Genomic DNA, 458,088 nt, shown 5'->3' on the forward strand with positions numbered 1-458,088 from the left:
ACGCAACCCGGTCTCATCGCCCCAGTAAATCTCGGCATCTTCGGCCTTGGCTCGGGCATGAATGGTTGGGTAGTCCTCCTCCAGCCAGCGCTTTACTTCGGCTGGACGCTGCTCATAGGCCTGCTTCTTGGGCTTCTGAACAGTGAACCCCCAGCGTTTCAGATATTCGCCAATGGTGCGAATTGGCACCCACTTCCCGGTTTCCAGCTTGATCAACTCCTGTACGGCCTTGCGTGTCCACAGGGCATACTGAAGCTTCAACTGGTCAGGTGTCTTGTCGACCAACATGGCCTGGAGTCGACTTTCTTCATCAGGGGTGAGCTGGCGGCCAGAGCCCTCTCTTCGCCCACGAACCTGGGCGAGCAAGGCCTTTAGACCGCCTTCACGGTATTTCGTAAGCCACCGGCCGACGGTGAGAGGGTGAACGCCAACCTCCTTGGCGATCTCTTTGTTCTTCATCCCACGCTTGGAAAGGCGAACCGCAAGTTTTCGCTTTTCTTCCTGAGCGGCGGGATGGAGTGTGCGAGCATCTTCTCTGTTCATGCCGGCATTATAGCATATCTATTTGGATGCCGGGTTAATAACAGTGAAGCATTTATTCGCCGTGCGGAGCATGGCGAATAAATGCCTGTTGGACTAAGGCGCGTCCATCAGGCGGCTATTTAATAGGGAATTGTATTGACTGACAGGTGGCCTGAGGTGCCAAACGGCGCATTGGCAGGTCGGGGGGCACGCGCTCTGATCGTCCGTTTCGTCATTATGTCGACACTTCCAAATCCAATTTAACCCAATGTAGCGCGTCTGATGGCTAAAATCCATCATCGGGACGAGCTTATCCATGACTCGCTAGCGAGCCGGTTAGCCAGGTCTGTTGTTGTCGTAGGGCGTTACATCATGCTCGATAGTGTTGCTCCTTGTCGTTAGGCGGCTGATCATGGAGGGGGCGCTGGGGTGTGAGCGTCCCGATCATCCGTAAGGTGGGCTGCTTGCAGTGTGGACAGGTGTAGGTCGGCTCCGCATCGCTGGCGGCTGTATCGACATGGGGGGCCTGGTCAACCATCGCTAGCGCTCGACGGATCTGTACCAGACGTTGCCGTCGGCAGCGATTGGCCAGAAAGCCGTAATGCCGCACTCGCATCAGTCCCCTAGGCAGGACGTGGAGCAGGAAGCGACGCACGAACTCCTCGCCATCCAGAATGAGTTGCTTGTGTCGGTCGTGGTCGCGGTAATCCTTGTAACGTAGGGTCACTTGCTGGTCGTCTACGGCGAGGATACGTGCGTTGCTGATGGCGATCTGGCGCGTGTAGCGCGCCAGGTAGCGTACTACCGCCTGGGTGTGTTCAAGGCAGTCCTTGCTGTCAACCACCCAGTCAGTGGCCATCAGTGTGTTCAATTGAGCATCGACATCGCCGGGCCGGGTAACCCGGTGGAGATCGCCAGCATGGGCGGCCTTGCGCAGAGCGCTCACCATGTGCCCACGGAAGTGGCGTGACAGGGCCCGCACGGGGAACAAGTAGTTGCTTCGCGCTTCATGCCACTTGCCATCGTCACTCAAGGCACCGCCTGGAACCAGACAATGCAGATGCACATGCTGGCTCAGGTTCTGGCCCCAGGTGTGAAGCACCGCGATCATGCCCATTTCGCCGTTGAGGCGTTTTGGGTCTCGTGCAAACGTGCACAGCGTTTGCCAGGCACTCTGGAACAGCAATCGGTGAATCACCTCGGGATGAAGCTGAACCCAGCCATTAAGACTGTGCGGTAGCGTGAATACGACGTGGTAATAGCGCACCGGCAGCATATTGGCCTGCTGACGCTCAGCCCATTGCGCCATGGCGCGGCCCTGACACTGTGGACAGTGACGATCACGACAGCCAAAGTAGCGTGGCTGTACATGAGCGCAGTCAGAGCACTGTAAGACCATCCCACCCATCGCCTTCGTTCGGCAGGCCAGCAGATGGGTACACACCCGTTGGCGCTGGCGATCAAGACCGCTTGGGTCGAGAAAGCGGGTCAATGCCTGTTGCAAGGTAGCGGCCTTAGTCATGGCTCACCTCCAGGGCGGCCACCAGGTCAATATGACACTGATCTCCCCCTTGCTGGTTCGGTAGCCAGTGCAGGTAGCGCATCGTCGACTGGAGGTTACGGTGGCCCAGTAGTCGCTGGAGCTGATGGACGGGCAGGCCTTGCTCCAGAACATGGGTGGCATAGGCATGGCGCAGACTATGGATGCCACCCACCCGCTCGACCCCGGCCAGACGCTTGGCCTGGGTAAAGGCCTTCTGTGGCGCACTGGCGTGCAGGGCTTGATCGGGAAACAGAGCGCTCGGGAACAGCCATGTGACTGGCCGATAGGCGCGCCAGTAATCGCGCAAGCGATCAAGCAGGGTCACGGGTAGTAACACCATACGATCCTTGCCGCCCTTGCCCTGCGTCACACGGAGTTGGTAACGCTGGCTGTCGATGTCACTAACTCGCAGGTGGCAGACCTCGGTCACACGCAATCCGCAGCCATAGCACAGTTCGAGCATCATGCGATGCTTGGCGTTTTGGCAGGCGGCCAGGATCCGCCGAACCTCGTCGCGGGTCAGCAGTTCTGGAATCCGCTGCGGTTTTTTGGGGACGGTGAGCGGCACATCAAACGACGGCCACTGCAATACGTGCAAATACAGGAACCGCACGCCGTGCAGATAGACACGGCAACTGGCGGCAGACAAACCGCGCTCCTGAACCAGGTGATTGAAGAAGTGTTGCAGGTCGTCGGTACTCAACGTGTCTGGCGAACGGTGGAAATAACGTGCCAGATCAGTGACCACCATCAGGTAGGTATTGTGGGTACGTTGCGCAAAGCCACGCTGACGCATGGCCGCGATCATCTTCTGTCGCAGGGCAGTCATCGTCGTCACTCCTGTTGATTGACCCACGTGGGTCAATCAATAGTGTGGCCCGATGAGGCGAAAAACGTGATTCGTCAACAGCTACCGCGAAGCGGTTTAGTTCAACAGTGATTATACGGAACGCTGTATAACCCCAATAAACGCGCGCGCTCATTCATTGAGGTTATGTAGCCTGCTCCATTGACTCTATCCCAGTGATTCGCCTGAAAGCAAAGGAAAAATAGGCAGCACAGTCCAAGTCCAAAGTTGCATGCTGGCGCGTTTTGCTTTCCCCCTGCGTACCGCAAGAAAAGCACTGCACGGCTGATTCTCCCAGCCAAGCCCAGGCAAGAGGCAATCCACTAACCAACCCCCACCGCCACCAAATCCCCCTCAAACCACTGCTGTTTGAGGCCGCGCTGTTTTTCCAGCAGTGTGAGGTAGGGCCTTAGCGGGTGTTGGGGCGGTAGGCTGACGTGGAGTTGGCGCAGCCGCCGTTGGTAGGGGAGCTGCCCGGCGGGCTGGTGCAGGGGGGTGGCGTGTTGGGTGAGCCATGCCATGTCGGGGAGCAGCAGGTGCGTGGCGCCGCTGTCCAGCGCGAGGGCAACGCCCTTGGCGTCGAAGTCGCCTGCGTAGAGGTGCGGCCGGCGGGTTTTGCGCCATACCTCGGCCAGGTGGGCGAAGCCGCCGCCGTAGTGGCTGTCGCCTCGGTAGGCGATGAGCGGCTGGGCGTAGCCGCTGAGGGCGCTGATGTTCGGGTTGAAAGCGTAGAAGCTGTCGAGGTTTTCCACCTGCACCAGCGCGCCGAAGGCTCCTAGCGTGAGGTGGCGAACGTCCACGTCGCGACTGCAGCGCGGCTCGCTTGCAAGTCCCGGAGTGGGCTGGGGCGGCAGGCTGAGCAGTATGCGCCAGGCGCGGGGGCTTTCGCGGGTAGCTTTGTCTTCCTCCATGCCCTCCTTCGCTTGGGCGCTGCTGGTTAGGCCGCTGAGCGAGCAACCTAACGGTGCTAGGCGGGCGCTATCTAACACGTCGTTGATCTGCGCCAGCAAGGCGGTGTCAAAGCGCAGCGCTTTACTGTTGATTCGTGTGGCCAGGTCAATATCGTGCTGGCGGCACCAGGCCACTACGTCGTCTACCCACTGGCGGCGGGGCTTCTCCACCGTGGGCTGGCGGTTGAGTTCCCGGGCCACACCGTTGAGCCCTGCCCGTGCGCGGCTGGGCAGGTTCATACCGCCACCGCCAGGGCCACATCGTGAATCAGGCGCAGGTCGTTATAGGCGCTGGCCTTGCTCTCTTCCTGGTGAAGGCGGAAGGCCTGCTGTTCGCTGCGCGGCAGCCCTTGGTACTCGGCGATCACCTGAAACAGCCAGATTTCACCTGCCCACTCTAGGCCGCTCTCTTGCAGGTAGGCCAGGGCGCTGACGGGCTCGGCGGGCGGCTGGTCGAGCACTGCGAGATAGAAGCGTTCCACGTCCTGCTTGAGCGCCTGCTGGCGGGCGGCGGCAAGGCTCTCCTCGGCGGGTTGAACGGGGTTGGCGACGGCGACGTTTTGTGCGGCGTGGCGTGGGGCGGGCAGGTCATGCAGCAGCTCAGCCAGTACCCGGGTGTCCAGGGGACGGTCAAGCGCCGGGGCGGCGGCGGGGTTGAGCGGTGCGGCGCGATTGAACAGCGCGGGCACCTCGCTGCGCTGGGCGTAGTTGCCGGGCACAAAGCCCGGGTGTTCGCGCAGGAAGGCGGCCATGCCGGTCATCAGACGGCTGCGGGCCTGCTGCTTGCGGAAGCGGGCCATGAGTTCGATCAGCCGCCGCTGCACTTCCCGCAGGCTGGTGTAGTGGTGGCTCAGGCGGTTCTGAAGCTGGCTGATGAGCAGCTTGCGCAGGCTGCCGTCGCTGCCCACCAGTTCGATCAGCTCGTCGAAGTCGATCAGCGCGAGGCCGTCGAGCAAGCGCACGATCTGCTTCTGGGCGCGGTCGTTCTCGCGGATCTTGTCGTTGAGCTGGCTGACGAAACCGAAATCGCTGTTGAGCCGCTGCCACAGGCTATCGATGGCATCGGCGAAACGGCCGTTGAGGCCATCCACCTCCTGGCGCAGGCGCAGTAGCTGCTGCTCCTGGCGCCAGTGTTCGCCCTTGCTGCGGGCTTCCCGGTAGCTATCTACCTGAGTGCGAATCAGCTCCAGGGTTTCCGCTACGTCAGCATTAACGTGGCGGCGGGTTTCGTCGGCGAGCATTTCGGCGATCAGGTCGCGCACCTTGGGCGAGAGTTTGACGCCGCTCTGCTCGTCGGGCTGCCATAGCACCCGGGCGGCCAGCAGCTTGCGCAACGCGCCGTCGCTCAGGCCTTCCAGCGGTACGTCGTCGCGGGTGTAGGCCTGCATCAGCCGTTCGGCGTGCTTGCCCAGCAGCGCCAGGCGTTCCGCGCCGGTCTTCAGCAGGCGGCTCTCCAGCTCGCTCACGCCACTGCCCGCCCCATTGCCTAAAGCACTGTTCTCACGCCGACTCACAGCAGGGCCTCCTGCGTGCCCGTGTCCTCGTCGGCATCGATGGGCAGGTTCTCTTCGTCGCGGATGAAGCGCACCACGTCCACCAGGTAGTCCATCTTGCCTGTCACCACGAACACCTGGCGTTCGCTGTGGGGCTGCATCAGATAGCCGTGCTCTTTCAGCCGTTTGAAGATCTGCTTCACCTGGGCATCCAGCTGGTCGCTCTGGGAGCCAAAGAAGTTGTCCGTGGCTAGCCGTTCCAAACGCTCGCGCAGGCTCTGGTTGTCTTCGCACTTGGCGCTGAACTCGGCGGGCTTGAGCACATCACCAGGGGCGGCCAGGGCGTCGCGGCCCAGCGCTTCCTGCACCAGTTGCAGCCACTCCAGCATGGGCAGCAGGCTGTTGACGGTGTCGGCGAGCTGGCGGGAGAGCTGCTCCCGCGCCGTGTCGTTGAGCTGCCGCCAGGCGAGATAGTAGACGCTGGCATCCTCGTTGCTGGCCAGCCGCCGGTTGAGCGGGCGCAGGTAGGCGTCGATGGCCTCGCGGGTCTCTTCGCTGGCCAGGTGCCGGTAGGCGTTGTCGTCGCTGACGGCGCAGACGAAGTCACCTGCCAGCAGGCGTTCGAGCAGGGGGCCGTGTTCGATCATGCGCTAACCTCCTGTTGGCGCTGCTTGATTTTCTGCGCCAGCGCGCTGAGACGCGGCTCGATACGCTTGAGCTGGCGCTGTTGCTGGGCGTCCCGTTCGATGAGGTAGCGGTTGGCGAACAGCAGCAGCACGTCGGATTCCGGGTTGGGGAAGGCCCCGACGATATGGATGCGGTTGCTGTCGCAGGCATCGAACAGTTTTTCGACGTTGTGGTAGGCCAGGGTGCCGATCTCATCGATGGGCCAGTGGATGGCGATTTGCGCATCGCCCCGCAGCAGGCGGGTAAACGCCAGCAGGAACTTGCACAGAATCAGATACGCCATGCCGTGGCTGGAGGACTCCAGCAGCTGGCGGTCGTTCTTGATCACCAGATCGGTGCCGCCTTCGTTGAGGTGCAGCTCCAGGCGCAGCAGGCTTTCGAAGCTGTACTGCTGGTCGCTGCGCAACAGGTCGACCACGTCGGCCAGGGCGTTGAGGTAGTCGTCGCTGGGCAGCGTCTGGCCGGACTCCCGCCACGCCTTGTAGCGCTGGGCGAACAGCTTGAGCGGCTCCCAGAAGCCCAGCTCGTCGATGGTGGATTGAATGCGTACTTCCGCCTTGGTGATGCCTTCCAGGCGCAGGTCGTCGGCCACCTCTTCCGATAGGCGACGGCTCTGGGCGCTGATGCGCCGGTTCAGGTCGCGGAAGACGATGAAGAACTTGTCCAGGTCGTCGCTGAGGTTGCGGCCTTCCTGAATCAGCTGCTGCTGTTGGTCTTCCAGCAGTTTGAGCATACCGCGTAAAAGCGGCAGCAGTAGCCGTGGGCTGTCGCTGGGCAGCTTGTCGCGCTCGCTTTGCAGGGCATCGGCAAAGCCGCTGCTGGCATCCTTGATCAGTTGGCTTTCGACGTCCAGGCAGCCTCGGCGCAGTTGCTCTAGCTGCTGGTGGCGGCTGGCCAGGGCCTGGTGGGTGCGCTCGATGCGCTCGTCCACGTCACCCACGCTAGCTTCCAGCGGCGCACCTTCGGCCACCAGCTCCAGGCTTTCCAGCTGGTTGAGCAGCGGCGTGAGGGTGTCCAGGGTGCCTCGGGCGCTGTCGCGCTGGGCCTTCAGGCCGCTCACTGCCTGCTGGTGGGCCTCTCTGGCGGCGTGGAAGGCGTTTTTCAGATGCGCTTTGTCGCGCTTGAGCTGTTGGTCGCGCTGGGCCAGCTCGGCCTCTTCCGCCACCAGCTGGGGTTTGTGCTGGCCCCACTCGATGCGCATGAAGCGCTGGTACTCGGCCAGCTCTTCCTGACGGGCGGCGGTTTTGCGAATGCGCTCGTTCTGGGCTTCCAGGCGGGTTTTGGTGGCCTTGAGCTGGGCGGGGTCGACGCCTTGGTCGGCCAGCTCCTGGCTGAAAGCGGCTTCCAGCTCGGCGCGCTGGCGCTGGTGTTCGGCGTTGGCATCGCTGAGCTGCTGTTTGTAGGTGCGTAGCTGGGCATCGAGGCTATCGAGCTGGCTCTGGGCGTCGGCCTTGAGTTCCAGCAGATGGCTTTGGTGGGTTTCGGCCAGCTCGGCCAGGGAGTCGCGCTTCTCGTCGCGCAGCTCGGTTTGGGCCTGCTCCTGGCGGGCCAGGGCGGCTTCGATGTGGGCACGGCGGGCTTTCTGGCTTTCCGCGTGGCGGGCCTGCTGCTGGCGGCGCGCTTCCAGGGCGTACTCCACCTCCTGCTCGGCGCGCTGGTGAGCCAGGCGGGCGGTGTCCTGGGCGTCATCGGCCTGCTGTACCCTCTCGTTGTGCTGCTTGAGAGCCTTTTCAGCGGCGGTGCAGGCGGTGTGGGCACGGGCCTTGGCGCTCTCGGCTTCCTCGATGGCGGCCAGCAGGCTGGCTTCGTCCTGGGCGTAATCGGGCAGCGCAATGGCGGAAAGGTCCAGCGTCAGGCCGAACAGGTCGTCGCTGGCGTTGTCGGCCAGTTGGGGGGCGAGGTCGCGGCGCTCCAGCAGTTCCGGTGCGATCACCTTGCCAAGCTGCTGTTCCCAGCCGGGGCGGTGGTAGCGCAGGAAGTGGCGCAGGCTGCCCTGTTCGGGGGTTTGCTGCTGGTAAAGGGTGTAGCAGTGCTGCTCGGCGCGCTCCCGCTGCTGGCGGCACTGCACGAGATGCTGCTCAGCGATGTCGCGCTCGCGCTTGTGGGCGTCCAGCTCGCGGCGCAGCGCTTCCAGGGTGGCCCCGGCCGCGCTGCGGGACTGCTGGGCGTCGTCCAGCCGCGCCTGAGCCAGCTCGGCTTCTTGGGCTTCTTCGCGGGTTTGGCTGGGCATGGCCAGCTGGGCCTTCAGCTCGGCCAACTGCTCGACGCCTAGCTCTAGCTGGGCCTGATACTCGCTCTCCAGCCGCTGGCGGGCCTGCTGGTAGCGCTCGTTATGCTGCTGTTCGGTTTGCCACTGCTGCTCGCGGCGCTCGGCTTTCTCCTCCACCAGCGCGTCGATCAGTTCCTGGTTCTCTTGAGTCTGGCGGGCGAGGTTTTCCGAGAGTTCGCGCAGTCGGCCATCCAGGCGCGCCTGGCTTTCCTTGACTGCGTCCTGCATCACTTGCAGGTGTTGCTGCAGCTGGTCGCGCTGTTCGCGCCACTGGGGCAGCGCGTTGATGTCCCGCTCCAGGCCGGGCATGTCGGCCTCGGCGTACTGCTCGAAGCGGGCTTGCAGGTCGTTGAGGCGATGCTGGGTGTGCTGCAGCTGGCTTGCCACTTCGCTGTGCTGGTCGTTGAGCGCATCCCGCCGTTCGCCGTAGGCTTGCTCTTCGGCCTGAAACTCCCGCTGGTGGCGGTTGAGTTCACCTTCCAGGTCGGCGACCTGCCGCTGGGCCTGTTCGCGGTCGGCGGCCAGCTGGGGTTTGAGTTGCCACAGGGTAGTGTCGAGCTCGGCCAGTTCACGGTCGATACCGGAGAGTTTGGCCAACGCGGCCTGCAGCGGCTCCAGGCGCATGGATTGGCGCATCTGGTGAATCCACTCGCGGGCCTTGGCACTGCGAATGCGAGTAACCGGCAGCTCGACGCCGTCCTCTTCGAAAATCGCCGCCAGCATGGTCTTGAGGGTGTCCATCTTGCCCTCTTTGGCGTGCACCGCCGAGACCAGCTTTTCGATATGGCGAATGCGCCGCTCGGGGTTGACTAGGCTGAACTGGGCGGCGATCTGGCGCAGCTTCAGGCCATCGCGGCTGTTGCCGTGGAGCTGGGTAAAGTCGTTCTGGATCACCGAGCGGAACTCGGAAGTGGCGCCCAGCTTGGGCGACACCGGCGTACCGCTGCGGCGCAGCCCGCTGGCCCACTGGGTGTAGTCCAGCGCCAGCGGGCCCTGCTCGGTCTCGACCAGGTAGTCTTCCGGGCGGTAAGGCGCACCGACGAAGCGATACTCCACGCCGCCTTCCTGCTTGCGGGTCAGCACCGCCTGGCACACGTTACCCGCTTCGCGGCGGTATTCGTATACCAGGTAGCTGTTGCGATGGGGCAGATAGAACGCATCGAATTTCATGCGGGTTTTCGGCACCACCTTGTTGGGCAGCTCGCCGTAAAACACCGGCACCAGTCGCTGGAGCGTGGTTTTACCCGACGCGTTGGTGCCGCAAATATTAGTGTGGCCGTCCACACTGAGTTCGACCACGCCGTTCAGGTGGCCGTGAATCATCACGATGCGTAGCAGATGCGCCATGCCGTGTCCTTGATCGTTTAACGTCCGAAAACGCTATCTTGCCAGACACAGACCAAAGCAGCTACGCGGCTGCACAACACTGGCATGGTGTGTCACTTAGTGCTATACATATTAAAGTGATAAAAAAGGGATCCGATGCGAGTATTTAAAAACAAGGCGTTCAGTAAGTGGGCAGCCAAGGAAGGGCTGGATGATACTGCTTTGCTCGCCGCCGTTGAGGAAATGGAGCGCGGCCTGATTGATGCCGACTTGGGTGGCCATGTGGTGAAAAAGCGCGTGGCAATCGGTAGCCGAGGCAAGAGCAGTGGTGTCAGAACCCTACTGGCTTACAAGATCGGCAATAAAGCATTTTTCGTTTACGGTTTTGCCAAAAATGCTCGCGCTAACATCAGTGCCGAAGAGCTTAAAGCATTAAAACATTTAGCCAAAGAATTGCTGGGCTACAGTGACACAGCATTGACCGAAGCCATCAGGTATGGCGCATTGATCGAGGTTAAAAACGATGGATAAATCAATTCTGGATATGGTGCATGAAACGGCTCAAGACCTGCACACGGCGGGTGTGATGAAAGACACCACGCTACGTGAGTTCGATGCGCTCTGTCTGCCGCCTGTCAAAGAGTACACAGCCATACAGATCAAGCAGATCCGCACCAGGAATCACGCCAGCCAAGGCGTGTTCGCCGCCTACCTGAACACTAGCGTGTCTACCATCCAGAAGTGGGAACAAGGCCAGAAAAAACCCAATGGTCCTTCGCTCAAGCTGCTAAACCTGGTGGCCGAAAAGGGGTTGGAAATACTGGCTTAATCGTTCTCCCTTCCTTCTTTCGCTCCCAGCAATCCTTCAAAAAAGCTCACCGCGTTGGCTTCCAGCCCTTCCAGATAGTAGCCGCCTTCCTGTACCACCAGGGTGGGCACATCGAGGTTTGCGATGGTGCGTCCCAACTCGCCAAAGCCTGGTGTCGATACCGCTACTTTGGCCTGAGGGTCGCGCTCATGAATATCGAACCCCAGCGCCAGCACCAGCGCATCGGGCTCGAACAGGCGAATGGCCTGGCAGGCTTGGGCCAGGCGGTCGAAGAACACCGCTTCTGCCGAGCCGTGGGGCATGGGCAGGTTGAGGTTGTAGCCCAGCCCGGCCCCTTCCCCGCGCTCCTCTTCGAAGCCGGAGACCGCCGGATAGAAGTTGGTGGTATCGCCATGGATGGAGATATAGAGCACATCGTCGCGCTGGTAGAAGATCTCCTGTATGCCCTGACCGTGGTGCATATCCGGGTCGAGCACGACGATGCGCGGAAACCGCGCGGTGAGGTGCTGGGCAGCAATGGCGGCATTGTTGAGAAAGCAGAAACCACCGGCGGAGTCGATGCCCGCATGGTGGCCCGGCGGGCGTGACAGCGCATACGCGAAGCGCTCCCCAGCCAATAACGCCTCCGCCCCGGACACGGCACTTTGCGCCGACCAGTACGCCGAGTGCCAGGTGTGCTGGCCCACGGGCGCGCTGCCATCGGCCAGGTAACGTGCCGCTTCGGCCAGGATACCGCGCAGGGCGTTGGGCGAGCGCACGAAGATGTTGGAGATCACTTCGTCCCCCCAGTCTTCGTCCAGCGCATGCCAGCGCCGATAAGCACTTTCCAGAAAACGCAGATAGGCCAGCGAGTGCACGGCCCGCAACGGCGCGACGCCGTGGTCGATGGGAGCCTGCACATCAAACCCTAGCCGGTGCACGGCCGACAGCAGCGCCGTGGCGCGTTCGGGTACTTCCTGCGGGGCGCGCATCTTGCCCCGCGAGAAGTAGGTGCGCGGATGGTGCAGGCGCTGTTCAGCGTGAAAGAAGGTCTTCATTGGCCGGGTCTCCATTCTCGCTTTCGCTTTCGCTCTCGCCCACCCCCTTCACCACGAAGTCTCTGGCCACCCCGATATGAAAATCGATGGCCTCGCGGCAGGCTTCCGGGCGGCCCGTGGCCAGGGCGTCGAGCAACTTGAAATGGCTGGTGGCGATGGTTTCGGGGGCTTCATGGGTTTTGGTGATCAGCGCGATGCAGAGGCGTAATTCATGGGCCAGGTCATCGAAGGCCCGCAGCAGACGCTCGTTGCCTGCGTAGTGCAGCATCAGGCGGTGGAACGTCAGGTCTTCTTCGATGCGGCGCGTGCCGTCGTTGCCGGCGGCAGCCTCGCACAGCACGGCTACCTGCTGCTTCAAGGCCTGTTCGGCCTCGGGCGTGTAACGCTCGCACAGGCGCTGAATGGCGTGCCGCTCCATGCACAGCCGCAGGTCGAAGACATCCTCCAGTTCAACGGTATTCAACGCACGTACGAAGAAGCCCTTGCGCGGCTTCGAAATCAGCAAACCGCGGCTCTCCAGCAAGCGCGCTGCTTCACGGACTGGCGCACGGCTCACCCCCAGCGCACGGGAAAGCTGCACTTCAGAAAGCCGTTCGCCGGGTAAAAAGTGTTGCTGAATAATTGCTCGGGTCAGGTAGTCCGCCACCTGCTCGACCAGATTGTGCTGCTGGATAACCGCCTGCGGCGCCGTTGGCAAAGGGGCCATAAAGTCTACTCTTGGTCGCCATGACATGGCTTGAGTATGACAAAAAAACCACACTTGTCGACGGACGATTGACGACTGTCGACAGTTTTACCAGCCGATGCTATGGTCAAAAAGGGCCGCCAACAAACACCACAACCTGGCCCAGACACGTCACGCCTCGCTCGACTAACGACGACGTAAAGCTTTTACGTACCAATAAACCGAGGAGCAGGAAACATGAAAACACCTTTGGCTTTGGCACTCTCTGCCGTCACGCTTGCGCTGGGTTCCACATCCGTGCTGGCCGCAGACCCGCAATCTGGTGGAACGGTCAACACCATCATTCAACCCGAGCCGCCGGGGCTTGTGCTGGGCATGATTCAGAACGCCCCCACGCGCACCGTGGCGGGCAATATCTATGAAGGCCTGCTGCGCTACACCACCGACCTGGAGCCCATGCCCCAGTTGGCCGAGTCCTGGGAGGTCAGCGACGATGGCCGGGTCTATACGTTCCATTTGCGCGATAACGTCACCTGGCACGATGGAGAGCCCTTCACCGCCGACGACGTGGTGTTTTCTGCCGATGTTTTCCACCGTGAGTTGAACCCCAGCGCACGGGCCGTGTTACAGCATGTGGAAAGCATCGAGGCCAGCGACGACCACACGGTGGTGTTTACCCTGACCGAGCCCTTCGGCCCCTTCCTGATCTCGTTCGAGGCGGGCACCTTCACCATGGTGCCCAAGCACTTGTACGAAGGCACCGACTTCCGCAATAACGAGCACAATGACCACCCGATTGGCACGGGGCCGTTCAAGTTCGCCAACTGGGAACGTGGCACGGTCATCGAGCTGGTCAGAAACGATGACTACTACGAAGAGGGCCTGCCTTACCTGGATGGGGTCAACTGGCACGTGATTCCCGATGGCGGCTCTCGGGCTGTGGCCTTCGAGAATGGCACCATCGATGTCCTGCCCAGCGGCACCGTGGAAAACTTCGATATTCCGCGCCTTTCGGCCATGGATAACGTCTGCATGACCGAACAGGGCCATGAGTATTTCAGCCCCTTTGCCATGTTGTGGATGAACAACCGAGAAGGCCCCACCGCCGACAAGCGCTTCCGCCAGGCCGTGATGTACGCCATGGACCGCGAATTTGCCCGCGACGTGCTCTGGAATGGGCTGGGCAATGTACCGCTGTCGGCCTTTGGTTCGAATGCCAGCTTCCAGTATGACGGCCTGGAGCCCTACGACCACAACCCCGAGCGCGCTCGGGAGCTGCTGGCAGAAATGGAGTACGACGGCGAAGAGATCACCATTCTGCCGCTGCCTTACGGCGAGACCTGGACCCGCTGGGCAGAAGCCGTGCAGCAGAACCTGCGTGAAGTTGGCATCAACGTCCGCACCCAGGCCACCGACGTGGGCGGCTGGAACCAGCGCCTGGGTGACTGGGATTACGACCTGGCCTTTACCTATCTTTTCCAGTACGGCGACCCTGCGCTGGGCATTTCACGTACCTATCTGTCTGACAACATCGCCAAGGGCTCCCCCTGGAATAACGTTCAGGGTTATGAGAACGAGCGGGTAGATGAGCTGTTCAATGCCGCCGCTACGGCGTTTCCTGATGAGGAGCGCGAAGCCCTCTACCGTGAAGTGCAGGAAATTCTGCATGAGGATGTTCCGGTTGGCTGGCTGATGGAGCTTGGCTTCCCCACCCTTTACCGCTGTGATGTTCAGGACCTGGTGACCTCAGGGGTCGGCGTGAACGATGGCTTCAAGGATGCCTGGCTGGACCGCTAGGTAGGTGCCACCCGGGCCGCCATGGCGACCCGGGTGTTTCAGCTATGTCAGGAATATGCTCATGTTATATGCCCGCTTGATCGTCATGCGGCTGTTCAAAGCCGTGATCGTCCTGTTTTTGATCGTGATCTTCAACTTCTTCCTGATTCAGATGGCCCCCGGCGACCCGGCGGCCATTCTGGCCGGGGAAGCCGGTGCCGCCGACCAGGAGTTTCTCGACCAGCTGCGCGTGCGCTTCGGCCTCGACCAGCCTATCTACGTGCAGCTATGGCGCTACGTCTCTGGCATTGCCATGCTGGATTTTGGCTACTCCTACCGGCTGGGCACTCCCGTCTTCGACCTGATCATGGCGCGCTTGCCCGCCACGCTGCTGCTCACCGGCACCGCCTTTGTGCTCTCGCTGGTACTGGGCATCATTGCCGGTTCCATGGCGGCGGCCAGAGCCAAGAAACCGTCGGGCTCGCTGATCATGGCGCTGGCGCTGGTGTTTTACGCGACGCCGCTGTTCTGGGTGGCGCTGATGTCCGTGGTGGTGTTCTCGGTGTACCTGGGCTGGCTGCCTGCCTATGGGTTGTACACCGTGGGCGCTGGCCATACCGGGCTGGCCCTGGCGCTGGACGTGGCGAAACATCTGGTGCTGCCTGCCACGACCCTGGCGCTCTTTTTCATGGCGATTTACACCCGCATGACGCGCACCTCCATGCTGGATGCCGCTCAGCAGGACTATGTCAAAACGGCCCGGGCCAAGGGGCTTAAGCCGGGCGTCATCCAGCGCCGCCATGTGCTGCGCAACGCTCTGCTTCCCATCATCACGCTGGCGGGCCTGCAGGCCGGGCAAATGGTGGGCGGCGCGATCCTCACCGAAACCGTGTTCGCCTGGCCCGGCATCGGCAGGCTGATGTTCGAAGCGCTGCAACAGCGTGACTACAACCTCTTGCTGGGTATTTTCTTTTTCTCTGCGGCGCTGGTGATCGTGTTCAACATTCTCACCGATCTGGTGTATCGCCTGGCAGACCCACGCATCAAGGGGGCCTCATGAGCTTTTTTGCACGTTTCGCCCAGAACCGCGGGGCGCTGGTGGGGCTGGTCATCCTGCTGGTGATCATCGCCATGGCCCTTCTTGCCCCGCTGCTGTTTCCCGAATCGCCCTGGCGCATGGTGCAGCGCCCCTTCCTGCCGCCGTTCTCGCAGGAGGGGTTCCCCCTGGGCACCGACACCATGGGCCGCAACGTGGCGGCGGGCCTGATGCATGGCGCCTGGGTATCGCTGCTGATTGGCCTGGTGTCCACCAGCGTGGCGCTGCTGATTGGCGTGCCGCTGGGGGCCATTGCCGGGTATTACGGAGGCTGGATCGATGACGTGCTGATGCGCATCACCGAGTTTTTCCAGACCATCCCCAACTTTGCCCTGGCCATCGTGCTGGTGGCCATCATGCAGCCCAGCGTGACCTCCATCGTGCTGGCCATTGCCCTGGTGAGCTGGCCGCCCGTGGCCCGCCTGGTGCGGGCGGAGTTCATGTCGCTGCGCCACCGGGAGTACGTCGAGGCCGCTCGGCTGGTCGGCCAGTCCAATACCACCATCATCCTGCGCCAGATCCTGCCCAATACGCTCTCGCCCATCATCGTGCTGGCCTCGCTCATGGTGGCCACGGCGATTCTGCTGGAGTCGTCGCTCTCGTTTCTGGGGCTGGGCGACCCGAACGTCATGTCCTGGGGCTACATGATCGGTGCCGCGCGTACCGTGATTCGCCAGGCATGGTGGCTGAGCTTCTTCCCTGGCGTGGCCATTCTGCTGACCGTTCTGGCACTCAACCTGGTCGGTGAAGGGCTGGACGATGCGCTGAACCCCAAACTTTCCCGTGAGCGTTAGGAGCCTGCCATGAACGATGTCGTGCAACCCGCTGGCCAGGACGAGGCGCCCGCCGTACTACAGATCGAAGGCTTGAGCGTGGCGTTGCCCAAAGGCGCAGACCGGCCGCTGGCGGTGGAGAATGTCAGCTATAGCGTCAACCGTGGCGAGATCATGTGCGTGGTCGGGGAGTCCGGGTCGGGCAAGTCCATGGCCGCCAACACGGTCATGGGCCTGCTGCCCAAGGGCGTTCGCCCCGTGCAGGGCAGCGTCACGTTCGAAGGCCAGAACCTGCTGGCCCTGAGCGAAAAGCAGCACCGAACGCTGCGCGGCCTGAAGATCGGCATGATCTTTCAGGAGCCAATGACAGCACTGAACCCCTTGATGCGCGTGGGCGCACAGCTTGCCGAAGTGTTCGAGGCCCATGGCCAGCTCAGCCCCCGGCAGCGCCAGGCGCGGGCGCTGGAACTGCTGGTGGAAGTGGGTATCCCGCAGCCAGAGAAGGCCATCAGCGCCTACCCCTTCGAGCTTTCCGGCGGGCAGCGGCAGCGGGTGATGATTGCCATGGCGCTGGCGCTCGAACCGGTGCTGCTGATTGCCGATGAGCCCACCACGGCGCTGGATGTGACCACCCAGGCGCAGATTCTGGCGCTGATTCGTGACCTGCAACAGCGGCGTGGCATGGCCGTCATGTTCATCACCCACGATTTTGGCGTGGTAGCGGAAATCGCCAACCGTGTCTGCGTCATGCGCCATGGCCGCATCGTCGAAATCGGCAATGCCCGGGATGTGCTGGAGAACCCCCAGGATGCGTATACCCAGGCCTTGATCGCCGCCATTCCCAGCAACGCCCTTCCCCCTCACCGGGAACCTGCCACCTCGGCGCCCCTGCTGGAGATCAAGGGGCTCAACAAGGTGTTTCGTTCACGCGGGGGCTGGTTCAAGGCCACTCGGGAAGTGCGCGCGCTGGATGACGTATCGCTGACGCTGGCCAAAGGCGAGACCGTGGGTATCGTGGGCGAGTCCGGCTCGGGCAAATCGACCCTTGGCCGCTGCGTGGTGCGCCTGGAGCACCCGGATAATGGCGAGCTGCTGCTGGATGGGGTCAATTTTTCGCAGTTGAACGGCAGCGCGCTGCGCCGCGAACGCCACCGGGTGCAGATGATTTTTCAGGACCCTTATGCGTCCTTGAACCCGCGCACTCGGGTCGGCATGGCCATCGCCCAAGGCCCCATGGCCAACGGCACCCCGAAGGCCGCCGCGCTCCGCCAGGCCGGTGAGCTGTTGGAGTTGGTGGGGCTGGGTGCCAGTGCGGTGACGCGTTTCCCCCATGAGTTTTCAGGCGGCCAACGCCAGCGCATCGGCATTGCCAGAGCGCTGGCGCTCAACCCTGAATTGATCGTGGCCGATGAGGCGGTCTCTGCGCTGGACGTCTCCATTCAGGCGCAGGTGCTGGAGCTGCTGGAATCGCTGAAACAGCGGCTGTCGCTGTCACTGCTGTTCATCACCCACGACTTGCGGGTGGCCGCCCAGATTTGTGATCGTATCGTCGTCATGCAGCATGGGCGCATCGTCGAGCAAGGCAGCGCCGAGCAGATATTTCTGGCCCCCCAGGCGGCCTATACCCGTTCGCTGCTCGATGCGATTCCGGGGCGCGAAGCGCCTGCCGCCGCGTCGGCCTGATTAGCCTTTGATGCGTCACACGCTGGTTCATCAGCGTTTATTTATACGTCTTGATTCACACAATCGTCTTCACACAACGATGGAACGTCACGTAAGGAAACAGGCATGCAGATTACCCTGGAGGCGCTTCGCGCCATCGTCGGCCCTGCGCACGTACTCACCGGAGACGATGTGCGTAGCCGCCGCGTCGACTGGATGACCGGCGCGCCCTGCCTTGCCGGTGCCATCGTGCGCCCGGCCAGCACCCAAGCGTTGGCCGAGGTGATGCGCGCTTGCCACGAGGTCCGGCAGCCGGTGGTGACCCACGGCGGGCTGACCGGGCTGGTGCATGGCGCCGACGCCAGCGAAGAGGAGCTGGTGATTTCACTGGAGCGCATGACCGCCATCGAAGAGATCGACCACGTTGGCGGTACGCTGACCGTCCAGGCCGGTGCCCCTTTGCAGCGGGTACAGGAAGCCGCCAGCGACGCGGGCTTGCAGTTCCCGCTGGATTTGGGCGCCCGGGGCAGTTGCACGATTGGCGGTAATATCGCCACCAACGCCGGGGGCGTGCGGGTGATCCGCTATGGCATGATGCGCCAGCAGGTGCTGGGGCTGGAAGCCGTGATGGCCGATGGCCGTATCGTGAGCTCCATGAACCGCATGCTGAAAAACAATGCCGGGTTCGATCTCAAGCAGCTGTTCATTGGCAGTGAAGGCACGCTGGGTATCGTGACCCGCGCGGTGCTGCGCTTGCAGCCGCCCACGCCTAATGAACAAACCGCGCTGGTGGCCTGCCCCTCGTTCGAGGCCTTGACGGCCCTGCTCCGCCACATGGGCAAGGCACTGGGAGGCAGCCTGGGGGCTTTCGAGGTCATGTGGCAGAACCATTACCGCCTGCTGACGGAAACCTCGGGACGCCACACACCCCCCATTGCCACCAGCCATCCTTTTTATGTCATCATCGAATCATTGGGCAGCGATGCCGAGCGCAATACGACCCAGTTCCGAGAGGCCCTGGAGAGCGCGCTGGAGAACGAGCTGATCGTCGATGCGGTGCTGGCTCAGTCAGCGGCACAGCGAGACGGCCTGTGGGCCATTCGTGAAGACATCGAAGGCCTGGTCAAGGCCATGACCCCGGTATTGACGTTCGATGTCAGCCTGCCGATTGCCGACATGCAGCGCTACACCGATGCCCTGGAGCACCAGTTGACCCAGCGCTGGCCCGATGCCCGGCTCGTAGTCTTTGGCCACCTGGGCGATGGCAACCTGCATATTTCGGTGTGCGTGGGCAGTCATGAATTGGCGGTACGCCGGGAGGTCGAGACCCTGGTGTATCAACCCCTGGCGGCGCTGGGCGGCTCGGTGTCTGCCGAACATGGGATCGGCCTGGAAAAGCGCCCATGGCTGGAGACCTGCCGCTCGGCAGAGGAGGTTGCGCTGATGCACACCCTCAAGCAGGCACTCGACCCTCATAAGCTGCTGAACCGTGGCAAAATATTGCGTTGAACATTGAACTGATCAGGACCTGATTATGCCCCGCTACCCCGACCACCTGACGGGCGTTGGCCCCGTGAACCCTTTCCCCGGCATCAAGGTGCTGGAGCGGCGGCTCGGCCGTGAGATCCCTCACCGCCTGGGCTCCAACGAGGGGCTGGACATGCCCCACCGTGCGCTGCGGGAACACTACGGCGATGCCGTGGCACAACACGTGTATTGCTATGGCGATGCCGAAGCGCTGGGCGTTCGCCAGCGGATCAGCGCCCAACAAGACATTCCCCTCGACCACCTGCTGGTGGACGCCGGTGCCGACAGCCTGATCGCTCTGGCACTGCGCACCACCTGCATTGTGGGCGAGGCCGTGGTGAGTACCGCAGGCACCTACCCCACCTTCGGGTACTTTGCCCAAGGCCAGGGCTGCCGGTTGGTCGAGCCCAGCTACCATGAAGCGCCTGGCGTGCTCGCCCCCGATCTGGAAGCGCTGGCGGCAGCGGCCCATCAGGAGCAAGCGCGGCTGGTGTACCTGGCCAACCCGGACAACCCCAGCGGCCACCTGCACAACGATAGCGCCATTCTCAAGTTTCGCCAGGCACTCCCCAACGACTGCTGGCTGCTGCTGGATGAGGCCTACGGGGATTTTCGTGACGATGCGGGAAGTGAGTTTCTGGGCCAGGCGCTGCCGGGGGTGATTCGCCTGCGCACGCTCTCCAAGGCCCATGGTCTGGCGGGCATGCGGATTGGCTACGCAATTGCCGAGCCCGACGTGCTGGCGATGATGATGAAAGTGCGTATTCACTACGCGGTCTCTTCCTTCACCCAGGCCGCCGCCGAGGTCGTGCTCGACCACCCCGAGGAAGTGCAGCAGCATATTACGGATGTCAAAGCGCGCCGTGAACAGCTGGCGCTGCACTTCACGGCGCTGGGGGCAGACGTGCTGCCCAGCGCCACCAACTTCGTCGGCATCCGCCTATCCAGCGCCGAGCTGGCCGCCGCCGTGCATCAGGAACTGCTGGACGATGGCGTGCTGGTGGCCCGCCTTGCTCACCCGCAACTGGCCAACGTGATTCGCATCACGGCAGTAGAAGAGGCACTGCAGCCGGGCAGGTTGGCGGCGCTGGAAAAGGCGCTTCGACAGCACGGCTAGCCGCGCAGGCCCCGGCGCCACTCCCCTCTCATGCCGGGGTCAGCCAGTGCTGGTAGGCCTCCAGCTCGCCGCGTACCACCTGGTGATAGAGCTGCTGCAGCTGCGCCGTGACGCTGTGGGCGGGTATCGGCTCGCTGGGCGACGGCGTCTACGGCGGCGATGGCCAAGCCCGCCGAGTGGGTCGCTGCGGCCCAGCTGCCCGGCATGTAGGGCGCGCAGTCGCCGCCGTTACCGCCCCTTGCCGCATCGCCTGCTTGAAGCTCTTCCAGGTAGCGTGGCGTGTGAAAGCGCAGCAGGTCTTCCAGTATGGCGGCGGGCGGCTTGACCACGTAAAGCTCGTCGATCAGCCCGCTGACTTCCAGAATGTTTTTCAGCCGTCGCTTGCTTTCGGGGCTTTCCGAGGCGGCCTGGGGCTGCAAGAACTCACCCGGCGCCGAGAACACGCCGATGGCCCCCTGGTCGTGCCAGAAGCAGCGTTCGTGCCAGTAGAAGCCGGTACCGCTCATGCGTTAAACCCCTCCATGAAGGCCGCCAGGTTGGCGCTGAGATGTTCGGTAGGGTAGCCGCCTTCCTGCACGATCACCATGGGGAGCGACAGCGCGGCCAGGCGTTTGCCTACCTCGATAAACGCTTCGGTTTCCACGTTCAAACCGGCCAGCGGGTCTGCCTTATGGGCATCCAGCCCCAGAGCGACCACCACCGCATCCGGTTCGAAACGCTGCAAGTGATCGATCAAAATCGCCAGCGCGTCCAGATAGACCTCACCGTCGCTGCCCACCGGCAGGGGGAGGTTCACGTTGGCGCCCACGCCGTCATCGCTACCTTCTTCGTCGGCCCCGCCCCAGAAAAAGGGGTAGAAGTCGCTGGGATCGGCGTGCAGCGAACCGGTCCATACATCGTCTCTGGCGTAGAAAATGTCCTGGGTGCCGTTGCCGTGGTGCAAATCCACATCGATGATCGCCACTCTGGCAAAGCGTTCGCGCAGCACGGTCGCGGCCAGCGCCGAGTTGTTCAGCAGGCAGAAGCCGCCTGCCCGCTCGGGCCCGGCATGGTGGCCGGGTGGGCGGCACAGCGCATAGGTCACCGTCTCCCCTCCCAGTACCGCTTCTGCCGCCGCTTCGGCCGCAGCAGCCGAGGCCAATGCGCCCTGGAAACTGGTGGCGCTGAGCGGACAAGCCATGTCGTGCAGGTGCCAGCCCGCCTGGCCTATGGGGTGGCGGGGGTAGTGATGGCCGCCGCCGCAGGGGTGAATGTTGGGCGCCACCAGCGCGGCGGCGTTGGGCAACGCCTGCCAGCGGGCATGGATCGTTTCCAGAAAGGTCAGATAGCGCGGCGTATGAATCTGCGCCAGCCGCTGGCGCAGCTGGGGCGAGTCCGGCACGTCCGGGGCTACCAGCGCCAGGCCCACCTTTGCCAACCCCTGGGTGAGTAGCTCGGCCCGCACCGGCCCTTCCGGGGAAGGTGCCGGCTGGCCACGCAGCAGGAAAGTGGGCGGCGCATGCAGCGCCTGATCAGGATGATAAAAACACTTCATGGTCACCGTCCTTTGGCCATTGGAGCTAGCAAGGGCTACTTCAGCGTAGCGGGTAACGACTCCCAGAGCTCGATCGCCGCGGCTAAATCTTCCAGAGAAGCGCCCACCGACTTGAACAGCGTGATGGCCTGCGGGCTGGTGCGCCCGGGCTTCTCACCGCGCAAGACGTCGGCCAGCTCCGCCTGGATCTCCTCGAACTGGAAGGCGCCTTCCTCGATGGCCTGCAGGATGTCGCCCGCCTCACCTTGTGCCCCCGCGTAGGTATCCACGAACACCTGGGCACGGCGCAGGCACTCGGCATCGGTTTCGCGCATTTGCGGACGAAAAGCGCCAATCAGGTCCAGGTGCGTGCCTGGGGTCAGCCACTCGCCCCGGATGATGGGCTGGGTGGAGAGCGTCACGCAGCTGACGATGTCGGCCTCTGCCACGGCGGTGGCCAAGGTGTCGACGACCTGGGTATCGAAGCGGTCTGCATACTCTTCGGCAATGGCGGCTGCCTTGTGGGGGTTACGCCCCCAGACCAGCACGCGCTTGATGGGCCTGACGCTTGCGTGGGCTTCGATCACCATGGGGGCCAGCTTGCCGGTACCCACCACCAGCAGCGTTTCGGCGTCTTCCCTGGCCAGCACCTGAGCCGCCAGCGCAGAAGCAGCGGCGGTGCGGCGGCGGGTCAGTTCGCTGCCATCGATGCACGCCAGCGGCTGGCCGTGTTGACCTTCGCTGAGCAGGTAAAGGCCGGAAATGGCCGGCAGGCCGTGTTCGGCATTATGCGGAAACACGTTGACCATCTTCACCCCGATATAGCCTGCCGCTTCCCAGGCGGGCATCAGCAGCATGGTGGCTTCGCCATCCGGCCGATGCATGGCGTGATGGTGGCGCGGTGGCGACTCCACCCCGTTCACGAAGGTGTGGTGCAGGCGCTCGATCAAGCCTGGCCAGGCTAGAAACTGCTCGACTTCCTTGGCAGAAATGACCTTCATGCCCACTCCCCCTGCAGGTGATAGACGAGGCCTTGCACAATGACCCGATGGGTAGCAAAGGCCACCGCGTGCGTGTGGGCATGGGGATAAAACGAGGGTGGTAGCATCAGCGCTCTCCAGCGTCATCGAACTTCTCTTGAGACTACGACGATGCAGCAGCGGTTGCTTGCCCGAGACTCTGGCAAGTTTGCCCGCAAGTCAGGTAGGCCGAGGTTTCAGACGCTAGCGATCCGACGAAGGGGAAATGTCGAAGTAACGACGGTAGGCGCGGGAAAAGCTGCCCTGGTCGCGAAAACCCACCAACATGGCGATATGGCCAAGACTCATGGCGCTATGGCGTACCAGGGTGCGCGCATGCTCCAGCCGCCTGCGCTGCACATAAGCCAGCGGCGTCACCCCGGTGAGCTCACGAAAGCAGCTATGAAAGTGGCCGGGACTCAAGGCGCATAGGGCGGCCATCTGCTCGACACGAATGTCATCGGCCAGGTGCTGATCGAGCCAGGCATCCAGGCGCTCCAGGTCCAGCCGCTCACTGATGCAGCGAGCGCCCATCTGGGCTGCCGTCTGGAGCGGTGCATCCTGCAGGTACATGTAGAGCGCCCGCAGTAACAGCGCGGCAATTTCGTTTTGCAGGGCCGGGCACTGATCCAACTGATGGGCCAGCGCATGGGTGAGCTGGTTCAAGGCGGGGGGAACGGTAAAGAAGCGCGGTTTATCGAATAGCCGCTCGATCTCACTGCCCTTCTCCAGCGTGGCCAGGTGCTGCACGGGGATATCCAGCACCAGGGTACGGTTGCTGCCATCGCCCTGATACTCGTGATGGCGTGACGAAGGGATCAAGCAGCCCCGGCGAGCGGTCACCCGCTCCCCCTGGCCTTCCATGGACAGTTCCGTCACGCCACACGTGGCCAGTATCAACTGGTGAAAATCGTGGGTGTGCGCCACCTGCTCTTGCGCCAGATTACGGCTATGCAGCTCGAACTGGACCATGACCGTACCGTTCGGGAAGTGAGAGAAGGAGGCTCCACTATAAAACGATCGTAGAATAAAAATCGAGGGGGCGTTAACGCTCGGTTAACGCCCCCTCGTGACAGCATTGAAGCAACCGATCAGGCGTCGGGCAGTGCCGCGATGACCATGATTTCCACTTTCCACTCGGGCTTGGCCAGCTTGGCTTCCAGCGCAGCACGCACCGGCGGACGACCCGGTACTACCCAGGCTTCCCACGCTTCGTTCATTTCCGCGAACTCGGCCATGTCGGTGACCCATACCTGCGCAGAGATCAGGTGCTCTTTGGAAGTGCCCGCCTGCGCCAGCAGCTCATCGATACGCGCCAGTACCTGCTCGGTTTGGCCACGCATGCCCACCGTGGCATCGGCTGGAACCTGGCCCGCGAGGTAGACGGTTCCGTTATGAACAGCCACTTGGCTCATACGCGCATTGCTTTCGTGATAGGTCACGCCCATGGGGTTGTCTCCCGCGACATTGGGTTGATGAAGTGATGACATGCGTGGCCAGCCAATTGCCTGGCCACGCTCTGATAGTGGCATGATTTACGCTGCACACCAACACAAGCCCGCCCCTGCCAGGCCTATCTTGCCACTGCAGGGGCTTTCACATGCATCAAGTGATGTTGTAGTTGGTATTCCAGTTCTCTTCGAGGAAGCCGTTGAGGTCCAAGTTTTCGAAGTTGGCGAGCGCTTGAGTATTAATATCTTCTCCTGAGAAGGAGACGCGCAGCAGCAAAGCATCATCAGGGTCTTCTGACGTATCACTATTACCTGCCAGCAGATAGACTATCTCGTCGTTTGCAAGCCCAAGCTGACTAAGCCAATCAGCACCTTCCGCGCCAAATTCGGCGGTTGTAAATACGGCAAAGGCAATATCAGCACCAACTAAAGTATTGCTGTCGATATCATTTTGATTGACATCATACTTTCCAAAGCCTCCGCTATAAATACCATCAATGACGTTACTTTCCTCAAAACCACGCAGCGCTTCAACATCAGCGGGAGTTAGATCAACAAATAATTCATCACGTCCATCAGCATCACCTACGCGAAAATCAGTAATTAGTTCAACATCACTACCTTGCTGCATATTGATGGAAAACGCTTTAGAGAGTTGAACAATACTGCCCCCAGGTTCAAGCTCGGGACGTAACTCAAACCCACCTAGACCCAATGAAAGCTCTAGATCTTCGATATCGCCAGGAGTAAGGGCATCGTCAACAACATAAATAGTCGCTGCATCACTCACCAAAAATGCGGCTGGCTCACCACCATTCCCAACAACATTCTGTGTATAGATGTTCTCAAACGTATCTTGAACGATCCAAGAGGTTAGAGAAGATATCGACACGTCACTATTGACTGCGCCATCAATCAGCGCTGTCGCCGTATCATAGAGGCGCTCTGCGGCATGAACATCTAACGCACCTGCCTCAAAGAGCGCCGCTCCGGTATCAATCGCATAGGTAGTAGGAATATCTTCCCCGCTGAGAAAGCGCTCTACCAGCTCACCCAACGGATAAGAGACCGTCAAGCCATCCTGATTGAAGTTATCTAAAACACTTAATGCTTCAAAGTCCTCATAACCAATTTCCGGCACATCAACGCGCACACTATTAGCACCCGTCACTGCGGTGTCGCCGATAGAAGCAATAAGGTTATCCGCACTATCTTCCACAGCCCAACTGAAGAGCTCGCTGCGATCCAAATCAACACTATTGCTAGCGTCAGCCAACACAGCATCAACCGTTCCTAACAATATATTTACTTGGCTAACTGTTTGAGCGTTAGCTGGGCTAAATACTGTCGAAGATTCAACTTGGTAACTACCTGGACGATCCGCTGCTTGCCCAGGAAGTACGCCGCCACCGTCTACTAACTCCACCGCTTGCTGCAACGTATACTCGACACTTGCAGAGTCAAGGTTCACATTCTCCAATACTAAAAATGCCTCATACTGCTGAGGAGTGAGCGTTGCGCCAGCCGGTAAGTCGAGGGTAATGCTATCAGCTCCTGTTACCCATGCCTCTGCCCTTGCATTGAATAGCTCTACCGGGCTTGCATCAGCAATTGTCCACGTTTGAAGCTGTTCGACCGACACGTCATTTCTGTTGAGCGCGCCATCCACGATTTCTTGCGTTGCTGTATAACGTACCTCGGCTCCTGAAACGCCTAATAAGTTAAAGTTCGGAATATCGCCTTCATGAGGAAGAATCTGATAGTTTTCAGTAATCCCTTCGATCTGAGCAAGCGTACGAGTTTCTGTAAACGTAAAACTAACCGGCGTTTCACCTAAGACAAAATTTTCAAAGTTGTTTCTAAGTTCTTGAGCAATTGATGACGTTATCACGGCATCATTGACAGACACCTCATCAGCGTCTGAAAGTCGTCCATTTGTATCTGCAGCACCTAATATTGCAGCAGCACTGTCAAGGACGGTCCAGCTATAAAGATCATCCAAAGCTGCGCTATCTAAGCGCGCATTCCTTGCAGACTGCTCGCTTTCATCCAAGATCAAACTAACAGCATTTCTGTACTCTAAAGCCTCCTCAACGGATAGGGCCTCAGCTACATATGCTGTTGAATCATCGATGATATAATTCGTCGCCAGCCCACCATTATCTTCTAGATAAATCCCCACCGCGTCCTCAAGCGTATAAGACTGAATCTCAAAGCCAACGATTTGTTCCAGAATGGCATATTTCTCAAACGTAATAACCGCTGTGTCGTTTATTTCAACCAGCGTTGCGTCGCGGATGTGAGGAGGATGTTGATTACCGTTATTTGTATAGGCCGTGACAATGGCGGCAGCACTATCTAAAACGCTCCACTCGTAGATGTCCGTCACTGACAAATTGTCGGTGCTTGCATTCACCAGCGCTAATACGGCGTTGTAATACCCTGCTGCGTCGGCCACATTGATGTTGCCTTCGCCAACGGCTTCGTCAATGTCGAACACGTCGCGAGTGAAGAAGAAACGCTCAGCTATATCGCCGGGAGCGGCGAACGTTTCAGTCGTTTCATCAAATACGTAGGTCAGGGTATAAGCGACCTCGTTATAATCAAAGCCATCTTCACCAAGGCCATTGACCAAGGCGTCATACTCAGCGGCTAGAATATTGCCATCTGCACCACCATTGGCCGCAAAGATCCTGTCTGCGTCCTCAAGTACTTCCGGAATACCGCTTGTATTGCTCTCAATGACAGCCAGAATATTGCTGGCAGAATCGGTGATGTGCCAATTATAAAAAGCTTCAAAATTGGCTGCGTCGCGGTTGGTAGAACCATCAAGAATGCTCTTGACGGTTTCAATATCCGCCAGCGCATTTGCAACACTCAACGGGCCATCGGGGTTTGTGTAGGGCGTGGTCGCTGTAATGGAGTAAAACTCGCTGGGGGCTAGTACACCATCGGCCTCGGCCTCCACGGCTGCTTGCAGGTTCGCATAGGTGACAGTGGTTCTGGCAGCACTGTCACTGGCATCCAAACGCAGCGTATTACCTAACACATCTAGCAGCTCCTCGTACTGAGCTTGAGTGATAGTCGTACCTGTTACACGCACCGCCTCTGCATTGATAATAGCGTCGTCGTCAAAAGCATTATCATTGGCACTAACGTTACTGACACCTGCCAGCAGATTGCCAATGGTATCTTCGATTTGCCATACAACCGCATCACTGGCGAGCAAAGCAGCTCGGTTCTCTGCACCCGCGATTATAGCGAAATAACTTTCCCCTTGAGCTACCGTCCATACGTCACTGAACGCTGTCTCCAGGTCGATCACGTAGTCGGCGACGAGTGGGCCATTGCCAGCATCAATGACGGAGATGGCGTTAGACAACGTGTACTTCACCAGTTCATCAAGGCGCACGTAGTTGAACTCAGCGGCACTCAGCGCTTCAAACTGCGCGATAGTGATAATGTCATCACTCACGTTTACTGCATCCGCGCGCGTAAGATGAGAGACATTACCCGCTTCTATGATCGCCGCAGCGTTATCAACGACCGTCCAGTTGAACAGCGCATCTGCATTAGGCGTTTGAGGATTGAGCGCGCCAGCGAGAATACGCTCAACCGCAGCCAGCGTAGTGGCGGCAACATCAATACTGACCTCGCCTGCCTCATAGGGCACGGTGGTATCAATGTCATAGTTGGCGGCTAGGCCATCCGCATTAACGGCATTTTCCAGCGTATAGCGAACGATGGTCGTGCCCAGCTCAAAGTTTTCCAGCGTATTGAGCTGGTCAAATTGAGCAGACGTCATCACCCGGTTACTCGCTGACACTTGGTTGGCTTCAATCACATGACCTTGATCCAGATCCGCAATAATCGCATCAACGTCATCGCGAATGATCCACTCAAACAGTGTGAGCGGCGGCTGGTTGTTTGCGCCTTCCAATACCCGGCTAACGTCTGCAAAGGCGACTTCTGCTTGCGCAACGGTAACCGTGCCTGCATTGAGGACTTCTTGTAGATCAATGATGTAGTTACTAGCGAGCGGATCGGCATCCAGTGCTTCGGCCAGCGTGTAATCCACCTCGGTCTCGCCAAGCACGAAATTCGCAAGCCCATTGAGCTGTACAAATTGAGCAGGCGTGATGATGGCTTCCGTGACGCTAATGCTATTGGCTTCAGCAATTTGCGGGCGTGCGGCGGGCGTTCCCAAAATCGTAACGAGGCTATCGACAATATTCCACTCTAACAGTAGGTCTCGAGTGAGGTTATCGCTGTCGGTGTTTTGGGCGAGATCTAGCAGCACGCGCGTGTTGTTGATCAACTCAGCGGCTTCTCGTACGGTCAGGTCGCCGGCGGCGAGAGGTGTGCTTGGATTCAGCGTGTAGTTGGTAGGCATCACGTCGGTCGCCAATGCTTCTTCCAGCGTATAAGGCACGACAGTGCTGCCCAGAACGAAATTATCGAGGGTATTGAGATCGGCAAACTGGTCCGGACGGATTGTGGCATTTGTAAGCATCACACTCTGTGCACCAACGACCTCAGGACGACCCAAACCACCACTGACCAGGACATCTTCGGCATTTGCACGAATCGACCACGTGTAGATATCTTCCAAGGCAATAGGCGCCGTCGCAACGTCAAAGTCACCTGCCAATACCGCCTCGACCAGTGCCAGCTGGTTGCCAGCAGCCGTTAATCCTAGCGTACCAGCAGCAAACGGCTGGTTAGGGTTTATCAAATACTCTGCGGGCAATTCGTCATTGGCCGCCATCAATACTGCCAGTTGCAGCGTCAGATAGGGCACATCTGCCCGAGAGTCGATCGTTGTTGAAAGATCGCTATCAGGGTCTTGAGCTTCCCGTTGGGCATCTCGCAGCGGGTTGCGCGAGCCATCGCGATAGGCATCTATATCCAGGTTTTCACCCGCGGCATCGATGGTATCCAGTGCTTGCTTCACCTGGCCTGCAATGGCTGGCAGCCCCAGCGCGTCGGCCATTTCCTGATTGGTCAGCGCACGCCCTTCTTCTCCTGCCTGATTGAATGCCACGCCCAGCCGCGACAAGGCGTCGGCAGAGCTGATGCCTGCCGTAGCCGCCATGGCCAAAAGGCTTGCGACTTTGACACCGGCAATCAGCAACTCCACGTTTGGAGAGGACACGCTGAGTGGGTCGGTGGTCATCAGGTCGATGCGTGCATCGAGATTCAAGGCGGCCTTGATGGCTGCTTGTGCATCGGCATTATTGAGACCGAACTGCTGACTCAGCTGCACCATCATGGTGGTGAGGGGAGTAATGACCGTTGAGCCATCCGGGGCCCGCAGAACCCCCGTGAAGGGCAATTCCGTCGAGATATCGACACCACCGGTGGCAGTCAAGATTCCACTGCCCTGCAAACCAGAGAAGAAACCGTTACCGTCCGTGGTGACACTGTTGGCATCGAACTCACGAGTGACGGTCGCCCCGGAAATATACCCATCGATCACATAGCCGCTGATGGTCACGGGAGGCACTGGAGGTGGTGTAGTACCGCCACCACCGCCACCACCACCTGCAGCCGCGCCTACGGCAATGGCACCACCACCGATATAAAGCCATGGCGGGATATCGGCAAACGAGCTGACCGGCGCACTGTTCGAGCCAGTGGTCCCCGCCACGGCAGCCGTGCTCGACGGTGCCGACGTAAACGAGGCGCTGGGTACGAACAGCAAGTTGCCAAAATCTTCACCGTCAGCCAGACCTTGTTGCAGGGCATCACTGGGGCTGATCAGCAGCAGGTCACCCTGCTCGACCACCGCCCAACGTGGCACCACGAGCTGTGAACCATCGGCCATCGTCACCAGAACGTTCCCGTCCGGCAACAGCTCCCAGGTTTGCACATCCGGCAACTGACTGAGCGGCACAAGAAGACCGCTGTCATTACCGAGCTGTTGCATGAGAGCGTCCACATCGACCACGACACGCCCGTTGGCCAGCGCCACGTCCGCCGCCACCAGATCGATACGCTGGCCGCTGTTCATCATCAGTGTGAGGCTGCCGTTGGGCTGGCGAATGACTTCTGACACCCCTTGCAGGTCATTCACTGGCACCATCTTGTCGGCCAAGGCCTGCTGGGCGAGCAAGGGCAGCACCAATGTAGCGGCCATACCGCCTTGCTTGAGGGTCTTCTGGTTCTTTTCCATCCAGCGGCGCACGAAAGCCACGCGCTCATGGGGGTCCGCCGGTATCTCAATGCGCGATACGTCGCTGCGGGTGTCGGCAAGTGCTTGCCAAGCGCCCTGAGACTCTACACTGCTGACCCTGACGCCATTGAGCAAATGACCGTTGACAACGCCCGGCTGCGTCGACTTGAGAATATCGGCTGATGACATCGCCATTGAGCACATCTCCACTGAAGGTTCGCAAGCGCCCATGGCGAATGCTTTTTCTAGTTGGTTAGGCGAACATCGCCCCGGCAGCCTCACGGAAAGGCGCCATTCAAATGGGGTCAAGTGTTTCATAAAGAAGTAGGAAAGAAACCTGAAAAAAGAGGGGGTAATGCCCTGTTTAAGAGCATTAGAAAACGCATGGGCGCTCTCGGGCAGAATACCGCGACACAAAAGGGCACTTTGGACATGATAAAAAAGGGCCTGACGTTGAATGTCAGGCCCTTCATGTTTGGTGCCGGTAGCCAGACTCGAACTGGCACACCCGTAAAGGCGGCGGATTTTGAAGCCTTTGTATTTCAGCACGTTACGGCACACTGCTTGCATTTCAAGCGTTTACGCCACTTGTACCCGCTCGCTTTGGCCTGTTGCAGCACACCACGCTGGACACTTTTTTGTCACCTTTCCCAGCACTGTGCACAAGCGCGCATGTGAAAAAAATTCAATCAGGACGGCCCCACCCTGCGCCTTTTCTTGGTAACCTTCTGTTACCGATATTCGCTTATGGGTCATGGACGATGAAAAAGCCTGCGTTGGTTGCCCTGCTGGTACTGCTGCCTCTCTCTGCTCACGCTGAGGTTTTCAGGTGTGTGGTGAACGGCAAGACCACCTTTCAGGATTTCCCCTGTGCTGGTGTCGCCTCTGAACGTGTCAACACCAACAACCTCACCGTGCTTCCCCCTGTTCCTCCCAGCTCGCGGCCTCAAACGCCAGCCCGATCGGTCACCCCACAACCTCAGCGGCGCGCTAACTCGTCGTCCAGCAGTCCCTACGAAAGCTATCAGGAGACCACCCAACGGCGTAATGCTGAAGTTCAGGCACGCGCTCGCGGTGTTGTCATTCCAGGTATGTCAGAAAACCAGGCCATCAGCGTACTCGGCAGGCCAGCACGTATCTCTAGCTACACCTATAACGGTGCGCTGTGTCGTCGCCTTTACTGGGATGGTAGCCGCCCTTTTCAGAACGGCCGTCATACGGTGGTGATTTGTAATGGGGAGGTTTCTAGTTATTCAGGAAACTAGTTTTTCTTTCTTTGATGGTACCATTTTTGTCTAACACTATTTCGTCCACATCATCAGAACAAACAACCATGTCTTTTAGCTTACTCTCCACGCAGCGACGGTTAACTTTACAAATAAATGAAAAAACTTCAGATGAATAAGCAGCTTTTTTCTCCAGCAAAAAAGATTTAAAAACTTCTAGCTCTACTTCTTTTCGATTATCTCTTGCATTTCTAAAGAACTTATCATCTGAGTTCATTCTTTCAAAAGTATATGGATTCATTATAAAAATCAGGTTTGCCATATTGAACCGAGATTTACCATTTTCTACGCTATCATGCTCGGTACCTTCTAGAATAAGCTCAGGTGGTAAAGGTGTTTTCCCATCTGTTAGCCTAAAAATACATCTGAATAACATATCGCAAACTGAGCTATAATAATTGCAGCTAAATGTTAGCCCATCTCCACCTGACCCCATATACCTATCTCTTAACAATTGCGCTTTAGCTACTTTAACCCTTAACCTCTCTAACTCGTCTATCTTTTTATAATTTATAAACTCATTTGCACTATCAATTCCATTTTGATTTTCATTGTAATCAAAGTCTTCATTTACTATTTTTCTTATTATCAACCTCATGCTTATCAAGTTTTCTTCATAAGCATCAATTATTTTTGTTTTTTTCTTTTCAAATGTTTCTTTCTTCCATTTATTTACTGCACTAAAACCAGCTAAAGAAGCAAGTAAAACTGTTATTGCAGTGATCAATTCTATTATTTCTATCATTCCACAACCCCTTTATTCACAACCCCTACCTCCCTGGAACCATCTATCCACAACCCTTTGTGCTAGTCGGTATCCGTTCCCGTTTTCTTCAACGCGCTGCGTGCCCTCTCTATCTCGGGGCTTATTTGTCCGCACGTCTCATCTGTCATACCAGTCATTAGCCAAAGTGTGTATTTCGGCCATTGCTTGCATACAGCCTCAAGAAGCTCCCCTTTCGGGGTTCTTCCAGTCTGCTCCATACCCTCAATAGTTTTCTTTGAAATTCCAATAAGTTGCGAAAACTCCGCACGTCCTGAAGTTTCGGCTTCTCTTATTAATCGAATTCTTTTTGCTAAGTCGCTTGCCATATACTCGCCAAAGGGGCTACCCTTACACGGTGACCTCGCAGAAGAGTACACCTCTACTGCACTCTTACAAACATACCACAACATGCCACAGCGAGCAGGTACAGCATGGAAACGAGCAACACGCCCTACGTCCCCGCACCTCAGGTGCCCGTCATGACGATCGAGCGTTTCTCCGAGCTTTCTGGCCTTACCCCCGACACCGTTCGCGGCCAGATCAACCAGGGCAACCTCCCCATCATCAAGGTGGGCCGTCGTCGCCTCGTCAACGTCGCGCTCTTTACCGCTGAGTGTCTGCAATCGGAGGACTGGTCATGAGCGCTCTCGCTACAGCCCCTGTCGTGACGCTGGAAGCACCCAATGCGCTCATGGATACCGACACCTTTGCTATTCAAGTGCAGGAACTCCTGATGGACGACCAGCGCGCTCCTGGCATGGTTCTGCTTCATCAGCACATTACCAAGGATGTCGACGGCGGCGGGTTCAGCTTCATCAACGTCCCAGCCGCCCACATGCTCGCTCTCGACCTCGACGACGCCACGATTACCAAGATGCTCAGCGTTGACGAGGGTCGCCGTTACAGTCTCATTTTCAAGCACTACCGCCATGCGCTCGAATATCTCGCCAAGCACTACGGCCTGACCCTGGCCGACCCTCGCGACCCCGCACCCGCCGACGCCTCCCCTTGCCCCTCGGTGGTTGTGGTGCCCGCGCACCTATCCACACCCACTCGGCTAACGCGTCGTCCGTTATCCACAACGGCCTTTAGCCCCACCGGAGTTATGCACATGAGTAAAAAACAGCCCATCCGCGTGTTCCTCACCCCCGATACCCACAGCCGCCACCTCATCCAGGCAGGCACTAACGGCCTGACCTCCTCGGCCCTGTCCGAACGGCTCATCGAGTACGGTTTGGCGGAACTGGAACGCGGCAACACCGACCCGCTGGAAGCCATTTCCCGTGCGGCCTCCCCCGCTCCCCACACCACAGAGGCTTGATCCCATGTCCCCCTGCCCGTCATCCGTCGCCCTTCGGTCGCACGGCGTCCTTAGCCAGCAGCGGACAGACTGTCAACCCCTTTTTGTGGGGTTAAAAAAGGGGTTTACCGGCTGGCCGATGTTGGCTGCCGTGCAGAAAGACCGACGGGCAAACGGAGGGCGGGTAGGGGGACCCCCCTGCCTTGATTCCCGAGCTTTGAGGGAGCGGGGCCAGCGGTGCCTCCACAGCCGGGATTATGCACGGGCCGCGACCTACTACGCCCAGGCAGAGTACCAGACGCTGGTAGACCAAGGCGTCACCCCAGAAACCACTGAGCTATCCATTCTCGCGGATTACTGCCTTAAGCAAGCCGCCAGAACCCAACGCTAACGAAAAGGAACTACACCCATGATCAACACCATTCACGCCCACGTTATCGGTGCCACCCGCTACAAGATGGACAACGGCGTCTCCGGCGCCAAGATCAGCGTCATGCAAGCGGCCTCCGCTGACAGCGAAAATGCCCTGGGCAACCAGGTCAGCATCATGACCGCCAATTACGACATCTTCGACCAGCTCCACGCCGCTGCCCCGCACATGCCTTGCGCCATGGAACTGGATATCGAACTGCGCACGTCCTCTGCCGCCGCGGGTGGCAAGACCGTGATTCACGTCATCGGGGCACGCCGCCCCAACGCCACCGGCAGTGCCCAGGCACCTGCCGCCACCAGCGACAAGAAATAGGAATTTGAGCCATGGACACCAGCACACCTGAAGGTCTGTGGCTCCTGGTTTACTGCGTCGGCCTCGTTCTCGCGTTCGGGATCGGCGCGGTAAGTGGGGGTCAACGATGAACGACCCAAGCATTACGTTTGTTGTTGGTTCTCTGTTCTCGTCCTTTGCCCTCGGTTGGGTCATCGGACATTCAATCCTTGTCTACAAACGCTTTATGGAGTCTGTCTCATGAAACTCAAAGCCATCACGCAACACGTCAAACACGCCGCTACCCAAGGAAGCGGCAAGATCGTGGGCGGTGCCGGACTGCTCATGGGTTCGGCAGTCGCTCACGCCCAAGAAGCACCAGGGGCATCCGCCGCGTTCACCGCCATCTCAAGCCAGGCTTCCGACTTCGCTGGCGATGCATGGCCAGTGGTGATCGGCGTCACCTCCGCCCTGGTCGGCATCAAGCTGTTCAAGAAGTTCATCAGCCGCGCGACCTGATACCCCCTCAGCAAGGGACACCCAAGGGGCGGCAACGCCCCTTTTTCAATACTGGAGGAAACATGATTAAAAAAGCCGTTCTCTTAACACTAACAGCGCCTTTTTTAATGGTGTTTTCTGATTATTCTTTTGCTCAAGCTGTTAATGATATGTCAGATACAACAATCTCTTTAGATGAGGCTAATAACCTTCCTGGAGTTAAATTTTCTGATAGTGCGCAATATGCTTCTTCTGCTGACAATAATAGACGTTATGTTATAAATCGTGTTAGAGAAAGGGTTTCATCTTATTGTGCTACTAGGGATTGTGTTTCTGTAGCTTACGGTTCCTCATTTGATAGCAGTGACAGGAGTAGATTTCGTTTTGTTGGTTCTGTTTCTACTACAGTTGTTTATGATATCCCTTCTAATATGAATTATGGTTTAAGGTCAGATGATGTCTGTCAGTCAGAAAATGGCGACAGTTATTCAACAAATAACCCTGACGTTTACAATTATCTATCTGCTGGTGGTGTGGTAAAAACTCACAGCGGTGCTTGTTCTGTTTCTGCTTCTGGTGGCGTTGATGGTTGTTTCGGTTCTGGTGATGATCTTCAGTGCCTTGTTTCTATAACTTCTGAGTCTACTGGCTCTATTGGTGACTTTGGTCAACATATTGCCGGTAGTTTAGGTTCTAGTTCAGATGGTACTTTTTCAGTTGTTGACTTTTCTGGTAATGATTATTTAACAGAGCTTCCTGGCGGTTGTTCCGATAATGCTAGCTGTGTCTCTATCGGTGATAAGTCGTACTTAGTTGATTGGGATAGCGCGCCTGATTATTTTCAGTATATCGGTTCAGACGGCAATATTTACTCAAAGCCAAGTTCCGGTGGCGGTTCTGGCGGTGACAATGGTGGTGATACTGGCGGCGGTGATCCTACCGACCCAACAACCCCTACCGACCCCACCGACCCAGGCGGTAACGATGGCGGCGATTCTGGTGGCAACTCCGGTGGTAGCGATGGCGGCAACGACTCCGGCGATGGTTCTGGCGGTTCCTCCGGTGGCGGTGGCTCTACCGTACCGGAGTTTGAATTTGATGAATCCGGCATTATTGAAGCGATTCGTTCCTCTGGCCAATCCAACCAGAACGCGCTCGAGGCCGTCTCCAACGACCTTTCAGGCGCGATCAACAGCCAGTCCGAAGGCATCAGCGAAGGCTTGGAAGCCCTCGGCGAAGGCTTTGGCGATGCCATTGGCGAACAAACCGAAGAAGTCCAGGGTATGTTTGACGGCCTCGGCAACACGATCACCAACGCGCTCGGTCTAGGCACTTGCTACCCCGATGGCCAACAAACCGATGACGGCCATACCGCCGCGACCAACGATAAGGGGCTCCTGGGCTGCATCCAGAACATTGCTAACGGCATGGTGGACAACCTCGTGGGTCGTTTAACCGAGGAAGTGGGCGAAGGCAACGACCTGCTGAACACCTCGGGCATGGATGAAACCCTCGATGGCCTCGAAGAAGAACGCCAGCTCTACAATGAGGAAGTGAACACCTTCATGGATGAGATCGGCGACGGCTCAAGTTCGGGCATCGCTGAACAAGTCACTTCCCGCCTGCCCTCTTTACCGTCCCGCAGCTGCACGCCTATTCAGTTTGGCCAGATGCAAATCTCCTGTCAGGCAACGAACACCGCCAAGCTCTGGCTAACGTGGATCGTCTACTTCTGGACGGTCGTTAGCGTCGTGGACACCTTCTTCCGCTCCGGTCAGAGGACTGCATAAATGGCCTTACCCGCTCTGCTTGGCATGGGGGCCTTGATTGGCTTCTTCACCCGCATCGTTGAATGGTTCGTCACCCGTATTGCTGCCCGCTTTACCAATCGCCTAGCGGGCATTTTGGTCTGGACGACCCTTTACCTCTCTCTCCTGGTCGGCTTGGCCGTTACCTTTGTGGCCATCATCAGCGGCGTGAGCGCCTCACTGCCTTCCGACCTTGCCCAAGGCATCGGTGCCATCAAACCCGACAACTTCGAAGCCTGCATGGCGGCCATCTACAGCAGCAAGGTCGCGGTATGGGTCTTCCAGCAGAAACGCCAGTTGATCGACTGGGAGCAAGGGAGGCCCGTTCTCTAATGGCCGTTTACGTTGTCACTGGCAAACTCGGCGCGGGCAAAACCCTGGTCGCCGTGGGCAAGATTAAGGACAAGCTGAACCAGGGCTGCAAGGTGGCCACCAACCTGGACTTGAACCTCGATAAGCTCATCGGTGAAAAGCCCAGGAATACCCGCTGCTACCGCATCCCTGATAAGCCTGTCCTGGCCGACCTGGAAGCCATCGGCACGGGCACTGACTCCTACGACGAACACAAGAACGGCCTGCTCGTTCTCGATGAGTGCGGCACCTGGTTCAACGCCCGCTCCTGGGCGGATAAAAGCCGTCAGGACGTCATCAACTGGTTTCTCCATGCCCGTAAATTGGGCTGGGATATCATTTTTCTGATTCAAGACTTAACGATCATGGACAAGCAAGCCCGCGTCGCCCTGGCGGAACACGTGGTCTATTGCCGTCGTCTGGATCGTGTGGCCGTGCCCTTCGTGGGGGCCATCTACTCCCTGTTCATGGGCTCCAAAATGCCCATGCCGAAAGTACACCTTGGCATCGTCAAGTATGGCGACTCCCCGCAAAGCCTCACCGTCGAACGCTGGACCTACACAGGCCGCGCCCTCTACCCCGCGTACGACACCAAGCAATCCTTCTCCGACCACTACCCACACGGCACGTACTCCGTGCTGCCGCCCTGGTACACCCACGGCATGCACCGCGTACCGCATGACGCGAGGTTTTACATGAAGATGACCCGTATTTACTGGAAGCGCTTCAACCGCCCCTTCCTCACGCTCGCCTCGTTCGCCCTGGGCTGCTTTATCACCCTCTCGGTACTCGTCGCCGACCGCGTCAACGCCCGCACAGACAACACACCGGCACCCGTGGCACCCCTTGAGCTACCCAACCTCAGCACCACCCGCATCGCCAGCTTTAGCCAGTTTGGTGACCGCACCACTTACCGCCTCATTGATAGCGACCGCACCCCATCCACCACCGACGACCTCGCCCGCCAGGGCTTCACCATCGTCCCCGTGAATGCTTGCCTCGTCCGCATAGAAAATGGAGTCACCCATGAAGAAGTTCGCTGCTAACACCCTCGCCGCCATCGCGCTCACCACGGCTTCTCTCACCAGCGCGTATGCCACGCCGATCCAGATGCAAGATACCGATATTCGGGACTTCGTGCGCTGGTACGTGGAACAGACCAACACCCCGTTGGCCATTCACCCCAGCACCACCGGAACGCTCACCGTCTACGCCCCCGATGTGCCCGATCACCAGCTCGAGGAGTTCTTTCTGGGCGTGCTGAGTTCACACGGCTACACCATTCTGCCCGGCAACCCGCCCACGGTCGCACCCACCCAGCAGCGGCCCAGCACCCCCACGGCCAGCCCAGCACCGTCCACCCCAACCGCCAACGCCTTCGCCAATACGCCCGTGCTGACCCCACGACCGGAGCCCCAGGCCACCCACCTGTTCCAGTTCGACAACGTGCGGGCCGACGATATCGCCCCGCTAATCACCACCTTCCTGAACCAGCACAACCAGGACGGCACCGCCCAGCCCCGCGTTCAGGTACTCCACGCCTCCAACGCCATCCTGGCCAGGGGGGCCGAAAAGCAGCTTGAACAGCTCCAGGGCATGCTGCCCCAGGTCGATGTATCCCACCCTCAAGTCCTCATCCAGGCCGTCATCTTCGAAACCAGCGACGGCGATACCTTCGATCTTGGCGTAGCGCTTGGACGCACTACACCGACTGCGGGCTCACGCATCGCCGGTGGCTTCAACACCGCCAGCCTGGGCACCTCGCTGGCCTCATCAGGGGGCACGTTCGGCATCTTTGACGGCGATGTACTGGCCTTTGCCATCAACGCCCTCCAGCGCGACTCCCGCTCTAACGTCCTCTCTACGCCGCAGATCCTCACGCTCTCCGGCAAGCGCGGCAATATCTCGATTGGCCAGAACGTCCCCTTCGTCACCGGACGCGTCACGGGGCAGTCCGCCGACGTCAACAGCCCCTTTCAGACCATCGAACGCCGCGACGTGGGCATACGCCTGAACGTCCTGCCCGTGGTCACCGCCTCCGGCCTAGTGATCATGGACATCACCACCTCCGCCGACTCGCTCACGGATTCCCTGCTGGCGTCCGACATCATCACCAACCAGCGCCAAATCAACACCACCGTGCAAATCCGCTCCGGCCAGACCCTGCTCCTGGGCGGCCTATCATCACAGGATGACCGCTCCCAGGTCTCCGGTGTGCCAGGGCTCTCAAGCGTCCCCGTAGCGGGCCGCCTCTTTCAGAACGAATCCACCTCCACCCAGCGCACCAACCTCCACGTACTGCTCCAGGCCACGGTGCTGCCCCGTTATGACGCGACTCACACCGCTTCCCTACCGACGGCTGACAGCCCGCTACCCCCTGCGCAGCGGGGGGTAGCGGGCTGGCGGCAGGAGGTCGAGACCCTCCCTGTAACACGTCTCGCAGAGTAATTCGTTCAACCGAGCTATCGGCTCACTACAGCACATTACGGCATTTCAAAAAATACAGGGAATCAGGCTATGGAACGTTGGGAACGCTACTCGCTTGCGTCACTGCAACGCGGTGAACAGGACAAGTTCGGAAGGCTGCTCATCAGCTCGCTGGGTCAGCGAGAACTGAACCACTTACGCATCTTGAACGCAGGCGTGGACACCGTCCGGCAGCTCTACCAGGGCAAGCCGTGCCTTCACCAGTTTCATGAAATCATCGACGTCTACAACGAAGGCAAAGGCGCCACCATGCGCCTCTTTGATCAAACCTGGTCAGTAGGGGCCGGCGCTGCCGGTTCCGGCTTCCGCTATCGACTCCAGAACAATGAACTGGGCGTCATCGTCTTTTTCCAGGCCCGTCACGTCAAAGTCGAGAACATCGGTACCCACCTGAAAATCGAACTCTCGCCCCACTTCATCCAGGAGCGCAGCCCTCAGGAGTGCCAGGACTTCATGGACAACATCGCCGCCCACATGCTGGCTCATATCGAGCCCATCGGTGCCGCTGTCCACCTCGCCCTGGACGTCCAGGGCTGGGAGCCCCCCAGGGATTTCATGGAGCGTTTCATCACCCGTTCGAAGAAGGTCATGGCGATCGACGGCGTCGCTACCCTGGAGTTTGACCACTCCAACATCGCCACCACCTATGGCCGCGGGGAAACCTTCATGTTTGGTACGGCAGGCGCGCTGCAATGCTGTATCTACAACAAGACATTAGAAGCCAGCCACCGCGACAAGATGCACTTCTGGGAAGGTATCTGGAAGAACGCCGTCGATGACGACCTCAATGGCACCTACGACCCCGAAGAAACCGTGTGGCGCATCGAGCTACGCTTTCACCAGTCCGTCCTGCGTGAATACGCCCAGGGCATCCCCTGCAACGTCGATACCGGTGAAGTCCTCGATCACACCCACGGCTTTAACCGCTTTGTGGACGTGGTACCGCACCTCTCCGGCCTATGGCGTACCGCCATGCAATCCTATCGACTGGACACACGCCGCAACCTCATTGATCCCGCGTGGCAAGTCATGCAGGAAGACGCCCGTTTCTACTGCCATGAACCAGGCTTCATGTACAAACGGGCACGCAAAGCCCCAGGGCTTGGCAACGAAAAGAACGTCACCCTGGCGTTCGGCAACCTCATTAGCATCTATGCCCGCCAGGGATACCGCACCCACGAAGCCGTCCGCTTCCTCCAACGTTCCGGCATGTGGGACGACCTCGCAGAATACTACCGACGACGAGGGGTGGATTCAGGGCAATTCCGGCAGATCGTGGAACAGAAGCTCATCGAGCGACGGCTAATAGGGAAGGCAGCGTAGAAATGGCCATCAAAAGAGTAGAGAAAGGCTGGCAGGTCGATGTACGGCCCTTTGGTGCCCATGGCAAACGGGTTCGTAAAACCTTCCCCACCCAGGCCAAGGCAAAGCGTTTTGAAAGCTACGTGCTGGGTCAGGCTGCTATAGGTGAGCCCTACGAGCCCAAGCCACGCGACAAGCGCCGTTTAAAGGATCTCATTGAGCTTTGGTATAACCACCACGGCGTATCGCTCAGAGACGGCAAACGGCGGTGCTCACAGCTCAATGCATTGGCCGACATGATCGGCAACCCGCTGGCCAGCACGATCACCCCCGCCGATGCCTCCCTGCTCAGGCAGAAACGCCTGGCGTCTGGCATTACCCCCAACACCGTCAACCATGACCAGGCGCACCTGCGCGCCGTGTTCAACACCCTGATAAGACTCGACGAATGGACCGAAGGAAACCCCTTCGCCAAGGTGCAGCCCCTGCGCCTGCATGAACAGGAACTCACTTACCTGACGCATGACGATATCAAGGCCCTGTTTACCGCCCTCAGCGCATCCAACAACCCCCACGTGGATCTGATCACACGTCTATGCCTGGTCACGGGTGCCCGCTGGAGCGAAGCCCAGTACCTGCGTGCTGAAATGCTTCGTAATGGCCGCGTCACCTACACCGCGACCAAGAACCGCAGGAACCGCACGATCCCCCTTCCACAGGATCTCTACGACGCCCTGAAAGCACACGGCCCCAGAGTCGGCAGGCTTTTCCCCAAGCCCGCCTACAAAGCCTTCTCGGCTGCCGTCCTCGAGGCGCAAATCAACCTGCCCCCTGGGCAACGCACACACGTACTGCGCCACACCTTCGCGTCGCATTTCATGATGAACGGGGGAGACGTATTGACGTTACAAAAGATTCTCGGACACCAAAGCATCACCATGACCATGCGTTATGCACACCTGTCGCCCGACCATTTGGCCGATGCCATCAAGTACGCGCCGCACATTCCGATGGACACAAAGTGGACAACCGAAGGAAAAGAGGACTAGAAAAACGAGGTATTCAGAGACGAAAAAAGGGGCCTAAGCCCCTGATTTCAAAGATGGTGCCGGTAGCCAGACTCGAACTGGCACACCCGTAAAGGCGGCGGATTTTGAATCCGCTGCGTCTACCAATTCCGCCATACCGGCAATGGAGGCGAATTATACAGACACTATTCCTCGCGTCAATAAAAGCATGTGGTTATCAGCTAGATCCGTAAAAATTCATGCACCGGGCGACAGCCGTTTTTCAATCAGCCTTGAAAATAGGCTGGCCCCAATCGGCAGAATATCGTCGCCGAGTACGAAGGCTGGGTTATGCACCGGAATATTGCCGCTGTGACCCACCCAGCAGTATGCTCCAGGTACTACCTTGAGCATATCCGCGAAATCCTCACTACCCATCAATGGCTTGTTATCAGTGCTTACATTAGCCTCGCCGACGATTTCCCGGGCGGCGTCGGCGAGCAGCTCCGTCTGCATGGGGGCGTTATTCAACACGCTGAACACATCGCGAATCTCTATATTGATATCAACTTCATAGCTTGCCGCCATGCCAGCGACCAGCGTGCGCATACGCTCACGGGTTTGCTCGCGCACGCTGTCGGAAAAGGTTCTTACGGTGCCGGCAAGGGTGGCCGTCTGAGGAATAACATTATAGGCCGACCCAGAGTGCACCTGAGTGATCGAGAGCACTACGGGGTCGTGGGGGTTGATATTACGGCTGACGATGCTTTGCAGCGCCTGAATCAAAGCGCCACTGACTATCACAGGGTCGCGGGAGTAGTGTGGCATCGCCCCGTGGCTGCCGCGCCCAGTTACGGTGATATCAAAGAAATCGGCACCTGCCATGGCGGGGCCAGGGCACAGCGCGACTTCGCCTGGGCCATGCAAAGGTGAGTTGTGAAGCCCATAGATTTCATCGCAGGGGAAGCGCTCAAAAAGCCCTTCTGCAATCATGCGTCGAGCGCCCCCCAACCCCTCTTCCGCTGGCTGAAAAATTAGCACGACAGTGCCAGCGAAGTTACGGGTTTCGGCAAGATAGCGGGCGGTACCCAGCAGCATGGTGGTATGCCCGTCATGGCCACATCCGTGGAAGCGTCCAGGTGTTTGTGAGCTAAACGAGAGACCACTCTCTTCCTCCATGGGCAGTGCATCCATATCGGCGCGTAGCCCGATGCGCTTACCCTGGCCAAGGCGACCGTGGATCAAGCCAACCACCCCGGTGGTGGCGATCCCGGTGTGAATTTCATCGACGCCGTACTCTTTCAGCAGGCCCGCGACGATGGAAGAGGTTCGCTGCTCTTCAAAGCCAATTTCGGGGTGGGCGTGTAGATCATGGCGGATAGCGCGTAGCTCATCGCCGTACTCTTCTATGCGAGCAATCGTAGTCATCTTGTTCTCCGTTGGGGATGACAAATCATCATTCTTAGGGTGTCTCAACTGGGCTGAGCAATGGTTTGAGCGGTGCACCGGCGGCAAAATCCCAGCTACGTCCCGGTGCGGCTTCCATTAGTTGCCGTGTGTATTCAGCCTTGGGCTGGGCAAGCACCTGGGCCGCTGGACCATATTCGATTAGTCGGCCACGCTGCATCACCAGCACGTCGTCGCAAATTTGCGCGGCCACGCGCAGATCGTGGGTAATAAACAGCACGGCAATCCCCAGCCGAAGTTGGATCTCATTAAGCAGCTTGAGTACCTGGGCTTGCACCGAAACATCCAGCGCGGAGACTGCCTCATCGGCGACGATTACCTCGGGCTCCATGGCCAATGCCCGGGCGATAGCGATACGCTGGCGCTGGCCACCCGAAAACTGGTGAGGGTAGCGGTCAATGGCATCAACCGGTAGGCCTACCAGTTCGAGCAGTTCACGCCCGCGAGCCAGCGCCTCTCGGCGTGGTGTACCGTAGTTGGTCGGCCCTTCGATCAGGCTCTGCCCCACCGTCATACGCGGGTTAAGCGAACGATTGGGATCCTGGAAGATCATCTGAATGCGCTTGCGGTGCGGCTTGAGCATCGATTTAGGCAGCTCAGTAATCTGCTTACCGCTGACCCTGATATTGCCGCCTGTTGGGGTAATAAGTCGCATCACACAGCGCGCCAGCGTCGACTTTCCAGACCCCGATTCCCCGACGATACCTAACGTTCGCCCACGTTTGAGCACAAAGCTGACATCATCCACGGCGCGGGTCGGCGCGACGGGCTTACGCAACCAACGCATCAGACCCTGGTTAGCGTTGAACACTTTCTCAAGCGACTGCACTTCCAGCACCGTTTTATTGCTGGTGGCCTCCCGCGGCGGGCGTGGTAGCAGACTAGGCACTGCGGCAAGCAGGCGTTGGGTGTAAGCCTCTTGAGGGTTACCCAGCACCTGGTCAACAGGGCCACTTTCCACCAGCTGGCCATGATGCATGACGCATACCCGGTCAGCGATATCCACCACCACGCCCATATCGTGAGTGATAAATAGCACCGCGGTGCCATGCTCGCGCTGGAGCTGTTTAATCAGCGCCAAAATCTGATGCTGAGTTGTCACATCTAAGGCGGTGGTAGGTTCGTCAGCAATCAGCAATTGAGGCTTAAGTAGCAACGCCATGGCAATCATGATGCGCTGGCGCTGGCCGCCCGAGAGCTGATGAGGGTAGCTTGTATAGATACGTTCAACGTCGGGAAGGTGGACTTGTTCAAACACCTCAAGCACTCGGGCTCGGCGCTGCGGGGCTGTTTGTGAGGTGTGCTGGCACAGCACTTCGTCCAGCTGGCGGCCTACGCTTAACACCGGGTTAAGTGCGGTCATCGGCTCCTGAAAGATCATCGCCATATGCCGCCCGCGCAGGGCTAGTAACTGGGCCGGTGTGGCGGCGAGCACATCCTCCCCGGCAAGCCGAATCTGCCCACTGCGCGCGACCAGCGCTCCGGGGGGCAGCAGTCCCATTGTGGCAAGCGAGGTGACCGATTTACCCGAACCGCTCTCCCCCACCAGGCACAGCGTCTCGCCAGCGCTAATGGCGAATGAGATAGCGTCCAGAATACGCGTAGGCTTATGCCCAGCGGTTTCGACAACCAGGTTTTCAACCTCAAGTATCGGGGTGTCCGCCATCATGACATCCTCCGTTTCATCTTCGGATCGAGTGCATCGCGTGCACTATCGCCGAGCAGATTAATCGATAGAATGCAGGCCGATAGCAGCAGCCCGGCCCAGAAGATCAGCGAAGGCTTAAGCTGAAAGTAAACCCGCCCTTCGGACATGATATTGCCCCATGAAGGTGTTTCAGTGCCGATCCCCGCGCCAAGAAAGGAGAGAATAGCTTCGGTAAGAATGGCAGAAGCACAGATATAGGTGCCCTGCACGATCAGCGGGGCCAGGGTACTCGGCATCAAGTGACGCCACAGCAGCTTCGGTGTGGAGGTGCCCATCAATATCGCAGCCTCCACAAATGCCTCTTCGCGAGTTGCCAGTACCCTCGAGCGGACCAGACGCACCACTTGGGGGATCTCGGGAACCATAATCGCGATCATCACTGTCCATAGGGAGGCGCTGGTGAGCGAGACAATGGCAATCGCCAGCAGGATGCCGGGGATTGCCATCAATCCATCCATGATGCGCATCAATATCGCGTCAAGGGTACGGAAGTAACCCGCCAACAAGCCTAGCGGTAAGCCTATAGCCACACTTGTCACGGCCACTCCTAGCCCGACAGTTAGCGACACGCGGGCGCCATAGACAATCCGTGAGTAGAGATCGCGTCCATAAGGGTCGGTGCCGAGCCAAAACTCACTCCCCATGGGCTTCAGGCGGTTAGCGGGCGATAGCGCCAGCGGGTCATGATTCGCTAGCCAAGGTGCAAACAGGGCGACAGCTACGATCAAGATCAGCACAAGGCCAGCGGCCAGGGTAACTCCCTGCGGGCGAGTCTGGCTTAGCCGCGACAGTAGGCGGCTAACGCCGCGCCCTTCGGGGGCGACGGTAAAGTGGGAGTGCGAGGCATGCATCAGTAGCGAATCCTCGGGTCGGTGATCGCGTAGGAGAGATCGATCAGTAGATTGATAATCACGTAGAGCCCGGCAGTGAGCAGAATCAACGCCTGGATCACCGGGTAGTCGCGGGCCAGTACAGCGTCCACTATCAGCCGCCCTAGGCCAGGAATATTGAACACACTCTCGGTGACCACGACCCCAGAAATCATCAGGGCAAAGCCGGTACCAATCACGGTTAGAATCGGTACCGCCGCATTACGCAAGGCATGGCGAAAGAGCACCGCACGCTCGGCAAGCCCTTTGGCGCGGGCGGTACGGATATAATCCTCGTCAAGAACTTCAAGCATACTGGCGCGGGTCATACGCGTGATAAGCGCGATATAGATCGAAGAGAGCGTTAGCGCTGGCAGCACGATGCGACTGGCAAAAGGGGCAATTCCCTCGCTAAGACTTCGAAAGCCCTGCACCGGCAGCCAGCCCAGCTCAAGGGCAAACAGCTGAATCAATAAATAGCCAATCACGAATACCGGCACCGAAAACCCCACCACCGAGGCCGACATCACCAGGTTGTCGAGAAAGCGCCCATGGCGCCAAGCGGCAATGACCCCTAGCGGAACAGAGATAACCACGGTAAACAGTATCGCTACCACCGCCAAACTGACGGTTGGCTCTAGGCGCTGCCCGATCATTGTTAATACTGGTGTCTGGGAAATCAGCGATGTCCCGAAATTGCCGCGTACCAACTCTCCAAGCCAAACAAAGAACTGGATATGCAGCGGCTGATCAAGCCCTAATGCCGCCCGAATATTGGCGAGTTGAGCGGGGCTTGCCATATCCCCAGCAATAATGGCTGCCGGATCTCCTGGCGAGAGACGCAGCAGTAGGAAGACAAACAGCGCTACCACCAACATAACGGGGATCGAGGCTAAAATACGGCGAATGAAGTAAGCGAACATGCGGTGCCTGCTATAGGTTGTGGATAGGCATGGTCGAATAACAAGGCCAGTGCGCAGGTTCACTAGCGAACGTAATGTCCCTCGCGCACTGGCAAAACCTTATTCGCTCTTAGTCAGATTCCAGAACACGGGCACAGGCCCTTTGAGCACACCGTCGAGCTGGTTGGACCAGGAGGAGACCGAGCGATAATCGCCTAGAGGCACATAGATAACCTGTTCAAGCGCATGGACTTGTATCGCCTCTGCAATACGCTCTCGCTCTTCGTCACTCTCAGCCATGGCGAAATCCAGGCGCATGGCTTCCAGCTCTTCATCCTTGGGCCAGCCGAAGAAACTACCCTCTCGCCCTTGGGCGTTGAGCATCGGGTTGACGATAGGATTCCACACTTCCGGGATAATCCAGTTGGTGAAGAACATGTTCCAACCTCCATCCGCTGGATCATTCTGGCTGGCACGTCGCGTCACCAGCGTCTGCCAGTCCATCGGCTGCATTTCGACATTAAAACCGGCCTGACGCAGTGCTTGAGCAGCCACCACCGGCTGGGGAGAGACCGTTGCCACATCAGTAGGCTGTAGCATGACTACCGGGGTGCCGTCATAACCCGCCTCTTCCAGTAGCTCGCGAGCCCGATCAAGATCGCCAGTGGCCATCCAGGTATCGGTGCCAGCATCACTGCCTAACGGCGTCGTGCAACCAAAGAAAGAGCCACATGCTTCGTAGTAATCAGCATTGCCAACCAAGGCCGCAAGCACATCCTCTTGATTCATCGCCAGCATCGCCGCCTGGCGAATACGCACATCGTCAAAGGGCGGATAGAGGAAGTTCATCCGCCCCATGGTTTGGCTGCCCATCTCGCTGAGTGTCTCAAGGATTAGGTCGTCATTGGTTTCAAGCAGCGGCGCCAGATCAAGCGGCACCTGCTCAATGAAATCGATATCTCCACTGCCCAAGGCGTTAATAGCCGTTTGTTGGTCGGGCATGGTGATCCACTCGACGCGGTCAACATTGACCACCTTGCCGCCCGCCGTCCAACTTGGCGGCTCATCACGGGGCACGTACTCCTCGAACTTGGTATATACAACCCGATTACCAGGCTGGAACTCGTCAGCAACAAAACGGAAAGGGCCAGAACCGATCTGCTCAGGAATTGCCTCTTCAGGACTTGTGCTCGCCAGGCGCTCGGGCATCATGAATGCGGGAACAGAGGAAGGCTTGGCAAGCAGCTCGAGTACATAGCTAAACGGCGAAGATAAGGTCAGGGTGATGGTGCGTTCGTCGCTGGCTTCAAGCGATTCGACATGGTTCATCAACATCAAACCACCGGAGTCGCGTTTTGCCCAGCGCTCAAGAGAGGCAACACAGTCGGCAGCGGTGACCGCCTCGCCATCGTGCCAGGTAAGTCCGTCGCGCAGCGTGAAGGTATAGACCAAGCCGTCATCAGAGATTTCCCAGTCAGCCATCTGAGGCTGTGGCTGGAACTCTTCATTCATGCCGAGCAGGGTATCGAACACCATATAACCGTGATTACGGGTGATATGCGCCGTGGTTAGGATTGGATCAATGATCCGCACCCCTGAATGCATAACTGCGTTGACGGTTTGCGCCTGGGTCTCGGCAACAAATGACATTGCACCAAAACTGAGCAGCGTCGCACTAAGCAGGCTCCGAACCATGCCAGGAGACGATTTAATCACTACTGTAGATTGCATCGTGATACCTCTTTTTTCTTGGTGATAGAACTACTCTGAGTGGCCAACCAAATTAGATTGCGAAGCCTCATCAGGAGGAACAAAAGGCTCTCCCATGGGACGAGTTCGGATACCCGGCTCCAGGTACCGCCAAGGCAGCTCGCCGGGGTCAGCCGCCATTGGGCCAGGCGATTTGGCGATCAAAATAGCCGCGGCGATCGGCTGAAAATCGGCACGAAAATGTACCGAGCTTTTGAGCACTAAAATCTTCTTTACCTCAGGCTCAATACCCACCATGCGTAGCAGGTTGCGATCTAGTAGTTGGCTCTTACGACTGGTCACTAAGATCGCCACGCCGCCTACTTTTAACTGCGCACTGGGGCCAAGATCGACCTGATTGCCGTGCATCATTGGGCCGTCGAAACGACAGCGGCCATCGCTCAGGCGCACCACCTCGAACTCGGCTTCCAGTGGTGCATCGCCAACACTTGGTTCTCCACCCAACGCAAGCAAAATCCGTGCCCCCTCACCCACGGCATGTGCTTTTGCAGCCGCCGCCGGGTCACAAATCAACCCTAAGGCGGCGTCTTGGGCATCCGCTTCCACCAGCGCACGCAACATACCGGTGGTGGTTGCATCGCCCCCGGCACCCGGGTTGTCCTGGGTATCAGCAATAACCACTGGTCGGTTTTCACCATTAGCAAGCCGCATTGCTTCAGCAACGGCCTCTTTAGGCGTCAGAAAAGGGACTTGCCAGCGCGCTTCAAGAGTGACGATCTCGTCAGCAAGCCGCGCTACGTCAGCCTCTAGCCGCTCACGGTCGGCCCCATACCCCCAAACGACTGGGCCGCATTCAGCAAAGTCCGCTGCGGGAAAGCCGGCAGCGAATGAACACACGCCGTTACTGCGCTGGTCATGTTCGCTAAGCCCGTGATAGACACTCTGAGCTGGTTCAAGAAAGGTACTGCCAGCGGAAATAGGAATAAGGAAAGGAATGCGCCGCGACGAGAGATGTAACGTCTCGCCATCGAAGATGCGTTTGAGCAGCGCCATGGTGCGGGCGCCCGTTTCAGCCATATCCACATGTGGATAAGTGCGGAAGGCCACTAAGCCAGATGCCGCTTCAAGCATGCGCTGGGTAACATTGGCGTGCAGGTCAAGACTAGCCACTATCGGTAGTTCACTGCCCACGATCTCACGCAGTCTAGCCAACAGTTCACCCTCGCCATCAGCGAGATGTTCGCAAACCATTGCGCCGTGTAGGTCGAGATAAATAGCGTCAAAAGTATCAGACGAAGCAGCGAGGGTTATTTCACCGGCAATACGCTCAAAAGCATCTTTAGTGACATGCGCCGAAGGGCTTGCTGCGGCCCATATCACGGGTAACAATTGATGCCCCTCGGCTAAGGCTGCCGTGATAAATCCACCAATCGGTATATTTACCTTTTCGAGCTCAAGTAAAGCTTCATCCCGACATAGCGCGGGAAAACCTCCCCCTTGAACAAAACTCTCGTAGACAGCTTTGGTAGGCGCGAAAGTATTGGTTTCATGCTGAAAACCCGCGATCAGAATTTTCATCCCTTCTCCTAGACTTAAGTATATGACGCAGTGCAGCAGTCACATATTTTTCACTCTAGGCGTGGCATAGACAGACAAGCAATGACCGATGCATTATGAAACTGTTGCCCTTTGAGCAACACTGCTTCCCAACCACCGGTACTTGGCATGTCATCTCACGCACCGTTGAATAATGAAGGGTTTAATTCGCGTCGAATGCGCTACGCCTTTGAGGCGATGACGCAGGGTTCTATTCGTCGCGCGGCGGACAAACTGGATATCGAAGCTTCCGTTATCAGCCGTCAAATCGCACGCCTGGAAGCGGAGCTGGGGGTAAGGCTGTTGGAGCGGCATGGGCGAGGTGTACGCGCTACAGAAGCGGGGGAGTTACTGCTTGATTTTCATCGAGAGCGCCAAGCCGCTGAATCTGCACTGCTCAGTGATTTTTCCGAGCTCGACAACCTCAGCCGAGGATCGCTTCGATTAGCAATTAGCGAGGGCTACAGCGCCACGCTTATGAGCGAAGTGGTCAATCATTTTTCCCAGCAACACCCAAAACTGCACTTTGAAGTGACCCACGCGAGCGTAAACCAGGTCGTCACGCGGGTTATGGAAGGTGATGCGCATATAGGGCTGGCCTACTCTCCACGCCTTTTACCTGGTGTTCAATCAATAGCCTCGGCTCGCCAACCGGTATGCGCAGTAATGCACCCTGACCACCCCCTGAATCAGCTGCCCTCCCCCCTCTCACTGGATGATATTCTCCAATATCCACTGGGGTTAATATCCAAGGGATACGGTCTGCGTCAATTAGTCGACACCGTGGAAATAATCGATAAACGCCACTTCACCCCAAGCCTAGTCAGCAACTCGCTAGCAACCCTCAAACAGTACGTAAGCGCTGGGCACGCAGTAACTTTTATGCCGGCGGTGGCACTCAAACATGAACTTGCACGGAGCCAGCTTGTAGCGCTACCTATCGCCCATCAGGTGTTTATCGAGGCCGAATCACACCTCATCGTGCGTCAGCATCGCCCCCTATCGCTCGCAGCCTCTCGATTAATCAAAGAAATCTGTCGGATTTACCCCTTTTCCACCACCTCAATATAAACCTATGAGTGATACGCCTGACTTCAAACAAGTAGTCGAGTATCCTGTATGGACTTTTTTTCCGGGTATAATGCTCGGCTCTCTTCACTCTCCTAGCGAAATGTCTCCATCTCCATGCAACGCTCCGATTTTCATTACGAACTACCCGACGAGTTAATTGCTCGTTACCCTTCTGAGCAGCGTAGCGACTGCCGTTTGCTGTGCGTGGATGGCCAGAGCGGTGCGTTGGAACATCGCCGCTTCCCTGATTTGCTCGAGCTTTTGGAACCGGGCGACCTGCTGGTGTTTAACGACACCCGCGTAATTCCGGCGCGCCTGCATGGTCATAAGGCCAGCGGCGGCAAGGTGGAGATGCTGCTTGAGCGCCCACTGGATGCCCACCGTGGCTTGGCGCATATCCGCTCGAGTAAATCGCCGAAACCCGGCACCGAGCTGATTTTCGAAGGCGATGTTCACGCCATCGTAGAAGGCCGTCGTGATGCGCTATTCGAGCTGCGCTTTTTGGGCGATACGCCAATGATCGCGCTGCTTGAAAAGCACGGCCATATGCCGCTGCCGCCCTACATTACCCGCGAAGACGAACTCAGCGACCGTGAGCGCTACCAGACCGTGTATGCCCGGCGTGACGGCGCAGTGGCGGCACCAACAGCGGGTCTGCATTTTGATCAGCCGCTGCTGGACGCCCTTGCCGATAAAGGCATTAACCGCGCCTTTGTGACGCTGCACGTGGGCGCGGGCACTTTTCAGCCGGTGCGTGTCGACAACATCCTTGAACACCATATGCACAGCGAGTGGATTGAGGTCACGGAAGCCACCTGCCAGCAGGTGCGCGAGACCCTGGCAGCCGGTAAGCGCGTGGTCGCGGTGGGCACCACCAGCGTGCGCTGCCTGGAAAGCGCCTGCATGAAAAGTAGCGACGGGCAGATCGCACCTTATAGTGGCGATACCGACATTTTTATCTACCCCGGTTACCAGTGGCGCTGCGTGGATGCTTTAATTACCAACTTCCATTTACCTGAATCGACACTGTTGATGCTGGTGTCCTCCTTTGTGGGCTATGACACCATCATGCACGCCTATCAACGGGCGGTGGCCGAACGCTATGCGTTTTTTAGCTATGGCGATGCCATGCTGTTAACCCGTTAGCGGTTGACTGCTGATTATTGACCCGCTTGAGCTGCTCCAGTCGCGCCAAACGAACGAGATTAACGAGTTACCTTTATGCGAAACGAATGCTTTATGCGCTTTGAGCGCTTGGCCGACGATGGTCGTGCCCGCCGTGGCCGCCTTCACTTCCCCCGTGGCACGGTGGAGACCCCGGCGTTTATGCCGGTAGGTACCTACGGCACGGTGAAAGGCATGACGCCGGATTCCGTCAAAGAAATCGGCGCCGAAATCATCCTGGGCAACACCTTTCACCTGTGGCTGCGTCCCGGTACCGAGGTGATTGAAGCCCATGGCGACCTGCACGACTTCGCCCAGTGGGACAAACCGATTCTGACCGACTCCGGCGGTTTTCAGGTCTTTTCCCTGGGCGAGACGCGCAAGATCACCGAGCAGGGTGTGCATTTCCGCTCGCCGGTGGATGGCAGCAAAGTCTTTATGGGCCCGGAAGAGTCCATGGCGGTTCAGCGCTCGCTAGGCTCCGATGTGGTGATGATCTTTGACGAGTGCACGCCCTACCCGGCCACCTTTGAGGAAGCCGAGAAATCCATGGAGCTGTCGCTGCGCTGGGCCAAACGCTCGCGGGATGCCCACGGCGATTCACCTTCCGCGCTGTTCGGTATTATCCAGGGCGGCATGCACCCTGAGCTGCGCGAACGCTCGCTCAAAGGGCTACTGGAGATCGGCTTTGATGGTTTGGCGATTGGCGGGCTTTCCGTCGGCGAACCTAAAGAAGAGATGATCAAGGTGCTCGACTACCTGCCCACCTGGATGCCGGATGAGAAGCCGCGCTATTTAATGGGCGTTGGCAAACCTGAAGACCTGGTGGAAGGCGTGCGCCGGGGAGTGGATATGTTCGATTGCGTGATGCCCACCCGCAACGCGCGGAACGGCCACCTGTTCACCTCGGAAGGCACGGTCAAAATTCGTAACGCCAAGCACCGTTTTGACACCCGCCCGCTCGATGAAGAGTGCGATTGCCATACCTGCAAGAGCTTTTCGCGGGGCTATCTGCATCACTTAGACCGCTGCAATGAAATGCTCGGCTCAATGCTCAACACCATCCACAACTTACGTTATTACCAGCGTGTAATGGCTGATTTGCGCGCGGCAATTGAAGCGGGTACATTGACGACCTTTGTGGAAGGCTTCTATGCACGGCGTGGCCTGCCAGTGCCTCCCCTAGCGAATTAATCGCCACGCGCCTTGGCGCGTGGTTTAAACTGCTTGGCTATGCTTTTAAAAACCATGCTGTTTAAGCTTTTCTAACCCAGACGTTTTCTAACTCAGGAGTTCTCTGTAATGCTGGATTTCTTCATCTCACCAGCCCATGCCCAAGAAGCCGCCGCTGGCGGTGGTATTGCGCAAATCGTCATGCTGGTCGGCTTCGTGCTGATTTTCTACTTCCTGTTGTGGCGCCCGCAGGCAAAACGTGCCAAGCAGCACCGTCAGCTGGTCTCCAGCCTGGCCAAGGGTGATGAAGTGGTCATCGGTGGTGGTCTGGTAGGCCGCGTGACCAAAGTCAGCGATGAGTTCCTGACCCTGGAAGTATCGGAAGGTACCGAAGTCAACGTGCAGAAGAATGCCGTGGCTGCCGTACTGCCCAAGGGCACCATTAAGTCCATCTAACGCTCGCACCTCCCCCTGCCGACTCCGTGCCAGCCACCCCGGCAGGGGTGACATGGTAGCGTCGATGGTGAACGTTGCTGTGCACAGCTTGTCTGTGCACAGCGATTCCGTTTGTAATTGAAGGCAGGGCTTGCATGCTCAACCGTTACCCCCTGTGGAAGTATCTGCTGATACTGGTCGTCCTGGTGGTTGGCCTTATCTATTCACTTCCCAATCTATTTCCCGCCGATCCCGCCATTCAGGTGAGCGATGCCCAAGGCAACATGCTCGATGAGCGGCAAATCAATCGCGTCGAACAAGCGCTGAACGACAACGACATTGCCATCAAGGCCGTGGAAGAGGTCGATGGGCAGTGGTTGATTCGTTTGCAAAGCAACGATGACCAGCTGAATGCTCGGGATATCGCGGCTGACGTGCTGGGTAGCGGCGCCACCGTTGCCTTGAACCTGGCGGAAGCCACGCCCGGTTGGCTGCAGGCCTTCTCCGCCACGCCCATGACGCTGGGTCTGGACTTGCGCGGCGGCGTTCACTTCCTGCTGGAAGTCGACATGGAAGCAGCTCTGAGCCAGCGCCTGGAGGTCAATGCCAGCGCCATCCGTGAACTGCTGCGTAGCGAGCGTATCCGTTACCGCAATACGGAGATTGCCGAGCGTTCGCTGTCCATCGATTTTGCCAGCAGCGAAGATCGCGACGCTGCGCGTCGAGTGATCAGCCGCGACTTCCCCAACTTCGATTACAGCAACCAGGGCGATGGCCGCGCTTCCAGCCTGGTCATGTCGCTGAGCGACGCGACGGTCAGAGAAATTCAGGACTATGCGGTCAACCAGAACCTGACCACCCTGCGTAACCGTGTCAACGAGCTGGGCGTGGCCGAGCCGATGGTACAGCGCCAGGGCCCCAGCCAGATCGTGGTCGAACTGCCCGGCATTCAGGACACAGTGGCGGCCAAGCGCATCGTCGGCGCCACGGCCAACCTGGAGTTCCGTCTGGAAGCACGTAACGACACGCCCGACATGGAAACCGAGCGCTTCGACTTCCGCAACGACAGCGGCCGTTCTGCGGACCTGATGCGGGACGTGATCATTACCGGTGACAGCGTTTCCAGCGCCAGCCACAGCTTCGATGAAAATGGCCGCCCACAGGTCAACATCAACCTGGATGGCACCGGCGGTACGCTGATGAACCGCGCCACGCGCACCAACATCGGACGCAACATGGCCGTGCTGTTCATCGAGCACAAGAGCGAAGACCGCGTCGAGACCGACCCGGAGACTGGCGAGCAGACCATCATTCGCGAGCCCTACACGGAACGCGGCTTGATCAGCCTGGCGACCATCCAGAGCGCGCTGGGCAACAGCTTCCGCATTACCGGGCTCGACTCGCCCACCGAAGCTGCCGAACTGGCCCTGCTGCTGCGTTCAGGCTCTCTGGCTGCGCCCATCTACTTCGTGCAGGAACGCACCATTGGCCCGAGCCTGGGTCAGGAGAACATCGAACGCGGCCTGCTCTCGGTCCAGATTGGCCTGTTGCTGGTGGTGATGTTCATGCTGATCCGCTACAAGGTGTTCGGCATCTTCGCCAACGTGGCGCTGGCGCTCAACCTGACCCTGCTGATTGCCGTGATGTCGATGCTGGGGGCCACCCTCACCCTGCCGGGCATTGCCGGTATCGTGCTGACCCTGGGTATGGCGGTAGATGCCAACGTACTGATCTTCGAACGTATACGCGAAGAGCTGCGCAACGGTCTGTCGATTCAACAAGCCATTCATGCGGGTTACGAGCGTGCCTTCACCTCGATCGTGGATGCCAACATCACCACCCTGCTGGTCGCCATCATCCTGTTCTCGATTGGCACCGGCCCGGTAAAAGGCTTCGCGGTAACGCTCTCCATCGGTATCTTGACCTCCATGTTCACGGCCTTGATGGTCACACGAGCCATGGTCAACCTCACCTATGGCAGCAAGCCCGTCAAGAAGCTCTGGATCTGATCTCGTGAAGCAGACATACGCGCTCCGCACAGAATTGAAGAGGTGGTAATGAAACCCCTATCGCAGCTACGCATCGACTTCATGGGACGACGCAACCTTGCGTTCATCGTCTCGGCGGTGATGCTAATCGTCTCTATCGGTGCCATCGTTTTTCAGCAGCTCAACCTGGGGCTGGACTTCACGGGCGGCACCCTGGTCGAAGTACGTTACGGTGCCGCACCGTCACTGGATGCCATCCGCCAACTGCTGGAAAACAGTGGCTTTCAGGATGTATCCGTACAAACCTTCGGTGCTTCTACCGAAATTCTGATTCGCCTTCAGCAGGCCTTTGACCCCGACATCGGCAGCGAAATCGTCGGGCTGCTGCGTGCCGATGGCGCTGACGTCAATCTGGTGCGCGCGGAGTTCGTGGGTGCTCAGGTAGGTGAGCAACTGCGCGACCAGAGCGGCATGGGCATGCTGGTGGCCCTCGGCGTCGTGATGGTCTACGTGGCCTTGCGCTTTCAGTACAAGTTCGCCATCGGCGCTCTGCTGGCGCTGATGCACGACGTGATCATCGTGGTGGGTGTCTTCGCGCTGTTCCAGCTCGACTTCAACCTGACGGTACTGGCCGCACTGCTCGCGGTCATCGGTTATTCCCTCAACGATACCATCGTGGTGTACGACCGTATCCGCGAGTCCATTCGCACGTCGCGGATCGACAACATGGGGCAAATCATCAACGAAGCGATCAATGCCACGCTCTCGCGTACGCTGGCAACGTCGGGCACCACCATCCTGGTGCTGCTGGCCTTGCTGCTGCTGGGCGGCGACATGATCGAGAACTTCGCCATCGCGCTGCTGGTAGGCGTGGGTGTGGGTACCTTCTCCTCCATCTATATCTCTGGCGCCCTGCTGATCCCGCTCAAGCTCTCTCGGGAAGACTTGATCCCGACCAAGAAAGAGAGCGATGAAGAGGAAGAAGAGCTGCCGTAAGGCGCGAATGCTCTCTTCAGCAAAAGGCCTTGCCGCTTACGCGACAAGGCCTTTTTCGTTGCGTCAGCGGCTGCTCAGGCGAGTAGTCGCTTGAGGCTATTGGCGACGACCAGCGCGGCATCGGTCAACAGGTGAACCGGCACACGTTCGTCTGCACGGTGCCCATTGGCGTCGAGCGGGTCCTTGGGGCCTGCGCCATACATGATGGTCGGCACGCCCGCTTCGCTGTAGTGGCGAGCATCGGTGTACAAAGGCATGGCGCCGGTACCTACGGGAACTCCCAGCACCTTTTGTGCCTCACTGGCAAACAGGCTGGCGACCTTTTCGGAATCAGGTGTCGAGGTGAACGGCTTGGCCAATAGGCGTCGCTGGATGCTCACGCGTATGGCGCTCTCAGGTACCGCTGCTTCGATCACTGACCGCAACTCTTGCTCGATGACATCCGGCGATTCCTCAGGAATGATCCGCCTATCGATGGTCATGACCACACGGTCGGGCACCACATTCGTATTGATGCCTCCCTCGATGGTGCCGACCACCAACGAGGGAGCATTGACCCCAGGGTAAGCGGAGACTTTTTCAGCCAGGGTTTCACGGTAGCGATAGAGGGCGCTCAGCACGGGCAGGGACGCTTCAATGGCATCACTACCGGTGTGATGCCAGGCGGCATGAGCAGAGCGACCTTCGAGCACGACCTCCAGGTGCAGACAACCGTTGTGGGCAGTGATCACCTGATATGAAAAAGCGGCACACACGGCATAATCCGGTCGAGAAATACCCTCGGACAGCAGCCAGGCAGGCCCCGTAAAACCGCCGGTCTCTTCGTCGTAGGTAAAGTGCAGTTCGACACTGCCCGTCTCCAGCGCTTGCGTATCAATCAACGCCTTCAGCGCGTAGGCATAGGTCACGAAGTCACTTTTGGAAACGGCGGCTCCCCGTCCATACAGCCAGCCCTGGTCGACTTCCCCGCCATACGGGTCCTTGCTCCAGCCACCCCCCGCGGGCACCACGTCACCATGGGCATTGAGCGCGACGACGGGGCCAGGTCCAAAACGATGTCGCACCACCAGGTTGGTGACTCGTTGCAATCCATGCTGCCGACATAATGCGCTGGGCACTGGGTGTTGCTCGACCTCGAAGCCCAGTTTTTCTAGACATTCGGTGGCACACTGCGCGTGGGCTATACCATCACCTGGGGGGTTGTCCGAAGGCACTTGTACCAGTTGCCGAAGCATGGCCACCTGCTCGTCTGCGCGCTGCTCCAGCCAGTGTTTCAAATGATTCATCGACTAACTCCTTAACAACATCCCATGCGGTCGCGGTAGTAAGCGGCTACATGGTGTTCGATGGCGGGCCAGGCACGCTGCAGGTCAGCGCGCTGGTGCAAGGCGTGGCGATACATATCACGCAGTTCCTCGTGAACCTGCTCAAGATCCAGCGTCATGAGTTTGCCGCGCTCGACGATCAGCTTGCCGCTGACCACCACGCTGTCCAGGTGGCTACGGGTAGCCCGTGCAAACAGCAAATCCACACTGTCTACCTTCATCAGGTCATCTCCATTCAAGCGATCGAGATCCAGCGTGATCCAGTCGGCGACATCGCCCTGCTCCAGTAAGGCCGGGTGCTCCCAGCCCAGCGACATGCGCCCCACGCTGGTGGCAGCGGTCAACATTCGCTGGCGAGTAGCGTCATCGGAAAAACCTGGCGGTGCATGCAGCAATGCATTGAGGCGTACTTCTCTCAATGCATCGTCATCTTCATCCAGCGCACAGCCATCGATGCCCATGGCTACCTTGCAACCTGTTTGCCACATGTTGCCGACGGGAGCGATGCCCGAGCGCAGATGCAGGTTGGAACTCGTGTTGACGGCAATGGTGGCCCCCGCCGCCGCTATCTGTTCAAGCTCTTCGGGCCGCGCCCAGACACAGTGCGCCAGGGTAAGGCGTGGCGACAGCAACCCGATGTCGGCGAGGTACTGAACGATGCCTTGAGGAAAGTGATGGTCGGCCCACTCTCGCTGATAGCGTGTTTCCAGCAGGTGCATATGCACACGACGCCCGCTCTGCGCCGACGCATCGGCTATCTCACGCAGCAGCTCATCGGAACACCACTGCACGCCGGTCGGGCCGAATTGCAGATTCAATGCCAACCCCTCCAGCGACGCTGCCATGGCCTCGACTTGCCGGACCTGCTCTGCCGGGGTCATGGATGGCAGGCTGAAGTAGCGCTGGATGACGTGTTGCTCCTCCTGCGCCAGCTGCGCTGCCAGCGCGCCATGGTCGCCGTACACGAGAGGGTTTCGGTCACGCATCCCTACAGCAAAGGTCAGTCGGATACCGACGTCCTGGGCAGCCTGGGCCACTTTCCTGACTTCATCGACCAACGAGTCCAGCCCCTGAGGCCGCGTGCAGTGCATCATGACGGCAGCACAACCGCCTTCGGCGGCACGCCCAAACGCCGCGCAGGCCGCCACGTAAGGGTCCACGGATGGCATCACGGCCAGGCGTAGCAGCCAGGTTTCCAGCGGTTTTCCCGCAGCACCAAACGAACTGGTGGACAATGGGCGGCCATGATCATGGGCATTCGCCAAGGCCGGCATGACCAGCCGTTTTTCTCGGGTGGCTGTCGTGTGTGCCGTGCGCGTGACCTCCGCAATGCGCCCGTCACGCACCTGCAGCGAGCAAGGCCCTTCCAGTTGAAAAGCGCTGCCGCGCAGTGCGGCAGCAAAGGTGTGGTGGCTCATGAAGGCCTCTCCAGTACAACGATGTTGCCGACGCTCTGGCGAGCTTGGTGGCATCGTCAAAGCGTGCGCTCATCGAGAGGCGGCAAGAATGCCGCGCTATAGATATCGGCCACGTTCGGCGTAGTGGGCAACTCGTATAGCGCGACGATGGTGTCTATCGAACGCGCCAACCGTTCCTCATCGAGCGCTCCCACGCCTATTGCTCTGGATTCGTCAGACACGATGACATTGTCGAGAGCAAACTGGAGTCGGCGCGTTTCCGCTTCCCGGTCGAGAAACCCTTCTTCCTTCAACAGTGCGGCGATGCCCGCCTCCGGGTCCTGCATCACGTCCTGCACGGCACGGTTGATCGCCCGAACCAACCCGGCCACTGCCGCAGGCTGCTCCTGCATCATCGTTCGAGAAACCATCACGCCATTCGAGTACACCTCGACGCCATAGTCACCGTAGGGAAACCAGCGATAGTCGCTATCGGGATCCTGCCCTTGCGACACCAGGTTCATGTAGCTGGTCACATTGAAGACCAGTGACCCATCGACATCACCTCGATGGAGCAACTGCTCCTGCAGGTTGGGGGCAACGTTGGTAATACTGACCTGCGCCAGGTCGATCCCGGCGGCCTCGGCGAAAGCGGGAAACAGGCGCGTGGAAGCGCTACCGGCAGGGGCGCCCAACGTGGCCCCTTCGATATCGTCGATACTCTGAATGGGGCCATCGGCTTTCGTCAGCAGGGCAAACGGCGGCTGATTGTATATCTGGTAGACCATGACCGGGGTCTGTTCGGGTCGCTCGGCAGCGTTTTGAATCAGCGCATTGATATCGCCAAAACCAGCATCGTAGGCGCCCGACATGATGCGGCTGACCGTTGCCGCAGAGCCATCTCCCTGATCGATGCGCACATCCAGCCCCTCCTCCTCGAAGTAACCGCGCTCCTTGGCCAGGAAGTACCAGGCGTGTACCCCCTGAAAACTCCAGTCCAGCGTGAAATTGACTCGCGTCAACTCGGCGTTCGCCGTCATCGGCATCAACAGGCATGCCCACCACAGGCGTTTGAGGTATGAAACACTTTTCATGGTTATCTCCTTGAAACGTTCAAGCCGCAGGCAGCTCTGATTTACGCATGGCCCAGCCCGTTACCTTGCGCTCGATCAGAGAAAACACCAGGTACAGGGTGACGCCGAGCATGGCGAGCAGGAAGAGCCCCGAAAACACGAGGGGGACATCGAAGCTGGAGGTGGCAATCATCATGACGTTGCCAATGCCTCGGTTCGAGGCAATGGTTTCTGCCAATACCGTGCCGACGAAGGCCAGCGTGATCGCCACTTTCAGAGAGGCAAAAAAGTAGGGCATGGCGCGTGGGATGCCCACGTTCCAGAGAATTTCGCGCTTCTTGGCCCCCAGGGATTTGAGCACATCTTCCAGCTCGGGCTCCGTGGTCGCCAGCCCCGTTGCCACATTCACTACCACGGGGAAAATACAGATGATGAAAGAGGTCAGCACGGCGGGTACGGTGCCACTGCCAAACCAGAGCACGAAGATCGGCACCACCGCCACCTTGGGAATCGATGAAAAGCCGACCAGCAGGGGGTAAGCCGTATCGTAAGCCACCTTCGAAGAGCCGACGATGGCCCCCAGCACCAGGCCTGCCGTCACTCCCATGACAAAACCGGTGAGCGTCGTGCTCAATGTCTGCATGACATGGGGTAGCAACTGCGGAAAGCGTGCAATCAAGGTTTCCATGACCTGACTGGGCCGTGGCAGCACGATTTCCGGCACGCCAAACACCAGACAAATGACTTCCCAGGCGACGAAGAAGCCCAGAATCAATAGCGCTGCCGCAAGTTTCTGGCGTAGTTTATCGACGAGTTCCATGGGACTTCTCCTAGGCGGCATCTGGCCGAGTATGGGTGATCAACTCGCGCAGTTGCTGCGTGAGCTGGACGAAGTCCTGCTCGTAGGTCATGGGAATGGTGCGTGGCCTGGGCAGGTGGACTTTCTGATCATCAATGATCTTGCCGGGGCGCGGGCTCATGACGCAGATACGCGTCCCCAGGTAAGCTGCCTCGCGCAGGTCGTGGGTGACCAGCAGTACCGTGGGCTTGCTCTCCAGCCACAGGTTCTGCAGGATTCCCCACAGTTCTTCACGGGTGAACTGGTCCAGCGCGCCGAAAGGTTCATCCAGCAGCAGCAGTTCCGGGTCATGAATCAAGGCCCGACACAGTGACGCCCGTTGCAGCATGCCACCGGAGAGTTGCCAGGGCTGTTTGTCACCAAACCCCTTCAGGCCGACTTTTTCCAGCAATGCCTCGGCACGCTCGCGAAACTCCCCTTTCCGCGCCTGACGATAGCGTGAACGAAACGGCGGTACGATTTTCAAGGGCAACATGACATTGTCACGCACACTCAGCCAAGGCAGCATGGTCGGGTTTTGAAAGGCCATGCCCACGCCAACCCGCTTGGCGCCGACTTCGCGCCCTCCGAGATGCACATGCCCCGATGACGGTGCCAGCAAGTCACTGACCAGCTTGAGGATGGTCGACTTGCCGCATCCGGATGGCCCCACCAGGGCCACGAACTCCCCTTGCTCTACCTTCAGGTGCGTTGGAGCAAGTGCCTGGGTCATCTTCTTGCCGCGACCATAGATGACCTCCGCTCCCTCCAGCTTGATGGCTTCCCTGCCCGCCTCGCTCGGCGGCTCTGCAGTCACGGTCGTCTGGTTGCCTACGGACATGGTTAACATGATGCTAGCTCCCCTTGTTGGACGGTCGCCTTGGCCACTTCGGCGGCCAGCGTCTTGTCACTATTCACGAGCGTTGGGAGAGTCATTTGCTGCACCCTCTTCACGGACATGCCGGTGCCTTTGGCGGCGGTTTGCAGAGCACGGTCTCGCATGACAAAGCGCCCACGCACCAGGGTATGCACCGGCATTCCCGTCACGGCCCAGCCATGAAATGGCGTGGCCCGCGCGCGATGGGAATGCAGCGTTTGCTGATCGATGACATCACGGCGCTCGAGATCGACGATGGCAATATCGGCATCCGCCCCCACCATGAGTGCGCCTTTCCGTGGATACAGCCCCCAGGCCTTGGCGGGGGCAACGGCACTGATGCGCACGTAATCCTGCAGGGTGATACGCCCTTCGCTGACAGCGGTCAGCATCAAGGGCATTTGCGTTTCGACGCCTGGAAAACCGCAGTCTGCCTCCCAAATCACCTCCTTGTACTGCTCTTCTGGCGTATGGGGCGCATGGTCCGTGGCAATCATGTCGACCGTGCCATCACGCAACGCTTCCCAGAGTGCTTCGCTATCCTTGGCCTCGCGAATGGGCGGATTCACGCGCATCAGACTGCCTAGCGACGCGTAGTCATGAGTGTCCATCATCAAATAGTGGGGGCAGGTTTCACTGGTGATATCGACGCCACGCTGTTTTGCCTCACGCATGGGCCTTAGCTCGGCTGCCGAGGAAACGTGCAGAACGTGAATACGAGCTCCCGTCCATTCGGCCAGAATGGCGGCGCGTGAGACGGCTTCCACCGCCACCACATCCGGGCGCGCTGCCACGTGCGCCAGCGCGTCATTGCGGCCCGCCTTGCGCAAGCGCTCGTAACGCCACGCCATGATGGAGGCCGTTTCGGCGTGCAGGGAGGTGCGCAGGCCATAGGGGGCCACCCGTTCGAATGCTTCCAGCATCGCCCCGGTGGAAGGCGACGGAAGGTTGCCGAAGGTGTTCCCCATGAAGCATTTGAAGCCAATCACGCCGCTCTCAGCCAAGGCTTCCAGCTGATCGACGTTGTCTTCGGCCATCAGCCCATAAATACCGAAGTCGACATAGGCCTGCTGTTTCGCCAACGCCAGTTTGTCCTCGAAGGCATCGGGAGTTGCCGTGGGCGGGTGAGTATTGGGCATATCGAAGACGGTGGTGACACCACCCATGGCCGCTGCCGCCGTGCCGCTCTCCCAGGTTTCCTTGTGGGTGTAGCCTGGCTCTCGAAAGTGCACATGGACGTCAATCGCCCCCGGCAACAGGTGCAAGCCCTTGGCGTCCAATACCTCTTTGGCGGATGGCATGCTGGCCTCGTCACCCACGGCAATGATTTTGCCATCGCGGATGGCAATCGCCGCAGGCTGAGTGGCTTCATGGCTGACGACCTGACCATTGATAATCACGAGATCTGCGTGTGTCATGAGAGGATTCCTTGTCAAAGTGCGGCCCAGCCGCCATCTACGGGCAAGTCGGCGCCGGTGATTTGTCGTGAACGGTCACTCGCCATGAATAGGCAAACGTCGGCAATGTCCTGGGCGGTGGAAATGCGCTGCAGTGCATAGTCGGCGGCATGTTTCTGGGCCGCTTCTTCTTCGCTGATGCCCAGCTTTGCCGCCATGTCGGGGCACACTTTGCTGCGAAAGCGCTCACCATCGACCATGCCCGGCGCCACGATATTGATGTTGATGTTGTAAGGGCCGGCTTCGAGCGCCATGCTTTTGGTGATCCCCCGCAGGCCCCACTTGGAGGCGGAGTAGGCCATTCGGCCTGCCTTGCCACGCATGCCGAAGGTGCCACCCACATTGACGATCTTGCCGCTACGCCGAGCCATCATGCCCGGCAGCACCGCGCGCATGGTGTTGAAGCAGCCTGCCATGTTGAGACGCACGATCTCCTCGAACTCCTCGAACGTCGTTTCCGCGCCCGATTTGCCCACCGGCCCCGAACCGCCAGCCACGTTGACCAGCACATCCGGCACATCGCCAAACGCCTCCTGAATATGCGCCATTGCCCGCTCGCACTGGTCGGAGTGCGTGATGTCACATGCCACCAGCACGACGTCCGCTCCCTGCTCACGCAGCGCTTGCTCCAGCGAGGCTACGGCCTGGGTATCCCTGGCCAACAAGGCCAGCTTTGCTCCCTCTTCGGCGAAGGCTCGGGTAATGGCTTCTCCCATCCCCTTTACCGGCCCCGTAATCGCAACGATCTTGTTACTCAGTTTCAAGTCCATGACGCGGTCCTCATTCGTAAAGGGAGTAAATGCGCTCTTCTTCAGGAGGCAGGAAATCCGTGCGGAACACCTCCTCCAGAGCAGGGGCATGCGCTAGCCCATAGGCCGACACCACGATGTCGATGGCCTCTTGCATACGCGTTTCATCGATATTGCCCAGGCCGATCTCGGGAAGCTCAGGGTGATTCATTTCATCTTCGATGGTGGCCGCCAAGCGAGCGGTCTCGACCTGCCGATTGATCAATGGCTCCTGCGCCATGACGGCTTCCATGCCCGCTTCTGGGTCCGCCAGTACGTCGGCGACACCACGGTTGATGGCACGCACCAGCCCGCGCACTGCCTCGGGGTTCTCATCAGCCAGCCGACGCGACACGATGACCGCATTGGAATAGAGGTCCATGCCGTGGTCGCCGTAGCGGATGAAGCGCAAACGCTCGTCAGGGTCGATACCTGCCAACATGGCGTTGAAGCGCACCGTATTGACGAAGCCAAAGGCCGCATCGACCTGCCCACGATTGAGCATTTGCTCACGCAGACGCGGCTCGATGTTCATGATTTCGACACTGTCCGCATCGATGCCTGCCAGCGCGGCAAAGGCCGGAAACAGGCGCAGGGCGCCGTCATTGGCGGGTCCGGCAATGGTTCTGCCTTCGAGGTCAGCGGGTTCATGAATATCGCTGTCTGAAGTCACGGCAATGGTGAAAGGCGGTTGGGTGTAGAGCATGTACACCCCCACAGGCGAATCATCCGGATGGTTGGCGGCGTAGTTGATCAAGGCATTGATATCGCCAAACCCGACATCGTAGGCGCCGGAGGCCACGCTACCCACGGCGGCGCCCGACCCAGACCCTTGATCGATGCGCAGGTTTAACCCCTCCTCGGCAAAGTAACCCCGCTCCTGAGCAAGAAAGAACCAGGCCTGCGGCCCTTGATACGACCAGTTCAATACCATTCGTAGAGACGTCTCCGCAGAAGCCGGGGCGATCCACAGGGAAACCAGCAGTACCAGGATGGCCCGGCGCCAGGTCTGAAGAGCCAACGACATCGTTGTTAAGTGCTTGGTCGATAAGTGCATGGTAGTACCTCCAGTTGAACAGCGAGATGAGCGAGTTACTGCTCGTCCAGCGAGCAGCCCCGCGCAGTGAACCCGTAAAGCTGTCTGATCAACGTCAATGCTGCCTGTCGCGATACGTCAGGCGACGGTGTAGCCACCGCCTCTTCCATGAGCACAACGTTGTAGCCAAGAAACGAGGCATCCTGGAGCGTCGCCATCACACAACGCTCGGTATTGATGCCTGCCAGTAGCAGCGTGGTGATATCCAGTCGCCGCAGGATGGCGTCCAGTTCGGTATGCCAAAAACCACTGAAACGGCTCTTGTGCACCACGATGTCTTCGTGGAGGGGAGCCAATTCATCGATAGCAGCCGCGCCCCACTCGTCACGCACCAAAATGGAGTGGCCTGATGCAGAGCGCTCCCCATAGCCCTGGCGCTGGCCAAACTGACGACCAAACATCAGTTGGCCAGTGCTCAGCTCCATGGTGTCGGCGCGCACTCCCCAGTGCAGGTGTATGATCGGCACGTTGCGCTGCCGCGCGCTCGCCATCAGCGCTGCCAAGCCGGGGATGATCTCTCTTGCATAAGCAATATCGATGCCGCTGCTGGCGAACCAGCCCTGCGGATGGCAGAAGTCGTTTTGCATATCCACTACCACCAGCGCGCTTCTGGCCAGATCGAGGGTGACCGAGCAAGGGGAAGCCATCAGCGTCAAGCGTTGCGGTTCGGGTGTCTCTCTGACCAGAGAAACCACCGATGGCTGGGCATGAGTCATCACGGTGTGGGAAGCATCTGGGTAGCTGGACATGACAGTCTCCTTGGTGACTGCTCCAGACTGCGCCGCTTTTGTGGTGATATCTATTGCTAAAAAATTCGGATAGTGTTCTAAAAAACTCAACACAGGAGAAGGCATGAAGCACTTACGCCTGTTCGAATACATCGATGCCGTGGTCAGGGCGGGGTCGATACGGCGCGCTTCGGAAGCGCTCTACATCACACCCTCTGCGCTGGATCGCCGCATCCAGCAAATCGAAGAAGAGCTGGGCACCCAGATATTCGAGCGCCACTCCAAGGGCATGCGGCTGACCGCAGCAGGCGAGATTTTTCTGGATTACGTGCGCCGCCACATGGCGGACCTGGATAGGGTGCGCTCAGAAATCGAGGGGCTAAAGGGGTTGCGCAAGGGCCATGTCTCGGTCGTCGCCAGCCAGGCCTTGGCGCTCAAGTTTCTGCCTGAGCAGATCCGCCTGTTTCGCGAGCGACATCCGGGGGTCTCTTTTTCGATTCGCATTGCAGATCGAGGCGAAGCCCTGAAAGCGCTGATGTCGTTTGAAGCAGAACTGGCCGTGGTAGTGTTCCCCAAGATGAGCTCTGAGGTCTTGCAGCTCATCATGGTGGCCCAGCCCGTCGTGGCGCTGATGTCGGCACAGCACCCGTTGGCCGAGCAGCCCAAGGTTCGACTGAGCGAGTGCCTGAATTACCCTCTGGTACTGCCCGACGCTTCGCTGGGAGTCAGGGAGCTGCTGAGCCCGATACTGGTACGCCGTACCCATCAGGCCCAGATCAGCGCCGAGACCAACTCCTTCGAACTGATGCGGGGGCTACTGCAAGATCACCGAAGTGTCGGCTTTCAAATCGCTATCGGCACACCCGACATGGCCCAGGAAAATACCATCATCTCGCGTCCGATCGATGAACGTGACGTGCCCACGGCCCCACTGATTTGTGCCCAGCTCCGGGGCCGGACGCTGTCGGTCGCCGCCGCTCGTTTTGCCGACCAGCTCACTCAATGTCTGGATCAGATGGAGGCCAGCGTATAGCACGCTGGCATCATGCAGACGGCAGCCATTTGGGCACCGTGGTGGGCTGATAGTCGTGCAGTCCCTGCAACAGCTTTTGCGGGTCGCTTTCAAGCACGATAGAGCCTCGGTGCTCTGGAGGTAGAAAGCGCTCTGCGATCATATGATCGATAAAGGCCATGAAGGGGTCGAAAAAGCCGTTGATATTGTACAAACCAAGCGGTTTCTGTATTTCGCCCAGTTGATTCAACGTCCACACTTCCATGAACTCTTCCAGGGTGCCAATCCCACCCGGCAAGGCAATGAAGGCATCCGATAGATCCGCCATCCGGCCTTTGCGCTCACGCATGGTGGCCACCACTTCATGCGTCTGGAGCCCTTGGTGCAGGTGCCCCTTGGCATGCAAGCGTTCGGTGATCACGCCATGGGCCTGCCCCTGAGCTGCCAACAGCGCATCCGCCAGTGCGCCCATCAGCCCCTTGTGGGTGCCGCCGTATACCAGTTTGATACCGCCGTGGGCAAAATGAGTACCCAGTCGTGCCGCGCCCTTGGCATAGTCGGGCGACCCTCCGGCATTGGATCCACAAAAAACGGCTATCGCCGATAGTTCACGCATCGTTTTACCTCCCTATGGCTCGAGGCACTCATCAGAGCGCTGACGCGACAACAAATCAAGCGCACAACGAAAAACGCCCTGCCGGGATTCCGGCAGGGCGTTATCGAGAACAGGTGACACAAGGCTTATCAGAAATGCGGCGCCAGCTGTTTGATCAGTGCTTTATAAAGGCGCGGGCCAGCGGCCATCAGTTGGCCTTCTGCGGTGACGGTGGGCTGGCCGTTGGGCGTGCCCATCAGCGCGCCGGCTTCTTTCAGCAGCAGCGTACCGACCTGCATGTCCTGCTCTTCCAGGCCCAGAACGAACACGCTGTCGACGCGGCCAGCGGCCAGTTCGCAAATGTCCAGCAGGCCAGAGCCGGTGGCGACCAGGGTTTCCACCTGGGGGGCCAGTTGCTGCGTCACGGTCAGGTAGGCAGGCAGATGGCTGGGGCGCAGCCAGGCTTCCGGCAGGCTCATGGCCATGCGGGTGCCGGGAATGGCCGTAGGCTTGCTCACGCGCATACGTTTGTCGTTGTGCTGGGCACCACGGCCACGGCTGGCGATGTATTCGTCATCGCCAAAGGGAGAGACCACCACCGCGTGTTCGGGGCGACCCTTGATGAGACACACCACTGAGAGTGCAAAGCCCTTGCCTGCCACGGCCAGATTGGAATAGCCGTGCAGGGGTTCGATCTTCCAAACGATCTCTTCGCCTTCGCCTTTACCCGCCTGATGGGGGGTGTAGCGGCCGGAGAAGCCATGCTGCGGATAGCCGCGCTGCAGTTGCTGAACGATGGTGGCTTCGGCCTTGCGGGCCGTATCTTCCAGCAGGCGGTCAAGATTGAATTCTTCGTGGGCGTTTTCGATACGCTCACGGACACGCAAAAAATGTTCAACCGCGCTACGCGCAGCGCGCAGCGTAAATTGGACCATTGGATTCATGATCGGGCCTTGTCACAGTGATGTTAAAGAACGGGGCAGGCGCAGGACACCTTAATGGCGGGCAATTCTATCAGAGGCCCCTCGGGCATGCCATCGACTCGTGCTAAACTGCGCCTTTTACGTCGTGAACCGGGCTTATCATGCTTGACCGCATTCGAATCGTTCTTATTGGCACCAGCCATCCTGGCAATATTGGCGGCGTGGCGCGCGCCATGCACAACATGGGCCTGGCGGATCTGGCGCTCGTCGCCCCCCGCTGCGACGTGCTCACCCAGGAGAGCATCTCCCGGGCGTCAGGGGCCGACCATCTGCTCCATCGAGCGGCCATTCATGCCACGCTGGAAGATGCCGTGGCCGACTGCACCCTGGCCGTGGGTGCCAGCGCTCGCTCACGTACGCTGCCCTGGCCAATGATCTCCCCCCGTGAGCTGGCCGAGCGGCTGCCCACGGAGTGCCGCCCTGCCAATGCGCGCATCGCGCTGGTGTTTGGGCGCGAGGACAGCGGCTTGACCAATGCCGAGCTGCAGCGCTGCCATGCCCACGTACACATTCCCACCAATGCGGATTTCAGCTCGCTGAACCTGGCGGCGGCGGTACAGGTACTCGCCTACGAGTGTCGCATGGCCTGGCTGACGCAAGCCGATGCACCCCCCGCTCAAGAGGATGACGAAGAGGCCGCGCTGGCGTCCCACGAAGAGCTGGAGCGGTACTTCGAGCACCTGGAGCGCACGCTGATCGCCATCGAGTTTCATGACCCCGCACAGCCGCGCCAGTTGATGGCACGCCTGCGCCGCCTGTACCTGCGTGCGCGCCCCGAGAAAATGGAAATGAACATCCTGCGCGGTATCCTGTCGGCCACGGAAAAGGCAGCCCAACAGCACACGACGCCGCGTTGAGAGGCGTTATCGTCGCCCCATGGCCTAAACTTGAAGTTATCCAGTGGCGCCCCCACATTTGGGGGCCGACCCATACACAGCCTGCCCCGCTGCCGCTTTTACGCCCAAGGACACTCCCATGTTTCAACGCCTGCGCGAAGACATCAACAGCGTATTCGACCGCGACCCAGCGGCACGCAACTTTCTCGAGGTCTTGACCAACTACCCGGGGCTGCATGCTCTGCTGCTGCACCGCTGTGGCCACTGGTTATGGAAGAAGAACTTCAAGTGGCTGGCGCGTACGGTATCGACCTTCTCCCGCTGGATGACCGGTATCGAGATCCACCCCGGCGCCACCATTGGTCGGCGCTTCTTCATCGATCACGGCATGGGCGTGGTGATCGGTGAGACCGCCAAGGTCGGCGACAACGTGACGCTCTACCAAGGAGTCACGCTAGGCGGCACCAGCTGGAATAAAGGCAAGCGTCACCCCACGTTGGAAGATGGCGTGATCGTCGGGGCAGGTGCCAAAATTCTGGGCCCGTTCACGGTTGGAGCCGGTGCCAAGATTGGCTCCAACGCCGTGGTGACCAAAGAGGTGCCCGCAGGCGCAACGGTGGTCGGCATTCCTGGCAAGATCGTCAAGCGCGCCGAGCCTGATGTAGAGGAAGCGCTGGATATCGACCCGGCTCGCCGCGAAGCCATCTGCCAGAAATTCGGTTTCGATGCCTACGGCGTCAGCCAGGACATGCCCGATCCGGTAGCACGCTCCATGCAGGCCATGCTGGACCATATGCACGCGGTGGACGAGCGTATCGAACGCATGTGCTCTACCCTGCGCAAGCTGGATGCCAGCTACCGTGACGGCCAGCTGCCCGAACTGAGGGATGAGGACTTCGCCGACATTCTCGACGAAGGCGAATCGGGCTGCGCTGGGTCAGGCAAACACCGCAGTGACAAGGTCAGCGCTGCCGAAACCTCCGACACGCGCCCCAATAGTTGACCAAAGCACTCAGGATTTCCATAATGGCGCTACACTTGCCGCCAGTGCGCTGAGGTTCAGCGACGAGGTACCTGTTATGCGCTTGACTACCAAAGGCCGATACGCCGTTACCGCCATGCTGGACCTGGCGATCAATACGCCTCAAGGCCCTACCAGCCTTGGCGATATATCCCAGCGCCAGGAGATCTCGCTCTCGTATCTGGAGCAGCTGTTTGCGCGGCTGCGGCGCAGCGGGCTGGTTACCAGCGTGCGTGGCCCTGGTGGTGGCTATCTACTGGCCAAGCCTGCCGCCGAGATCAGCGTGTCCCAGGTCATCGATGCGGTCAATGAAACCGTCGATGCCACCCGCTGCCAGGGGCTTTCCGACTGCCAGCAGGGCGACACCTGCCTGACCCATCACTTGTGGTGCGAACTTTCGGGGCAAATACGCCACTTTCTGGATGACGTGACGCTGGCGCAGTTGATGCAGCGCCCGGACGTCATTCGTATTGCCGCTCGACAGAAGCAGCGCGCCGACGCCGGGATTCTTGCCTCTTCCCCCTGACGCCATTCACTGCCCGTTGGAACTCAAACTCATGACAGCCACGCCCTCACTGCCCATTTACCTCGACTATGCCGCCACTACGCCGGTAGATGAGCGCGTGGCCGAGGTGATGACGCGCTACCTGACCGTCGACCAGCTGTTTGCCAACCCGGCATCGCGCAGCCACATGCTGGGCTGGCAGGCAGAACAGGTGGTGGAGCAGGCACGGCGCCAGGTGGCCGACCTGATTCATGCCGACCCTCGCGAGATCGTGTGGACCAGCGGTGCTACCGAAGCCAACAATCTGGCGCTGATCGGCTTCATGCGCGCCAACCGTCAGCGCGGCATGCACCTGGTCACTTCGTCCATCGAACACAAGGCCGTGGTGGATACCGCCAAGGCACTGGAAAGCGAAGGCTTCGAGGTCACCTGGCTCAAGCCCCAGCGGGACGGGCGCATCACCCCCGAACAACTGCGCGAGGCCATGCGGGATGACACCGCCCTGGTGTCGCTGATGGCAGTGAACAACGAGCTGGGCAGCATCAACGACATCGCGGCGCTGGCAGCCGTGGCCCACGACTTTGGCGCGGCCTTCCATACCGATGCCGCTCAGGCGGTAGGACGCATCCCGCTGGACGTGGTCGAACAGCACATCGACTTGATGTCGCTGTCTGCCCATAAAGCCTATGGCCCCAAAGGGGTGGGCGCTCTGTACGTGAAGCGCCATCCGGACATGCGTGTCGAAGCGCTGATTCACGGCGGCGGGCACGAGCGCGGCATGCGTTCCGGCACGCTGCCCACCCACCAGATTGCGGGCATGGGGGAAGCCTTTGCCGTCATGCAGCAGCAGCAGGCTCAGGACCAGGCGCATGTTGCCGCCCTTCGCGAGCAACTGCTGAATGGCCTGAGCACGCTGGAGGGCGTCATTCCCAACTCGCCCCCGCAGCACGGGGTGCCCAATATTCTCAATCTCGCGTTCGAGGGTGTCGATGGTGAAGCGCTGCTGATGGCCCTGCGCGACGTTGCCGTGTCTACAGGCTCTGCCTGCAACTCGGCCAGCGTCGACCCCTCTTACGTCCTGCTGGGCATCGGAACGCCCCGTCGGCTGGCGCTCTCTTCACTGCGCTTGAGCTTTGGACGGTTTACCCAGCCAGCCGATATCGACCACGCACTGACACTACTGCACCACGCCGTCAGCGGCCTGCGTGCTTCGGCGCGCCAGGCCACTGCGCCTGGCCGCTGACCGACCGACTTTTCAAGGAGAGTGCTCCATGGCAACGCTTAACATTTCCCCCGCCGCCGCCGAGCAGATCCACCGCGTCCTCGAAGAGCGCGGCAAGGGGCTTGGCCTTCGGGTATCCGTCAAACCCAGCGGCTGCTCTGGCTACAGCTACGTGCTCGATTTTGCCGACGAGGCTCAGCCGGATGACGTGCACTTCGAGTCCCACGGGGCCAGCGTCTACGTGGCCACCGATGCCGTCGAGATGCTGGACGGCAGCGAAGTGGACTACGTCAGCGAAGGGCTCAATCGCTTCTTCCGCTTCAACAATCCCAACGTCAAGGATCAGTGCGGCTGCGGTGAAAGCTTTACCGTTTAAGCGCTCTTTGACGTCACTCATCGGTATTCATCCCCTGCGTGAGACGCTATAATCGCGGCCACTCGGCCTGCGGCATAGCGTCCAGACAAGGCCGGACACATTTTCCTGTGCCGCCCTGGCTTTCCGGGGCGGCAATTTCTGCTTTATCCCTTTCTAGGAGATCTCTGCATGGCGACTGAACGTACTCTTTCCATCATCAAGCCCGATGCCGTAGCCAAGAATGCCATCGGCGACATCATCGCACGCTTCGAAAAGGCTGGCCTGCAAGTGGTCGCGGCCAAGATGCTGCACCTCTCCGAAGAGAAAGCCGGTGGTTTCTACGCCGAGCACAAAGAGCGCCCCTTCTTCAAGGATCTGGTCGGTTTCATGACCTCTGGCCCGGTCGTCGTACAAGTGCTGGAAGGTGAAGGCGCCATCGCCAAGAACCGTGAGCTGATGGGTGCTACCAACCCGAAAGAAGCCGCTCCGGGCACCATCCGCGCCGACTTCGCGGAAACAATCGACGCCAACGCTGTCCATGGTTCCGACTCTGCCGAAAGCGCTGCACGCGAAATTAGCTACTTCTTCGGTAACGACGAAATCTGCCCGCGCTAAACCAGCGCTGCCGTTTCAACATTCGTTGCCGGCCATTTTTGCGGGGGCCTGGCCCCCGCCTCTTTCTGAACGCTGACCGCCATGACCACCACTGTCGCTCCATCATCACCGTCTTCTCTATCCATCGCTGACCACGCCACGCAGGCGGAGCCCGCACGCCAGAACCTGCTGGGGCTCTCTCGTGAGCAAATGGAAGCTTTCTTTTCATCTATCGGTGAGAAGAAATTCCGTGCCACCCAGGTCATGAAGTGGATCCACCAGGAGGGCGTCGATGACTTTGCCGTGATGACCAACCTGTCCAAACCGCTGCGCGACAAGCTCGCTCAGGTGGCCGAGATTCGCGGCCCGGGCGTCGTGTATGAAGGCACGTCCAGCGACGGCACGCGCAAGTGGGTACTCGAAGTGGAAGATGGCAGCTATGTCGAAACGGTGCTGATCCCGGCAGAGAACGGTAAGCGACGCACCCTGTGCGTGTCGTCACAGGTCGGCTGCTCGCTGGATTGCAGCTTCTGCTCCACGGGCAAACAGGGCTTCCAGCGCAACCTCACGGCCGCTGAAATCATTGGTCAGGTCTGGGTAGCGCAACGCAGCGTTGGCCCTCGGCGGGATACCGCCAACCGTCCGGTGACCAACGTGGTCATGATGGGCATGGGTGAGCCGCTGTTGAATTTCGACAACGTCGTGCCGGCCATGAAGCTGATGCTCGACGACAACGGCTATGGCCTCTCCAAGCGCCGCGTCACCCTCTCCACGTCGGGCGTGGTGCCGATGATGGATAAACTGGGCGATGAGATGGACGTCAGCCTGGCGATTTCGCTGCACGCCTCGACCGATGAGCTGCGTAACGAACTCGTCCCGATCAACCGCAAGTACAACATTGGTGCCTTGCTGGATGCCTGTCACCGCTACCTGGCCAAATGCCCGGACAACCGTCAGGTGACCATCGAGTACACCTTGATCAAAGGCGTGAATGACCAGCAGGAACACGCCGAACAGCTGGCGGCGCTTCTCAAGGAGCTGCCCTGCAAGATCAACCTGATTCCCTTTAACCCGTTCCCCAATTCGGGTTATGAAAAGCCCTCGCGCAACCAGGTCATGCGTTTTCAGCAATGGCTTTATGACCTGGAGTACAACGCCACCGTCCGCACCACCCGAGGGGATGACATCGATGCCGCCTGCGGCCAACTGGTCGGACGCGTAAAAGACCGCACCAAACGCAGTGCGCGCTATATTCAATCGGTTCAACTGGATGCAGACTAAGGCCGCTGTCTTGACTTCCACACAACACAGCGCTTTGATGGTCACGTTTTTTTATTAACGTCATCAGTGCGAGCAAGGCCGCACTGTTCAAGAGGACATACATGATCGGTCATCGCAGGTGCTTCTCCTTTTTCAGAGTGCCCATGCTGTCCGTCCTTGCTGGCAGCCTGCTGCTGGCGGGGTGTGCGACCTCGACGCCCACGTTCAACGAGAGCAACCCGGATGCCGCCGATGCCTATGCCCAATTGGGGGTGGCCTACCTGGAGCGGGACAACCTGCCCCGCGCCCTGAGCGCGCTGGACCGAGCACTGGAACTGGATGCTCGCCACCCGGAGGCACTTCAGGCGATTGCGCTGGTCTATCAGCAGCAGGGAGAGCGCGATCTCGCCAATCGCTATTTCCAGCAGGCGCTGAGCGCCTCGCCCTCGTTTACGCGGGCACGCAACAATTATGCTGCCTTTTTGTATCAGCAGGGGCGCTACCCAGAGGCCTGCGAGCAGTTGGAAGCCGCCTCTGAGGATGCCCAATATGCCAATCGTGCCCTGCTATTCACCAACCTGGGTCAGTGCTATTTGGCGATTGACGAATTCGACAGGGCGCGCGACCGTTTGCAGCGCGCCCAGAGTATCGACCCGCGCAACACTCGCGGGTATTTAATGTTAGCCGAACTGGAAGTTTCGCAGGGACGATACGATCAGGCCTGGGAGCCGCTGCAAAGCTACCTGCAGTTGGCTGGCCCCGACCCGGCAGCGTTGGAAATGGCGATAGATATCGCTCTCGCCCGCGGCGACAGCGCGGCGGCCGCCGAATACCAACGCCTGCTGAACCCTTGATCAGTGCCCTGACCACCTATTTTTTTGAAGGATGCTCAGCCATGAGCGAGACACAGTTACACGATAGCGTTACCTCCACCAGCACCGCTGGCGAACTGCTCTCCCGTCAGCGTGAAGCGCTGGGCGTGCCGATTGTTGATGCTGCCCGTGCGCTGAATCTGCGCACCGCCGTGGTCGAAGGTCTGGAAAAGGACAACTACGAAGAAATTCCTGTCACCGCTTATCGCCGTGGCTACCTGCGTGCCTATGCAAAATACCTGGGTCTGGATGACAAGCTGGTGCTGGATGCCTATCAAGCGCGCCACGGCAGCAGCGAAACCGAGCGAAAGATCGCGCCCGTTGCCGTCACCCGCCCCCCGTCAAAGGTGGGCGCCTGGTTATTCAAGCTGGTCACCCTGCTGGTGATCGTGGGCCTGATCGGCGTCACCGTTGCCTGGTGGCAAAGCCGTGGCGGCAGCGAGCCCCCAAGCATGGGCACGTCTTCCACGTTGGAAGAGGATGCCGCCGACAGTGCGACGCCGCCACCCGCCGATCCGATGGTCGAGCCCGCCCCCGTGGTGATCCCGCCCATGATCGACGAGCCTCAGGTCAGCATGGAGGACGAAGATGCCAGCACTGACGCCGATGCCAGCACTGAGCCCGCCAGCGACGTGACCGATGCCAGCGCCGAGCCGGTGACAGATGTCGCCGAGGCACAGGCGCCGGAAGCGCCCGCGGAAGATGCCGCGCCGGAACCCGTCGCCAACCCCAATCTGCTGGAGCTGACCTTCAACGAGCAGTCCTGGACCGAGATCTTCGATGCCAACAACCAGCGCGTCTTCGTTGGCCTGCAAACGCCCGGCACCACCGCCAGCGTCGAGGGTACGCCGCCCTTCCGCCTGACCATCGGTAATGCCACCGGTGTCGAGCTGCGCTATCAAGGCGATACCGTCAACCTGGCGCAACGCGCCGGTGCCAACAATGTTGCCCGCTTTACTCTAGGAGAGTGACCCGTCCTATGCACGCCCCTTCTCCGATCAAACGTCGCCCCTCGCGCCAGATACACGTTGGTAACGTCGCCGTGGGCGGCGATGCCCCGATTGCCGTTCAAAGCATGACCAACACCAACACCCTGGACGTGGACGCCACCGTGGGTCAGATCCAGCAGTTGGAAAAAGCCGGTGCCGACATCGTCCGCGTGTCGGTCCCCGACATGGATGCTGCCGAAGCCTTCGGCAAGATCAAACAGCGGGTCGATGTGCCGCTGGTGGCCGACATCCACTTCGATTACAAGATTGCCCTGCGGGTCGCCGAGTTGGGCGTGGATTGCTTGCGTATCAACCCGGGCAATATTGGCCGGGAAGATCGCGTCCGCGCGGTGGTCAGCGCGGCCAGAGAGCACGGTATTCCGATTCGCATTGGCGTCAATGCCGGCTCGCTGGAAAAGGACCTGCAAAAGAAATATGGCGAGCCCACGCCTGCCGCGCTGGTCGAGTCGGCCATGCGCCACATCGACTACCTGGATCGGCTCGACTTCCAGGAGTTCAAGGTCAGCGTCAAAGCCTCGGACGTGTTCATGGCCGTGGCCGCCTACCGTGATCTGGCCACCCGCATCGAACAGCCGCTGCACCTGGGCATTACCGAAGCAGGTGGCCTGCGCTCGGGTACGGTCAAGTCATCGATTGGCCTCGGCATGCTGTTGATGGATGGTATCGGCGATACCATTCGCGTCTCGCTGGCTGCCGACCCGGTGGAAGAGATCAAGGTCGGCTTCGACATGCTCAAGAGCCTGAAGCTGCGCGCCAAGGGCATCAACTTCATCGCCTGCCCCAGCTGTTCACGGCAGAACTTCGATGTCATCAGCACCATGAACCAGCTGGAAGAGCGCCTGGAAGACATCATGACCCCGCTGGATGTCTCGGTGATTGGCTGCGTGGTCAACGGCCCTGGCGAAGCCAAGGAGACCGATATCGGCCTGACCGGTGGCTCACCCGCCAACCTGGTCTACATCGACGGAAAACCTGCCAGCAAACTGCGTAACGACCATCTGGTGGATGACCTGGAAAAGCTGATCCGCGACAAGGTACGCCAGAAAGAGCAGCAGCAAGAGAACATGATTGCACGCAGCGTTTGACACCTGCGTTGCCTGCAACAGGCGGCACGCCTTGCGCCTCGCGCTGCCGCCCAGACAAGGAGTTTTCATTGAGCAAGTCCGCCGCTAAAAAGATTCAAGCCATCCGTGGAATGAACGACCTATTGCCCAGCGGCAGCCCTCGCTGGCAATTTTTTGAGGCCAAGGTACGCCACTTGATGCAGCGCTACGGCTTTGATGAGATCCGTACGCCAATCGTGGAGCAAACCGCCCTGTTTGCCCGTTCCATCGGGGAAGTCACCGATATCGTCGAAAAAGAGATGTACACCTTCGACGACCGCAACGGCGACAGCCTGACCCTGCGCCCGGAAGGCACCGCCAGCTGCGTACGCGCTGCCATGGAGCATGGCCTGCTGCACAACCAGACCCAGCGGCTTTGGTACCAAGGGCCGATGTTCCGCCACGAACGGCCTCAGAAAGGGCGTTACCGTCAGTTTCACCAAGTGGGCGTGGAAACCTACGGCTTTGATGGCCCGGACATTGATGCCGAAGTCATACTGCTCTCGGCACGGCTATGGCAAGAGCTTGGCTTGATGGAGCACGTCACCCTGGAGCTGAACTCTCTGGGTTCCGCTGAAGCACGGGCGGCCTACCGAGACAAACTGGTGGCCTACTTTGAGCAGCACCAAGACGTTCTCGATGAAGACTCCAAACGACGCTTAACCAGCAACCCGCTGCGCATTCTGGATTCGAAGAATCCCGACATGGCCGAGATGCTGAACGGCGCACCGCAGCTGATGGATCACCTGGACGAGGCTTCGCGGGAGCACTTCGAGCAGCTCAAGGCCATGCTCGACGCGGCCAACATTCCCTACGTGGTCAACCCGCGCTTGGTGCGCGGCCTGGACTACTACTGCCGCACGGTGTTCGAGTGGACCACCACGGCGCTGGGCAGCCAGGGCACCGTCTGTGCCGGTGGCCGCTACGATGGTCTGGTCGAGCAGTTGGGCGGCAAGCCCACACCTGCCGTGGGCTTTGCCATGGGGATCGAGCGGCTGATTCTGCTGCTGGAAACCCTCGACCTGGTACCGGAAGAAGCCTTGGGCGGCTGCGACGTCTACCTGGTGCCGATGGATGACAGCGCCACCGTGGCAGCTCTCACCCTGGCAGAACAGCTGCGCAGCGCACTGCCCGACCTGCGCCTGCAGCTGCACTGCGGCGGTGGCAGCTTCAAGAGTCGCATGAAAAAGGCCGACAAGAGCGCCGCGCCCATTGCCATTCTGCTGGGTGAAGACGAGCTGGCTCAGCAAACGGCCACCCTGAAATTCCTGCGTGATGACCGTGAGCAGCAGCAGGTCGCCCAGGCCAGCCTTGCCAGCATGCTGAGCGACCTGCTGGCCGCCACACCAGGCAACGCGACCCACTAAACGCTGCCCACCGAGCGTCTCGGGTGGGCGATGCATACCTGTCAGCCGCTGCAGCGGCTGAGTGATTGAATAGGAGGCCGCCCGTGGCGGATCTGAGAAGCGAAGAAGAACAGCTGGACGTCGTCAAGCGCTGGTGGAAAGAGAACGGTACGTCGCTGATTGCCGGCGCGGTGCTGGCTGCCGCCGGTGTGTTCGGCTGGAATGCCTGGCAGAACTACCAGGAAGGCCAGTCGGAAGCGGCCTCTGCCCGCTACCAGCAGCTGGTGACCATCACGGCCGCCAACTCGCTGGAAGAGGACCAGCTCGCGGCAGCGAGGGAACTGATCGGTGAACTGACCGACCAGCATGGCCGCACTCTGTATGCCGAACTTGCCCAGTTGCTGGAAGCCCGCCTGGCCGTGCAGGAAGGCGATCTGGCCGCGGCCAAAGCAGCCCTCGAAAGCGTCGCCGACGGCTCGTCACGCCGTTATGTTCAAAGCCTGGCCTGGCTGCGGCTGGCGCGTATCGAACTGGCCGAAGGCAACCCCGAGGCGGCACTGGAGCTATTGGACCAGCCGATCACCGACATGCTGGCCGCCCAACAGGCCAACGTACGCGGCGATGCTCATCTGGCGCTTGGCCAGCCCGAGCAGGCTCGCGAAGCATGGCAAGCCGCGCTGGAGATTGCCCAAACGCAGAACCAGCCGCTTTATGGCGTGCAGTTCAAGCTCGACGATATCGGCGCCGAGGAGGCGAATCAGTGATGACCAACAGCCTGTTAAAACCACGTTTTTCCACTGCGCTGATGCGTGCCACGCTGGGCGCCGTTGCGCTGGCCTTGCTGGCGGGTTGCGCCAGCAAGGGTGAGCCTGCCTACACCCCCAAAGAGCTGCGTAGCTTCAATGAAACCTCATCACTGGATAGCCAGTGGCGGCGCAGCGTTGGCGACGGTTTTGGCCGTGCCCGCTACCCGATTGCACCGGCACGCGAGGGTAATACCGTGTTTGCCGCCGATGCCAACGGCCTGGTAGCCGCCTTCAGTGCCCAGAGCGGTGAGCGTGAGTGGCAAGTCGAGCTGGATACCCCCATCTCCAGTGCACTCAACGCCATTGCCGGCCAAGTTTACCTGGGCACCCGCAACGGTGAAGTGATTGCGCTGAGCCAGCGTGACGGCAGCGTGAGCTGGCGTTCGCGCGTGTCCAGCGAAGTGCTGGCCGCTCCCCAGGCCAACCAGCAACTGCTGCTGGTGCAGAGCATCGACGGCCAGATAACGGCCCTGGATCGCGCCAGCGGTGAAGAGCGCTGGGTCTACACCAGCTCTCAGCCTGCGCTGACACTGCGCGGCACCGGCACGCCCATGGTCATCGACCCGGTCACCTTCGTGGGTACGGCCAACGGACGCCTGGCGACGCTGGATAACCGCAGCGGCCAGCCCCTTTGGGAAATGCAGATTGCCACACCACGTGGCCGTAGCGATGTCGAACGTCTGGTGGACCTCTCTGGTCAACCGGTATTGAGCCCGGATGGTCGCCTGTTCGTCACCAGCTACAATGGCCGTGTGGTGGCGCTGGAAGCTACTCAGGGCGGTACGCTGTGGGAAGCCAACATTTCCAGTCGCCATACTCCCGTTCTGGTCGGCAACCTGCTGCTGGTGGTGAGCGACAATAGCCACGTCATTGCCCTGGATGCCAATAGCGGCCAGGAAGTATGGCGTAATACGGATCTGGAAGATCGCTGGCTGACGCCGCCCGCCTTTGCGGATGGCCGTCTGGTGGTCGGTGATTTCGAAGGTTATGTGCACCTGCTGGATGCCCGTGAAGGCAATCTGGTAGGACGTACCCGCGTCCACAGCTCCGGTATCAGCGTGCGCCCTGTCACTGAAGGCAGCACCATTCATGTCCAGGCCAACAATGGTCGCCTGGAAACCCTGGAAGTCACTCCATGACACCCGTCATAGCGTTAGTGGGTCGACCCAATGTGGGAAAATCGACCCTGTTCAACCGCCTTACCCGCTCGCGCGATGCGCTGGTGGCGGATTTTCCCGGCCTGACCCGAGACCGTAAATACGGTAACGGCATGCTGGGCAACAAAGCCTATACCGTGATCGACACGGGCGGCATCAGCGGCGACGAGGAAGGTATCGACGCCGCCATGGCAGAGCAATCCCTGGCCGCCATCGACGAAGCAGACATCGTGCTGTTTCTGGTGGACGCCCGAGCGGGGCTCAACGTGGCCGACGAGGCCATCGCCAATCACCTGCGTGTCAATCAGAAGAAAACCTGGCTGGTGGTCAACAAGACCGATGGGCTCGAAGAGCACTCTGCCATGGCCGACTTCTGGAAACTGGGCCTGGGCGACCCGTGGCCTATCGCCGCCGCCCACGGGCGCAACGTGTCACTGCTCATCGATACCGTGCTGGAACCCTTCCCCGAGCGCGACCCGACCATTCCTGCCGACACCGGCACGAAAGGCATTCGTATCGGCGTGATTGGCCGCCCGAACGTGGGCAAGTCCACGCTGGTCAACCGGCTGCTGGGTGAAGACCGCGTCGTGGTGTTCGATGAAGCAGGCACCACTCGCGATGCCATCGAGATCCCCTTCGAGCGTAACGGCCACCCCTATGTGCTGATCGACACGGCCGGGATACGGCGACGCAAGAACGTGCGTGAAATTGCCGAGAAGTTCTCCATCATCAAGACGCTGGACGCCATCAAGGAGAGCCATGTGGCGGTGATGGTGCTGGATGCCCGCAGCGGTCTGGTCGAACAGGATCTGCACCTGCTGGACTACGTCCTGACCACGGGCCGCGCCTTGGTGCTGGCAGTGAACAAGTGGGACGGGCTGGAAAGCGAAGCCAAGGAGAAGATGCGGGCGGACATCAAGCGTCGCCTGGGCTTCGCCGACTACGCCGAGCTGCATTTCATCTCGGCACTGCACGGCACCGCCGTTGGCGACCTCTACCCCTCCATCGAGCGGGCCTTCAAGGCAGCCAATGCCCACTGGTCCACCAACCGCCTGACCACGCTGCTGCAAGATGCGGTCAGCCAGCATCCGCCCCCCATGGTCAACGGTCGGCGGATCAAGCTGCGCATGGCCCACCAGGGCGGCAGCAACCCGCCCATCATCGTGGTCCACGGCAACCAGACCGAATCGCTGCCCGAGGCCTACCGCCGTTACCTGATCAACACCTTCCGCAAGGTGCTGAAGGTACGCGGCACGCCCATGCGCTTCGAGTTCCGTTCAGGCAGCAACCCTTTCGACAAGATGGCAGGTGCCAGCGACAAGGAGAAAGCCAAGAAACGCGAGCTGAACCGCACCAAGGAAGCCCGCAAGAGCCGCCGCTAGGCGCTGCTGGAAAACTGGCCTTGTCTGCATCGCCCGCCTATATGGCGGGCGATGGCTTTTCGGGATTTGCGACCGGCGCGACGCTCGGTGCCAACAAATCCACTTGACAGCCATGGGCGGTAGCCCTCAAATAGCGGCGCTTTCGAGCATCCGCTACACTGACCTTTTGCCCTTTCTCTGGGGGAAACACATGCACCATGCCCTTCGCCGTGGCCGCAGCCTGATTCTGCTGCTGCTCGCTGCTCTACTGACCGGCTGCCTTGCGCTGCCACAAACCGGCCTGTTTGCCTTCCGGCTGGCCGTTACTTCTCTGGGAGTCGAAGAGGTACGCATCGGACCATACAGCGTGAATGCCGGCCTGGATACCAGCGACATGACTCGCCTGCTGGCCTCTAGCCTGGGCGCTGGCAGCCTGCCCGTGCAGGCCACCCTGGCCATGGGTCTCGGACTACCGGCAGGCATGCCTGCCGTTGAAATGTCCGGGTTTCGCTGGACGCTGGACATGCCGGGCGTCGACCCCGTGCAGGGGCAGTATCAACAGGACGTGACCCTCACCCCAGGCGACGACGCCAACCTGCGCCTGCCGGTGGCGTTCGATATTCTGGCCACCGACACCCAGCGCATGACGCCCATGATCGAGCTGGCCAGCCAGTTGGCAAGCCAGGGTGAGCTGCCCCCCGGTAGCGAGCTGGCCATCACCCCTGGGGATCTGCGCGGCCTGGGCATGACGCTGCCCTCCGGCCTGCTGACGCCGACCATCCGCTTGAACGTCGGCGCCGATGGGCAGCTGATTCCTCAGCGCTGATCGGCGCGCTGACGCTCCTCTTGCAGCCGCTTGCGGCCCACGTACTGGGCCGCAAACTGCCACGCCGTTCGGCCGCTGCGCCCACCGCGCAGGGTGGCAAAACGTACGGCTTCCGCCCGCGTGCCATCGTCCCAGTCGTTACCGCTACCCGTGCGGTTGACCCAGTGCTCACACACCTCCAGATAGGTTGCCTGGTTGAACGGGTGAAAGCCCAGCCACAGCCCGAAACGGTCTGACAGCGAGATCTTCTCCTCCACGGCGTCACCATGGTGCAGCTCTTCGCCTACCAAGCGGCTTCCCTGATTATCTTCCATCGACTCCGGCAGCAAGTGACGGCGGTTGGAAGTGGCATACAGCAGCACGTTCTCGGGAGGGCCGGTCAAGGCGCCGTCCAGCACGCTTTTCAGCGCCTTGTAGGCATCATCGTTGCCTTCGAACGACAGGTCATCGCAGTACACCACGAAGCGGTGAGGCTGATGGCGCAACTGCTCGACCAACCGTGGCAGGCTTGCCAGGTCATGGCGGTCGACCTGAATCAGGCGTAACCCTTCACTGGCCAGAGAGTTGAGCAGCGCACGCACCACCGACGACTTGCCGCTGCCACGAGAGCCCCACAGCAAGGCATGGTTGGCGGGCAGCCCCTGCAGAAAGGCGCGGGTATTATCGACCAATGCCAGTTTCTGCCTCTCGATGCCCAGCAGGTCGTCCAGCGTCATGCCATCTCGGGGCGGCACCGGCACCAGTTGGCCACCCAGCGGGTGGCGCTGCCAAATGGCCGCCACATGGGTCTGCCAGTTCACCGGGGTGGGCACTGGCGGCAACCAGTGGTCGATGTGATCGAGTAGCTGCGTCAAGCGCTGGCTTAATTGCGCATCCATGGTGGCCCTCAGAGTAGGTTATGATAAGAGTTGATTTACCGCGTCAGTGGTTATCTTGTGTGCAAGGATCCCTTCTCGTCTATTAGGAAACCGTCTATGCGCTGGCTTCGCCCCTTTGCCGTCACCGCTTTGTGCGCCTCTCTGGCTGCCTGCTCCACGTCCCCCACCGGCCGTTCGCAGCTGTTGCTGCTCTCGGAAGACCAGCTCAATCAGATGGGCCAGCAGGCGTTCGCGCAGTACCAGCGCGACGTGCCTACGGCCAACCAGGCGAGCCATCGCTATGTCCAGTGCATCACCAACGCCATCGTCGACATTCTGCCCGGCGAACAGCGTAATCTGGATTGGCAAATTCGCGTGTTCGAGTCCGAGCAGCCCAACGCCTTCGCCCTCCCCGGGGGCTACATGGGCGTCAATACCGGCATGCTGAACGTGGCCACCAATCAGGATCAGCTGGCATCGGTCGTCGGCCACGAGATGGGGCACGTGCTGGCACGCCATGCCAACGAGCGCGCCTCGACCCAAAGCGCCACTTCGCTTGGCCTGTCGGTCATTTCCAGCGCCTCCGGCATGCAAACCCCGGCGGGCCAGCAGTTGATGGGCGTGCTGGGCATGGGCGCCGAGTACGGCATTGCGCTGCCCTTCTCTCGCCGCCATGAAAGCGAAGCCGACGTCATCGGCCTGCAGCTGATGGCACAGGCAGGCTTCGATCCTCGCGAAAGCGTGACTTTGTGGGAAAACATGCAGGCCGCGTCCAGCGGTGGCGCGCCCCCCGTCTGGATGTCGACGCACCCAAGCCAGGGGCAGCGCATCCAGGGCCTGCAGGCCAACATGGAGTCCGCCATGGCCAGCTTCGAAGAAGCTCGCCAAAGCGGCCGCACGCCCAACTGCCCACGCCCCTGATATACGCTCCTGACATTGAGGTTTAGATGATCCGACTGGGTTTACTGCTGCTGGTACTGCCGATTCTGGTGCTGCTGAGCGTCTATTTCTGGGAACTGGGCGACGTGCGCGCCTGCCATCTCGAAGGGGGCTACTGGAACTACCTGGAAAGCGCCTGCCGCGAGACGCCCCAGCCGTTCGTCTCCTGGCTGGAGCGTTCTCCCTTGCTGGTGAACGGCGGCATGCTGCTCTCCGTGGTGGGGCTGGTGATGTGCATGGTGGGGTTCTACACCAAACCCCGCTAGCCGCCCGTCAATGACTGTCGAAGCCGCGTGCGCACCTGAGACGTCTCGGGGCGCACGTTGCGCCACAGGAAGAACGACTCGGCGGCCTGCTCGACCAGCATCCCCAGGCCGTCCCGCGGCTGTGCGCCCTGCGCCTCGGCCCAGCGCAGAAAGACCGTGGGCTCGGCCCCGTACATCATGTCGTAGGCCCAGGCACCCTCGCTGAACAGCGCCTCTGGCAGCGGCGGCAGCGCACCAGAGAGGCTGGCACTGGTGCCGTTGATCACCAGATCGAACGGCCCCTCGATGGCCGCGTAACCACTGCCGCTGATCGGCCCCAGGTCGGCGAACGCAGCGGCCAGCTGAGTGGCTTTTTCAGCCGTCCGGTTGGCCACCTGCAGGCAGGCAGGCTTTTCCGCCAGCAGCGGCTCCAACACACCCCGCACGGCACCGCCAGCCCCCAGCACCAGCAGGCGTTTATCCTTCAACGTCACTCCCTGATAGGCAAGGTCACGTACCAGCCCGACCCCATCCGTGGTATCGCCATAGGTGCGGCCATTGCCGCCGACGATCAGCGTATTGACGGCCTGCGCGCGCTTGGCCCGGTGGCTGAGCGTGTCGCACAGCGCAAAGGCATCGCCTTTGAAAGGCACGGTCACATTGGCACCGCGCCCGCCCGCCGCCACGAAGGCCTGCCAGGCACGGGCGAAGCCGTCGGTGGGTGCCAGCTGCGCGACGTACTCCATGGCCTGCTGGGTCTGGCGGGCAAACTCAGCGTGAATCATCGGAGATTTGGAGTGCTCGATGGGGTTGCCGAACACACAGTAACGGTCGCTCATGAGGCCTCTCCACTAGGCTGGCGTTGCGATTGAGGCTGGGCCTGAGGCTGCGGGGAATGGCCCGCTTCACCCAGCCAGTCACGCGGCACCAGGTAATCGTGCAGTTGCGCTTCGCGGCTGCCCTGGGCAGGCGTGAAGTCATACTCCCAGCGCGCCAGAGGTGGCATGGACATCAGAATCGACTCCGTGCGCCCACCGCTTTGCAGGCCAAACAGGGTGCCTCGGTCCCATACCAGGTTGAACTCCACGTAGCGGCCACGACGATAGAGCTGGAAGTCGCGCTCCTGCTCGCCCCAGGCATCGGCCTGACGACGCTCGACGATGGGCAGGTACGCCGCCAGGAAACTGTCCCCCACGGCGCGCTGAAAGGCAAAGCACTCCTCGAAGCTGCCTTCGTTGAGGTCGTCGAAAAACAGCCCGCCCACGCCTCGGGTCTCCTCCCGGTGCTTGAGGTAGAAATAGTCATCGCACCACGCCTTGTAACGCTCGTACACCCCTTCCCCGAACGGAGCGCAGGCGTCACGCGCCACGCGATGCCAGTGCACCACATCCTCGAACACGGGATAGTAGGGCGTGAGATCGAAACCGCCGCCAAACCACCAGACCGGCGGCTCGCCCTCCTTCTCGGCAATGAAAAAGCGCACATTGCCGTGGCTGGTGGGAATATGCGGGTTTTCAGGGTGCATGACCCAGGAAACCCCCACCGCATGGAAACTGCGCCCAGCCAGCTCCGGGCGGGCGGCCGTGGCCGACGGGGGCAACTGAGCACCAAAGACATGCGAGAAATTGACGCCGCCCTTTTCGAACACCCGCCCATCGGTCATGACGCGTGAGCGACCACCGCCGCCCTCTTCACGCTGCCAGCTATCCTCCCTGAACGTGGCCTGGCCATCGGCGGCGCTCAAACCGGCGCACAGCCGATCCTGCAGATCCAGAAGGTAGTGTTTGACGTCGTCGAGGTGTTCGTGGGCCACGGTAGCTCCTGGTGAGATGAATCGTGAGTCGTGAGTCGTGAGTCGTGAGTCGCTGACAGTGTGACGAAGCCGAGCGGCTAGTCACGCATCACTTTGCCGGTCACTAAATCGCGGATGGTGCTGGGTTTGGCATTGCCGCCCAATTCACCCGCCACGATAGCGGCGACGTCATCGCCAAAGATCGTGGCGACTTCTTCCGCGCTCATGGCGGGCGGATCGCCTGCACGGTTAGCGGAAGTGGAGACGAGCGGCCCGCCAAAGGCTTCGCACAGTGCTTTCATCAGCGGATGGTCGGTCACCCGCAGGGCGACGCTTTGGTGGGCACCACGCACCAAGCCATGGCTACGGCCATTATCGGGCACCAGCCACGTATTGGGGCCAGGCCAACTGGCGGCCAGCGGCGCATGCAGCGCCAAGGGTAGCTGGCTCAGCCAGGGCTGGAACTGTTGAATACTGGCCGCCACCAGAATGACGCCCTTGGCCGGGTCACGCTCTTTCATGCGCATCAGGTGCGCCAGCGCCTCGTCATTGTCCGGGTCACAGCTCAACCCCCACACGGCTTCGGTAGGGCAGGCAATCACTCCCCCTTCCCGTAGCGCCTGCACCGCTGCTTTCACATCAACCGCCGTTTTCATGGACGCTCCTACTGGCTATCGAACCATCAGATCAAGAAAGCGCCATCTTACCATGCTGCCGTCAGCCGAACCCAGCCACCCGCACGCTGGGCCACCTGCCCCTCCAGCTCCAGCATCAACAGCCGCTGCTGACACTCACTGACCGACAGCCCCGTGCTCTGCACCAGCCAGTCGATGGGCGTGGGGGAAGGCCCCAGCGCGTGCAGCAGGCGGTCAGGCGGCTCTATCTGGGCAGAGTCTGTCTGGGCAGAGTCTGTCTGGGCAGAGGGCGCTGGCGACATCGGCGCGGGGGCCACAGGCGAGGCCTTCTCGGCAGGCGCTTCCTCCGAGGGCGTTAGCATCGGCCAATAATGCGGTGCCCAGTGCTGAAGCTCGGCCAGAATGTCCTCCACGTGGCGCACCAGCGTCGCGCCATTGCGCAGCAGCTGCAGGCAACCACGGGCTTGAACGTTATGCAGCGACCCCGGCAGGGCAAACAGCTCTCGCCCCTGCTCCAGCGCCAGCCGGGCACTCACCAGCGAGCCGCTTTTCTCGGTGGCTTCGACCACCAGGGTTCCCAACGAAAGCCCCGTGATGATGCGGTTGCGGCGTGGAAAAAAGGCCGGCCGCGCCACGGTGCCCGGCGGGTGTTCGGAAAGCAGCAGCCCGCCGGGCTGGGTGCTCAGCTGCTCGTGCAGCTCGCGGTGGCGCGCCGGATAAATGACGTCCACCCCACACCCCAGCACGGCGATCGAATGCCCTCCGGCGGCCAGCGCGGCGCGCTGGGCAACGCCATCGACGCCCAGCGCCATACCGCTGACGATGCACCAGCCACGGCTGGCCAGCTCACGGGCAAACGCCTGGGCATGGCCACTGCCTTCGGCGGTCGGTTTGCGGGTACCCACCATGGCCAGGCCCGGGCCCTCCAGCGCCTGCAAATCCCCTTGTGCCCACAGCACCACGGGCGGGTCCGGCAATTGGTTCAGCAAGGCAGGCCAGGCCGGGTGGTCGCGGTGCAGCAGATGACGATGGGGCGCCTTGCCCAACCACACCTCGGTCTCTTCCACCACCTGCTGAAGCGGGCTGCGCTGAGGCTGCGCCAGCCATAACCTGAGGGCATTGGCCGCCGCACTGGGCAGCGCCGCCAGCCAGCCCTGTGGCCACTGGGGCGAGCGGGCCACCAGCTGTGCAATACGGGCTGCGCCCATGCCGGGCAATGCATTGATTACCAGCCACTCCCTGGCGTCCATCGCCACCTCCTTTTCATCGTTCGAGTACACCTGCGGCCTAACAGGTTATGTACGAAAGCCAGGCTATGTATGAAAACCAGGCCATGTACGAAAACCAGGCTGAGTACGAAAACTAGTGCTGAGGAGATCTCACCACGTCACCCACGGCCAACACATTGGAAGCCTGCATGACCAGCGCATAGCTCATGTGACTGTAGGGTTTGAAGATCATCACGAGACCCGCCTCGGTGGCGGGCAACTGAATCAGCTCCTGGGTGCGCGGGTCGTTGACCACTTCGCCTTGCTGATCGACACGCAAGACATGGCCGGGCTGCAGGCCATCCTGGGTGCCCACATCCAACGCCACGACCTGCAACCGGCCAATGAAGCGAACGCCGCCGGGCACGGCCACGATCCGCCCTGCCACCTGGTTCAGCGGCGCTCTGGGAGCAAAGGCCTCGCTGACCGGAATATCTTCCAGCGGCAGCAGGATGTCGTTGTTGCGCACTTCCTGGTTGGCACTCAGCACTTCGACACGTGAAATATCGCCTTCACTGCTGATGCGCTGCGCTTCGCCGATACTGATCAACTCGTCGCCCAGCAGGGTGCCGTCCGCCGCCAGATAAGGCTCGCCGGGGCGATAGATCCCCAGCCGCTGGCGGGCAGGCAGCTCGCCACGCACATAGAGCGTATCCCCGGCACCGCTGATCAGCCGCTGGTTGTCGCCACCCACCACATAGGCCAGTTCCTGAACATCCTCACCCGGCTCGACCACCCGGTGATCGCGCAAGAAAGAGCGCACCACGTCCATGGGAATGGGCGTGATCGCTTCCCGCTCGGGAACGCTGCGCATTTGTGGCGATAGCCGAACCACGCCTTGGCCACGCTCCAGCGTCAGGCACGGCTGACCCTGGCAATCGCCCAGTACCAGTACGTCGCCTGGGTAGATGAGATGCGGGTTGCGAATCTGCGGGTTGGCTTGCCATAGTGCGGGCCACTGCCAGGGGGAGCGCAGGTAGCGTGCGGAGATATCCCATAGCGTATCCCCGGCGACCACTTCGTAGCGCTCGGGTGCATCGCTGCGCAGCCGCTCCCAGGCCTGCGCTGCCGGGCTCAGCGCCAGCCAGGCCAGCAGCACTCCCAACACGCTGTGATAAAACGGCTTTCCAGCTACCATCCTAGCCACCATCCGTTCTCCCCTCGTTATCCCCTGGTGATTGTTTGAAGCAGTTGCGGGGGCGCCACGGCGCGGCGCGTGCCCAGGAACGCTTATGGCATGATATAGTGGTCAATATAAAGCACTTAGGCCCGCCGACACAGCGCGGCGCCTGCTCATCTTCAAGACTCTGCATAAACGGTGACGGTAACGCCATGGCCAAACTTCCTATTCTCGTATTTCCTGACGAGCGCCTGCGCACCAAGGCGGTCGCGGTGGAAACCGTGGACGACGAGGTCCGCCAGCTCGTGGATGACATGCTGGAGACCATGTACGACGCCCGTGGCATCGGCCTGGCCGCCACGCAAATCGACGTGCACCGCCGGGTGGTGGTCATGGACGTCAGCGACGACAACTCCCAGCCGCTGGTGATGATCAACCCCCGCTATGAGCCTATCGGCGAAGAGCGTGAGCCGCTGTCGGAAGGCTGCCTGTCGATTCCTGAGTATTACGCCGAAGTACCGCGCTACCTGAAGGTCAAGCTGACGGCGCTGGACCGCCACGGCGAGCCCTACGAGCTGGAAGCCGACGGCTTGCTGGCCCACTGCATTCAGCATGAGTACGATCACCTGGAAGGCGTGCTGTTCGTGGATTATCTGTCCCCGCTCAAGCGCGACCGGGTCATGAAAAAAATGCAGAAACGCTACAAGCAGATGAACGACGCCTGACCCCGGTTGCGTCATCTGGCCCTGGGCCGAGCTGACAACGTTGCCCCACAAGCTTACCTGTGACGACAACGCTGCCTCTCGGCCCTCCTGCGTTTCATCGGCAGCACTTTCTCTTTTCACTCAAGGGCTCTCCACCATGTCACCGTTACGCGTTGTTTTTGCTGGCACGCCAGACTTCGCCGCCTCCAGCCTTGCTGCCCTTCTCGACAGCGAACACGAAGTGGTGGCGGTCTACACCCAGCCCGACCGCCCCGCCGGTCGGGGACGTAAACTCACTCCCAGCCCGGTCAAACAGCTGGCTCAAGCCCAGGCACTGCCGGTGTATCAACCCGTCAGCCTGAAAGACGCCGAGGCCCAGGCCGAGCTGGCGGCACTGAACGCCGATGTGATGGTCGTGGTGGCCTACGGGCTGCTGCTCCCCCAGGCAGTGCTGGACACGCCGCGCCTGGGCTGCATCAACGTACACGCCTCGCTGCTTCCCCGCTGGCGGGGTGCGGCGCCCATTCAGCGTGCCATTGAAGCGGGCGACAGCGCCTCGGGCGTCACCATCATGCAGATGGATGCGGGGCTGGATACCGGCGCCATGCTGTATGAAGTGCGTACCCCAATTACCTCCCGCACCACCGGTGGCGACCTCCACGACCGACTGGCCATTCAAGGGGCCAATGCGCTGGTGAACGTGCTAGACCAGCTGGACAACGGCAGCCTAGAGGCAACGCCTCAGCCGGAAGAGGGCGTGACCTACGCCGCCAAGCTCAGCAAAGCCGAGGCCGAGCTAGACTTTAGCCAGCCCGCCGAGCAGCTGGCGCGCAAAATCCGCGCCTTCAACCCGTGGCCGGTGGCTTGGTGCACGCTAGGTAACGACCGCCTGCGCCTACTCATGGCCAGCGTCGAGCAAGGTGAGCAGCCGCAATCGCCCCCCGGTACGCTGTTGGCACATGGCGACGAACACCTGCGCATTGCCTGCGGTGCCCAGGGCCAGGAAGTGCTGTGCGTTAGCCGTGCCCAGCTGCCCGGCGGCAAGGCCATGGCAGTGCGTGATCTTTTGAATGCCCGCCAAACGCCCTTGAGTGAGGGTGTTCGCCTTGGACAGCCTTCACAGCCAGCCTCGCAAGGAGCGCACCCATGAGCGAGCGACCCACCAAAGGCGGCAGCGGCCTGGATGTGCGCGCGGCGGCGGCCAGAAGCCTGGTGCCGGTTCTCACCGACAAGGGCTCCCTGGCGGGGCTGGACGAGCACAGCGTAGTAGCCAGGGACCGTGCGCTGCTCAAGGAGCTGTGCTATGGCACCTGCCGTCGCTTGCCGCGCCTTCAGGCGCTGGCCCAACGCCTGCTGAAGCAGCCGTTCAAGAAGCGCGACGCCGACGTTCAGGCCCTGCTCCTGATCGGTATTTATCAACTGCTCTACATGCGTACCCCGGCCCACGCCGCCGTGGGCGAAACCGCCGGCGCCGCCCGCCTGCTGGACAAGGAGTGGGCGACTCGCGTGCTCAATGGCTGCCTGCGACGCCTGCAGCGCGAAGCCGACGCGCTGCAGGCCGAGGTGGACCGTGATGAAAGCGTCGCCCTGGAGCATCCCCAGTGGCTGCTGGGTAAGCTGCGCAGCGCCTGGCCCGATCAGTGGCGGGCCATCGCCCAGGCCAACAACGAGCCCGGCCCGATGACGCTGCGCGTCAACCAGCGTCACAACGACCGTGAAGCCTACCTCACTCGACTCACCGAGCAGGGGTTGGGCGGCGAGCTGTGTCTGCACGCCCCGGACGGCATTACGCTGCACACCCCCTGCGACGTGACCGTACTGCCCGGCTTTGCCCAGGGGCACGTCAGCGTGCAGGACGAAGCTGCCCAGCTGTCGGCCGCTCTGCTGGGCCCGGCCCTGGCGCCCAGGCCCGGCGCCCATGTGCTGGATGCCTGCTGCGCCCCGGGCGGCAAGACGGCCCATTTGCTGGAGCAGTTCGATATCGCCCTGACAGCGCTGGACAGCGACAATCAGCGCCTGGCCCGTGTCGATGACACCCTCGCTCGGCTGGGGCTCGCTGCAGAGCTGAAACATGCCGATGCCACCACCCGCGACTGGTGGAGCGGGACGCCGTTCGATGCCATTTTGCTGGATGCCCCCTGCTCCGGCACGGGCGTGATTCGCCGCCATCCGGACATCAAGGCCCTGCGCCGCAAGGAGGACATTCGTCAGTTGGCCAGCCTGCAGCAGCGCCTGCTCGACAACCTGTGGCCGCTGCTCCGCCCCGGCGGTACGCTGCTCTACGCCACCTGCTCGGTGCTGCCGGAAGAGAACAGCGGCCAGATCGAGGCCTTCCTGGCCCGCACCCCCGACGCCCGGGCCACCACGCCGAACGATGTGGCCTGGGGCGAGCCCAGCGGGCCGGGCAGGCAACTGTTTCCCGCACAAAACAGTCACGATGGCTTTTTTTATGCCAGACTGGAGAAGCAGACTGCCTAAGGCAAGCGCCTGGACTCAGAGGCATTAGGCAGTGAATTCATGACAAGGATGGAGAACACATGAGTCATCACACCTACAAGCACATCGAACTTACCGGCTCTTCCGAAAAAGGTATTGAGGAAGCCGTTCAGAACGCATTGGCCAAAGCGTCCGAAAGCGTGCACAACATGCGTTGGCTGGAAGTGACCGATACGCGCGGTCACATAGAAGATGGGCGTGTTGCCCACTGGCAGGTCACGATCAAGGTCGGCTTCACGCTGGAGTAATCGTCACCTGCTTTTCGACGGCGGCTGGTTTACACTGGCCGCCGTCTTTGTTGCAGCGCACACCGCGTGCTGATAAAACGCTGGCGCTCATAACGGAACCGATGCTTAGCGATGAAAATCATCATTCTCGGCGCCGGCCAGGTCGGCGGCACCCTGGCGGAGCACCTTGCCCGCGAGGAAAACGACATCACCGTCGTCGACACCGACGGCGCCAAGCTACGCGAACTGCACACCAAGCTGGATATCCGCACGGTGACCGGTGCGGGCTCCTACCCCATCGTGCTGCGCCAGGCGGGCTGCGAAGACGCCGACATGCTGATCGCGGTGACCAACACCGACGAGATCAACATGATCGCCTGTCAGGTGGCCCACACGCTGTTTCGCACCCCCACCAAGATTGCGCGGGTACGCTCCACGGCTTACCTCACCCGCAAGGGCCTGTTTGCCCACGAAGCCATTCCCATCGACGTCTTGATCAGCCCGGAACAGGTGGTGACCGACCACGTGCGCCGTTTGATCGAGCATCCCGGCGCCCTGCAGGTGCTGGAGTTTGCCGGGGGGCTGGTGCAGCTGGTGGCGGTGAAAGCCTTCTACGGCGGCCCGCTGGTGGGCCAGAATCTCGCCTTCCTGGGCAAGCACATGCCCAACGTGGAAACCCGCGTCGCCGCCATCTACCGGCGCAATCGACCGATCATCCCCCAGGGCGACACGGTCATCGAAGCCGACGACGAAGTGTTCTTCCTGGCGGCACGGCGGGATATCCGCGCGGTGATGAGCGAGCTGCGCAAGGTGGAGCGCGACTTCCGCCGGGTGGTGATTGCCGGGGGTGGCAACATCGGCGAACGCCTGGCGGAGCATCTGGAGCATAGCCATCAGGTCAAGATCATCGAGCACAGCCTGGAGCGCTGCACCACGCTCTCGGAACGGCTGGACCGCACCGTGGTGCTGCACGGCAGCGCCACCAGCAAGCGCCTGCTGGAAGAGGAAAACATCGAGGATTGCGACATCTTCTGCGCCCTGACCAACGACGACGAGGTGAACATCATGTCGTCGCTGCTGGCCAAGCGGCTGGGGGCCAAGAAGGTGCTGACGCTGATCAACAACGCCGCCTACGTGGACCTGGTCCAGGGTGGCGATATCGACATCGCCATTTCACCGCAGCAGGCCACCATCGGCAGCCTGCTGACCCACGTGCGCCGGGGCGATATCGTCAACGTGCACTCCCTGCGCCGGGGCGCGGCGGAAGCCATCGAGGCCATTGCCCACGGCGACAAGCAGTCTTCCAAGGTGGTGGGCCGTACCATCCGCGAGATCGACCTACCCGACGGCACCACCATCGGTGCCGTGGTGCGCGGCAAAGAGGTGATGATTGCCCACGGCGACGTGCGCGTGGAGAGCGGTGATCACCTGATTCTGTTCGTGATCGACAAACGGCGTATCCGCGACGTCGAGCGGCTTTTCCAGGTGGGATTGACGTTTTTCTAGGAACCAGCCAGCAATGAGACCCTCCCTGCCATGAGCCTGCGGATTATTCTACGTATCTTGGGCCTGCTGCTGATGCTGTTCAGCCTCACCATGCTGCCTCCCATGCTGATGTCGCTATGGTTTCGCGACGGCGTTTGGCATGCGTTCATGAGCGGCATTGCGATTTCCGTCATCACCGGCCTGCTGATCTACCTGCCGAACCGCCGGGCGCGCAAGGAGCTGCGCATTCGGGACGGTTTCATCATCGCGGCCATGTTCTGGACCGTGCTGGCACTGTTCGGCTCGCTGCCGCTGATGCTGTTTGGCGAGGACTCCCTGAGCATTACCGATGCCGTCTTCGAATCCTTTTCGGGCCTGACCACCACCGGGGCCACGGTCATTACCGGCATCGATTTCCTGCCCGAGTCGATTCGCTACTACCGCCAGCAGCTGCAGTGGCTGGGCGGTATGGGCATCGTGGTACTGGCGGTGGCCATCCTGCCGACCTTGGGGGTCGGGGGCATGGCCCTGTACCGCACGGAAATTCCGGGGCCGCTGAAAGACTCCAAGCTGACGCCGCGCATCACCGAAACCGCCAAGGCGCTGTGGTATATCTACGCCACCTTGACCTTTGCCTGCTTCGTGGCTTACATGGTCGCGGGCATGGATTGGTTCGATGCGCTGGGCCACAGCTTTTCCACGGTCGCCATCGGCGGATTTTCGACCCATGACCTGAGCATCGGCTATTTCGATAGCGCCGCCATCGAGCTGATCTGCATCAGTTTCATGCTGATTTCGGCGGTGAGCTTCAGCCTCCACTTCGTGGCCTGGCGCGAGAAGCGCCTGACCCACTATTTTCAGGACCCGGAAGCCCGGTTTCTGCTGCTGTTCCTGGCGGGGCTGACCGTGATTACCGTCATTACCCTGTGGCTGACCAACACCTACCACGACATCACCGGCCTGCGGCATGCGCTGTTCGAGGTCGTCTCCGTGGCTACCACGGCGGGGTTCGCCGTGGCCGATTTCTCCGGCTGGCCCGGGGCAATTCCGTTTCTGCTGTTCATTGCCGCCTTCGTAGGGGGCTGCTCGGGCTCCACCGCTGGCGGCATGAAAGTGATCCGCATCATCCTGATTCTCAAGCAGGGCATGCGCGAAGTCATGCGCCTGATTCACCCCAACGCGGTCATTGCGGTGAAGGTCGGCAAGGTCAGCGTTCCCGACAGCATCGCGCAGGCGGTATGGGGCTTTTTTTCGGCCTATGTCATGCTGTTCTTCCTGATGCTGGTGGGCGTGATGGCCACCGGCGTGGATCAAGTGACCGCCTGGTCGACGGTGGGCTCGGCGCTCAACAACCTGGGCCCCGCGCTGGGCGAAGCCAGTAGCCACTATGGCGACTTACCCAGCCTGGCCAAATGGATTCTGGTACTGGCCATGTTGATGGGGCGCCTGGAAATTTTCACCGTCCTGGTGCTCTTTACTCCGGCCTTCTGGCGACGTTGATACACCACTGAGCCCCGGTACTGACGGCTTGTGTACGTTTTCACCTTTTTATACTTATATATCGAGACTGTTGAATGACCCACGATGACACTACGCGGCCACCGACGCCGCCCCTGCCCTCCACTAGCGGCCCGCTGAAAACCGTGACCGTGGGCAACACCTGCTACACCCTGCTGGGCACGGCCCATGTCTCGGCCGAAAGCGCCGACGACGTACGCCAATTGATTGCTACCGGCCATTTCGATGCGGTGGCCATCGAGCTGTGTGACGCCCGCCATCACAGCATGGACAACCCCGATGCCATGGGCGAGCAGGACCTGTTTCAAGTGTTCAAGCAGGGCAAGGCCGGCATGGTCGCCTCCAGCCTGGCGCTGGGGGCCTTCCAGCAGCGTATCGCCGAACAGTCAGGCATCCAGCCAGGGGCCGAAATGCGCGCGGCGGTGGATGAGTGCCGTGCTCGCCAACTGCCGCTGCTGCTGGTGGACCGCGATGTGGGCATCACGCTCAAGCGCATCTACAGCAACGTGCCCTGGTGGCAGCGCTTCTCGCTATTTTCCGGACTGATTGGCAGCGTGCTCTCCCGTCAGGATGTCTCCAGGGAGGAGATCGAAAAGCTCAAGGAGGGCGATATGCTGGAAGCCACCTTCAGCGAATTCGCGGCGGAATCGGAAACGCTCTACACCCCGCTGATCCGCGAACGCGACCGCTACATGGCGCTACGCCTGGCCGAAGAGGCACCTCCCGGGCGCTACTCGAACGTGCTGGTCGTGCTCGGCGCAGGCCACCTGAAAGGCACCGGCGAGCACCTGGAAACACCGCTACCGGAAAACCCGACCCAGGAGCGGGAATCGCTGGAAGCTACTCCGCCGCCCTCCAAACTATGGAAAGCCATGCCCTGGCTGATCACCGCGCTGGTGCTCACCGGCTTTGTGGTGGGCTTTTCACGTAATACCGAGCTGGGCTGGCAGCTGGTGATGGAGTGGTTCTTGATCAACGGCCTGCTATCCGGGGGGGCGACCCTGATTGCCCTGGCACACCCGCTCACCGTGATCACGACTTTCTTTGCCGCACCGCTGACCTCGCTAAACCCCACCATTGGCGCCGGTTTCGTGGCGGCAGGTGTTGAGCTGTACATGCGCAAACCCAAGGTGCGCGATTTCTCCACCCTGCGCCATGACGTGACGCAACTGAAAGGCTGGTGGAAAAACCGCGTGTCACGCACGCTGCTGGTGTTCATTCTCGCCACGGCAGGCTCGGCCATTGGCACCTGGGTGGCAGGCTTCAGAATTGCCGGGGCGCTGTTTGGCGGCGCCGCGTGAGCCATAGCACCATTCGGCAAGCTCCCTGGCAGGCCGATGCCCTGCTGCTGCTGGTGACCACCCTGGCAGCAGGCGGGTGGATATTTTCCAAGGAAGCGCTGGCAGGCATGCCTCCGCTGCTGTTCATCGGCACTCGCTTTCTGCTCGCGGGGGTCATCCTGCTGGGCTTCGCCTGGCCGACACTGCGCCATTTGCCTGCCCGGCGTATTCGGCGCGGCCTGCTGGTAGGCGTACTGTTCAGTGCGGCCATCGCTTTCTGGGTGCTGGGATTGCATCACTCCCAGCATCTGGGAGAAAGCGCCTTCATCAACAGCCTGGGCATTCTGCTGGTGCCGGTGGTGGCCCGCCTGCTGTTTGGCGACCGTCCCGCCACCAGCACCTGGGTAGCCCTGCCCGTCGCGCTGACAGGCTTTGCGCTGTTATCGCTGAATGCCGGTTTTCGGGTGGAGGCCAGCCAGCTGCTGATGCTTTGCGCGGCCTTGTGCTTCGCGCTGCTGATCAACGTCAATACGCGGGTGGTGCGCAATGTGCCTGCCCTGTCGTTGACGACGCTGCAGCTGCTTTCCGTGGGCATCGTGTTGACCGCTGTTTCATGGGTCGTGGAAGAGCAGACGCTCTCCCTCGATGCCCCGATTCTGGGCTGGTTTCTGGCCAGCGTGCTGCTGGCCAGCTCACTGCGGTTCTTTCTTCAGATCAAGGCGCAGGGCATGACCACGCCGAGCCATGCAGCGGTCATTCTGATGCTGGAGGCCGTCTGGACGGCGCTGCTGGCCGCCTGGTGGTTCAACGAAACCATGTCGGCGCTTCAACTCATCGGCTGCGCGCTGATTTTCGCGGCCCTGCTGATCAACCGCTGGTACTGGGTGCGCAAGGTGCTGTTGCGCTGGCTCCCCGGCGCCAGGCCTTGATCAGCGCGGCGCATCCTCCGCCTTTCGGGCCAACAGCCGAGTCATGGCCGCCGTCGGCTCCTCGATCTTGCGATAATAGCGGCTCTCTGCGTAGCTATCGTTGAACACGTCAAAGTAGTCATCCAGCACGCTTGCCGCTGTTTCATCGCCGCTTTGACGCAGCAGCTCAATGGCCACCTCGGCGGTGCACAGATGCGCTTTCGAGGCGGGCTTGCGCAGCCGGTAGCGGGTCTCCCGCTCGGTGCGCAGCGGCAGTACCGGCAGTGCATCCAGGTAAGAGCTTTTGCGGAACATGCGCCGCGCCTGACGCCAGGTGCCATCCAAAATGATGAATACCGGTATGCGCGCCTGCTGCTTGGCGGCATGCACCGCGTCAATATCCACCACGCGGTCGGCGTAATCTGGCTGATCGTCCGGGAAAATAACAAACGGCGCGTAGCGCGAATCTTCCAGCAGCGCCGCCAGCGTGTTGTCCGGCGCGGTGCGATACCAGGTAAACACGCGGGTGTTGGTCAGCACGTCGCCAATCAAACGACCGGTGTTGGTCGGTTTGTAGTGTTCAATAGAGTGGGTCAGCAGCCACACCTGAGCGTCGCTCTCCGCCTTGACCTGATACGGGCAGAGGCAGTTCAGCTCGGGCAAGTTACAGCCTTCGCAGCGTTTGACGAAGCTGCCCCGCGCTTTGAATTCACGCCGAGGCGGGCGCGGATGCCCGGTGGCCGGGTCGCGGTCGGTCAATGCATCGTGCTCGGGGGGCAGCGAGGTCGCGTCAGGCATCTGCGCTCCAGTGGGTCGTCAAAGGGCGCAGAGTATAAAGCAGGCCACACATCCTGACGAATACTCCCTACAGCCAAGCACCGGTAAACCAACTCTCTTCAAAAAGTTGACACCCTCAGCACAGCCCCGCTAGAGTCCTGTCAACTTCCAAAAGAATATAGGTTTACCCGTGACCACTCACACGACGGCTTCTCACTCGGCTGACACCGCTCCGCGCCATGACTGGACCCTCAAGGAAATCGACGCGCTGTTTGCGTTGCCCTTCAACGACCTGCTGTTTCAGGCCCAGCAGGTGCATCGGGCACACTTCGATGCCAACGCAGTGCAGGTGTCTACCCTGCTGTCGATCAAGACCGGGGCCTGCCCGGAAGACTGCAAGTACTGCCCCCAGTCGGGTCACTACAACACTCAGTTGGAAAAAGAGAAGCTGCTGGAAATAGAGAAAGTGGTGGCCCAGGCCAAGGCCGCCAAAGAGGCGGGCGCCAGCCGCTTCTGCATGGGAGCGGCCTGGCGCAGCCCCCGGGACAAGGATCTGCTGGCGGTGGAAGAGATGGTGCGCCAGGTGAAAGCGCTGGGGCTCGAAACCTGCATGACGCTGGGCATGGTCGATGGTGAACAGGCCACCCGGCTGGCCGCTGCGGGGCTGGACTACTACAACCACAACCTCGACACCTCCCCCGACTACTACGGCGAGATCATCACCACGCGCACCTACAGCGACCGCCTGGAAACTCTGGCCACCGTGCGCGACGCCGGTATGAAAGTGTGTTCTGGCGGTATTCTCGGCATGGGCGAAGGCGCCCAGGATCGCAGCGCGCTGCTGCAACAGCTGGCCAGGCTCTTTCCGCATCCTGAGTCGGTGCCGATCAACATGCTGGTAAAGGTGCCGGGCACCCCGCTGGAAAACGCGGAGGACCTGGACCCGCTGACGTTCATCCGCGCCATTGCCGTGGCGCGCATCATGATGCCCCAGAGCCATGTGCGCCTCTCGGCAGGCCGCGAGCAGATGAGCCAATCCACCCAGGCGCTTGCCTTTCTGGCCGGTGCCAACTCGATCTTCTACGGCGACAAGCTGTTGACCACCGGCAACCCCCAGGCAGAGCGCGACCGCGCGCTGTTTGCCAAGCTGGGCCTGCACCCCGAGCGCCGCGACACCTGCGAAGACGACACGCAGCATAGCGAGCGGCTGGCTCAGCAGGCTCAGCGCAATGCCCAGGCCGAACGCGCCGCGGCGCTGGCGGTGGACGCCAGTGTCTGAGGCGTGGCAGCAGCGCTTGGCAACCGCCCGCGACCAGCGGGAGCGCCTGCATCGCTGGCGCTCCCGCCGAGTCGCGTCTCACGATGCGCTGGACTTTGCCGGCAACGACTACCTGGGCCTCGCCCAGGACCCACGGGTGCAGGCCGCCCAGGCAGAAGGCGCCAAGCGCTTTGGTGCCGGGGCCGGGGCGTCGCATCTGGTCAGCGGCCACCTGGGCATTCACGACGCCCTGGAAGCTGCGCTGGCCGAGTGGACCGGGCGCGAGCGGGCGCTGCTGTTCTCCACCGGCTATATGGCGAACCTGGGCGTGCTGCAAGCGCTGGCGGATTCCCACACCGCGATTTTTCAGGACCGCCTCAATCACGCCTCGCTACTCGACGGGGCCGCGCTGAGCGGCGCCCGTTCCCGACGCTACCACCACCGCGATGGCCAGGATCTGGCGCGTTTACTGGCGCACAGCCGGGCCACCCATCAGCTGGTGGTGAGCGACGGCGTGTTCAGCATGGACGGTGATATCGCCGACATCGAACAGCTCGCCCACCTCAGCCAGCAACATGGCGCCTGGCTGATGATCGACGATGCCCACGGACTTGGTGTCCTCGGCGAAAACGGCGCAGGCTGCGTGGCAGGCTTCAATAGCCAGCAGGTGCCGATTCTGGTCGGCACCCTGGGCAAAGCGCTGGGCACCGCGGGCGCTTTCGTGGCGGGGGATGCGGCACTGATCGAACACTTGATTCAGTTTGCCCGCAGCTATGTGTACACCACCGCCCAACCGCCCGGCATTGCCGCCGCCACCCTGGAAGCGCTCACCATCGTCCAGCGGGAACCGGAGCACCGCCAGCGGCTTGCGCGCCACATCGACTACTTCCGCCAGCAGGCCACGGCCCTGGGGCTTCCTTTGGGCCACTCCCAAACGCCGATTCAGCCGCTGCTGCTGGGTAGCGAGCAGCGCACCATGGCCTGGGCCGCCCGTTTCGATAAACACAACGTTCAGGTAGGCGCGATACGCCCGCCCACGGTGGCCAACGGCGAGGCGCGACTGCGTATCACCCTGAGCGCCCGCCACACCCAAAGCGATATCGATCGGCTACTGGAGATCGCCGCCGCCTGCCTGCACGAGGAGCAGCGATGAAGCTCATCCTACTCTCGGGCTGGGGCGTCGACCACCGCATCTGGCAGACGCTTTCAGAACACTGGCCCAGCCCTGTCGAGCCCAGCGCAGTGGAGTGGCCCGGCTACGGCGATGCTCCAGCGCTACCTACCCCCACGAGCATTGACGCGCTCGCCAAGCGTATGGCCCCCGAGCTACCCAGCGACGCCGTCTGGGTAGGCTGGTCGCTGGGTGGATTGCTGGCCACAGCGCTGCTCGATCACTTGCCGCCGCCCAAGGCCCTGCTGCTACTGGGTGCAGGCAGTCGTTTTTGCAGTGACGGGAAGGATGGCGGTGTGACACACGAGGAGCTGGCCAGCTTTCAGCGCGCTTTCCGCCACGCCCCCGTTGCCACGTGGCGACACTTTCTACGCTGGCAGGCCCAAGGCGAGCCCAACGCCCGTGAGGCCCACCGCCAGCTACGCGCACGGTTAGGCGAGACTCCCCACGCCGATACCGACACGCTCGCGCAAGGGCTCATGTGGCTTGAAACGCTGGATAACCGGGCACTGCTTGCCAGCCCTCCCTGCCCTATCCGCCGTTTGGCGGGCGCTCACGACCCGCTGCTACCAAGCAGCACGCGCCAGCAAGCGCTTCGGCTGGAAGCCGCAGGGCACTGCCCCATGCTCTCCCAACCCGCCCCACTGGCAGCAAGGCTGGCCGAGCAGGCCACGCACGCGCTACAGGAGCCGCGATGAACTCACCGCTCACCTCGCTGCCACTGCCCCGGTGGCAGGAGCGTGTCGCTCGGGCTTTTTCACGGGCGGCACCACGCTATGACACCCTCGCCAGCGCCCAGCGCGACATTGGCGAAACGCTCTGGCAAACGCTGCCGGAGAGTGCCCAGCACGTGCTCGACCTGGGCTGCGGCACCGGCTACTGGACCCAGAGGCTGGCCACCCGTTACCCGGAGGCCGCCATCACCGGGCTCGACTTGGCCCCAGGCATGCTCGCCTACGCCCAGGCAACCTATGGCGAGGCTATCCGCTGGCAGTTGGGGGACGCCGCGGCGCTGCCGCACAACGACGCCAGCGTTGAGCTGGTGTTCTCCAACCTGGCGATTCAGTGGTGCCCGAGCATCGAGGATGTCATGCAGGAGCTGGCGCGGGTGCTTGCCCCTGGCGGGCAGGCGCGCATCACTACCCTGCTGCCCGGCACGCTTCATGAGGTGGCCACCGCCTGGCAGCGGCCCGAGGCCCTGCTGCAAACGCCAGACGCCAGCACCGTGCGACGGGCGATTGCGCGAAGCGGCTTGCGGCTTACCCACCACGTGTGCGAGCAGCGACGCTTTTTCTACCCCGACCTGAATGCCGTCATGGCCTCCATCAAGGGCGTGGGCGCTCAGGTGGCAAGACCCGACGCGCAGCTCACCCGCCAGGCACTGACCGATGCCCGGTTGCGCTATGAAGCACTACGCACGCCGCGGGGACTGCCGGTGAGCTACCACTGCCTGACGCTATGTCTGGAAAGCGCGAAATGAACAACACCTATTTCATCACCGGTACCGACACCGATGCGGGCAAGACCCTGGCCGCCAGCGCACTGCTGTGTGCTGCCCGTCAGCGCCAGTACACCACGCTGGGGTTGAAACCGATTGCCTCCGGCAGCGAGGCCACGCCCAACGGCCTGCGCAACCGCGATGCCCTGGCACTACAGGCGCAAAGCTTCCCGCCAGTGGATTACCCAACGATCAACCCCTGGGCCTTTGCTCCCGCCATTGCGCCGCATCTCGCCGCCCTGGAAGCAGGTGCGGTGCTTAACGTGGCAAGGGTTACTCAGGCGCTCAGCGACACGTTAACCGACACGCCACGGGATCTGACGCTAATCGAAGGCGCCGGCGGCTGGCGAGTGCCGCTGAACGAAGCGGAGGACTTTTCCGACCTGCCCCGTGCGCTCGGGCTGCCGGTGACTCTGGTGGTTGGGCTGAAGCTGGGTTGCCTGAACCATGCAAGGCTCACCGCCGAGGCCATCGCCACCGATGGCTTAACGCTGGCGGGCTGGGTAGGCAGCGTAGTGGACTCAGCCTTTGCCGACGACAGCCCGCGTTTTGCAGCCAATGTGGCGCTGCTGAAACGCGCTCTGCCCGCCCCTTGCTTGGGCATCATTCCTCATTTGGCCACGGCGGATGCGGCCACCGCGCAGCGCTACCTCTCCCTTGATGCGCTGCTCCCCCTCGCCACCCCGGAGGTGACGCCATGAACTCCCCCGTTTGGCACCCCTATGCCCATCTCAAAACCCAAACGCCTGCGCCAAAAGTGGTCGGCGGCAGCGGCAGCTACTTCACGCTGGAAAGCGGTGAGCGCCTGCTGGATGCCACCTGCTCCTGGTGGTGCATGATTCACGGCTACGGCCATCCGCGCCTCGTCGCCGCCATTCGCGAGCAGGCGGGGGAGCTTTGCCATGTGATGCTGGGCGGCCTGACCCACGACCCCGCCGACCAGCTCGCGCAAGAGCTGGTGCGCATTACCCCGCCAGGGCTGAATCATGTGTTCTACTCCGATAGCGGCTCGGTGGGCATGGAAGTGGCCATGAAGATGGCGCTGCAGTACCAGGTGCTCATCGGCCACCCCGGCAAGCGCAAAATGCTCTCGCTGATGAAGGCGTACCACGGCGACACCACCGGCTGCATGGCGGTGTGCGATCCCGAAGAGGGCATGCACAGCCTGTTCGCCAGCCTGCTGCCCCAGCACCACTTCGCCCCAGCCCCCACGGCCCCGTTCGACGCGACACCGGAGCAGGTTGAGCGGGACCTCGCCGCGCTGCGGGAAGTGCTAGCGCGCCACCACCATGAAATTGCCGCGCTACTGATGGAGCCGCTGCTGCAAGCGGCGGGCGGGCTGAACATGACTTCACCCCACTACCTGCGCGGTGCGCGAGCGCTGTGCGATGAGTTTGGCGTGCTGCTGATTTTTGATGAAGTCGCCACCGGCTTTGGCCGTACCGGCAAGCTGTTTGCCGCCGACCACGCAGGCGTCACGCCGGATATCATGGTGCTCTCCAAAGGGCTGACCGGCGGCTACTTGGGCCATGCGGCCACGCTGGCTACCGACCGGGTTCACGGGGCATTTATTGGCGACAGCGAGCACCACGCGTTCATGCACGGCCCCACCTTTATGGGCAACCCCCTGGCCTGCCGCGTGGCGCTGGAGAGCCTAAGGGTGTTCGAAGAGGAGCATTACCTGGAGAAAATTGCCGCGCTCAGCCAAACGTTACAGCGCGAGCTGCTGGAAGACGTAGCGCTGCGCGCACATCCCGCCGTAGCGGATGTGCGCGTGTTGGGCGCAACGGCGGTGATCGAAGCCCACAGCAGCGAAGCGCTGAAAGGCGTTGCCGCATTTGCCCGAGCGCGGGGCGTGTGGCTGCGCCCCATTGGCCGCTGGCTTTACACCATGCCCGCCTATATCGCGACAGATGCCGAGCTGACCCAGATTACTGGGGTGATGAAAGCGTGGTTTTTGGAATAGCGCCTCTAGTGTGCCAACCCACGGTTCGCTCAACCTTCGCCCTGCGCTAAGTCAGGGTAAAATTAAATTTCCCTGCTTACGCCACTGGTTAACCAGCGCCGGCACGCCTTCTCCCGCCGTGGTATTGATCGCCAACACGCCGGGGGGGCTAAGCTCATCGGCGTCGGGGTCTACCAGAGCGCAGGGGGTGTCGTAATCGATATAGGTGAGCAGCGATGCGGCGGGCATCACCGCCAACGAGGTGCCGACGACGAGCAGGAAATCCGCTTGACTCACCAGCTCGCAGGCCTCTTCGAACAGCGGCACCGCCTCACCAAACCACACCACGTCCGGGCGCAGCTGGCTGCCCTTATCGCACACATCGCCCAGCGCAATACCGCCCTTGGGTAGCCGGTAGCGAAGCCGCATATCGACAGAAGAGCGGGCCTTTAAAATCTCGCCGTGCAGGTGCAGCACGTGGCGGGAGCCTGCCCGCTCGTGCAGGTCATCAATGTTCTGAGTAATCACGCTGACCTTGAAGCCCTCCTGCTCCAGCGCCGCCAGCGCTTTATGGGCGACGTTGGGCTTCGCGCGGCGGATCTGATCACGGCGCTGGTTATAGAACGCCAACACCCGCTCTGGGTCTTGCCGCCACCCTTGCGGCGTGGCGACCTCCTCCACCGGGTGATTCTCCCAGAGGCCATCGCTGGCGCGGAAGGTTTGAATGCCGCTCTCCGCGCTGATTCCCGAGCCGGTAAATACCACCAAGTGCGGGGCTGATGTCATGCGATCCTCGGCTTACGTCGTCCAGTAAATGCCTAATGTACCAGTTGCCCCACGGTGCCCGCGAATCGCTGCTTGTTGCGATACGGGTAAACGTCAATCACCCGCCCCTCCAGAATCGCCCGCTGCAGCGCCAGCCAGTAGCCCGGGTCGAACAGCTCCGGGTGCTGCTCCATAAATAGTGCGCGCAGTTCCGGGTTGGCAAACATAAACGGGCCAAACTCTTCGGGGAAGATATCGTTGGGGCCACTGGAAAGGCTGGCACCGCCATCCATGTAACTGTCGACCCCCTGGGATTTGGGAATATGGCGGAAGCGGCACTCGGTGAGATAGCTCACCTCGTCGTAGTCGTAGAAAATCACCCTCCCGTGGCGGGTAACACCAAAATTTTTCAGCAGCATATCGCCAGGAAAAATATTCGCTGCTGCCATCTGTTTGATGGCATTGCCGTAATCCTTCAGCACCATCACTCGCTCATCGACGCTGCACTGCTCCAGGTAAATATTCAGCGGTGTCATCATTCGCTCGGTGTAGCAGTGCTTGATGATCACCTTGTCGCCTTTCAGCGATACCGTGGAAGGGGCAACTTCCAGCAAATGGGCCAGACACTCCGGCGCGAAGTGATCCTGACGCACGATGAAGTTGGAAAACTCCTGGGTATCGGCCATGCGCCCTACCCGGTCGTGGCGTTTTACCAGCCGATACTTCTCCCGCACGATGGCGTGGGTGACCTCTTTGGCGGGGTCGAACTTATCCTTGATGATCTTGAACACGGTGCGAAAGCTCGGCAGCACGAATACCGCCATCACCATGCCCCGCACCCCCGGCGCGATCATGAAGCGCTCTTCGCGCTTGGCCACCTGCTGGTTCAGGGCGCGAAAAAACTCGGTTTTGCCGTGTTTGAAAAAGCCGATGGCAGCGTACAGCTCGCCTTCCGGCTTGTGGGGCATGAGCTGTTTCAGGTAGCCCACGAACTCCCCGGGAACCGGCACATCGACCTGAAAGTAAGCACGGGTGAACGAGAAGATGATCGACACTTCATCGGTTTCGGTGAGCACGGTATCCAGATGCAGGCGGGGGTCACCGCCCTGCTGCTCGCCGTACCCTTCGCCATGCAGAATCGGCAGCACCAGCGGCACCTGCTCGCCGCCGCCGAGTATACGCCCCACCAGGTAGGCCCCTTTGTTGCGGTAGAAGACGCTGTTGAGCAGCTCTACCCGCGCATCTGCCGCCTGCCAGAGGCGGGCGGGCAGCTGGGCTTCCAGCAAGCCCGCCCCCAACTGGCTATCGCGTTCCAGATGGGCAAAGGGCGTCTCCAGCGGTGCCTCTTGCAGCGCCCAGGCCAGCGCTCCGGCCCAGTCGCCGTTGACCGCATGACGGCGGCACAGCTCGATGCCCGAACGGTGCGCGGCATCTTCACGGGAGCTGTAGACGAACATCCAGTCGTTGCGAATATGACGATGCTCGAACACCGAACAGAACAGCGAGTTGAAAAAGGTCTCTGCCAGCTCGTAATCCAACCGCTGGCCGATCAGGTTGGCGTAGTGTCGGCGGGCTTCTCGCCAGGTCTCGCAGTGGGCCAGCACGTCCTGGGGAAACGTACGCTGCAGGCGCCCCAGCGTGTCCTGAACTTTTTCGCCGTATAGATTGATCCGCGCCGCCGAGGCTTGCTGCGCCTCGCGCCACGCCGCATCGCGAAAGCGGCGGCTGGCGTCCTGAGTGATCTGCTGGAAGCGTGCACGGTACTCATCGAACCCATGCAGTACCGTCGCCGCCAGGCGGTAGGCCGGAGAGTGTTTCATCAAGCGGGCTCACATCGATAAAAGGCTTCACAGACTCCTCGAAAGGCAAACTACATACGAGACGACCTTAGTCCTGTGAAAATGAGTCATGTGAAAATGAGTCCTGTGAAAAGGAGTCCTGCGAATACGTGGCGATGAAGGCAATTTCCAGCCGAAACGGTCCGGCGGTGCGGTCGGCAATCAGAAAGCCCAACTGGTGAACGGTGCCGGGCTCGAGCGGCAGCGCGTTGGACAGCAGCGTCCCCCGGCGCACGGCGTCGAACTGCGCCCAGCTGAAATGCAGCGTTTCCCACTGCTGGGCACTGGGCGCGAACGCCACGCGGTAGGCACTTGCATCGTCCAGCGCGTGGCTTTTGAGGCGCAGTTGATAGCGACGGCCATCGCCGCGCACCCGCAGCGCGATGCCCTTGGCCTGGGCCAGGGTTGGCTCAAACGCGCCGGGCTCACGGCGCACCGAGGCAAAGCCGCCGCCATTTTCCAGCGAGACCTCTCCATAGAAGCAGCCATGCCTCTCTTCCACACGAAAGCCGCTGTGGGACACGCCGCCCATCACGCCATCGTCCACGGCGTACCAGCGCGCCTGTTCGGCATCGCCCAGAGCTGGGTCGGTAAAATCGAGCATCATCACGGTTTCCCTCTGTCGCTTGGCCAATGAGCCCGCCTTGGCACCAGGGCCAGAGGCGGGCTGCCGAGCTTCAGACTAGGTGATTCGCCACGCTGATTAAAGCTTGGCGGCGGCGACGCCCGCAGCAGAGGGCTCGATCTCTTCTGGCGCCGCAGTGACCAGCGCGAACTCCTCCTCGGCCGTTTTCGCCACCAGATGATTTTTACTGTATAGGAAGTAGTAAGCCGCCCCCGCCACAAACAGCAGGAGGGTGTAGTTGAATGCGCGGGGGTCGAAGGCGTATACACCGGTCATGGCCACCAGCGACAGTACTAGGGCCACCGACGAGGTGACGATACCACCCGGCGTTCTGTAGGGGCGCGGCAGCTCAAGCTGTTTGAGGCGCAGCCAGATATGGCTGAACGCCATCAGCGCATAGGAAATGGTCGCCCCCACGACGGCCATGCCCAGCATCAGGTCACCCTCCCCGCTCAGCGAGGCAAGGAAGCCAAACACCCCCGGCACGATGAGCGCCAGGTAAGGCACTTTACGTTCGCTGGTCAGAGACAGCCGTTTAGGCAGATAGCCCGCCCGGGAGAGCGCAAACACCAGGCGGCTGTAGCCATAAATGATCGAGAAGAACGAGGCAATCAAGCCCGCCAGGCCCAGCACATTGACCAGGGTCGCCAGCGTCGGGTTGCCTGCAGCATTCAAGGCATCCACCAGCGGCACGCCGCTTTGGCCGATCATCTCGGCGCTGGTGGCTCCCGCCAGCAGCACGACCACCAGCAGTGCCGTGAACAGCAAAAACAGCATGGCACCGATGATGCCCTTGGGCATGTCGCGGGCGGGGTCTTTGGCTTCTTCCGCCGCCAACGGCACGCCTTCTACCGCCAGGAACAGCCACATGCCGAAGGGCAGTGCCGCCCAGATACCGTACCAGCCAAAGGGCATGAAGGTACTCGCCCCCGCCGCCTCGGTGGGTGCAATATCGAACAGGTTGGCCGCATCGAAGTCACCGATCAGCGCCACGGCGGTGGCCAGAATCGCAAAGACCGCCAAGCCGCTGATCACCATCATCACCTTCAGCGCTTCGCCCACCCCGGCGAGGTGAATGCCGATGAACACCGCATAAAACAGCAGATACACCAGCGGGCCGTTGACACCCAACAAGGCCTCGACCGCCGCACCGATGAAGATCACGATGGCTGCAGGCGCCAGCGCGTATTCGATCAATACCGCCAGCCCCGTCAAGTAGCCTCCCGCCGGCCCCATGGCTTGGCGGGCAAAGCTGTAGCCCCCGCCTGCCGCCGGGATCGCTGCGGACATTTCGGCCAGGGAGAGCACCAGAGCCAGGTACATCACGGCCATCAGACAGGCGGCGATGGCAAAGCCCCCCCAGCCCGCTTCGGCAATACCAAAGTTCCAGCCCGCAAAATCCCCCGAAATAACGTAGGAAACCCCAAGTCCCGCCAGCAGCATCCAGCCTGCCGTACCCTTACGCAGCTGGCGCTTCGCCAGATACGTCTGATCAACCGTTGGTTGTGTCATGGTCTCGCCCTTTTTCAGTGTGGAACGCAATGGGTGTCAGCGGCGTGCTGCGTTGTTTGCGTTGTGATTGGCGATGTTCTTGTTGTGTGGAAATGGCCGTTCAGAGCGCGAGCGGAGAAGTCATCTCGCGTCTTGAGCCGTCGCCTGTTTTTTCAATCGGCCACGAGGAAATTCCGGGTCGAGTGGCTGCCCTCCAGCACGTTGTCTTCGCTGCGGTCCTTGAGCTTCACGCCAGAGAGCTTGCGCTCCCGCGCTTCGCGCAACAGCAGCAGTAGTCGCCTTGCCGCCTCTGCATAGGCCAGTCCAGCGGGGCGCACGTTGGAGATGCAGTTGCGTCGGTCATCCTTCAAGCCCACTTCGGGGGCCCAGGTCATGTAGAGTCCCAGGCTATCCGGCGAGCTGAGGCCGGGGCGCTCACCAATCATCACCAGCACGGCGTCGGCATTGAGCAGCGCGCCCACTTCATCGCCAATGGCCACGCGCCCCTGCTCGACGAGGGTCAGCGGCGCCAGCTGCCAGTCGTGGTGGTCGCGCTGCAGTGCGTCGTAAAGGGCGGCCAGAAACGGGGCGCTGTTCTGCTGCACTGCCAAAGCCGAGAGGCCATCCACCACCACCACCGCCAGGTCATAGCGCTGGCCGCTCTCCGCCGCTTGCTGCAGTGCCTGCCGGGATGGCTCGTCGAGCCGTCGGCCGTAGTCGGGGCGCTGCAGGTACATGGCACGGTGTTCAGCGCGGCTGTGTACCACCAGCGGCGCGCTGGCCAACGCCAGTTGCCGGGTGAGTTCATCGGCCAGTGCGTCGCACGCGAGCGGGCAGTGCACTGCGTCCTGGGCTTGGGCATGGGCCAGTTGAAATGCCAGCAGCTGATGGGTGGGCAGGCTCACCCCGGCACGCCCCAGCCCGATACGCGCATCGGTAAAAGCGCGCAAGCGCTCCCAAGGGTTTTCGATGACGATGGGCGCCTTGGTGTCCTGCGAGGGTGGCTTCGGCATCTTAGTCGCTCCCTTTCGGCAAGTGACGCAGGCTGTTGGCAAAGGCAGCGGGAAGCTGGTCGTTCAGGCGATGGGTACTCACATCCTGGAAGATCTGCATCCTGGCCAGCCACTGTTCGAACTCCGGCGCGGCTTTCAGCCCCAGCACCCGGCGGGCATAGAGCGCGTCGTGAAACGAGGTGGTTTGATAGTTGAGCATGATGTCGTCGGAGCCGGGGATACCCATCACGAAATTGCAGCCCGCCACGCCCAGCAGCGTCAGCAGGTTATCCATATCGTTCTGGTCGGCGTTGGCGTGGTTGGTGTAGCACACGTCACACCCCATCGGCACGCCCAATAGCTTGCCGCAGAAGTGATCCTCGAGCCCCGCACGTGTGATCTCCTTGCCGTCGTACAGATATTCAGGGCCGATGAACCCGACCACCGTATTGACCAGCAGCGGGTTGAACTTGCGCGCCACAGCGTAGGCGCGAGCTTCGCAGGTTTGCTGGTCCAGCCCGTGGTGGGCGTCGGCCGAGAGCGAGCTGCCCTGGCCGGTTTCGAAATACATCACGTTGCGACCTACGCTACCTCTGTTCAGCGTTTGTGCGGCGGCTTCGGCTTCCGCCAGGGTGCTCAAATCGAACCCGAAGCTGCGGTTGGTGGCTTCGGTGCCGCCGATGGATTGAAACACCAGGTCCACCGGCGCGCCCTGCTCGATGGCTTCCAGGGTATTGGTGACGTGAGTGAGCACGCAGGATTGGGTGGGAATCTCGTATTTCTGAATCACCTCATCCATCAGGCGCATCAGCTTGATGCTTTGGGCGACGTTATCGGTGGCGGGGTTGATGCCGATCACCGCATCGCCACTGCCATACAGCAGGCCATCGAGAATGCTGGCCGCGATACCGGTCACGTCATCGGTGGGGTGATTGGGCTGCAGGCGAGTGGAAAGCCGTCCCGGCAGGCCGATGGTATTACGAAACGCCGTGGTCACCTGACACTTCTTCGCCACCAGCATCAGGTCCTGGTTGCGCATCAGCTTGCTCACTGCTGCGGCCATTTCCGGTGTGATGCCGGGGCGGGCAGCGGCCAGGGCCTCGCTGGTGGCGTGATCAGAGAGCAGCCAGTTGCGGAAGTCGCCCACGGTGAGATGCTGCAGCGGTGCAAAGGCCTGGGCATCGTGGTCATCGATGATCAGGCGAGTGATTTCATCCTGCTCGTAGGGAATCAGCGCTTCGTTCAAGAAGGTCGTGAGCGGCAGCTCCGCCAGTACCATCTGGGCCACCACCCGCTCTTCGGCAGTGTCTGCCATGACGCCGGCCAGTCGATCACCCGAACGCGGCGGCGTGGCTTTGGCCATCAGCTCGGTCAGCCCCTTGAATCGATAATGGCGGCTGCCCACCGTCGAGTGATAGTGCGCCATAGGCCTCTCCTGCCCTGCCTCGTATTGGGCTGTGCTGTTTTGTGCTGGTAAACGGAACAAAACTTGCTTGTTGTCACAATAGCGCTATCACTTAACGGGGAGTATCGAGTTTTGGCAAACCACCTGACAGGATCGAAAAACAAACGAAAACAAAACCTTGCCAAAAACCCCATCGCAGAACAGACACATGGCGACACCTTCAGGAGCAGGTCATGGAGATGACGTTGTCGAATAACGCACCACAAAAGTGCACACGAGAAGCCTGCGATGCCGACGAGCACGCCCAGAACCTGACCCGCTGGCAGCAGCAGTACGACCAGCTCAGCCCAGGCCGCTTTTACGGGCGGCTGGATGAAATCGCGCTGCCCGCTGTCCAGCTCTTCAAGGAGCACACCGAACAGGCGCTGCGCCAGGACTGCCAGGTGTGGGAGGATTCGCTGTGGCTGGGGATTCCCGTTCGCCCCCACGGCTCACGCATCAATGGGCAACCCTTGGCAGGCAACCAGATCATGTGCCGCCCGGGTGGCCAGGCTTTCGAGCTGGTGACCCCTGGCCACTTCGATATCTACGGGCTGGTCGTGCGACTGCCTGCACTCTATGCTGCCGCTCAGCAGCAGGGTATTGCTTTGGATGAACGCTGGCGGCGGGAACCAAGACGCATGGTTCACCCATCGACACGGCACGCCTTGATGTTCGTTCTGGAGCGGCTACTGGGAGAACAAGGAGCCCCCGTTGCCGAACGGCTGCACCAGGACATCGTCATGATGGGCCTGCTGGAGCTATTGGGCACCTGGCAACCCAATGAGGAGCTTCCCCCCAGCCATGCACACCGCAAGGCAGTGGTGGACAGCGTCAAACGCTACGTCGAAGAGCATCACGAAGGGCCCATGACCATGGAAGCGCTATGCGATCTGACCCATGTCAGCCGACGCACGCTGCAATACAGCTTTACCTCCATTCTGGGGGTCAGCCCACTTCAGTTTTTACGCCTATCGCGGCTGAACCATGTGCGACGCGCCCTGCGCGCCGCCGAGCCGCCCCAGACGGTCACCGAGATTGCCACGTACTGGGGGTTTTGCCATTTGGGGCAGTTTGCCCACGACTATCGGCGTCAATTTGGCGAGTGCCCATCGGATACGCTGCGTACTCCCTTGGCAGGTCGCATCACTTGAGCCAGCGTTGGGCAAACTGCTGCGGGTCGAGCGGTGCGTCGTAAAAATAGCCCTGCGCCTGATAACAGCCCATTTCCAGCAGCGCTTCTGCCTGAGCCTGACACTCGATGCCCTCGGCGATGGTTTGCAGCCCCAATGTGTCGGCCATGGCGATGATCGTGGCCACGATGGTGCGGTCGCTATCACTGACCAGCATGTCACGGATGAACGAAATATCGATCTTGATCCGGTCGGCGGCAAAACGCTTCAGGTAGGCCAACGACGAATAGCCCGTGCCGAAATCGTCGATGGATAAGCCCAGGCCATGCCCCTTCAAGATCTCTGTGGTTGCGATGGCGTCCTCAGGGTGAGTCATGATGCCGCTTTCCGTGATCTCGACGCTCAGCTGGTCGGGGGCGATACTATGCTGTCGACAGCTATTCAGTAAGGTGGCCACCAGTTCGCTATCTTCAAACTGGTCTGCGGCAATATTGATGGAGAGCTGGCCGCTCAATTGGCACCCTTGACGCTGCCAGGCAGCCAACTGCTGGCACGCCTGCTCGATGACACAATTGCCCAGCGCCACGATCATCCCTCGATCTTCCGCAATAGGCACGAACTGACTGGGCGGGACTTCGCCAAGCTCATCGTCCCGCCAGCGACACAGCGCCTCGGCACCGATCAGTTCGCCGGTACGCATGTCGACCTGAGGTTGAAAGTGCAGATAAAGGGAGTGGTTGGACAGCGCCACTGCCAGGCGCTTGGCAATGCGTAGTTGATCGGCCACGGCGCGGCCCATCCAGTGTTCGAACGTACGAGCAGACAGCTTGTGACGTTTCGCTTGGTACATGGCGATATCCGCATGCTTTAATAACGCCTGCGCTGTTTGCCCGTGTACCGGATAGAGCGAAATGCCCACGCTGACCGATAATTCGCAAGAGTGCTGCTCTATAACAATAGGATTCTCTAAACTGTTGCATAGCCGCTCGGCGGTTATCAAGGCGCGGCCTTTATCGTTGGCGTTGTCACACACCACGACAAATTCATCTCCTCCCAGCCTCGCCAGGTACTCCCCGGCGGGCAATGCATGACGAAAGCGCTGGGCGACTTTTTTCAACACCAGATCGCCAATGTCATGTCCCGCGGTATCATTGATCTCCTTGAAGTGATTGAGATCCAGGAGCAGCAATGCAAAGCGCGAACTCGTCTTGCGAATCACTCGCTCTTCGAGGTGTTGAATGAAATCTGCCCGATTGGGGAGTTGGGTATCGGCATCGCAGAATGCCAGCTGTCGAATGCGCGCTTCATCTTTTTGACGTCCCAACTCCGAGGCAGCCCGCGCCGCGAAGATTTGCAGAACGGTGCAGACGATATGGGCATCCTCCAAAGGTGCCTTGAACATGACCCCGATGATGCCCACGGGCCGTCCTTCGACATCGTCCAGCCGACGCCCCACATAAGCATTGACCCATTCCAATGCGCCGTTGGCTTCCTTGGGCAAGCGGATACCTGCTCTTTCAAGAACGACGCACTCCTGCTCGATGAGCACATCCTGACACGGCACCCCGGCCAGATGGTAACTGAAAGGTGCCTGTGGCTGACCGTTCACGAACAGCGACAAGACGTTGGCGAGATTGGGGTCACGCTCATCTAGTGTGGCAATGAAGCCTACTTCGGCCGCCAACGCATTGGCCATGTGATCCGTCAGTTGGGTCAGAAAGGCCTGCCCATGCTGAGCCGAAACGGCTGTCGCCACCTGCGCCACTGCGTGCTGGATACGCGCTTCGGATCGCCGATGCAAGAGATTGTCGACCCCGAAGGCAACATCGTCAGCCAGCTCACTCAATAGCCGCAGCTCTCTTGTGGTTATCGTCGCGTCTTCTGCCTGGTAAAGGCACATGACACCCTGCCGTTGCCCTCGGTAGATCAGCGGCAGTGCAACGAAGGCATTGACACCAAGCTCTCGTAGCATGAAGGCCTGTTCAGGATATTCACCCGCCAACGACGGGGCCCAGACCACGGCTTCTTGGGTTTCCAGCGCCGTCAGCGCCAGGGCACGGCTGCCCCCTTCGATCAACAACTGCCTGGGGCTCAACCACGCCAGGTCGCCACTTTCTTCATCAACGCTGGCCGTGACCGGCCCCAGCTCACATTGGGCAAACGACGGCGGGCGCTCGTGCACCCAGGCAGCACTGTAGCCACCGACTTCGACCATGGCTCGGCAGGCTGCCTGGAGCAACCCCTGCTCGTCCGTGGCGTGAAAACGTGCTTCGTTGACGCGATTCAACAGCCTCAGGGCACGCTGCTTGCTGGCGATTTGTTCATCGGCTCTCGCGCCAACCTGACGTCGAGACAACTCGAACCCTGCCAGGGAAGCCACGATACGCAGCACTTCAGTGGCATAGTCGGGCAATTCGAGAGGGGCCGAGTGCATCATGGCAATGATGCCCTGACACTGCCCAGATGCGTCCGACATGGGCACGCCAAGATATCCTTCGGCATCATACACCGCCAGCTTGGGGTCATGAGGAAAGCGAGCAGCTACCTGGGATGGCATGTGGAAACAGGTGTCTGACGACACTTGGGCACACGGGGTATGCTTCAAATCGTAAATCGGCGCATCGACAAAGCCGCTGCACGACCATGTGGCCAGTGGCAGCGCTCTTTTCTTGCGAGGCTCGATACGCGCAATCATGACATGGTCGATATCGAGCAGAGCAGCAAGGGACTCAGCAACGTGACAAAAAAAATCACCCTGGCTGACACGCGTCAAGCTGGCGGCGAGTTGCTGAAAAATTTCTGGAGCCGTCGTGGAAGCCATGATATTTAGCGCCTTCGGGTTCTATAGGTCAGCCACGATGGCAAGCCAAATGCTTTTTAATAAGCCTTATTGACCGCTGTGTGATCATCCCTGAGCCATACAGTGATGGTATGAGTAGTCAACCCTTTAGCGGGCTCACTGACTTGATTCGAGTTTCGGTACTGCTCACCTGTATTCACTATCTTGCTGTTTTAACGCATTCAGCAAGACTCTTTTTCCGTCATCTGAAAATGATACATGACTGAGTTTCAAAACCTAATGAAACTCACTTCACTTTCTCCCCACCAGCATCAACATTTAATCAAATGGCCAATTTAAAAAAAGTTAATCCACTTAACGCTGTGCGTGCGCGCTGGCGTGAAAAAAAAGCTTGGGACCTCATCACCACTCAACCCATCAGGATGATATTCAACCTAAACAGTCCTTCATGTCAATAGGCCGTTCCCCAACCATTCAGGGCTATATGGAGGAAAGTGTGAACAAAATTGAACAGAAACGGCTAGCTGGAAATATCGGACGAGCCATTGCCAAGCAGCGAATACGCTGCCAACTCACTCAAGAAGAGGTTGCCGAGCGGTTGGGGGTAGGCAACGAAGCGGTATCACGTATTGAGAGAGGGCGCGTCATACCCAATATTGTGCGCTTACTTGAATTAGCCGAGATTTTCAATTGTGAGGCCGCGGAATTACTCGGAGAAGCCAGTGTACATATCGATGACCAGACGCAAAGAATCAAACTCTTATTAGCGCCATTAAAGCAACAAGATCGACAACTGATACTGGACATTACCGAAAGTCTTGCCCACCGCTTACAGCAACAGGCCTCCTTGGGTGAGTAATCTCCCCTCCGCACCACGTCAAACCACCACAAAATGTATCCATAAGTAACAAAATGGATTCAAAGTGTATCCAAGAATAAATCGTACGGCTTGGTAGCCTTTCGCTATTCATGCTATAGATGTTCATGCCTTCCGCGCCAACACGCCCGACTGCCCAATGCGCATCACAAGGTAACGCTCATGCTGAATACCACCGCCTGGAATCGTCTGCGCTATAGCCTGTATGCACCTGTTTATGACGTTCTGATCTCACGAGCACTGCGTAAACCGCGCCAGGTGGCGCTGAGCCACGTGGATTGGGAGCCAGGCATGCGCGTATTGGTGGTAGGAGCCGGTACGGGGCTGGACCTTCACTTTCTCCCCCGCGAGCTGGAAGTGCACTTGACCGATGTGACGCCCGCCATGTTGAAGCGCGCCGATGCCCGGGCCAACCGCCACCAGCGCGACGTGCTGTGCAAGATCATGGATGCTGCGGCACTGGATTATGCCGATGGGCATTTCGATGTGGTGGTCATGCATCTGATCCTGGCGGTCATGCCCCAACCCGAAAAAGGGCTGGCAGAAGCGTTTCGCGTCTTGAAGCCCGGCGGGCAGCTGTGCGTTCTGGACAAGTTTCAGCCTGACACCCACGCAGCGGGAAGGGGGCGACGGGCGTTGAATCTGCTGACCTCTTTTATCGCTACCGACATCACTCGCCAAGCAACCCCGCTGCTGACGCAGGCAGGTTTTCGGATTCGTCATGATCGGCCAGTGCTGATGAACGGGCTTTTTCGAGCCCTGCTGGCAGCCAAAGACAAACCAGACAGTACCAATACAAGCCATTCATAACGTACAATAAACGTACCACTCTTTGCGCCATTGACCCCGCCATGCCCCATGCTGCTGTAAAACGCTTTCATCGTTTGCCACTCGACGAGCAGTCTCGCATCATCGAGATGGCTTGGGAGGATCGTACTCCTTTCGAGGCCATTGCATCACTGTTCGGGCTAGGCGAGCCTGAGGTGATCGCCATCATGCGTCACCAGCTCAAACCAACCTCTTTTCGCCTATGGCGCCAACGGGTATCGGGTAGAACCACCAAGCATGCTGCACTGCGCTCCCCAGATGTTCTGCGCGGTTACTGCCCAACCCAATACAAGCGGTAAGCTCACGTCCTGATCAGCCAGTATTCAAGGTATCGTTTCCATCAGCTATTAAATGTTATATTATCACATAACATAAACCCGTTTAGAGGTACTGGCAATGTCTGCGTTCGCTCCTTTACCCGTGACCGTGCTTTCCGGCTTTCTGGGCGCGGGGAAAACCACCGTGCTCAATCATATTCTCGCCAATCGCGAGGGTCGTCGCGTGGCGGTGATCGTCAACGACATGAGCGAGGTCAATATCGATGGTGCACTGGTACGCGGCGGCCCCGGCGAGCCGATGCTGGACAGTGACGTCGCACTGAATCGTTCGGAAGAGCGGCTGGTCGAAATGAGCAACGGCTGCATCTGCTGCACGCTACGCGAAGATCTGCTGGTAGAGGTGAGCCAACTGGCTCGCGAGGGCAAATTCGATTACCTGGTCATCGAGTCCACCGGCATCTCCGAGCCGCTGCCCGTGGCAGAAACCTTTACCTTCGAAGACGAAAGCGGCCAGAGCCTTTCCCAGGTCGCAAGACTGGACACGCTGGTCACCGTGGTCGATGGCGCCAACTTCCTGGCTCAGTACCAGGAGGCGCAGAGCCTGGCCGAGGCGGGAGAAAGCCTGGGCGAGGACGATGAGCGCAACGTCGCCGACCTGCTGGTGGACCAGATCGAGTTTTGCGATGTGCTGCTGATCAGCAAGACGGACTTGATCAGTGAGACCGAACTGGCGTCATTGAAAGCGATCCTGCGCTCGCTCAACCCGGAGGCCGAGCTGGTGCCCATCACCCAGGGCGGCGTCCCGCTGGACAAGGTGCTGGATACCGGCAAGTTCGATTTCGAGCGCGCCCAGCAGGCGCCCGGCTGGCTCAAGGAGATGCGCGGAGAGCACGTGCCGGAAACCGAAGAGTACGGCATTGGCAGCTTCGCCTACCACGCCCGCCGCCCCTTCCACCCGCAAAAATTTCACGACCTGCTGAATGCCGAGTGGTTCGGCAAGGGTCTGCTGCGCTCCAAAGGCTTTTTCTGGCTGGCCACTCGCCCCCGCTACGCGGGCCAGTGGAGCCAGGCAGGCGGCATTGCCCATCACGGCCCCGCCGGGGTGTTCTGGAAGGCCATCCCGGAAGCCAACTGGCCGGAAGACCCGGAATACCGCCAGTTCATCCTGGAGAAATGGCAAGAGCCGTTTGGCGACATGCGCCAGGAGCTGGTGTTCATTGGCCAGAACATGGATCAATCCCGCATGCGTGCTGCGCTGGATGAGTGCCTGCTGAGCGAAGCAGAGTTGCTGGAAGGCATGGAAGCGTGGAAGCAGCTCCCGGACCCCTTCCCAGCCTGGGAATAACGCCCCTAAACATAAGGTTCTACGCAGACTGGCGTGAATCAATTGGCCACCCACAAGCAGGCTGAAGTGGCTACCCAAGCTACCCTGACTCCACTGGTCTCACTCCCGCCACTTTGTTGTTGTGGGAGGGGGCTTCAGCCCGCGATGATGGCAGCACCAGTGGCTGCCCAGGCAATCGCCCAATAAATTGGCCTCCCACAAGCAGGCTGGGGTGGCTACTCTGGCAGTCGCCCAATGCATTGGCCTCCCACAGATTAGCGCAAACACACTTTTATGTCGCAATGACCGGATGCGCCAGCGCCTGCCAAGCGTCATAGGTGGTAAAGAACACCTGACCAGTCAGTTCGTGATAAAACCCCGTATGCTTTAGGCGGTCCATCACCGGCCCTTTCACCTCGGCCAGGTGCAGTGTGGCTCCAGCGTCTTTCAGCCGCCCGTTGATGGCCTCCAGGCTCTCCAGCGCTGACGCATCGATGACATTCACCGCCTGGCAGGTGAGCACAATGTGCTTGAGCGACGGCGAGCGCGCGGCCAGCTCCATGACGGTATCTTCGAGATAGCGGGCGTTGGCAAAATAGAGGCTTTCATCGATGCGCAGCATGGCGACATGCTCGTCGGTTTCGACCTGATGGCGCTTCACGTTACGGAAATGCTCGGTGCCCGGCACCCGACCGACCACCGCGCTATGAGGTTGGCTGGTGCGGTAAAGATGTAGCCCCAGCGACAGTACCACTCCGCTGATAATGCCCACTTCCACGCTGTGCAGCAGGGTCAGCAGCAAAGTAGCGACCATCGCCACACCATCGCTTCTGGAGTATTGCCAGGTCCGCTTTACCGCAGGCAAATCGATCAACGTCCCTACGGCCACGATAATCGTGGCGGCCAGCGTGGCGGTGGGTAAAAAGGCCAACAAATCCGTCAGCAGCAGCGTCGCCAACACGATGCCCAGCGCGGTAAAAGCCCCCGCCAGCGGCGTGGCTGCTCCGGCTTCAAAATTGACCACCGAGCGCGAAAAACCGCCCGAAACCGGTGAGCCGCCGCTGACGCCAGCACCAAGATTGGCCATGCCGAGCGCGATCAGCTCCTGGTTGGGGTCGATACGCTGACGGCGCTTGGCGGCCAGGGTCTGCGCCACGGATACCGACTCCACGAACCCCACTAAACTGATCAACAGCGCCGCCGGCAACAGCCCGAGCCAAACCGATTGATCCAGGCTCGGCAGCGTAATGGCAGGCAGGCCACTGGGCACAAAGCCCACCACATCGACCCCGCGCTGCTCCAGTTGTAAGCCCCAGGCCAACAGCGTGGTCACGATGACCGCCGAAATAGGCGCCGCCTTGACCATTAGCCCAGCCAAACTGGCCGGCACTCCTAACCCGGTCAGCCAGCCATTCAAGCGCTTGCGGCACACCCATAGATAGGCCCATACGCCCACGCCAATCAGCAGCGTGATCATATTCACCTGCTGCCACTGGCCCAATAGCGCTTGCAGCAGGTCCACCACGTTATGGCCGGTCGCCTCGATACCAAAAATGTGCTTCAACTGGCTGATCGCGATCAAAATCCCCGAGGCGGTCACAAACCCGGAAATCACCGGGTGGCTGAGAAAGTTGACTAAAAAGCCCAGCCGAAGCACGCCCATGGCGATAAGGATCAGCCCTGAGAGGGCCGCCAGCACCAGCGCAGCACCGATATATTCCGGGCTGCCCGGCGCAGCAAAGCTGCTCAGCGCCGAGGCCGTCATCAGTGCTGCCACCGCCACCGGCCCTACCGCCAAACTCGCGCTGGTGCCAAAGATGGCGTACAGCACCAGCGGCAGCATGCTGGCATAAAGCCCCATTTCCGGTGGCAGCCCTGCCAGCATGGCGTAGGCCAGCGCTTGCGGCACCAGCATCAGCGTGACGATCACCGCAGCGAGTAGATCCCGCGTGAGCACGCCCCGATGGTAGGTTCGCAGCCAGCCGATTAACGGTATCCACCGGTCAATGATCATGATGCACTCTCATCACGGCTATGCGTTGAGACGGGTTCTTCACGCCGACAGCACACTCATCTTCGCCTGTTACTGGGCAATCGCATGTAGCGTATGGCGCTGATCTTCCAGATCGATCCCCGCCGCATGAGCCGCCGCAAACAGTACTGCCAAATCGCACTGCTCGTGCTGACGCTTCGCGTGGGCCCACAGATGCGTGGCCCGCTTGCCGGTGCGGCAAAACGCCAAGAGAGGGCGTGGCAGCTGTTGGAGGGCTTCAGCGAAGGCGCGAATGTCAGCCTCACGGTATTCGCCTGGCTTCACGGGAATATGCACCCAGGCAAGACCAAGCTGCCTGGCCTTTTCGCGGAAGCCAGCTTCGTCGGGAAAGTCCTCGCTTTCACCCTCGATGCGATGACACACCACCGCGTGAAAACCACGCGCTTTGACTTTTTCCAACTCATCCACCGCCAGCGCTGAGGTGATCTCGACGCCTGGCTCTAATGGCTTCGTTTGCATGCCTACACCTCCTGTTGAGTTTGGATAACATCAATCCCAGGCCGCACCTTCCAGAGCATCCAGCGGGATTTTTAGATAGCGCTTGCCATTGGCTTCTGGCTCCGGCAAGCGGCCGCCGCGGGTGTTTACCTGCAGCGCGTGCAGAATCAGCTTGGGCATGGGCAGCTCGCTATCCCGCTGGTGGCGCAGTGCGATGTACTCCTCCTCGCTTTTGCCAACCAAGTGTGGGTTGTTGGCTCGCTGCTCATCGACGCTGCTCTGCCACTTTGGCTCACGGCCATCGGGCATGTAGTCGTGGCCGGTAAACAGCCGCGTATCGCCCGGCAGCGCAAGAATCTGCTGAATGGAGTGCCACAGCGATTGGGCACTGCCACCGGGGAAATCGGTACGCGCGGTGCCAAAATCAGGCTGGAACAGGGTGTCATGCACAAAGGCGGTGTCACCAATTACATAGGTAATAGAGGCCAGCGTATGACCAGGCGAGTGAAGCACGCGGGCGCTGAGTTCACCGATGGTAAACGTATCGCCTTCGACAAATAGCCTGTCCCACTGGCGACCATCGACGGCCATATCGGGCCAGTGATAAATCTCCTTCCACAGCGCCTGCACCTTGGTCACGTATTGGCCAATCGCCGTTGGTGCGCCCGTTTTCTCTTTCAGGTACTGGGCTGCGGAAAAGTGGTCCGCATGGGGGTGCGTATCCAAAATCCACACCACTGTCAGGCCTTGATCCTCTACATATTTCAGCAACGCATCCGCGCAGAAAGTCGCCGTTGCGCCGGACTTCTCGTCGAAATCCAGCACCGGATCAATAATCGCACACTGCCCGGTGGCGGGGTCGCTGACGATGTATTGAACGCTAAAGGTACGCGGGTCAAAAAAGCCCGCCACATCGGGGGACCCCGCACCGGTGCTTTGCGAAAGAGCAAAGGTCTTCATGCTTATCTCCAGATACTTGAACAAGTCTGCCATACGCCTGCGCGTCAACTGCTGTTATAAATATAGACAATTATGGAATATAAGCAATGGCAACTACAAAAACGCCGCCTCCCTGATAACAGGGGGCGGCGATCAGCAGACGCTCTAGTGGCGCAATCAGTAGGGCTAGAACGCCTTCTCCAATGCAAAGCGCGGCTGGGTATTCCCTTCTTTCGTCACGCTCTCCATGAACATCGCCAGCGGGCGCACCCAGAGGCCGTAGTCGCCGTAGAGGGCGCGGTAGACCACCAGCGGTTCTTCGCTTTCGCTGTGCTGGGCGGTGCCCATCACTTCGTAAAGGCTGCCTTTGTAGTGGCGGTAAATGCCAGGGGGCGGGGTGGTCATTCGCTTTCCTCTTCGGTTGTGTGTGTGGCGGCGGGCTGCTGCGCTTTTTTGGCCAGCCGCTCCAGCACTTTTGAGGCCGCCACGAAGCCAAAGGTGCCGGTGAGAAAGGTCGCCGCGCCAAAGCCGGAAGCGCAGTCCAGCCGTGTGGCATCGCCGCTGCCGGGCTTTTGCAGGCACACTTCGCCGTCGGCGCCGGGGTAGATCAGCTGCTCGTCGGAGTAGACGCACTCCACCGAGAAGCGCCGCTTGGGGTTGCGGGAGAAGCCGTAGTCGCGGCGCAGCCGAGAGCGCACTTTGGAAAGCAGCGGGTCGTGCTCGGTACGGGTCAAATCCGCCACTTGAATGCGCGTGGGGTCGGTTTGCCCACCTGCCGCACCGGTGACGGTAATCGGGATCTTGCGCCGCTTGCACCAGGCAATCAGCGCGGCCTTGGCGATGACGCTGTCGATGGCATCCACCACGTGGTCGGCATCGTCGGGAATGCGCTCGGCCAGATTGGTGGGCGTGACGAAGGCGGTATCCGCGATGATTTCGATCTCGGGGGCAATCAGGCGGCAGCGCTGGGCCAGTACGTCCACTTTGGGCTGGCCAATCGTGCCATCCAGCGCGTGAAGCTGGCGGTTGACGTTGGAGACGCACACGTCGTCCAGATCGATCAGCGTGAGCTTGCCGATGCCTGAGCGGGCTAGCGCCTCGACCGTCCAGCTACCCACACCACCGACACCGACCACCACCACGTGGGCACGGCGAAATGCCTGCGCCGCACGCTGGCCGTAAAGGCGCCGAATACCGCCAAAGCGGAAGTCATAATCGCTGGAAGAGGTCGTGGATTCATTTAATAACATGGGCTGACTCACAGGGCTTGCAGGACAGAAGGCTTGGCAATGGGCGGCGTTCGCACGCTATCCAGGGGTAAATGCCCCTGCCAGCCAAACTGCTCGAACAGGTGCTTCATGGTGTCGTCCACGGCACAGCCAAGCTGAATGCGCTTATCCAGCAGCGGATGATCGAAGGCCAGGTAAGTCGCCGCCAGCAGCAGGCGTGGCGCTGCCAGCTGTTCGGCAAAAAAGCGGTTGTGGACACTCTTGCCGTGCTTGGCGTCGCCGATGATCGGGTAGCCGCGACGGGACAAGTGGCGGCGTATCTGGTGGCGTCGCCCGGTCAGGGGGCGTGCCTCCACCAGCGAGTAACGCGCCACCGGGTAGCGGTCTACCTGCACGGGTAGCTCGACGCTGTCCAGGCGGCGAATGTCGGTCATCGCGGGCATGGCGGGCATTTCTGCCTTGGGGCGAGTGCCGTCCTCCTCCCTGAGCGGGTAGTCCAGCCGCTCCTGCTCAGGCGCCTTGCCGCGCACCACGGCCAGGTAACGCTTCTCCACCTGGCGTTCGCTGAACGCTTCGGCCAGCAGCGCCGCCGCTTCCGACGAGAGCCCCAGCACCATGACCCCGGAGGTGGGCCGGTCCAGCCGATGCACGGGATATACCCGCTTGCCCAGCTGGTCGCGCAGACGCTGGAGCAGAAATTCGGTTTCCCCCCGCGCCAGGGCGGAGCGGTGCACCAGCAGCCCGGAAGGCTTATGCACGGCAACGAGGTGCTCATCCTGATAGAGGATGTTGAGTGGCGGCATGGAATTCCCTACTAACGGCATGAAACGACGACCCGGATGGCGATATGCCCGACGGGCTATTGTCGCGGCTACAGAGGTGAATGTCATCCGTTGCACAGACGAGAATGACTTTCATATCCAGCATGATATGTTATAAGATAACTCTTTTAATCTATCAGGAGTTTCTTATGAAGCGCGCCTTTGCTGCGGGAGTCACCCTCCTACTGGCTTTACCCGTAACGCCTGCTGCATGGGCGAACGAACAGCGCCTGGATATCGTCGCGCCTTGGGAAATCAAGGGGCCAGACCCGGCCATCTCGGGCTATGTATTTGGCCGCATGCGCGTGGCCGAGCCCCTGGTGGACACCGACTCGAACGGGCAGCTTGCCCCAGGACTCGCCAGCGCCTGGGAGGTCTCCGAAGACGGCCTGACATGGCGTTTCACGCTGCGGGAGGGAGCCACCTTTCATGACGGCAGCGCCGTGACCGCCGAGGCAGCGCTCCACAGCCTGGAAGTCGCCCGTGCCAAACCGGGCATACTCGACAGCGCCCCGATTCAGCAGATGCGGGCCGACCAGGGTGCCGTGGTCATCGAGCTGGAAAGCCCCTTCTCGCCCCTGCCGGCCCTGTTGGCACACTCCACCGCGCTGATTCTTGCCGATGCGGCGTTTGCCGATAATGGCGACGTCGTGGCGATGATCGGTAGCGGCCCTTATCAAGTGGAGGCGCTCTCGCCCCCGCAGCGCATGACCGTCACGCGGTTCGAGGATTACTGGGGGGAGCCCGCCAACATTGCCAGCGCCAGCTACCTGGCCGTTAGCCGAGGCGAAACCCGCGCCCTGATGGCCGAAAGCGGTGATGCCGATATCGTGTACACCCTGGACCCCGCCAGCCAGGCACGCCTGGCGCGTAACGCACGGCTAGCGCTGCACGCCGAGCCTCTGCCACGCACCATCATGTTGAAACTGAATGCAGGCCATGCGCTGCTGGAAGATGCGCGCGCTCGTCAGGCGCTGAGCATGGCCATCGACCGGCAGGGCATTGCGGCGGGCCTGCTGCGCACCCCGGAAGCCGCGGCCGCCGAACTCTTCCCGGATAGCCTTGGCCCCTGGCACTTGGGGCTTGACCCTGCGGATGCCCAGGATATCGAGGCCGCCAAAGCGCTGCTGGCCGAACTGGGCTGGGAAGCAGGGCGTGATGGCATGCTGGAGCGCGATGGCCAGCCGTTTGCCTTGACCCTGCGCACCTATGCGGATCGCCCCGAGCTTCCGGTCGTGGCCACTGCCCTGCAGGATCAGTGGCGCGATATTGGTGTCGCGCTGGAAGTCGCCGTGGGTAACGCCAGCGAGATCCCTTCCGGCCACCACGACAACAGCCTGGAAGTCGGCCTGGTAGGCCGCAACTACGGTCTGGTGCCCAACCCGCTGGGCTCGCTGATGGACGATATCGGCAGTGACGCCAACTCGATGGGCGGCGACTGGGGCACCATGAACTGGCGTGACGAAGAGGTGGCTCAGTGGCTGGACGCGCTGCGTCAAGCCACCGACGAGCAGACCCTCGATGACCTGGCACCGCTGGTCGCAGAGCGCCTTCACCAGCAGATGCCGCTGATTCCCGTGGCCTGGTATCAGCAAACCGCAGCGGTCAACAGCGCCCTGGAAGGGTTCTCCATCGATCCGCTGGAGCGCAGTTACCGCATCGACCAAATGGGGTGGGCAGAGTGATATCACGCTGGAACCATGGATTGGGCCGACTACTGTGGTCGCGGCTGTTGCAGGCAGGGCTGGTGGCTTGGCTGGTGGGCACGCTGACGTTCATCATTACCCGCACCCTGCCAGGCGATATGGCCTACCGCATTGCCGCCGGTCGCTATGGGCATGACATGGTGGATGGCGCCGCCGCCGAGGCCGTGCGGGCCGAGCTGGCGCTGGACCAGTCGGGCCTGGGCGCCTACCTGGGCTGGCTCTGGGATCTCGTCCAGTTCGATCTGGGCCGCTCGCTGGTGAGCGGGCGGCCCGTGCTGGAAGAGCTTTCCCACCAGTTGGGCCACTCCTTGAGCCTGGCCGTGGTGGCGGTGTTGCTCTCGCTACTGATTGGCCCCCCGCTGGGGCTGGCGGCCGGGCGCCGCCCCGGCGGCCTGCTGGATCGCACCAGCGAAGTCGCCGCCAGCGTGTTGCGCGCGCTGCCCGCCTTTGCCGTCGGGCTGCTGCTGATCATGCTGTTTGCCGTCACCCTGGGCTGGCTGCCGGTGGCAGGCCACGGTGGGCCGCTGCATACCGTGCTACCGGCCCTGACGCTGGCGCTGGGCCTGGCGGCGGTCTCCAGCCGCGTGGCTCGCAACGCCATGGCCGAGGTTTCCCAGTCGGCCTATTACGCCTTTTCTCACACCAAGGGCCTTGGGCCACGGCGCAGCTTCCTGCGCCACGGTCTGCGCAACGCATCGGTGCCCGTGGTGGCCTATCTGGGCGTCCAGTTCGTCTACCTGATCGAAGGTGTCGTGGTGGTCGAAACCCTGTTCGCCTGGCCCGGCATCGGCCACGCCCTGGTGCACGCCATCGTGGCCCGAGACGTGCCGATGATTCAAGGCACGGCGCTGGTCATGGGACTGCTGTTCGTGCTGCTGAATACGGCGGTGGATATCGCCTGCCACCTACTCGACCCAAGGAGACGCCAAGCATGATGGGCACTACCTCGTCACGGCTATCTGCCTCCCGCCCCCTGCATGGCCATACGACACTGCTATCGGCGCGCCAATGGTGGGGCGCGGGCCTGCTGGCCCTGCTGCTCGCGTTTGCCTGGCTGGTCGACGCCGACCCCGCCCGCCAGCAGCTCAGCCGCATCCTGCAGGCACCCTCGCTGGCCGAGCCCTTCGGTACCGACCACCTTGGCCGCAGCATGCTGGCGCGTATGGCGGCAGCCATTTGGCTCTCATTGGGCATGGCACTGCTCAGCGTAGCCACCGCCGCCATTCCCGGCGTGCTGCTGGGCGTCGTGGCGGGCTGGCGGGGCGGCTGGACCGACCGCCTGCTGGGTAGCGTGGCCGATGCCTGCCTGGCGCTGCCGGGCCTGTTGCTGGTGCTGCTACTGGCCGCCATCGCCCCCGGCAACTTCTGGACCCTCTACGTGGGGATCTCGCTGGTGCTGTGGATCGAGTATTTCCGGGTAGTACGAGCGCGCACCCAAGCGCTGGTCACTTCGCCACAGATCGAAGCCAGCCGACTGCTGGGCTTTGGCCCGGTGATGCTGTTTCGTCGCCACTTATGGCCGGAGCTGGCGCCCCAGGTGTTCACACTGGCCGCCTTCGGTGCCGCCAGCGCGATTCTCGCCATGGCCGCGCTGGGCTTTGTCAGCGTTGGCCTGCGGCCGCCCACGGCGGAACTGGGCTTGATGATGATCGAGCTATTGCCCTACTACCACGAAGCTCCCTGGGCCATGGCGCAGCCGATTTTCGTGCTGTTCGTGGTGGTCTTGAGCTTGAACCTGCTGGCAGGGAAGGACCCACGATGACCTCCATGACGCTCACCACTCAACTGCTGGATGTCAGTGATCTGGAGATCACTGGCGACGGCGTCACCATCGCCCCGATCAGCTTTCGTCTGGCCGCTGGCCAGCGCCTGACCCTGCTGGGGGAAACCGGTTCGGGCAAGAGCCTGATTGCCCAGGCCATCATGGGCACGCTACCGCCGGGGCTGGCGGCGCAAGGTTCGCTGGAGATTGCCGGTGTGACTTACCCTGCCAACGCCCCGCAAAGCCGGCAGGCGCTGTGGGGCCGCACTCTGGCGCTGCTGCCCCAGGAGCCCTGGAACGCGCTGGACCCCACCATGCGCGCCCTGCCACAAGTGGCAGAAACCCATCGTTTCGTCGCTGGCAAGACAGCAGCAGACGCCCAAGCCGCCGCCAAGGCCGAGTTGAGCCGCCTGGGTCTTGCCCATGCGCTGCATAAACTGCCGGGGGAGCTCTCCGGCGGCATGGCCCAGCGGGTGGCCTTCGCGGCCGCCAGCGCTGCGGGGGCTGCCATGGTGATTGCCGATGAGCCCACCAAAGGGCTGGATGCCCCGCGCCGGGATGAAGTGGTCGAACTACTGGCCAGCACCCCCGAGCGTGGCGGCGCCCTGCTGACCATCACGCACGATATCGAAGTCGCCCGGCGACTGGGGGGCGAAGTGATCATTCTGCGCAAGGGGCAGGTGGTCGAACGCGGCCCTGCCGAGGTGCTGCTGAACCACCCGAATACCGAGTATGCCCAACGCCTGCTGGCCGCCGAACCCAGCCGCTGGCCCGATCCCCCCGTGTTTCGTGGCCACGCCGAGGCCCCCGTGGTCAGCGCCCAGGGGCTTGCCATGACGCGCGGCGGTCGAGAGCTCTTCTCCCAGCTGGAGGTCAGCCTGCGCCCCGGCGAAATCGTCGGCGTGGTGGGCCCCTCCGGCTGCGGAAAGAGCACGCTGGGCGATATTCTGCTGGGCGTCACGCGGCCCAACCAAGGGCGCGTCGACTACCATCAAAGTATTCCCGTACTGGGCCGCCAGAAGCTCTACCAGGACCCTCCGGCCGCCTTTTCGCCCCACTGGACACTGGCGCAGCTGCTGGCCGACCTGCAGCGCCGTCACCGCTTCGACCCGACACGCGTGGCGCCGCTGCTGCAGCGCCTGGGGCTCGACGACCACCTGCTGGCCCGCCGGCCGGGGGAGATTTCCGGCGGTGAACTGCAGCGCTTCGCGATGCTGCGCGTGCTGCTGCTCGAGCCGCGCTTCCTGTTCGCCGACGAACCCACGTCCAGGCTCGACCCCGTCACTCAGCAGCACACCCTCAGCCTGCTCATCGAGCTGGCCCGGGAGCAGGGCTGCGCGGTGATGCTGGTCAGCCATGACCCGGCCTTGATCGAGAAAGTGTGTGATCGTCAGATGGCCCTCAACGGGCAATAGGAAGGGGCAAGTTGCCTGGAGGAAGCTGTGCTTTCAAAAACTCTAGAAATGCCTGTGTAGCACTCGGCAACGTTCGTTTAGCCAGGGTCTGGACTTCAATGAAGCGCGAGTCCATGCCCTGGTCACGGATCGGTATCGCCACCACGCGCTGTTGATGAATGCGGTAACGAACGGAGATCTCTCCGGCAAGCGCTACCCCGCCTCCCAGCATGGCAAAGTTGATCAACGCTTCGGTGTAGTCGCTGCTAAAAATCGACTCAAACGCCAGATTCTGGCGGCTGCAGCAGATATCGAAGAGCTGGCGCAGGGTGGTTTCGGGTGACGGCAACGCCAACGGATACCTCTGCAACTGGGCCAGTGACACACTCTTTTTACCGGCCAGCTCATGGCCTGGCGCCACTAGCGCCATGATGGGAGCAGGCTGCCGAAAGGCAATTTGAATATCAGCTTCCGGCTTCAGGCTGAAAGTGATGCCTATGTCCGCTTCCCCTTCTTTGACATGACGCGTCGCCTCCGAGGGGGACCCCACCATCAAGTGGAAATGAATACCGCTGTAACGCCGACGAAAAGCGGTAATCGCGGCCGGCAAGAAATCCACGGCGAAACCTTCCGAGCTTGCCAGACGTACCTTGCCTCGCTGCAATCCACGCAAGGCCAGGATGTCACTGCCCACCCGTTCCGACTCCAATTGCATATGGCGAGCATGCACGGCCAATAGCTCACCGGCAGCACTGGGTACCATTCCACGCGCTCGCCGCTCGAACAACAGCGTATCCAACTCGCTCTCTAGTCGCGCGATCTGTCGGCTAATCGCTGAGGGAGCCACATTCAGCTTGAGCGATGCTTCACTGATGGAGCCGCAGCGCACCACCTCGAGGAAGTAGCGCAACGCCGTCTCCTGAAGTACCCGTGGATTCATACCCTCACCCTCGCCATCCAAGCATTGCCAAAACGGCAATGATAAATTCTAAACATTGCACTTGTGACACGTCTAATCAATCGCTTAATTTAGATTCAAGGCGACAGACACTCCCAGCAAGGCATTCCAAAACAACAGCGCCGACGGTACGCCAAACGCTCATATCCGTTTTTTTCATATGACGAGGTATGACATGCATCCACAACGCAAACTCTCTCGGGCTGTGTCCGCTTGGGCAACTTCCATGACGCTACTTGGCTGCGCGACATCAGCCATGGCGGGCAAGGCCAATGACACGCTGGTCTATGCCTCTGACAGCGAACCGGAAAACGTTAGCCCCTATCACAACAACCTGCGTGAAGGGGTTATCCTCGCCCATCTGGCCTGGGACACGCTGATCTATCGCAACCCCGAAACCAACGAATATGAGCCTCGCTTGGCGACCGAGTGGGAGTGGGCCGATGAATCAACCCTGGATCTGGTGCTTCGTGAAGGCGTTACCTTTCACAACGGCGAGGCGTTCGACGCCGACGACGTAGTATTTACCTTCAACTACGTGGTATCACCCGAATCCCGGGTGGTGACACGCCAGAATGTGGATTGGATTGAAAGCGTCGAGAAGCTTGATGACTATCAGGTTCGCATTCATCTCAAGGAGCCTTTCCCAGCAGCCCTTGAGTACCTTTCCGGCCCGATGCCGATTTACCCCGATGAGTATTTCCAGGAAGTCGGCATCGAAGGCTTTAGCCGTCAGCCAGTGGGTACCGGCCCTTACCGGATTACCAACGTTCGCCCAGGGGACGGCGTAAGCCTAACGCGCTTTGATGACTACTTTGAAGACAGCCCGATTGGTCAGCCAGCGATAGGTAACATTGAGTTCAAAGCCATTTCCGATGAAGACTCACGCATGGCGCAATTGATGTCAGGGCAGGTTGATTGGATCTGGCGAGTACCCGCTGATCAAGCGGAGTCCTTGGGCGGCATGCCCCAGTTGAGCGTGCTCGGTGGCGAAACCATGCGGGTCGCTTATATCGGTCTTGATGCAGCCACCCGAGAAGATTCGCCCTTGCATGATATTCGCGTACGCCAAGCCATTAACCACGCCATGAATCGGGAAGGCCTCGCTAATGATCTGGTGCGTGGCGGAAGCCAGCCCCTCTATGCTCCCTGCTTCCCCACCCAGTTCGGCTGCGAAACCCAAAGCGTCATTGAGTATGAATATGATCCTGCAAAAGCCCGAGAACTGCTCGCAGAGGCCGGTTACGCCGATGGCTTTGATATCGATCTTCACGCCTACCGGGAACGCGACTACGCCGAAGCCATGATTGGCGATCTTCGCGCCGTAGGCATCAATGCCAATCTGCGTTTCATGACCTCCCCCGCGCTGTTGGAGCTTCAGCGTAACGGGCGGACGGACATGTCGTTCAAAGCCTGGGGCTCCTTCTCGATTAACGATGTTTCAGCTTTTGTCAGCGTTTACTTCTCGGGCGGCATTGACGATCTCTGGCAGGACAGCCAGGTACAGGAGTGGCTGCAAATCGCCGATACCTCGGTAGACCCTGACGTGCGCCTCGACTACTACCAGCAAGCTCTGGAACGCATTTCAGAACAGGCTTATTGGGCGCCGCTGTTCTCCTACTCCACCTATTACGCTCACACCGCTGATCTGGACTTTACCGCTTACCCTGATGAACTCCCCCGCTTCTATGAGGCGAGCTGGAAGTAACGTTTCGCATGGCGTTCTGATCGACTCAACGGCAGCCGTGGCGCTCACCACGGCTCGCTTATCACAGTGCGGGAGTGATGCTTTATGTGGGCATTTGTTTTCAAGCGCACGCTAATAGCGCTTAGCGTCGCCCTAACCATTTCGGTTCTCTGTTTTAGCCTGCTGCAGCTCTCAGGTGACTTGGCTCTCTCTATCGGCGGGCCCGAGGCCACTGCGGAGCAGGTTGAGCAAATCCGCGTTGATTATGGCCTGGATCGTCCAGTGATTCAGCAATTTACCAGCTGGCTTTGGGGTGCCGTACAGCTCGATTTTGGCCGCTCCTACTACTACCAGAGCGATGTCATGGACCTGGTCGTGGAACGCCTTCCGGTGACCATGACGCTGGGGATCATGTCGCTGGCAATCGCGCTGGGCGTTTCGATCCCGCTAGGTGTCGTGGCCGCCCTTAAACGGGGCAGTTGGATAGACCGTGTAGCCATGACCATTGCGGTGACTGGCCAGGCGATGCCGAACTTCTGGTTTGGTTTGACGCTGATTATTGTGTTTGCAGTCAACCTGCAGTGGCTGCCTGCCGCTGGCAGCGATAGCTGGCAAGGCTTTGTGCTTCCCGCTATTGCGCTGGGCTACTACGCCACCCCCGCCATGATGCGCCTTACACGCAGTGGCATGCTGGAAGTGCTGGAGGCGGATTACATTCGCACCGCCCGCGCCAAAGGACTGCGTACCGGCACGGTCATCTTCAAACACGCACTGCGCAATGCGGTGATTCCGGTAGTGGCGCTCGCCGCCGTAGAGCTGGGCTTTATGCTGGGTGGCTCGGTGGTCATCGAAACCGTGTTTTCGTTACGCGGTTTGGGGCAGCTGGCGTGGAATGCCATCTCCCGCAATGACTACCCCGTCGTTCAGGCCATCGTGCTGATCATTGCGCTGTTTTATATCGTGTTGACGCTGCTTGCCGACATTCTCAACGCAGTCCTCGACCCACGCTTGCGCGCGCGCTAACGGAGAACACCATGGCACAGATCCTTTCCCCACAGCTGGCGTCAGAGCCGCACTTGGTGGCTACCTGGCAGTCTCGCCTGTTACGCAGCATGCTAAAAAACCGCAGTTTAGCCATTGGGCTGTTGATCATTACCTCGCTCTGCATGGTGGCACTGCTGGCCCCCTGGCTAGCCCCCCACGATCCCTATTTGCAGAACACCGCGAATCGTATGGTGCCCCCTGTTTGGCACGACAACGGCAGCTGGACACACCCCTTGGGCACCGACCGACTCGGCCGCGACTATCTTAGCCGGTTGATTTTTGGCACCCGCATTTCACTGTTCATCGGCATCGTGGTCGCACTGATTTCCGGTTTGATTGGCACCACCTTGGGCGTGTTGGCTGGCTACTTTGGTGGCCGTGTGGATGCAGTGGTCAGCTACCTGCTCACCACGCGACTGGCGATGCCGGTGGTACTGGTGGCGCTGGCCATGGCCTCGCTGATTGGTGGATCGATGCTCACCGTCACGCTACTGCTGGGGCTGCTGCTTTGGGATCGTTTTGCGGTGGTTGCCCGTTCGGCCACGTTGCAGCTGCGCGATGCGGAGTATGTGCAAGCCGCCCGCGCGTTGGGCTGCCCACTTCCCTACATTCTGCTACGCGAAGTGCTGCCCAATATCGCCGGAGCCCTCATCGTGGTAGCTACCCTGGAAGTCGCCAACGCCATTTTGCTCGAAGCGACGCTGTCATTTCTGGGCATGGGCGTGCAACCACCCTCGCCCTCCTGGGGGCTGATGATCGCCGAAGGCAAAGCCTATATGTTCTTCCAACCATGGGTCATTACCATCCCCGGCAGCGCACTCTTCATTCTTGTGCTGGCGATTAATTTGCTGGGTGACGGCCTGCGCGACATGACGACCTCGGGAGGCCGCCATGAGTAATCTGTTAACAGTGAAACAGCTGCGTGTTGATTTACCGGTCGCCAAGGGCACCCTTCACGCCGTGCGGGGTATCGACTTTCACGTCGAGCGCGGTGAAATGCTCTGCCTGGTGGGCGAGTCGGGGTGCGGCAAATCGATGACCTCGCTGGCCTTGATGGGCCTGCTACCGCGCAAAGCGCAAATCAGCGCCGACTGCCTCGACTTCGACGGCATTGATTTGATCAATATGACGGAGCGTGAGCGCAGCAATTTACGTGGAGCCCGCATGGCAATGATTTTTCAGGAGCCCATGACAGCGCTCAACCCTGCTTACACCCTGGGCAACCAGCTATGCGAGGCGCTGCGCCGTCACCAGCGGGTATCACGCAAAGCCGCCCAAGACCGGGCGATTTATTTATTAGAGCGCGTGGGAATCAGCGCTGCCGCCGAACGCATGCACCAATATCCCCATCAGCTCTCGGGTGGGTTGCGCCAGCGGGTGATGATCGCCATGGCGTTAATGTGCGAGCCCGATCTGATTATCGCCGATGAGCCCACCACCGCCCTGGACGTGACGATTCAGGCGCAAATTCTCCACCTGCTACGCGACCTTCAACAGGAGTTTGGCACCGCGGTTATTTTCATCACCCACGACCTGGGTGTTGTCGCCCGCATCGCCGACCGGGTCGCGGTGATGTATGCCGGTGAAGTGATTGAAACGGCTTCCGCCCAAGCGCTCTTCGAGGCCCCCAGCCACCCCTATACGCAGGGGTTGTTGCGCTGTATACCGGCGCCAGGCAAAACACCGCCCGGCAGCCGCCTCAAGGCCATTCCTGGCGTGGTGCCCAGCCTTGTCGGCAAAGTCGAGGGCTGCGCCTTCTGCAATCGCTGCGACAAAGCTGACCCGATGTGCCACACCGCGCCCTCTTTCCACAAGATTGCTAGCGGTCACGCCGCCCGCTGCCATTTTGCACACTCCTTGGCCAGCGCCACCTCATCAAACGCGCCGGAGGTAGTGTCATGAATAGTCCCGCGCTCTCGACCCCTGCCATTTCCACCAATGTACTTTCCACCAGTGCCAGTGCCCCCCATGCCCTTGAACTCTGTTCGCTGTCAAAGACATTCACGCTCGGCGGTGGCATGTTGCGCCAGGGGCGAACCTTACAGGCAGTGAATGAGGTGTCGCTACGCGTTCCCCGCGGTCAGGTGATGGGGCTGGTGGGGGAATCAGGCTGTGGTAAAAGCACCTTGGCCAAAATGCTGCTGGGGCTCACCAAGCCGAGCGGAGGCGATGTGCTGATCAACGGCAAGGCGATTGTAAACGCAAACCAAAAAGCACTCGCCCGCCATATTCAGCCGATTTTTCAAGACCCCTACTCATCGCTGAACCCACGCCAACGCATTGCCCAGATCGTCGGTTTGCCGCTACGCATTCACGCCATTGGTACCCCCAAGGAGCAGGCGGCCAAAGTGGACGAGATGCTCGACATGGTCGGGCTGCCCAAGCGCGCTGCCCAGCAATACCCAGGGCAAATGTCTGGCGGCCAGCGCCAGCGGGTGGCCATTGCCCGGGCACTGATCATGCGCCCGGATCTGGTGATTTGTGACGAACCCACTTCCGCCCTGGATGTGTCGGTTCAGGCCCAGATCCTCAACTTGCTCCTCGACCTGAAAGATGAGTTTGGCCTTACCTACCTGTTTATCAGCCATGACCTTGCCGTGGTCGAACATTTGGCCGACCGGCTCGCGGTGATGTATCTGGGCCGAATAGTGGAAGAAGGCACCCGCGAGCAAATTTTCACTTCGCCCCGCCACCCCTATACCCAAGCGCTGCTCGCATCAGCACTAACCCCAGAGCCAGGCTTGGGCGTGCCGGACATTGGCTTGGGCGCGGGCCAACCCGACCCCAGCCGTCCGCCCTCTGGCTGTGCCTTTCACCCACGCTGCCCCATGGCGCAGCCGACGTGTGGCCAGCAAGCGCCAACCCTGAGTGCCATTGCCCAGAAAAACCAGGCGCGTGTCGCCTGCCACTTTGCCTGAAGAAGGAATGCTCATGACACGCCAACACGCCCTAGACAATGCTAAAGCCTATTTTGACAGCGGAGCGTTTTATCATCAGCTCGCGCCGCGGATCGCCGTTCGCAGTGAAAGCCAAGAGCCCAACCGGCTTGAAGAGCTGCACGATTACCTCACCGAACACATCATTCCCGACATCGAGCAGCTCGGTTTTAGCTGGGAAATCATCGATAACCCTGTCGCCGGTTTTGGGCCCTTCTTACTGGCGGAGCGAGTGGAGCCAGAAGCGACCTTCAGCGTCTTGACCTACGGCCACGGTGATGTCATCCGCGGCTATGATGATCAGTGGGCGGAAGGCCTTTCGCCCTGGAAAATCACCCGACAAGGGGATCGCTGGTATGGCCGCGGCACGGCGGATAATAAAGGCCAGCACACCATCAATCTGGCCGCGCTGGGCTGCGTGTTAAAAGCCCGAAATAGGCGCTTGGGCTATAATGTCAAAATAGTCTTGGAAATGGGTGAAGAGACGGGCTCACCCGGCTTGAAAGAGGTCTGCCACCGCTACCGTGACCGCCTCGCCGCCGATGTGTTTATTGGCTCGGACGGGCCGCGTTTAAATGCCGATTCACCGACGCTGTTTTTAGGCTCACGGGGGTCGTTCAACTTTGATCTTAAACTGCAGGCCCGTGAAGGTGCCCACCACTCGGGCAACTGGGGCGGCGTACTCAAGAATCCTGCCGTACGGTTAACCAATGCGATTGCCACATTGGTAGACGCCAATGGAGTGATCCAGATTGAAGGGTTACGCCCAGCGCCAATACCCGACGCCGTGCGCCAAGCGCTTGCCTTGCTTGAGGTGGGCGTCGGCGACAATGCCCCAGCCATCGATACCGGCTGGGGCGAGCCTGGGTTATCTCCCGCCGAGCGGCTGTTTGGATGGAACACGTTAGAGGTTCTTGCCATGAAGGCAGGCAACCCTGACGCCCCCGCCAATGCGATTCCTCCCCACGCCTACGCCCACTGTCAGTTGCGCTATGTGGTGGGCAGCGACCAAGATAACTTTCTGGCCCATTTGCGCCGCCACCTTGACCAGTATGGTTTTGACGACATTGATGTCAGTGCTGCGCGTATGTCGCAAATGAATGCTACGCGGCTTGATCCTGAAGACCCCTGGGTGAGCTGGGCATTAACATCGATGCAGCTATCGACCAATAAAACGCCCACACTACTGCCTAACCTGGGCGGGTCATTGCCTAACGACGTATTTGCCGAGACGCTTGGCTTACCCACTCTATGGGTTCCCCACTCCTACCCTTCCTGTTCGCAACACGCCCCAGACGAACATCTGTTGGGTAGCATTGCCTCAGAAGCGCTTATATTGATGGCGGGGTTATTCTGGGATTTGGGTGCCCACGGAGCAGAGATCCATAAGGAGCGAGCGTCATGCAAGAGCCGCTGATACAACAGGCGTGCGATTGGCTAGAGGGACAACAGCAGGCGATGATTGACTGCCTGGAGGCCCTGGTCAATATCGACTCCAACAGCTACGACAAATCCGGTAACGATGCGGTGGCCAACCTGATCACCCAGTGGCTTGAGCAGGATGGCATTACGGTGATACGCCATCAACGCCCACATTCAGGCGATATTTTAGAGGCGCAAATCGGGAGCGCTGGCCAAGGCCACGTACTTCTCATGGGCCACCGGGATACGGTTTTTCCGACCGGCACCGTGGCAGGCCGAGGCTATAGCCAAAAAGACAACCTTGGCTTTGGCCCTGGTGTGGCCGATATGAAAAGCGGCTTGGTGATGAACTGCTTTGTGCTACGCGCGCTTAGCCGCCTACCCCACTGCCCACTGCCCGTTCGTGCCCTGTTTACCGCCGATGAGGAGATAGGCTCGCCAGATGGGCGGTCGTTCATCGAGGCCGCCGCCCAGGGAGCACGGGCCGTCTTGAACGTCGAGCCTGGGCGGATAAGTGGCAACGTGGTGACAGGCCGTAAAGGGGGTGCTGGTTTTTTGATCAAGGTCACCGGCAAAGCCGCCCACTCCGGCGTTAGCCATGCCGATGGCGCCAGCGCCATCGAAGCACTGGCTCAAAAAATCATCAAGCTGCACGCCTTGACCGATTACGAGGCAGGCATTACCACCAATGTAGGCACCATCACCGGCGGGGTATCTCGTAATACCGTTGCCCCTTTTGCGTCTGCCGAGCTGGATATCCGCTTTGTCACCACCGCTCAGCGTGACCAGCTTTATCAAGCCATTGAAGCGATCATCGCCAAAGCCGAGATTCCCGGCACGATGGCCACCCTTGAGCAGACATCGGAGTTCTATCCGCTTGAGGAGCGTATGAGCAGCGAACTGTTTGCTCTTTACCAGGCTCAGGCTAACAACGTTGGCTTTGATGTCGATGGTGAATTTACCGGCGGCTGTTCCGATGCAGGCTGGACGGCCAGCCTGGGCGTTCCCACCCTGTGTGGTCTCGGGCCGGTTGGCGCGAAAATGCATACTGATGAGGAGTACTGCCTACTCGATACGCTGGTGCCTCGTACCCAAGCACTAACCGCTACACTATTGAATTTGAAAGATATTAAAACTCTTCATGGGCGCCAAGTTGGCAAAGTCCACCTTAGCCAGCTACCTTGAATGGGCAAGGCTCTACACTCTTTCCAAGGATTCGGGAGAACATCACATGCGCTATTCATTACCGCTGACCGGTATCGCTGCGGCCCTGCTGTTGGCAGGCGCGGCACAGGCCAATGAAGCATTGGACGTCGAGATACACAAGGTGAGCGCTGAAGGTATCGAAGAGTCGATTGGTACCATCGCCATCGAGCATACCGACCACGGCGTGCTCTTCACGCCCTCCCTGAGTGATCTGGAGCCAGGCGTGTACGGCTTTCACATGCATGAAAACGCCAGCTGCGACCCGGCTGAAAACGAAGATGGCGAGATGACCGCAGCGCAAGCGGCTGGTGGCCACTACGACCCCGAAGAGACCGACACCCACCAGGGCCCCTATGGCGATGGCCACCTGGGTGATTTGCCGGTGCTGACCGTCAATGAGGACGGAGAAGCCACCCTGCCGGTGCTGGCACCGCGCCTGAGCATGGAAGACGTGCTGGGCCGCAGCCTGATCATTCATGAAGGCGGCGACACCTACGATGACGAACCTCACCTGGGCGGCGGCGGTGCTCGCATGGCGTGTGGCGTGATCAGCTCGTAATTCCACTAAAGTCGTCAACCACTAAAGTTGTAAGGCATGACCTGACAGGTCTCTGTACATTCCTTCCGGCTAAATAAGCGTGGCCCATCAAGGGCCACGCACTCCCCCAGACCTGTTGAGTGCTTTACATGATTACCTTCATTCTCTCGATACTGCTGCTGATCGTGGGTTACTTTACCTACGGAAAGTTCGTCGAGCGCGTGTTTGTCGCTGATCGTAAGCGCCAGACTCCCGCTTTCAGCATGCGCGACGACATCGACTACGTGCCGATGAATACGACGCGCAACTCCTTGATCCAGCTGCTTAACATTGCAGGCGTAGGCCCTATTTTCGGCCCGATCCTGGGGGCGCTGTACGGCCCGGTGGCGTTCGTCTGGATCGTCATTGGCTGTATTTTCGCCGGAGCCGTTCACGACTACCTGACCGGCATGATCTCGATTCGCAATCACGGCGCGCACTTGCCCCAACTGGCTGGCAAGTTTCTGGGCAAAGCCATGAAGCACGTGGTCAACGGCTTTGCCATTTTGCTGCTGTTGCTGGTGGGTACGGTGTTCGTGACGTCGCCCGCTGCCCTGCTGGCCAACATGACCTCTTTCTCGGTCACGCTGATCATCCTGGCCATCTTTGCCTATTACCTGGTGGCCACGCTGCTGCCCATCGACAAGGTGATTGGCCGTATCTACCCCTACTTTGGAGCGCTGCTGCTGTTCAGCGCCGCCGGTATCGGCATCGGCCTCGTGGTCACTGGTGCGCCCATTCCCGAACTCTCTTTCCAGAACATGCACCCAGACAATGCGCCCATTTTCCCGCTGCTGTTTCTGACCATTTCCTGTGGTGCGCTTTCCGGCTTTCATGCCACCCAGACACCGATCATCTCGCGGACCACTGAAAACGAAACCAGCGGCCGCAAAATCTTCTACGGCATGATGATTGCCGAAGGCGTGATTGCCATGATCTGGGCCGCCGCCGCCATGAGCCTGTTCTACGGCGACCAGTCCCTGTCCGACGTGCTGGCGTCCGGTGGCCCGGCCGCCGTGGTCAGCGAAGTCTCTACCACCATGCTGGGCGCCGTCGGTGGCACGCTGGCGGTACTGGGTGTCATCGTGCTGCCCATCACGTCCGGCGACACCGCCTTCCGCAGTGCGCGCATGATCATTGCCGACTATCTGAAAGTGGGCCAGAAACCGATCGCCAAGCGCATCATGATCGCGCTGCCGCTGTTCGTGGCCTCTTATGCGCTCACCCACATGGACTTCACGCTGCTGTGGCGCTACTTCTCCTGGGCCAACCAGACCACCGCCGTCATCGCCCTGTGGACCGCGACGATGTACCTGGTACTCTCACGCAAGCCCTACCTGATCACCTCCATTCCGGCGGTCTTCATGACCATGGCAACGTTCACCTACCTCGCCTACGCCCCCATTGGCTTCAACCTGCCGCTGCAGGTCAGCTACGTGGTTGCCGCGTGCGGTACGCTGGTGTGCATCGCGCTGTTCATGAAGCGGGTACGTCGCCTGAGCCGGACGACCTTCAGCGTCGATGAACCCGTTCTCGAGGCCCCAGCGAATCCGGCGGGCCAGCTGGCGCCTCAGGGCCAGTGACCCGCCATCTATCCCGAAGCGCATAAAAAACGGGCAGCCCCTTGGGGCTGCCCGTTTTGGTTGGCGGGGCGATGCAGTGCACGCCCGGCTTGGCGCGTTACTCTTCGTCGGTCGCCAGCGCCATGTGCTTTTGCAGGTAGTTCTGAATACCGACCTGCTCTATCAGCTTCAGCTGCGTTTCGATGTGGTCGATATGACCCTCTTCATCGGCCAGCAGATCGCGCAGCAGGTCACGGGTCACGTAATCCTTGACGCTTTCGCAGTAGGTGATGGCTTCGATGTAGTCGTTGCGACCGTCGTGCTCGATCTTGAGATCGGCTTCCAGCATTTCCTTGACGTTCTCGCCGATGTGCAGCTTGCCGAGGTCTTGCAGGTTGGGGATGCCTTCCAGGAACAGGATGCGCTCGATCAGCTTGTCAGCGTGCTGCATCTCTTCGATGGACTCGTCGTACTCCCACTTGGCCAGGGTTTTCAGACCCCAATCCTTGTACATCTTGGCGTGCAGGAAGTACTGGTTGATGGCGACCAGTTCGTTGCCGAGTGCGATGTTGAGATGCTGAATGACCTTCGGATCACCTTTCATGCCGTCACCTTCTTTTAGCGTACAGTGCTGTTGATTACAGCTGCGTCAAACAAGGAGTATAGGCCATAAAAAGGCTTACTCCCAACGTTGTCGGGAGTATAGGCGGGTATAAAAAAAATTCAAGGAAATCAGCTATTTGCTAAATATAAAACCAACAAGAGTGATTCGCGTCATACGGCGTAAGCGAGACTCATGTCGGCTTCGGCGCGGGCCGCCTGAACCGCTTCTCGGGTCAGCGACTTGGCATAGCAGGCGCATTTGCCACACTGCGTGCCGCAGCCGGTGGCTTCACGCACTTCTCGCCAGCTGCGCGCTCCGTCGCTCACTTGCTGGCGAATCTGATGGTCGGTTACTCCCTTGCACACGCATACGTACATGGCGGCACCTCATAAAGGACATGAGGTGAATGTAAATGATTCGCATACATCTTTTCAAGTAGAAGACACTACTCTTTAGTAGCGATTCTTCTTGAGGCTCTGCTAATGGATAGCTAACCGATTGACGAAAAGCTATTTTTCATCCTTTTCGTCGCTCGAATTTTTTCATTATTTTTATCACTTCTTGGGCAGCACCACGGTTTCCGTGCGCGATACGATGTCTGGCCAGCTTCTGCGCTGCCGGTCGAACAGCACCCACCAATAGCCCAGCCCCAAAGCTGCCAGCGACACCCAGGCCACCGCACAGCGAATCAGGCCTTGCTGCAAGGAGATGGCGTGCCCGTCCAGCGTTTGCACGCGAAGCCGCCAGGCCTGCATCCCCAGGGTCATGCCGCCACGCCGCCAGGCATAAACGAAAAACAGCGTCACGAAGAACACCAGCATCAGTCGCAAGCTCCAGATGTCCAGCGTCGTCGTACCGATTTCATCTGCCGTCTGGCCCAGTACGAAACGAAAGAACGCCAGATGGGCGACGGTGGCCGCAATCCAGATGGCCAGCACCAGAAAACCGTCGTAAATCATGGCGCCCAGACGACGTCCCAGCCCCGCAGGCCACACGCTGTCTAACTGGGTGAAGCGTCTTGTATGGGTCACTCTTTCCATCCTCTTTTCAATGCATATGCCCCGCTCAACCGTTACGGCGCAGGAAGTAGATGCCCACCGCCGCACAGGCCAGGGTGGGCACCAGAACGGCCCAGACCGGCGAAAACCCGAACAGCGTGGAGGCTGGGGCCAGCAGGTCCTGCACGTACTTGAACAGCAGCCCGGTAACCACGCCATAGAAGACCCGCGTCCCCGCCGCCACGGTACGTAGCGGGCCAAACACGAAGGACGCCGCGATCAGCACCAGCGAGCCCATGGTGAGCGGCAGCAGCACCTTCTGCCAGAAGTAGAGCAGCGGCTGGTCCGCCTGTAGCCCCTGGCTCTTGAGGAATTGGGCATAGGCCCAGAGTTCGCTGGGTGCCTGGCTCTGGATATCGCGCAGCAAGCGTTCCAGCTGCGTCGGCGTCAGATCCGTGTCCCAGGCAGTCGTTTGCTCATAGTCCGATTCGGTCCGAGCATCGTATATCCGAGTCGTGGTGACCTCTTCCAGCACCCAGGCGCCCTCTTCCCAGTGCGCGCGCTGCGCATGGGTCGCCTCCACCAGCCGCCGTTCGTCGAAGCGGTAACGGGTCAAATCCAGCACCACGTTGTCGGCACGGCTGGCGCCAAAACGGTAAACGCTGTCGCCTTCGAACTGCCAGCCGCTGCGACTGGTCAGCATCGCGCCTTCGCCCTGGCGCTGCTCCAGCCGCCAGGCTTCGGCGTACTGTTCGGTGCGCGGGGTCACGAACTCGGCCACCAGCAGCACCACGACGACGACCAGCAGCACCGGTTTCATGACGCCCCATACGATACGCGCCAGCGAGCGACCCGCTGCCCGCATCACGGTCAGCTCGTTACTGGAGGCCATGCTGCCCAGGCCAATCAGCGCGCCGATCAGCACCGCCACCGGCGCATACTGATAAAAACGCCACGGCAGGCGCATGGCCAGATACAGCAGCACATCCAGAGCGGTGTAATCGCCCTGGGTATCGCTCAAGTCACCAATGTAGGCAATCGTGATGTCCAGCCCCAGCAAGACACACTGCACGACGATAATGGCCGCCAGCACGTTGCGGGCGATATAGCGATCCAGGCGGTCAGCCCCCATCAACCCATTCAGCATTAGCGCATTCCTTTCCGTTGCGAGTGCCATAGCAGCAAACAGCCCAGCCCCAGGAACAGGCCATGCACCGGCCATACGCCGATAGCCGTAGGCAGCGAGCCACCGCCGATGGCATCCACCGCCGCCAGCAGCAGGCTCAGATACGCGACATACAGAAACACCGCAGGCAGCAGCTTGGCAAAGCGCCCCTGGCGCGGGTTCACCCGAGAGAGCGGCTGTGCCAGCAGGGCCAGCACGAAGACCATCAGCGGCAGGCCTACCCGCCACTGAAACTGCGCCTGGGCGCGGGGGCTTGCGTCGTTCCACAGCTCAAGGGTACTGGCATACTCAAGAGAATCCAGCTCCTGACGGTCTCGGCTCAAACCCAGCCGCAGGGTATAGCGCTCGAAGGTCAGACGTTCGGCATTCAGAAGTCCTGGGGTGACGCCGTAGCGCTCACCGTTTTCCAGCACCAGGAAGCGACTGCCTGTCTCGACGCTGGTTTCCTGGTAGCCCGACCCGGCCCGGGTCACGTAGCTGTGCGGCTGTTCGGCCCCTGGTCGCGCCTGTTCGTGCACCAGCACTTCCTGCATCTGTCGGCCATCGCTGCTGAAATCGGTGATGTACGCGGTACGCCCGCCGCCAAAATCCTGAAAACGTCCGGGGGCCAGTACCGAGACGTCCAGGCGGCTACGCTGCTCTTCCAGCGTGGCTTCGGTTTGCAAGGCCCCGGCAGGCGTCAGCCACAGGCTGCACAGCCCCACCAGCACGGCCACCACGGAAGCGGGCAGCAGCGTCACCCGCAGCAGCCGGGTCGGGCTCATGCCACAGGCCACCATGACGGTGATTTCACTGTTCATGTAGAGCTGGCCATACGCCAGCAGAATGCCGAGGAAAAACGACAGCGGCAGAATCAGCTCCATGAACCCAGGCAGATGGAACACCATCAGGCTGCCCAGAATCGTCACGGGAAAATCGCCCTCGGCCGCATCCGAGAAATAGCGGATGAACCGGCTACCCATGATCACCAGCAGCAGAATGCCTGCCACCGCAGACATGGTCAGTAATACTTCACGAGTTAAGTACCGAAATAATATCAACGTACTCTCCGGCTAGCGGTGCAGGTTGCCATGCAATGCGCCCGTGGCTTGGGTACACTATTCATTGAACTGGATACACTGATCACACTGGTCGTAAATGACGGGGCATTATCCCGAATCACTCGTTGCTTGTCTTGTTGGAGACGTCATGGAATTTTCCGTTCAGACCGCAAACCCAGCCAAAGCCGAAACGGCTTGCCTCGTTCTGCCTGTCTACAAGGATAGCGACTTACTCCCCGCTGTCGCCAAACTCGACGATGCCAGCGAGCGGCTGATCGGCCAACTGCTGAGCCGCGGTGACTTCGACGCCGCCCTGGGCAATGTGCAGATGATTCCCTTTGCGCCGGGGCTCGGCGCCGAGCGCCTGCTGATGGTCGGGCTGGGAGAGCGCGGCAAATGCCAGGAAGCCGCTTTCCTCAAGGCACTGGATGCAGCCATGACAGCGCTGGTCAAGCTACCTATCGATGAAGCCAGCGCCACCTTCACCGACGTGCCGCTGGAAGGCCGCGATGCCAGCTGGAAAGCGCGCAAGACCCTCGAAGCTGCCGAGCGTGCCCTCTACCGCTTCGATCACTTCAAGTTCGCGCCCGCCAAACCGCCCACCCTGGCCAAGCTTCACCTGATCGTGACGGACGCTGCCGAAGGCCTGCTGGCCAAACAAGGCGCCGCGTTGGGCTGCGCGATTGGGCAAGGCATCAACTTCACTCGCACCTTGGGCAACCTGCCCGGCAACGTCTGCACGCCCCGCTACCTGGCCGAACAGGCCGAAGCGCTGGGGCGCGATTCACAAGGTGCGCTGGCCGTCGACATCCTGGATGAGGAAGCGCTGGAAGCGCTGGGCGCTCACTCGCTACTTTCCGTGGGTCGCGGCAGCCGCGAACCCTCGCGCCTGATCGTGATGAAGTATCAAGGTGCCGAGGATGCCGACGAAGCGCCCCACGTGCTGATCGGCAAAGGCATTACCTTCGATACCGGCGGCATCTCGCTCAAGCCCGGCGAAGGCATGGACGAGATGAAGTTCGACATGGGCGGCGCCGCCAGCGTGTTCGGCACCGTCAAAGCCGTGCTGGCCATCAAGCCCAAACTCAATGCGGTGTTCATCGTCGCTGCGGCCGAGAACATGCCCGACGGCGCTGCCACCAAGCCGGGCGATATCATCAAGACCCTGAAGGGCTTGAGCGTCGAAGTGCTCAACACCGATGCCGAGGGCCGACTGGTGCTGTGCGATGCGCTCACCTACGCCGAGCGCTTCACGCCGGCCAGCGTCGTGGATATCGCCACGCTGACCGGTGCCTGCATCGTTGCCCTGGGCCATCACGCCACCGGCCTGCTGGCCAATGACGACGACCTGGCCCTCGACCTGCTGGACGCCGGTGAAACCGCCTGGGACCGCGCCTGGCACCTGCCGCTGTGGGACGAGTACCAGGAGCAGCTGGACTCCAACTTTGCCGACCTGGCCAACATTGGTGGCCGCCCAGCAGGCACCATCACGGCGGCCTGCTTCCTGTCGCGCTTCGCCGACCACTTCCCCTGGGCGCACCTGGACATCGCGGGCACAGCCTGGCACTCCGGCAAGCAGAAAGGCGCCACGGGTCGCCCGGTGGGTCTGCTGACCCAATACCTGCTGGACCGTGAAGCCGACGCCCAAGTGGAAAACAGCGGCGACTGACGCCAAAACAGGCCAACAATGGTTGCCTTTCCGTAGCGCAACCGTTAAACCTGACAGCATAAGCGTGTGCCGGGGCTACCTCGGCACACGCGATACCCCATACAACGCTTTTACGCCCTTCGGGGCCTGGCTCTAGCGGAGAGAACACGCCGTGCCCACAGCTTCAGATGCTCAGTTCGACTCACGTTTTGAAACGCTGCCCTCCAACCAGCCGGTGGCCGATGCGATTCGTGACAATATTCTGCAAAACCCAGGGTTCGGTAAGCACTTCACCGACCACATGGCCCACGTGCGCTGGACCATCGATGCCGACTGGCACGGCCATCAGGTGCGCCCCTACGGCCCGCTGACCCTGGACCCTGCCGCCTCGGTGCTGCACTACGGCCAGGAAATCTTCGAAGGCATCAAGGCGTACCGTCACGCGGATGGCTCGGTGTGGACCTTCCGTCCCGAGAAGAACGCCGAGCGTTTCCGCCGCAGTGCTCGCCGCCTGGCCCTGCCGGAACTCTCCGATGAAGACTTCCTCGGCTCGCTGAAAGCGCTGCTGGCCCAGGATCACGTCTGGGTACCCACCCCCGCCAACGACGCCGACGAGTGCAGCCTCTACCTGCGTCCGTTCATGATCGCTTCGGAAGCGTTTCTGGGCGTGCGTCCGGCCCACGAAGTCGATTACTACGTGATTGCGTCGCCCGCGGCGGCCTACTTCAAAGGCGGCATCGAGCCGGTCTCCATCTGGCTCTCTTCCCACTACAAGCGCGCGGCCCCCGGCGGCACCGGCTTTGCCAAGTGTGGCGGCAACTACGCGGCCTCCCTGGCAGCTCAAAAAGAAGCGGCTGCCAATGGCTGTAGCCAGGTGGCGTTTCTGGATGCGGCCGAGAACAAGTGGATCGAAGAGCTGGGCGGCATGAACCTGTTCTTCGTTTACAAGGATGGCCGCATCGTCACACCGCGCCTGACCGACACCATTCTCGAAGGCGTGACCCGCAACTCTATCCTGACCCTGGCCAAGGATGCGGGCCTGACGCCCGAAGAGCGCGCCATCAGCATCGACGAATGGCGCGAAGGCGCGGCCTCCGGCGAGATCACCGAAGTCTTTGCCTGTGGCACCGCCGCCGTGATCACGCCAGTGGGGGAACTGGTGACCGAAAACGAGCGTATCCGCCTGCAGGGTGACGGCAACAACGAAATAGCCAAGCGCATCCGCAAGACGCTGCTCGACCTTCAGTATGGCCGCAGCGAAGACAAGTACGGCTGGCTGACCCGCCTGGTCTAATCACACCGGGCTTTGCCCCCCGGCCGCTGCTCGGCCGGGGGGAGCACCGCCAGACTGCTGGAGCCATCCGATGGCGCGTATCGATTTCTATATTCTTCCCGACACCACCCTCGACGCCCGCCTGCAGTTCGCCTGTAAACTGGCAGAGACCATCCATCGCAAAGGCTACCGCCTGCACCTGCACTGCGAAGACAAGGCGCTGGCCGAGCAGGCCGACGACGCCCTGTGGCACTTTCGCGACGATGCCTACCTGCCCCATGCGCTGGAAGACAGCGAGCTGGCGGCCAGCGTGCCCATCACTCTGGGCTGGCAGCGGTTGCCGGTGCCCACGGAAGCGACCGCGCTACTTAATCTGCACCCTGAGATCCCCGAGGGTTTCGAGCACTACGCCCGAGTCGCGGAAATCATCAACCAGCACCAGCAGGTGCTGCTGGCCAAGCGCGCCTGCTGGCAGCGCTATAAAGCACTGGGGCACGAGGTGGTGCCGCATAAGTTAGGGTAGTGACCGAGATAGTTGGTAACCAAGTACGATCAAAATCTAAATCAGGTTGAGCAATTAACCCATATGGCCATCAAGAAATCCGAACTTTACTCCTCCCTCTGGGCCTCCTGCGATGAGCTGCGCGGGGGAATGGACGCGTCCCAATACAAGGACTACGTCCTGTTCATGCTGTTTATCAAGTACATTTCAGATAAATACGCTGATTCGGACGACTTCGCCCCGCCAGTGGTCATCCCCAAGGGTGCCAGCTTCAAGGACATGATTCAGCTCAAGGGCAAGAGCGACATTGGCGACAAGATCAACACCCAGATCATCCAACCGCTGATCGACAATAACGCGCGGCTTGCGCGCAGCGACTTCCCGGATTTCAACGACCCCAATAAGCTGGGCGAAGGCAAGGCGATGATCGATCGCCTCACCAACCTGATCGGTATTTTCCAGAAACCAGAGTTGGATTTTGCCAAAAACCGCGCCGAGCACGATGATATTCTTGGCGATGCCTACGAATATCTGATGCGCCACTTCGCCAGTGAAAGCGGCAAGAGCAAGGGCCAGTTCTACACCCCCTCGGAGGTCAGCCGGGTCATTTCACAAGTGATCGGCATTTCCCCGATGACTGCCGTGGCTGCCACTACTGCTTATGACCCAACGTGTGGATCGGGCTCACTGCTGCTCAAGGTCGCCGCCGAAGCGGGCAAATATATCACCCTGGAAGGGCAGGAAAAGGACGTGACCACTGCCGGTCTCGCCCGCATGAACATGATCCTGCATAACTTCCCCAGCGCCAACATTCTGCAGGGCGATACGTTAGCCAACCCGAAATTCAAGAGTGACAACGGCCAAGGGCTGCGCACTTACGATTATGTGGTGGCCAATCCGCCCTTTTCCGATAAGGCCTGGAGCACCGGCTTAACGCCGGAAGACGACGAGTTTCAGCGCTTCAATTGGGGCGTGCCGCCCGCCAAGCAGGGCGACTACGCTTACTTACTACACATCGTTCGCTCCATGAAGAGCACCGGTAAGGGTGCGGTCATTTTGCCCCACGGGGTGCTCTTCCGAGGCAACGCCGAGGCCGTCATACGAAAGCAACTGGTGCGCTCCGGTATTCTCAAAGGCATCATCGGGCTGCCCGCTAACCTCTTTTATGGCACCGGCATTCCCGCTTGTATCCTGGTGCTGGATAAAGAGAATGCCCAGGCGCGCAAAGGCATCTTTATGATCGATGCCTCAAAAGGCTTTATCAAAGACGGCAATAAAAACCGCCTGCGTGAGCAGGATATCCACCGTATGGTGGACTCCTTCAAAAAGCAGGTGAACGTACCGCGCTATGCCCGTATGGTGCCGTTTGATGAAATCGCCGATCCAAAGAACGGTTTCAACCTCAATCTGCCCCGCTACATTGATACCAGCGAACCGGAAGACCAGCACGACATTCACGCCCACCTAAATGGCGGCATTCCTTTACGGGATATTGACGGCGACACGCATGCGATTCCACCAGTGCCTGGCTTGGCTACCTACTGGCAGGTATTTCCGCAGCTGCGCCAAGCTCTGTTTCGCCCTAACCGCCATTCGGGCTACGCAGACCCGGCAATAGAAGCAGCGGCCATCAAACCCGCGATTCTTGAGCACCAGGAGTTCGCCGCCTTTCGCCAAGAGGTAATCGGCCTATTCAACGGCTGGCGTGAGCGTAATACGCCGCGCCTGAGAGCTTTCGGCGTAGACGGCCAACCCAAGGCGCTTATCACCGAAGTTGGCGAAGATCTGCTCGACAGTTTCCGCCATGCACCGTTGCTCGATCCTTACGATATTTACCAGCATCTGATGGACTACTGGTACGAAACACTGCAAGACGACGCCTACGAAATCGCCGCCGACGGCTGGGTAGCCAAAACCCGCCGTATCAAAGAAGAAATCACCACCGGCAAGAAAAAAGGCCAAATGAAAGATAAAGGCTGGACATGCGACCTGCTGCCCAAGCCCTATATCGTCACCCACTACTTTGCCGACCAACAGGCCGAACTGGACGCGCTACAAACCGAGCTAGACACCCTCGCCAGCCAGATCACCGAGCTGGAAGAAGAGCACGGCGGAGAAGAGGGAGTGCTTAAGGACGTATCGACCAAGAGTGAAGCGCAGGAAGCGTTTAAACAGGCACTTACAACTGTTTGGCAAGAAGAAGCCCCTAAAGACAGCGCTCATTATCGAGCCCTGATCGAGCAAGCGACGGAGCATGCCAGCGAGCTTCGCGCCTTAGCTAATAGCGGCTATTTTGAGCCCCTAAGAAATAATAAAGGTAAGCTGACCCAGAGAGCTATCCAGGCACGTCTTGATGAAACCGGCGATGTTGAGGAACACAAAATATTAAAGCGCTACATATTGCTAGAAAAACAATTGAAAGCTACAGAAAAGAAAGCTGCCCAGATTCTGACCAGCGTTGAAATACAATACCGTGAGCGCCTGCACCATGAGCCACTACCTGAGTTTTTGAACGATCTTTATACTACCGTCCACTATCTGGAACTGATCGAAAAACAGAGCAGAATTAAGTCTCAAATCAGGGAACAGGACGCTGAGCTCGACCAGCTCGCCCACGACAAATACCCAGAACTCACCGAATCCGAGATCAAAATCCTTGTGGTCGACCACAAATGGCTTACCGCCCTGGAAGTCGCCGTACAAGGCGAACTAGAACGCGTCTCCCAAACCCTGGCCAGCCGCGTGCGCCAGCTAACTGAGCGCTACGCCACGCCCATGCCGCAAATTACCCAGCGGGTGGAGGCGCTGTCATCCAAAGTGGAGGAGCACCTGCAGAAGATGGGGGTAGAGTGGACATGAATAGCGAAACAGTGGAAGTTCGGGAAGTGTCGCCGGGGTATGGGTTCACGGCAGGCAAACCAGCGTTGCCTGTTGGGTATAAGCAGACGGAAGTTGGGGTGATACCGAAGGATTGGGATGTTTTAAAATTTGGGTCATTAGCGGAAATTATACGTGGGAAATTCAGCGCTCGCCCGAGAAACGATCCGAGGTTTTACGGGGGCAACTACCCCTTTTTGCAGACCGGTGATGTTACGCGCTCGGGCTCTAAAATCTCTTCGTTTACACAAACCTTAAATGAAGAAGGGGTCAAAGTAAGCCGTCTTTTCCCAAAAGGAACCTTATTTTTCACAATAGCTGCAAATATTGGTGATATAGGGATTTCAGAGTTCAAGGCGGCATGTCCTGACAGTCTCGTTGCAATATCCCCAGACTCAACAGTTGATAAGGTTTGGTTACTTTACGAGTTAGCATCAAGAAAAGAGGATTTTGAGGCGCTTGCATCCCCAGGAGCGCAACTTAATATTAATTTAGAGAAATTGCGCCCATATTTACTGCCCGTTCCACCACTAGATGAACAACTCGCCATCGCCACCGCCCTAAGAGACGTGGATTTCCTGCTAGAAGACCTGGATCGCCTAATCGCCAAAAAGCGCGACATCAAACAAGCCACCATGCAACAACTCCTCACCGGACAAATCCGCCTACCGGGCTTTGAGGGGGAATGGAAACTGCTCAACATTGCTAACAATTCAACTCTAAAGGCCCGTATTGGCTGGCAAGGATTGACTACTAAAGAATATCTTAACTCCGGTCATTATGGATTGATTACGGGCACGGATTTCAATGGTGGCAAGATCGTATGGGAAGGATGTCATTTTGTCGAAAAAGATCGTTACGACCAAGATGTTAATATCCAACTAAAAAATAATGATGTTCTAATCACGAAAGATGGAACTATCGGAAAGGCGGCATACATCGAGAATTTGCCATTTCCTGCAACTCTGAATAGCGGAGTTTTTATCATTCGACCTCTAAATGATTCGTACGAGCCAAAGTATTTCTACTATGTACTGATGTCTCGTTTTTTCACGGAATTTCTGAATAAACTTGCTGCCGGTTCTACTATTTCGCATTTGTACCAAAAGGACTTCTTGGGCTTTGAGTTTCCAGCGCCCCCATCCAGAAAAGAGCAATTAGCTATCGCTACCATCCTCTCTGACATTGATGCCGAAATCGAAGAGCTAGTAAAACGCCGCGCCAAAACTGCCACCCTCAAAAAGGCCATGATGCAGGAGCTGCTGACTGGTCGTACCCGGTTGGTAAACTACTGTATTTAAAAGCGCTTTATTGGGTGTATGGAAAGCAATATGTGCCCAAGCTGGAAGTAAAATAATGGATCAAAACGAACTGCTGAAAACACTCAACCGCGGCGAAGACAGCCGCCACCAGTTCAAGCGCGATGCCACCAACGCGGATGGACTTGCCGCTGAAATGGCCGCTTTCGCCAACAGCGGCGGTGGTTGGCTGTTTCTGGGCGTTAATGATGACGGCTCGATTGCGGGGCTGGATGGCGCGGCGGTTCGGCGATTGAACCAATTGCTGGGCAACGCCGCTTCTCAGCATGTGCGCCCGCCTGTGCATCCATTGACTAAAAATGTGCAGACGGATCAGGGCATTGTGATAGTAATGGAAGTGCCAGATGGCTTGGCCAAACCGTATCTCGACAATCAAGGTCGCATTTGGGTCAAGCAGGGTTCGGACAAGCGGCATGTGACCTCTCGTGAAGAGTTGCAGCGCATGTTCCAGCGCTCCGGATTGGTTTACGCGGATGTGGTGCCGGTAGCAGGTACCTCAGTAGAGGATATCAATGACAAGGCGTTTACCGCCTACTTCGATCGCCGCTATGGCGAGAGCAGCGAGTTCTCCGGCCTAACACGGGAGCAGTTGCTGCAGAACCTGGGGTTGGGCGATGGACAGGAACTGAATCTGGCGGGGCTGATGCTGTTTGCTCGTAATCCTCAGCGTTGCCGCCCTGCCTTTGAAGTGAAGGCGGTGGCCTTCCCCGGCACCGCCCTGCACGATACTCGCTACCTGGATAGCGAAGATATCAAAGGCACCCTGCTGGAGCAGTTCAGGGGCGCTTTCGCCTTTATCAAGCGCAACCTTCACCACGTACAGCACGGGCGAAGCTTCAATACATTGGGCGAGCTGGAAATTCCTGAAACAGCGCTGGAAGAGTTGCTAGTCAATGCACTCATCCATCGGGACTACTTCACCAGCGCCTCGATCCGGATCATGGTATTTGCAGACCGGGTGGAGATCGTCAGCCCTGGCCACCTGCCAGACAGCCTGAACGCTGAGGACATTCGCCGGGGTAAGACCATCCGCCGCAACCCCACGCTCACCGAACATGCCAGCCATATCTTACCCTATCGCGGCATGGGCAGCGGTGTTCCCCGCGCGCTGGAAGCCTGGCCACAAATTGACCTAGTGGACGACCCTGCGGGAAATCAGTTCAGCGCGGTGATCTGGCGGCCGGAAGCGGAGTGGCCAGAGAGAGTGGCCGACCAAGTCACCCCACCAGTCACTCCACCAGTCACTCCACCAGTCACTCCACCAGTCACTCCACCAGTGGAGCGACTATTGACGCTGCTGGCCGCAGAGGGTGAACTGTCAAATGCAAGCCTCAGGGAACGCTTGAATCTCAAGGACCGTACCCATGTGCGTCAACACTATATCGATCCGGCTCTGGAACAAGGATTAATTGAGTATACGATTCCAGACAAACCCAATAGCCGACTGCAGAAATATCGTTTAACGAACATCGGCCAAGCATGGCTACAACAACAGAACAACAAGGGATAATTCATGGCTGTAACCCCTCGCCCAGAACGTGAAACCCAGCACCGCGTGGTAACGCTATTCACTCAGCCTGAAAAAGAAGGTGGACTGGGCTATCGGTATATGGGCGACTGGAGCAAGCGGGCAGGCAACCGAGCTATTGAGCCCGCGCTACTGAGTGCCAATCTGAAAGCGCGGGGTTACTCGGAAGCTCATGTCGCACAGGCGCTACAAAAGCTGGAAACCACCGCTGATGTCACCGGAGTGGGTCTCTACCAAGCCAATATGCGCACCTATAACCTGCTGCGCTACCCGGTAAAAGTGCTGCTGGCCCCAGGCAAGCCTCACGAAGATGTCCACCTGATTGATTGGGTACACCCACAGAACAACGATTTCGCGCTGGCCGAGGAAGTTACGCTCAAGGGCGGGCATGAGCGGCGGCCCGATATTGTGCTTTACCTTAACGGCTTGGCGGTGGCAGTCATTGAACTCAAGCGCAGCTCGGTAGAGGTTGCCGACGGTGTACGCCAACTTCGAACTAACCAAGAGCCGCTTTTCAACGAGACGTTTTTCAGCACCTCACAGCTGCTATTGGCGGGCAGCGACTCACAAGGCCTACGCTACGGCACTACCGGCACGCCGGAGCAGTTCTTTGTTCAGTGGAAAGACGAGGAGCGCTCAAAGGAAATTAGCCCTGGTACACTGCTGGATCGGCCACTTGCACAACTCTGTTGCAAGGAGCGTTTACTGGATGTCATCCGCAACTTCGTGATCTTCGATGCCGGGCAGAAAAAGGTGCCGCGCCCGCACCAGTACTTCGGGATCAAAGCAGCGCAGACGCGGGTGGCCAAGCGTGAAGGTGGGGTAATCTGGCACACCCAGGGCAGCGGCAAAAGTATACTGATGGTACTGCTGGCCAAGTGGCTGCTAGAACATGACCCTGAAGGCCGTATTCTGGTGGTGACCGACCGGGACGAACTGGATCAGCAGATTGTCGGCGTCATGCGTAACGCTGGCGTAGTAGGCGAAGACGCGCCCTCTCCGCGCATTAACTCCCGTGCCCAGTTTGTAGAGAAATTGAGCGCCAGCACGCCCCGTCTACTATGCGCCCTGGTGCATAAGTTTGACCCATCTAACTTCAAGGGCGAGCCGCCGCAGGTTCAGGGGCGCTTTTATGTGTTCGTGGACGAGTGCCACCGCACCCAGGGCGGCCACCTGAACAAACAGATGAAGCGCTGGCTGGCGGATGCCATTTTTATCGGTTTTACCGGCACGCCCCTGCTGCGCAAAGACAAACAGACTACCCGCGAGGTTTTCGGCACCTACATTCACACCTATAAGTTCCCCGAGGCGGTAGCCGATAAAGTCGTTCTGGATTTGAAGTATGAGGCTCGGGATGTGCCCCAGCGACTAACGTCACCAGAAGCCGTCGATACCTGGTTTGAGCACGCCACCAAGAACCTGAATAACTATCAAAAGGCGATCTTGCGCAACAAGTGGGCGACGTTGGAACACCTGATGAGTGCCAAGGAGCGTAAGGAACGCATCATCGCCAATATCATTGAGGATTTCAGCCGCAAGCCGCGCCTAAACAACCACCGAGGCACGGCCATGTTGGTGGCAGCTTCAATCTATGATGCTTGTCATTATTTTCGGCTGTTTCACAACACGTATTTTGGCAAATACTGCGGCATCATCACGTCCTTCGACCCTAACCACAACGCCATCTCTCGCGAATCGGAACACAGCGGTGAGCGCTATAAGTTTGATACCTACAAGCAGTATGTCTTGAAAGATGGCCAGTCCACCCAACAATACGAAAATGAATTGAAACGCCGCTTCAAGGAAGAACCGGCCAATTGCAAACTGTTGATTGTGGTGAGCAAACTACTTACCGGCTTTGACGCACCCACCTGCACCTATATTTACCTGGATAACGAACTGCGCGATCACAACCTTTTCCAAGCTATCTGCCGCACCAATCGCCTGGATGGCGACGACAAGGACTATGGCCATATTGTCGATTTCAAGCAGCTGTTCGGCGATGTGCAGAACGCCATCGCGGTCTATAGCTCGGATGAGCTGGATCTTGATGACGGAGGTGCGACTGAGAACAATATCGAGCTGAAAGATTGGCTTAAAGAAGGCCGTGAGACACTGGACACCGCCCGCGAGGCACTCCACTACCTGTGCGACCCGGTACCGCCCCCCAAAGAGATCGAACAGCATATCCACTATTTTTGTGGCGAGGCCTACAGCTCCGATGCTCTGGACAACACCGAGACGCTACGAATTTCATTTTACAAGGCCGTCACCAGCTTGGTACGCGCTTTTGCCAATATCACCCAGCATCTTGAAGAAGCGGGCTATTCCGAAAATGACATCCAGCGGCTGAACGATGAAGTGGCGTTCTACAGCGAAGTACGCGACGCGATTAAACGCCATTCCGGTGAAGAGCTGGATATCAAGCCCTTTGAAGCTGACATGCGCCATCTCATCAACACCTATATTCAGGCTGACCCTGCGGGCAACATGGGCTCGGTGGATACCTACTCGTTGGTGGAGCTGATTGTAAACACCGGTATTCACGATGCCATCGCCCAGAAGCTCAATGCCAAGGGGAAGCTTTCGAACAATGCGGTGGCAGAAGGCATCATCAATAATGTGCGCAAAACCATTATCCGCGAACAGTTGACCGACCCACGCTTTTACGAAGAAATGTCGACGCTGCTGAATGACTTGATTGCGGAGTGGCGTTCTGAGACGGCTTCCTACAAGGAATTCTTGGCGCGAGCCGAAGAGCTGGTCAAAAAAATGAGTGCAGGTCAGGCGTCAAACGAGTTGCCCAGCGTCTTGAAAGACAAACCTGACGCAGCGGTGTTGTTCAGAAATTTACCCCATCTGGCGCCAGAAATTGCTGATGCCAAGGATGTGGCCGAGCAGCCGCCTCAATATATGGATCCATGTGCGCAGTTGGCACTTCGGCTTGATGCCGCCATGCGAGAGCAAGTGCCCGCACACTGGAAGGGCGACGAGGTTAAGGAGCGTCAAGTGCTTAACGTGCTCTACCCGCTGCTCAACCGCAACAGAGACGCCACCGAAGCGGTTTTTGACCTGATCAAAAATATGAACGGCTACGCATGACCGAAACTATAGAACTCGGCGATATCCACATCGCCGTTACCCGCAAGGCGGTGCGCAATGTTCACCTGTCTGTTCATCCACCGGAGGGACGTGTGACGTTGGTCGCCCCCACCAACACGCGCCTTGAGGTAGCTCGCGCATATGCGATCTCAAAACTGGGCTGGATTCGCAGCCAGCAGACCAAACTTCAGCAACAGAATCGAGAAACACCCCGGAAATTCATTCAGCGGGAGAGTCACTATCTTTGGGGCCGCCGTTATTTGTTGAACGTCGAAGAGAAAGAAGCCCGCCCCTGCATCAAGCTCGACCACAAGCGCATCACGCTAAGGGTTCGGCCCAGTAGCAGCCTCGAAAAACGCGCCCAAGTGATGCATGAGTGGCACAAACGCCAGCTCCACGAGGCCGTCCCACCGCTGATCCAACGCTGGGAATCAAAACTGGAAGTCACCGTCAACCGTTACTACCTACAGCGCATGAAAACCAAATGGGGTAGTTGCAACCACCGGGCGGGCAACATCCGACTGAACACCGAGCTGGTAAAAAAGCCCAAAGACCTACTGGAATACATCATCGTTCACGAAATGGCACACTTGATTGAGCCAACGCACAACGAGCGTTTTATCGCTCTACTGGATCGACATTATCCAGGTTGGCGCGAAGCGAGGGCTGAGCTGAATGCTTTGCCGTTGAAGGCGGAAATCTGGTGAGATGTCGTTTTCTGATAAGTGAGGCTTAGTCGCCAAACGCGCCTGCTGGCAGCGCTATAAAGAACTGGGCCATGAGGTCGTGCCGCACAAGTTGGGGTAAATGGCCGGGAAGACCCTACACCCTAAACACGCTGCCCCGCACTTGGCGGGGCCATCAACAAAAGTCGGCAATCTTGTCAGTACGTCTTCGCCTTAGCCTCCCTGTTGCTGCATCTGCTCCTGCATCTGTTGCATTTGTTGCTGCTGAGCCACGGCCTCATCCAGTTGATCGCGCTGCTCCTGAGTGAACACGCCGTCGATCTGAGACTGTATGATAATGCTTTCCGCCGTCATCTCTGCCGTTAGGTCACCAAGACGCTCTGCATCCGCCCGAATGGCTGCTTCATCGTAATCAGGCTGAACGTGCTCACTGAGTTGCTGTTGCAACTGCTGGGCTTCCTGCTCATTGGCACCAACATTGTCTTGCATCTGGGTCAAAAGATTGCTGAGTTCTTCCTTCTGCCCATCATTCAGATCCACCATTTCGTCGAGTTGGTTAACTTGGTCATCGACACTGGGGGTGCCACCAGCCATTTGCTGGGCCATGGCGGGAACACTGAATGCCAGTACTGCAACTGCTGGAAGGAAAAGCTTGGCTACGTGCATAAAAACTCCAATTGCGAGCAAATTTGTACTTCCTGCCCGACAAATCCTGACGGGTTTGTGATCCGACACTGCTGTTTTTAAAAAATTCGTCGTAACGGTAAATTGTTGATTACCATTAACGGGCTCTGGCCGTGCCCTTTGCCCTCATGGAGACGTAGACGTGTTCACGCGCTACCCACTTGTTACGATAGTCACTGCTCAGCTCTTTGGCACCTCGCTGTGGTTCAGCATCAATGGCGTTGGCCTGGCGCTGCAGGAAGCGGCGGGGCTCAGCGAGCGCGACCTGGGGCTGCTGACCATGGCCGTTCAAGCGGGCTTCATTACCGGCACGCTGGCCATCGCCACCACGGGCCTGGCGGACCGCGTACGGGCCAGCCAGCTGTTTGCCGTCTCGGCCGTGCTGGGCGCCGTGCTCAATGCCGCCTTCATTGGCGTGGTGGAGAGCCTCTCGCTGGCAGCCATGGCACGTTTCATGGTGGGGCTTTGCCTGGCAGGCATCTACCCGCTGGGCATGAAGCTGGTGGTCAGTTGGACACCCCGCCATGCAGGCTCGGCACTGGGGTGGCTGGTCGGCATGCTGACCCTCGGCATTGCCTCGCCGCACCTGCTGCGGGGCGTCACGCTGCATTTGCCCTGGCAGTGGCCGCTGCTGCTCTCCTCGGTGCTGGCGCTGCTGGCCGCGCTGTTGATTCTGCGGCTGGGCACAGGGCCTCACCTGCCTGCCAAGGCCTCGGCAGGCCGCCCCTGGGCAGGGCTTGCCGCCTTCAAACAGAAAGCTTTCCGCGCCGCCTCGCTGGGCTATTTTGGCCACTGCTGGGAACTCTACGCCCTGTGGGCGCTGGTCCCCTTGCTGGTGGCCAGAGAGCTGGAACGGCTCAGCGCCGCCGCCAGCCTTCAGCCGTGGCTCAGCTTTGCCGTGATCGCGCTGGGCCTGCCCGGGTGTGTGCTGGCAGGCCGCTGGAGCCGTCGCATAGGCAGCGCAAAGGTGGCCTTCGTAGCGCTGGCGGTATCCGGCACCCTATGCCTTCTATACCCCCTGCTGGCGGGCCTTTCCCCAGGGTTCCTGCTGGCCCTGCTGGCGCTTTGGGGCATCAGCGTGATTGCCGATTCGGCGCAGTTTTCGGCCCTGGCATCGGCCAGCGCGCCCCCCGAGCGGCTGGGAGCCGCCCTGGCCATGATGAATGCCATCGGCTTTGCGCTGACCATCCCATCCATCGCGCTGGTAACGTCGCTATGGGAAAGCCAGGGCCCTTGGGTGACCTGGTGGCTGCTGCCCGGCCCCGTGATTGGCCTGTTGACCATGCGCAGGCTGATCTTGCGCTGACGCACCGAGCTGGATTTGGTAAGGTGCGCGCTTGACGATATAAGGTGTGCCCCATGACCCTTGCAGCCCACTGGGAACCGCTGGACCCCAAACGCCACGGCGCGTTGATGTGGCGACGTTTTACCCGTTACCACTTTGCCCGCCACACCCTCATGACGCCCCTGGCCGATGCGGAGCTGCGACATGCGGCTGCCTGTTTTCCAATGGCCTTCGTAAACGGTGATCAAGGGTGGCAAGCGGTGGCGCTGCTGGGCCTCGATGATACCCACAACCTGATGGTCGATGCCGACGGCCGCTGGCAAGCCGCTTACGTTCCTTCGGCCCTGCGCAGCCACCCCTTTGGCTTGCATCCCGACGCGCCGGGGCAACTCTGCATCGACACCCACTCCCCCTGTGTGGTCGAGGCCCTCGATGGCGAGCCGCTGTTTCAGCAACAGGGTGGCCTGGCACGCTTTCCGCAGCAGGTGCTGCGCTTTTTGACCCAGCGAGCGCAAGGCTGCCAGCGTGTTGCAAAGGCGCTTTCTGCCCTCGACCAGGCCAGGCTGCTCACCCCTTGGGCGCCAAAGGCCTATCAGGGAAGCGTGACGCTGCATCAAGTGAACGAAAGCGCCTGGCAATCACTTACCGACACACAACTGGGGCTTTTCTGGCAATTGGGGGCCGTGCCTTTGGTGTACGCTCAGTTGCAATCGCAGCACCAGATGGGGCGGCTGCTGGCCTATCGACAGCGCCGCACTCCCCCTGCGCCGGCCGCCTCCTCGCCTGCCGATACGTCTTCCACCCTGGCACAGTGGCAGGAAGCGCTGAGCGATGAAGAGCAATACCACTGGCAAGACCCTCGTAAGTGAGTGCTCGGCACCACCAAGATCAGGAAAGTGTATGAACGTAAATGTGATGGCGCCGCCTCGCCGAGTACGCCTGGGTTATTGCCTGGGAGCCATGCTGTTACTGGCTTGCCCACCGCTGGTGGCACAGCCTGTATCCGACGTTCAGGAGGAACCGCTTCCCCTGCCCGCCTCGTCACTGGAAGGCCCGGTGTTTACGCCCGAGTTGCGCCAGCAGCTGGACGCGTTCCGCTGGCAGGAAGGCCGCTCTGCTCAACGGCACCAGGGCCTCGATGACTTGCGCTACCGTCTTCAAAGTGCGCTGGAACAGCAGCCCAGAATTCTTGCCCAGCGCTCCCGGGAGCGCGAGTCGGTGTTGCAGATCGATGAAGTACGCGCCGTACGTCGCCCGCAAGTCAACGCAGGCCTCGAGTATCGCAATGATCTTCAACGCACCGAGGCGCTGCCCGACCGCGGCTCGCGGATGGACGCCGTGGTCACCCTCAGCCAACTGCTGCTGGACTTTGGCGCCAGCGGTGAGCGCTTGCGCGCCGCCGATCTCAGCGCGGAAGCGGCATTCTGGCAATCCCAGGTCAGCATCGAAGAGGAAGTCCTCTACGCCATCAATGCCTATTTGGATGTCGCGCGCTTGACCACGCAGCGACAGTTGGCAGAGCACAATCTTCAGCAGCACCAGCGCATTTTCACGGATGTCAGCCTGCGGCGGGATGCGGGGGCAGGCTCGCGAGCGGACGTTTTGCGCGCACAGAGTCGCTTGAGCGATGCCGAGTCTCGACTGATCTCCCTGGAAGGCGAGCTGGCCCGTGCCATCAATGTCTATCAGGAAGCCTTCTTCACGACACCGGACACCCTGGCGCTGCCTGAAAGCGCCGCCATGCTGCGCGATGTCAACGCCGACCAGCTGCTGGACAGCGCCCTCAGCCGCAATGCCGCGTTACGCAGCCGCACCCTGGCCAGCGAAGCCAGCGGCGCCGAAGCGCAGGCCACCCGCAATGCGCGTCTACCCAGCGTCAGTGTCGCCGTCGAGGGTCGCCAGTTCGATGTCAACGACTTCAATGAGTCCGATAACGACGTGGCCCTGCTGTTCAATGTGGATTACACCCCCTACAGCGGCGGCGCCACTTCCGCACGCGTGGCCCAGGCCGTCGAGCGCCAGCAGCAAAGCCAGTACGAGCAGCAGGCGCTGCGCCGCGAGTTGGAGCGCGAAGTCCGCTCTGCGCTGACCGATACCGATACCCGGCGTGCCGAACTGGCAGCCCAGACCGCCACCCTGGCCGCCGAAGAGGAGGCCTTGCTGGCATACCGTGATCAATTTGCCGTCGGCCGCAGCAGCATCAACGACCTGCTGGATGCCCAACGAGACCTGTTCCAAGCCGCCGTCGAGCTGGTCAATCGCCGAGTACGCTGGGAACAGGCCAGCTTTCAACAGCTGGCGGTGACCGGCGAACTGCTGGACGCCCTGGAGATACATATTGAACGCCGCTGATTCGCGCTCCGACGCCCTTGAACAATGCCTGACGTTTGTCGCTTCGCATCTTGAGCTGCCGGTGTCGGCAGCAGCCGTACGGGCGCATCGCGTTGGCAACGAGACCGCCATGACCCCCGATGGCTTCATCGACGCCGCCGAGCGCCATGGCATGGTGGCGGCGCTGGGCGAGCACGGCCTGGAAACGCTGGGTAACTCGCTGCTGCCAGCCGTTGCCCTGCTCCAGCATGGCCGCGCCGTGGTGATCATCGGGCGTATCGATCAGCAGCGGTTTGCGCTTTACGACCCGGCCCTGGGTGACCAGCCGGTGGAGACCACCCTGGCAGCGCTGCAGGCCGAATATATCGGCCATGTGATCGCCGTGCGCGCCCGCTATCGTCCCATCGCGCTCAATCAGGCCCCCGAGATACAGGGCGGCCACTGGTTCTGGAGCGCCCTCACGAACAACCGCTGGGTGTACACCCAAGTGGTGATCGCCGCCGCCCTGACCAACTTTCTCGGCCTGGCGACCTCGCTGTTCATCATGGTGGTGTACGACCGCGTGCTGCCCAACGAGGCCATCGAATCGCTGGTCGCGCTCACCATTGGGGTGAGCATTGCGCTGGTCTTCGACTTTGCCGTCAAGACCTTGCGCCAGCTGTTCATCGAGCGGGCAGGCCAGGAAGCGGACCTGCGCATGGGGCGACGTATCTTCGATCACGTCCTCAACCTGCAGATGAGCGCCAAGCGGGGCTCCACCGGCGGCTTTGCCAATACGTTGCGGGAGTTCGAAACCCTGCGCGATTTTTTCGCCTCTGCCTCCCTAGTGGCGGTGGTGGACCTGCCGTTCATACTGCTCTTCGTCGGCGTCATCTATTTGATTGGCGGCCCCTTGGCCATCGTGCCACTGGTGGCGGTCCCGCTGGTGCTGCTGATTGGCGTGGCCGTGCAGCCCTTCCTCAAGCGGCTGTCCGGGCAGGCCTTCGAAGAGAGCCGCTCCAAGCAGGGGGTATTGATCGAAGCCGTGGCGGGTCTTGAAACCATCAAGGCCAGCGGTGCGGCCCCGATGATTCGCCAGCGCTGGGAAGAGAGCGTTCAGCAGCAATCGAAGGTGGGCCGTCAAGGTCGCGCCATTCAGCAGTTTGCGCTCAACGCCACGGCCCTGGCGCAGCAGGCCGCCCAGGTAAGCATCGTCGTCTATGGCGTGTTCCTGGTCGGGGGTGGGGTGATTTCCATGGGCGCCATGATTGCCTGTGTCATTCTCACCGGCCGTGCCCTCGCGCCGCTGGCCCAACTGGCCCAGACCATGACGCGCATCAATCAGGCTCGCACCTCGTACCGAGCCCTCGACCAGCTCATGAGCATGCCATCCGAGCGCCCCGCCGGGCGCCACTATTTGAGCCGCCCCTCGCTTGACGGCAAGCTGTGCCTGCAGGATGTCAGCTTTCGCTACCCCGAGCAGACCACCGCCGCGCTGGCCAATATCAACCTGACCATCCATCCCGGCGAAAAGGTCGCCTTGCTGGGTCGTGTCGGTTCTGGAAAAAGCACCCTGGCGCGACTGCTGCTGGGAATTTACCCGCCTGAGCAGGGCGCCGTTCTGGTGGACGACACGGACCTGCGGCAAATCGATCCTGCGGACCTGCGCCACAACATCGGCAGTGTCCTGCAGGAAGCCTGGCTCTTTTCCGGCACGGTACGTCAGAACATCGCCATCGGTGCACACCACCCGACCGACGAACAGATCCTGAACGCTGCCAAGCTGGCGGGAGCTCACGACTTCATTGCCCGTCACCCGAAGGGCTATGACATGCCCATTGGCGAACGCGGCGAGGGGTTATCCGGCGGCCAGCGGCAGCTGATCTGCCTGGCCCGCGCACTGCTGGGCGCGCCGCCTATCCTGCTGATGGACGAGCCTACCAGCGCCATGGATATCCAGACCGAAAAAGAGGTCATCGCACGGCTCAAGGCCGCCAGCACGCATCAGACGCTGGTGGTGGTGACCCACCGGACAAGCTTGCTGGAGCTGGTCGACCGCGTGGTGATTCTCGACCAGGGCCGCATCATCGCCGACGGCCCCAAGGCCAGCGTGATGCGCCCGGTAGAAGCCTCCCCCACTCGTACGCGTGAAGGAACAGCCCCGTGAGCCAGTCGCACTCTCCGTTGGATTTCGAGCATTTCGTGCGTCACGGCCGCGCCAGGCGGCCCATGGCCAGCAGCCTGTTGCTGATGACCATCATCGGCTTTTTGCTGGTGGGCTTCATCTGGGCCTACCTCACAGAGGTCGACGAGGTCACGCGTGGCCAAGGCAAGGTCGTGCCCTCGCGCAGCCTGCAGGTCGTCGAAAGCCTGGAAGGCGGCGTCGTCACGGAAATCAACGTGCGCCGTGGCGATGTGGTGGCCCAGGGAGATACGCTCATGACCCTGAGCGGTGGCACGCTGGAAGGGGACTACGAAGAGAGCCTGCAGCGCCTGCGGTCACTGCAGCTGCGCCTGCAGCGGCTCGAAGCCGAAATCAATCAGGTGCCGCTGGCACTGGATGAGGCATTGAGCCAGGGCGCGCCCAGCGTCGCGGCCAGCGAAACGCGCCTGTTCCACGGTCGCCAGCTCGAGCTGGGGGCCGAGCTGCAGGTACTGGAACAACAAGGCTATCAGCGCCGCCAGGAAAAAGCCGAGCTGGAAGCGGCGCTGAGCACGGCCCGAGCCGGTGTCCAGCTCGCCGAGCAGGAGCTGGCGATCATTCAGCCACTGGCCCAGCGCGGCATCGAGCCTGAGACCTCCCTGCTGCGGGTAAGACAAACCCTCAACGAGCTGCGCGGTGACGTGGCTCGCCAGCAGAGCGCCGTGGCCAGGGCCGAAGCCTCCATTGCCGAAATCGAGGACCGCAAGGTGGCGGCGCGCAACGCGTTCGAAGCCGATGCGCTGGCGCAACTGGCCGAAGCCACCTCGCAGGTCGCCGAGCTGGAAAAAACGCTGCCCGGCCGTGCCGACCAGGTGGCACGCACCACGATACGCTCGCCGGTGGCCGGTGTGGTCAATCAGGTGCACATCAGCACGGTTGGCGGCGTGGCCCGCCCCGGCGAGCCGCTCATCGAAGTCGTCCCTGCCGACGATGCGCTGTTGGTGGAGGCCCACATCAGGCCTTCCGATATCGCCTTTCTCTACCCCGGGCAGCCGGTCAAGGTGAAGCTCACTGCCTACGATTTCGCCCGCTACGGCGGTCTCGACGGCGAGCTGGTGACCATTGCTGCCGATGCCGTGCAAATGCCGGAAACGGGGGAGCTGATGTACCCGGTCGAAGTGCGCACCGAAGGCTATCTGTACGATGCCGACAACCAGCCGCTGTCGATCATTCCGGGCATGGTGGCCGAAATCGACATTCTCAGCGGCAAGCGCAGCGTGCTGGACTACCTGATGGAGCCCGTCGTCAAGGTCCGTGATCGTGCGCTGAGGGATTAAACCAGCGGGAGGAGACGACCCTCCCCCTGACGCCCCCAGGCGAGTCGCGCTATACTTGTCGCCATTTTGCATCCTTGACCTATGAATTCGATACCTCGCCAGGCGGGGCGTCTCTGCTGTGAGTGACTCCATGGAAAAGACCTACCAACCCGAACAGATCGAAACCCGCTGGTACGAACGCTGGGAAGCCGATAACCGCTTCGCCCCGTCTGGCCGCGGCAAGCCCTTCTCGATCATGATTCCGCCGCCCAACGTCACCGGCAGCCTGCACATGGGCCACGCGTTCCAGGACACCATCATGGATACCCTGACGCGCTGGAAGCGGATGCAGGGCAACAACACCCTGTGGCAGGTAGGCACCGATCACGCGGGTATCGCCACGCAGATGCTGGTGGAGCGCAAGATCGCCGTAGAAGAAGGCAAGACCCGCCATGACCTGGGCCGGGATGCCTTCATCGACAAGGTGTGGGAGTGGAAGGAGGAGTCTGGCGGCCACATCACCCGCCAGCTGCGCCGCATGGGCGCCAGCGTCGACTGGAGCCGCGAACGCTTCACCATGGACGACGGCTTCTATAAAGCGGTTCAAGAAGTCTTCGTGCGCCTGCATGAAGAGAAGCTGATCTACCGCGGCAAGCGGCTGGTGAACTGGGACCCTACCCTGCACACCGCCATTTCCGACCTAGAAGTGGAAAACAAAGAGCAGCAGGGCAGCTTCTGGCACTTCCGCTACCCGCTGGCCGATGGTGTCAAAACCGACGACGGCAAGGATTACGTGGTGGTCGCCACTACCCGCCCGGAAACCCTGCTGGGCGACACCGGCGTGGCCGTGAACCCGGAAGACCCGCGCTATGCATCGCTGGTCGGCCAGTTCATCGAGCTGCCTCTGGTGGGTCGCCGCATTCCCATCGTGGCCGACGAGCACGCCGACATGGAGAAGGGCTCTGGCTGCGTGAAGATCACCCCGGCCCACGACTTCAACGACTACGAAGTCGGCAAGCGCCAGAACCACCTGCTGATCAACGTCTTCACCAAAGATGCGACGATTCTGGAGCAGGCAGAAATTTTCAACCTGAAAGGTCAACCACAGCCCGATGAAGACGCCAGCCTGCCGGCCAAATACGCGGGCCTGGACCGTTTCGAGGCACGCAAGCAGATCGTTGCGGACATGGACGCGCTCGGCCTGCTGGAGCAAGTGGAAAGCGTCAACAACACGCTGCCCTACGGCGACCGCTCCGGCGATGTCATCGAGCCGCTGCTCACCGACCAGTGGTTCGTGGCGGTGGAAAGCCTGGCCAAGCCCGCCATCGCGGCGGTAGAGAATGGCGACATCCAATTCGTGCCCAAAAACTACGAAAACATGTATTTCGCCTGGATGCGCGACCTGCAGGACTGGTGTATCTCCCGCCAGCTGTGGTGGGGCCACCGCATTCCTGCCTGGTACGACGCCGACGGCAATGTGTACGTGGCTCGCAGTGAAGAGGAAGCCCGCGAGAAGCATGGTCTTGATGCTGACGTCGCCCTGACCCAGGACGAAGACGTGCTGGACACTTGGTTCAGCTCGGGCCTATGGACGTTTGGCACCCTCGGCTGGCCGGAAAAAACCCCGGAGCTGGAAACCTTCCACCCCTCCAGCGTGCTGGTGACGGGTTTCGACATCATCTTCTTCTGGGTCGCCCGGATGATCATGATGACGCTGAAATTCACCGGTGAAGTCCCCTTCAAGACCGTTTACGTCCACGGCCTGGTGCGCGACGGCCAAGGCCAGAAGATGTCCAAGTCCAAGGGCAACGTGCTGGACCCCATCGACCTGATCGACGGCATCACCCTGGACGCGCTGCTGGAAAAGCGCACCGGCAACATGATGCAGCCTCAAAAGGCCAAGGCGATTGCCAAGGCGACCAAAGAAGAGTTCAAAGACGGCATCGAGCCCCACGGCACCGATGCACTGCGCTTTACCTTCCTTTCACAGGCCACCACCGGGCGCGATATCAAGTTCGATATGAACCGCCTGGATGGCTACCGCAACTTCTGTAACAAGCTGTGGAACGCCTCGCGCTATGTGCTGATGAATGCCGAAGGCGAAGATTGCGGCACCAGCGGCGAAGAAGTGGAGCTGTCGCTAGCCGATCGCTGGATCATTTCCCAGCTGCAGAAAACCGAAGCGCAGGTCACCAAGGCGATGGACGAGTACCGCTTCGACCACGCCTCCCAGGCGCTTTACGAGTTCGTCTGGAACGAGTATTGCGATTGGTATCTCGAGCTTTCCAAGCCGGTGCTGTGGGAAGATGACATACAGGGAAGTACCAATGCCGCGGGAGACAGGACGTCGGAAGCGGCAGCGCTAGTGAAGCGTAAGCGCGGCACGCGCCGCACCCTGGTGCGGGTGCTCGAAACCATCCTGCGCCTGGCCCATCCGATGATGCCTTACATCTCGGAAGAGATCTGGCAGCGGGTCGCCCCTCTGGCAGGCACCTACATGGGCGAGGGCGCGTCCATCATGCACCAGGCATGGCCAGAAGCCGAAGAGAGCAAGATCGACGAGCAGGCCACCCGGGATATCGAGTGGCTGAAGGGCGTGATCATCGCGGTGCGCAACATCCGCGCCGAAATGAACATTGCCCCCGGCAAGCCGCTGGACGTGCTGCTGACCAAAGGCCAGCCGGAAGACGCCGAACGCCTGGACCAGAATCGCCGTTTCCTGGCCAAGCTGGCCAAACTGGAAAGCGTCACGTGGCTGGCCAACCCGGATGAAGCGCCGCTCTCGGCTACCCAGCTCGTCGGTGATATGGAAGTGCTGGTGCCCATGGCCGACCTGATCGACAAGGACGCCGAGCTTGCCCGCCTTGCCAAGGAGATCGACAAGCAGGACAAGCTGATTGGCGGCATCGAGAAGAAGCTGGGCAACGATGGCTTCATTGCCAAGGCCCCCGTGGCGGTAGTGGAAAAGGAGCGGGCAAAACTCGCCGAGTTCCAGGCCACTCGGCAGCTGCTGGAAGAGCAGCAGGCCAAGATTGCGGCCATGTAACGCTGCACCGCTGATGCACGACACGACGGCACCCCCTGGGGTGCCGTTTTGGTCAGCGCCCCTGAAAATTCATCATCACGGTCGTCATCTTTTTTCAGGATGAACAGTGTAAGGTATTCACCATGACAAACACCAAGCGTCATCGGTGACCACTTCATCCATCGGCTTCACCATGGCCTCAACCAGGCAGAATGACGACTATGTCCACTCTTTCAGAGCCACGCCTGCAAGCGTTGGCAGCGACCTTGCAGCGCGAAAGGATCGACTATCGGTCGCTCTCCCCCATGGCCGACACAGGCCTGGCCCATGACCATGTCTGGATTCACCGCCCAAGGGGCGACTGGGTCGCCAGGCTGCCCAAGCAGAGCCAGATGAACTTGCCGCCCCAGGAAAACCTGGACTACCAGGCCGCCTGCTATGAGCGTGCCAGCCAGGGTGGCCATACACCTCGCCTGCACCATGTGCTGCCACCAACCCAGGCACTGCCCCGAGGCGCCTTACTGGTGGATGCCATTGCAGGGAAGCTGGCGACGTTACCTCACGACTTGCCCGCCATTGCCGATGCGCTGGCCAGCCTGCACTGCCAGCCGCAGCCTCAGCAGCACGCGCCTCTGCTTGCCCCGGCATCGCCCTGGCAAGCCATGATCGATGAAGTTCACCAGCAGGCAGCCTGGCTGGACGAGGCACAGCTCTCCCGTAGTGTTCATCTGCGTATTCAGCAGGAGCTGGATTTGCTGCCCAAAGCCCTGGAGGACGCCACCCCCACGTTGATCAGCTTCGATACCCACCCTGGCAATTTCATCGTGACGGAGACGGGCAAGGCAGTCCTGGTCGACCTGGAAAAGTGCCGCTACGGACTACCCGGCATCGACCTGGCCCACACTTCGCTGTATACCTCCACCACGTGGGACATTCACAGCCATGCGGTACTGGAACTGGATGACGTGGTCGCCTTTTATCGACGCTGGCGCCAGCAGATGCACCATACCCATGGCCAGACAGGGCCCAGCGCCACCCATTTGATCGCCTGCCGTCGAGCGACCTGGCTCTGGTCACTGACCTGGTGTGCCAAGTGGCGTGGGCAGCACCTGAAGCGTCAGGATGGCTCCCGTCAGGGAGAGGACTGGTCGGCAGAGTTGACCAATCCCGCAGTCATCGAGCATGTCCGCGAACGCGTGAACCATTATCTTTCATTGCCGATCATCGATCATGTCCATGGCGAGCTACAACGCCTGCAAACAGCTTTGTAAAACATTGATTAAGAGGTGAATAATGTCATCACGCGTATCTCACGGCGCACTGTTCGCCACCACGCTCGCCATCGCCTCGCTGGCTCTGCCCTTGAACGCTCAGCCGCATGCTCAGGACTGGGAAAGCGTCCTGGCCGATGCCGAAGGCCAGACCGTGTACTGGAACGCCTGGGGTGGCGATGACCGCACCAATCGCTACATCGACTGGGTCGCCGGGCAGATGCGTACCACCTACGGCGTGCGCGTCGAGCACGTCAAGCTCGATGACACCAGCAGCGCCGTGGCACGGGTACTGGGGGAAAAGCAGGCGGGGAATCACGACGATGGCAGTATCGACCTGATCTGGATCAATGGTGAGAACTTTGCCGCCATGCGCGCCCAGGACCTGCTGTTCGGCCCCTTTGCCGACTCGCTGCCCCATTTCGCCCTCACCCACCCCGACGACAACCCCGAGGTAGTGACGGACTTCACGCTGCCCACCGAAGGCTATGAATCCCCCTGGGGCAAGGCACAAATCACCTTCTTCTACGACAGCGCCCACATCGACACGCCTCCCCAGAGCATCGAAGCTTTGCTGGATTGGGCGCAGCAGAACCCCGGCCAGTTCAGCTATCCGCGCATCCCCGACTTCACCGGCAGTACCTTCCTGAAGCAGGCGCTGATCGAACTGACGGAACAAGACGAGGCGCTCTACCAGCCTGTCGAAGACGCGGATTTCGAGGCCATCACGGCCCCGCTATGGTCCTACCTGGATGCGCTGCACCCCCACCTGTGGCGCAGCGGCCGCAGCTTCCCTGCATCCGGCCCCAACCTGCGCACGCTGATGAGCGATGGCGAGATCAGCCTGGCCTTCTCCTTCTACCCCACCGATGCCGCCGTGGCCGTGATGGAGTACGAGTTGCCGGACAGCGTGCGCAGCTATGTGCTGGAAGGGGGCACCCTAGGCAACGTCCACTTTGTGGCGATTCCCTATAACTCGCCCCACAAGGCGGGCGCCATGGCGCTGGCCAACTTCCTGCTCTCGCCGGAGGCGCAAGCGCAGAAGCAGTCGCTGAGCATGTGGGGCGACCGTAGCGTGCTGGCCATCGACCAGCTCAGCGACGCGCAACAGGCGCTGTTCCAAGAGGGCGACCACCATCCTTCGGCTCTGCCTGCCGACGCCCTCTCCAATACCCTCGCCGAGCCCCACCCCAGCTGGATGACCGCCCTGCAAGCCGCCTGGCTCGAGCGCTACGGCGTCAACTGAACATGGCCTTTCGTTCATGATGCTGCGGCTGGCGCCCATCACCCTCGTGGCGCTGCTGGTCCTGCCGGTGACGGCAGGGCTGGCCATGGTGCTGCTGCCCGCCTTTGGCTATCTGCCGGTCATTGGTCGCGAGCAGCTGAGCCTCGCCCCCTGGCAACAGCTGCTGGCCCAGCCGGGGCTGGGCCGCTCGGTGCTGGTCAGCCTGTTCAGCGGCCTGGCCAGCACTGCCCTGGCGCTGCTGGTGGTGGTGCTGTTTCTGGCCGCCAGCCAGGGCACCTGGCTGGACCGCAGCCTGCGGCGATGGGTGTCGCCGCTACTGTCGATTCCCCATGCGGCGGTGGCCTTTGGCTTTGCCTTCCTGATCGCCCCTTCCGGCCTGACGGCGCGGCTCTTCTCGCCCTGGCTGACCGGCTGGGAGAGCCCGCCAGATGCGCTGGTGGTCAATGACCCCTGGGGGGTGGCCTTGACCCTTGGCCTGGTGCTCAAGGAAGCGCCCTTCCTGCTGCTGATGAGCCTGGCAGCGCTGCCCCAGCTGCAGCCCGAAAAGCGGCTTCGGCTTGCCCGGTCGCTGGGCTATACCCCGGTGATCGGCTGGTTGAAGGTGGTGCTGCCCTCGCTCTACCCGCTGATTCGGCTGCCGGTCTACGCGGTGATCGCCTACGCCACCTCGGTAGTGGATATGGCGCTGATTCTGGGCCCGCGCCTGCCGCCGACCCTCAGCGTGTCGATTCTGGGCTGGTTCAACGACCCGGACATCACCCGCCGCCTGATGGCCTCTGCCGCGGCCGTGCTGCAACTGGGAGTCACGGTGCTGGCCCTGCTGCTCTGGTGGCTCATGGAGCAGGGTGTGCGCTGGTCAAGCCGGGGCTGGCTCGTCAACGGCAGCCGCCAGCGCGGCGCCACGGCAGTGAAGATTGCGGGCCGAGGCGGCCTGACTCTGGTAACCGTCGCCGCCCTGGCAGCCCTGGCGGGGCTTGCGCTGTTTTCGGTGGCCGGTTTCTGGCGCTTTCCTGAGCTGTTCCCGCAAGCGTTGACCCTGGACCACTGGCAGCGCAGCGCCCCTCAACTCGCAGGCCCCCTGCGGACGACCCTGGCCATTGCGGTGGTCTCCACGGGGGTGGCGGCGCTACTGGTGGTCGCGGCGCTGGAGCATGAGCAGCGCCAGCAGATTCGTCCTTCCCGTGCCCTGTGGCTGCTGTACCTGCCGTTACTGGTGCCGCAGATTGCGTTTCTGTTTGGCTTGATCGTGGCGGCGGAAAGCCTCGGGATTCGCCCGCAGCTGGCATTGGTGATGGCGGGCCATTTGCTGTTCGTGCTGCCCTACCTTTACCTATCATTGGCGGAAGCCTATCGACAGCTCGACCCGCGCTGGATTCACATGGCACAGTCGCTGGGTGTCACGCCCAACCGCGCGTTTTGGCGGGTGCGGCTGCCGCTGCTGCTTGCCCCGCTGCTGACGTCGCTGGCCGTCGGGTTGGCCGTGAGCATCAGCCAGTACCTGCCCACGCAGCTGCTGGGGGCGGGCAGGGTTTCCACCGTGACCACCGAGGCGGTCGCCCTCGCCTCCGGCGGCAATCGACGTTTGATTGGCGTCTGGGCGCTGGTGCAGGCCGTTCTGCCGCTGGCGGGTTTCATGCTGGCGCTGGCGATCCCCCGCTGGCTGGGAGCGCCCCGCAGCGTCTCGTCCAATGAAGGAGCTCGGTAATGAACACCGCTCGACATGCCCTGACTCTGGAACAAGTGCGCATTTTCCTGGCAGAGCGCGAACTGCTCCACGTCGAAGCCACCATCGCCCCCGGCGACGTGCTGACCGTCATGGGGCCTTCCGGCTCGGGCAAATCGACCCTGCTAGCCTTGCTGGCCGGTTTTCTCGCCGCCCCCTTTCGTGCCGAAGGCCGACTATGGCTGGGCGAGCGCGAGCTCTCCCCCCTGCCAGCAGAGCGGCGTGGTATCGGCCTGCTGTTTCAGGACCCGCTGCTGTTCCCCCACCTTAGCGTGGCGGGCAACCTGCGCTTTGGCCTGCCCAGGCGTAGCCCGCAACCCCAGGCACAGGTGGCCCATGCGCTGGCTCAGGTCGGGCTGGCCGGTTACGAAGCGCGTGACCCGACCACCCTTTCCGGCGGGCAGCAAGCCCGGGTCGCGCTGATGCGCTTGCTGCTCTCCCAGCCCCGGGCCGTATTGCTGGACGAGCCGTTTTCCAAACTGGACACGGCGCTGCGCCAGGAAATGCGTGCGCTGGTGTTCGGGCAGCTCCGCGACGCCGGGCTGCCGACCCTGCTGGTCACCCACGACGAGGCCGACGCCTCGGCAGCGGGAGGCGACGTGCTTGTCCTCGACTGACCACGGCCCTGGGCTTCCCAGGGTGACGCTCATCATCCCGATGCTCAATGAAGCGGCGAGCATCCACACCACGCTGATGCGCCTGCAACCGCTACGCTCACAAGGCGTCGAAGTGCTGGTGGTGGATGGCGGCAGTCGCGACGCCAGCGTGGCACTCGCCACCCCGCTGGCCGACGCGGTGCTCGAAAGCCCGTCGGGCAGAGCGCGGCAGATGAACCTGGGCGCCCGGCAGGCGCGAGCGCCCCTGCTACTGTTCCTGCACGCCGATACCCACCTGCCCCAGGGCCATGAAACCCGGGCCATCGATGCGCTTTGCCAGGCGCTGCTGCACCGCCACTGGGGGCGCTTTGACATCCGTCTGGCAGGGCAAAGCCGCTGGCTACCGCTCGTCGCCGCGCTGATGAACCGACGCTCTCGGCTCAGCGGCATCGCCACCGGCGACCAGGGGCTGTTCGTGCGTCGTGAGACGTTTTTTGCGCTGGGCGGCTTTCCCGACCAGCCGCTGATGGAAGATATCGAACTCAGCAAGCGCCTGAAGGCGTACTCACCGCCCGCCTGTCTGCCCCATAAAGTGGTAAGCTCGGGCAGGCGCTGGGACCAGCAGGGCGCCTGGACAACCATCTGCCTGATGTGGCGGCTGCGCTACCGCTACTGGCGTGGCGTCAGTGCCACGCAACTGGCCAAGGAGTACCGTGATGCCCGTTGACTCGCTGCCTGCCCACTTGCACCTGTTGGCCAAGGCCCCACTGCCCGGCCACGCCAAGACACGGTTGATCCCCGCTTTGGGCCCTCAGGGGGCCGCCGATGCCCATGCCACCATGGTGCGCCACTGCGTGGCCACGGCCTGCGAGGCCCTTGGGGCGAGCCAGGTCACGCTTTGGACCTCGCTGGAGCATAATCACCCGCTGTTTCTGGAGCTGCAGGCGCAGCATGGCATTGCCCTGGCTGCCCAGCAGCCTGGCGACGTGGGCATGCGCGTTCGTCGGGCACTGAATCACACGTCAGGCTACCCGGCCATGGTCATGGGCACCGACTGCCCCAGCATCAGCGTGGCCATGCTGCGACGCTGCCGAGCAGCCCTGGCCACCTTCGATGTGGTCATTCTGCCCGCCGAAGATGGCGGCTACGGGCTGATTGGCAGCCAACAGGACTACCCCGAGCTGTTCACGGCGATTCCTTGGGGCACCGAGCAGGTGCTGAGCGTGACCCGCGAGCGCCTTGCCGCGCTGGGCCTGGAGGCCGCCTACCCCGACACCATGTGGGACATCGACCGCCCCGAAGACTGGTTTCGCTGGCAACAGCTTCATCAAGCGAGTGTGTAAGGCACTCTCGCTTATCGTCACTGACCATCACCTCTTCCTCTGCCGGAGCCTGCCATGAATCGTCAGCGCCTGCTGCTCATCACCCTGCTGCTGTTGGCCATACTGGGCTTTTACGTCAGTGGCGCCCACACCTTCTTTACTCTGGAGACCTTGCAGGCCTATCGCAGCCAGTTTCAGGCAGCGTTCCAGCAGTCTCCCTGGCAAGTGGCGGGTCTGTTCTTCGCGGTGTATGTGGTGATGACGGCGCTCTCCTTGCCCGGCGCAGCCTTGTTGACGCTACTGGGCGGGGCACTGTTTGGCCTGGGCTGGGGGCTGCTGATCATCTCCTTTGCCAGCACCCTGGGGGCCACCCTGGCGTTCCTGCTCTCGCGCTTCTTGTTTCGTGGGCCGATTGAAAAGCGCTTTCCCCGCCAGTTCGAGACGGTCAACCGAGGTGTGGAAAAGGACGGCGCGTTCTATCTGTTCACGCTGCGCCTGGTGCCGATCTTCCCGTTTTTCATGATCAATCTGGTCATGGGACTCACGCGGATCAAGCTCACCACGTTTTACTGGGTGAGCCAGCTGGGCATGCTGCCGGGCACGGCCGTCTATGTGAACGCGGGCGGCCAGCTGGGTGAGCTGGAGAGCCTGGGGGGAATCGTCTCGCCGGGGCTGCTGGCTTCGTTTGCACTGCTGGCGGTGTTTCCCTGGCTGGCCAGGCGTATTGCCGCTGCCGTGCAAACGCGAAAGGCTTATAAGGGCTTTACCCGGCCTGAGCGCTTCGACTACGACATTGTGGTGATCGGCGGTGGCTCGGCGGGGCTGGTCACCAGCTACATCGCCAGCGCCGTCAACGCCAAGGTAGCCCTCGTTGAAAAGCACAAGATGGGCGGCGACTGCCTGAATACCGGCTGCGTGCCTTCCAAAGCGCTGATACGGGCGGCACGGGCGGCCCACGAGATTCGCACCGCCCATCGGTTTGGCGTCAGCGCCAGTGCCCCCGAGGTGGACTTCGCCAAAGTGATGGGCCATGTCCATCAAGCCATTGCCGACATCGAGCCCCACGACAGCGTCGAACGCTATACCGGGCTGGGGGTCACGGTGTATCAGGACCACGCCCAGCTCGTCACGCCCTGGCAAGTTCGCGTGGGGGATACCACGCTCACCGCGCGCCATATCGTGCTGGCCACGGGGGCTCGTCCGCGGGTGCCGCCGCTGCCCGGCATCGAGCACGCGCCGCTGCTCACCTCGGAAAACCTGTGGGCGCTCACCGAGCTGCCCAAGCGCCTGGTGGTGCTGGGCGGCGGCGCCATTGGCTGCGAACTCAGCCAAAGCTTTGCCCGGCTGGGCAGTCAGGTCACCCTGGTTGAAGGTGCGCCCCAGCTGTTGGGCCGGGAAGATAGCGAGGTAGGCGAGCATGTGGCAGGCACGCTCTCCGGGGAAGGCGTGACGGTGATGACGGGCGCCACTGCGCTGGAAGTCAGCCAGGCAGACGGTGCGCACCAGCTCGTCATCGAACACCAGGGGGAGCGTTTGACGCTGGCGTTCGATTATCTGCTGGTCAGCGCGGGGCGTCAGGCCAACGTGGAAGGCTTGGGGCTGGAAACACTGGGCATCAGTACGACCCAGGCCGGCACACTGGCCCTCAACGAGCGGCTGCAAACCCGGGTGCCCAACATCTGGGCCTGCGGTGATCTGGCAGGCCCCTATCAGCTGACCCATGCGGCAGCGCATCAGGCCTGGCACGCCGCCGTCAACGCCCTGTTTGGCGAGCTGAAAAGCTTCGCCGTGGATTACCGTTTCATGCCCGCCGTGACCTACGTACAGCCGGAAGTGGCGCGGGTGGGGCTGAATGAAAAAGAGGCCACCGCCAAAGGCATTGCCTACGAAGTGACCCGCTACGCCATGCGCGACAGCGACCGCGCCATTGCCGAAGGTGCCACCGAAGGCTTCATCAAGGTGTTGACCGTGCCCGGCAAGGACAAGATTCTGGGCGCCACCATCGTGGCGGAAAACGCTGGCGAGTGGCTGGGCGAGTTCACCCTGGCCATGAAACACGGGTTGGGGCTGAACAAGCTGCTCGGCACCATTCACCCCTACCCCACCCTGGGCGAAGCGGCCAAGGCCACCGCAGGCGTATGGAAGAACGCGCACAAACCCGAGCGTGTGCTGGCCTGGTTGAACCGCTACTTTCACTGGCGCCGTGGCGAATGACCACCGCGGGCAGGGGCGCTTGGGTGCGATGGATCAGGGGGGTTGTGGGTCGTTTACGAAGTTTTCCATGATGTCGCGCACCAGTTTCCGCTGTGCCTGGGGTAACTGGCGATACAGGGCCAACAGCCTCAGTTCATCGGCATCGGGGGATACCTGCCAGGCGGCGGCAGGCTCCTTGACACCCACCACCTCAGCCGCGCCGTAACGCAAATAGTGCGGAGAGACGGACAACCACTGGGCCAGAACCAGCAGCTTTTCCTGGCTTGGAAACGAGTCTCCCCGCAACCAGCGCCTGACCGCCTGGAAGGTGATGGGTTTTCCCCAATAGCGCAGATTGAATTCACGCTCCAGAACGGAGGGCCGGGCTTCGTACCCTGCCGCTTGCATGGCGGCTATCAAACGCTCGGCAAACATGCTTTTTTCATTCATGCCGCCAATGTGAAGTGATTCTTCAATAAGAGTTGAATAACGGTTAACCTTCTGATTGAATCATTACTTCAATTCCGAATTAAACTACACCGTGCATGCACCCCCACGCACCCCACAGATACGCAAGACGGCCACTAGCGCGCCAGGAGTCTGCCAGGATGAGCCAGACGCCTTATCTTCCTGAACCGAGTTATCTGCACCGTGCGTTATCGACCCTTGGTTCGGCTCCCGACCCGGATACGCTGCTGAAGGGGCTGGCCAGCACGCTTTACCATATCAACCGTCAGCAGCCCATCGCCCTGTACCGTCTTCACGACGCCAAAGCACTGCACCTGACCTACTATCTTTCGCCTGCTGGCCAACAGGCAGCCCCCCATGCGCTGCGGCTCATCACCTCGCTCGCCTCTTTGTCCACGCTCGGGCTGGACTATCGCGACATCCAAGGTGAGTTCGACACTTGGGGCTATGTGGCTTATCCAACGCCGGATACTCATGAGCAAACCCAGTGGCTGACGCTCTTCATCGACCTTGCCAGCCAGCGCCTGCGTCTTTTGAAGGCCGCCAATGCAACAGAGCGGCGTATACGCCTGAGGCGGCGAAGACGCTCCATTCTCAAAGACATGCAGCACACATGCAGTATCGACCACCTCGTGCAACGTCACGGACAAAGCTGGTGTCGCATCTTCCAAGCGGTCGGCATAGCGCTCTATTATCAGGAAGAGCTGGCCTGCTTTGGCCAGTGCCCCCCTGAGCGCCAGCTTCTAGCGGCCATCGCGTCCCTGGCAGCACCACTGGACGACACGGAGACCATCGAGCTCGATGGCGAGTGCGCGGGCGGGATTGCCGTCAGTGTTCATGTTGCCGACGCACAGCCAGCGTGGCTGATGCTGTTTCGTCGTCGTCACGCCGTGCCACTGCTGCCCGAACTGAGCTGCCCGCATACTCCTGTCGGCTACTGGCTCGCGTCCGAGATCAACAGCCTTGCCGAGCTGGCCGATGACTTGACCTCGGTCATCACGGCCATCGAAATCGCCAATCTCAACCAGCAGCTCGTCGCCACGAATCAATGGCTGGAAACTCTGGCGCACAAGGACGCCCTGACCCAGTGCTGGAACCGTTACTATACCGAACTGGTGCTCGACAGTATCGACCCTACCCACACCACCATGGCGCTGATTCTGTTCGACATCGACGATTTCAAGTGCATCAATGACACTCATGGACATGCGGTAGGCGATGATGTGTTGCGCGATCTGGTCGCAGTGGTGCAGGGTACCTTGCGTCAGGGAGACCACCTTGGCCGCTGGGGCGGCGAAGAGTTCATGATTCTGGCCAGGGAGCTCGACCATGAGGGCACCTTGCAGTTTGCCAACCGCGTACGGCTAGCCGTCGCAAGCGCCCGCTTCGCCGTGGCGGCGCCGGTCTCGATCAGTATGGGAGCCACGCTGGTACACGCCCATGAATCGCCTCGGCAATGGCTTGAACGCGCCGACCAGGGCCTCTATCTTGCCAAGCAGGCTGGCAAGAACCGGTGCGTTCTTTGCCCTTGATGCTGCCCTGCAGCCCTCGACAAGAGAGCACTCCCGATGCCCCCACCCAAGCGGCTGCTACTCATCGGCGCAGGCCACGCCCACGCCTTCGTGCTGGAAGCGTTTGCCCAGCGCCCGGACCCGACGATATCGCTCACGGTGGTCAGCGATAGTCCACTGGCCGCCTATTCCGGTGGCGTGCCTGCCTGGCTTGCGGGGGAGTGCACGCTGCGCGACACCCAGCTGGACATCGCCGCGCTCTGCCAGCGGGCGGGGGCTCGTCTCATCACTTCACCGGCCGTGGCCCTGTGCCCCACGAAACGCCAGGTCACCTTGGCAGATGGCCATGTGGAGGCCTTCGACGTGGCCTCGCTCAACGTGGGCGCAACTCTCCAGCCGCCTCAGCACGCCGAAAACGCTGAGCGCACGCAGCCCGCCCTGCTGGCCATGCGGCCACTCGGTTCTCTGCACCATCGCTGGCAGGCGCTGTTGGAGGATATCGACCAGCTGACTCCCGGCACACGGCAGAACGTGGTGAGCGTGGGGGGCGGTGCGGCGGGCTGTGAAACCCTGATGAGCGTACTGGCACAGCTGCGCCAGCGGCGTCCCGACGTGGCATGGAAAGGCGCCATCATCAGCGCGTCCCCCTCGCTGCTGCCTGGCGCTGGCTGGCTACCGCGCAGGCTGGTACTGCGCGCACTTCAACGGGCCGATATTGCCGTACACGCGGGATTACGGGGCAGTGCATTAGTGGCGGGCGGCGTGCATACGCAAGCAGGCCAGCGTATCGACGCCGACATCGTGCTCTGGGCCACCGGCGCCGTGGGCCAGCCTTGGCTCGAGAAAACCGCGCTGCCACGCAACGAACGGGGGTTCATCAGCGTAGACACGACCCTCGAAGTCACAGGCCTCTCGGGGATATTTGCGGCGGGAGACTGTGCAGCGCTCGCCCAGCACACGCCGCCACTGCCCAAGGCCGGCGTGTACGCAGTGCGCATGGGGCCCGTGCTGGCCGACAACCTGCGAGCCGCCTGCTACGGCGCCCCGCTGGCCACCTGGAAGCCCCCCAGGCATGTGCTGGCACTGATTGGCACGGGGGACGGTCGTGCCATTGCCAGTCGAGGCGCCATCGGTTTTTCAGGTCGCTGGGTGTGGAAATGGAAAAAGCGGATCGATGCGCGCTTCATTGCCCGCTTCAATCCGCCTTTCACACATTAAAACCGTTCCTGCCGCTGCTAGCCGTTGGCTTTTCGCCAGCCGCCCAGCACCCGGCTATCCGGGCCGAAGAACACCAGCCGATCATGGTCGATCAGGTAGCGGTAGGCGGTATCCAGCATGTCCGTGACCCGCTTGGCATCTTCCATGTTCGGGCAGGCCATGCGGGTGGACGCCAGCTCACTAAACTCGATGCGCTGACTCTCTCCCAGGCTGACCGTACCGGTAAACTGGTTGCAGCCATCCGAACCACTCACCTTGCCGTCACGCCCAATGCGGAAAAATGGCGTATTGGGCATCGACAAACGCTCATCGGTTCCTACCAACAGCAGGTTCCAGCGCTGCTCGACGACCGGCCCCGACAGATCACCACGGGGGGGCGCATCCACTCGCTCCTGCTGCGGTGAGCTACCACAGGCAGCCACCAGTAGCGCCAGACTCAACCCCATCAACGTATTACGATAGTGTGCTTTCACCTTGCGTGTGCTCCTGCTCATTCACCAGCTGCCGCTGTTTTCCATGGATGCCCAAGGCTCTTGAGGCGCCAGGGCATCGCCTTTTTGCAATAACTCGATGGAGATGCCATCCGGCGACTTCACGAACGCCATATGGCCATCCCGAGGCGGACGATTGATGGTGACGCCATTGTCCTGGAGCTTCTGGCACAGGTCGTAGATGTTCTCGACACGGTAAGCCAGGTGACCGAAATTGCGCCCGCCGGTGTACTCCTCGGGGTCCCAGTTGTAGGTCAGTTCCAGCTCGGGCGCCGTCAGGCGCGCTGAGCGCTCTTCATCATCCGGCGCAGCCAGGAATATCAGCGTAAAACGCCCTTTCTCGTTCTCTTTACGGCGTACTTCCTTGAGACCTAGCAGGTCGCAATAGAAGTGAAGCGAAGCGTCCAGGTCATGGACGCGAACCATGGTATGTAGAAATTGCATTGAGTCGTCTCTCTCTGGTCAAGTGCAGCGCCAGTAGGTCAGCGCTAACCCTTTGCTATGGTTGAAGATACTCGCTAAAGATAGCAGGCGGACGCGCATCGCGGGTGAATCCTAGCACCGCGTAGTCGTCTACCCTGCCGGTTTTCATGCCCGGTGAACCATGCGGCATACCGGGTACGGCCAGGCCAGCAATAGCCGGGCGCTCCTCCAGCAAGCGCTGAATGTCACCCGCTGGCACGTGGCCCTCGATGACATAGCCCTCTACCAGCGCCGTATGACAGGACGCCAGCTCAGGGGTAACGCCATGCTCTATCTTGATGGCGCGCACCCCATCATGGCGGTGGTGGTCGACCTCGAAGCCAGCCTCTTCCAGATGGCTGACCCAGTCGCTGCAACAGCCGCAGTGTGGGTCACTGTGTACCTCGATCACGGGAGCGGCCTGTGCAGACGACAACGATACGGCCAGCCCTGCTATCATCAACAGCGGCATTATTAGACGTTTTTTTGACATTTCATCACCATCACTAAAGATCTGTATAATACTAACACCATCACGCGATAGACGGGACGACCCCGGGAGGCATCAGTGGATTCGATTACACAGGCGGCATTGGGCGCCGCTGTGGGCGGCGCAATATTGGGGCGCCGCTGGGGCCGCAAGGCCATCGTGGTGGGCGCGCTTTTGGGCACACTGCCCGACCTGGACGTGGTGCTGGACTACGGCGATGCGGTGGCCAATGTCACCGAGCACCGTGGCTTCAGCCATTCGCTGTTCGTGCTGACGGGGCTGGGTACGCTGCTGGCCCTCCTGACCGCCTACCGCTGGCCCGCCACGCGGCAGCGCCCCGTTCACCTGCGCCACTGGTGGTGGTTCTACGTCCTCTGCCTGACCACCCACCCGCTGCTGGACGCCCTGACCACCTACGGCACCCAGCTGTTCTGGCCGCTGGACGTGCCCCCGGCTGCCTGGCCGATCGTGTTCATCATCGACCCGCTTTATACGCTGCCGCTATTGCTGGCCCTGCTGATTGGCGCCTCGACCCTCAAGGTCCAGAAATCGTGTCGCGTGGGTCTGGCGGTGTCCAGCGCCTACCTGCTGCTGGCCGCGGGCGCCAAGTGGCACGTCGAGCAGCGCCTGGCCCCCGCCCTGGCCGAGGCCAACCTGCAGCAGGCGCCGGTAATGGTGCAGCCCACCCCCTTCAATATTGCCCTATGGCGCGCCACGATCATTGACGACGATCACTACTACGAGAGTCTGATCAGCGTGTTCGACCGCCAGCGCACACCCGCGCTGGAGCCCTTGCGGCGTAACGTGGCACTGGAAAGCGCGGCCCTTGGCAACCCCAAAGGGGAGCGCCTGGCCTGGTTCACGGGGCCATTCCTGCGCTACGAGATCCGCCAGATCGATGGCGTCGATACGCTGATCGCCACCGACATTCGCCTCGGGTTCCCCGGCTTTCACCCCTTCAACTTCACCCTGGCCACCCGGGAAGATGGGCGCTGGGTACCGCTGGATAGCAGCGAGCAGGTCAGCACCCTTCGCGGGCTGGAGCTGGAAACCCTGGCGCGCCTGGCGTCACGGGCAGGTGGCGATATTTCGGCACTCTGCGCCACTGACTTCGTCGATCCTCAATGGCGAGCAGAGCCCTTCCTCCATCGCTGCTGAGCCCGCATGAAGGGAAGTTCAGAGTTGTGGTCAGGGCGCAATGCCCTGGCCACACCCCTTGTACTGCTCGCCGCCGATACTGACCGTGACACGGGCTGGGTACGGCAGGCCTTTCATGTCGTCAAAACAGGCCCCTGATTCGATCCTTACCCGGAAAAACGACTCGGCATCGGCGTTTTCGATCACCACACGACCCGCGGCGTTATCCATGACGCTGACCATATAAGGTAGCGTGGTCGTTTCACTGCCGTACTGCGTGGTCCAGGTCATGACCGGGGCGTCATGGGCCAGCTCGATACTCCAGCCGGGCTCGTTGCCTCGCGCCAGGAACATGACGCCCGGATGTGCCGCCCGGGTGGCCGCAGCGCGTGCCAACCCCTGCTGGCACTGCAACTGGCCACGCGGCGTCTCTACCTGGGCCTGCTCGCCACGGTTCCAGAAGCTGATCTCGCCATCCTGATAACGCGCACCACTGGCCACCACGGCCTGCGGCAAACGCCAGGCACCGTGCAGCGACCACAAGCGTAATTCGTCGCCATTCAAGGCGGTGACCAGATCCTGATGAGCAGGCTGGCAATGCCAGGCCTGGAACTGCTCCGCACTGCCGGGAAACAGTGCAGAAGGCAACAAGGGTGCGGTGCTATGCACCGTGGTGCGGGTGGGGGTTTCCGCCGCAGGTGGGGCACTGGCACAGCCTGCCAGCAGGGCCACCGAGGCCATGGCCAACAGCGGACGAAAGGTAATGGGCTTGGCAATCATGAGGCAGGTTCCCGTTATGACGGTTTGAAGGCGCTGAGATCGTGCGGGTCGAAAGACGTTACCTCTGCGGGCAAGCCGAGCGCTTCGCGCCGGACCTTGACCTGCATCTTTTCGGCCAGCCGTTCGGCATCGTCATCGGTGGTGCGGCCGTTCAGTTCGGCCAGTTGCGACATGCCCTGGTGATAAAAGGTCAGGATATCCAGCGCCAGGCGATTATCCTCTTCTACCCCACGACGCAGCGGCTGCAGATAGCTGCTGATGCGCGACAGGTGATGCTTGAGCTGCCAGACGTAGCGCATCTCCACCATCCAGGGCCGCTCACGCAGGGCGGCAAACATGGCGCTGGTCGCCAGCAGGCCCAGCAGCACCCCGAGGGCATTCAGCCAGAAGCTGCTGCCGAAAGTCGCGGTCAGCAGCATGGAGAACAGCAGGCCGAACACCACCAGCTGCCCTGCCATGATGATGCTGATGATGCGCGCCTTGCGCCGATAGATATCTGGATCGTGGTGCTCAAGGGTAAAGGCCATGGCCAACCTCGTTATCGAAAGGAACCTCTTATGATACGGGGCTGACCAGGTCAGTCAACGCGCTCAGGCCAGCTGTTCGGCGGCGCTCTTCAACAGCCGCTCGGTGGTCTCCCAACCCACGCAGGCATCGGTGACCGAGACGCCATAGCGCAGTTGGCCCGGGCTCAGCGGCTGCTTGCCTTCGAACAGATGGCTCTCCAGCATCAGCGCGACCAGGCGGGCCTCGCCTGCCTGGCGCTGCGCCAGCACCTCCCGCATGACCTCGCTTTGCCGACGATGATCCTTGCGAGCGTTGGCATGGCTGCAGTCCACCATCAGGCGCGGGTTCTGCCCCGCACGTTGCAGCGTGTCGATGGCCGCCTGCACGTGGTGGGCCTGGTAATTGGGCTCGCCGTGCCCGCCGCGCAACACCACATGGGTGTGCGGGTTACCGGCGGTTTCCTGCATGATGGGGCGCCCCTGGCGATCCATGGCAAACCGCTGATGGGCGTGCGCCGCGGCCTGCATGGCGTCGATGGCCACCTGCACATCGCCACTGGTGGCATTCTTGAAACCCACTGCGGCGGTCAGGTCACTGGCCAGCTCCCGGTGCAGCTGGGACTCCGTGGTCCGTGCGCCAATCGCCACCCAGCTCAGCAGATCATCCAGGTAAGGCGCCAGCATGGGCTGCAGCAGCTCGGTCGCCACCGCCAAGCCGCGCAAGGCCACCGCATGCATCAACTCCCGCGACAGGGCAATTCCATGAGGCATGTCGCCGCTGCCATCCAGGTGCGGGTCGTAGGCCAGTCCCTTCCATCCCACCGTGGTACGCGGCTTCTCCACGTAGACACGCATGACCGGCAGGATATGCTGGCCAATGTCGTCGCTGAGCGCCGCCAGGCGGTCGGCATACTCCAGTGCGGCATCCGGGTCGTGAATGGAGCAAGGCCCGACCACCACCAGCAGGCGGTCATCCTGGCCATTCAAAATACGCTGCACTGCACGCTGCTGCTCGGCAATCTGTGCGGCCAAGGGGGCACTGATGGCAATGCGCTGGCGCAACTCAGCGGGCAACGGCAAGGGTGTGGAGGACAAGGAGACGTGGTCGTCTGCCAGCGGGGCACGTTGGGGGGCAATAGGGGCATTCATGGGTCAACTCTCCGAGATCGTGGGACACAGCGCTAAACATCGCAATTCTTCCTTGCCACCCAGGCAAGCACGATCGGAGGTGGCAGCTTGCACCGACCGCGCGTCACTAAATCGCCAGCCATAGCCATAGCCGATATGACGGAAGGCCTGGGGGCTAACGATTGCGCGGTTGCGGTAAGACATGGTGCAGCTCCTGTGTTGCATTGAATGAAAACCCGTGGCCCGTTCAGGCCAGCCTGGCTGACCGCAGCGTAAAACGAAAAAAGCCTCGGTGGGGTAACCCACCGAGGCTTTTTGCATGCGGCAGGTCACCTGTGCGGTGTGCCTGCCGGCCCGACATCAGGCGTCGGCCAGCGGCACACCCTGGCTAAACCAATACGCTGCATAATAAACGGACTGGGAAGACGCGACGCTCAGCGACGTATTCGCCCACGCGCTCGCCACCGTTTCCGGTTGGCACTGGCGGCGGTCTGAACACGCAGCATGATGCATGGCGGCTTCCTCATGAAAAGTCATAACGACGATACTGCTTAATCCTGCCTGCCAAAACGCCAAATGGCAACCCGCCATTCGAGGTTCTTCATGCAAGATTTTCCGTTCAAGGGGCTGGCCTGCCCGCCAGACCAGCGACAGCCTCAGTTACTGAAGGCCTGAATCCAGCCGATGGTGGCGGGCAGCGCACTCATGCTGACCAGCACGACGATGCCCAGCACGATAGGCAGCAGTCCGGATTCATCTTTGAAGTCTTCATCATGATGGGCCATATAGCCTCCTCGTCAAAGGTCTACAGGCGGCTCTTGCCGCTCTATTGCTTACGTCGGTGGATCATTCTAGTGAGGGCGTGGAGCGTAGGCAAACACATCCGAGAACATACGCTCACTGCTCGCGCCCAGCCGCTCCAGCACATCGACGCAGGCGTACACCATACCCGGCGAACCAGAGAGGTAAATATCACAGCCTTCCGGCGTGCCCAGCGTTTTTTCCAGTGCCTTCACCAACTGGCTCTCCAGCACCAGGTCTACCCGCCCCTGATGGTGGTGAATACGCTCGCCAGCAGCGAGAGGTTCGGTCAGCGGAAACTCGGTCACCGCATGAAACGACAGCTGCTCGGCCTGCTGAGCCCACTGGCATGCCAGGTCTTCGGCATACAGGTCGCGGTGCTCGCGGTTTGCCCACCACAGCGATATCGGCCGCTGTGGCTGGTCACGCAGGGCCGCCTCGACGATGGCTTTCATCTGCGCGAACCCGGTTCCTGCGGCGATCAGCAGCAAGGGGCGCTCACTCTGCCCATCCAGCACACAGTCACCGCTGGGCAGGCGTACGGTCAGCTGGTTGGCCACCTGTAGCAACTGGCGTAACCGACGGGAGTTCTCGCGCTCGGGCCAGTGCTGGATCTGCAGCTCCAGGGTGCCGTCGCCGCGGTCGGCGCTGGCAATCGAGAAAGGCACCCAGGTATCGTCGTCCAGCTTGAGTTCCAGGTACTGGCCGGGCGCATGCTGCATTGCCTCTGCGCGTCCGGCAAGCGCCACCCTGAAGACATCGGGAGTGAGATCTTCAACGGCGGTCACCTGGCAGGTCAGCGTTTTACACGTTGACGTATTAACGCTCATGAAAGCCTCTTTTTGGCAAATCGTTCAGTCCCACGGCAGCACTAGCCGTGTCGCGGTGCGGGCAGGGGAATATCGATACCCAGCTCTTCCCAACGCTGGTCGACGCGGGTCTTGATGGCATCCTCCATCACGATGGGCGTTCCCCACTCTCGGTCGGTTTCCCCGGGCCACTTGTTGGTGGCGTCCAGACCCATCTTGGAGCCCAGTCCAGAAACCGGCGAGGCAAAGTCCAGGTAGTCGATGGGGGTGTTCTCGACCATCACCGTATCCCGGGCCGGGTCCATGCGGGTAGTGATGGCCCACATGACGTCTTCCCAGTTACGGGCATCGACATCGTCGTCCAGCACGATCACGAATTTGGTGTACATGAACTGACGCAAAAAGCTCCACACCCCCATCATCACCCGCTTGGCATGGCCCGGATACTGCTTCTTCATGGTGACCACCGCCATGCGGTAGGAGCAGCCTTCCGGCGGCAGGTAGAAATCGACGATTTCGGGGAACTGCTTGCACAGGATCGGCACGAACACCTCGTTGAGCGCCACGCCTAGAATGGCGGGCTCATCGGGAGGACGCCCCGTGTACGTGGAATGGTAGATCGCGTCGCGGCGCATGGTCATGCGCGTCACGGTAAACACCGGGAACCGGTCTACTTCGTTGTAGTAGCCGGTGTGGTCGCCGAAGGGGCCTTCCGGAGCCATGTCGTCGGGATAGATAAACCCTTCCAGCATGATTTCAGCGGAGGCAGGCACGTCCAGCTCGGCATGGCCGCACTTGACCAGCTCGGTGCGCGACCCGCGCAGCAGCCCGGCAAACGCGTACTCCGAGAGCGAATCGGGCACCGGGGTGACCGCCCCCAGGATCGTGGCGGGGTCTGCCCCCAGGGCCACGGCCACGGGGAAGGGCTCGCCAGGATGCGCCTTCTGGAATTCCAGAAAGTCCAGTGCGCCCCCACGATGGGACAGCCAACGCATGATCAGCCGATTCTTGCCGATCTTTTGCTGGCGGTAGATCCCCAGATTCTGACGTTTCTTGTGCGGCCCTTTGGTGATCACCAGCGGCCAGGTCACCAGCGGCGCTGCATCACCCGGCCAGCAGTGCTGAATGGGCAGGCGGTCCAGGTCTACGTCGTCACCTTCGTAGACCACTTCCTGGACCGGGGCGCGTTTGACGTTCTTCGGCCCCATGCTGAGCACCTGCTTGAAGATCGGCAGCTTCTCCCAGGCATCCTTCAGCCCCTTGGGCGGGTCAGGCTCCTTCAGAAACGCCAGCAGTTTGCCGACTTCCCGCAGGGCTTCTACCGACTCCTGCCCCATGCCCAGCGCAACACGCTTGGGCGTACCAAACAGGTTGCCCAACAGGGGCATGTCGTGACCTTTGACATTTTCGAACAGCAGTGCCGGGCCACCAGCACGCAGCGTACGGTCACAGATTTCGGTAATTTCAAGGTAGGGGTCAACTTCGGCGGTAATGCGCTTGAGCTCACCTTGAGCTTCCAGCGCTGCTATGAAATCGCGCAAGTCGTTATACTTCAAGGTCCTCTCCTCAACCCGGATATCAGTCGCCGCGTAGCGGGTGGCGCCACAATGCAGCGCCTTAACGGCGCTTCATTGCCTCGAAGAATTCCAGATTCGTCTTGGTATCTTTCAGACGGTCGATCAGGAACTCGGTCGCGGCCGTATCTTCCATCGGGTTGAGCAGCTTGCGCAGAATCCACATGCGCTGCATTTCGTCTTCCGACGCCAGCAGGTCTTCGCGACGCGTGCCGCTGCGACGAATGTTGATGGCCGGGAAGACGCGCTTTTCGGCCAGCTTGCGGTCCAGGTGGGCTTCCATGTTGCCGGTGCCCTTGAACTCTTCGAAGATGACTTCGTCCATCTTGGAGCCGGTGTCGACCAGCGCCGTGGCGATGATCGTCAGGCTGCCGCCCTCTTCGATGTTACGCGCCGCACCAAAGAACCGCTTGGGCTTCTCCAGCGCGTGGGCATCGACACCACCGGTCAGTACCTTGCCAGAGCTGGGCACCACGGTGTTGTAGGCCCGCGCCAGACGGGTGATGGAGTCGAGCAGAATCACCACGTCTTTCTTGTGCTCGACCAGCCGCTTGGCCTTCTCGATGACCATTTCGGCGACCTGAACGTGACGCGCCGGCGGCTCATCGAACGTCGAGGCCACGACTTCGCCACGCACGGTGCGCGACATCTCGGTGACTTCCTCCGGGCGCTCATCGATCAGCAGTACGATCAGATGACACTCGGGGTTGTTACGCGTGATGGAAGTGGCGATGTTCTGCAGCATCAGTGTCTTACCCGCCTTGGGGGGCGACACCAGCAAACCACGCTGCCCTTTGCCGATGGGGGCGGTCAGGTCGATGATACGTGCGGTGAGATCTTCGGTGGAGCCGTTGCCGATCTCCATGCGCAGACGCTCGGTGGGAAACAGCGGCGTCAGGTTCTCGAAGAGAATCTTGTGCTTGGCGTTTTCCGGGCGGTCAAAGTTGATCTGACTCACCTTCAACAGGGCAAAGTAACGCTCACCCTCTTTCGGCGGACGGATCTTGCCAGAAATGGAGTCGCCCTTGCGCAGATTGAAACGACGAATCTGTGAAGGCGAGACGTAGATGTCGTCCGGTCCGGCGAGGTACGAGCTATCCGCGCTACGCAGGAAGCCAAAGCCGTCCTGAAGAATTTCCAGTACACCGTCGCCATAAATGTCCTCGCCACTTTTGGCGTGTTTCTTGAGGATGGCGAAAATGATGTCCTGCTTGCGCGAACGGGCGAGGTTGTCGATACCCATCTCGCGGGCAATATCGAGCAGCTCGGGAACGGTTTTTTGCTTGAGTTCAGTGAGATTCATCGGTGTGTTAGAAAATTGCTCATGAAAGCTGGGCGACGAGCGCCGGGAATAAGACAGGAGGCGAGGCCTAAGTCATTAGGGCAAAGCGCCGAGTGATGCGTTCAGACTCCATCCAGGCACACGCTCGATTGATAAGTATGGGCAGTCGCGTCGGCCATGATGTAGCCATTAGCCGTAATTGGTGACCGCTGGGCGTGAGGGTAGGTTATCTGACGACTTGGACATCTGGCTGATGCCATCGGAATACGTCTTGCTCGGGGTGCCGAGTCAACACGCTTGTCTGGACGTACAAGCCAACTCGGATCAGGCCAGTTACCCGATGGTAGTCAAGCCCCGCGACAAACGCAAGCCTTTGGCAATTGACAATAGCCAGAGGGCGCCGCAACCTTGGCATAGCCAACTTGAAGGATAGCTCATGCCCAAGGACATTTCGCTCCCCACCGATGCGCCTAACAGCGAAGTAGACAGCGCTGCCCCTCAGCGCCTGGCCGCCATTGACCTGGGCTCCAACAGCTTTCACTTGCTGGTTGCCAACTACCAGAACGAGCGGCTGCAAGTCGTTGCCCGGCAGGGTGAGAAGGTGCAGCTTGCTGCAGGCCTGGATGCTAATGGCTACCTCAGCGAAGCCGCCATGCAGCGGGCGCTGGATTGCCTGAGCCGCTTTGCGCCCTTTCTGACCGACATAGAGAGCGCCAACCTGCGGGTGGTGGGCACCAACGCGCTACGTGACGCCCACAATAGCCAGGACTTCATCGAACGCGCCGAAGCCCAGCTTGGCCACGCCATTGAAATCATTGCGGGGCGTGAAGAGGCCCGACTGATCTATCTGGGCGCCGCCCATGCCCTGGCCGAGAACGGCCGCCGCCTGATCGTCGACATTGGCGGGGGCTCCACGGAGTTCATCATTGGTGAAGCCTTCGAGCCCAAGGCGCTGGAGAGCCTGCGCATGGGCTGCGTGACGTTCAGCCAGCGCTTTTTTGCCGATGGCGAGATTACCGAAAAGCGCATGCGCCGCGCCGAGCTGGCGGCACTCTCGGAACTGGCCAATATCCAGCGGCCTTACCAGCGCCTGGGCTGGGATGACCCGGTGGGCTCCAGCGGCACGATCAAGGCTGCCGCCAGCGTTCTGTTCGCCTACGGCGATGCGCCCCAGGAAGGGGTGATTACCCGCAGCGGCCTGCAAAAGCTCAGAGAGCGGCTGGTAAAGTGCAAGCACCTGGACAAGGTCGAGCTGGATGGCCTGAAGGCAGACCGCGCCCGGGTATTCCCGGCGGGCATCGCCATTCTCAATGCCGTTTTCGAAGCCTTCGACCTGCACCAGATGCGTTTTGCCGATGGCGCGCTGCGGGAAGGCGTGCTGTATGACATGGCCGGGCGCAACAGTGCCGAAGACACTCGCTCACGCACCCTGGAGCTGCTCAAGCGCACCTACGATGTGGATACCCGGCAAGCCGAGAACGTGGCCGACACCGCTGGGCGGCTGTTCAAACGACTCCAGCCCTCCTGGGGGTTGAGCAACGAACAGGGACATTTCCTGAACTGGGCCAGCCATGTCCACGAGATCGGGCTCGCCATTTCCCATAGCCAGTTCCATCGTCACGGCGCTTACTTACTGGAGCATTCGGACCTGGCCGGGTTTTCACGCCCGGAACAGCGCCTGCTGGCCTTTCTGGTGCGCGCCCATCGACGCAAGTTTCCGCTCAAGGAGTGGCAGGCACTGCCCGCATCCCAACAGCCCACGGCGGGCAAGCTGGCTCGCCTGCTGCGTCTGGCGGTGCTGCTCAATCACTCTCGGCCCGAAAGCCCCCCGGCGCTGCCACACATCGTGGTCGATGACAGCGGCGAAGGTTTGGTGATCACGCTCCCCCAGAGCGATGAGCCTACCCTGCTGAGCACCGACCTGGAGCAGGAGCAGGGGCATATTGCGGGGGCGGGTTTCGTGCTGACGCTCGTCAGCTAGTCAGGACACCGCACCGTCACCCCCGCCCCCTGCCAGAGCACTCTGACAGGCGGCTGCAAGATGGCCAGGCAGCACTCTCCTTCCATCACCAGCAGCAGCCGCTGACGCTCCCAAGGGGGGATCGACTGCTCCTGCAACCAGCGCTTCAGGTCACGACGGCCACGCCCCGGCAGCTCCAGCGCTTCTCCACCCTGACGCCCGCGCAGCATGAATGATGCACGGCCAACACATTGTGCGCTCTCTACGTCGAGCGCAAGCGCCAACGTGCCCAGCGGCGTCGCCAGGCCTGCCCGGCCATCCCACGCCGCCTGCCAGCCATCCAGCGGCGCCTGCGGGACCATCACGTAAAGCCCGCCCCGCCATACCCGCGCTTCTGCCCCGGGCCATGTGATGTGCACACGCGCCTGAGCGGCAGCACTCAACTGGGCCAGCAGGCTGGCCAACCGCGCCTTTGGCGGCGTCGGTAACCCGTGTTGCTGGCACAGCGTCCGCACCAGCAGTCGTTGGCGAGGAAATGGCAGCGCGGCCAGGGCATGGGCGTCGATACACCCGGGCGACAACGCCAAACCGGCCAGCTCCTCGGCGGCGTAGCTGGCCAGTAGCCCATCGGCCTCTCCCGCCCAGGCAGCACTGCGGGCCAACGCCCGGGCGGCCCCGGGCCAACGCTGGCCGAGCACGGGCAGCACGGCGTGGCGCAGGTAGTTGCGATCGTAGCAGGTATCCTGATTGGTGGGGTCTTCGCACCACGCCAGCCCCTCGTGCCGGGCAGCCTCGCGCAGTTGGTCTCGCCGAACGCTCAGCCACGGGCGCAGCAGTACACGCCCCTGCCACTCACGGCGCCAAGGCATGCCAGCCAACCCACGAATACCGCTTCCGCGCAGCGCTGCCAACAGCCAGGTCTCTGCCTGATCATCCTGATGCTGCCCCAGCCATAGCGTGTCGCCGGGAGCGAGGTACTCGAGAAAGGCCTGATAGCGCGCCCGCCGGGCAGCGCCTTCGATACCCTCCCCCTGCAGTTCGACGCTGACCCGCGCCACGCTGAGCGGGACGCCGAGCCGCTGGCAAAGCGCTGCACAGTGGGCTTCGAAGTCGGCGGCGGCAGGTTGCAAACCATGGTGAACGTGCAGCGCACGCAGGCTGCGGTTACGCCGTTGGCAGACCCTTGCGGCCAGGGTCAGCAGCAGCGAGGAGTCCAGCCCGCCCGAGAGCGCCACCCAAACGCAACGCCCCGGCGGGGTCTCCGCCAGGGCGTCGTCGAGCAGCGCAAGCAGTGCGTCAGGCGGCAGGGGCGCCATAGCTCATCAGGCGTGCGTAGCGGCGCTCCAGCAGCGCCTCATGGTCCAGCGCCTGGAGTCGATCGAGGCTTGCCGTCAGCGCTTCCTTGACCCGCTCTGCGGTGGTGACGGGATGACGGTGGGCGCCGCCCAGCGGCTCCTTGATCAGCGAGTCCACGAACCCCAGCTCCTTGAGGCGCTCGGCCGTGATGCCCATGGCCTGAGCCGCGTCGGCGGCTTTCTCGGCACTCTTCCACAAAATGGAGGCGCAGCCTTCCGGAGAGATGACCGAGTAGGTGGAGTACTGCAGCATGTGCAGCTCGTCACACACGCCAATCGCCAGGGCACCACCGGAGCCACCCTCCCCGACCACCGTGGAGATGATCGGCGTTTTCAGCCGCGACATGACGGCCAGGTTGTAGGCGATGGCTTCCGACTGGCCACGCTCTTCGGCATCGATGCCGGGGTAGGCGCCAGGAGTGTCGATGAAGGTGAGAATGGGCATCTTGAAGCGCTCGGCCATCTCCATCAAACGACACGCCTTGCGGTAGCCTTCCGGACGCGGCATGCCGAAGTTGCGGCGTACTTTCTCTTTGACGTCGCGGCCCTTCTGATGGCCAATGACCATGACCGGTGCATCGTTCAGACGAGCAACGCCACCGACCAGCGCCGCGTCGTCGGCGAAGTTGCGATCACCGTGCAACTCGTCGAAGTCGGTAAAGATGTACTCCAGGTAATCCAGCGTATAGGGGCGCTGCGGGTGCCGCGATAGCTGGGAAACCTGCCAGGGGGTCAAGTCCTTGAAGATCGACTCCGTCAGCTTGCGGCTTTTCTCTTCCAGCCGAGCAATCTCGTCAGAGAGGTTCACCTGGCTGTCGGAGCTGACCAGACGCAGCTCTTCGATCTTTGCCTGGAGCTCGGCAACGGGCTGTTCAAAATCAAGATAATTTGGATTCATCGGCTCTGCCTGTAAGCTGCCTGTCATAAAAAGGCATTGTCAAAACGCATCTCGGTTGGGGCCATTATCGCACCCTGACCCCGCCACGCAAGGGCTCAGCGATAGCGTAGCTGAACCCCCACCTGGCCCTGAACGTCACGCAGGGCCAGCAGCAGGTCGTCGCTGGGGGCCACTTTCCACTCATCGGCCAGCTCCAGCCACCCTACGGCGTCCGGATGGCGATACTGCAGCCTCACCGGCAGGCCTTCGCTATCCCGGTAAGGCGCAAGGCTGTCGCGCAGGCTATCCACCAGGCGGCCATTGATCTGCCCTGCATCCAGCGCCAGTTCCACGGCCTGGCCATAGCGCACCCGGGCGGTGACCATCGGGGTGACGTCCTTGCCGCGCAGGCGCAGCCCGCCCGAGAAATCATCGCTGGAGACTTCTCCCTCGACGATGATGACCTGATCCGACTCGATCTGACCGCGCAACTGGTCGAACAGCTCACCGAACAGCGACGCTTCGATACGCCCGGTGCGGTCGTCCAGCGTGATGAAGGCCATGGTGTCGCCACGCTTCGACTTCATGGTACGCATGGCCACCACCAGCCCTGCCACCCGCTGGGGCTCGCGGGACGGCTTGAGGTCGCTGATGCGCGTAGAGACGAAGCGCTTGAGCTCGCGCTCGTACTCATCGATAGGGTGGCCGGTAAGGTAAAGCCCCAGGGTGTCTTTTTCACCCGAGAGACGCTCGCGGTCGGTCCACTCTCGGGCATGGCGGTACTCGGCGTACACATCCCCGGCCTCTTCTTCGGCAGCAAACACGTCCCCGAACATGTCCAGCATGCCCAGGCTCTGGTTGGCATGGTTCTGGGCAGCGGCCTTGAGGGCGTCTTCCATGGCGGCAGCCAGCACGGCACGGTTGGGGCCCAGGGTGTCCAGCGCCCCGGAGCGAATCAGCGCTTCGAGGGTGCGCTTGTTCATGCGCTTGGGGTCGATACGGCGGCAGAAATCGAACAGATCCTTGAAGGGGCCATCGGCATTGCGTGCCTCGACGATGGCGCCAATCGGGCCTTCGCCCACGCCCCGGATGGCCCCCAGGCCGTACACTACGCGGCCTTCCGTATCCACGGTGAACTTGTATCCACCCACGTTGACATCCGGAGGTGTCACGGTGAGCTTCAGGTGGCGGCACTCTTCGATCAGCGGCACCACCTTGTCCAGGTTGTCCATCTCGGTGGACATGACCGCCGCCATGAACGGGCCTGGGTAGTGGGCCTTCAGCCATGCGGTTTGGTAAGAAACCAGCGCGTAGGCCGCCGAGTGCGACTTGTTGAAGCCATAACCGGCGAATTTCTCCACCAGGTCGAAGATGTTGCCCGCCAGGTCCTTGTCGATACCGTTGGCGGCACACCCTTCCATGAAACCGGAGCGCTGCTTGGCCATCTCTTCGGGCTTTTTCTTGCCCATGGCCCGGCGCAGCATGTCCGCCTGGCCCAAGGTGTAGCCAGCCATCACCTGGGCAATCTGCATGACCTGTTCCTGGTACAGGATGATGCCGTAGGTCGGCGTCAGTACCGGTTTCAACAGCTCATGCTGATAATCCGGGTGTGGATAAGATACTTCCGCCCGGCCATGCTTACGGTTGATGAAGTCATCCACCATGCCCGACTGCAGCGGGCCCGGACGGAACAGGGCTACCAGGGCGATCATGTCGTCCAGGGAGTCGGGCAGCAGCCGCTTGATCAGCTCCTTCATGCCGCGGGATTCGAGCTGGAACACCGCCGTGGTCTCTGCCCGCTTGAGCATTTCGAAGGTCTTGCCGTCGTCCAGCGGGATGGCATCGATATTAAGCGGGCCCTGGCCTGCTGCATCGCGCACCTTGTCCACCATCTCCAGCGCCCAGTCGATGATGGTGAGGGTCCGCAGCCCCAGGAAGTCGAATTTCACCAGCCCGGCGTCTTCGATGTCGTTCTTGTCGAACTGCACCACCAGCCCGGCGCCATCCTCGTCACACAGCAGCGGCGAAAAATCGGTCAGCTTGGTGGGCGCGATGACCACGCCCCCCGCGTGCTTGCCGGTGCCCCGGGTGGTGCCCTCCAGCTTCAGGGCCATTTCCCAGATCTCTTCCGCCTCTTCATCGTTGTCGATGAACTCCTTGAGGGCGGGCTCCTGCTCGATGGCCTTGGCCAGCGTCATGCCCACTTCGAACGGGATCAGCTTGGAGAGCTTGTCCCCCAGCGAGTACGGCTTGCCCTGGGCACGGGCCACGTCACGCACCACGGCCTTGGCGGCCATGGTGCCGAAGGTGACGATCTGGGAGACCGCGTTGCGGCCATAGCGGTCGGCAACGTAGTCGATGACCCGGTCGCGCTTTTCCATGCAGAAGTCGACGTCGAAATCGGGCATCGAGACACGCTCGGGGTTGAGGAAGCGTTCGAACAGCAGGTCGTAGCCAATCGGGTCCAGGTCGGTGATCTTCTGGGCGTAAGCCACCAGCGAGCCCGCGCCGGAGCCCCGACCAGGGCCAACGGGCACGCCGTTGTCCTTGGCCCACTGGATGAAGTCCATGACGATCAGGAAGTAGCCCGGAAACCCCATCTGGATGATGACGTTGAGCTCGAATTCCAGGCGGTCACGGTAGCGCTGCTCGATCTCGCGGAAGGCGTCGCCGTCGCGGGGGTACTCCTCGGCGGGAAACAGAAAGTCGAGCCGCTCGGTCAGGCCGTCATGGGAGACCTTGCGGAAGAACTCATCCTGGGTCATGCCCTCGGGGATGCCGAATTCCGGCAGGAATATCTCGCCCAGGCGCACATCCACGCTACAGCGCTCGGCAATCATCACGCTGTTTTCCAGCGCTTCCGGAATGTCGGCAAACAGGGCCGCCATCTCTTCCGGGCTTTTCAGGTACTGCTCTTCGGTATAGCGGCGCTCGCGGCGCGGATCGTCCAGCGCCTTGCCTTCCCCGATGGCGACACGGGTTTCATGGGCCCAGTAATCGTCGCGGGCCAGAAAGCGTACGTCGTTGGTGGCCACCACCGGCGTGTTGGTCTCGATGGCCAGCTTGACGCTGGCATGCACGCAGGCTTCCTCCAGCGGCCGCCCTGTGCGCACCAGCTCCAGGTAGAAACGGTCGGGGAAGGCCTGCTGCCACTCCTCCAGCAGTTGGCGCGCTTCACGCGCATGTTCCGACAGCAAATGACGGCCAATGTCGCCATCGCGGCCGCCGGACAGCGCAATCAGTCCGTCGCTCTGAGCCAGTACCCACTGCTTGTCGAGAATCGCCCGCCCCTGGCGTTGCCCGTGGGTCCACCCCTTGGAGATCAGCTCGGTGAGGTTGCGATAGCCGTCCTGGTTCATGGCCAGCAGCGTAATGCGATACGGGTGCGCTTCATCGTGGGGATTGGCCAGCCACAGGTCGCTGCCGATGATGGGCTTGAGCCCCGCACCTTGCGCCGCCTTGTAGAACTTCACCAGGCCAAACAGGTTGGTCTCGTCCGTCAGCGCCAGCGCGGGCATCCCCCGTTCAGCGGTGGTACTGACCAGCGGCTTGAGCTTGACCAGACCATCGACCAGGGAGTATTCACTGTGCAAACGAAGATGAACGAACGGAACCGTCATGAGACTCTCAGCATAAAGCGCAAATGAAAAAAGGCAGTGCTACAGCAGCGCTAACTGACGCTGTACCGGCGCAAAGCTTTTGCGGTGTTCGGCCAGCGGGCCATGGGCTTCCAGAGCCGCCAAGTGCTCTTTGGTCGGATAGCCCTTGTGGCGCGCAAAACCATACTCAGGATAGCGTAAATCCAGCGCGGCCATCTGTGCGTCCCTGGCCACCTTGGCCAGAATCGAGGCGGCGGCAATCGCAGGGTGGCGCGCATCGCCTTTGACGACGGCCTGGCCCGGCAAGGCGTGCCCCGGTAGCCGGTTGCCATCCACCAGCAGGTATTCGGCGGCGGGCATCAGGGCATCGATGGCGCGCCGCATGGCCAGGTGCGTGGCATGATAGATGTTGAGCGTGTCGATTTCGGCGGCGCTGGCCTCGGCCAACGCAAAGGCCAATGCCCGCTCCCGTATCTGCACGTCCAGCTGCTCCCGCTTGCGGGCCGTCAGCTTTTTCGAATCGGTCAACCCTTCGATGGGCGCCTGGGGGTCGAGTATCACCGCCGCCGCCACCACGCTGCCGATCAGCGGGCCACGCCCCACTTCATCCACACCGGCCAGGTAGGGGCCGGTGTAGGCCACTACCAGCGGGGGATAATCACGGGAATCAATGGCCATCCGTGACGGCCTCCAGCGGCTGCCCCGCCGCCAGCGCCGCCACGGCCTGGGCAGCACGCTGGCTGGCATTGCGCTGTAGCGCGGCGTGCATGGCGGCAAAGCGCTCTTCCAGCGCCTGACGGGTGGAAGCATCCTCCAGCAGCTCGCCCACCTGCAGGGCAATGGCCTCCGGCGAGGCGGCGTGCTGAATCAGCTCGGGAACCACACTCTCCTGGGCGATCAAGTTGGGCAACGAGATCCAGGCCGTCTTGACCAGCCGCTGGGCAAGCCAATGGGTTGCGGGCGCCATCTTGTAGGCCACCACCATGGCCCGATGGCACAGCATCGCTTCGAGAGCGGCCGTACCTGAGGTGAGGAGCACGGCATCGCTGGCCACCATGGCCTCTCTTGCCTGGCCGTCCAGCAGCGTTACCGACGGATGCAGCGCGGGGTAGCCGGACAGCAGCTCGGCAAGCTCCCGATGCCGCAGGGCTGTCGCTGCAGGGATCACGACCTGCAGGCCAGGGTGGCGCTGGCAAAGCAGCGTGACCGCCGCCAGGAAGGTCGCTCCCATGAAGCGGATTTCATTGCCACGGGAGCCCGGCAGCAGCGCCAATACCGGCCCGTCGAGCTTTAAGCCCAATGCTTCACGGGCCGCCTGACGGTCGTTGACCAAGGGCAGCTCATCCGCCAGGGGGTGGCCCACGAACGCCACCGGCACGCGATGCTGACGGTAGAAGTCGGCCTCGAAGGGCAGCAGCGTCAGCATGCCATCCACCGCCTTGGCAATATTCTTGACCCGCCCCTGGCGCCAGGCCCATACCGAAGGGCTGACGTAATGGGCCGTGGTCACGCCCGCTTTCCGCAGCTGTTTCTCCAGCCCCGTGTTGAAATCGGGCGCATCGATGCCAATCATGATGTCCGGCTGCCAGGCCAGCGCGTCTTCACGCAGGGTACGGCGTACGCGGATCAGCTCGGGAAGGTGCTTGAGCACCTCGACCAGCCCCATCACCGATAGCGTTTCCAGTGGAAAGCGGCTTTTCAGGCCCTGCGCTTCCATGCGTGGCCCGCCCATCCCGCGAAACTCCACGTCAGGAAACCGGGCGCGTAGCTCACGCATGAGCCCCGCGCCCAGAATATCGCCAGAGAGTTCGCCTGCCACAAGGTATACGCGTTGCAGTGTCATGGAGACAAGACAGCCAGTTGAGGTGTATTAGCGCACGATACCGCGCGTGGAGCGCTCGATGGAGTCGGCAAACTGCACGACTTCCGGCAGGTCGAAGCGGCTGCGCATATCGCTGACGGCTTGTTCGACGGTCAGCCCTTGGCGGTAGACCAGCTTGTAAGCAGTGGTCAGGGCGGCAATCGCCTCGCGGCTGAAGCCACGGCGCTTGAGGCCGACCAGATTCAGGCCACGCGCTTCGGCAGGGTTGCCGTTGATCATGACGAACGCCGGAGTATCCTTGGTGATGATCGAGCCACCGCCCGCCATGGCATGGTCCCCAAAGTGGCAGAACTGATGCACCGCCGAGAGCCCGCCCAGGATGGCATGGTTGCCCAGCGTCACGTGCCCTGCCAGGGTGACCTGGTTGGCCAGAATGCAGTCGTTGCCGATCACGCAGTCATGGCCAACGTGCACGTATGCCATGAACAGATTGCGCGACCCGATGGTGGTTTCGCTGCGATCCTGCACCGTACCACGGTGCAGCGTCACCCCTTCGCGGATCACGTTATCGTCGCCCATGACCAGCCGCGTCGGCTCACCGGCGTACTTCTTGTCCTGGCAATCTTCTCCCACCGAGGCAAACTGGAAAATACGCGTGCGCTCGCCGAGCACGGTAGGCCCCTTGATCACCACGTGGGGGCCGATGACGGAACCGGCGCCGATGGTGACATCGGGCCCAATCACGCTAAAAGGGCCGACCTCGACGTCATCGGCCAGTCGTGCCGTGGGGTCGACCAGTGCAGTAGGATGTATCAAGCCACCTTCCTCTCGGCACAAATGATTTCTGCTTCACACGCCAGCTCGCCGTCCACCGTGGCGCGACAGGCAAATTTCCAGATGCCGCGCTTGCCACGAATGACGTTGGCTTCCAGCGTCAGCTTGTCACCCGGCATGACCGGGCGCTTGAAACGTACGTTATCGCTACCGACCAGATAGTAGACGTAGCCATCTGCCGGGAGCTTGTTGACCGTCTTGAAGCCCAGAATGCCACACACTTGCGCCAGTGCTTCGACGACCAGCACGCCCGGCATGATGGGGTGATGCGGAAAATGACCATTGAAGAATGGCTCATTGATGCTTACGTTCTTGTACGCCACGATGGCTTCGCCCACGGTCAGTTCCGTGACTCGATCCACCAGCAGGAAGGGATAGCGGTGGGGCAAGTATTCGCGAATTTCGTTGATATCCATAACCATCGTAACGACCTCTAAATAGACATAGCGCCTGAACCCTGTCAGGCAGGTGCCAGCACTCCTGCTGGCCAAAAGGCAGAGGATTATAACTTGCTGTTATCAAGCCTCAAGCCACTCGTCCTTGAATTCCTTGTTTGCTTCACGATTCTCGCTGGCTTTTTTCCAATCGCGCCAATCGTTTGGCAATATCATCCAGCTGTTTGAAGCGCACTGCGTTCTTGCGCCATTGAGTGTTGCTCATGGCGCCCGTGCCGGAGGAGTAGACACCTGGCTCATGAATCGAGTTGGTGACCAGACTCATGCCCGTTACCTGCACCCCGTCGCACAGGGTCAGGTGACCCGACAGGCCAACGCCGCCACCCAGCATGCAGTGCTTGCCCACTTTGGTGGAGCCCGCAATGCCTACACAGCCCGCCAGGGCGCTGTGGTCGCCAATCGTGACGTTATGGGCGATCTGCACCTGGCTGTCGATCTTGACGTCATTGCCAATGACCGTATCACCCAACGCACCACGATCAATACTCGAACAGCTGCCGACCTCGACATCATCGCCAAGGATCACGCCGCCCAACTGAGCGATCTTGTGCCAACCGGCACCATCATGAGCGAAGCCGAAACCATCGCCACCGATCACACAGCCGCTTTGCAGAATGGCGCGCTTCCCGACGATGACACCGTGGCACACCGTCACGTTGGCGTGCAGCCGAGTATCGTCGCCCAATCGGCTGTCGGCACCCACCACGCTGCCTGCGCCAATCACCACGCGATCCCCCAGCACCACGCCAGACTCGATCACCGCATTGGCCTGAATCGAGATACCCTCGCCCAGGGTGGCATCTTCCGCCACGATGGCACTCGGGTGGATACCCGGGACATCACGCGCAGGCAACGGGTCAAACAGCTGCGACAGTTTGGCATAGCCAAGATAGGGGTTGCTCATTTCCAGCCGCGGCACGGGGCAATTCTTGCCGTGCTCTGGATGCAGCAGAACGGCGGCTGCACGCGTGGTGGCCAGGTCTTTGAGATACGCACGATTGGCAAGAAACGCCACCTGATCGGGCGTTGCTTCCTTGAGGGTGGCCAGGCCACGAATTGGCTGGTCGGCGTCGCCCTCGAAATCAACGTCCAAGTGACGTGCGATATCGGCTAGGGTGAGGTGTTGAGAAGCGTGCGTCATGGGAGCCCAGGAAAGCAGCGGTGCGGCCAACGAGCGCCGCACCCACGGTCATGAATTAGTTCAGCGAATCAAAAATCTGCGTGACCTCGTTGGTCACGTTGGGAAGGTCCGTCGAAGAGTGCAGCACTCCCTGCGGCTCTACCAGCACGTCGATGTTGTGACGCTCCAGCACCTGCTCGACGGCACGCTCGAGCTTCGACTCGGCGCTTTCGAGGAACTGCTGCTCGGAGGTTTGCTGCGCCTGCATCACTTCACGACGAAGCTGCTCGAAACGGCTGCCCTTCTGCTGCAGCTCGGCAATCAGCGCATCGCGCTCGGATTGCGACATGGTCTCGCCCTGCTGCTGCAAGCGAGTTTGCAGCTGCTGCAGCTCGTTACCCAGCGACTGAGCTTCGCGCTGCTGGCCACCAATCTGGCTTTCCAACTGGCTCAGCGAGGATTGTGCCGACTGAGTGTTCATCAGCGCTGCGCGCCAATCCAGTACAGCGACTTCAGCCGCGTAGGCGGGTAGCGTCATGGCCCCGAAAAGGCACACAGCGGCGGTCAGTTTACGCATTATCATGACACTCCTTGAATTAGAACGTTTGGCCAAGCGAGAACTGGAAGAACTGCGTATCATCGCCACTTTCATCGTTTAACGGCTCTGCGATGCTGAAGGTCAAGGGACCCACGGGCGTCAGCCAGGAAAGGCCAATACCCACACTGTAGCGTAAATCGCCCAGATCCACGCCGGAACTGCAACGCTGGCGGCCCGCGTCTTCTTCCAGCACGTCATAGCAGGAGCTCAGGAAGGTATTACCGGCGTCCAGGAACAGCGAAGGCTGTACCGAGCGCTGGTTCTCGACGAACGGCATCGGGAAGAGGACTTCTGCGCTGCCTTGAACCAGCACGTTACCCCCGAGGGTACGGTCACGTGCACCCTCGCGGGCGGGCGTGGTGCGCTGCCCCAGAGTATTGGACGTGAAGCCACGCACCGAGCCCAGGCCCCCAGCATAGAAGTTCTCGTAGAAGGGGTAAGGGTCGTTGCTGGCCAGGGTATCGGCATAGCCCAGGTTACCGCTGAACTTGAATGCCCAGGTCTCATCGTCATTGATCGGGAAGAGCTGCTGCGCGCGGGCCTGAACCTTGTAGTACTCCGCATCGCTGCCCGGCACGCCGGTTTCCAGCGAGAGACGCTGGTAATTACCTGCCGTCGGCATGATACCGCGGTTCAGGTTGTTGCGGGTCCAGCTGGCGGTCAGCTTCAGGCTCTGAGCGTTGTCACCCTCATCTTCTACGTAACGGCGAATTTCAGAGGCCGTATCGAAGTAGGTCTTGACGGTGATGTCTTCGATGCTCGCCCCGAAGTTGAGCCGCGACAGCTCACTGATGGGATAACCGAAGTTGATGCCCGCGCCGTAGGCGTCGGTGGAGAACGTGGAAATATCGGAGTCGCCGTAGTCCGTCTCGCGATAGAAAACGTTATAGCCCCGTGAAATACCGTCCAGGGTCCAGTACGGGTCGGTAAAGGCAAAGTTCACGCTGGTGAACGTGTCACTGCGCTGAGCACCAACGTTGACACGATTACCAGTACCCAGGAAGTTGTTCTGGGCCAGGCCGACGCCGTAGATCACCCCGGCGCTCTGCGAGAAACCGACGCTGGCCGAGACCGAACCAGACGGCTGCTCTTCGACGTTGTAGGTCACGTCCAGCAGATCAGGCTGCCCTGGCACGGGCTGAGTGTCGACTTCCACCTGGCTGAAGAAGCCAAGACGCTCCAGACGCTGGCGCGACTGGGTGATGGATTCCGTGGAGGCAGGCGCGCCCTCCAACTGAATCATTTCACGGCGCAACACTTCATCCTGCGTGGTGGTGTTACCAAAGAATTCGATACGACGCACGTAAGTACGCTGGCCTGGGTCCACGGCGATCACCAGATCGACCGTTTCACCGTCACCGGCCATTTCAGGGATACCGCGCACCTCGGCAAAGGCAAAGCCTTCGGCCCCCAGGCGCTGACGCAGGGCTTCCGTAGAGGCGTTGACGTCGCCACGGGAGAAAATCTCGCCACTGCTGACCTGCAGCAGGTTGCGCGCTTCGCTTTCGCTGATTTGCAGGTCTCCGGCAAACCGAATGTTGCCGACCCGATACTGGGTGCCTTCGTCGATGTTCAGCGTCACGAAGATCTCGGACTTTTCAGGCCCAATCGAGACTTGCGTGGAGGTCACGTCGAAGTTGACATAGCCACGGTCGAGGTAGAAAGAGCGCAGGCGCTCGATGTCTCCCGAGAGCGCTTCTCGGGAGTACTCGTCCCGCGAGAACCAGCCAAAGAAACGTCCTGGGCGGTCGTTCAGCTCGAAGACGCTTCGCAGCGTGTCGTCATCGAAGTCACGGTTGCCCACGATATTGATCTGGCGAATCTTGGCCACTTCACCTTCGTTGATATCGATGTTGACCTGAACTCGGCCTTCATCGATTTCATCCACGGCGACATTGATGCTGGCACTGTAGCGGCCCTGCGCCTGGTATACCCCTTCCAGTTCACGCTCGATGTCGTCCAGGGTAGAGAGCTGCAGCACTTGCCCTTCGGAAAGGCCGGACTGGCGCAGGCCATTACGCAGGTCGTCATCGGAAATCTGACGGTTGCCGGTAATGTTCAGGCGAGCAATGGTGGGACGCTCGACGACCTGGATGACCAGAACATCGCCTTCGCGGGCCAGCGAGACGTCCTCGAACAGGCCGGTGGCGAAAAGGTCACGCGCGGCGGCGGCCAGCTGCTGCTCATCGACGCGGTCATTGGCACTGACAGGAAACGCATTAAAGACCGAGGCGGCGGATACCCGCTGTAGCCCTTCCACACGAATGTCCGAAACATCAAAGGATTGTGCCTGGGCGCCGCTGGCGCCCGCCAGCAAGAGTGCCGCCATTCCAAGGGTCTTGATTTTCATGCAGTCAGTTCGCTCGCGTTGGTCTGCCTGTCGTTGAGACAGGCACCATATACATTTGTGCAGGCAGATGACAAGCCATCCACGCGCTACACGCGTTATTACCACAGGCGCATCAAGTCGAAATAGAGCGCCATCAGCATCAGGGTGCCTACCATGGCCAGCCCTATGCGAAGACCTATTGCTTGTGTCTGCTCGGATACCGGTCGCCCGCGCAGCACCTCGACAAAATAGTAAAGCAAATGACCACCGTCGAGCACGGGGATAGGCAGCAAATTTAGCACACCCAGGCTGATCGACAGATACGCCAGAAAGCTGACGAAGGCTTCGGTGCCCGCACGCGCCGAATCTCCGGAGATTTGCGCGATGGTGATGGGCCCCGACAGGTTGGAGGGCGAAATCAGCCCCACCAGCATCTTACGAATGGCATCTACCGTGAGCACGACCATGTCACCGGTACGTGACAACGCTTGGCCCAATGCCTCGATAGGCCCATAGCGAATGTCGCGCAGCAGCTCGTCAGGCCAGTTGACCGGCTCGGCACCTGCCCCAATGTACCCAACCTCGACGCCACTCTCCAGCGTATTGCGACCTGGGGTCATGGTGAGCGTGCCGGATTCACCGTTGCGCTGGTAATCCACGCGAAGGGCTTCGCCTGCGCTGTCACGGATGATCTCGACGAACTGCATCCAGTCGCGGACCGGCTCACCGTTCAACGACGTAATACGATCTCCCGGCTGGAGGCCAGCCTCGGCCGCGGCCTGCCCTTCCAGCACCTGCCCAAGCACGGCTGGGACATCAGGCCGCCACGGCACGAAGCCCAGCGTTTCCAGCGGTTGTGGCGGGTCTTGGCGAACCATGTAGCGGCTGATCGGCAGTTGATACGCACGCGAGGCACTGCTGCCTTCCGGACGCGCTTCGATCTCCAGCTCGCCATTGAAGCCGATCATCGACACCAGCTTCAAATTGATCTCTTCCCAGGAGCGCATGGCATCGCCCTGGATGGCGGTGATTTCACTGCCCTGAGGCAAGCCGGCCTCGGCCGCTGGCGAGTTGGGCGTGACCGGCCCGACAATCGGCGCCACCGTGGTGGTACCGGCCACGAACAGTGCCCAATAAGCCACGATGGCCAGCAGGAAATTGGCGATGGGGCCCGCGGCCACAATAGCAATACGTTGCCAAACGGTTTTACGATTAAACGCTTGGTCTAGCTGCTCTTCCGGCACCGGCGCTTCACGCTCATCGAGCATTTTGACGTAGCCGCCCAGTGGAATGGCCGCCACCGCAAACTCGGTGCCATGGCGATCAATTGTTGACCACAGCGGCTTGCCAAACCCTACGGAGAAGCGCAACACCTTGACGCCGCAGCGGCGTGCAACCCAAAAGTGACCAAACTCGTGAAAGGTCACCAGCAGCCCCAGCACCACGATGACGGCTAAGATATTCTGTATCAGGCCCACTTTTTGCTCCTTTGCACGACACGCTGCTCAACAATAGCTGAGGCTAAGCGGTTAACTGGCGTATGGTGTGCGCGGCTTGCTCTCGAGCCCAGCGGTCCGCAGCAAGCACGCGTTCAAGTGAATCCGCCTGACCGGGATACGGCAGGGCCATCACCTTCGCGACAACATCCGGAATCGCACCAAACGCGATGTTCCCCGCTAAAAATGCCTCAACAGCAACTTCATTAGCAGCGTTAAGCACCGCCGGAGCGGCCCCACCTGCCTGCATCGCCTCTCGGGCTAGGCGCAGGCAGGGAAAGCGTGTTTCATCCGGGGCTTCAAAATCGAGCCGCGCAACTTGGAACAGATCTAGCGTTTCCACGCCGGCATCAATGCGCTCTGGCCAAGCAAGCCCATAGGCAATCGGTGTGCGCATATCGGGATTACCCAACTGAGCAATCACGGAGCCGTCGTTATAGGCTGCCATAGAGTGGATAACGCTTTGCGGGTGAACAACGACCTGAATCTGCTCGGGTGTGGCATCAAACAGCCAGCACGCTTCGATTAATTCGAGTCCTTTATTCATCAGCGTGGCGCTATCTACGGAGATTTTACGCCCCATGGACCAGTTAGGATGAGCGCAGGCCTGCTCTGGTGTTACGTTAGCAATATCGGCAGCCGACCAGCCGCGAAACGGCCCGCCCGATGCGGTTAGAAGCAGCTGACGCACGCCGTGTTTGGCTAATCCACCGCGATGCTCGCTGGGTAGACACTGGTAGATGGCATTATGTTCAGAATCGATCGGCAACAGCGTCGCCCCGGAGCGTGCCACGGCATCCATAAACAGCGCCCCGCTCATCACCAGGGCCTCCTTATTGGCCAATAGCACGCGCTTACCGGCTTCGGCTGCCGCCAGCGACGGCAACAGGCCTGCCGCCCCGACGATCGCCGCCATCACGGTGTCGACCTCAGGCGCTTGGGCGACCTCGCATAGCGCATCCTCCCCCGCCAGCGCCACAGTGTTGGAGCCTGCTTGGCGGAGCGCTTGCTGCAACCATTGGGCATCGGCGACGTCATCCAACACGGCAAACCGGGGAGAGTGCGCTTTACACTGGTCAAGCAGCGCCTCTTTTGAGGTATGCGCCGTTAGGGCATAGACGCGGTAACGCTCCGGATGGCGCGCGATGACATCCAAGGTGCTTTTACCGATGGAGCCGGTGGCACCGAGCACAGTGACCAACTGAACCGAGACGTGACTCATAGCGCGCTCACCTGAAGTGACAGTACCTGCAGATACAACAGCGCAAAGATGGGGATGGCTGCGGTGAGACTATCGATACGGTCCAGCACACCACCATGACCCGGCAGCAGCTGGCTGGAGTCTTTAATATTACGGTAGCGTTTCAACATACTTTCAAACAGGTCGCCAAGCACTGAAGTCAGTGTCACCACTGCGGTAATCACGATCAGCGCCACGCCCCCCATCACTCCAAGGGGCTGCCAAAGGGCAAACAGCAGGGCTAGCAGCATCGTGGCAGCAAGCCCTCCATACACGCCCTCCCAGGACTTGCCTGGACTAACCCGCGGGGCTAATTTGCGCTTACCCCAGCGGCGACCAGCAAAGTAGGCGCCAATGTCTGCCGTCCATACCAGCAGCATCACAAACAGAAGCCACACCGCCCCGCTATCACGCAGCACGTTAAAACCTACCCAGCACGGCAGCAGTACCCAAACGCCCATGAGTAGACGGCGTGAAGTGGCTTGCCACTGCTGACTGCTTTCCGGGTAGTGCGTTACCCAGTAGAGGTTCAGCAACCAGCCAGCTGCGGCCAGCCACAACGGCCAAACTGCAACGGCAGCGCCGCTTAGCCACAGCAGAGCCATAAGCACCGCCATACCGGCCACCAGCGCCAGGCGCGTGCGCGAGACGATAACGCCCGCCAAGTTGGTCCATTCCCAGGTACCTAATAGCACGATCAGTGCTGTAAACAGCGCAAAGGCACCTCCCTGTAATCCAAACAGACCAATTAGCGTGACAGGAGCTAACCAGGCAGCGGTGATGATTCGCTGTTTAAGCACCTTGCGCCTCTATTTGTTCGTCGGTCATGCCAAAACGGCGACGTCGTAAGCAGAAATCATCGAGCGCTTTGTCGAAGGCCGCCCCATCAAAATCTGGCCATAACAGGGGCGAAAAGTGCAGCTCGGCATAGGCCAGCTGCCATAACATAAAGTTCGAGAGCCGCTGCTCGCCGCTGGTACGGATACACAGATCCACCGGCGGTACTTGGTCGGTGTTCATGGCCGCATCCAAGCGCGCTTCGTCGATGGCCTCGGGCGCCAGCTCTCCGGCAGCCACCTGCTCGGCGAGCTGGCGGGCGGCGCGGGCGATGTCCCACTGGCCGCCGTAGTTCGCGGCAATCACCAGATGCATGCCCGTGTTCTCGGCGGTCAGCGCTTCGGCGCGCTGAATATGCTTTTGAATCGCGTGGGAAAAGCCACGCTGTTCGCCAATAATCGACAGACGGATATTGCGCTCATTAAGTTTTTTGACTTCGCGTTTAAGCGCCATCAAAAACAGCTCCATCAGCGCTTTCACCTCAGCGGCAGGACGTTTCCAGTTTTCACTGGAGAACGCAAACAGGCTGAGGGTTCCAACGCCCCGCTCGGCGGCACGCTCGATGACGGCACGCACGGCTTCGACGCCCGCTCGGTGGCCGCGCACTCCCGACAGCCCCCGTGCCCGCGCCCAGCGGTTGTTACCATCCATAATAACAGCGACATGGGACGGCAGCGCTTCCTCGGATAGAGAAAGCGTCGTGCCACCCGGCTGCTGTGGGGGAAGCTGGGGGGAGGTCATGGGGTCTCGCACCAAAGATCAATCATATTAAAGCCAAGCAATGGCCCACGGGCAGCCAGGCTGCCCGTAGTGAAGTGAACGCAGTCCGCGATGTCGACGACATCGTTATACCTGCATGAGATCCTGCTCTTTTGCTGCCAACGCCTTGTCGATCTCGGCGATGTACTTGTCGGTCAGCTTCTGGATCTCGTCTTCGCCCTGGCGCTGATCGTCCTCGGTAATCTCTTTATCCTTAAGCAAGGATTTGAAATCACCGTTCGCATCGCGACGCACGTTACGCACCGCCACACGGGCCGTCTCGGCCTCGCCACGCGCCTGCTTGATATAGCCCTTGCGCGTTTCTTCGGTGAGCATCGGCATGGGCACGCGAATCACGGTACCCGCACTGGAGGGGTTGAGCCCCAGGTCAGAGGTCATGATCGCTTTTTCGATCTTCGGCACCATACCCTGCTCCCAAGGAGCAACGGCCAAGGTGCGCGCGTCTTCGACGCTGACCGAGGCCACCTGATTCAACGGCACTTGGCCACCGTAGTACTCAACGGTCACGGCATCCAGGATGCTGGGATGCGCACGCCCGGTACGAATCTTGTTAAAGTTGACGTGCAGCGCCTCGACGCTCTTCTTCATGCGAGATTCTGCATCTTTCTTGATGTCGTTGATCACGTTGTTACCCTCTGTCTATCAGCGTGCCTTCCTTGCCCCCTACTACCAGATTCAGCAGGGCACCAGGCTTGTTCATATCGAATACCCGCACCGGCATATCATGGTCACGTACCAGGCAGATTGCGGTCAAATCCATCACGCCCAGCTTCTGCTCCAGAGCATCGTCGTAGGAGAGCTGGTCGTATTTTACGGCGTCGGGGTACTTCACCGGGTCCTTATTGTACACGCCGTCCACCTTGGTGGCTTTGATGACGACGTCCACGTCCACTTCGATACCGCGTAAGCAGGCGGCCGAGTCCGTGGTAAAGAAAGGGTTGCCGGTGCCTGCAGAAAACAGCACCACGTCACCGGAAGTCAGGTAGCGAATGGCAGTACGGCGGTCATAGTGTTCCACCACACCGCTCATGGGAATCGCCGACATCACCCGTGAACGAATATTCGAGCGCTCCAGCGCATCGCGCATGGCCAGGGCATTCATCACGGTGGCCAGCATTCCCATGTGGTCACCCGTCACTCGGTCCATGCCCGCTTCGTTCAACGCAGCGCCACGGAACAAGTTACCACCTCCAATCACGATGCCCACCTGTACACCGATCCCGACCAGCTGGCCGATTTCCAGTGCCATTCGGTCCAGCACTTTGGGGTCGATACCAAAATCGTGCTCTCCCATCAGTGCTTCGCCCGACAGCTTCAGCAAAATACGCTTGTATTTCGACTTCGACTTGTCGAGTTTCGTGGCAGCGGGGGCAGACTCTTGAATCTCACGTGACATGGCATCTCTCCTGAGGCAGACCTGGACACAGGTGGGCGAGACAGCACCTGTATTTCACAGGGGCCGGATACACGAAGGCGTGCGCTCGCGCGCACGCCATCATCTTACAGAAACATTCGACCTTAGCGACGGCCAGCCTGTTCCATAACTTCTTTGGCAAAGTCGACTTCTTCTTTCTCGATGCCTTCGCCCACTTCGAAACGAGTGAAGCTGACCACTTCACCGCCAGCCGCCTTGACGAATTCGGCAACGGTCTGGTTCGGGTCTTTGACGAAGGGCTGCTCGGTCAGGCTGTTCTCGGCCAGATACTTCTTCAGACGGCCTTCGACCATCTTCTCGGCGATCTGCTCGGGCTTGCCTGCCATGTCCGGCTGCGCCAGAATGATGGCTTTTTCTTTGTCCAGCTCTTCCTGGGGCATGTCGGCCGGATGAGCCACGGCTGGGTTGATGGCAGCAACGTGCATGGCAACGTCCTTGGCAACCTCGGCATTGCCGCCTTTCAGCACGGTCAATACGCCAATACGGCCACCGTGAACGTACTCGCCAACCAGGCCAGCGTCCACTGCGTCTACCACGACGGCACGACGCACGCCGATGTTCTCGCCGATTTTCTGAACCAGCTGCTCACGCGCAGACTCCAGGTCGCCCGCCATCACGGCAGCCACGTCTTCGCTCTTGGCAGCGAAGAACGCATCAGCGATCTTGTTGGAGAAAGCGATGAAGTTGTCGTCGCGGGCAACGAAATCGGTTTCAGAGTTGATTTCGACCATGACGCCGTAGCTGCCGTCTTCGGCAACACGCGTTACCACGGCGCCTTCTGCAGCGGTACGACCCGCTTTCTTAGCGGCTTTTAGGCCAGAGCTTTTACGCAGGTTTTCGATCGCCACGTCAATGTCGCCGCCGGCTTCGGTGAGTGCTTTTTTGCACTCCATCATGCCAAGACCGGTACGTTCGCGCAGTTCCTTAACCTGAGAGGCGCTGATAGCTGCCATGAGATTTCACCTCGGAAATGGTTCTAACTGAGAGTTAAACGCGCTACAGAGTATACGCACGATAGATGACCGTTGCGTATCACGGTGCAGAGCGCTTGCCGGCACCTGGTGCTCGGCGTGATCGGCCCGCCTGGGCGTGCCCAAAGCGGGAAAAAGGGGGCATAAGGCCCCCTCTTGACGATGCGGCTCAACTGCCCGCCGCACCCACTGCCAGCGTTACTCGGCAGCAGCGTCAGCGTCGGCAGAAGCGGCTTCTTCCGTCACTTCGACAAACTCTTCGGGACGACCTTCTTTCGCACGGGTGCACGCGTCAGCAATCGCCTTCACGTAGATCTGGATCGCGCGGATGGAGTCATCGTTACCCGGGATCACGTAATCAACGCCATCCGGGTTAGAGTTGGTATCTACCACGCCAATGACCGGGATACCCAGCTTGTTGGCTTCGTTGATCGCGATGCGCTCGTGGTCAACGTCGATAACGAACAGTGCGTCCGGCAGGCCGCCCATGTTCTTGATACCACCGATAGAACGTTCGAGCTTCTCTTGCTCACGCGTGGCCATCAAGACTTCTTTCTTGGTCAGCTTCTCGAACGTGCCGTCTTCGCGCATGACTTCCAGGTCACGCAGACGCTTGATGGACTGACGAATGGTCTTGAAGTTGGTCAGCATGCCGCCCAACCAGCGATGGTTGACGAACGGCTGGCCAACACGGTTGGCTTCTTCCTTGATGATCTTGCTCGCGCTGCGCTTGGTACCAACAAACAGGATCTTGTTGTTGGAAGACGCCATCTTCTCGACCACGTCGATCGCTTCGTTCAACGCCGGCAGAGTGTGCTCAAGGTTGATGATGTGGATCTTGTTGCGCGCGCCGAAGATGTATTTGCCCATCTTCGGATTCCAGTACTTGGTCTGGTGACCGAAGTGAGCGCCTGCCTTCAGCAGGTCACGCATATTGACGTGAGACATGGTAAAACTCCTGAAACTCGGGTTAGGCCTCCACGCACCCCATGGATCCGACCAGTAGCACCGCCAGGCGTTGCTAAAGGCACCCGGGACCATGTGCCGGTGCATGTGTGTTTTCAAGGCTTGCTATCTTGCAACCCAGCCATGCTGAGTTGCGCTCTTGTTGCCCTTGCCTGCCGCCTGCGCCAGCAAAAGAAGCTGCGGATGGCGATTGCAGGAAAGCGCGCGGCTTTATACCATAGATCATTGCCAAGATGAAGTCGCCGCTGCGTTATAGCTGCCAAAATGACCGCTCATCCCCTACCCTGAAGCCACATCGAGAATTCATGAACGTTCCTATCAAGACGCCTTCTGAAATCGAGAAAATGCGCGAAGCCGGACGCCAGGCCGCCAGCGTCATCGAAATGATCACGCCGCACATCCAGGCAGGCATCAGCACCGGCGAGATCGACCGCCTGTGCCACGAGTACATCGTCAACGAACTGGGCTCGGTTCCGGCGCCGCTGAACTATCACGGCTTCCCCAAGGCCACCTGCACCTCGATCAACCACGTGGTGTGCCACGGCATCCCGGATGACGCCAAAAAGCTGAAAAGCGGCGACATCATGAACCTGGACATTACCGTGCGCACCCCCGACGGGTACCACGGCGACTCCAGCGTGATGTTCGTGATCGGCGAGACCATCCAGGGCGAACGGCTGTGCCGCATCACTCAAGAGTGCCTGTACAAGAGCATTGCGCTGGTGAAACCCGGCGTGCGTCTTTCCGAGCTGGCACGCGTGATTCAGCAGCATGCCGAAGCCCATGGCTACTCGGTGGTACGTGATTTCTGCGGCCACGGCATCGGTGCCGACTTCCACGAAGACCCGCAGTTCCTGCACTACGACGGCTATGCACCGGATGCCGACATCCGCCTAGAAGCGGGCATGTGCTTCACCATCGAGCCGATGATCAACGTGGGCGGCTACAAGACCAAAGTGTTGCGCGACGGCTGGACTGCGGTGACCAAGGACCGCAGCCTGTCGGCCCAGTGGGAACACACGCTACTGGTCACCGACACCGGCGTTGACGTGCTCACTGCGCGCAGCGACGAAGACTTTAGCTTTCTGAACGCCTGATGCTACTACACCACTACCGGTTCGAGCCGGATACGTCGCTGTTCGATCTGGCGCTGTTTCGCACCGAGCTGGCCGGGGCACGCTCTCCCATTGCCCCGTTCAAGGCGGCGCTCAAGGAGATTCAGGCGCGCCTCGACGAGCAGTTTCGCGCGGGTGCGGACATTCGTGATCTGGTACGTGGCCGCGCATGGTATCTCGACCAGCTGCTGGCGATTGCCTGGCAGCACCATGCCTGGCCCGACACCGGCATCGCCCTGGTGGCAGTGGGCGGCTACGGGCGCGGAGAGCTGCACCCCCACTCGGACATCGACCTGCTGCTGCTGCTCGAACACGATGACGACACTCCCTACCGGGAGCCGCTGAGCGCCTTCGTGACGTTCCTGTGGGATATCGGCCTGGAGATCGGCCATAGCGTACGCTCGCTCAACGACTGCGAGCGGGAAGCCGAAGCCGACGTGACGGTCATCACCAACCTGCTGGAGTCGCGCTTGATCGCAGGTCCCGAGCGCCTGCGTGAACAGATGCGTGAGCGCCTGAGCGCGCCCCACGTATGGCCCGCCGACCGCTTTTTCGAGGCCAAGTGGCAAGAGCAGATCTCCCGCCACTATCGCTACAACAACTCCGAGTACCACCTGGAGCCCAATCTGAAAAGCTCGCCCGGTGGCCTGCGAGACATTCAGATGATCGGCTGGGTCGCCAAGCGGCACTTCGGCACCGAGCAGTACACCGACATCGTCGCCAACGGGTTCATGAACGACGCCGAGCTGCGCATCCTCAGCCAGGGGCAGTCGTTTCTCTGGCAGGTTCGCTACGCCCTGCACATGCTCACCGGGCGCGCCGAAGACCGCCTGCTGTTCGATCACCAGCGCACCATCGCCGACATGTTCGGTTTCAAGGACACACCCGAGCGGCTGGCCGTCGAACAGTTCATGAAGCGCTACTACCGCCATGTGACGGCGCTGGCAGGCCTCAACGACATGCTCTTGCAGCACTTCGACGAAGTGATCCTGCGCGGCAAGGAGTCGCTGGCCACCATCAAGCTCAACGACCGCTTCGAGATCAAGGGGGGCTATATCCAGGCCCGCTCGCGCAGCCTGTTTCGCGAACGCCCGGCGGCCATGCTGGAGCTGTTTCTGCTGATGGCCAAGCACCCGGAAATCGAAGGCGTGCGCGCCGACACCATTCGCCTGATCCGTGACCATCGCCATCAGATCGACGACCACTACCGGGAAGACCCCCGCCACCAGCGGCTCTTCATGGCGCTCATGCGGGCACCGGGCAACGTGCCTCGCCAGCTCCGGCGCATGAACCGTTACGGCATTCTGGGCAAGTACCTGCCGGAGTTCGGCCGAGCGGTGGGGCTGATGCAGCACGATCTGTTTCATATCTATACGGTGGACGCCCACACCCTGCGCCTGCTGAAATTTCTGCACGGCTTCCGCAAGCCCGAGGCAAAGGACGACTTCCCGGTGGCCGCCAACCTGATCCACCAGCTACCCAAGCTGGACCTGCTGTGGATCGCCGGGCTGTTCCACGACATCGGCAAGGGGCGTGGCGGAGACCACTCTGAAATCGGCGCCCGTGACGTCGAGCAGTTCTGCCGTCGTCATCACGTCTCGCAGCACGATACGAACCTGGTCAGCTGGCTGGTCGAGCATCACCTGCTGATGTCGATGACCGCCCAAAAGCGAGATATCAGCGACCCGGATGTGATCCGCGACTTCGCACTGATCGTGCGCGACGAGACCCGCCTGGACTACCTTTACGTGCTCACCGTTGCCGATATCAACGCCACCAACCCCACGCTGTGGAACGGCTGGCGGGCATCGCTTTTGCGCCAGCTCCACGCGGAAACCAAACGTGCTCTGCGCCGTGGGCTGAAAAACCCACCGGATCGAGACGACTGGGTGCGCGAAACCCGCACTGAGGCGCGCTCGCTGCTGCAAACAGTCGGCGTCGATAGTGGCCAAATAGACCAGCTCTGGGAGTCGCTGGGGGAAGATTACTTCCTGCAGTACGCACCCAGCGAAATTGTCTGGCAGACTCAAGGCATTCTGGCGCACCAGCCGTCACCGCTGCCGTTGGTGCTGATCAGTGCTCCCACCGCCGACATGGCCGAAGGCGGCACCAAAGTGTTCATCCACACCCGCTCGGTGGATGACCTGTTCGCCGCCACTGCTGCCGCCATGGAGCAGCTCGGACTCTCGATCCACGATGCCCGCATTGCTACTTCCCACAACGACTGGACACTCAACACCTTTATCGTACTGGATAGCCATAGCCAGCCGATCCGTGACCCGCTGCGCATCGAAGAGATGCGCAGCCACCTGGTGGAAGAGCTGGACGACCCGGACGACTACCCCGAAATCGTCACTCGACACACGCCGCGCCAGCTCAAGCACTTCAAAGTGCCTACCGAAGTGGTGATCGAGCAGGATCCGGCCAATGAACGCACCCTACTGGAGCTGACCGCCCCTGACCGTCCTGGCCTGCTGGCCCGGGTGGGGCGCATCTTCATGGAGCAGGATATCGCCCTGTCGGCGGCCAAGATCGCCACCTTGGGCGAGCGCGTCGAGGACGTCTTTTTCATCACCACCAAGGCCGGTGAGCCGCTCACCGACCCCGCCCGTCAACAGCAGCTTCGTAAGCGGCTGATCGACGTATTGAGCGTCTAGCCCAGATGCCTGGCCGAACACCCCCTGGTCGTTGGGTTTGAGCCTGCACCAGGGGTTGCCTATAATCGGCGGTTCGATAAACGGTACGGACTCGCCATGAACTCAGACCTGAATGCCCTGCACCCCTATCCGTTTGAAAAGCTGGCTGCCCTCAAGGCAACGCTCACGCCTCCGGCGGGGCTTGCGCATATTCCGCTGACCATTGGCGAGCCCCAGCATGCCCCTTACCAGGGCGCACTGGATGCACTCATTGCCCACCAGCTGGAGATGGCGCGCTACCCAGCCACCAACGGCCTGCCCGCCCTGCGCGAGACCATTGCCGCCTGGGCCACCCAGCGCTTTGGCCTGGCGGGGCTGGACGCCGAACGTCAGGTGCTGCCGGTGAACGGCACCCGTGAAGCCATCTTCGCCTTCGTGCAGGCGGCGCTGGATCGCACCCGCCCCGCCAAGGTAGCGGTACCCAACCCGTTTTATCAGATCTACGAAGGCGCCACGCTGCTGGCAGGCGGCGAGCCGCTCTACCTGGACTGTACCGCCGACAACAGCTTTCGCCCGGACTTTTCAGCCGTCAGCGCCGACACCTGGCGCGACGTGCAAATCGTCTTTCTCTGCTCACCGGGCAACCCCACCGGCGTAGTCACGCCGCTGGCCGAGTTCAAGCAGCTGATTGCCCTGGCCGACGAACACGACTTCATCATTGCCTCCGACGAGTGCTACTCCGAGCTCTACCTGGACGAAGCCACTCCGCCGCCCGGACTGCTGCAGGCTTGCGCCGAGCTGGGCCGCGATGACTACCGCCGCTGCATGGTGTTTCATTCGCTCTCCAAACGCTCCAACCTGCCAGGGCTGCGCTCGGGTTTCGTGGCGGGCGACGCCGATCTCCTCGCCCCGTTCAAGCGCTACCGCACCTACCACGGCTGCGCGATGTCACTGCCGCTGCAGCACGCCTCCATCGCTGCCTGGCAGGACGAAGCCCATGTGCGCACCAACCGTGACGCCTACCGCGAGAAATTCAGCGCCGTCACCGAGGTCCTTGCACCGGTCATGTCGTTCCCGACGCCCGAAGCCAGCTTCTATCTGTGGCCCGCCGTGCCGGGGGGCGACGATATCGCCTTTACCCAGCGGCTGTTCAGCGAACAGCATGTCAGCGTGTTGCCCGGCAGCCTGATGGGCCGCCCTGGCAAGGATGGCCATAACCCGGGCGCAGGTCGACTACGCTTAGCCTTGGTGGCAGAGCTCGAACCGACCCTGGAAGCAGCCAAGCGACTGCGCCAGCTGATCGAGCGCAGCTAACGCCGCGACACCCCACGACAAGGAGGCTTTTCCATGCTGACGCTATATATCATCAACACCTGCGATACCTGCCGCAAAGCCCGCAAGGCGCTGGAGGAGAGCGGCATTCCCTTCAAGACCCATGACCTGCGCAAGGATGGCCTGTCGGCCAGCCTGCTGGAGCATATTCTCGAGCGGGTGCCGCTGCTGGAAGCCATCAATAAGCGCAGCACCACCTGGCGCAACCTGCCCCAGGAGGAAAAGGATCAGCTGGACGCCACGTCGGCCCGTCGGCTGCTGCTGGAACAACCCACGCTGCTCAAGCGTCCGCTACTCGAAGTCGACAACAGCACCATCCTGGTCGGCTACCGCGACGGCGATTACGACAAACTGAGCGGCTGAACGCCCCCTCTTAGACACACAACCTTGAAGGAAGCCCCGTTATGCTGAGCTTTGCGCTTGGAATTGGTACCCAAAACACCCAGGGTGACTGGCTGGAAATCTACTACCCGGCCCCGCTGCTGAACCCCGACGAGAGCCTGGTGGCCGCCGCCAAGGAAGCGCTGGGCGCCGCTGCCGAAAACAGCCCTGTCAGCTTCCTGCCGGAAGACTGCACCCGCCTGGCCAAGGCACTGGAAGCCGCGGGTCATTCCGAGCAGGCGGCGCTGGCCGAGTCTTTCGCCACCAGCCAGCGCCCGCTGGTAGCGATGTTCCTGGACACCGACCAGGCGCCGCAAACCGTGCCGGAGGTCTACCTCAAGCTGCACCTGCTGTCCCACCGTCTGGTGAAGCCCCACGGCCTGGACCTGACCGGCATGTTCGGCCTGCTGCGCAACATCGCCTGGACCAACGAAGGCGCCATCGACATCGAGGAGCTGCCGGCTCGCCGCCTCAAGGCACGCCTGGCAGGCCGCGCGCTGTCCGTCGACTGCGTCGACAAGTTCCCCAAGATGACCGACTACGTGGTGCCCACCGGCATCCGCATTGGCGACACCGCCCGCGTACGCCTGGGCGCCTACCTGGGCGAAGGCACCACGGTCATGCACGAAGGCTTCGTCAACTTCAACGCGGGCACCGAAGGCCCGGGCATGATCGAAGGCCGCATTTCAGCGGGCGTCATGGTCGGCAAAGGCTCCGACCTGGGCGGCGGCTGCTCCACCATGGGCACCCTCTCCGGTGGTGGCAACATCATCATCAAGGTGGGTGAAGGCTGCCTGATCGGCGCCAACGCCGGTATCGGCATTCCGCTGGGCGACCGCTGCACCGTGGAAGCAGGCCTGTACATCACCGCTGGCTCCAAGGTGACCGTCCTCGACGACCAGGGTCAGGAAGTCAACACCGTGGCCGCCCGTGAGCTGGCTGGCCAGGACGACCTGCTGCTGCGCCGCAACTCGCAAAATGGCCGTATCGAGTGCCTCACCAACAAGAGTGCCATTGCGCTGAACGAGGCGCTGCATGCCCACAACTGAGTCTGCCGCCCTGTCACCGACGCTCACCCTGGCCTTTGACCTGCTGGGTCGTGCGTCGGTGACCCCGGACGACGAGGGTTGCCAGAACCTGATGATCGAGCGCCTCACGGCGCTCGGTTTCCATGTCGAGCAGCTGCCGTTCGGCGATGTGAAAAACTTCTGGGCCGTGCGCGGCCATCATGGCCCGGTGCTGGCCTTCGCTGGGCATACCGACGTGGTGCCCAGCGGGCCGCATACCAGCTGGGAGTTTCCGCCCTTCGAGCCATGCATCGACGAGCAGGGCATGCTCTGCGGGCGCGGTGCGGCCGACATGAAAGGCAGCCTGGCCGCCATGCTGACCGCCGTGGAGCGCTTCGTGGCCCGTTACCCCGACCACGACGGCCGTATCGCCTTCCTGATCACCTCCGATGAGGAAGGCCCCGCCGTGGACGGCACCCGGGCCGTGGTGGAGCACCTGCGCGAACGCAACGAACGGCTGGACTACTGCATCGTCGGCGAGCCCTCTTCCACGGCGCGGCTGGGGGATGTGATCAAGAACGGCCGACGCGGCTCGCTGGGCGGCGTGCTGCATGTCAAAGGGGTGCAGGGGCACGTGGCTTACCCCCACCTGGCACGCAACCCCATTCACCAGGCGCTGCCTGCGCTCGATGCTCTGGCACGCGAGCACTGGGATGCCGGTAACGACTTCTTTCCCGCCACCAGTTTCCAGATTTCCAACGTGCGCGCGGGTACCGGGGCGACCAACGTGATCCCTGGCGACATCGAAGTGGTGTTCAACTTCCGCTACTCCACGGAAGTGACCCATGACGAGCTGCGCTCACGCACCGAGGCAATTCTGGATCAGCACGGCCTTGAGTATCACATCGACTGGACGCTGAATGGCGAACCGTTCCTGACGGCCGAAGGTGAGCTAGTGGAGGCGGCGATTCGTGGCGTGGAAGCCGTGACTGGCGAACGCCCGCAGCTCTCTACCAGCGGCGGCACCTCGGATGGCCGTTTTATTGCCACACTGGGTGCACAGGTGGTCGAGCTGGGCCCGTTAAACGACACCATTCACAAGGTGAACGAGCGCGTGCGCGCTAGCGATTTGGATGCGCTGAGCCGCATCTACGAAGCAACCCTTCAAGCGCTACTGACCACCAACGAGGTAAGCGTATGATGGAGCGGTTTCCGGATATCGAAGTGTACCTGGCCCGCGTGTCGCTGGACGATCTCAACGCCTGGCTCAGCGAGACCCTCGATGCCCCACCCCTGGGCCCGGCGGGCAAAGGCAAGTGGAAAACCCGTGGCCAGCATCAGGGGGAAAGCGTCCCGGTGCTGCTGGTGGACAACGCCGCCGACGGCTTTGCCAGCCTGTGGTTCGACAGCGCCCACACCCCCTGGCACACCGACCAGGAGTGCGCGCAGCACGCGGCCGAAGCGCTCAACGTGGAAGTCCGCTGTTCGCTGGGCGGCTGGCACCCTGGCGATGACCCGGACCGCTTCTGGCAAGTGCTGCCCGGCGGCCAGGAAAAAGCCATCGAATGGCCGGACTCAGGCCGTTAAGCGCAAAAACCCCCGCAAGCGCGGGGGTTTTCTCTTTCAGCACTAATTTATCACTACAGCGCCTGGGCGCTTATTCGATAATGCTGACATCATCGGCCTGAAGGCCACGGTCGTTCTTGATCACGTGGTAACGCACGATCTGGCCTTCGGCCAGCATGCGTGGGCCACGACCGCGTATCGCCCGAAAATGCACGAAGACATCTTCGCCATTGTCCCGGGTGATGAAGCCATAGCCCTTGTTGGTGTTGAACCACTTGACCTCGCCCTCTTCACGGCCATCGTTGGAGTCGATGATATCCTCTTCTTCATCGTCCACCACGGGTGCTGCCTGGGGCTGACGCGGGGCAGGTTTGACCCTGGCCACATCGGCCTTTACCACCATCGGTGGTGCCAGGGCCGCAGCCGCCAGCGTACCGACGAACAACATTGCAAAACAGCCAAGTGCCACAGCGGCATACACACTGAAAGCAGCCTCGGCCAACCACTGTTCAGCCAGAGGTGCATTGGTTAAATGAACAATCCCGGCCAGAAGAAGCGGCGTGGGGGCGGCCAGTAAGATACTGATAAAGAAACAGCGAAAAACAACTTTTGGGTTCATGGATGATAAAAGCTCTCTTGTTGTATGGGTAACAGAAGCAAGACAATACTCGGCCTACCAGGCCCTTTCCTAACAGTACCGAGCATACTACATACGGTGACGATGTTATCATGACAAACGAATTAACGCCTGCCGAGCTCACTCAACGTATTGAATCGTTGGAAAGTCGGCTGGCTTATCAGGAACATTGGCTGGACACCCTGGACCAGGCCGTCGCCCAGCAGGAGCGCCGCCTCGAAAAGCTGGAACAGCTGAGCGCCCTGATGCGTGAACGGCTCCGCGAACAGCATCAGGCGCTGCAAGCCAGCGACTCACAGGGCGGCTTTCGCCCCGAAGACGACATCCCACCCCATTACTAATGGACCCACCGCCTGGCGCGCGGGTCACTTCACCACGCTGGCCGGCTCGATGCTTTCCAGGCCAAACGCCTGGGCGACGGCCCGGTAGGTAATCTGGCCATCGTGGACGTTCAGCCCGGGCAGAAAATGGGCATCGTCTGCCAGCGCCTGGCGCCACCCCTTGTCGGCAAGCGCCAGCACGAACGGCAGCGTCGCGTTGGTGAGCCCCAGGGTAGACGTGCGTGCCACGGCGCCGGGCATGTTGGCCACACAGTAGTGCACGATGCCATCCACCAGATAGGTGGGCTCGGCGTGGGTCGTGGGCTTGCTGGTTTCGAAACAGCCGCCCTGGTCGATGGCCACGTCCACCAGCACACTGCCGGGTTTCATCTCGGCCAGCATGGCACGGGTGATCAATTTGGGAGCTGCCGCGCCAGGGATCAGCACCGCGCCCACGATCATGTCGGCAGTACGTGCCGCGTGGTCCAGCGCATCGGCGGTGGAGTAGACGGTTTTGATACGCCCCTGGTAGCGCGCATCCAACGCTTCCAGCCGGGCCACCGAGGTATCGAGAATCGTCACCTCTGCCCCTAGTCCCAGCGCCATCCGCGCTGCGTTTTCCCCCACCACGCCACCACCAATGACCGTTACCTGCCCCGGTGCCACACCGGGCACGCCGGGCAGCAGCACCCCCGAGCCCCCTTGGGCCTTCTCCAACCCATGGGCACCGGCCTGTATGGCCATACGCCCCGCCACGGTGCTCATGGGGGCCAGCAGCGGCAACCCGCCGCGAGCATCGGTGATGGTTTCATAGGCGATGCAGGTGGCTCCGCTTTTCATCAGCCCTTCGGTCAGTGCCCGCTCGGCGGCCAGATGCAGATAGGTAAACAGCGTGTGCCCTGGCGTCAGGCGCGCCACCTCTTCCGGCTGGGGCTCCTTGACCTTTAGAATCAGCTCGGCGCGCTGCCACAGCGCCTCGACGTCGGCCTCCAATGTCGCGCCCGCGCCTTGGTAGGCGTCATCCTGAAAGCCAGCGCCTTCGCCCGCGCCTACCTGGACACTGACGGAGTGACCACGCCCGACCAGCTCACGTACCCCCGTAGGCGTAAGCGCAACGCGATACTCGTGGTTCTTGATCTCTTTGGGAACGGCAATGTGCATGGCGGACTCTCCTTGGGTCATCAACATCACTGGGTGCACAATGCATTACAGCACAGCAGGCGTGAACCACCAGCCAAAGGGAGCAAAACGAAAAAAACGCCGGTAAAGGCGTTTTTCAACAGAAAATTATAGCGCCTAAATCCCTCGAGTGAAAAATCAACCTTTTCACTAAAGGCTGAGCCACAACCAGGCATGCCCCCATTAGTGCTACCCAGCCGTGCTGCACAGTGTTTTTCCTGATGTTAGGATGATAGCCACAGTCTCACTCGATACCGGTCATCCCGGCGAGCCAAATGGACTGGGTGTTGACGGAGACAAACAATGCATATCGAAACGATTCGAATTAAAAATTTCAAGAGTTTTCGCCACGCCAGGATGGAAGGCTTGCCACGCTTCTGTGTTGTCGTCGGCGCTAACGGCTCAGGAAAATCAACCCTATTTGATGTTTTTGGTTTCCTCAAGGATTGCCTAACCTTCAATGTTAAACAAGCACTGCAGGTCCGTGGCGGGTTTAAAGAAGTACTTAGCCGTGGTATCGACAGTAATGAATCCATTGAGCTGGAAATAAAGTTTCGTATGGATATTGCTGGCGTCGAACGACTGATCTCGTACTTGATCGAAATAGGAATGGAAAATCGACAGGTGACAGTGAGGCGTGAAGTGCTTCGTTACAAACGTGGCCGCTATGGATCACCTTATCACTTCCTGGATTTTTCAGGCGGCGTGGGCTACGCCATCACAAATGAAGAAGATTTCGACAAGCAAGATGAAGAACTTCAAAGGGAGCAGCAAAATGTTGGCAAAGATGCATTGGCAATTAAAGGCTTAGGACAATTCGAACGATTTAAAGCAGCCAATGCATTTCGTCAACTAATAGAAAACTGGCATGTTTCAGATTTTCATATCAATTTGGCTCGTGGTAGCAAAGAGGCCATTGGAGAATTCGAGCATCTCTCTATATCAGGTGATAACTTGCAATTAGTAGCAAGAAATATTTATGAAAATCACCCTGACATCTTTGATCAAATGGTTGAGGCGATGAAGCACCGGGTTCCAGGCATCAATAAAATAGAGCCCATCCAGACGCAAGATGGACGGCTGATTCTAAACTTTCAAGACGACTCATTCATCGACCCATTTATCGACCGGTATGTATCTGACGGCACCATTAAAATGTTTGCTTATCTAGTACTACTCTACGATCCTGAGCCACACCCCTTGCTTTGTATCGAAGAACCGGAAAACCAGCTTTATCCCACCTTACTGTGGGAATTGGCAGAAGAATTTCGTGCTTACGCTGAGAGAGGAGGACAAGTTTTTGTATCGAGTCACTCTCCTGATTTCCTTAATGCCGTACAGGTGGAGGAAGTCTACTGGCTCGTGAAAGAGAAAGGCTATACAAACATATGTCGAGCCAAGGACAATCGACAGCTTGTTGCCTTTATCGAGGAAGGGGATCAGATGGGTTATCTTTGGAAAGAAGGTTTTTTTGAAGGGGCAGGACCAGAATAATGGAACTAGTTTTCTTTTTGGAGGAGCCCTCAGCCAAGGCAATGTTGCAAGGGATAATACCTCGCCTCTTACCAGGCATCGAAACTCGGTATATCGTTTTTGAAGGGAAGCAGGATTTAGAAAAGCGCCTGCCGATACGTTTACGAGCATGGCAAAACCCAGAGTCATGCTTCCTGGTCATGCGTGATCAGGACTCAGGCGACTGCCTGCAAATCAAGCAGCGTCTAGTGACGCTATGCAGCGAGGCAGGCCACCCTGATGCCATCGTTCGCATTGCCTGCCATGAGCTTGAAAGCTTTTATCTTGGAGACCTCAAGGCGGTTGCACAAGCCCTTGGGCCTGCCAGCTTGGCAAAGCAGCAAACGAAAGCCAAATACCGCACCCCTGATCGTCTGAATAACGCAGCTCAAGAGTTGAAGCGCATTGCTCCAAAGTACCAAAAGCTATCAGGCTCTCGTGCGTTAGGCTTAGCGATAGCACTGGAGGGGAATCACTCACAAAGTTACAACCAGCTATTGGCAGGTATTAAAAAGGCATGCGGTATTCGATAGTCAACACTATCAAAACACGGCTGTTTATTCCGCCACCACCGCAGCACCATAAATGCGCTGGTACTCCTCCGGCAAGCGCTTGGGGCGACCGCTGGAAAGCGCGACACAGGCAAACCGCGTGCGCGCCTTCAGCAGCGTCTTGCCGTCTGCTGGCCGTATCAGTTGAAAGCGGCGCGTCAGGCTGAAGCGGCCGTCGCAGTCGACGATCCAGGTGGCCAGGCAGAGCGTGTCGTCTTGAAAAGCAGGGGCGAGGTAGTCCAGCTCGTGGCGGTGGACCACCATCGCCCGGTCCAGCGCCCGATAGCGTTCCAGCGACAGCCCCAACGCCTCGGAGTGGGCCCAGCTGATCTGCTCTACCCAGCGCAGGTACTCGCTGTTATTGACGTGCCGGTAAGCGTCGATGGCTTCCGGCGCGACCTGCAGTGTGAGTACGAACGGCTCTGGCAACGCCCACTCCATGTGTCCACCTCCTTTCCTATGACGACGGCGCTCGACAGCGGGCGATGCTCAGTCGCGGAAGACCCGCACGCCCAGCGCTTTCAAATAAGCAGTTTCGGGAATTGCCGGGTGCACGGGGTGATCCGGCCCCTGATGGCCCTGGAAAATCACCTGGCCATGGCGGTCCTGATGGCGCACGGCACCGCGCACCACATCCACCAGCCGCTCGTGGGCCAGATGCATGGAGCATGACGCCGACAGCAGCAGGCCATCGCGACCCAGCAGGCGCATTGCCTCGCGGTTGAGTCGTGCATAGGCGCGCTCACCGTTGGGGATATCCTTGCGCTTCTTGATGAACGCAGGCGGGTCGAGAATCACCACGTCGAACTGCTCGCCATCGGCTTTCAATGCGGCCAGCGCTTCGAAGGCGTCGCCTTCACCCACGGCCACCTGCTCCTGCACGCCGTTCAGCTCGGCATTGCGCGCCACTTGCTCCAGGGCAACGCCGGAGGCATCCACACACAGCACTTCGGAGGCACCGCTGGCGGCAGCCTGAACGCCCCAGCCACCCACATAGCTGAAGACGTCCAGCACGCGCTTTCCGGCGACCTGACTGTTCAACCAGGCCCGGTTGACGCGGTGGTCGAAGAACCAGCCGGTCTTCTGGCCGTTGAGTACCGGCACCGCAAAGGTCACGCCATTTTCCACCAGCAGCACTTCGTCGGGCAGGGTGCCCTTGACCACTTCCACGTGGGCTTCCAGACCTTCCTGGCGGCGGCCCCCGGTGTCGTTACGGAATACGATGACCTCAGGCTTGATGACCTTTTCCAGCGCATCGACGATCTCGTCGGCCAGCGCCTGCATGCCGGCGGTATTGAGCTGCACGACCAGCACATCGCCAAAGCGGTCGATGATCAGTCCTGGCAGCAGGTCGCCCTCGCCATGAATCAGACGATAGAAGGGCTGATCGAACAGGCGCTGGCGCAGCGCCAGCGCCTGATTGAAACGGTGCACGAACAGCGAGCGATCCAGGCGCATTTCCGGGTCGCGGGACATGATCCGCGCACAGATCAACGAGTGCGGGTTCACGTAGGCCACGCCCAGGGTCTTGCCGTTGGAGGCCTCTATCAAGGCAGGCTCGCCCGCCTCGAAGGTCTTCAGCGGCGTTTCCTTGATATCGACTTCGTTGGAGTAGATCCACAGATGGCCAGCCTTCAAGCGGCGATCGGCATTTTTATTCAGGCGCAGGCGTTGAGTCACAACATTCTCCAGATAAACAAAACAGTTAGCCGCCCAGGGCGGCGCTCAGCGCTGGCAACCGGGGCAGAATACGCTGGCCCGCTGCCCCAGGGTAATGCGCTTGAGTTCGCTGCCACAGCGCAGGCAAGGCTGGCCATGGCGACCGTAGACATTCAATTGCTGGGCAAAGTAGCCCGGCTCCCCCTGGCCGCTGACGAAATCGCGCAGCGTGGTGCCACCTTGGGTAATGGCCGCCGCCAATACTTCCTTGACCGCCTGGGCCAGCGCTTCGTAGCGCGCCAGTGAAATGCGTCCGGCGGCCCGGCGCGGGTCGATGCCCGCCATGAACAGCGCCTCGGCGGCATAGATGTTGCCCGCCCCCACGACCACGCGGTTATCCATCAGAAAAGGCTTCACGGCGACGCGCTTGCCGCGCGACAGTGCGTGGAGCCACCGGCCCGTGAAGGCATCGCCGAGGGGTTCCGGGCCCAGGTGTGCCAGCCGCGTATCGCACTGTGCATCGGCGTGCTGCCAATCGACGAAGCCAAAGCGGCGCGGGTCGTGATAGCGCAATACATGACCGCTGGCGGTGACGATATCCACATGGTCATGCTTTTTGGGCAGATCACCCAGCCGGGCAATCCGCAGGCTACCCGACATGCCCAGGTGCCACAGCAGCGTGGCGTGGCCGGTAGGCGTGGCCAGCGGGATCTGCAGGTATTTGGCGCGCCGGGCAAGCTCACCCACGCGAGCCCCGACCAGCCGCTCGGCCAGATCATCCGGCACGGGAACGCGCAGGCGCGGCTGGCGTACCAGCACTTCGGTAATCTCCTGCCCTTCCAGGTAAGGCGCGATACCACGCCGCGTGGTTTCCACTTCAGGCAATTCGGGCATGATGAAAGCCTATGATGACAGCACAGTGACAGCGATGCTAACACGCGAAACGCGAACGTTAGACATGCAAAAACCCGGCTTGGGGCCGGGTTTTTCAACAGGCGCTCGCCTGCGGTGAAAGCCGATCATCGTAACCGAGGTTACTTGATCTTGGCTTCCTTGTAGATGACGTGCTTACGGACGACCGGGTCGTATTTCTTGAATTCGAACTTATCCGGGGTGTTCCGCTTGTTCTTGTCAGTGGTGTAGAAGTGGCCAGTACCGGCACTAGACACCAGCTTGATCTTATCGCGCATGGTTTAACTCTCCCAAAAATGCTGAGCCAGAAACTGGCTTAGATAGCGTCGCCGCGTTTGCGGATGTCGGCCAGAACCGAGTCGATACCTTTCTTGTCGATGATGCGCATGCCTTTAGAGGAAACGCGCAGCTTGACGAAGCGGTTTTCAGACTCCACCCAGAAGCGATGGGTGTGCAGGTTCGGCAAGAAACGACGACGAGTCTTGCGCTGGGAGTGAGAAACGTTATTACCAGTTACCGGACGCTTGCCGGTAACCTGACATACTTTGGACATGAGAGCCTCCAACCGCTTGGCGAGTTGTTCAAAACTGTCGGGCAAACCGGAGCAGGGAGGGAGTCGACGCAGTTAACCGCCTAGCTGTACCCAAATCCGTTATTCAACCCAAGTTCAAAGGTGGCACTTTATACCAGAGCACCCGGCCACCAGCAAGCGAAACCGCCCAAAAAGGCCAAAAAAGCACGTTTTTGGACAATTTTCGTCACGACAGCCGCAGCATCGAGCGGGCCAGCCTGCCTTTTCGATACTACTGGAGTGCCTGCGCATGAGCTGCCCGCTAGAGCCAGCCGCGCTCGGCAAAGGACACCACGTCTCCGTCTCCCACCACAAAATGATCCAGCACTCGCACGTCAAAGAGAGCAAGGGCATCTTTCAAGCGTTCGGTGATACGTCGATCAGCGTCGCTGGGCTCAGCCACACCCGAAGGGTGATTGTGGGCCAGGATGACAGCGCCAGCGTGGAGTTCCAACGCACGCTTGGCAACTTCGCGGGGGTAAACGGATGCGCTGTCTAGGGTACCGCGAAACAGGGATTCATAGCGAATGATTCGGTGCTGAGTATCCAAAAAAAGTACCGCAAACTCCTCATGCCCCAGGTGGCGCAGCTGCGAACTCAGGTAGTGGCGCACCAGGGCAGGCGAGGTCAACGCGTTGCCGCGTGCCAGCTGGCTGGCCAAATGTCGCCGCGATAGCTCCAGCGTGGCCTGCAACTGGGAAAACTTGGCATCGCCCAACCCACGGGCGGCACAAAACTGCTCTCTGTCTGCCTCCAGCAGCTGCCGCAACCCGCCAAAGCTCACCAGCAGGTCACGCGCCAGGTCTACTGCCGACCGCCCCTGGACCCCCACCCGCAAAAAAATCGCCAGCAGCTCGGCATCCGACAACGACTGCGCCCCCATGGTCAGCAGTTTTTCACGGGGTCGCTCGCCTTCTGGCCAATGATTGATGCCCATCCATACCCCCTGTCCATGCTACCCAGTCCCATGGCGTGTGGCCCACGCCCTCACCCTCACTATACCTAGCGTTATAACACTTCCACCGAGCATGCCAAAATAAACCGCCAAATGGTATGGTAAGCCTCCTTACGACCGTCATACGGGACCGCCTACCATGGCATCACTCTCGCACACCTCCGAGCCATCACTATCCGAGTCATCACTATCAGCGCCATCGTTGACCGCCCTGCTCGCAGGCAAGCGCGTACTGCTGGGCGTCAGCGCAGGCATTGCCGCGTATAAAAGCGCACTGATCGTGAGGCTGCTGAAGCAGGCCGGCTGTGAGGTGCGCGTGGTGATGACCGAGGGTGCTCAAGCCTTCATTACCCCCCTGACGCTGCAGGCCCTCTCTGGCGAGCCCGTGCGCACATCGCTGCTGGACCCCGAGGCAGAAGCCGGGATGGGGCACATCGAACTGGCCCGCTGGGCGGATGCCCTGCTGGTGGCCCCGGCCACGGCCGATGTGATGGCGCGTCTGGCACACGGCATGGCCGACGACCTGCTGACCACCCTGTGCCTTGCTTCGGAAGCGCCACGGCTGATGGCACCCGCCATGAACCAGGCCATGTGGCGCCATCCCGCCACGCAGCGTAACCAGGCACAGCTGGCCGCCGACGGCTGGCAGTTGATCGGCCCTGCCGCTGGCGAGCAGGCCTGTGGCGACGTTGGCCCAGGGCGTATGAGCGAACCCGAAGAGGTCTTCGCCGCCCTTCAACAGCACTTCGCCAAAGCAGCCAAGGTTGCGCCGCCCGCCCAGGGCGCAACGCGCCCTCACGTGGTGATCACCGCAGGCCCCACCCGTGAAGCCCTGGACCCGGTGCGCTACCTGTCCAACCACAGCTCGGGCAAGATGGGCTTCGCCCTGGCCGCCGCCGCCGTGGCGCAAGGGGCTCGCGTAACCCTGATCAGCGGCCCGGTCAATTTGCCCACCCCAGCCGGGGTCGAGCGCCAAAACGTGGAAACCGCCCGGGAGATGCACCAGGCCGCGCTGCAGTTGGCCCCCCAGGCTGCGCTGTTCATTGGCTGTGCCGCCGTGGCCGACTACCGCGCCGCCAGCGCCGCCGAACACAAGCTCAAGAAAACCGACGATCAGGACACGCTGACCCTGACGCTGGTGAAAAACCCGGACATCATTGCCGACGTGGCGGCCTTGCCCAACGGGCAACGCCCCTTCGTGGTCGGCTTTGCCGCCGAAACCCAGGAGGTCGAGCGCTACGCCCGCCACAAGCTCGACCGCAAGGGCCTGGACATGATCGTGGCCAACGACGTGGCCCAGCAAGGGCTGGGCTTTGGCAGCGACGACAACGCCGCCCTGCTGCTCTGGCGTACGTCTGGCGGCACGCAGCAGCACAGCGCGCCACCCCAACCCAAGACCTCGCTGGCCACCCTGATCGTGCAGCAGGCGCTCTCCCTGCTGCCTCACACTTCTCACGGAGCTTCCTCATGAACCGCCCTCGCCTACAGTGCAAGGTATTGGACGAGCGCTTGCGCGACTATCTGCCCTCTTACGCCACCGCTGGCTCGGCGGGCATGGACCTGCGCGCCCTGCTGGACGAACCGCTGACGCTGGCCCCAGGCGAATGCCAGCTGGTGCGTACCGGCCTGGCCATCTACATCGAAGACCCCAACCTTGCCGGCATGATCCTGCCGCGTTCGGGGCTGGGGCATAAGCACGGCATCGTGCTGGGCAACCTGGTGGGGCTGATCGACTCCGACTATCAGGGCGAATTGATGGTCTCGGTATGGAACCGCGGGCAGGCCAGCTTCACGGTCACGCCGTTCGAGCGTCTGGCACAATACGTGCTGGTGCCGGTGGTGCAGGCCGAACTGACCCTCGTCGACAGCTTCACCGATTCTACCCGTGGCAGTGGCGGCTTTGGCAGCACTGGCCGCCAGTAAGCACTCACTAGCGCGCTCTTTCAGGGATTGACCATGACCGTACCCGCTTCGATTTTTCGCGCCTACGATATTCGCGGCATCGTGGATGACACTCTCAGCGAAGCCACCGCCGAGCTGATTGGCCGGGCAGTGGGCTCGGAGGCCGCCGCCCGCGGTGAACACACCGTGATCGTCGCACGGGACGGCAGAGTCTCGGGGCCACGCCTGCAGGCGGCGCTCATCAAAGGACTCCAGGCCGCCGGGCGCGATGTGATCGACCTTGGCATGGTGCCTACGCCAGTGCTCTACTTTGCCACACACACCCTGCCCGAGAGCTGCTCGGGGGTGATGCTGACCGGCAGCCATAACCCGCCCGACTACAACGGCTTCAAGATCGTGCTGGCCGGAGAAACCCTGGCCAGCGAAGCGATCACCGCCCTGTACGAACGCATTCAGTCAGGCGACTTCACCGTGGGCCATGGCCGTGTGCACGCCCACGACCTGCGGGCCACGTACCTGGCGCGGATTCTTGAGGATGTGCAGCTCGCAAGGCCGCTCAGTGCGGTGGTGGATTGCGGCAACGGCGTGGCGGGCGAACTTGGCCCTCAGCTGGTCGAACGGTTGGGGGTGGCCACCACGGCGCTGTTCGCCGAGATCGATGGCCGCTTCCCCAACCACCACCCCGACCCCGGCAAACCGGAGAACCTGCAGGACCTGATGCGCAAAGTGCAGCAGGCAGGTGCAGACATCGGCCTGGCCTTCGACGGCGACGGCGACCGCCTGGGCGTGGTCACGCCGCGCGGGCGAATGATCTTTCCCGACCACCTGATGATGCTGTTCGCCACCGACATGCTCTCCCGCAACCCTGGTGCCAAAGTGGTGTTCGACATCAAGTGTACCGGGCACCTGGCACGGGTGGTGAGCGAGGCAGGCGGCGAGCCGGAAATGTGGCGCACCGGCCACTCGCTCATCAAGGCGCGCATGAAGGAAACCGGCGCCTTGCTGGGGGGCGAGATGAGCGGTCACATCTTCTTCAAGGAACGCTGGTACGGTTTCGATGACGGCCTGTATGCTGCCGCCCGGCTACTGGAAATACTGGCCCGCTACCCAGGCGATGCGGATGCCTTCTTCGACCAGTTTCCCCAGGCTGTGAGCACGCCCGAAATCAACATCACCGTGGCGGATGACGACAAATTTGCCATGGTCGAGACGCTTGCCAGAGAGGGCGACTTCGGCGAAGGTATCAAAACCACGCTGGATGGTATTCGCGTTGACTACCCCGATGGCTGGGGATTGTGCCGAGCGTCCAACACGACGCCCGCGCTGGTGCTGCGCTTCGAGGGGGAAGACAGCGCGGCCCTGGAACGGATACGCGAGCGCTTCGCACGCGCCCTGCAAGGTGTTTCACCTACGTTGACGATACCAGATACCCCCATCACATGATCATGCCGCGAAGCGCACACCACCCGCGCTACGATGAAGCAGACATTAAAAGCAGATATTACTAGAGCAAAGGGACAATCTCATGAGTTCAGCTAGCCGCGACCCCAAGGTCGTTGTAGAGGTGCTATCCGAAGCCCTTCCCTACATTCAGCAGTTTTCCGGCAAGACCGTGGTCGTGAAGTACGGCGGCAACGCCATGACCGAAGACACGCTGATCGACTCCTTTGCTCGTAACATCGTGCTGATGAAAGAAGTCGGCATCAACCCTGTGGTGGTGCACGGCGGCGGCCCGCAAATTGGCAGCCTGCTGGAAAAGCTCAATATCGAATCGCGCTTCGTCAACGGCATGCGGGTCACCGACTCGCAAACCATGGACGTGGTGGAAATGGTGCTGGGTGGCCTGGTCAACAAGAGCATCGTCAACCTGATCAACCAGAGCGGCGGCAAGGCAATTGGCCTGACCGGCAAGGATGGCGCCCAGATTCGCGCCCGCCAGTTGAAGGTGGAGCATCAAAGCCCGGAAATGACCGCCCCGGAGATCATCGACATCGGCCACGTGGGGGAAGTGGAAGCGATCTCCACCGACCTGATCGAGATGCTCGCAGCCCGCGACTTCATTCCGGTCATCGCCCCTATCGGCGTGGACGCCAAAGGCAACAGCTACAACATCAACGCCGACCTGGTGGCCGGTAAGCTGGCGGAAGCGCTGAATGCCGAAAAGCTGATGCTGCTGACCAACGTGGCGGGCCTGATGAACAGCGAAGGCCAGGTCATGACCGGCCTGACCACGGCCCAGGTAGATGCCCTGATTGCCGATGGCACCATCTACGGCGGCATGCTGCCGAAGATTCGCTGCGCCCTGGACGCCGTCAAGGGAGGCGTCAACAGCGCCCACATCATCGATGGCCGGGTGCCGCATGCCGTGCTGCTGGAAATTTTCACCAACGCTGGGGTAGGCACCCTGATCACCAACGCAGGCTAACTGCGACGGAGGGCAAGAGTCATGAGTGACGACCGCAAGCCTCGCCGTCGCGAGCAAATACTGCAGGCCTTGGCCATCATGCTGGAAGAGGACAGCGGCAAGCGGATCACCACCGCCGCCCTGGCCCGCCAGGTGGGGGTTTCCGAAGCGGCGCTGTACCGCCACTTCCCCAGCAAGGCGCGCATGTTCGAAGGCTTGATCGACTTCATCGAAGAGAGCATCTTCGCGCGCATTACGCGGATACTGGAAGACATTCCAGACGCCACCACCCGCTGCAGCACGATACTCTCACTGCTGCTGGGCTTTGCCGAAAAGAACCCCGGCCTGGCCCGGGTACTGGGCGGCGACGTACTCACCGGCGAAACGGCACGCCTGCGCCTGCGCGTTCACCAGCTGTTCGAACGTTTGGAGACCCAGCTGAAACAAATCCTCCGCGAAGCCGAGCTGCGTGAAGGGTTGCGCCCCAGCATTCCCGCCTCCGCCGCTGCCAACCTGCTGATCGCGCAAGCCGAAGGGCGCATCGCCCAGTACGTGCGCAGCGACTTCAAACGGCTGCCCACCGAGTACTGGGAAGACCAGTGGGAACTGCTTTCCAGCCAACTGCTGCAACCCAGCCCACAGCTCGCCTGACTACGGGCGCGCTTCATACACATACAGCCTGCACATACAGCCTACGCATACAACGCACACGCCCCCAGGGGTAGCCATCCGCTACCCCTGGGGGCGTGTGTCGTGGTGGTTGCCATGCCTCAGCTACACTGGGCCAGGCATCGCCACGAAGCGTTATACCCTCGCCTGCCCTTGAATCACCGCCTCGAACCCAGCGGGGGTAATCGGTTGCTTCTCGGCATCCAACGCGGTGCCCCCAACTTGGCCAGCTTCTTGGAAAGCGACACCAGCTTGGCCAGCTGCAGCTTGCTGGGAGCCAGCATGCGCTGGGTCTTGGCAATCTTGATGCTGACGCCCTTCACCGGCGGATGACTGGCCTGGGATTCGGTCAAGGGTGGCAACTGGCCCGACCCCAGCGCATTTTCGATCAGAATCGGCGTGCGAGAAGAATCCCCCGCCACGGCAAAGGTCCTGGTGCGCTGTTCATACACCGCACCTGCCGAACTCAATACCGCACTCAAGCGGTCGTTCAGTGCAGGCGACGGCTCCTCGAACAGCACCTTTACCTCCCAGGCCGCACTTTCCTCATTCAGCAAGGCCGGGCCTTCTGGCACCACGACGGGCGGTGCCCCGCCCAACGCCCCTGCTGCCACCGGCACCGCGCTTGCCCGCCGTGCCAGCATCATGTACCCCGCCACACACCCGCAAGTCACGCTCAACCAAAGCGCACCAATCGCCACCACCAATACCAACGTTTGGGTATCCATCGCCCTGTTCTCGTTTTGTTAGCCAAGCACCAAACTGCTTACCAGAACAGACCATAGTTCAGGGCAGGCGGTTTGCAAGCTAACATTTGGTCTAGGGGTGGCGTTTATTTCAAGGAAAGAGCAGGCCTGCCCGCTTAACCAACTCAGGCACGTAGAGGTGACGGCCATCCACCACAATGGGGTAACGCAGGGTGTTTTTCAGCCACTGAAAATCGACCGCTCGGAACTCCTTCCATTCGGTGCAGATCACCAGCGCATCGGCGCCTTGCAGCGCCTCCATCGCGGTGGCAGCCAACATTTGTTTCCTGGTTGCTTACGATTGACTCACATCAATCTGCCCAGCAGATCGCGGGATGTTGATTCTTGACTTTCTGCATGTTAGGCACCATACCTTGCAAGGTCTTGAAAAAAATGGTTCTTCGTCACTTCACGTGGATTTGGCCTGATCGAATAGGCGGCCCACCGGGCTCCCAATCAGGTAGATCATGGCGATAAAGTTGGCCTCGTTCCGGTAGCCACGTGCTCGTGACCGAGCCGCTTGGAACAGACCATTCATTCCTTCCAGTCTTGCGTTCGTCAGTCCCGAGAGCCAGCGTCTGACCACCGTGTCGGCGTGCCGCTCAAGCGTCGCCAGGGCTTTCCCCATCGGCTTCAGCAGTGACTTTTCAGACACCGCCGCCTGCATGACCTTGAGGTAGTTCGTGATGCGCCACCGAGCCGCTCTGGGCGTTGGAGCCTTCTGGATCCAGCGTAGCTTCTCCTTGATCACCCAGGCATCGGCCGTGGCGCTCTGATCGGCCACCAACTCCTGGAGCGCCGAAAGCTGTTTGGGTGTCAGGTTCTTGTTATCCAGGTTCTTCAGCAGGGCCCAGCGCAGCGACTTGGGGTGCCCCTGCTCCCGGCGCTCTTTCTTGCGTACCTCGTCCAGCCGCTTGGTGAAGGTCTGTACGATATGGAACCAGTCGACCGTTACCTCGGCCTTGGGAAGGTGCTCGGTCACGCCGCTAAGGAAGGCTGGCGACATATCGCAGACGACCTCGACCACATTATTCGGGTCGCCGCCATGGGCCGCCAGGAAGGCGCTGAAAGCCTGGATGGCATCCTTGCCGCAGCCTGGGACGGCAAAGATAACCGGTTCCCGCTTGCGCTGCATGTCGAGGAACACCGTGACATAGCGATGACCGCGCCGGGAGGCGGTTTCGTCCACGCCGACCGTCACCACCTTGGACAGATCCAGTTCCCCCAACATGCGGCCAACGTAGTGGTGCACGATGCGCCATAGTCGTTTGTCGGAAATCTCCAACTGGCGGGAGACGGCCAGTACCGGCATCTCCTTGACCAGTGACATGGCCGCTTGCTCGAACAGCAGGGTAAAGTCGCTGCCCGGCCGGGCCCAGGGCACCTCTATGCGCTTGACGCCATGGTCAGGACACTTCGTGCGCGGCACGCGAGCATGCAGGTAACAGTGATGCTGAAAGAAGTTCAGATGCCGCCAGGTTTTGTCGGCAAAGTCATGAGCTTGGCAGGCCTTACCACATTCTGGGCAGGGATAGAGACTGCCTCGCTCCGCCTCGACATAGAGGTCCAGGCGGTGGGGCGACACGGCGGTATCCAGGTACTGGTTCTTGAGGATCCAGGGCGCTTCCAAGCCCAGGCCGAGTGTTAGAATCTGGGTGCCGTCCATGTCATACCTCCTGCCGCTGTGGAGGTCATATTCTGGCCCAGCTCAGGGGGCGAATTCCACACCCAACGTCGAAGAGCCAAAAAAATCCTCGATTGAGGCTGTACGAAGGCGGAAATTGTGGGGGGCATGGCGGTTTCGTCAAAGTGAAATCGATCGATGGATCAATGATCAGACCCAAGCAGGCAGAAAGAAGGAGGTGATACGTACAGATGAGCAGCCGAAGGCAGCGAAACATCCCGTGTTGCCTGGGAGCGCTATCCATAGCCGCAGGCAAACGGAGTGAGCGAGATTCTTCAACTTTTCTTCTGGAGGTGTGACATGGACATTGATTTCAAGAAATTGGCTCCCTGGAACTGGTTCAAGAAAGAGCAGGAAGAACAACAGAGCGCTGCCTCGCTGCCCGTGCAGCGCAATGACCTGCCGGTGGCAGGCGGTCCCGCCAGTCCCATCCTGCAATTGCATCGCGAGATCGACCGCCTCTTTGACGGTGCGTTTCGAGGCTTCGGTTTTCCGGCGCAGGCCATGCCGCAATGGCCGTCGGACTGGCCGGGCATGCTGAAGCCGGTACTTGATATCCAGGAAACCGACAAGCAGTACAAGATTTCTTTGGAGGTTCCCGGCGTCGAGGAAAAGGACATCCAGATCACGCTCGACAACGACGTGCTGATGGTACGGGGCGAGAAGCACCAGGAGCAGGAAACCAAAGACGGTGGTTTCCACCGGGTGGAGCGCTCCTACGGCAGTTTCCAGCGTGTCCTGAACCTGCCTGACAACGCCAACCAGGAATCGATCAAGGCCGCATTCAAGAACGGCGTGCTCACGATCACGATGGACAAGCGCGAGGCCAGTGCGCCTAAGCAGGGCCGCTCGATCCCGATCAACGGCTGACGCCGATCGGCTCTTCCTCCGAAAAAACCAGGTGAAGGTCGAGGCGCCGTGATCGGCGGTGCCTCGTCAGATCAATCTTTACAGGAGCATCAGCATGGCCAGAAAACAATGCCAAGTCTGCGGTCAGCCCGCCACGGCGCGGGTGGAAGCCAATCTCAATGGTCGCCACAGCACCATGCTGTTGTGTGACGATCACTATCGCCAACTGGTGCGCCAGCAAAAGCGTACCGTCTCACCGCTGGAAGCCTTGTTCGGCTCACGTAGCGGCCTGTTCGAAGACTTTCTCGGCAGCGACTTCTTCCGCATCGGTGACGCCGCATCGTCCATGGCGGCCGATACCGACGAGGTGGTCGATGCCTCGCTCGGCGAACCCGCCCCGGCTGCTACGGGTACAACGCGCCGGCGCGGCAGTGGGCGCGGCAGTGGGCTCGCCAGCCGCATCAGCGAACAGTCCGAGGCTTTGTTGCAGGAGGCCGCCAAACATGCCGCCGAATTTGGCCGCTCCGAAGTCGATACCGAACACCTGCTGTTGGCGCTCGCCGACAGCGACGTGGTGAAAACCATCCTGGGGCAATTCAAGATCAAGGTCGATGACCTCAAGCGGCAAATCGAATCCGAAGCCAAGCGCGGCGAGAAGCCGTTCGAGGGCGAAGTCGGCGTGTCGCCCCGGGTCAAGGACGCGCTCAGCCGCGCTTTCGTGGCCTCCAACGAACTCGGCCACTCCTATGTCGGGCCGGAGCATTTCCTGATCGGGCTGGCCGAGGAAGGCGAAGGTTTGGCGGCCAACCTGCTGCGCCGTTACGGCCTCACGCCGCAAGCACTGCGCCAGCAGGTAAGCAAGGTGGTCGGCAAAGGGGCCGAGGATGGTCGCGCCGAGGCGCCGACCAACACGCCCGAGCTGGATAAATACTCGCGCGACCTCACCAAGATGGCACGCGAGGGCAAACTCGATCCGGTCATCGGCCGTGCGCAGGAGATCGAGACCACCATCGAGGTGCTGGCCCGGCGCAAGAAAAACAACCCGGTGTTGATCGGTGAGCCCGGCGTCGGCAAGACCGCCATCGTCGAAGGACTGGCGCAGCAGATGGTGGCCGGCGAAGTGCCCGAGACGCTGCGCGACAAGCGTCTGGTCGAACTCAACATCAACGCCATGGTGGCCGGCGCCAAGTACCGCGGCGAGTTCGAGGAGCGCGTGCAGAAGGTGCTCAAGGAAGTGACCGAGCACCAGGGTGAGATGATTCTCTTCATCGACGAGGTGCACACCATCGTCGGTGCAGGCCAGGGTGGCGGCGAAGGCGGGCTGGACGTGGCCAACGTGTTCAAGCCGATGATGGCGCGCGGCGAGCTGAACCTGATCGGCGCCACCACGCTCAACGAGTATCAGAAGTACATCGAGAAGGACGCCGCGTTGGAGCGAGCGTCGCTTCCAGCCGGTGATGGTGCCCGAGCCGACGGTAGCGCAGACCATGATGATCCTGCGCGGCCTGCGCGACACCTTCGAGGCGCACCACAAGGTCAGCATCACCGAGGATGCGATCATCGCCGCCGCCGAGTTGTCGGACCGCTACATCACCGCGCGCTTTTTGCCTGACAAGGCCATCGACCTGCTTGACCAGGCGGCCGCACGCGTGAAGCTGTCGGCCACGGCCCGCCCGGTGGCGGTGCAAGAGCTGGAGTCCGAACTGCACCAGCTGCGGCGTGAGCAGGACTATATGGCCTCGCGCAAGCAATACGACAAGGCCGCCGAGCTGGGCAAGCGCATCGAGGCCAAGGAGACTGAACTCAAGCAGCTCGTCGAGGAATGGGAACGCGAGCGCGCCTCGGGCAGCGCTGAAGTCAAGGCCGAGCATGTCGCGCAGATCGTCTCGCGCCTGACCGGCATTCCGGTCAACGAGCTGACGGTGGAAGAGCGCGAGAAGCTGCTGCATCTGGAGCAGCGGCTGCACGAGCGCCTGGTGGGCCAGGACGAAGCGGTGCGCGCGGTGGCCGATGCCGTGCGGTTGTCACGGGCGGGGCTGCGCGAAGGCGGCAAGCCGGTGGCGACTTTTCTGTTCCTCGGGCCGACCGGCGTGGGCAAGACCGAGCTCGCCAAGGCACTGGCCGAGTCCATCTATGGCGATGAAGGTGCGCTGCTGCGCATCGACATGTCCGAGTACGGGGAACGCCATACCGTGGCACGCCTGGTGGGTGCGCCTCCGGGTTATGTGGGCTATGACGAGGGTGGCCAGCTCACCGAGAAGGTGCGGCGCAAACCCTACAGCGTGTTGTTGCTCGATGAGATCGAAAAAGCGCACCCCGACGTCTACAACATCCTGCTGCAGGTGTTCGACGACGGGCGGCTCACCGACGGCAAGGGCCGGGTGGTGGATTTCACCAATACCATCATCATCGCCACCTCGAACTTGGGCTCGGACATCATCCAGCGTCGGCTGAAGGCCCGTGGCGCCGCCGGCGAGGAATACGAGAAGACCAAGTCCGAGGTGATGGACGTGCTGCGCGGACACTTCCGCCCCGAGTTCCTCAACCGCATCGACGAGATCATCGTCTTCCATGCGCTGGGCAAGGAGGAGATCCGCCATATCGTCGGCCTGCAGCTCGATCGTGTGGCCCGCAACGCCGCCAGCCAGGGCGTGACGCTGACCTTCGACCAGACCTTGATCGACCACTTCGCGGAGGAAGGCTACAAGCCCGAGTTCGGCGCGCGCGAGCTCAAGCGGCTGATCCGCAGCGAGCTGGAGACGGCACTGGCGCGCGAGATGCTGGGTGGCGGTATCGGCAAGGACGATCACGCCAGCGCCCGCTGGGACGACAAGGCCGAACGGGTGGTCTTCGAGCGCCAGGAGCCACCCGCGCAGCCGGCCGAGCATGAAAAGCCCGATGTCGCGAACGTGGCCGAGGCACCGCCTAGCGACGAGAGCAAGCCTGCGCGCAAGAAGAAGTCAGCGGACGGCGAATCTTGAGCGATGGGAGGCTGTCGTGTCCGACCCCAACGGGCTGACATGGGCAGCCACCCTCGTGTCGCTGGCGGTCGCTATCCCACCGCTTGCCGGTCTGGCCCACCTGGTGGGACGCGCCACCGGCCAGTCGATGCATAGCGACCCCAGCCACACAATCTTTGACGAAATGCGCTCCGAGTTGCAGAAGCTTTGGAACCTCTGTTTCACCCCTAAGGAGCGTCACCTTTGAACGAGACGCCTCAAATCTCAGCCCGACACGGCGACCAGATTAACCAGAATGCCCATTCTGGCAGTTGGCATCTCGATCTTGGCTCGCAACTCCTCACTTGCTCCGATGAAGCCTGCCGCGTGCTCGGCCTGGATGTTGGTGCGCCAATAGCCTTCGAGCGATTCCTGCAGTGCATTCACCCTGAAGACCGCGACCGTGTGCATGAAACCATACAGGCGTCGGGGCAGTCACTCGCGCTTTGGCATGACGAGTACCGAGTGCAGTTTCCAGACGGTCGGGTGATCTGGGTCAGACACCTCGTCTGCTCGAGTCCGATCGCTATGACGATGAGTTCTATCAGACCGTTTGGCAGGCTCTGCTTGAGCACGACTACTGGCACGGAGAGCTCTGGTGCCGACGCAAGAACGGCAGTCAGTTTGCCGCGCTGCTGACGATCAGTGCAGTCCCGGATATGCGGGGCAAAGGGTGGACGTGCAAGAGGCTGATCGAGTCGTCTTCTCGGACTCCCCGTTCCATTAACGTTTCATTGAAAGAGAGAGCAACGCTTATGCATAAAGAACCTGGCCACACGACCCTTGACGAGATGCGCTCCCAGTGGCGGTTGATGACGTTTTACGAGCGCTTCGAGCAGGTTGTCGCCCTCGCTCTGTCGGCGGTCATTGCCGTCATCATCGTGGTGTCGCTGATTCAGTTGATTCGGCTCGTCTTCACGCTACTCGTCATGGATGCACTGAATCCAACGGATCATGAGGCTTTTCAGCTGGTATTCGGTGCCACCATGACGCTGCTGATCGCGATGGAATTCAAGCATTCGATCGTCAAAGTGGCGCTGCGTAAGGAAAGCATCATCCAGGTCAAGACCGTCATTCTGATCGCGATTCTGGCACTGGCCCGCAAGTTCATCATCCTTGACCCCGACATTGATCCTGCCAAACTGGCCGCCCTGGCGGGGACGATACTGGCCTTGGGCCTGACCTATTGGCTCATGCGTGAACGCGACGACCGGATGAGCGAGTGATTGGACCATGGCTCTTTATTGTCAACTACTTTGGCCGCTTGGCGATAATTAAAATGGCCGGTTGGGTGGGGTAGTTGTCGGCCACAAACTGCCTGATGGGACATTTGTGGCCGCCTATGAGAGATGGTATCTAAACCACCGGGGCAAAGAGCAGCGCCAGATCCTCCTCGTCGAACAGCGGGCCGTCGCTCTTGTGCTCGGCGCCACCCTCAAGGATCGAGGCGGCGAGATCGGCCTTGCGCGCCTGCAGGTCGAGGATGCGCTCCTCCACGGTGCCGGCGCATACCAGCTTATAGACGAACACCGGGTTCTGCTGGCCCATGCGGTGGGCGCGGCCGGTGGCCTGGGCCTCCACCGCCGGATTCCACCAGGGATCGTAGTGGATCACGGTGTCCGCGGCGGTGAGGTTCAGGCCTGTACCGCCGGCCTTGAGGCTGATCAGAAACACCGGGATCTCGCCCTGCTGAAACAGCGCCACCCGCTGCGTGCGGGTCTTGCCCGGCGTGTCGCCGGTCAGGGTGGTGAAGGGGATGCCGTCCTTCTCCAGGGCCTCACCGATCAGCGTGAGCATCTCGGTGAACTGGGAGAAGATCAGGATGCGCCTCCCCTCCTCCACCAAGGGCCCCACCAGTTCGCGCAGTTGCTCCAGCTTGGCCGAGCGCTTGGTCTTGCGCACACTCTCCAGTTTGACCAGCCGCGGGTCGCAGCACACCTGGCGCAGCTTGAGCAGCGCATCGAGCATCACGATGCCGGAAGCGGCCAGGCCACGCTCGGCCACCGCCTGCTGCACCCGCTGGTGCTGGGCCAGGCGCAGGCTCTCGTAGAGCTCGCGCTGTGCCCCGCTCAGGGTAACCTCACGACGGGTCTCGGTCTTCTCCGGCAGCTCGGCGAGTACCTGCTGCTTGGTCCGGCGCAGCATCAGCGGGGCGATGCGCCGGGAGAGGTGCTTTCGCAGGTCGACGTCGCCCTCTTTCTCGATGGGGGTGCGAAAGCGCTGACCGAACCACTGCTGGCTGCCCAGGGCGCCCGGGGCCACCGCATCGAGCTGCGCCCACAGCTCACCCAGGTGGTTCTCCAGTGGCGTGCCGGTCATGGCGATGGCGCGGGCCACATTGAGCTCGCGCACCGCCCGCGCGGTCTGGCTGGCGGCGTTCTTGATCGCCTGGGCCTCGTCCAGCACCAGCAGGCCGAAGTCGTGCTCGCGCAGGCGTTCGAGATCGCGGATCAGCAACGCATAGGTGGTCACCGCGAGGTCGGCACCGGGAAGCGCCTCCTCGAACTGGCGCTCGCGCTGAGCCCTCCCCCCCTGCAGGGCGACGACGTTGAGCTCGGGGGCGAAGCGTTCAGCCTCGGCGCACCAGTTGCCCACCAGGCTGGTGGGCGCCACCACCAGGGTCGGGCCGGTCAGCGCCCCGCGGGCGCGCTCATCGAGCACATGCGCCAATACCTGGACGGTCTTGCCCAGGCCCATATCGTCGGCCAGGATGCCGCCGGTGCCCAGCTCGGAGAGAAAGCGCATCCAGGCGATGCCTCGGGCCTGGTAGTCACGCAGCTCGCCAACTAAGCCCGGCGGTGCCGGCAGGCTGGCGGGCAGCTCGCGCAGGCGCCGGGCCAGTTTGGTCACGTCGTCTCGCCCCGCCCAGCGCTCGTGCTCGGCCAGGGGCGCCACCTTCTCGGCGGCAGTGCTCGGCAGGCGCACCGCCGCCTCGGGGTCGCTCTCATCATTCAACCAGTCGAGGATGGGCGCCATCAGCGAGCGCAGGCGCGAGAGCGGCATCACCAGGCGGCGATTCTCCGGCAGGGCCAGCGTCCAGCTGGCGTCCTCTGGTTCATCAGCGGCCGGCTCCAGCGGAAAGCCGGGATCCCGAAACAGGCGGCGCAGGATCGGCAGCAGGTTGAGGCGTTCGCCCTCCACCTCGATATCCAGCGCCAGGTCGAACCAGCCGTTGCCGACTGGCTCCAGCTCGCCGTACCAATCGTCCGGCTCCACATAGGTGGGTTCTTCGGGAAAGTCGTCGCTGAAGTGGACCAGGCAACCCGCCTGGCGCAGCCGGGCGATCATCTCCCACCACTCATCGGGGCCGGCCAGGTGGGTCGACCATTCGAGGATCGTGGCCGGAGGACCCTCGGCATTCGGCAGCAGCAGCGACCAGTCAGGCAGCTTCAGATAAGCCGGCACCAGCTCGGCCTCGCGCAGCAGCTCCAGGGTGATCATGCCCGATGGCAGCCCGCGCACCAGCGCCAACTCCGCCTCGGCATCGCGCTTGATCCTGAGTCGCTGGCCATCACGGTACCCCTGCACCCAGTCGCCAGGCTCCGGGACCACCTCGATACCGGCATAGTCAAGCCCCACCACCGCCGCACCGACTTCCACCCAGCGCGGCAGAGGTGCACCGTCACGAAAGCCCAGCTGACCTGCGGCTACCTGCATGGTGACCTTGAGCCGCGGCGCCACATCATCCAGCTGGCGCTCCTCGACCTGATGCGGCGCCGGCAATGTCTCGGCCAGTGCCGGCGCCTCACCCAGGCGCTCACTCAACCAGCCACTCATCTCGGGGGGTAGCGGCGGCGCCTGCGCCACCCTTTTAAGCCACTCGGGACTACCGGCCAGGCGGCCGAACAAGCCCTGCTCAACGTCCAGGTAGCACAACTCGCGCCCACTACGCAGCACAAGCGCCGTTTGCGAGAGCAATCCTTCTGGCTGCGTATCCAGCGCCAGATGCTGTACCCCCTCTTCATCCGCCTGCCAGCGAGGCGCCAGCTGCCCGGCAGGGCCCAGTTCAAGAACGGGGCCCGTCTGCTTTTCATGGAACAGCAGTGGGGGCTCATCGCCTTCAAGCAGATTCCACAGCGCCCGCCCCTGCAGTGGCTGGTCGATGACCGCCGCACGGCGCATCTGACCTGACACCAAAGTGGACTCCTGAGGGCCGTGCAAAAGCAGTGTCAGGGCCTCCTCCTGGGCCGCAGGCCAACCACCCTCGGGCACTGGCACCAGGTCGGAGGCCGCCTCGATGATCCGTGGCGCCACCCACCCCGAGTGGCGACGGCTCTGGCGCGACGGACGCACCCACACCGGCACCACCCGCAGCACCGGCTCACGATAGCCACCGGGCGCGCTCAGAAACAGGGCGAGGCGATACTCGTCGCCGACGCGCCGCCCTTCTGGCTCCTCCTGCAAGGCAGGCCGACCCGCCCGCTTCAGCCACGCTTCCCAGTCGCGCTTCAGGCGCTCGCGCTTGGCCGACGCCAGTTCGGCCGACGACGAGCGCTTGGCAAGCGGCGGCGCAGGGGGCGAACCGGGAGACGGCTCGAGGCTTTCCTCCGGCGAGGCGAAGCCCTCCTCGCCCATCTGATTCATGAAGGTCTCGATCAGCGCCACGGCATGCTTGCAGCGAACACCGACCGGGCAATTGCAGAGGGTAAAGAGCCCTTTCTCGAGCTCCCTTGGGTCAAGGTAAACCCGGGTCATGTAGGCCTGCTTGCGGCTACCGGCAACGCGCCCGAAGATTCCCAGCATGTCACTGCCGACCTGCAGGTTGAACCCATCATGCACACGCCCCTTGTGGGCATAGCCCAACCCACGCGATAGGGTGGCGGCATCAAAGGCAGTCGGCCAATCCACTTCCATCAGAGCCAAGTACAGATCCAGGGCAGGGTCTTCAGGATAACGCTCCGACATATTGGCTCCTTGAGGTCGATATTACGGGGAACATAATGCTACCACGACCCCCCACGCTCATCGTTGCCGCGCCTCCTTCACCTCGAAGGCCACGACCTGGCGCTGCTCCTTCGAGACCACCACAGCATCAGAAAGCGAGCGACCGGAGCGGCGGTCGGCGATCACGGCTGCTTTGAAGGTCGAGATTAATTCCTGGAGGTTCTAAATCGGCGAAAGAAACGCAGTGTTCGGGCATTACGAAGCAGGCGCTCACGCCGGAAATACGGATCCTTACGAGCAATGCCGATGGCACGTAGCTTCAGACTGCCCGATCAGAGCCCTCGTGAATGAGGCGGGATAACGCCCGCAGTACGCGCGCCCTTGAAATGGAGCCGAAGGCGCAATGTAAAGGGCGTCGCCGTGCCTGCATTGGTTAGCACTTGTTGACGACAGCGTATATGCTGATAATATACCTACATGATCAACCGGGCACAAGTTACTGGCTTTGACTGGGACCAAGGCAACTCCCGCAAAAACGCGGAGAAACACGGTGTAAACCAGTCCGAAGCGGAAGAAATTTTCTTTAACGAGCCGCTTCTGGTGCTGGATGACTCCAAGCACAGCCAGACTGAGGCTCGTTTTCATGCCCTTGGTGTAACGGATGATGAGAGACTGCTCCACATTACGTTCACACTAAGGCAGAACGGTACGCTGGTCAGAGTGATTTCCGCTCGCGACATGCACCGTAAAGAGAGGGTTATTTATGAGCAAGCTAAAAAAGATGCCTGAATTTAAAACTGAAGCCGAAGAGCGAAAATTCTGGGAAACCCACGATTCCACAGACTATCTGGATTGGAGTCAGGCCAAGCCGGCATCGTTCCCGAAGCTGAAACCCTCAACCAAGACGATCTCACTCCGGCTGCCGGAAACCTTGCTTGATCGGATCAAAATCGAAGCCAACAAGCGGGACATGCCCTATCAATCACTGATCAAGGCTTGGCTTGCGGACGACGTGAACGACAGCCGTCGGGCCTGAGGTGCTAACGCCCGGCTCACGCGCCGGTTTGGAGCCGCGAAGCGGTGGAAAATCGGTCGCTGTGCAGCCGATTGTTAAAGCCTGCCAAGCCAGTACTGCGGACGTCGCCGGTCATGGGCAACAGCCAGAACTTGAAAACCATCAGGCTTCTCTCGGTAAACGATGGATAGCGGAAATCTGTGAAGGGGCGCTCTACGAATATCTGGCGGCAACTCAACTTGCCAGGCTTTTGGTGACTCGCCAACTAAATTGGCCAGGGCCTCAAATTCCTCTATGAAGGCACCACCCAATCCCGGAACTTTTGATTCGTAATAACCAACTGATTCCAGAAACTCGGCTTCCGCTGCCGGGTGAAAAGAATAGGTCATTTGATCAGTGCTCTAGCCTTCCTCATGACAGCCTCACCAGGCACAGCCTGAACAGTGCCATTATCCAGCTCTTCGCCTCTACGCCGAGCCTCGAGCAACCAATCGGACCTGAGCTCTTCTTCTGACGGAAACTCCAGACTTAATACCAGTCGCTGGATCAATTGTGCTCGCTCCTCTTTAGGAAGGTGGAGCGCCTCGTCTTCAATTTTCTGAAGATTCATGGCAAAAACCTCTCGTTCGGGTAACACTCAATTTTGACACGGATGGGTGCCGGGTTCCACGACTCGGTTTTTCGCTTTAACGCCCGCCATCACCGGTGGCAAAACCGGCGCGAAGCAGAGGTTTTGGCATCCGGTGCATGGTCTGGTTATGTTTGATGTTCGATTTCAACCGCCGACTCGTCCCCACAGTGGATGAAGAAGTGCCCTTTTGCCGCACGTGAAGATAGAAGCCGGAACCATCCACGGCCCGATTTCTCGCGACCATCATCATTTCCTGACCAAGAAAACTCGACTCGTGCTCCATCATCAGAAATGCGGTAATCGATTTGGCCCTCGACTGCTCCGAACACAAAGAAGCCAAGGCCATCTTCATCGAACTGGAAATATCCAGGCTCAACAAGGTCAACAAATTCTTGATCCCACATTTCCATCCAGGTAATGCGCCATCGTCCAACGATTTTGCTCAAATTTCCTCCTTAAAACATAACGCCCGCCATAAACGGCCGAGTGAAACGAGGTCCGGCGACCGAAGGGAGCGCATTTGATGGCTTGGTTATGTGCTCTACTATGCGGCGACAAGCTTCTTGACTCTAAGGTCTTTACGGTGTTGCTCTGCATGCCAAAGCTCATATTGAGACTGCTGGGTTAGCCAACTCTCTGATGAGGTATTAAAAGCAATAGAAAGCCTAATCGCCATTTCCGGGCTAATACCGGCTTTGCCGTTCAAAACGGCGCTTAACGTTTTCCGGCTGACCCCGAGCGCCTCCGCAGCTGCTGTAACAGACAAGCCAAGAGGCTCTAGGCACAGCTCTCGTATGACCTCACCTGGATGGGGCGGGTTGTGCATCAACATAGGAGTACCTCAGTGATAATCTTCGTAATTCACTATCTCGGCGTCTCCATCCTCAAAGCGGAATGTCACGCGCCAGTTACCGCTTACCGTCACTGACCAGACTCCCGACCGGCTGCCGGAAAGCTCGTGGAGCCTAAGGCCCGGCAAGTCCATATCTTTGGCGCCGGAAGCCGCATTAAGCCGACCGAGAATAAGCCGAAGCCTCTTTGCATGAGCGGCCTGGATCCCTGCAGTGCTGCCGGACTTGAAAAATTTGGCCAAGCCCTTGTGTTTGAAGCTTCGTATCATCCTCTAAATGTACCCTGTAACGTATCGGGTGTCAATGCACATAACAGTGAAGCATTTATTCGCCGTGCGGAGCATGGCGAATAAATGCCTGTTGGACTAAGGCGCGTCCATCAGGCGGCTATTTAATAGGGAATTGTATTGACTGACAGGTGGCCTGAGGTGCCAAACGGCGCATTGGCAGGTCGGGGGGCACGCGCTCTGATCGTCCGTTTCGTCATTATGTCGACACTTCCAAATCCAATTTAACCCAATGTAGCGCGTCTGATGGCTAAAATCCATCATCGGGACGAGCTTATCCATGACTCGCTAGCGAGCCGGTTAGCCAGGTCTGTTGTTGTCGTAGGGCGTTACATCATGCTCGATAGTGTTGCTCCTTGTCGTTAGGCGGCTGATCATGGAGGGGGCGCTGGGGTGTGAGCGTCCCGATCATCCGTAAGGTGGGCTGCTTGCAGTGTGGACAGGTGTAGGTCGGCTCCGCATCGCTGGCGGCTGTATCGACATGGGGGGCCTGGTCAACCATCGCTAGCGCTCGACGGATCTGTACCAGACGTTGCCGTCGGCAGCGATTGGCCAGAAAGCCGTAATGCCGCACTCGCATCAGTCCCCTAGGCAGGACGTGGAGCAGGAAGCGACGCACGAACTCCTCGCCATCCAGAATGAGTTGCTTGTGTCGGTCGTGGTCGCGGTAATCCTTGTAACGTAGGGTCACTTGCTGGTCGTCTACGGCGAGGATACGTGCGTTGCTGATGGCGATCTGGCGCGTGTAGCGCGCCAGGTAGCGTACTACCGCCTGGGTGTGTTCAAGGCAGTCCTTGCTGTCAACCACCCAGTCAGTGGCCATCAGTGTGTTCAATTGAGCATCGACATCGCCGGGCCGGGTAACCCGGTGGAGATCGCCAGCATGGGCGGCCTTGCGCAGAGCGCTCACCATGTGCCCACGGAAGTGGCGTGACAGGGCCCGCACGGGGAACAAGTAGTTGCTTCGCGCTTCATGCCACTTGCCATCGTCACTCAAGGCACCGCCTGGAACCAGACAATGCAGATGCACATGCTGGCTCAGGTTCTGGCCCCAGGTGTGAAGCACCGCGATCATGCCCATTTCGCCGTTGAGGCGTTTTGGGTCTCGTGCAAACGTGCACAGCGTTTGCCAGGCACTCTGGAACAGCAATCGGTGAATCACCTCGGGATGAAGCTGAACCCAGCCATTAAGACTGTGCGGTAGCGTGAATACGACGTGGTAATAGCGCACCGGCAGCATATTGGCCTGCTGACGCTCAGCCCATTGCGCCATGGCGCGGCCCTGACACTGTGGACAGTGACGATCACGACAGCCAAAGTAGCGTGGCTGTACATGAGCGCAGTCAGAGCACTGTAAGACCATCCCACCCATCGCCTTCGTTCGGCAGGCCAGCAGATGGGTACACACCCGTTGGCGCTGGCGATCAAGACCGCTTGGGTCGAGAAAGCGGGTCAATGCCTGTTGCAAGGTAGCGGCCTTAGTCATGGCTCACCTCCAGGGCGGCCACCAGGTCAATATGACACTGATCTCCCCCTTGCTGGTTCGGTAGCCAGTGCAGGTAGCGCATCGTCGACTGGAGGTTACGGTGGCCCAGTAGTCGCTGGAGCTGATGGACGGGCAGGCCTTGCTCCAGAACATGGGTGGCATAGGCATGGCGCAGACTATGGATGCCACCCACCCGCTCGACCCCGGCCAGACGCTTGGCCTGGGTAAAGGCCTTCTGTGGCGCACTGGCGTGCAGGGCTTGATCGGGAAACAGAGCGCTCGGGAACAGCCATGTGACTGGCCGATAGGCGCGCCAGTAATCGCGCAAGCGATCAAGCAGGGTCACGGGTAGTAACACCATACGATCCTTGCCGCCCTTGCCCTGCGTCACACGGAGTTGGTAACGCTGGCTGTCGATGTCACTAACTCGCAGGTGGCAGACCTCGGTCACACGCAATCCGCAGCCATAGCACAGTTCGAGCATCATGCGATGCTTGGCGTTTTGGCAGGCGGCCAGGATCCGCCGAACCTCGTCGCGGGTCAGCAGTTCTGGAATCCGCTGCGGTTTTTTGGGGACGGTGAGCGGCACATCAAACGACGGCCACTGCAACACGTGCAAATACAGGAACCGCACGCCGTGCAGATAGACACGGCAACTGGCGGCAGACAAACCGCGCTCCTGAACCAGGTGATTGAAGAAGTGTTGCAGGTCGTCGGTACTCAACGTGTCTGGCGAACGGTGGAAATAACGTGCCAGATCAGTGACCACCATCAGGTAGGTATTGTGGGTACGTTGCGCAAAGCCACGCTGACGCATGGCCGCGATCATCTTCTGTCGCAGGGCAGTCATCGTCGTCACTCCTGTTGATTGACCCACGTGGGTCAATCAATAGTGTGGCCCGATGAGGCGAAAAACGTGATTCGTCAACAGCTACCGCGAAGCGGTTTAGTTCAACAGTGATTATACACCCTGCCATGAAACCTCAGTGAACGTGACATCACAATGACTGAGGTTTCATAGCCACCAAATTGAATCTACCTCATTGATTCTACAGCGTGCAAAGAGAATTTTGGCGATGTAGCCAAAATTCGCGGGCTTGCGCGTTTTGCTCGCCTCAATAACCCCCGGTGTCAGGATGAGTGTCGTACCCTCTGATACCCCCGGCTTATTCACGAGGCCGGCCTGAAAACGAAGATGGCGGATGGTATTCTCTTGAGAAATCAGAACGTTCCGTCAAGAACCTGAACCAAGAGAGCCATCCGCTATGGGTGAAAGCCTATCCACCTGGACGCCCTCCTGCAACGGCTCTGTCCGTGTCGAGCTCGACGGCCAGCGCACCACCAGCGACAGCGGCGCGCTGCTGCGTGAAGCCCTCGACAACAGCGGCGTGATCGAGGCGCTGGAAGACAACCTGGTCGACCTCCGCAATCCGCTACGCGTCCGCCACTCACTGGCCAGTCAGCTGCGTACCCTGGTGCTGCATGCCTTCTTCCTGGTCACCAACCTCGGCAAGTTCGACTGGCCGCCTGAGAAGGTCCTGGCACTCTATCGCAAGCGCGGCAGCGCCGAAGCGCACATGGGCGAGGTGAAGTCGGCGCTCGACGTGCACCTCTCGTCGACCGATCGTGGCGCCTCCACCGTTCAGGATGTGATGGCGCGCAACGAGGTGAGCCTGCTGCTGAGCCTCTACGCCTACCAGGTCCTGCATGGCCTGCGCTGCCTGCTGGAGCGGCAAACTCGGCAAGGCTGGAGCCTGAGCCGGATGCGCGAGCAGGTGCTGAAGGTAGCCGCCACGCTGAGGCTGCACGCTCGGCGAATCACCGTTCACCTCGGCGCCGCTGCCGACAAGTGGTGGCCGACACTGCTGAAGGGGCTGCCGAAGCTGGCCTCGCTGAGCTGACGCTCCTGCGAGACCACCACAGCATCAGAAAGCGAGCGACCGGAGCGGCGGTCGGCGATCACGGCTGCTTGGACGGCCGCAATTGATTCTAAATAGCTATAAGAAAGCGGGAAAAGGTCGGCATTCTGGCATTACTCACCGGCCACTCGCGCTGAAGAAGCCGATCCTGATAAGCGATGCCACCAGTCAGTACCTCCAGACCGCTCGATCAGCACCCTCGTGAATGAGGCGGGGTAAGATGTGCCTGCACGGCAGCTTGCATATACCGTTGCGAGGAGTGCCTCGGTGGTTACGGAACTGATCACGCGATTAATTTTGAATAGGCACTTAAGCACGAACTTCCCCGCACTTCCGCATGCTAGACTACCCATCGTTTGCACAGCGCCACCCTTGGAGGACAGCATGCCAGCTACTCATCGCCGTAAACTGCCCATCGGGATTCAGACCTTTTCCGATATTCGCGAAGGCGGCTACTACTATGTCGATAAAACACCGTTCATTGAGAAGCTGGCCAACCAAAATAAATACTACTTCCTCTCTCGCCCGCGCCGGTTTGGCAAAAGCCTATTGCTGGATACGTTAGGCTGCCTGTTTGAAGGCCGCCAAGCACTGTTTGAAGGCCTATATATTTACGATAAGTGGGACTGGCAGCAGCGTTACCCCGTGGTGCGTTTAAGCTTTGGGAGCGGGGTGATGCAAACACGTCAGGAATTGGACGTACGTATCCGCGACCAGTTGCGCACCGAACGTGAGCGGCTTGGACTAACGCTAACCTATGATACCGATATTGCCGGTGAGTTAGCGCACCTACTTCGTCAAGCTCACACGCACGCCGGTCAACGCGTTGTCGTGCTGATTGACGAATACGACAAACCGATTTTGGATAACCTGCTTAACCCTGCATTAGCCCGCGAACTGCGTGAAGGGCTTAAAAATCTCTATAGTGTGCTGAAAGATGCCGACCCCCATTTGCATTTCGTGCTGCTCACCGGCGTCTCCAAGTTCAGCAAGGTCAGCCTGTTTTCAGGGTTAAATAACCTCAACGACATTACGCTAGATACACCATATGCGGATATTTGCGGCTATACCGACCACGATATTGATACCGTATTTGCCCCCGAGCTTTCCGGGCTTGACCGCGACGAGATCCGCCGATGGTACAACGGCTACCGCTGGGGTGGGCAGGATGTGCCCAGCGTATACAACCCCTTTGACGTACTGCTATTACTACAAAAACGTATTTTCAGCCCCTACTGGTTTGAGAGCGCGACTCCTACGTTCCTGGTCGATGTACTGACGCAACGCGGAGTGTTTACACCCGCACTCAGCCAACTACAGACGGAAGCAGAGCTACTGGGGCGCTTCGATGTTGACCATATCGCCACAGAAGCGCTGCTATTCCAAACGGGTTACCTAACGGTACACGCCACCGAAGAACCCATGACAGGCTACCGCCTTTACACACTGGGTTACCCAAACCGCGAAGTAGAAATCAGCCTTAACCAAGCGCTTTTGCCACTACTAGGCCTTCAAGAACCACCCCGGGAACGACTAACGCTGTTCCGCCTGCTACAGGCTCATGATCTCGCGGGCCTAGGCATCCACCTCAAAGCACTCTATGCCGGTTTGCCCCACGACTGGTACCGAAACAATCCTATTGCCCAGTACGAAGGCCACTATGCCAGCGTGTTCTACAGCCATTTCGCTGCGCTAGGTGTAAAGGTGACGGTGGAAGACGCCAGCCACCACGGCAAAGTCGATATGAGCGTCGATTTTAACGGCCATATCTACCTGTTTGAATTCAAAGTGGTTGAACAGCTACCCGAAGGTAAAGCGCTAGAGCAGATTAAAGCCAAAGGCTACGCCGACAAACACCGCGCCAGCGGAAAGCCGATCCACTTGGTGGGCGTTGAGTTTTCAAGCGTTCAACGGCAGATAGTCGCGTTTGACGTGGAGACGCTTTAAGTTAGGTTTAGCCAGCAATGAAAGAGTGGTACAACATGTGTATTTAGACAGGAGTACGCATGGCTAATCACCCGCACGATACCGGCTACAAGGAGCTATTTAGCTACCCTGAGTTTGTTCAACAGTTGATGGAAGGGTTTGCACCTCCAGAAATCGCCCAACTGATGAATTTCTCGACGCTGCAAAATCACAGCGGCAACTACATCACGCCCCTGTTCGAGGAGAAATTCGAAGACGTGGTGTGGTCGGTGGAGATCACCTGGGAGGGTATCACCCAAGAAGTGTATCTCTACATCCTATTGGAGTTTCAGTCGTCGGTTGATCGCACGATGCCCATCCGGTTGATGCACTACGTGGCCTGCTTTTACGACCACCTGCTCAAGAATGGCACCACCACACCGAGCAAAGGGCTACCACCCATTCTGCCTATTGTGCTGTACAACGGCTCTGAGCGCTGGACGGCACGCCAGGATATCTACGACATGGTGTACCCGGAACCACCAGCTTTTCTTCAAGTCTATCAACCACACCTACGGTACTACCTTGTGGATGAAGGGCGCTATACTGATGAAGAGCTGGGATTACGCCCAACACCGCTGAGCGGCGTGTTCAGTATTGAAAAGGCATCTGCCGACAGGAAAGGGCTGCAGCAAGCCGTTGATCGCATTGTTGCCATCATACAAGCCTCCCCTGATAAAGAGCGGATCGATAACATTATCACCCGCTGGCTCAAACGATATCTTCAGCGGCTAGGAGCCAAGGCAAACCTGGACCAGCTCACAAGCCTGATGGAGGACAAAGACATGTTGGCTGAAAATCTTGAAAACTGGGCGCAGCAAGAGCGCCAAGCGGGCATTGAAAAAGGCACAAAGCTAGGCATCGAACAGGGCAAAAAGCTAGGCATCGAACAGGGCACAAAGCTAGGTATCGAAAAAACTGCGCGCAACCTACTGAAGCTTGGGGTGCTGAGTAACGAGCAGATTGCCGAGGCAACAGGGTTGGATCTAGAAGACATTGCCAAACTGCAAACAGAGCTAAAACATTAACGGTCTTAACGAATCAGGCCCGCTCCCAGGCTTGCGAAGATAAAGAGATGTTGGCTGAAAACATTAAAAACTGGATGCAGGAAGAGCGCCAAGCGGGTCGTCAAGAAGGCCTGCAAGAGGCGGAGCACCGTGCTCTGGAAAGTAAACGCAATGCTGCCCGCAAACTCATTGCACTCACCGAAATGAGCGACCAGCTCATCGCCGATATTGAAGAACTGCCTGTAGAAGAGGTTGAAAAGCTACGCACCGACATTAAGCACTAACTCATACTGCCAAAGCTCGCTTTCCAGGCAACACCCTAGATCCATGTGATGGGCGTCAAGCGTTCTACGATATCTTCAGCGGCTAGGAGCCAAGGCAAACCTAGACCAGCTCACAAGCTTGATGGAGGACAAAGACATGTTGGCAGAAAATCTTGAAAACTGGGCGCAGCAAGAACGGCAAGCGGGAATTGAAAAAGGCACAAAGCTAGGCATCGAAAAAACTGCGCGCAACCTACTGAAGCTTGGGGTGCTGAGTAACGATCAGATTGCCGAGGCAACCGGGTTGGCCCTAGAAGACATTGCCAAGCTGCACGCAGAGATACAGCGGTGACTGCTCCCCGCCCTAAGCGCTGACGCGCCACGGGCGAGGCTTCCCACTTCTCAGGCAGCTGCCGACGATGTGCCGGACTTACGCAAGCCTCCATGGGCAGAGACGGACAGCCCTTCCGCCTTCAGCTCGATAATGCCTTGATGCTTGATGTTCAGCGCCGCGTTGATGTCCCGGTCGTGCTGTGTGTGGCAGGCGGGGCACTCCCACGACCGGACGTTCAACGGCATGGCGTCCATCTTGTGCTGGCAGACATGGCAGGTCTTGGAGCTGGCAAACCACGGGTCAATCTTGACCAGATGCTTGCCCTGCTCCCTGGCCTTGTAGTCCAGCTTGGTCATCAAGGCATGCCAGGACGCATCGCCGATGTGCTTGGCGAGGCAGGTGTTTTTCATCATGTTGCGGACCTTCAGCGTCTCGACGATCACCGCTTGATTATCGTCAACGATCTGTCGAGAGAGCTTGTGCTGGAAGTCGTTGCGGGCATTGGCGACCCGCTCATACGCCTTGGCGACGAGTAACCGTGCCTTGGCCCGGCGGGCGCTGCCCTTCTTCGTGCGTGACAATGCCTGCTGTTTGCGCTTGAGGTTCTTCTGCGCCTGCTTGAGGAAGCGCGGATTGGCGACCTTGCGGCCATTTGAGTCGATAGCAAGATGGGATAGCCCCATGTCCAGTCCGACGACGCGAGAGGTATCAACGTCCATGGTCGGCACGGGGGTCGCCTGGTCGGTATCAAAGAGCAGCGAGGCGTAGTGCTTGCCGGTGACGGTACGGGTCAGGGTGATGCTTTTCAGCCTGCCCTCGACCTGGCGATGCATCCTGGCCTTGATCGGCCCCAGTTTGGGCACCTTGATCCAGTTGTCGCCGGCCTTGACGCCGACGCAGTGGTAGCTGGATTGTTTGCCCCGCTTGCTCTTGAAGCGCGGATAGCCGGCCTTCTGCTTGGGGTCGAAGAAGCGCTGGAAAGCATGGTCGAGGTTCAAGCACGCCTGCTGGAGGGCGATGGAATCGGCATCTTTCAGCCACCCATATTTGCGCGACTTCTTGGCCACCGGCAGCAGCTTTTTGATGTCGTGCTTGGCGCTCAGCGACTGGCCGTGACGCTTGTGGCGATGGGAAATGATGCGAAGGCCGGTGTTATAGACGAAGCGCACCGCGCCGAACTGGCGGTTCAGGAACTCCGCCTGCTCGGTCGTGGGGTAGAGTCGTAACTTCGTAGCCTTCAGCATGGCGCGCCATTGATGCATGGATATATGTACAGCTTATGCCGCCGGGCCCCATACCGCAAACCCAGCAGCGCTATCGCGCTGCCCGCTTGTATCCCCGCCCGAGTGGGCGAGGGTTTACGCGGATTTTTGCTAAACCCTCGCCTGCCCTTGAATTACCGCATTAAAGCCTGCTGGGGTAATCGGTTGGTGTTCGGCATCGACCACCGTGCCCCCTAAGCGCGCCAGCTTTTTAGAGAGCGATACCAACTTCGCTAGCTGGAGCTTGCTAGGCGTTAGCGTGCGGCTGCTTTTAACAATTTTAATGCTCACCCCCTTGACTGGCGGGTGGCTCGCTGGTGATTCGGTTAAGGGGGGAAGCTGAGCAGCGCCTACAGCGTTTTCAATGACGATCGGCGTGCGAGAAGAATCCCCCGCCACGGCAAAGGTCTTGGTGCGCTGTTCATACACCGCACCTGCCGAACTCAATACCGCACTCAAGCGGTCGTTCAGCGCAGGCGACGGCTCCTCGAACAGCACCTTTACCTCCCAGGCCGCACTTTCCTCATTCAGCAAGGCCGGGCCTTCTGGCGCCACGACAGGCGGCGCCCCGCCCAACGCCCCTGCTGCCACCGGCACCGCGCTTGCCCGCCGTGCCAGCATCATGTACCCCGCCACACACCCACAAGTAAAACTTAGCCAAAGCGCACCAATCGCCACCACCAATACCAGTGTTTGCGTATCCATCGCCTTCATCTCATTCTATTTGCCAAGCAAAGCAAAGCTTTATTTTTATGCATGAAACATTAGCCCAGGACAGAAAATTAGCAAGCTAACTATCGGTTACGTTATGTCACTCTTTGTTGAGCATCCCCATTGTATGTTCGCGCTGCTGCTTGATAGCGCTGTCCAAAATATCCAACAGTGCCTGGTAATCTTCTGGCATGGAGGCATCCAGCCCGTGCTGCTCTACCCGCGCTATCGTTGCCTGGGTTTCACGAATCAGCGTTTCTAACGCGAGCGCTACTTGTTCATGCTCCTCGGGCTGCATACTCACTTAATGGCCTTGCTGCAGGCGTTGTACCCGCGCATACAGCTGCTTGGCGTTTTCAACCGCTGTGGCTTCATACGCATCCAGGGTGAGCAGCATATCTTTACGCGGGTCGTTCATTGCTGCTTCCAGCTCGTTACGGTAGCGTTTTAGCAGATGCTCCAGGTTCATACGGATCATGGTGAGTTCCAACTGGAACTCCGCCTTCAGCTTGGCGTAGCGCTCTTTTTGCTCAGGCGCTGCGCTGCTGGCTTCCACAACGGCACTAATCGTCAGCTTGATCTGCTTTTCAACCGCATTGAGCTTGGGGACGAGGTCGTTGACGACCTCACGGGCTGAGATGGTGGTGCTTTTTTGAGTCAAAATACTACCTATTCAAGTGTAGAATAAACCATTGATTTACCTTAATAAGGTGCTAGTACTACTTGAAAATTTCAGCCAGTTACTCAAGCAGCATCAATATATTTTGGGGTATTTGGTTGGCCTGGGCCAGTACCGAGGTGCCTACTTCCTGTAAGATTTGGGCACGGGTCATATCAGCTACTTCAACAGCGTAGTCGGCATCCATAATCAACAATTGACACCTGAAGTCAACCCACCTATATCCTTCTATGGAATAGGATGTTAGTGCATGGAAGATCACTTAATCGAAGATTTTTGGAAACAGGTCGATGACATACTTCGAGAGGAAGGGATATGACCACTGTCAAAATTGGTATCATGAACCGTGATGAATTCCGCCAGCGCACCATCTCGATTGCCAAAGGCCTCTATCAACCTACTGCTGAAGAGCCCAAGATATGGTTCGATAGCGTCGAGTCCATGTCTCGTCTGTTGAATACAAAAAACCTTGAGCTACTTAAAACGATTCGCCAATGCAAGCCACAATCCTTGGGAGAGCTTGCTGAAATCACAGGGCGTCGCAAAGAGAGCCTGAGCCGCACCATTAAAAAGATGGGTGACTATGGCTTGGTAGAAATCAAAGAAGGTCCTCGGCATGCTAAAACGCCTGTTGTGACGGCTGACAGGTTTGAAGTCACGCTAATGTAAGGTGTTCCTGCCGGTAACCGGTAACTGCAAGGTTGGTGGAGCGCCTACTGATAAGCGGGTATACGGCGACGCGGCTTACCAGTCTTTGCTCCACCGCATATTCACTTAACGCCAGCTGCTGGGATGAGGCATGGAACAAATGGCCCAGCCAGAAGGCCTGTGTCGAGGTCAGGTCGGTCATGGTGTCCTCCTTGGAATCGGGTGACACTAGTCTGACGCGTGCTACTCAGCTGTAGAAGATGGGGTTGATGGAGCGCTTACAGGAATACAGCAACGCAGCAATCTCAAACCAACAGCAGTGCCTTGGTATGCTCACGCTGTTGTTTAATCGCCTCATCCAAAATCGTCAGCAGCTTGTAGTAATCCGCTGGCATCTGCTCATCCATACCAGTTGCTTCAAAGCGGATTAACGTTTGTTGCGTTTAGTCGATAAGTGCTTGAAGCTCGTTAATACCACGCTGTTGGTCGTCATCGTTCATACTGCTCCGCTTATTTTTTAAAAACAACAAGGGTGTTATAGTCACGACTAAGAGTTAATGAAAATACACGCCCATCACCTACTCCCCAGCACTCATTAGTTATTTCGACAGGTCTCATCCCTTTACGAGTTTCCTCAACCATCCAGCCAGGAATATAGTATCTGGTATCGCAGACCCTATCAAAAACTTGAATCTTAATCTTCCCTCTCACACGAGCACCAAGAACCTTGAAGGCCATCATATACATTTAAAACACCTCAAAAAACTCTATCAGCACTATTGTCTACCTAAAAACTGCCAAACATAAACACCAGTCGAAAAGAATTTCCCATCTACCTCTTTAATATGAATAATTGGGAATTTTTAGCTTGCAAAAATTCCCAATTATTACACACCATAATACTTTAGCAACTTATCAAGCTCACTAAAATCTTTAACTTCTGACATTTTTTGTATCGGAAGAGAATAAACATCACTCATAACCAAACGGCGAACAATTTCTTTAGACACAAGATAACCAGGAATGAAACCAAGAGCCTCACCAGCATTTTCTACATTTTCACCCGAGAAAAGAATGTCATTAACACCATACCCAGCAACATCAAAAGATACTTTTAAATAAACGCCATCAATCCAGTGTGTTAAATAACTATAACTTACATTACTCATAAAAACTCCCCTACTCATCTTCCTCTACTGGCGCAGCACTGCAGTCAGGAAGCTGATTGTAATCCGGCAAAATTTCTTTTTGGATGTAATCGTCGACGTCTATATCCATTATCATCCCACTGCCATAATCAACCCTTACATTATTGACATCTCCATTTTCCAAATGATTAGCACAGATACCTTTTGCCATTTTATCTCTCCATTACAAAAACGGGGCCTTTCGGCCCCGTTATATATCGATCAATCAGCTTAAAAGCTAACCCATTAACCCAACAGAGAAAGAACGTTCTGCGGAACTTGGTTAGCCTGAGCTAGTACGGAAGTACCCGCCTGCTGCAGAATCTGCGCACGGGTCATGTTGGCCACTTCCTTTGCATAGTCAGCATCTTCGATGCGCGAACGAGCAGCAGCGAGGTTAGTCTCGTTGGTCTGCAAGTTGGTGATGGCTGACTCAAAGCGGTTCTGGATGGCACCCAGATCGGAACGCAGTGTATCCACATCACTCAGGGCTTGATCAATAGCTGCTAACGGAGATGTGGTTTTCTCTGCCAGAATTTCTGCAGTATCAGAATTGAAGTTCACGGTCAGTGTACCGTCATTGGTACCTGCACCTGCAGTACCATCACCAATTGTAAAGGTGGTTGAATCTACTGCAATATAAGCACTTTCTCCAGCTGCGTCAGTGCCAGTTACGTACCACTGACCTTTATCATCTTGAGAAAGGCCTGTTGCTGTGAAGGCCGTACCCGCACCGCCATCTGTTAGCGTCAAGTTTCCGGCGGGAACATCATCCCCATCTCCGTCAACGAAATCACCAGTTGCAAGAGCAGTAAGCCCAGCAGCTTCGACGCCATTAACATTGAAGGTATCCATGTTTAATGTCGCCGAAGTAATTTCCTTCAGATTAACTTCAATTGCTTCGCCGTCATTGGCACCGACCTGAATAGAAAGCGCTTGATCAGAGGCAAGCACTTTAACACCGTTGAAGCTGGTTTCTTTAGAAATACGATCGATTTCTGAGAGACGCTGACCAATTTCTGCCTGGATAGAGTCCAGGTCAGCTTGAGAATTGGTATCATTAGCAGCTTGGACGCTCAGTTCACGAATACGCTGCAGGTTGTCGTTGACCTGATTCAGCGCGCCTTCGGCAGTCTGAGCGACGGAGATGCCGTCGTTGGCGTTACGCTGTGCCTGAGACAGACCGGTGATCTGGGAGGACATGCGGTTGGCGATGGCCTGACCGGCCGCATCATCCTTGGCACTGTTGATGCGCAGGCCGGAGGAGAGACGCTCCATGGAGGTCTGAAGCGCGTTCTGGCTCTTGCTCAGATTGGACTGGCCAATCATGGAGGTGATGTTGGTATTGATCACTGACATGGTGTGATTCTCCTTGCGTTAACACTGGCCTTGAAGGCCCGCTTTTCGGCTACTGGTTGCGCCGTTATATTGATTAACGGCCTAAGGAGGAGAACCTTTAGGGGTGAGTAGTAAAAAATTATGTAATGTTTGGTAACTGGGGTGATGGCATTGGTCATTAGGCGACATCGGTCGCGAGCTAAAGCTGCCTCCCACACTGGCTCTTGCCTCAGAAGCAACAAAGCCCCCTTAAGGTGGGGGCTTCGGGCAATTGGTAGCGGCTACCTCTTGCGCCCTAGCTGTGCATCTAGCGCATCAAACTGCTGGGTTAGGTAGCTGCTCATGCTGTTCATTTGGGCAATCATGCTATCTAGCTGGCCGAACTGGGTGCGGTAGCGGCTGATGGTGCGCTCGATGGTCACTTCCATGCGTTCAAAGCGTTCGTCTAGGCTTTTCACGCGGTTTTCGGCACCGCTAATCGCTAGCTTGACTACTCCGTTATCGCCAAGCATTCGCTCTACGGTGCTGTCGAGCTGGGCTGCCAAGCCATTCCCTGCTTCGCCACCTACGAAAAAGTCGCTGAGTGCTTGGGGGTTATTGGCGACTAGATCGCTGATTTTATCGTCATCCATTTCCAGCGTGCCGTCTCGTTGCAGGGTAATGCCTAGCTGGTTAAGCGTGGAAAGCTCGCCCCCGGCTACGCCTCCCGTCAGCACACTACGCAGGCGGCTCTCAATGGTGCGCACGGTGTTATCGCCTACCAATTCACCCGCGGTTTCGCTGTCGCCATTAAAGCTGGTGAGTTTGCCAATGGTGCCTTTGAGGTCGTTAAACGCTTTTACAAAACCGTTAATGGCTTCGCGCTGCTTGAGCGTATCGCGCTCTACATTAACCGTGCTGGTGGCGGTTTCGCCATCGGCAATGCTGAGTTCCGCTAAATTAAGGGTAACGCCCTGAATGGCCCCTTCGATCTGGTTGTTGGCGCTGCTAATGGCAATGCCATTGACCGTCAGTGCTGCATCTTCGCCAGCACGCTTGGTGGCGGCATCTTCAGCAAAGGGCCCTGCTACCGTGACTTCAGGGGATTGGCTGGTATCGACAAAGCTAAAGCTGGCAATAGAAGCATCCGCGCCGGTATTTTTAGAACTGAGCGCCAGCCGGTAGCCTTGGCCATCGTTGATGATGGTGGCGTTAACGCCTGCATCTTTATTGGCGTTAATGGCATCGCGTATCGCGGAGAGGCTGCTGCCGGGGGCGATATCAATATCGACAGCGTCCGCACCGCCAAACCCCAGCCGTATGGCCGTTGCGCCTTGCAGGTCTAGCGCGGTGTCTCGGTCAGTCACACGGGTTGAAGCTAACGTACCGGAGGTGGCTAACTGCGATACCTCTACCCGGTAGCTACCGGGCAGGGCGCTGGCAGACGCCGTGGCTTTAATGGCATCGCCACGTACGTTCGCGGAAAGGCTTTGGTAGAGCTTCGGGTCGTTGAGTTTCGCTACAGCATCTTGAAAGCTGTTTAGCGATGTTTGCAGCTGCCCGTAGGCAGAAATCTTATCCTGCTGTTGCTCTTTTTGGCGGGTAATCGGCGCGAGTTTGCCCCGCTCCGCTTCTTGTAGCTGGTCTAATAAGCCGGTGAGGTCCAGGCCAGAGCCGACGCCTAGAGAGGTTATTGTCGCCATGCAGATGTTCCTCGATGCAAAAGGCTAAACCCACAGTCATTGATACATTGCGCCAACAGTGGCGTTGCGACTGAATTTAATAGTACTTTTATCGACAGAACAACGGCTAGCTTTAGGCCTTTTTTACCTCTTAACGGCGGATGGCTCATTACTTCAACAAAAACGCCTGCTTAGCGCAGGCGTCGTTTTGCAGCGTTTTGTGAGCATGCTGGATTAATTGCGGCCTAACTGAGCGTCCAGCGCATCAAACTGCTGAGTGAGGTAGTCACTGGTTTGGTTCATTTGGGCAATCATGCTATCCAACTGGCCAAACTGAGTGCGGTAGCGAGAAATGGTCTGCTCGATGGATTGCTCCATGCGCGTGTAACGCTCGCCCAGCGACTCAACGCGGTTTTCAGCACCAGAAATCGCGCCGGATACCGTACCATTAGTGCCTAGCAACTGCTCGATGGTTTGGTTCACTTGGCCTGCCATACCTTCGTTATCGGCAGCGCCTGCAAAAAAGGCGGAGAGCGCACCCTGATTATTGGCAATGGCGTCGTCTAGCTTGCCGCTATCGATTTCCAGCGTGCCGTCTCGCTGCAGCGAAATACCGATATCCGTTAGCATCGAGAACTGGCCTTCGATACCTCCACCCAACACGCTGCGTAAACGCGACTCCACCGTGCGTACCGCGCTGTCGCCCAGCAGCTCCCCAGCAGCGCCGGTTTCCGCATTAAAGCTGGTGAGTTCGCCAATGGTGCCTTTTAGGTCGTTGTAGGCATCTACAAAGCCCGTCACCGCTTCGCGCACTGCTAGGGTGTTTTGCTCTACTGAAACGGTGCTATCCCCTTCTGCTTGAAGGTTCAGCGTGACGCCTTGAATTGCACCCTCTACTTGGTTAGTAGGGCTGGTAATGGCCACACCGTTGACATTAAGAACCGCATCTTGGCCTGCTTGCGTAAACTCTGATTCCAACTGCCCGCCAAATGCCGCCCCTAGCGTTATGCCTGAGATAGACGCGTCTTCACCGGTTTGCGTAGAGTTGAGTGCTAGCCGGTAATTGTCACCGTCGAAAATGATAGAGGCAGAGACACCACTATCTTCTTTCGCATTAATGGCATCACGCACTTCTTCAAGCGAGCTGTTGGCAGCAATGTCCACCACAACGTCAGCTTGATCAGCGCCTGCAAAATTGAGTGTCAGCGTGGTCGCTTCTGTGGTCAGGGCGGTGGTTGAATCCGGCACGCCTGCGGTTGCCAGGGTGCCCGATGTGGCTAACTGAGTGACGGATACGTTATAGCTACCGGGCTGCGCTTCGCCATTGGCCGTGGCAGTGAATGCTTCACCGCTAACGTTGGTCGAGAGACTCTCATACAGTGTACTGTCGTTGAGAGCATCCGCCGCGTCTTGAAAGGCAGAAAGAGCCGTTTGCAGTTGGCCGTAGGCAGAGATTTTGGTTTGTTGGGTTTCCAGTTGCTGCTCGATGGGCGCAAGTTTGCCACGCTCAGCTTCTTGCAACTGATCTAGCAAGCCGTTGAGGTCCAGCCCTGAACCGATACCAAGTGATGAAATGGAAGCCATGCGTACCGTCCCTTTTTCGCGTTGTGCGGCCGTCTTACCGATTTTGCGGCAGCCATTATTCAAGTTAGCTAATTAGTTATTTATTCGGCATTGAGCCTATTAACTTTAACAAATTTATTAGCCTTGGGCTTACTCATTTACCAGAAACAGCAAACCAAAGCTATAAACTTCTGTTTATTAAGACTTTCTACCGACACCCACATAGCAAACACCCGCCTCACTCAACGCGCTGGGCGCGTATAAATTACGCCCATCTACCACTAATTTATTGTTTAGCTGGCTGGCTAACCAAGTGAAGTCAACGGTGCGAAATTCTTTCCACTCTGTACAGATGACCAGTGCATCTGCACCTTTTACTGCCTGTATGCGATCGCCTGCGAGCATCAGGTCGTCACGCTCGCCATAAAGCCTTCGGCACTCACCCATCGCTTCCGGGTCGAACGCTTGCACCTTTGCGCCTGCTGCCCACAGGGCTTCCATCAGTGCTCGGCTGGGCGCTTCGCGCATATCATCGGTGCCGGGCTTAAATGCTAGCCCCCAAATAGCAATCACTTTCCCCTCTAAGTTACCGAGGCTCTCTTGCAGTTTTGTGTAAAGCGTTTGTTTTTGGCGCTGATTAACGGCTTCTACGGCTTTTAATAATTCCGGCGTGTAACCTAATTGCAAAGCAGCTTGCTCAAGGGCGTGCACATCTTTAGGAAAACAGGAGCCGCCATAACCACAACCAGGGTAAATAAAGTGATAGCCAATACGCGGGTCGCTCCCTATGCCCCGCCGTACGTCTTCAATATCAACCTCTAAGCGCTCCGCTAAATTCGCCATTTCGTTCATAAAGCTGATTTTGGTCGCCAGCATGGCGTTGGCAGCATATTTCGTCAGTTCTGCCGCTCGCACGCTCATAAACATGAGCTTGTCGTGGTTGCGGTTATAGGGAGCGTAGCAGGCTTTCATGCGCTCTTTTACCCGCTCGCTCTCGGTGCCTACGATAATGCGGGCGCCGCGGGTGAAGTCGTCAATGGCAGCGCCTTCTTTCATAAACTCAGGGTTGGAGCACACATCGAAAGGGTGTTCAACCTTACGTTGCTGTAGCACGCGGCTGATGGTGTCGCTCACACGCTCGGCGGTGCCTACCGGCACCGTCGATTTATCCACCACCAGCTTATAGCCCTGCATGTGCTGGCCGATACTTTCCGCGACGCTTAATACGTACTGCAGGTCGGCGCTGCCACCTTCGTCTGGCGGGGTGCCCACCGCGATAAACAGCGTGTCGCTTTCGGTGACCGCGTGGGCGGCATCTGTGGTAAACCGCAGGCGTCCGGCGGCGACGTTATGGGTAACCAGCTGGCTCAGGCCTGGCTCGAAAATAGGGATCTCACCACGGCTAAGCTGTGCGATGCGGTTAGCATCAATATCCATGCAGATGACCTGATGACCCACATCCGCCAAACACGCACCTGCCACGAGCCCTACATATCCGGTACCAAAGACACTAATCTGCATAATCAACCAGCTCTAAAAAGGAGTGCCGCAAGCCTATCACACCTTTTTTGTAATTCAGATGACACGCAAAACTCAGCCCAATACATAGACCTTGGTCTAACACTCCTACTGCTTTATAATGCACTGCAGCACACCCATTTTGCTGCGATTGCAGGAGCAACCTACCATGCCCGCTGAAGCATTATCCCCCGCGACCACTGCTTCCTTCCACGTACAGCGCAGCTTGCGCCACTGCCTTTCTAGCGTAGCGGAACTGCTTTATGAGAGCGGCCATGTGCTTGAAACCATCACCCTGATACAGCGTGGTTTATCGCACCAGGAGTTGATCTCTCTGAGCCATCAGCACCCCCGTTGGGCGCTTTGCCAGCAAGTGTTGGAAGAGAGTGATGCCGCCACTTTTAATGACTATGGCCGTTTTGTGTTAACAGCCATGGGCCGCGAGCTGATATTTGATATGTTTGGGCAGGGAGCCGCAGACTGCGCCTAACGCGTTAGCCAAGCGCCCGCTAGGCAGGAGCGGGCGCTTGGCAGCACAGGCCGGGGCATAGAGTGAGTGGTTCAGCAGCGTAGCGCTTAGCGTAGGCCCAGTAGGGAAAGAATAAACAGCACTACCACGATCAAACCCACGATATAGATGATGTTACGCATAACGGTGCTCCTTGCTTGTTGCGTTTTCGAGAAAGCAGATGGTTGCTCACCCTTGAGCTGACCCTTCCAGCCTAGCAGGCTTTGTTTTGTTTTGCGTAATCAGCCCCCCCTATCGCGGCTTGCCTTATCAATCAGCGCGAAAAACCTAGTAAAGCATTAGATGAGACTCATCACTACTACCGTGAAGGTCACGCCGGTAAGCAAGAATCCCAACGCCAGCATCAGGCCATCTCTGGCCACCAGCCCCAGCCCAAACAGCGTGAGTGCCAATCCAGCGCCATTAGCACTGAAAGGGATGAACTCCATGGGTGGCATCGCTAACGCCACCAGCAGGCAAGCGAAGGCCGTCACCCGAATACCGATGTAGCCGGTCATCCAAGCCAAGCGCACGCCCAGCAAGCTATCGACCCATTTGGCGGGCTTTTTCATGTAGTGCAGCGCTTTATCAAACTTCTGCCGTGATAAAGAACGATTAAGCAGCCATTTAGGCAGCCAGAACGTTTCCCGCCCTACCAGCAGCTGTGAAGAGGTCAGCAGCACTAACACCGCCATCAGCGTTGGCATGCCGGGGATATCACCAATAATCGGCGCCAGCGTTATCAAGCCTGCCAATAGAAGCAGCGGCCCAAACGAGCGTCTCCCTACCGCATGCACCACATCATCCACGCTAACCTGCGCGTTTTCCCGCTCCATCCGTTCCATGGTGTGGATCAGTTCGGTTAAATTCGTTGCTTCCCGCGTATCGCTCATGGGCGTCTCGGCGCTCCTTTGCCATTGAGCTCTGTTTAAAGTAGGTATGTTTCGCGTCGATCTGTTTAGCTCAGGCCTGTTGAACATCGCTGCTTGGTTAATCGCTTGGCCTCTATAGGTTAGCCCCTGGTGCCGCTCGCTACCCATGCTTTACGCTGCTGTTCAAGCACTTTTAACCTTGTCACTCTTTCCGCTTGGCGAGCTGCTCTTTGAGCTGTTTGGGCACTTGCTTGATGATCAGCCGGTCCTGGGCTTCGTCATACTCAATACTGGAACCCAGCAGGTGTGAATCGAAACTGATCGAGACGCCGCCAGAGCGCCCGGTGAAGCGGCGAAACTGGCTGATAGTGCGTTTGTCCGGCGGGATTTCCGGCGAAAGGCCGTAGTCGGCGTTGCGAATATGGTCGTAAAACGCCTTGGGCTGCTTCTCGTCGACGAGCCCGGAGAGCTCTTCCAGCGTCATGGGTTCGCCCCGGCGCAGCTGCTCGTTGGCGTAATCAACCAGGGTATCGGTCTTTTCACGGCTGGCGTCGTCGTCCAGGTCCTCTTTTTCGACGTAGTCGCTAAAGGCTTTCAGCAGCGTGCGGGTTTCGGCGGGGGCATCAATGCCCTCCTCCATGCCCAGCAGCGCCGCTACGCCATCGGCGAGCTTTTTACCGCCCCGATCTTTTAGAAACGAGACGTACTGCGTGCTTTCCGCACCGCTCTGCCACTGGGTCAGGTTGATGCGGGCTGCCAGGGTGAGTTGGCTTGTGTTCAGTTGGGCGGCAGGCACCGCTTGGTGCGCGTCGTTAAAGCCGATACCTTCCCGTTGGTGAATGAGGGCCATCAGCAGCGTTTCCGTATCGCCCTGACGTAGATGGGCAATGACCAAGTAACCGCCAACGGAGAGCTGACCCTGCAGCGTTTGGGCCAGTCGCTCGGCCATCGCGTTCGCCAGTTGAGCAAAGGTTTGCTCGTCGGCTTGATACGCCGTGAGCCACGCCAACAGCGGCCCGGCCTGCTCGACCTGCTCGGCAAAGCGCCCCCAGCCCTTCGCTTTGGTGTTGTAGGTATCGTTTAGCGCATTCACCAAGGTGCCCATCACGGCGTCATCGCTGTCAGTATGGGCGGGTTCAGGCGGGGCAATCACGCTTAAGCGCTCGCCGTCGAGGGATGGCTCAAGGCGGTAGACAGTACTTTGCAGTAGCGGCATAAGCAGGCGTTACCTTTGCAGAAAAACGTGAAACGTCAGGGCTTCAGCCGGTATCCGGTGCGGAAAATCCAGGCAATGGTGGCCAGGCTGACGGCTAAAAAGAACAGGATCATCGCAATACTGGCGCCCACACTGACATCACTGATGCCATAAAAGCTCCAGCGAAATCCGCTCACCAGGTACACCACGGGGTTGGCCAGGGTCACGGTTTGCCAGAACGGAGGCAGCATATCGATGGAGTAGAAGCTGCCGCCCAGGAACGTGAGCGGGGTAATCACCAGCAGCGGTACAAGCTGCAGCTTGTCGAAGCCATCCGCCCAGATGCCGATGATAAAGCCCAGCAGGCTGAAGGTGACGGCAGTCAGTACCAAAAACGTCAGCATCCAGAACGGGTGGGCGATCTCAAGCGGCACAAAGAAGCTGGACGTACCGAGAATGATCAGCCCTAGCAGTATCGATTTCGAGGCCGCCGCCCCTACGTAGCCCACAACAATCTCCAAATAGGAGATCGGCGCCGACAAAATCTCATAGATGCTGCCGGAGAATTTGGGGAAAAAGATGCCAAACGAGGCGTTCGAGACGCTCTGGGTCAGCAGCATCAGCATAATCAAACCAGGGACGATAAACGCGCCGTAGCTCACCCCGCCAATTTCGGTAATCCGCGAGCCAATCGCCGCGCCAAACACCACAAAGTAGAGCGAGGTAGAGATCACCGGTGAGACAACGCTCTGTAGCAGCGTGCGGCGAGTGCGGGCCATTTCCGCCATGTAAATCGCACGAACGGGATAGAGGTTCATGAGCGCTCCTTCACCAGGTCCACGAAGATATCTTCCAGCGAGCTCTGCCGGGTGTGTAGATCTTTAAAGCTGATGCCCGCCTGCTCTAGCTGCGTTAACAGGGTAGAGATCCCTCGCCCCTCCTCTTCCTGACGGCCATCGTAGGTGTACACCAGCTCATGACCGTCGGCGGCCAAGCTGAGCGCTTCCTGCGCCAGTGCGGGCGGCAATTCCGCCAGCGGGCTGTGTAGCTGCAGGGTGAGCTGCTTGCTGCCCAGCTTTTTCATGAGCGCGGCTTTCTCTTCCACCAGCACGATCTCGCCGCGATTGATGACCCCGATGCGGTCGGCCATCTCTTCGGCTTCTTCGATGTAGTGGGTGGTGAGAATGATCGTCACACCATCGTCCCGCAGCCCGCGTACCACGTTCCACATATCCCGCCGCAGCTCGACATCCACCCCGGCGGTCGGCTCATCCAAAAACAGAATGCGCGGCTCGTGAGAGAGCGCCTTGGCAATCAGCACGCGCCGCTTCATGCCACCGGAGAGGGTCATCAGGCGGTTGTGGCGTTTATCCCACAGCGATAGAGACTTGAGCACTTTTTCGATATGGGCGGGGTTGGGGGATTTACCAAACAGGCCACGGCTGAAGCTCACCGTGTTCCACACCGTTTCAAACGCTTCATTGGTGAGTTCTTGTGGCACAAGGCCAATTCGCTCGCGGGCTTGGCGGTAATCGCGCACGCTGTCGAAGCCGTCGACGATAACATGGCCCTCGCTGGGATTGACCAGCCCGCATACCACGCTGATCAAGGTGGTCTTGCCGGCGCCGTTGGGGCCCAACAAGGCAAAGATTTCACCGCGCGCGATGGTCAGATCGACACGGCTAAGCGCTTGAAAGCCTCCTGAGTAGGTTTTGTTCAGGCCTTCGATGGCAATGATTGGGTCGTTCAAGGCGTGTTCCTCACACCGCGGCGGGAACGCCGCGGTGCTTTACGGGCGCTGGGCGCCCTTAGCTGCGGCTGGTGATTTCGAGCAGGTGATAGCCAAACTGAGTTTGAACCGGCCCATGCACGGTATTCAACTCACCGCTGAAGACGACTTTGTCGAACTCCGGCACCATCTGGCCGGGGCCAAAGCTGCCCAGCTCGCCGCCCTGACGGCCAGAAGGGCAGCTGGAGTGCTGCTTGGCCACGTCGGCAAAGTCACGGCCGTTTTCGATCTCTTGTTTCAGTGCGTTGCACTGCTCTTCACTGCTTACCAGAATATGACGTGCGCTAGCGCGGGCCATGGTCAACTCCTTAATATTCAACCTGATAACGGTTCAACCCAAAACGGCGGGTCAGTTTATCACGCCGCTGTCGTGTAATGCTTCACCTACGCGGGTCAACGCCTGCTCGTGGGCACTCAGCGCCAGCGGGCCACGGCTACAGGCGACGATGACCCAGTGTTGCGGGGGGGCGCCATCGCGGGTGGCGATGCCCGCATCGCAGCTGCGGCGGTGCTGGGTGCCGGTCTTGTGGGCAAAGGTCACCTCGCGGCCCATGCCACGCTTGAGCCGCTGTTCGCCAGAGCGGGTGCGCTGCATGACCTCCCGCAGGGTTTGCCGTTGCTCGCGGTCGAGGTTGTCCATGCCTCCGTGGTGCAGGCTGGCCAGCAGGTCGCCGTAGGCACGCAGTGTGCCGACGTTTTCACCACTGGCTTCGTAGGCATCGAAGGCGCTGTCGTAGTCTGGCTGCGCGAAACTGCTGGGCGATACCCCGAGCGTCCGGGCCAGCGCCGCGGGGCGCTGGCCAAGCCTGTGCTGGCGAAGCGCCATGAAATCGAGCCCGCCCAGCTGGCGGGCCTGCGGGTGCAGCTGGCCGTACACGCCCTGGCGCACACCCACCAGCAGGCTGATGGGCCCCAACTGCTCGGGGTGCCCGCCGCTGGCCGCGACCATGGCCCGAGCACGGGCGTTGACGTCGGCAAGCCCCACGCGGTTGATCAGCATGTCCGTGGCCGTGTTATCACTGACCGTCACCATCTGCTCCAACAGGTAGCGGATGGAAATGGGCGTGCCAGGGTCGTGCCAGTTGACCGGCCCGGCGCCATCCACGAAGTCGCTGCGCGAGAGCGTGATCCGCTCATCCAGCGACAGCGTGCCCGCCTGGCGCTGCGCCAATACTTCCGCGGCCACCGGGACTTTCACCAACGACGCAAGATACCAGGGGTCATCGGCACGCCATGAGTACGCTTCGCCGCTCGTCAGCTGTTGCACGTAGACGCCCAGCTCGCCACCGAATGCCTCTTCGATGGCCGCGATCCGGGCATCCAGGCTGCCCTGCCAAGGGCTCTGCTTGTCGACTTCGTAGTACCAGTTCGTCTCATAACCATGCGCCTGCCCGTGAGTCTCTGCCAGAACGACCGGCCCCATCGGCAGCAGCGCGCCCAGCACCATACTCAACCACCAGCGTTTGAAACGTCTCAAACCTTGCCTCCCCATCTACGGCTCGTTGCACTGCCTATTCTCGTACAGGCTATTTATGTCGGACCACCCAGCGGGTCAGCCCTATCCACAAGGCGGCCCCCAGAATCAACAGCCCGCCCACGCCGAGCACCTGTGGATAAGAGAGGACATTTTCGGCCCCCAGCAAAAAGCGCAGCACCAGAAAAATCATCACGATGTGAAATATGAAGGCCTTGAGGGCATCGCTGCCCACCACGGTCAGCGGCAGCAGCACCTTGGCTGCCATGGCGCCGCCTGCCAATGCCAGGCCCAGTAGCACCAGCGCCCCTCCCACGCTGAACAGCATGAACTTCAGCCCTGGCGGGTGCTTGCCCGCATTGTTGGCAATCGCCAGCATGGCGGCATCGACATCTCCAGCGCTGATGGCCAGGCCGTAGAAACCGGCCACCATCAGCGCCCCTACCACGACCAATACGCCGACCAAACGGCGGCGCAGCGCCACATCGAAGTAGCAGCGCAGCAGGGCCTCCCCCATCAACAACCCCGCCAGCACCAGCGGTGCCCGGCTCAGTTGGCCCCAGGTGTAGTGGTCTTCATGATCCACCAGCAGCGCCTTGAGAATATCGTTTCCGCCGAAGCTCAGCCCTTGAAGCCAGGCCGAGAGCGCGGTCAGCCCCACAATGGCTCCGAGCCGCGCCCACAGAGGCGTTCGTGCCCACAGGGGGAGCAACAGCGGCACCCATAACAGGGCAATGGCATAAAATCCGAGGATTTCGACCCAGATGGCAAAGCGGCCATACAGCAGAGTATCGACGATGTCGGCGGGGGAGTAGTAAGGCAGCATCTCGACGATGGTCAGGGCCTTGTACCAGAACCACACTTCCAAGGCGCGCACCCAAAGCTTGAGGCGCCTTTTGGGCCAATCCTCGCTTTGGGTATGGGCCAAAAAGGCCACCGCCAGGGCAATACCGAACACCAGAATGAACAGCGACGATGAAAACTTGGTGATGAAGTGAACGGGGACCATGCCCCAGTCCGGTACGTTGCGTATGCCGACCAAACCACTCACCGCATGGCTGACGATCATCAGCCCGATGGCGATACCTCGTGCCAGGTCGATGGCTTCGATACGCCCTTCGGCGCGAGGCAGCTGGGGAAGCTCTTTCCAATTCAACACGTTGGGCACGTCCTTGTGTTCGTGGTCAGGGTCAGGGTCATAGCGAAGGGGTTTTGTGAAGATGCGTCTCTTACCATAGCGCATTCATGCGCATTTCCCTTCCACGCTTCGCCTCTATGACACGATAACCCAAACGCAACAGCGCCCCGCAATTGGCGGGGCGCTGCGTGGCTCATCCTTGAGCCGAAGTAGAAGTTACTCCCTTAAGTGGCCGTGGGATTACCAAACAGCGCGTAAAGCATCGCCCAGTCGGGCGGTGATACAAGCGCGCACCGCGTAGCGGTGCCAGATTGACTTCGCCTCATTACCCTGATATTTATACAGCATGACAAAGCGTGCCTACAAAGAACGGTTCTACCCCACCTCCGAACAGGCTGAGCTGCTGGCGCAGTCGTTCGGGTGTGCCCGTTTTGTCTGGAATAATACCCTGGCCTATCGCACCGAGGCGTATCAGCAGCGCGGTGAATCGGTCTCGCACTCATCGGCGGAAAAGCGACTGGTGGGCTTAAAGGCGGAGTTTCCGTGGTTGCGGGATGTTTCCAGCGTGATCCTGCAGCAAACGCTCCGCGACCAGAAAGCCGCCTTCGACAACTTCTTCAACCCAAAGCTCAAGGCGCGCTACCCACGTTTCAAGCGCAAGGATTGCCGGCAGTCGATCCGGCTGACCAAGGCCGCGTTCCGCTATCGGGATGGTGAGATCACTATCGCAAAAGCGAAGACGCCGTTACCCATCCGATGGAGTCGGTCACTACCCTCTGCACCCTCTACCATCACGATTTCACGCGATCGTGCTGGACGCTACTTCATCAGTTGCCTGTGTGATTTCGTGCCAAAAGCGCTTCCGGTCACGCGCAAAACGGTCGGCATTGACCTTGGCTTGAGCGATTTGTTCATTACCAGTGACGGCGCAAAATCGGGCAATCCGCGTCATCTGAAACGCTACGAGGCGAAGCTGGCCTGCTTGCAGCGCCGGTTGGCGAAAAAACAGACAGGTTCAAACAACCGCAACAAACACCGCCGGAAAGTGGCACGGCTACATGCCAAGATCGCCGACTGTCGCCGTGACGCCACCCACAAAGCGACCCGCGCACTCATTAACGAAAACCAAGTCCTGTGCGTCGAGTCACTTAATATCATTGGTATGATCAAGAATAGACGGCTTTCTAAATCCATTAGCGATGCCGGGTGGGGTGAGTTCGTCCGGCAACTGGAATACAAGGCCGCCTGGGCGGGGCGCCAACTGGTGAAAGTGAGCCAGTGGTTCCCCAGCAGCAAGCGGTGTCATGGCTGTGGCTACAAGGTTGAGAAACTGCCGCTGTCGCAACGTCACTGGCACTGCGAAAGCTGCGGCTATCCCATTGACCGCGACATCAACGCGGCCAGGAATATACAAACCGCCGGGCTGGCGGGGTTAGCCTGTGGAGCGACCGGAGCGGAGGACAGCGGCCTAGCTGCTATCTAGTGAAGGCGTGTGGAAGCAGGAAGGTTCTGGGGGTGATCTCAGAACCCTCGCCCAAAGCGCGAAGCGCGGCGGGCGGGGAGTGTCAGCAGCCAGAATCGTCTTCCTCTTCAGTCTCCCACTGATCCTGCTCTTCTTCTTCCTCTTCATAAGTGAATTCTTGCTCTTCCTCTTCGTACTCGGTGGTCACACCGTCGTTGGTGGCACCTTGCTCTTGATCAGCATCGAAAGAGTTGAATGAGCCTTGATCATCCTGTGTGGTTTCTTCCTGCGGCGCAGTGGGGTGCTCTTCATGCTCCTCCATTGCGAATGCCAGCGGGCTGGCTACCAGGCCAAATGATACACCCAGAATACCGAACGAGCACCGAGCCACCGGGCCCATGACTGCACCATTTTCACTCAACAAGCGATGACTCATGCACCAATTTGGCGCCCTCCGGCGGCACCTCGGTGTACTCGATCACCCCGTACCAGCCCAGGCCGGCATAGGTCTCGTAACCCGGGGTTCTGGCAAAGGCCACCAGGCGCGCCTTCTCCTGGCCATAGCCCCGCTCGCGGCCCTCGGTGGCCAACGGGTAGCGCTCGCTGAGAGCGGCCTGGCCCCGGGAGTCGGCGAGGATGCGCGCCTCGGCGTCGAGCAGCATCACCCGACTGCGCGCCCGCTCCTCCTCGCTAAGCCCCACCCCCTGCACCACCGCCTCAGCCTGGGGCGCCCAGTCGAAGAAGATCCCCAGGGTGCCCAGCACCTCGCCGTCGTGGCGGCCCCCGCGGCGAATGGCGGTGGCATAGGTGGCCACGGGGGCATCGTCCAGCGCCGGCTCCCGGGCGATATCGGCGACGCTGTAGTCGTCGCCGTTGGTGGTGGCGAGGGCCTGGCGGAACCAGGCCTGGCCGGCGACGTCATGGCCCACGACTCCCGGGTAGCGGTCCGGGCGGCCGTTGGCGATCACCCGGCCCTGGCGGTCGGTGATCCACAAATCCAGGTAGACGGTATAGGAGCGCAGGATGGTGGCCAGGCGCGCGCTGGCATGGGCCCGGCGGTCCGCCATCGGCGTCTCCACGGCGTCCACCACGGCACTGTCGGTGGCCCACCAGCGCACGTCGCAGGAGCGCTCGAAGAGGTTGCGGTCGATGATCTCCACCGCATTCAACGCCAGGTCGGTGAAGCGCTGGCCGCGCAGCTCGGTGAGCATCTCGGTGCCCGCCTCCTCAAGGCGCCGGGCCTGGGCCTCCACCTCGCCGCGGAAGCCTCGGGCGATGCCGCTGATGCTGCCGGAGACCCGCCCCATCTCCTCGGCCACCACCCCGAAGGCGGCCCCCGCCGCTCCGGCTCGGGCCGCCTCGATACGGGCATTGAGGGCGAGGATCTCGGTCTCGCGCATGATCGACTCGATGGCGCCGACCTTGTCGCGGGTGGTCTCGGCAATGGCGTAGGCGAGTTCGAGGATTCGGTTGTCTTGCATGGCGGGCGTCCTTCTGCTGGGATGCGGGGATGAGGCCGGTGTCAGCCTCGCCCTAAGCAAAGCAAGAAGCGGGCCAGCCGAACGAAACCGCCGCCCCGGGCTCCAAGGGGGCAGTCACCGATAGGAGTTGTCATGAGCGATCCCCATGATCCGCGCCACAACCCGGCCTGGCAGGCCGCCCGCCAGTGGCAGGCCCGCGCTCGCCAGGCGCGCCCCCAAGGCCTGCTGGGCAGCCTGAAGATGCTGCTGGCCTGGCTGCTGTTCGGCGCCATGATGATCGTCGCCATGGTGCTGGGGCTCTTCTTTCTGCTGCTCGGCTGGGCGCTGATGCCGCTGCTGCGTTACCGGCTGAAGAAGCGCATGGAGAAGATGCGCGCCGACCAGGCCGAGGACATCGGCAGCGGTTTCCACTACCGGGAGACCCGCTACCGCGAGACCCGCGGCGCCGACGGCAGCTACCGCGAGCAGCAGGTGCTGGAAGGGGACTATGTGGTGAAGGGTGACGAGGCCAGGGGCGATGACCCGGCCCAGCGCGAGCCCCGCCGCGACTGACGCCCGGCCTCAGCCGGGCTGGCGCATCACCGCCTCCAGGGCGGCGCGATAGCCCTGGCTGCCGAGCCCCGCGATCACCCCGTCGGCGCGCAGCGAGACGTAGGAGTGGTGGCGAAAGCTCTCGCGCTGGTGGACGTTGGAGAGGTGCACCTCGATCACCCTCCCCTCGAAGGCGTTGAGAGCATCGAGGATCGCCACCGAGGTATGGGTGTAGGCCGCCGGATTGATGATGATGGAGTGCTGAACTTAGCGAGCTTCAGCGACGCCAGGTTCAAGAGCACCTGGTCTGGCACGCAGCAGCCGTTGACTATCGGCCGCGCAATGTGAGGGATCCACGCCGCTGGCACCTTGCATGCGACCACGCCATCAATGTTCAGCTGATGCAGCTGGGCGCAGAGTTGAGCACGTTCCTGGAGCTATATGCCAACAAGACACTGGAAGACGGCCGCCGCGCCGTGGTGCGCAACGGCTACCTGCCCGAGCGCACGGTGCAGACTGGCATCGGCGACGTCGAGGTCAAGGTGCCCCGGGTCCGTGACCGCAGTGGCGACGGGGTAACTTTCAGCAGCGCGCTGCTGCGTAAGCGTTCATTCCAAGACGTAGTTGACCTACTTCACGTCACGGAGGGGCCTTAATAACTCCGGCGAGACCTTGTATTGCTTCCTGCCATCCTCCCCCAGCACGATCACACTCTTGCGGTTGATCTTGGTGACGATCCCCAATACCGGGCCTTCCCGGCCCTCGAAGGTCACCTTCAAGCCAACCCGCAACTGACTCAGCGCCTGGAGATTTTCCTGATCCCGGAGCTCATCAATGCGTCGGCAGATATACTGGTTCAGTTCCAGCAACTGGTCGATGCTCATGTCTTCAATGCGCATGAACGGTGGCCTCCGGCTGTGGGTTCTGGCGATCAGGATGACGTGGATCGATCAGCGCCCGTAGTGGATTCTCGGCGAACCGGATTTTCCAGAGTCGGGGCGTCAGGTCGCTGACTTCAAGGGCCGGGTGCTGGCTGATGCGTTGCAGTACGTCCACCAGGTAAGTGTAGGGGTTAATATCGTGCAGCTTGCAGGTGCTGATCAGGCTCTGGATGATACCCAGGTGTTCCGCACCCAGTTCAGTCCAGCAGAACATCCAGTTTTTCTTGCCCATGGGAATGGGCCGCAAAGCCCGTTCCAGGTGGTTGGTGTCTGGCTGCACGTCCGGGTTTTCCAGGAACACGGTCAGGCTGGCTTCCCGGCTGAGAACGTAGTTCAGGGCCTTGGTCAGTGGGTCGCTGGGCACGAGGCCGCCTTGTGCCAACTGATCCCGGCACCACTGGAAGAAGTCGCTGACCACCGGCTTCGAGTGATCCAACCGGTACTGGCGTTTCTTCTCGCCAGTTAGCCCCTGAGCTTTGATGGCCTCTTCATTCCGATACAGCATCGCGATCCGTTGCAGGGCCTCGGTGACGGTCTCAGGATGATCTTTCTGTGCTTCGATAAAATAGCGGCGACCATGCACCCAACATTGGGCATGGGCGACGTTCTCCTGGGCTGCAGCATAACGGGCATAGGCCGCATAGCCGTCACTGATCAGGGTACCGCTGAACGATTCGCTGAGTACCTGTTCAATGTGGGCGCGACCACGGCTGTTCGAGTAGGTGAACACCACCTCGTCGGCATCGCCGTATAACGGCCAGAACCAGCCGGTTTTCATCTTGCCTTTTTGCGGGCCTGCGCGCCCCTGGTGGCCGGCCTTGATGGGCGTTTCATCCATCGCCAGCACCCGGCTGCGCAACACGTTGTCGGTCTGGGCATCCACGATGGGTCGCAGCAGGTCGATGGCCCGCTTGACCAGGTTGGTCAGGGTGCTGCGACTGACGGTGACGCCGGCTTGCCGGATGCGTTGGTGCTGACGATACAGCGGCAAGTGGAACTGGAACTTGTCGACCAGCAGCCCGGCCAGCAGGCTGACATCGGCCAGGCTGTTATCCAGTACGTTGAACGGGGCTGGCGTGGTAATGGGCTTGTCGCTGCCCTTACGCCGGAACACCGGGCGTTCGCACTTGAGCACCACATAACTGGAGGCCCGCTGGGCCAGCCGGAAGGTAGTCTTGCTGCCAATCACTTCGTACTGATCGGCCTCCGGGCCGGTCAGCTCTGGCGGCAGGTGCTCAACCACTTCTACCGGCACATCGGCAGTAAAGCGCAGGCCGGTGTCGTTCAGGCAGTCGTCGTCCCGCTGTTTCTTGCCAGTGCCACGCTGATAGGCTTTAACCGTGCGCTTCTCATTTTTCGGCGGCTGCGCCGGAACCGGGGCGTCATCCGACGCGAACAGGCTATCCTGCCCAGGCAGGTCAAACACCTGCTTCTCGGATTTGGGGCCGAACAGCTGCTTCTTGAACCAGTCCAGTTGATGGGTCAACTGACGAATGGCTTCGGCCTGAGCGCCCAACTGCTCCCGCAACAGGGCATTCTCCTCGGCCAGGGCCGAGTAGGAAGGTGCGTTGGACTGGGATGCGGAAGCCGTTGAATTCATGGCCCATATTATACCGGAAGTCCGTCTTCTATACCCCTCGAAAACGCTTGAACTGGCGGTATTTCTGCACCTCGATGCCATCGATCAGCAGTTGCAGATCCGTCAATGTCAGGGGGCGCTGACCGGAGGCGGATAACGGCACCCGGAACTGCCCTTGTTCCAGGCGCTTGGCCCACAGGCAGTAACCGGTGGTCGTAAAATACAGCATCTTCATCTGGGTCTTGCGCCGATTGACGAAGACGAAATACTGACCGCTGAGCGGGTCGTGCTTCAACTGATTCCGAACCAGGGCACTCAGGCCCCGGAACGATTTGCGCATGTCGGTGGGCTCGGTGCACAGCCAGATGCGGGCCTGGCTATCGAGTCCGATCATCCGTGCTGGCTCAGCCGGAGTTCAACGCCGTTGCCCAGGCTGAGCACAATGTGCCAGCCTGGGCCGGAGGATGGGGAGTTGCCCATCAACGACGAGAGATCCAGAAAACCGGCTTGACTGGATCCTGCCGAATCATTGGTCGACGGATCGGACAGACGCTTGCGCCAGTTACAGAAACTGGCGTAACCAATGTTCTCTTGTTTGCAAAATTGCGAAGCCGAGAGGCCGCTGTCACGCTGCTGATCAACCAGGGCCTGCCACTGTTCGGGTGTGCGGTGCTTTCTCATGGGGGTAACCTCGTGTTGGAAAGTGTGAGGTTACTTTAGGGCGATTTTCAGCAGGTTGGCAGAACGTCGTGGAATGAACGCTTACGCTGCTGCCGCCCTACCTGAAGCGGGCCCGCAGCATCGAGGAGCTGATCCCTTGGCTCTACCTGAAGGGGGTCTCGACTGGCGACTACCAAGAGGCCCTGGTAGCCCTGCTGGGTGACCAGGCCAAAGGGCTCTCGGCCACCACCGTGACCCGGCTCAAGAAGCAGTGGGAGACCGAGCATGCCGAGTGGCAGAAGCGGGGCCTATCAGAGCAGCGCTACGTCTACTGGTGGGCAGACGGCGTCTACAGCAACGTGCGCATGGATGACCGCCTGTGTCTGCTGGTGATCATCGGTGTTACCGAGCAGGGCCGCAAGGAGCTGGTGGCCGTCGAGGATGGGCGACGCGAGTCGGAAGCCAGCTGGAAAGAACTGCTCACGGGGCTACGCGAGCGGGGGCTGACCACGGCCCCCAAGCTGGCGGTCGGCGACGGCGCCATGGCTTCTGGGCCGCGCTGAGCAAGGTCTACCCGGAGACCGACCACCAGCGTTGCTGGGTCCACAAGACCGCCAACATACTGAACAAGCTGCCAAAATCGGTGCAGCTCAAGGTCAAGGCCGACCTTCACGAGATCTGGATGGCCGAGACCCGCGACGAGGCACACAAGGCCTTCGATCGCACCGTGAAACGCTTCGAGGCCAAGTACCCCAGAGCCATGGAGTGCCTGGCCAAGGATCGGGAGGAGTTGCTGGCATTCTATGACTACCCGGCAGAGCACTGGGTGCATATCCGCACCACCAACCCGATCGAATCGACCTTCGCCACGGTCCGCCTGCGGAGCAAGCGGAGCCGGAATTGCGGCTCCAGGGCGACGACCCTGGCGATGGTCTTCAAGCTGCTTCAGAGCGCCCAGAAGCGCTGGAAGCGGATCAAGGGGTTCAACAAGCTGGAGCTGGTCGTGAACAACGTCCAGTTCAAGGGCGGCGAGCCCTTGACCGATCAGCCAGACAGGACTGCCGCCTGACTTGCCGTACACAGGATTTGACAATAACTCCAGAGGGCTTCACGCAGCAGCAGCGCGCCGCTGTCGCTGGTGGTGTGCTGGCCGCTCAGCTCGACACGGACAGCGCCGTTGCACGAGGGCGTCCAGGTGGATAGGCTTTCACCCATGGCGAGTGGTCCTCTTGAGTCGTGTTCTGGCAGAAACAGTTTGATTCTACAAGAGAAAACCACTCGCCATCTTCGTTTTCAGGCCGGCCTCGTGAATAAGCCGGGATGAAATGTCAGCTGGCCTTATCCAGCTCAAGGAACCGCCTAACCCGTTCACTACCAGGATTATTAAAAAACACATCCGGCGCCGATTTTTCAATAATGATTCCCTTGTCCAGAAACACCACTTGATCTGAAACGTTACGGGCAAAATCCATTTCATGCGTGACGATAATCATCGTATAGCCTTCCTGCGACAGGTCACGCATCACCGACAGCACTTCACCTACTAACTCAGGGTCTAGTGCGGATGTGGGTTCGTCAAACAACATGACCTTAGGTTGCATAGCCAGCGCACGCGCAATGGCGACCCGCTGTTTTTGTCCACCAGAAAGCGTGCACGGATATGTGTCCGCCTTTTCTGCCATTCCTACTTTTTGTAAGAATTCCATTCCACGTTCCCGAGCTTCCTCTTTTTTCAAGCCTTGAACATAGATGAGTGCTTCGGTCACATTTTTGAGTACCGAAAGGTGCGGCCATAAATTGAATCCCTGAAAAACCATGCCCAGCTGAGTGCGTACTTTGGCCAGCTCTCGTCGAGTCATCGGTTTGCTGGAGTCCTCACGGACCCCGATACGCTCTCCGTTAATACGTATCTCGCCCCGGTCAGGCACTTCCAACCAGTTGATACACCTTAGCAGTGTGGACTTGCCTGACCCTGAAGACCCCAGAATACTGACCACCTCGCCACGGCTAACATCGAGACTGACATCCCTGAGGACTTCTGTACCGTCAAAACTTTTGGATAGATTGTTGATGCTCACTTCAGAATATTCAGGCATTGCTAAAACCTCTTTTTTCACCAAGGCGCCCCAGCAGGCGGATGCTTTGCTCAAGCATTAAACTGATCGCCCAGTAGAAGCCAATCACGACAATAAAGGCCTCCATAGGGATAAAGTAGGTGCTTGATAGGCTATTAGCAGCAGCCGTCAACTCCCTCACGGTGATGATCACCAGAAAGGCTGTGTCCTTAAGCAGGATAATCAGCTGGTTTCCCATCACCCCTCTGGTGCGGAGAACGAGTTGTGGCAATATAATGCGTATGAACATGGCCGGACGTGAAAACCCCAGCGCCGTTGCGGCCTCTTCCTGTCCACTGGACAAGGTGACCCGGCTGCCACGTAAGATTTCGGCAAAATAGGCACCATGATAAAGAATCAAGGCTGACACACCCGCCTGCCAGGCACTTAAGCGTATTTCCAGACTGGGTAGACCATAATAGAAAAGGTACGCCAGAATCAGAAAAGGCAGCATGCGCATACCATCAATGAAAATGCGTAGTGGCTTCTTCAGCCGAGGCCTGGCGCCTTCCATCATAAAGACGAGCAGGCTTCCCAATAAAAAAGCAGCAATCGCGGAAATGACGAAGATGGTGACGGTATTTCCAAACCCTTGCCAGAACACATCGCGGGACGACCATAGAATTTCCCAGTTGCTCATACTCCCCCCTGACACATCAGGCATTAATACAATGGCTTACATAGCTAATCGGTTTGCCTTACGCTCAGCGATCCGCTGACCCCATACCAGGAATCCGATAATCGCCATATACAATAGAGCGGCTGCCAGAATCGGCGGCAAAGGATCATAGGTCACCGCTGAAATACGGTTGGTCACACGTGTCAAATCAACAATTCCGATTACCGCAATGGCGGGACTGCCTTTCACTAGAAAAGACATTTCGTTGACGAGATTAGGCAAACTGGTGATCACCGTTTGAGGTAGCATGATGCGTCGAAAATACGTCCAGGGTGTCATCCCCACTGCCATCGCGGCTTCACGCTGGTCATTAGAAAAGTTGTTAAAGGCTGAGCGCCAGATTTCTGCATTGAACGCCGTAGTATTTAGCGTCAAGGCCATGATGGCCGCCACATTGCGATCCAGGTTAATACCGAAGGTAGGGCCTGAGAGAAAGATAAACAGCACAAGGGTAACCAGCGGAGTGGCTCTTGCCATACTGATATAGGTGCCCAATAGCTGATGTATGAAAGGCAACCTTGCCAAACGTATCAGGGCAATAATGAGGCCCAGTACCACACCAAGTGCAATAGAGACGGCAGATATCCAGGCTGTTGTCCATGCTCCCTGAAGCAACAGCCCCCAAGCGCTACTATCCATGATCGAGACCCCTCTTTGTGTCACAGGAACCCGGCCTTAAGCCGGGTAGCCCGCCAGCCATTGGCGTTAAAGACTCGTTCATTAATGATACTGGCAGTTACATGCCAGCCATTTGATGAAACTCTTCAACACTCATTATTGGGGTAGTAGGTAGCTCCTCGAACGACTCACCAAACCAGGTTTCTTGTAGTTCGTACAAGCGTCCTGACTCTCTAAGGTGAGCCATGAAGTCCGTCAGATAAGCAAGAAGTTCAGGGCTATTCTTGGGTACCGGCCAGGCAACAAACCCCGGCCCGGATACCGCCTGCCCCGCCTCGAATACATCACCACGCGTACTTATAAGATCATTTACAGGTACCGCCGAATTGATGACGTAATCCAGCCGACCATTGGCAAGGTCAGCATAGATTTCCGGGTAGGCCTCATACTCCATGACATCTCCCAGCTCACCGCCGGTTTCTTCGAGCATGGCCTCCAGCTCAGGCAAACGGCTTAGCAGAACACTCCCCGCTTGCACGCCAACCGTCATACCATCAAGGTCCGCCACACTGTTGATACGGTCATCGCCTGCGCGCTTAACGTAAAAATGCTGTGCCGAGGCAAACGGTGGCGCGTAATTGAAGACCCGCAAGCGCTCATCCGAAACCGATGCTCCGGTAATTGCCACGTCGTACTGGCCGTTCGACACGGCAGCCAACAAGCCTGTCCAGGGCAGGATTTCCTGACGAATTTCAAAGTCAGCGTACGCTTCAAGCTCGGTCAGCACATCTTCGATAAAGCCATCCGGATCACTGCCATTCATGAAGTTGAAAGGTGCATAGTTATCTTCAGTGGCAACACGCATGTAACCACGCTCCTCGATTTCCGGAAGATCTGCCGCCAGCACCACCACAGAGGCACTCATTGCCAGACTTCCTATGGCTAGTACAGCGCCCCTTCTGAAGGCTCTAGGCATCGTTGATGCGACGAGCTTACGGGTTAGTGATTTATCAATAAGAAGATTAAAAAGCTGCATGGTGAATTCTCCGCAAGACGCCTGCTCAAGGCATTGTTCAATCAAGCTGCCAGCCGCCATGGAAACGCTGACCGTGCCACCACCTTAGAATTTTCATCACCATCTGCTTAGAGCCAGTTACCTGACAAGATATGGACAGCTTCATGGCACGCATCATGCATGGGCATAACGGGCTATCGCCCGAGAAGGCAGCGTTGCTGCCTGCAACAGTGTTACGGAAAGGAGTGACCCTATGATTCTCGGCTTAACACTGCACAAAGACACAGACCGTTGTCTGCAGGAACAACTGAGGTCAGCACTGCTTGATGCCATTCATTCTGGCAGTTTGCCTGACAATGAGGCTCTGCCCTCATGCCGCAAGCTCTCCAAGCAACTCGGGGTATCTAGAAACACTGTCGCTATCGTGTATGAAACGCTTGCTGATGACGGCTATATCATCAGCCGACCACGCAGTGGCTATTATCTGCACCCGAACTATCATTTCGACCATTCATCGGGGAAAGCGTCACATCGACCGCCACAGAGTTCCTCTTGCCAAAACAGGACACGGCATCACGTCAATGCAAATACCACTGATTATGCACCACTATGGAACGCCAGACTCAAGCAGCGTCCTAGCCATTTTGAAGGAGTATTAAAGCCAAGCAACTGGCACGCTTACCCTTACTCCTTCATATATGGCCAGCTAGATCCACAACAGTTTCCACTGTCACAATGGCGTGGCATTACACGGCGGCTGCTGGGCGCCACCCGAGAGAAAAGTTGGCTGAATGACTGCATTGATCAGGACGACCCTTTGCTGATCGAGCAGTTGCGCCAGCGTGTCCTACCTCGAAGGGGTATCTTTGCCCGAGAGGATGAAATTCTGATCACCCTAGGCTCGCAGAATGCGCTTTTTCTACTTTCTCAGCTCTTGCTGGACTCACACAGCCATGTCGGCATGGAAAACCCAGGGTATAAAGAAGCTGCCAATATTTTCCAGCATTGCGGTGCGCAGCTGGTATTCCATGATGTTGACCGAGAAGGCATGGTGATTGATCAACTATCAAGCCGGTGTGATTACCTCTATGTGACCCCCAGTCATCAAGTTCCGACCGGTGTTAGGATGACGCTGGCTCGCCGCCGAGCGCTTGAGGCACAAGTGATGCGCCATGATCAAGTCATTCTAGAAGATGACTATGACGCAGAACTGCATGGTGATAAACAAGCTTTGCCCGCCATGAAAGCTGGCTCTGCGGGTCATCGCGTCATTTATTTCAGCAGTTTATCCAAAGCATTTGCGCCAGGCCTGCGGCTTGGGTATGTCGTTGCCGACGCTGAACTCATTAATGAAATGCGTGCGTTGAGGCGGCTGATGTATCGTCATCCACCAGCGAATATTCAACATCAAGTTGCTCAATTCATTGCTCAGGGGTATTACGAGAAGTATCTAAGAACACACATCGACGACACCGACCGGCGCCGGGACATTTTGCGCGAAGCACTACAGCGCCATATTCCGGACCTTGCCTGCTGCAGTCATTCCAGAGCCAGCGCCTTCTGGATGAGCGCTACTCCTGACATAGATACACAGAGGCTTGCTTGGCAGGCCGCTCAACAGGGTGTATTGATTGAACCCGGATTTCAGCACTTCTTTGATGCGGCTCCTCCGCGCCACTTTCTGCGCCTTGGGTTCCAAGCCATAGCCCAGCGCCAAATCGTACCGGGGATTACAACCCTGGCTAAGGTGCTGGCACGTTAACTTGGCTTGATCATGCCCCTATCTCAGTTATCACCTGCTGAACAGCATCATGTCACATCGGCCACGCGCAACTGGCCCTAAACCTCAGACACTATTCCCCGCTAAGGTCACAGACTACGACACTGAGGGGAACCACATCATGACAGACGCCCACTGGCTGCTACCGGGAACATTGCTGGCACTTCTTGCGGGCGGGGTTCGCGGCTATACCGGCTTTGGTTTTGCCATGACGTTGGCACTGGGGCTGCTCTGGCTCCTTCCCCCACTACAAGTCATCGTAGTGGTACTGATGCTGGATATTCTGGGCGCTTTAGGGCTGGCCCGGCGCGCCTGGAAAGCGGCAGACAGAACACTGCTGGCCCGCCTAGTACCCGCCATGTTTGGCATGTCTTTACTGGGCACCCTCGTGATGACATCGCTGCCTTATCACGCTGCCAAACTGCTTATTTCAGGGCTTTGCCTGATCGGCGCTGTGGCGACGTTTTTACCTACGGGCCTTATAAGCCGCTCTCGCAGACGCGACAAGGCCATGGCGGTTCCTGCCGGGGCGGCGTCAGGGTTAGCCATGGCAGTGGCATCTGCCGGTGGGCCTCCTCTAATGCTTTATCTGATGCACACCACACTGGATGCCACCCAAGCCAGAGCAACCGCCATCGTTTTTTTATCGCGGCCAGCAGTACAGCACTGTTCGGTTATAGCTTTAACGGTGCCGTGCCCTTATCAGCCTTCATCATGACTGGCGTGTTATTGCCTGCTGCACTGATGGGCGCCTGGTTAGGGCAGTACTGTTTCCACCGTTTTCCACCTGCTTCTTATCGTAAAAGCGTCAGCCCGCTACTGATCGTGATGGCGCTATGGATTCTGGTGAGTGAGCTGTGGCCAGGAGCTTCCGGCGCTGCAATGCCGTAAGGCGATGTGCGGATTCACCGAGGGCGTTAGGTTGCTATTCAGGCACTTGTCCGCAAGAGCCACCGTGTATTTATCGTTTCGTGAACTCAAGGAGATATACATGCCCGTCATTTTTATTACCGGTGCAACATCCGGATTTGGTTTGGCAACCGCCAGACGCTTTGCACAGGCAGGCTGGTCACTGGTACTGACTGGCCGTCGGGAAGCGCGTTTGAACGCCCTGAAAGAGGAGCTTGCTCAATATTGTGCCGTTCACACTCTGACACTGGACGTATGCAACCGTCAGGCCGTCCAGAATGCGGTAGCGACATTGCCAGCCTCCCACCAGTCGGTTCAGGTGCTAGTCAACAATGCTGGGCTGGCGCTTGGTACCGAGCCTGCCCAGGCCTGTGATTTCGATAACTGGAAACAGATGATTGATACCAATATCTCAGGATTGGCCAGCATCACCCATGCCCTTCTTCCCATTCTGATTGACCATGGCCGGGGCGCTAGCATTATCAATCTAGGTTCGATTGCCGGGCGCTGGCCGTACCCTGGCGGCAATGTCTACTGTGGCACCAAAGCATTCGTCGATCAGTTCTCTCACGCACTACGCTGCGATCTCTCTGGCACCGGCGTGCGCGTCACCAACCTGGCCCCAGGCCTTTCAGAAAGTGAATTCACGCTAGTACGCACAGGCGGTGATCAGCAAGCTTACCAACAACTCTATGAAGGCGCTGAGGCCATACAGCCGGAAGATGTTGCAGAGACCATTTTATGGCTGGCTAATCTGCCCGCTCATCTAAACATCAACCACCTTGAAGTCATGCCAGTGACCCAGTCCTGGTCACCCTTTTCTGTTTATCGTCAAACACAAGATACCTAACCAGGAGTACATCATGATAAAGCTGACAGAAAGCACACCGACAGCACAGCCAGAAACCTGCGAGCTGGAAGACCTAAAGAATCAGGATCAACAGCATGTTTGGCACCATCTGACGCCTGGAGCCGCAGCGGCAAAGGGTGTCCCTATGTTTGTACGCGGTGAGGGGCTTCAACTCTGGGACAGTGACGGCAATCAATACCTAGACGCTTCGGCCGGAGGGGTCTGGGTAACCAATGTCGGTTATGGGCGCCGTGAAATTGCCGATGCCATGTACCAACAGCTGCTAGAACTCAACTATTTCGCCGGCTCCATGGCTAGCAAACCCGCCACTCGGTTTGCCACTCGCCTACTGGAAAAGATGCCTGGGTTCAGCCGGGTGTATTATTCAAGCTCAGGCTCCGAGGCCAATGAAAAAGCCTTCAAGATGGTACGCCAGATCAGTCAAAAACATTATCAAGGCAAAAAACACAAGATACTTTACCGCGACCGCGACTATCACGGTACGACCATTGCCACACTAAGTGCATCCGGGCAGAACGAAAGACGCGACCACTTCGGGCCTTTTGTGCCTGATTTTATTGCTATTCCACACTGCTGTGAGTATCGCAATCAGTACCCAGAGGCCGAACACTATGGGCTGCGTGCCGCCCAAGCACTGGAAGACGTTATCCTACAGGAGGGCCCAGACACCGTCGGAGCTGTGATTCTTGAACCGATTACAGCTGGCGGAGGCATCATCACGCCCCCTGAAGGATACTGGCAGCATGTCAGCGACATTTGCCAGCGGCACAACGTATTGCTGATCATGGACGAAGTCGTCTGTGGCCTGGGGCGTACAGGCGCATGGTTTGGTTACCAGCATTTTGGCATTCAGCCAGACATTGTCACTATGGCCAAAGGGGTTGCGTCTGGGTACGCGGCCATTTCGTGCACCGTCACCAGCGAGCACGTTTACGCCCTTCTACAGGAAAGCGAGGAAGATACTCTGGGCTATTTTCGTGATATCTCCACCTTCGGTGGCTGTTTAGCGGGCCAGGCAGCCGCATTAGCCAACCTGGAAATCATTGAGCGCGAAAATTTAGTAGATAACAGCGCCCGTATGGGCAAGCGGCTATTAGACGGTTTCCGCACATTAGCTGAACACTATCCGATGATAGGCGACGTCAGGGGTATGGGACTTTTTGCAGGTATTGAGCTGGTGGAAGATAAAGTCACCAAAGTTCCTGTTCATGAGCGTATTCCCACTGCCATTGCCGCCGAATGTAAGCAGCGCGGGCTACTGATTGGTCGAACCAACCGTAGCATGAGCGGCTATAACAACATTCTCAATTTCAGCCCTGCTCTTATCGCTAGCGAAGGGGATATTGACAATATTGTGCGTATTCTGGATGACGCTATGGCCAAGGTATTTAATCAGCACGCCGCATGGGCTTCACCCAACGATAAACTTTAATCACTTATACCCGCCTCATTCACGAGGGCTCTGATCGGGCAGTCTGAAGCTACGTGCCATCGGCATTTTTCCGGCGTGAGCGCCTGCTTCGTAATGCCCGAACACTGCGTTTCTTTCGCCGATTTATAACCTCCAGGAATGAGTCTCGACCTTCAAAGCAGCCGTGATCGCCGACCGCCCCTGCGGCCGTTCGACTTCTGGTGCTGTGGTGGTCTCGCAGGAGCGTCAGCTTAGTGCGGTCAGCTTCGGCAGCCCCTTCAGCAGCGTCGGCCACCACTTGTCGGCAGCGGCGCCGAGGTGAACCGTGATGCGCCGAGCGTGCAGCGACAAGGTGGCGGCGGTCTTGAGCACTTGCTCACGAAGCCGGCTCAGACTCCAGCCTTGCCGGGTCTGCCGCTCCAGCAGGCAGCGCAAGCCATGCAGGATCTGATACGCGTAGAGGCTCAGCAGCAGGCTCACCTCGTTGCGCGCCATCACGTCCTGGACGGTGGAGGCGCCGCGATCCGTCGACGAGAGGTGCACGTCGAGTGCCGACGTCACCTCGCCCATGTGCGCTTCGGCGCTGCCGCGCTTGCGGTAGAGCGCCAGGATCTTCTCCGGCGGCCAGTCGAACTTGCCGAGGTTGGTGACCAGGAAGAAGGCATGCAGCAGCAGGTCATCGGGGCGTTCCTGCACCACCAACACCACGCGCATCACTGCAGGCCAACTGCCAGAGCGGGTCACGACGCAGCGTGTCGGTACCGCTGAGGTCGATCCAGCCCATCGCGCGCTGCAGCACCAGGGTACGCAGCTGACTGGCCAGTGAGTGGCGGACGCGTAGCGGATTGCGGAGGTCGACCAGGTTGTCTTCCAGCGCCTCGATCACGCCGCTGTTGTCGAGGGCTTCACGCAGCAGCAAAGCGCCGCTGTCGCTGGTGGTGCGCTGGCCGCTCAACTCGACACGCACAGCGCCGTTGCAGGAGGGCGTCCAGATGGATAGGCTTTCACCCATGGCGAGTGGTCCTCTTGAATCGTGTTCTGGCAGGAACAGTTTGATTCTACAAGAGAAAACCACTCGCCATCTTCGTTTTCAGGCCGGCCTCGTGAATAAGCCGGGTTTAACATGCGATGAAGGGCTGAGCGTGATAATGCTGGATTGAGGAATTCACGCGCTACTGCCAGCAGGTCATCCAGCCCCAGACGCAGGTACTCACGGGCAGCAATCAAGACGGTTTCCTGTGCAGGGGTTAAAGTGGCCAAAAGGTTGTGGCGGGTATGGGGTCGATCATGAACATCGTCACGATAACGCCAGCGACGGATCGTAGAGACAGAAACACCATACTGGGCGGCCAGATCTTTATTGCTGACTGATTCTGGGCTCTTCTGTATCTCCGCTCTGATCCTGGGTGTAGTGGTGGCCTGTTATGCAGTTTGATGTTCATGAATACGCTCCTGAATGATCTGCTGAAGGAGACCCTTTGCAGCAAGCAAAGGATAACTCCTAAATGAGACTTGATCATCCGGGACCCTACATCTACTCAATACCCCATCATGCTCGGCAGCCAGGTCGCCAGTCCAGGCACGGCGATCAACAGCAGGATCGTGGCCAGGATGGGCAGCAGGAACGGCAATACGGCTTTGACCACCTGGCCGTACCTCAACCGGGTAATCCCGACCATCAGGAACAGTACCGTGCCAAAGGGCGGGGTAATCACGCCTACCGACAGCGTAATCACCATGACGATACCGAAGTGAACGGGGTCCAACCCCGCGCTGAGGGCGGCCGGTACGACGATGGGCGTGAAAATCAGGATGCTCTCGATCACCGACATGAAGCAGCCGATCAGCAGGAAAAACAGCGCAAAACAGAGCAGCAGCACGATGGTGGGCATATCGATGCTGGCGACCTGGCCTGCCAGCGCCTGGGGGATACCCATACGGACCAGAATCCAGCCGTAGAAGCTCGATACCGCGATGATCAGCAGAATGACCGCGCTGAACATCAGGGTTCTACGAAACGCCAGGAATAAATCCCGCCCGTTCAGGTCACGGTAGATCACCCCGCCCAGGATCACCGCGTACAGCGAGGCAATCGCACCCGCTTCCGTGGGGGTGAAAAAGCCTCCCCAAATACCGCCCACGATAATGGCGGGCATCATCAGAGGCAGGATGGCCCGCTTGCCCGTGCGCACGACTTCGCAGGCATCGAACGCGGTCGGTTTGGGCATCACCACTCGGCCAGTCATGCCCAGCACCACCGTCATGCCCATCAGTAACAGCGCCATCAGGATGCCCGGTAGCACCCCCGCCATGAACAGCCCACCGATACTGACATTGGCCAACCAGCCATACACCACCAGCGCAATGCTGGGCGGCAGGATAGGGCCGATGACGCTGGAGGCCGCCGTAATACCGGTGGAATAGCCCAGCTCGTAGCCGCGCTCCTTCATGGCCTTGATTTCGATGCTGCCAAGCCCGGCGGCATCGGCGACTGCGGTACCCGACATGGTGGCAAAAATCGAGCTGGCCACGACATTGGCATGCCCCAGCCCGCCTTTGGTGAATCCCACCAGCGCCGTGGCGAAGTCGAAGATACGGGTGGTCGTGGAGCCCACGTTCATGATGTTGGCCGCCAGAATGAACAGCGGGATGGCCAGCAGCGTGAAGTTGTTGAGGGTTTGCACCATGCGCAACGGCAGCAGCTCCACCGGCAGGCCCCCCGCCCCGGTTACTGCCAGGGCAATGAACGAGGTCACCCCAATGGCCACCACCACGGGCAACCCAATGGCCATCAGGGCCAGCAAGCCCCCTACGAATACGAGCAATTCCATCATGGCTGCGCGGGCTCCTCATCACGGGGCGCTTCCAACCAGGCCACGGGGCCACGCAGGGTCTGCCACGCGGCGATCAGCGCCATGCCCGAGAAACTGAGCAAGACGCCGTAATAGAGAAAACTGAAGCTGATACTCAGCGATACGGTCTTGTTGTTGGCACTCATGTCGGACATGATCCAGGCGCCCCAGGCCGCCAGCACGAAAAATCCGCAGGAGATCATGGCCGTCAAGCGATACTGAAGATGCCTGCCCACGTTGGAGAGCCGATGACTGAACAAGTCCACGACCAGATGCTCACTACGCACCCACGCCGAAATGGAGCCAAAACCAATCGCATAAATGGCCAGCAGCGATGCGACTTCTTCTGTCCAGGGCATTCCCAGCCCCAGCAGGTCACGAGCCACCACGGCCGCCACCAGCAGCACCAGAATGGCCACCATCAAGGTCACGCCCACCACATCGCACAGGCTCGTAATGACACGCAGCACACTTTGGGCGGCTCTATCCAGCCCCTGCACGGGTGCCGCTTTCTCTTCCGAGGGAGCATTCATCGATAATTTCCTGAGGTGATCTCGCAATCCACGGCCACGGGGGTGTCGGGCACCCCCGTGGCTGAACCCAACGCGTTGGCGCTAGCGCGTCATTCGCCCTGATGCCCGAGGGCGTCCTCGCTCACGCCATCGGCCATATCGGCCATGACCCGCTCGATGGCAGGCAACGCAGCGGTTCTGAACGCTTCGATATCCGGTTCGATGATGGTCATGCCCTGCTCTTCCAGCGCGCCGAGGTAGTACTCGTCCAGCTCGCGCTCACGCTCGGAGCCATGGGCACGCGCCACGTGAATGGCCTCTTCGATCAGCGCTTGATCGTCTTCTTCCAGGCTGTCCCACCACCGCGAACTGGCCACCCAGTTCCACGGGAACTGCACGTGGCTGGTCAGAATGATGTGATCCTGCACTTCCCATAAGCGCCGGGTATATGGCGAAGAGAGCGAGTTTTCATGGCCGTCTACCTGGCGCGTCTGCATGGCCAGGTAGATCTCCGGAGCAGGCACGTTGACCACCTGGGCACCGATCTCTTCCCATACCGCCAGCCACACCGGCAACGAAGGTAGGCGCATGCGGAAACCGCGCAGGTCTTCAGGGGTTTCGATGGCCTTGTTGGCCGTCATGTGGCGCGGCCCACGATGCTGGGTGCCGAAGTACTTGAGCCCGCCCTGGCTTTCGGCCTGCGCGATCAACGCCTGCCCAGAGGGGCTCTCCATGTACGCATCCACCTCTTCCCAGGTGGCAAACACGAATGGCACGGTAATGGCGTCGTACTCAGGCGCATACTGCTGGCGCCAGTTCCCGCCGGTAATGGAAAGCTGGGTCTGCCCCAGGTTGAGCAATTCCAGAATGGCATCCTCGCCTCCCAGCGAGCCCGCCAGGAAAGGGCGAACGTTGAAGCGGCCCGGCGCCTGCTCTTCCAGGTACTCTGCAAAGCGCTCCACGGCGGCACTTTCGGAACCGCCTTCGCTCATGGTGTTGTTGACTTGGATTTCGATCGGGTTAGCCAGAACGAACGGTGCTGTCGTCAGCATGCCCAGGGTCGCCAGCGTGGCAAGCAGTTGTTTCCGCATGGGAAGGCTCTCTACGGTTGTCGTTATTGGGTGTGGTACTGATTCGATCTTGAAACAAGCCGTCAAACGGCTCAAATCGGCGTTCGAGAAGGCAGGCTTCGTCAATGACGATGGCTTCAATGTCCCCCATAGCGGCACTTTTTTCCGGGACGCTGCGAAAGGCTGCGACTAAAGATGGATACTCAAGGGCTCGGGTTCGTTACCCAATGGCGCTACCCCGAGAGGTTCCATGACAATTCAATGTGGGAATATTCTCCATGCACGAAACCGAGCAGGTCGTGTTCATCACCGGTGCGACGTCCGGCATTGGGCTGGCATGCGCGCATCTTTTTGCCGACGCGGGCTGGGCACTGGTATTGACCGGGCGGCGTCAGGACCGCCTGGCGAAGCTGCAGGCCATCTTCGAACAGCACGTGCCTACCCATACGGCGGCTTTGGACGTCAGCGACGCCGAGGCGGTGGCCGAAGTCGTGGCGGCCTTGCCCGAGCGTTTTCAGCGCGTGCACACGCTGATCAACAATGCCGGGCTGGCGCTGGGCAAGGACCCGGCGCCGCAAGCATCGCTGGAAGACTGGCATCGCATGATCGACACCAATATCAAGGGGCTGGTCAACGTCACCAAGCACCTGCTGCCGCTGCTGAGCGCTTCCACCCCAGGGGCCACGATCATCAACCTGGGCTCCATTGCCGCCAATACGCCCTACCCGGGTGGCCATGTATACGGTGCCACCAAGGCTTTCGTGGAGCAGTTCAGCTATAACCTGCGCTGTGACGTGAGCCCGCTGGGCATTCACGTCACGGACCTGGCCCCCGGCATGACGGCCAGCGAGTTCACCCTGGTGCGCATGAAGGGCGACCAGAGCGTCACCGACCGCTACTACGAAGGTGCGCAACCGCTCCAGCCAGAAGATGTGGCCACGCAGGCGCTGCATGTGGCCTCCCTGCCTGCCCACGTCAATATCACCCGCCTGGAAGTCATGCCCGTGTGTCAGCAGTGGTCAGCGCCGACCATTTTGCGCCACCAGACGTAAGCGTTGGCCCGGCGACTTACGCCGGGCCAACCACATGCTTCACTTCCAGGTAGGCACTCAACCCCCAAGGGCCCAGCTCGCGACCAATACCGCTGCGCTTGAAGCCACCCCAGGCGGTTTCGGGCAGCACGAGCTGCTCGCTGTTGTACCAGATACTGCCCGCTTTCAGCTGGCGGCCAATGCGCTTGGCGCGCTCCGGGTTGCTGCTGATCACCGTGGCGGCGAGACCAAAGTCACTGTCATTGGCAAGCCGAATGGCTTCGGCCTCGCTTGCCACGCTGCGACCGCAAAGCACGGGGCCGAAGATCTCTTCTTTCCACAGACGGCTCTCTACCGGCACATCGCGGTAAAGCGTGGGTGCCAGAAAATAGCCTTGGGTGGGTAGCGTTCGGTGCCGCCCATCGCGCACCACCGTCAGCCCTTCCTGCTCGGCAATATCGAGATAGCGCTGTACGGCATCGCGCTGCCTAGCGCTGGTCAACGGCCCCAGGTCGGTGCCTTCAGCGAGCGGGTCTCCCAGCGTCAGCGCGTCCATACGCTCGGCAAGCGCCGCGTAGAGCGCCTCGGCAACGTCTTCGTGCACCAGCAGTCGCGAGGTGGCAGAGCAAATCTGCCCGGCGTTGAAGTAGATACCCGCCATCACCCAGTCAGCGGCCTGGGCGGGGTCGGCATCGTCCATCACCAGGATGGGGGATTTGCCGCCCAGCTCCAGCGATACGCTCGCAGTGCGCGCGCTGGCGGCCTGCATGACGGCCTCGCCCACGCGGTTACTGCCGGTAAAGGAGATTTTATCCACACCTGCATGGTGAGTGAGCGGCGCGCCAATGCCTTCACCGTCGCCATTGAGCAGATTCAGTACGCCTGCGGGCAGGCCAATGTCCAGCGCGATCTCCGCCAGCACCCGCTCGGGCAGCGGGGTGACTTCCGAGGGTTTGAACACCACCGTACAGCCTGCGGCCAGCGCGGGCGCCAGCTTCCAGGCGCTGGTCACCAGCGGGAAGTTCCAGGGCGCAATCAGCCCCACGACGCCGACAGGGTCATGATAGGTGCGGGCTTCTACGCCTTCCATTTCGAGACTGACGCGCTCTCCCTGGCGCGCATCCAGCGCTTTGGCCTGGGCGGCGTAATAGCGGTAACAGGCAATCGCATCGTCCAGATCGATCCCTGCCTCGGCCAGCGGTTTGCCGTTGTTGGTCGCCGACAGCTGCATCAATGACTCACGACGTGCCTGTAGCGCCTCGGCCAACCTGGTCAGATACTCGGCCCGTGCCGCCCCGCCCAACGCCTGCCACTCGGGCTGTGCCTGCCGGGCAGCGGCCACCGCCGCATCGACGTCTGCCGCATCGCCACCGGTCACTCGCGCGATCCGCTCTTCGCGGTAAGGGTTCATCACATCGAGCAGGCGAGTGCCCGCCGAGGCGACCCATTGATTATTGATGAACTGGTGGTCGAGAGTCTGCATGGGAACGTCCTAGTCGGGAAGTGAGCACGCCCGCTGCCAGGCAGCGGCGTCGATTTCGATCAGTAGCGGGCCGCTGGGCACGCGCTGAGCAAGCGCTCTGAAAAGCTCGTCGGGGCTCTCTACCAGCATGCCGGGGCAGCCGAAGCCTTCGGCCAGGGTGAGAAAATTGGGCGCTTGAATATCGACCCCCAGGCGGGCCACGCCGTTGGCATCCATGTAGCGGCGGATCTCTTCATAACCGGCGTTGTGCCATAGCACGATGACCACTGGCAGGCGGGCCTCCACCGCAGTGGCAAGCTCCGAGAGCGTAAACATCACCCCGCCGTCTCCCACCAGCGCGACGACGGGGAGATCAGGCCGGGCTAGCTGTGCTCCTAGTGCCGCAGGCAGCCCATAGCCCAGGGTGCCGTAGCCGGTAGAGGCGTTGAAGTAGCGCCTGGGCGCAGGCTGGCTGACCAGATGGTTACCGGCATACACCGGCGCGGTGGAATCACCGACCAGGATGGCCCCAGGCAGGTGGTCGGCCAGCGCGGCATAAAGCGGTACGAAATCGCGAAACGCAGGATCATTGGCCAAATCCAATGCGTTTAGCGCAGCGGCCGTTCGCTCGGCGCCCTGACGTTTCAGCGGCGCTGAAAAGTGCTCAAGCAGAAGCTCCAAACTGCGCCCGGCATCACCCACCAAACCCAGCGTGGTGCGCTGATTGCGCACCAATTGCTCGGGGTCCAGGTCGATTCGAATCAGTGTGCCGTTGAGGTGAAAACCGTCGTCGAAAACGACGTCATAGTCGGTTTCGCCCAGCTCGGTGCCTATGGCCAGAATCACATCGGCACTGGCAGCCAGCTCCCTGACGGCAGGCAGCGCGGCATTGGCCCCCAGGTCCAGCGGGTGATCACGCCCCAGCAGCCCCTTGGCGTTGATGGTCGTCACCGTGGGCGCATCCAGTTGCTCAACCAGCGCTCGCGCGGCTGCTGGCGCTGACACACAGCCACCCCCCAACAGCACCAAGGGCTGCCTCGCCGCCTGGAGCAAGCGAGCCGCTTCGGCCACGCCTTCCGGGTCGGGGGCCGCTCGGTATAGCGTTGGCGCTTGCCAACAGGTCGGCACGGGTACGAGTGCATTGAACAGATCGATGGGGATTTCGATATGCACCGGGCCTGGGCGAGCACCGTTGAACACGGCAAAGGCGCGGGCAAGTACCTCCGGCAGCGTGCTGGCATCCAGCAGGGTGTGGCTGAACCGAGCCACACCGCTAACCATCTGCTGTTGGCTGGGCAGTTCGTGCAGGCGCCCTTGGCCCAGGCCCAGCGTATCGCGACGATTGACGCTAGAGATCACCAGCATGGGGATGGAGTCCGCCAGGGCTTGGCCCATGGCGGTGGCCATATTGGTCATCCCCGGCCCGGTGATAATTAAACACACCCCCGGCTGACCGCTGGCACGGGCATAACCATCGGCCATGAACCCCGCCCCTTGCTCATGGCGCGGGGTGATGTGCGCCACCTCGCTGCCCTCCAGGCCACGGTACAGCTCCACGGTATGCACGCCGGGAATGCCAAACAGTGCGCGCACGCCGTAAGTATCGCGCAGCAGGTGAATCAGCAGCTCGGCACAGGTCATTGTCGTTGACTCGTTCATACCAGGCCCCTTAGAAGAAAAACGTGTGGGCCATAAAGGCGATGATCGGCAGCGTAATCGCGGTACGCAGCAGGAATACCACGGCCAGTTCCCAGAACTTGATGGGAATCTTCGACTTGAGCAGCAGCGCACCGATCTCGGACATATAGACCAACTGGGTCATGGAAAGGCAGGCAATCACGAAGCGGGTCAGCTCGCTTTCGATGTTGGTAGCCAGCACCGCAGGCAGGAACATGTCCGCGAAGCCTACCAGCGTGGCAGGTGCAGCCGCCTGGGCTTCAGGAATGCGCAGCAGCTCCAGCACCGGCACCATGGGGTACGAGAGCCAGGTAAACAGCGGCGTGAACTCGGCCAGAATCAGCGCCACGGTGCCAATCGCGAATACCAGCGGCAACAGCGTCAGGAAGATGTCGATGACGTTGAGCAGCGCCAGCCGAGCCAGCGCTTTTGGCCCGGGTGCGCACGCCGCACGGCGGGTGGCCTGCAGCAGGCTGTAACGCAGCAACCCCACGTTGTCAGTGCGCTCTTCGCTCAGCTGGCAGCCCACCGGCTCATGGTAGTCATCGGGTTTACGCGACAGAGGCGGGATACGCGACACGATCACCGCCGCGATCAACCCGGATACGACGACGGTAAAGTAGAAGGGTATGAACAGGTGATTGAGATTGACGAAATTGACCACCAGCAGACTGAATGCAATCGACGCCACCGAAAAGTTGGTGGCAATGACCGAGGCTTCACGGCCGTTGTAAAAGCCCTGTTCGTACTGCTGCGAGGTGATCAGCACGCCCACCGTGCCCGAACCCATCCAGGAAGCGGTGGCATCGATGGCACTGCGACCCGGCAAGTTGAAGATGACGCGAAACGGCTTGCGCACCATGGTGCCAATGAACTCCATGAAACCAAACTCGACCAGAAACGGCAGCAGCAACGCAGCGAAAAAGAAGAACGTCAGCAGCACCGGCGCCAGGTCGTTCAGCATTACGCCGCCGGTAAAGGACGCCGTCACGAACTCAGGGCCGACCTGAAAAAAGGTCATGATGACGAAGACGGCCCCCAGAACGCGCATGGCAATCCATACGGGGCCCACATCGAACATCTCCTTGAAGTGGCCTTGCCGTGCCCAGGCGGGCTTTGCCAGCTTGACGTACAGCGTCACCATCACGGAAACGCACAGCACACCTAGCGCAATGGCTGGCAGCGCCCCACCCAGCAGGGTCTGCAGGCCGTCGGCCATCAGACCCATGCCGATATTGACGGTCTCACCAAACTGAAAAGGGATCAGAAACAGCAGCACGCCGATCAGCGAAGGAATCAGAAACTTCAGCAGATGCGCGCGGGGTATCGACGTGGACGAAGCGGATACTTCCGGCGTCGCTTTAGAGTGTGACATACGGTTCACCTATTGGATGTGATTATTGGAGGTGGGCTGGCGGCGTCCTGAAAGGGAGCACCGCTCCCCTTCCTGTGTATTGTCATCCGCGCCTTGTCAGGTAGGCGCTTGGTGCAGGGCACTTTTGCAGGCAGCGCTTACGGGCGGCGTTGCGCTGCGGGCAGTACGCAAAGCATTTCATACAGCAGCGTGGCGCCCATCAGCGCCGTGTTGCCGCTGGGGTCGTACGGCGGCGACACCTCGACCAGGTCCCCGCCCACGATGTTCAAGCCAGCGGCACCACGCACGATTTCCAGCCCTTGAGCAGAGGTCAGCCCGCCCATTTCCACCGTGCCGGTACCGGGGGCGACCGAAGGGTCCAGACCATCGATGTCGAAACTGATGTACACCGGGGTATCGCCCATTTGCTCACGCACTTCAGCCATCAGTGGCGCCAGCGAGCGGTACCAGCACTCCTCGGCGGGCACTACGCGGAAACCCTGCTTGCGGCACCAGTCGAAATCTTCCGGGGCATAGCCGGTTCCACGCAGGCCGATTTGCACGACCTTGTTATGAGCCAGCAGCCCTTCCTCCTGGGCGCGGCGGAACGGCGTGCCATGGGCAATGGGCTCACCGAACATGTGCTCATTCACATCCGCATGGGCATCGATATGGATCAAGCCCACCGGGCCGTGCTTTTTGGCCATGGCGCGTAGAATCGGCAGCGTCAGCGTGTGCTCGCCCCCCAGCGTGAGAGGAATGCAGTCATGCTTCAGCACGTCGTCGTAGAAGGCGGTGATGATGTCGACGCTTTTCGGCAGGTGAAAGGTGTTGATGGGCACGTCACCGATATCGGCGACCTGAAGCCGCTCGAAGGGAGCCGCCCCCGTGGCCATGTTGTAGGGGCGCAACATGCGCGACTCATCGCGAATCTGGCGTGGCCCCAGGCGGGTACCCGGGCGATTGGAGGTGCCGATATCCATGGGAATGCCGATGAACGCCGCGTCCAACCCTGCTGCGCTCTGTTGCGTGGGCAGGCGCATCATGGTGGCAGGGCCTGCAAAGCGCGGCATGGTGTTGCCGCCCAGCGGCTGATTGAATTCCGACATCGTTCTCTCCTTGGATTTATTGTGGCCAGCCTGACGGGCCAAGCGCTTCAGCGATTTATCCAGCTCATACCGCTCATGCATCGTTGATGCACAGATCAATACACAGACCACTGCACAGACCATGCCAAGTCACCTGCGCTGATAAATAGGGGGGTTTACCGCCCCATCGATGCAAAAATGAATCGCAATGCCAATGAAACGATGCAAAAATGAATCAATGAGTCATATTTGCATCGTCCTGTTCATCCAACGATACAAAAGCGGGTGCGGTAGATAAGGAGGGACGCATGAGTGAAATCGACAGGCGCGTACTGCAAACCATCGTGGAAACCGCCAATGACCACTTCTTTATCGTCAGCGGCGACGGTCAGATTATGGATATCAGCCCCGGCGCCGAGGCGGTATACGGCGTATCACGGGAGGAGCTGCTTTCCAGCAGCGTTCAACAGCTCCAGGCCACCGGTGTTCTGAAACCGTCCATCACCATGGAAGTCATCCGCACTCGCCAGCCCGCTCAGCTAATGCAAATCACCGGCACGGGCCGCCGCGTCATTGCCGAAGCCTACCCCGTGTTCGTCAACGGCAAGCTGGAGCGCATTGTCAGCCGCTCACGGGATTTGACCGACCTTCAGCTGCTGCAGGACGAATACGCTCTGTTGCAAAAACGTTTTAGTGAACACTTGAAACGCAGCCAGGCCGCCCCCGATGCCGAAGAGCAAGCGCTGGATGACGCGCTGGACCACCTTCAGGTCAGAAGCCATGTGATGCGGGAAATCGCCCTGTTGCTCAAGCGCGTGGCACCATCGGATGCCAACGTGCTGATGCTGGGGGAGTCTGGCGTGGGCAAGACGGCCTTTGCCAAGCAGCTCCACCGCTGGAGCGAGCGCCATCATGGCCCGTTCATCGAGGTCAACTGCGCGGCGATCCCGGAAAACCTGTTCGAGTCGGAGATGTTCGGCTACCAGCCCGGCGCCTTCAGCGGTGCCGCGCGGCAAGGCAAGGCCGGACTGCTGGAGCAGGCCGAAGGGGGCACGCTGTTTCTGGATGAAATTGGCGAGCTGCCGCTGCTGATGCAGACCAAACTGCTGAAAGTGATTCAGGATGGCAGCCTGACCCGGTTGGGCGACACGCGGGCTCGTCGCGTCAACTTCCGGCTGGTCGTGGCGACCAATCAGGACTTGGCCAAACGCGTCGAAACCGGCCTGTTCAGGCTGGACCTCTACTATCGTCTGAACGTCATCCCCATCACGCTGCCCCCGCTGCGCGAGCGCCGCGAAGATATTCCCGTGCTGGTGGAAGCCTGCCTGACTCGGCTGAACCACCGCTATGGCCGCCAAAAAATCATCAGTAACCCGGCCTGGTCGACGCTGATGGGCAGCGACTGGCCCGGCAACGTGCGGGAGCTGGAAAACTGGCTGGAAAGAGCCTGGCTTTCAAGCCCCGGCGACCAGATCGAAGCGCCCGCGGCACCTTCGGCCTCTGAGCCACCCGAAACACCGCTGCCCACTGCGTGGCTGACGTCCCCAGCGGCGTCCCTGCAACAGGACGAAAGCCTGAAGGAGTACCTGGCGCGCATCGAGCGCGAGACCTTGGGCCAACTGTGCAGCACCCTGCCCAGCACGTATGCCATCGCCAAGCGTTTGGGCATCAGCCAATCCAGCGTCGTGCGCCGCCTGCAGCGTTACGGCATCAAGATCACCCCCTGACCGCCTCACGACATCAACCTGACATCCAGGCGTCATACAAACGCAACACCTTGCTCTCACTCTAGATCGTCGCCACGCATGACGGATGAGAGCCATGAACCAATCGCGCATTCGCCTGGCAGGCGTCTCCAAGCACTGGGGCGCGACCACGGCAGTCAACGACATTTCCTTCGATATTCAGCCCGGGCAGTTCGTCATTCTGCTGGGGCCGTCAGGCTGTGGAAAATCCACCACCCTGCGCATGCTGGCGGGGCTGGACGACGCCAGTAGTGGCCGCATCCATATCGGCGAGCGGGACGTGACCCACCTGCCGCCCGGCGACCGTGGGCTGAGCATGGTGTTTCAGTCCTATGCGCTATTTCCGCACTTGAGCGTGGCCGACAACATCGTCTTTGGCCTGCGCAGCCGCAAGGTAGCGAAGGCAGAACGGCAGCAGCGCTTGGCCCAGGTGGCCGAGCTGGTGGACCTGACGGATTACCTGCACCGCAAACCGGCACAGCTTTCCGGCGGCCAGCGCCAGCGGGTGGCGTTGGCGCGCGCCATCATTTCCGAACACCCCATCTGTTTGATGGACGAGCCGCTGTCCAACCTGGATGCGCGGCTGCGCAGCGATATGCGCAGGGAGATCAAAGCCCTGCAATCACGACTCGATATGACGGTGGTTTACGTCACTCACGACCAGGTAGAGGCCATGAGCATGGGAGACCGTGTGATCTTGATGCAACAAGGACATATCGTGCAGGACGGCACACCCGACGAGCTTTATAACCAGCCCGCCAGCGCCTTCGCCGCCAGCTTCATCGGCAGCCCGGCCATGAACCTGCTGCCGCTGGTGGCCGGGGCACAGGGAGCGGTGATCGAAGGCGAACCCACCACCCCCGTTGCCCCGTTGCCCGCCGCGGGCGGCCAGTTGGGCATTCGCCCCGAGGATATCGAACTGCGCGAGGCCTCGGCGGCTGGCCTGCCCGGCCAGGTGGAAAGCGAAGAGTATCTGGGCGCCGACACCATTGCCCATGTGAGCGTCGGGCAGCACACCCTGCGTGTGCGGCTGGGCGGCAAACACAGCCTGACGGGCCAGCCCTGCCGACTATTCTGGTCGGCAGACAAGGCCCACCTGTTCGACCCCTCCGGCACACGCCGGGACGACCTGTCGGCGCTGGAACTCACGCCGTATCGCACCATTCCGCGCCCGCCGACGGTGGGCTCTTTTCAGCACTGAGTTTGCTCACCACCCCACAACCCTTGCGACATCACCCACTCTTTGAGGAGTCAGCCATGCGAGTTTCTCATCCCTTGATGTCCGGCGCCCTGCTTGCCAGCGCACTGGGCGCCGCTCAGGTTCAGGCGGATACCATCGATTTGACGATGTACTACCCGGTGTCGGTGGGGGGCGCACTGACCGACGTGATCGATGGCCTGGTGGCTGAATTCGAAAGCGAATATCCGGACATCAACGTGGAAGCCATCTACGCAGGCAACTACGACGACACCCGCGTGCGCGCCATGTCCGCCATGGAAGCAGGGGATGCGCCTCAGCTCTCGGTGCTGTTCTCCATCGACCTGTACGAGCTGATCGAGCAGAACGCCATCGTGGCCTTTGATGACCTCATCGACACCGAGGAAGAGCGCGCGTGGCTGGATAGCTTTTACCCCGGCCTGATGGAGAACGGTCAGTTGGATGGCAAGACCTACGGTATCCCCTTCCAGCGCTCCACCATCGTGCTGTTCTGGAACAAGGACGCCTTTGCAGCCGCTGGCCTGGACCCGGAAACGCCGCCGGAAAACTGGGAAGAGATGGCCCAGATGGCCGCAGCCGTGCGCGAAGCCTCGAATGGTGAACAGTGGGGCGTGATGGTACCGTCCACCGGCTACCCCTACTGGATGTTCCAGGCCTTTGCCTTCCAGAACGGCCATCGTCTGATGAACGACGATGGCACCGAGGTCTATTTTGACGACCCGGCCGCCATCGAAGCCCTCGAATACTGGGTGTCGCTGGCCACCGAGCATGACGCCATGCCCAGTGGCACCATCGAGTGGGGCACCCTGCGCCAGAACTTCCTCGAGCAGTCCACCGCCATGATGTGGCACACCACGGGTAACCTGACCGCGGTACGCAACGAGGCCAATTTCGAGTTTGGCGTCGCCATGCTGCCCATGAAGACCCAGCGCGGCAGCCCCACCGGTGGCGGCAACTTCTACATCTTCGAAGATGCCAGTGAAGAGGAGCAGCGCGCAGCGATGACCTTCATCCGCTGGATGACCGCCCCCGAGCGTGCCGCCGCCTGGTCCATCGAAACCGGCTACATGGGCGTCAGCCCCGCCGCCTATGACACCGAGGCATTGCAGCATTACGTGGAAGAATTCGCTCCCGCCGCCGTGGCCCGGGACCAGCTCGAACACGGCACTGCCGAACTCTCTACCTACCAGGGTGGCCGCGTGCGCCGTGCCCTGGATAACGCCGTGCAAGCCGCACTGACAGGGCAAATGAGCCCTGCCGACGCGCTGAGCCAGGCCCAGCGTGAGGCCGATGCGGCGCTGCGCCGCTATGCCCGGTAAGTGCCGATAGGCGGACGTTTCCATGCTCGCCGGGGTTCGCCCCGGCTTTTTCTCATCACGGCGGCCCCATGAACCTGAACGCCCATCGAACGATGCAGCTTTACGGCGCCCTGCTGCTTCTGCCCGCGGCGCTGCTGCTTACAGCTTTTGCCTACTTGCCCACCATCACCACCGTGATCAACAGCCTTTTTTTGCCCGGCTTTCGCGGCGAGCCCGCCGCCTTCGTCGGGCTCGACAACTATCGCGTGCTGATGGACGACCCGACGTTCTGGAAAGTCGCCCGCAACAACCTGCTGTACGCGCTGGGCACGGTTCCCACTTCCATGGCGCTGGCACTGGGCATGGCGCTGCTGGTCAATGCCCACCTACCTGGGCGCGGGCTGGTTCGCATGGCCTATTTCACGCCCACCATTCTGCCCATGATCGCCGCCGCCAATATCTGGATGTTTTTCTACGCCCCGCAGATAGGGCTATTCAACAAGCTGCTCGGCGCCCTGGGGTTTGCCGGGGTGAACTGGCTGGGCGACCCCGGCGTGGCACTGGGGTCGGTCATCGTCATGTCGGTGTGGAAAGAAGCGGGCTTTTTCATGATCTTCTACCTGGCCGCGCTACAGGCCATCCCCCCGGAGCTCAAGGAAGCTGCTGACCTGGAGGGCACGAGCCGCTGGAGCTTCTTTTGGCGAGTGACGTTTCCCCTGCTGATGCCCACCACGCTGTTCGTACTGATCAACGCGCTGATCAATGCGGTGCGGGTGGTCGACCACCTGTTCATCCTCACCAAGGGCGGGCCCAATAACGCCACCAACCTGCTGCTGTATTACGTCTACGAGAACGCCTTTTCGTTCTTCGACCGCACCATGGCGGCCACCATCACCGTGGTCATTCTGCTGGTGTTGGCGGTGGTGGCCACGCTGAAGTTCACGATTCTGGACCGCAGGACGCACTACCAATGAATACGCCCTCTACCTATGCGCCCCGCGCGCGCTTCGACTACTCCCTACCAGCGTTGGAAACAGTAGCGGCATGGCTGCTCGCGGTTATTTGGATCTTTCCACTGCTGTACGCCTTTTGGGCCGCCTTCCACCCCAGCGAATTCATGGTGACTTTCGATCTGTTCGCCCCGCTCACGCTGGATAACTTCACGAACGCCTGGGCCCAGGCCCCCTTTGCGCGTTACTACCTGAACACCTTCGCGCTAGTGACCGGCGTGGTACTGGCCCAGTTCGTGGTCTGTACGCTGGCCGCCTTTGCCTTTGCCCGCTTTCCGATCCCCGGCAAGAACCTGCTGTTCATGCTGGTGCTGATTCAGCTATTCGTGTTTCCCGAAGTGCTGATCGTCGAAAACTACCGTATCGCCAGCGAGCTGGGGCTGATCAATACCATCACCGGCATTGGCCTGCCCTACGTGGCCAGCGCCTTCGGCATTTTCCTGCTGCGTCAGACCTTCAAGACCATCCCCCGAGAGCTGGAGGACGCCGCCCGTATCGAAGGCTGTGGCTGGCTGGAAATCCTGTGGAAAGTCTACGTGCCGCTGGCCAAGCCCACCTATCTGGCCTACGGGCTGGTGTCGATCAGCCACCACTGGAACAACTTCCTGTGGCCGCTGGTGGTGACCAACTCCGTGGAGAGCCGCCCGCTGACGGTAGGATTGGGCGTGTTCTCCGCGCCAGAAACCGGCGTCAACTGGGCCACCGTCAGCGCTGCCACGCTGCTGAGTATTGCGCCGCTGCTGGTGGCTTTTCTGCTGTTCCAGCGCCAGTTCGTGCAGTCGTTTTTACGGGCGGGGATTCGCTAACCCAACTCACTCGTGTTTTCGTGCGACAATTCTCCTTCACGCACACGACAAGGAGAGCAGCGATGCACGGCGACCCGGCAGCCCTCAAGGTACTGCAAGAAGTCTTTGGCTTTGAGCGCTTTCGTGGCCCCCAGCAGGCCATCATCGAGCACGTGACGGGCGGCGGAGACGCGCTGGTGCTGATGCCCACCGGTGGCGGCAAATCGCTGTGCTATCAGATCCCGGCGCTGCTGCGCGCTGGCACCGCCATCGTGGTCTCGCCGCTCATCGCGCTGATGCAGGACCAGGTGGCCGCGCTGATCCAGAACGGGGTGCGCGCCGCCTACCTCAACTCCAGCCTCGAGATGCATGAGGCGATGGAGGTGGAGAACCGCCTGCGCACAGGCGAGCTGGACCTGCTCTACATCGCGCCCGAGCGGCTGGCCACGGCGCGCATGCAGATGCTGCTGGAGCAGACGCGTATCGCGCTGTTCGCCATCGACGAGGCCCACTGCGTTTCCCAATGGGGGCACGATTTCCGCCCCGAGTATCGCCAGCTCTCCCACCTGCATCAGCGCTTTCCTAACGTGCCGCGCATCGCGCTCACCGCCACCGCAGACGTGCCCACTCGGCACGACATCATGGAGCACCTGCAGCTTCAGGAAGCCGCGCTCTACAACAACGGTTTCGACCGCCCCAATATTCGCTACCACATCGCAGAAAATCAGGGCAATGCCAAAGAGCAGCTGCTGAGTTTCATCCGCGAACACCACGGTGGCGAAGCGGGCATCGTCTACTGCCTCTCACGGCGCAAGGTGGAGGAGACCGCCGCTTGGCTGGCACGCCAGGGGTTGACCGCGCTGCCCTACCACGCCGGGCTGCCCGCCGAGCAGCGCCAGCAGCATCAAACCCGTTTTCTGCGCGAAGATGGCGTGGTGATCGTCGCCACCATTGCCTTCGGCATGGGCATCGACAAACCCGACGTGCGTTTCGTGGCGCACCTCAATCTGCCCAAAAGCATCGAAGCCTACTACCAGGAAACCGGCCGCGCCGGGCGCGATGGGCTGCCCGCCGATGCCTGGATGGCCTATGGCCTGCAGGACGTGATCACCCTGCGCCAGATGCAGCAGGACTCCAGTGCCGCCGACCAGCAGAAGCGCATCGAACAACAGAAGCTCGATGCCATGCTGGGGCTCTGCGAGATCATCAGCTGCCGTCGCCAGGCGCTGCTCCACTACTTTGGCGATTCGCTAGATGAGCCCTGCGGCAACTGCGATAACTGCCTCACCCCGCCTGACACCTGGGAGGCCACCGTGGCCGCGCAGAAGGCGCTGTCGTGTGTCTACCGCACCGAACAGCGCTTTGGCGTCACTTATCTGGTGGATGTGCTGCTCGGCAAGCGCAACGAGCGTATCAGCCGCTTTGGTCACGACAGCCTGAGCACCTTCGGCATCGGCCAGGAGCTCACCGCCAGCGAGTGGAAAGCGCTGTTTCGTCAGCTGATCGCCAGCGGCTATCTGAGCGTGGACATGGAGGGCCATGGCGCGATCAAGCTCACCGCCAACGCCAGGCCCATACTGCGCGGCGAGCAACGTCTCACCCTGCGCAAACCCAGCAAGCCCGCGCGACGCGGAGCCAAAGGGGCATCTGCCGCCAAGGGCCACGGCGTACTGTGGGAAGCGCTGCGCCAGCATCGCAAAGCGCTGGCCGATGCCCAAGGCGTACCCGCCTACGTGATTTTCAACGACGCCACCCTGGCCGAGCTGGTAGCGCAAAAACCGCAGACGCTGCAGGCGCTGGGCACCATCTCGGGCATTGGCGCACGCAAGCTGGAGGATTATGGCGAAGGCTTTCTGGCGGTGGTTCTGGCGCATCCTGATGAGCCTGCCGCTAGCCCCCCTGTGGGCAGCAGCGCTCTTGAATCTGCCGCGCTACTGCGCCAAGGGCTAACGCCGGAACAGGTCGCCGAGCAGCGCGGGCTGGCCGCTAGTACCGTGTATCGCCACCTAAGCGATGTAATCCAAAGCGGCGAGCTGGCCTTGGAAGAGGTGGTCAGCCTAGACCCAGCGACCCTGGCACAGATTCACGCAGCGTTTGAGCAGTTTCCAGACCAAGGGCTGAAAGTGGTGTTTGAAGCGCTGGAGGGCCGTATTGATTACCCGGTTCTACACTGCGTGCGGGCGTCTATGACTGCCAAGCGTTAACGCCCACCAAATAATCGTATTTTTTAAAAATCGCTCATTTGGTGTATTCTCTATTCAAGAGAGGAGAAAGCGATATGGCCATTCAGCACAACACCGCTACCAAGCGCCGTGACATGGGAGCCGCTGCCATGCGCACGTATCCCAACATATCCCGCCGCTGGGGGCTGAAAGAGAGCGAAGCCGCCTTATTACTCGGCGTGCCCGACTCCACTTACCGGCGCTGGAAGCAAACTCCCGAGCAAGCCCGCCTGGATGCCAACCATCTTGAGCGCATGTCGTTGATTCTGGGCATCTACAAGGCGCTGCATATCCTGCTCCCCAATCAGGAGGCCGCCGATAGCTGGCTAAAACGAGCCAACAGCAACCCACTGTTTGCCGGTCACACGCCCATGGAACGCCTGTTAAGTGGTCACGTTTCCGACCTCTATGTCGTTCGGCAGCACTTGGATGCCGCACGTGGAGGGGGCCATGTATGAACTTCCCGCTCAGCAACGTCACATGGCGGCCAAGCTACCGCGTTATCCCTTCGCGCTTCCCTCCGATTGATCTGTTCGAAGGCGTCAATAGCCACACTGACGACTGGGACCTGCTTAACGAACTGGAAGGCGAGACCTCTGCTAGGCTTCGTGAAGAAATGGGCGCGATCCATCTGGTGCGCGACGGCGACCGCCGGTATGGGCCTGGATGGACACCCGTCATGGCGGCGTTTTGTCATTTCCCTGCCTCCGGTTCGCGGTTTAGCGATGGCACCTTTGGTGCCTACTACTGCGCACTCACCGAAGCCACCGCCATTGCAGAAACCCTGTACCACGCAGAGCGCTTCATGGGGGAGTCCAACGAGCCGCCCATGATGCTGCAGCAGCGCGTCTATCTCTCCGATTTGATGGGGCAACTGATTGACTTGCGGGGCCACCGCGACGCAGAGCCCCTACTCACCCCAGACAGCTGGTCTGCCGGGCAAGCCCTGGGCAGAAACGCTTGGGAGCAGCAGGCAGATGGCATCGTTTACCCCAGCGTTCGCGACCCCGATGGCGAGTGCGCCGCAGTGCTAAGACCCCCGGTACTCTCCGCCACGCGGCAAGGCCGTCATCTCGGTTATGATTGGGACGGTCAGCGCATTCGGCACGTTTATGAGCTAACGCTTCTAAACTGAGCCTGCCTGACCGCTAGCGCCAGCCCTGCAGATGCTCGCCCCGAGCAATCGCCGCTGAGTCAAACACGCCAGTATCCAAAATCCAGGCGGTGACTAGCTTGGCGGGCGTCACGTCGAAGGCTGGGTTCCACACCGGGGCATCGCTCGGTGCCCACACCACCTCGCCAAACGCGCCTGCGGCTCCGCGCACCTCCGCGCCATCGCGCTGCTCGATGGGAATCGCCGCGCCGGTGGCGCAGGCGGGGTCGACCGTGGTGTAAGGGGCCACCACGTAGAACGGTACCTGATGGTAATGCGCCGCCACCGCCAGCATGTAAGTGCCCACTTTGTTGGCAAAGTCGCCGTTGGCGCAGATGCGATCCGCCCCGACCATCACTTTATCCACCTTGCCCGCCGCCATTAAGCTGGCCGCCATGCTGTCGGTGATTAGCTGGTAGGGAATGCCTAAATCGGCCATTTCCCACGCGGTTAAACGCCCGCCCTGGAGCAGCGGGCGGGTCTCATCTACGTAGACATGCAGGTCGATGCCGCGCTGTTTGGCGATGGCCAACGCGCCAATCGCGGTGCCCACACCGGCCGTGGCCAACGCACCGGTGTTGCAGTGGGTCAGCACGCGGTCGCCGGAGGCCAGCAAGTCAGCGCCCCGCTCGGCCATGCGTTGGCACAGCGCGCGGTCCTCTTCGAACAGCGCTTTGGCACGCTCGGCCAGGGCGTCCGCGCCCTGGGCAAAGCAGGCTTCCATGGCGTCCAGGCAGTACATCAGGTTCACCGCCGTGGGGCGCGTCGCCCGTAAGCGGTCGCTCACTAACTGCCACTCACTTTGCGGATGGCGAGCCGCGTACTGGGCCAATACAAAGGCGGCGCTCAAGCCAATCAACGGCGCCCCGCGAATGGCAAGATGCTTGACCGCGTGCTGCCACGCCTCGGGAGAGTCGCAGCGCACCCACTCTTCGGCCTGGGGGAGCCGGGTCTGGTCCAGGTATTCGAGGGCGTCGGCATGCACTCGTAAACTGCGTGACTGTAACGTAACCATGAAGGGCTCCTTGAGGTCTTGAACCGGTGAACTCGGCGCGCGGCTTATCAGGCGCGAAGCTTATCATATAGAATGATGCCCATTGGATGAGACGATGCAGGCCTTATGACTACCTTACACACCGAACTGCTGGACGCCATTGTCTGGGCAGCGCAGCAAGGCTGGACCCCCGCCACCGGCGGCAACTTTTCCGCGCGTACCGAGGCTGGTTACTGGGTCACGGCATCCGGGCGGGATAAAACCCGCATCCAGGCGGATGACCTGCTGCTGTGCGACCTGGAAGGCCGTGTACTGGAAGGTAGCGGCAAACCCAGCGCCGAAAGTGACCTGCACGCCGCGCTGTACCGGCTAGACCCAAGTATTCACTGCGTGCTGCACACCCATACCGTGGCCAGCACCGTGCTATCGCGGCGCTTTCCCGATGGCATTGAGCTGAGCGGCTTTGAGATGCAAAAGGCGTTGGCGGGTAACGTGACCCATGAGGCGACCATTCACCTGCCGGTGGTGCCTAACTCCCAGGACATGGAGGAGCTGGCCAAGCACGTTCGCCAAGGCTGGCCGATGCCCTGGGGCTTTTTGGTGGCAGGCCACGGCATTTACGCCGTGGGCGACAGCATTGCCAGCTGCCGCCGCCATCTGGAAGCGATTGAATTCTTACTTGCCTGTGTACTGGAAGAGAGCCGATGGCCCCAATGAGTCAATCAACCGTTCGCGCTATCGTGACCGATATCGAAGGCACCACCACCGATATCAACTTCGTTCACAAAGTGCTGTTCCCCTATGCCTACGCCAAGCTGCCTGACTTTCTGCGCCAGAACGCAGAGGCACCGGCGGTGGCCGAGCAGATCCATGCCGTGCGTGATGTCATGCAGGACGCCGACGCCTCGCTGGAAGCGGTAATCGCCACGCTGCTGCACTGGATCGACACCGACCAGAAAGTGACGCCGCTGAAAGCCCTGCAAGGCATGGTATGGGCCGACGGCTACCAGCGCGGCGACTTCACCGGCCACTTATACGCGGATGTGGCTCCGGCGCTGCGCCAGTGGCAGGCGGAAGGCAAGGCGCTGTATGTGTACTCGTCAGGCTCCGTGCAGGCGCAGAAGCTGCTGTTTGGCTACAGTGACGAGGGCGATTTGACCCCGCTGTTCAGCGGCTACTTCGACACCCATGTTGGCCATAAGCGCGAAGCCGCCTCGTATCAGCGTATCCTCGACACCCTTGACCTGCCGCCCGCATCGGTGCTGTTCTTGTCAGATGTCGTCGAAGAGCTGGATGCCGCTGAACAGGCGGGCATGCAAACCCGGCAGCTGGTACGCGAAGGCACCCAGCCGGGAACACACCACACCTGCGTCGCACGCTTCGACGAGATTGCCGTCTAGCGGCAACGGTTGACCATTTATTTCAGGAGTCATTGATGTCACAACTGAAAGTCTTTGCCGATCAAAACCCTAACGATGCGCTTCTGGATACCACGGACGGCGCGCAAATCGCCGCCGAACTGAACCGCGTGGGCGTTCTGTTCGAACGCTGGGCAGCGCCGGGCGAGATTGCCGACGATGCCACCCAGGAAGAGATCCTGGCGCTCTATCAGGAAGATATCGACCGGGTCAAAGCCAAGGGTGGCTACCAGACCGTCGACGTGCTGCACATGGTGCCCACCCACCCGGACAAGGAAGCGATGCGCCAGAAGTTCCTGAACGAGCACCGCCACCATGAAGATGAAGTTCGCTTCTTCGTCAAAGGCCAGGGGCTGTTCTGCCTGCACATCGACGACAAGGTCTACCAGGTACTCTGCACCCGCAACGACCTGATCAGCGTGCCCGCCAACACCCCGCACTGGTTCGACATGGGCCCCGAGCCGGAATTCACCGCGCTGCGCTTCTTCGACAACGTGGAAGGCTGGGTGCCCCACTGGACCGAAAGCGACATCGCCGGGAAGTTTGATCGTTTGGATCAGCTTTAACGTGTGAAGGCGGCTATCGCCGCCCTCGCGGGTGCCTCATTTGCTCGTACCTCGCAAGATTCGTTACGCCGCGCTACATGGCTTCGCCGAACTCCAGGAGGGGCATTCGTAGCGCGGCGTAAGCGGAGCGCACCCGCGAAGCACCGCAAAGCGGTGCCGAAGGTGCCACCGAGGGTTAATCATTCACTCTGGCCCCATCCAGGCGGCTACCGCCGCCCCCGCGGGTGCCTCATTTGCTCGTGCCGAGCAAGATTCGTTACGCCGCGCTACGGCGTTTCTCCAAGCTCAAGATGGGCACCCGTAGCGCGGCGTAAGCGATAGCGCACCCGCGAAGCACCGCACAGCGGTGCCGAAGATGCCACCGAGCGTTGATCATTCACTCTGGCCCCATCCAGGCGGCTATCGCCGCCCCAGCGGGTGCCTCATTTGCTCGTGCCGAGCAAGATTCGTTACGCCGCACTACGGGACTTATCCAAGCTCAAGAGGGGCACCCGTAGCGCGGTGTAAGCGACAGCGCACCCGCGAAGCACCGCACAGCGGTGCCGAACGTGCCACCGTGAGTCGATCATTCACTCTGGCCCCATCCAGGCGGCTACCGCCGCCCCCGCGGGTGCCTCATTTGCTCGTGCCGAGCAAGATGCGTTACGCCGCACTACGGGACTTATCCAAGCTCAAGAGGGGCACCCGTAGCGCGGTGTAAGCGACAGCGCACCCGCGAAGCACCGCACAGCGGTGCCGAAGATGCCACCGAGCGTTGATCCTCCACAGCAGCCCTATCCAGGCGGCTATCGCCGCCCCCGCGGGTTCCTCATTTGCTCGTGCCGAGCAAGATTCGTTACGCCGCGCTACAAGGCTTCTCAAAACTCAAGCAGAGCCCCCGTAGCGCGGCGTAAGCGATAGCGCACCCGCGAAGCACCGCACAGCGGTGCCGAAGATGCCACCGAGCATTGATCCTCCACAGCAGCCCTATCCAGGCGGCTATCGCCGCCCCCGCGGGTGCCTCATTTGCTCGTGCCGAGCAAGATTCGTTACGCCGCGCTACGGCGTTTCTCCAAGCTCAAGATGGGCACCCGTAGCGCGGCGTAAGCGATAGCGCACCCGCGAAGCACCGCACAGCGGTGCCGAAGGTGCCACTGAGTCAATGGAAAGACGCTTACAACACCGTTTTCTGATTGAACGTTTTGGCGAGTTGCGTCAGCGCGTCGAGGTCTCGGTAGGCTTGCGGTTCCATGATCAGCGTTTGGCCCATCAGCACGTTGCGTGCTTCCAACTCGGCGCGCAGGGCGGTGTCTTCGATCTCTTCGAAATCGGCGTTGTGGGCCAGCGACAGTACGCGGCGATGCATTTCGATGCCGCAGTAGGCCAGCGCATCTTCACGAATCTCATCCAGCAGGGCATCGCAGGCGTCGTCGGCGCTGTTGCCCTGCTCTTCGAATAGCGACCTGGGGAACAGAATACCGGTCCGCTCGGTTTGCCAGAGGTGACGAAACTCCTCATCGAAGCGGGTAAAGCAGTCGCTGATCACCGAGAGAATCCAGGCTTGATACGCTTCCAGCTCGTCTGCCTGGCGGTGGGCTGGCTGGCTGAAGTAGGCCATGAAGAAATTGGCCACGGCCATGCCCAGGTCGAACGCCAGGGGGCCATACTGGGAAAACTCGGGGTCGATGACCCGCACGCTGGTGTCGGTGGCCATGATGGAGCCGGAGTGCAAGTCACCGTGCAGCATGGTTTCGGTGTTGGCGGTGAACTTCATCAACAGCCGCTGCACTTTGGCTTTCAAAGGCGCATTGCGGCGTAGTGCGTCCACCACGGGCGAGAGCTCGGGCGTATGGCGGTTCATCTCGGCGCCGTAGTAGGGGTCGGTGAACACCAGTGATTCGGTAATCGCGGGGATCGCGACGTTGCCCGAGAACAGGCCCACATCGGCTTTTTTCTCTGGGCTGGCCATGGAAAGCTCCGAGCCGCGAAACGCCGTGCGGGCGCAGAACTCACCGATGGCCTCCCCTAGCCGAGCCACCCGCTCGCCGCTGATCAGCTTGCGCCGCAAAATCACGTGCGGGTGAAGATACTCCATCACGATCAGCGCCTGGGGCTTGTCGAAATGGTACACCTCTGGGGCCACGCCAGGCGCACGCGTAGCTTGGCGTACCAGCGCGTAGTATTCGAAATGGGCGCGATAGAGCGGCAGCGGCCAGCTCTCGCCGACCATGCGCACGTAGGGCAGCGCCTGCTTGACCACCACGCTACCGGTACTGCCGGTGACGATGAATACCAGATTGAGGTTGCCATCGCCCACTTCACGGATCTGCCACTGTGCCGGGTCGCCGCCCACGCGGCGGGCGACCGCTTCCACTCCCCCCAGCCGCTGGCCAAGGGTGTCCACTGCCAACGCCTGATAGCTTTGCTCGTCTGCCACGTTCAATCCCTCACCTGAAATGGTTGTGTGTTTGTCATACCGCGCGGTGGTTGTCAAATTCATGGCGGCTTCTTGCCATGACCGACTGTCCAGCCAGGAAAATGTTAAACAATGCAACGTCTCTGGATAACTCTTGTAGCAGATTTATAGTAATACCTGACCAACCCAATCAGGTATTCCTCCCACAGGTACTCCATCATGAAAAACAACGGCCCTGTTACCCAAGTGGAACACCCTCTACGCGATGATGATGTGCTGATTTCCAAAACCGACCGAAGCAGCCACATCGCCTATGCCAACCATCGCTTTGTCGAGATCAGTGGCTTCGACTATGAGGAGCTGGTGGGTTCGCCTCACAACATGGTGCGCCACCCTGACATGCCTGCCCCGGTGTTTGCCGATATGTGGAGCGACCTCAAGGCGGGCCAGTACTGGACCGGGCTGGTCAAGAACCGGCGCAAGAACGGTGACCACTACTGGGTGCGTGCCAACGTGGTGCCCATCCGTGAAAACAATCAAATCACCGGATTCGTGTCCATTCGGGTAAAACCGGAACAGGCAGAAGTGGCCGAGGCGGAGCGTATTTATCAGGACATTCGTGAGCAGCAGGGCCGCTACACGGTCAAGCACGGTGAGATCATGGCGCGTAACCCGCTGAAGCGCTTGGCAAGTGCCGCCTGGTGGGCGCCGCGACTGGCCAGCATTTCCGGCGTTCTGATGACGCTGTTCACCACTGGGCTACTGATGGCGGGATGCGCCTGGTGGCTAAAGGGCCACGTGACCACCTCGGTGACCCTGCCGCTGGTGATGATGGTGCTGGCCAGCGGGCTGCTGCTGAGCGCGCTGCAGTGGCGCCAGGCGCGCCGGTTGCGCCGCTTCTTGCACAAGGCCAACGACTTTGCACTGCAAATCGCGGCAGGCGACCTGAACGCTCAGGTCCCTACCGTGGGCAACAAAGCCATGGACAACACCCTGGCCACCATGAACTTCATGCGCCGTTCGCTGGATGCACTGATTGGCGACCTGGACCAGCGGATTGCCCAGGTCATGCCCTCGGTGGAGGAGTTATCTCGGCATAACCAGGCCATGGGCCATCGAGTGGATCAACAAGCCTCTGCGGTGCAGCAAACGGCTGCCAGCGCCGAGCAGATCGCGTCTACCGTGCGGCAAAGTTCGGAGAATGCCCAACTGGCCAGCCAGGCGTCGGTGGGTAACGTGGGCGAAGTGGACAAGGCCGTGGCCATCATGCAGGAACTGGATGATGCCATGGAGGGCATTACCAGCACGTCCCAGGACATGGCAGGCATCGTCAAGACCATCGACCATATTGCCTTCCAGACCAATATTCTGGCCCTGAACGCCTCCGTCGAAGCTGCCAGGGCCGGTGAACATGGCCGAGGCTTTGCGGTAGTGGCCGAAGAAGTACGCCGCCTGGCCCGCCAATCAGCCGAGGCAGCCCATCAGGTACAGACACTGATCGAAACGGCCCGCCAGCGCATCGAGGCAGGCCAGCACAAGGCAGGCTCCGCCGGGGATGCCATGAGCCGCATCCGTCAGGCGAGCCACAACGTCAACGACCTGATGGAGGAGATCCGCGCCGCCGCCCGCGAACAGAGCGAGGGCATCGCTCAGATCAGCCAGGCCATCGCACAGATCGACCAGGGCACTCAGGAGAGCGCGACCAGCATGGATGCCTACATCAGTGCCGTCGACCTCCTCTCCAGAGAAGTGGCTCACTTGTCCCACAGCGCCCACGCGTTCATGCCCATCGGCGAACGCCAGCATCCGGTGACGATGCGGCAAGGCGCGCAGCCACGCCAGGATAACGTGCTGGCACTGCCGTCGCGCAAGCCCGTACACAGCCCACTCGCCAGCGCGGCGTCGTTCTAGACGGTCAGCTTTCTGCCAGGGGCGTCATGCAGACGCGGTTACGCCCCTGGCGCTTGGCCTCGTAAAGCGCCTGATCGGCGGTCGTGAAGAGTATGGCGTCTTCCTGCCCCAGGGTCGGCTGCATGGCAGCCACCCCAATACTGACCGTCACCACGGAGGAAGCACCGCACCCGCCATGGGCAATGGCCAGCGCTTCGACACTCTCGCGAATACGCTCTGCGGTTTGATGCGCCGTATGCGGCTCGGTGCGAGGCATCAGAATCACGAACTCCTCACCGCCATAGCGCACCACCAGATCGTCGGATCGGCTGTTGGCTTGTAACGCGGCGGGCACCTGACGAAGGCAAAGGTCTCCTTGCAGGTGGCCGTAATAGTCGTTGTAGGCTTTGAAGTGGTCGATATCGATCACCATGATGGCCAAATGACTCTGCTCCAACCGAGCCACCTGCCAATGCGCGGGAAAAATGGTATCGAACTGGCGGCGGTTGGCAATGTCCGTCAGTGGGTCGGTCACCGAGAGCCGCGTCAACTGGTGATTGGCACTCTGCATATGGCCTGCCTGAATTTTTTCACGCATCAGCAGCAGAAAGGAGGTTCGTTCGCTGTACTCCAGGCGGTAGTTGGCCATCAACGTAAACACCGCCTTGACCAGAATAGCGAACATAGCCAAACGTTTGGCCTCGATTGGCATAGGCTCGTAATAAAATACGAAGACACTCATGACTCCGATACTGATCACCGTGGACATCAAGGCATAAGGAAAACGCAACGAAAAAACGATGTTTCCAGCCACCAGGATCAGACCAAACGAAAAGACATCCAGATAAGAGTGCGGCGAGCTGGAAATGTAGAAAATGGTGCTGGAGCCGATCATGGCAATCACGACCAGTCCTGCCATCAGCGTTTCACGCAGCCATGGCGGCACCCCACGGTAGACCCACCAGAAAATCGCCAGCGCCATGGGTAGCAAGATGACACCGCGAATCATCACGGAGGCCAGAAACGCTTCGGGTCGAAAGCTGTAGTCGTTGATCAGGAACAGGACATAAAGAAGAGCGGTGATCAGGCCCATGATCACTAGATGGCGTTGGCGTGTCTGGTGCGTTTCCTGTTCGAAGAGCGCCTCTAACTCCTGCCTGAACCGTAAGCGGCAGCGTGGTCTGAGCTCATGCTCGATGGCGTTCAGCAACCTATCACTCTTCATTGTCCTTGCTCCTGCGCTGCCCAAGGGCAATCGTTGCCATTTCGGTTAGGCGTTCGTTTCATACACTTGTCGAGCCTTCAATTTAGTTTGCCACCTCTTGACGGCGGCGTCGCCTGCCGAACACGTTGGCGAATCCAACGCGTAGAGGTTCCCCCCGCTGGTCAAGGGCGCTAAAATGCCGCCCCTTATCTTCTCGCCATGTTCTTTTTGGGGCCTCTGCTCAAGGTGATCGCCCCTCAGCTCTCTTCCTCGAGGCCCATTATGTCCACACCCAAGGTCGGTTTTGTTTCGCTAGGCTGCCCTAAGGCACTGGTCGATTCCGAGCGCATCCTGACGCAGCTTCGTACCGATGGTTACGAGATCGTACCCACCTACGACGATGCCGATGTGGTGGTCGTCAATACCTGCGGTTTCATCGACAGCGCCAAGGCCGAGTCCCTGGACGCCATTGGCGAAGCCATTGCCGAAAACGGCAAGGTGATCGTGACTGGCTGCATGGGGGTGGATGAGTCCGTGATTCGCGACGTGCATCCCAACGTTCTGGCGGTGACGGGCCCACAGCAGTACGAGCAGGTGGTGAACGCCGTGCATAGCGCGGTGCCCTTCGTCAGCGAGTACGACCACCGCATCGACCTGGTGCCCGCCCAGGGCATCAAGCTGACGCCGCGCCACTATGCCTACCTGAAGATTTCCGAAGGCTGCAACCATACCTGCAGCTTCTGCATCATTCCCTCCATGCGGGGCAAGCTGGTCAGCCGCCCCGTGGGTGAGGTACTGCGCGAAGCCGAAGCCCTGGCGCGGGCCGGAGTGAAAGAGCTGCTGGTGATCTCCCAGGACACCAGCGCCTATGGCGTCGATGTGCGCTACGTGGAGAACGAGTGGCACGGGCGCCAGGTCAAAACGCGCCTGACCGAACTGTGCGATGCGCTGTCCGAGCTGGGCATTCGCGTGCGCCTGCACTACGTCTACCCTTACCCTCATGTGGATGAGCTGATTCCGCTGATGGCCGAGGGCAAGATCCTGCCGTACCTGGATATTCCTTTCCAGCACGCCAGCCCCAAGGTGCTCAAGGCGATGAAACGCCCCGCCTTCGAAGACCGTACCCTGGAGCGCATCAAACGCTGGCGCGAGCAGTGCCCCGAGCTGACCATCCGCTCGACCTTCATCGTCGGCTTCCCCGGTGAAACCGAAGAAGATTTCCAGTACCTGCTGGACTGGCTGAGCGAAGCGCAGCTGGATCGGGTGGGCTGCTTCCAGTACTCCCCGGTAGAGGGTGCCCCCGCCAATGAGCTGGGCCTGGCGCAGGTACCCGATGACGTGAAGCAGGACCGTTGGGAGCGCTTCATGGCCCACCAGCAGGAAATCTCGGCAGCTCGCCTGCAGGCCAAGATCGGCCGTGAGATCGAAGTGCTGGTCGACGAAGTGGACGACGAAGGCGCCATTGGCCGCAGCGAAGCCGACGCCCCGGAAATCGATGGCATGGTCTATCTGGAAAGCCGCCATGCGCTGCGCGCCGGCGACCTGGTCAGAGCACGCGTCACCCATGCCGACGAGTACGACCTGTGGGCCGAGGTGATCGATACCCCCCAGCCGCTGAATTTTGTCAATAACATCGTCAACGCGGGCTGATGCTATCCCAGTAGGGCGGGCTCCCAATGACCTGCTCCAGATGGGTCATGAACACCGAGACCTTTGACGAGCGAAGACGGTTGTCTGGATAAATCGCATAGATATTGTCCAGATGACCGTCGTCGGAGGCTTCCCACTGCGTCAGCAAAGGCACCAGCGTTTGCTGACGCAGTGGCTCAAACAGCAGCCACGAGGGAAACATCACCACGCCCTGCCCGGCGATGGCCGCTTCCACCAGGCTTTCGGCATTGTTGGCCACCAGATTTCCCGCCAAAACATGGCGCACCGCACGCGCCTCTTCAAACGCCCGAAAATGCCATGACTGCGTCCCTTTGCTGCCTTTGTAAAGCAGGCAGTTATGCTTTCCGAGCGCATGGGGTGTCGTTGGCACGCCCTTCTCCGCCAGATAACTCGGCGCAGCACACACGATGAAACGCTGGCGAGCAATGCCACGAGCCACCAGGCTGGAGTCTGCCAAGGCTCCCACGCGAATGACCACATCGGCCCCCTCCTGCACGGGATCGATGAAGCGATCTTCCAGCGTCAAATCGACTTCGATTTCAGGGTAGCGCTGCTGAAACCGGGCCAAATGGGGGGCGATATGGCGCCGGCCGAACGCCACGGGCGCATTGATTCGAAGCACCCCGCGAGGGTGCCGAGCCCCTCCCATGACTTCCTCGGTGGCAAGCTCCAGTCGCGCCAGCGCCTCGTGCACTTCATGGAAGTAACGTTCCCCTGCCTCCGTCAGCTTGACGGCTCGCGTATGGCGATAAAGCAAACGCTGGCCCAGCGCTTGCTCCAGACTGGCGATGTGCCGCGACGCCGAGGACGTCGGCAACCCATAGTAGCGTGCGGCCTCTGAAAAACTGCCGCTGGTAGCCACGCGAACAAACAGCCGCAGTGCCAGCAGGCGAATCGAGTTGTCCAAAATGCAATAGTCCTTTGCCCGTTTAACGCATTGTAGCAACAAGCGTGTCTCTTTAGAGTGCGGCCTCTTTCTGAATCGGGGAACGACACATGCAACACGCGTTGATACTGCTCGGCGTATTGATCGCCGGGATGGGGTTATCGGTGGAGGCAGGGCTGCTAGGGCCTCTGGGGGAGCAGGTGGGATACTTATCTGCCACGCTCTCCATCTTCCTGGTAGGTGCCCTGCTACTGTCGCTTGCGCTGCTATTCGCGCCCAAACGCCAGCTGGGTGCGCTGTTTCAGCAGCCTCGCTGGCTATTGACGGGCGGCTTGCTGGGGCCGATCTACGTCATTGTGTTGACCCTCGCCACGCCGCTGGTGGGTGTGGGCATGACCATGGTGGGTATCTTGTGCGGCCAGGTCGCGGCCAGCCTGGCCATTGACCACTTTGGCTGGCTCGGTAGCGAACGGCGTCGCGTCGATGGCTATCGCCTGGCGGCACTGGCCATGATTCTTGCTGCCCTTTGGTTGATGTAACAGGAGACCCACCATGCTATTACCCATTGTCTTTGCCCTGCTACTGGCGGGCGGTGCAGTCCTGGCCGCCCAATCCTCCATCAATGGCCGTCTGGGCGCTCATACTGGCGTCATGGAGAGCGCTTGGCTGACGTTCGCCGTGGGTGCCGTGCTGACCTTTTTGCTGGTGCTCTTTTTCGAGCCCCCGCAGGAAGCAACGCTCATGAGCGTGCCCAAGTGGCAACTGACCGGGGCGCTCTTCGGGGTGGTCTACATGCTGGCCATCGTCTTTGCAGTACCGCGTGTCGGGACTGCTGCTGCCACGGTATCGGTGATTTCGGGCCAGCTGCTGATGAGCCTGCTGATTGACCACTTTGGCTGGCTCGATAACGCTCAGCGTGAACTGGATGGCTCACGCTACCTGGCCATGGCACTGTTGCTCGTGGCGATCGTCCTGATCTACCTGAGCCACCGGCAGCAGCAACGCGACTGACGCTCAACATAGAAATCTCACCCCCTGGGCCGCCAGGGGGCTTCTGAGCCGGTCGGGCAAGGGGCTGTCGGTGATCACCGCATGATAGTCGGCCAGCGATCCGGCGGCGCAGCGCAGCGGCAGGTCGAACTTGGTCTTGTCCAGTACCAGAATACGGTACGCCGCGTGGGCCAGCAGCGCCTCCCGGGCCATGACTTCGTCATCGTTGTAGTCGTACAGCAGGCCCTGGCTATCCATCCCGCCCACCGAGACGATGCCCACATCGACCCGATAACGCTGAAAGAAGCGCCAGGCATCACCGCCTATCACGTCCTGGTCGCGGCGGCGCACGCGACCACCCGCCACGACCAGCTCGCACTCCAGGGCACACAGTTTGATCAGCGCATGCAGGTTGTTGGTCATGATCTGCAGGCCCTGCTTGCCGTGCAGCGCATCGGCCAGCTGCTCCACCGTGGTGCCGGTGCCTAAAAACAGCGACTGGTGATCGGTAATCAGCGAGGCTGCCTGACGGGCAATGTGCCGTTTGCCGGCCTGATTGACGATCTGGCGCTGGTCATAGCCGACATTCTCCTGGTCAGGAAACGCCATCACCTCACCGTGCCGGCGCAGCAGCAGCCCTTGCTCGGCCAACGAGCGTATGTCGCTGCGCACGGTTTGCACCGAGACACCAAACCGTCGCGCCAATGCCTCCAGGGTCTGCCGCCCTTCGTCCCGCACGCAGGCCAGCACCGCCCGCCGACGTTGATTGACGTCCATGCTTCCTCCCGGTTTTCCCTTCAAGGTTGCCGCCAGCAAAACGAAAACCACTTTCTGCTCGACGAAAGTCATTCGCTTTCAAACGAAAGCGTAGTGTCACGATGTTGTAAGGCGATGACAGTAGTGTGATCACTGTTCACCTACTGGAGGTTTCCCCGATGTCGAAGCGTTCGTTGTGTCGTGCCGTGACCCTTGCAAGCCTTGCCCTGTCCACGCCTCTGTTGGCCAACCAAACGCTGGTGCTCTATACCAGCCAGCCCAACAGCGACGCCCAGCAAACCGTGGATGCCTTCCAGGCGGCCTATCCTGAGATCGAGGTGGAGTGGGTGCGCGACGGCACGACGCGCCTGATGACTCGCCTGCGTTCGGAGCTGGCCGCAGGGGTGAGCAACCCCGACGTGCTGCTGATCGCGGACAGCATGACCATGGAGTCGCTGAAGCAGGAGGGACATCTGCAACCCTACCTGAGCCCCGAGCGCGACGCCTATGATGAGGCGCTCTACGACGCCGACGGCTACTTCTACGGCACCAAGCTCATTACCACCGGGATCGTTTACAACACGGGTGCCGAGCACCAGCCGCAACGCTGGGCCGACCTGATTGGCCCGGAATACGAAGGCCTGGTCACCATGCCCAGCCCCCTATACTCCGGCGCAGCGCTGATCCACATGGCCGCCATCGGTGAAACGTCGCTGGGCCTGGAGTATTACGACGCCCTGCACGCCAACCGCACGGAAGCCCAAAGCGGTAACGGTGGCGTCTTCAACGCCGTGGCAGCAGGCACCAAGCCGTACGGCATCGTGGTGGATTTCCTGCCTATCCGTGAAGCGGCCAAGGGTTCCCCCGTGGCGTTCGTCTTCCCTGAGGAAGGTGTCAGCGCCGTGACCGAGCCCGTCGCCATCATGGCGGAAGCCCAACACCCGGATGCTGCCCAGAAGTTCGTCGATTTCGTGCTCTCCCAAGCCGGGCAGGAATTGGTGAGCCAGCAGGGTTACCTGCCCGCGCACCCGGACGTTGCTCCGCCGGAAGGCTTTCCCGAACGCGACTCGATTCAGCTGATGCCGGTCGATATCGAGCAAGCGCTGTCCGAGGAAGAGGCGCTCAAGCAGCGCTTCAATGAGCTGTTTGGCGGTTGATGATGACCCCTTCGCTGAACGTTGGCAGCCAGCATCGCTGGCTGCTTACCCTGCTCACGCTGTTGGTGGTGTTGCTCAGCCTGGCACCCAGCCTGCGGCTTTTGATGGAAGCCCTCAGCGACCTGGGCCAGGGCAGCAGTGCCCCGCTGTGGAAAGTGCTCAACGCGGCCAGCACCTGGCGCGCCTTGTGGCACAGCCTGTACACCTCGGGCCTGGGCATGCTGATTGCCCTGGTGCTGGGCAGCCTGTTCGCCTTCGTGATCACCCTGACGGACATTCGCGGCAAGGCCTGGCTGGTGTTCTGCTTCATGCTGCCCATGATGATCCCGCCCCAGGTCACTGCGCTGAGCTGGCTACAGCTGTTCGGCCCGGCCAGCCCTTTACTGAAAAGCCTCGGCATGGCACCGCCGCTGGGCAGCCCCCAGCCGCTCTATTCCGCCGAAGGCATTGCGCTGTTGCTCGGCATTCAAAGTGCACCGCTGGTATTTCTGGCGCTGCGCACTTCACTCATGTCGCTCCCCCGTGAGCTGGTCGAAGCCGCCCGGATCAGCGGCGCCCGCCAGGGTCAGGTCTGGGGGCATATCATTCTGCCCGTGACCCGACACGGCCTGATCGCCGGAGCGGCCATGGCCTTCATCTCCAGCCTGGGCAATTTTGGCATTCCCGCCATGCTGGGCATTCCCGCAGGCTATTACGTGCTGCCCACCTTGATCTACCAGCGCATGGCCAACTTTGGCACCGGCGTGCTGGCAGAAATGGCGGCGCTTTCTCTGTTGATCGGTGTGCTGGCCCTGGCCGGGGTGGCCCTGCAGCAGTACTGGATGAATCGCAGCCGCTTTGGCCTGGGAGGGCACGGCGGACGCGCCCACGACTTTTCACTGGGGCGCTGGCGTACCGGCGTGACGACACTGCTGGTCATGGTGCTGCTCTTGATCCTGGTGGCGCCGCTGCTCGCGCTGGTGGTGAGCTCGCTGGTCCCGGCCATGGGCGTTCCCCTGAGCCTGGATACCATCACCCTCAACGCCTACCACGAGGTCATCGGCCGACAGGGCGCCACCTGGCGGGCCGTGCGCAACAGTGTCTGGCTGGCAGGCGGTGCCGCGCTGGTGCTGATGCTGTGCAGCCTGCCCCTGGCGTACCGTCTTCAGCGCCTGCCGCCTCGGCTACAGCAGCTCACTCTCAGCGTCATCGAGCTGCCCTATGCCCTGCCTGGCGTGGTGCTGGCGATTGCCTGCATTCTGCTGTTCGTGCGGCCGCTGCCACTGATCAATCTGGCGCTGTACGGCACCCTTGGGCTGATTTTCGTGGCCTACCTGGCGCGCTTTCTGGTGGTCTGCCTGAAGCCGGTCAGCGCCAGCCTTGCGCAGCTCGACCCCTCGCTGGAAGAAGCCGCCCAGCTGGCCGGTGCTGGCCCCTGGCGGCGTCTGGCCACCATCGTGATGCCGCTGATCGCGCCCTCCCTGTTTGCCGGTGGGCTGCTGGTATTTCTGCTGGCCGTCAACGAGCTCACCGTGTCGGCGCTGCTCTGGAGCGCAGGCAACGAAACCCTGGGCGTATTGATCTTCAACCTGGACGAAGGGGGCGAAAGCGTGCTGGCATCGGCGGTGGCCGTGCTGGTCGTGGCCATGGTGGCTACCTTGATGCTGCTGCTGAGCCTGATGGCCCCTCGCTTACCCAAAGGAGTCGTGCCATGGCAAGGCTAATGCTCGACCGCGTTACCAAACAGTTTGGCCAACACACCGCGGTCAATGGCGTCACCCTCGATATCTCTCCCGGCGAATTCGTGGCGCTGCTGGGCCCCAGCGGCTGCGGCAAAACCACCATGCTCCGCATGCTGGCAGGGTTCGAGCAGGTGAGTAACGGCACCATGACGCTCGGTGAGACGCTGCTGGCCAGCGCCCACCACCATGTGCCCCCCGAGCAGCGCAACATGGCCATGGTGTTTCAGTCCTACGCGCTATGGCCCCATATGAGCGTGGCCGACAACGTGGGCTACCCGCTGAAGCTGCGCCGCATTCAAGGCAGCGACTACCAGCGCCGAGTCGCCCAGGCGCTGGAGCAGGTGGCGTTGACCCCCTATGCCCAGCGCTCGCCCCAGGCCCTCAGCGGCGGCCAGCGCCAGCGGGTGGCACTGGCCCGCTGCCTGGTCACCGACCCCGACGTGGTGCTGCTGGACGAACCGCTCGCCAACCTGGACCGCAACCTGCGGGCCGCCATGGAGCACAGCTTCGTGGATTTCCACCGGCGGACCCAGGCCACCATGGTCTACGTCACCCATGACCAAAGCGAAGCCATGGCCATGGCAGACCGCATTGCCGTCATGCGGGAGGGCGAGCTGGTGCAGTGGGCCACGCCCGAAACGCTCTACCGAGCGCCGCGCAGCGAATGGGTCGCGAGGTTCATCGGCCAGGGTAGCCTGCTTCACATTGCCAGCGGCGCGCCTGGCCAGCGTCTCACCGAAAGCGCTTTGATGAGCGGGCTGGCCGCGCCGCTCACCGCGCGCTCGCAGCCCGTGTTGGTGCGCCCGGAGCACGTGCATCTGGATGCCACGGCCCCCAACCCCCACGACCTGACCGCCCGCGTTGAACGGCTGACGTTCCGCGGTGAGCGCTACGAGCTACACCTGCGCCTGAGCACCGGCGATGCCCTGCTGGCGTATCATCCCCACGCCCTTGGCGAAGGCCAGCAGGTCGCGGTGCGCCTGCTGGAAGGCTGGTGCCTGGAGCCCGACCAATGAGCCCCTTGGTGGAGATCCTCAGCGGGCTGGGCGACAAGGGCCCGGCCGCCATCGTGGTCGAGGCCCAGGGCAAGCGCCTGCTGCTGGATGCGGGCGGCGCACTGCACCCCGGTGAGGCGATCACCTGGGCGGCGGGGCTCGCGGTAGACGCCGTGCTGATCAGCCACGATCATATCGATCATATTGGCGGGGTGGCCGAGCTGCCCGAGCAGCTGCCGCTCTACTGCACGCCGCTGGTCGCCAAGGCGCTGCCGCCCCACAGAGCGTGGCAGCCACTGCCCTATCGCGGCCGTCTCGAAGTGGAAGGCATTACCGTCACCACCGGCCAGGCGGGCCACTCGCTGGGAGGTGTCTGGCTGCACCTCGACGTGGCAGGCGGACTTTTCTATAGCGGCGATGCCTGTTTCGAGTCGCGGCTGTTTCCCTTCGATACGCCGCCACCTGCCCGTACGGCACTGCTGGACGCCTCCTACGGCAGCTACGACCAGCCCCAGGCACACTGCCTCGATACCCTGGGCAGCGCCCTGGATACGCCACTGGTGCTGCCGGTACCGGAAACGGGACGGGCGCTGGAAATGGCGCTATGGTTGGCAGAGGAAGCAGATCGCCGACAGCTCCCCCTGGCCATCGCCCCCATCATCCGCGACAACCTGGCCGCTCTGTTGGCGCTGCCACGCGGTTTGCGGCGTGACGGGCTGGACGACGCCATCGGCACCCTGCTCCAGAGGCCCAACGCCAGCCATCCGACACTCTGGCTGGTCAGCGACCGTGACGACCAGCCCGCCGACTGGCCCGACCACCGTCTGCTGCACACCGGCTACCTGACGCCACAGCGCTGTGCGCAGCTGGCTGCCAACGAGGTGCTTTGGCAACGCTGGAACGTCCACCTGCGCGCCTCGCACCTGGTGGCACTGGCCCATCAGCTCCAGGCTGCTCAGGTCGTGCCTCTGTTTACGCGACTGGACGATGAAGCCATTGACCACTGGCGCGAACGTCTAGGCACGCGGCTGACGACCCAGGCACGGCTTGTCCTCAGCAGCCGTTCTCAAGGTTCGGCCGTTTCACTCTTTTCATCTCAGGAATCCATGTCATGACCGCAGTCATCGTTGACGTCGACGGCACGCTTGCCGAATTTCACCCCCAGCAAGTCCACGAGTGGGTGCTGGGCCCCGCCAAACAGTGGGACCCCTTCTTTGCCCATATGGCCCAAGCGCCGGTCATCGAACCCGTGGCCAAACTGGTCAAGCTGCTGAAGGCCCAGGGCCAGCAAATCGTCATTTGCAGCGGCCGCCCGGACAGCCACCGAGAGCATACCCAGGCCTGGCTCGACCGCCATGCCATTCCCTTCGATGCCATGTACCTGCGCCCCGAGGGCGATGACCATGTGGACGATGAAGAGGTAAAAGCCGCGCTACTCGATCAAATGCGCAGCGACGGCTTTGCGCCCTGGCTGGTACTGGACGACCGCGACGCCGTGGTCGCTCAGTGGCGCGCCCTGGGGCTTACCTGCCTGCAGTGCGCACCGGGGGATTTTTAGCCTAGCCTGTAGCAGCTCTCAACGAGCTGCTCTAAGCTGACGCATGGTGAGTCTGACCACACAAGGAAGTGACCTATGCCATTACACCGTTTGCTGTTACCTGCCGTGGTGGTGCTGCTGGCTGCCTGTAGCGATGACCAAGCCCCCGTGGCCGAGCCCATGTCCCAGGAAACGCTTTATGGCGATTGGGCAGCAGAGCCCGAGTGGTGTCACGCAGGGCAGGAAGGCGCTCCAATCCGCCTGGCAGCTGGCCGCTTCGAAGGGCTGGAAAATCACTGCGAAATGGGGCTGGAAGCGAGCAGCACGCCGAACGCATGGGAGGCGACACTGCACTGCCATGGAGAAGGAATGACCAGCGAAGAACAGCTCCAGCTCACCCTGAACACTCAGGAGACGCTGACCTTGCGCTATCTGGATCGCGAGACATCACCCATCACGCTATATCGCTGCGACTCTTAAAACCACCGCCGACAAACGCCAACGCCCCGCAAAGCGGGGCGTTGGCGTTACTACACATGACCGATGATCAACCGCCTGCAAACGAGGCGTACATGATCACCACCAGCACCACCAGCACGATGCCGGTGGGCACGGCACCTTTCCACGGGGTGAGGTCGACATCGCCCGAGGCTTCCTGGACCCAGTCCGTGGCGCGGGGGCGCAGCTTGCCGATCACCAGCATCACCGCGACCAGCAGCACGAACACCGCGGCCACGAAGTGGAACTCGTGCATGACCAGCGGCAGCTTGTTGAACGGCGGCACGAAGTAGCCTGCCGCAATCAGCAAACAGCCGCCCACCAGGGCCACTTTTGCGGCCATGGGCGGCACACGCTTGGTCAACAGTCCTACCAGTACCACGGCCAGAATCGGAATGAAATAGATGGCGTTCATGCGCTGCAGGTAGCCGAACAGGCTATCCTGCCCCGCCAGCAGCGGCGCGATGATCATGGTGCTGATGGCCATGATCCAGCCAAACACCTTGCCGGATTTCACCACCTGCTCTTCCGTGGCGTCCTTTTTCAGCACGCCTTTATAGATCCCCAGGCTGAAGATCGTGGTGGTGCTGTTCAGCGCCGAATTGAACGAGGAGAGAATCGCACCCACCATCACCGCCGCAAAAAAGCCCGTCAGATACGGAGGCAGCACGTTGAATACCAGGTGCCCATAGGCTTCATCGGCGCGCACGCCCTGGTCGGCATACAAGTGGTAGGCAATGATGCCCGGAAGCACCAGATAGAGCGGCCCCAGCAGCTTGAAGAAGCCGGTCAACAGCACCCCTTTTTGGCCTTCCGCCAGATTTTTCGCCGCGAAGGTGCGCTGGATGATTTGCTGGTTGGTGGTCCAGTAGAAGAGGTGCAGCAGCAGTACGCCGGTAAAGATGGTCGAGAACGGCACCTGCTGGTCGGGGCCACCCATGGAGTTGAACTTGCTGGGGTCGCTCTCCTTCAGGATGCTCCAGCCTTCCATGACGCCTGTGCCGCCACTCACCGCCTGAAGGCCGAAGTAAACGATCACGAACCCGCCAATCAGCAGCCCCACGCCGTTGAGGGTGTCGGACACCGCCACCGTGCGCAGGCCACCGAACAGCGCATACACGGCGCCAATCAGGCCCACGACCCAGACGGTTGCCCACAGCAGAGCCGTGCTGGACTCGATGCCGGTCAAGCCCTGCAAGTCCAGCATGCCCTGCAAGCCAATGGCGCCGGAATAGAGAATGATGGGCAGCAGCACCACCGCGTAGGCAATCAGGAAGATGACGTTGGCAATGAGCTGGGTACCGGCATCGAAGCGAATCGCCAGCAGCTGTGGCAGCGTGGCAATCCCGCTTTTCAAGAAGCGCGGCAGGAAAAACAGCGCCAGAGCAACCAGCGCAATCACGGCGATGACTTCCCAGGCCATGACGCTCAGGCCGTCGGTAAACGCCGAGCCGTTCAACCCAACCATCTGCTCGGTGGAGAGGTTGGTCATCAGCATCGATGCGGCAATCAACGGAAACGTCAGCGTGCGCCCCGCCAGAAAATAGCCGTTAGTGCTTCGGTGGTCGTCGCGGCGCGTAATGCGCCAAGTGACAAAGGCCACTAGGCCCGTAAAAAACAGAAACGATGCCAGGGTTAGGGCATGCATGAGGGGAAGTCCTTCGAAGCGGTCGCGTCTAAAGCGGTGCCCAACACGGGCACGAAGAGCGGTATCAAGCGATACGACACGGTGAGTTTAGGTAAAAATACCAAGCATCGCGGGATTTTAAGAAGGTGACACGATTCATCTATTAGCCTTTAGTCGCATAAAAATATTAAAAAGACGTTTTTTAACCACCTGACAACAACCTACAGAAACACAGCCTGCGATTCTCGCTACTCCGCTAAGCTATGTCACAATGTCGATTGCTTATTGGCCACACGTCATTAACTACAAGGATGCACATCGCCATGCTGCACTATTTACAGGGATTACCGTCTTTCTTCGCCTACCTGCTTGGAGCGCTCGCGCTGCTGGTGGCCTTTATGTACTGCTATAGCCGCCTGACCCCTCACCACGAGTGGGCGCTGATTCGAGCGGGCAATGCGGCAGCCGCCACTGCCTATGGCGGCTCTATCCTGGGCTTCACCTTGCCGCTGTACAGCGCCATGGCCCACTCGATTAGTTATATCGACTTTATTCTGTGGGGCGTGGTGGCGTTCGGCGTACAGATCGCCACGTTCTTTGGTGTAAAACTGTTCCTGCGTCGTCAGGGGGAGAGCCTGTCCCAGCACATCACCGAAGGTCATCAGGCCTACGGCACGCTAGTGGGCAGTATCTCGATTGCCGTGGGCTTAATTAACGCGGCTTCAATGACCTGGTAACGGAGCGCCATCATGGAAAAGCAGTCTCACCCTACCCACCTGCCACGTCGTAAACGTAGCGCACGCCTATCGCTTGCGATGATGGGAGCGAGCGCCTTTGGCTTAACTGCCTGTACCCAGCCAGCGGAAGATGAGCACTTAACCGATGTGCGCTTTGATGAGCCGCAAAGCTTTCAAAGCGTAGAGGATTGCGTCGCAGCCAACGTCTACACCCGCAGCGCCTGCGAAGACGCCTACGAGGCCTCGTTGGCGTCCGTCCCCCGCTTCGACACCCTAGAAACCTGCGAAGCTGAACACGGCGAAGGCGCCTGCGCAGCCCCCACCGACGAGCAGGCCCAGGCCGCAGGCGGCGGCAGTTGGTTCATGCCTGCCATGATGGGCTATATGGTCGGTAACATGCTGGCGAATACCAGCCGAGGGCGCTCGTTCGAGCGCGTGTATCAAGAGCCGGTCTACCGCAACCGCCAAAACCAGGGCAACTGGAATGCTGCGGCCAGCCAGGCGACGCAACGGGTCAATCAGCGTAACGAGGCCCTGCGCAGCTCGGTGGTGCAAAACCGCCAAGCCACGACACGTCGCGGTTTGGGCACACGATCGGCCTCTTGGGGTTCCTAGCGTTTTGGGGTATTGACCACCGTTTGGGAGCTACCATGCTGCGCATCAACGTCTCTGAACGCCCGCAATGGAAAACCCTGGCCAAAGAGCTGGGGTTTCATTTCCATACCATTGATGGCGAACCCTACTGGAAAGAGAACGCCTACTACCAGTTCACCCTGGAGCAGGTGGAGCAAGAGATCGAAGCACCCACCGAAGCCCTGCACGAGATGTGTATGGAGCTGGTGGATAAGGTCTGTCACTCCAATGCCTTAATGCAGCGCCTCGCAATCCCCGAGCATATGTGGGACATCATCCACCACTCCTGGCGCAGCGGGCAGCCGCCGCTGTATGGGCGAATGGACTTTGCCTATTCAGGCAACGGCCCCGCGAAGCTTTTAGAACTCAATTACGACACACCCACTTCGCTCTATGAAGCGGGCTTTTTCCAGTGGGTGTGGCTGGAGCAGGCGATTGAGCAAGGCATCCTGCCCCGCCACGCCGACCAGTACAACTCGATTCAAGAACGCCTGCTCAATGCCATGGCGCATCTGGGCGACCGCTTGGAAAACCGCACCCTCTACTTCTCCTGTGTAAAAGGCAGCGACGAGGAGCGCGCCACGGTCAGCTACTTGCAGGATATTGCCCTGCAGGCAGGCTTACAGGCGCCGTTTATCTACATCGAAGACATTGGCGTGGCCCCAGGAGTCGAACACTTTGTTGACCTAGACGACCAACCCATCACCGCGCTGTTTAAGCTCTACCCGTGGGAAGAGATGGCGGTAGAAGCGTTTGGCGAGGCAGTCACGCAGCTCAACACCTACTGGTTCGAGCCACCCTGGAAAGCCGTGCTCTCCAATAAAGGGATTCTGCCGCTGCTGTGGGAAGAGTTTGAAGGGCACCCGAATCTGCTACCAGCGTATTTTGAAAACGATAGTCACTCGCCGCTGGAAGCAGGCTGGGTGCGCAAGCCGTTTTTCTCACGGGAAGGGAGCAATATCAGTTTGATAACGCCCAGCGGCCAGCAAGAGAGCGTGGGTGGGCCTTACACTGATAACCCTTGGATACGCCAGGCGTACCACCCGCTGCCGCGCTTTGGCGACAAGCACGCGCTGATTGGCAGTTGGGTAGTGGGCGACCGCGCGTGTGGCATGGGCATTCGCGAAGACGTGGGGCGTATTACCAAGGATACGTCGTGTTTTATTCCCCATGCCATTATTTAGTTGCTCGATCATTCTTTTTTCTAGCAACCGATTAAGTGCCTATTCAAAATTAATCGCGTGATCAGTTCCGTAACCACCGAGTAAGCGGTGTACCTCTTCACATAGAGCACGTTACGCCCCTACGTCAGCGCTTTGTGGCAACCTAGTGACGAGCAGCGTGCCACGGCCCTCCTGGACCCTGATGCCCTGTTTCGCGCCTATCAAAAAGGGCTTGGTTAGGCCGTGAGCTATGTCGCCTGCGTATGCTTTCAAACTAGCGGCCACCCTGTGGCCATAGAAGCGCGCTATATTCAACGCATCGATAGTACGCCCACTCATCATCGACACATCGCTGCCGATGCGCTACCGCTTAATCAGCCTAGCCACCCAACGCGCTGGCTAACCCTACGCGATGCCGAGGGGCCATGGCAGCTAGGCATTACCGGCGACAGTGAGATGATGCGCCTACCCTCCGCCGCGATCTACCCACTACCGCCACTGCTGGCTGCCCGCTCCCGCCATCCGGCGCTGTGCGGCATCGCCCTGGAAGGGGAGCAGCTCACTCTACTCCTAAACGGAGCTCGGCTAAGCCCACCTTCCGAGGCAAGCTCAACTCACCATCCATAAGCAGCGCACTTGACTGCCCTTCTCCACCTGGCTATGCGGATCAATCACCGCAAGCGCATCGGCAGCAATGCAGGAAGAGAGCACCGCTGAGTTTTGGTCATCAAAAGCATCGGCCTCGATACCGCTAGGCGTAAACCGCAGCGCCACCCGCATGTAGTGCTGGCGTGGGCCAGTATCGGTGGCAAAGGTCGCGGTGGCGGTTAAGCACGGAAGCTCCGCCAGCGCAGGGCAGCCTAGTAGTGCCCCCATCAGCGGGCGTAGAAACAGCCAAGCGCCCACAAACCCCGACACCGGGTTACCCGGCAGCCCCACAAACCTCGCTTGGCTGCCATCGTCGCGGGGCAAGCGGCCTAACGCTAGCGGCTTGCCGGGACGAATCGCCAGCTTCCACATATCGAGCTGCCCAAGCGACTCCAGCGCCGCTTTGACGTGATCCTCCTCCCCGACGCTGACACCACCGGTGCTCACCACCACATCGGCCTCGGCAGCGGCGTGGCTCAAGAGCACCACGGTTTGGGCGTAGTCATCGGGCACGCTCACCAGCTGAACCACCTCAGCCCCGAACGTCTCCAGCAGCCGCTTGAGCATGGGGCGGTTGGAGTTATACAGCTGACCTGGTTTTAACGGCGTGCCGGGGTCGACGATCTCATCACCCGTGGAAAGCAGCGCCACCCGTGGGCGGCGTCGTACGCTGACATGAGTGATGCCCTGCCCCGCCAAATGCCCTAACGCGGCGGCTTCCAAGCGTTCGCCAGCATTGAGCAGCACATCGCCTTGGCGCACGTCGCGGCCCTGCAGGCGAACGTTGTCTCCTTCAGGCACGTCCACGGGGATGAGCGCCTCGCCGTTCTCCTCAGTCACCCGCTCCTGCATTACCACGCAGTCAGCACCAGGGGGGATCTGCCCCCCGGTAAAGATTCGTGCGCAAGTGCCCACCGCCAATGGCCGTGCCGTGCTGCCCGCGGCAATCCGCTGGCTAACCGGCAGCCGCTTACCCGCATCCATAGCACGCAGCGCATAGCCATCCATTGCGCTGTTATCGAACGGCGGCACGTCCAGCGTGGCCGTTACCGATTCGGCCAGAACACGGCCAGCGGCGTCATTCAACGCGATCTGCTCGGCAGAGAGCGGCGTCACGTCGGCCAATAGCGCTTTCAGCGCCGCTTCAATCGGCTGTAACTCAGCCATGCTGCCCCCGGCCGGGAATGACCAGGTTGGCAAAGTTGCAGGGCTTGTGGCGGCTATCCAGCTGCTCGGCCAGAATGCCGTCCCACCCGGTGCGGCAGGCACCGGTGGAGCCCGGCAGGCAAAACACCACCGTGGCGTTGGCAAAGCCACCCAGGGCGCGGCTTTGAATGGTAGAGCTGCCGATTTCGTCACCACTCAGCTGGCGAAAGCGCTCGCCGAACCCCTCGATGCGCTTGTCCAACAGCACCGAGACCGCTTCTGGAGTGGAGTCACGGCCGGTGAAGCCGGTGCCGCCGGTGGTCAACACCACCTGCACGCCAGGGTCGGCAATCCACTGGGCCACCACGGCACGAATCTGGTACACGTCGTCCGGCACGATACGCTTGTCGGCCAGCCGGTGCCCCGCCTCGGTCAGCCGCTGAACCAGCGACTGACCCGAGCGGTCGGTCTCTTCGGTGCGGGTGTCCGAAACGGTGAGCACCGCGACGTTCAGGGCTTCCATGGCATCCATTGGCGCTACTCCCGGGACTCGTTCTGTGAAGGGGATTCGTTCTGTGAAGGGGCCTTCTTGCGCGCCTGGCGAGCGTCGAGTGCCGCCAACTGCTCTGGGGTGGCCTCGCCCTGGTGGTTGGCTTTCCATTCGCTGTAGGGCATGCCATAGACATATTCGCGGGCAGCGTCCATTTCCAGAGGCGTGCCGCGCTCATCGGCTGCATTGACCAGCCACTTGGAGAGACAGTTACGGCAGAAGTCCGCCAGAATCATCAGATCGATGTTCTGCACGTCCTTGTTGTCATCCAGGTGCTTGAGCAAGCGACGAAACGCAGCGGCTTCCAGCTCCGTGCGGGTCGCGGTATCCAGTTCATCGAACGTAGCCATGCGGGTTCCTCTTTCAAGACAGGGTTGATATGCAGCATAACAAAAGACACCGCCCGAGGGCGGTGTCAGCGACGATCTTGCGTCATCCTATGGCGGTGCGTCAGCCGGGCTTCGTAGAGGGCTCGCTGCTGTCGCCCGCCTTCTGAGCAGCCACCTCTTCCTCGCTCAGCGACTGCCCCTTGACCTCTTCGTACCACAAGTTGTGGTGCTCCTTGGCCCAGGTTTCGTCCACGTAGCCGGTGGTCATGCCCTCCAGCGACCCTTCGGTCCCTAGCGTACCGATGTAGATGTGCCCCAGCGCCACGGCGGTCAAGCCCAGCGCGCCCACGGCATGGATGATGTTGGCCCACTGCATGGTATCGCGGCTCTGCCCGTAGTTCGGGAAGTCGAGTACGAAGCCACTGGCCACCACCAACAGCCCTGCGGTAGCCAGCAGCCAGTACCAGACTTTTTCACCGCCGTTGGCAAAGCCTGCATCCGGGTGGCCTTTACCCACCAGGCCGCCGCCCTGCTTGAACCACTGCAGGTCATGCTTCTTGGGGATATTGTCCTTCAGCAGCTTGACCAGTAGCACGATCAGCAGGATACCGAACAGCGGCCCCAAGTAGTTGTGGAGCACCTTGGAGGCCGAGATCATCCATCCCCAAACCGCATCGCCAAACAGCGAGCGGAACACGAACTTGCCATACAGCAGGTTGAGACCGGTCAGCGCCAGGGTGATGAACAGCGTCGCCACCGTCCAGTGCAGCGCGCGCATGAACAGCGGCCAGCGCAGCAGCTTGCGCCCGGTACGTGGCTCATCCAGGTGCTTGCGGCCAATCACCAGGTAGAACAGCGTGATCACGCTGGCCATGCCCAGAATGGCAATCAGGCCAAATGGCGAGACCCAACGATTGCGCAGAATCCGCCACGTTTCACCGCTGGCGTTGATCAGATTGTAGTTGCTGTCGTGACGCGAATCACGATAGTTCGGGCCGGTTTCACCGCTGCGTACCTGGCGCCACTGCTCGGCCGTTATGCCAGGGGCGGCGGTGGACATTTCCCGTTGCGGGTCCGCCTGGGCCACGGCCAGCTGGCTCACACCGAGGCTGGCCACCAGCAGTAGCAGCATCAAGCACAGGTGCCAGATACGCTTCAACCCACGGGCGGCATGCCCGTTGGCCGATGCAGGCATTTCAACGGTAGTCATGGTCATTGTGGTCATGACACGCCTCCTTAGCCTTTGCGGGCAGCATCGTAGGCAAGGTTGTCGGTGCTGGCCTGGGGATTGTTCGACCACGCTCCATCCGGGTGGCCACGATGGACGACACGCTGACGGAAGATGTCGGCGACGTCCTGCGCATCACCTGCCAGCAGCGCTTTGGTCGAGCACATCTCGGCGCACAGCGGCAGCTTGCCTTCGGCAATACGGTTGGAACCGTACTTCTGGTACTCCTCTTCCTTGCTTTCTGCCGGGCCGCCTGCGCAGAAGGTGCACTTGTCCATCTTGCCGCGCTCGCCAAAGGCGTTCTGCTTGGGGAACTGGGGGGCGCCGAAGGGGCAGGCATACAGGCAGTAGCCGCAGCCGATGCACAGGTCCTTGTCGTGCAGCACGATACCGTCGTCGGTCTTGTAGAAGCAGTCGGTGGGACAGACAGCCATACAAGGGGCGTCGTCACAGTGCATGCAGGCCACCGAAATCGACATTTCGCTGGCTTCACCGTCGTTCAGCGTGACCACGCGGCGGCGCTGAATGCCCCACTCGACGTCGTTGGCATTTTTACAGGCGGTGACGCAGCCGTTGCATTCGATGCAGCGCTCGGCATCACACATGAATTTCATTTGAGCCATGGTGTTCTCCTCTTGCCGATGCGGACGTTGCCGCATCGGCCTGCTGTCTGGTCGGGTCGCGCGTGATCGTTCAAGCGCGCTCAATACGACAAATGGTGCACTTGGTCTCTTGCATCAGTGTCACCGGGTCGTAGCCGTAAGTGGTCGCCGTGTTGGCTGCCTCGCCCTGAACATAGGGCGCCGTGCCTTCCGGGTAGCGATCATGCAGGTTCTCGCCCTGGAAGATGCCGCCAAAGTGGAACGGCATGAAGGCCACCTTGCGATCCACCCTGGGGGTAACCAGTGCTTTCACCTTGACGCGGCCACCCTCGGCGCCCTCGACCCAGACATCGTCACCGTCACGTACGCCGATATCGTTGGCATCGGCAGGGTTCATCTCGACGAACATTTCCTGCTGCAGCTCCGCCAGCCAGGACATCGAGCGGGTTTCTTCACCCCCGCCTTCGTACTCGACCAAGCGGCCAGACGTCAGAATGATCGGGTAGTCCGCGCTGTTGTCACGCTCCTGAATGGTCTTGTAGAGCGTGGGCAGACGCATGATGGAGTCGAAGTCGTCCCAGGTGGGATACCGCTCGACCAGGTCACGCCGCGTGGTGTAGAGCGGCTCGCGGTGCTTGGGCACGGCATCCGGGAACGTCCACACAACAGCACGGGCCTTGGCATTACCGTAAGGCGCACAGCCGTGTTCGATGGCCACTCGCTGAATACCGCCGGAGAAGTCGGTTTTCCAGTTTTTACCTTCAGCAGCCTCTTTCTCTTCGGCCGTCAGGTCATCCCACCAGCCCAGGTCTTTCAGCAGCTGGTCGTTGAACTCCGGATAGCCGTCGTCGATGTCGCCACCTACCGGGGCCGAGCCTTCGGCCAGCAGGTTGACGCCGTTACGCTCGATGCCAAAACGGGCGCGGAAGCCCATGCCGCCTTCCATCACGGGCACGCTGGTATCGTAGAGGTTCGGGGAGCCCGGATGACGGAACTCCGGGGTGCCCCAGCAGGGCCACGGCAGGCCATAGTAGTCGCCATCGGCAGGGCCGCCTTGGGCACGCAGATTCTCAAAGCTGAAGGTGTGCCAGTTTTGCTGGTGCTCTTTCAAACGCTCGGGGCTTTGACCGGTATAGCCAACGGTCCACATGCCGCGGTTGATTTCGCGCAGCACGTCTTCGATGAGCGGCTCGTTGCCGTTCATCTCGAAGTTCTTGACGAACTCGTTGCCAAACCCCAGCTTATTGGCAAACAGGGTCATGATCTCGTGGTCGGGCTTGGACTCGAACAGCGGCTCGATGACCTGATCGCGCCACTGAACCGAGCGGTTGGTGGCGGTGACACTGCCAGTGGTTTCGAACTGGGTGGCGGCAGGCAGCAGGTAGACGCCGTCGGTGCGGTCGTGCATGACGGCCGCGACGGTGGGATACGGGTCGACGATGACCATCATCTCGAGCTTCTGCATGGCCTTTTGCATTTCAACGCCGCGGGTTTGCGAGTTGACCGCGTGGCCCCAGTAGAACATCGCTTTCAGCGCGGTGCGCTGGGAGATGTTCTCGTCCTCTTCCAGCACGCCATCCACCCAGCGCGACACGGTGATGCCGTTGGTGTACATGGGTTTGCCGTCGGCGTACTCGGTATCGTCGAAACGCCCTTTCAACCACTCGTACTCTACACCCCACACGGAGGCCCAATGCTGCCATGCTTCTTCGGCCAAACCGTAATAACCCGGCAGTGAATCAGACCCCAGGCCCATATCGGTGGCACCCTGTACGTTGTCGTGACCACGCAGGATGTTGGCACCGCCGCCAGACTTGCCGATGTTGCCCAGTGCCAGCTCCAGGATGCAGTAGGCGCGGGTGTTGTTATTGCCGGTGGTGTGCTGAGTACCGCCCATACACCAGACCACACAGCCCGGACGGTTGTCGGAAAGCCGCTTGGCCACCTCGAACATGTCGGCTTCCGAGACGCCGGTGATGTCTTCCACGACGCTGGGCGGGAACTGGGCGACTTCGGCACGCACTTCATCCATGCCGTAGACGCGCTGGTTGATGTATTCGCGGTCTTCCCAGCCGTTTTCGAAAATGTGCCACAACAGGCCCCAGATGTAGGCCACATCGGAGCCAGGGCGGATGCGCACGTACTTGTTGGCCTTGGCGGCCGTACGCGTGAAGCGCGGATCGGCAACGATGATGTCGCAGTTATTGCGCTCTTTGGCAATCAGGATGTGCTGCATCGCCACCGGGTGGGCTTCACTGGGGTTGGAGCCGATGAACAGCATGGAGCGGCTGTTGTGCATATCGTTGAGCGAGTTGGTCATCGCCCCGTAGCCCCAGGTATTGGCCACACCCGCTACCGTGGTGGAGTGGCAGATACGCGCCTGGTGGTCGGTGTTGTTGGTGCCCCACATGGAGGCGAGCTTGCGCATCAGATACGCCTGCTCGTTGTTGAACTTGGCCGACCCCAGCCAGTAGACGCTATCGGGGCCGTAGGCTTCCCGCAGCTCCAGCAGCTTGTCGCCGATCTCATTGACGGCGTCGTCCCAGCTCAGGCGCTGCCATTCACCCGCGACCAGCTTCATCGGGTACTTCAGGCGGCGCGTGGAGTGGCCGTGCTGGCGCAGAGAGGCGCCTTTCGCACAGTGGGCGCCACGGTTGATCGGGTGGTCGAAGGCTGGCTCCTGCTTGGTCCAGATGCCCTCCTGCACTTCGGCATACACGCCACAACCCACTGAACAGTGGGAGCAGATGGTGCGTTTGGTTTCAACGGGGGAGTCGAGCACCGGGGTCTTGTTCGCCGCTTCGGTGCGCTGCATCATGGGCGCGCCCATGAAGCCGACCGCCGCAACACCGGCCGTACCCGCGCCGGTACGCTTGAGGAATTGACGACGAGAGATACCCAGCCCAGACGCGGCCGGAGCTTGAGTTTTACGAGTTAAGCGCATGGCAAATCTCCTGATGGTCGCCGTCAGTCACGCAGCGAGGCGTAGTAGGCACGAACGTGATCCGTCTCGCGGTAATTCACCGATTGGGCTTCACGTTGGCTGGGCGTCTTGTCGCTCGCCTGTACGAGGGTAACGTGACCGACCGCCGCTGCCGCACCTGCTGCTGCGGTGCCCAGGCCAACGGTCTTCATGAACCGACGCCGTTCAGGGTTATGTGACGTGTGCATAGGGTTCTCCACTGTCATGCTTGTTATGCGTGGGCCGCTGGCCCGGCTATTCACTGACCGCGAACCAGGGTCAGGTCACGAGTCGTACTGGCTGATGGGCGGCTCGGTCGCTGATACGCGCCTGCTCGCTCTCCATGAAGGCACTGCCTAGCGCGCCCAGCGCGGCATAGAAGGCAGTCTCCACGTCAGCCACATCGTCGAAGCAGCGCTTTGCCCAGGGGGCCAAGTGCTGCTGAAAAAAAGCTACCTGCTCATGTGCCTGGGCTTCTACCAGCATGCCCATGACTTCACACACGGCGGCAAGGTGATCCTCGGGCTCATGGGTGCGTTCACTGCGCTCGAAGCCCAGCACCCTCAGGTCACGGCGCAGCGCCACCAGCGCGGCTTCCATGAGCTCACCCTGCTGATACCAGGAGGCATAGGGCACGATATCGCCCTGAATGACGCCCACCAGATGGCGAAAGTGGGCGCGCTGCAGTCGCTCGGGGTCGGCCTGGGCGGCTGCCTTGGCAAGGTCGGCCCAGCACTCGGCCAAGCGAGTGCCGTCCTGTTCTATTTCCAGCTCGGCCAGCCAAGCCAGGAGCTCGACGTCGGGCGACTGGCGCAACAGCCGTGCCAGCAGCTGGTAGATATCCCCGCGCAGCGCATCGACCTCGCTGAGCATCGCCTCGGTTTCACTCATGGCGTTACACCTTCAACTGCGCGTCAGGGTCGCGCATCATGGTTTTCCAGACGTCTTTCACGCGGCAGTCTTCACACATTTCCAGACGCGCCAGCGCATCGCCGGCAAAATAGGGGTGATTGGCCAGCTTGGTTTTCATGGCGGCCACCGTGCTGACCGTCGCGAACGGTTTGCCACAGCCGATACACTCAAAGGCAGGCTCTTCATGGCACACGTGGCGCGTTTCACGGGCAGGCGCGGCCAGAAAACCAGGCACCAGCGTGATGGCATTTTCCGGGCACGCCTGTTCGCACAGGCCACACTGCACGCAGTCGGCTTCCAGGAAGCTGAGCACCGGCGTATCGCCGCCTGCCTGCAACGCGGGTGTCGGGCAGTTGCTGACGCAGGCATAGCACAACGTACAGGCGCTGCTATCCACATCGATGCCGCCGTAGGCCGCGCCTTCCGGCAGCGCTTGACGCTCGCCGCTGGGGGTTCCCAGCGCGGCCAGGCGTGCCAGTACCTGATTCAATCGCGTGCGCTTGTTGGACTCGCGGAAGCTGACGGCAGTGTCACTCAACGGCAGCAGGCTGGGCAGAGCATCGCGCGCGTCAGTGGCGTTGGCCGCCACCAGTTGGATACGTTCGACGGCGTGGCCAAGCGCTGCCAGCAACCCATGGGCCAGCGCTACCTGATGATTCAGAAAGGCGCTCAAACGGGGCGGCATGCCCTCGTGAAGCTGAATACGTACTTCAGAGGCGCCGCTGGCCAAGGCCGTCAGCCACTGGTCGTGGCCAGCCGCGCCCAACTCTTCCAGCGGCACATCGATGAGATGGCCTGGCGTGACCACGCCCGCCTGGCGCTCTTGCTCCAGAGTATCGTGAGTAACGAAGCGCAGCACGGGCACCTCGCCTCCCGCCTCACGGTAGGCCTCGAGCCACGCTGCCAGCGTATCCTGCTGACGGCGCGTTTCGGGCAGCCTGAACTCGATGGCACCGGTGGGGCAGGCGCTGGTGCAACTACCGACGCCCTGGCACAGAAAGGGATCTATCTCGATGCGGGACTCGATACGCCCCTTGATGCTGGTGATGGCATCCGCCGGGCAGACGTCCAGGCAGCGGGTACACCCCACGTTGCCACTGGCCGAATGCGCGCACAGGTCGGTATTGACCTGGAAGTAACGGGGCTTGTCGAACTCGCCTACCAGCTCGACGGCACTCTCCAGCACTTGCTGGCGCTGCTCATCGGCAGCCTCGGGAGCGAGTCGCAAATAGCCAGGCGGCGGCAGTTCCCATGGCATCGCGGGCAGCATGCCGGGGGCCGTCAGGTCCAGCACGACATCGAAGGCGTCACGCTCGACCAGCACTTGTGCCAGATCCAGCGTTTCACCCTGTGAAAACGGCACCTGAAGATGAAACGCGCCCAGATGCCCGGTGATAGTGAGCTGCGCCAGCTGCTCGGCACTCAAGGGCTGCTCGATGACGGGCTCACTGCCCGTCGGCAGCTCGGCGGCGTCGTTCAGGGTCAGTAGCGTCAGCGATGCCAACCCCTGATGCTGCAGCGCACGCGCGGCGGCTATCACAGGTTGAACGGCACCGATCAGCACCACGTGTCCACGACTATGGTAGGTAACGTTGGCGGGGGTCAGATTGACTGGCCAGGAGATACGCCGACGCACCGCTTCACGAGCGGCCGCGTTGCGCTGGTCGTCAATCGACGCCAGTTGGATTCGTTGATTCATGCACGCTCACGGTCAATGGGTCGTTCTTATTATTTTATTTGAATGGTCGTTTTAATGGTCATTTTGACACAAGTGCGGTGTAACGCCACCTCCCTTATGCCTTCAGCGTATGGTGCTATGCCGCCTTTTGCCACTTCCATTGGTCTTATCACTGTCAACGGCGGCCCGCTAGGCCAGCGCTAACTCTATGATAAACAAGACAACTATCGCTCAGGACGCTCGCTGTGAGCGTGATGAGGCAAATCAGACTGGTCGTCCAGATCGGGGCTTTGTACAAAACTGTCATCCCTTGTGCAAGTCGCCTCCTCCTGGGCAACGGACGTCGCTTGCGTTTCTTGCGCTCCTGCTGCACGCGCCTCGTCTTCCCGGGGCGCCTCGATGGCCTCTTCCGCCTGGTGAGCCCACCGCCTGAGCTTGTCCGCCAGCTCGCTGGCCATGGGCTTCAACTGCTGCGTGTAGTCGGCATCGTAATCATCCAACCCGTCACGCACGTTGTAGTTGCCGGTGGCCCACAGTCGGCGCAGGGCACGGCGGCGCAGCGCCGAGCTGACCCCCGCCGCCATGAAGACACTGAAGTCGCTGCCAGCGGGCAGGGTATCAGGGTCGGGGAGCGTATCGTCCAGGCTGCCGGGCGCAGGTGCCGGGGGCTCAGCGGGGTCGGCCGGGGCTTCCTGCTGCTGGTGCGCTTCAGGCAGCACAGACGCATCCTCGCTTGCCTGGGCAGGCTCGGGTGCCATGACGGCATCGCTCTCGAGGCCACGCTTTTTGCGCGACCAACGCTCTAATCGGCTCATCGGATCACTCCTTGTCGGGCAGCGTCTGGGCGCGGCCTGCCCCTTTGCGTTTTTTCTTGCGCTGCTCCACGGGGGCTTCTCCATGACGGGCCAGATAGCGTTCGATCCATACCTGAATGGCCAGCGGCATGGGAGCCTCCAGCACCTGCTGTTCGCCATCCAGCCAGCCCGCCGCGACATCCTGGCTCGCGGTAATGGCATCCGGCCTGGCTGGCTGCCCGGTAAACCCGGCGCGCACGAAGAGCCGCGGCGTCGCGGAGGTCAGATTGAAGCGGTAAGCCGCGCGTTCGGTCATGGAGAGCTGCAGACGCAGCACGTGGTCGCCCTGATCACCGGGCACCAGCTCGATGATACGCCACTGGGTGACGGTAAACGCCCCCATGGTCTTTCGTTCGGCCACCAGAGTGGCACTAATGGCACGCAAATTATCACTCATGAGTTGCCCCTTTAGACCTTGAACGGGTAGACAAGTAAGCCTTTTGAGCGCCATCATCGTCAACTCAGACTATTTTACTCAACTATTACGTTAAACGCCGCGCCCATCGGGCGAGGCAGTGACGCGGAGCAGTGAGGATTGCGCATGCCCGCCCTTCAGTTAAGCCGTGCCCGGCTGCCAGCCACCACCACCATCAGCGTGATGGATGCCTACGGGGCGACCTGCCAGCAGGCCATTGCCGCCGAACGCGCCCTGACGGTCTACCTCAACAAGCGTGAAATCGTGACGCTGATGACCCTGGGCGATGACCCCGAAGCGCTGGTGGTCGGCTACCTGCGTAACCAGGGGCTGTTGTACCGGGCAGAAGACCTCACGGCGGTGCAGGTGGATTGGGAGGTAGAGGCTGCCGCCGTGGTCACGCGCCACCTGCCCGACGACCTGGAAGCACGCCTGGGGACCCGCACGGTGACCACGGGATGCGGGCAGGGCACGGTGTTTGGCAAGCTGCTGGAGCAGACATCGCTCACGGCGCTGCCCGCCACGCCGCTGGCCCAGTCGACCCTCTATCAGTTGCTGACCAACCTGAACCACTATAACGAGACGTATCGTAGCGCAGGCGCCGTGCACGGCTGCGCGCTGTGCCAGCAGGCCCAGGTGCTCGATTTCGTCGAGGACGTAGGGCGGCACAACGCCGTGGATACCCTGGCAGGTCGCCAGTGGCTGAATCAGGCCAACAGCCAGCAGGCCGACATCTTCTACACCACCGGCAGGCTGACCTCAGAGATGGTGCTGAAAGTGGCACAAATGGGCATCAGCGTGCTGGTCTCACGCTCGGGGGTGACCCAGAAGGGTGTCGAGCTGGCCGAACGCTTCGGTGTGATGCTGATTGCCCGCGCCAAGGGCAAAAGCTTCCAGGCCATCAACGCCGAGGGGCGCTTGACGCTGGATGACATTCCCCCCAAACCGCCGAGCGCTCGCTCGTCCAAGGAGGCAGGCATATGATCGCGACACACGACCTTACCGGCATGATTCTCGCGGGGGGTGAGGGCCGCCGCATGGGCGGCCGTGACAAGGGCCTCGAGCCCTTCGCAGGCCTGCCGCTGGTGGCGCATACCGTCAAGCGCTTCGACGGCCACGTCCATGAGCTGATGATCAACGCCAACCGCAATGGCGATGCATACGCACTGTTTGCCGATCGAGTGATCGCCGATGCCGAAGGCGGCTTCAAGGGCCCGTTGATGGGCATTTACAGCGGCCTGCGCGCCGCCCGCACGCCGTGGCTGCTGGTCGCCCCCTGCGACTCCCCCGCGCTGCCCCATGACCTGGTGGCACGCATGGTGGCAGGCATCGTCACGCAGGATGGCGAACACGATATCGCCGTGGCCTTCGACGGCGAGCGCCTGCACCCCGTGGTGGCGCTGCTGCGCACCTCGCTGGCCGACGACCTGGCCGCCACTCTAGCCGAGGGCGAACGCAAGATCGACCGCTGGTACGCTCGCCACACCTGGTGCCGCGTGGACATGTCCGACTGCCCTGAGGCGTTCGCCAACCTCAATACCGAAGAGGAAAAAGCCCGTCTGGAACAGGCACTGGCAACGTCCTCACGGGAGACCCCATGAGCCTGTCGTGTTTCGAGCTGGGCGAGCAGATGCTCAGCGTCGATGCTGCCCGCGAGGCGCTGATGACGCTGGTGGCGTCGCCGGTGGCCACCGAGCAGGTCGCCTTGAGCAGCGCTTTTGGCCGCCAGCTGGCAGAGGACATCATTGCGCCCATCGATGTACCGCAAAACACCAACGCCGCCATGGATGGCGTGGCCCTGGCCTGGCCCAAAGCGCCTCCCTACACCACCCATTTCCCCATCGTGGGGGACGCCTTCGCCGGGCAGGCGTTTGCCGGCGAGGTGCCTGCGGGCCAGTGCGTGCGCATCACCACCGGTGCGCCGATCCCCCGCGGTGCCGATACGGTGATCATGCGTGAACAGCTGATCGACGATGGCGCCAGCGCCACCATCGATGCGCCCGAACGGGTGACGGCCGGGCAACACGTGCGCCAAGCCGGGGAAGACATTGCCAAAGGCAGCGTAGCCCTTGCCGCAGGCGCGCGACTGGACGCCGCTCGCATGGGGCTGGTGGCCTCGCTGGGCCATGCCGTCGTCACGGTGTATCGGCGCCCCCGGGTGGCGATTTTCTCTACCGGCAACGAGGTGACGCCACCGGGCGGCCCACTCCCCAGCGCAGGCGTCTACGACACCAACCGATTTACCCTGATGGGCCTGCTCGCCGAGCAGGGGGCCGAGGTGCTGGATCTGGGCATTCTCCCCGACGACCTCGACGCCATCGAAACCGCACTGGCCAGCGCCGCCACCCAGAGCGATCTGGTGATCACCAGCGGTGGGGTTTCCGTGGGCAATGCCGACTACACTCGGGCGGCGCTGGAAAAGCTTGGCCGCCTGGCCTTCTGGCGGGTAGCGCTACGCCCCGGACGGCCCATGGCCTGCGGACAGCTGGGCGCTACACAAACGCCCCTGATCGGCCTGCCGGGCAACCCGGTAGCGGTCATGGTGACGTTCCTGCAATTCGTGGTACCGCTGCTGCGGCAGTTGCAGGGCCTGCCCCCGGCGCCGCCGCCCCGGCTCGAGGCAATTGCCCAAACCACGCTGAAGAGCCGCTTGCAACGCACTGACTTCATCCGCGGTGTTTACCACTGCGATGCGCAGGGTACGCTGCATGTGCGCAGTACCGGAGCCCAGGGCTCGGGGATTCTGACCTCCATGGTGGCCGCCAACTGCCTGATCGAACTTGGCGATGACCAGGCAGGCGCCCAGCCAGGCGAGGTGGTCTGCATACAACCGATAACGAGCTGGCAATGACCGAACAACTGATCGACGATTTTGGCCGCCGAGTTCGCTATGTGCGGCTATCGGTGACCGACCGCTGTGATTTTCGCTGTGTCTACTGCATGAGCGAAGAGATGACCTTTCTGCCTCGCGCCCAGGTGCTCACTCTGGAGGAGCTGGCCCTGGTGGCCCGCGCGTTTACCGAACTGGGCGTGGAGAAAATTCGCCTGACAGGCGGTGAGCCGCTGGTGCGCAAGGGCATCGAACAGCTGGTGGACGACATTGGCGCGCTGCCGGGTCTGGATGACTTCACCATGACCACCAACGGCGCGAGCCTGCGCAAGCATGCCAAGCGGCTTTACGCCGGCGGCTTGCGCAGGCTCAACATCAGCCTCGACTCGCTGCACCCCGAACGCTTCAAGCAGTTGACCCGCACGGGCGAGCTGGCCCGCGTGCTGGACGGCATTCAGGCAGCCAAAGAGGCTGGTTTCACTCGGATCAAGCTCAACGCGGTGATCCTGAAAGGGCGCAACGAAGACGAGGTGCTCGACCTGGTGAGCTTTGCCCGCCGCGAGCAGCTGGACATCAGCTTCATCGAGGAGATGCCGCTGGGGGATGTATCGGACCACTCTCGAGCAGAGACCTTCTACTCCAGCGATGACGTGCAGGCGCTGATCGAAACCCGCTACTCGCTGACCCCCACCACCGAAAGCACGCCAGGGCCCTCACGCTACTTCAGGATGGCCGACAGCGACAGCCGCGTGGGCTTCATCTCTCCCCACAGCCATAACTTCTGTGACAGCTGCAACCGGGTACGCGTCACCGTGGAGGGCCGCCTGCTGCTGTGTCTGGGCAATGAACACTCGGTGGACCTGCGTGCGGTGCTGCGCCGTCATCCCGGCGAGATCGCACCGCTCAAGCAGGCCATCATCGACGCCCTGCCATTGAAACCCGAGCGCCACCACTTCACCACCGATGGTGATATTCAGGTGGTGCGCTTCATGAACATGACCGGAGGTTGAGCCGTTGGCGCTTGAGGCACTCGTACCCGTGCATATCGTGACCGGCTTTTTGGGCAGCGGGAAAACCACGCTGATTCATCAGCTGATCGAGCAGAAACCCGCCCATGAAAAATGGGCCATTCTGGTCAACGAGTTCGGTCAGATCGGCATCGACCAGACCATGTTCGCTGCCCGTGATGACGTGGTGGTCAAGGGCCTGCCTGGCGGCTGCCTGTGCTGCCAGCTGGCGTTCGTGCTGCAGGCGGCGCTGGTCAATCTGCTGGCACGCCAGAGACCCGACCGGGTGATCATCGAGCCCTCGGGGCTTGGGCACCCCGCCGGGCTGATGGATTTGCTGCAGGGTGAGGCTTTCCGGGACGTGGTGGCGGTGCAGGACATCATCGCCACCCTCGACCCGCGTCGGCTGGACGAAGCCCGCGTGCGAGCGCATGAGACTTTTCAAGATCAGCTGACCATGGCCGATGCCGTGGTCATCACTCTGGCCGACATGGCCAGCGACGAACAGCATGCACGGGCCGAGCAGTTCATCGACACGCTCTGGCCGCCGCGCAAATGGGTGCATAGCACTCAGCAAGGCCCCTTGCCCATCGCCCGCCTGCTGAGCCCCTCGGCCCCTCGGTCTGCGGCGCCAGCCGCCATGCCCGCCGCGCACCAGGCACTGGTTGCTCAGGGGCCCAGCCTCGAAGGGGCGTTCTTCGACTTCCCACCGCCCCCAGGCAAGGCGCAGCAGCAGGCCGCCAGTGCCCTGGGCTATACCAGCACCGGCGTGCGTTGGCACCCCGCCGAGCGTTTCGACCTGGACCGTTTGGCGCTATGGATGAGCGAGCTACCCGCCACCGCCAGGGTGAAGGGCGTCTTTCATACGGACGATGGCTGGAAGCAGCTCAACCGCGCCGAAGGCACCCAGAGCGTGGCCGCCAGTGCCTGGCGACAAGACTCTCGGTTGGAGGTGATTATCCCTGAAGGCACGCTGCCCCTGGCTGATACGACGCTTCCTGATCAGCTACGCGCTTTGGGGGCCTGGCGGTAAGGGACATTGCGCGCGTACGGCCTGCTCCATTTCCTCCACCGACATGGGTCGCCCGAACAAATACCCCTGAAACGCATGGCACCCATGGGCCATGAGCCATGCCTGATGCGCCGGGGTTTCGACCCCCTCGGCGATGACATCCAGGTTCAGGCTCTTGGCCAGAGCAATGGTACTTTCGACGATGGCGGCATTGGCACTGCTCTCGAGCACCTGCTGGACGAAGGACTGGTCGATCTTCAACTGATCCAACGGGAGCTGTGCCAGATACGCCAGCGACGAGTAGCCGGTGCCGAAGTCGTCCAACGAGAAGCGAACGCCGCGCGCCTTCAGGCTCAGCATCTTGTCGCGGGCATCGTCTCGGGCGTCGACGAACAGCGTTTCGGTGACTTCCAGCTTCAACCGCTCGAGCGGGGCTCGGGTGCGCTGGAACACCTGCTCCACTCGATGTAGAAAATCGCTCTCGCGGAACTGCAGAGGGCTGATGTTGACTGAAATGGTCAGCTGCTCGAACCCCGGCTGGTGCTGCCACGCTGCCAACTGATGGCAGGCTGCCTCCAGCACCCACTCGCCTACGTCGTTGATCAAGCCGGTGCTTTCCAGCAGCGGAATGAACTCACCGGGCGACACCAGCCCGCGTTCAGGATGGTACCAGCGCAACAGCGCTTCGACGCCCTTGATGCGCCCCTGTTCATCCACCTGGGGCTGATAGTGCAACAGCCACTGCTGGTGATCCAGCGCCAGACGCAGGTCAGACTCCAGCTTGACCCGTGCCAGCAGCGCGGCCTGCATGGAGGGGTCGAAAAAACGTAGGCCGCGCCGGCCACTGGCCTTGGCCTGGGAAAGCGCCATGTCCGCCTGCTGCAGATAATCATCGGTACTGTGTTGGCTGTCGGCCATGACGGTGATGCCCACGCTGGCCGTGACCGACGCCTGCTCACCCCCCACCTGGATCGGGGTATCCAGCGCTGCCATCAGCTTGCTGGCGATATGCTCGGCCAGCGCCTGCGTTTTACGCGAGCTGCCATCCACTCCCTCGACCAACACGGCAAATTCGTCGCCGCCCAGTCGCGCCAGAGTGTCCGTATCGCGCAGCATCTGGCCAAAACGGCGTGCCACGTTCTGCAACAGCCGATCACCGATATGATGCCCCAGCGTATCGTTGACATGATTGAAGCTATCCAGGTCCAGCAGAATCAGCGCTCCGCAGCGCTGGTGGCGGTTCAGCTCCTTGAGGGCCACGCCGATTCGGTCGATGAACAGGCGACGGTTGGCAAAGCCGGTCAGCGGATCGTAGAACGCCAGCTGATGAATCTCCTGCTCGGCCGCCTTGCGTTCGCTGATGTCACTCATGGTGGCCACATAGTGGGTCAAGCTGCCGTTGCGGTCATGCACGGCACTGATGGTCAGCCACTCGGGAAACAGCTCGCCGTTCTTGCGCTGGTTCCAGATTTCTCCCTCCCAGCTTCCCGTGGAGAGTACACTGCGCCATAAGCGTCGGTAGAAAGCGGCATTGTGGTGCCCAGAGCTGAACATGCGCGGGTTCCTGCCCACGACCTCCGCATCACTGTAGCCGGTGATGCGCTTGAAAGTGTCGTTCACTTTCAGGATCGTGCCCCGTGCATCGGTCACCATGATGCCCAAATGTGCCTGAAATGCAGCGGCAGCAATTTGCAGCTCCACTTCGGCGCGTTTTGCGTCTGTTACCTCACGGGTCACGGAAAGCGCTCCTTCTAATTCGTCCGGTTGTTGGGTGCTGCTCACCAAAGGGCTCAAGGTGGCATGAAAATCGTGCGACTGCTGGCCCAATGGCAGCGAATACTCGAACGTGGCCACCTGACGAGTGCGCTGCACCTGCCGGAACACGTCAGGCATCCCGTGGGCGCACCTGATAGAGTGAAAAAAGACAGAGGAAGATACACCAGCCCGCGACATGGGTGAGACTGTTGAAGTGTGGCGCGATGTTTTTTTGATGTATATCAATTTTTGGCAAAACCGTTATCAAAATCCTCATATCGGTATGACCGGCAGGGCAACGAGGCAGTCATGGCATCTCTGGGACAAATGAGCGATTACGAAATACGCCTGGTGCGTATCTTCAAGACCGTAGTGGAGTGCGGTGGCTTCACCGCTGCAGAAACGACGCTGGGCATCAGCCGCTCGGCCATCAGCCAGCACATGAGCGACCTGGAGAGCCGACTGGGGTTTTCGCTTTGCCAGCGAGGTCGCGGTGGGTTCAGCCTGACCGAAGAAGGCAAGGAGATTTACCAGGCCGGCCTGACCCTGCTGACCGCCCTCGAAACCTTCAAAAGTGATGTCAATGCACTGCATCACACCATCAAGGGCGAGCTGAATATCGGCATCACCGATAACCTGGTGACGCTACCCGCCATGAACGTTACCCACGCCCTGGCGGCGCTGACGGCTCCCAACCATGCAGTGACCGTGAATATTCATATGGAACCCTCTGACGCGGTGATCCGAGGCGTCATGGATGGGCACCTGCACGTCGGGGTGGTGCCTGCCGTGAACCTGCCGACCAGCCTGGAGACGCGCTGGCTTTACGACGAGCCGTCATACCTGTACTGCTCGGCCGAGCACCCCTTGTTTCCACAGGCCGACGAGAGGCTCGAAGCAGGCGACATTGCCCAGCACCCTGCCATACAGCCCCGCTACCCGCTACCGGAAAAGGCCCGCCAGGCCCACGAAGCACTCAACCGTCGAGCCTCTGCGTCAGACCGAGAAGGCGGCGCCTTCCTGATCCTGACCGGGCGCTTCATTGGCTTTCTCCCCGAACACGTGGCTGCCCAGTGGGTCAGCGCAGGCAAGATGCGCGCCCTGCTGCCCCAGCACTACGCCTATCGCATCCCGTTCGTGCTGATTACCCGCCACGACCGCCGCCCCAACCGCGTGGTGGATGCCTTCCTGGGGCTGGTGAAGGAAGCCAACTAGGCTTTGTACGAAAAGTCGGCGAGCGATGGCCAGACAAGGCAAAAATCGGCGAAAAGACGGAGTTTACAAGGTGTAAATGAGTACTTTGATCGGACTCGCGCACGAGCCGATTTTTAACGCCGTATGGGCGAGCATAGGCAATTTTCGTACAAAGCCCAGCGGCGCAGCCCGCCAGGCTCTGCCCGACAGCTGACTGCGCCATGCGCTACCGCATCAAGGCTGGCGAGCCGCCTCGCTGGCCATCAGCGGCACAGGGCCTGCCTGGGGAGACGACGCCAGCGTACGGCTGGCGACGTAGTACACCAGCGCCCCCAACGCCGAGCCCGTGAACCAGCCGTAGTCATAGAACCAGTTCATGGTACCGGTCAGCAGCGACAGCAGGGTCAGGCTCACCGGAATGCCGAAGGCAATGAATCCGGCGATATTGACCGCGGGGTAAGCCTGGTGGTCCATGTACAGGCTAGGCACATCCAGGCGCTGGCGTTTGATCAGGAAATAATCCACCGCCATGATGCCTGCAATCGGGCCCAGCAGGCTGGAGTAGCCCAGCAGCCAGTTGGAGTACATCTGCTCCAGTGAAACGCCCTGGCTCACCACCCCCGCCTTTTGCAGCAGGTCGTAGCCCATCAGCAGCACCCCCACGGCGCCGGTCATCAGCACGCCACGGGTTTGATTGATCAGCTTGGGGGCAATGTTCTGAAAGTCATTGGTGGGTGAGACGATATTGGAAGCGGTGTTGGTCGAGATGGTCGCCACGATGATCAGCAGCATGGCCATGATGACCCAGAAAGGGCTGTCGATATAGCCGATCAGGCGCACCGGGTCGGCCACGGTTTGGCCTACCAGCGTTTCCGAGGCGGCGGTCAATACCACGCCCAAGGCAGCAAAGAAGAACATGGTCAACGGCAAGCCCAGGATCTGCCCGACGATCTGGTCCTTCTGGCTCTTGGCGAAGCGGCTGAAATCAGGAATGTTCAGTGACAGCGTCGCCCAGAAGCCCACCATGGCCGTCAGGCCAGCAAAAAAATAGCCATATACCGAAGCCCCTTCCGGGCGCGACGGCGGCTGGGCCAGCAGTTCGGTCATCGACATGTGCGGCCACGCCCACATCATCAGCCCGATCCCCACGGCCAACAGCAGCGGTGCCGCCAGGGTTTCCAGCCACTTGATCGACTCGGCCCCGCGAATCACCACGTACAGGTTCATGGCGCCAAACACGAAGAAGCCAATTACTTCGCCGACGCCACCCAGCGCCGCCCAGGCGGGAAACAGCGCCGACAGCAGCAGGTGAATGGCCAGCCCGCCAAACATGGTTTGAATGCCAAACCAGCCGCAGCCTACCAGCGCCCTGACCAGGCAGGGCACGTTGGAACCCAGGATGCCAAACGAAGAGCGCAGCACCACCGGAAAGGGAATGCCGAATTTAGTGCCGGGAAAAGCGTTCAGCGTTAGCGGAATCAGCACGATCACATTGGCCAGCAGAATGGCCAGTAGCGCCTCGCCAACGCTCAGCCCAAAGTAGGCCGTGAGCACGCCGCCCAGGGTGTAGGTAGGCACGCAGATCGACATACCGACCCACAGCGCCGCAATGTTCCATTTACTCCAGGTACGCTCTTTTGCTTCGGTAGGCGCAATATCGTCGTTGAAGCGTGGGCTTTCACGCACATCATCTTCCACTGCCAGTTCGACCAACCCCTGCTGATCGATCATTCGAGATTTAGCTGCCGTCATTGTTGTCTCCTCAGCCTCGCCATTGCCTTTTTATCTTCAAAGGTTCAGCAAGTTGTGCAGCAATAAACGTGCCTAAACGCACGCCCACGGCACTAACCCATTGAACACAAAGCTGACTTGATAGACATATATAATAGCGACGCCTTTCGTATCGTTGTTGTTATACGCGCGGGGATTAAAACCTCATAAAAATGGTAGCGGCATCTCTATAAAACGCACCATCAAGATGCAAAAGAAATCAAAATCAACTAATAAAAAAACAACAAAACACTGATAAATATGAAAAAAATATAAAACCCATAATAGTGCAACGCTTCACCATATTGACAAAAAAGCCAAGTTAAAAAATTAAAAAACTGCAAAAACAAACACTTAAAACCTCACATACTTTTCTATAAAAAATTCTTGCAAACATCCTTCATCCAGCGCTATGTTCAAAAAGCTGTCCAATATGACAGCTTTGTGAACAATAACAATTCCCGACCGTGAGTCGCGTTCATGACACGCCCAGCACCGAGCGATACACGACTGACTTCCCATCCATTCGGAGGTCGGCGCGTTATGACAAAAGAGGGGTAGTCCATGCAGAAAATGAAGATTGGCCTGATCCAGATGGCCCTGAATACCAGCACCGACCAGGAACCCGGCGCCATTCGTGACGCGATGAACGAAGCGCACCTGCCCATGATTCAGCAAGCCGCCGAGCAAGGCGTGCAGGTGCTGTGCTTCCAGGAAGTGTTCAATCAGCCCTATTTTTGCCCCAGCCAGGACAGCAAGTGGTACGCCGCCGCCGAGCGAGTGCCGGAAGGTCCCACCTGCCAGATGATGCAAAAGCTCGCGGCCGAGCACCGCATGGTGATCATCGTCCCTATCTATGAAGAGACCGAGACCGGCGTTTACTACAACACGGCAGCGGTGTTCGACGCTGACGGTAGCTATCTAGGCAAATACCACAAGACACACATTCCCCAGGTGGCTGGCTTTTGGGAGAAATTCTTCTTCAAACCAGGCAAATCCAACTGGCCGGTTTTCGATACCGCCTACGGCAAGATCGGCGTGTACATCTGCTACGACCGCCACTTCCCGGAAGGCTGGCGGGCACTGGCGCTCAACGGCGCCGAAGTGATTTTCAACCCTTCTGCCACGGTGGCCGGTCTTTCCCAATACCTCTGGGAGCTGGAGCAACCCGCCTCTGCCGCTGCCAACGGCTGCTTCATCGCCGCCATCAATCGGGTTGGCACCGAGGCCCCCTGGAATATCGGCGACTTCTACGGCTCCAGCTACATCGTCAACCCACGCGGCAAGATCGAAGCCCAGGCCAGCGCCACGGAAGATGAGCTGCTGGTGCATGAGATCGATTTAGACATGGTGCGCGAAGTGCGCAACAGCTGGCAGTTCTTCCGCGACCGACGCCCCGAGACCTACACCCGCCTCACCGACGGTGAATGATTCTGCTGGCTAAACACAACGACAGGAGCGAACCATGAGCTTATTGATCAAGGGCGGCACGGTGGTCACCCACGCCGACACTTACCGCGCCGATGTGCTGTGTGTTGATGGCAAAATCCACGCCATTGGCACCGACCTGGACGTGCCGGAAGGCTGCGAGATCGTCGATGCCAGCAACCAATTGGTGATGCCTGGCGGCATCGACCCCCATACCCACATGCAGATGCCCTTCATGGGCGCGGTGGCCAGCGAAGACTTCTACACCGGCACCGCCGCCGCCATGGCGGGCGGCACCACCACGATTATCGACTTCGTGATCCCCAGCCCCGGCCAGTCGCTGCTGGAAGCCTTCGAGACTTGGCAGGGCTGGGCGGAAAAAGCCGCCACTGACTTCGCCTTCCACGTGGCGATCACCTGGTGGGATGAGAGCGTTAAAGAGGAAATGGGCACCCTGGTACGCGACCACGGGGTCAACAGCTTCAAGCACTTCATGGCCTACAAGGGCGCCATCATGGCCACCGATGACATTCTGGTGGAGAGCTTTTCCCGCTGCCTGGAGCTGGGCGCGGTGCCCACCGTGCATGCCGAAAACGGCGAGCTGGTCTACCACATGCAGCAAAAACTGCTGGCCCAAGGCATCACCGGGCCGGAAGCCCACCCGCTTTCCCGCCCACCGCAGGTGGAAGGCGAAGCCGCCAGCCGCGCGATTCGCATTGCCTCCACCCTGGGTGCGCCGGTCTACCTGGTGCACGTCTCCACCAAAGACGCGGTGGATGAAATCGCCTACGCCCGCCAGCAGGGCCACCCGGTGTTCGGCGAGTGCCTGGCGGGGCACCTGGTGATCGATGACAGCGTTTACCAGCACCCGGACTGGGCCACTGCTGCCGCCCATGTGATGAGCCCGCCTTTCCGGTCCAAAGGCCACCAGGAAGCGCTCTGGCATGGCCTGCAATCTGGCAATCTGCAAACCACCGCTACCGACCACTGCTGTTTCTGCGAAGAGCAGAAGGCCGCCGGGAAAGATGACTTCACCAAGATCCCCAACGGCACTGCGGGTGTGGAAGACCGCCTGGCCGTGCTGTGGGACGAAGGGGTGAATACCGGCAAGCTCTCGCCCCAGGAGTTCGTGGCGGTCACCTCCACCAACACCGCCAAAATCTTCAACCTCTACCCGCGCAAAGGGGCGATTCAGGTGGGTGCCGATGCCGACCTCGTGGTCTGGGACCCCAACGGCACCCGCACGATTTCCGCCAGGACCCACCACCAGAACGTCGATTTCAATATTTTCGAGGGCAAGACGGTGCGCGGCATTGCCCGTCATACCATCAGCCAGGGCAAATGGACCTGGCGGGATGGCGAGCTGCACGCCGAACGCGGCGCAGGACGCTACCTGAAGCGCCCCGCCTACCCCGGTGTGTTCGAGCTGCTGGCCAAGCGTGCCGAGCTGAATGCCCCCGTGGCGGTTACTCGCTGAGCCTCGCCCCACGCAGAACAGAACGATCCAGAAGGACCAGGGAGAAACGACCGTGACCCATTCACTTGATCATCTGCCCAGCGCAAAAGAGGTCGGCACCTACGACCCAGCGACGCTGGCAAGCAACTTCAGCGACCTGCATCCGCCGCTGGCGCCGCGCCAGGCCATCATCGAAAGCCAGCGCTGCCTGTACTGCTATGACGCGCCCTGCGTCGAGGCCTGCCCGTCGGACATCGACATTCCCAGCTTCATCCGCCAGATCAGTGACAACAACATTAATGGCGCAGCAGCAACTATTCTGGAAGCCAATATCCTCGGCGGCAGCTGCGCCCGAGTGTGCCCCACGGAAATCCTCTGCGAACGCAGCTGCGTGCGTAACCACGACGCCGAGTGCCAGCCGGTACTGATCGGTTTGCTCCAGCGTCATGCTACCGACCACATGCAGTTCGATAGCCACCCCTTCAAGCGGGCCGCCAGCACTGGCCGCCATGTTGCCGTGGTGGGCGCGGGGCCTGCGGGGCTCTCCTGCGCCCATCGTCTTGCCATGTTGGGCCACCAGGTCACCATCTTCGAGGCCGAGCAAAAGCCTGGCGGGCTCAACGAGTACGGCATTGCCCGCTACAAGATGACCGACGATTTTGCCCGCAAGGAAGTCGAGTTCCTGCTGGACATTGGCGGCATCGACCTCCAGTACGGCCAACGCTTGGGCGACAACCTCACTCTCGATACCCTGCGCCAGCAGTACGACAGCGTATTTCTGGGGTTGGGGCTGGGAGCCAGCCGCACGCTGGGGCTGACCGGCGAAGATGCACCGGGCCTGATGCCCGCCGTGGACTACATCAAGGCCCTGCGCCAAACCGATGACCTGGGCAGCCTAGCCGTTGCCAAGCGCTGCATTGTGATTGGCGCAGGCAATACCGCCATCGACATGGCCACGCAAATGGCGCGTTTGGGAGCCAAAGAGGTCACTCTGGTGTATCGCCGTGGCACTGAGGCGATGTCCGCCACCGACCACGAACAGGAGATTGCCAAGGCCAACGGCGTGCGTATGGTGACTTGGGCACAGCCCGACGAAATTCTGCTGGATGCTCAAGGTCGAGTGGCAGGCATGCGTTTTGCCAACACCGCAGAGCAGCAGGGCCGACTCTCCACCACGGGCGAGACCTTCGAGATCGCGGCGGATGCCGTTTTCACCGCCATCGGCCAGGGCTTCGAGGGCGACAGCCTACGCGATGCCACCGCCTCCGAACTGGCCCGGGATGGCGAGCGCATCCACGTCAATGAGCTGTTCCAGACCTCATTGGCCAACGTTTACGCTGGCGGCGACTGCGTCAAACCCGGCCAGGACCTCACCGTGCAAGCAGTACAGCACGGCAAGCTGGCCGCCCACGCCATCCATCAAGCGCTCGCCGCCCAGCAGGAGGCCGCATGAACACCACACCTTTTAACACCCTCTCTTTTCCAGGCAAGAAACACAGCGGCGACAGCGTGGTGAACGGCGTCGATCTATCGGTGAACTTTGCCGGTATCAAAGCCCCCAATCCCTTCTGGCTGGCCTCGGCCCCGCCCACCGACAAAGCCTACAACGTGGTGCGCGCCTATGAGGCGGGCTGGGGCGGCGTGGTATGGAAAACCCTCGGTGAAGAGCCGCCTGCCGTGAACGTCTCCTCCCGCTACTCGGCCCACTACGGCAAAAACCGCGAGGTGATCGGCTTCAACAATATCGAGCTGATTACCGACCGTTCGCTGGAGATCAACCTTCAAGAGATCACCCAGGTGAAGAAGGATTGGCCGGACCGCGCGCTGATCGTTTCCATCATGGTGCCCTGCAACGAAGAAGCTTGGGCCTATATCCTGCCGCGGGTGGAAGCCACCGGCGCAGACGGCATCGAACTCAACCTGGGCTGCCCCCACGGCATGCCGGAACGCGGCATGGGCGCGGCGGTGGGCCAAAACCCGGATTTGATCGAAAAAGTCACTTACTGGTGTAAAAAGCACTACTCCAAACCGGTCATCGTCAAGCTCACCCCTAACATCACCGATATACGCGTGGGTGCCCAGGCGGCATTGCGGGGCGGCGCCGATGCAGTCTCGTTGATCAACACCATCAACTCCATTACCAGCATCGATCTGGACAACATGGTCGCCAAACCCACCGTAGGCCATCAGAGCACCCACGGCGGCTACTGCGGCAGCGCGGTGAAACCCATCGCCCTGAACATGGTGGCGGAAATTGCCCGTGACCCAGCCACGCCCACGCTGCCCATTTCCGGTATTGGCGGGATTTCCACCTGGCGGGATGCGGCGGAATTCATCGCCCTGGGCGCGGGCAGCGTGCAGGTGTGCACCGCTGCCATGCTCAATGGCTTCCGAATCGTGGAGGAAATGAAAGACGGCCTCTCCCGCTGGATGGCAGAGAAGGGCTACGACTCCATCGAAGCGTTTTCCCGCAAGGCGGTGTCGCAAACCACCGACTGGAAGCACCTGGACATCAACTTCAAGACCATCGCCCATATCGATCAGGATCTGTGCATCGAGTGTGGCCGCTGCTATATCGCCTGCGAGGACACCTCTCACCAGTCGATTGCCAAGCTCACCGAGCAGGACGGCGCGCGCCGCTACGAAGTCATCGAAGACGAGTGCGTGGGTTGTAACCTGTGCCAGATAACCTGCCCGGTGGAAAACTGCATCACCATGGTGCCTCAGGAAACCGGCAAGCCTTTCCTCGCCTGGGATGACGACCCGCGCAACCCCTTCCGCGTCGCCTCTTAGTCGCCTGGTTGCTTGATCACCATGCGCCACCACGACCGCCTCTACGGAGGCGGTCGCATTTTCTGCAACGTGCCGTTCCCCTTTCAACACGCGACAACGCCGCTGCTTGCTGAGATGATGAGAAATTATTGCATATAGCTATATTTCTCAAAGAACAGCTGTGTTTCTCAAAGCTGTGTTCCTCAAAAAAGGGCCTCTCATGAAAGTAACCGCCATCGCCACTGCACTACTGCTGACCAGCGCCGCCGCGAGCGCCGACCAGCGCATTGCCACGTTTGATCTAGGCAGCCTGGATACGCTGGACGCCCTGGGGGTGAGTGAACAGGTGGTGGGCGTGCCCAAAGCCAGTTTACCGAGCTACCTCGAACAGTATGCCGCCGACCGCTACACCGACATCGGCGGCCTGCGCTCCCCCGACATGGAAGCACTGGCAGAGGCCAACCCGACGCTGATCGTACACACCGGCCGCCAGGCAGAGTGGGCCGACGCGCTGGGCGAGATCGCCCCGCTGTTCGATGCCAGCGTGACCGGTGAGGCGTATCTTGACTCCGTCGAGCGCAACGTGCGTGAAATGGCTAGCCAACTGGCGGTGGAAAACGCAGCCGAAGAGGCCCTGCAGACGCTGAATAGCGAAATCGAGCGCCAGCGGGAAACATTGCAGGATGCCCCGACGACGCTGGTGGTCACCCATAATGGTGGCAACCTGATGCTCAATCAGCACCCGGTGGTTCATGAAGTATTGGGCATTGCTGCCCTGGAGATGCCCGAGAGCGTGACCCCCGAAGTACGTGGCGAACGCACCTTTACGCCGCTTTCCGCTGACGCCATTGCCGAGATCGACCCTGAGATCGTGCTGGTGATCGACCGCAGTGCGGCCATTGGCAACGAGCCCGCAGACGCCGAGCAGCTTCGCCAGCAATGGACGGAAGCGGGCACGGACGCCCAGCTGGTGATGCTCACCCCTGCGCTTTGGTACCTCTCTGGCGGCGGCCTGCATAGCCTGGCCCTGCAAATCGAGGAAGTGGCCAGCGCGCTCAACTAGGCTCTGTCTGAAAAGTCGGCTTGCTGCTTAACCATGCAGGTGCCAAACACAGAGCCCCGCCACCGGTTTACGGTGGCGGGGCTCTGTGGCTCATAGAGATAACGTCAGCCTATCAAAACGCTTCCCACTCCTGCTCGGCACTGGCGGCCGCGTTGGACTTCGGCTTACCCGTAAGCTGGGGGCGCAGCAGCTCGCCGCGGGGCTGCGGGGTAGTCAGCGCGGGCTGACGACGCTCGCTACCCTGCTCCAGACGGAATGCCGCCACCACGCCCTCCAACCGCTCGGCCTGCTCCTCCAGCGAGCTGGCCGCCGCAGAAGCTTCTTGCACCAGCGCTGCGTTCTGCTGGATGACCTCATCCATCTGAGCGACGGCCTGATTGACCTGCTCGATGCCCGCGCTCTGCTCCTGGGAGGCTGCCGATATTTCGTCCATGATATCGGTGACTCGGCGTACCGACCCGACGACTTCCCGCATGGTGGCACCGGCTTTTTCTACCAGTTGAGAGCCTTCATTGACCTGCGCCGTGGAAGCATCGATCAATCGCTTGATCTCCTTGGCCGCCTCGGCACTGCGGCTGGCCAGGTTGCGTACTTCGCTGGCGACGACCGCGAAACCGCGCCCCTGCTCGCCTGCCCGGGCAGCCTCGACCGAGGCATTGAGCGCCAGGATATTGGTCTGGAAGGCAATCGAGTCGATCACGTTGATGATATCGGCCACCTGCTGGGAGCTCGAAGAAATCCCGTGCATGGTCGAGATGACCTGATCGACCACGTCGCCGCCCTCTACCGCCTTACCCGAAGCATCATTGGCCAGCGTGCTGGCCTGACGTGCGTTATCGGCGTTCTGCTTCACGGTTTGGGTCAACTGCTCCATGCTGGCGGCGGTTTCCTGCAAGGAGGCCGCCTGCTGCTCGGTGCGGGACGATAAATCCGCGTTGCCCCCGGCAATTTCTCGTGCGCCGATGTAGATCGAGCCACTGCTGTCGCGCACGGTCGCTACCGTGGCCGCCAGACCATTCTGCATGCGCTGCATGGCGCTGAACAGCTTGCCAATTTCATTGCTGCCGCGCAGGTCCACGCGAGTTGACAGATTATTTTCGGCAATGCGCTCGAAATGCACCACGGCCTCGTCCAGCGGCTTGACGATAGACCTCACCATGGCCATACGCACCAGCACGATGGTCAAAAGCGCAACGATGATCACGGCGATATCGATGTAAGCGAACATTTGCACGTCGCGTTCATAGTTGGCCAGCAATTGATCACCGTAATCCTCGAGGAAGTCATTGAACGCCATGCTCGATGAGATTAACTCCTGGTTAAGAGAACTAAGGGTTTGCCGTATACTCATCAACTGTACGTCATTACCAGAGGTGACCGCAGCAGCGAGCGGCACAAGCCCTTGCTGCATGACCGCATGAAAGTCGGTAATGACGGCATCGGCCAATTCGCCATTGATGTCACGGGGGGACGAAGCCTCGAACTCGGCAAAGTAGCGCTGGGCTGATTGCAAGAAGCCGTCGGCCTCCGCCAGATAGGACTGAGCTTGCTGACGCTGCCCATCCTTAGCCGCTACGACAGCGTTCATGTAAGCCAACTGAGAAAACCCCACCGAACGTTGAACACGTGCAAGCGGCAACATCTGATCCATCGAAATGGTATCCAGTACTACTAGCGAGCGCGCGCCCCTTTCGCCTGATAAATGAGCGATAAAAGCAACTACCATGATCAATACACCAAAGATGGCCAGTACAACGGTCAGACCTGTTTTTACCGAGATGTTTGCCAATAGCTTGTTCATGTTACCCCCTCGCTGACCAACCAACGTTTGCCAGCCCAGTCGAGAAATCCCTTTCCTTGAATGTGATGCCCGCTACCGAGCCTCAATGCGTTAATCACATTCTGTTGGGAAGTTACCATCTTGACAATAGGGTTCACATTGTTTGACGTTATTGATAACTTGCTAACAATCCTGCTTCTTTTTCGTGCAACTTCGCCAAAACTGCACCATTTCTACGCTGCACCGCATCATCCCTGCCTCCTTCGAGAACAAGACGTCTCTTCGACTCTTATGACTAACCTTTTGAAAAGCTGATATTTCGCAAAAACGACTAAGCCATTTGGCATGTTAGCTGCACAAGACAAGGGGATAGCAAACTGGGCCAACGTGGGCCCGGCGATAAAAAAAGATGATCAACAGACAACGGCGTCTGCAACAGCTCCTCAACGGGGCTGATTGCAGGCGCCGTTTTTGTCTCCAAAGGGCAGGAACCGTGTCATGCGCAAAAAAATCACTTCGTCCCACTCACCGGAACGTCGCCACTTTCTCAAAAGCTCCGCCACCGTAGTGGGGGGTACCGCACTGCTCAGCAGTCTGCCGGTTAGCTGGGCGTTTGCCAATGGCAAACCGGAAACCACAGCTGCAAAGCTTGGCTTTATAGCGCTCACGGATGCCGCGCCACTGTTTGTCGCCGATGAAAAGGGATTTTTTGCCAAGCACGGCATGACCGATGTGGAAGTTCTCAAGCAGTCTTCCTGGGGGACCATGCGCGACAATCTGGTACTGGGTTCTCAGCGCAATGGTATCGATGGCGTACATATTCTCACGCCAATGGTCTATCAAATGACCTTAGGCTCCATCACCAATAATATACCTACACCAATGACCATTCTGGCCAGGCTCAACATCGATGGTCAGGGAATCTCGATAAGTAACGAATACCGAGACCTGGCTATCGGCACAGACGCTGCTCCACTCAAAGAGGCACTGGCAGCCAAACGGGATAGAGGCGAAGATGTCCGGGCGGCAATGACCTTTCCTGGCGGCACCCACGATCTGTGGCTTCGCTACTGGATGGCTGCTGGCGGTATTGACCCCAATCGCGATATCTCAACCATCGTCGTGCCACCACCGCAGATGGTCGCCAATATGCGGGTCGGCAGCATGGACGCCTGCTGCGTTGGTGCCCCCTGGAATGGCCAGTTGGTCAACCAAGAGGTGGGCTATATCGCTGTTACCACCGGCGAATTATGGCCCGACCACCCGGAAAAGGTCTTGAGCCTGCGTACCGACTATGTGGATGCCAATCCCAATGCCACCAAGGCGCTGCTGATGGCGGTTATGGAGGCGCAAATCTACTGTGACCAGCCCGAGAACAGGGAAGAAGTGGCACAGATCTGCTCACGCAGGCGCTGGATCAATGCTCCCGTCGACGACATCATCGAACATATGCGCGGTAACATCGACTACGGCACCGGCCGCGTGGTCGAGAATAGTCCTCACATAATGCGCTTCTGGAACGATCACGCCTCCTATCCGTTCAAGAGCCATGACTTGTGGTTTCTGACCGAGAACATCCGCTGGGGCTACATGCCTCAAAACCTCGACACCCAGACATTGATCAATCAGGTCAACCGCGAAGACCTGTGGCGAGAAGCCGCTCACGCCCTCGGCGTGGCCTCGGCAGACATTCCGGACTCCACCTCTCGCGGCGTCGAAACGCTGTTCGACGGCAAGGTCTTCGATCCGGAAAACCCGCAAGCCTACCTCGATAGCCTGGAGATCAAGGCGCTGGCCTGAGCCAGGCAGCCTGGGAGAACCTCATGACGACTTCATCAAGAGCGAATACGCTGTCTACCCCCATGCCAGGCGTGCACCCTGTGCTGCTACGCCTGCGCGATACCCTGGTCAAGAACGTGCTGCCGCCGGTGGTCGTGCTGGCCATTCTGATCGGCCTGTGGGAAGCGCTGTGCTCCCATCCTGGCGCGGCGCTGCCGCCGCCCTCGCAGGTGCTCAACGATACCTGGGAGCTGATCATTCATCCCTTCTACGACTACGGCGGCAACGACAAGGGCATGGGCTGGCAGATTCTGGCCAGCCTGGAACGCGTGGCCTATGGCTACCTGCTGGCGGTGGTGGTAGGCATCAGCCTGGGCGTGCTGGTGGGCCAATCGACCTGGGCCCTGCGTGGCCTCGACCCCGTGTTTCAGGTGCTGCGCACCGTGCCTCCGCTGGCCTGGCTGCCGATTTCACTGGCCGGGTTTCAGGACAGCACTCCTTCGGCCATTTTCGTGATTTTCATCACCGCCATCTGGCCCATCATCATCAACACCTCGGTGGGGGTACGTAATATCCCCGAGGATTACCGTAACGTGGCCCGCGTGATTCGCCTCAACGGCATGGAGTATTTCACCCGCATCATGCTGCCCGCCGCCGCACCCTATATCTTTTCGGGCCTGCGCATTGGGGTAGGGCTTTCCTGGCTGGCCATCGTGGCCGCCGAGATGCTGATTGGCGGCGTGGGCATCGGCTTTTTCATCTGGGACGCCTGGAATGCCTCCATGCTCAGCGACATCGTGCTGGCACTCATCTATGTGGGCATCGTGGGCTTCATTCTTGACCGCATCGTGGCCTTCATCGGCCAGTGCGTGACTCGTGGCACCACCCAAAGCTAACCCAGGAGATTGGATCATGGCTTCACACTATTTAAGCGTCGAGCAGGTGGACATGACCTTTGCCACCAAAGGTGCCACTACCAACGTGCTCAAGGAGATCGACCTGGGCGTCGCCAAGGGTGAGTACATCTCGATCATTGGCCATTCGGGCTGCGGCAAGTCGACCCTGCTCAACATCATCGCCGGGCTCACCTCCTCGACCTCTGGCGCGGTCATTCTGGATGGCAAGGAGGTCAATGCGCCAGGCCCCGACCGCAGCGTGGTCTTCCAAAACCACTCGTTACTGCCCTGGCTCACGGTGTACGAGAACGTGGCGCTGGCGGTAAACAAGACCTTTGTCCGCCGCAAGACCAAGGCCGAACGCCACGCCTGGATTCTCAAGAACCTGGACATGGTCGGTATGTCCCATGCCCTCGACAAACGCCCGTCGGAGATTTCCGGCGGCATGAAGCAGCGGGTAGGGATCGCCCGCGCTCTGGCCATGGAGCCCAAGGTACTGCTGCTGGATGAGCCGTTTGGCGCCCTGGATGCGCTGACACGCGCCCACCTGCAAGAAGAGGTGATGCGCATTCAGGACGAGCTGGGGAATACCGTCATCATGATCACCCACGATGTGGATGAGGCCGTGCTGCTGTCTGATCGTATCGTGATGCTGACCAACGGCCCCTCGGCGCGCATTGGCGAAATTCTCGACATCGACCTGCCGCGCCCCCGCAACCGTATCGCGCTGGCCGACGACCCCCGCTACAACCGCTACCGCCAGGAAGTGCTGCGCTTCCTGTACGAAAAGCAGCGCAAGGTAGAGCACCTGGCCGAACGACGCGAGAAAGCCCCCAGTACTGCCACGGCTAAAAAAGCCCGCGCCTAGTCCTGTAAAACAGCCTGAGGGGTGATCTGAGGGAAGGCCTGGGGATTGGCAAAGTGGTTTTTCAGCGTTTCGCTCAGCGGCACGTTCAGGGTAAGTTCCTTGCCGGGCAACGGCTGCAGGAACCACCGCTCGTAAAGCGCCAGCATCTCATCGCTTTGATAGATCTGGCGCAGCGCCTGGTTCACCTGCTCGACAAAAGCGTCATCGCCTCTTCCGACAGGCGATAGGCCGCGGGGTTGCCGGTTTCTGCCATCATCGTGCTCAGCAGAATGTCATCCATGGCAAACGCCGCCACCCGCTCCTGGGTGACCAGGTCAAAAGCCTCCTGAAGCGTTTCCATCGGCACTACCGACAGGTTCAAACGCTGCTCGCGGTTGGCCAGATTGATCTGCCCCACGTTCACCGTTCCCCGCGCCACACTGACGCTGCGCCCCGCCAGATCCTGCAACGTGGCAAACCCATGTTTGGCCAGCGCAACATAGCGCACGGAGACGAAAAAGTGGCTCAGCGAAAAATCCGCACTACGGCGGCGCTCTGCCGTATTCGTACTGGCATTGCATTCGATATCGATCACACCGCTATTCAATAATTGAACCCGGTTACCCGGGGTACGGAAGACGTATTCGATCTCCAGGTGGGGAAGTGCCAGTTGCTGCTGTAAATGCTCCGCCACCCGCTGACACAGCTCGATGGAATACCCCACCACGCGGCCCTGATCATCCGCATAGGAAAAAGGCGCCGTATCGCCATAGCCAACTCGCAGCGTGCCGGTTTCCCTGAGGCGTTCCAAGGTGTCGATCTCGGCAGCGAACGCCAACGCACTGGCGCCCAAGGAGGCCATCAACCCCACCCACCAGCGCCTGTATCTTCGTGACATGACTCACTCCTTACTCAGCGAATGCTTCCGGGTGTGCCAGAACGGCCTCCAGCTGAGGGCTCATGGGTAGCCCCACCACCTGCTGGTCGGGCGGAATGGGAGACAAGAACCACTTCTCATAAAGCGCCAGCATGTCGCCACTCTGATAGAGCGCACGCAACGCTTCATTGACCCAGGCTAAAAATTCGGGGTCGTCACGGCGCAACATCAGGCCATACGGCTCGGGGTCACTCAGCGCTTCCGACGAGATATGAAAGCGCTCGGGAGAGGCATCGGACGCCACCAGGCCCGCCAGCAAGATATCGTCCATCACGAACGCAGACGCCTGCTCGGCAGCTACCATGGTGAACGCTTCGTCGTGGGAGCGACTCAGCATGACCGAGATATTGAGGCCTTGCTCCCGGTTCATGGCATTGAGCTGCTCGATATTGAGCGTCCCTGTGGTCGATACGACGCTGCGCCCTGTCAGGTCTTCGATGCGATCCAGCGCATTCTTCGCCAGCGACACATAGCGAGTAGTACTGAAGTAATGGGGATAGGAAAATGCTGCCTGCCGACGCCGCTCTGCGGTATTGGTCGTCACACCACACTCAAGGTCGATATCGCCCTTGCTCAGCAGGATGAAGCGGTTGGCGGGCGTCACCGGCACGAAGGTGACTGCCAGCGCAGGCCCACCCAGCCGAGCGCTGATGCTGTCGACCACTGCTTGGCAAATATCGATGGAGTAGCCGATGGGCCGCCCTTCCACCACGTAGGAGAACGGCTCCTCGTGTTCTCGGTGCCCAATCAGAATGGTGTGATCCTGCTGAATGCGCGCAAGCGTCGAGCCTGTCTGGGCGCTGGCCGTGCCCATGGCCAGCAGCAGCAAGCCCATCAACGCGATATACCGCCCGATCACGCTACACGTCATGGCTGGCTCCCATGGTCATGCCGCTACTGAACACCTGATAACGCCCTCGACCCATGGCCTTGGCGGCGTAAAGCGCCACATCGGCACTGCGCAACAGCGTATGGCTGCTTTCGCCATCCCGTGGGGCCAGGGCAATCCCAATGCTGACACCAATCTGGACGCGCTCTCCCTGCAGGTCAAAGGGTTCGCGCAGCGCAGCGACCAGCCGCCCTGCCCGCACACTGGCTTCGTCCAGCGCATGGTGGTGAACAGGCTGGAGAATCGCGAACTCATCGCCTCCCAGGCGCGCCACCAGCTCACGCTCGGCCAACAGCCGCTGTACCCGTCGGCTGGCCTGGACCAGCAGTTCATCCCCGGCGGCATGCCCTAACGTATCGTTGACGGCCTTGAAGCGATCCAGGTCAAAAATCATCACATTGAAGCGCTCGCCTCCCGACAGCTGCGCGACGGCGACCTGCAAGGCCTCGTTGAACTGAACACGGTTAGGCAGCTTGGTCAGCGCATCGTGGTGCGCCAGGTGCTGGAACTTGAGCGCCTCCTCCTTGACCTCAAGCAGCAGCTCGCGCTCGACGACTTTTTTGCGTAACGCTTCAATGGCCTGGGCCATACAGCCAATCTCATCCTGGCGCTGTGTGTAGGGCGTTGCCTGCTCGGTTCGGTTATGGGAAATATGCGTCAACGCCTTGATCAGACGCGGCACGGGCTTGAACAGCTGATGCATCAGCAGGCTCAGCAGCAAGGCCGTGGCCAACAGCACGACGCCCAGTGAGGCGACGACTTTCAGCAGAAGCTCGCGGTGCACCTGGTACAGCGTCGCCTTGGTGCCAATGGTGGCAACCGACACCCCCCATAACTCCCCCTGAGGAGATACGATGGGCAATGCGCTGATGAAGTGCTCCTGCTCGCCAAGCCGGGCAAAGCCCACGTACAGCTCACTGCCAGAAGCAGCCAGCGACAGCTCTGGGACGTGAGGGAGTTCGAGCGTGGTCTCTTCACCGTGGTGGGCATCGGCGACCATGGCGAAGCCGCCATCTGGCAAACGTGAAAACAGCCAGACGTTGTGGCGCGTTTGCGCGTTTGCGCACTCGCCAGCGCCAACACATCCACGGGGCTGAACCCCGTGCTGAGCACCGAGTCTTCATCACCAATGGGCTGTTCGGACACCAGGTGCGTCACTTGGCCTGAGAGGTCCGTGCGTACCGCGACATTCGTGTAGATACGCCGAATCGTGGCGCTCACGATCTGTGCATTCACCAGCGCTTCCCGGGCCCACTGTTCGCGTGCACTGCGCTCCACGATGGCAAAGCCCAGCAAGGCCCCCATGGAGTAGGCAAAGACTACCCCCAGCACCATGAATACCGCCACTTTACCGACCAGCGTCCGGTACCAGGGCAACCGGACGGCTGGCGACGGTGGCTCTTCCGAGCTTGATGGTTTCATATTGGCCGACTCCCCCTCAGCCACGTCTTGCCACATCGCCCATTGCTGATCATCGATCCTGTCAATGGCACGTTAGCGCCACGCCATGCAGAGCGCTCGTTACCTTGTGGTGCGCGTGCGCGTTCGTTATTCCTGTCTTCTTTTCGCAAACTACCATTAAAGACGCGCACGAGTAGCTAAAAATTTAAACGTTTCTTGTTACCTGACCACGCCTGATTGGCATGCGGCTTGCTGCATCTTTCTTGACCATGACACGCGACGACGTATCGAAGGGGAAAAAGATGCACCATTCAGACTACCCACTTAGCGAAGTACCCATCCAGGCTCGGAAAGGGCTACTCTCTACCTCAGCGGTACTGCTTGGCTTTACCTTTTTCACCGCCACCATGTGGGCGGGTGGCTCCCTGGGCCAAGCCTTCCCGATTGGCCAGTTACTGTGGATTATCGTGGCAGGCAACCTGCTACTGGGTATCTACGCAGCAACGCTGGCTTATATCGCCTGCCAGAGCGGCCTGAATGCCGTCCTGATGGGACGGTTCTGCTTCGGCGAAAAAGGCAGCAAACTCTCTGACATCATCCTCGGCTTCACCCAGATTGGCTGGTACGCCTGGGGAACCGCCACGATAGCTCTGGTACTGGTACGCACCACGGGGATGCCTGAATGGCTGGAAATCCCCTTGATGGTGCTGTTTGGCTTTGGATTCTGCGTGACCGCCATGATCGGCTATCGAGGCATGGACTGGCTGTCGCGCTTCGCCGTACCCGCCATGATGCTCTTCATCCTGGTCAGCCTGTTCACCGGGCTGGTCGATGTGCGCGGCTTTGCAGGATTAAGCCAGCAAACGCCAACGGAAAGTATGAGTGTCGCAGCGGCGATCACCGTGATTATCGGTACCTTCATCAGCGGTGGCACCCAGGCGACCAACTGGAGTCGCTTTGCCAGGACGCCGAAAGTTGCGGTGATCGCAACGCTGGGCGCTTTTTTCATTGGCAATGGATTGATGGTGCTGACCGGTGCCTTGGGCACGATGATTTACCAGCAGGCAGATATCGTCGATGTTCTCATTGCCCAAGGCTTTCTCTCCCTCGCGGTATTGATGCTGTTCCTGAACATATGGACGACCCAGGACAACACGATTTACAACTTCGCCGTGGCGGGATGCAACTTGCTGCGCACCGAAAAGCGCCGCTTGGTCACCGTCAGCGGCGCCGCCATTGGTACCGTGCTGGCGGTAGGTGGCATGTACAACCTGCTCATTCCATTTCTGGTGCTGCTCGGCACGTTTATCCCTCCCATGGGCGGGGTGATCATGGCTGATTTTTGGCTCAAGCACCGAGGCCGCTACCCTGCTTTGGCCTCTGCGCAGCTACCCGATTTCAATCGGCGCGGCCTCGCCGCCTATGCCATTGGTGCCGGGGCTGCCTATTTTTCTCCGTTACTACCGCCGCTGGTGGGTGTCGTAGTCGCGGCAGGCAGCTACGCCGTGCTGCTACGTCTGAAGCACGCTACGCTGGGTGATAGCTTCCCATCGACAGCCAAACAATAAGTGAGCACCTGTTTATGAACATGCAGATCATCAATGCCCGCCTTCGCCAGCGTCCTGGGCTTTATCGGCTGGATATCGAGAACGGCGTCTTCACCGCAATCACCGCTCAGGATGCGCCGCAAACGGCAGGCGAAGGCCAGAGGGATGCGGGCGGCAAACTGCTGTGTGCGCCGTTTATCGAGCCGCATATCCACCTGGATGCGGCCCTGACCGCTGGCGAGCCTCACTGGAACCAGAGCGGCACGCTGTTCGAGGGCATCGAACGCTGGGGAGAGCGTAAGCCGTTGCTCGACGAGGCGGACATTCGGGAGCGCGTACTGAAGACCCTCAACCTGTTGATCGGCAACGGCGTGCAGTTCGTGCGCACTCATGCCGACACCAGCGACCCCAGCCTGGTAGGCCTGAAAACCCTTTGCACACTGCGAGACGAGCTGAAGGACAAAATCGACATTCAGGTGGTGGCCTTTCCACAGGATGGCCTGCTCTCTTACCCTGGCGGCGACAAGCTCATGGAAGAGGCGCTGGAGTTTGGCGCCGATGTGGTAGGCGGCATTCCTCACTTCGAGTACACGCGAGAGTTGGGCGTGGCGTCCATGAAGCGCGTCATCGAGCTGGCCATCAAGTACGACCGCCTGGTGGATGTACACTGCGACGAAATCGATGATCCCAACTCGCGGTTTCTCGAAGTGCTCGCCTGTGAGGCACTGTTTCATGAGCTGGGCAGCCGCGTGACCGCCAGCCACACCACCGCCATGCACTCCTACGACAACGCCTACTGTTCGAAACTGTTTCTGCTGCTCAAGCGTTCGGGCATCAACTTCATTTCCTGCCCCACGGAGAGCATCCACCTGCAAGGGCGCTTCGACACCTACCCCAAACGGCGCGGCGTGACACGCGTCAAGGAACTCAACGAAGCCGGTATCAACGTCTGTTTTGCCGAAGACTCCATCTTCGACCCCTGGTACTCGCTGGGCAACGGCAAGCTGCTGCGAACGCTGGATTTTGGCCTGCATATCTGCCAGATGATGGGCTATCAGGACTTCAGCCAGGCGCTGTCGCTGATCACCGACAACAGCGCCCGCACGCTCAACATCGAGGCACGTTACGGTATCGAGGTAGGCAAACCCGCCAGCTTCAACCTGCTGGATGGAGAAGACGACTACAGCGTGCTACGCAACCAGGGTGACGTACTGCTCTCCGTCCGCCACGGTGACATCATCATGCAGCGGGAGCCCGCACGCATCGTGACGCCACCATGGCTTGGTTAGGGCTTGCGGCATTCGAGCAGGCTCAGCAACCGCACTCGTTGAGCCCCGAGGCGTCCAGACTGCCGCGCTGCGCCCCGGTTTGCACCGGATGCTGGTCACGTCGCCAAAAGTCCAGACCTCCCAGCAGCTCTTTTACCTGTAGCCCTGCGCTGGCCAGCTTCCAGGCTGCTTTGGTAGAGCCGTTACACCCAATCCCATCGCAATAGGTGATGTAGACGCGCTGCTTATCCAACTCCGCCAAGCGCTCGGGAGTCATTTCCTTGTGGGGAAGGCTGATGGCGCCAGGGATGTGCCCGGCACAGTAGTGTTCGAAGCTACGCGCATCGATCACCACGATGTCGTTGATGCCTGCGGCCAAATCCTGCGCCACGTCCCAGGCATCCGTGTGGTAGCAAAGCTTGTCATGCATGGCCGATGCCATGCGGTCAGGTGACGCGGGTGGAAATGCCAGCACCGCTGACATGGGGGGTGTGGTCATCGTTGCCTCCTTACTTCACATCCAGTAGATAGCCATAAAACGCCGTATTGCGCCGCCAGCCCAGTGACTCGTAAAGCGCCTGGGCGCGCTGATTCTCTACCTGTGTCATGAGGATCAAGCGTGCGACTCCATGCTCCTGGGCCAGCCTGGCGGCGGCTTCCATCAACGCTCTGCCGGTGCCTTGCGTGCGCGACGCTGGCTGCACGAAGAGGTCATTGAGCGTCCACCGAGCATTCAGCCCCACGGTGGAAACACCCGGGTAGAGCTGCACGAACCCTGTCAGTGAGCCGTCGCTCGCCTCACTGACGAGAATGTAGGAGTCGCCCAGCCCCATCCGCAATTCGAGAAACCTCCGTACAGCCGGCAAGTCGCTGGGCTGTTGGTAAAATTGGCGATAGCCATCGAGCAGCTCACTCAAGGGAGCCAGGTCATCAAACACCGCTGGACGAGTCTGGATCATGTCATTGCCTCGATAGTCATGGAGTAATGCCTCAGTCTGCCGCTATAGTGGTTCCTTAAAAAGAGCCACTTTGCACCCTTTCAGGAGAACCAGTGAAACAGAGCGCCAGCGACAGTGACTGGATCATCGACGCATTGGCCTTGCGCATGCATCAACACGCAACACGATCGCTCAGTCAGCGGCTATACCATCCGCTCAAGGAGTGGGTACGCCAGGGTAAACTCACGGCGGGCCAGCGGCTGCCTTCGTCACGTCACATGTCGGATGCGCTGGGCGTCAGCCGCAATACCGTTCTCGCGGCAACGGACAGGCTGCTGGCCGAGGGGCTGCTGGTGGCACGCCAAGGGGCGGGGCTTTACGTAGCGCAGTTGCCTCGCGTGCTGGATACCGAGACCACACCGCCTCCAAAGGCCGTTCACTACTCTTCCCGCGGGCGCACCCTATTGGCGCTGAGCAAGACGCTCAGCAACGGCTACCGGGCGTTCTCACCCGGCGTACCCGCCCTGGACCTGTTTCCTGAAGCGCAGTGGCAACGGCTTGTGCGCCAGCATCAGCGCAACGCCGATGTAGCGTGGATGGATTATCAGACCGGCGGCGGGCTGGCAGCATTGAAAGTGGCGATCAGCGACTACCTGAGGCTCTCTCGAGCGGTACGCTGCCAGCCTGAACAGGTCATCATCACTCAAGGGGCACAGCAAGCCTTCGAGCTGATCACCCAGCTACTGACCGACCCTGACGACGCGGTCTGGATGGAAGAGCCTGGCTACGGCGGTGCCAAAGCCTGCTTTCTGGCAGCCGGGCTCGATGTCACGCCCGTTCCCGTTGATGCCGACGGGCTCGACCCGGCCCTGGGCGAAAAGAGTGCTCCCGCCCCTCGACTGATCTATACCACCCCCTCCCATCAATACCCCACCGGCGTGACCATGCCCGTCACTCGCCGGTTGGCACTGCTGGACGTCGCTGAACGCTGCGGCGGATGGATCATCGAAGACGATTACGACAGTGAGTTTCGCTATGACACCCCACCGCTCCCATCACTCCAGGGGCTGACCGAACAGGCGCCGGTCATTTATGTGGGCACGTTCAGCAAAGTCCTGTATCCCGGTTTGCGCCTGGGCTATCTGGTCGCCCCGCCTGAACTCGCTCCCGATGTGTGCCGGGCCCAGGCCCGTTTACATCGAGAGGGTCACTACCCACTCCAGTCGGCACTGGCCGCCTTCATGGCCAGTGGCCACTTCACCCGCCACATCACCCGCATGCGGGCGGCCTACCGTCACCGCCAAAGCTGTTTACGCGCCGCCCTGGCCCCCGCCGTTGCGGCAGGTTTACGGTTATCGGAGGGGCATGCTGGCATGCACTTGCTGGCCGAGCTGAGCAGTATCGAGGAGGAAACGGCTCTGGTCAGTCATGCTGCCCAGGCGGGCATTACACTGTCGCCACTGTCACATTACTACCTTTCCACCAACAAGCGATTCGGTTTGGTGCTTGGCTATGCCAGTGCCAACGAACAGACCCTGGCCTGGGCAGGACAGTGGCTGAGCAACGCGTATCTGGCCCATCAAACCCGCACTCCCGACACGCCACTTTCCCGCGATGGTCACAAGACCAACGTATTCTAGGGGGACACTCTTGTAGTAGTGTAACGTTCTTTATACGCTCATTTATAAACCTGATAGAAAGGGAACGGCCGTTCCCCATGGGGTCAAGGTGGCTCAATTGCTCTCTTCACACACAGAATCGCGCGCCTCGGTCTACAAGGCCTGGAGCGTGCATGTCTTCACTGCCAGCGGTGTCTTGCTGGGCACCATGGCGCTGTTGGCGCTGATCGATAACAACCCCGTGGCCTGCCTGCTGTGGCTAGGTGCCGCCATGATGGTAGACGGCCTGGACGGCACCCTAGCACGCAAGTATGAAGTGAAGACCATTCTGCCCCACTTCGATGGTTCCACGCTGGATATGGTGATCGACTATCTCACCTGGGCATTCATCCCGGCGCTGTTCATCTACTTTTTCGTCGAGCTGCCCACCCACTTCGAACTGCTCTCGGTCTTCATCATCCTGCTCTCCTCCATGTTCTGCTTTTGCAACGTGAACATGAAAAGCCAGGACAACTACTTTGTCGGTTTTCCTGCTGCCTGGAACATCATCGCCGCCTACTTCTACATTCTTGATTTTCCGCCGTTTGTCACCTTCGCGATCATTCTGCTCATGGCAGCCCTCACCGTCACCCGCATGAAGTTTCTGCACCCTTTCCGGGTACGGCAATTCATGCCGCTGAATATCACGGTCACGCTGGTGTGGTGCGTCTGCACGACTTCGCTGATTCTCTCGAACCCCAGCCATGCCGCCTGGGCCTTGTGGGGCTGGGTGCTGACATCGGTCTACTTCACCGGCATGTGCCTGTGGCGCACCGCTCGGGAATGGTTTGCGTGACTGCTCCCCGCCCTAAGCGCTGACGCGCCACGGGCGAGGCTTCCCACTTCTCAGGCAGCAACCGGCGACATGCCGGACTTACGCAAGCCTCCATGGGCAGAGACGGACAGCCCTTCCGCCTTCAGCTCGATAATGCCTTGATGCTTGATGTTCAGCGCCGCGTTGATGTCCCGGTCGTGCTGTGTGTGGCAGGCGGGGCACTCCCACGACCGGACGTTCAACGGCATGGCGTCCATCTTGTGCTGGCAGACATGGCAGGTCTTGGAGCTGGCAAACCACGGGTCAATCTTGACCAGATGCTTGCCCTGCTCCCTGGCCTTATAGTCCAGCTTGGTCATCAAGGCATGCCAGGACGCATCGCCGATGTGCTTGGCGAGGCAGGTGTTTTTCATCATGTTGCGGACCTTCAGCGTCTCGACGATCACCGCTTGGTTATCGTCAACGATCTGTCGAGAGAGCTTGTGCTGGAAGTCGTTTCGGGCATTGGCGACCCGCTCATACGCCTTGGCGACGAGTAACCGTGCCTTGGCCCGGCGGGCGCTGCCCTTCTTCGTGCGTGACAATGCCTGCTGTTTGCGCTTGAGGTTCTTCTGCGCCTGCTTGAGGAAGCGCGGATTGGCGACCTTGCGGCCATTTGAGTCGATAGCAAGATGGGATAGCCCCATGTCCAGTCCGACGACGCGAGAGGTATCAACGTCCATGGTCGGCACGGGGGTCGCCTGGTCGGTATCAAAGAGCAGCGAGGCGTAGTGCTTGCCGGTGACCGTGCGCGACAGCGTGATGCTCTTGAGCTTGCCGTCAACAGGCCGGTGAACTTTGGCCTTGATCGGCCCCAGTTTGGGCACCTTGATCCAGTTGTCGCCGGCCTTGACGCCGACGCAGTGATAGCTGGACTGCTTGCCCCGCTTGCTCTTGAAGCGCGGATAGCCGGCCTTCTGCTTGGGGTCGAAGAAGCGCTGGAAGGCCTGATCAAGGTTGATGCAAGACTGCTGGAACGCCATGGAATCCGCCTCTTTCAGCCAGCCGTACTTGCGCGATTTCTTGGCCACCGGCAGCAGCTTTTTGATGTCGTGCTTGGCGCTCAACGACTGGCCGTGGCGCTGGTAGCGATGGGACATGATGCGAAGGCCGGTGTTATAGACGAAGCGCACCGCGCCGAACTGGCGGTTCAGAAATGCCGCCTGCTCGGTCGTGGGATAGAGTCGTACCTTCGTAGCCTTCAGCATGGCGCGCCATTGATGCATGGATATATGTACAGCTTATGCCACCGGGCCCCATACCGCAAACCCAGCAGCGCTATCGCGCTGCCCGCCTGTATCTCCGCCCGAGTGAGGTTGTCGCAAATCTCCTAACGACTCAAAACTAAACCTATACACAACGATGTCGATGGCTGGACGACATCATCACGCACGCCCTGGGAGGCGCGATCTTTTTCTTTGTTGCTAGGTAAGGTAATCCCAGGCATCCCCACAACCACTCCCAGAGATGATGACAAAGGCTCAGCGCTACAGCGCGAGCCAAGTTGTAAGCCAGGGCATGCAAGGAAAACTCGCGTTTGACACCCGCCAGCCCACGGCGCCGGAAGCGAGATAGTCCCTGTTGCTGACGTAGCGCTGAAAACACTGGCTCGACCATGGCCTTTCGCTGCCGGAAGACCGCTTGGGCTCCCGGGTGGGTCATGATTTGTTGCAATGCCAGGCGTGCCTCGTCCTCCGGGTAATGTTTGATTCGGCGCCCCCGGACCGAACGGGTACAAGCAATCCGTTGCGGACAGCCCTCGCAGGCATTGCAGGCATAAACCGTTTGCTCACGCGAGCGTACCGACGCGTTTATATGACTGATGCGCTGAAGCCGCTGCCCCGCTGGGCAGTAGTAAACATCCTGTTCGGCATCGTAAGTGAATAGGTTTTTATGATACAGGCCCTTCGCTTTGTCAGTGGTACTGGGCCTGGGCGGGCAAAGCAGGCTGACATCACGCGCCAGTGTCGCGTTAATAACGCCATCATCAAAATAGCCGGCATCCAGCAGAAGCTCGCGTGGGATCTTGGGTTCCACGCGCTCGCTCTGATCGATCAGCTCACCCACCACTCGCGTCTCGCTTGTGGGATCCACAGCGTGTGCCACGATGATGCGTGCCTCATTGGCCAGGACGGAGGGCGTATAAGCCGGCGCAAAACCGCGTCCACGCTTCTGTCACTGCATGGCGGCCTCTGGCTCCGTCAGGCTGACACGAACCGTATCGGTACGCTTGCCATGGTGACGTCGTGCCGCGATCCTCGCATCAAGCACCTGCTCACAGGCGTGCGCTCTATCCAGCTGCTGCTGAGTCTCGTCCTGTTGCTCCGGAAGAGCCTGCTGATGGCCGATCCGGGCCTTACTGACTCGAGCACGCACGGCCTCCTCCTTGAGCAGACGATAGTGAGAGCAGGCCGCTTCGATCACGGTTCCGTCACCCGCCAGGCAGGCTGTCGATGTTCCGGACCTGGCGAGAACGGTGCGTGTCAGCGCTTCGAAAAATGTCTGTGACAGCGCCTGTTCATGCAAGCAGATGAAGCGTCCGATGTTGGCATGATCGGGGGCAATGCCTCCGGTCACCCACATGGCACCCAAATCCACACGTGCCAGCCGCTCCAACGCGCGCAGCGATGAGACCCCCTGCATGATCCCGTAGAGAATCAACCCCATCATAGCTCGTGGCGCATAGGGTGCGCGCCCTGTGGTGGCATATCGGTCCTCGAAGGGTGTCCAGTCCTGGGCATCCAGCAGTTCGGCCACCACTAAAGGGGCACGAATCCCTGACTGCCGCAGATGATCTTCAAGCGGTGTCATGCCCAGGAAAATCGCCGTGGCGTCACCTCGTATAAAACGCCGCCCTGACGAGCCAGCCGTTACGCGGGAGGATGGAGGGGGCGAAGCAGGCGAGGCCTGAAAAAGCGCGAACTGCCTGTCATCGGGTGTGGGCATGCATGCTGTCGACACGGTAAGCTCTCAGACAGATAGAAGGTTCATTTTACGGCTTTGCCCCTTTCGCGACACCCTCGAGTGGGCGAGGGTTCACGCGGGTTTTTGCTGATCCACTGAAAAAACGCGGCTGGAAATTCTTCGGCCCCACCACGGCGTTCGCCTTTATGCAGGCCATGGGGCTGCTCAACGACCACTCGCTCCACTGCATCACACGCGAACAGGTGGAACAGGCCCGCAGGCAGTTTCAGCGCCCGGGCTGATTTTCTACGGTCATCATCGCCTACCCCAGACGGGTAAAGTCCAATAGGCTTTTCTGGCTCTGTGGCTGCAGCACCGCCTCGACCGCTCGCTGCCAATCCTGCCATGCAAACACGCGATAATTCGGCATCTCTAGCTGGCTCAGTAGCTTCCAGATGGCCAGGAACTGATGCTGCCAAGTGTCTGCAGGCATCCTGGCCAAGCTATCGCGCAGATGAAACCTTCTGTAATGAGCGCGAGGTTTGCCATCCAATTGAACAGCCTGCCCCGTCAATAACCCATAGGCGATAAACATCGCACCAGGCGCCATTGACTGTAGAATGTTCGAGGCCACTGGACCGCCCAAGGCGTCAAAGACCACATCGGACACGCGCGCCACATGGGTGATCTGCGACGTATCCTGAAGAGATAGCGGCCGAATACCCAGCTGTTCGAGGCGGGCGGCTCGGCTCTCGGAGCGGTATACCCCAATGACTTCACGAGCCCCATGCTGGTAGGCCCACGTTCCCAGGTATTCTGCGCAATTCGAACCCGCGCCAGTGAGCAGCACACGCTTGCCCCTGACAGGCCACATTTCCAGCATCGTCAAGGCTGCCAGGGGATTGATGTAGGCCCGTGCAGCCACAGCATCAGGAATGTCATCCGGGACAGGCACGGCAAGCGCAGGGTCACAATCCACAAGCGTTTGCCAAGTGCCTTCACCGCGTAGTGGAAGCACACGTTTTCCGATCAGCGAAGCATACGCTTGAGGTGCCTCCATCACGCGCCCTACGCCTTCGTAGCCCGCAACGGCGGGCAGTGCTATGCGATGCGAGTACGCTCCGTGGATGGGAATCAGGTCAGAGGGATTCACGGGAGCGCACAGCATACTGACCCTGAGCTTATTCGCGCTCAGTTCAGGCACCTCAGCCGCTTCCATGTTCAATGTTTCAAGCGGATTACCGAAGGTCCGGTAGGTGAGAGCATGGCGATGCATGGCCAGCTACCTCGACGAGCATATAAATGAAAACAAACGGATATAAAACTATACCGTCTCATGCGCCTGCACTTCTTCCACCATCTCTGTCGCCATATTCCCGATGGTGCGCACCGCTTCTTCGATGGCGGGGGTTAGCGTAAACGCATAGTTCAGCCGCAGGCACTGGCGGAACTTGCCGGAGGCGGAGAACAGCGAGCCCGGCGCCACGTGGATGGCATGCTGCGCCAGACGCTGATTGAGCTTCACGCAATCCACCGCGGCGGGTAACTCTACCCATAGCAGGAAGCTGCCCTGGGGGTAGCTGATGCCCGAACCAGGCGGGAAATAGCGCTGCACCCAACCGATCATGACGTCTCGCTGGCGCTGGTATTGCCGGGTCACGTGGCGCAGGTGCCGCTCGTAATGCCCTTTGGCAACGAACTCCGCCACGGCCAGTTGGGGGAGCGTGGCCGAGGCACCGGTGGAGACGTACTTCATATGCAGCGCCTGATCGCGATAACGCCCCGGCGCCAGCCAGCCCACCCGTAGCCCCGGCCCCACCGTTTTGGAAAAGCCGCTGCACAGCATCACGCGGCCATCGTCATCGAAAGATTTCACGGTGCGCGGCCTTGGCAGGCTAAAGGACAAGTCGCCGTAAATATCATCTTCGATAATCGCCACATCGAAACGTTGGGCAAGCTGAAACAGCGCCCGCTTGCGCGCCTCCGGCATGGTGTACCCCAACGGGTTATTGTAGGTGGGCGTGACCTGTATGGCGCGGATCGGCCACTGCTCCAACGCCAGCTCCAGCGCCTCAAGGCTGATGCCCGTTTGCGGATCAGTGGGGATTTCCAATGCCTTCAGACCATTGGCTTTCAAAATCTGCATGGTGCCGTAAAAACTGGGCGAGTCGACGGCCACCACATCGCCGGGCTGTGTCAGCGTGCGCAAGGCAATAGCCAGCGCTTCCTGACAGCCCGTGGTGATCAGCAGATCATCTGGATGTAGCAGGCAGCCAGACGCGACTGCGAGCCTGGCGACTTGCTGGCGCAGCTCGGGACTGCCACTCAGCTTGTCATAGTTGAAACCATGCAGATCATTGCGACGGTGAAGACCCGCCAATATTCTGGAGAGCGGACGCAGCGTCTCGTACTCCAGGTTAGGCACTCCCCGCCCCAACAGCAGCCGCTGATCATCGCGCTGGGTAGCCACGAGCTCCAGCACCTGATCCCATTGAGAGATGTCCAGCGGCCGCTGGGCAGGCCGCGACATGGACGGCAGCACCGAGGGTGCTCGGCTCGGCAGCACGAAGTAACCCGACTTGGGCCGCGACTCGATCAACGCCACATCCATCAGTTGCCGGTAGGCTTCCTGGGCCGTCGAGATACTCACGTCCAGCTCCTGGCACACCGCTCGAATGGAGGGCAGGCGGTCGCCCACACGGTAGATACCGTGCTCGATACGCTCGCGCAGGATAGCGGCGACTTCTTCATAGCGCGTCATGACAATCCCCTTCTTATAGCCCACCCCACCATACAGATGGCGTGCCCAACTGCCATACAGAGGTATAGCACGCCTATCTGTATCTTAAAAATAAAAAAACCTATGTCTGTATCAAAGAAACGGCGCCGAATAATCTAGTCCTGCAACCCACCGTCATGCCTCTGGAGGATTCGCCATGCCACGCTTCAGTCTTGCCCAGCTCCGCTGTCAGCTACGTCTCCAACTGCATCAGTACCGCCACTACCGCCGTAGCCGCCGCCAGCTACTGACCCTGGATGACCGGCTGCTCGAGGATATTGGTATCACCCGCGCCCAGGCAGCCCAAGAAGGCCATAAAGCGTTCTGGAAACATACGTCCCTTGAGGAGACTCCCCATGAAAAGTGCTGACTACTACCTGCTGGACGTCTTTACCGAGCAGCCATTTACCGGCAACCCGCTCGCGGTTTTTCTGGCGTCCGATGAATTGGACACCTCCACCATGCAGGCCTTGGCCAATGAACTGAATCTGGCAGAAACGGTGTTTTTGAGTGCCGCCACGCAAACGAACCATTATCCGATGCGGATTTTCACGCCGACGAGAGAACTCCCGTTTGCAGGCCACCCAACAGTGGGTACTGCACACTTGCTGGCAGCATTGGAACTCGCCAACCCCGCTCACCCCCTGGTGCTTCACCCACCCATTGGTGCGCTGACGGTTCGCTACGAAAACGGCCAGGCCATGTTCACGACGTCGCAACCAGCCCTACTGGCCGCCAGCCCGATCGACCGGCTGACGGCCGTTGAGCTGCTGGGGCTCGATATCCATCAGGTGATAGGCGACCCCGTCATGGCCTCCCTGGGGCTGCCCTTTCATTTGATCGAGCTGGCCGATGTGAAGGCGCTGGAGAACATCCGCATTTCATCGGCACTTTGGGCCAGTGCCGTGATGACCAGCGAGGCCCCCCAGGTTTATCTTTACGTCATCGAACGACACGAGGCGACCCGCACGGTGGTTCGTAGCCGCATGTTCTGCATGCATGCCAGCCTTTGCGAAGACCCCGCAACCGGCAGTGCCGCCGCCGCCCTGACCCACTATCTGGCATCGCTCACCAGCGACGCACTGCATTGCACGATTCATCAGGGCATTGAAATGGGCCGTCCCAGCATCATCGAAACGGCTGCGAATGGTCAGCTCGAAGCTGGGCATGTGCAAGTGGGAGGGCACGCCGTTCTGGTGGGCAAGGGAACCATGAGGCTCAATGCCCATTAGGGGTCGGTTTGTCGGCCATCGTGGCAGCATGAGCCAGCAGTTCATCTCCTGTCATTCCCATCAACGGTGCAGACTGTGTGCCTGTCGAGGTACATTTCGAAGTCTACGAATAACAAATCCGTCAGGAGAGCCCCATGCAAAGCCATACCCCGTATCCAGCTGACCGCGCATTGGCCGACATCAAGGCGATAGCAGGCGCAGTCGACCCAGAGCGTTTAGCCAATGACTTGGCAACGGTGGCCAAATTTGGTGCTCGTTCAGATGGTGGTGTGGCGCGCCTTGCGCTCGACGATAACGATACCAGGGCCAGGCTGTGGCTCATTGAGCAGGCCAGTGCACTGGGGGCAACGGCAAGCGTGGACGCCATCGGCAACGTGTTTCTCGACGTACCCGGTAGCGACCCTACGCTCGATCCCGTCGTCACGGGAAGTCACTTGGACAGCCAGCCGACCGGCGGCAAGTACGATGGGGCGCTGGGCGTGATGGCCGGGCTGGAGGCGCTTCGCGCGCTAAAACGAGCGGGGTTTGCTCCACGCCGCCCGCTATCACTGGTGAGCTGGACCAATGAAGAAGGCGCGCGCTTCTCACCAGGCACCTCCGGTTCCGCAGTCTTTTGTGGTGTACGTAGCCTGGAGGAAACGCGCTCAGTCAAAGACAGCGAAGGCGTAAGTCTTGGGCATGCTTTAGATACTTGCCTGGAAGAACTGGACGCCGCCGGTGTACCGCGCCGCCCTTTGGCAACGCCCATGCACTCCTTTCTGGAATTGCATATTGAGCAAGGCCCCATTCTGGAGCGCAGCGGTGCTGCAGTGGGCGTTGTCGAAGGTATTCAAGGCGTCAGTTGGTTTGAAGTCACGGTCATTGGAAACGCTAACCACGCAGGCACCACCCCGCGTGCCATGCGCCGCGATGCGCTAGAGGGCGCCTGCGCACTGGCCACGGCATTACGAGAAAGCGCGAAAGACAGCGAAGACCGAGTACGCTTTACCATTGGCAAGTTCGCCGTTGGCCCTGGTTCGGTGAATACCATTCCAGACCAAGTGACCTTCAGTATCGACTTACGCCACCCAGAAGCGGCCACGCTAAAAGCGCTGGAAGCCGAATTCAATCAGCTCACTCAGCAAACCTGGGCGGGGTGCCAAGCCACCCTGACACCGCTATCGCGCGTCGAGCCCGTCGCCTTTCCTACGACACTCACCGCCTTGCTTGATAACACAGCAAACGCACTGGGCATGGCTGCGCCACGTTTGGTATCAGGAGCCTTTCACGACGCCATTCATCTCGCCAGGCACTGCACGACAGCCATGCTGTTTGTACCCTGCCGCGATGGCCTGAGCCATCACCCCGATGAGCACACCAACCTCGACGACGCTGTCGCAGGCACTCAGTTACTGGCCGCCAGCCTGGCGAGCTTGAGCCAATAAGGAGAGCGACATGGCAAAAGGCACCCGTGGCACTCGCCGCAATGCCGCCACCGGCGAAAGCTACCTACCACACCAGGAGCCACGCTATCGTGAAATAGCCAGCTTCTTACGTGCGCCGCTAGCCGACTCATTGGATGAACTTGATATTGCACTGGTAGGCATTCCTTTTGATGGCGGCGTCAGCAATCGTCCCGGCACCCGCCATGGACCTCGTGAAATTCGCAATCAATCAAGCATGATGCGAAGCTTGCACCATATTACCCGCCAGGATCCCATGGCTCAGGCGCGAATTGCTGACATCGGCGACGTTCGCTTTTCATCGATTTACGACCTTGAGCAGGTCTCTAACGATATTGCCGATCATTATTCCGCTATTCGTCGTGCGGGCGTTATGCCGCTCAGTATTGGTGGCGACCACTCGATCACCTATCCCATTCTGCGGGGCTTAGCGGCCGATGGCCCAGTAGGACTGATCCATATCGATGCCCATACCGACACCTGGGATGAATTTCAGGGCTCCAAATTTCACCACGGAGGCCCCTTCCGGCTCGCCTGTGAGCACGGTTTGATTGACCCTAAACGCACGGTGCAGATCGGTATTCGCGGCGCACAAAACACCACCCAAGGCTGGGACTACTCCGATGCAACTGGCATGCGGGTGATGTTTATGGAGGAAGTGGATGCACTGGGTATTGAAGCGGTTATCAGCGAGGCTAAGCGCGTGGTGGGAGGTGGCCCGGTCTACCTCTCCTTCGATATCGACAGCATCGACCCCGCGTTCGCGCCTGGCACCGGTACACCAGAAGTCGGCGGACTTACCAGCCTGCAGGCACTCAAACTGGTGCGAGGTTTTCGCGGCCTACCACTGATCGGTGCCGATGTGGTGGAAGTCTCTCCACCGTTTGATCACACGGGAAATACAGCACTGCTGGGGGCGACCATCATGTATGAGCTGCTGTGCTTGATGGCTGAGCAGGTGGCAACTGGTGAAGGGCACACACGATGACGCTTTAGCCATCGGCAACTTGGCAAAGCGTCATTACGCGGGTGCTACAAACATGGTGGATTACCGCCATTAATCGCCGGCACAATCTCAAGAACGCCTAATAAGTCGCTGCCTTCCGCCCCGCGCGGCGCCAACACCATCACGCCCGCTTCCGGCAGGCTGGTGCCGGAGAGGACATTTCCGAAAATCATTTGAGCCGGAGTACGGTGGCCCACGAGTACGCGATTTTTTCCCGGCGCCATTGGCTCGCTAAACAGACGTCGATGTTCAGACAGAACCCAGTCGAGACGACCGCGGGAATAATCATCCGCGAGCAGGCTATCGGTCACGCTCACTCTCTCGACACCGAACGCCAGTTCAGCGGTATCACGCGCACGGTACACCGGGCCAGACAAAATAGGTTCCTCGACAGGGATGCCCAGCTCTTCGATCCGTTTACCTAGCTCAACCGCTTGTTCGCGGCCCATTGATGAGATATTGCGCTGCCCCTCTCGCCCGGCGCTATCGTTATAGGTATCGCACTGCTGCCCAGAGGTATCGGCATGGCGGATATACATCACCAGCCCGCCTTCACGAAGGCGTTCCAACAGTGCTGTGCCCTCGTCGGATTCAATGCTGAATGCCTGAACGGCTGGCTGAGCATAAGCACCTTGAGCACCGACACTGGTTACAGCCAGTATCGCGAGAAGCCCAAGCAGAATTCTTGCCATTGGAACATGCCCCTTTGTTTTGGGATCACGGAACATCACACCCGAACATCGTGACGCACTCCTCAAGCCGTCAACCCAATCCCTCTCAAAATCACCGAGGTCACCGACTGCACGGCTTTTTCGAACTGCAGGTCGTCCAGCGGTTTATCGTCGTTGAGCAGGTAGATCTGGTAGTCGAAATCGGCGTAGTGCTGGGTAGAGGCCCAGATCATGTAGAGCAGGTACGAAGGCTCGACGGGGTTGATTTGGCCGGAGTCGATCCACTCGCGAATTTTCGACTCTTTCAGCTTGGCCCATTCATAGAGGTTATCACGCAGCCGCTCCTTGAGAATCGGGGCGCCCTGCATCACTTCGGCCGCCCATATCTTGGAACCATGGGCGCGGTAGCGGGAATGATTCATTTTGGCGCGAATGTAGGTGGAGAGCACCACCCGTGGGTCGTCGTACAGCTCGAAGCAGAGCGCGTCCTGCTTCCACACCTCCAGCAGCGCCAGCAGCACCTCCTGGTAGAGCGCCTTCTTGGTCGAGAAATAGTAGTGCACGTTGGACTTTGGCAGGTCGGCCAACTGGGCAATGTCGCCCATGGAGGCACCGGCGTAGCCTTTTTCGGCAAACAGCTGCTCCGCCGCTTGAAGGATTTTCTTGACGTTGGTTTGCCGTATTTCGTCCTGTGTTCTCGCCACGCTGGTATCCCTTTGCAACCGTCCGCTCACAATACGCACCAAAAACTGCACCACCGCCCCACGAGGATGCAGGCGGTGGTGCAGAGAAGATGGCGTAGTTAGCGCATCGCGTCAACGCTGGCTGGTGGGAAACGAGAACTCCGCCCGGGTGGCTTCGCTGACGGAGGGCCAGCGTTGGGAAACCGCTTTTCGGCGCGTGTAGAAGCGCACCGAGTCTGGGCCGTAGGCGTGGAGGTCGCCAAACAGCGAGCGCTTCCAGCCGCCAAAGCTGTGGTAGGCCACCGGCACGGGCAGCGGTACATTCACCCCTACCATGCCCACTTCGATACCGTCGGTGAAGCGGCGGGCGGCTTCGCCATCGCGGGTGAACAGGCAGGTGCCGTTGCCGTATTCGTGGTCGTTGATCAGCTGCATGGCGTCGTCCAGGCTGCCGACCCGCACCACGCAGAGTACCGGCCCGAAGATCTCTTCCTGATAAATGCGCATCTCCGCAGTGACGTGATCGAACAGACAGCCACCGACGAAATAGCCCTCTTCATGGCCAGCGACACTCAGGCCGCGCCCATCCGCCACGAGCGAAGCGCCAGCGTTAACGCCCTCTTCGATAAACCCAAGCACTTTATCGCGATGTTCGGCGGTAACCAGAGGGCCCATATCGAGACCTTTATCGGTACCGGGGCCCACCTTCAACTGGGCGATCTTGGGCAGCATGGTTTCGACCAGACGGTCGGCGGTTTCATCACCGACGCACACCGCCACCGATATCGCCATGCAGCGCTCGCCGCAGCTGCCGTAGGCGGCGCCCATCAGCGTGTTGGCGGCGTTTTCCAGGTCGGCGTCCGGCAGAATCACTGCGTGGTTTTTGGCGCCACCCAGCGCCTGAACGCGCTTGCCTGCCGCCGAGCCACGGGAGTAGATCGCCTCTGCCACGGGGGTAGAGCCCACGAACGAAATGGCTTTTACGGCCTTGGCATCCAGCAGGGTTTCTACCGCTTCGCGACCGCCATGCACCACGTTCATCACGCCTTTGGGCAGCCCGGCCTCCTGCAACAGTTCGGCCACGGCCATGGCGGCCGACGGGTCTTTTTCGGAGGGCTTGAGGATAAAGGTATTACCGCAGGCAATCGCCATGGGGTACATCCACAGTGGCACCATGGCGGGGAAGTTGAACGGCGTAATGCCCGCCACCACGCCCAACGGCTGGAAGTTAGACCACGCATCGATGCCCGGCCCCACGTTGTGGGAGTACTCGCCTTTCAGTAACTCCGGCACGCCGCAGGCGTACTCGACGTTCTCAATACCGCGCTTCAGCTCGCCCATGGCGTCTTCCACCGTCTTGCCATGCTCTTCGCTGACCAGCTGCACCAGGCGTTCGGCGTGCTCTTCCAGCAGCTGCTTGAAGCGGTACATGACCTGGGCACGCTTGGCGGGCGGCGTATCACGCCAGGCAGGAAACGCCGCCTGAGCCGCAGCAATGGCTCTCTCCACATCTGCTGCGCTGGCATCCGCCACTTGGCGAACCACCTTGCCCGTGGAGGGGTTGGTCACATCCAGCGTACGCTGGCTTTCCACCAGCTCACCATTAATCAGGTGGGAAACAACACTCATCATGAAACTCCGAAACAGGGTGGGCCAGGGTTATGCCAGGGAATCCAGGGTACTGGCGACGGCATCGAACAAACGCTCAAGCTCGGCTTCCGTGGTGCCAAAGGGAGGGCCGAACTGCAGGGTGTCACCGCCGTAGCGCACGTAAAAACCGGCTTCCCACAACGCCATATGGGCATCGCGGGGGCGAATCGTCGGGTCGCCGTTACGCGGCGCAAGCTGCAGGGCACCGGCCAGGCCGTAGTTGCGAATATCGACGATATGTTGACGGCCTTTCAGGGCGTGCAGCTTCTGCTCGAACACCGGAGCAATCGCACTGACCTGCGCGGGGAAGTCCTCACGCTCGAACAGTTCCAGCGCCGCCAGGCCAGCGGCACAGGCCACGGGGTGAGCGCTGTAGGTGTAACCATGGGGAAACTCGATGGCATGCTGCGGGCCACCGGCGTGCATGAAGGTGTCGAAAATCTCCCGGGAGGCGATCACGGCCCCCATGGGCACCGCCCCATTGGTGATCTGCTTGGCCACGTTCATGATGTCCGGCGTGACGCCAAACGCTTCGGCACCGGTGGTCGCCCCACTGCGGCCAAAGGCGGTAATCACCTCATCGAAAATCAGCAGAATATCGTGGGCGGTGCAGATCTCCCGCAGCCGATCCAAATAGCCTTTTGGCGGCACGATCACCCCCGCCGAGCCCGACATGGGCTCCACGATCACGGCGGCAATGGTCGAGGCATCGTGCAGTGCGATTTGATCCAGCAGCGCATCGGCCAGCTCAGCGCCGGTTTCCGCCTGGCCACGGGTGTACGCATGGCCCGTCTGCAGCGTGTGGGGCAGGTGCGTCACGTCCATCAACTGGCCGTAGTGCTTGCGGTTACCGCCAATGCCCCCCAGGCTGGTGCCGCCGATATTCACCCCGTGGTAGCCCTTGGCGCGGCCAATCATGCGGGTTTTTTCCGGCTTCCCCTTCAACCGCCAATACGCCTTGGCCATCTTGACCGAGGTATCGGCGGCTTCTGAGCCAGAGTTGGTGAAAAACACGTGATCCAGCCCAGCAGGCGTTAAGCTGGCGACCTTTTCTGCCAGCTTGAACGCCAGCGGATGGCCTATCTGAAAGCCGGGGGCAAAATCCAGCGTGCCCAACTGCGCCGCTACTGCTTTTTGAATCTCTTCCCGGTTATGTCCCGCCCCGCAGGTCCACAGGCCAGAGAGCGAATCGAACAGCTTGCGCCCCTGGTCATCGATGTAATAACGCCCTTCGGCGCCCGCAATCATGCGCGGGTTGGCGCGGAAATCGCGGTTCGCGCTGAACGGCATCCAGAAATGCTGGTTGAGGGCGGTGCCTGATCCAGGCTGCTCAGCCGTCTTTTCCGCTGACTGGGCGGTTGTTTTACTTTTTAAACCAAACATAGTGTCCAGCTCCGTCGCTATGAGACATGCCCTCAGCATGCGCCACCCACTACGTTTATAAAATCATGCTTTTCTTTTGTTCACGTTAGGGAATAGATACGTAACAGTGCGCCACTGGGAACCCGAGGCCCTCATTGTGGCTAAACGTCAGCCAACTGCCTGCGTGCCAACTCGGCGAACTGTTTGCGCGAGGGTTTGAGCGCCACCTGCGGCGGCCAGGGTAGCCAGGCATCGGGGACCATGAAGCCCGGCAGCGCCTCGCGTACCCAGGCGGCCAGGGCCTTGTGGCAGAGCGCATCGGTTTGCGGTTCGATGAAGGCCACCGGGCGCTCGCCCCACTCCGGGTGCGGCACGGCCACCACCAGCGCCTGGGCCACGCCCGGGTAGTCGACCAGCCGCTGCTCGATGCTCTCTGGCTGTATGTTTTCACCGCCGGAAATGAACACGTTGTCGAGCCGCCCTTCGACGACGAGCGCCTGCTGGTCGTCGAAGTAGCCCCGGTCACGGGTGGCGAACCAGCCCTCGTCGTTGACGGCGGGGTCCAGCGCGCCATCGGCCAGATAGCCGCTGAACAGCGTGTCGCCCTTGACCTGAATTTCGCCGTCCACCACCCGCACCTGACGCCCCGGCAAGGGCTGCCCCACCACGCCAGGGGCGGAGGGCGAGCCGGTACACACCTGGCTGGCCATTTCCGACAGCCCATAGCTGACCTTGGGCGTCAGCCCCAGGCGCTGCAAGCGTTCGACCAGCGGCGCGGGAATGGCCGCCCCCCCCAGTAGCAGCTCGCGGAGCTGGGTGTGTCGAGGGTCGAAGCCTTCCCTCAAGAGCCGCCAAAGCTGCGTCGGCACCAATGAAAGATGGGTAATAGGCTGCTGCATCAGTCGTTCAGCCAGCGGTCGAGTCGTATCGTCCAGCACCAGCCGCCCCCCGGCCAGAAAGACCCGAAACGCAATGGCATAGCCTCCCACATGAAACAGCGGCAGCGAAAGCAGCCAGCCGCTATCCAGGTCCACAGGAATCAGCGACGCCGAACCTCGCGCCGAGGCCAGATGATTGCCCACCCGGTGCAGCACCGCCTTGGGCGGGCCGCTGGAGCCGGAGGTGAGGATGGTGTTGCTGCGCTGGCTCGCGTACAAGACCGGTGGCTCGCCGGGGTCGGCCTCCGCACGGTAGTCGAGGGAAATCGGCGGCAGCTCGGAAGAGTAGGCAAAGTTACTTTCCGGCTGGCATACCCGGGTGACCTGCATCCGCCGCGCCAGCGCCTGCTGCTGAGCCACGGGAAACGCCGGATTCAGCGGGCAGAATACCACCCCTGCCCGCAGGCAGGCCCAGGCCAGCAGCACGCCCTGCAACGACCCTCGGGTGGGAACCAAAAGGGGCATACCCGGCATCAAGCCCTGCCTGGCCAACTGCTGGGCCAGGGATGCCACGCGCCGGTTCAACGTGCGATAGCTCAGGCGCACCTCGCCCGCCTCCACCGCGATATGCTCCGGCGTCTGCTGGGCCCAGTAGTGAATGGGGCATGTCTCGGTCACGGGGAAAGCTCCTTGCAGTCGTCGCCAGCGGCGGCGTGGTAGAGGCTGTGCAGCCGCGCGTGTCGCAACTCACCGGCTGGCGAGAGAAGTGATTCGCTGAACGCCTGGGCGGTATCCAGCCCCGCAGGCTCCTCAGGAGCCCACTGCCGGGCCAGGCAGCTCAACTGCCCCAACCCCCACTGAGATTCGAAACTGGATGAGACCACCACCCGCAAACGGTGGGCCCTGGCACGCCGAACCAACGCCTGGCAAGCTGCGAACCCGCCAATCAGCGTCGGCTTGATGACCAGCGCCGCCAACCGGGGGTGCGGCGCCCAGGCAGTGCCGCGCTGCAGGGTTTCATCCAGGGCGATGTCGATGCCCGTGGCGTCCGCCACGGCGATGCTGTCGGCCAGCGTAGCACAGGGCTCCTCCAGGTAATCGATTTGGGCAGGCGAGAGCTGCTGGCAAAAGCGCAGTGCCTGCTCGCGCTGCCAGCCACCGTTGGCATCGAGGATCAGTCGCGTGTTGGGTAGCCACTTGGCAAGGCTTGCGATCAACGCCAGCTCCGCATCGCTCGAGTAGCGGGCCACCTTCAGCTTGATGCGCTCTGGTGGAGCAGCCTGCCATTGGGCCACGCGCTCCGGCAGTGCACTCATCAGCGCTTGCGGGGAGCCCTGCAGCAATGGGTAGGGCGGCAAAGGAGCAGGCAGGAAAGCAGGCCAGCGGTGCCGGGCGCAGTCGAAACCAAACTGTACTGAAGGTAACGTTGGTTTGGCTGTCTCACCGCGCTCTATAGCCGCCAGGCAGGCCAGGCTCTCGGCGGTGGCGTCAGCGAGGGTTTCTGTGGAGAAGCCAGGCAAAGGGGCTATCTCGCCCCACTGGCCGTTGATCGTGACTAACAGCCCTTCTCTGCTCGCCAACCGCTGACCTTTGAACATCAGCGGCTGGCGAAACGGTAGCGAGTAGCGGTAAAGCGCCAGCGCCATCAGGGGTTGCGCGGATAGCGCGAGAAGTCCGGGCGGCGCTTTTCATTGAAGGCGTTGCGCCCTTCCTGCCCCTCGTCGGTCATGTAGAAGAGCATGGTGGCATTGCCCGCCAGCTCCTGCAGTCCGGCCTGGCCGTCGCAATCGGCGTTCAGCGCCGCTTTCAGGCAACGCAGCGCCATGGGGCTATGCTGCAGCATTTCACGGCACCAGCGAACGCTCTCTCGCTCCAGCTCGGCCACCGGCACCACGTGGTTCACCAGCCCCATCTCCAACGCCTGGGCGGCGCTGTACTGTCGGCACAGGAACCATATTTCACGGGCTTTTTTCTGGCCGACGATTCTCGCCATGTAGGAAGCCCCGTAGCCCCCGTCAAACGACCCCACCTTGGGGCCCGTTTGCCCGAAAACGGCGTTGTCGGCGGCGATGGTCAGGTCACACATCATGTGCAGCACGTGGCCACCGCCAATGGCGTAGCCCGCCACCATGGCGATGATCGGCTTGGGGCAGGTGCGAAGGTCACGCTGGAAATCCAGTACGTTGAGGTGATGGGTGCCCGCCTCGTCGCGGTAGCCGCCGTAGTCGCCACGAATGCGCTGGTCGCCCCCGGAGCAAAAGGCCTGTTCGCCCGCCCCGGTCAGCAGAATCGCGCCGATGGCGCTGTCGTGGCGCGCCCGGCCCAGGGCATGGATCATCTCGCTCACCGTTTGCGGGCGAAACGCATTGCGCACCTCAGGGCGATTGATGGTGATCCGGGCAATGCCCTCCTCAGCGGTGTGATAGAGGATGTCCTGGTACTCCTGCGAGGCGTCCTGCCATGCGATGGGGGCATACAGTGCCTGTTCCGTGAGTCCTTCGATCATGCTGACCTCGTGCTTTATCAGGGGTGTGCGTTCTTTTTGATACGACCGTATTCGCGGGCGGGCCTCAGCGCAGCCAGCCCACGGCCACCAGAGCCAGCGCCAACAGGCTCAACAGGGCCGCCAGGCCGTACATCAGCCATTTGTTGCGAGTGTCCTGGCCCAGGCTCAGGTCGAATAGGCCATGGCGCAGCCGGTGGGCGGCATGAAACAGCGGCAAGCACACGGCGGCGCCGATGAACAGCACGCCGGGCAGGCTGAACAGCAGGCGGGAGGCCCGCTCGTGGCCAAGCGCCTCGGCGGGCAGCAGGCCCAACGGCAGCAATAGCCCGATGAACAGAATCACCGCAGGCAACACCACGGCAAAACAGACGCCCCCGGCACTGAACAGCCCCCACCACAGGGGCTCGTCATAGGCTTGCCGAGGCTGACCAAGGGTTGCTTTTTGATGTGAGGTTTTCATGCGCCGCCCCTCCCCAAGAGCCAGAACAACACGACCGCCACTGCCACGACCCCCGCCCACTGGCCAGCAACGATGGCACCAGCGGGCACGCTGCGCCCCGCCACGCGCAGCGGCATGACCCGAGGAAACAGCACGAAGAAGGTGGCCGCGTGATAGAGGCTGGCCACCAGCGCCAGCGCGTTCAGCAGCAGCACCAGCGGCGAGCCCATGAAGGCCACCCAGCCCTGCCAGCTCGCCGGGCCCTGCAACAGCGCGAACACCCCTGCCAACAGGCAGAGAATGAAAAACACCAGCGGCACCACCGTGGCTTCGCGCAGCATATAGCGCTTGAAGAAACCGTGCTTCAGCCACCAGTTGCGCTTCAAGGGCGGCAGCCGTTGTGATGATGATTTTTCCATGAGGCACTCTCCCGACGGTTCGTTCTGGCCAATCAGCCCTTGAACAGCGCGATCAGCGTATGTTTGGCGGCCTCGACCTTGCCCTGGTTGACCGCAGCGGCCGGGTCGACGTGCTTGGGGCATACCTGCGAGCAGAAGCCCACGAAGGTACAGCTCCAGACCCCATCATGGCGGTTGAGCTGCGCCATGCGCTGGCGTTTGCCCTGGTCCCGGCTATCCAGGTTGTAACGGTGTGCCAGGGTTAGCGCCGCAGGCCCCAGAAACTCCGGGTTCAAACCAAACTGCGGGCACGCCGAATAGCACAGGCCACAGTTGATGCAGTTGGCAAACTGCCGATAGCGCGCCAGCTGTTCAGGCGTTTGTGTGTGGGGCTGCGCCTCGCCGGGGTCGAAGGTCTGCACCGGGTCCTGTTCGATCAGGTAGGGCTTCACCGCCGCCAGGTGCTCCAGGAACAGCGCCATATCCACGACCAGGTCCCGCTGCACGGGAAAGTGCGCCAGCGGCTCGATACGAATCTCGTCAGGGTAGTCGCGCAGGAAGGTTTTACAACCCAGCTTGGGAATGCCGTTGACCATGACGCCGCAGGAGCCACAAATCGCCATTCGGCAAGACCAGCGGTAGCTCAGCGTGCTGTCCTGCTGCTCCTTGATATGGTTCAACGCGTCGAGAAGCGAGGTGCTGTCCTCCACCGCAACGTCGTAGGTTTGCCAGTAGGGTTCCGCTGCGCTGTCGGGCAGGTAACGCTTGATACTGATGTGCTTGTTCATGCCTTGCCTCCCTTGGCCGCATCCCCGTAAACCCGCGCGGCCGGGGCCGAAAAGCGGGTATCCACCGCCTGCCAGCGCAGCTCGGCGGGCGCATCACCCTGGTAAAACACCTGGCTATGCTTGAGATAGCCCACGTCGTCGCGGGCCTGCAGGCCCTCGTCCAGACGCTGGTGGGCACCCCGGGATTCGCGACGCTCCAACGCGGCCAGGCACGACGCCTCGGCGATCTCTAGCCCGTAGCCAAACTCCAGACACTCCAGCAGCTCGGTATTGAATATCTTGCTGGTGTCACTGACTCGCACCTGGGCATAGCGCTGGCGCAGCTGGCGAAGGGTATCCAACGCCTGCTGCATGCCTGCTTCGGTGCGGTAAATGCCGCAGCCGCTCTCCATGGCCTGCACCATGGCGTGCTTGAGCGTCACCCAGGATTCACCGCTGCCCTGGCCATCGCAGAGCGTGGCCAGCCGCGCCTGCTGCCGCTGGGCCTGCGCCTGCAAGACCGGCAGCGCCACCCAGTCGGTGCGGGCAGCCCGCTGGCTGGCCTGCTCCCCGGCCAAACGGCCAAAAACCAGCAGCTCGGTCAGCGAGTTGGAGCCCAGCCGGTTGGCCCCATGCAGACCTACCGAGGCACACTCCCCGGCGGCGTACAGCCCCGCAATGGTCGTTTCGCACTGGGGATCGGTTTCGATGCCGCCCATGGTGTAGTGCACCGCAGGCCGAATCGGGATCGGCTCCTTGACGGGGTCGACGTTGATATAGGATTTGGCCAGCTCGCAGATGAACGGCAGGCGCTCATGCAGATAGTCGGCGCCCAGGTGGCGAAGGTCGAGATAGACCACGTCGCTGTCGCCAAACTTGCCGGTACGCCCGGCCTGCTGCTCCTGCCAGAACGCCTGGGAGAGCTTGTCCCGAGGGCCCAGCTCCATGTACTTGTTTTCCGGCTTGCCCAGGGGTGTTTCCGGCCCCAGGCCGTAGTCCTGGAGGTAGCGGTACCCCTCCTTGTTGAGCAGAATACCGCCTTCCCCCCGGCACGCTTCGGTGATCAGGATGCCCGAGCCGGGCAGGCCGGTGGGGTGGTACTGCACGAACTCCATGTCGCGCAGCGCCACGCCGTGGCGGTAGGCCATGGCCATGCCGTCACCGGTGACGATGCCCGCATTGGTGTTGAAGCGAAACAGCCGCCCGGCCCCGCCGGTGGCCAACACCACTGCCTTGGCACGCAACAGCAGCAGCTCACCCGTGGCGACCTGCAGAGCAATGACGCCCACCACGGCCCCTTCGTGCACGGCCAGGTCCAGTACGAAGTACTCGTCGAAGCGTTCGATCTCGGGGTATTTCAGCGAGGTCTGAAACAGCGTGTGCAGCATATGGAAGCCGGTCTTGTCGGCAGCAAACCAGGTGCGCGCGGTTTTCATGCCGCCAAAGCGGCGCACCTGTATGCGGCCATCGGGCTGGCGGCTCCAGGGGCAGCCCCAGCGCTCCATCTGCACCAGCTCCTGGTAGGCGTGGCGCACGAAGTAGTCCACCACGCCCTGCTCCACCAGCCAGTCGCCCCCGGAAACCGTGTCGTCGAAGTGCGCCTGAAACGAGTCCTCGTCACTGGTCACCGCCGCCGCGCCCCCTTCGGCCGCCACCGTGTGGGAGCGCATGGGATACACCTTGGACACCAGCGCAATGCGCTGCGCGTGACCGCCCTGTTTGGCCTGCTCGGCGGCCGCGATGGCGGCCCGCAGGCCCGCGCCCCCACCGCCGACGATGACGATATCCACATCCTGCTGCTGCATGGCACCCCCTTGTGCGGCTGCACTACTCATGACGCGATTCCGGCCTGCGCACGGCCTGCCGCCCTGCTGATGAAGCGACGTTATCACAGCCCGACAGGCCCTCGGCGTTGATCTAAAGCATGATTGATATAGATCAAATAAACCGCGACTTGCCTTGCCTATGCTTTCCCTGACACCCGTGAAACACCACGCTGAACCTCATCTCTGCTGTGCTCACTCAGGCAAGGCGCTACGGCTTGCCGATAACTTATCGAGAGGTCGTCATGAACCTTAGCGCTTCGCTCCGCTCTCGCTGGCCGCTGCTCGCGCCACTGGCCACCACGCTGGTGATCGCCCTGCTGCCTACCCCGGCCGGGCTACCGCCCCATGCCTGGTACTTCTTCGCCATCTTCATGGGCTGCGTGGTCGGCCTGATTCTGGAACCCTTGCCCGGCGCGGTCATCGGGCTGGTCGGCGTCACCTTGGTAGCGCTGCTTTCCCGCTGGGCACTGTTTTCCCCAGAGCAGCTGGCCAACGACGGCTTCAACGCCGCCAACCAGGCCTTCGCCTGGGCGATCTCGGGGTTCACTAACTCCACCGTCTGGCTGATTTTCGGTGCCTTCATGTTTGCCCTGGGGTATGAAAAGACCGGGCTGGGGCGGCGGATCTCGCTGTGGCTAGTGCATGCCATGGGCAAGCGCACGCTGACCCTGGGCTACGCGGTGATGATCGCCGATGGCATTCTGGCCCCCTTTACGCCCTCCAATACGGCGCGCAGCGCAGGCACCATCTATCCGGTCATTCGTAACCTGCCGCCGCTGTACGACTCGCACCCCAACGACCCCAGCATGAAGCGCATGGGCAGCTTCCTGATGTGGACCGCCATTGCGGCCACCTGCGTGACCAGCTCGATGTTTCTCACCGCCCTGGCACCGAACCTGCTGGCCATCGCGCTCACTGAAAGCGCCACGGGCATCCATATCAGTTGGGGGCAGTGGTTCGTGGCGGTGGTGCCGGTGGGGCTCCTTCTGCTGCTGTTGGTGCCGCTGCTGTGCTACTGGCTGTGCGCCCCGGAGGTAAAGGCCGGGCATGAGATCTCCGACTGGGCGAAAGGGGAGCTGCAGAACCTGGGCCCACTGACCCGCCACGAAATCGTGCTGGTCATCATGGTGGTCACCGCGCTGCTGCTGTGGATCTTCGCTGGCGACCGGGTATCGGCGTCACTGGTGGGACTGGTGGTCATCTGCGGCATGCTACTGACCGGCATGGTGAGCTGGAACGACATTCTCGATAACCGCGCTGCCTGGAACACCTTCGTGTGGTTTGCCACCCTGGTGGCTCTGGCGGGCGGCTTGAGCCAGGTAGGCTTCGTGGGCTGGTTCGGCAACCTGGTGGGTGGGCAGATCAGCCACTTCGACCCGCTGGTGGCCATGGTCGCCCTGGTGGTCATCTTCTACGTTCTGCACTACTTCTTCGCCAGCATCACCGCCCACGTAACTGCTCTACTGCCGGTCATGCTGGCGGCAGCTTCAGGCATTGCGGGGCTGGACATGCAGCTGTTCATTCTGCTGTTGCTGCCCACCCTGGGTTTCATGGGCATTCTGACCCCTTATGGCACCGGCCCCAGCCCGGTGTATTACGGCAGCGGCTACTTGCCCAGCGCGCTGTACTGGCGCCTGGGGGCCATCTTCGGACTGCTGTTCCTGGTGGCCTGGCTAGCCATTGGTCTGCCTTGGCTACTGCTGATTCAGTGAGCCATGTACTGACTCAGTGCACCATACGCTTGCCGCGCCTCAGCGCGGCAGCGTCTGTGCCAAGTGCTGTGCCAGTTGCTGTGACAAGTGCCCTGCCATGGCCTTGGGGTGTTCCACATGCAGGTTATGGCCGCCCGGCAGCGCCCAGTGGCGCAGGCGTGGCGCGTGCTGCGTCAGGCGATTGGCCAAGGTGTTGAACTTATGGTCCCGCAGGCCGGAGAAATAGCCCACGGGCAGGTCGGTCTCGGCCAGCCACTGCCAGAGAGAGGGCTGCCGACCCAACGAGGTGGCCCGCAGCATGTGCGCCACGGCGGGGCCATGGTTGGCCAACCGGCACTGAATCTGACGCTGGCGCTGTGAGGCCGTCAAATCGGCAAACACCGGCTGCTGGTACCATGCTGTCAGCACGTCGGCCAGCGGCGACTGCTCAAAACGCTGCGCCCAGTGCTCATCGTGGGCGCGGCGCGCTTCTCGCTCTGGCGCGGCCAGCCCGGGGTGCGCGCTCTCCAACCACAGCGCCTCCAAACCGGCGGGCCGCTGGCTGGCATGATAGAGCGCCAGTCGGCCACCCAGGGAGTAGCCCAGCAGGCCATAACGCCCCACGCCCGCCTCGACCAGCGTGCCGCTGAGCCAGTCATGAAAATCCGCAAAAGAGCCTACTGCAGGCGTGGTGGGCTGCCCATGCCCCGGCAGGTTCAGCGCCAGGCAGCGCACGCCTGGCTGCGCGTGTTCCAGCGCCTCGCCAAGCGCCTGCCAATCGTCCCTATCGCCCAGCAGGCCGTGCAGCATTACCAGCGTAAAGGGCAGCGAAGGGTCAGGATGCATGGGCTGCCTCCCGGAGCCACGCGCCCAAAGCCTGCAGCGCATCGGTGGCCTGCTGATGGGGCACCGTGACCTCGATCAGCGTCACCCCGGCTTCCAGCGCCTGGGTGTAGGCCTCGCCAAACGCCGCCAGCGTGGTCGGTGCGGCATAGTTCAGGTGAAACATGCGCGCCGCATGCTCGAACGCGAGCCCGTGGGGTTGGCGATAGTAGCGCTCCAGCAGGTCGCCTTCGTCCGGCACCGGCAGCATGTGGAAAATGCTACCGCCATCGTTATTCAGCACCACCACGACCAGCGGCGCTTTGGCCCTGGCCAGCAGCGCCAGGCTGTTGAGGTCGTGAAGCGCGCTGGTGTCGCCCAGAATCACCGTGGTGGGTTCATCGGTCGTGCAGGCCAGCCCATACGCAGAGGCCAGCAGCCCATCGATGCCCGACGCCCCGCGATTGGCCATCACCCGCAGCGGCGTCGAACGGGTCGAGCCCAGCATGTTCATCAGCCGGGCGGGCAGGCTGTTGCCCACGAACAGCGCCCCTCTGGCCAGTTGCGCCACCTGATGACACACCCCCAGCTCGGAAAACTCCGCCGTATAGCATTCGATGCCCTGGCGGGTGCGCTGCTGAAGGTACGCCAGGGTATGCCAGGGGGGCTGGGCAGGCCCGGCGGGCAGCGTGGCGATGGCCTCGGCGGGCGTGCACACCAGCCGCTGGGTAAGGGTGAAGTCCGGGTCCAGGCGCTGGGGTAACGGGTCGACCAGCCACGCCTGCTGCCAGGGGTGGCTTGCAATCATCTGGGTCAGGCGCTTGGAAATCAGCCTGCCGCCAAACTGCAGCAGCACGTTGGCGCGGCCCAACTCGGCGCTGACCTGTGGGTCCTGAAGGGCCAGGTCCATGTGCACCAGGTGGCGCGGGTCGCCATGCAGCTGGCTTTGCAGGTCGGCCAACAGCGGCCAGCCCAGCTGCTCGGCCAGGGCCGCAATGGGGGCCGCCTGCTGGGGGTCATCGATGCGCCCCACCACGATTACCCCGCGCTGCCGGGTGAAGGCGGCGGGCCATGCCACCGGCAAGGCGGCAGGAGCGGTTTGCCAGGCGCTCCAAGGGGCATCGCTGTGCTGCCAGCGCGAAAGCGGCACCAGGTAGTCGCTGGCCTCCACGGGCGGGCCGGAAGGGTAGAGCGGTTCGCGGTAGCGGCAGTTGAAGTGCACCGGGCCCGGCAGGCGGTGCTGCCGCGCCATGGCCTGGTCGATCGTGCTGAGCAAATAGGCGGCGGGAATCTCGCGGTTGGGGGTCGGCAAGTCGTGGTGCGCCACCGTGTGGCGGGCGAAGATATCCCGCTGGTCGATGGCCTGGTTACTGCCGTTATCCAGCAGCTCGATGGGCCGGTCGGCAGACAGAATCACCAGCGGCACGCCCAGCAGCGCGGCTTCCACCACGGCCGGATAAAGGTTGGCCACCGCCGTGCCGGACGTGGTGATCACCGCCACCGGCTGCTGGGCGCCTCGGGCCAGGCCCAGCGCCATGAACCCCAGCCCGCGCTCGTCGAAGTGAGTATGGCAGCGCAGCCCGGCGTGCTCGCTGGCCGCCATGGTCAGCGGGGTGGAGCGCGAGCCCGGCGCCACGACTACCTCGCGCAGCCCCCAGCGGTACAGCTCTTCCAACAGCAGCGACGCCCAAACGTGGTTAAAGGTGGCGTAATGCATCGGCTTATCCCATTCCCAGCAGCGAGAGAATATCGGCAATCTTGGCATCTAGCTCGTGCCACTCGTCGTCGGCCTGCGACCCTGCCACGATACCCGCCCCCGCGTACAGGCGGATCGCCGTATCGCTGACATGGGCACAGCGAATCGACACCGCCAGCTCGCTGGAGCCATGCCCCACGCGGCCAAAGGCACCGGCGTACCAGCCCCTGGCGTGGCGCTCCAGCTCGCGGATTCTGTCCAGCGCCGCCGCCCGCGGGGTGCCGCCGACGGCGGGCGTGGGCGGCAGCACGCTGAGCAGCTGCTGGTCGGTGATGAAGGGGTGCAGCTCGGCATGAATTTCGCGGCGAATATGCTGCACGGACCGCAGCGGCACCACGTGGGCCTCGCCCATCTCCAGACTCTGGGCCAGCGGCTCCAGCTGGGTCAACAGCTGCTGGTACACGCACTGGTTTTCCAGGCCGTTCTTTTTATCGGCCAGCAGCGCTCCGGCGAGCGCTTCATCCTGCGCCGTGTCACGCCCCCGCCGGGTCGTACCGGCCAGTGCCTCCGTGATCAGCTGCTGGCCCTGGCGGCGGTAGAGCCGTTCGGGGGAGCAGCCAATCAGCGCCGTACCGGGCGCCCACTGCACCCCGAAATGAAAGCAGTGCCGCGCCTCGGCCTGCCAGCGCCCCAGCAAGGCCCAGGGGCTGGGCACGCGCTCGGCGGTCAGGCAGGTTTCTCGGGAAAGCACCACTTTGGGAAGCTGCTGCAGCCGTTCGGGCTGGGTCACCTGCGACACCCAGCGGGCCCACTCCGGCCGAGTGGGCGTATCACACCGCTGGTAGCTGCCATGGGCCACCGGGGGCAGCGGCTGTTCCGGGACGATGGCCGCCAGACACGCCTGGGCGGTGGCCAGCTCTTCGGCGGGCGGGCGGTCATCGAAGTGCAGGTTCACGGAAAGCGTGCACCGCCCCTGCTGACGCTTGAGCAGCACACGGGGCAGTATGAAGCGGCAGTCACCAAACCCGGGCCAACCCGCCGCCTGAGCATCGAAGGCCACCCCGCCGAAATAGTCGGGCGAGCCGCTGGCGGGCTGGGGCTGGGCTTGGGCCTGGGATTGTGCCTGCCCCTGCGCCTGACGCTGCATATCGACCTGCAGCGCCACCAGAGAGTCAAACGCCCGCGCCTCGCCCAGCACGGCATAGCCCGCCGCCGAGGCCTCGCGCGGCTGCCAATAAAGGCGGGGCGTCACGCACTGTGCGTTCAACCACCCCACCAAATCCTCCACCTCGCAGGGCACGCTCAGGCTCTGCGTACCCCGGCATGCCAAAAGGTCCAGCGCCGACAGCTGTGCTGCCAGCGCCTTCGCGGCCTGGATCACCTGCATAGCAAACTACTTCCCTAATAACCGATGCCTGATATAGGGTAGCACCCAGCGGTCGCCACCATAGTGCCCGGCGTTGGCACCGGCCACCAGCAGGAAAAAGCTCAGGGCGATCATCCAGGGGTTGGTGGACACCGTACCCGCCATCAAGAACGACATGTTCATGACAATGGCGAAGAAAGCGGCATAGCAAGTCAACACGCCCACGATCAGGCCCAGCCCCACCAGCACTTCTCCCAGCGGGATCATTACGTTGATCACATCGACATACGGCAGCGCGACATGCTCCAGAAACGCCACGTAGTTGGGGTAGACCATACTGCCTTCGCGCATGACCGGGTTAGCCACGGCGTTGCGCAAAAACCCTTCGGCATTGAAGCCACCGGTCATCTTGCCGATGCCCAGGGTCAGCCAGGTAATGCCCAGGTACAGCCTCAACAGTAGCCAAACCAAGGCAGCATATTTGTTTTGTCTGAAAAACTCGCCGATCATCGCGTAGACTCCTGCCACGTTCACTGTCAGGGGGAAGCCCCCCAGTGTGCGTCAGGACGGATACCTCTTTTTTGACCCAGGTCGTGGTTTTGCCATTAATGATACAGAGCCGAATGTTTACTCTACCCGATGGCTACACCGACCGGCCACGCTGACCAGTTCAGCGACTGCAACAGGAATGCTCACCATGGAACACACCACCCCACACCGCCCACTCCATGCCTGGCTGCTCGCCGCACGGCTACGCACCCTGCCGTTGGCCTGCGCCTCGATCCTGCTGGGTTCGGGCATGGCGGCGCAGGCGGGTGGCTTTCAGGGTGGGGTGCTGCTGCTGTCGCTGCTCACGGCCATTCTGCTGCAGGTGCTTTCCAACCTGGCCAACGATTATGGCGATGCCCAGTCGGGGGTGGACGATGCTAGCCGCACCGGCCCCGTGCGGGCGGTGGCCAGCGGGCTATTGACCCCAGACGCCATGCGCCGGGGTATGCTGCTCACCGGGCTAGCGGCGGCCATAGCGGGGTTGTCGCTGCTGTTCGTCGCTTTTGGCAGCGACCTGCGCAGCTGGCTGGTGTTCGTGCTGCTGGGGGCTGCGTCCTTGCTGGCGGCCATCACTTACACCGTGGGGCTGGGCGGCAAGCCGTATGGCTATCGTGGGCTGGGGGACGTGGCGGTATTCGTGTTTTTTGGGCTGCTGGGCGTGCTGGGCACCCTCTACTTGCATACCCAGAGCCTGAGCGGGCTGGCCATACTGCCCGCCGCCGTGTGCGGCTTGCTGGCCACCGCCGTGCTCAACGTCAACAACGTGCGCGACATCCACAGCGATGCCCGCCACGGCAAGATGACGCTGGCCGTGAGGCTGGGCAAACGGCGGGCCGTTCTCTACCACTGGGCGCTACTGGGCACCGCCCTGCTGCTGACGCTGGGGTATCTGCTGTGGCTGCCCGTGCCCTGGGTGGGCTGGAGCTGCCTGGTGGTGGCCAAGCCGCTCTACGACGCCGGGCGCACGCTCAGCCGCACCGAGGATGGCGAGCAGCTAACGGGCATGCTCAAGAAAACCGCGCTTTCCACGCTGGTTTACAGCCTGCTGCTCGCGATGGGGCTGGCGCTTGCCTGACGGCGCCCTGGGGCTTGGGGTCAAGGGCCTTACAGCACGACCTCATAGCCTTCGAATTTGGGCGGGCCGAGATAAATGCCTTCCGGCGATTTGGCATTGGCGTGGGCCTTGCGGAAAGCCTCTGACTTGGTCCAGGCGCGGAAGGCCTCTTCGGATTCCCACACGCTGTGGGAGATGAACACGGTGTGCTCTTCCTGGCTTTCGCCCTGCAGCATGTGAAACTCCTTGAAGCCCGGCACTTCCTCCAGGTGGGAATCGCGGTTGCGCCACACCTCCAGAAAATCCTCTTCGCGGCCTGGGGCAATCCGAAAACGGTTCATGGCAATGTACATCGAGACTCTCCTGTTGATCGGGAGTAGATAGAGTGATTACGCCAACGCTGGCTTGATGGTAACGTCTTCGGTTCATCACGAATAGATTGCGACGAACAGGCGTTACGGCTCATGGCTCAGGCCCCCCTTCAGGTCGCTTGGTTCAAACGTGATTTGCGCATTCACGATCACGCACAGCTCGCCCCCACCCTGTAAACCGGTTGTGCACAGAGTTATCCACAGATTTTCACTTTCCACAGTTATCCCCGAGCGCTGTGCATAACAGTGTTGGTGAGCGCTTGGTAACCTTCCGCGAGCCGCGTGTGGCGTGGTCTTTAGCGAGAAGTGCAAAAAATGATCGCTGTGAATGAGCGTGAAGAAACAACGGCTTACACAACTAAGTCAAGTAGTGCTGGAGAAGTGATTCACAAGTGAACTGGGCTCGCGAAACCGGCCGTGACATACATATATTGACATATATGAATATCGCGAATAGTCTACCCACGATCCGTGACCTGCTCCGCTCGGGTTCTTCTGACCTCGTCGGCCATGGTTTTTGACCTCCAACATCGACTATTTTAGATATGCAGGTAAACGAAATGACACAATCAGAACTTTTCAAAACCACTCAGCTGGGCCCATACACCCTCAAGAACCGAATCGTTTTGCCACCGCTGACCCGTTCGCGCAGCTCCCAGCCTGGCAACATTCCGAACGATCTCATGGCCACCTATTACCGCCAGCGCAGCGGTGCTGGCTTCATGGTGACCGAAGGCACCCAGATCGAGCCTCGTGGACAGGGCTACGCCTGGACTCCTGGCATTCACAGCACCGAGCAGATTGAAGGCTGGCGTAAGGTCACCGACGCCGTTCACGCCGAAGGGGGTGTGATCTTTGCTCAACTTTGGCATGTGGGTCGCGTGTCGCACACATCGCTGCAACCCGGTGGTGAAGCGCCCATCGCGCCATCAGCCATCCGCGCGGACAACGTCAAGGTGTTCATCGAAACTGGCCCCGGCACGGGTACACTGACCGACCCATCGACCCCACGAGCGCTGTCCACCGAAGAGGTAAAGGAACTGGTTGAGCTCTACGCCCAAGCAGCCCGAAATGCTCTGGAGGCAGGTTTTGACGGGGTGGAGCTTCACTGCGCGAACGGGTACCTGGTAAACCAGTTCATTTCGGCCCATACCAACCAGCGTGATGATGAATATGGCGGTTCGCTGCAGAACCGTCTTCGCTTCCTGCGCGAAATCACCCTCGCCGTTGCTGGTGTGGTCGGTAAGGAGCGCGTTGGCGTTCGCTTCGCCCCGCTGTTCGCGACCACAGACGAAGAGCGCGTCTACCTTGGTCTGGTCGAAGAAGACCCTCATCAAACCTACATCGAGGCAGTGAAGATCCTCGAGGAAGTGGGCATTGCCTACCTGTCGCTCGCCGAAGCCGATTGGGAAAACGCACCCGAGCTGCCTGAGACGTTCCGGGAAGCTGTTCGTAAGACCTTCAGCGGCAAGATTATCTATGCCGGCAGGTACACCGCTGAACGAGCAAATCGCGTGATAAAAGCTGGCTGGGGCGACCTGATCGCTTTTGGCCGCCCCTTCATTGCGAACCCCGACCTGCCCGCGCGTATCGCCAACAACTGGCCGCTTAACCCAGTTGATCCAAGCAGCATGTACGGCGGTACCGATAAGGGCTACACCGACTATCCTACTTACACACCCTAAGCGCTCAGAGCCACGCCCCATAACTCAGGGGCGTGGCTCAGCGTTTGCTGACCGAGGAAGTTAAGCATGTACCAACCGAGCACGACTCCCTACCAAGAGCATAGGGGATTCAAACGGACCTTCAGGCAGGGGCATCTAAGCCTTGGGCTGTTCTTTCCCCTGGAGGCTTTCCAGGGTGATACACCGAGCATGCTGGATCAGGTCGCGCTGGCCAAACGTGTAGAGGCACTTGGTTTTTCGGCGCTCTGGTTTCGCGACGTCCCGCTCAGGGACCCAAGCTTCGGCGATGTCGGCCAGGTTTTCGACCCTTGGGTGTATCTGGGCTACATCGCAGCCCATACAACAGAAATCGCACTAGGCACCGCCTCCATCGCCCTTACGTTGCGTAATCCCTTGCACACGGCAAAGGCCGCAGCGAGCATTGATCAGTTGAGCGGAGGTCGTTTGCTCCTGGGAGTAGCCTCTGGCGATCGTCCCGTGGAGTTTCCCGCATTCAGCGTTGATCCAGAAAAGCGTGGCGAGACCTTTCAAGAAAACCTCAATGTGATACGCCAAGCCCATCGAACACACTTCGAGCCCATTCGCTGGAGTCACGGCGAGTTACTGGGGGCCGATCTCGTTCCCAAACCTACGACTCGGGAAATACCGCTATTCGTAACCGGACATAGCCGCCAGTCGCTCGATTGGATCGCCCGTGAAAGCCATGGATGGATCAACTATCCACGTCCGCCAAAAATGCAGCGACTCATCGTGGAAGATTGGCGACAGGAAACGGCTAAACAATGTGGCACTATCTACAAGCCGTTCTTGCAATCGCTGTATATCGACCTGGACGAACACCCATCCACACCACCCTCGCCTATCCATCTAGGATTCCGGCTGGGACGTAACTACCTTCTGGCCTTGCTGGATACACTTCAGGAAATCGGTGTAGATCACGTCATCCTGAACCTCAAGTATGGTAAGCGCCCCGCAGCAGAGGTTATCGAGGAACTTGGCAAACATATCGTCCCTAAATTCGGCGCGCAGGTGCCCGATAGCCCTACCTGACAGGGCAATAGGATTCCACTCCAAGCCTGCCCATCACTGCGAAGGGCAGGCGCGGAGATCATGGTGAAGCCTTCCAATTTGCTGCGTGAATCAGGAAGATATCCAGATAGCGGAAAAGAGTAGGTATAAAAAATTCATGACTATTGACGTCAACGAAGCCCTGAAAGCATTGGCGAACCCGACGCGCCTTGCCATCCTCAATTGGCTCAAGGATCCCAGGACGAACTTTCCCGAGCAGGAGGTCGATCCGGAAACGGTAGGCGTGTGCGTCAGTATCATCCAAGAGCGCACGGGCCTCTCTCAGTCAACGACATCGCTTTATCTCGCAGCTCTACAGCGAGCGCAATTGGTGACATCGCAGCGGATCGGCCCTTGGACCTACTACAAGCGCCACGATGAGAATATCGATGCCTTCCTCAAGGCGCTGAAAGAAAGAATATAGGGATGGTCTGAAATGGTCATGTGTTTTGACTGACGATGGGCAGGCTCAGTCCTACCTCAACGCTATTAGCTCAGCGCATCCAACGACTGCTCAATAATACTCAACCCTTCCTCCAGCACTGCAGACGACACCGTCAGCGGCACCAGGATGCGGATACTGTTGCCGTAGAAGCCGCAGGAAAGGAGGATCAGGCCTTTCTCGCGGGCTTTGGCGCAGAGTGCGGCGGTGAGCTGTGGGTCGGGCTTGCCATCGCGGTTAAGCAGTTCGAACGCGGCCATGGCGCCGAGCTGGCGGCCGTGGGCGACGGCGGGGAAGCGTTCTTCCCAGGCGGCGAAGCGTTCGGCCAGCATGTTGCCCATCTGTTCGCTGCGGGCCAGGATGTTCTCTTCTTCGATGGCTTCGATCACCGCCAGGGCCGCCGCGCAGGAGAGCGGGTTGCCGCTGTAGGTGCCGCCCAGGGAGTTGGGGCCGGAGGCATCCATGACATTGGCGGTGCCGACCACGGCAGAGAGCGGCATGCCGTTGGCTAGGCTCTTGGCGGTGGTGAGAATATCCGCTTCGATGCCGCTATGCTCCAGCGCAAACAACTTGCCGGTACGGGCAAAACCGGACTGCACTTCGTCGGCGATCAGCAGAATGCCGTGCTCGTCACATAGCGCTCGCAGGGCTTTCAGGTAGTCCGGTGAGGCGATGTAGAAACCGCCTTCGCCCTGAACCCCGGCATGTGGAAGCATCTGGGGGAAGAAAAGGATGCCCCGGATTCCCGGTGCTGTGTTGCCGCCAAGCGTGGCGCCATCAAGAAGATGGACGACAGTCCGATGAAAGCGCTGCTGCTCAAGATCGAGAAGGCGAAGGCCAGCATCGGTGCCAAGGTCGAGCATCCGTTTCATGTGATCAAAAACCTCTTCGGCTACCGGAAGGTGCGCTACAAGGGGCTGGCCAATCTGGTGCTGGCGGCACGATGCGAAGGACGCGTTGACAGGGCCAGTGCGTCTTGAATCTGCCCTGCCAGCCGGATAATCCGGCTGGCAGGGGAAACAGACCACCTTCGCTGGTCAGAAAGCGACCGCTGATGCAGTGAAAGCGCCATTATGAGCGTTTCAGCCGCTTAGAGACGAATTGATCAGCGGTTCCTTAGTGTGATGTATTGTTGCATATTAGCACCTCCAATTAGGTGGCCAAATTCACTATGCCACTACGGATGAATGCTGCTGAATAAGGGGAGTGAAATAACGGGGCTGAATAAAGGCAACATAAGGAATCACCCCTATCGCTTCGCGCATCGCTGTTTTAGCTCAACCTCAATGAACGAAAAGGCGGTATCACCATTGTTGATCACATTGTGTTCGGTGCCTTCCACCCGGTTGTAGCAGACACCGGCTTGTAGAGCGACTTCACGGTTACCTTCCGGGGTTTCCAGCAACATCTGACCATCATGCAGGGGAATAATCACATAGTCATGGGCATGGGTATGCCAGCCGGTTTCCGCGCCAGGCGGAAAATCCCAACGGGTCACAATCACCTGATCGTTATCAATTTGCTGGTAGCTGCTGGCTTGTGATCTTGCCATTTTTCACTTCTATGTATTGAAAGAAACGCATTCAGAGAAACGTTCTGAGAGAAACATATCGATATCAGCGAGCCAAAAGAAATCCATTGAAAATCCGGGAAATCATGCGCTGTCATTTCGCAGTTCACTGGCGGAGATACCAAAGTGCTGCTTGAAGGCACGGCAGAACTGGGCCTGTTCGGAAAACCCCCAGCGATAGGCAATCTCACCGATGTTGACCCCTTGGGGGGAAGCAGCCAAGTCGCGATGCGCCGCTTCAAGGCGTTGCACTTTGACCCACTCTCGCACGGTATAGCCCGATCCGGAAAACAGTTTATGCAAATACCTTAGCGAAATACCGCAGAAGGCGGCAATACGGGCGGGCGTTAACTCCGGATCACCGAGATGGGCGGATATATAGCGTTCAATCCGCATCAGATGGGCTGTTTTCAGATGCGACTGGTCGCTATTGAGGACGCGCTCATCCTGCTCCAACACCAGCGACAGCATGCTTAATGCCTGTTCGAACAGGCGGTTCTGATCATCTGAACTGCATTCATTCACGCGCTGAGAGCAGATCATCAGAAACTCGACAAAGGCGCAGCCAATACCTTTCTGGGCGGAAAAACAGTGCTGCGAATAACGTTCCGGGCGGCGGATACGGTGATTCATCGCCTGACTTGGAATCTTGAATACCCACATATCGTTGGGGTCTTCATAGCCAAAGCGGTAGGGGGCATCCCCCTGTTCGACGATGAAGTGCCCCGGCGGGCAATCCAGGCTGCGCCCATGCTGGGAAAAGAACACCTGGGTGCGCAGCGGAATGGTGACCAGAAAAGAGGCATGGTCATCCTGGGCGATCTGCGACTGGCTGCGGGAGTATTCGGCCTTGTAGGAACACAGCCGCGACAGCGAGAAATCACTGCCCTCGGCCTTCCAGACCTTTAGGGAGCCCTGAAACGGAGCCTGGGCGTGGCCGTAGTTGAGGGTTAACGGAAAATAGGTCTGAGACACCAGTTGTGTCCAGCGCTGCTGGGAATCATACGATAACATGGCACTGGACTGACTGTTATCGAGGATGGCATTGTTCATTATCATTGCCTCTTCACCACATCAGAAGCAGCCCTGCCGCCACAGGTGGCAGAGCGCTTTATGCTCACTGTATGTTCACCTATGTGTTTTTGGCTGCGGCCAAGGCCCCCTTACCCCCAATGATCAGATGAGCGCTGACGCAGAGACTCACGGTATTGGCCGGTGGATTTTTCCAACAGCTCGCCGGTACCCCAGTCGAGCACCACACCGTAACGGCGAATCACATCCAACACGTCGAGCCCGCCATCACGATACTGCTGGGCGACCTGCTCAGGCGGTGTCTTGAGCCATTGGCGACGCTCGCGGCGAATACTGTCGCGCGTTTGGCGAGTGGCGTCATCATCAATACGGTAGTCATCGATATCCGGGTCGTGGACCTGAATCACCACCCCGTAATCAAGCGCGGCACGCGCCACCGAGACATAGCCGTCAATCACGTCTTCCAACACCTCCTCCGGCAGGCGCTCAAGCGGGTCACCGAAGCCGCCACCACCGGCTGAAGGCCGGGTGAAAGTATCGCCGGAATAAATGGGCACGTTAGAGAAGGTTGCACCCAGGTATTTTTCCTGGGGCGTGCCTTTGTTGACCCAGACCCCATGAGGGACGGACGGCAAGCCACCATTGATGCCCCAGGTCACTGAGCGGCCCCGGTCACAGCAATAGCTCATGACCGTCTTATCGACCTGCGTCAGCACGCCGCCCTTTTGCACGCCGCAGCCACCGCGGAAGCGCCCCGGCCCGCCGGAATCCATGCTGATTTCATGGCACATGGTCAGCACTGGGTTAAGGCGCTCCTGGCCTTCCACCGGCTGCACGGCAAGGCCGGTGCCGAACACCGGAGATGTCGCGGAGGAGCCGTCCTTGCTGTGACGCCCGCCCCAGCCACCGGCCATCCAGTCGTACCACATAAAGTAGCTGGTGGTGTCGGTGCGCCCGTCGTTACCGCCAATCAACAGGTACTCCAGATTGAAGGCACAGGCCATGGCCCGCTCCGGCATGATACCACTCCAGAGCTCGAAGATGCCGTTCATGATCTTTTCATAGGGGCCGGAACAGAAACCGGTTACCGCATGGGGCCAGCCGGCATTGACCACACTGCCCTCTTCGCCAATATTCGCGGTGACCGCCCGGTAGAAGCCGGAGTTGAGCGGCACATCCGGGAAGAAGGTCTTGGTGCCCGCGTAGATCGCCGAGTGGGTGGTGCCGTAACCGGAGTTCAGGAAGGTCGAGACTGCGGCTGCCGAGCCGGTCAGGTCATAGTGGATGCCATTGCCATCCAGCTTGAGCTTGATGCGAATGGGTACCATCCCTTCCCCAAGGGCCGGGTCAGCATCAATATAATCGACGGTTTCCCATTCGCCTTTGGGCATGTCCGCCAGGCTTTTCAGGACAATGCGTTCCACATAACCCTGGGTCTCCTGCATGGCGGCCACCACGGTGGCTTTGGAGTACTTTTCCACCAGACGCAGGATTTCCCGCTCACACACGGCGGTGGCCTCGGCCTGGGCCTGCAGGTCGCCCATGGCCTGGGCGGGGGCACGCGTGTTGGAGACAAGCAGCTGGGCCACATCATGCAGGAAGCAGCCCTGCTGCCATACACGAACCGGTGTGATCCGCAGCCCTTCGCTGAAGTGGGTGCTGGCATTGACATCAAACGACCCCGGCACGTTGCCGCCGATATCCGCCCAATGCCCCTTGTTCTGGGCAAAGCCGATAATCTCGTCATCAATGAAAATGGGCCGGATAAAGCTGACATCGTTCAGGTGGGTACCGCCCCGGTAGGGGTCGTTGATGGCAAACACATCCCCCGGCTGAATGTCACCGGCAAACTCTTCCAGCACCGCCTTACACTGGAAATGCAGGGTACCCACGTGCACGGCAATGTCGCCGCTGCCCTGCATGACCGTATTGCCCTTGGCATCGCACAGTGCCGAGGAAAAATCCCGCGAATAGATAACAAAAGAGTAGCAGGTCCGCAGAATCTGCTCGCTCATCAGGTCAACGCTGGTGGCAAAGGCGTTTTTCAATACTTCAAAGGTGACCGGATCAAGGGTGCCTGAATTATAGGTATTGGGCGAGTTCATGCGTACGCTCCTTTATCGAGAATCTGGATCCGAATATTTTTCCACTCATCAATGGATGCCCGGGTGTTGGGCGGCACGACGGTGGTGGAGTCGAGCTGGTCGATGATCGCCGGCCCGGACAGCTCCACGCCAGGCACCAGGGTATCGCGCACATAGACAGGGGTGTCGTGCCATTGGCCATCAAAGAACACCTCCCGACGGGCACCTGGCTCGGCGCTGGCATTGGCCACCTTTTCAAACGGCGCAAAGGAAGGCTTAGGCGTCTTGCCTACGGCACGCAGGTGCAGCTGATAGATCTCGACCGGCTGTTTGTCCTGACGGAAAGAGAACTGACGCTCGTGTTCCTGATGGAAGGTTTCCACGGCATCTTTGAGAAAATCGGCGTGGGTGTTCATCGACACCTGCAAAGAACGCCACTGGCCCTGGTAACGCATTGAAATACCGCGCTGTAGTACCACATCCTCATCGGCAACACCTTCATGGCGCAGGCGCTCTGCAGCCTCGGCTTCCAGGCCACGGAACTGCTTTTCAAGATCGGCGTTGTCGGCATCTGCGGCGGATGCGGTATACATCATCGACAGATCATGCTGAATATCCACCAGCAGACACCCCATGGCGGAAGTAACACCAGGGTTGGGCGGCACAATCACGGTAGGAATGCCAAGCTCCCTGGCCACATCCGCCCCGTGCAGGGCACCGGCACCGCCAAAGGCGATCAGGGCAAAGTCGCGCGGGTCCAGCCCACGGCGAATGGATACCAGACGCACGGCGTCGGCCATGTTGGCATTGGCCACTTTGAGGATGGCCTGGGCGGCATCGGCGGTTTCAAGCGCCAGCGGCTCGCCGATTTTCGAGCGGATCACCGAGGAAGCCTGCTCTCGGTTGAGTTCCAGTGCACCACCGGCAAGGCTTGTACCCAAACGGTTGAGCGCCAGGTTAGCATCGGTATTGGTCGGCTCTTCCCCACCGCGTTCATAACAGGCTGGCCCAGGGTCCGCCCCTGCCGATTGCGGCCCGTTGCGCAAGGCACCGGCAATATCAATATGCGCCAGCGAGCCACCTCCAGCGCCAATGGTCAGTACTTCAATACTCGGGAAGACAATCGGGTGACCATATTCCACCCCCCACTGTTTGGTCACGCGTAATTCGCCGTCATGGATCAGCGAGATATCCGTGGAGGTACCGCCCATATCCAGCCCAACGGCATTCTGATAGCCACACTGCTCGGCGATATGTTTGGCTGCAATGGCCCCGGCGGCAATCCCTGACGCTGCCAAACGAACCGGAAAATGCTTGGCCATGGCCGGGGTCATGGAGCCGCCCCCGGAGTGCAGCAGCAAGAGATCATTGGCGTAGCCACCGGCACTGAGCTCATCATCAAGCTGCTTGACGTAATCAGACACCAGCGGCCCCAACACCGTATTGGCCACGGCAGTATTGAAGCGGTCGTGCTCAAAGATCTCCGGCAGGATCTCGGAAGAGGTCGAGACGTTGGCCTCCGGCAGTTCCTCTTCGAGGATCTCGCGCATACGCTGCTCGTTCTTGGCGTTAGCGTAAGAGTTCATAAAGCAGACGGCGATGGTGGTGGTGCCGCGACGTTTTAACTTGCGCGCCAGAGCGCGGGCTTCGTCTTCATCCAGCGGGGTCACTATCTCGCCGGCGTAATCGACCCGCTCGGTGACTTCAAAGCGGTCACGGCGGCGAATGTAAGGCCCGCTGACATCAGCGTAGGCGTCCCACAGGTTGTCCTTGGTGCCATCGCGGATTTCGATCACATCGCGAAACCCCTTGGTGGTGACCAGAGATGCCTTGGGGAAGCGTCGGGTAATCAGGGCATTGGTGGCCACCGTGGTGCCATGAAAGAACAGATCGACATTCGATAACTCGATCTCGCCTCTTTTTACACCATTAATAACCGCTTGCATGGGGTTATTTGGCGTCGAAGGAACCTTGGTAACCCGAAACGCCGTAAGCGCTCCACCAACCCCATCTTCTACAGCTGAGTAGCACGCGTCAGACTAGTGTCACCCGATTCCAAGGAGGACACCATGACCGACCTGACCTCGACACAGGCCTTCTGGCTGGGCCATTTGTTCCATGCCTCATCCCGGCAGCTGGCGTTAAGTGAATATGCGGTGGAGCAAAGACTGGACCTGGCGGCTCTCATGACCTGGGAAAAGCGTCTGGCCGTGCAAGGTGTTGTTGTGCCACCGCGTCATCGCCCGGCGCGTTTTGTTGCGGTGGAGGTGGTGCGATGATCCGGCCGGATACCCGGCTGCGGGTCTATCTGTGCCGCGAGCCCGTCGACATGCGCAAGCAGATCGATGGACTGGCCCTGTTGGTTCAGGAGGCCATGGAGCTCAACCCCTTCGAGGAGGCGGTCTTCGTGTTCGGCAACCGCCAGCGCGACAAGGTGAAGCTGCTGTTCTGGGAGCGTAACGGATTCGTGGTCTGGTACAAGCGCCTGGAGCGGGAGCGCTTCAAGTGGCCGGACAGCCTGGAGAGCGACACTGTCACGCTCTCGGGCCAGGAGCTGAACTGGCTTCTGGATGGCTATGACCTCAGCGCCATGCGCCCCCATAAGGCCCTGGATTTTCAGTCGGTTGGCTGATTTTCTGCTGCTTTCAGCGGCGCCGCTTGGTAAAATGGCGGCATGATCTCACCGGCCTCGACATCTTCCATCAGCGTCTCCCAACTGCAGCGCCAAGTGCGTGCTCAGCAGGAGGAGATTGCGCGGCTTCATCGCCTGATGGAGAAGAAAGAGGCGGAGTGGGAAGCTGCCAAGGCCGCGCTGTTCGAGCAGTTCCGTCTGGCCATCGAGCGTCAGTTCGGCCCCTCCACCGAGAAGTACCGCGTCGAACAGGGTGATCTCCTCATCAACGAGGCCGAGGTGGCCGTGGATGAGGAGGAGGACGCGGCGACTGCCGATGACGCGAACGCTGAAGAAACCGCTGCTGAATCTCGCCAGCCGGCCAAGCGCCGCACTCGCGGCGGCCGCCTCGCCTTGCCGCCCGAACTGCCGCGCGTTGAGGTCGTGCACGAGCTGCCCGAAGACACCCGTCGCTGCGCCGAGGATGGCACCGAGCTCAAGGTCATCGGCGAGGAGATCAGCGAGGAACTGCATGTGGTGCCGGCACGGGTCGAGGTGATCCGCCATGTGCGTCGCAAATATGCCTGCCCGGCCTGCGAGGAAGGCGTACAGATCGCACCGCCACCGGCCAAGCTGCTGCCCAAGAGTAATGCCAGTGCCACCTTGCTGGCCTACATCGCCACCGCCAAGTACCAGGATGCCTTGCCGCTCTATCGGCAGAGCCAGATCTTTGCCCGCCACGGCATCGAGATCCCGCGTAACACTCTGGCGCGCTGGATGGTGCAAGCCGGTCAGCGTATGGCGCCACTCATCGAGGCGCTACGCCGACACCTTTTACAGGCGCCATTGATCCACATGGATGAGACCACCCTGCAGGTCAATGCTGAGCCGGAACGCAAGGCCAGTTCGACCTCCTACATGTGGCTACAACGCGGTGGTCCACCCGGCCAGCAGGTGGTGCTGTTTGATTATGACGCCAGCCGAGCCGGCCGGGTGCCCGTACGCCTGTTGGGTGACTATGCCGGTCGCCTGGTCACCGATGGCTACGAAGGCTATGCCGAGGTGGTGCGCAAGAACGGCATCACCCACGCGGGGTGCTGGGCGCATGCACGGCGCAAGTTCGTCGAGGCCCAGAAAGTGCAGCCCAAGGGCAAGACCGGCAAGGCCGACTGGGCACTCAACCAGATCCGCAAACTCTACGCTGTGGAAAGGCAGGCCAGGGCGTTGGCGCCCGAGGCGCGTCAGGCATTGCGTGATCAGAAGAGCCGCCCGCTGATCACCCAGCTGCGCACCTGGCTCGACAAGTCGCTGACGCAGGTGCTGCCGAAGAGCACGCTGGGCCGGGCGCTGCACTACCTGGAGGGCCAGTGGCAGCGACTGACCCGCTTCCTCGATGACGGGTTGATCCCGCTGGACAACAACCCGGCCGAAAACGCCATTCGCCCCTTCGTCGTTGGCCGCAAGAACTGGCTGTTCAGCCACACCCCGAGCGGTGCCCAGGCCAGCGCGGCAATCTACAGCCTGATCGAGACGGCCAGGGCCAACGGCCTCTCGCCCTACGAGTACCTGCAGTTCGTGTTCGAGACCCTGCCCGCCCTCAGCGACGATGACCTCGACACACTACTGCCCTGGCAGTGGAAAGAGACATTACCGGTCTAAACGATACCTGTATAGATGGGGTTATTGGACCGCTTACGAAACGCCTGGGTCGATGCGTTATAGATACACACATCGGTAAAGGTTCCACCAGCATCCACCGCCACTCTCAGATCGGGCATATGACACCTCGTTTATGTTTTTTAGTTAGATGATTTCCGTTTAACGCTTTTAGCTATCCTGCGGGCAAAACGGATAATCGACCTACCGGCTTTAAAACACTCTGATCAAGTCGCCAACTTCATCAGATGAATATTCAAATGTGCTATCAATATTGACAGGCAAGAATGAAACCGCTTTTTTATTATCGACATCAAGAATTTATTACTGGAAGAATACCGCTTATTTTTCACTCGCCTAAAAACATGGATAAATCGATTGAAAAAGCGTGGGTAGCCAGACACTAAAGGAACGCCGTTTGCTCTCACCTACCCACGCTATAAGACGAAGACCTCGGGTTAAGACATTAACGGTTTAACGCTTATTTCAGGCTGGCGACGTACCAGTCTTCCCGCGCAAAACGCAGCCCAAGTTCGTAGGCGATATAGGCAACGACAAAGGTCGCCGGTGCCGAGAACCCGGCGATGGCAGGCATGTTCATGATGACGATGCCTACCAGGGTGGCGCCACACCAGGCCACCAGGCCGCAGGGGTTGAAGGCCGGTATATAGGCGTTATCCAGCTCCACATGCCCATTGAAGCGGTCCTGATAAGTACGCGACAGAATATGCGCCAGCGCCACGCCGACCCAGGCCACCACAAAGACGCCCTGATAGGCCAGTGCCTGAAGAATGTAGGAGAAGACGTCCGCCATCATCAGTACATAGGCAATGACACCAATGGCGCAGCCCGCCACTATCTTGGACATCTGGATACCGGTGACCTTGCGGATAAAAGATTCAAAGTTGACGGTTGCCAGGTAAAAGTTGGCGGTGTTGATACGGCTCTGGGTCACCCATACCAGCAACAGACCACCAACGCCCATCAACTCAAGCAGGCCCAGCACGATAGAGGCTTCCGAGAGCCCATCGGTGGGGATCATGGAGTCCAGCAGAATGCCGACGATGCCACTGAACAGGAAGGTCATGGCATAGAAAGGAATACCAAAGGTTATCCGGGTGTGGAATTTGCTGTCTTCCTGGCGGCCGAAACGGGCGTAATCAAAGGTGAACATCATCAGCACCCAGACCCCCATATAGTAGGCAAAGGTCTGCAACCATCCCCATGGGGAGGCACCACCTTCCGGCACACGGGTCAACCAGCCGGAGGGATACCCGAACTCAGCCACCGCCATGCCCACGGCAATCAGCATCCCCACCACATACACCGGCAGGAGCACGCCATTGAACTTGTCCAGCCAGTGCTGAACACTGCCGAAAATCAAGGCCACCCCGAGCGCGACAACAATCGCCGTTGACACCGCCATGGGCAGCACACCGCTCCATTCCGAGAGCACCAGCGCCATCACATAGCCTTCAACCCGGCTTATTCATGAGGCAGGCCTGAAAACGAAGATAGCGGATGGTATTCTCTATAAAAATCAGTGCATTTCGCCAAGAATCTGATTCAAGAGGACCATCCGCTATGGGTGAAAGCATATCTCCCTGGATTCCGACCTGCAACGGATCTATACGCGTTGAGCTCGACGGCCAACGCACCACCAGCGACAGCGGCGCTTTGCTGCTGCGTGAAGCCCTCGACAACAGCGGCCTGATCGACGCGCTGGAGGATAACTTGGTCGATAGACGCAACCCACTACGTATCCGTCACTCCCTGGCCAGTCAGCTGCGAACGCTGGTGCTGCAGCGCGCGATGGGCTGGATCGACCTCAGCGATACCGACACGCTGCGCCGTGACCCGCTCTGGCAACTGGCCTGCAGCGATGCGCGCGGCATGACGCCATTGGCTCAAGATCGGCCCTCTCAAGCCACATTATCGCGGCTGCTGGCATGTCTCGGGCGTAGCGACAACATCGATGCCGTACACGAAGGCCTGCTGCGACTGGTAGTCTGGCGTCTGACCTCGCTGGAAAAGGGCAAACGCCCTCATCAGCTGACACTGGACATCGATGGTCTGCCGATTGAGGCTCACGGTCACCAGGGCGGCTCGGCCTATCATGGCCTTTACGGGGCCCGCATCTACTCGCCGCTGGTCGCATCGTTGGCGGAGACCGGCGACATGGTGGGCGGCTTGCTGCGGGAGGGCAATGCCGGCCCAGCCGAGGATGCCGACACCTGGATCCCGCATCTAGTACGGCGACTCAACGAGAGCACCGGTGCCCAGGTGCGAGTGCGCATCGACGCTGGCTTCACTGACAATGCGACATTGGAGGCCTTGGAAGAGCGCGACATCGAGTACCTGGGTCGGCTGCGTAGCCATACAGGTCTGCAGAAGCTGGCAGCGCCCTATCTCAAGCGACCGAGTGGCCGACCACCTGAGCAGCCTCGTGAATGGTGCCACGATCTGGAGTATCAAGCGGGCTCCTGGTCGGCACCGCGTCGCGTGGTGCTGGTGGTGCAGGAACGCCCCGATGACCTGCTGCTGCATGCCTTCTTCCTGGTCACCAACCTCGGCAAGTTCGACTGGCCGCCGGAGAAGGTTCTGGCGCTCTACCGTAAGCGCGGCAGTGCCGAGGCGCACATGGGCGAGGTGAAATCAGCACTCGACGTGCATCTCTCCTCGACCGACCGCGGCGCTTCCACCGTTCAAGAGGTGATGGCCCGCAACGAAGTGAGCCTGCTACTGAGTCTCTACGCCTACCAGGTCTTGCATGGACTGCGCTGCCTCCTGGAGCGGCAAACCCACCAGGGCTGGAGCCTGAGCCGGATGCGCGAGCAAGTCCTCAAGATCGCGTCCACTATCTCGCTACACGCCCGGCGCATCACTGTTCACCTTGGCGATGCCGCTGACAAATGGTGGCCCACCTTGCTTAAGGGGCTACCGAAGCTGACCGCACTGAGCTGATACACGGTTGATATCACAACCGATCCAAGCGCAAGGCGGCCATCACGATGGCTGGCGATCACGGCTGCCCTGATGGCCGGAATCGATTACTGAAGGTTATATAGCAACAAAGAAACCGTACTGTTTGGGTATATATCGGCAGGTATTCACACCGCAAATACGGCTGCTGGGAGTCGGTGCCAGCAACCTGGGGCTTCGCGATGCTCAATCAGCATACTCATGAATAAGCCGGGTTCAAAGACGGCATAATAAAGGGCAGTCGCAAAGAAGATCAGCGTCGCCACCACGGCCCCGAAATGGCCAAATAATACCTTAGAAAACAGGGCTACGGTTAAACCGGTTTTCATCGAGTACCGGCTGATGACACCATTGATAACTCCATAGGCAATCATAGTTAAAACAATACCGATCAACGCATTGGTGGTACCATAACTTCGTGCCATGGCCGCTGCCACTACCATATAAAAGATAGCGCTGCACACAGCCCACCAGGCCATCATTAGATTGATCTTGGGCATTCGTCCTTCTGGAGGAACGGGGCGTTCTGAAAAATCCAGATCGCTTGTTTCATTCTGTTGATTGCTCATTTCACTTCTCTCTTAGTGTTTGACTTTTTTTAAAAACAGCAGCCATCAATACCTTTTAAACACCCTACACGGTGTTTAATCAGCCAGCTGCCATCAAGTTTGTTGTTATCCTGCGAGAAGGCGTTAGAACACTCACACCATAGCGCTAATCCATTCAGGATGTTTGGCCTGCAGCGCACTGTCCGTTAGCCTGACGTGCACTGCAGGCAACGCCGTAAGGAATTCTTCGGCTTAGGGGATGTTTCTTAGCTGCTCCAGCACCTGCTGATAGCGGGCTCGCGCAGCCAACGCCTGCTCCAGCGTTACCTGAACAAAGCGAACTTTCTGATGGGGCTGGATTTGGCCTACGGTGTCCATATCGGCACTGATCACGGTGCCGATCATGGCGTAGCCACCCCCGGAAACCGCATCCCGGTGCAGAATGATCGGCTCGCTGCCACTGGGCACCTGAATCGAGCCAATCGGGTAACAGGCATCGACGATATTCGACGGGTCGTCACCGGCACCAAAGGGCGGCTCACGCTGGATGAAATCCAGTTTGCTACCGCCTTTCATGCGATAGCCGATGCGATCTGCCTCCGAGGCCACCGACCAGTCCTCCTGATAGAAGCGCTTGGCACTGTCAGGTTCTAGGCGGTGAGCATAAAGTCCCGGCATGACGCGCAATTCATAGCGCCTGGAAAACACAGGCACGAGATTATCCGGCAGGCTGCGCCCATTGATCGCCTTACCATGAACGGGCAACAGTGCCAGGGAGTCCCCCGCCTGCAGGGTGCGCCCGTGCAGCCCGCCCAGAGAGCCCAGCGCATAGGTGCTGCGGCTATCCAGCCGTTCGGGCACGTCTATGCCGCCCTCAACTGCCAGATAGAGCCGCGCCCCTGCCCTGACGAAATCAAAACTCAGGGTGGCACCGGCGGGTACTTCGAACACTTCATTGAGCGGCTGAGAGTCACCATCGACACGCGGCAGCATTTCGGCACCACAGGCGGCCACTTTACGTGTTTCGGTAAAGCGCAATTCCGGGCCCATCAGCGCGCATTCAATGACCGCTGCGCCTTCTGGATTGCCCAGCAGAAGGTTAGCTGCGATCAAGGAGCGCTGATCCATACCGCCAGACGGTGGAATGCCAAGATGGTAGTACCCCTGACGCCCTTTATCCTGGATAGATGACGCCAGGCCCGGCTTGATGACTTCAATGCTCATACAGTGCCTCCTTAACGCGACGTGCATAGCCATCCGGATCCTGGTTAAAGGCATCCAGATCAAAGGTGAAAGGTGTCACGGTTGGCGAGAACTGGCCTTTTTCAGCGCCGGCCAGCAGGGTGTCATACTCGTCACGCTCGACAGCTCGGTACTTGACGATATCCCCCGGGCGGAAATAGATCATGGAGGCATCGATATGCGGCTGTTCGTCGACGGGGTCATAGATGGGCATCGGGGTTACCCCGAACATCTGGTAACCACCAGCCCCGCGCACCGAATAGATCACGCTGAAACAGCCACCGATTCCGACCGTCTGTTTGGGGGTATCGGTGCGTGGGCGCAGGTATTTGGGCACTTGAATCTGCCGTTCTCGCGGCACCATCTGGTACATGAAGGGCAGCCCCGCCACAAACCCCACCATGGAGACAAACCAGGGAGTATCACTATGCGCCTTGATAAAGGCATCCACGCTGTCGTAGCCGTTGATGCGAGCGGCATACTCTAAGTCTGTCGCGTTGGGGTCCTGGTGATGGTCGCGAAAACGCATCAGGGTTTCATGGGTCCAGGGGTCGTTGTACAGCACCGGCACTTCAATGATACGGGTTTCCAGGGTACGTACCTGCTGGCTTGCTACCTCCTGCTCCAAGGCTTCAAGCTTTTCCTGAAGCGCCTGGGCCGTCAGCACATCCGGGTTGTAACGCACCTGATAGGACGCATTGGCCGGGCATATTTCCACCACCCCTGGCAGGGCAATCTCACGCAGGCGCTGGGTGATGGAAATGGAGCGGAAAAAGGCCTCCAGGGTCATTTCCTCGTTGAGTTCAACGAACAGAAATTCATCACCGGCCTGGCTGTAGCGGGTGGTGGCTGTCATCTCATTGCTCATTGATGGCCTCCTTTACAGTGGCATCGTGGGGGGTGGCCTTGTGCTGATCTGCCGCTGACGCAGAGGACTCAAGCCAACGCTCCAGAAAGTTGGTGTCAAAGGCACCCGCCTTGACATTGGCATCCTCGATCAGTCGCCGATGCAGGCTGGCCGTAGTGGTAAAGCCCTCCAGCCGGAACTCGTCCAGCGCCCGGCCGGCGCGCACCAGTGCCTGCTCTCGACTGGCATCCCAAACGATCAGCTTGGCCACCAGCGAATCGTAGAAAGGCGGCATCTTGTAGCCGTCGTACAGGCCGCTATCAACGCGAACGCCCGGGCCTGTCGGCCAGGTCAGGCCGTTGACGGTACCGAGTGAGGGGAAGAAATTCCGATCCGGGTCTTCGGCGTTGATGCGCATTTCAACCGCCCAGCCCCTCAGAGTGATGTCTTTCTGAGCAATGCTCAGCGGCTCTCCACCAGCCAGAATGATCATCGCCCTGACCAGGTCAAATCCGGTGACCATCTCGGTGACCGGATGCTCCACCTGAATACGGGTATTCATCTCGATGAAGAAAAACTCGCCCGTCTGGTCATCAAACAGGTATTCCAGGGTACCGGCCCCCCTATAGCCGACGTGCTCCGCCAGCGCTACCGCGGATTCACACAGACGCTGACGCGTGGGCTCATCCAGCGCGGGGGATGGCGCTTCCTCGAAGATCTTCTGGCGGCGACGCTGCAGGGAACATTCGCGTTCAAAGAAATGTACGGCGCGCTGGCCATCGCCCAGCACTTGCACTTCGATATGCCGCGCCTGGGTAATAAAGCGCTCCAGGTAAACCCGCCCATCGCCAAAAGCAGCCTGGGCTTCCGCCTGGGCCTGAGGCAATTGCTGGGCGAGCATTCCGCTGTCTTCGGCCACCCGGATACCGCGCCCACCGCCACCGGCAGCGGCCTTGATCAACAGCGGGTAGCCCACGTCTTCGGCCACCGTCTTGGCCTGATCAAGGCTTTCCACCGCCGTTGGTGAACCAGGCACCACGGGGACGCCGGCGGCCATGGCCGTCTGCCGGGCGCTAGCCTTGTCTCCCATGCGGGCGATAATATCCGCATCCGGGCCCACGAAGATCAGCCCGGCCTCCTGGACGGCGCGCGCAAAGTCAGCGCTTTCCGACAGGAACCCGTAGCCGGGATGCACCGCATCCGCCTGGCAGTTTCTAGCAGCGTCCAGGACAGCAGGAATATTGAGATAGCTTTTGGCGGCCTGGGCAGGGCCAATGCAGACGGCTTCATCCGCTTGGCGAACGGCCAGGGTGTCGGCATCCGCTTCGCTATGGGCCACGATACTGACAACCCCCAGCTCACGGGCCGCCCGCACGATCCGCAACGCTATCTCGCCTCGATTGACGATCAGCAGTCGGCGTATCATTCGCTGACCTCCAGGGTGGCAATCACGTCACCCGCTTCCAGCACGCTTTCATTCTCGGCAGAAAACCCCGTGACGGTACCTGTCATTTCGGCCTTGAGCTCTACAAACTGCTTCATCACCTCGATCAGGCCAATCACATCACCGGCATTGACCTGCTGGCCCTCATCCACATAAACGGGGTCATCCGGGGAAGGTTGACGATAAAAAACGCCAGGAAAGGGAGCGTGAATCTGTTGTGTTGTCATTGCGTTTCTCCTGTTGATTGGTCATTCGTCAGCGCCAGTCGCCTGGTTCAGGCGTTAGCCGTCGCTGAGGGTGTGGGGCGTGTTACCCGAATCCCGGCATCATCCAGGGCCTTACGCACGGCCTTAACCAGCGCCAGCGCCCCTGGAGTATCGCTATGAATACAGATAGACTGGAAATCCACCGCCACGGACTTGCCCGATACAGCTTCCACCGTGCCTTGCTGGCAGGCACGCAACACTTTCTGCGCCACTGTATCGGGGTCCAGGCGCTGCACCTTGCGCACGAAGACAATACTGCCTTCGTCGTTATAATCCCGGTCGGCATAGAACTCTTGCACTCTGGGCAGTCCTTGCATGCGTGCTGCCTCATCCAGCGCCGACCCCGCCAGACAATAGACAGGCAGCTGCGGTGCAACCCTGGCTAGGCCTTCACACAGCAATCCGGCAAAGTCGGCATCCTTGGCGGCGTGCATGAACAAGGCCCCATGCAGCTTGAAATGCTGCATGTTAAGACCTTCCAGATGCGCCAGCTCGCGCAGGGCCCCCAGTTGATAAAGGGCATCGTTGACGAGCTCTTCCGGTGCTGCGGCAATCGCCCGCCGCCCGAATCCCACCAGATCACGAAACCCCGGATGCACACCGACCCCGACGCCGTGGCGGGCAGCCAGCTGCAGGGTCGCTCGCATGGTACTGGGGTCGCCGGCATGAAAGCCGGCGGCGATATTGGCCGAACTGATCAATGGCATGATATCGGCATCAACACCATCCCCTATTGACCAGGCACCGAAGCTTTCTCCCATATCCGCATTCAGATCAATTGTTGTGGTCATTACGTCTCTCCTTGGTCGTCGCATTTATTAATGACAGTTAAGAAGAGACATTGGTAATATTAATTCTTGTAGAATGATATCAAAAAATCCGAAGGCAGGAGTCAGACGCCCATGATGCGCGATTTATCCCTGCGTAAGCTGCGTTATGTGATGGCGGTGGCCAAAAGCGGGCGCGTCATACAGGCCGCGGTTGACCTGAATGTCTCGCAGTCCTCAATCACCACCGGGGTCAAGGAGGTGGAGGAACAATTGGGGGTGGCGCTGTTTCGCCGAACCAGCCGAGGGATGATCCTGACCCGCGAAGGCAACCGCTTTCTACAACGGGTCAACTACGCCTTTCAGGCGTTAAATGATGCTTTTGATAGCCTGGAAGACACCCACTCCACGCTCAAGGGAACCTTGAGGCTGGCGATGACCTATACGGTCGCAGGGTATTTCATGCCGCCTTTGCTGGCGCAGTTTCAGCGACGCTACCCCTGGGTCAGGGTGGAATTACACGAGGTGCCGCGCCCGGATATCGAGCAGGGTCTAAAGGCGGGTGATTTCGATTTGGCCACCATACTGACGTCCAATATTGAACATTACCAGTGGCTGGAAACACTGACGCTGACGCAGTCTAAACGGCGGCTTTGGGTAAACGGGCAACACGAACTCCTCAAGCAGGAGCACATCACGCTCAGAGATATTGCCCATTATCCCTATATCATGCTGACCGTGGATGAAGCGGACCAGTCCGCCATGAAATACTGGAAACCAGAAGGGCTAACGCCTAACATCCTGTTTCGCACCTCCTCGGTGGAGGCGGTGCGCAGCATGGTGGCCAATGGCACCGGCATCACACTGCTTTCCGATATGGTATACCGGCCCTGGTCGCTGGATGGCAAGCGCATCGAGCATATTGAATTGAGCAACCCCATCCCGCCCATGGAACTGGGGTTATCCTGGCCGCGACACCGCCCGTTAAGCCCCGCAGCCAAGGCGTTTCGTGAGCTGGCTCAAAGTTATTCGGCGTAACGCGCTCATGCGCCTGTTCATGGGTTAGGCGACGAGTTTGCCAATTCAAGGGCATCCACGTTGCGATCAAAGGCCACCATTTGCGCAATGTCTCCGCTTTGTACCGCTTTCACCGGACAAGCGGGGTTTCGATCACATCCTCACTGCCGGGATGATCCATGGCGGCCACCAGGGCAATATCCCACTCCACGCCGGTTACTCGGGGCATGGTAGAGAAACCCTGTAGGGATACCACAAACACTTAGCGCAAATGCAGGTTCAAAAATAGAATTGCCCGCCAATTACCCACCACTTTCGCAGTATGGCAACGGCGAGCTGTGTAAAGCTTCGTCGTGTGTTAACAAAGCGCTTCCAACGACTGCTCAATAATACTCAACCCCTCCTCCAGCACCGCAGACGACACCGTCAGCGGCACCAGAATGCGGATGCTGTTGCCGTAGAAACCACAGGAAAGGAGGATCAGGCCTTTCTCCCGGGCTTTGGCGCAGAGCGCGGCGGTGAGCTGTGGGTCGGGCTCGCCGTCACCGTTGAGCAGTTCAAACGCGGCCATGGCGCCGAGTTGACGGCCGTGGGCGACGGCGGGGAAGCGTTCTTCCCAGGCGGCGAAGCGTTCGGCCAGCATGTTGCCCATCTGTTCGCTGCGGGCCAGGATGTTCTCTTCTTCGATGGCGTCGATTACCGCCAGGGCCGCCGCGCAAGAGAGCGGGTTGCCGCTGTAGGTGCCGCCCAGGGAGTTGGGGCCGGAGGCGTCCATCACCTTGGCGGTGCCGACCACCGCAGAGAGCGGCATGCCGTTGGCGAGGCTCTTGGCGGTGGTGAGAATATCCGCTTCGATGCCGCTATGCTCCAGCGCAAACAACTTGCCGGTACGGGCAAAACCGGACTGCACTTCGTCAGCGATCAGCAGAATGCCGTGCTCGTCACATAGCGCTCGCAGGGCTTTTAGGTAGTCCGGTGAGGCGATGTAGAAACCGCCTTCGCCTTGTACCGGCTCGATCACGATGGCCGCCGTGCGGTGCGGGGCGATATCGGTCTTGAACAGCGTGCGAATGGCGTTCAGCGAGGCTTCTTCGCTAATGCCGTGCAGCGGGTTGGGGAACGGTGCGCGGAACACGTCGCCCGGCATGGGGCCGAAGTCGTTCTTGTAGGGCAGCACCTTGCCGGTCATCGCCAGGGTCATCATGGTGCGGCCGTGGAAGGCACCGTCAAACGTGATGATGCCGGTGCGGCCAGTGGCGGCGCGGGCGATCTTCACGGCGTTTTCCAGCGCTTCGGCGCCGGTGTTCACCAGCATGGCTTTGCGCTCGGGGCCGCGCACCGGGGTGAGTTCGCAGAGCTTCTGGCACAGCTGCACGTAGGGCGCGTAGGAAATGACCGCCGCGCTGGTGTGCATGACTTTCTTGAGCTGCGCTTCCACGGCGGCCACGATTTTCGGGTGGCGGTGGCCCAGGTTGAGCACGCCGATGCCGCCCGCGAAGTCGATCCAGCGGTTGCCGTCGGCGTCCCACAGCTCGGCGTTTTCGGCGCGCTCGGCAAACTGGGTGGTGGGCGTGGCGGCACCGTTAGCCACGAAGCGGTTTTTCAGTTCATTCAATTCTTGGTTAGTCATCATCGTTCTCTTTACAGGCCGCCTACGCAGACGTATTTCAGTTCGGTAAATTCATCCAATCCGTGGTGGGAGCCTTCACGGCCCAACCCGGACTCCTTCACGCCGCCAAACGGCGCCAGCTCGGTAGAGATCAAGCCTTCGTTCACACCCACCATGCCGTACTCAAGCGCTTCCATGGTTCGCCAGATGCGGCGGTAATCCGTGGCGTAGAAGTAGGCGGCCAGGCCAAACGGGGTGTCGTTGGCCATGGCGATGGCTTCTTCGTCCTGCTTGAAGCGGAACACCGGCGCCACCGGGCCGAAAGTCTCTTCGTCGGCGACGGCCATTTGAGTGGTCACATCCGCCAGTACCGTGGGGGTGAAGAAGCGCTCACCCGCCGCGTGTGGCTGGCCGCCGCAAAGTAGGCGCGCGCCTTTGTTCACTGCGTCATCAACGTGGCGCTGTACTTTATCCACGGCGGCTTGGTTGATCAGCGGGCCGATGATACTGCCGTCGGCCAGGCCGTCGCCTACCTTCAGCGCATTCACGCGTTCGGTGAGCTTGGAGACGAAGGCATCGTAAATGCCGTCCTGCACCAGGAAGCGGTTAGTGCATACGCAGGTTTGCCCGGCGTTGCGGAACTTGGAGGCGATGGCACCGTTCACGGCGGCGTCCACATCGGCGTCGTCAAACACGATGAACGGCGCGTTGCCGCCCAGCTCCATGGCGGTTTTCTTCACCGTGCTGGCGCACTGTGCAAGTAAGTGCTTACCCACCGGGGTAGAGCCGGTAAACGACACTTTGCGCACCCGTGCATCGGTGGTGAGCACTTCGCCCACGGCGGCAGGCTTGGAGGCCGTTACCACGTTGATGGTGCCGGCGGGAAGGCCCGCTTCCAGCGCCAGGTAGGCGGCGGCCAGCGCGGTGAGCGGGGTGGCTTCGGCGGGTTTGATGACCACGGTGCAGCCCGCAGCCAGGGCCGGGGCGCACTTGCGGGTAATCATCGCCAGCGGGAAGTTCCACGGGGTGATCGCGGCCACCACGCCTACCGGCTCGCGCAGTACCAGCAGGCGCTTGTCAGCGCCGTGGCTGGGCAGGGTTTCCCCGGCCATGCGCTTGGCTTCTTCGGCGAAGAACTCGATGAACGAGGCGCCGTAGGTCACTTCGCCTTTAGCTTCCGCCAGCGGCTTGCCCTGCTCCAGGGTCATCAGGCGGGCCAGGTCGTCGGCGTGCTCATTGACCAGCTCAAACCAGCGGCGCAGCAGGGCCGAGCGCTGTTTGACCGGGGTGGTGCGCCAGGCGGCACCGGCTTCGTAAGCGGCAGCCACGGCGTCGCGTGTGTCGTCGGCGCTTAAATCCGCCACGTGGGCGATGGTTTCGCCGGTGGCGGGGTTGTCCACCGCGAAGGTCTGCTGGCCCTTACGCCACTGCCCGCCCACCAGGGCCGGTACGGCATCGTGCAACCACTGTTCTATAAAGCTCATAACATTCTCCTGGTCTAAAACCTAACAAGCACGCTAGCAGCAAATCTTAGGCAGGAGAATGCACCACTTTTGCGTTCAAGCAGACCACTTTTCTGTTTTACTACGATATTGAAAGAGCATTATCGACAAGGGAGAACTTGGATGGATTGCCAAGTCGCTTTACAACAACTCATAAAAAGCTATGCGCAGCAGCCTGAACGGTTGAGTAAGCAAGTAAGGTTAGAGCAGGCATTAAGGCAATCGATCAATCAAGAGTGGCCTCACCAAACTCGACTACCTTCACATCGCAAGCTTGCGGCAGCCTTAGGAGTCGCTCGGAACACCTTTTCTTTAGCGGTTGCCACGCTTATCGAAGAAGGACTGCTTACAACCTCACACGGCAGTGGAACGTGGAGCTGTAAAGTGGCGGCTCCCACCATCTCAACGCCCACCAAGGTACAACTATCCAATCGTGCCCAGCGAGTACTGCGATGGCCGGGGGCAAGTACTGTTCAAAGCGGCGCCTTCGTGCCGGGCATTCCCGATATCGCTCAGTTCCCGATGCGCAAGTGGCGCCAGCTCTATGCCAGCGTCACGGTGCCGCAAAACGCCCTGCTGCTCTCCTACTCCACCGGCGGCTACGGGCCGCTGAAGCGGGCCATCCGCGAATTTCTGGCCCGCTGGCGCAATATTCACTGCGATACTGAGCAGATCATCATTACCGACGGCACCCACAACGGCATCGAGCTGTGCGCCGTGGCCCTGGCGGATGTGGGCGATACGGTGGCCATGGAGTCGCCCTGTTATTGGGGCGCGCGCAACGTGTTTACCGCCGCCGGGCTTAACATCGACATGCTGCCGTGGCGGCCGGAACAGGGCCATACGCTGCCTGCTTCCCCCGGCCCCGTGGCGCTGGCTTACCTCACTGGCTCGCATCACTACCCGCTCAGCGTGCCGACCCGCGCAGAGCATAAACGTCAGCTGTGTGAGGCGTTATCGCCTACCTATGTGGTGGAAGACGACTACGAATTTAACCGCGACGATCACCCTAACCTGCTGTTCGATGCCCACTCCGAACGCCATTTGCTGGTAGGCTCGTTCTCCAAGATGATGTTTCCCGGCCTGCGGCTGGGCTATCTTGTGGTGCCGCGCCACTTGGCGGGGCCGATGAACCGCCTGCGCAGCGAGCTGTTTCGCGAGGGCCGTATGCTGGACCAAGCCGTGCTGGCCCAGTTTATTTTTGATGGTGATTTGGATGCCTGGTGTCGGCGCATTCAGCGCGACTATTTAGGCCGCCAGCAGGTGCTGCACGACCAGCTGTGCTCGCTGCCTCAGGTGCGCTCGGTCTCGCCGCCCAGCAGTGCCATCAGCCTGTGCGTGGAGTTCGCGCCGGGCGTTAACGATGTGGCCATCGCGCAATCGCTGTTAAAAGAGCACTTAATCGTGCGGCCGTTAAGCCCGGTGTGTGCGCCGAACGACCCGCGCGCTGGCTTGGTGATGGGGGTGGGTATGCTGTCGGGGGAAACCCTGGCACGCGAAGCGCAGCGCCTGCGCCGCTGCCTGGAGCCGCTGCTGCGCTAAGCGGCCCAGGTACTTTATCCGTCAGTACACTAAACAACACGAAACTAACATGACTTATCCACAAGGACCGTCCTATGCATCGCCCTGTTGATAGCGTTTGGGTCTCTACTTTCTCTGCTGCTTCTACCGCTTCGCTCCGCGGATGGCTGACCGTCGCTACCCTACTGCTGCTCTCTGGGTGCGCGACCTTTGCGCCTAGCCCACCGGAGGATCAGACCAATATCTGCGAGATTTTCCGCGAGCAGCCGAGCTGGTACGACTACGCGCAAGCGTCTGAAGAGAAGTGGGGAACGCCCATCGCCACCCAAATGGCGTTCATTCAGCGGGAATCCTCGTTTCGTAGCCACGTACGCCCAGACCGCAAATACTACCTTGGCTTTATTCCCGGCCCGCGCCCGTCGTCCGCCAAAGGCTACGCCCAAGCTCAAGACCCGGTATGGGGTGAGTACGAAGACCAAGCGGGCAGCCTGTTTGCGCGGCGCACGCACATGAAGCACGCCACCGATTTCATTGGCTGGTATAACGCCCGCACTCGCGCCCAAACGGGCATCTCGCTCAACAATCCTGAACACCTCTATTACGCCTACCACGAGGGCGCAGGCGGCTATCAGCGGGGCACCTATCGCAGCAAACCCCAGGTGCTCAACGCGGGCCGCCAAGTGGCGAGCCTCTCTAACCGCTACCAGGCCCAGCTCAACAGCTGCCAGGCAGAGTTCCAGTGCCGCAAGTTCTATCAGGTGTGGCCGTTCTGTCGTAGCTGAGGGGGTCGTTCATGACACTGTTGATGGGCGTCGCCTTTGTCGGCGTGGTGTTTTTTACCTCCATGCTCTCCGGCGTGTTTGGTATGGCGGGCGGGCTGGTGTTGCTGTGGTTCCTGCTGGTGATCTTCCCGGCAGGCACCGCCATGGCCGTACATGGGGTTATTCAGCTGACCGCCAATGCGTCGCGGGCGTGGCTATCGCGACACTTCATCGTCTGGCGGATCGTGGCGCTCATGACGCTAGGAGTTACAAGCGCCGCCGGGTTACTGCTGCTCTTCAACTACGCGCCCAACGCGGCGACGGTGTCGTTGCTGATCGGCCTGATGCCGCTACTGGTCTGGATGCCCAAACACTGGTTTCAACTGGACGCCAAACGCCCCAGCCATGCCGTATGCTGCGGCCTGGCCTCCGGCGGCCTGACCATCGCCGCCGGAGTGTCTGGTCCGCTGATCGACATCTTCTTCGTGCGCTCCCACATGGACCGCCGCCAGGTGGTGGCCACCAAGGCAATGATTCAGGTCGTCGCCCACTCCATCAAGATCATCTTTTACCTGGGGGCAGCGCTGGCACTCAGCGCTGGCGAGTGGGCCATGGTGTTGCTGGCCGCGCCCTTTGCCATGCTGGGCACCCAAACCGGTACGCGGATCCTGCACCGCCTGACCGACACCAACTTCCGCACCTGGACCCGCTGGATCGTCACCGGCATTGGGGTGTTTTACTTCCTGCAAGGGGTGTATCTGTTAACCCGTTAACCGTTGAGGGCCTTCGCGGCGCGCTTTGGATGGCGGCCTATACTGACCTTACCTAACGCTGGAGGTCGCCATGGATTACCACCATTACCGCGAAGCCCTTGCCACATCGCTTGCCCAAAGCGAGCTGCCCTTCTCCCCCGCTGAGTATCAAGGGCGACTTGAGAAGGTTCGCCACGCGATGGCACAGCGCGAGCTGGATGCGCTGCTGCTCACCGACCCCGCCGATATTAACTATCTCACCGGTTATCACACCTTTGAGGTGTCGGTGCACGCGTGCCTGGTCTGCACGCAAGACAAGCTCGTTCTTCAAGTGGCCTCGATTGAAACGGGTGCCGCGGTGGTCACCGCCCGCGTTGATGAGATCATTGGCTACCGGTGGGAAAACCTGAATGAAATCATCGACCCGTTGGCCGACCTGTTAACCCCATGCCCGCGCATTGGCATCGACGCCTGGAGCAGTGGGCTGCGGGTGGGCGTGATGAACGCCCTCGCCCAGGCAGTGGGGAAAGAGCGCTTTTTTGAAGCGGGCGACCTGCTGGATGCCATCAAGATCGTCAAAAGCAGTGCCGAGCTCGAGATGCTTAAAGAGAGTGCGCGCATCACCGCCGCTGGCTTAGAGACGGCGATGGCCGCCATTCACCCCGGCATGACCGATAACGACATTGCCGCCATTGGCGCCAAGGCGCTGCTCGAAAACGGCAGCGAGTTCATGAGCCTACAGCCTATCGTGACCAGCGGGCACCGCATTGGGGTGATTCACGTGAACCATAAGCGCCGCGTGATTCAGCCCAACGAGCCGGTCTTTTTAGAGTTCGGCGCGGCGTATCAACGCTACACCGCACCGATGATGCGCACCGCCGTGACCGGCACGCCTAACGCCGCCCTCACCGCCACCCAAGACCTCTGCCGCTCGATCTTCGAAACCCTCTGCGAGGCCATGCGTCCCGGCCACTCCTTCGATGCCGCGGCCCTGGCTGCCGATGCGCTGCTGGCCCCTCGACGCGACGAGCTATTTTTTTCGGGAGTGTTTGGCTACGCCGTGGGGGCACAGTTTCCACCCAGTTGGGTAGAGGGCACGGGATACATTGCCAAAGGCCAAGCCCGTTCCTTCGAAACCAACATGGTGTTTCATTTACCGCTCTGCCTGCGAGTACCCGGCCAATGGGGCGTTGGCCTGAGCGATACCGTGGTGGTCACCGAGCAGGGTGCCAAGCCGCTCACCAACAACGATTGGCAGCTTTATCACGCCAGCAATACGTCCATGCACCCATAGCCTAAGATTGACACCACGATTGAGGGAGGCTATCTTCAACATAAATGTAAATGAGAAACACTCTCTTTTTAGCCAGCAACCGGGTAGATAAAGAGCCGTTGAGGTAAAGGGACGTCACATGACCAGTGAACAGCGCCAGCTTCGTCAAACTCTGCTGTTTTTACGCACCTCGTTTGAAGCCATTCAGCACTCCATTGCCGGACGGCTAGAAGACCCGCTGCCCTGCTGGCTAGACACAAGCATGCTCTCCATGCTCTCCCGAGAGCTGACCCGCTGCTGCCAGCAGGCCAAGCCGTTGTTCGCGCCTGCGGTCGTGGAGCAGCTCTTTATCGCCTCCCAGCAATGCGACCTGCTGCTCAAACAGTGCCCCGGCGTGCTCAGCAGTGCCGTTTGCCACCGTCAGCTCAGCGCGATCATGCTGCCGCTCGCCAGCGCCATTCGCCAAATCGATACGCCTGCCAAGCGCCGCTGGCCTTGGATGAAGTGGAAGTAACGAGCTTCTGGCCAGTTACTTTCTATTCGTTCACAGCCTCGAAGCTCGCCAGCGCTGAGCGCAGGTTTTCCATAATTTCCTCTGCTAACACCTCAGGCTCTGGCAAATTTTCTAGGTCCGTCATGGAAGCATCGCGAAGCCAGAAAATATCAAGGCTCGCTTTATCTCTCGCCAATAACTCTTCCCGATCAAAAGCACGCCACCGTCCCTCAGGTGCTTCTTCGCTCCAAGTGGGTGAGCGCTCATGTCGATTGCTGGCGTGATAGCAGGCAATAAAATCCTCAAGATGAGTGTAAGTAAGAGGTTTCTGCTTCAGCGTGTGATGCACATTGGTACGGTAATCGTAATACCAGACCTTGGAAGTTTGCGGGTCTGGACTAGCAGGACGGTTATCGAAGAAAAGAACGTTCGCCTTAACCCCCTGCGCGTAGAAAATACCGGTCGGTAACCGCAAAATGGTGTGCAGGTCTGTGGTTTGAAGTAGCTTGCGGCGAATCGTTTCGCCTGCACCGCCTTCAAACAGCACGTTATCAGGCACCACAACGGCTGCTCTACCCGTCGTTTTTAGCATCGTGCGAATGTGCTGAACAAAATTAAGCTGCTTGTTCGAGGTGGGTGCCCAGAAATCCTGGCGATTGTAGTTAAGCTCCTCAGATGTCTGCTCGCCTTCAGCATTGGTGAAACTCATCGAGCTTTTCTTGCCGAATGGTGGGTTCGCTAATACGTAATCAAAGGTTTCATCAGATGGCGATACTAGTGCATCGGCGGGAGATACCAGCGATTCGCCGATAATTTCACCGATCCCATGCAAGAACATGTTCATCAGGCAGAGCCTACGAGTGCCCGCAACAATTTCGTTACCAAAAAAAGTCGAGTGTTTGAGAAAGCTCTTCTGATCCTTGTCCAGAGCATAATGTTCTGAGTTAGTCAGGAAGTCATGAGCTGCCAGAAAAAAGCCACCGGTGCCACATGCGGGATCGGCAATAGTTTTGCCAGGCTCTGGGCGAACACATTCCACTATTGCGCGAATCAAAGCGCGAGGTGTGAAGTATTGGCCCGCTCCAGATTTGGTGTCTTCGGCATTGCGTTCCAGCAGGCCTTCATAGATATCGCCCTTCACATCAGCGCCTAACATCACCCACTTGGTGCCGTCCACCATATCGATCAGACGGTACAGCTTGGCTGGGTCAGTGATCTTATTTTGCGCCTTGGTAAATATCTGACCCAGCATGCCTCTCTGTTCGCCCAACTTGCGCAGCAGAGTGACGTAATGCACTTCTAATTCTGCGCCGCGCAAGCGTGTCAGGCTCGCCCAGTCGTATCCTTCGGGAATGCCCACATGGCGATTGTAAGGCGGCTTGGCGTATTCATCCGCCATCTTGAGGAAGATAAGATAGGTCAGCTGTTCCAAATAATCGCCATAGCCCACACCGTCGTCGCGCAGCGTGGTGCAAAAACTCCAGACCTTGGAAATAATGGGGGCGGTATTCATTAATGCGTATCCTTGGTGGCCAGCACTCGCTGGCCTAAAACGGTTAAGCGGTACTTTTGCAGACGACTACGAGGTTTGTCAGGGATTGTCATCTCGATTAACCCCTGCTGAATGGCGATTTGCTGATAGTGTTCTCTGAAATGCTTTTCATCTTGCAGCCCCAAGGCTGCCATTAAATCCACTCTACCCATTTCACCCTCGAACACTCCAAGCAATCGTAACATTTCGGGGGTGACTTCGGGGGTGACTTCGGGGGTGACTTCGGGGGTGACTTCGGCCACTGCCTCCATATTCACCAAAAATCCTTCGTGAACAGGCAAACGAATTAAGAAGTAGCTGCGTTCATTGTCAGTTTCGAAAACTGGATCTGGAGAACCGTTCGATTTCATCACGCGAAGAATCTTTGGCACACCTGTTGAACGGCCTTCGGTTAAATCCAGCTCTTTTAAAAACTCGCCAATGCGCCGATTGCGGTAACGGCGGCTGACGGCTTTACCTGCCTGCAGGTCTTGCAAGCGGATAGAGCGGTCTGGCCCTGGGAAGCTCAGTACCATCAGCTCTTGACCATCAATACGTATTTCAATGGGTTCACGAATTTCATAGGAACGATGGTAAACCGCATTCACCACCGCCTCTTCAATGGCAGCCAGCGGAAAATTCCAGAAACGCTCAGCCTGAGGACGATCAGCGTGTTTGGTTACGCCTTCTTTTAAATAGTTGCGATTGATGTAGTCCAAGGCATCGCGAGTGATGTGGCCCAGCGGCCCCTTGAACACTTTTTCTTCAAAATGGTCGCCACCTGCACCATCCGGAAAATACACAACATCTATTTGAGTAGCGGGAAAAAATCGCTCGGGTTGCTCATTAAAAAACAGTAAACCGACATTTTTGGGAAAAGCCATCTCGCTTGGCCCACCGACCACATTCATTCGGCGACCCAGGGTTTCAATATCCAGTTCGCGGGCTTCGACCGCCAATTCGCTTCCAATGTCGTGCAGAAAATCACGCATCAAGTAGGGTGAAAGGTCACTTAAACCGGCGGTTTGACGATAACGATCATCAAAGGGCACGGTGGCTGCCAAACTGAGCAGCTCTCGTTCATCCTGCCCCGAGGCCTTTACGGTGCTGGTATGTTTACGCAGGTAATAGGCCCAATCACTCTTCTTGCCGAAGCTAGTTTTGGCCTTATAAGGACGTGTTTCTCCACCTGGCGCCCACAGCACCAGAATGGTTTTACCCTGAATATCATAGGTAGCGGTTAACGGATGATAATGCGGCGCAATGGCCGAGTGCCCCAGATTTAACAGCTCTTTTTGAATGGCATCGATTTGTTCAGGTAACAGACCAGCAGGCGGCAACTGAGGCTGGCCGTTTTCTTCAGCAACGCCCACCAACACATAACCGCCACCCAAGTTGTGAAAGTCATTAGCGAAGGCACATAAGGTATGCAGGATAGCCTCAGGGTTCCAGCCTTCCTTATACTCGATACGCTCGCTTTCCACCGTGCGGTGATGGAGCAAGTCATCGATGTTAATGGGGAGTTTGTTATTCATCGGCCACCTTAAAAAAGGTCAGATAATTATAATTACTTAGCTTACGCCATCGTTATGCAAGGTTAGAGCCAGAGCTTCTGACGTTAGAAATGATGGAGCGAGTGTTCGTTATCTCTCCTAAGCAGCCGCCAAAATTTGCTCGACAAGAGGTTTATTCCTATAGGCTTGCAGAACTCGTTTGGAAAATGCTGAGAGTTCAGCACGTTGATCCAACCGTCGTTTAAGATCTCGGATAGCCGACGAGTATGCCTGCCGTGCTGTGATATCACCATTCGTGAAACGTTTCATCGAAGCTTCGGCCTCTATAATCTTCTCTTGAATTTCAATTGCCGTCTGTCTTCTTGCTTCCTGCAAGTCAGAGTGATTTAAGTGGTATGCTTCAATCGAAGTTACAGCCCTCATTCTTTGAGGGTCCGTCTCAATTTCACTCTTTGGCACCGTTGCTCCGTCAGTGCGATAATCCAGTGCATCTGGATCAGCTGCGTTGCAAGGGTCAAGTAGAAGAGGTAGCTCATTATCAGACTCTTCGGGGCAAGTTGCACGTACACAACCTTCAAAAAGCGGGAAATCCGCTCCTTTCCCACCGACTTCACCTGTCTTCTGATCCGTTCTACGGCTATTGCAAAAAGTACACGCGAAGCGAAAATTATCAAATCTGTAAGCAGCCCATTTGTATTTTGATTTCGGGCGATAGTGATCTACAGTGCCATCTGAGCGTATATCTTTCATTTCACAGTAGTAGCACTTATCGTAAGAGGCTTGTTTGAGGCTTTTTTTGCATTCTCGCCAAATATGTGAATGCTTATCAATATTCTCGTCACCACCCTCCTGCGCCGATATAACCTTATCGGCGAACCCTTCAGGGGGTGCAATAAAAGCAATATCAATAAACCTCATGACTCCCCCTCATCTTCCATATTTTTTAAAGCTTCTAAAACTAAGCGGCGAGTTTCATCAGGATCTAATACTTCTGCACTCTCATCACTCTCCTTCCTTTTAAGAGAGCTTTTCTCAGCGCGAGCCTTCAAATACTCTGTATAGACTGGGTCGCGCATTTGGTAACGGAAACCCAAAGTTTCCAGCTTGCTAGTTGTATCTTCAAGCTCAGCTTTTTCTCTCTCGCTCAGTTGACTTTTAACAGACAAAACTCTTTGTATTTCAAGCAACTTCTGGGTAGTAGTGTCGACGGCAGCATTTAAACCAAACATCTCGCTCGTTATAACACCAGCATATCCCATCCCAATGGGATCAACATCAGGCTCCTGAGCCGAAATACTCAAAGTCTCATCATCACGTTTCAGTATCTGTACTTGCTCTTTTCGCAACTCTGCAACCGCAATAGGGTTATGTGTTGCAAGAAGGACATGGCTAGACTGATTTTTATCGTTCTCGTCCTTGAGGAAATCTCGGATATGTTGGATATATTCAACACTCCAGCGCGGATTAAGGTGGGTATCTGGTTCGTCCAGCAGAAACAGGCTGGCTTCTGCGGATGTAAACTGAAGAAGACCAAGAACGGTTAACAACTGCTGTTCACCTTCACTTAGCTCACGAAATGTGACAGAACCATCGTTCTTTTTCAGTTTTACTCTGATCCTTACCTCGTCAATCAATCCTGAAACGTGCGTACTCTCCAAGTCTCGGAAAAATTCAGCAGATGACTTACCTTGAGCCAGCTCTCGAAGGGCATCGATATCCTTAGCAAACAGGTAAAGATATTCAAGCTCTCTAGAACGCCTAACATCATATAACTCACGTCGCTTAACGCGAATCGGCGCTAATGAAATATCATATAATTTGGCAAGAAAGTCTCGCACAATGCCCTTAGAGTTCCAAAAACGAGCATCTCCCCCAGACGCATTTTTGTTGTACCAATAAGGCTGCTTGAGCACGAATAGAACAGATTCAATCCCCCCTTCTTCAAGGCCCAATTGCTTTTGCAGAAATTCGTCTGTCTGCTTCTTGTTATTAACAATAAACGAAAGCAGCACAAAATTGCTGTGCACAGGCTCAGCGAAAAACATACGCTTTAGCCCTGGATCAAGGTTCTTAATCAGCTTGTCATCGTAGCTTTTAAGATATTTTCGAAACACTTCCCTCATCCGCTCGCTTTCACCCGAGTAGTAACCAAACAGAAAGCGCGGAAGATACTTGGAGTCTTCACCAACCAGCTTAGCCCGGCTGATCAACTCACCTTTCAGATCTTCGAAGAGAGCTCCAACCGGATAAGGCTCGGGCTGGTCATCTTTACTTATTGTTTTTGCTCGATAAGGACTCTTTTTTTCTGGATCCGCATCAACGAATACCCATCGGCCACGGATTTCATAAGCGATCCGATATTGGAATGATGGAAACCGCTCACCCATCAACAGATCTCGGAAAATGATGGTCAGGGCTTCCAGCACGTTGGACTTGCCGGTGCCATTACGCCCGATCAGTACAGTGATTAGATGGTCTTGAGAAAAGTTAATCGTCAAATCGCTAAGATTCTTATAATTATCTAACCAAAGCCAGTCGATACGCATTTAGCTCACCTCAGCTTTAGCGAGCCTTAACCAGTCTTCATCACCTCGACGTTCTACCTTGATCGTTTCATCCTTATTCTGCAGATGCTCCTTGAGCTGACGATAGAACGCCTCGACATCATCAGAAGATGCCCCATCGAAAACGCCCAATTCTTGAGCGGCTTTAGACGCCGAGATCCAACCATTTTGTTTTTTTAGCACTTCAATCAAGTTGGTCAATGTTGGCCTCCTTACCTTCATTTTCGGTTTTCGTGATGCAGTGGTCTTGCGTTCGAGCTTAGTAGCCCGCTCTTTCTCTGCTTTTTCGACCTTGATTCGCGTTAGCAGCTCACTAGCAGGTTCATCCGTAGGATCTTGAGAAACGAGTTGACCAGAAAATGCCTTCTTTAGAATAGACTGCCGCAGGGCGGCTGCACGTGCGAGGCCCGCATTGATCTCGGCTTCTAAGGCATCGGCGGCCTCAAACTTTTCGTCCAAGAGGCTAACAATCTCGGCATGTTCGCTGGGGGAGCAAACTGGGACTGGCAGTGCCTTCAGAACGGACTTGTTGATTGAGGCCAAATTTGTCGTCTGTTTACCACCTGCTTCAAAGTAGTCGCGGCCATAGCTGTTGCCCCACTGAGAAACGAACAATGACCAACTCCTGTCATGACGAAACGGTGTTGCCCGGAAAACATGGTTTTGTGTTATGCAGATTTCGACTTGATCTTCCCAAATCCAACCGCGCCCCAATTTGTCACGGTCTCCTCCCTCATTAAACAAGATGTCCCAGGTTCGAAGAGACAGCGTTTTTAGTTGTGACTGCTCCACCGGCATCGTCTTTATTTCTGCAAGGTTTAGCCGACCACGTTGGACATTGGCGACTCGCAGATAAGGAGTTTCAATGGGATTCTCAGGTTTGCGCGCTTTACTGACAGACATACCTGACCCAATATGCGCGATGTCATTCAAGCGTACATAGATCCAATCCGTTGGCAACTTCGGTAATACTAGGCGTTCTGCATCGGTCAGTTCGGTGCTGGACTTGTATGCCTCGAGTTTCCGCGGTTTCGGCCCTTTAGATCCTTCGCTTTCCCATTCGGCTATATCTTCTAGCCAACGTTCAAGTTCTTGCTCGTGCCATTTGCCGCGCTCTTCTTCCAGCATAGCAAGCAGCGCTTCAGGGTCTTCCAACTTATCAGCGTTTTTTTCACGCCAATCAGCGGTAAGGCGCCCTTCAAAAGCGGCTTTCAACAGTGATTGGTGGTAGAGACCCAGGGTGTTTTTTGCCGCTTGTAGACTCTCAACGCCCTTATCAATCTCGTCGTAAAGCGTTTCTATTTTTTCGACTATGCGACGTTGTTCATTTATGGGAGGAATCGGAATAGCGATGTTAGCAAGATTACCGCGTGAAATACGTTTGCGAGTCGACCCAGACTGCAAGGCGGAAATCTTACCGCGAACCTCCGGTGAATTGATTGCCCTCATAAGGTAGCGTGGCTCTATTGAAGCGCTGCCCAGCCTAATGACACAAATATCAACAACAGTGACGAATCTTTCTTCTCCATCAAAGGGAAAAATGCAGCATCGACCCAGAGGGTCAGGCATCCGTGCAACCAGTAGATCGCCTTTTTCGAGAAAGGTACAGTTAAGTTCCTCTGCCTTCTCGCGGGTCAAAAAGCGTGATGATTTGTTGACGAAATGGCTATCAGCAATGTCCGCCAACTGGATTAAGCGCACCAGGCCATTGGGATCTTGATCTTTACTCTCGACCCAGTCGCCATCCGTAAAAATACCGTCGTGCGCAATTAGTTCACAAAGAGGGGCTTCGGCCCATCCATTCGGCAAATCCGTCATGCCGAGAGCGCCTTATTAATTTCAGTCATCATATCGTCCATATTATCGCCAAAGAGGGCGTACATTTGCCCCAGGCCACCCCGGCTGTCAAACGGGGCCATATCGAGGTCGTCGCGTTCAATGGTAAATGAGGTGGCGAGGTGGTCGCGGATCATACGTAGCCACTCCATCTGTTCTTCAGTGAATTTGTCGCCGTGACCTGCGTGGCGGTTCAACACCCAGTTCTGGAAGTTGCGCCGCACCCGCTCAGAGTGTGGCGTCAGCGTCGCGTCCAGCCCCGTTACCCGGCGAATGAGCGCCACTAGCGCGGTAAGGTCGCTGGCAGGATTGCTGCCTTTGTACTCATCCAAGTGTGCATAGGCCTGCCACACGGCCAGTGGTGCCAACCGCGGGCGATCATTGGTAAGCTTCTTCAGCACGTCCTTGAACATCGCGTAGGTGACTTCTGAGCGGCGAGCGGGGGTGTTGAAATAGATGGTCAGCGCCTCTATCTGATCGCGGTTTTCATCAAGATACGCCTCGAACTCCTGGGTGATTTGTTGTGCGTTTTCCGCCACACTGCCAGCCCATTCGGTGCGCAGCAGTGTATCAAGATTTTCGTGGTCGATGGTCTGTTCGTTATCGCGACGAACGGTATCCATTAACTTAATCAGCGGGCCGGTGAATATGTTGGCCGCCTGTTTGATGCGCGCTTCCCGAGCTGTTTGCATGGCAGCATCATCAGGCTCCGGGTAGCCAGCGGCTTTGGCATCGGCCTCTACTTTGTCGGGGTCGATGGCATTGAATAAGTCACTCACAATAGCGGTAAGCGAAGTGCCTGCTTCCGCAGTAATTTTCTGATGGTCGTCAGCGCTTAACTTGTGATCGAGCCTCGCCAGTCGAGCTGCTAGCGAACTCACCGTCTCTTCGGAACGATCGCCCATCATCAGCCCCATGGCGAGATCTTTAAACGGGATAGAGGGCTTGGAATCTAAAGGCTGACTGGCGGTTTTAAGTGATTTTGTCACACCTACCGCATCCACAATCACATAGTGGGTTTTGGCTTGAGCGGAAGGCGACACCTTTTGAAGATCATCGGCTTTCATCACACGGGTGCCACGCCCTTTCATCTGCTCGAAGTAGTTTTTCGATTTTACGTCGCGCATGAACAGCAAGCATTCAAGCGGCTTTACATCGGTGCCGGTGGCAATCATATCTACGGTCACCGCGATGCGCGGGTAGTAGTCATTGCGGAAGGCCGAGAGCGAAGATTTCGGATTCTTTGCGCCGTTGGTGATCTTGCGACAGAAGTCGTTGCCTTCGTTAAACTCCTGGCGGACGGTTTGGATGATATCGTCAGCATGGCTATCCGTTTTGGCAAAGATCAGCGTTTTAGGTAGTTCCTTGCGGCCTGGGAATATCTCGGGACACTTATTGTGGAAAGCACGAATTACGGTGCGGATCTGGTCAGGGTTAACAACAGATCGGTCGAGCTGGGTCGCTGCGTAGGCTAGCTCGTCGTCCTGGGTTTCCCAGCGTTTAGCGCGAGTGTCGCGTTGGCGTTTTTCGATCAGTTGTTCCGGCTTGAGCGTTTCACCCTTCTGAGTGATTTCCGTCTCGATCAGATAGACGTCGTTGCCCACGTTAACCTTGTCGGCAACGGCATTTTCATGGGTGTATTCGCTAACTATATTTTTCTGAAAGAAGCCGTAAGTGCGGTTATCCGGCGTCGCGGTGAGGCCAATCAGGTAGGAATCAAAATACTCAATCACCTGACGCCATAAGTTGTAGATAGAACGGTGGCATTCGTCAATGACGACAACATCGAAGTATTCCGGTGGCAGCTTAGGGTTGTAAACAACCGGCAGCGGCTCCTTGGGTCGCCATGTGTGTTCAGCGGGGTGCTCTTCTTCCGCCCCTTCGCTTAGCTCTTCTCCCTTGAGTGTGGCGTACATGCGCTGGATCGTCGAGATTACTACTTGGCTATCGCTTGCGATAGAAGGCGAGGTGAGTCGTTGAACGTTATAAAGCTCAGTGAATTTGCGGTTGTCATCGTTGGGGATGAACGCCATAAATTCTTGCTCGGCCTGTTCGCCCAGGTTCTTGGTATCAACCAGAAATAGAATGCGGCGCGCGCCCGCATGTTTTAGCAGTCGGTACGCCTGAGTGATGGCGGTGAATGTTTTGCCTGACCCTGTCGCCATCTGTACAAGTGCACGGGGTTTGTCTGCCTTGAGTGAAGCTTCTAGGTTGGTAATGGCAGTAATCTGACAGTCGCGCAAACCTTCATGATTGAGCAAAGGAAGCGAGGCAAGGCTAGAGCGAAAAGAGTGCAGAGCTTGTAACCATACGCTCAGCGTTTCTGGCCGATGAAAGCTAAACACTTCTCGTGAACGAGGTACTGGGTCTTGAGTATTGGTAAAGCGTGTCACCTGCCCCGTGCACTCGTAGATAAAAGGAAGTGACTCATTGAGCGTCACCCATTTTAACTTGGCATTGGCATAACCTGCCGACTGCTCTTCCACCGAGGTTAGCCACGCCCCCCAGCTATCGGGCTTGGCTTCGATAATGCCAACCGCTTGCCGATCAACAAACAGTACATAGTCGGCTGGGCCAATCGACGTCTGATACTCGCGTACAGCGATGCCCAAACCCGCATTAAAATCGAGTGTATCCTTATCTTGAACGTGCCAACCGCATGCCCGCAAGCGCTTATCTATCTTGACCCGAGCCGCTTGCTCGGGCGTTTGGTTGCCGTCATAGCGCACGCGTTAGCTCCTATCATCTTTAAGTTAACCTCATGATGTAGAACGGTGCTGGCAAATGCAATTCTGCGATGAGAGACCACACCGGAGGCACCCACTACTGCCTTGATGCCTACCTTACCCCGCCTCATTTACCCGGTGGGGTTTTGTTTTGCGCGTCCGTCCCCATTAATTAGGGCATAGCATCGTTGTTGGCGCTTACTAGTAAACTGGTCTATTCTGTTTGCCACGATGATACTCACTGCTGCAAAGGAGTTTTGCCCTATGGCGTACGAGACGCTGTTTACCCCCACCACGCTAGGTAGCTTGACCATTCCTAACCGCGTCATCATGGCGCCGCTGACCCGTTCGCGCACGCCGGATAGCGTGCCGGGCAAAATGCAGGAAGCCTATTACGGCCAGCGCGCCGGTGCGGGCCTGATCATCAGCGAAGCCACCAACATCTCTCCCACTGCCCGTGGCTACGTGTACACACCCGGCATCTGGACCGACGAGCAGGAAGCCGGGTGGAAAGGCGTCGTGGACGCCGTTCATGCCAAAGGTGGCCGCATGGCGCTGCAGCTGTGGCACGTTGGGCGCGTTTCCCACGAAATGGTGCAGCCCAACGGCCAGCAGCCGGTAGCCCCCAGCGCGCTGAAAGGCGAAGGCGCTCAGTGTTTCGTCGAATTCGAAGATGGCACCGCTGGTCAGCACCCCACCAGCACGCCGCGTGCGCTGGAAACCGACGAGATTCCCGGCATTGTGGATGACTATCGCCAAGCAGCCATCCGCGCCAAGCGCGCCGGGTTCGATATGGTCGAAGTCCACGCCGCCAACGCTTACTTGCTGAACCAGTTCCTGGCCACCGGCACCAATAAGCGCACCGACCAGTACGGCGGTTCGCTGGAAAACCGTGCCCGCTTCCCTCTGGAAGTGGTCGATGCAGTGGTAGAAGTGTTTGGTGCCGAGCGTGTTGGCATTCGCATGACGCCGTTCATCGAGCTGTTCGGTTTGACCGACGACGAGCCGGAGGCGATGGCGTTCTACATGGCCGAGCAGCTCTCCAAGCGCGGCCTCGCCTACCTACACCTGAACGAGCCGAACTGGGCGGGCGGCGATATCACCTTCCCGGCCGGTTTCCGTGAGCAGATGCGCGAGCGCTTTAGCGGCAGCCTGATCTACTGCGGCAACTACGACGCCGAGCACGCTGAAGCACGCATCAGCGAAAACACCGCCGATGCCGTGGCCTTTGGCCGTCCTTACATCGCCAACCCCGATTTGCCGGAACGCTTCCGTGTGAACGCCCCGCTCACCGAGCCGAACCACGAAACCTTCTACGGCGGCGACGAGAAGGGCTACACCGATTACCCCTTCATGGATAATGGGTATGACCGCATGGGTTAAGCGTCTTCGCTAGGTCGTGGCCTGGGTGCCCCCTCGCGGGGAACCCTTATCCCTCAAAAGCATCACTTAGGTGGTGCTTTTTTTATGCCTAACGGTTTTAAAACACTGCTAGGCTATTGATTCTTTCGTCTTAACGCGACGATTCGTCCTAACGAATAGGTGGCACATGCTCGGTTCGCTCTTCGCACTGCTGGTATCCTTACTGCTGGTGGGCGCCGCGGCGGCAACAGGCGCGCGTTTTCGCCCCGACGGCTGGTATCGGGCACTACGCAAACCCCGCTGGACCCCGCCCGATCTGGCCTTTCCCATCGCCTGGGGTATTCTCTACTTATCGATGGCGATCGCGGCGTGGCGGATCTACATGGCAGACGACTCGCCGCTGCGTAGCGCCAGCCTGGCCGTGTATGGCGTGCAGCTGCTGGCCAATGCGGCGTGGTCCTGGCTGTTCTTCGGGCGCAAGCAGATAGCCGCCGCGCTGGTGGATATCGTGGTGTTGTTGGGATTGATCACGCTGGCCATTGGTCTGTTCGTCCAGGTCAGCACGCTGGCCGCTTGGCTGATGGTGCCTTACTGGCTGTGGGTTGCTCTGGCGCTTGCACTCAACGCCACCATTTTGCGATTGAATAGCGCCTAGGTGTTACATAACGAAAAGGTTTCACCCCATGGATACAACGTCACTTCCCGTTCTACTGGCCTTTACCTCGCTGCTACTCGGCGTGGTGGCCGTGGTGATTTTTGCTTATGTCGTGCTGCCAAAACGGCGCCGTGCCAAGGCCAAGGCCAAGGCCACTGAGGCTCCCGCACCGGTCGCAACGCCCACGCCGCCTCCTGCGGACGAGCCGCCGCCCGCCCCCACCAAGCGCACGGGCAAGGTCAAGCAGCACTCGCTGTTCGTCATTTTTAACCAGCCGGATGACACCACCGACGCGCGTTTGACCGAGTGGCTGCGGAGCAAAGGCGCCCATTACGACGCCATCAAGAAGGTGTTTTTGATCGACGGCCAGCAAGCGTCTAACCCCATTACCGTGGCGAATGCCTTCCCGCCGGGGGAAATGCCTGACCTATTACGCGGGGAAACCCACGAGCCGATCCGCGGCGTTAGCCTGCTGGTGAAACCGCCGCTGCATAAACGCCGCAATCAGCAGATGCACGTGTATGTGGAACTCGCCAAGGAGATGAACGAGACCTTCAGCGGCGACATGCTGGATGCCGACAGGGAGCCTGCCAGCGAATCCACCTACGCCCAGATCATCGGTTAACTCATACCACGCCTTGGCTACGCAGGTAGTCGTCGTAGCTGCCGCTGAAATCGACGATGCCTTCCGGCTGCATGTCGATGATGCGCGTGGCGAGACTGGAGACGAACTCGCGGTCGTGGCTGACGAACAGCAGCGTGCCGGGGTAGTTTTCCAGCGCCAGGTTGAGCGCTTCGATGGACTCCATGTCCAGATGGTTGGTGGGCTCGTCCATCAGCAGCACGTTGGGATTGGTGAGCGTTAGCTTACCAAACAGCATACGCCCCTGCTCGCCCCCGGAAATCACCTTCACCGATTTGCCGATATCGTCGCTGGAGAACAGCATGCGGCCCAGCGCGCCGCGCACCACCTGCTCGCCCCCTTTGGTCCACTGGCTCATCCACTCGAACAGGGTGGCGTCATTGGCGAAGTCGTCGGCATGATCCTGAGCGAAGATGCCAAGCTCAGCGGCATCGGTCCACTTCACTTCGCCAGCATCAGGGCGCAGGTCACCGGCCAGGGTTTTCAGCAGGGTGGTTTTACCAATGCCGTTGGGGCCGATGATGGCAATCCGCTCGCCCGCTTCCACGGTCATGGAGAAGCGCTTGAACAGCGGCTCGCCGTCGTAGCCTTTGGTAATGGCATCGACGTTCACCGCGTTGCGGTGGATTTTCTTGTTCTGTTCGAAGCGGATGAACGGGCTGACGCGACTGGAGGGTTTGATGTCTTCCAGCTTGATCTTGTCGATCTGGCGCGCCCGCGAGGTGGCCTGCTTCGCTTTCGATGCGTTTGCCGAGAAGCGGCTGACAAACTGCTGCAGTTCGGCAATTTGCGCTTTCTTCTTGGCGTTGTCGGCATACTGACGTTCACGCGCAGCGGTGGCCGCCGTCATGTAGTCGTCGTAGTTACCGGGGAACAGGGTGATTTCGCCGTAATCCAGGTCGGCCATGTGGGTGCAGACGCTATTCAGGAAGTGGCGGTCGTGGGAAATGATCACCATGGTGCTGCTGCGCGCTTTCAGAATTTCTTCCAGCCAGCGAATGGTGTTGATATCCAGGTGGTTGGTAGGTTCGTCGAGCAGCAAAACGTCCGGATCGGAGAACAGCGCCTGGGCCAGCAACACACGCAGCTTCCAGCCGGGCGCGACTTCGCTCATGGGGCCGGCGTGCTGTTCGATGGGAATGCCCAAGCCCAACAGCAGCTCGCCCGCACGGGACTCGGCGGTATAGCCGTCCAGCTCGGCAAAGCGCACCTCCAAGTCCGCCACGGCCATACCGTCTTCTTCGCTCATCTCGGGCAGCGAGTAGATGCGCTCGCGCTCGGCGGCCACTCTCCATAGCTCGGCGTTGCCCATGATGACGGTGTCGATCACCCGCTCGTTCTCATAGGCAAACTGGTCCTGACGCAGCTTGCCCAGCCGCGTGCTGCTGTCCAGCATCACCTGCCCGGACGTGGGCTCCAGCTCGCCACCGAGAATTTTCATGAAGGTGGACTTGCCGCAACCATTCGCGCCAATCAACCCGTAGCGATGGCCGTTATTGAACTTGACGGAGACGTTTTCGAACAGGGGCTTGGCCCCAAACTGCATGGTGATATTGGCGGTGGCGATCAAGATAGAGACCCTGGTTGGCGACATAGCCCTGTTGGAGGAGCGGCATGCGTGCAAATGCACGCGATTCTACGCGCCTTTGGGCCACGTTACATCTCCCCTCAAGGCTTCTGCTCACCGTCTTTTACTGGCTGCGCGGGCATGTCGAGCAGAAAACGTTCACCATCAATCGCTTGGCGGAGTCGCGAGTGGAGAATCTCGACAATGCCCGCGTGCTCACCTACTAACGCGGTGGTCGCCACCGTTAATCCGCGATGGCGGTGCTCGGCGGCGGCGCAAATCTCGGCAATGTCACCACCCTCACCGGCATGACGGCCTGGAGAGAGAAACAACATCGCCAGCACCACGTGGCCGCTGCTGAATTCGGGAGTATCCAGCAGGTCCTCCAAGAGCGGCTCGTTGAAGCGGTACTCATCGCCGTCACGTCGCTCCATGGAAGCGGTCGCCACGCAGCCCACCTCGTCGCCCAGCAGGACGCTCAACTGCCCGGCAAGGCGGTTACGGACGGCGGTGACCTCGGGAATCGGGCTGCCGTGATCCACTAGCGCGACCTTAGCAGCGTCATTTTCGGGCAGTTGGGCGCGCACGTGATCGGCCAACAGCTTCGCCAAACGCAGGTCGTTATGACCGAGCTCATCCACCAGCGGCTGTGCGACGCGCACCGTCACATCAGGGAAGCGTGCCTGCAGCGCGGCCATCCGCTCCGGTAAATACCCCGTGAGGGCTTTGCTGGGGCCGAAGAAAAACGGCAGCACGACGATCTCGGTGGCCCCCGCTTCGGCGCTGCGTTCGGCGGCGGGGCCCAGCGTGAGGGCCGGAATGCCATCGACCTCTTCGGCGGGGATTTTATTGGAGTGCAGCAGCGAGGCCGCTTGAACGGTTTCCCCGAGCTGCTCACTCAGCGCCGCCGCCACCCGACGCAGATTATGGGTCGCTTGGGGGCGTAGAGAGCCGTTATCGACAAGAAAAATAGCGCGCATCGCGTTCGTCCTTTTCAGTCAAAGCGTGGATAAGCCGCCAGCACATCCGCAGCGGCTCGGTGTAGCTGAGCGTGGCGTGCGGCGAGAGCGATGATATCGCGGTCGTAGCCACCGCCAATCACCGCCGCGACGGGAATGGCCGCCTCGCGACAGAGGTTCAACACGTAGTGATCTCGGGCATACAGCCCGTCGCTGCTTAGCGATAAATAACCCAGGCGGTCGTCGTGATGCACATCTACCCCCGCATCGTAGAGCACCACGTCTGGCTGGTAGGCAGCAAGCACCCCAGGCAGCCAAGAGGTCAGTTCGGCCAAATAGGCGGCATCCTGCATGCCGTTAGGCAGGGCGATATCCAAATCGCTTTTTGCTTTGCGGGCGGGAAAGTTTCGCGCCGCGTGCATGGACAACGTAAACACGCCTGGCACCTTTTCAAAGAGGCGCGCGGTGCCATCGCCCTGGTGCACGTCGCAATCCACGATCAGCACCCGCTCTGCCCAGCCCTGCGCCAGCGCGTGGGCGGCGGCCACAGCTAAGTCGTTGATCAAGCAGTAGCCGCTGGCGGCATCCGCATGGGCGTGGTGCGTGCCGCCCGCCGAGTTACACGCAAGCCCGGTGGCTAGGGCCGCTTCCAGGGTGAGCAGCGTGCCGCCGGTTTCCAGCCGCACTCGTTCCACCAAAGCCTCGGACCATGCGAATCCACTGCGCCGCTGGGCGGCGCGATCGAGCTGACCGTGCACAAACGCATGCACGTAGTCACGGGTATGCACGCGTTGCAGGCTTTCCAGGGTGGCCGGCTGGGGCGTGTGCCACTCGATGGGACACGCCAACGTTTGCTCGCCCAACAGCTGCCGAAGCACCCGAAACTTTTCCATCGGAAAAGGATGATTGGCTGGCAAATCAATCGTATAACCCGGATGATGAACCACCGTTAACGCCATGCGCGTGTTGCCACTTTGGTCACGAATGTAGATCGCTTATGTTGCTTGATACCACGACGTTAAACCAGCAGAGAAACTTCTTCGACGGCCATGCGGCTATTTGGCTATTTGGCTACGGTTCGCTGATTTGGAAGGCCGATTTTGAGTATCTAGAGCGGCGCCCGGCGGCCATTACCGGCTGGGCGCGGCGCTTCTGGCAGGGCTCCCACGATCACCGGGGCACGCCGGACGCGCCGGGACGTGTGGCCACCCTGATTCGTGCCGAAGGCGCGGTGTGCCACGGCATGGCCTACCGCATCACCCCAGAAGTGCTTGCCCCGCTGGATGTGCGGGAGAAAAACGGCTATCTACGGGAGAAAGTCACGCTGACCTTTCTGGATGAAGCGGGCCATCCCGACCCCGCACAAGCGCCTACCGACGGGCTGATTTATCTGGCCAGCGAGGATAACCCAGCGTTTTTAGGCGATGCGCCGCTGGCCGAGATCGCCCAGCAAATTGCCCAGGCCCACGGCCCCAGCGGACCCAACAGCGCCTACTTGCTCAACCTGGCCCAGGCGCTTCGCGAGCTGGGTACCGAGGATGCGCATATCTTTGCCCTGGAGGAGCAGTTACAGCGCTACCAGTAGGCAAACTACATCATCAGCCACGACAGGATGAACAGGGCGATCAGCGTACGGAAAATGCCGCCGATGATGGAACCGCGCAGAAACGCTCGCAGCCCGCCCCATAGGATCAGTAGACCGATCACCAGTATCGCGAGGCTCAAGAACGAGTCGTTGATGCCCAGCGAACGCGTCAGCCCGCCGATGAAGTCATCGAAGGCACCAAAAAAATTGGTGAAGATTCCCACCAAAAACTCCACCACCACGCGGATGGCCTCACCAATCGCTTCACCAATGCCTTCAAAAAATCCGTTTGCCTGCATGCGTGTTGTCCGTTGCTCGAAGATGATCGTCTAAAAAGAATAGCGGGAAGTTAAGTGCTCAACGATAGTCGGCATTGTGTGTGAAAACACAGCTTGTGAAAACACGGTATGTGAAAACACGCGAACTGGCAAAACCACGCCATGGGCAGCTTCCACCTTTCGCCTATTCCCTTTTTAGCACTTCCGCGTTACAACATTAAGCATGCATTTGCGGGAGAGACTGGTACACGACACCAGCGCCGAAGGAGCAACGACCCCGGAAACTCTCAGGCCAACGGACCGCAATCGCTAACGTTTTTACCAATACGTTCCGAAGAGTGGTTGATGACGGCGTCACTCAACCCACCGAAGGAGCAAGCGCCACCACATTGGCGTGAATCTCTCAGGTTCCATGACGGAAGGGGTACCCCTAGCAAACACCTTTGCTGAGGGTATCGCCCGACGCTCATACAATCTGTGGAGATCATCATGCAACGCATTGCAGTCATTGGCGGTGGCATTACCGGCATCACCAGCGCCTACGCCCTCGCTAAACGCGGCTTTGACGTCACCGTCTTCGAGAAACATCGCTACGCGGCAATGGAAACCTCCTTTGCCAACGGCGGTCAGCTGTCCGCCTCGAATGCCGAGGTATGGAACCACTGGCCCACGGTCATCAAAGGCCTGCGCTGGATGCTGAAAAGCGACGCCCCGCTGCTCGTCAACCCTCGCCCCACTTGGCACAAGCTGAGCTGGTTTGCCGAGTTCATCGCCGCCATTCGCCGCTATGCCGACAACACCACCGAAACAGCACGCTTGGCGATTGCTGCCCGAGAGCACTTGTTTCAGTGGGCCCGCGATGAGCAGATCGAGTTCGATGTGAAGCAAAAAGGCATTTTGCATATCTATCGCGATAAAGCAGGCTACGAGCACGCAGCCAAGGTGTCGCAGTTGCTCCAAAAAGGTGGGCTCGAGCGCCGCGCCGTCACGCCAGAGGAGATGCGCGCCATCGAGCCCACCCTAGCGGGTAACTATTACGGCGGTTTCTTTACCGAAAGCGATGCCACGGGCGATATCCATAAGTACACCAACGGATTGGCGAAAGCCGCTGCCAAACGCGGCGTGCAGCTCAACTACGGTCATCAAGTGACCGACCTGGGTGCGGATGAGAGCAGCGCCTGGATCAGCGCGGTGGTCGACGGCGAAGAGGTTCATCAGAGCTTCGATAGCGTAGTGGTGTGTGCGGGCATTGGCAGTCGCGCCATCGCCGCCAAGTTAGGCGACCGTATGAACATCTACCCGGTCAAAGGCTACTCCATCACCGTACAGTTGGATGACGAGGCATCACAGCAGGCCGCTCCCACGGTCAGCCTGCTGGACGACGAGACCAAACTCGTCACCAGCCGCTTGGGCAACGACCGCTTCCGCGTGGCGGGGACGGCAGAGTTCAACGGCGCCAACCGCGACATTCGTAACGACAGGATTCAGCCACTGGTGCGCTGGGTGGAGCAGTGCTTTCCTGGTGTGAGTACTCAGCGGGTGGTGCCGTGGGCGGGACTACGCCCGATGATGCCGAACATGCTGCCCAAAGTCGGCCCCGGCAAATTGCCCACCGTTTTCTACAATACCGGTCATGGCCACCTAGGCTGGACGCTCTCGACGATCACTGCCGAGATGCTCGCCGACGCGGTCGATCACTCACATGCCACGTCACTCGCGATCACCCGCTAGACGCGGTAACCCATAACGAAAAGGGGCCACCAGGCCCCTTTGTTAACATGGCCAACATGGCTAACATGCGACCCTATCCCGTCCGCTCTCTTTGGCGTGATACAGCGCGTTATCGACCCGTTTCATCATGCTCTTGGGCGTATCGTGCGCAGCGGCCTCGGCAACCCCCAAGCTAACGGTGACACGGTCGGCCCCCGGAAAAGAGGCGCTAGCGATACGCTGACGTATCTTCTCAGCGAGCTTGGCCGCTTGCTCGCGGGGCGTTTCGGGAGCCAGAATGATGAACTCCTCGCCTCCCCAGCGGGCGCAGTAGTCGGCGCTGCGCAAATTGGTCTCCAGCAGCGTTGCCAACGCGCGCAGCACTTGATCGCCCACGTCGTGACCTTGGCTATCGTTGATCGTTTTGAAATAGTCGATGTCGAGCATGATGAGCGAAAATGGTCGCACATAGCGGCTCAAGCGGCCTAGCTCGTGTTTCAGCAGGTAATCGAACCTTGAGCGATTCATCAGCCCGGTCAGCATATCGGTGGTGGCGAGGCGCTTTAATTCGGCTTCTTTTTCCACCCGCCGGGTGATATCACGCTGAACTAGCACTAGAACGGTCGACGCATAGCCGGGCATCGACATCGCGGTGATACGCCACTCGATGAGCGGTCGTGGCGCTTTGGAGAGCAACGCCTCCTCTTCATGATCCAGACCGGAGAGCGAATATCCCACCTTCAGCTCACCGGCAGACAAGGCTTGGTCGAGCTGACTCAACAATTGCTCATTCGCCGCCGCTTGATGGACGATTTTAGGGGACGCCCCCAACCAACGGTAGCGATCGCCCCCCCAAAATTGAACGTACTCTTCGCTAACATCCAGCACCCGAATGCCACCACCATCGGGCCACCTGCCAAGCATCGCGATGGCCTGACTGCTGGGTTCGCTGATGGACAGCGGCGCTCCTTGCTCTTGATCTTGCGATGTTTCTACCATAATTCATCCAATGAAAGTCGGCGTTGGGGTCGTTTCGTCCCAGAAACGAGCCGTGATATCCAAGCGCGAAACGTCTTTCGACAATACGCACCCTCGATGCACTGGCCACGTCGCCATTACACGGAGGATACGCGCGCTTACTCAATAGCAATATAGTCCACGTTATGAATACGCGAAAAGTAGCGACCGTTACGCGGCTCTTGCGACCCAAAGCCGATAGAGCGCTGGCGTAAAGAAAAACGACACTAATGTGGCCAAGAGTAGACCAAAGCCCACCGTTTGTGCGAAGGGCGGCCATAGCCCGCCTGCGGCCACCATAAGAGGAATGAGCCCCGCAAAAGTAGTGATAGTAGTAGACACAATGTGCCGACTCGTGGGGCCGCTGATGACCGCGAGCATCGCGTCTATATCGCCTTGCCGGGCGGCCGGATCATCATCAAAGGCGGCAATAATAATGATGGTGGCGTTAATGGCGACACCGACCAATCCCATAATGCCGACGATAATCACGAAGCCAAACGCATGACCACTCATCAGCAGCGCCACAATCCCCATACCCATGGCCTGTGCTCCAGCGATAAAGACAATGGCGGCGCGGCGGAAGGAGTTAAACGCCAGCACCACCGTAGCCACCATGGCAATCACCAGCAGCACCACCGAGGCGAGTAGTTTACCGACGGCCTCATCACGCTCAGCGGCCTCGCCCCCTGTTTCAATACGGTATCCAGCGGGCAACGTCAGCTCACCGTTCTCAAGCGCTGCCTGAAGCTTGGCATCTAACTGCGCCATGGATACGGCCGGTAGCGCATCCGCCACTAAATAGCCTTGCACCAGCTGCACTCGCTCGGCATTTCGTCGGGTAATCACACTCCATGAAGGGGCAAGATAGCTTTCAGCAACAGCCGCTAACGGTAAGCCTTCAGCCACTTGGTCACTCACCAAACGCAGTGCAGCTAGCTGCTCGGCATCAGTACGCCACCCATCGGCATAACGCACACGTATCGGTAGTTGTTGTGTATCTTCCAACAACATACCGGCAGGCTGGCCGGAGAGGGCAGCACCTACCTGTTCCGCCAGGCTCTGCGTCGTCAGCCCTGCATCGCTCAATGCGGTGTGGTCGACATCAAGCACTAGCCGAGGTAAATCACGCTGCATCCCTGCGCGCACGTGGGTTACCTGGGGAAGCTGGTGCATCAGGCCCGCTAGCTCCAGGCCCAGGGAGGAGAGCACCTCCAGATCATCGCCATACACGCGAAGCTCAATGGGCGCTTTAAAAGGCGAGCCTTGCTCGTATTTGCGCACAACGCTTTGGGCTTGAGGAAAGCGCTTATCCAGAGATTGCTGCAGCCCCGGCACCTGTTGATTGGTGGCCTCTAACGATACCGTATCGACGATCAGATGAAGGAAGGCGGGGTTGTTATCTTCATTAGTTAACACGTTGTAATACATCATCGGCGCACTTTCGCCGATAAACGACGAGACACGCACTACACCCGGCAGCTCGCGCACCATGCTCTCTACTTCGTGGGCCAGCGCCTCTGTCTTGGCGATACTACTGGCGGCGGGCAAGCGCACTTCAATATGGAACTGGTCGCGGTCGGCGAGAGGGAAGAACGCTACGTCTAGCGTTGGCATCAGCGCTATTCCACCTACCGGCACACAGAGGGTGATCACCATCGCCGCCACGGGGTGGCGCAGTGTGCTGCGAATCGTGCCGCGAAACGCCCGCTTCATTATATTATCCCGCGGGGCAGGCGGTTTAGCGGCTACCTTGGCCAGCAGCATGGGCGAAAGCGCAGGCACCAGCAGCAGCGAAATCAGATAAGAGCTGACCAGCGCCACCATGACCGCCATGGCGAGCGGCCCGACAAACTCACCGGCGGGGCCTGGCATCAGCACGATGGGCATAAACGCCAAAATGGTCGTGAGCGTACTGGCGAGCAGCGGTACCGCCAAATGGCGCAACGCATCCCGAGTCGCGGCCAGCGCTGAATCCCCCTGAAGGAAGCGCTCACGCAGGGCATTGGTCATCACAATGGCGTTATCCACCATCAGCCCCAATGCGACAATAATACCGATGATGCTCATCTGGTGGATTTCCATCCCCAGCGGCTTGAACAGCGCCAGGGTGAGCAGCGCCGTCGCCGGAATGGCCAGCCCTACGGTGAGCGCAGAGCGCCAGCCCATCGTGAGAAATAGAATCGCGACCACCAGTACCAAGCCCATCAGCAGGCTAATCGCTACATCACTAAGACGCTGGTTGGTATAGCTGGCCTGCTCAAAGACTTCTTCTACCGCCAGCCCTATCGGCAGTTCATCGTCAAACGCCGCTAGTTGCGCCTGGGCACGCTCAACCCACGCATCGATACGCTGGCCCGGCACCATACGAGCACCTACAAATACGGCCCGCTCACCGTTTAGCAGCGCCACCGCGCTGGGTGGGTCTTGAACACCACGGCGCAGCTCGGCAATTTCCCCTAGCTTGACGCTCTGGCCCTGCTGGGTGGTGACGTTGATCTCTCGCAGCCGGTCAAGCGCATCAAACTCGCCGCTCAAGCCCACCGTTAGCCGATGCCCTTGTGTGACCACCTCGCCAGCCGTGCGGCGGCCGTCGCTCGCCTCAATGGCCCCGGCAAGCTGACCAACCGAGAGTCCTAACGCATTCAGTTCCAGCGGGTCTACCATCACCTCGACCTGCTCCCCGGCGACGCCAAAACGGTGGGTATATTCGGTGCCTGCTACCTGCCGTAACTGATCTTCTAGGCGTTCGGCATAGCGCTCCATCAATTGTGGATTGGGAGGGGTATCCAACGTCCAGCGCAGAGCGGCCACGATACTGAACGCATAGCCACGGTCATCCAACAACTCCGGCGTTTGCACGCCTTCCGGTAGCGAGGGCGCTACATCGCTGAGCTTATCGCGCACGCGGCTCCACACCGGCGTGACATTGGTCACCGCGTCGCTCAGCTCCAGGCTGAGCACGGCAATGCCTTGCCGCGAGGTAGATTCCAGCACATCAATCTCAGCAATGGTGCGTAGCTCCTGTTCGATAGGACGCGCGACCAAGGCTTCGATTTGTTCGGGAGTCGCCCCTGGGTACGGTGCCAGCACGGTGGCAATGCGTGCGACAAGGTGTGGGTCTTCCGCCCTGGGAAGGGTTTGGATAGCCGATAGTCCCGCGACAATGAGCAAGCCAAGCGACAGCGCCAGCAGGCGGCGATTAAACAACCACTCAATGCGCTGCATGGGCCACTTCCTCACTGAGTGTGACCTGCTGCCCAGGCGTGATGCGGTGAGTGCCGCTGCTAATTAATCGCATACCGGGGGCCAGCGTGCCACGCACAAAGGCGTCGTCGCCTTCGGTATGCAGCAGCTCTACGCTCGCCTGTGCCACACGGTAGCGCTCATTTTCCTGAGGTTCGGCAACCAGTACGTTCCACAACCCGCGGTCGGCGGCACGTAGTGCAGATAGTGGTACCCAGTAACCGCTAGCGGGCTCGGTAATTGAGTAGTTCAACTCGGCCAGATCGCCAGGCACCGCGCGGCTGTTACTTGTCAGCGCCACCACCAGTGTTTGCGTGCGGCTGTCGCTATCCACCTGGGGCAGGCGAGCAAGCACCTCACCCGTAATGGGCTGGCCGTTTACGTGCAGCGTCACAGACTCCCCCATGGTGAACGTCGCCGCTAGCCGGGCTGGCAAGCCAAGGTGCGCTTCTAAGTGGCGGGTATTCACGATATCGAAAGCCGCCGTGCCACTGCTCACCAAGCTGCCCACATCAATATGGCGCTCTACCACCCGCCCAGCGAAGGGGGCTTTTAGGGTGCTGTCTTCTAAGTCAGCCGTGAGACTATCGCGCTCGGCCGCTAGGGCAGCGAGTCGCGCTTGCAGGGTTAAGCGGTCAGTGCGGGCTTGGTCCAGCGCCGTGCGGCTAGCAAAGTTGCTTTGATTGAGCTGCGCTTCGCGCTCTTCCTGGCGCTGGGCAAGGGCCAAGCTGGCACTGGCTTCTTCGCTGCGCGCCGCCACTTCGGCTAAACGGCTCTTCAAGCGGCGGGTATCCAGACGGGCAAGCACCTCCCCTTGTTCAACCGCATCTCCGCGCTCGGCCAGTACGGCTTCCACCCGCCCCGCTGGCTCAAAAGCCAACGACACCGACTGGCGCGCCACCACACGGCCGGTTAAGCGCACTTCCCGCCTCAACGCATCTGCCTCGGCAAGCGGAATCGTTGCCACCTGTAATAAAGCGTTATCTACCCCCTGCTGGCGTGCCTGCTGGGCACTACTGTGCTGGCTGGTTAGCAGGAGTATCACCACAACGGTAGCGCCTATCATCAGCAGTGCCGCCAGCATGCCGCGCAGCCGATGCCCCCAGGAAGTGTTTAACGTGCCCATGTTGGCCTCAAATGGTTTATTCTTGAACGATACCGTTCACTATAATATGTGTACGCCACCGTTCAATAACTATTTATGCATGGGCAGAGGTTAATTGCATGACAGACGCTCAACTGCCGTCATCTGACCAAAAACGCAGCGCGGGCCGCCCTAAAGATATGGCCAAACGTAATGCGATGATGGACGCTGCAGCGTGCCTGTTTTTCCGCAATGGTTTGGAAGCTGTCACCATGGAGGCTGTTGCTCGAGAGGCGGGCGTTTCCAAAGTGACGGTGTATGGGCACTTTACGTCTAAGGAAGCGCTGTTTGGCAGCGTGATACGGCGAGAAACCGCAACAATTCGGCAAGGGTTAGAGCAGCTCCCCGACACCCACGACGCGGTACGCCAATCGCTCATTGAAGTAGGCATCGGCATGGTGCGCTTTTTACTGGAGCCCCATGTATTGGCGGTCGAACGAGTGATGAGTCAGCAGGGCGAGCAGTACCCCAAGCTGTTACAGGCTTTTTTTGAGGCGGGCCCCTGGGCTATTAGCCAGTGGCTGCGGGAAAAACTGGAAGGACTGGCCAGCGCAGGCCACCTTACCCTGCCCGCCCCCGCACTAGCTGCCGATCAACTCTGCAGCATGTGGCAGGGAATGCTGACCAAGGAGGTTCGCATGGGCGTACGCCCACCGCCTACCGAAGAGGAACTACAGTGCCAGATCGCCAGCGCTGTGGATGTGTTTTTGGCGGCGTATGGACGACGCTGATGCTCAAGAGATCCAGTGAAATATTTTTCTAACAATGGCTTAGCCGAAAGAATGCTAGTCACTGACTATTACTACTACAGTGGCTGTCGTTACGTCCTGAACTTAGCCAGGATAATGTGGGCTTCAAGCACCGCCCTGGCAGGTGTCATTCGACCGCGTCAGTTTGTTCACACCGCTGGCGGTTGCCCCAGAATCTCCATGCCTGATCCCAGCTCATTTTCAATTGCCTGGCCGATAGCTAGCAGGTTGGCGTCTTGCCACGGCCCGGCCAGCACTTGCAGGCCAACGGGCATACCTGCGGCATCTTTTCCCACCGGAAGCGTCAAGCCACACAACCCTAAGAAGTTAGCGATCACCGTGTTGCGTAGGGCATGCATGTTGGCTTTGGAGTAAGCACCTTCATGCTCAAGGCTTTCGATGGTAGGTGGGGTAATCGCTACCGTGGGAGTCAAGACTGCATCGACATTGGCCATGCAAGCGGCAGCGGATTGATAGAGTGAATCCAACACCGTGCGCCGTCGCACATACTCCCACGCGGGCATGTCATCGGCCGCTTTGACGCGAGCAGCGACGTTAGGGTCGAGAGAACCAATCATTTCAGGCAGTTCAGTTTTTAGAAACGCTGCTAGCTCTGCCGCTGCCACGCCGCCCAGTTTGAACAGCTCGTATGCTTCATTAACTCCCGGCAACTCCAGGGCCACGATGCGGGCCCCGGCGGCTTCGAGTCGTTTAATGGCCGCGCGAACGGATTCCGCAATGCCTAGGCTACAGTCGTCCCAGAAAAACGTTTCTGGGACGCCAAAGGTTAGATCAGCAAGAGACGGCGTCGCCGGAACCTGCTCGTCTCGACCACAGAGCGAGCTATCCAGGGAATCGAACGCGAAGGCGATGTCATCGACCCGTCGCGCTAGCAGCCCGGGAGTGTCCAATGTGCTTGAAAGCGGCACAATCTGCTCGGTCGACCAACGCCCGGCGGTAGTTTTCAATCCCGCTACGCCGGTCATCGAGGCCGGTATACGTACCGACCCAGCAGTGTCAGTGCCAAACGCTAGGCTCGCCGTGCCGCTCATCAGCGATACTCCCGCTCCAGAGCTGGAGCCACCAGGCGTGCGGTGCTGCTTCGTATCCCATGGGTTGCGCGGCGCTCCCCAATGGACATTGGTTCCCAGCCCACCAAAGGCAAACTCTACGGTATGGGTTTTACCCACAATGGAGGGCAGCTGCTTCAGCAACGCATTTACGACAGGACCAGGACGCTCCCAGCGCTTGGGAAGTGTCTGGGCAGAGCCCGCATAGGTCGGCAATCCTTTCACGGCGTAGATATCTTTGATCGATACCGCTATGCCCATTAGCATCCCTGCATCGCCACCCTGGGCTAACACCGCATCGGCAGCTTGTGCTATCGCTCGTGCCTGCTCGCCGTTCCAGCTGAGGTAGGCATGATCGTGCTTACCACGTTGTTGGTA

423 protein-coding genes, 1 tRNA gene, 13 pseudogenes and 2 riboswitches (2 of these 439 only partly in view) are annotated in these 458,088 nt (G+C 60.1%); of the genes and pseudogenes, 210 read left to right on the plus strand and 227 right to left on the minus strand.

Annotated features, from left to right (window positions below; genetic code table 11):
* The 7 genes from RVM26_RS11805 to RVM26_RS11835 form a co-directional block, all read right to left on the minus strand.
* Positions 1–543, minus strand: the 5' portion of a protein-coding gene (locus RVM26_RS11805) for an IS630 family transposase (RefSeq protein ID WP_498938783.1). Its footprint begins 495 nt before the window's first position; 543 of the gene's 1,038 nt are visible here — the first part of the coding sequence; its start codon is at positions 541–543; its stop codon lies beyond the left edge, outside the window.
* Between the two features lie 349 nt (positions 544–892).
* Positions 893–2,044, minus strand: coding sequence for an IS91 family transposase (locus RVM26_RS11810; RefSeq protein WP_498938785.1), 1,152 nt, complete (start codon positions 2,042–2,044; stop codon positions 893–895).
* The gene (locus RVM26_RS11815; RefSeq protein WP_213262753.1) at positions 2,037–2,894 is read right to left on the minus strand and encodes a tyrosine-type recombinase/integrase; all 858 of its coding nucleotides are present in this window, start codon (positions 2,892–2,894) and stop codon (positions 2,037–2,039) included. Before RVM26_RS11815 ends, RVM26_RS11810 begins: the two co-directional genes overlap by 8 nt.
* A 341-nt stretch (positions 2,895–3,235) precedes the next feature.
* Positions 3,236–4,102, minus strand: coding sequence for a DUF7281 domain-containing protein (locus RVM26_RS11820; protein ID WP_498938787.1), 867 nt, complete (start codon positions 4,100–4,102; stop codon positions 3,236–3,238).
* Entirely contained in the window at positions 4,099–5,376 is a 1,278-nt protein-coding gene (locus tag RVM26_RS11825) for a hypothetical protein (protein WP_498938789.1), read from the minus strand. The genes RVM26_RS11820 and RVM26_RS11825 overlap by 4 nt, the downstream gene beginning before the upstream one ends.
* On the minus strand, positions 5,373–6,002 hold the full coding sequence (locus RVM26_RS11830) for a condensin complex protein MksE (protein ID WP_498938790.1): 630 nt from the start codon (positions 6,000–6,002) through the stop codon (positions 5,373–5,375). Before RVM26_RS11830 ends, RVM26_RS11825 begins: the two co-directional genes overlap by 4 nt.
* Positions 5,999–9,658 (minus strand): ATP-binding protein, encoded by a 3,660-nt coding sequence (locus RVM26_RS11835; RefSeq protein WP_498938792.1) that lies wholly within the window; start codon positions 9,656–9,658, stop codon positions 5,999–6,001. The genes RVM26_RS11830 and RVM26_RS11835 overlap by 4 nt, the downstream gene beginning before the upstream one ends.
* Before the next feature lie 135 nt (positions 9,659–9,793).
* Between RVM26_RS11835 and RVM26_RS11840 the strand changes: the two genes are divergently transcribed.
* Positions 9,794–10,168, plus strand: coding sequence for a type II toxin-antitoxin system RelE/ParE family toxin (locus RVM26_RS11840; RefSeq protein ID WP_498938794.1), 375 nt, complete (start codon positions 9,794–9,796; stop codon positions 10,166–10,168).
* Complete coding sequence (locus RVM26_RS11845) at positions 10,161–10,466, plus strand: helix-turn-helix domain-containing protein (protein ID WP_039180230.1); 306 nt, start codon at positions 10,161–10,163, stop codon at positions 10,464–10,466. Before RVM26_RS11840 ends, RVM26_RS11845 begins: the two co-directional genes overlap by 8 nt.
* On the opposite strand, the gene RVM26_RS11850 is transcribed toward RVM26_RS11845, so the two are convergent.
* Both RVM26_RS11850 and RVM26_RS11855 read right to left on the minus strand, forming a co-directional pair.
* Positions 10,463–11,503, minus strand: coding sequence for a histone deacetylase family protein (locus tag RVM26_RS11850; protein WP_498938796.1), 1,041 nt, complete (start codon positions 11,501–11,503; stop codon positions 10,463–10,465). The genes RVM26_RS11845 and RVM26_RS11850 overlap by 4 nt on opposite strands.
* The gene (locus tag RVM26_RS11855) at positions 11,481–12,209 is read right to left on the minus strand and encodes a GntR family transcriptional regulator (protein WP_498938798.1); all 729 of its coding nucleotides are present in this window, start codon (positions 12,207–12,209) and stop codon (positions 11,481–11,483) included. Before RVM26_RS11855 ends, RVM26_RS11850 begins: the two co-directional genes overlap by 23 nt.
* Before the next feature lie 216 nt (positions 12,210–12,425).
* On the opposite strand from RVM26_RS11855, the gene RVM26_RS11860 reads away from it, so the two are divergent.
* The 6 genes from RVM26_RS11860 to RVM26_RS11885 all read left to right on the plus strand — a co-directional run bounded on the left by RVM26_RS11860 (position 12,426) and on the right by RVM26_RS11885 (position 20,139).
* Positions 12,426–13,985, plus strand: coding sequence for an ABC transporter substrate-binding protein (locus RVM26_RS11860; RefSeq protein WP_039180236.1), 1,560 nt, complete (start codon positions 12,426–12,428; stop codon positions 13,983–13,985).
* A 61-nt stretch (positions 13,986–14,046) separates the two neighbouring features.
* Positions 14,047–15,024 carry an ABC transporter permease gene (locus RVM26_RS11865; RefSeq protein WP_081136550.1) on the plus strand — a complete coding sequence of 326 codons (978 nt, stop codon included), beginning with the start codon at positions 14,047–14,049 and terminating at the stop codon, positions 15,022–15,024.
* Positions 15,021–15,854, plus strand: coding sequence for an ABC transporter permease (locus tag RVM26_RS11870; protein ID WP_016914894.1), 834 nt, complete (start codon positions 15,021–15,023; stop codon positions 15,852–15,854). Before RVM26_RS11865 ends, RVM26_RS11870 begins: the two co-directional genes overlap by 4 nt.
* A 9-nt stretch (positions 15,855–15,863) precedes the next feature.
* A complete protein-coding gene (locus RVM26_RS11875; RefSeq protein ID WP_498938800.1) occupies positions 15,864–17,516 on the plus strand; it encodes an ABC transporter ATP-binding protein in 1,653 nt (550 codons plus the stop codon).
* A 105-nt stretch (positions 17,517–17,621) separates the two neighbouring features.
* Positions 17,622–19,004, plus strand: coding sequence for an FAD-binding oxidoreductase (locus RVM26_RS11880; RefSeq protein WP_498938802.1), 1,383 nt, complete (start codon positions 17,622–17,624; stop codon positions 19,002–19,004).
* Positions 19,005–19,029: 25 nt separating this feature from the next.
* A complete protein-coding gene (locus tag RVM26_RS11885; RefSeq protein WP_498938804.1) occupies positions 19,030–20,139 on the plus strand; it encodes a pyridoxal phosphate-dependent aminotransferase in 1,110 nt (369 codons plus the stop codon).
* A gap of 95 nt (positions 20,140–20,234) precedes the next feature.
* Here RVM26_RS11885 and RVM26_RS11890 read toward each other — a convergent pair.
* The 6 genes and pseudogenes from RVM26_RS11890 to RVM26_RS11915 form a co-directional block, all read right to left on the minus strand.
* A pseudogene (locus RVM26_RS11890) lies at positions 20,235–20,645 on the minus strand (class II histone deacetylase); the annotation flags it as partial.
* Positions 20,642–21,673 (minus strand): histone deacetylase family protein, encoded by a 1,032-nt coding sequence (locus RVM26_RS11895; RefSeq protein WP_498938806.1) that lies wholly within the window; start codon positions 21,671–21,673, stop codon positions 20,642–20,644. The pseudogene RVM26_RS11890 and the gene RVM26_RS11895, both read right to left, overlap by 4 nt.
* Before the next feature lie 35 nt (positions 21,674–21,708).
* Entirely contained in the window at positions 21,709–22,653 is a 945-nt protein-coding gene (gene lhpI / locus RVM26_RS11900) for an ornithine cyclodeaminase family protein (RefSeq protein ID WP_498938808.1), read from the minus strand.
* Between the two features lie 222 nt (positions 22,654–22,875).
* A complete protein-coding gene (locus RVM26_RS11905; RefSeq protein ID WP_016914905.1) occupies positions 22,876–23,643 on the minus strand; it encodes a helix-turn-helix transcriptional regulator in 768 nt (255 codons plus the stop codon).
* Between the two features lie 119 nt (positions 23,644–23,762).
* Positions 23,763–24,119 (minus strand): RidA family protein, encoded by a 357-nt coding sequence (locus tag RVM26_RS11910; RefSeq protein WP_039180261.1) that lies wholly within the window; start codon positions 24,117–24,119, stop codon positions 23,763–23,765.
* Positions 24,120–24,276: 157 nt separating this feature from the next.
* Positions 24,277–30,846, minus strand: coding sequence for a calcium-binding protein (locus RVM26_RS11915; RefSeq protein WP_498938810.1), 6,570 nt, complete (start codon positions 30,844–30,846; stop codon positions 24,277–24,279).
* A gap of 212 nt (positions 30,847–31,058) precedes the next feature.
* Between RVM26_RS11915 and RVM26_RS11920 the strand changes: the two genes are divergently transcribed.
* Positions 31,059–31,562 carry a DUF4124 domain-containing protein gene (locus RVM26_RS11920; RefSeq protein ID WP_498941745.1) on the plus strand — a complete coding sequence of 168 codons (504 nt, stop codon included), beginning with the start codon at positions 31,059–31,061 and terminating at the stop codon, positions 31,560–31,562.
* On the opposite strand, the gene RVM26_RS11925 is transcribed toward RVM26_RS11920, so the two are convergent.
* Entirely contained in the window at positions 31,543–32,328 is a 786-nt protein-coding gene (locus RVM26_RS11925; RefSeq protein WP_498938812.1) for a hypothetical protein, read from the minus strand. The genes RVM26_RS11920 and RVM26_RS11925 overlap by 20 nt on opposite strands.
* Before the next feature lie 452 nt (positions 32,329–32,780).
* Here RVM26_RS11925 and RVM26_RS11930 point away from each other — a divergent pair, with 452 nt between their 5' ends.
* The 11 genes from RVM26_RS11930 (at position 32,781) to RVM26_RS11980 (ending at position 41,847) form a co-directional block, all read left to right on the plus strand.
* Positions 32,781–32,990 carry a MerR family transcriptional regulator gene (locus RVM26_RS11930; protein WP_498938814.1) on the plus strand — a complete coding sequence of 70 codons (210 nt, stop codon included), beginning with the start codon at positions 32,781–32,783 and terminating at the stop codon, positions 32,988–32,990.
* Complete coding sequence (locus RVM26_RS11935) at positions 32,987–33,670, plus strand: hypothetical protein (RefSeq protein ID WP_498938816.1); 684 nt, start codon at positions 32,987–32,989, stop codon at positions 33,668–33,670. Before RVM26_RS11930 ends, RVM26_RS11935 begins: the two co-directional genes overlap by 4 nt.
* 388 nt (positions 33,671–34,058) lie before the next feature.
* Positions 34,059–34,394 carry a hypothetical protein gene (locus RVM26_RS11940; protein WP_144982335.1) on the plus strand — a complete coding sequence of 112 codons (336 nt, stop codon included), beginning with the start codon at positions 34,059–34,061 and terminating at the stop codon, positions 34,392–34,394.
* A gap of 11 nt (positions 34,395–34,405) precedes the next feature.
* Positions 34,406–34,504: a tail virion protein G7P-2 gene (locus RVM26_RS11945; RefSeq protein WP_222114796.1), complete on the plus strand. Its 99-nt coding sequence runs from the start codon at positions 34,406–34,408 to the stop codon at positions 34,502–34,504.
* 109 nt (positions 34,505–34,613) lie between these two features.
* Positions 34,614–34,871 (plus strand): major coat protein, encoded by a 258-nt coding sequence (locus tag RVM26_RS11950; protein ID WP_498938818.1) that lies wholly within the window; start codon positions 34,614–34,616, stop codon positions 34,869–34,871.
* A 62-nt stretch (positions 34,872–34,933) separates the two neighbouring features.
* On the plus strand, positions 34,934–36,640 hold the full coding sequence (locus RVM26_RS11955) for a hypothetical protein (RefSeq protein WP_498938820.1): 1,707 nt from the start codon (positions 34,934–34,936) through the stop codon (positions 36,638–36,640).
* Entirely contained in the window at positions 36,641–36,991 is a 351-nt protein-coding gene (locus RVM26_RS11960; RefSeq protein ID WP_096922218.1) for a DUF5455 family protein, read from the plus strand.
* Positions 36,991–38,055: a P-loop NTPase family protein gene (locus RVM26_RS11965; RefSeq protein WP_498938822.1), complete on the plus strand. Its 1,065-nt coding sequence runs from the start codon at positions 36,991–36,993 to the stop codon at positions 38,053–38,055. Before RVM26_RS11960 ends, RVM26_RS11965 begins: the two co-directional genes overlap by 1 nt.
* The gene (locus RVM26_RS11970; RefSeq protein WP_498938823.1) at positions 38,036–39,457 is read left to right on the plus strand and encodes a secretin GspD/PilQ domain-containing protein; all 1,422 of its coding nucleotides are present in this window, start codon (positions 38,036–38,038) and stop codon (positions 39,455–39,457) included. Before RVM26_RS11965 ends, RVM26_RS11970 begins: the two co-directional genes overlap by 20 nt.
* Before the next feature lie 69 nt (positions 39,458–39,526).
* On the plus strand, positions 39,527–40,819 hold the full coding sequence (locus RVM26_RS11975; RefSeq protein WP_498938825.1) for a phage replication initiation factor: 1,293 nt from the start codon (positions 39,527–39,529) through the stop codon (positions 40,817–40,819).
* A 2-nt stretch (positions 40,820–40,821) separates the two neighbouring features.
* Complete coding sequence (locus tag RVM26_RS11980) at positions 40,822–41,847, plus strand: site-specific integrase (RefSeq protein ID WP_498938826.1); 1,026 nt, start codon at positions 40,822–40,824, stop codon at positions 41,845–41,847.
* 54 nt (positions 41,848–41,901) lie between these two features.
* On the opposite strand, the gene RVM26_RS11985 is transcribed toward RVM26_RS11980, so the two are convergent.
* The 7 genes from RVM26_RS11985 to RVM26_RS12015 form a co-directional block, all read right to left on the minus strand.
* Positions 41,902–41,988, minus strand: a tRNA-Leu gene (locus RVM26_RS11985).
* Positions 41,989–42,063: 75 nt separating this feature from the next.
* The gene (locus RVM26_RS11990; protein WP_498938828.1) at positions 42,064–43,233 is read right to left on the minus strand and encodes a M20 aminoacylase family protein; all 1,170 of its coding nucleotides are present in this window, start codon (positions 43,231–43,233) and stop codon (positions 42,064–42,066) included.
* 34 nt (positions 43,234–43,267) lie between these two features.
* Positions 43,268–44,941: an ABC transporter ATP-binding protein gene (locus tag RVM26_RS11995; protein ID WP_232710885.1), complete on the minus strand. Its 1,674-nt coding sequence runs from the start codon at positions 44,939–44,941 to the stop codon at positions 43,268–43,270.
* A complete protein-coding gene (locus RVM26_RS12000) occupies positions 44,938–45,831 on the minus strand; it encodes an ABC transporter permease (protein ID WP_084812742.1) in 894 nt (297 codons plus the stop codon). Before RVM26_RS12000 ends, RVM26_RS11995 begins: the two co-directional genes overlap by 4 nt.
* On the minus strand, positions 45,831–46,772 hold the full coding sequence (locus RVM26_RS12005) for an ABC transporter permease (RefSeq protein WP_058579874.1): 942 nt from the start codon (positions 46,770–46,772) through the stop codon (positions 45,831–45,833). Before RVM26_RS12005 ends, RVM26_RS12000 begins: the two co-directional genes overlap by 1 nt.
* 99 nt (positions 46,773–46,871) lie before the next feature.
* Positions 46,872–48,482 carry an ABC transporter substrate-binding protein gene (locus tag RVM26_RS12010; RefSeq protein WP_198517567.1) on the minus strand — a complete coding sequence of 537 codons (1,611 nt, stop codon included), beginning with the start codon at positions 48,480–48,482 and terminating at the stop codon, positions 46,872–46,874.
* A 30-nt stretch (positions 48,483–48,512) separates the two neighbouring features.
* The gene (locus tag RVM26_RS12015) at positions 48,513–50,039 is read right to left on the minus strand and encodes a M81 family metallopeptidase (RefSeq protein WP_100731809.1); all 1,527 of its coding nucleotides are present in this window, start codon (positions 50,037–50,039) and stop codon (positions 48,513–48,515) included.
* A gap of 147 nt (positions 50,040–50,186) precedes the next feature.
* Here RVM26_RS12015 and RVM26_RS12020 point away from each other — a divergent pair, with 147 nt between their 5' ends.
* The 6 genes from RVM26_RS12020 to secF all read left to right on the plus strand — a co-directional run bounded on the left by RVM26_RS12020 (position 50,187) and on the right by secF (position 56,884).
* Entirely contained in the window at positions 50,187–51,128 is a 942-nt protein-coding gene (locus tag RVM26_RS12020; protein ID WP_084812743.1) for a LysR family transcriptional regulator, read from the plus strand.
* A 114-nt stretch (positions 51,129–51,242) separates the two neighbouring features.
* Entirely contained in the window at positions 51,243–52,274 is a 1,032-nt protein-coding gene (queA, locus tag RVM26_RS12025) for an S-adenosylmethionine:tRNA ribosyltransferase-isomerase (RefSeq protein WP_498938831.1), read from the plus strand.
* 93 nt (positions 52,275–52,367) lie between these two features.
* Positions 52,368–53,486 (plus strand): tRNA guanosine(34) transglycosylase Tgt, encoded by a 1,119-nt coding sequence (gene tgt, locus RVM26_RS12030; RefSeq protein WP_498941747.1) that lies wholly within the window; start codon positions 52,368–52,370, stop codon positions 53,484–53,486.
* Between the two features lie 108 nt (positions 53,487–53,594).
* A complete protein-coding gene (gene yajC / locus RVM26_RS12035; protein ID WP_016914910.1) occupies positions 53,595–53,921 on the plus strand; it encodes a preprotein translocase subunit YajC in 327 nt (108 codons plus the stop codon).
* Between the two features lie 134 nt (positions 53,922–54,055).
* On the plus strand, positions 54,056–55,909 hold the full coding sequence (gene secD, locus RVM26_RS12040; RefSeq protein ID WP_498938832.1) for a preprotein translocase subunit SecD: 1,854 nt from the start codon (positions 54,056–54,058) through the stop codon (positions 55,907–55,909).
* Between the two features lie 48 nt (positions 55,910–55,957).
* Positions 55,958–56,884 carry a protein translocase subunit SecF gene (gene secF / locus RVM26_RS12045; protein ID WP_498938834.1) on the plus strand — a complete coding sequence of 309 codons (927 nt, stop codon included), beginning with the start codon at positions 55,958–55,960 and terminating at the stop codon, positions 56,882–56,884.
* Between the two features lie 74 nt (positions 56,885–56,958).
* On the opposite strand, the gene RVM26_RS12050 is transcribed toward secF, so the two are convergent.
* The 9 genes from RVM26_RS12050 to RVM26_RS12090 are packed head-to-tail and all read right to left on the minus strand — an operon-like array spanning position 56,959 to position 66,484.
* The gene (locus RVM26_RS12050) at positions 56,959–58,170 is read right to left on the minus strand and encodes a M20/M25/M40 family metallo-hydrolase (protein WP_193460954.1); all 1,212 of its coding nucleotides are present in this window, start codon (positions 58,168–58,170) and stop codon (positions 56,959–56,961) included.
* Positions 58,171–58,181: 11 nt separating this feature from the next.
* The gene (locus RVM26_RS12055) at positions 58,182–59,627 is read right to left on the minus strand and encodes an amidohydrolase family protein (RefSeq protein ID WP_498938836.1); all 1,446 of its coding nucleotides are present in this window, start codon (positions 59,625–59,627) and stop codon (positions 58,182–58,184) included.
* Between the two features lie 56 nt (positions 59,628–59,683).
* On the minus strand, positions 59,684–60,700 hold the full coding sequence (locus tag RVM26_RS12060; RefSeq protein ID WP_498938838.1) for an ABC transporter substrate-binding protein: 1,017 nt from the start codon (positions 60,698–60,700) through the stop codon (positions 59,684–59,686).
* A gap of 19 nt (positions 60,701–60,719) precedes the next feature.
* Entirely contained in the window at positions 60,720–61,499 is a 780-nt protein-coding gene (locus RVM26_RS12065; RefSeq protein ID WP_039180287.1) for an ABC transporter permease, read from the minus strand.
* Positions 61,500–61,509: 10 nt separating this feature from the next.
* The gene (locus RVM26_RS12070) at positions 61,510–62,367 is read right to left on the minus strand and encodes an ABC transporter ATP-binding protein (RefSeq protein WP_498938840.1); all 858 of its coding nucleotides are present in this window, start codon (positions 62,365–62,367) and stop codon (positions 61,510–61,512) included.
* Positions 62,361–63,812, minus strand: a complete 1,452-nt coding sequence (allB, locus tag RVM26_RS12075) for a dihydroorotase (protein WP_498938842.1) — start codon at positions 63,810–63,812, stop codon at positions 62,361–62,363. The genes RVM26_RS12070 and allB overlap by 7 nt, the downstream gene beginning before the upstream one ends.
* Positions 63,813–63,826: 14 nt before the next feature.
* Positions 63,827–64,621 carry an SDR family NAD(P)-dependent oxidoreductase gene (locus RVM26_RS12080; RefSeq protein ID WP_498938844.1) on the minus strand — a complete coding sequence of 265 codons (795 nt, stop codon included), beginning with the start codon at positions 64,619–64,621 and terminating at the stop codon, positions 63,827–63,829.
* A 10-nt stretch (positions 64,622–64,631) separates the two neighbouring features.
* The gene (locus tag RVM26_RS12085; RefSeq protein WP_498938846.1) at positions 64,632–65,696 is read right to left on the minus strand and encodes an ABC transporter substrate-binding protein; all 1,065 of its coding nucleotides are present in this window, start codon (positions 65,694–65,696) and stop codon (positions 64,632–64,634) included.
* A gap of 35 nt (positions 65,697–65,731) precedes the next feature.
* Positions 65,732–66,484 carry a cysteine hydrolase family protein gene (locus RVM26_RS12090; RefSeq protein WP_498275038.1) on the minus strand — a complete coding sequence of 251 codons (753 nt, stop codon included), beginning with the start codon at positions 66,482–66,484 and terminating at the stop codon, positions 65,732–65,734.
* 103 nt (positions 66,485–66,587) lie between these two features.
* Between RVM26_RS12090 and RVM26_RS12095 the strand changes: the two genes are divergently transcribed.
* On the plus strand, positions 66,588–67,496 hold the full coding sequence (locus RVM26_RS12095; RefSeq protein WP_039180298.1) for a LysR family transcriptional regulator: 909 nt from the start codon (positions 66,588–66,590) through the stop codon (positions 67,494–67,496).
* A 10-nt stretch (positions 67,497–67,506) separates the two neighbouring features.
* Here the strand turns inward: RVM26_RS12095 and RVM26_RS12100 are convergent, their stop codons facing one another.
* Both RVM26_RS12100 and RVM26_RS12105 read right to left on the minus strand, forming a co-directional pair.
* Positions 67,507–68,091, minus strand: a complete 585-nt coding sequence (locus RVM26_RS12100; RefSeq protein WP_144982373.1) for an LOG family protein — start codon at positions 68,089–68,091, stop codon at positions 67,507–67,509.
* Between the two features lie 128 nt (positions 68,092–68,219).
* Positions 68,220–69,014 carry an inositol monophosphatase family protein gene (locus RVM26_RS12105; RefSeq protein WP_100731805.1) on the minus strand — a complete coding sequence of 265 codons (795 nt, stop codon included), beginning with the start codon at positions 69,012–69,014 and terminating at the stop codon, positions 68,220–68,222.
* Between the two features lie 140 nt (positions 69,015–69,154).
* Here RVM26_RS12105 and trmJ point away from each other — a divergent pair, with 140 nt between their 5' ends.
* The 15 genes from trmJ to RVM26_RS12180 all read left to right on the plus strand — a co-directional run bounded on the left by trmJ (position 69,155) and on the right by RVM26_RS12180 (position 83,327).
* Positions 69,155–69,910 carry an RNA methyltransferase gene (gene trmJ, locus RVM26_RS12110; RefSeq protein ID WP_498938849.1) on the plus strand — a complete coding sequence of 252 codons (756 nt, stop codon included), beginning with the start codon at positions 69,155–69,157 and terminating at the stop codon, positions 69,908–69,910.
* 118 nt (positions 69,911–70,028) lie between these two features.
* Positions 70,029–70,892, plus strand: a complete 864-nt coding sequence (cysE, locus tag RVM26_RS12115; RefSeq protein WP_498938850.1) for a serine O-acetyltransferase — start codon at positions 70,029–70,031, stop codon at positions 70,890–70,892.
* 76 nt (positions 70,893–70,968) lie between these two features.
* A complete protein-coding gene (iscR, locus tag RVM26_RS12120) occupies positions 70,969–71,436 on the plus strand; it encodes a Fe-S cluster assembly transcriptional regulator IscR (RefSeq protein ID WP_039180312.1) in 468 nt (155 codons plus the stop codon).
* A 31-nt stretch (positions 71,437–71,467) separates the two neighbouring features.
* Positions 71,468–72,658 (plus strand): aminotransferase class V-fold PLP-dependent enzyme, encoded by a 1,191-nt coding sequence (locus tag RVM26_RS12125; protein ID WP_287808446.1) that lies wholly within the window; start codon positions 71,468–71,470, stop codon positions 72,656–72,658.
* Positions 72,659–72,686: 28 nt separating this feature from the next.
* Complete coding sequence (locus RVM26_RS12130) at positions 72,687–73,013, plus strand: HesB/IscA family protein (protein ID WP_016914918.1); 327 nt, start codon at positions 72,687–72,689, stop codon at positions 73,011–73,013.
* Positions 73,014–73,181: 168 nt separating this feature from the next.
* Positions 73,182–73,607 carry a nucleoside-diphosphate kinase gene (gene ndk / locus RVM26_RS12135; protein WP_039180317.1) on the plus strand — a complete coding sequence of 142 codons (426 nt, stop codon included), beginning with the start codon at positions 73,182–73,184 and terminating at the stop codon, positions 73,605–73,607.
* A gap of 81 nt (positions 73,608–73,688) precedes the next feature.
* A complete protein-coding gene (rlmN, locus tag RVM26_RS12140) occupies positions 73,689–74,867 on the plus strand; it encodes a 23S rRNA (adenine(2503)-C(2))-methyltransferase RlmN (protein WP_498938854.1) in 1,179 nt (392 codons plus the stop codon).
* A gap of 101 nt (positions 74,868–74,968) precedes the next feature.
* Complete coding sequence (pilW, locus tag RVM26_RS12145; protein WP_287808447.1) at positions 74,969–75,700, plus strand: type IV pilus biogenesis/stability protein PilW; 732 nt, start codon at positions 74,969–74,971, stop codon at positions 75,698–75,700.
* Positions 75,701–75,741: 41 nt separating this feature from the next.
* Positions 75,742–76,689 (plus strand): RodZ domain-containing protein, encoded by a 948-nt coding sequence (locus tag RVM26_RS12150; protein WP_287808448.1) that lies wholly within the window; start codon positions 75,742–75,744, stop codon positions 76,687–76,689.
* Between the two features lie 8 nt (positions 76,690–76,697).
* A complete protein-coding gene (gene ispG, locus RVM26_RS12155; protein ID WP_287808449.1) occupies positions 76,698–77,813 on the plus strand; it encodes a flavodoxin-dependent (E)-4-hydroxy-3-methylbut-2-enyl-diphosphate synthase in 1,116 nt (371 codons plus the stop codon).
* Between the two features lie 68 nt (positions 77,814–77,881).
* Entirely contained in the window at positions 77,882–79,198 is a 1,317-nt protein-coding gene (gene hisS / locus RVM26_RS12160; RefSeq protein WP_498938855.1) for a histidine--tRNA ligase, read from the plus strand.
* An 83-nt stretch (positions 79,199–79,281) separates the two neighbouring features.
* Complete coding sequence (locus RVM26_RS12165) at positions 79,282–79,941, plus strand: YfgM family protein (protein WP_498938857.1); 660 nt, start codon at positions 79,282–79,284, stop codon at positions 79,939–79,941.
* On the plus strand, positions 79,941–81,122 hold the full coding sequence (gene bamB, locus RVM26_RS12170) for an outer membrane protein assembly factor BamB (protein WP_287808452.1): 1,182 nt from the start codon (positions 79,941–79,943) through the stop codon (positions 81,120–81,122). The genes RVM26_RS12165 and bamB overlap by 1 nt, the downstream gene beginning before the upstream one ends.
* Positions 81,119–82,522 carry a ribosome biogenesis GTPase Der gene (der, locus tag RVM26_RS12175; protein ID WP_039180340.1) on the plus strand — a complete coding sequence of 468 codons (1,404 nt, stop codon included), beginning with the start codon at positions 81,119–81,121 and terminating at the stop codon, positions 82,520–82,522. The genes bamB and der overlap by 4 nt, the downstream gene beginning before the upstream one ends.
* 190 nt (positions 82,523–82,712) lie before the next feature.
* Positions 82,713–83,327: a hypothetical protein gene (locus tag RVM26_RS12180; RefSeq protein ID WP_039180342.1), complete on the plus strand. Its 615-nt coding sequence runs from the start codon at positions 82,713–82,715 to the stop codon at positions 83,325–83,327.
* Here RVM26_RS12180 and RVM26_RS12185 read toward each other — a convergent pair.
* A complete protein-coding gene (locus RVM26_RS12185; protein ID WP_287808453.1) occupies positions 83,318–84,205 on the minus strand; it encodes an ATP-binding protein in 888 nt (295 codons plus the stop codon). The genes RVM26_RS12180 and RVM26_RS12185 overlap by 10 nt on opposite strands.
* 96 nt (positions 84,206–84,301) lie before the next feature.
* Here RVM26_RS12185 and RVM26_RS12190 point away from each other — a divergent pair, with 96 nt between their 5' ends.
* Positions 84,302–85,105: a M48 family metallopeptidase gene (locus tag RVM26_RS12190; RefSeq protein ID WP_498938860.1), complete on the plus strand. Its 804-nt coding sequence runs from the start codon at positions 84,302–84,304 to the stop codon at positions 85,103–85,105.
* Positions 85,106–85,131: 26 nt separating this feature from the next.
* Positions 85,132–85,389 carry a hypothetical protein gene (locus RVM26_RS12195; protein ID WP_016914931.1) on the plus strand — a complete coding sequence of 86 codons (258 nt, stop codon included), beginning with the start codon at positions 85,132–85,134 and terminating at the stop codon, positions 85,387–85,389.
* On the opposite strand, the gene aroE is transcribed toward RVM26_RS12195, so the two are convergent.
* The 5 genes from aroE to RVM26_RS12220 all read right to left on the minus strand — a co-directional run bounded on the left by aroE (position 85,386) and on the right by RVM26_RS12220 (position 90,201).
* Positions 85,386–86,207, minus strand: a complete 822-nt coding sequence (gene aroE, locus RVM26_RS12200) for a shikimate dehydrogenase (protein WP_498938862.1) — start codon at positions 86,205–86,207, stop codon at positions 85,386–85,388. The genes RVM26_RS12195 and aroE overlap by 4 nt on opposite strands.
* Positions 86,204–87,181, minus strand: a complete 978-nt coding sequence (hemF, locus tag RVM26_RS12205; RefSeq protein WP_498938864.1) for an oxygen-dependent coproporphyrinogen-III oxidase — start codon at positions 87,179–87,181, stop codon at positions 86,204–86,206. Before hemF ends, aroE begins: the two co-directional genes overlap by 4 nt.
* Positions 87,182–87,258: 77 nt before the next feature.
* Positions 87,259–87,816, minus strand: coding sequence for an L-threonylcarbamoyladenylate synthase type 1 TsaC (gene tsaC, locus RVM26_RS12210; RefSeq protein WP_193460972.1), 558 nt, complete (start codon positions 87,814–87,816; stop codon positions 87,259–87,261).
* 47 nt (positions 87,817–87,863) lie between these two features.
* Positions 87,864–89,045 (minus strand): DNA-processing protein DprA, encoded by a 1,182-nt coding sequence (gene dprA / locus RVM26_RS12215; protein ID WP_498938867.1) that lies wholly within the window; start codon positions 89,043–89,045, stop codon positions 87,864–87,866.
* Positions 89,046–89,157: 112 nt separating this feature from the next.
* Positions 89,158–90,201, minus strand: coding sequence for a LysM peptidoglycan-binding domain-containing protein (locus tag RVM26_RS12220; RefSeq protein WP_498938869.1), 1,044 nt, complete (start codon positions 90,199–90,201; stop codon positions 89,158–89,160).
* A gap of 194 nt (positions 90,202–90,395) precedes the next feature.
* Between RVM26_RS12220 and def the strand changes: the two genes are divergently transcribed.
* From def to RVM26_RS12260, 8 genes are all read left to right on the plus strand, one after another.
* Positions 90,396–90,908 (plus strand): peptide deformylase, encoded by a 513-nt coding sequence (gene def, locus RVM26_RS12225; RefSeq protein ID WP_016914937.1) that lies wholly within the window; start codon positions 90,396–90,398, stop codon positions 90,906–90,908.
* Positions 90,909–91,044: 136 nt separating this feature from the next.
* Positions 91,045–92,037: a methionyl-tRNA formyltransferase gene (gene fmt / locus RVM26_RS12230; RefSeq protein ID WP_287808463.1), complete on the plus strand. Its 993-nt coding sequence runs from the start codon at positions 91,045–91,047 to the stop codon at positions 92,035–92,037.
* Positions 92,034–93,365 carry a 16S rRNA (cytosine(967)-C(5))-methyltransferase gene (rsmB, locus tag RVM26_RS12235; protein ID WP_498938871.1) on the plus strand — a complete coding sequence of 444 codons (1,332 nt, stop codon included), beginning with the start codon at positions 92,034–92,036 and terminating at the stop codon, positions 93,363–93,365. Before fmt ends, rsmB begins: the two co-directional genes overlap by 4 nt.
* Positions 93,366–93,424: 59 nt before the next feature.
* Positions 93,425–93,631, plus strand: a complete 207-nt coding sequence (locus RVM26_RS12240) for a dodecin (protein ID WP_016914940.1) — start codon at positions 93,425–93,427, stop codon at positions 93,629–93,631.
* 111 nt (positions 93,632–93,742) lie between these two features.
* Entirely contained in the window at positions 93,743–95,116 is a 1,374-nt protein-coding gene (trkA, locus tag RVM26_RS12245; RefSeq protein WP_287808465.1) for a Trk system potassium transporter TrkA, read from the plus strand.
* A gap of 30 nt (positions 95,117–95,146) precedes the next feature.
* The gene (locus RVM26_RS12250; protein WP_498938873.1) at positions 95,147–96,595 is read left to right on the plus strand and encodes a TrkH family potassium uptake protein; all 1,449 of its coding nucleotides are present in this window, start codon (positions 95,147–95,149) and stop codon (positions 96,593–96,595) included.
* 74 nt (positions 96,596–96,669) lie between these two features.
* A complete protein-coding gene (locus RVM26_RS12255; protein WP_498938875.1) occupies positions 96,670–97,914 on the plus strand; it encodes a TraB/GumN family protein in 1,245 nt (414 codons plus the stop codon).
* A complete protein-coding gene (locus RVM26_RS12260; RefSeq protein ID WP_039180376.1) occupies positions 97,911–98,822 on the plus strand; it encodes a DMT family transporter in 912 nt (303 codons plus the stop codon). Before RVM26_RS12255 ends, RVM26_RS12260 begins: the two co-directional genes overlap by 4 nt.
* On the opposite strand, the gene RVM26_RS12265 is transcribed toward RVM26_RS12260, so the two are convergent.
* Entirely contained in the window at positions 98,823–99,599 is a 777-nt protein-coding gene (locus RVM26_RS12265) for a tRNA-uridine aminocarboxypropyltransferase (protein ID WP_498938877.1), read from the minus strand.
* A 169-nt stretch (positions 99,600–99,768) separates the two neighbouring features.
* Here RVM26_RS12265 and bioB point away from each other — a divergent pair, with 169 nt between their 5' ends.
* From bioB to bioA, 6 genes are read left to right on the plus strand one after another with little or no spacing between them, the layout of a single operon-like run.
* Complete coding sequence (gene bioB / locus RVM26_RS12270) at positions 99,769–100,857, plus strand: biotin synthase BioB (protein ID WP_498938879.1); 1,089 nt, start codon at positions 99,769–99,771, stop codon at positions 100,855–100,857.
* Complete coding sequence (bioF, locus tag RVM26_RS12275) at positions 100,850–101,989, plus strand: 8-amino-7-oxononanoate synthase (protein WP_287808475.1); 1,140 nt, start codon at positions 100,850–100,852, stop codon at positions 101,987–101,989. Before bioB ends, bioF begins: the two co-directional genes overlap by 8 nt.
* Positions 101,986–102,705, plus strand: coding sequence for an alpha/beta hydrolase family protein (locus RVM26_RS12280; RefSeq protein WP_498938881.1), 720 nt, complete (start codon positions 101,986–101,988; stop codon positions 102,703–102,705). Before bioF ends, RVM26_RS12280 begins: the two co-directional genes overlap by 4 nt.
* Positions 102,702–103,487, plus strand: coding sequence for a methyltransferase domain-containing protein (locus tag RVM26_RS12285; protein ID WP_498938882.1), 786 nt, complete (start codon positions 102,702–102,704; stop codon positions 103,485–103,487). The genes RVM26_RS12280 and RVM26_RS12285 overlap by 4 nt, the downstream gene beginning before the upstream one ends.
* Positions 103,484–104,206 (plus strand): ATP-dependent dethiobiotin synthetase BioD, encoded by a 723-nt coding sequence (gene bioD, locus RVM26_RS12290; RefSeq protein WP_498938884.1) that lies wholly within the window; start codon positions 103,484–103,486, stop codon positions 104,204–104,206. Before RVM26_RS12285 ends, bioD begins: the two co-directional genes overlap by 4 nt.
* Positions 104,203–105,471: an aspartate aminotransferase family protein gene (gene bioA / locus RVM26_RS12295; RefSeq protein WP_498938886.1), complete on the plus strand. Its 1,269-nt coding sequence runs from the start codon at positions 104,203–104,205 to the stop codon at positions 105,469–105,471. The genes bioD and bioA overlap by 4 nt, the downstream gene beginning before the upstream one ends.
* Positions 105,472–105,522: 51 nt before the next feature.
* Here bioA and RVM26_RS12300 read toward each other — a convergent pair whose 3' ends face one another.
* The 6 genes from RVM26_RS12300 to RVM26_RS12325 form a co-directional block, all read right to left on the minus strand.
* A complete protein-coding gene (locus tag RVM26_RS12300; RefSeq protein ID WP_498938888.1) occupies positions 105,523–106,236 on the minus strand; it encodes an SIR2 family NAD-dependent protein deacylase in 714 nt (237 codons plus the stop codon).
* Between the two features lie 32 nt (positions 106,237–106,268).
* Entirely contained in the window at positions 106,269–108,035 is a 1,767-nt protein-coding gene (gene aceK, locus RVM26_RS12305; RefSeq protein WP_498938890.1) for a bifunctional isocitrate dehydrogenase kinase/phosphatase, read from the minus strand.
* A 67-nt stretch (positions 108,036–108,102) separates the two neighbouring features.
* Positions 108,103–108,660 (minus strand): CIA30 family protein, encoded by a 558-nt coding sequence (locus tag RVM26_RS12310; RefSeq protein WP_498938892.1) that lies wholly within the window; start codon positions 108,658–108,660, stop codon positions 108,103–108,105.
* Positions 108,661–108,756: 96 nt separating this feature from the next.
* Positions 108,757–110,190: a permease gene (gene eat / locus RVM26_RS12315; protein ID WP_498938894.1), complete on the minus strand. Its 1,434-nt coding sequence runs from the start codon at positions 110,188–110,190 to the stop codon at positions 108,757–108,759.
* A gap of 152 nt (positions 110,191–110,342) precedes the next feature.
* Complete coding sequence (gene eutC / locus RVM26_RS12320) at positions 110,343–111,182, minus strand: ethanolamine ammonia-lyase subunit EutC (RefSeq protein ID WP_498938896.1); 840 nt, start codon at positions 111,180–111,182, stop codon at positions 110,343–110,345.
* A gap of 1 nt (position 111,183) precedes the next feature.
* On the minus strand, positions 111,184–112,587 hold the full coding sequence (locus tag RVM26_RS12325; RefSeq protein WP_096922128.1) for an ethanolamine ammonia-lyase subunit EutB: 1,404 nt from the start codon (positions 112,585–112,587) through the stop codon (positions 111,184–111,186).
* Between the two features lie 212 nt (positions 112,588–112,799).
* Here RVM26_RS12325 and RVM26_RS12330 point away from each other — a divergent pair, with 212 nt between their 5' ends.
* Positions 112,800–113,759: a helix-turn-helix domain-containing protein gene (locus RVM26_RS12330; protein WP_096922127.1), complete on the plus strand. Its 960-nt coding sequence runs from the start codon at positions 112,800–112,802 to the stop codon at positions 113,757–113,759.
* On the opposite strand, the gene RVM26_RS12335 is transcribed toward RVM26_RS12330, so the two are convergent.
* Positions 113,752–116,559 (minus strand): putative bifunctional diguanylate cyclase/phosphodiesterase, encoded by a 2,808-nt coding sequence (locus tag RVM26_RS12335; RefSeq protein WP_498938898.1) that lies wholly within the window; start codon positions 116,557–116,559, stop codon positions 113,752–113,754. The two genes, RVM26_RS12330 and RVM26_RS12335, sit on opposite strands and share 8 nt — an antisense overlap.
* Before the next feature lie 475 nt (positions 116,560–117,034).
* On the opposite strand from RVM26_RS12335, the gene RVM26_RS12340 reads away from it, so the two are divergent.
* From RVM26_RS12340 to zigA, 4 genes are all read left to right on the plus strand, one after another.
* Positions 117,035–117,397: a helix-turn-helix domain-containing protein gene (locus RVM26_RS12340; RefSeq protein ID WP_026001833.1), complete on the plus strand. Its 363-nt coding sequence runs from the start codon at positions 117,035–117,037 to the stop codon at positions 117,395–117,397.
* Between the two features lie 180 nt (positions 117,398–117,577).
* Positions 117,578–118,225, plus strand: coding sequence for a class I SAM-dependent methyltransferase (locus tag RVM26_RS12345; protein WP_498938900.1), 648 nt, complete (start codon positions 117,578–117,580; stop codon positions 118,223–118,225).
* A gap of 41 nt (positions 118,226–118,266) precedes the next feature.
* Positions 118,267–118,542: a TIGR03643 family protein gene (locus RVM26_RS12350; RefSeq protein ID WP_498275777.1), complete on the plus strand. Its 276-nt coding sequence runs from the start codon at positions 118,267–118,269 to the stop codon at positions 118,540–118,542.
* Between the two features lie 97 nt (positions 118,543–118,639).
* Positions 118,640–119,866 (plus strand): zinc metallochaperone GTPase ZigA, encoded by a 1,227-nt coding sequence (zigA, locus tag RVM26_RS12355; RefSeq protein ID WP_189462701.1) that lies wholly within the window; start codon positions 118,640–118,642, stop codon positions 119,864–119,866.
* A 271-nt stretch (positions 119,867–120,137) separates the two neighbouring features.
* On the opposite strand, the gene RVM26_RS12360 is transcribed toward zigA, so the two are convergent.
* From RVM26_RS12360 to RVM26_RS12385, 6 genes are all read right to left on the minus strand, one after another.
* Positions 120,138–121,859, minus strand: coding sequence for a SulP family inorganic anion transporter (locus tag RVM26_RS12360; RefSeq protein ID WP_081136647.1), 1,722 nt, complete (start codon positions 121,857–121,859; stop codon positions 120,138–120,140).
* Between the two features lie 69 nt (positions 121,860–121,928).
* Positions 121,929–122,357 carry a protein tyrosine phosphatase family protein gene (locus RVM26_RS12365; RefSeq protein ID WP_081136649.1) on the minus strand — a complete coding sequence of 143 codons (429 nt, stop codon included), beginning with the start codon at positions 122,355–122,357 and terminating at the stop codon, positions 121,929–121,931.
* A 30-nt stretch (positions 122,358–122,387) separates the two neighbouring features.
* Positions 122,388–123,296 carry an MBL fold metallo-hydrolase gene (locus RVM26_RS12370; RefSeq protein WP_081136651.1) on the minus strand — a complete coding sequence of 303 codons (909 nt, stop codon included), beginning with the start codon at positions 123,294–123,296 and terminating at the stop codon, positions 122,388–122,390.
* A 165-nt stretch (positions 123,297–123,461) separates the two neighbouring features.
* On the minus strand, positions 123,462–123,680 hold the full coding sequence (locus RVM26_RS12375; protein WP_498938904.1) for a DUF1653 domain-containing protein: 219 nt from the start codon (positions 123,678–123,680) through the stop codon (positions 123,462–123,464).
* Positions 123,677–124,525 carry a tRNA threonylcarbamoyladenosine dehydratase gene (gene tcdA / locus RVM26_RS12380; protein ID WP_498938905.1) on the minus strand — a complete coding sequence of 283 codons (849 nt, stop codon included), beginning with the start codon at positions 124,523–124,525 and terminating at the stop codon, positions 123,677–123,679. The genes RVM26_RS12375 and tcdA overlap by 4 nt, the downstream gene beginning before the upstream one ends.
* Before the next feature lie 8 nt (positions 124,526–124,533).
* Positions 124,534–125,307 carry a pseudouridine synthase gene (locus RVM26_RS12385; protein ID WP_016914986.1) on the minus strand — a complete coding sequence of 258 codons (774 nt, stop codon included), beginning with the start codon at positions 125,305–125,307 and terminating at the stop codon, positions 124,534–124,536.
* 167 nt (positions 125,308–125,474) lie between these two features.
* Here RVM26_RS12385 and RVM26_RS12390 point away from each other — a divergent pair, with 167 nt between their 5' ends.
* Genes RVM26_RS12390 through RVM26_RS12405 form a run of 4 tightly spaced genes read left to right on the plus strand, consistent with a single transcriptional unit; the run spans position 125,475 to position 130,208 of the window.
* Positions 125,475–127,010 carry an ABC transporter substrate-binding protein gene (locus tag RVM26_RS12390; RefSeq protein ID WP_498938906.1) on the plus strand — a complete coding sequence of 512 codons (1,536 nt, stop codon included), beginning with the start codon at positions 125,475–125,477 and terminating at the stop codon, positions 127,008–127,010.
* A gap of 20 nt (positions 127,011–127,030) precedes the next feature.
* Positions 127,031–127,966, plus strand: coding sequence for an ABC transporter permease (locus RVM26_RS12395; RefSeq protein ID WP_016914989.1), 936 nt, complete (start codon positions 127,031–127,033; stop codon positions 127,964–127,966).
* Positions 127,963–128,793, plus strand: coding sequence for an ABC transporter permease (locus RVM26_RS12400; protein WP_498938909.1), 831 nt, complete (start codon positions 127,963–127,965; stop codon positions 128,791–128,793). Before RVM26_RS12395 ends, RVM26_RS12400 begins: the two co-directional genes overlap by 4 nt.
* Positions 128,790–130,208: an ABC transporter ATP-binding protein gene (locus RVM26_RS12405; protein ID WP_498938911.1), complete on the plus strand. Its 1,419-nt coding sequence runs from the start codon at positions 128,790–128,792 to the stop codon at positions 130,206–130,208. The genes RVM26_RS12400 and RVM26_RS12405 overlap by 4 nt, the downstream gene beginning before the upstream one ends.
* Here the strand turns inward: RVM26_RS12405 and RVM26_RS12410 are convergent.
* Positions 130,195–131,127 carry a LysR family transcriptional regulator gene (locus tag RVM26_RS12410; protein WP_498938913.1) on the minus strand — a complete coding sequence of 311 codons (933 nt, stop codon included), beginning with the start codon at positions 131,125–131,127 and terminating at the stop codon, positions 130,195–130,197. The genes RVM26_RS12405 and RVM26_RS12410 overlap by 14 nt on opposite strands.
* 244 nt (positions 131,128–131,371) lie before the next feature.
* Between RVM26_RS12410 and RVM26_RS12415 the strand changes: the two genes are divergently transcribed.
* The 9 genes from RVM26_RS12415 to RVM26_RS12455 all read left to right on the plus strand — a co-directional run bounded on the left by RVM26_RS12415 (position 131,372) and on the right by RVM26_RS12455 (position 141,600).
* Entirely contained in the window at positions 131,372–132,853 is a 1,482-nt protein-coding gene (locus RVM26_RS12415; RefSeq protein WP_498938915.1) for an ABC transporter substrate-binding protein, read from the plus strand.
* An 84-nt stretch (positions 132,854–132,937) separates the two neighbouring features.
* Positions 132,938–133,855 carry an ABC transporter permease gene (locus tag RVM26_RS12420; protein ID WP_039180468.1) on the plus strand — a complete coding sequence of 306 codons (918 nt, stop codon included), beginning with the start codon at positions 132,938–132,940 and terminating at the stop codon, positions 133,853–133,855.
* Between the two features lie 11 nt (positions 133,856–133,866).
* Positions 133,867–134,775 (plus strand): ABC transporter permease, encoded by a 909-nt coding sequence (locus tag RVM26_RS12425; RefSeq protein ID WP_498938916.1) that lies wholly within the window; start codon positions 133,867–133,869, stop codon positions 134,773–134,775.
* On the plus strand, positions 134,768–135,778 hold the full coding sequence (locus tag RVM26_RS12430) for an ABC transporter ATP-binding protein (RefSeq protein ID WP_498938918.1): 1,011 nt from the start codon (positions 134,768–134,770) through the stop codon (positions 135,776–135,778). Before RVM26_RS12425 ends, RVM26_RS12430 begins: the two co-directional genes overlap by 8 nt.
* The gene (locus RVM26_RS12435; protein WP_498938920.1) at positions 135,775–136,794 is read left to right on the plus strand and encodes an ABC transporter ATP-binding protein; all 1,020 of its coding nucleotides are present in this window, start codon (positions 135,775–135,777) and stop codon (positions 136,792–136,794) included. The genes RVM26_RS12430 and RVM26_RS12435 overlap by 4 nt, the downstream gene beginning before the upstream one ends.
* A gap of 13 nt (positions 136,795–136,807) precedes the next feature.
* Complete coding sequence (locus RVM26_RS12440) at positions 136,808–138,229, plus strand: M20 family metallopeptidase (RefSeq protein ID WP_498938922.1); 1,422 nt, start codon at positions 136,808–136,810, stop codon at positions 138,227–138,229.
* Positions 138,214–139,419 (plus strand): M20 family metallopeptidase, encoded by a 1,206-nt coding sequence (locus RVM26_RS12445; RefSeq protein ID WP_498938924.1) that lies wholly within the window; start codon positions 138,214–138,216, stop codon positions 139,417–139,419. Before RVM26_RS12440 ends, RVM26_RS12445 begins: the two co-directional genes overlap by 16 nt.
* Positions 139,420–139,465: 46 nt before the next feature.
* Positions 139,466–139,999 carry a superoxide dismutase family protein gene (gene sodC / locus RVM26_RS12450; RefSeq protein ID WP_189462696.1) on the plus strand — a complete coding sequence of 178 codons (534 nt, stop codon included), beginning with the start codon at positions 139,466–139,468 and terminating at the stop codon, positions 139,997–139,999.
* A gap of 128 nt (positions 140,000–140,127) precedes the next feature.
* Positions 140,128–141,600 carry a carbon starvation CstA family protein gene (locus tag RVM26_RS12455; RefSeq protein ID WP_287804230.1) on the plus strand — a complete coding sequence of 491 codons (1,473 nt, stop codon included), beginning with the start codon at positions 140,128–140,130 and terminating at the stop codon, positions 141,598–141,600.
* Positions 141,601–141,697: 97 nt separating this feature from the next.
* On the opposite strand, the gene bfr is transcribed toward RVM26_RS12455, so the two are convergent.
* The 5 genes from bfr to lptF form a co-directional block, all read right to left on the minus strand.
* Positions 141,698–142,183, minus strand: coding sequence for a bacterioferritin (gene bfr / locus RVM26_RS12460; protein ID WP_016914994.1), 486 nt, complete (start codon positions 142,181–142,183; stop codon positions 141,698–141,700).
* 170 nt (positions 142,184–142,353) lie between these two features.
* The gene (locus RVM26_RS12465) at positions 142,354–142,560 is read right to left on the minus strand and encodes a (2Fe-2S)-binding protein (protein WP_096922113.1); all 207 of its coding nucleotides are present in this window, start codon (positions 142,558–142,560) and stop codon (positions 142,354–142,356) included.
* Positions 142,561–142,737: 177 nt separating this feature from the next.
* Positions 142,738–143,223, minus strand: a complete 486-nt coding sequence (locus tag RVM26_RS12470) for an RDD family protein (RefSeq protein ID WP_498938928.1) — start codon at positions 143,221–143,223, stop codon at positions 142,738–142,740.
* 25 nt (positions 143,224–143,248) lie between these two features.
* Positions 143,249–144,328: an LPS export ABC transporter permease LptG gene (gene lptG, locus RVM26_RS12475; protein WP_498938930.1), complete on the minus strand. Its 1,080-nt coding sequence runs from the start codon at positions 144,326–144,328 to the stop codon at positions 143,249–143,251.
* Entirely contained in the window at positions 144,328–145,407 is a 1,080-nt protein-coding gene (gene lptF, locus RVM26_RS12480; protein WP_144980399.1) for an LPS export ABC transporter permease LptF, read from the minus strand. Before lptF ends, lptG begins: the two co-directional genes overlap by 1 nt.
* Before the next feature lie 148 nt (positions 145,408–145,555).
* Here lptF and RVM26_RS12485 point away from each other — a divergent pair, with 148 nt between their 5' ends.
* The 8 genes from RVM26_RS12485 to RVM26_RS12520 all read left to right on the plus strand — a co-directional run bounded on the left by RVM26_RS12485 (position 145,556) and on the right by RVM26_RS12520 (position 158,363).
* Complete coding sequence (locus tag RVM26_RS12485) at positions 145,556–147,076, plus strand: leucyl aminopeptidase family protein (protein WP_498938932.1); 1,521 nt, start codon at positions 145,556–145,558, stop codon at positions 147,074–147,076.
* Between the two features lie 151 nt (positions 147,077–147,227).
* Positions 147,228–148,349 carry a branched-chain amino acid aminotransferase gene (locus tag RVM26_RS12490; protein WP_096922110.1) on the plus strand — a complete coding sequence of 374 codons (1,122 nt, stop codon included), beginning with the start codon at positions 147,228–147,230 and terminating at the stop codon, positions 148,347–148,349.
* A 70-nt stretch (positions 148,350–148,419) separates the two neighbouring features.
* Positions 148,420–148,851, plus strand: coding sequence for a DNA polymerase III subunit chi (locus tag RVM26_RS12495; protein ID WP_081136683.1), 432 nt, complete (start codon positions 148,420–148,422; stop codon positions 148,849–148,851).
* A 63-nt stretch (positions 148,852–148,914) separates the two neighbouring features.
* Positions 148,915–151,689, plus strand: coding sequence for a type I restriction-modification system subunit M (locus RVM26_RS12500; protein WP_287804242.1), 2,775 nt, complete (start codon positions 148,915–148,917; stop codon positions 151,687–151,689).
* Positions 151,686–153,008 (plus strand): restriction endonuclease subunit S, encoded by a 1,323-nt coding sequence (locus RVM26_RS12505; protein ID WP_498938935.1) that lies wholly within the window; start codon positions 151,686–151,688, stop codon positions 153,006–153,008. Before RVM26_RS12500 ends, RVM26_RS12505 begins: the two co-directional genes overlap by 4 nt.
* Positions 153,009–153,063: 55 nt before the next feature.
* Positions 153,064–154,536, plus strand: coding sequence for an RNA/DNA-binding domain-containing protein (locus RVM26_RS12510; protein WP_498938937.1), 1,473 nt, complete (start codon positions 153,064–153,066; stop codon positions 154,534–154,536).
* A 3-nt stretch (positions 154,537–154,539) separates the two neighbouring features.
* Positions 154,540–157,656 carry a type I restriction endonuclease subunit R gene (locus tag RVM26_RS12515; protein ID WP_498938939.1) on the plus strand — a complete coding sequence of 1,039 codons (3,117 nt, stop codon included), beginning with the start codon at positions 154,540–154,542 and terminating at the stop codon, positions 157,654–157,656.
* On the plus strand, positions 157,653–158,363 hold the full coding sequence (locus RVM26_RS12520; protein ID WP_287807533.1) for a M48 family metallopeptidase: 711 nt from the start codon (positions 157,653–157,655) through the stop codon (positions 158,361–158,363). Before RVM26_RS12515 ends, RVM26_RS12520 begins: the two co-directional genes overlap by 4 nt.
* A gap of 192 nt (positions 158,364–158,555) precedes the next feature.
* Here the strand turns inward: RVM26_RS12520 and RVM26_RS12525 are convergent, their stop codons facing one another.
* Positions 158,556–159,008, minus strand: a complete 453-nt coding sequence (locus RVM26_RS12525) for a Spy/CpxP family protein refolding chaperone (RefSeq protein ID WP_498938941.1) — start codon at positions 159,006–159,008, stop codon at positions 158,556–158,558.
* A 160-nt stretch (positions 159,009–159,168) separates the two neighbouring features.
* Here RVM26_RS12525 and RVM26_RS12530 point away from each other — a divergent pair, with 160 nt between their 5' ends.
* The 13 genes from RVM26_RS12530 to RVM26_RS12590 all read left to right on the plus strand — a co-directional run bounded on the left by RVM26_RS12530 (position 159,169) and on the right by RVM26_RS12590 (position 177,477).
* Positions 159,169–160,332, plus strand: a complete 1,164-nt coding sequence (locus RVM26_RS12530; protein WP_287807529.1) for an MFS transporter — start codon at positions 159,169–159,171, stop codon at positions 160,330–160,332.
* Between the two features lie 53 nt (positions 160,333–160,385).
* A complete protein-coding gene (locus RVM26_RS12535; protein ID WP_498938944.1) occupies positions 160,386–161,180 on the plus strand; it encodes a SapC family protein in 795 nt (264 codons plus the stop codon).
* Positions 161,181–161,211: 31 nt separating this feature from the next.
* Positions 161,212–162,663 carry a TolC family protein gene (locus RVM26_RS12540; RefSeq protein WP_498938946.1) on the plus strand — a complete coding sequence of 484 codons (1,452 nt, stop codon included), beginning with the start codon at positions 161,212–161,214 and terminating at the stop codon, positions 162,661–162,663.
* Complete coding sequence (locus tag RVM26_RS12545) at positions 162,650–164,788, plus strand: type I secretion system permease/ATPase (RefSeq protein WP_498938948.1); 2,139 nt, start codon at positions 162,650–162,652, stop codon at positions 164,786–164,788. Before RVM26_RS12540 ends, RVM26_RS12545 begins: the two co-directional genes overlap by 14 nt.
* Entirely contained in the window at positions 164,785–166,101 is a 1,317-nt protein-coding gene (locus RVM26_RS12550) for an HlyD family type I secretion periplasmic adaptor subunit (protein ID WP_039175272.1), read from the plus strand. Before RVM26_RS12545 ends, RVM26_RS12550 begins: the two co-directional genes overlap by 4 nt.
* A gap of 130 nt (positions 166,102–166,231) precedes the next feature.
* Positions 166,232–169,126, plus strand: a complete 2,895-nt coding sequence (locus RVM26_RS12555; RefSeq protein WP_498938950.1) for a valine--tRNA ligase — start codon at positions 166,232–166,234, stop codon at positions 169,124–169,126.
* 200 nt (positions 169,127–169,326) lie between these two features.
* Positions 169,327–170,376 carry an aminoglycoside phosphotransferase family protein gene (locus RVM26_RS12560; RefSeq protein ID WP_498938952.1) on the plus strand — a complete coding sequence of 350 codons (1,050 nt, stop codon included), beginning with the start codon at positions 169,327–169,329 and terminating at the stop codon, positions 170,374–170,376.
* Between the two features lie 22 nt (positions 170,377–170,398).
* Entirely contained in the window at positions 170,399–171,622 is a 1,224-nt protein-coding gene (locus tag RVM26_RS12565; protein ID WP_498938954.1) for an ABC transporter substrate-binding protein, read from the plus strand.
* Between the two features lie 16 nt (positions 171,623–171,638).
* Positions 171,639–173,327, plus strand: coding sequence for an ABC transporter permease (locus RVM26_RS12570; protein WP_498938956.1), 1,689 nt, complete (start codon positions 171,639–171,641; stop codon positions 173,325–173,327).
* A complete protein-coding gene (locus RVM26_RS12575; protein ID WP_039175265.1) occupies positions 173,327–173,962 on the plus strand; it encodes an ATP-binding cassette domain-containing protein in 636 nt (211 codons plus the stop codon). Before RVM26_RS12570 ends, RVM26_RS12575 begins: the two co-directional genes overlap by 1 nt.
* The gene (locus tag RVM26_RS12580; RefSeq protein WP_498938957.1) at positions 173,949–174,668 is read left to right on the plus strand and encodes a TIGR04283 family arsenosugar biosynthesis glycosyltransferase; all 720 of its coding nucleotides are present in this window, start codon (positions 173,949–173,951) and stop codon (positions 174,666–174,668) included. The genes RVM26_RS12575 and RVM26_RS12580 overlap by 14 nt, the downstream gene beginning before the upstream one ends.
* Positions 174,658–175,284 (plus strand): TIGR04282 family arsenosugar biosynthesis glycosyltransferase, encoded by a 627-nt coding sequence (locus tag RVM26_RS12585; protein WP_498938959.1) that lies wholly within the window; start codon positions 174,658–174,660, stop codon positions 175,282–175,284. Before RVM26_RS12580 ends, RVM26_RS12585 begins: the two co-directional genes overlap by 11 nt.
* A gap of 54 nt (positions 175,285–175,338) precedes the next feature.
* Positions 175,339–177,477 (plus strand): dihydrolipoyl dehydrogenase family protein, encoded by a 2,139-nt coding sequence (locus RVM26_RS12590; protein ID WP_227407064.1) that lies wholly within the window; start codon positions 175,339–175,341, stop codon positions 177,475–177,477.
* Between the two features lie 33 nt (positions 177,478–177,510).
* On the opposite strand, the gene RVM26_RS12595 is transcribed toward RVM26_RS12590, so the two are convergent.
* Positions 177,511–177,891, minus strand: coding sequence for a hypothetical protein (locus RVM26_RS12595; protein WP_016915016.1), 381 nt, complete (start codon positions 177,889–177,891; stop codon positions 177,511–177,513).
* A gap of 173 nt (positions 177,892–178,064) precedes the next feature.
* On the opposite strand from RVM26_RS12595, the gene RVM26_RS12600 reads away from it, so the two are divergent.
* Both RVM26_RS12600 and RVM26_RS12605 read left to right on the plus strand, forming a co-directional pair.
* Positions 178,065–179,456: a GGDEF domain-containing protein gene (locus RVM26_RS12600; protein WP_498938962.1), complete on the plus strand. Its 1,392-nt coding sequence runs from the start codon at positions 178,065–178,067 to the stop codon at positions 179,454–179,456.
* Positions 179,457–179,492: 36 nt separating this feature from the next.
* Positions 179,493–180,653 (plus strand): NAD(P)/FAD-dependent oxidoreductase, encoded by a 1,161-nt coding sequence (locus RVM26_RS12605; protein WP_498938964.1) that lies wholly within the window; start codon positions 179,493–179,495, stop codon positions 180,651–180,653.
* 17 nt (positions 180,654–180,670) lie between these two features.
* Here the strand turns inward: RVM26_RS12605 and RVM26_RS12610 are convergent, their stop codons facing one another.
* From RVM26_RS12610 to RVM26_RS12620, 3 genes are read right to left on the minus strand one after another with little or no spacing between them, the layout of a single operon-like run.
* Positions 180,671–181,099, minus strand: a complete 429-nt coding sequence (locus RVM26_RS12610) for an META domain-containing protein (RefSeq protein ID WP_394427436.1) — start codon at positions 181,097–181,099, stop codon at positions 180,671–180,673.
* 48 nt (positions 181,100–181,147) lie between these two features.
* The gene (gene gloA / locus RVM26_RS12615) at positions 181,148–181,588 is read right to left on the minus strand and encodes a lactoylglutathione lyase (RefSeq protein ID WP_016915020.1); all 441 of its coding nucleotides are present in this window, start codon (positions 181,586–181,588) and stop codon (positions 181,148–181,150) included.
* Between the two features lie 55 nt (positions 181,589–181,643).
* Positions 181,644–182,099, minus strand: coding sequence for a DUF411 domain-containing protein (locus RVM26_RS12620; RefSeq protein WP_498938966.1), 456 nt, complete (start codon positions 182,097–182,099; stop codon positions 181,644–181,646).
* A gap of 75 nt (positions 182,100–182,174) precedes the next feature.
* Here RVM26_RS12620 and RVM26_RS12625 point away from each other — a divergent pair, with 75 nt between their 5' ends.
* The gene (locus RVM26_RS12625) at positions 182,175–183,254 is read left to right on the plus strand and encodes a metal-dependent hydrolase (RefSeq protein ID WP_498938968.1); all 1,080 of its coding nucleotides are present in this window, start codon (positions 182,175–182,177) and stop codon (positions 183,252–183,254) included.
* Between the two features lie 30 nt (positions 183,255–183,284).
* On the opposite strand, the gene RVM26_RS12630 is transcribed toward RVM26_RS12625, so the two are convergent.
* The 7 genes from RVM26_RS12630 to rho all read right to left on the minus strand — a co-directional run bounded on the left by RVM26_RS12630 (position 183,285) and on the right by rho (position 190,134).
* Positions 183,285–184,013 (minus strand): MliC family protein, encoded by a 729-nt coding sequence (locus RVM26_RS12630; protein ID WP_498938970.1) that lies wholly within the window; start codon positions 184,011–184,013, stop codon positions 183,285–183,287.
* Positions 184,014–184,027: 14 nt separating this feature from the next.
* On the minus strand, positions 184,028–184,540 hold the full coding sequence (locus RVM26_RS12635) for a DUF3087 family protein (protein WP_498938972.1): 513 nt from the start codon (positions 184,538–184,540) through the stop codon (positions 184,028–184,030).
* A gap of 63 nt (positions 184,541–184,603) precedes the next feature.
* Positions 184,604–185,668, minus strand: coding sequence for a 3-deoxy-7-phosphoheptulonate synthase (locus RVM26_RS12640; protein WP_498938974.1), 1,065 nt, complete (start codon positions 185,666–185,668; stop codon positions 184,604–184,606).
* 635 nt (positions 185,669–186,303) lie between these two features.
* The gene (locus RVM26_RS12645; RefSeq protein WP_016915027.1) at positions 186,304–186,432 is read right to left on the minus strand and encodes a hypothetical protein; all 129 of its coding nucleotides are present in this window, start codon (positions 186,430–186,432) and stop codon (positions 186,304–186,306) included.
* A 66-nt stretch (positions 186,433–186,498) separates the two neighbouring features.
* Positions 186,499–187,278, minus strand: a complete 780-nt coding sequence (locus RVM26_RS12650) for a ferredoxin reductase domain-containing protein (protein WP_498938976.1) — start codon at positions 187,276–187,278, stop codon at positions 186,499–186,501.
* A gap of 41 nt (positions 187,279–187,319) precedes the next feature.
* Positions 187,320–188,813: a UbiD family decarboxylase gene (gene ubiD, locus RVM26_RS12655; protein WP_498938978.1), complete on the minus strand. Its 1,494-nt coding sequence runs from the start codon at positions 188,811–188,813 to the stop codon at positions 187,320–187,322.
* Positions 188,814–188,874: 61 nt separating this feature from the next.
* Positions 188,875–190,134, minus strand: a complete 1,260-nt coding sequence (rho, locus tag RVM26_RS12660) for a transcription termination factor Rho (RefSeq protein ID WP_016915030.1) — start codon at positions 190,132–190,134, stop codon at positions 188,875–188,877.
* Positions 190,135–190,549: 415 nt separating this feature from the next.
* Between rho and ppx the strand changes: the two genes are divergently transcribed.
* The gene (gene ppx, locus RVM26_RS12665) at positions 190,550–192,094 is read left to right on the plus strand and encodes an exopolyphosphatase (protein ID WP_189462677.1); all 1,545 of its coding nucleotides are present in this window, start codon (positions 190,550–190,552) and stop codon (positions 192,092–192,094) included.
* Here ppx and tilS read toward each other — a convergent pair.
* The 18 genes from tilS to rpsB all read right to left on the minus strand — a co-directional run bounded on the left by tilS (position 192,091) and on the right by rpsB (position 212,769).
* Positions 192,091–193,389 (minus strand): tRNA lysidine(34) synthetase, encoded by a 1,299-nt coding sequence (tilS, locus tag RVM26_RS12670; protein WP_498938980.1) that lies wholly within the window; start codon positions 193,387–193,389, stop codon positions 192,091–192,093. The two genes, ppx and tilS, sit on opposite strands and share 4 nt — an antisense overlap.
* Positions 193,370–194,326, minus strand: coding sequence for an acetyl-CoA carboxylase carboxyl transferase subunit alpha (accA, locus tag RVM26_RS12675; protein ID WP_486996834.1), 957 nt, complete (start codon positions 194,324–194,326; stop codon positions 193,370–193,372). Before accA ends, tilS begins: the two co-directional genes overlap by 20 nt.
* 95 nt (positions 194,327–194,421) lie before the next feature.
* Positions 194,422–197,925, minus strand: coding sequence for a DNA polymerase III subunit alpha (dnaE, locus tag RVM26_RS12680; protein WP_498938982.1), 3,504 nt, complete (start codon positions 197,923–197,925; stop codon positions 194,422–194,424).
* Positions 197,926–197,964: 39 nt separating this feature from the next.
* Positions 197,965–198,582, minus strand: coding sequence for a ribonuclease HII (gene rnhB / locus RVM26_RS12685; RefSeq protein ID WP_498938984.1), 618 nt, complete (start codon positions 198,580–198,582; stop codon positions 197,965–197,967).
* On the minus strand, positions 198,572–199,747 hold the full coding sequence (gene lpxB / locus RVM26_RS12690; RefSeq protein ID WP_498938986.1) for a lipid-A-disaccharide synthase: 1,176 nt from the start codon (positions 199,745–199,747) through the stop codon (positions 198,572–198,574). The genes rnhB and lpxB overlap by 11 nt, the downstream gene beginning before the upstream one ends.
* A gap of 27 nt (positions 199,748–199,774) precedes the next feature.
* Positions 199,775–200,542 (minus strand): acyl-ACP--UDP-N-acetylglucosamine O-acyltransferase, encoded by a 768-nt coding sequence (gene lpxA, locus RVM26_RS12695; RefSeq protein WP_096922082.1) that lies wholly within the window; start codon positions 200,540–200,542, stop codon positions 199,775–199,777.
* Positions 200,539–200,982, minus strand: a complete 444-nt coding sequence (gene fabZ / locus RVM26_RS12700; protein ID WP_026001844.1) for a 3-hydroxyacyl-ACP dehydratase FabZ — start codon at positions 200,980–200,982, stop codon at positions 200,539–200,541. The genes lpxA and fabZ overlap by 4 nt, the downstream gene beginning before the upstream one ends.
* A gap of 136 nt (positions 200,983–201,118) precedes the next feature.
* A complete protein-coding gene (lpxD, locus tag RVM26_RS12705; RefSeq protein ID WP_039175343.1) occupies positions 201,119–202,156 on the minus strand; it encodes a UDP-3-O-(3-hydroxymyristoyl)glucosamine N-acyltransferase in 1,038 nt (345 codons plus the stop codon).
* Positions 202,157–202,211: 55 nt separating this feature from the next.
* A complete protein-coding gene (locus tag RVM26_RS12710) occupies positions 202,212–202,712 on the minus strand; it encodes an OmpH/Skp family outer membrane protein (RefSeq protein ID WP_039175240.1) in 501 nt (166 codons plus the stop codon).
* Positions 202,713–202,731: 19 nt separating this feature from the next.
* Entirely contained in the window at positions 202,732–205,083 is a 2,352-nt protein-coding gene (gene bamA / locus RVM26_RS12715) for an outer membrane protein assembly factor BamA (protein ID WP_498938989.1), read from the minus strand.
* A gap of 98 nt (positions 205,084–205,181) precedes the next feature.
* Complete coding sequence (gene rseP / locus RVM26_RS12720) at positions 205,182–206,540, minus strand: RIP metalloprotease RseP (protein ID WP_287808832.1); 1,359 nt, start codon at positions 206,538–206,540, stop codon at positions 205,182–205,184.
* A 43-nt stretch (positions 206,541–206,583) separates the two neighbouring features.
* Positions 206,584–207,780 (minus strand): 1-deoxy-D-xylulose-5-phosphate reductoisomerase, encoded by a 1,197-nt coding sequence (gene ispC, locus RVM26_RS12725; RefSeq protein ID WP_287808833.1) that lies wholly within the window; start codon positions 207,778–207,780, stop codon positions 206,584–206,586.
* Positions 207,777–208,598 carry a phosphatidate cytidylyltransferase gene (locus tag RVM26_RS12730; protein WP_287808834.1) on the minus strand — a complete coding sequence of 274 codons (822 nt, stop codon included), beginning with the start codon at positions 208,596–208,598 and terminating at the stop codon, positions 207,777–207,779. Before RVM26_RS12730 ends, ispC begins: the two co-directional genes overlap by 4 nt.
* Positions 208,591–209,376: a polyprenyl diphosphate synthase gene (gene uppS / locus RVM26_RS12735; RefSeq protein ID WP_287808835.1), complete on the minus strand. Its 786-nt coding sequence runs from the start codon at positions 209,374–209,376 to the stop codon at positions 208,591–208,593. Before uppS ends, RVM26_RS12730 begins: the two co-directional genes overlap by 8 nt.
* A 105-nt stretch (positions 209,377–209,481) precedes the next feature.
* Entirely contained in the window at positions 209,482–210,039 is a 558-nt protein-coding gene (gene frr, locus RVM26_RS12740) for a ribosome recycling factor (RefSeq protein WP_287808836.1), read from the minus strand.
* A gap of 4 nt (positions 210,040–210,043) precedes the next feature.
* The gene (gene pyrH / locus RVM26_RS12745) at positions 210,044–210,811 is read right to left on the minus strand and encodes a UMP kinase (RefSeq protein ID WP_039175233.1); all 768 of its coding nucleotides are present in this window, start codon (positions 210,809–210,811) and stop codon (positions 210,044–210,046) included.
* A 122-nt stretch (positions 210,812–210,933) separates the two neighbouring features.
* Entirely contained in the window at positions 210,934–211,803 is an 870-nt protein-coding gene (gene tsf, locus RVM26_RS12750) for a translation elongation factor Ts (protein WP_039175232.1), read from the minus strand.
* Positions 211,804–212,019: 216 nt separating this feature from the next.
* The gene (gene rpsB, locus RVM26_RS12755) at positions 212,020–212,769 is read right to left on the minus strand and encodes a small ribosomal subunit protein uS2 (RefSeq protein WP_498938993.1); all 750 of its coding nucleotides are present in this window, start codon (positions 212,767–212,769) and stop codon (positions 212,020–212,022) included.
* Positions 212,770–213,092: 323 nt separating this feature from the next.
* Between rpsB and map the strand changes: the two genes are divergently transcribed.
* From map to RVM26_RS12790, 7 genes are all read left to right on the plus strand, one after another.
* A complete protein-coding gene (map, locus tag RVM26_RS12760; protein WP_498938995.1) occupies positions 213,093–213,884 on the plus strand; it encodes a type I methionyl aminopeptidase in 792 nt (263 codons plus the stop codon).
* Positions 213,884–216,559: a [protein-PII] uridylyltransferase gene (locus RVM26_RS12765; RefSeq protein WP_498938997.1), complete on the plus strand. Its 2,676-nt coding sequence runs from the start codon at positions 213,884–213,886 to the stop codon at positions 216,557–216,559. The genes map and RVM26_RS12765 overlap by 1 nt, the downstream gene beginning before the upstream one ends.
* 96 nt (positions 216,560–216,655) lie before the next feature.
* A complete protein-coding gene (dapC, locus tag RVM26_RS12770; RefSeq protein ID WP_498938999.1) occupies positions 216,656–217,852 on the plus strand; it encodes a pyridoxal phosphate-dependent aminotransferase in 1,197 nt (398 codons plus the stop codon).
* A 33-nt stretch (positions 217,853–217,885) separates the two neighbouring features.
* Entirely contained in the window at positions 217,886–218,233 is a 348-nt protein-coding gene (locus RVM26_RS12775) for a Spx/MgsR family RNA polymerase-binding regulatory protein (RefSeq protein WP_016915053.1), read from the plus strand.
* A 41-nt stretch (positions 218,234–218,274) separates the two neighbouring features.
* A complete protein-coding gene (gene dapD / locus RVM26_RS12780) occupies positions 218,275–219,300 on the plus strand; it encodes a 2,3,4,5-tetrahydropyridine-2,6-dicarboxylate N-succinyltransferase (protein WP_039175227.1) in 1,026 nt (341 codons plus the stop codon).
* Positions 219,287–220,459 (plus strand): succinyl-diaminopimelate desuccinylase, encoded by a 1,173-nt coding sequence (gene dapE / locus RVM26_RS12785; RefSeq protein WP_498939001.1) that lies wholly within the window; start codon positions 219,287–219,289, stop codon positions 220,457–220,459. The genes dapD and dapE overlap by 14 nt, the downstream gene beginning before the upstream one ends.
* The gene (locus RVM26_RS12790; protein ID WP_039175225.1) at positions 220,456–220,845 is read left to right on the plus strand and encodes a hypothetical protein; all 390 of its coding nucleotides are present in this window, start codon (positions 220,456–220,458) and stop codon (positions 220,843–220,845) included. The genes dapE and RVM26_RS12790 overlap by 4 nt, the downstream gene beginning before the upstream one ends.
* Before the next feature lie 70 nt (positions 220,846–220,915).
* Here RVM26_RS12790 and RVM26_RS12795 read toward each other — a convergent pair whose 3' ends face one another.
* Positions 220,916–221,443, minus strand: coding sequence for a cold-shock protein (locus RVM26_RS12795; protein ID WP_287808842.1), 528 nt, complete (start codon positions 221,441–221,443; stop codon positions 220,916–220,918).
* A gap of 110 nt (positions 221,444–221,553) precedes the next feature.
* Between RVM26_RS12795 and RVM26_RS12800 the strand changes: the two genes are divergently transcribed.
* Positions 221,554–221,802 (plus strand): SlyX family protein, encoded by a 249-nt coding sequence (locus RVM26_RS12800; RefSeq protein ID WP_039175223.1) that lies wholly within the window; start codon positions 221,554–221,556, stop codon positions 221,800–221,802.
* A 24-nt stretch (positions 221,803–221,826) separates the two neighbouring features.
* On the opposite strand, the gene ald is transcribed toward RVM26_RS12800, so the two are convergent.
* On the minus strand, positions 221,827–222,942 hold the full coding sequence (gene ald, locus RVM26_RS12805; protein ID WP_498939004.1) for an alanine dehydrogenase: 1,116 nt from the start codon (positions 222,940–222,942) through the stop codon (positions 221,827–221,829).
* A gap of 321 nt (positions 222,943–223,263) precedes the next feature.
* On the opposite strand from ald, the gene RVM26_RS12810 reads away from it, so the two are divergent.
* Together RVM26_RS12810 and RVM26_RS12815 are read left to right on the plus strand one after the other, a co-directional pair.
* A complete protein-coding gene (locus RVM26_RS12810; protein WP_287808844.1) occupies positions 223,264–224,454 on the plus strand; it encodes an AAA family ATPase in 1,191 nt (396 codons plus the stop codon).
* The gene (locus RVM26_RS12815; RefSeq protein ID WP_081136749.1) at positions 224,454–225,005 is read left to right on the plus strand and encodes a DUF4276 family protein; all 552 of its coding nucleotides are present in this window, start codon (positions 224,454–224,456) and stop codon (positions 225,003–225,005) included. Before RVM26_RS12810 ends, RVM26_RS12815 begins: the two co-directional genes overlap by 1 nt.
* A 24-nt stretch (positions 225,006–225,029) precedes the next feature.
* On the opposite strand, the gene RVM26_RS12820 is transcribed toward RVM26_RS12815, so the two are convergent.
* The 6 genes from RVM26_RS12820 to radC form a co-directional block, all read right to left on the minus strand.
* A complete protein-coding gene (locus RVM26_RS12820) occupies positions 225,030–225,464 on the minus strand; it encodes an acyl-CoA thioesterase (protein WP_016915062.1) in 435 nt (144 codons plus the stop codon).
* 48 nt (positions 225,465–225,512) lie between these two features.
* A complete protein-coding gene (locus RVM26_RS12825) occupies positions 225,513–226,703 on the minus strand; it encodes a class I SAM-dependent rRNA methyltransferase (RefSeq protein ID WP_016915063.1) in 1,191 nt (396 codons plus the stop codon).
* A 45-nt stretch (positions 226,704–226,748) separates the two neighbouring features.
* Positions 226,749–227,576 (minus strand): bifunctional DNA-formamidopyrimidine glycosylase/DNA-(apurinic or apyrimidinic site) lyase, encoded by an 828-nt coding sequence (gene mutM / locus RVM26_RS12830; protein ID WP_016915064.1) that lies wholly within the window; start codon positions 227,574–227,576, stop codon positions 226,749–226,751.
* Between the two features lie 140 nt (positions 227,577–227,716).
* On the minus strand, positions 227,717–227,872 hold the full coding sequence (gene rpmG, locus RVM26_RS12835) for a 50S ribosomal protein L33 (RefSeq protein WP_009098622.1): 156 nt from the start codon (positions 227,870–227,872) through the stop codon (positions 227,717–227,719).
* Positions 227,873–227,910: 38 nt separating this feature from the next.
* Positions 227,911–228,147, minus strand: a complete 237-nt coding sequence (rpmB, locus tag RVM26_RS12840) for a 50S ribosomal protein L28 (protein WP_016915065.1) — start codon at positions 228,145–228,147, stop codon at positions 227,911–227,913.
* Between the two features lie 280 nt (positions 228,148–228,427).
* Positions 228,428–229,102, minus strand: coding sequence for a RadC family protein (radC, locus tag RVM26_RS12845; RefSeq protein ID WP_227407084.1), 675 nt, complete (start codon positions 229,100–229,102; stop codon positions 228,428–228,430).
* 157 nt (positions 229,103–229,259) lie between these two features.
* Here radC and coaBC point away from each other — a divergent pair, with 157 nt between their 5' ends.
* From coaBC to slmA, 5 genes are all read left to right on the plus strand, one after another.
* On the plus strand, positions 229,260–230,591 hold the full coding sequence (gene coaBC / locus RVM26_RS12850) for a bifunctional phosphopantothenoylcysteine decarboxylase/phosphopantothenate synthase (protein ID WP_498939008.1): 1,332 nt from the start codon (positions 229,260–229,262) through the stop codon (positions 230,589–230,591).
* Positions 230,588–231,043 carry a dUTP diphosphatase gene (gene dut, locus RVM26_RS12855; protein ID WP_081136753.1) on the plus strand — a complete coding sequence of 152 codons (456 nt, stop codon included), beginning with the start codon at positions 230,588–230,590 and terminating at the stop codon, positions 231,041–231,043. Before coaBC ends, dut begins: the two co-directional genes overlap by 4 nt.
* A 33-nt stretch (positions 231,044–231,076) precedes the next feature.
* On the plus strand, positions 231,077–232,465 hold the full coding sequence (locus RVM26_RS12860) for a phosphomannomutase/phosphoglucomutase (RefSeq protein WP_498939010.1): 1,389 nt from the start codon (positions 231,077–231,079) through the stop codon (positions 232,463–232,465).
* Between the two features lie 82 nt (positions 232,466–232,547).
* The gene (gene argB, locus RVM26_RS12865; RefSeq protein ID WP_193461738.1) at positions 232,548–233,447 is read left to right on the plus strand and encodes an acetylglutamate kinase; all 900 of its coding nucleotides are present in this window, start codon (positions 232,548–232,550) and stop codon (positions 233,445–233,447) included.
* Between the two features lie 21 nt (positions 233,448–233,468).
* Positions 233,469–234,077: a nucleoid occlusion factor SlmA gene (gene slmA, locus RVM26_RS12870; protein ID WP_287808849.1), complete on the plus strand. Its 609-nt coding sequence runs from the start codon at positions 233,469–233,471 to the stop codon at positions 234,075–234,077.
* 176 nt (positions 234,078–234,253) lie between these two features.
* Here slmA and RVM26_RS12875 read toward each other — a convergent pair whose 3' ends face one another.
* The 3 genes from RVM26_RS12875 to RVM26_RS12885 form a co-directional block, all read right to left on the minus strand.
* Entirely contained in the window at positions 234,254–234,823 is a 570-nt protein-coding gene (locus tag RVM26_RS12875) for a hypothetical protein (protein WP_498939012.1), read from the minus strand.
* Positions 234,824–234,932: 109 nt separating this feature from the next.
* Positions 234,933–235,121: a UDP binding domain-containing protein gene (locus RVM26_RS12880; protein ID WP_498939014.1), complete on the minus strand. Its 189-nt coding sequence runs from the start codon at positions 235,119–235,121 to the stop codon at positions 234,933–234,935.
* Positions 235,122–235,250: 129 nt separating this feature from the next.
* Complete coding sequence (locus RVM26_RS12885) at positions 235,251–236,507, minus strand: ISL3 family transposase (protein WP_172415914.1); 1,257 nt, start codon at positions 236,505–236,507, stop codon at positions 235,251–235,253.
* Between the two features lie 318 nt (positions 236,508–236,825).
* Here RVM26_RS12885 and RVM26_RS12890 point away from each other — a divergent pair, with 318 nt between their 5' ends.
* The 6 genes from RVM26_RS12890 (at position 236,826) to RVM26_RS12915 (ending at position 241,599) form a co-directional block, all read left to right on the plus strand.
* Positions 236,826–237,395 (plus strand): Hsp20/alpha crystallin family protein, encoded by a 570-nt coding sequence (locus RVM26_RS12890; protein WP_287808851.1) that lies wholly within the window; start codon positions 236,826–236,828, stop codon positions 237,393–237,395.
* Between the two features lie 94 nt (positions 237,396–237,489).
* Positions 237,490–238,986: a Clp protease N-terminal domain-containing protein gene (locus tag RVM26_RS12895; protein WP_498939017.1), complete on the plus strand. Its 1,497-nt coding sequence runs from the start codon at positions 237,490–237,492 to the stop codon at positions 238,984–238,986.
* Positions 238,868–240,355, plus strand: a complete 1,488-nt coding sequence (locus RVM26_RS12900) for an AAA family ATPase (RefSeq protein ID WP_498941750.1) — start codon at positions 238,868–238,870, stop codon at positions 240,353–240,355. The genes RVM26_RS12895 and RVM26_RS12900 overlap by 119 nt, the downstream gene beginning before the upstream one ends.
* Before the next feature lie 16 nt (positions 240,356–240,371).
* Positions 240,372–240,581: a hypothetical protein gene (locus RVM26_RS12905; protein ID WP_167359352.1), complete on the plus strand. Its 210-nt coding sequence runs from the start codon at positions 240,372–240,374 to the stop codon at positions 240,579–240,581.
* On the plus strand, positions 240,578–241,012 hold the full coding sequence (locus RVM26_RS12910; protein WP_463004402.1) for a PAS domain-containing protein: 435 nt from the start codon (positions 240,578–240,580) through the stop codon (positions 241,010–241,012). The genes RVM26_RS12905 and RVM26_RS12910 overlap by 4 nt, the downstream gene beginning before the upstream one ends.
* 116 nt (positions 241,013–241,128) lie before the next feature.
* A complete protein-coding gene (locus RVM26_RS12915; protein WP_463004403.1) occupies positions 241,129–241,599 on the plus strand; it encodes a phosphate-starvation-inducible PsiE family protein in 471 nt (156 codons plus the stop codon).
* 130 nt (positions 241,600–241,729) lie between these two features.
* Here RVM26_RS12915 and RVM26_RS12920 read toward each other — a convergent pair whose 3' ends face one another.
* Entirely contained in the window at positions 241,730–245,278 is a 3,549-nt protein-coding gene (locus tag RVM26_RS12920) for a DEAD/DEAH box helicase (protein ID WP_498939020.1), read from the minus strand.
* A 456-nt stretch (positions 245,279–245,734) separates the two neighbouring features.
* On the opposite strand from RVM26_RS12920, the gene RVM26_RS12925 reads away from it, so the two are divergent.
* Together RVM26_RS12925 and RVM26_RS12930 are read left to right on the plus strand one after the other, a co-directional pair.
* Entirely contained in the window at positions 245,735–246,046 is a 312-nt protein-coding gene (locus RVM26_RS12925) for a BrnT family toxin (protein WP_498939022.1), read from the plus strand.
* The gene (locus RVM26_RS12930) at positions 246,021–246,293 is read left to right on the plus strand and encodes a BrnA antitoxin family protein (RefSeq protein WP_498939024.1); all 273 of its coding nucleotides are present in this window, start codon (positions 246,021–246,023) and stop codon (positions 246,291–246,293) included. The genes RVM26_RS12925 and RVM26_RS12930 overlap by 26 nt, the downstream gene beginning before the upstream one ends.
* Before the next feature lie 74 nt (positions 246,294–246,367).
* Here RVM26_RS12930 and RVM26_RS12935 read toward each other — a convergent pair whose 3' ends face one another.
* The 7 genes from RVM26_RS12935 to RVM26_RS12965 all read right to left on the minus strand — a co-directional run bounded on the left by RVM26_RS12935 (position 246,368) and on the right by RVM26_RS12965 (position 250,377).
* Positions 246,368–246,661 (minus strand): type II toxin-antitoxin system RelE/ParE family toxin, encoded by a 294-nt coding sequence (locus tag RVM26_RS12935; RefSeq protein WP_058578213.1) that lies wholly within the window; start codon positions 246,659–246,661, stop codon positions 246,368–246,370.
* On the minus strand, positions 246,658–246,882 hold the full coding sequence (locus RVM26_RS12940) for an addiction module protein (RefSeq protein WP_498939026.1): 225 nt from the start codon (positions 246,880–246,882) through the stop codon (positions 246,658–246,660). Before RVM26_RS12940 ends, RVM26_RS12935 begins: the two co-directional genes overlap by 4 nt.
* 146 nt (positions 246,883–247,028) lie before the next feature.
* Positions 247,029–247,349, minus strand: coding sequence for a hypothetical protein (locus RVM26_RS12945; protein WP_197709111.1), 321 nt, complete (start codon positions 247,347–247,349; stop codon positions 247,029–247,031).
* A 98-nt stretch (positions 247,350–247,447) separates the two neighbouring features.
* Complete coding sequence (locus RVM26_RS12950) at positions 247,448–247,735, minus strand: HigA family addiction module antitoxin (RefSeq protein WP_084173268.1); 288 nt, start codon at positions 247,733–247,735, stop codon at positions 247,448–247,450.
* Positions 247,736–247,744: 9 nt separating this feature from the next.
* The gene (locus tag RVM26_RS12955) at positions 247,745–248,023 is read right to left on the minus strand and encodes a type II toxin-antitoxin system RelE/ParE family toxin (protein ID WP_498939028.1); all 279 of its coding nucleotides are present in this window, start codon (positions 248,021–248,023) and stop codon (positions 247,745–247,747) included.
* A 352-nt stretch (positions 248,024–248,375) separates the two neighbouring features.
* Positions 248,376–249,527 carry an IS91 family transposase gene (locus RVM26_RS12960; protein ID WP_498938785.1) on the minus strand — a complete coding sequence of 384 codons (1,152 nt, stop codon included), beginning with the start codon at positions 249,525–249,527 and terminating at the stop codon, positions 248,376–248,378.
* Positions 249,520–250,377, minus strand: coding sequence for a tyrosine-type recombinase/integrase (locus tag RVM26_RS12965; protein ID WP_213262753.1), 858 nt, complete (start codon positions 250,375–250,377; stop codon positions 249,520–249,522). Before RVM26_RS12965 ends, RVM26_RS12960 begins: the two co-directional genes overlap by 8 nt.
* 622 nt (positions 250,378–250,999) lie before the next feature.
* Here RVM26_RS12965 and RVM26_RS12970 point away from each other — a divergent pair.
* The 5 genes and pseudogenes from RVM26_RS12970 to RVM26_RS12990 form a co-directional block, all read left to right on the plus strand.
* A pseudogene (locus RVM26_RS12970) lies at positions 251,000–251,428 on the plus strand (transposase); the annotation flags it as partial.
* 402 nt (positions 251,429–251,830) lie between these two features.
* Positions 251,831–253,393: an ATP-binding protein gene (locus RVM26_RS12975; RefSeq protein WP_498941752.1), complete on the plus strand. Its 1,563-nt coding sequence runs from the start codon at positions 251,831–251,833 to the stop codon at positions 253,391–253,393.
* A gap of 59 nt (positions 253,394–253,452) precedes the next feature.
* On the plus strand, positions 253,453–254,439 hold the full coding sequence (locus RVM26_RS12980) for an RpnC/YadD family protein (RefSeq protein ID WP_498939030.1): 987 nt from the start codon (positions 253,453–253,455) through the stop codon (positions 254,437–254,439).
* Positions 254,440–254,486: 47 nt separating this feature from the next.
* The gene (locus RVM26_RS12985) at positions 254,487–254,702 is read left to right on the plus strand and encodes an RpnC/YadD family protein (protein WP_498939032.1); all 216 of its coding nucleotides are present in this window, start codon (positions 254,487–254,489) and stop codon (positions 254,700–254,702) included.
* 136 nt (positions 254,703–254,838) lie between these two features.
* Positions 254,839–255,033 carry an RpnC/YadD family protein gene (locus RVM26_RS12990; RefSeq protein ID WP_498939034.1) on the plus strand — a complete coding sequence of 65 codons (195 nt, stop codon included), beginning with the start codon at positions 254,839–254,841 and terminating at the stop codon, positions 255,031–255,033.
* 50 nt (positions 255,034–255,083) lie between these two features.
* On the opposite strand, the gene RVM26_RS12995 is transcribed toward RVM26_RS12990, so the two are convergent.
* The 5 genes and pseudogenes from RVM26_RS12995 to RVM26_RS13015 form a co-directional block, all read right to left on the minus strand.
* Positions 255,084–256,259, minus strand: coding sequence for an RNA-guided endonuclease InsQ/TnpB family protein (locus tag RVM26_RS12995; RefSeq protein WP_498939036.1), 1,176 nt, complete (start codon positions 256,257–256,259; stop codon positions 255,084–255,086).
* 129 nt (positions 256,260–256,388) lie between these two features.
* The gene (locus tag RVM26_RS13000) at positions 256,389–256,982 is read right to left on the minus strand and encodes a hypothetical protein (protein ID WP_498939038.1); all 594 of its coding nucleotides are present in this window, start codon (positions 256,980–256,982) and stop codon (positions 256,389–256,391) included.
* A 106-nt stretch (positions 256,983–257,088) separates the two neighbouring features.
* A complete protein-coding gene (locus tag RVM26_RS13005; protein ID WP_289109523.1) occupies positions 257,089–257,286 on the minus strand; it encodes a hypothetical protein in 198 nt (65 codons plus the stop codon).
* Between the two features lie 6 nt (positions 257,287–257,292).
* The gene (locus RVM26_RS13010) at positions 257,293–257,649 is read right to left on the minus strand and encodes a hypothetical protein (protein WP_498939040.1); all 357 of its coding nucleotides are present in this window, start codon (positions 257,647–257,649) and stop codon (positions 257,293–257,295) included.
* A gap of 79 nt (positions 257,650–257,728) precedes the next feature.
* Positions 257,729–257,857 (minus strand): annotated as a pseudogene (locus tag RVM26_RS13015) (flagellin); the annotation flags it as partial.
* Positions 257,858–257,982: 125 nt separating this feature from the next.
* On the opposite strand from RVM26_RS13015, the gene RVM26_RS13020 reads away from it, so the two are divergent.
* Positions 257,983–258,336, plus strand: coding sequence for an HVO_A0114 family putative DNA-binding protein (locus tag RVM26_RS13020; RefSeq protein WP_016915079.1), 354 nt, complete (start codon positions 257,983–257,985; stop codon positions 258,334–258,336).
* On the opposite strand, the gene RVM26_RS13025 is transcribed toward RVM26_RS13020, so the two are convergent.
* The 8 genes from RVM26_RS13025 to RVM26_RS13060 form a co-directional block, all read right to left on the minus strand.
* A complete protein-coding gene (locus tag RVM26_RS13025) occupies positions 258,323–258,517 on the minus strand; it encodes a hypothetical protein (RefSeq protein WP_498939042.1) in 195 nt (64 codons plus the stop codon). The two genes, RVM26_RS13020 and RVM26_RS13025, sit on opposite strands and share 14 nt — an antisense overlap.
* A gap of 308 nt (positions 258,518–258,825) precedes the next feature.
* Positions 258,826–259,062: a hypothetical protein gene (locus RVM26_RS13030; protein ID WP_074211464.1), complete on the minus strand. Its 237-nt coding sequence runs from the start codon at positions 259,060–259,062 to the stop codon at positions 258,826–258,828.
* A gap of 140 nt (positions 259,063–259,202) precedes the next feature.
* Positions 259,203–259,484 (minus strand): hypothetical protein, encoded by a 282-nt coding sequence (locus RVM26_RS13035; protein ID WP_074211463.1) that lies wholly within the window; start codon positions 259,482–259,484, stop codon positions 259,203–259,205.
* 10 nt (positions 259,485–259,494) lie between these two features.
* Positions 259,495–259,674 (minus strand): hypothetical protein, encoded by a 180-nt coding sequence (locus RVM26_RS13040; protein ID WP_074211462.1) that lies wholly within the window; start codon positions 259,672–259,674, stop codon positions 259,495–259,497.
* A 74-nt stretch (positions 259,675–259,748) separates the two neighbouring features.
* The gene (locus tag RVM26_RS13045) at positions 259,749–260,861 is read right to left on the minus strand and encodes a flagellin family protein (protein WP_498939045.1); all 1,113 of its coding nucleotides are present in this window, start codon (positions 260,859–260,861) and stop codon (positions 259,749–259,751) included.
* Between the two features lie 260 nt (positions 260,862–261,121).
* Positions 261,122–262,522: a flagellar filament capping protein FliD gene (fliD, locus tag RVM26_RS13050; protein WP_498939047.1), complete on the minus strand. Its 1,401-nt coding sequence runs from the start codon at positions 262,520–262,522 to the stop codon at positions 261,122–261,124.
* A 213-nt stretch (positions 262,523–262,735) separates the two neighbouring features.
* On the minus strand, positions 262,736–264,085 hold the full coding sequence (fliD, locus tag RVM26_RS13055; protein ID WP_498939049.1) for a flagellar filament capping protein FliD: 1,350 nt from the start codon (positions 264,083–264,085) through the stop codon (positions 262,736–262,738).
* A gap of 177 nt (positions 264,086–264,262) precedes the next feature.
* On the minus strand, positions 264,263–265,585 hold the full coding sequence (locus RVM26_RS13060) for a UDP-glucose dehydrogenase family protein (protein WP_044630020.1): 1,323 nt from the start codon (positions 265,583–265,585) through the stop codon (positions 264,263–264,265).
* 166 nt (positions 265,586–265,751) lie between these two features.
* Between RVM26_RS13060 and RVM26_RS13065 the strand changes: the two genes are divergently transcribed.
* Positions 265,752–266,072 carry a hypothetical protein gene (locus tag RVM26_RS13065; protein ID WP_044630021.1) on the plus strand — a complete coding sequence of 107 codons (321 nt, stop codon included), beginning with the start codon at positions 265,752–265,754 and terminating at the stop codon, positions 266,070–266,072.
* Between the two features lie 317 nt (positions 266,073–266,389).
* Here the strand turns inward: RVM26_RS13065 and RVM26_RS13070 are convergent, their stop codons facing one another.
* From RVM26_RS13070 to RVM26_RS13100, 7 genes are all read right to left on the minus strand, one after another.
* Positions 266,390–266,983: an exopolysaccharide biosynthesis protein gene (locus RVM26_RS13070; RefSeq protein WP_498939051.1), complete on the minus strand. Its 594-nt coding sequence runs from the start codon at positions 266,981–266,983 to the stop codon at positions 266,390–266,392.
* 181 nt (positions 266,984–267,164) lie between these two features.
* Positions 267,165–268,178 (minus strand): nucleoid-associated protein, encoded by a 1,014-nt coding sequence (locus RVM26_RS13075; protein WP_498939053.1) that lies wholly within the window; start codon positions 268,176–268,178, stop codon positions 267,165–267,167.
* Positions 268,179–268,213: 35 nt separating this feature from the next.
* Positions 268,214–268,975: an ABC transporter permease gene (locus RVM26_RS13080; RefSeq protein ID WP_287806145.1), complete on the minus strand. Its 762-nt coding sequence runs from the start codon at positions 268,973–268,975 to the stop codon at positions 268,214–268,216.
* Positions 268,972–269,907, minus strand: coding sequence for an ABC transporter ATP-binding protein (locus tag RVM26_RS13085; RefSeq protein ID WP_287806142.1), 936 nt, complete (start codon positions 269,905–269,907; stop codon positions 268,972–268,974). Before RVM26_RS13085 ends, RVM26_RS13080 begins: the two co-directional genes overlap by 4 nt.
* Before the next feature lie 58 nt (positions 269,908–269,965).
* Positions 269,966–270,244: a peptidylprolyl isomerase gene (locus tag RVM26_RS13090; protein ID WP_498939055.1), complete on the minus strand. Its 279-nt coding sequence runs from the start codon at positions 270,242–270,244 to the stop codon at positions 269,966–269,968.
* A gap of 51 nt (positions 270,245–270,295) precedes the next feature.
* On the minus strand, positions 270,296–271,369 hold the full coding sequence (locus tag RVM26_RS13095) for a serine hydrolase (RefSeq protein ID WP_498941754.1): 1,074 nt from the start codon (positions 271,367–271,369) through the stop codon (positions 270,296–270,298).
* A gap of 103 nt (positions 271,370–271,472) precedes the next feature.
* Positions 271,473–272,663 carry an acetyltransferase domain-containing protein gene (locus tag RVM26_RS13100; protein WP_498939057.1) on the minus strand — a complete coding sequence of 397 codons (1,191 nt, stop codon included), beginning with the start codon at positions 272,661–272,663 and terminating at the stop codon, positions 271,473–271,475.
* Positions 272,664–272,904: 241 nt separating this feature from the next.
* On the opposite strand from RVM26_RS13100, the gene RVM26_RS13105 reads away from it, so the two are divergent.
* Positions 272,905–274,041 (plus strand): RNA-guided endonuclease InsQ/TnpB family protein, encoded by a 1,137-nt coding sequence (locus RVM26_RS13105; RefSeq protein ID WP_498939059.1) that lies wholly within the window; start codon positions 272,905–272,907, stop codon positions 274,039–274,041.
* An 82-nt stretch (positions 274,042–274,123) separates the two neighbouring features.
* On the opposite strand, the gene RVM26_RS13110 is transcribed toward RVM26_RS13105, so the two are convergent.
* Entirely contained in the window at positions 274,124–274,456 is a 333-nt protein-coding gene (locus tag RVM26_RS13110; protein ID WP_498939061.1) for a hypothetical protein, read from the minus strand.
* Positions 274,434–275,501 (minus strand): cache domain-containing protein, encoded by a 1,068-nt coding sequence (locus tag RVM26_RS13115; protein ID WP_463004840.1) that lies wholly within the window; start codon positions 275,499–275,501, stop codon positions 274,434–274,436. Before RVM26_RS13115 ends, RVM26_RS13110 begins: the two co-directional genes overlap by 23 nt.
* A gap of 132 nt (positions 275,502–275,633) precedes the next feature.
* Here RVM26_RS13115 and RVM26_RS13120 point away from each other — a divergent pair, with 132 nt between their 5' ends.
* Positions 275,634–276,053 carry a hypothetical protein gene (locus RVM26_RS13120; protein ID WP_110070219.1) on the plus strand — a complete coding sequence of 140 codons (420 nt, stop codon included), beginning with the start codon at positions 275,634–275,636 and terminating at the stop codon, positions 276,051–276,053.
* Positions 276,054–276,062: 9 nt separating this feature from the next.
* On the opposite strand, the pseudogene RVM26_RS13125 reads toward RVM26_RS13120, so the two are convergent.
* A pseudogene (locus tag RVM26_RS13125) lies at positions 276,063–276,290 on the minus strand (type II 3-dehydroquinate dehydratase); the annotation flags it as partial.
* Between the two features lie 17 nt (positions 276,291–276,307).
* On the opposite strand from RVM26_RS13125, the pseudogene RVM26_RS13130 reads away from it, so the two are divergent.
* Positions 276,308–276,673 (plus strand): annotated as a pseudogene (locus RVM26_RS13130) (transposase); the annotation flags it as partial.
* On the opposite strand, the gene RVM26_RS13135 reads toward RVM26_RS13130, so the two are convergent.
* Genes RVM26_RS13135 through tnpA form a run of 4 tightly spaced genes read right to left on the minus strand, consistent with a single transcriptional unit; the run spans position 276,662 to position 279,233 of the window.
* Entirely contained in the window at positions 276,662–276,931 is a 270-nt protein-coding gene (locus RVM26_RS13135) for a hypothetical protein (RefSeq protein WP_113862548.1), read from the minus strand. The pseudogene RVM26_RS13130 and the gene RVM26_RS13135 overlap by 12 nt on opposite strands.
* Complete coding sequence (gene tnpC / locus RVM26_RS13140) at positions 276,921–278,573, minus strand: IS66 family transposase (protein ID WP_498939064.1); 1,653 nt, start codon at positions 278,571–278,573, stop codon at positions 276,921–276,923. The genes RVM26_RS13135 and tnpC (RVM26_RS13140) overlap by 11 nt, the downstream gene beginning before the upstream one ends.
* Before the next feature lie 28 nt (positions 278,574–278,601).
* Complete coding sequence (gene tnpB / locus RVM26_RS13145; RefSeq protein WP_498939066.1) at positions 278,602–278,946, minus strand: IS66 family insertion sequence element accessory protein TnpB; 345 nt, start codon at positions 278,944–278,946, stop codon at positions 278,602–278,604.
* The gene (gene tnpA / locus RVM26_RS13150) at positions 278,943–279,233 is read right to left on the minus strand and encodes an IS66 family insertion sequence element accessory protein TnpA (RefSeq protein ID WP_498938318.1); all 291 of its coding nucleotides are present in this window, start codon (positions 279,231–279,233) and stop codon (positions 278,943–278,945) included. Before tnpA ends, tnpB (RVM26_RS13145) begins: the two co-directional genes overlap by 4 nt.
* An 83-nt stretch (positions 279,234–279,316) precedes the next feature.
* On the opposite strand from tnpA, the pseudogene RVM26_RS13155 reads away from it, so the two are divergent.
* Positions 279,317–280,281: pseudogene (locus RVM26_RS13155) on the plus strand (IS256 family transposase); the annotation flags it as partial.
* Here RVM26_RS13155 and RVM26_RS13160 read toward each other — a convergent pair.
* The 5 genes from RVM26_RS13160 to RVM26_RS13180 form a co-directional block, all read right to left on the minus strand.
* Complete coding sequence (locus RVM26_RS13160) at positions 280,257–280,427, minus strand: hypothetical protein (protein WP_498941803.1); 171 nt, start codon at positions 280,425–280,427, stop codon at positions 280,257–280,259. The pseudogene RVM26_RS13155 and the gene RVM26_RS13160 overlap by 25 nt on opposite strands.
* A 113-nt stretch (positions 280,428–280,540) precedes the next feature.
* Positions 280,541–281,308 (minus strand): amino acid ABC transporter ATP-binding protein, encoded by a 768-nt coding sequence (locus tag RVM26_RS13165; RefSeq protein ID WP_498941756.1) that lies wholly within the window; start codon positions 281,306–281,308, stop codon positions 280,541–280,543.
* On the minus strand, positions 281,301–281,966 hold the full coding sequence (locus RVM26_RS13170; protein ID WP_498939068.1) for an amino acid ABC transporter permease: 666 nt from the start codon (positions 281,964–281,966) through the stop codon (positions 281,301–281,303). The genes RVM26_RS13165 and RVM26_RS13170 overlap by 8 nt, the downstream gene beginning before the upstream one ends.
* A gap of 36 nt (positions 281,967–282,002) precedes the next feature.
* Positions 282,003–282,644 (minus strand): amino acid ABC transporter permease, encoded by a 642-nt coding sequence (locus RVM26_RS13175; protein WP_498887786.1) that lies wholly within the window; start codon positions 282,642–282,644, stop codon positions 282,003–282,005.
* Positions 282,645–282,741: 97 nt separating this feature from the next.
* On the minus strand, positions 282,742–283,659 hold the full coding sequence (locus RVM26_RS13180; RefSeq protein ID WP_498939070.1) for a type 2 periplasmic-binding domain-containing protein: 918 nt from the start codon (positions 283,657–283,659) through the stop codon (positions 282,742–282,744).
* Positions 283,660–283,891: 232 nt separating this feature from the next.
* Here RVM26_RS13180 and pdxR (RVM26_RS13185) point away from each other — a divergent pair, with 232 nt between their 5' ends.
* The 4 genes and pseudogenes from pdxR (RVM26_RS13185) to RVM26_RS13200 all read left to right on the plus strand — a co-directional run bounded on the left by pdxR (RVM26_RS13185) (position 283,892) and on the right by RVM26_RS13200 (position 288,630).
* Complete coding sequence (gene pdxR / locus RVM26_RS13185; RefSeq protein ID WP_498939071.1) at positions 283,892–285,400, plus strand: aminotransferase-like domain-containing protein; 1,509 nt, start codon at positions 283,892–283,894, stop codon at positions 285,398–285,400.
* A gap of 226 nt (positions 285,401–285,626) precedes the next feature.
* Positions 285,627–286,309, plus strand: a pseudogene (locus RVM26_RS13190) (sulfite exporter TauE/SafE family protein).
* A 100-nt stretch (positions 286,310–286,409) separates the two neighbouring features.
* Positions 286,410–287,177 (plus strand): Rossmann-fold NAD(P)-binding domain-containing protein, encoded by a 768-nt coding sequence (locus RVM26_RS13195; RefSeq protein WP_498939073.1) that lies wholly within the window; start codon positions 286,410–286,412, stop codon positions 287,175–287,177.
* Positions 287,178–287,190: 13 nt separating this feature from the next.
* Positions 287,191–288,630 (plus strand): aminotransferase family protein, encoded by a 1,440-nt coding sequence (locus RVM26_RS13200; RefSeq protein ID WP_498939075.1) that lies wholly within the window; start codon positions 287,191–287,193, stop codon positions 288,628–288,630.
* A 225-nt stretch (positions 288,631–288,855) separates the two neighbouring features.
* Here the strand turns inward: RVM26_RS13200 and RVM26_RS13205 are convergent.
* From RVM26_RS13205 to RVM26_RS13225, 5 genes and pseudogenes are all read right to left on the minus strand, one after another.
* Positions 288,856–289,660: pseudogene (locus tag RVM26_RS13205) on the minus strand (transposase).
* A gap of 68 nt (positions 289,661–289,728) precedes the next feature.
* Positions 289,729–290,051: pseudogene (locus RVM26_RS13210) on the minus strand (IS481 family transposase); the annotation flags it as partial.
* Positions 290,052–290,147: 96 nt separating this feature from the next.
* On the minus strand, positions 290,148–291,443 hold the full coding sequence (locus RVM26_RS13215) for a TRAP transporter large permease (protein WP_498939077.1): 1,296 nt from the start codon (positions 291,441–291,443) through the stop codon (positions 290,148–290,150).
* Entirely contained in the window at positions 291,440–291,994 is a 555-nt protein-coding gene (locus RVM26_RS13220; RefSeq protein WP_498939078.1) for a TRAP transporter small permease, read from the minus strand. The genes RVM26_RS13215 and RVM26_RS13220 overlap by 4 nt, the downstream gene beginning before the upstream one ends.
* An 89-nt stretch (positions 291,995–292,083) precedes the next feature.
* Positions 292,084–293,064: a TRAP transporter substrate-binding protein gene (locus RVM26_RS13225; RefSeq protein ID WP_498939080.1), complete on the minus strand. Its 981-nt coding sequence runs from the start codon at positions 293,062–293,064 to the stop codon at positions 292,084–292,086.
* 257 nt (positions 293,065–293,321) lie between these two features.
* Here RVM26_RS13225 and RVM26_RS13230 point away from each other — a divergent pair, with 257 nt between their 5' ends.
* Positions 293,322–294,095 (plus strand): SDR family NAD(P)-dependent oxidoreductase, encoded by a 774-nt coding sequence (locus RVM26_RS13230; protein WP_287806120.1) that lies wholly within the window; start codon positions 293,322–293,324, stop codon positions 294,093–294,095.
* Positions 294,096–294,111: 16 nt separating this feature from the next.
* Here the strand turns inward: RVM26_RS13230 and RVM26_RS13235 are convergent, their stop codons facing one another.
* From RVM26_RS13235 to speB (RVM26_RS13250), 4 genes are all read right to left on the minus strand, one after another.
* Complete coding sequence (locus RVM26_RS13235) at positions 294,112–295,557, minus strand: aldehyde dehydrogenase family protein (RefSeq protein ID WP_498939082.1); 1,446 nt, start codon at positions 295,555–295,557, stop codon at positions 294,112–294,114.
* A 9-nt stretch (positions 295,558–295,566) separates the two neighbouring features.
* Entirely contained in the window at positions 295,567–297,195 is a 1,629-nt protein-coding gene (locus tag RVM26_RS13240; RefSeq protein ID WP_498939084.1) for a 5-guanidino-2-oxopentanoate decarboxylase, read from the minus strand.
* Positions 297,196–297,205: 10 nt separating this feature from the next.
* Positions 297,206–298,588, minus strand: a complete 1,383-nt coding sequence (locus tag RVM26_RS13245; RefSeq protein ID WP_498939086.1) for a YjiH family protein — start codon at positions 298,586–298,588, stop codon at positions 297,206–297,208.
* 137 nt (positions 298,589–298,725) lie between these two features.
* Positions 298,726–299,676, minus strand: coding sequence for an agmatinase (gene speB / locus RVM26_RS13250; RefSeq protein WP_193461426.1), 951 nt, complete (start codon positions 299,674–299,676; stop codon positions 298,726–298,728).
* Positions 299,677–299,963: 287 nt separating this feature from the next.
* Between speB (RVM26_RS13250) and RVM26_RS13255 the strand changes: the two genes are divergently transcribed.
* From RVM26_RS13255 to RVM26_RS13290, 8 genes are all read left to right on the plus strand, one after another.
* Positions 299,964–301,382, plus strand: a complete 1,419-nt coding sequence (locus tag RVM26_RS13255) for a sigma-54 interaction domain-containing protein (RefSeq protein ID WP_498939088.1) — start codon at positions 299,964–299,966, stop codon at positions 301,380–301,382.
* Positions 301,383–301,476: 94 nt separating this feature from the next.
* Entirely contained in the window at positions 301,477–302,601 is a 1,125-nt protein-coding gene (locus tag RVM26_RS13260; RefSeq protein WP_498939090.1) for an ABC transporter ATP-binding protein, read from the plus strand.
* Between the two features lie 77 nt (positions 302,602–302,678).
* Positions 302,679–303,938 carry an ABC transporter substrate-binding protein gene (locus RVM26_RS13265; protein WP_498941758.1) on the plus strand — a complete coding sequence of 420 codons (1,260 nt, stop codon included), beginning with the start codon at positions 302,679–302,681 and terminating at the stop codon, positions 303,936–303,938.
* Between the two features lie 68 nt (positions 303,939–304,006).
* Complete coding sequence (locus RVM26_RS13270) at positions 304,007–304,891, plus strand: carbohydrate ABC transporter permease (RefSeq protein WP_498939092.1); 885 nt, start codon at positions 304,007–304,009, stop codon at positions 304,889–304,891.
* Positions 304,888–305,733, plus strand: coding sequence for a carbohydrate ABC transporter permease (locus RVM26_RS13275; protein ID WP_498939094.1), 846 nt, complete (start codon positions 304,888–304,890; stop codon positions 305,731–305,733). Before RVM26_RS13270 ends, RVM26_RS13275 begins: the two co-directional genes overlap by 4 nt.
* Before the next feature lie 62 nt (positions 305,734–305,795).
* Positions 305,796–307,916 (plus strand): RecQ family ATP-dependent DNA helicase, encoded by a 2,121-nt coding sequence (gene recQ, locus RVM26_RS13280; protein WP_498939096.1) that lies wholly within the window; start codon positions 305,796–305,798, stop codon positions 307,914–307,916.
* Between the two features lie 74 nt (positions 307,917–307,990).
* Positions 307,991–308,392 (plus strand): MbcA/ParS/Xre antitoxin family protein, encoded by a 402-nt coding sequence (locus tag RVM26_RS13285; RefSeq protein WP_054641243.1) that lies wholly within the window; start codon positions 307,991–307,993, stop codon positions 308,390–308,392.
* Positions 308,389–309,069, plus strand: a complete 681-nt coding sequence (locus RVM26_RS13290) for an RES family NAD+ phosphorylase (protein WP_058578166.1) — start codon at positions 308,389–308,391, stop codon at positions 309,067–309,069. The genes RVM26_RS13285 and RVM26_RS13290 overlap by 4 nt, the downstream gene beginning before the upstream one ends.
* Positions 309,070–309,082: 13 nt before the next feature.
* Here RVM26_RS13290 and mtnA read toward each other — a convergent pair whose 3' ends face one another.
* On the minus strand, positions 309,083–310,102 hold the full coding sequence (mtnA, locus tag RVM26_RS13295; protein WP_498939099.1) for an S-methyl-5-thioribose-1-phosphate isomerase: 1,020 nt from the start codon (positions 310,100–310,102) through the stop codon (positions 309,083–309,085).
* 105 nt (positions 310,103–310,207) lie between these two features.
* On the opposite strand from mtnA, the gene mtnB reads away from it, so the two are divergent.
* Genes mtnB through RVM26_RS13310 form a run of 3 tightly spaced genes read left to right on the plus strand, consistent with a single transcriptional unit; the run spans position 310,208 to position 312,065 of the window.
* Positions 310,208–310,798, plus strand: coding sequence for a class II aldolase/adducin head domain-containing protein (gene mtnB, locus RVM26_RS13300; RefSeq protein ID WP_498939101.1), 591 nt, complete (start codon positions 310,208–310,210; stop codon positions 310,796–310,798).
* On the plus strand, positions 310,795–311,481 hold the full coding sequence (gene mtnC / locus RVM26_RS13305; protein ID WP_498939103.1) for an acireductone synthase: 687 nt from the start codon (positions 310,795–310,797) through the stop codon (positions 311,479–311,481). Before mtnB ends, mtnC begins: the two co-directional genes overlap by 4 nt.
* Positions 311,482–311,516: 35 nt before the next feature.
* Positions 311,517–312,065, plus strand: coding sequence for a 1,2-dihydroxy-3-keto-5-methylthiopentene dioxygenase (locus tag RVM26_RS13310; protein WP_039175169.1), 549 nt, complete (start codon positions 311,517–311,519; stop codon positions 312,063–312,065).
* Between the two features lie 1,153 nt (positions 312,066–313,218).
* On the opposite strand, the gene mtnK is transcribed toward RVM26_RS13310, so the two are convergent.
* A complete protein-coding gene (mtnK, locus tag RVM26_RS13315; RefSeq protein WP_498939105.1) occupies positions 313,219–314,544 on the minus strand; it encodes an S-methyl-5-thioribose kinase in 1,326 nt (441 codons plus the stop codon).
* A 135-nt stretch (positions 314,545–314,679) separates the two neighbouring features.
* Between mtnK and RVM26_RS13320 the strand changes: the two genes are divergently transcribed.
* Positions 314,680–316,371: a methyl-accepting chemotaxis protein gene (locus RVM26_RS13320; protein ID WP_096922046.1), complete on the plus strand. Its 1,692-nt coding sequence runs from the start codon at positions 314,680–314,682 to the stop codon at positions 316,369–316,371.
* Positions 316,372–316,375: 4 nt separating this feature from the next.
* Here the strand turns inward: RVM26_RS13320 and RVM26_RS13325 are convergent, their stop codons facing one another.
* Positions 316,376–317,575, minus strand: a complete 1,200-nt coding sequence (locus RVM26_RS13325) for a GGDEF domain-containing protein (protein ID WP_498939108.1) — start codon at positions 317,573–317,575, stop codon at positions 316,376–316,378.
* A gap of 261 nt (positions 317,576–317,836) precedes the next feature.
* Between RVM26_RS13325 and rimO the strand changes: the two genes are divergently transcribed.
* Positions 317,837–319,204 carry a 30S ribosomal protein S12 methylthiotransferase RimO gene (gene rimO / locus RVM26_RS13330; RefSeq protein WP_039175167.1) on the plus strand — a complete coding sequence of 456 codons (1,368 nt, stop codon included), beginning with the start codon at positions 317,837–317,839 and terminating at the stop codon, positions 319,202–319,204.
* Here the strand turns inward: rimO and RVM26_RS13335 are convergent.
* On the minus strand, positions 319,191–320,132 hold the full coding sequence (locus RVM26_RS13335) for a LysR family transcriptional regulator (protein ID WP_189463473.1): 942 nt from the start codon (positions 320,130–320,132) through the stop codon (positions 319,191–319,193). The genes rimO and RVM26_RS13335 overlap by 14 nt on opposite strands.
* A gap of 89 nt (positions 320,133–320,221) precedes the next feature.
* On the opposite strand from RVM26_RS13335, the gene RVM26_RS13340 reads away from it, so the two are divergent.
* Positions 320,222–320,650 (plus strand): DMT family transporter, encoded by a 429-nt coding sequence (locus RVM26_RS13340; protein WP_498939110.1) that lies wholly within the window; start codon positions 320,222–320,224, stop codon positions 320,648–320,650.
* Positions 320,651–320,663: 13 nt separating this feature from the next.
* Complete coding sequence (locus RVM26_RS13345) at positions 320,664–321,122, plus strand: DMT family transporter (protein ID WP_039175164.1); 459 nt, start codon at positions 320,664–320,666, stop codon at positions 321,120–321,122.
* A 3-nt stretch (positions 321,123–321,125) separates the two neighbouring features.
* Here the strand turns inward: RVM26_RS13345 and RVM26_RS13350 are convergent, their stop codons facing one another.
* Positions 321,126–321,878 carry a DeoR/GlpR family DNA-binding transcription regulator gene (locus tag RVM26_RS13350; RefSeq protein WP_081138683.1) on the minus strand — a complete coding sequence of 251 codons (753 nt, stop codon included), beginning with the start codon at positions 321,876–321,878 and terminating at the stop codon, positions 321,126–321,128.
* Between the two features lie 158 nt (positions 321,879–322,036).
* Here RVM26_RS13350 and RVM26_RS13355 point away from each other — a divergent pair, with 158 nt between their 5' ends.
* From RVM26_RS13355 to RVM26_RS13380, 6 genes are all read left to right on the plus strand, one after another.
* Entirely contained in the window at positions 322,037–323,014 is a 978-nt protein-coding gene (locus RVM26_RS13355; RefSeq protein ID WP_498939113.1) for an ABC transporter substrate-binding protein, read from the plus strand.
* Positions 323,015–323,016: 2 nt separating this feature from the next.
* A complete protein-coding gene (locus tag RVM26_RS13360; RefSeq protein ID WP_227407111.1) occupies positions 323,017–324,717 on the plus strand; it encodes an ABC transporter permease in 1,701 nt (566 codons plus the stop codon).
* Positions 324,705–325,751: an ABC transporter ATP-binding protein gene (locus RVM26_RS13365; protein ID WP_193461440.1), complete on the plus strand. Its 1,047-nt coding sequence runs from the start codon at positions 324,705–324,707 to the stop codon at positions 325,749–325,751. Before RVM26_RS13360 ends, RVM26_RS13365 begins: the two co-directional genes overlap by 13 nt.
* A complete protein-coding gene (locus RVM26_RS13370; protein WP_498939115.1) occupies positions 325,748–326,845 on the plus strand; it encodes an MBL fold metallo-hydrolase in 1,098 nt (365 codons plus the stop codon). Before RVM26_RS13365 ends, RVM26_RS13370 begins: the two co-directional genes overlap by 4 nt.
* Positions 326,842–327,288, plus strand: coding sequence for a phosphatase domain-containing protein (locus tag RVM26_RS13375; RefSeq protein WP_016915127.1), 447 nt, complete (start codon positions 326,842–326,844; stop codon positions 327,286–327,288). The genes RVM26_RS13370 and RVM26_RS13375 overlap by 4 nt, the downstream gene beginning before the upstream one ends.
* 75 nt (positions 327,289–327,363) lie before the next feature.
* Complete coding sequence (locus RVM26_RS13380; RefSeq protein WP_498939117.1) at positions 327,364–327,747, plus strand: hypothetical protein; 384 nt, start codon at positions 327,364–327,366, stop codon at positions 327,745–327,747.
* Between the two features lie 67 nt (positions 327,748–327,814).
* On the opposite strand, the gene RVM26_RS13385 is transcribed toward RVM26_RS13380, so the two are convergent.
* On the minus strand, positions 327,815–329,413 hold the full coding sequence (locus tag RVM26_RS13385) for a solute:sodium symporter family transporter (RefSeq protein WP_039175158.1): 1,599 nt from the start codon (positions 329,411–329,413) through the stop codon (positions 327,815–327,817).
* A 302-nt stretch (positions 329,414–329,715) separates the two neighbouring features.
* On the opposite strand from RVM26_RS13385, the gene RVM26_RS13390 reads away from it, so the two are divergent.
* The 4 genes from RVM26_RS13390 to RVM26_RS13405 all read left to right on the plus strand — a co-directional run bounded on the left by RVM26_RS13390 (position 329,716) and on the right by RVM26_RS13405 (position 332,552).
* Positions 329,716–330,129, plus strand: a complete 414-nt coding sequence (locus RVM26_RS13390; RefSeq protein WP_062360914.1) for a DUF350 domain-containing protein — start codon at positions 329,716–329,718, stop codon at positions 330,127–330,129.
* Between the two features lie 12 nt (positions 330,130–330,141).
* Positions 330,142–330,744, plus strand: a complete 603-nt coding sequence (locus RVM26_RS13395; protein WP_054641245.1) for a DUF1190 domain-containing protein — start codon at positions 330,142–330,144, stop codon at positions 330,742–330,744.
* Between the two features lie 35 nt (positions 330,745–330,779).
* Positions 330,780–331,946 (plus strand): glutathionylspermidine synthase family protein, encoded by a 1,167-nt coding sequence (locus RVM26_RS13400; protein WP_498939120.1) that lies wholly within the window; start codon positions 330,780–330,782, stop codon positions 331,944–331,946.
* A gap of 222 nt (positions 331,947–332,168) precedes the next feature.
* Entirely contained in the window at positions 332,169–332,552 is a 384-nt protein-coding gene (locus RVM26_RS13405) for a hypothetical protein (RefSeq protein WP_498939122.1), read from the plus strand.
* Here RVM26_RS13405 and RVM26_RS13410 read toward each other — a convergent pair.
* The 11 genes from RVM26_RS13410 to RVM26_RS13460 form a co-directional block, all read right to left on the minus strand.
* Positions 332,535–333,740, minus strand: a complete 1,206-nt coding sequence (locus RVM26_RS13410) for a molybdopterin molybdotransferase MoeA (protein ID WP_498939124.1) — start codon at positions 333,738–333,740, stop codon at positions 332,535–332,537. The two genes, RVM26_RS13405 and RVM26_RS13410, sit on opposite strands and share 18 nt — an antisense overlap.
* Complete coding sequence (gene moaB / locus RVM26_RS13415) at positions 333,733–334,251, minus strand: molybdopterin-binding domain-containing protein (protein WP_498939126.1); 519 nt, start codon at positions 334,249–334,251, stop codon at positions 333,733–333,735. The genes RVM26_RS13410 and moaB overlap by 8 nt, the downstream gene beginning before the upstream one ends.
* A 5-nt stretch (positions 334,252–334,256) precedes the next feature.
* On the minus strand, positions 334,257–334,619 hold the full coding sequence (locus RVM26_RS13420) for a DUF1244 domain-containing protein (RefSeq protein ID WP_498939128.1): 363 nt from the start codon (positions 334,617–334,619) through the stop codon (positions 334,257–334,259).
* Positions 334,620–334,719: 100 nt separating this feature from the next.
* Positions 334,720–335,814, minus strand: a complete 1,095-nt coding sequence (locus RVM26_RS13425) for a formate dehydrogenase subunit gamma (protein ID WP_498941761.1) — start codon at positions 335,812–335,814, stop codon at positions 334,720–334,722.
* 20 nt (positions 335,815–335,834) lie between these two features.
* The gene (fdh3B, locus tag RVM26_RS13430) at positions 335,835–336,449 is read right to left on the minus strand and encodes a formate dehydrogenase FDH3 subunit beta (RefSeq protein ID WP_016915147.1); all 615 of its coding nucleotides are present in this window, start codon (positions 336,447–336,449) and stop codon (positions 335,835–335,837) included.
* A gap of 70 nt (positions 336,450–336,519) precedes the next feature.
* On the minus strand, positions 336,520–339,372 hold the full coding sequence (locus tag RVM26_RS13435; RefSeq protein WP_498939130.1) for a molybdopterin-dependent oxidoreductase: 2,853 nt from the start codon (positions 339,370–339,372) through the stop codon (positions 336,520–336,522).
* Positions 339,373–339,395: 23 nt separating this feature from the next.
* Positions 339,396–339,599 (minus strand): twin-arginine translocation signal domain-containing protein, encoded by a 204-nt coding sequence (locus tag RVM26_RS13440; RefSeq protein ID WP_016915149.1) that lies wholly within the window; start codon positions 339,597–339,599, stop codon positions 339,396–339,398.
* A gap of 70 nt (positions 339,600–339,669) precedes the next feature.
* Positions 339,670–340,281, minus strand: coding sequence for a TorD/DmsD family molecular chaperone (locus tag RVM26_RS13445; RefSeq protein WP_039175144.1), 612 nt, complete (start codon positions 340,279–340,281; stop codon positions 339,670–339,672).
* A gap of 4 nt (positions 340,282–340,285) precedes the next feature.
* Entirely contained in the window at positions 340,286–342,001 is a 1,716-nt protein-coding gene (locus RVM26_RS13450) for a 4Fe-4S dicluster domain-containing protein (RefSeq protein WP_498939132.1), read from the minus strand.
* Between the two features lie 203 nt (positions 342,002–342,204).
* On the minus strand, positions 342,205–342,795 hold the full coding sequence (locus RVM26_RS13455; protein WP_081138702.1) for a DUF3306 domain-containing protein: 591 nt from the start codon (positions 342,793–342,795) through the stop codon (positions 342,205–342,207).
* Positions 342,796–342,799: 4 nt separating this feature from the next.
* Positions 342,800–343,231 carry a DUF3305 domain-containing protein gene (locus tag RVM26_RS13460; protein ID WP_081138703.1) on the minus strand — a complete coding sequence of 144 codons (432 nt, stop codon included), beginning with the start codon at positions 343,229–343,231 and terminating at the stop codon, positions 342,800–342,802.
* A 144-nt stretch (positions 343,232–343,375) separates the two neighbouring features.
* On the opposite strand from RVM26_RS13460, the gene RVM26_RS13465 reads away from it, so the two are divergent.
* Genes RVM26_RS13465 through RVM26_RS13485 form a run of 5 tightly spaced genes read left to right on the plus strand, consistent with a single transcriptional unit; the run spans position 343,376 to position 348,119 of the window.
* Positions 343,376–344,233: a formate dehydrogenase accessory sulfurtransferase FdhD gene (locus tag RVM26_RS13465; RefSeq protein WP_096922023.1), complete on the plus strand. Its 858-nt coding sequence runs from the start codon at positions 343,376–343,378 to the stop codon at positions 344,231–344,233.
* Positions 344,230–344,850, plus strand: coding sequence for a molybdenum cofactor guanylyltransferase MobA (gene mobA / locus RVM26_RS13470; protein ID WP_287807157.1), 621 nt, complete (start codon positions 344,230–344,232; stop codon positions 344,848–344,850). The genes RVM26_RS13465 and mobA overlap by 4 nt, the downstream gene beginning before the upstream one ends.
* Positions 344,847–346,100, plus strand: coding sequence for a P-loop NTPase family protein (moeA, locus tag RVM26_RS13475; RefSeq protein ID WP_498939136.1), 1,254 nt, complete (start codon positions 344,847–344,849; stop codon positions 346,098–346,100). The genes mobA and moeA overlap by 4 nt, the downstream gene beginning before the upstream one ends.
* Positions 346,097–347,089, plus strand: a complete 993-nt coding sequence (moaA, locus tag RVM26_RS13480) for a GTP 3',8-cyclase MoaA (RefSeq protein ID WP_498939138.1) — start codon at positions 346,097–346,099, stop codon at positions 347,087–347,089. Before moeA ends, moaA begins: the two co-directional genes overlap by 4 nt.
* Before the next feature lie 28 nt (positions 347,090–347,117).
* A complete protein-coding gene (locus tag RVM26_RS13485; protein ID WP_498939140.1) occupies positions 347,118–348,119 on the plus strand; it encodes a CobW family GTP-binding protein in 1,002 nt (333 codons plus the stop codon).
* Here RVM26_RS13485 and RVM26_RS13490 read toward each other — a convergent pair.
* A complete protein-coding gene (locus RVM26_RS13490; RefSeq protein WP_498939142.1) occupies positions 348,093–349,991 on the minus strand; it encodes a putative bifunctional diguanylate cyclase/phosphodiesterase in 1,899 nt (632 codons plus the stop codon). The two genes, RVM26_RS13485 and RVM26_RS13490, sit on opposite strands and share 27 nt — an antisense overlap.
* A gap of 171 nt (positions 349,992–350,162) precedes the next feature.
* Between RVM26_RS13490 and RVM26_RS13495 the strand changes: the two genes are divergently transcribed.
* Positions 350,163–351,068 (plus strand): LysR family transcriptional regulator, encoded by a 906-nt coding sequence (locus tag RVM26_RS13495; RefSeq protein ID WP_287807150.1) that lies wholly within the window; start codon positions 350,163–350,165, stop codon positions 351,066–351,068.
* Positions 351,069–351,281: 213 nt separating this feature from the next.
* On the opposite strand, the gene RVM26_RS13500 is transcribed toward RVM26_RS13495, so the two are convergent.
* Positions 351,282–352,799: an NCS1 family nucleobase:cation symporter-1 gene (locus tag RVM26_RS13500; protein ID WP_498939144.1), complete on the minus strand. Its 1,518-nt coding sequence runs from the start codon at positions 352,797–352,799 to the stop codon at positions 351,282–351,284.
* Positions 352,800–353,381: 582 nt separating this feature from the next.
* Here RVM26_RS13500 and RVM26_RS13505 point away from each other — a divergent pair.
* The 5 genes from RVM26_RS13505 to RVM26_RS13525 all read left to right on the plus strand — a co-directional run bounded on the left by RVM26_RS13505 (position 353,382) and on the right by RVM26_RS13525 (position 359,536).
* Complete coding sequence (locus RVM26_RS13505; RefSeq protein ID WP_498939146.1) at positions 353,382–354,248, plus strand: carbon-nitrogen hydrolase family protein; 867 nt, start codon at positions 353,382–353,384, stop codon at positions 354,246–354,248.
* A gap of 34 nt (positions 354,249–354,282) precedes the next feature.
* Positions 354,283–355,722, plus strand: coding sequence for a dihydropyrimidinase (gene hydA, locus RVM26_RS13510; RefSeq protein WP_498939148.1), 1,440 nt, complete (start codon positions 354,283–354,285; stop codon positions 355,720–355,722).
* A 52-nt stretch (positions 355,723–355,774) separates the two neighbouring features.
* The gene (locus RVM26_RS13515) at positions 355,775–357,154 is read left to right on the plus strand and encodes an NAD(P)-dependent oxidoreductase (protein ID WP_498939150.1); all 1,380 of its coding nucleotides are present in this window, start codon (positions 355,775–355,777) and stop codon (positions 357,152–357,154) included.
* Positions 357,151–358,494 carry an NAD-dependent dihydropyrimidine dehydrogenase subunit PreA gene (gene preA, locus RVM26_RS13520; RefSeq protein ID WP_498939152.1) on the plus strand — a complete coding sequence of 448 codons (1,344 nt, stop codon included), beginning with the start codon at positions 357,151–357,153 and terminating at the stop codon, positions 358,492–358,494. Before RVM26_RS13515 ends, preA begins: the two co-directional genes overlap by 4 nt.
* A gap of 199 nt (positions 358,495–358,693) precedes the next feature.
* On the plus strand, positions 358,694–359,536 hold the full coding sequence (locus tag RVM26_RS13525) for a substrate-binding domain-containing protein (RefSeq protein ID WP_498939154.1): 843 nt from the start codon (positions 358,694–358,696) through the stop codon (positions 359,534–359,536).
* A gap of 112 nt (positions 359,537–359,648) precedes the next feature.
* Here RVM26_RS13525 and RVM26_RS13530 read toward each other — a convergent pair whose 3' ends face one another.
* Positions 359,649–361,337 (minus strand): methyl-accepting chemotaxis protein, encoded by a 1,689-nt coding sequence (locus RVM26_RS13530; RefSeq protein WP_287807148.1) that lies wholly within the window; start codon positions 361,335–361,337, stop codon positions 359,649–359,651.
* 477 nt (positions 361,338–361,814) lie between these two features.
* On the opposite strand from RVM26_RS13530, the gene RVM26_RS13535 reads away from it, so the two are divergent.
* From RVM26_RS13535 to RVM26_RS13545, 3 genes are read left to right on the plus strand one after another with little or no spacing between them, the layout of a single operon-like run.
* On the plus strand, positions 361,815–363,116 hold the full coding sequence (locus tag RVM26_RS13535) for a CmpA/NrtA family ABC transporter substrate-binding protein (RefSeq protein ID WP_498939156.1): 1,302 nt from the start codon (positions 361,815–361,817) through the stop codon (positions 363,114–363,116).
* Positions 363,117–363,139: 23 nt separating this feature from the next.
* Positions 363,140–363,991: a nitrate ABC transporter permease gene (ntrB, locus tag RVM26_RS13540; RefSeq protein WP_039175127.1), complete on the plus strand. Its 852-nt coding sequence runs from the start codon at positions 363,140–363,142 to the stop codon at positions 363,989–363,991.
* A 16-nt stretch (positions 363,992–364,007) separates the two neighbouring features.
* Positions 364,008–364,859, plus strand: coding sequence for an ABC transporter ATP-binding protein (locus tag RVM26_RS13545; RefSeq protein WP_498939158.1), 852 nt, complete (start codon positions 364,008–364,010; stop codon positions 364,857–364,859).
* On the opposite strand, the gene RVM26_RS13550 is transcribed toward RVM26_RS13545, so the two are convergent.
* The 4 genes from RVM26_RS13550 to RVM26_RS13565 are packed head-to-tail and all read right to left on the minus strand — an operon-like array spanning position 364,856 to position 367,664.
* Positions 364,856–365,044 (minus strand): hypothetical protein, encoded by a 189-nt coding sequence (locus tag RVM26_RS13550; protein ID WP_498939160.1) that lies wholly within the window; start codon positions 365,042–365,044, stop codon positions 364,856–364,858. The genes RVM26_RS13545 and RVM26_RS13550 overlap by 4 nt on opposite strands.
* The gene (locus tag RVM26_RS13555) at positions 365,041–365,736 is read right to left on the minus strand and encodes an amino acid ABC transporter substrate-binding protein (protein WP_498939161.1); all 696 of its coding nucleotides are present in this window, start codon (positions 365,734–365,736) and stop codon (positions 365,041–365,043) included. The genes RVM26_RS13550 and RVM26_RS13555 overlap by 4 nt, the downstream gene beginning before the upstream one ends.
* Before the next feature lie 10 nt (positions 365,737–365,746).
* The gene (locus RVM26_RS13560; RefSeq protein WP_498939163.1) at positions 365,747–366,646 is read right to left on the minus strand and encodes an amino acid ABC transporter substrate-binding protein; all 900 of its coding nucleotides are present in this window, start codon (positions 366,644–366,646) and stop codon (positions 365,747–365,749) included.
* A complete protein-coding gene (locus RVM26_RS13565; RefSeq protein ID WP_498939165.1) occupies positions 366,636–367,664 on the minus strand; it encodes a diguanylate cyclase domain-containing protein in 1,029 nt (342 codons plus the stop codon). Before RVM26_RS13565 ends, RVM26_RS13560 begins: the two co-directional genes overlap by 11 nt.
* 703 nt (positions 367,665–368,367) lie before the next feature.
* Between RVM26_RS13565 and codB the strand changes: the two genes are divergently transcribed.
* Both codB and codA read left to right on the plus strand, forming a co-directional pair.
* The gene (codB, locus tag RVM26_RS13570) at positions 368,368–369,633 is read left to right on the plus strand and encodes a cytosine permease (RefSeq protein ID WP_498939167.1); all 1,266 of its coding nucleotides are present in this window, start codon (positions 368,368–368,370) and stop codon (positions 369,631–369,633) included.
* A 14-nt stretch (positions 369,634–369,647) separates the two neighbouring features.
* Entirely contained in the window at positions 369,648–370,901 is a 1,254-nt protein-coding gene (codA, locus tag RVM26_RS13575) for a cytosine deaminase (protein WP_016915173.1), read from the plus strand.
* 22 nt (positions 370,902–370,923) lie between these two features.
* Here the strand turns inward: codA and RVM26_RS13580 are convergent, their stop codons facing one another.
* The gene (locus RVM26_RS13580) at positions 370,924–371,379 is read right to left on the minus strand and encodes a rhodanese-like domain-containing protein (protein ID WP_498939170.1); all 456 of its coding nucleotides are present in this window, start codon (positions 371,377–371,379) and stop codon (positions 370,924–370,926) included.
* A 10-nt stretch (positions 371,380–371,389) separates the two neighbouring features.
* Complete coding sequence (locus tag RVM26_RS13585; RefSeq protein ID WP_498939172.1) at positions 371,390–371,839, minus strand: GNAT family N-acetyltransferase; 450 nt, start codon at positions 371,837–371,839, stop codon at positions 371,390–371,392.
* 146 nt (positions 371,840–371,985) lie between these two features.
* Here RVM26_RS13585 and pdxR (RVM26_RS13590) point away from each other — a divergent pair, with 146 nt between their 5' ends.
* Both pdxR (RVM26_RS13590) and pcsA read left to right on the plus strand, forming a co-directional pair.
* Positions 371,986–373,458 (plus strand): MocR-like pyridoxine biosynthesis transcription factor PdxR, encoded by a 1,473-nt coding sequence (gene pdxR / locus RVM26_RS13590; RefSeq protein WP_498941763.1) that lies wholly within the window; start codon positions 371,986–371,988, stop codon positions 373,456–373,458.
* A 97-nt stretch (positions 373,459–373,555) separates the two neighbouring features.
* On the plus strand, positions 373,556–374,272 hold the full coding sequence (gene pcsA / locus RVM26_RS13595; RefSeq protein WP_498939174.1) for a phosphatidylcholine synthase: 717 nt from the start codon (positions 373,556–373,558) through the stop codon (positions 374,270–374,272).
* 50 nt (positions 374,273–374,322) lie between these two features.
* On the opposite strand, the gene RVM26_RS13600 is transcribed toward pcsA, so the two are convergent.
* The 3 genes from RVM26_RS13600 to RVM26_RS13610 form a co-directional block, all read right to left on the minus strand.
* Complete coding sequence (locus RVM26_RS13600; protein ID WP_498939175.1) at positions 374,323–375,498, minus strand: RNA-guided endonuclease InsQ/TnpB family protein; 1,176 nt, start codon at positions 375,496–375,498, stop codon at positions 374,323–374,325.
* A 142-nt stretch (positions 375,499–375,640) separates the two neighbouring features.
* The gene (locus RVM26_RS13605) at positions 375,641–376,396 is read right to left on the minus strand and encodes a transposase (RefSeq protein WP_498939177.1); all 756 of its coding nucleotides are present in this window, start codon (positions 376,394–376,396) and stop codon (positions 375,641–375,643) included.
* Positions 376,397–376,465: 69 nt separating this feature from the next.
* On the minus strand, positions 376,466–377,101 hold the full coding sequence (locus tag RVM26_RS13610; protein ID WP_498939179.1) for a transposase: 636 nt from the start codon (positions 377,099–377,101) through the stop codon (positions 376,466–376,468).
* 248 nt (positions 377,102–377,349) lie between these two features.
* Here RVM26_RS13610 and RVM26_RS13615 point away from each other — a divergent pair.
* Positions 377,350–377,496 (plus strand): annotated as a pseudogene (locus RVM26_RS13615) (DNA-3-methyladenine glycosylase I); the annotation flags it as partial.
* 20 nt (positions 377,497–377,516) lie between these two features.
* On the opposite strand, the gene RVM26_RS13620 reads toward RVM26_RS13615, so the two are convergent.
* Together RVM26_RS13620 and RVM26_RS13625 are read right to left on the minus strand one after the other, a co-directional pair.
* Positions 377,517–378,470, minus strand: a complete 954-nt coding sequence (locus RVM26_RS13620) for a zinc-dependent alcohol dehydrogenase family protein (protein WP_498939181.1) — start codon at positions 378,468–378,470, stop codon at positions 377,517–377,519.
* Positions 378,471–378,518: 48 nt separating this feature from the next.
* Positions 378,519–379,955, minus strand: a complete 1,437-nt coding sequence (locus RVM26_RS13625; RefSeq protein ID WP_498939183.1) for an aminotransferase-like domain-containing protein — start codon at positions 379,953–379,955, stop codon at positions 378,519–378,521.
* Positions 379,956–380,130: 175 nt separating this feature from the next.
* Here RVM26_RS13625 and RVM26_RS13630 point away from each other — a divergent pair, with 175 nt between their 5' ends.
* The 4 genes from RVM26_RS13630 to speB (RVM26_RS13645) all read left to right on the plus strand — a co-directional run bounded on the left by RVM26_RS13630 (position 380,131) and on the right by speB (RVM26_RS13645) (position 383,635).
* Positions 380,131–380,343, plus strand: a complete 213-nt coding sequence (locus RVM26_RS13630) for a DUF1127 domain-containing protein (RefSeq protein ID WP_193461462.1) — start codon at positions 380,131–380,133, stop codon at positions 380,341–380,343.
* Entirely contained in the window at positions 380,330–381,205 is an 876-nt protein-coding gene (locus tag RVM26_RS13635) for a PhzF family phenazine biosynthesis protein (RefSeq protein WP_498939185.1), read from the plus strand. The genes RVM26_RS13630 and RVM26_RS13635 overlap by 14 nt, the downstream gene beginning before the upstream one ends.
* Before the next feature lie 134 nt (positions 381,206–381,339).
* A complete protein-coding gene (locus RVM26_RS13640; protein ID WP_498939187.1) occupies positions 381,340–382,629 on the plus strand; it encodes a M20 family metallo-hydrolase in 1,290 nt (429 codons plus the stop codon).
* A 10-nt stretch (positions 382,630–382,639) separates the two neighbouring features.
* Entirely contained in the window at positions 382,640–383,635 is a 996-nt protein-coding gene (gene speB, locus RVM26_RS13645) for an agmatinase (RefSeq protein WP_498939189.1), read from the plus strand.
* A 44-nt stretch (positions 383,636–383,679) separates the two neighbouring features.
* Here the strand turns inward: speB (RVM26_RS13645) and RVM26_RS13650 are convergent, their stop codons facing one another.
* From RVM26_RS13650 to frdA, 11 genes are all read right to left on the minus strand, one after another.
* Positions 383,680–384,345 (minus strand): histidine phosphatase family protein, encoded by a 666-nt coding sequence (locus tag RVM26_RS13650; protein ID WP_498939191.1) that lies wholly within the window; start codon positions 384,343–384,345, stop codon positions 383,680–383,682.
* Between the two features lie 62 nt (positions 384,346–384,407).
* Positions 384,408–385,028, minus strand: a complete 621-nt coding sequence (locus tag RVM26_RS13655) for a TetR/AcrR family transcriptional regulator (RefSeq protein WP_016915179.1) — start codon at positions 385,026–385,028, stop codon at positions 384,408–384,410.
* Positions 385,029–385,139: 111 nt separating this feature from the next.
* On the minus strand, positions 385,140–386,636 hold the full coding sequence (locus tag RVM26_RS13660; protein WP_498939194.1) for a CoA-acylating methylmalonate-semialdehyde dehydrogenase: 1,497 nt from the start codon (positions 386,634–386,636) through the stop codon (positions 385,140–385,142).
* Between the two features lie 30 nt (positions 386,637–386,666).
* Positions 386,667–388,040 (minus strand): omega-aminotransferase AptA, encoded by a 1,374-nt coding sequence (gene aptA, locus RVM26_RS13665; protein WP_497152390.1) that lies wholly within the window; start codon positions 388,038–388,040, stop codon positions 386,667–386,669.
* A 140-nt stretch (positions 388,041–388,180) separates the two neighbouring features.
* On the minus strand, positions 388,181–389,575 hold the full coding sequence (locus RVM26_RS13670) for an AMP-binding protein (RefSeq protein ID WP_498939196.1): 1,395 nt from the start codon (positions 389,573–389,575) through the stop codon (positions 388,181–388,183).
* On the minus strand, positions 389,572–390,543 hold the full coding sequence (gene menC / locus RVM26_RS13675) for an o-succinylbenzoate synthase (protein ID WP_498939198.1): 972 nt from the start codon (positions 390,541–390,543) through the stop codon (positions 389,572–389,574). The genes RVM26_RS13670 and menC overlap by 4 nt, the downstream gene beginning before the upstream one ends.
* Entirely contained in the window at positions 390,543–391,403 is an 861-nt protein-coding gene (menB, locus tag RVM26_RS13680) for a 1,4-dihydroxy-2-naphthoyl-CoA synthase (RefSeq protein ID WP_498939200.1), read from the minus strand. The genes menC and menB overlap by 1 nt, the downstream gene beginning before the upstream one ends.
* A 64-nt stretch (positions 391,404–391,467) precedes the next feature.
* The gene (frdD, locus tag RVM26_RS13685) at positions 391,468–391,863 is read right to left on the minus strand and encodes a fumarate reductase subunit FrdD (protein ID WP_287808790.1); all 396 of its coding nucleotides are present in this window, start codon (positions 391,861–391,863) and stop codon (positions 391,468–391,470) included.
* Entirely contained in the window at positions 391,860–392,261 is a 402-nt protein-coding gene (locus RVM26_RS13690) for a fumarate reductase subunit C (protein ID WP_016915187.1), read from the minus strand. Before RVM26_RS13690 ends, frdD begins: the two co-directional genes overlap by 4 nt.
* A gap of 32 nt (positions 392,262–392,293) precedes the next feature.
* Positions 392,294–393,028: a succinate dehydrogenase/fumarate reductase iron-sulfur subunit gene (locus tag RVM26_RS13695; RefSeq protein WP_463005015.1), complete on the minus strand. Its 735-nt coding sequence runs from the start codon at positions 393,026–393,028 to the stop codon at positions 392,294–392,296.
* Positions 393,025–394,812 (minus strand): fumarate reductase (quinol) flavoprotein subunit, encoded by a 1,788-nt coding sequence (gene frdA / locus RVM26_RS13700; RefSeq protein ID WP_096923386.1) that lies wholly within the window; start codon positions 394,810–394,812, stop codon positions 393,025–393,027. Before frdA ends, RVM26_RS13695 begins: the two co-directional genes overlap by 4 nt.
* 263 nt (positions 394,813–395,075) lie before the next feature.
* On the opposite strand from frdA, the gene RVM26_RS13705 reads away from it, so the two are divergent.
* On the plus strand, positions 395,076–396,545 hold the full coding sequence (locus tag RVM26_RS13705; RefSeq protein WP_498939203.1) for an anion permease: 1,470 nt from the start codon (positions 395,076–395,078) through the stop codon (positions 396,543–396,545).
* Positions 396,546–396,584: 39 nt separating this feature from the next.
* Here the strand turns inward: RVM26_RS13705 and menH are convergent, their stop codons facing one another.
* The 4 genes from menH to RVM26_RS13725 are packed head-to-tail and all read right to left on the minus strand — an operon-like array spanning position 396,585 to position 400,918.
* A complete protein-coding gene (gene menH / locus RVM26_RS13710; RefSeq protein WP_498939205.1) occupies positions 396,585–397,370 on the minus strand; it encodes a 2-succinyl-6-hydroxy-2,4-cyclohexadiene-1-carboxylate synthase in 786 nt (261 codons plus the stop codon).
* Entirely contained in the window at positions 397,360–399,063 is a 1,704-nt protein-coding gene (gene menD / locus RVM26_RS13715) for a 2-succinyl-5-enolpyruvyl-6-hydroxy-3-cyclohexene-1-carboxylate synthase (RefSeq protein ID WP_498939207.1), read from the minus strand. The genes menH and menD overlap by 11 nt, the downstream gene beginning before the upstream one ends.
* Before the next feature lie 4 nt (positions 399,064–399,067).
* Entirely contained in the window at positions 399,068–400,429 is a 1,362-nt protein-coding gene (locus RVM26_RS13720; protein ID WP_498939209.1) for an isochorismate synthase, read from the minus strand.
* Between the two features lie 6 nt (positions 400,430–400,435).
* Positions 400,436–400,918 carry a DoxX family membrane protein gene (locus RVM26_RS13725; RefSeq protein WP_058578110.1) on the minus strand — a complete coding sequence of 161 codons (483 nt, stop codon included), beginning with the start codon at positions 400,916–400,918 and terminating at the stop codon, positions 400,436–400,438.
* 187 nt (positions 400,919–401,105) lie between these two features.
* On the opposite strand from RVM26_RS13725, the gene menA reads away from it, so the two are divergent.
* On the plus strand, positions 401,106–402,032 hold the full coding sequence (gene menA / locus RVM26_RS13730) for a 1,4-dihydroxy-2-naphthoate octaprenyltransferase (RefSeq protein ID WP_058578109.1): 927 nt from the start codon (positions 401,106–401,108) through the stop codon (positions 402,030–402,032).
* Positions 402,033–402,061: 29 nt separating this feature from the next.
* Here the strand turns inward: menA and hmuQ are convergent, their stop codons facing one another.
* On the minus strand, positions 402,062–402,364 hold the full coding sequence (gene hmuQ, locus RVM26_RS13735) for a heme-degrading protein HmuQ (protein WP_016915196.1): 303 nt from the start codon (positions 402,362–402,364) through the stop codon (positions 402,062–402,064).
* Between the two features lie 578 nt (positions 402,365–402,942).
* Between hmuQ and RVM26_RS13740 the strand changes: the two genes are divergently transcribed.
* The 3 genes from RVM26_RS13740 to RVM26_RS13750 all read left to right on the plus strand — a co-directional run bounded on the left by RVM26_RS13740 (position 402,943) and on the right by RVM26_RS13750 (position 405,559).
* A complete protein-coding gene (locus tag RVM26_RS13740; RefSeq protein WP_498939212.1) occupies positions 402,943–404,067 on the plus strand; it encodes an alkene reductase in 1,125 nt (374 codons plus the stop codon).
* Between the two features lie 66 nt (positions 404,068–404,133).
* A complete protein-coding gene (locus RVM26_RS13745; RefSeq protein ID WP_498939214.1) occupies positions 404,134–405,117 on the plus strand; it encodes an LLM class oxidoreductase in 984 nt (327 codons plus the stop codon).
* 136 nt (positions 405,118–405,253) lie between these two features.
* Complete coding sequence (locus tag RVM26_RS13750; protein ID WP_218313922.1) at positions 405,254–405,559, plus strand: ArsR/SmtB family transcription factor; 306 nt, start codon at positions 405,254–405,256, stop codon at positions 405,557–405,559.
* A gap of 65 nt (positions 405,560–405,624) precedes the next feature.
* On the opposite strand, the pseudogene RVM26_RS13755 reads toward RVM26_RS13750, so the two are convergent.
* Positions 405,625–406,275: pseudogene (locus RVM26_RS13755) on the minus strand (aspartate aminotransferase family protein); the annotation flags it as partial.
* Positions 406,276–406,299: 24 nt separating this feature from the next.
* On the opposite strand from RVM26_RS13755, the pseudogene RVM26_RS13760 reads away from it, so the two are divergent.
* Positions 406,300–406,557, plus strand: a pseudogene (locus tag RVM26_RS13760) (IS5/IS1182 family transposase); the annotation flags it as partial.
* Positions 406,558–406,826: 269 nt separating this feature from the next.
* Here the strand turns inward: RVM26_RS13760 and RVM26_RS13765 are convergent.
* The 5 genes and pseudogenes from RVM26_RS13765 to RVM26_RS13785 all read right to left on the minus strand — a co-directional run.
* Positions 406,827–407,129, minus strand: coding sequence for a cupin domain-containing protein (locus RVM26_RS13765; RefSeq protein WP_218313923.1), 303 nt, complete (start codon positions 407,127–407,129; stop codon positions 406,827–406,829).
* Positions 407,130–407,231: 102 nt separating this feature from the next.
* Complete coding sequence (locus RVM26_RS13770; protein ID WP_218313924.1) at positions 407,232–408,200, minus strand: helix-turn-helix domain-containing protein; 969 nt, start codon at positions 408,198–408,200, stop codon at positions 407,232–407,234.
* A 110-nt stretch (positions 408,201–408,310) separates the two neighbouring features.
* On the minus strand, positions 408,311–410,284 hold the full coding sequence (locus tag RVM26_RS13775; RefSeq protein WP_218313925.1) for a hydantoinase B/oxoprolinase family protein: 1,974 nt from the start codon (positions 410,282–410,284) through the stop codon (positions 408,311–408,313).
* Positions 410,281–411,813 carry a hydantoinase/oxoprolinase family protein gene (locus tag RVM26_RS13780; protein ID WP_498941765.1) on the minus strand — a complete coding sequence of 511 codons (1,533 nt, stop codon included), beginning with the start codon at positions 411,811–411,813 and terminating at the stop codon, positions 410,281–410,283. Before RVM26_RS13780 ends, RVM26_RS13775 begins: the two co-directional genes overlap by 4 nt.
* Positions 411,802–412,242, minus strand: a pseudogene (locus RVM26_RS13785) (hydantoinase/oxoprolinase N-terminal domain-containing protein); the annotation flags it as partial. The pseudogene RVM26_RS13785 and the gene RVM26_RS13780, both read right to left, overlap by 12 nt.
* A gap of 90 nt (positions 412,243–412,332) precedes the next feature.
* Between RVM26_RS13785 and RVM26_RS13790 the strand changes: the two are divergent.
* Genes RVM26_RS13790 through tnpC (RVM26_RS13800) form a run of 3 tightly spaced genes read left to right on the plus strand, consistent with a single transcriptional unit; the run spans position 412,333 to position 414,533 of the window.
* Positions 412,333–412,542 (plus strand): hypothetical protein, encoded by a 210-nt coding sequence (locus RVM26_RS13790; RefSeq protein ID WP_443589282.1) that lies wholly within the window; start codon positions 412,333–412,335, stop codon positions 412,540–412,542.
* Positions 412,539–412,895, plus strand: coding sequence for an IS66 family insertion sequence element accessory protein TnpB (tnpB, locus tag RVM26_RS13795; RefSeq protein WP_443589284.1), 357 nt, complete (start codon positions 412,539–412,541; stop codon positions 412,893–412,895). The genes RVM26_RS13790 and tnpB (RVM26_RS13795) overlap by 4 nt, the downstream gene beginning before the upstream one ends.
* 42 nt (positions 412,896–412,937) lie before the next feature.
* Positions 412,938–414,533: an IS66 family transposase gene (tnpC, locus tag RVM26_RS13800; protein WP_498939217.1), complete on the plus strand. Its 1,596-nt coding sequence runs from the start codon at positions 412,938–412,940 to the stop codon at positions 414,531–414,533.
* Here tnpC (RVM26_RS13800) and RVM26_RS13805 read toward each other — a convergent pair.
* Positions 414,530–414,652: a hypothetical protein gene (locus RVM26_RS13805; RefSeq protein WP_498939219.1), complete on the minus strand. Its 123-nt coding sequence runs from the start codon at positions 414,650–414,652 to the stop codon at positions 414,530–414,532. The genes tnpC (RVM26_RS13800) and RVM26_RS13805 overlap by 4 nt on opposite strands.
* Positions 414,653–415,011: 359 nt before the next feature.
* A complete protein-coding gene (locus RVM26_RS13810) occupies positions 415,012–415,995 on the minus strand; it encodes a purine-cytosine permease family protein (RefSeq protein ID WP_498939221.1) in 984 nt (327 codons plus the stop codon).
* A 119-nt stretch (positions 415,996–416,114) separates the two neighbouring features.
* Between RVM26_RS13810 and RVM26_RS13815 the strand changes: the two genes are divergently transcribed.
* Positions 416,115–417,494: an IS1380 family transposase gene (locus RVM26_RS13815; protein WP_498938342.1), complete on the plus strand. Its 1,380-nt coding sequence runs from the start codon at positions 416,115–416,117 to the stop codon at positions 417,492–417,494.
* Between the two features lie 146 nt (positions 417,495–417,640).
* Here RVM26_RS13815 and RVM26_RS13820 read toward each other — a convergent pair whose 3' ends face one another.
* The 6 genes from RVM26_RS13820 to RVM26_RS13845 all read right to left on the minus strand — a co-directional run bounded on the left by RVM26_RS13820 (position 417,641) and on the right by RVM26_RS13845 (position 422,650).
* The gene (locus RVM26_RS13820) at positions 417,641–418,081 is read right to left on the minus strand and encodes a purine-cytosine permease family protein (RefSeq protein ID WP_498939223.1); all 441 of its coding nucleotides are present in this window, start codon (positions 418,079–418,081) and stop codon (positions 417,641–417,643) included.
* A 231-nt stretch (positions 418,082–418,312) separates the two neighbouring features.
* A complete protein-coding gene (locus RVM26_RS13825) occupies positions 418,313–419,284 on the minus strand; it encodes a 5-oxoprolinase subunit C family protein (RefSeq protein WP_218313928.1) in 972 nt (323 codons plus the stop codon).
* On the minus strand, positions 419,274–420,170 hold the full coding sequence (locus tag RVM26_RS13830; RefSeq protein WP_218313929.1) for a 5-oxoprolinase subunit B family protein: 897 nt from the start codon (positions 420,168–420,170) through the stop codon (positions 419,274–419,276). The genes RVM26_RS13825 and RVM26_RS13830 overlap by 11 nt, the downstream gene beginning before the upstream one ends.
* Complete coding sequence (locus RVM26_RS13835; protein ID WP_218313930.1) at positions 420,160–421,575, minus strand: acetyl-CoA carboxylase biotin carboxylase subunit; 1,416 nt, start codon at positions 421,573–421,575, stop codon at positions 420,160–420,162. Before RVM26_RS13835 ends, RVM26_RS13830 begins: the two co-directional genes overlap by 11 nt.
* Entirely contained in the window at positions 421,572–421,820 is a 249-nt protein-coding gene (locus RVM26_RS13840; protein ID WP_218313931.1) for an acetyl-CoA carboxylase, read from the minus strand. Before RVM26_RS13840 ends, RVM26_RS13835 begins: the two co-directional genes overlap by 4 nt.
* Before the next feature lie 47 nt (positions 421,821–421,867).
* Positions 421,868–422,650, minus strand: coding sequence for a 5-oxoprolinase subunit PxpA (locus RVM26_RS13845; protein ID WP_218313932.1), 783 nt, complete (start codon positions 422,648–422,650; stop codon positions 421,868–421,870).
* A 111-nt stretch (positions 422,651–422,761) separates the two neighbouring features.
* Here RVM26_RS13845 and RVM26_RS13850 point away from each other — a divergent pair, with 111 nt between their 5' ends.
* Complete coding sequence (locus tag RVM26_RS13850) at positions 422,762–423,664, plus strand: LysR substrate-binding domain-containing protein (protein ID WP_218313933.1); 903 nt, start codon at positions 422,762–422,764, stop codon at positions 423,662–423,664.
* 337 nt (positions 423,665–424,001) lie between these two features.
* On the opposite strand, the gene gabT is transcribed toward RVM26_RS13850, so the two are convergent.
* A complete protein-coding gene (gene gabT / locus RVM26_RS13855) occupies positions 424,002–425,273 on the minus strand; it encodes a 4-aminobutyrate--2-oxoglutarate transaminase (protein WP_218313934.1) in 1,272 nt (423 codons plus the stop codon).
* 11 nt (positions 425,274–425,284) lie between these two features.
* Positions 425,285–426,736: an NAD-dependent succinate-semialdehyde dehydrogenase gene (locus RVM26_RS13860; protein WP_498939227.1), complete on the minus strand. Its 1,452-nt coding sequence runs from the start codon at positions 426,734–426,736 to the stop codon at positions 425,285–425,287.
* A 141-nt stretch (positions 426,737–426,877) separates the two neighbouring features.
* On the opposite strand from RVM26_RS13860, the gene RVM26_RS13865 reads away from it, so the two are divergent.
* The 5 genes from RVM26_RS13865 (at position 426,878) to RVM26_RS13885 (ending at position 431,575) form a co-directional block, all read left to right on the plus strand.
* A complete protein-coding gene (locus tag RVM26_RS13865; protein ID WP_498939229.1) occupies positions 426,878–428,296 on the plus strand; it encodes an aminotransferase-like domain-containing protein in 1,419 nt (472 codons plus the stop codon).
* Between the two features lie 74 nt (positions 428,297–428,370).
* Positions 428,371–429,057, plus strand: a complete 687-nt coding sequence (locus RVM26_RS13870) for a transglycosylase SLT domain-containing protein (RefSeq protein ID WP_287148021.1) — start codon at positions 428,371–428,373, stop codon at positions 429,055–429,057.
* A gap of 11 nt (positions 429,058–429,068) precedes the next feature.
* Positions 429,069–429,809 (plus strand): TSUP family transporter, encoded by a 741-nt coding sequence (locus RVM26_RS13875; protein ID WP_498939231.1) that lies wholly within the window; start codon positions 429,069–429,071, stop codon positions 429,807–429,809.
* Positions 429,810–429,879: 70 nt separating this feature from the next.
* The gene (locus tag RVM26_RS13880) at positions 429,880–431,082 is read left to right on the plus strand and encodes a M24 family metallopeptidase (RefSeq protein WP_498939233.1); all 1,203 of its coding nucleotides are present in this window, start codon (positions 429,880–429,882) and stop codon (positions 431,080–431,082) included.
* A 118-nt stretch (positions 431,083–431,200) separates the two neighbouring features.
* Complete coding sequence (locus tag RVM26_RS13885) at positions 431,201–431,575, plus strand: hypothetical protein (protein ID WP_498939235.1); 375 nt, start codon at positions 431,201–431,203, stop codon at positions 431,573–431,575.
* Between the two features lie 22 nt (positions 431,576–431,597).
* Here the strand turns inward: RVM26_RS13885 and RVM26_RS13890 are convergent, their stop codons facing one another.
* The 6 genes from RVM26_RS13890 to RVM26_RS13915 form a co-directional block, all read right to left on the minus strand.
* Positions 431,598–433,067, minus strand: coding sequence for a type I restriction-modification system subunit M (locus tag RVM26_RS13890; RefSeq protein ID WP_498939236.1), 1,470 nt, complete (start codon positions 433,065–433,067; stop codon positions 431,598–431,600).
* Positions 433,067–434,620: an RNA/DNA-binding domain-containing protein gene (locus tag RVM26_RS13895; RefSeq protein ID WP_498939238.1), complete on the minus strand. Its 1,554-nt coding sequence runs from the start codon at positions 434,618–434,620 to the stop codon at positions 433,067–433,069. The genes RVM26_RS13890 and RVM26_RS13895 overlap by 1 nt, the downstream gene beginning before the upstream one ends.
* A 117-nt stretch (positions 434,621–434,737) precedes the next feature.
* The gene (locus tag RVM26_RS13900) at positions 434,738–435,517 is read right to left on the minus strand and encodes an HNH endonuclease (RefSeq protein ID WP_483052690.1); all 780 of its coding nucleotides are present in this window, start codon (positions 435,515–435,517) and stop codon (positions 434,738–434,740) included.
* Entirely contained in the window at positions 435,514–437,145 is a 1,632-nt protein-coding gene (locus RVM26_RS13905) for an AAA family ATPase (RefSeq protein WP_483052689.1), read from the minus strand. Before RVM26_RS13905 ends, RVM26_RS13900 begins: the two co-directional genes overlap by 4 nt.
* A complete protein-coding gene (locus tag RVM26_RS13910; RefSeq protein ID WP_483052688.1) occupies positions 437,146–438,981 on the minus strand; it encodes a restriction endonuclease subunit S in 1,836 nt (611 codons plus the stop codon).
* Positions 438,978–441,728, minus strand: coding sequence for a type I restriction endonuclease subunit R (locus RVM26_RS13915; RefSeq protein WP_498939241.1), 2,751 nt, complete (start codon positions 441,726–441,728; stop codon positions 438,978–438,980). The genes RVM26_RS13910 and RVM26_RS13915 overlap by 4 nt, the downstream gene beginning before the upstream one ends.
* Before the next feature lie 261 nt (positions 441,729–441,989).
* Here RVM26_RS13915 and RVM26_RS13920 point away from each other — a divergent pair, with 261 nt between their 5' ends.
* The 3 genes from RVM26_RS13920 (at position 441,990) to RVM26_RS13930 (ending at position 444,367) form a co-directional block, all read left to right on the plus strand.
* Positions 441,990–443,108, plus strand: a complete 1,119-nt coding sequence (locus RVM26_RS13920; RefSeq protein ID WP_498939243.1) for an alkene reductase — start codon at positions 441,990–441,992, stop codon at positions 443,106–443,108.
* A gap of 166 nt (positions 443,109–443,274) precedes the next feature.
* A complete protein-coding gene (locus tag RVM26_RS13925; protein WP_498939245.1) occupies positions 443,275–443,742 on the plus strand; it encodes a TspO/MBR family protein in 468 nt (155 codons plus the stop codon).
* 28 nt (positions 443,743–443,770) lie between these two features.
* The gene (locus RVM26_RS13930; RefSeq protein WP_305947698.1) at positions 443,771–444,367 is read left to right on the plus strand and encodes a cell division protein ZipA C-terminal FtsZ-binding domain-containing protein; all 597 of its coding nucleotides are present in this window, start codon (positions 443,771–443,773) and stop codon (positions 444,365–444,367) included.
* Position 444,368: 1 nt separating this feature from the next.
* On the opposite strand, the gene RVM26_RS13935 is transcribed toward RVM26_RS13930, so the two are convergent.
* The 3 genes from RVM26_RS13935 to RVM26_RS13945 form a co-directional block, all read right to left on the minus strand.
* Positions 444,369–445,955 (minus strand): ABC-F family ATPase, encoded by a 1,587-nt coding sequence (locus RVM26_RS13935; RefSeq protein WP_498941767.1) that lies wholly within the window; start codon positions 445,953–445,955, stop codon positions 444,369–444,371.
* Between the two features lie 98 nt (positions 445,956–446,053).
* Positions 446,054–446,932, minus strand: coding sequence for a sirohydrochlorin chelatase (locus RVM26_RS13940; protein ID WP_498939247.1), 879 nt, complete (start codon positions 446,930–446,932; stop codon positions 446,054–446,056).
* Between the two features lie 14 nt (positions 446,933–446,946).
* A complete protein-coding gene (locus RVM26_RS13945; RefSeq protein WP_498939249.1) occupies positions 446,947–447,870 on the minus strand; it encodes a histone deacetylase family protein in 924 nt (307 codons plus the stop codon).
* Positions 447,871–447,908: 38 nt separating this feature from the next.
* Between RVM26_RS13945 and RVM26_RS13950 the strand changes: the two genes are divergently transcribed.
* Positions 447,909–448,496: a gamma-glutamylcyclotransferase gene (locus RVM26_RS13950; protein WP_219862063.1), complete on the plus strand. Its 588-nt coding sequence runs from the start codon at positions 447,909–447,911 to the stop codon at positions 448,494–448,496.
* Between the two features lie 5 nt (positions 448,497–448,501).
* Here RVM26_RS13950 and RVM26_RS13955 read toward each other — a convergent pair whose 3' ends face one another.
* Positions 448,502–448,795, minus strand: a complete 294-nt coding sequence (locus RVM26_RS13955) for a hypothetical protein (RefSeq protein ID WP_498939251.1) — start codon at positions 448,793–448,795, stop codon at positions 448,502–448,504.
* 201 nt (positions 448,796–448,996) lie between these two features.
* Positions 448,997–449,087, plus strand: a riboswitch (glycine riboswitch).
* A gap of 8 nt (positions 449,088–449,095) precedes the next feature.
* Positions 449,096–449,203: riboswitch (glycine riboswitch) on the plus strand.
* Positions 449,204–449,263: 60 nt separating this feature from the next.
* Between RVM26_RS13955 and RVM26_RS13960 the strand changes: the two genes are divergently transcribed.
* Positions 449,264–450,505 carry a D-amino acid dehydrogenase gene (locus tag RVM26_RS13960; RefSeq protein WP_498939253.1) on the plus strand — a complete coding sequence of 414 codons (1,242 nt, stop codon included), beginning with the start codon at positions 449,264–449,266 and terminating at the stop codon, positions 450,503–450,505.
* Positions 450,506–450,565: 60 nt separating this feature from the next.
* Here the strand turns inward: RVM26_RS13960 and RVM26_RS13965 are convergent, their stop codons facing one another.
* The 3 genes from RVM26_RS13965 to RVM26_RS13975 form a co-directional block, all read right to left on the minus strand.
* Complete coding sequence (locus RVM26_RS13965; protein ID WP_498939255.1) at positions 450,566–451,483, minus strand: GGDEF domain-containing protein; 918 nt, start codon at positions 451,481–451,483, stop codon at positions 450,566–450,568.
* A gap of 189 nt (positions 451,484–451,672) precedes the next feature.
* Positions 451,673–454,729, minus strand: coding sequence for an efflux RND transporter permease subunit (locus tag RVM26_RS13970; RefSeq protein WP_498939257.1), 3,057 nt, complete (start codon positions 454,727–454,729; stop codon positions 451,673–451,675).
* Positions 454,716–455,873 carry an efflux RND transporter periplasmic adaptor subunit gene (locus RVM26_RS13975; RefSeq protein WP_498939260.1) on the minus strand — a complete coding sequence of 386 codons (1,158 nt, stop codon included), beginning with the start codon at positions 455,871–455,873 and terminating at the stop codon, positions 454,716–454,718. The genes RVM26_RS13970 and RVM26_RS13975 overlap by 14 nt, the downstream gene beginning before the upstream one ends.
* 98 nt (positions 455,874–455,971) lie before the next feature.
* On the opposite strand from RVM26_RS13975, the gene RVM26_RS13980 reads away from it, so the two are divergent.
* Positions 455,972–456,622, plus strand: a complete 651-nt coding sequence (locus RVM26_RS13980) for a TetR/AcrR family transcriptional regulator (RefSeq protein ID WP_498939262.1) — start codon at positions 455,972–455,974, stop codon at positions 456,620–456,622.
* Between the two features lie 167 nt (positions 456,623–456,789).
* Here the strand turns inward: RVM26_RS13980 and RVM26_RS13985 are convergent, their stop codons facing one another.
* Positions 456,790–458,088 carry the 3' portion of an amidase gene (locus RVM26_RS13985; RefSeq protein WP_498939264.1) on the minus strand. The gene runs 102 nt beyond the window's last position, so 1,299 of the gene's 1,401 nt are visible here — the last part of the coding sequence; its start codon lies beyond the right edge, outside the window; the stop codon is at positions 456,790–456,792.

It is taken from the genome of Halomonas sp. KM072 (genome assembly GCF_050710315.1).
Lineage (GTDB): Bacteria > Pseudomonadota > Gammaproteobacteria > Pseudomonadales > Halomonadaceae > Vreelandella > Vreelandella hamiltonii.

Excerpts from the sequence above, each read along its gene's own strand:
- RVM26_RS11810 (WP_498938785.1), bottom strand. The coding sequence starts at position 2,044 with ATGACTAAGGCCGCTACCTTGCAACAGGCATTGACCCGCTTTCTCGAC.
- RVM26_RS11815 (WP_213262753.1), bottom strand. The coding sequence starts at position 2,894 with ATGACTGCCCTGCGACAGAAGATGATCGCGGCCATGCGTCAGCGTGGC.
- RVM26_RS11820 (WP_498938787.1), bottom strand. The coding sequence starts at position 4,102 with ATGAACCTGCCCAGCCGCGCACGGGCAGGGCTCAACGGTGTGGCCCGG.
- RVM26_RS11830 (WP_498938790.1), bottom strand. The coding sequence starts at position 6,002 with ATGATCGAACACGGCCCCCTGCTCGAACGCCTGCTGGCAGGTGACTTC.
- RVM26_RS11835 (WP_498938792.1), bottom strand. The coding sequence starts at position 9,658 with ATGGCGCATCTGCTACGCATCGTGATGATTCACGGCCACCTGAACGGC.
- RVM26_RS11840 (WP_498938794.1), top strand. The coding sequence starts at position 9,794 with ATGCGAGTATTTAAAAACAAGGCGTTCAGTAAGTGGGCAGCCAAGGAA.
- RVM26_RS11845 (WP_039180230.1), top strand. The coding sequence starts at position 10,161 with ATGGATAAATCAATTCTGGATATGGTGCATGAAACGGCTCAAGACCTG.
- RVM26_RS11850 (WP_498938796.1), bottom strand. The coding sequence starts at position 11,503 with ATGAAGACCTTCTTTCACGCTGAACAGCGCCTGCACCATCCGCGCACC.
- RVM26_RS11855 (WP_498938798.1), bottom strand. The coding sequence starts at position 12,209 with ATGGCCCCTTTGCCAACGGCGCCGCAGGCGGTTATCCAGCAGCACAAT.
- RVM26_RS11860 (WP_039180236.1), top strand. The coding sequence starts at position 12,426 with ATGAAAACACCTTTGGCTTTGGCACTCTCTGCCGTCACGCTTGCGCTG.
- RVM26_RS11865 (WP_081136550.1), top strand. The coding sequence starts at position 14,047 with ATGTTATATGCCCGCTTGATCGTCATGCGGCTGTTCAAAGCCGTGATC.
- RVM26_RS11870 (WP_016914894.1), top strand. The coding sequence starts at position 15,021 with ATGAGCTTTTTTGCACGTTTCGCCCAGAACCGCGGGGCGCTGGTGGGG.
- RVM26_RS11875 (WP_498938800.1), top strand. The coding sequence starts at position 15,864 with ATGAACGATGTCGTGCAACCCGCTGGCCAGGACGAGGCGCCCGCCGTA.
- RVM26_RS11880 (WP_498938802.1), top strand. The coding sequence starts at position 17,622 with ATGCAGATTACCCTGGAGGCGCTTCGCGCCATCGTCGGCCCTGCGCAC.
- RVM26_RS11885 (WP_498938804.1), top strand. The coding sequence starts at position 19,030 with ATGCCCCGCTACCCCGACCACCTGACGGGCGTTGGCCCCGTGAACCCT.
- RVM26_RS11895 (WP_498938806.1), bottom strand. The coding sequence starts at position 21,673 with ATGAAGTGTTTTTATCATCCTGATCAGGCGCTGCATGCGCCGCCCACT.
- lhpI (WP_498938808.1), bottom strand. The coding sequence starts at position 22,653 with ATGAAGGTCATTTCTGCCAAGGAAGTCGAGCAGTTTCTAGCCTGGCCA.
- RVM26_RS11905 (WP_016914905.1), bottom strand. The coding sequence starts at position 23,643 with ATGGTCCAGTTCGAGCTGCATAGCCGTAATCTGGCGCAAGAGCAGGTG.
- RVM26_RS11910 (WP_039180261.1), bottom strand. The coding sequence starts at position 24,119 with ATGGGCGTGACCTATCACGAAAGCAATGCGCGTATGAGCCAAGTGGCT.
- RVM26_RS11920 (WP_498941745.1), top strand. The coding sequence starts at position 31,059 with ATGAAAAAGCCTGCGTTGGTTGCCCTGCTGGTACTGCTGCCTCTCTCT.
- RVM26_RS11925 (WP_498938812.1), bottom strand. The coding sequence starts at position 32,328 with ATGATAGAAATAATAGAATTGATCACTGCAATAACAGTTTTACTTGCT.
- RVM26_RS11930 (WP_498938814.1), top strand. The coding sequence starts at position 32,781 with ATGGAAACGAGCAACACGCCCTACGTCCCCGCACCTCAGGTGCCCGTC.
- RVM26_RS11935 (WP_498938816.1), top strand. The coding sequence starts at position 32,987 with ATGAGCGCTCTCGCTACAGCCCCTGTCGTGACGCTGGAAGCACCCAAT.
- RVM26_RS11940 (WP_144982335.1), top strand. The coding sequence starts at position 34,059 with ATGATCAACACCATTCACGCCCACGTTATCGGTGCCACCCGCTACAAG.
- RVM26_RS11945 (WP_222114796.1), top strand. The coding sequence starts at position 34,406 with ATGGACACCAGCACACCTGAAGGTCTGTGGCTCCTGGTTTACTGCGTC.
- RVM26_RS11950 (WP_498938818.1), top strand. The coding sequence starts at position 34,614 with ATGAAACTCAAAGCCATCACGCAACACGTCAAACACGCCGCTACCCAA.
- RVM26_RS11955 (WP_498938820.1), top strand. The coding sequence starts at position 34,934 with ATGATTAAAAAAGCCGTTCTCTTAACACTAACAGCGCCTTTTTTAATG.
- RVM26_RS11960 (WP_096922218.1), top strand. The coding sequence starts at position 36,641 with ATGGCCTTACCCGCTCTGCTTGGCATGGGGGCCTTGATTGGCTTCTTC.
- RVM26_RS11965 (WP_498938822.1), top strand. The coding sequence starts at position 36,991 with ATGGCCGTTTACGTTGTCACTGGCAAACTCGGCGCGGGCAAAACCCTG.
- RVM26_RS11970 (WP_498938823.1), top strand. The coding sequence starts at position 38,036 with ATGAAGAAGTTCGCTGCTAACACCCTCGCCGCCATCGCGCTCACCACG.
- RVM26_RS11975 (WP_498938825.1), top strand. The coding sequence starts at position 39,527 with ATGGAACGTTGGGAACGCTACTCGCTTGCGTCACTGCAACGCGGTGAA.
- RVM26_RS11980 (WP_498938826.1), top strand. The coding sequence starts at position 40,822 with ATGGCCATCAAAAGAGTAGAGAAAGGCTGGCAGGTCGATGTACGGCCC.
- RVM26_RS11990 (WP_498938828.1), bottom strand. The coding sequence starts at position 43,233 with ATGACTACGATTGCTCGCATAGAAGAGTACGGCGATGAGCTACGCGCT.
- RVM26_RS11995 (WP_232710885.1), bottom strand. The coding sequence starts at position 44,941 with ATGATGGCGGACACCCCGATACTTGAGGTTGAAAACCTGGTTGTCGAA.
- RVM26_RS12000 (WP_084812742.1), bottom strand. The coding sequence starts at position 45,831 with ATGCATGCCTCGCACTCCCACTTTACCGTCGCCCCCGAAGGGCGCGGC.
- RVM26_RS12005 (WP_058579874.1), bottom strand. The coding sequence starts at position 46,772 with ATGTTCGCTTACTTCATTCGCCGTATTTTAGCCTCGATCCCCGTTATG.
- RVM26_RS12010 (WP_198517567.1), bottom strand. The coding sequence starts at position 48,482 with ATGCAATCTACAGTAGTGATTAAATCGTCTCCTGGCATGGTTCGGAGC.
- RVM26_RS12015 (WP_100731809.1), bottom strand. The coding sequence starts at position 50,039 with ATGAAAATTCTGATCGCGGGTTTTCAGCATGAAACCAATACTTTCGCG.
- RVM26_RS12020 (WP_084812743.1), top strand. The coding sequence starts at position 50,187 with ATGTCATCTCACGCACCGTTGAATAATGAAGGGTTTAATTCGCGTCGA.
- queA (WP_498938831.1), top strand. The coding sequence starts at position 51,243 with ATGCAACGCTCCGATTTTCATTACGAACTACCCGACGAGTTAATTGCT.
- tgt (WP_498941747.1), top strand. The coding sequence starts at position 52,368 with ATGCGCTTTGAGCGCTTGGCCGACGATGGTCGTGCCCGCCGTGGCCGC.
- yajC (WP_016914910.1), top strand. The coding sequence starts at position 53,595 with ATGCTGGATTTCTTCATCTCACCAGCCCATGCCCAAGAAGCCGCCGCT.
- secD (WP_498938832.1), top strand. The coding sequence starts at position 54,056 with ATGCTCAACCGTTACCCCCTGTGGAAGTATCTGCTGATACTGGTCGTC.
- secF (WP_498938834.1), top strand. The coding sequence starts at position 55,958 with ATGAAACCCCTATCGCAGCTACGCATCGACTTCATGGGACGACGCAAC.
- RVM26_RS12050 (WP_193460954.1), bottom strand. The coding sequence starts at position 58,170 with ATGAATCATTTGAAACACTGGCTGGAGCAGCGCGCAGACGAGCAGGTG.
- RVM26_RS12055 (WP_498938836.1), bottom strand. The coding sequence starts at position 59,627 with ATGAGCCACCACACCTTTGCTGCCGCACTGCGCGGCAGCGCTTTTCAA.
- RVM26_RS12060 (WP_498938838.1), bottom strand. The coding sequence starts at position 60,700 with ATGAAAAGTGTTTCATACCTCAAACGCCTGTGGTGGGCATGCCTGTTG.
- RVM26_RS12065 (WP_039180287.1), bottom strand. The coding sequence starts at position 61,499 with ATGGAACTCGTCGATAAACTACGCCAGAAACTTGCGGCAGCGCTATTG.
- RVM26_RS12070 (WP_498938840.1), bottom strand. The coding sequence starts at position 62,367 with ATGTTAACCATGTCCGTAGGCAACCAGACGACCGTGACTGCAGAGCCG.
- allB (WP_498938842.1), bottom strand. The coding sequence starts at position 63,812 with ATGACACACGCAGATCTCGTGATTATCAATGGTCAGGTCGTCAGCCAT.
- RVM26_RS12080 (WP_498938844.1), bottom strand. The coding sequence starts at position 64,621 with ATGGACTTGAAACTGAGTAACAAGATCGTTGCGATTACGGGGCCGGTA.
- RVM26_RS12085 (WP_498938846.1), bottom strand. The coding sequence starts at position 65,696 with ATGCACTTATCGACCAAGCACTTAACAACGATGTCGTTGGCTCTTCAG.
- RVM26_RS12090 (WP_498275038.1), bottom strand. The coding sequence starts at position 66,484 with ATGTCCAGCTACCCAGATGCTTCCCACACCGTGATGACTCATGCCCAG.
- RVM26_RS12095 (WP_039180298.1), top strand. The coding sequence starts at position 66,588 with ATGAAGCACTTACGCCTGTTCGAATACATCGATGCCGTGGTCAGGGCG.
- RVM26_RS12100 (WP_144982373.1), bottom strand. The coding sequence starts at position 68,091 with ATGCGTGAACTATCGGCGATAGCCGTTTTTTGTGGATCCAATGCCGGA.
- RVM26_RS12105 (WP_100731805.1), bottom strand. The coding sequence starts at position 69,014 with ATGAATCCAATGGTCCAATTTACGCTGCGCGCTGCGCGTAGCGCGGTT.
- trmJ (WP_498938849.1), top strand. The coding sequence starts at position 69,155 with ATGCTTGACCGCATTCGAATCGTTCTTATTGGCACCAGCCATCCTGGC.
- cysE (WP_498938850.1), top strand. The coding sequence starts at position 70,029 with ATGTTTCAACGCCTGCGCGAAGACATCAACAGCGTATTCGACCGCGAC.
- iscR (WP_039180312.1), top strand. The coding sequence starts at position 70,969 with ATGCGCTTGACTACCAAAGGCCGATACGCCGTTACCGCCATGCTGGAC.
- RVM26_RS12125 (WP_287808446.1), top strand. The coding sequence starts at position 71,468 with ATGACAGCCACGCCCTCACTGCCCATTTACCTCGACTATGCCGCCACT.
- RVM26_RS12130 (WP_016914918.1), top strand. The coding sequence starts at position 72,687 with ATGGCAACGCTTAACATTTCCCCCGCCGCCGCCGAGCAGATCCACCGC.
- ndk (WP_039180317.1), top strand. The coding sequence starts at position 73,182 with ATGGCGACTGAACGTACTCTTTCCATCATCAAGCCCGATGCCGTAGCC.
- rlmN (WP_498938854.1), top strand. The coding sequence starts at position 73,689 with ATGACCACCACTGTCGCTCCATCATCACCGTCTTCTCTATCCATCGCT.
- pilW (WP_287808447.1), top strand. The coding sequence starts at position 74,969 with ATGATCGGTCATCGCAGGTGCTTCTCCTTTTTCAGAGTGCCCATGCTG.
- RVM26_RS12150 (WP_287808448.1), top strand. The coding sequence starts at position 75,742 with ATGAGCGAGACACAGTTACACGATAGCGTTACCTCCACCAGCACCGCT.
- ispG (WP_287808449.1), top strand. The coding sequence starts at position 76,698 with ATGCACGCCCCTTCTCCGATCAAACGTCGCCCCTCGCGCCAGATACAC.
- bamB (WP_287808452.1), top strand. The coding sequence starts at position 79,941 with ATGACCAACAGCCTGTTAAAACCACGTTTTTCCACTGCGCTGATGCGT.
- der (WP_039180340.1), top strand. The coding sequence starts at position 81,119 with ATGACACCCGTCATAGCGTTAGTGGGTCGACCCAATGTGGGAAAATCG.
- RVM26_RS12180 (WP_039180342.1), top strand. The coding sequence starts at position 82,713 with ATGCACCATGCCCTTCGCCGTGGCCGCAGCCTGATTCTGCTGCTGCTC.
- RVM26_RS12185 (WP_287808453.1), bottom strand. The coding sequence starts at position 84,205 with ATGGATGCGCAATTAAGCCAGCGCTTGACGCAGCTACTCGATCACATC.
- RVM26_RS12190 (WP_498938860.1), top strand. The coding sequence starts at position 84,302 with ATGCGCTGGCTTCGCCCCTTTGCCGTCACCGCTTTGTGCGCCTCTCTG.
- RVM26_RS12195 (WP_016914931.1), top strand. The coding sequence starts at position 85,132 with ATGATCCGACTGGGTTTACTGCTGCTGGTACTGCCGATTCTGGTGCTG.
- aroE (WP_498938862.1), bottom strand. The coding sequence starts at position 86,207 with ATGAGCGACCGTTACTGTGTGTTCGGCAACCCCATCGAGCACTCCAAA.
- tsaC (WP_193460972.1), bottom strand. The coding sequence starts at position 87,816 with ATGAAAACGGCGGTTGATGTGAAAGCAGCGGTGCAGGCGCTACGGGAA.
- dprA (WP_498938867.1), bottom strand. The coding sequence starts at position 89,045 with ATGGACGCCAGGGAGTGGCTGGTAATCAATGCATTGCCCGGCATGGGC.
- RVM26_RS12220 (WP_498938869.1), bottom strand. The coding sequence starts at position 90,201 with ATGGTAGCTGGAAAGCCGTTTTATCACAGCGTGTTGGGAGTGCTGCTG.
- def (WP_016914937.1), top strand. The coding sequence starts at position 90,396 with ATGGCCAAACTTCCTATTCTCGTATTTCCTGACGAGCGCCTGCGCACC.
- fmt (WP_287808463.1), top strand. The coding sequence starts at position 91,045 with ATGTCACCGTTACGCGTTGTTTTTGCTGGCACGCCAGACTTCGCCGCC.
- rsmB (WP_498938871.1), top strand. The coding sequence starts at position 92,034 with ATGAGCGAGCGACCCACCAAAGGCGGCAGCGGCCTGGATGTGCGCGCG.
- RVM26_RS12240 (WP_016914940.1), top strand. The coding sequence starts at position 93,425 with ATGAGTCATCACACCTACAAGCACATCGAACTTACCGGCTCTTCCGAA.
- trkA (WP_287808465.1), top strand. The coding sequence starts at position 93,743 with ATGAAAATCATCATTCTCGGCGCCGGCCAGGTCGGCGGCACCCTGGCG.
- RVM26_RS12250 (WP_498938873.1), top strand. The coding sequence starts at position 95,147 with ATGAGCCTGCGGATTATTCTACGTATCTTGGGCCTGCTGCTGATGCTG.
- RVM26_RS12255 (WP_498938875.1), top strand. The coding sequence starts at position 96,670 with ATGACCCACGATGACACTACGCGGCCACCGACGCCGCCCCTGCCCTCC.
- RVM26_RS12265 (WP_498938877.1), bottom strand. The coding sequence starts at position 99,599 with ATGCCTGACGCGACCTCGCTGCCCCCCGAGCACGATGCATTGACCGAC.
- RVM26_RS12280 (WP_498938881.1), top strand. The coding sequence starts at position 101,986 with ATGAAGCTCATCCTACTCTCGGGCTGGGGCGTCGACCACCGCATCTGG.
- RVM26_RS12285 (WP_498938882.1), top strand. The coding sequence starts at position 102,702 with ATGAACTCACCGCTCACCTCGCTGCCACTGCCCCGGTGGCAGGAGCGT.
- bioD (WP_498938884.1), top strand. The coding sequence starts at position 103,484 with ATGAACAACACCTATTTCATCACCGGTACCGACACCGATGCGGGCAAG.
- bioA (WP_498938886.1), top strand. The coding sequence starts at position 104,203 with ATGAACTCCCCCGTTTGGCACCCCTATGCCCATCTCAAAACCCAAACG.
- RVM26_RS12300 (WP_498938888.1), bottom strand. The coding sequence starts at position 106,236 with ATGACATCAGCCCCGCACTTGGTGGTATTTACCGGCTCGGGAATCAGC.
- aceK (WP_498938890.1), bottom strand. The coding sequence starts at position 108,035 with ATGAAACACTCTCCGGCCTACCGCCTGGCGGCGACGGTACTGCATGGG.
- RVM26_RS12310 (WP_498938892.1), bottom strand. The coding sequence starts at position 108,660 with ATGATGCTCGATTTTACCGACCCAGCTCTGGGCGATGCCGAACAGGCG.
- eat (WP_498938894.1), bottom strand. The coding sequence starts at position 110,190 with ATGACACAACCAACGGTTGATCAGACGTATCTGGCGAAGCGCCAGCTG.
- eutC (WP_498938896.1), bottom strand. The coding sequence starts at position 111,182 with ATGCCGAAGCCACCCTCGCAGGACACCAAGGCGCCCATCGTCATCGAA.
- RVM26_RS12325 (WP_096922128.1), bottom strand. The coding sequence starts at position 112,587 with ATGGCGCACTATCACTCGACGGTGGGCAGCCGCCATTATCGATTCAAG.
- RVM26_RS12330 (WP_096922127.1), top strand. The coding sequence starts at position 112,800 with ATGGAGATGACGTTGTCGAATAACGCACCACAAAAGTGCACACGAGAA.
- RVM26_RS12335 (WP_498938898.1), bottom strand. The coding sequence starts at position 116,559 with ATGGCTTCCACGACGGCTCCAGAAATTTTTCAGCAACTCGCCGCCAGC.
- RVM26_RS12345 (WP_498938900.1), top strand. The coding sequence starts at position 117,578 with ATGCTGAATACCACCGCCTGGAATCGTCTGCGCTATAGCCTGTATGCA.
- RVM26_RS12350 (WP_498275777.1), top strand. The coding sequence starts at position 118,267 with ATGCCCCATGCTGCTGTAAAACGCTTTCATCGTTTGCCACTCGACGAG.
- zigA (WP_189462701.1), top strand. The coding sequence starts at position 118,640 with ATGTCTGCGTTCGCTCCTTTACCCGTGACCGTGCTTTCCGGCTTTCTG.
- RVM26_RS12360 (WP_081136647.1), bottom strand. The coding sequence starts at position 121,859 with ATGATCATTGACCGGTGGATACCGTTAATCGGCTGGCTGCGAACCTAC.
- RVM26_RS12365 (WP_081136649.1), bottom strand. The coding sequence starts at position 122,357 with ATGCAAACGAAGCCATTAGAGCCAGGCGTCGAGATCACCTCAGCGCTG.
- RVM26_RS12370 (WP_081136651.1), bottom strand. The coding sequence starts at position 123,296 with ATGAAGACCTTTGCTCTTTCGCAAAGCACCGGTGCGGGGTCCCCCGAT.
- RVM26_RS12375 (WP_498938904.1), bottom strand. The coding sequence starts at position 123,680 with ATGACCACCCCGCCCCCTGGCATTTACCGCCACTACAAAGGCAGCCTT.
- tcdA (WP_498938905.1), bottom strand. The coding sequence starts at position 124,525 with ATGTTATTAAATGAATCCACGACCTCTTCCAGCGATTATGACTTCCGC.
- RVM26_RS12385 (WP_016914986.1), bottom strand. The coding sequence starts at position 125,307 with ATGCCGCCACTCAACATCCTCTATCAGGATGAGCACCTCGTTGCCGTG.
- RVM26_RS12390 (WP_498938906.1), top strand. The coding sequence starts at position 125,475 with ATGAAGCGCGCCTTTGCTGCGGGAGTCACCCTCCTACTGGCTTTACCC.
- RVM26_RS12400 (WP_498938909.1), top strand. The coding sequence starts at position 127,963 with ATGATGGGCACTACCTCGTCACGGCTATCTGCCTCCCGCCCCCTGCAT.
- RVM26_RS12405 (WP_498938911.1), top strand. The coding sequence starts at position 128,790 with ATGACCTCCATGACGCTCACCACTCAACTGCTGGATGTCAGTGATCTG.
- RVM26_RS12410 (WP_498938913.1), bottom strand. The coding sequence starts at position 131,127 with ATGAATCCACGGGTACTTCAGGAGACGGCGTTGCGCTACTTCCTCGAG.
- RVM26_RS12415 (WP_498938915.1), top strand. The coding sequence starts at position 131,372 with ATGACGCTACTTGGCTGCGCGACATCAGCCATGGCGGGCAAGGCCAAT.
- RVM26_RS12420 (WP_039180468.1), top strand. The coding sequence starts at position 132,938 with ATGTGGGCATTTGTTTTCAAGCGCACGCTAATAGCGCTTAGCGTCGCC.
- RVM26_RS12425 (WP_498938916.1), top strand. The coding sequence starts at position 133,867 with ATGGCACAGATCCTTTCCCCACAGCTGGCGTCAGAGCCGCACTTGGTG.
- RVM26_RS12430 (WP_498938918.1), top strand. The coding sequence starts at position 134,768 with ATGAGTAATCTGTTAACAGTGAAACAGCTGCGTGTTGATTTACCGGTC.
- RVM26_RS12435 (WP_498938920.1), top strand. The coding sequence starts at position 135,775 with ATGAATAGTCCCGCGCTCTCGACCCCTGCCATTTCCACCAATGTACTT.
- RVM26_RS12440 (WP_498938922.1), top strand. The coding sequence starts at position 136,808 with ATGACACGCCAACACGCCCTAGACAATGCTAAAGCCTATTTTGACAGC.
- RVM26_RS12445 (WP_498938924.1), top strand. The coding sequence starts at position 138,214 with ATGCAAGAGCCGCTGATACAACAGGCGTGCGATTGGCTAGAGGGACAA.
- sodC (WP_189462696.1), top strand. The coding sequence starts at position 139,466 with ATGCGCTATTCATTACCGCTGACCGGTATCGCTGCGGCCCTGCTGTTG.
- RVM26_RS12455 (WP_287804230.1), top strand. The coding sequence starts at position 140,128 with ATGATTACCTTCATTCTCTCGATACTGCTGCTGATCGTGGGTTACTTT.
- bfr (WP_016914994.1), bottom strand. The coding sequence starts at position 142,183 with ATGAAAGGTGATCCGAAGGTCATTCAGCATCTCAACATCGCACTCGGC.
- RVM26_RS12465 (WP_096922113.1), bottom strand. The coding sequence starts at position 142,560 with ATGTACGTATGCGTGTGCAAGGGAGTAACCGACCATCAGATTCGCCAG.
- RVM26_RS12470 (WP_498938928.1), bottom strand. The coding sequence starts at position 143,223 with ATGGAAAGAGTGACCCATACAAGACGCTTCACCCAGTTAGACAGCGTG.
- lptG (WP_498938930.1), bottom strand. The coding sequence starts at position 144,328 with ATGCTGAATGGGTTGATGGGGGCTGACCGCCTGGATCGCTATATCGCC.
- RVM26_RS12485 (WP_498938932.1), top strand. The coding sequence starts at position 145,556 with ATGGAATTTTCCGTTCAGACCGCAAACCCAGCCAAAGCCGAAACGGCT.
- RVM26_RS12495 (WP_081136683.1), top strand. The coding sequence starts at position 148,420 with ATGGCGCGTATCGATTTCTATATTCTTCCCGACACCACCCTCGACGCC.
- RVM26_RS12500 (WP_287804242.1), top strand. The coding sequence starts at position 148,915 with ATGGCCATCAAGAAATCCGAACTTTACTCCTCCCTCTGGGCCTCCTGC.
- RVM26_RS12505 (WP_498938935.1), top strand. The coding sequence starts at position 151,686 with ATGAATAGCGAAACAGTGGAAGTTCGGGAAGTGTCGCCGGGGTATGGG.
- RVM26_RS12510 (WP_498938937.1), top strand. The coding sequence starts at position 153,064 with ATGGATCAAAACGAACTGCTGAAAACACTCAACCGCGGCGAAGACAGC.
- RVM26_RS12515 (WP_498938939.1), top strand. The coding sequence starts at position 154,540 with ATGGCTGTAACCCCTCGCCCAGAACGTGAAACCCAGCACCGCGTGGTA.
- RVM26_RS12520 (WP_287807533.1), top strand. The coding sequence starts at position 157,653 with ATGACCGAAACTATAGAACTCGGCGATATCCACATCGCCGTTACCCGC.
- RVM26_RS12525 (WP_498938941.1), bottom strand. The coding sequence starts at position 159,008 with ATGCACGTAGCCAAGCTTTTCCTTCCAGCAGTTGCAGTACTGGCATTC.
- RVM26_RS12535 (WP_498938944.1), top strand. The coding sequence starts at position 160,386 with ATGACCCTTGCAGCCCACTGGGAACCGCTGGACCCCAAACGCCACGGC.
- RVM26_RS12540 (WP_498938946.1), top strand. The coding sequence starts at position 161,212 with ATGAACGTAAATGTGATGGCGCCGCCTCGCCGAGTACGCCTGGGTTAT.
- RVM26_RS12555 (WP_498938950.1), top strand. The coding sequence starts at position 166,232 with ATGGAAAAGACCTACCAACCCGAACAGATCGAAACCCGCTGGTACGAA.
- RVM26_RS12560 (WP_498938952.1), top strand. The coding sequence starts at position 169,327 with ATGTCCACTCTTTCAGAGCCACGCCTGCAAGCGTTGGCAGCGACCTTG.
- RVM26_RS12565 (WP_498938954.1), top strand. The coding sequence starts at position 170,399 with ATGTCATCACGCGTATCTCACGGCGCACTGTTCGCCACCACGCTCGCC.
- RVM26_RS12570 (WP_498938956.1), top strand. The coding sequence starts at position 171,639 with ATGATGCTGCGGCTGGCGCCCATCACCCTCGTGGCGCTGCTGGTCCTG.
- RVM26_RS12575 (WP_039175265.1), top strand. The coding sequence starts at position 173,327 with ATGAACACCGCTCGACATGCCCTGACTCTGGAACAAGTGCGCATTTTC.
- RVM26_RS12585 (WP_498938959.1), top strand. The coding sequence starts at position 174,658 with ATGCCCGTTGACTCGCTGCCTGCCCACTTGCACCTGTTGGCCAAGGCC.
- RVM26_RS12590 (WP_227407064.1), top strand. The coding sequence starts at position 175,339 with ATGAATCGTCAGCGCCTGCTGCTCATCACCCTGCTGCTGTTGGCCATA.
- RVM26_RS12595 (WP_016915016.1), bottom strand. The coding sequence starts at position 177,891 with ATGTTTGCCGAGCGTTTGATAGCCGCCATGCAAGCGGCAGGGTACGAA.
- RVM26_RS12600 (WP_498938962.1), top strand. The coding sequence starts at position 178,065 with ATGAGCCAGACGCCTTATCTTCCTGAACCGAGTTATCTGCACCGTGCG.
- RVM26_RS12605 (WP_498938964.1), top strand. The coding sequence starts at position 179,493 with ATGCCCCCACCCAAGCGGCTGCTACTCATCGGCGCAGGCCACGCCCAC.
- RVM26_RS12610 (WP_394427436.1), bottom strand. The coding sequence starts at position 181,099 with ATGGGGTTGAGTCTGGCGCTACTGGTGGCTGCCTGTGGTAGCTCACCG.
- gloA (WP_016915020.1), bottom strand. The coding sequence starts at position 181,588 with ATGCAATTTCTACATACCATGGTTCGCGTCCATGACCTGGACGCTTCG.
- RVM26_RS12620 (WP_498938966.1), bottom strand. The coding sequence starts at position 182,099 with ATGTCAAAAAAACGTCTAATAATGCCGCTGTTGATGATAGCAGGGCTG.
- RVM26_RS12630 (WP_498938970.1), bottom strand. The coding sequence starts at position 184,013 with ATGATTGCCAAGCCCATTACCTTTCGTCCGCTGTTGGCCATGGCCTCG.
- RVM26_RS12635 (WP_498938972.1), bottom strand. The coding sequence starts at position 184,540 with ATGGCCTTTACCCTTGAGCACCACGATCCAGATATCTATCGGCGCAAG.
- RVM26_RS12640 (WP_498938974.1), bottom strand. The coding sequence starts at position 185,668 with ATGAATGCCCCTATTGCCCCCCAACGTGCCCCGCTGGCAGACGACCAC.
- RVM26_RS12645 (WP_016915027.1), bottom strand. The coding sequence starts at position 186,432 with ATGGCCCATCATGATGAAGACTTCAAAGATGAATCCGGACTGCTGCCT.
- RVM26_RS12650 (WP_498938976.1), bottom strand. The coding sequence starts at position 187,278 with ATGAGCGTTAATACGTCAACGTGTAAAACGCTGACCTGCCAGGTGACC.
- rho (WP_016915030.1), bottom strand. The coding sequence starts at position 190,134 with ATGAATCTCACTGAACTCAAGCAAAAAACCGTTCCCGAGCTGCTCGAT.
- ppx (WP_189462677.1), top strand. The coding sequence starts at position 190,550 with ATGCCCAAGGACATTTCGCTCCCCACCGATGCGCCTAACAGCGAAGTA.
- tilS (WP_498938980.1), bottom strand. The coding sequence starts at position 193,389 with ATGGCGCCCCTGCCGCCTGACGCACTGCTTGCGCTGCTCGACGACGCC.
- accA (WP_486996834.1), bottom strand. The coding sequence starts at position 194,326 with ATGAATCCAAATTATCTTGATTTTGAACAGCCCGTTGCCGAGCTCCAG.
- dnaE (WP_498938982.1), bottom strand. The coding sequence starts at position 197,925 with ATGACGGTTCCGTTCGTTCATCTTCGTTTGCACAGTGAATACTCCCTG.
- rnhB (WP_498938984.1), bottom strand. The coding sequence starts at position 198,582 with ATGGCCATTGATTCCCGTGATTATCCCCCGCTGGTAGTGGCCTACACC.
- lpxB (WP_498938986.1), bottom strand. The coding sequence starts at position 199,747 with ATGACACTGCAACGCGTATACCTTGTGGCAGGCGAACTCTCTGGCGAT.
- fabZ (WP_026001844.1), bottom strand. The coding sequence starts at position 200,982 with ATGGTTATGGATATCAACGAAATTCGCGAATACTTGCCCCACCGCTAT.
- lpxD (WP_039175343.1), bottom strand. The coding sequence starts at position 202,156 with ATGACGCACGCTTCTCAACACCTCACCCTAGCCGATATCGCACGTCAC.
- RVM26_RS12710 (WP_039175240.1), bottom strand. The coding sequence starts at position 202,712 with ATGCGTAAACTGACCGCCGCTGTGTGCCTTTTCGGGGCCATGACGCTA.
- bamA (WP_498938989.1), bottom strand. The coding sequence starts at position 205,083 with ATGAAAATCAAGACCCTTGGAATGGCGGCACTCTTGCTGGCGGGCGCC.
- ispC (WP_287808833.1), bottom strand. The coding sequence starts at position 207,780 with ATGAGTCACGTCTCGGTTCAGTTGGTCACTGTGCTCGGTGCCACCGGC.
- uppS (WP_287808835.1), bottom strand. The coding sequence starts at position 209,376 with ATGACCTCCCCCCAGCTTCCCCCACAGCAGCCGGGTGGCACGACGCTT.
- pyrH (WP_039175233.1), bottom strand. The coding sequence starts at position 210,811 with ATGTCACGTGAGATTCAAGAGTCTGCCCCCGCTGCCACGAAACTCGAC.
- tsf (WP_039175232.1), bottom strand. The coding sequence starts at position 211,803 with ATGGCAGCTATCAGCGCCTCTCAGGTTAAGGAACTGCGCGAACGTACC.
- rpsB (WP_498938993.1), bottom strand. The coding sequence starts at position 212,769 with ATGTCTCACGTCAATATGCGTGACCTGCTGAAGGCAGGCGCTCACTTC.
- map (WP_498938995.1), top strand. The coding sequence starts at position 213,093 with ATGAACGTTCCTATCAAGACGCCTTCTGAAATCGAGAAAATGCGCGAA.
- RVM26_RS12765 (WP_498938997.1), top strand. The coding sequence starts at position 213,884 with ATGCTACTACACCACTACCGGTTCGAGCCGGATACGTCGCTGTTCGAT.
- dapC (WP_498938999.1), top strand. The coding sequence starts at position 216,656 with ATGAACTCAGACCTGAATGCCCTGCACCCCTATCCGTTTGAAAAGCTG.
- RVM26_RS12775 (WP_016915053.1), top strand. The coding sequence starts at position 217,886 with ATGCTGACGCTATATATCATCAACACCTGCGATACCTGCCGCAAAGCC.
- dapD (WP_039175227.1), top strand. The coding sequence starts at position 218,275 with ATGCTGAGCTTTGCGCTTGGAATTGGTACCCAAAACACCCAGGGTGAC.
- dapE (WP_498939001.1), top strand. The coding sequence starts at position 219,287 with ATGCCCACAACTGAGTCTGCCGCCCTGTCACCGACGCTCACCCTGGCC.
- RVM26_RS12790 (WP_039175225.1), top strand. The coding sequence starts at position 220,456 with ATGATGGAGCGGTTTCCGGATATCGAAGTGTACCTGGCCCGCGTGTCG.
- RVM26_RS12795 (WP_287808842.1), bottom strand. The coding sequence starts at position 221,443 with ATGAACCCAAAAGTTGTTTTTCGCTGTTTCTTTATCAGTATCTTACTG.
- RVM26_RS12800 (WP_039175223.1), top strand. The coding sequence starts at position 221,554 with ATGACAAACGAATTAACGCCTGCCGAGCTCACTCAACGTATTGAATCG.
- ald (WP_498939004.1), bottom strand. The coding sequence starts at position 222,942 with ATGCACATTGCCGTTCCCAAAGAGATCAAGAACCACGAGTATCGCGTT.
- RVM26_RS12810 (WP_287808844.1), top strand. The coding sequence starts at position 223,264 with ATGCATATCGAAACGATTCGAATTAAAAATTTCAAGAGTTTTCGCCAC.
- RVM26_RS12815 (WP_081136749.1), top strand. The coding sequence starts at position 224,454 with ATGGAACTAGTTTTCTTTTTGGAGGAGCCCTCAGCCAAGGCAATGTTG.
- RVM26_RS12820 (WP_016915062.1), bottom strand. The coding sequence starts at position 225,464 with ATGGAGTGGGCGTTGCCAGAGCCGTTCGTACTCACACTGCAGGTCGCG.
- mutM (WP_016915064.1), bottom strand. The coding sequence starts at position 227,576 with ATGCCCGAATTGCCTGAAGTGGAAACCACGCGGCGTGGTATCGCGCCT.
- rpmG (WP_009098622.1), bottom strand. The coding sequence starts at position 227,872 with ATGCGCGATAAGATCAAGCTGGTGTCTAGTGCCGGTACTGGCCACTTC.
- rpmB (WP_016915065.1), bottom strand. The coding sequence starts at position 228,147 with ATGTCCAAAGTATGTCAGGTTACCGGCAAGCGTCCGGTAACTGGTAAT.
- radC (WP_227407084.1), bottom strand. The coding sequence starts at position 229,102 with ATGGGCATCAATCATTGGCCAGAAGGCGAGCGACCCCGTGAAAAACTG.
- coaBC (WP_498939008.1), top strand. The coding sequence starts at position 229,260 with ATGGCATCACTCTCGCACACCTCCGAGCCATCACTATCCGAGTCATCA.
- dut (WP_081136753.1), top strand. The coding sequence starts at position 230,588 with ATGAACCGCCCTCGCCTACAGTGCAAGGTATTGGACGAGCGCTTGCGC.
- RVM26_RS12860 (WP_498939010.1), top strand. The coding sequence starts at position 231,077 with ATGACCGTACCCGCTTCGATTTTTCGCGCCTACGATATTCGCGGCATC.
- argB (WP_193461738.1), top strand. The coding sequence starts at position 232,548 with ATGAGTTCAGCTAGCCGCGACCCCAAGGTCGTTGTAGAGGTGCTATCC.
- slmA (WP_287808849.1), top strand. The coding sequence starts at position 233,469 with ATGAGTGACGACCGCAAGCCTCGCCGTCGCGAGCAAATACTGCAGGCC.
- RVM26_RS12875 (WP_498939012.1), bottom strand. The coding sequence starts at position 234,823 with ATGGATACCCAAACGTTGGTATTGGTGGTGGCGATTGGTGCGCTTTGG.
- RVM26_RS12880 (WP_498939014.1), bottom strand. The coding sequence starts at position 235,121 with ATGTTGGCTGCCACCGCGATGGAGGCGCTGCAAGGCGCCGATGCGCTG.
- RVM26_RS12885 (WP_172415914.1), bottom strand. The coding sequence starts at position 236,507 with ATGGACGGCACCCAGATTCTAACACTCGGCCTGGGCTTGGAAGCGCCC.
- RVM26_RS12890 (WP_287808851.1), top strand. The coding sequence starts at position 236,826 with ATGGACATTGATTTCAAGAAATTGGCTCCCTGGAACTGGTTCAAGAAA.
- RVM26_RS12895 (WP_498939017.1), top strand. The coding sequence starts at position 237,490 with ATGGCCAGAAAACAATGCCAAGTCTGCGGTCAGCCCGCCACGGCGCGG.
- RVM26_RS12915 (WP_463004403.1), top strand. The coding sequence starts at position 241,129 with ATGCATAAAGAACCTGGCCACACGACCCTTGACGAGATGCGCTCCCAG.
- RVM26_RS12920 (WP_498939020.1), bottom strand. The coding sequence starts at position 245,278 with ATGTCGGAGCGTTATCCTGAAGACCCTGCCCTGGATCTGTACTTGGCT.
- RVM26_RS12925 (WP_498939022.1), top strand. The coding sequence starts at position 245,735 with ATGATCAACCGGGCACAAGTTACTGGCTTTGACTGGGACCAAGGCAAC.
- RVM26_RS12930 (WP_498939024.1), top strand. The coding sequence starts at position 246,021 with ATGAGCAAGCTAAAAAAGATGCCTGAATTTAAAACTGAAGCCGAAGAG.
- RVM26_RS12935 (WP_058578213.1), bottom strand. The coding sequence starts at position 246,661 with ATGACCTATTCTTTTCACCCGGCAGCGGAAGCCGAGTTTCTGGAATCA.
- RVM26_RS12940 (WP_498939026.1), bottom strand. The coding sequence starts at position 246,882 with ATGAATCTTCAGAAAATTGAAGACGAGGCGCTCCACCTTCCTAAAGAG.
- RVM26_RS12950 (WP_084173268.1), bottom strand. The coding sequence starts at position 247,735 with ATGTTGATGCACAACCCGCCCCATCCAGGTGAGGTCATACGAGAGCTG.
- RVM26_RS12955 (WP_498939028.1), bottom strand. The coding sequence starts at position 248,023 with ATGATACGAAGCTTCAAACACAAGGGCTTGGCCAAATTTTTCAAGTCC.
- RVM26_RS12960 (WP_498938785.1), bottom strand. The coding sequence starts at position 249,527 with ATGACTAAGGCCGCTACCTTGCAACAGGCATTGACCCGCTTTCTCGAC.
- RVM26_RS12965 (WP_213262753.1), bottom strand. The coding sequence starts at position 250,377 with ATGACTGCCCTGCGACAGAAGATGATCGCGGCCATGCGTCAGCGTGGC.
- RVM26_RS12975 (WP_498941752.1), top strand. The coding sequence starts at position 251,831 with ATGCCAGCTACTCATCGCCGTAAACTGCCCATCGGGATTCAGACCTTT.
- RVM26_RS12980 (WP_498939030.1), top strand. The coding sequence starts at position 253,453 with ATGGCTAATCACCCGCACGATACCGGCTACAAGGAGCTATTTAGCTAC.
- RVM26_RS12985 (WP_498939032.1), top strand. The coding sequence starts at position 254,487 with ATGTTGGCTGAAAACATTAAAAACTGGATGCAGGAAGAGCGCCAAGCG.
- RVM26_RS12990 (WP_498939034.1), top strand. The coding sequence starts at position 254,839 with ATGTTGGCAGAAAATCTTGAAAACTGGGCGCAGCAAGAACGGCAAGCG.
- RVM26_RS12995 (WP_498939036.1), bottom strand. The coding sequence starts at position 256,259 with ATGCTGAAGGCTACGAAGTTACGACTCTACCCCACGACCGAGCAGGCG.
- RVM26_RS13000 (WP_498939038.1), bottom strand. The coding sequence starts at position 256,982 with ATGGATACGCAAACACTGGTATTGGTGGTGGCGATTGGTGCGCTTTGG.
- RVM26_RS13005 (WP_289109523.1), bottom strand. The coding sequence starts at position 257,286 with ATGCAGCCCGAGGAGCATGAACAAGTAGCGCTCGCGTTAGAAACGCTG.
- RVM26_RS13020 (WP_016915079.1), top strand. The coding sequence starts at position 257,983 with ATGACCACTGTCAAAATTGGTATCATGAACCGTGATGAATTCCGCCAG.
- RVM26_RS13025 (WP_498939042.1), bottom strand. The coding sequence starts at position 258,517 with ATGACCGACCTGACCTCGACACAGGCCTTCTGGCTGGGCCATTTGTTC.
- RVM26_RS13030 (WP_074211464.1), bottom strand. The coding sequence starts at position 259,062 with ATGTATATGATGGCCTTCAAGGTTCTTGGTGCTCGTGTGAGAGGGAAG.
- RVM26_RS13035 (WP_074211463.1), bottom strand. The coding sequence starts at position 259,484 with ATGAGTAATGTAAGTTATAGTTATTTAACACACTGGATTGATGGCGTT.
- RVM26_RS13040 (WP_074211462.1), bottom strand. The coding sequence starts at position 259,674 with ATGGCAAAAGGTATCTGTGCTAATCATTTGGAAAATGGAGATGTCAAT.
- RVM26_RS13045 (WP_498939045.1), bottom strand. The coding sequence starts at position 260,861 with ATGTCAGTGATCAATACCAACATCACCTCCATGATTGGCCAGTCCAAT.
- fliD (WP_498939047.1), bottom strand. The coding sequence starts at position 262,522 with ATGGCGACAATAACCTCTCTAGGCGTCGGCTCTGGCCTGGACCTCACC.
- fliD (WP_498939049.1), bottom strand. The coding sequence starts at position 264,085 with ATGGCTTCCATTTCATCACTTGGTATCGGTTCAGGGCTGGACCTCAAC.
- RVM26_RS13060 (WP_044630020.1), bottom strand. The coding sequence starts at position 265,585 with ATGCAGATTAGTGTCTTTGGTACCGGATATGTAGGGCTCGTGGCAGGT.
- RVM26_RS13065 (WP_044630021.1), top strand. The coding sequence starts at position 265,752 with ATGCCCGCTGAAGCATTATCCCCCGCGACCACTGCTTCCTTCCACGTA.
- RVM26_RS13070 (WP_498939051.1), bottom strand. The coding sequence starts at position 266,983 with ATGAGCGATACGCGGGAAGCAACGAATTTAACCGAACTGATCCACACC.
- RVM26_RS13075 (WP_498939053.1), bottom strand. The coding sequence starts at position 268,178 with ATGCCGCTACTGCAAAGTACTGTCTACCGCCTTGAGCCATCCCTCGAC.
- RVM26_RS13080 (WP_287806145.1), bottom strand. The coding sequence starts at position 268,975 with ATGAACCTCTATCCCGTTCGTGCGATTTACATGGCGGAAATGGCCCGC.
- RVM26_RS13090 (WP_498939055.1), bottom strand. The coding sequence starts at position 270,244 with ATGGCCCGCGCTAGCGCACGTCATATTCTGGTAAGCAGTGAAGAGCAG.
- RVM26_RS13095 (WP_498941754.1), bottom strand. The coding sequence starts at position 271,369 with ATGGGGCCGGTCGTTCTGGCAGAGACTCACGGGCAGGCGCATGGTTAT.
- RVM26_RS13100 (WP_498939057.1), bottom strand. The coding sequence starts at position 272,663 with ATGCGCTATGGTAAGAGACGCATCTTCACAAAACCCCTTCGCTATGAC.
- RVM26_RS13105 (WP_498939059.1), top strand. The coding sequence starts at position 272,905 with ATGACAAAGCGTGCCTACAAAGAACGGTTCTACCCCACCTCCGAACAG.
- RVM26_RS13110 (WP_498939061.1), bottom strand. The coding sequence starts at position 274,456 with ATGAGTCATCGCTTGTTGAGTGAAAATGGTGCAGTCATGGGCCCGGTG.
- RVM26_RS13115 (WP_463004840.1), bottom strand. The coding sequence starts at position 275,501 with ATGCAAGACAACCGAATCCTCGAACTCGCCTACGCCATTGCCGAGACC.
- RVM26_RS13120 (WP_110070219.1), top strand. The coding sequence starts at position 275,634 with ATGAGCGATCCCCATGATCCGCGCCACAACCCGGCCTGGCAGGCCGCC.
- RVM26_RS13135 (WP_113862548.1), bottom strand. The coding sequence starts at position 276,931 with ATGCGCATTGAAGACATGAGCATCGACCAGTTGCTGGAACTGAACCAG.
- tnpC (WP_498939064.1), bottom strand. The coding sequence starts at position 278,573 with ATGAATTCAACGGCTTCCGCATCCCAGTCCAACGCACCTTCCTACTCG.
- tnpB (WP_498939066.1), bottom strand. The coding sequence starts at position 278,946 with ATGATCGGACTCGATAGCCAGGCCCGCATCTGGCTGTGCACCGAGCCC.
- tnpA (WP_498938318.1), bottom strand. The coding sequence starts at position 279,233 with ATGAGAAAGCACCGCACACCCGAACAGTGGCAGGCCCTGGTTGATCAG.
- RVM26_RS13160 (WP_498941803.1), bottom strand. The coding sequence starts at position 280,427 with ATGGGTGAAAGCCTATCCACCTGGACGCCCTCGTGCAACGGCGCTGTC.
- RVM26_RS13165 (WP_498941756.1), bottom strand. The coding sequence starts at position 281,308 with ATGCCTGAATATTCTGAAGTGAGCATCAACAATCTATCCAAAAGTTTT.
- RVM26_RS13170 (WP_498939068.1), bottom strand. The coding sequence starts at position 281,966 with ATGAGCAACTGGGAAATTCTATGGTCGTCCCGCGATGTGTTCTGGCAA.
- RVM26_RS13175 (WP_498887786.1), bottom strand. The coding sequence starts at position 282,644 with ATGGATAGTAGCGCTTGGGGGCTGTTGCTTCAGGGAGCATGGACAACA.
- RVM26_RS13180 (WP_498939070.1), bottom strand. The coding sequence starts at position 283,659 with ATGCAGCTTTTTAATCTTCTTATTGATAAATCACTAACCCGTAAGCTC.
- pdxR (WP_498939071.1), top strand. The coding sequence starts at position 283,892 with ATGATTCTCGGCTTAACACTGCACAAAGACACAGACCGTTGTCTGCAG.
- RVM26_RS13195 (WP_498939073.1), top strand. The coding sequence starts at position 286,410 with ATGCCCGTCATTTTTATTACCGGTGCAACATCCGGATTTGGTTTGGCA.
- RVM26_RS13200 (WP_498939075.1), top strand. The coding sequence starts at position 287,191 with ATGATAAAGCTGACAGAAAGCACACCGACAGCACAGCCAGAAACCTGC.
- RVM26_RS13215 (WP_498939077.1), bottom strand. The coding sequence starts at position 291,443 with ATGATGGAATTGCTCGTATTCGTAGGGGGCTTGCTGGCCCTGATGGCC.
- RVM26_RS13220 (WP_498939078.1), bottom strand. The coding sequence starts at position 291,994 with ATGAATGCTCCCTCGGAAGAGAAAGCGGCACCCGTGCAGGGGCTGGAT.
- RVM26_RS13225 (WP_498939080.1), bottom strand. The coding sequence starts at position 293,064 with ATGCGGAAACAACTGCTTGCCACGCTGGCGACCCTGGGCATGCTGACG.
- RVM26_RS13230 (WP_287806120.1), top strand. The coding sequence starts at position 293,322 with ATGCACGAAACCGAGCAGGTCGTGTTCATCACCGGTGCGACGTCCGGC.
- RVM26_RS13235 (WP_498939082.1), bottom strand. The coding sequence starts at position 295,557 with ATGCAGACTCTCGACCACCAGTTCATCAATAATCAATGGGTCGCCTCG.
- RVM26_RS13240 (WP_498939084.1), bottom strand. The coding sequence starts at position 297,195 with ATGAACGAGTCAACGACAATGACCTGTGCCGAGCTGCTGATTCACCTG.
- RVM26_RS13245 (WP_498939086.1), bottom strand. The coding sequence starts at position 298,588 with ATGTCACACTCTAAAGCGACGCCGGAAGTATCCGCTTCGTCCACGTCG.
- speB (WP_193461426.1), bottom strand. The coding sequence starts at position 299,676 with ATGTCGGAATTCAATCAGCCGCTGGGCGGCAACACCATGCCGCGCTTT.
- RVM26_RS13255 (WP_498939088.1), top strand. The coding sequence starts at position 299,964 with ATGAGTGAAATCGACAGGCGCGTACTGCAAACCATCGTGGAAACCGCC.
- RVM26_RS13260 (WP_498939090.1), top strand. The coding sequence starts at position 301,477 with ATGAACCAATCGCGCATTCGCCTGGCAGGCGTCTCCAAGCACTGGGGC.
- RVM26_RS13265 (WP_498941758.1), top strand. The coding sequence starts at position 302,679 with ATGTCCGGCGCCCTGCTTGCCAGCGCACTGGGCGCCGCTCAGGTTCAG.
- RVM26_RS13270 (WP_498939092.1), top strand. The coding sequence starts at position 304,007 with ATGAACCTGAACGCCCATCGAACGATGCAGCTTTACGGCGCCCTGCTG.
- RVM26_RS13275 (WP_498939094.1), top strand. The coding sequence starts at position 304,888 with ATGAATACGCCCTCTACCTATGCGCCCCGCGCGCGCTTCGACTACTCC.
- recQ (WP_498939096.1), top strand. The coding sequence starts at position 305,796 with ATGCACGGCGACCCGGCAGCCCTCAAGGTACTGCAAGAAGTCTTTGGC.
- RVM26_RS13285 (WP_054641243.1), top strand. The coding sequence starts at position 307,991 with ATGGCCATTCAGCACAACACCGCTACCAAGCGCCGTGACATGGGAGCC.
- RVM26_RS13290 (WP_058578166.1), top strand. The coding sequence starts at position 308,389 with ATGAACTTCCCGCTCAGCAACGTCACATGGCGGCCAAGCTACCGCGTT.
- mtnA (WP_498939099.1), bottom strand. The coding sequence starts at position 310,102 with ATGGTTACGTTACAGTCACGCAGTTTACGAGTGCATGCCGACGCCCTC.
- mtnB (WP_498939101.1), top strand. The coding sequence starts at position 310,208 with ATGACTACCTTACACACCGAACTGCTGGACGCCATTGTCTGGGCAGCG.
- mtnC (WP_498939103.1), top strand. The coding sequence starts at position 310,795 with ATGAGTCAATCAACCGTTCGCGCTATCGTGACCGATATCGAAGGCACC.
- RVM26_RS13310 (WP_039175169.1), top strand. The coding sequence starts at position 311,517 with ATGTCACAACTGAAAGTCTTTGCCGATCAAAACCCTAACGATGCGCTT.
- mtnK (WP_498939105.1), bottom strand. The coding sequence starts at position 314,544 with ATGAATTTGACAACCACCGCGCGGTATGACAAACACACAACCATTTCA.
- RVM26_RS13320 (WP_096922046.1), top strand. The coding sequence starts at position 314,680 with ATGAAAAACAACGGCCCTGTTACCCAAGTGGAACACCCTCTACGCGAT.
- RVM26_RS13325 (WP_498939108.1), bottom strand. The coding sequence starts at position 317,575 with ATGAAGAGTGATAGGTTGCTGAACGCCATCGAGCATGAGCTCAGACCA.
- rimO (WP_039175167.1), top strand. The coding sequence starts at position 317,837 with ATGTCCACACCCAAGGTCGGTTTTGTTTCGCTAGGCTGCCCTAAGGCA.
- RVM26_RS13340 (WP_498939110.1), top strand. The coding sequence starts at position 320,222 with ATGCAACACGCGTTGATACTGCTCGGCGTATTGATCGCCGGGATGGGG.
- RVM26_RS13345 (WP_039175164.1), top strand. The coding sequence starts at position 320,664 with ATGCTATTACCCATTGTCTTTGCCCTGCTACTGGCGGGCGGTGCAGTC.
- RVM26_RS13350 (WP_081138683.1), bottom strand. The coding sequence starts at position 321,878 with ATGGACGTCAATCAACGTCGGCGGGCGGTGCTGGCCTGCGTGCGGGAC.
- RVM26_RS13355 (WP_498939113.1), top strand. The coding sequence starts at position 322,037 with ATGTCGAAGCGTTCGTTGTGTCGTGCCGTGACCCTTGCAAGCCTTGCC.
- RVM26_RS13360 (WP_227407111.1), top strand. The coding sequence starts at position 323,017 with ATGACCCCTTCGCTGAACGTTGGCAGCCAGCATCGCTGGCTGCTTACC.
- RVM26_RS13365 (WP_193461440.1), top strand. The coding sequence starts at position 324,705 with ATGGCAAGGCTAATGCTCGACCGCGTTACCAAACAGTTTGGCCAACAC.
- RVM26_RS13370 (WP_498939115.1), top strand. The coding sequence starts at position 325,748 with ATGAGCCCCTTGGTGGAGATCCTCAGCGGGCTGGGCGACAAGGGCCCG.
- RVM26_RS13375 (WP_016915127.1), top strand. The coding sequence starts at position 326,842 with ATGACCGCAGTCATCGTTGACGTCGACGGCACGCTTGCCGAATTTCAC.
- RVM26_RS13380 (WP_498939117.1), top strand. The coding sequence starts at position 327,364 with ATGCCATTACACCGTTTGCTGTTACCTGCCGTGGTGGTGCTGCTGGCT.
- RVM26_RS13385 (WP_039175158.1), bottom strand. The coding sequence starts at position 329,413 with ATGCATGCCCTAACCCTGGCATCGTTTCTGTTTTTTACGGGCCTAGTG.
- RVM26_RS13390 (WP_062360914.1), top strand. The coding sequence starts at position 329,716 with ATGCTGCACTATTTACAGGGATTACCGTCTTTCTTCGCCTACCTGCTT.
- RVM26_RS13395 (WP_054641245.1), top strand. The coding sequence starts at position 330,142 with ATGGAAAAGCAGTCTCACCCTACCCACCTGCCACGTCGTAAACGTAGC.
- RVM26_RS13400 (WP_498939120.1), top strand. The coding sequence starts at position 330,780 with ATGCTGCGCATCAACGTCTCTGAACGCCCGCAATGGAAAACCCTGGCC.
- RVM26_RS13410 (WP_498939124.1), bottom strand. The coding sequence starts at position 333,740 with ATGGCTGAGTTACAGCCGATTGAAGCGGCGCTGAAAGCGCTATTGGCC.
- moaB (WP_498939126.1), bottom strand. The coding sequence starts at position 334,251 with ATGGATGCCATGGAAGCCCTGAACGTCGCGGTGCTCACCGTTTCGGAC.
- RVM26_RS13420 (WP_498939128.1), bottom strand. The coding sequence starts at position 334,619 with ATGGCTACGTTCGATGAACTGGATACCGCGACCCGCACGGAGCTGGAA.
- RVM26_RS13425 (WP_498941761.1), bottom strand. The coding sequence starts at position 335,814 with ATGACCATGACTACCGTTGAAATGCCTGCATCGGCCAACGGGCATGCC.
- fdh3B (WP_016915147.1), bottom strand. The coding sequence starts at position 336,449 with ATGGCTCAAATGAAATTCATGTGTGATGCCGAGCGCTGCATCGAATGC.
- RVM26_RS13435 (WP_498939130.1), bottom strand. The coding sequence starts at position 339,372 with ATGCGCTTAACTCGTAAAACTCAAGCTCCGGCCGCGTCTGGGCTGGGT.
- RVM26_RS13440 (WP_016915149.1), bottom strand. The coding sequence starts at position 339,599 with ATGCACACGTCACATAACCCTGAACGGCGTCGGTTCATGAAGACCGTT.
- RVM26_RS13445 (WP_039175144.1), bottom strand. The coding sequence starts at position 340,281 with ATGAGTGAAACCGAGGCGATGCTCAGCGAGGTCGATGCGCTGCGCGGG.
- RVM26_RS13450 (WP_498939132.1), bottom strand. The coding sequence starts at position 342,001 with ATGAATCAACGAATCCAACTGGCGTCGATTGACGACCAGCGCAACGCG.
- RVM26_RS13455 (WP_081138702.1), bottom strand. The coding sequence starts at position 342,795 with ATGAGCCGATTAGAGCGTTGGTCGCGCAAAAAGCGTGGCCTCGAGAGC.
- RVM26_RS13460 (WP_081138703.1), bottom strand. The coding sequence starts at position 343,231 with ATGAGTGATAATTTGCGTGCCATTAGTGCCACTCTGGTGGCCGAACGA.
- RVM26_RS13465 (WP_096922023.1), top strand. The coding sequence starts at position 343,376 with ATGCCCGCCCTTCAGTTAAGCCGTGCCCGGCTGCCAGCCACCACCACC.
- mobA (WP_287807157.1), top strand. The coding sequence starts at position 344,230 with ATGATCGCGACACACGACCTTACCGGCATGATTCTCGCGGGGGGTGAG.
- moeA (WP_498939136.1), top strand. The coding sequence starts at position 344,847 with ATGAGCCTGTCGTGTTTCGAGCTGGGCGAGCAGATGCTCAGCGTCGAT.
- moaA (WP_498939138.1), top strand. The coding sequence starts at position 346,097 with ATGACCGAACAACTGATCGACGATTTTGGCCGCCGAGTTCGCTATGTG.
- RVM26_RS13490 (WP_498939142.1), bottom strand. The coding sequence starts at position 349,991 with ATGCCTGACGTGTTCCGGCAGGTGCAGCGCACTCGTCAGGTGGCCACG.
- RVM26_RS13495 (WP_287807150.1), top strand. The coding sequence starts at position 350,163 with ATGGCATCTCTGGGACAAATGAGCGATTACGAAATACGCCTGGTGCGT.
- RVM26_RS13500 (WP_498939144.1), bottom strand. The coding sequence starts at position 352,799 with ATGACGGCAGCTAAATCTCGAATGATCGATCAGCAGGGGTTGGTCGAA.
- RVM26_RS13505 (WP_498939146.1), top strand. The coding sequence starts at position 353,382 with ATGCAGAAAATGAAGATTGGCCTGATCCAGATGGCCCTGAATACCAGC.
- hydA (WP_498939148.1), top strand. The coding sequence starts at position 354,283 with ATGAGCTTATTGATCAAGGGCGGCACGGTGGTCACCCACGCCGACACT.
- preA (WP_498939152.1), top strand. The coding sequence starts at position 357,151 with ATGAACACCACACCTTTTAACACCCTCTCTTTTCCAGGCAAGAAACAC.
- RVM26_RS13525 (WP_498939154.1), top strand. The coding sequence starts at position 358,694 with ATGAAAGTAACCGCCATCGCCACTGCACTACTGCTGACCAGCGCCGCC.
- RVM26_RS13530 (WP_287807148.1), bottom strand. The coding sequence starts at position 361,337 with ATGAACAAGCTATTGGCAAACATCTCGGTAAAAACAGGTCTGACCGTT.
- RVM26_RS13535 (WP_498939156.1), top strand. The coding sequence starts at position 361,815 with ATGCGCAAAAAAATCACTTCGTCCCACTCACCGGAACGTCGCCACTTT.
- ntrB (WP_039175127.1), top strand. The coding sequence starts at position 363,140 with ATGACGACTTCATCAAGAGCGAATACGCTGTCTACCCCCATGCCAGGC.
- RVM26_RS13545 (WP_498939158.1), top strand. The coding sequence starts at position 364,008 with ATGGCTTCACACTATTTAAGCGTCGAGCAGGTGGACATGACCTTTGCC.
- RVM26_RS13555 (WP_498939161.1), bottom strand. The coding sequence starts at position 365,736 with ATGTCACGAAGATACAGGCGCTGGTGGGTGGGGTTGATGGCCTCCTTG.
- RVM26_RS13560 (WP_498939163.1), bottom strand. The coding sequence starts at position 366,646 with ATGACGTGTAGCGTGATCGGGCGGTATATCGCGTTGATGGGCTTGCTG.
- RVM26_RS13565 (WP_498939165.1), bottom strand. The coding sequence starts at position 367,664 with ATGGTCGCCGATGCCCACCACGGTGAAGAGACCACGCTCGAACTCCCT.
- codB (WP_498939167.1), top strand. The coding sequence starts at position 368,368 with ATGCACCATTCAGACTACCCACTTAGCGAAGTACCCATCCAGGCTCGG.
- codA (WP_016915173.1), top strand. The coding sequence starts at position 369,648 with ATGAACATGCAGATCATCAATGCCCGCCTTCGCCAGCGTCCTGGGCTT.
- RVM26_RS13580 (WP_498939170.1), bottom strand. The coding sequence starts at position 371,379 with ATGACCACACCCCCCATGTCAGCGGTGCTGGCATTTCCACCCGCGTCA.
- RVM26_RS13585 (WP_498939172.1), bottom strand. The coding sequence starts at position 371,839 with ATGATCCAGACTCGTCCAGCGGTGTTTGATGACCTGGCTCCCTTGAGT.
- pdxR (WP_498941763.1), top strand. The coding sequence starts at position 371,986 with ATGCATCAACACGCAACACGATCGCTCAGTCAGCGGCTATACCATCCG.
- RVM26_RS13600 (WP_498939175.1), bottom strand. The coding sequence starts at position 375,498 with ATGCTGAAGGCTACGAAGGTACGACTCTATCCCACGACCGAGCAGGCG.
- RVM26_RS13610 (WP_498939179.1), bottom strand. The coding sequence starts at position 377,101 with ATGACACCGCTTGAAGATCATCTGCGGCAGTCAGGGATTCGTGCCCCT.
- RVM26_RS13620 (WP_498939181.1), bottom strand. The coding sequence starts at position 378,470 with ATGCATCGCCATGCTCTCACCTACCGGACCTTCGGTAATCCGCTTGAA.
- RVM26_RS13625 (WP_498939183.1), bottom strand. The coding sequence starts at position 379,955 with ATGACGCGCTATGAAGAAGTCGCCGCTATCCTGCGCGAGCGTATCGAG.
- RVM26_RS13630 (WP_193461462.1), top strand. The coding sequence starts at position 380,131 with ATGCCACGCTTCAGTCTTGCCCAGCTCCGCTGTCAGCTACGTCTCCAA.
- RVM26_RS13635 (WP_498939185.1), top strand. The coding sequence starts at position 380,330 with ATGAAAAGTGCTGACTACTACCTGCTGGACGTCTTTACCGAGCAGCCA.
- RVM26_RS13640 (WP_498939187.1), top strand. The coding sequence starts at position 381,340 with ATGCAAAGCCATACCCCGTATCCAGCTGACCGCGCATTGGCCGACATC.
- speB (WP_498939189.1), top strand. The coding sequence starts at position 382,640 with ATGGCAAAAGGCACCCGTGGCACTCGCCGCAATGCCGCCACCGGCGAA.
- RVM26_RS13650 (WP_498939191.1), bottom strand. The coding sequence starts at position 384,345 with ATGGCAAGAATTCTGCTTGGGCTTCTCGCGATACTGGCTGTAACCAGT.
- RVM26_RS13660 (WP_498939194.1), bottom strand. The coding sequence starts at position 386,636 with ATGAGTGTTGTTTCCCACCTGATTAATGGTGAGCTGGTGGAAAGCCAG.
- aptA (WP_497152390.1), bottom strand. The coding sequence starts at position 388,040 with ATGTTTGGTTTAAAAAGTAAAACAACCGCCCAGTCAGCGGAAAAGACG.
- menC (WP_498939198.1), bottom strand. The coding sequence starts at position 390,543 with ATGGCGCTGGCGCTTTACCGCTACTCGCTACCGTTTCGCCAGCCGCTG.
- menB (WP_498939200.1), bottom strand. The coding sequence starts at position 391,403 with ATGATCGAAGGACTCACGGAACAGGCACTGTATGCCCCCATCGCATGG.
- frdD (WP_287808790.1), bottom strand. The coding sequence starts at position 391,863 with ATGAAAACCTCACATCAAAAAGCAACCCTTGGTCAGCCTCGGCAAGCC.
- RVM26_RS13690 (WP_016915187.1), bottom strand. The coding sequence starts at position 392,261 with ATGGAAAAATCATCATCACAACGGCTGCCGCCCTTGAAGCGCAACTGG.
- RVM26_RS13695 (WP_463005015.1), bottom strand. The coding sequence starts at position 393,028 with ATGAACAAGCACATCAGTATCAAGCGTTACCTGCCCGACAGCGCAGCG.
- frdA (WP_096923386.1), bottom strand. The coding sequence starts at position 394,812 with ATGCAGCAGCAGGATGTGGATATCGTCATCGTCGGCGGTGGGGGCGCG.
- RVM26_RS13705 (WP_498939203.1), top strand. The coding sequence starts at position 395,076 with ATGAACCTTAGCGCTTCGCTCCGCTCTCGCTGGCCGCTGCTCGCGCCA.
- menH (WP_498939205.1), bottom strand. The coding sequence starts at position 397,370 with ATGCATCCTGACCCTTCGCTGCCCTTTACGCTGGTAATGCTGCACGGC.
- menD (WP_498939207.1), bottom strand. The coding sequence starts at position 399,063 with ATGCATTACGCCACCTTTAACCACGTTTGGGCGTCGCTGCTGTTGGAA.
- RVM26_RS13720 (WP_498939209.1), bottom strand. The coding sequence starts at position 400,429 with ATGCAGGTGATCCAGGCCGCGAAGGCGCTGGCAGCACAGCTGTCGGCG.
- RVM26_RS13725 (WP_058578110.1), bottom strand. The coding sequence starts at position 400,918 with ATGATCGGCGAGTTTTTCAGACAAAACAAATATGCTGCCTTGGTTTGG.
- menA (WP_058578109.1), top strand. The coding sequence starts at position 401,106 with ATGGAACACACCACCCCACACCGCCCACTCCATGCCTGGCTGCTCGCC.
- hmuQ (WP_016915196.1), bottom strand. The coding sequence starts at position 402,364 with ATGTACATTGCCATGAACCGTTTTCGGATTGCCCCAGGCCGCGAAGAG.
- RVM26_RS13740 (WP_498939212.1), top strand. The coding sequence starts at position 402,943 with ATGACACAATCAGAACTTTTCAAAACCACTCAGCTGGGCCCATACACC.
- RVM26_RS13745 (WP_498939214.1), top strand. The coding sequence starts at position 404,134 with ATGTACCAACCGAGCACGACTCCCTACCAAGAGCATAGGGGATTCAAA.
- RVM26_RS13750 (WP_218313922.1), top strand. The coding sequence starts at position 405,254 with ATGACTATTGACGTCAACGAAGCCCTGAAAGCATTGGCGAACCCGACG.
- RVM26_RS13765 (WP_218313923.1), bottom strand. The coding sequence starts at position 407,129 with ATGGCAAGATCACAAGCCAGCAGCTACCAGCAAATTGATAACGATCAG.
- RVM26_RS13770 (WP_218313924.1), bottom strand. The coding sequence starts at position 408,200 with ATGAACAATGCCATCCTCGATAACAGTCAGTCCAGTGCCATGTTATCG.
- RVM26_RS13775 (WP_218313925.1), bottom strand. The coding sequence starts at position 410,284 with ATGAACTCGCCCAATACCTATAATTCAGGCACCCTTGATCCGGTCACC.
- RVM26_RS13780 (WP_498941765.1), bottom strand. The coding sequence starts at position 411,813 with ATGCGCGAGATCCTCGAAGAGGAACTGCCGGAGGCCAACGTCTCGACC.
- RVM26_RS13790 (WP_443589282.1), top strand. The coding sequence starts at position 412,333 with ATGACCGACCTGACCTCGACACAGGCCTTCTGGCTGGGCCATTTGTTC.
- tnpB (WP_443589284.1), top strand. The coding sequence starts at position 412,539 with ATGATCCGGCCGGATACCCGGCTGCGGGTCTATCTGTGCCGCGAGCCC.
- tnpC (WP_498939217.1), top strand. The coding sequence starts at position 412,938 with ATGATCTCACCGGCCTCGACATCTTCCATCAGCGTCTCCCAACTGCAG.
- RVM26_RS13805 (WP_498939219.1), bottom strand. The coding sequence starts at position 414,652 with ATGCCCGATCTGAGAGTGGCGGTGGATGCTGGTGGAACCTTTACCGAT.
- RVM26_RS13810 (WP_498939221.1), bottom strand. The coding sequence starts at position 415,995 with ATGGCGCTGGTGCTCTCGGAATGGAGCGGTGTGCTGCCCATGGCGGTG.
- RVM26_RS13815 (WP_498938342.1), top strand. The coding sequence starts at position 416,115 with ATGGGTGAAAGCATATCTCCCTGGATTCCGACCTGCAACGGATCTATA.
- RVM26_RS13820 (WP_498939223.1), bottom strand. The coding sequence starts at position 418,081 with ATGAGCAATCAACAGAATGAAACAAGCGATCTGGATTTTTCAGAACGC.
- RVM26_RS13825 (WP_218313928.1), bottom strand. The coding sequence starts at position 419,284 with ATGAGCATTGAAGTCATCAAGCCGGGCCTGGCGTCATCTATCCAGGAT.
- RVM26_RS13830 (WP_218313929.1), bottom strand. The coding sequence starts at position 420,170 with ATGAGCAATGAGATGACAGCCACCACCCGCTACAGCCAGGCCGGTGAT.
- RVM26_RS13835 (WP_218313930.1), bottom strand. The coding sequence starts at position 421,575 with ATGATACGCCGACTGCTGATCGTCAATCGAGGCGAGATAGCGTTGCGG.
- RVM26_RS13840 (WP_218313931.1), bottom strand. The coding sequence starts at position 421,820 with ATGACAACACAACAGATTCACGCTCCCTTTCCTGGCGTTTTTTATCGT.
- RVM26_RS13845 (WP_218313932.1), bottom strand. The coding sequence starts at position 422,650 with ATGACCACAACAATTGATCTGAATGCGGATATGGGAGAAAGCTTCGGT.
- RVM26_RS13850 (WP_218313933.1), top strand. The coding sequence starts at position 422,762 with ATGATGCGCGATTTATCCCTGCGTAAGCTGCGTTATGTGATGGCGGTG.
- gabT (WP_218313934.1), bottom strand. The coding sequence starts at position 425,273 with ATGACTAACCAAGAATTGAATGAACTGAAAAACCGCTTCGTGGCTAAC.
- RVM26_RS13860 (WP_498939227.1), bottom strand. The coding sequence starts at position 426,736 with ATGAGCTTTATAGAACAGTGGTTGCACGATGCCGTACCGGCCCTGGTG.
- RVM26_RS13865 (WP_498939229.1), top strand. The coding sequence starts at position 426,878 with ATGGATTGCCAAGTCGCTTTACAACAACTCATAAAAAGCTATGCGCAG.
- RVM26_RS13870 (WP_287148021.1), top strand. The coding sequence starts at position 428,371 with ATGCATCGCCCTGTTGATAGCGTTTGGGTCTCTACTTTCTCTGCTGCT.
- RVM26_RS13875 (WP_498939231.1), top strand. The coding sequence starts at position 429,069 with ATGACACTGTTGATGGGCGTCGCCTTTGTCGGCGTGGTGTTTTTTACC.
- RVM26_RS13880 (WP_498939233.1), top strand. The coding sequence starts at position 429,880 with ATGGATTACCACCATTACCGCGAAGCCCTTGCCACATCGCTTGCCCAA.
- RVM26_RS13885 (WP_498939235.1), top strand. The coding sequence starts at position 431,201 with ATGACCAGTGAACAGCGCCAGCTTCGTCAAACTCTGCTGTTTTTACGC.
- RVM26_RS13890 (WP_498939236.1), bottom strand. The coding sequence starts at position 433,067 with ATGAATACCGCCCCCATTATTTCCAAGGTCTGGAGTTTTTGCACCACG.
- RVM26_RS13895 (WP_498939238.1), bottom strand. The coding sequence starts at position 434,620 with ATGAATAACAAACTCCCCATTAACATCGATGACTTGCTCCATCACCGC.
- RVM26_RS13900 (WP_483052690.1), bottom strand. The coding sequence starts at position 435,517 with ATGAGGTTTATTGATATTGCTTTTATTGCACCCCCTGAAGGGTTCGCC.
- RVM26_RS13905 (WP_483052689.1), bottom strand. The coding sequence starts at position 437,145 with ATGCGTATCGACTGGCTTTGGTTAGATAATTATAAGAATCTTAGCGAT.
- RVM26_RS13910 (WP_483052688.1), bottom strand. The coding sequence starts at position 438,981 with ATGACGGATTTGCCGAATGGATGGGCCGAAGCCCCTCTTTGTGAACTA.
- RVM26_RS13920 (WP_498939243.1), top strand. The coding sequence starts at position 441,990 with ATGGCGTACGAGACGCTGTTTACCCCCACCACGCTAGGTAGCTTGACC.
- RVM26_RS13925 (WP_498939245.1), top strand. The coding sequence starts at position 443,275 with ATGCTCGGTTCGCTCTTCGCACTGCTGGTATCCTTACTGCTGGTGGGC.
- RVM26_RS13930 (WP_305947698.1), top strand. The coding sequence starts at position 443,771 with ATGGATACAACGTCACTTCCCGTTCTACTGGCCTTTACCTCGCTGCTA.
- RVM26_RS13940 (WP_498939247.1), bottom strand. The coding sequence starts at position 446,932 with ATGCGCGCTATTTTTCTTGTCGATAACGGCTCTCTACGCCCCCAAGCG.
- RVM26_RS13945 (WP_498939249.1), bottom strand. The coding sequence starts at position 447,870 with ATGGCGTTAACGGTGGTTCATCATCCGGGTTATACGATTGATTTGCCA.
- RVM26_RS13950 (WP_219862063.1), top strand. The coding sequence starts at position 447,909 with ATGTTGCTTGATACCACGACGTTAAACCAGCAGAGAAACTTCTTCGAC.
- RVM26_RS13955 (WP_498939251.1), bottom strand. The coding sequence starts at position 448,795 with ATGCAGGCAAACGGATTTTTTGAAGGCATTGGTGAAGCGATTGGTGAG.
- RVM26_RS13960 (WP_498939253.1), top strand. The coding sequence starts at position 449,264 with ATGCAACGCATTGCAGTCATTGGCGGTGGCATTACCGGCATCACCAGC.
- RVM26_RS13965 (WP_498939255.1), bottom strand. The coding sequence starts at position 451,483 with ATGGTAGAAACATCGCAAGATCAAGAGCAAGGAGCGCCGCTGTCCATC.
- RVM26_RS13970 (WP_498939257.1), bottom strand. The coding sequence starts at position 454,729 with ATGCAGCGCATTGAGTGGTTGTTTAATCGCCGCCTGCTGGCGCTGTCG.
- RVM26_RS13975 (WP_498939260.1), bottom strand. The coding sequence starts at position 455,873 with ATGGGCACGTTAAACACTTCCTGGGGGCATCGGCTGCGCGGCATGCTG.
- RVM26_RS13980 (WP_498939262.1), top strand. The coding sequence starts at position 455,972 with ATGACAGACGCTCAACTGCCGTCATCTGACCAAAAACGCAGCGCGGGC.